Source organism: Streptomyces sp. R41, assembly GCF_041053055.1.
Taxonomy (GTDB): domain Bacteria; phylum Actinomycetota; class Actinomycetes; order Streptomycetales; family Streptomycetaceae; genus Streptomyces.
In genome coordinates, this window is record NZ_CP163443.1 from 4,499,700 (window position 1) to 4,954,966 (window position 455,267).

Here is a 455,267-nt window from a genome sequence, read left to right on the forward strand (position 1 = left end):
TTCAGCTGCGAGCCCGTTGTGGACTTCAGCTGCGAGCCTGTTGTGGACTTCAACTCCGAGCTCGTTGTCGACTTCGGCCGCGAGCTCGTTGTCGGCTTCACCCGCGAGCCCGCCGCCGACTCGGTCAGCTCAGGTGCAGCTGCTGACCCGGGTAGATGAAGTCCGCGTCGTCGACGATGTCCTTGTTCAGCTTGAACAGCTGCTGCCAGCCACCCTTGACGTGCTTCTTCTCGGCGATCGAGCTGAGGCTGTCACCCTTGACGACCTTGTACTCGCCGTCACCCTTCTTGACCTTCTTGCCGGTCGGGGTGGTGACGGTCTTCGTGGCGGCCGGGCGCTCGGCCGAACGCGAGGCGGGCTGCTCCGTCGTCCGGGTGGTGGTGCTCGGGGTCGTGCTCTGCGAGCTGCTCGTACCGCCGGTGTACGCGGCGCCGGACAGGCCCGTGCCGCAGGTCGGCCAGGCACCCTTGCCCTGCGCGGCGAGGACCTTCTCGCCGATGGTGATCTGCTCGGACTTGGAGGCCTGGTCGGCGGTGGCGGCGTAGGCGGTACCGCCGTACGCGGCCCAGGTGGAGGGCGAGAACTGCAGGCCGCCGTAGTAGCCGTTGCCGGTATTGATGGACCAGTTACCGCCGGACTCGCACTGGGCGACCGCGTCCCACTCGGAGGCGGTGGCGGCGGAGGCGTTACCGGCCGCCATCAGCGGGGCGGCGATGGCGACACCGGTGACACCGGCGAGCGCGGCTGCACGGGTGGCCTTGGACGGGCGGCGGTGCTTGCCCTTGCTGGAAAACAGCATGGAGAGATCCCCTCACCGACGCCTGCGAGGTGAGCTGTCGGGTTCGGGCGGGTGAGTGCCCGGTCGTACGCCACTGGCGCACGGCTTCACCCCAAGCCACTCCCGGTCAACTACCGGGCGCGGCGCTTACCTTGGGTCCCCCGCTCCTGCCTACGGCGCTGACGCGTCGACTGTTCCCGTACGGCCGTTGGCAGGATTCGGCGTTGCGACCGTCGGGGCCCGCTGTGGCGAGCGGTGATGACCGTAGACATGCGATCGGCGGAATTTCAAAGACGATCAGGGCTTCTGAGACTCATATCTCACTTGCGCCAAACCGGACATTCCACGGCGAACCATGACGCGAACTCCCGCTACTTTTCGCCCGATTCAGCACCAACTGCAAGGCTCTGACCGGGGAGGATGAGGTCGGGATCGGTGCCGACCGCATCCTTGTTCTCGGCATACAGCTCGGTCCATCCGCCCTTGAGGTCAAGGGAGTCGGCGATGGTCCAGAGACTGTCTCCGGCACGCACGACGTAGGAGCCGTCGGCGGCGTCACGGGAGGCGTCGGAGCCGCGCGAGGCGTGCCGCCCGGAGGCGCTGTCCGTACGACCGTCGGTCGCGCCCTCCGTCACGCCCTCGTCGGCGCTGTCGCCGCGGTGGCGCCCGGCGCCGGACGTCGCACTGCCGGACTCGGCCGAAGAGTCGTCGTTCTGGCCGGACTTGTCCGACTCGTCAGCCTTGGGCGTTTCTGTATCCGAGCTGTCGGAACCCTGTGAGGCGTCGGACTTCGTCGAGTTCTCGGTCGCGTCCGAGGGGGCGTCGGACGAGGAGTCGGAGCCCAAGCCGGATGAGTCGGATGAACCGGACTCGGCAGACGAACTGGACGAGCCGGACGAATCAGTGGAACTCGACGAGCTCGATGAGTCGTCCGCCACACCCGTGTCGACCTCGACCGAGCCGGAGTCCTTGCTGAGCCCGGAGAGCGGTCCACAGGTCGGCCAGGCGGCGAAGCCCTGGCCGTCGAGGACCTTCTCGGCGACGGCTATCTGCTGCGAGCGGCTGGCCTGGTCGGCGCTCGGGGCGTATTCGAGGCCGCCGTACGACTCCCAGTTCTCCTGGGTCAACTGCAGCCCGCCGTAGTACCCGTTGCCGTCGTTCGCGCTCCAGGCGCCGCCGCTCTCGCACTCCGCGACCCGGTCCCAAGTGGTGCCGTCGGCCGCGCTCGCGCTGGTGGCGCCGAGCAACGGGATCGCGATGGCCGATCCGGTCACTCCTGCGGCGACGATGAGGGCCGGGGCCTGACGGGGGCGACGATGACGGCCGTTCCCGGAGAGCATGCGGAAGCCTTTCGCGTGACAGCAGGTGACGACAGCCGCTACAGCGACTGCAGCGACGGATGGGCCGCGTTGATGGGTGAACGTATCCGCACTCGAACGCTTGTCACAAGTCGATGCAGCGTAGATCACGTGAAGATCACAGAGCTGAGGGAGCGTCACTTTTTCGCTGCCGAGCGGCCGCTCCCTGCACGCCCGCCGACTACGGACGGGACAAGTCAAGCGGAGGCGTGAACTCCACGGGAAGTGTGCGCAATCCACGCATAATGAGCCCACCACGCCAGCGCAAATCGGCCGAATCTCCCGCGAGTTGGAGATCGGGGAGGCGGGTGAGCAGGGTGGCGAGCGCGGTCTGGCCCTCCAGGCGGGCGAGCGGCGCGCCGAGGCAGTAATGGATGCCGTGGCCGTACCCGAGGTGTTGGTTGTCACGTCGCGAGAGGTCGAGCGTGTCCGGCTGCTGGAACCGCTCGGGGTCACGGTCCGCTGCCGCCAGTACGACGAGGACGGGGTCGCCGGACGCGATGTCCTGCCCGCCGATCCGGACGGGCTCGGTCGCGAACCGCCACGTGGCGAGTTCGACGGGGCCGTCGTAGCGCAGGAGTTCCTCGACGCCGGTTTCGAGGAGTCCCGTCTCCTTGGCGGCGAGGGAGGCCTGCAGTCGCTGTCGCTGCTCGGGGTGGGTGAGGAGGGCGTAGGTGCCGTTACCGATGAGATTGACGGTGGTCTCAAACCCTGCGAACAGCAGGATGAACGCCATCGCGGCGGCCTCGTTCTCGGTGAGGTGCTCGCCGTGGTCGGAGGCGCGGATGAGCCCGGAGATGAGGTCCTCGCCCGGGGCGGGCTCGTCCGGGAGCAGTTCGCGCTTGCGATGGATGAGTTCGGCCAAATAGCCGCGCATCTTTTTCACGGACCGCGCGACCCCGCCCCGCGGCCCTCCCCCGTGCCGGATCATCATCCCCGCCCAGTCCCGGAAGTCGTCCTGGTCCTCACGGGGGACGCCGAGCAGGTCGCAGATGGCGTAGATGGGGAGCGGGAAGGCGAACTCGTGGATGAGATCGGCGGAGCCCTTGTCGGCGAACTGGTCGATCAGGTGGTCCGTGAGCTCCTGCACACGCGGCGCGAACTCGGCCACCCGGCGCGGCGTGAACGCCTTGCTGACCAGCCGCCGCAGCCGGGTGTGGTCCGGCGGGTCGATGTTCAGCAGATGCGTCATCAACTCGGCCTTGCGCTCACCGGGGATACCGGTCTTCCCCTTGGCATGCGCGGGCTCGTCGTGATGGGCGGGATTCTTGGACAGCCGCGCGTCGGCGAGCGCCTGCTTGGCGTCGACGTACCGGGTGACCAGCCAGGCCTCCACCCCACTGGGCAGCCGGGTCCTGTGCACGGGGGCGTGCTCCCTGAGCCAGGCGTACGCCGGGTAGGGGTTGGTGGCGAACTCCCACGTGAAGAGTTCGGGGGCGGCGCTGGAGGGCTGGGGCTGGTCGGTCACTCCTTGACGGTATCGGGAGGGGGCCGGGGTGCCTGGGCCGACCAGCGGTCGGCCCAGAACTGGAAGAGATCCGCGAGGGCGCGTGCTGCGCCTCGGTCACCTCGCGCGCGAGTGGTTCCAGGCAGGGCACTGCGGCGAGCCTTCCGTTCTCCGCGAGACGAAACCCACGGTCCGCATCGCCCTGCGGTGCCCGAGGCCCGCTGCGAGGCGAAACCGGTCGAACGACTCCGCTGCCACCCCTCCGGCTTCCGCCGGACGATGACCTGTGCCGGCTCCGCCGCCAACTCCGGTGCCACCACGTCCCCTTGCGCCCGAACGCCCTGGACCAACGGTTCTCAGCCACGTCCTCGCCGGCCCCGTCTGCTTCACCCCGGACTGTCCGTAAATCACCTGCTGTTTGACTTCGCGGCTCGAGAACTCCCTACATTCGCGCCGTGGACCCCGAAATACTCAGATCCAGCTTCGCGGTCGTCGAGAGACGGGCCGAGTTCGCGGTCAAGTACTTCTACTCGCACCTGTTCCGGCACCACCCGGAGATCCGCGGACTGTTTCCGGTGGACTTCCCGGAGGACATGGAGCGGCAGCGGGACAGACTGTTCGCGGCGCTCACGTATGTGATGGAGCGGCTGGAGGATCCGGAGCTGCCGAGGTACTTACGGGAGCTCGGGAGGGACCACCGGAAGTATCTGGCGGAGCCGGAGCACTACGCCGCCGTCGGGGCGAGTCTGATCGCCGCTTTCGCCGTCGTCGCGGGGTCGGCGTGGAACGCGGAGGTCGAGAAGGCCTGGGGCGAGGCGTACGGGGCGATCACGAATGTGATGCTGCAGGGCGCGTGGGAGGCGCAGCAGCACGGCGAACCGCCTTGGTGGGACGCCGAGGTGATCGCCCGGACGCGGCACGGCGACGACCTCGTCGTACTGACCCTGCGACCGCGCCGCCGGCTGCGCTACTCCCCCGGCCAGTACGTCAGCGTCAACGTCGCCCATCTTCCGGGCATTTGGCGGCCGTACTCGCTGGCCAACGCGCCCCGCGCCGACCACACCGTCGACCTGCACATCAGCCGGGTCGAGGACGGCGTCCTCTCCACCGCGCTCGTCCGGCAGACCCGGGAGGGCGACGTCCTGCGGCTGGGCGCGCCCGGCGGCGGGCTGACCCTGCGCACGCCCGTGGAACGGCCCCTCACCCTCATCGCGGCCGGCACCGGATGGGCACCCGTGAAGGCGCTGCTGCAACAGCTCGACGACACGCACGAGGCCCGGCTGTTCCTCGTCGCCCGCGACACCTCGTACCTGTACGACCGGGACGCCGTCGAGCGGTTGCAGGCCCGGCTTCGGCGGCTCGCCGTCACCTTCATCACCCCCGCGCCCGGCCGGCCCAAGGCCCAGGCGACCGAACGGCTGCTGACCGCGCTGGGCAACCGCGCCGGCTGGACCCGGCACGACGTCTATCTCGCCGGTCCGCCCCAGCTCGTCGAGGAGATCGGCGAGACGCTGCCCGCTTTCGGCACGCCGACAGAGCGGATCTTCCACGATGTCCTGGCACCGACCGGCCGCGGGAACCCCCGGCCGGTGGGCGCGGCGGAGTGGCTCCTCGATCGTCCACAGCCGAGCTGGCACAACCCGTCGAGCCGCGCCCCGCAGGCGTAACTCCGGCCCGGCCGCCCCGGCTCCCCCGATCGTCAGGCATCCGACCCTCACCCCCGGGGCTTCAGGTACCCGGCCCTCAGCCGTCCCCCTCCGCCCCCGGCCTCAGGCACCCGGCCCTCAGCCGTCCCCCTCCGCCCGGCCCCTCAGGCACCGGCGCTCAGTCCCCCGCGTCTGCCCCCGAAGACCCCTCCGCCGCCCGGATCGCGTCCCGGTACGCCCGTGCCGCCGCCCGGAGCGCCGCCTCCGGGTCCACGCCCTCGGCCTCGGCGCGCGCGGCTGTCGCCAGCAGCTCGTACCCGACGCCCTCGCCCCGCGGCAGCTCGACGTCAAGTCCCGCCGTGCGCACCCTGGATGCCAGCTTCGCCGCCAGCGCCAGGCCCGGCTGGCCCAGCGGGACCCCCTCCGTCACGGATGTCCGCTGCTTCTCCACGGCCTTCGTGCGCAGCCAGTGCTCCTTGACCTCCTCAGGGGTGGTGGCCGTCTCGTCCCCGAAGACGTGCGGGTGGCGGTGGATGAGCTTGGCCACGATGCCGCCCGCGACGTCGTCGATGGAGAAGGGCGCGTCCTCGTCCTCCTCGGCGATGCGGGCGTGGAAGACGACCTGGAGCAGGACGTCGCCGAGCTCTTCGCGCAGCTCGTCGCGGTCGCCCTCCTCGATCGCCTCGACCAGTTCGTACGCCTCCTCGATGCCGTACTTCGCCAGGCCCTTGTGGGTCTGCTGGGACGACCAGGGGCACTCGGCGCGGATGCGGTCCATGACCTGGACGAGGTCGAGGAGGCGGGCGCCCGGCAGGTCGTACGAGGCGGGGAGCAGCTCCAGGTCAGGCATCTGTATGCGGCCGGAGCCGGCCAGGCGGGCCAGGCCGTCGGTGAGCCGTGGCTCGCCCTCGCCGGTGGCGACGACGACCAGGGTGCGGCCGCCCGCGCACGCGTCGACCAGCTCCTGGGCGGTCGGGGACGCCTCGTCGACGGCGATGCCCGCCTCACGCAGATAGGGCAACTGCGGGTGCGCGCCGTCCGCGCACAGCACCTGGTCGGCCCCACGGAGCGCCTGCCAGGCGGGCCAGGACAGCAGCCCGGGCGCCACCCGGTGGCTGGTGGTGAGCAGGACGATACGACCGGGGTCGGTGGAGGGGGCGGGGGCACCGGGGCCGGTCGCGTCCGGGGCGCCGTCGAAGCTGGTTGCGTTCACCCCTCGAACGTAACCCACACCACCGACAGCCCCAGGAGTTGTCCACAGGCCCGGCGGCCGACCGTCGGTCCACGAGCCGGCTGGACGCGGACGCCGTACGACTGCCGGACGGAAACGCCCTCACGACTGCCGAAAGAGGACGGCCCTTCGACTGCCGAACGGGGATCGCCGTACGACTCTATCCGCGAGCCGCCCGGCCGAACCGTTTATCCACAGCCCCGCCCGCCCCGCAGGCCGTTACGTCGTCTGCTGGGTCCCCGCCGCGGTGACCTCCCGCAGCCACGGCGTCTTCGCGTCGACGCGGCTGCTCTTCTGGACGTCCCAGGCGCCGTAACGCGGGTTCAGGTCGACGTGGAGTTCCTTGGAGGCGACGGACATCGCCTTCCAGAAGGTGGCCTTGCCGTCGGTGGTGTTCATGTCGACGCCCAGCGTGGCGGCGAGCTTCTGCGCCTCGACCTCGGTGCGCAGGCTGTCGCCGAGGCGCGCCGGCGCCACCCCGTAGTTCTGCAGCCAGGCGGCCTCCAGTGCCTGCGCGCCGCCCGCCTGCTGCTCGAGGGAGGCCCGCAGCTGCTGAGTGTCCTTGCGGGTCACAGTGACGCCCGCGTTCTTCGCGGCGCGGTCCAGGACCCGGTCGAGGACCATGCCGTGCAGGGTGTCGCGGGCGAGTGTGCCGGTCCTGGCGATGGTCTGCTCGTACTGGGCCTCGTCCTTGGTGGCGGCCTTCTGCGCCGCGCGCACCTCTTTCACCCGGCTCTCCAGCTGCGCGACCGTGATCCGCTGACCGCCGACGACGGCCGCGGCGCCCGGATGCGCGTCGCTGCCGCACGCGGACAGGAGAGGGGCCGCGGCGACGAGCGCGGCGGAGAGGACGAGCGCGGTGCGACGGCGGCGGTGCAAGGAAGCCTCCTGAGGAGATTGTGCGACGGTGCACAAAGTCTTGCGGTGATCGATGGTAGGCAGTGGCCCAGCTCTCGGCCACCCTTTCGACCAACGATTCGCCCAGCCTTCGGGCACCGTCGCACCTTCACCTCGGCGTCATTCGCCGCACACGGGCATCAGCCCGTGATCGCCACCGGCGCGTCCCACGCGTCCCGGTCCACGGTGATCGTGTAACCGCCGCGCGACTCCTTGCTGTTCACCATGTACTGGTGGGCGCGGCTGTGGTTCGTGAACTGGGTGGCGCCGAACGGCCAGTCCGCGGTCGTGGTGTTCTGCTTGTCCCACAGCGCGTACCAGAGGTTGCCCGGCAGGTCGGTCTTGTCGGTCGCGTTCGCGATGGCCTTGGCGCTGGAGCTGGTGAAGCCGTAGTAGCCGGTGCGGTACGTCTTGGCGTGCAGCGCTTGGTCGAAGGCGCGGACATATGTCAACACGGCGTTGTTGCAGGCCGTGTTCGTCGTGTCGTACGCCTCCATGTCAAGGTAGATCGGGCTGCCGGCCTTCATGCCGAGCGCCGATGCCTTGGCCACGGCGTCCGCGGCGTCGGTCGCACCGAGCGAGGCCGCAGTGGACGCGGTGAGCTTCTCGGGGCTGGACCCGGTCTGGCAGGGCGGCTGGGCGCCGACGTACAGGGGGATGAGTTTCCAGCCGACCGTGCTGACCGACTTCACCCAGGAGGCGGTGAGGTTGGGCTGGCTGCAGCCGCGGTTCTTGCCGCCTACGTAGACGGCGGCTGCGCCGTAGAAGCCGGTGTGCCAGGCCTTCATCGCGGACAGCGAGGGCGCGGCGCAGGTGTCGAAGGCGCGCCCGGTGAAGGTCCGCTGCGCGGGCCACGTGGTGGCGGCCATCGAGGTCTGCGCGGCGATCCCGGCTCCGGCGACCACGGCGGCACCGGCCGCGGCCCATGCCACGTACCTGCGCTTCTTGGAATGCCGATGGCTGGACATGAAATCCCCACCCCATGGTTCAAGTGACGGGTGCGCGGGGCACGCGCGCGTGCGGCACGAAATGGGATGGCCTGCTACGGCCTTCGGGGGCCCTCGACGGACATGGACGGCGCGCACGCGTGCGCGTGGCGCACGGAAACGGATCGCAACGTACCGGGCGTGCCCTCACCGCTCGGGAAACCCCGCACCTTGATCATCACAAGCTTCGGCCAAGGTGGCGCAAAACTTACGGTCGGGCGCCGCGCTTCAGCCCCGCACCTGTCCCAGCCACTGCAATGTCCGCCGGATTTCCGCCGCCATCGGGTGCCCGGGTCCGCGCAACCGCTCCACGTCGTGCAGCAGCCTGGCCAGTGTGTCGTGGGCGGCGCCCCGGTCGCCGAGGGCGAGCAGCAAGTGACCTATGCGGCGGCGGACTTCGAGGGAGATCTCCGGGTCCCCGGCGACGTACTGGTTCTCGTAGTACGGCAGCAGCGCGCGGTACTCCGCGAGCGCCGCGGCGGGTTCGCCGAGCTGCTCCAGGCACTGCGCGGCCTCGTAGCGGAAGCGCAGGGACTGCGGGTCGGCCTGACCGGCCTCGGCAGCGCGCTCGTCGGCGAGACGGCGCAGTTCGGGCAGGGCGCGCCGGTACTGGCCGTCGTCCATGAGCGTGGCCGCGTACTGCTTGCGCAAGGTGCGTACGACGGGCGAGTGCTCGCCGTGTTCGGCGGCGGCCGCCGGGAGGATCGAACCGAGGATGTCGACGGCCTGCGTGATGCGCCCCTCGCCGAGCAGCCGCTTGACCTCGTCGACGGCGCCCGCGACATCGGCCTTCTCCACGGCGGGCGCGGCCTGCGGCTGCGACGCCGGCGTACGCGCCCGGTCCGGCCACGGGGCGTGCGGGCGCAGGAAGGGGCGCGTGGGGTCGAGGGGAGCTCCGGTGGGCATGCCGCGCGCGGGCAGCAGCGGGAGCAGTTGCTCGTACGTCTCCTGCGCGGACCCCGGCCGGTGCTGCGGGTCCTTGGAGAGCAGGCGCAGCACGAGCCCCTCCAGCGCGGGCGGCACCTCGGGGCGCAGTCGGCGCACCGGGAGCGGCGGCTCGTAGAGGTGGCGGTGCAGCACGCCGAGCGCGGTGGAGCCGGAGAACGGCACGTCTCCGCTGAGGAGTTCATGCAGCAGTACGCCGAGTGCGTACAGGTCCGTGTACGGGCCGACCGCGCCGCCCATCGCCTGCTCGGGGGCCATGTAGGCGGGCGAGCCGATGGGCGAACCGGTGTGGGTGAGCCGGGTCGTGTCGGTGTCCATGACGGAGGCGACGCCGAGGTCGAGGACGGTGACCGTGCCGTCCTGCTTGACCATCACATTCCGCGGTTTCAGGTCGCGGTGCACGATCGGCACGGCGTGTACGGCGCTCAGCACGGCGCACAGCTGCGCGGCGACGGCGACCGCCCACTGCCAGGGGTACGGGTCGTGTTCGGCGAGGTGGTCGGAGAGGTCGGCCCCGTCGACGTACTGCATGACGAGGAACAGCTCCTCGCCCTCGCTGCCCGCGTCGTGAACCGTGACCAGGCCGGGGTGGTCGACCTGCGCGGTGACGCGGCACTCGCGCACGAAGCGGCGGCGCAGCTCGTCGGCCTCCTGGCCCGCGACCTTGTCGGGGCGCAGCAGCTTGACGGCTACGCGCCGGTCGAGGCGCTGGTCGTAGGCCGTCCAGACCTGGCCCATGCCGCCCTGCCCGATCAGCGTGGACAGTTCGTAGCGGTTCGCGATCATGCGTCCCGTCGCCACGCTCACCTGCCGTCCCTGCCGTCGTCGTGATGACCGTCGTGCTTGCGGAGGTAGTCACTGAGCTCGTCGAGCTCGGCACGCACCTGGTCGATCCGCGCGGGCGCGGGCCGCTGCGGGGGCGGCGGAACGGGGGTGTGCGGCGCGGGGGTGTGCTGCGCGGGAGCGGGCAGTGGTGTCACCAGCGGCTGCGGGGGCGTGGCCACGTACGGCGACATTGGCTGCGGGTAGCCGTAGTTCACCGCCGGGGCCTGGGGCGGCAGATAGCCGGTGGGGTACAGCCGGTGGTAATGGCGTATGTCGGCGTACAGGTAGTAGCCGACGCAGGCCGCGGCGTTCAGCAGCAGGATGATCATGCCCACGTTGCCGTTCGGGCTGCTGAAGTCGTCGGTGTGGTCGGTGCTGAGGAAGGCGAAGCTGGTGCCGAGGACCACGAGCGACCCCCCGAAGATCCACCAGTCCGCGCGCCGGTGGGTGACGATCGCCGCCCTGAGCGGCGCCACCCACGCCAGGAAGCCGATGCTGAGGATCGCCACTGCCACGAAGATCACGCGCAGCACGACCAGCACCCCGGTCGAGGGTCGCTTCGGCGGAGGCGGCGCGTAGCCGTGGCCTTGCATGGCTGCTCCTGGAGGCCTGATGGGGACGGACGTACGAGTTCGGAGTCCGAGCGTATAGGCCGACAAGGACAACGGGTCCCGGGTTGTACCGAACCGTTGTCGTGCTGATCACTTCGCGCGCCTCGGCGGGTTTTCGAGGGCTTCCCTGGAATCTCCCGTTCCGTCAGTCGGGCGCGACCGTCCCGTCCGTCAGACCGTCGTACATGCCGCGCACCAACTGTTCGCCGAGCCGGCCCGCGCGCCGGAGCGCGTCCTCGAACTCGGCCAGCGCGCGGAAGCGCTCGCCGTAGCGGCGCTGTTCGTCGAGCGGCAGCCGGGGCAGCTGGAGGCGGCGCACGTCGAGCCGGGTGGCGGTGGACGCGTAACTGCTGGCCTGGCGGTTGTTGGCGGTGCCGCGCAGGAAGCCGGCCAGGAACCACGGGTCGAGGGCGGCCGGGTCGGGGCGCAGGAGCGTGAGGTTGCGCCCCAGGGCGGCGCCCGCCGTGAGCTCGTCGACCACGCGCGCGACGGAGCCGCCGCCGAGCACAGGGACGACGACATCGCCCTTCTCGACCAGCACTGCTTCGTCCTCCCCTTCGGGAAGGGTCCCGGACGGCGCGATTCCGGCGAGCACGTCGTGGTCGGTGAGCACGGGCACGCGCGCGGGTGCCCCGTTTCCGCCTGTACGCAGCAGGAGCGCGCCCCCGCGCGCGAGTTCACCGACGGTGATGAGGGGCCAGCGCGCCGGCTGCGTGCGCTGCGCCTCGGAGGGCGTGAGGTCGGCGGTCAGGCGCAGGGTCTCGCCGAGCCGCTCGCGTACGTCCACGAGCTGCTCGGTGCCGCCCCCCGCGGTGGCCGGCGGCAGATGGCGGGCGGGGGCCAGGTCGACGTCGTCGTCGAGGAGTTCGATGACGGGCACCGAGCGGCTGAACCCGGGCTCCTCCCGCGCGCTGCCGGTGCGCTCGAAGGGCCGCCAGGCCTCGAGAACCGCCGTGCGCACGGCCTGCCAGTCCAGGCCGCCCCGGCCGTCCGCGGCCAGCGCACCGGTGTCGACGAGCAGCAACTCGGGCTGCGCGGGCGCCTTTTCGGGGCGCCGCAGCACCCAGATGTGCAGCGGGATGTTGTACGGGGGCGCCGCACCGATCGGCAGGGCGATCACCGCACGCAGCGCGCCGCGGCGCAGCAGGTCGGCTCGGATACGGCGGCCCGAGCGGCGGGAGGCGGCGGCCGGGGGCATCAGCATGACGGCGCTGCCGCCGTCCTTGAGGTGGGCCAACGCATGCTGCACCCACGCCAGTTCGGACTCCGTGCGGGCCGGGAAGCCGTACTCCCAGCGCGCGTCGTAGGCGAGCTCGTCGTGGCCCCAGTTGCGCTCGTTGAACGGCGGGTGGCACAGGACGGCGTCGGCCTGGAGCGTGGGATGCGCGTCGGCGCGCAGGGTGTCGCCGGCGGCGGTGCGGACGGCGGCCTTGCTCTGGAGGGCGAGCCGCAGCGCGGAGAGGGCCGCCAGTTCGGGGGCGCTGTCCTGGCCGTACAGCTCCTGGTCCGGCTTGGGCGCCACGGCCCGCAGGAGCGCACCGGTGCCGCACGCCGGATCGAGCGCCGTGCGCGCCGGTCCGGCCAGCTCGGCCATCAACGCGGCGAGGTCGCCCGGGGTGAGTGTGTACTGCCGCGGGTTGTTGTCGAGGTGCCGGCCCAGCAGGAACTCGTATGTCTGCCGCGCGCCCAGCCCGGCGGCGAGCTCGGCGGCGCCGCGCAAGAGCGGGGCGGAGGGGAGGAGCTCGGGGCCGGTCGGGGTGTTCACAGCGCGCTCGCGAGGCGCGCCGAAGCGGGGGGTGATCACCTGATCGAGCGCGGCGGGCAGCAGGGCGGCCAGGCGTTCGTCGGACCCCGCGCTCAGCTCCAGCCAGTCGGTGGGGCGGTCATGGATGAGCAGGAGTGCGCAGCCGGCGTGCACGAGGGCCGTGACGGGGCCCTCGGGGTGTCCGGCGAGCTGCTGCCAGACGCGTTCGCGGAGCGGGACCTCGGCGAGTTTGCCCTGGTCGCGCAGCCAGGCCTCGACTTCGGCGAGCGCGAAGGAGGGGCTGGTCTCGGTGCCGCCGACCGGCTTGGGGAAGTCGGCGTGGCGGCGGCGCCAGTTACTCACGGCGGCGCGGCCGACCCCGGCGAGCCGCGCGATCCCGGCAGCGGTCACCTCTGTCGCGTTGTCCTGCACCGCCCAGCTCCCCTCGTCCTGGCCTGTGACGCCTGGTGGCGCCGAATTTGCTCTGTGACGTCGAGCATACCGACGTGCGCAAGATCTAACGCTTCACAGGCGTGTACACAACCCTCCTTGTGAATCGTGTTGACTCGGTTCACACACTCTGCTGTTATTGACCCATCGAACGGGCGGACCGCCAGGAAGAGACGGTCGCCACTTGGGGAGGGGACAGTCATGGGCATGAAGGCCAAGGTCGCGCTGGGCGCTGTGGTGGGGATCATCGTCATCGGTACGGTGTCGGCGAACGCCGGAAACGGTGCGGACGGCAAGGGCTCCGGCGACAAGCAGAGCTCCGCCAGAGCCGACGAGAAGTCGGACGCAGGCGCGAAGTCCGACACGAAGCCCGCCGAGGACAAGGCAACCGAAAAGGCCTCCCAGGCGGAGCAGTTCAAGGCCTTCGTGAACAAGAACGGCAGCTCAAAGGAGAAGGCTGCCGTCTCCCACGTCACCAAGGTCCAGGGCGCCGACGAACAGAACGACCTGCTCGACTCCGCCGACGTCTACACCGACTTCACCGGCGGCCTGATGGGCAAGGGGACGGCTCCGGCCAAGCTCATCGCCTCCGCCTTCGCCGACTGGAAGCACAGCGCCAACGGCCTCGTCACCGTCTATGACGCCAACGGCGAGCTGCTCGGCAACGGCAACTTCTGATCCACGTACACCTCACCGCTCACCGAAATCCTGGGGAACACTCATGCGTCGCACCGCACTTGCCGCCCTCTGTCTCGCCGCCGCGGCCACCGCGGGCCTCACCGGCTGTCTGCCCGGCGAGAACAAGGCGGACAGCAAGCCGAAGGGCCCGTTCTCCGGGCTGACCGGGGGCGAAATCGCCGACCGCGCCGTGAAGGCCACCACGGGCGCCACCTCGCTCCGGATGAAGGGCGACGTCCCCGACGACGAGGACGGCGGCACGATCCGGATCGACATGGCCCTCAACAAGAAGGGCGAGTGCGCCGGCACGATGAGCATGGCCGGCCAGGGCAAGGCCGATCTCATCAAGACCGGAGACACCGTCTACATGAAGTACGACGAGGCGTTCCTGCGCGCCCAGAGCAAGGGCGAGTCCAAGGCCGACACCGACGCGGCCGTGGCCATGCTGGCCGGCAAGTGGACCAAGATGTCCGCGACCGGCTCGGACGCCAAGGACATCGCGAGCTTCTGCGACCTCGACACCGTGCTCGGCGGCGCGGAGGACGTGAACTCCGACGCCACCCGCGGCAAGACCAGCACCGTCGACGGCACCCCGGCGATCATCCTTCACGAGAAGGACGGCAAGGACCGCTACACCCTCTACGTCGCCACCGAGGGCAAGCCCTACCTGCTGCGGGTCGACAGCACCTCCGCCAAGGACCCCGGCACGCTCACCTTCAGCGAGTACGACAAGCCGGTCCCGGCCAAGACCCCCACGGGCAAGATCCTCGACCTGGACAAGCTGGGCGCCTGAGGGCCCTCACGCGACGGAGGGCACCCGCGTCGCAAGCCATACGTCGAGCTCACAGGGTGTGCCGCACCCACACATTGGGCTCGACGTATACGGCGTATCCGCGCCTCGCTTCGCAGTGCACCGGCACCAGCGCGCCGGGCACCTCGACGAGGCCCTCGGCGTCGAAGGGCAGCCCAGTCCAGCCGCGCCACTCCTCCAGCGAGGCCGCGACCGTCATGGACGCCGGTGCCACCGCCTCGATGACACCGCCCGCCCGGACGTGGACACGCAGCCACGGGTCGTGCGGCAGCCCGTCGGCGCGCTCCCGGAAGGCGTACTCCTCCATCGGGGTGCGCGGTTCCAGGTGCTTGGCGCTGGGGCGGACGGGGGCGACGACCTCGGTGAAGCCGTGCGCCCGGGCGTTGTCCCGCATCGCGGAGAGCATTCGGGCCGACAGGCCGCCGCCCTGGGCGTGCGGGGCGACGACGATCGAGATGGCGCTCACCGTGTCGGGCGGCGTACCGCGGCGCCGGTCGGCGAACGCCCAGGCCAGCACCTCGTCCCAGCCCCGCGCGGGCAGTTCGCCCCGGTCCTCGTCCGCGAGGGCGATCGGCACGCTGTACGCGTGGGCGACCACCTGCCCGTCCTCGTCCTCGGCGAACAGCACATACTCCGGAAGCTCGGTGGCGATCCGGCCGTAGTGCGTGTCGCCCACCGGGTCGTGGATCAGGAACTCCGGCCAGCTGTTGGCCATCCGGACCACCTGCCCGAGCATCTCCGGGCGCTCGGCGAGACTTGACACCTTCAGCTGCATGTCACACACGGTAGGCGTCGACTCGGCCCCGATGAAACGGTTTTGCCGTGTCGACCGCATCGACGCCGCGTCATGGGATCGCGGTCAGTCGGCGGCATGTCGATGTCGTCGGCGGAGCAGGCGGACGCGGCGTGGTCGCCAGCGGAGCGGGCGGACGCGGCGTGGGTGAGGGGTGGCGATCAGCCGGCACCTAGTTCGCGTGGAACCGCTTCGGCGCCTGTGTCGGATTGCCGCCCGAAGGGAGCTTCTGGCCGGGGCAGCCGGAGAGCACCTTCTTCATGGCCGCCTTCTCGGCGGCGGTGACCCACAGCCCGTACTTCTTCTTCACGGCGACCTGCGCGGCGACATACGTACAGCGGTACCCCTTGTTCGGCGGGAGCCAGGTCGCCGTGTCGCCGTCGCCCTTGCTTCGGTTGGCGCTGGCGCCGACGGCTCGGAGGTTGAGCGGGTCGTTGGCCAGGGCTATTCGCTTGCTGGCGTCCCAGTACTTGGCACCCTTCTGCCAGGCGTCCGAGAGCGCGACGAGGTGGTCTATGTCCACCAGGCTGCGGCCGCGCGCGAAGGTCACGTCCTGACCCCCGTACGGATCCGGGGCGAGGATCCCGGAGCTCACCTTGCACTTTCCGTCGCTGAACTTCACGTCCTTCAGGTCCCGTTTGAGGATGTCGTCGCGGGTGTCGCACCGGTTCGAATCCGTGTCGGCCCAGGCCGTTCCGAACCGCTCCCGGCTGTATCCCGTCTTGGGCGCACGCCCCTTGACGGTCAGCGAGTCCACGGCGGCGAGGGCCGCCCCGCCGGCCGCCGTCTCCTGCGGGCCCGCGGAACCCGTGGTCTCCTTCTTGCAGCCGCTGACACCGGCACCGACGACGAACACCACCAGCGCGGCCGCGGCCGCCCCACCCCTCAGACGCAGCACGGCGTCCCTCCCCTGCCTCCCCGGGTCCGCCCTGAACGGGCGCGTTTCCCCGGGTCCCAAGGTAGCGGCCGAGGCCCCTCGGCCATACCCGCACTCAACGGGCAATCGGTGCACGCCGGGCGTATCGTCGGTGGTGAGTCACCTCCGGAAGGAGCTCTGGATGGGCATCTTCGACAGGTTCAAGAGCCACGGGCAGGACAAGGCCAAGCAGATGTCCGACGCCGCGGAAAAGGAAGCCAACGAAAAGACGGGCAACAAGTACACGGACCAGGTCGACGACGCGCAGCAGAAGATCGAAGGCGCGATGGGCACGGACCGCGACCGGCCCGAACAGCCCTAACCGCGGACGCACGGACGCAACCGCTGACGCACGGAGGCTTGCGCCGACTGAATCACCCTGAACCCCAAGCAACAGAGACCGTCCGCGGAGACCCGGTCCCGCGGGCGGTTCTGCGTTGCGCGAGCCGGAGTTGGCCATCGGCCCTCCTCACGCGTCATCACATACGCGTCAGACCTTCCCGATCCCCAACGTCGTCTCCGAAGGCAGCAGCCCCGAGCTCAGCACCGCGACCCAGAACTCGCCGAGAAGGTCGGCGAGGCGGGCGGTGTCGTCCGGGCCGAGGATGCGCCAAGGGGCGGCGGCCAGTTCGTCCGTGTGCTGTTCGACCTGGCGGCGCAGTTCCTGGCCGGCGGGGGTGGCGGCGCCGTCCTCGCTCACCAGGCCCCGGGCGGTGAGGCGTTGGCGGGCGGCGGTCCATTCCTCGGGGCTCCAGCCGCGGCTCTCGAAGCGCTCCACGGAGGCCGCGCCTATCGCCGCGAAGGAGACGAGTGACTCGACGGGGTCGAGCCCGGCGATGAGCAGTGCGGCGAGGTGGCCGTCGCCGCGGTGCTCGCGCAGGATCGTCGCCGCGTGCCAGAGCTGGAGGTGGGGGGCCTCGGGCCAGGCCAACTCCGCGTTGGCGGCGGCGAGTGGGCGGCCCGCGGTGTTCGCGGCCTCGGCGGCACGGCGGGCCAGGGCGGCGGCCTCGGCGAGTTCGGGGCTGGGGACGCGGTCCCCGAATATCGCGCGGTAGGCCCGGTCGACAGCGCGCTCCCGCGCCTTCAGCACCTGCTCCGGGCTCGCGGTCTGCCACGCGGCCTTCATGTGTTCCGCGACCATGCGCGGACTGAAGCTGTAGAAGGCGGAGGCCACGCGCTCGCTCCCGACCGCCCCCAACGGCGCGGCGCGGTAAGGGAAGTAGCTCGGCCAGCGCTCCTGTGTGGCGTAACCGAGCGCGGCCGCTTCCTCGAAGGTCTCCGGCGCGTAGTAGAGCACGGCGTGCAGGGGCTCCAGCAGATGCCAGAGCTGGCGCACCCGGCCGAGCTCGACACCCGCCCCGGCGCCGACATCCGCCCCGACTCCGGCTTCCGTCTCGCTCGTGGTGCTCGTCCCGCTGACGTTCTCCGACATGACTCCACCCCTCGTCGCGTCCCGCTCACTCCACAACTTGACACTGACTAGATTGCCCGAGTCCGCCGAACTTGTCAATGCCTAGATTCGGCGTACGCTGCTGACCATGAACCCCGCGAAGACCGGCGACCCGGCGCGCCCCTACCACCACGGCGACCTGCGCCGCGCGATCCTCACCGCCGCGCTCGACGTCATCACCGTCGAGGGCCCGTCCGCGCTGAGCCTGCGCGACCTGGCCCGCCGCGCGGGCGTCTCGCACGCCGCCCCGGCCCACCACTTCAAGGACCGCACGGGCCTGCTCACCGCGATCGGCGCCGAGGGGTACGAGCTCCTCGCGGCCGCGCTGGCGGAGGCCGGCGACCTGAAAGACGCGGGCGTGCGCTACGTACGGTTCGCGCGTGAGCATCCCGCGCACTTCCAGGTGATGTTCACACCGGGACTGCTGCGTCAGAACGACCTGGAGCTGACGACCGCCAGGACGCTCGCGGGCGAGCGCCTGCGCGCGGCGGTCACCTCCGTACCGGCCGAGGGCCGCGGCCCCGACGCCCGTCTCGCCTCGGTCGCCGCCTGGTCCCTCGCCCACGGCTTCGCCACACTGCTCCTGAGCCACAATCTGGACGGTCCGGTGGGCGATCAGGATCCCGAGGAGGTCTTCCGCGCCCTGACGGGAATGCTGTTCCGCTCCCTCTGACCGGGCGCGGCTCCCTCCCACAGCCGCGCCCGGTTGAGCTCCATGACCAGCTCGCGCGCCGGGCGACCGCCGCCGAGGGCCAGGGCGCCCGGACCGCCGCCGCCCCTTCCCCCGTACGCGCCGGGCCGCGCCCGGACGCGGAGCCAGGTCCTACGACCCGAGAACCGAAGCCAGGAACTCTCCGGTCCACCCCAGCAACTCCCGTCCCACCAACGGCTTCCCGCCCACCTTCGCCGTCTTCGGGCGGGGCACCAGGATCTGGTGAGCGGCAGGCTTGATGACAGTGCCCGGGTACAGGCGCTTCAGGCGGAGTTCCTGGGACTCCCTCAACTCCACTGGGGCGAAGCGGATGTTGTTGCCCTGGAGAACGATCTCGCCGACGCCGCAGGCGCGCGCGAGCATCCGAAGGCCGGCCACCATCAGCAGGTTCTCCACCGGCTCGGGCAACTTGCCGTAGCGGTCGACGAGTTCCTCGCGTACGGACTTGATGTCCTGCTCCGTGTTGGCGGAGGCGATGGAACGGTAGGCCTGGAGGCGGAGCCGCTCGCCGGGGGCGTAGTCGTGCGGGACGTGCGCGTCGACCGGGACCTCGATCTTGACCTCCAGCGGCGGCTCCTCCTCCACGCCGCCTTCCAGCGAGGCGCGGTAGTCCGCGACCGCCTCGCCGACCATGCGTACGTAGAGGTCGAAGCCGACGCCCGCGATGTGACCGGACTGCTCGCCGCCGAGCAGATTGCCCGCGCCGCGGATCTCCAGGTCCTTCATCGCGACGTACATGCCCGCACCCATCTCGGTGTGCTGGGCGATGGTCGCGAGACGCTCGTGCGCCGTCTCCGTCAGCGGCTTCTCCGGGGGGTAGAGGAAGTACGCGTATCCGCGTTCCCGTCCGCGCCCGACTCGGCCTCGCAGCTGGTGCAGTTGGCTGAGGCCGAAGTTGTCGCCGCGCTCCACGATCAGCGTGTTGGCGTTGGAGATGTCGATGCCGGATTCGACGATCGTGGTCGACACGAGCACGTCGAACCTCTTCTCCCAGAAGTCGACGACCACCTGCTCCAGGGACTGCTCTCCCATCTGGCCGTGCGCCGTCGCGATGCGTGCCTCCGGGACGATCTCCCTGAGACGCGCGGCCGCGCGGTCGATGGACTCGACACGGTTGTGGATGTAGAAGACCTGGCCCTCGCGCAGCAGTTCGCGGCGGATGGCCGCGCCGATCTGCTTCTCCTCGTACGGGCCGACGAAGGTCAGGACCGGGTGCCGCTCCTCCGGGGGCGTGGTGATCGTCGACATCTCGCGGATGCCCGTGACCGCCATCTCCAGGGTGCGCGGAATCGGGGTCGCGGACATCGTCAGCACGTCGACGTTGGCGCGCAGCTTCTTCAGCTGCTCCTTGTGCTCGACGCCGAAGCGCTGCTCCTCGTCGACGACGACCAGGCCCAGGTCCTTGAACTTCGTCTCCGCCGAAAACAGCCGGTGGGTGCCGATGACGACGTCCACCGCACCGTCGCGCAGGCCCTCCAGGACCGCCTTGGCCTCCGTGTCCGTCTGGAAGCGGCTGAGCGCCCTTACGTTCACCGGGAATTGCGAGTAGCGCTCGGAGAATGTGCCGAAGTGCTGCTGCACAAGGAGGGTCGTGGGGACGAGCACGGCCACCTGCTTGCCGTCCTGCACCGCCTTGAAGGCCGCGCGGACCGCGATCTCCGTCTTGCCGTAGCCCACGTCGCCGCAGACCAGGCGGTCCATCGGGACCGTCTTCTCCATGTCCTCCTTGACCTCGGCGATCGTTGTCAGCTGGTCCGGGGTCTCCGCGTACGGGAAGGCGTCTTCCAGCTCGCGCTGCCACGGGGTGTCGGAGCCGAACGCGTGCCCGGGCGCCGCCATGCGCGCGCTGTACAGCTTGATCAGATCCGCCGCGATCTCCTTGACCGCCTTCTTGGCGCGCGCCTTGGTCTTCGTCCAGTCGGCGCCGCCCAGGCGATGCAGCGTGGGGGCCTCGCCACCGACGTACTTGGTGATCTGCTCCAGCTGGTCGGTCGGGATGTACAGGCGGTCGCCGGGCTGGCCGCGCTTGGCTGGGGCGTACTCCACGACCAGGTACTCGCGGGTCGCGCCCTGGACCGTGCGCTGCACCATCTCGATGTAGCGGCCGACGCCGTGCTGCTCGTGCACGATGTAGTCGCCCGCTTCGAGGGTGAGCGGGTCGATGGTCTTTCGGCGGCGGGCCGGCATGCGGGCGCCGTCCTTGCCGGCCGCCTTCTGGCCGGAGAGGTCGGTCTCGGTGAGGACGGCGAGCTTCAGCGCCGGGTCGACGAAGCCGTAGTCGATGGAGCCGCACGCCACATGGACGACGGAGGGGCTGATGGCCGCCAGGTCCGTGTCGAGGCGGGCCGCGATGCCCTCGCCGCCGAGGACCTCGACGGTACGGGCGGCGGGGCCGTGTGCCTCGGTGACGTACACGGTGCGCCAGCCGTCGGCGAGCCAGCCCTTGGTGTCGGCGAGGGCCCGCGCGGTGTCGCCGCGGTAGGTCTCGGGGGCGTGCATGCCCAGCTTGAGGGTGTCCGCGTCGAGGTCTTCGTCTGCCGCGAACGGCGACACCGACCACCACATCATGTCCAGCTCACGCGCCCGGTCCCGTACGTCCGCGATGGACCACAGGGAGGCCGCGTCCACATCGATGGGGGCCTCGCCGCCGCCGGCGGTCGCCGCCCAGGACGCCTGCAGGAACTCCTGCGACGTCGCCACCAGGTCCGCGGCCCGCGTCCGCACCCGCTCCGGATCGCAGACGACGGCCATCGAACCCTTGGGCAGGACGTCGAGCAGCAGCTCCATGTCGTCGACCAGGACCGGTGCCAGCGACTCCATTCCCTCTACGGCGATGCCCTCGGCGATCTTGCCGAGCAGCTCGCCCAGCTCCGGGTGCTCCTCGGCCAGCCTGGCGGCCCGCTCCCGTACGTCGTCCGTGAGCAGCAGCTCGCGGCAGGGCGGCGCCCACAGGCCGTGCTCGGCGACTTCGAGGGAGCGCTGGTCGGCGACCTTGAAGTAGCGGATCTCCTCGACGTCGTCGCCCCAGAACTCCACGCGCAGCGGGTGCTCCTCGGTGGGCGGGAAGACGTCCAGGATGCCGCCGCGGACCGCGAACTCGCCGCGCTTCTCGACCAGCTCGACCCGCGAGTACGCGGCTGCCGCGAGCGCTTCGACGACCTCGCCCAGGTCGGCGCTCTGGCCCGTGCGCAACGCCACCGGCTCCAGGTCGCCGAGGCCCTTGACCTGCGGCTGCAGCACGGAGCGGACCGGGGCGACGACGACCGAGACCGGGCCGGTCTCCGGGTCGTCGGGACGCGGGTGGGCCAGCCGCCGCAGCACGGCGAGGCGACGGCCGACGGTGTCGCTGCGCGGGGACAGCCGCTCGTGCGGGAGCGTCTCCCACGACGGGTACTCGACGATGCCCTCCGACGGGAGGAGGGACCTCAGCGCCGCGGCCAGGTCCTCGGCCTCGCGGCCCGTCGCCGTCACCGCCAGTACGGGACGGCCGGCCTCGCGGGCCAGGGCCGCCACCGCGAAGGGGCGGGCCGCGGGTGGGCCGACCAGGTCGACATGCGTACGGTTGCCGTCGGCGGCGGCCCTCACCGCTTCCGCGAGGGCGGCGTCCTTGACGACGACGTCGAGCAGACCGTGCAGGCTCATGAAGGGCTTCCATCCCGGGGAGTGGGCAACGCGAACCGCCCGACACGTGTTACGGGCCGGGGGTCTTAAGCGTACGACGCCGAGGTGCGGGGCGCCGGGCCTGTGGACAACGCCCGGCTTTCCGTGCCCGGCGTGGGTGCGGGCGTCCCGAGAAGTGGCCGCGCCTCGTCAGGGGCGCGGGGAACGGCGCGACCAGCCCCCACCCACCCGGAGCCGAAAAACAACCCCGAGGGGGTCCAGGGGCAGAGCCCCCGGGAAGATGGGACGGGTAGGGGCGGCGGAGGCGAGATCCACCCACGCCCACCCCCACCCGCACTTGCTCCCCCGCCCAAGGACCACACCCCGTGCACACAGCCCAGGCCGCCGCCCCACCGGACCGCGCCCCGGCAACCCCCCACATACCCCGGCCGGTCACGCCCGCCCCCACCCGTGACCGGCGCCCCCTCGACCCGCACCTCCTGGCCACCGTCCTCTTCGTGGCGTACGCGGCGCTCTCCCTCGGCCGCTACCGCCACCTCGCCACCAAGTCCTGGGACCTCGGCATCTTCGAGCAGGCAGTCCGCGCCTACGCCCACCTCCAGGCCCCGGTGGCCGATCTCAAGGGCCCCAGCACGAACATCCTCGGCGACCACTTCAGCCCCATCACGGCGCTGCTCGCCCCGGCCTACCGGCTGTTCCCCACGCCCGTCACCCTCCTCGTCGCGCAGGCCGCGCTGCTCGCGCTGTCCGCCGTGCCGGTCACCCGAGCCGCGGCGAGGCTTCTCGGGCGGCACCGCGGGCTCGCGCTCGGGGCCGCGTACGGGCTCTCCTGGGGCATCCAGCGCACCGTCGACTTCGACTTCCACGAGATCTGCTTCGCCGTCCCGCTGATCGCCTTCGCCCTCGAAGCGCTCCTCGCCCACCGCCGGCGCGCGGCCCTCCTGTGGGCACTCCCCCTGGTGCTGGTGAAGGAGGATCTCGGTCTGACGCTGGCCGCGATCGCCCTGGTGGTCGCGGTGCGGGCGCGGCGCTCGTCCCGGCGGGCCGCGCTGTACGCCCTCGGAGTCGCCGCCCTCGGCGTCCTGGCCACGGTCGTCACCCTCACGCTGGTGATACCGGCCTTCAACACCGGGGACACCTACGCCTACTGGGGCAAGATCGGTGACGCGGGCAGCCCCCTCGACGGCATGGGCACCAAACTCCGTACCCTCGCGTGGCTGCTGATCCCCACCACCGGCCTGCTCGCCCTGCGCTCCCCGCTCCTCCTGGTCGCCCTGCCGACCCTGGGCTGGCGCTTCGGCTCCTCGGACGCGCACTACTGGGGAACGGACTGGCACTACAGCGCGGTCCTGATGCCGGTCCTCTCACTCGCCCTCGCCGACGCGCTCTCCCGCGCCCGCTACAGCCCGCGCCCGTGGCTGCGTTCGTACGCGCTGCACCTCCCGGCCGCCGTCGCCGCGGCCTCCCTCGCGCTGACGACCACACTCCCGCTGTCCCTGCTGACCGAGCCCGACGCGTATCGCAAACCCGCGCGCGTGAGTGACGTCGAGCGGATGCTGGCGCTCGTCCCGGACGGGGCGAGCGTCGAGGCGAACACCGGGCCGAGCAGCCGGCTCACCTCGCGCTGCCGGGTCTTCTGGGTCGGCACCACCCATGGCATCACCCCGGACTTCATCGCCCTGGACAACACCTCCCGCTCCGTCCACGACGTCCAGGCGTACGCTCGTCAGCTGCACCCGCACGCCGAGTACGCCGTCGTCGGCGCCGCCTACGGCTACGTACTCCTCGAACGGCGGTAGCTCCGAGACACGCCGCGGGCCCGGTCCGAGGAGATCGACTCTCCTCGGACCGGGCCCATCCCCCGCAACCCCCGTACGCGGTGGCTGTGCGGCGGCCTCTCGGCCGCTAGTCGGTGGCGATCGCGTTCAGCACATTCATCCGGCCCGCCCGGAACGCCGGGATCAGGGCGGCGAACAGGCCCACGAACGCCGAGCCGATGAAGACGAAGGTGATCGTCGGCCACGGGATGTCCAGGACCTTCAGGCCCTCCAGGGCGAGGAGCTTCTGGGCGGTGGCGCCCCAGCTCATGCCCAGGCCGAGGCCGAGGAGGGCGCCGAAGAGGGCGATGACGACCGACTCCAGGCGGATCATGCGGCGCAGCTGGCGGCGGGAGAGGCCGATGGCGCGCATCAGGCCGATCTCGCGGGTGCGCTCGACGACCGACAGGGCCAGGGTGTTCACCACGCCCAGGACCGCCACGACGATCGCCAGGGCCAGCAGACCGTAGACCATGTTCAGGAGCTGGCCGATCTGGTCCTTCAACTCCTGCTTGTAGTCCGTCTGGTCGCGGACCTGGTACTGCGGGTAGGGCTCCATGGACTTCTTCAGGGCGGCGTACGCCTGCTTCTCCTGGCCGTCCTTGGCCTTGGCGAACATGATCTCGTTCGGCGGGATCTTGTTCGCGGGCAGGTACTTCTTCATCGTCTCGATGCTCGTGTACCGGGCGCCCTTGTCGATGGCCACGTCGTCGTCCGTGATGGCCGCGACCTTGAGCTTCGCCGTCTTGCCGCCCTTGAAGGCGACGCTCACGGTGTCGCCGAGCTTCACCCCGTGCTTCTTGGCGTAGTCCGAGCCGACCGACATGGCGTCCTTGCCGTACGCCGCCGACAGCTCACCGGCGGTCGTCTTGCGGCGCAGGTCCTGGGCGTAGGAGGGGTCAGCTGCTGTGATCCCCGAGTCGTCGACCTGGCCGTCCGGCGAGGTCGTCCTGGCTTCGAGGTCCTTGTAGCGGGTGACGTGCTCCAGGCCCGGCGTCGCCTCCATGGCCTTCTCGGCCTGCAGCACGATCCGCTGGTTGCCCTGGACGATGAAGTCCGCGCCGACCGACTTGTCGAGCTCGTCCGTCGCCGACGCCACCATGGACGATCCGACCACGGAGAGGCAGGCGACCAGCGCCAGGCCGATCATCAGGGCGGCACCGGTGGCGCCCGTACGGCGCGGGTTGCGCAGCGCGTTGCGCTCGGCGAGCCGGCCGACCGGGCCGAACATGCGCAGCAGTACGGCGCTGATGACCCGGACCACCCCGCCCGCGAGCAGCGGGCCGATGATCACGAAGCCGATCAGGGTGAGGACGACACCCGCGCCCAGCACCAGCGAACCGTCGCTGGCCTTGTCGGCGGTGGCCGCCGTGTAGAGCGCGAAGGCTCCGGCGCCGGTCAGCACCAGGCCGATCAGACCGCGTACGAGACCGGCCTTGCCGTCCGCCGGGGTGCCGGCGTCGCGCAGCGCGGCCATCGGGGAGACCTTGCCGGCGCGGCGGGCCGGGAGGTAGGCGGCGAGGACGGTGACCACGACGCCCAGCAGCAGGCCCACCACCGGGGTGGTCGCCTTCACCGTGAGATCGCGGGTCGACAGGTCCATGCCCATCGACGACATGATCTTCATCAGGCCGACCGCGAGGCCGACGCCCGCGCCGACACCGAGGATCGAACCGAAGCAGCCGAGCAGCAGCGCCTCGACCAGGACCGACCGGTTGACCTGCTTGCGGGAGGAGCCGATGGCACGCATCAGGCCGATCTCGCGGGTGCGCTGGGCGACCAGCATCGAGAAGGTGTTGATGATCAGGAAGATGCCCACCAGGAACGCGATGCCGGCGAAGCCGAGCATGGCGTACTTGATGACGTTCATGAACGAGCTGATGCCCTTGCGGTTCTCATCAGAGTTCTCCTTCTGCGTCTGGATCTTGAAGGATCCCGACCCGTCGAGCACCGAGGAGACGCTCTGCTTGAGCTGCGCGTCCGAGACACCGGACGCGGCGGAGAGGTTGATCTGCGTGAACCGGCCGGTGGCGCCGAGCAGTTCGCGCTGGGCGGTGGCGGTGTCGAAGTAGACGACGGCGGCACCCGGGTTGGTCACCTTGAAGGTGGCGATACCGACGATCTTCGCCTTGAAGTCACCGGTGACCGCGATGGTGCGCAGTTCGTCGCCCATCTTCAGGTGGTGCTTGTCGGCGGTGTCGGCGTCGACCATCACCTCGGTCGGGCCGCGCGGGGCGTGGCCCTGCGTGATCTCCATGGACCGGAGGTCATTGCGCGTCCAGTTGCCCGCGATGGTCGGGGCGCCGGTGGTGGACCCCATGTTCTTGTTGTCGCTGTTGACGACGGTCACGTTCATCGAACTGACCGCGCCCTCGGCGGACTTGACGCCCTCCGCCTTCTTCGCACGCTCCAGTACGGAGGCCGACACCGACTCGGGCTTGCCGTTCTGCGGGGTGTCGTCGCTCTTGGCCGCCTTGGGCAGCACCGTCACATCGGAGGAGGTGACCGCGAACAGCTTGTCGAACGTCGTGTTCATCGTGTCGGTGAACACCAGGGTGCCGCAGACGAACGCCACCGACAGCAGGACCGCCACGGCCGACAGCGCCATGCGCCCCTTGTGCGCGAAGAAGTTGCGCATCGAGGTCTTCAGGACGGTCATGATGTACGTCCCCGGGCGTCGAAGTCCTTCATGCGGTCCAGGACCTGCTCGGCCGTCGGCTGGTACATCTCGTCGACGATCCTGCCGTCCGCGAGATACAGCACACGGTCCGCGTACGAGGCCGCCACCGGGTCGTGCGTGACCATCACGATGGTCTGGCCGAGCTCGTCCACGGAACGGCGCAGGAAGCCCAGCACCTCGGCCCCCGCACGGGAGTCCAGGTTTCCGGTCGGCTCGTCACCGAAGATGATCTCGGGCCGGGCGGCTAGTGCCCGCGCCACCGCGACGCGCTGCTGCTGACCGCCGGAGAGCTGGTTCGGGCGGTGCTTGAGGCGGTCGGCGAGCCCTACGGTCTCCACGACCTGGTCCAGCCAGCCCTTGTCCGGCTTGCGGCCGGCGATGTCCATCGGCAGCGTGATGTTCTCCAGCGCGTTCAGCGTCGGCAGCAGGTTGAACGCCTGGAAGATGAAGCCGATCCGGTCCCGGCGCAGCTGTGTGAGCTTCTTGTCCTTGAGCCCGGTGATCTCGGTCTCGTCCAGGTGGATCTGGCCGCTCGTCACGGTGTCGAGCCCGGCGAGGCAGTGCATCAACGTGGACTTGCCGGACCCCGAGGGGCCCATGATCGCGGTGAACTGGCCGCGTGCGATGTCCACGTCGATGTGGTCCAGTGCGACGACGCGGGTCTCCCCCGACCCGTACGCCTTCACGACCTGCCGCGCTCGCGCGGCAACGGCCGTACGCCCTCCAGTGCCCCCGTGCCTGGGAATGGTCACAGCCGATGTCACGGTAAGTCTCCTATGTCGGGCAGCAGATGATTCCGCTGCTCAGCGGTTGAAAGTGCGCTTCGGTACGTCGGTAAGTCTGGTGCCGGGAGGTGCTCCGGCGCGCTGGTGCTCAGCGCAGTCTTTTGCTGGGGAAAACCCCACCCCCCAAGGTGCGGTCCGTACGACCGGACGTGCTCCCCAGCGGCGTAAAGCCAGGTTAAGGACAAGGCCTGCCCCCTCTCGTCCTCCAGCGGGACGAGCCCTCCCCGAGCCCTAGTACGGAGATCCCCCTAGGGGCCCTCCACCCTTCGGTGGAGTCCTTCTCGGGGTCGCCTCCACCCTCGAGCCCACTCAGCGTCCACCCTCCCGCGACAATCAGCAGGTGCCGCGCGAAGCGCGCCGTTGAGGGGTGGTGGCTGGGCGACGGGAGGGCCAAGTGGGAAGCTGTTGTGCGGCAGATAGGTGCAAGGGGAAGGAATCTCGTGGACCAGGGGGAAACCGGGATACGAGCCGCGGCGACGGGCTCGGCGGGCCGACCTCAGGGCACCCGCGGACGCCGCGCCGTGGTCGCCGCCCTCATGCTCGCGATGGCGCTGGCCGCGCTCGACTCCACCATCGTCTCCACGGCCGTACCGCAGATCGTCGGCGACCTCGGCGGCTTCTCCGTCTTCTCCTGGCTGTTCTCGGGCTATCTGCTGGCGGTGACGGTCACGCTGCCGGTGTACGGCAAACTCTCGGACACCTTCGGCCGCAAGCCGGTGCTGATCGCGGGCGCCGTCCTCTTCCTCGTCGGCTCCCTGCTCTGCGCCACCGCCTGGAACATGGCCGCGCTCATCGCCTTCCGCATCGTGCAGGGCCTGGGCGGCGGCGCCCTCCAGGGCACGGTGCAGACGCTCGCCGCCGACCTCTACCCGCTCAAGGAACGCCCCAAGATCCAGGCCAAGCTGTCCACCGTGTGGGCCACCTCGGCGATCGCGGGTCCCGCGCTGGGCGGAGTCCTCGCGGCGTACGCCGACTGGCGGTGGATCTTCCTCATCAATCTGCCGATCGGTGCGCTCGCCCTGTGGCTGATCGTCCGTCACCTGCACGAGCCGGCACGGGAGACGACGCGGCGTCCGCGCATCGACTGGGCGGGCGCCCTCGCCGTCTTCGCCTGCGGCGGCGTCCTGCTCACCGCGCTGGTGCAGGGCGGCGTCGCCTGGGACTGGCTGTCGGCACCCTCGATCGCCCTGTTCGGCACGGGACTCGGCCTGGTCGCGGTGGTCGTGCTGGTCGAACGGCGGGCGGCCGAGCCGATCATCCCCGGCTGGGTGTGGCGGCGGCGCACCATCGCGGCGGTGAACCTGGCGCTCGGCGCGCTGGGTCTGCTCATGGTCGCGCCCACGGTCTTCCTGCCCACATACGCCCAGGCGGTTCTGGGCCTGGCCCCGATCGCCGCCGGATTCGTCCTCTCCGTATGGACGTTGAGCTGGCCGGTGTCCGCGGCGCTCAGCCAGCACGTCTATCGCCGGATCGGCTTCCGCAACACCGCGATGCTCGGCATCGGCGCGGCGACCCTTCTCCTGCTGGCCTTCCCCTTCCTGCCCTACCCCGGCGAGCCGTGGCAGCCCGCGCTCCTCATGCTGCTCCTCGGCGGCGCGCTGGGCCTCTTCCAACTCCCGCTGATCATCGGCGTCCAGTCGAGCGTCGGCTGGGCCGAACGCGGCACGACCACCGCGTCCGTTCTCTTCTGCCGCCAGACCGGACAGACGATGGGCGCGGCCCTGTTCGGCGCAGTCGCCAACAGCGTGCTGGCCGCGCGGCTCGGCGGCGCGGGGGATCTCGACTCGGTGACCCGCGCGCTGGACTCGGGTGCCCCCGCCGAGCACCTGCGCCACGCGGTCGCCGACGCGGTCCACGCCGTGTACTTGGGGGCGGCCTGCGCGGCCGCGCTCTCCTTCCTGATCCTGCTGTTCGTCGCACCGCGCCGCTTCCCGGTGCTGAAAGACCCCACGGACTGAGAGACAACGGCGGACCAAGGCACCCGGCCCGGTGGACGACGGGACGGCGTGCACACAGTTGGCACACAAGTCCCGTACAACCACATGGGTAAACGCGGGTAACACCCCAGGTCACCGAAGTAAGCCATACCGACCACTCAGTTTGGTGAAACTCTCGCGCGCCCCGGCTACCTGCGAGTAGCGTGCGCTGCTCACCCCCCAGCTCCCTGCGGTCCGCACCGGACCCGAGCCACGCAAGGAGAAACGGGATGTCAGACGCGTTCTCGTCCCCCGAGTACCAGCCGCCGCACCTACCGAGGCACCAACCGCCGTCCCCGCCGTCGTCCCATTACCCGCAGTTCCCGAACAGCGCCTCACCCTCCTACGTCACCTATCCCTGGCAGCCCCCGCCACCCGAGCCCGAGAGAAGGCGCCTGCCGCGCCACCAGGCGCTGGGGCACCACAGCGACATCAGACTCCTGCGCGGCGCGTACCGCTGGCAGCGGCGGGTGGCGACGCTCACCGCGCTCGGATACTTCACCCTCTTCCTCCTTCTCTCCGCGTTCGCGCCGTCGCTGATGACGACCACGGTGTCTGGCGGGCTGTCGACCGGGCTGCTGCTCGGACTGCTCCAAGTACCCGTCACCTGCCTGGCGATCGGGCTGTACGAGTACACGGCGCGCCGGCGCGTCGACCCCATCGCGGACCGGATCCGCAAGCAGGCCGAGCTGGACGCGAAGCGGGAGGCGGCACGATGACGGCGTTGAACGGGTTGACCGGGTTCAGCAGCTCCGCGCAGGCCATGTCCCTGGTGGCGTTCACGACGGTGGCCACGATCACGCTGCTGCTGTGCGTGATGACCGGACCCGACCGTGACGACCTGGACGAGTTCTACACGGGGTACGGATCGCTGTCGCCGATGCGCAACGGCCTTGCCATCGCCGGGGACTACATCTCCGCGGCGACCGTACTCGGCACGGGCGGGGTCATCGCGCTGGCCGGCTACGACGGCGTCGTACTGGCCCTCAGCACGGCGCTGTCCCTCATGCTGCTGATGTTCCTGCTGGCCGAACCGCTGCGCAACGCGGGCCGGTTCACCATGGGCGACGCGCTCGCGCGCCGGATGCCGGGACGCGCGGTCCGCATCACCGCGTGCGCGGTGACGCTGGTAGCCCTACTACCGCTGATGCTGGTCCAACTTGCCGGTACGGGCGACCTGTTGGCGTTCATCCTCGGCTTCTCCAGCGACTCCCTCAAGACCGGCTGCGTCATCGGACTCGGCGCGCTGATGATCAGCTACGCGGCGATCGGCGGCATGAAGGGCACCGCCCTCATCCAGATCCTGAAGATCGTGATGCTGCTCGGGTCCGGGGCCGTCGTCGCCGTACTCATCCTGCACCGGTTCGACTGGAACCCGGGGGCGCTGCTCGACGCGGCCGGCAGCAACAGCGGCGTGGGCTCCGCGTTCCTCCACTCGGGCCTGGAGTTCGCGGGTGGCCCCAGCCCCCGCCTGGACATGATCACTTCGGAGCTGACCGTCGTCCTCGGCGGCGCCTGCCTCCCCCACATCACCATGCGGATGTACACGGCTGGCAGCGCCCGGCAGGTGCGTCGCTCGATGTCCTGGGCGGTGCCGTGCGTGGCCCTGTTCGTCCTCGTCATCAGCGTCATCGGCTTCGGCGCCACCGCGCTGATCGGGCGCGACGTGATCGCGGGCGCCGACCCGCAGGGCAACACCGCGTACCTCCTGGGCTCCAGGGCGGCCTTCGGCCCCGACGTCTCGACGGCGGAAACCCTCCTCTTCACCACCGTGACGACGGCGATCTTCCTGACTCTGCTCGCCTCGGTCGCCGGGATGATCCTGGCCTGCGCCAACTCCCTGGCCCACGACGTCTTCGCACACGGCCGCTTCTTCCGCGGCCGCCGCCACGACGACGAGCTGTCACCGCGCCGCGAAATGCTCCTGGCCCGCCTCTCCGCGCTCGCGGTCGGCGCGCCGGCCATCCTCCTGGCCACGCTCGTCCAACACCGCAGCCTGCAGCCCCTGGTCACCCTCTCCTTCTGCCTCGGCGCCTCCGCGATAGCGCCCGCCCTGGTCTACAGCCTCTTCTGGCGCCGCTACACCCGCACCGGGCTCCTCGCCACCCTCATCGGCGGCACCCTCACCGTCCTCCTCCTCATGCCCGGCACCAATCTCGTCTCCGGCTCCCCCATCTCCGCCTTCCCCGACGCCGACTTCAACTGGTTCCCCTTCACCACAACAGGCCTCGTCTCCATCCCCCTCGGCTTCGCCTACGGCTGGCTGGGCACGGTGGCCTCCGGCCGAAGGAAGGCGGAGGAACAGAGGAGGCAGTACGAGGCGGTCGAGGGGTGGATTCTGGCGGGGGCGGCGAGGAGGGGGAGCTAGACGGGAGAGCCGGACGCGAACCCACGAAGCGGACGGACCCGGCCCTCAGGGCGGTACGGGCGCTGCCTTCTTGGCGACCGAGCGGCCGCCCTCGCTGCCGCGCACCGCCACCGAAGCCGCGCTGCCTCTACTGCCGCCAAAGCCGCCCTCGCGTCGGCGCACAGCGCCGCGATCGCTGTGACGCTGCCGCGTGCTGACGCCGCAGCCGCCGTCGCTCTGCCCCCGTGGCCGCGCATCCGGCATCGCGCTACCGCGCACCGCCACCGAAGCCGCGCTGCCCTTACTGCCGCCAAAGCCGCCCTCGCGTCGGCGCACAGCGCCGCGATCGCAGTCGCGCTGCCGCGTGCTGGCGCCGCAGCCGCCGTCGCTCTGCCCCGGTGGCCGCGCAGCAGCCCTCACCGTGCCGCGTACCGCCGCCCAAGCCGCCCACACTCGGTGCACCACCCCGCGGTCGCAGTCGCGCTGCCGCGTGCTGGCGCCGCAGCCGCCGTCGCTCTGCCCCGGTGGCCGCGCAGCAGCCCTCACCGTGCCGCGTACCGCCGCCCAAGCCGCCCACACTCGGTGCACCACCCCGCGGTCGCAGTCGCGCTGCCGCGTGCTGGCGCCGCAGCCGCCGTCGCTCTGCCCCGGTGGCCGCGCAACAGCCCTCACGTTGCCGCGTACCGCCGCCCAAGCCGCCCTCGGGCCGCGCCTTCCAGCTGGCCGAGACGGGTGGGCGGGTGGGAAGCACGCCGCGGAGCGGCGAAGAAGGCCCCGTGGAGCGGGGCGGATCCGGGCCGTGGAGCGGCGAAAGCTTCCGGGGGCCGCGGAGTGGCAAGGTGCCGGGCCGCGGAGTGGCAAGGTGCCGGGCCGCGGAGCGGCAAGGTGCCGGCGGGGGCTACTCCGCCGGGGCCCGCCCCGTCAGGGTCGCGAGGCTCGTGCGTACGTGGTCCATCTGGGCCCGTACGTCATCCCACCGCTCCCCGTGCTCGCGCAGCACCCGCTCGGTCTCCCGGGCGATCCGATCCTCCATGACCCGCGCCTCGGCAAGCAGCTCACCCGCACGGGACACCGCGTCCTCCTGCCCGTGCCGAGCCGACTCCTCGGCCTCGGCGAAGGCCCGCTCGGCATCGGCGACCGCGGCCTCGGCGCGCGCGGCGCGTTCGACATGGTGCGCGTCGAGCGCGGCCTCCCGCTCGGCGGCCGCACGCTCGGCCTCCGCCCAGCGCTCGGCGTGCTCCTTCTCCTGCTCGGCGAGCAGCCCCTCCGTACGCTGCCGCATCTCGCGCAGCGCGGCCAGCGCCTCACCACGGTTCTCCTTGATGTCACGGCGGGCCGAGATCCGCATCTCGTCGGCCTCCGCACGCGCGGCGAGCAGCCGCTGCCGGACGCGTTCCTCGGCCTCGCCGCGCACCTCGTCGGCGTACGCCTGCGCGGCCTCACGCACCCGCCGCGCCTCCGCCTCGGCCTCGTCGACGACCTGCTGGGTCTCACGGCGCGCGGTGTCGCGTACGGACGCGGCCTCCTCCTCGCCGAGTTCGAAGATGCGCCGGGCACGCTCGCCGAGCGTCTCGTACGTCTGCGGGGCGAGCCGCGCGACGCTCTCCCGCAGCCGCTCCACCTCCGCGCCCATCTCCTTGGCCAGCACGGTCAGCCGCGCGGCCCGCTCCCAGGCGGCGTCGCGGTCCCGGGAGAGCGCCGCGGCGTACGCGTCGACCTGCTCGGGACGGTAACCACGCCCCCGTACGGCCATGAAGCCGTGCGGCGACACCGATGCGCTGCTCATCCTTGAACCCCTCTCCGCCCGACATACACGAAATGAAGATTTCGCGCACATCTTGATGGATCACACGGAAGTGTTCATAACGCGACACTCCGCCCACCCATTCGGCCAAGGATGCGTCATTTGAGGTCGGAAGCCGCAATCGTGGTGTCACGACGCGGCGCCGAGAAGAACTGTTCGTCCTTCGCACGGTCCCATCCGGCGACATCACCGACCCCGTCGACAAAGACGTACGAAGGCCCACACGACCGAGGCGCCCGACCCATCACACAGGTCGAGCGCCTCAGTCGTACGTGTGCCCGCGGAGCTACAGCAGGCCGTCCCACATCTGCTCCAGCAGGACCGACCACCAGCTCTCCGGGGAGCCGAGCGCCGCCGGGTCGAGGGAGGCGAGCTGGGCCTGGAAGTCGACGGTCCAGCGGCCCGCCTGCTCCTGGTTGAGGCCGAAGCGCAGCCGCCACATACGGCCGAGCAGGGCCAGGCAGCGCGCGAACTCGGGCAGACCCGTGTTCACGAACTGCGGCGGCACCGGGGCACCGCCGGGACCCGCCTCCACCGGCACGGCCACGATGTTCGCCGTGCCGTACTGGACACAGATCGCCTTGCCGAAGTCGCTGCCCATGACGAGATACGAGCCCGCGTCCGCGGCGGGCTGCACCCCGCGCTCCTGCGCCAGCTCGGCGAGCGTCGGCACCGGACGGCCCGGCTGCGCCTGCGCCCAGAAGAACGGGCTCATGTCGACCGGAAGTCCGGCCACCACCAGCGTGTGCGCCACGATGTTCGGCACGCCCTGACGGGAGACCGCGGCTTGGTCGAACCGGAACACACCCGGCCCGAACGCCGCCGCCAGCTCCTGTCCGATCGCCTCCGGCGGGATCGGCGGCGCGGGCTGCACCGGCGGAATCGGCGCCCGTACCGGCGCCGGCCGCGCCGGACCGTCCGCCACCTGGTGCAACTCGCCCTGGTGAGCCAGGAGTTGGTGCATGCCCTGCTGACGGCTCGCGTGATCCGTACCGTACGGCGCGATGCTCGTGATCCGCGCCTGCGGCCACGTCTCCCGGATCATCCGCGCGCAGTACGCGCCCGGCAGCTCACACGACTCCAACTCCGTGTGCAGCTCCAGCACTTGCTGCGGCGGCACGTTCATCGCCCGCAACTCGTGCAGGATCTGCCACTCCGGGTGCGGCGTACCCGGCGCGGAACGCCGGATCAGCTGCTGCTCGGAGCCGTCCTGCGCGCGATAGCGCAGTACGGCCTGATAGCCGGGCCCGACGGTCGGCTGCCCCGCCTGCGGATAGCCGTACGCCGGCGGCTGCTGGCCGGGAGCCATCGGCTGACCCGGCATCGGCTGACCCGGCACTGGCTGCCCGGGCAGCGGCTGGGGAGCGCCCGGAGGCATACCGGGTGCCTGCGGGGGCGGCGGCGCGCCGGGACCGCCGACGGACGGCCCCGCGAGCACGGTCGCCGCGTGGTGAGCACCACCCGGAGGCGTACCTCCCGGAGGCTGCGGCGCACCAGGAGCACCGGGCGGCTGCGGCGCCCCGGGACCACCGACGGCGGGACCCGCGAGCATCGTCGCGGCATGGTGAACACCACCCGGAGGCGTACCACCCGGAGGCTGCGGCGCACCAGGAGCACCCGGCGCGGCAGGCTGCCCCGGAGTACCAGGCGCGGCAGGCGCACCGGGAACACCAGGAGCGCCCGGAGGCTTGGGTGCGCCCGGAGCACCAGGCGGCTGCGGCGCCCCGGGACCACCGACCGCCGGACCGGCCAGCATCGTCGCCGCATGGTGAACGCCACCCGGAGGCTGCGGCGCACCAGGAGCACCAGGAGCACCGGGCGCGCCAGGCGCACCCCCCAGCCCCTCGGGCCCGTCAGGACCGAGCTGCGAGACGAGCTGCGTCGGCACGTACCCGCCCGCGGGGGTCCCCGGAGCACCGGGCCCGGACGGCGGAGGCGGCGTACTCCCCGCCCGCGCACCCGGCACACCCGGGGCGCTCGGCGGAGGCGGCGCGCTCACTCCACCACCGCGCGCACCCCGCGGCGGTGCCTGTGCCTTGCTGGTCGCGGCGTCGGCGATGTCACCGGCGTTGGGCGGCAGGGGTCGCGCCGGCGCGGCGGGCGGAGGCGTGCCGGGAGCACCCGGAGCCTGCGGCGCGGGCGGCGGCGTACCCGGAACTCCCCCCGGCCCCTGCGGGAACCCGTACGCGGGCGCACCCGGAGGCGGCGTGCCCTGCGGACCACCCGGGACCGGGGCACCCGGAGGCGGCGTACCCGGGACGGCCGAACCCTGCGGCGCACCAGGAGGAGGCGTACCCGGGACTCCACCCGGGCCCTGCGGATAGCCGTACGAGGGCGCACCGGGAGGAGGCGTGCCCTGCGGCCCCCCGGGCCCCTGCGGATACCCGTACGACGGCGCGACCGGCGGCGTTGCACCCTGGGGCGCACCGGGACCCGGCACCGGCGCGGGACCGCCGGGAGCACCCGGACCCTGCGAAGAGCCGGACGGCGACGGCGAGTTCGGGGCGTCGACCGCGGGCGCCAGCGCCGTGCGCGGAAGTTGGCTGCCCCCGGACATCAGGGCGGTCTTGGCATCCGGCGTCGCGGCCGGCGGCGGGGGGTCGTCGACATCAGTGAGCGGCGGCGCGAACACGGTCGCGGGCAGCGGTACGGAACGGTCGTCACCGGCGTCGGCGTTCGTGTCGGTCCCCGCCCACGGGGTGGCCGCGGAGGGCGCACCCGGCGTCACGGCGTCGTGCGGACCCGAGCCCGGCTCGTCGGCGGCCGCGGCCGCGGGCCACGGCGTACCCCCACCGGGAGCCGAAGGCGTAGCGGGCGCGGCGTGCGCCCCCGGCGCGGAAGGCACCCCGTGCGCGTCCGACTGCCCCGGCGCACCCGGAACCGAACTCCCGCTCCCGGAAGCCCCATTGACAGACCCGCCGCCCAAGGAGGCGTCCCCGCCCGCAGAGGCGGCGGCGGGACGGGACCCAGCCCCGTCGGACGCCCCGGCGCCCGCCCGCCGATCCGGAATCCCCAACTTGTCCGCGGCCTCCTGCAACCACTCCGGAGGACTCAACAAGAAGGAAGTCTGGTTCAGATCGACCCGGGCCGCAGGCGCCGGCGAAGGCGCGGGCGCCGCGTCCGGAATCCCGTACTCCTCCTCGTACCGGCGAATCACCTCACCCACCGGCAGCGCGGGCCACAGCGTGGCCTCCCCGCTGTCACGCGCGATGACAAGCCGCTGCGCGCCCCCGTCGGAGCGCGGACCCTCGGCACGGTCCTCGGCCCACACCACGAACCCGAGTTCGAACTCCCGCACCCGCACCTCACGATGCTGATACGAGGCCACGTCCCCGTTGATCCACTCTTCCGCGCGCTCCTGCGCCTGCGCGAAGGTCACCATCGGAAGTTCACTCCCCCACCGAAGACACTGAAGAGACAGGCACGGCGCGCGCGAAGCCGCCGTCCACCATCAGGTTCGCCACCGTCTCCAGCTCGGGCGGATTGCCCGCGAGCCGGGACAGGAACTGGTCGAAGTCACCGCCGCAGGGCAGCAGCAGCCGCTGCACCCGCTCGGCCGGCGGCCAGGCGTCCTGGTCGCGGGCATCGTCGTACGCGCAGAACCAGACCGAACCGATCCCGTCACCCTTGACCTTCACGGCCAACAGCCCGCCCTGCACGAACCCAACACACAAGTAATCCTTGGTGAGATGGTCGCGCAGGCACTTGTTGACGTAGACGAGGTCGTTGACGGCGGCCTCGTCGCGCACCGTGAAGAAGGGCTGGTCCACCAGGAGTCCCAGCTCGGCGTCGAGCGCGGCGCCGACCGGCGCGCACCCCCCGGCCGCCTTCAGGAAGGACCGATACGCACCCGGCAGCCGGTACCCGAGATCCTCCTCGACCCCCAGCACCTGCTGCTCCGTCACCGCCACAACCGACTTCGGCAGCCCGAAGTGCGCGGGCCGCGTCTCCTGCAACGGCCGCGTGCCCCGCTTGTTGTGGTCGACGGCCGACGTCGCGATACCACCGTGATGCCGCAGCAACGCCTTGACCTCGACGGGCACCAACTCGAGCCGCCGACCGCCCGGCACGTGGTGCCAGGTCCAGCCGTGCGGCGTGGCCACCGACGGGATCGTGTCCCACAGGTCGTGACCGGTGGCGGCCAGCGCGGCATTCGCGGAGACATAGTCCGTGAGTCGCAACTCGTCGACGCCGAAGCCCTCAGGGGGCTCGGCGATCTCGGCGGCGGCACGCGCGTAGAGCGAGAAGTCGGGGTAGCCGTGCTCGTCGACCCGTACACCTCTGGGGTGACGGGCAGCCCGGACCGGATCCGGAAAATGCACGACCTGCCCGGCGTAGGCCGCGTTCGGCGGCGCGGCTTGCTGCCCGAGCCGACCTGTCGTCATGGCGGTTGCCCCCTGCGGCGTTCTCAAGAGCGGTATGGACCGTGGATGTCGACAGCCTATGCGGTTGTACGACACCGGTCACCGGGCCTCCGGTTCCGTGACCTGCCGTCACCCCGCCGTGACCGTACGACGAAGACCGGGCGTGTCGCGCCGCCCCAGCTTCCGCACCCGCCACGGCATTTGGCAGTCTGTCTCCGCACCGGGGGATGCATGGGAGGGAACAACGATCATGAACGCGACGCATACGGGCACGTCCGGGGACCCTCGGGTCGGCTGGAGCAGCGCCGAGGCGCCCCACGCCCCCACCCTCCTGCACCGCCGTGACGGCATACTTCCCACCGTCGCCGCCGCGCTCTCCGTACGCGGCGCGACCCTCACCGGCACGGCGGCGCGCGGCGACCAGCCCCCCGCCCTGCACCCCCTCGTCCAGGACTTCCTCGACACCCTCACCAGCGCACAACGCGACCGCTTCACCGGCCGCTGCGCCGAAGCGATCCTCATCTCCCGCCACATCGCCTCGGTCGACGCCGCCCGCAGCAAGCGCGCCACGCGCAAACCGATGACGAACGGCGAGGCCCGCAAAGCCCTCAAACAGGCCAAACTCACCGCCCGCCGCATCCGCGAGGACGGCGACCCGCTGCACGGCAGCTTCGCCGAGCCCTGCCGCTCCTGCACGGCGCTCAGCGACCACTTCGGCGTACGCATCGTCGACCCCGCCGCACCGGACGCCTGACCCCCACCGCTCCTGTACGACGGCGTCCGCCACGCCGATGTCCCATCCCTCGACGAACGAAGGGCAGATGCACGCCGACCGCTCCTCCACCACACGCTTCTCCGTCCCCGTGGACGCCGCGCTGCGCTCCGCGGGGTGGCAGCCCGGGCGCTGGGACATAAAGCAGGCCGAGTACTGGGCCGACGCGCTGCGCGGGCACGCGTCGCCGGCCGGGCACCGGCACGCCGTGTTCCCGGCGGCGGTGGAGGCATGGGCGGAATTCGGAGGCCTCCGCATCACCTCACCAGGGCCCGGCCGCCAGCTCGCCCCCGCCACCGTGCACTTCGACCCGCTGCACGGCCTCCACATGGCCCGCACCCTCGGCGACCTCGGCCGCGCCCTGGACTCCGAGGTCTGCCCCCTCGGCGAGGAGTCCGACACCCGCGCCCTCCTCGCCATCGACGCCGAGGGCCGCGTCTACACCCTCGACCACACCGGCGACTGGTACCTGGGCCCCACCATCGACACGGCCCTCACCACCCTCCTCGCCGGCATAGAGCCGACCCGCCTCACCGCCGGGTAACCCCGCCCCCTCCGCCCCAGGCTTTTCTCGCCCCCTCCGCCCCTACCCGTCCCGTACCTGGGGGCTGCCGCCCCCAGCCCCCCGCATCGGGCTGAACGGCCTCGTCCTCAAACGCCGGACGGGCTGAAGACCTGCCGGCCGGGGTGGAGGGGGCAGGCGGGTGAGTGCGATGCACCCGCAGCCGCGGACGCGCGCCACCACGGACCCGCAGTCGCAGACGCGCGCCACCACGGAGCCACAGTCCCGGACGCACACCACCACGCAACCGCAATCGCGGACGCACGCCACCACGGACCCGCAGTTGCAGACACGCGCGCTACCACGCAGCCACCGTTGCGGACGCGCGCCACACGGAACCGCAATCGCGGACGCATGCCCCACGCAGCCGCAGTCGCACACGCCACGCACCCGCAGTCCCAGACGCCCGCCCCACGCACCCGCAGCCGCGGACGCACGCCCCCCCCACTCAGCGGCAGTCGAGGACGCACACCCCCATTCACCCGCACCCGCCGACGCACGGGAGGGGCCGTGCCGGTACATCACATGCCCCGTCGCTTACGTGGTTGCCAACAGGCAGAGCCATGTAAGCCAAGCGATCTGCCACCGGCGACGGGGCGGATGTACCGGCACGGCCCCGACCCACCCACCGACGGAACGCGATACGCCCACCGGCGGCAGGCGGACCCAGCCACCGGCGGAAAGGCGCAAGACGGCTCCCCTACGCCTCCGCCGGAATCACCGCGGACACCCGAAACCCACCCGCATCCGTAGGCCCGGACACAAACACGCCCCCCAGCGCGGCAACCCGCTCCTTCATCCCCAGCAACCCATTACCGCCACTGGGCAAGCGCACGGAACCCCCCGGCTCCGGCTCCGACGGGCACTCGTTCTCCACCTGCATCGCGAGCTCGGACACCCGATGCGCCAGCCGCACATGCGTCTTCGCACCCGCCGCATGCTTGTGGACGTTGGTCAGCGCCTCCTGCACCACCCGGTACGCCGTCTGCTCGACCTCCGGCGCGTACGCGCGCGCATCCCCCTCCACCGACAGGTCGACGACCATCCCCGCAGCCGCCGACTGCCCGATGAGCTCGTCCAGCTCAGCGAGACAGGGCCCGTCCACGGACACGGCCCCGGACCCGAACCCGGGCCCGAACCCGGCCCCCGCCCCGGACTCCGAGTCGTCCGCCGCCCGCGACGCCGCCGCCGCGGCCGCCGCCCCCACCGCCGCAAGCGGCACCGACTGCACCCGCACCCCCAGCCCGTCCCCCGTACGCAGCACGCCCAGCATCTCGCGCAACTCGGTCAGCGCCTGCCGCCCCATGTCCCCGACCAGCGCCGCGTTCTTCACGGCCTTCTCGGGATCCTTCCGAGCCACGGCCTGAAGGGCGGCGGCATGCACGACCATCAGGGACACCCGATGCGCGACCACGTCATGCATCTCACGAGCGATCCGCGTCCGTTCCTCGTTCCGCGCCCACTCCGCACGCTCCTCGGCCCGCTCGGCGAGCAACTGCAGCTCCCGCTCCAGCGAGTCCGCCCGCTCCCGCAGGCTCTCCATCAGCCGCCGCCGCGCACCCACATACAGCCCGAGCAGAACGGGCGGAGCGGTCATCCCGATAGCGGTCGTAATGGAGATGAAGGGGACGAACCAGTCCCCCATCGTCACGTCTCCACGCACGACCCCTTGATGCGCCCGCACAAAAGTGACGATCAGCATCCCGGCGAAGGACATCCCCGCCAACGCTCCGATGATCCGCCGCGGCAGCTCGGACGCGGCGAGCGTGTACAGCCCGACGAGCCCCATCAGGAAACCCATCTGGGCAGGCGTGATGGCGATCGACACCAACACAACGGCGATCGGCCACTTCCGCCGCAGCAGCAGCACGGACCCGGCGATCAGCCCGAACCCCACCCCCACCGGAACAGGCAGCCCCGCGTCATGCGCGAACCGGATCCCCTCCCCCGCGCACTCCACCGCGGACGCCGTCGCGAGCCCCACATCCAGCACCGCACTGCGCCACCTGACCCACCACCACGGCCCGATCCCGGCCGCGGTGTGCTCTTCCCCCGTCGTGGTCATGCCTCCAGCCTACGGTCGCCCCCCGCCCCTTTTCCGGTGAGTTTCGTCTACTGGCCTACACCACCCTCCGTAATCGAACAGAAGCGAAACCGGCCGGTATCCCTCGAACTGCTGAATCGCTCACCGTTCGACCCCGGAGGCACACATTCCGCCCGGACGGTATGCCTATGGCACACGCATATGGCAAGTACGCCGATTTCGAGGGGCTGCGGGAGCGGGCGGTCGCCTTGCGACGGGCGGGACTGAGCCTCCGGCAGATCCGGGACGAGCTTCAGGTCCACAACAAGGAGACCCTTCAGCGCCTCGTCGAGGGCGAACCCCCACCGCAGTGGACGAAGCGCCCGAACGCGAAGGACGACCTGCGCGACAGGGCTCGCGAGCTCCGCCGGCAAGGCTGGACATACAACGAGATTCAGGCAGAGCTGGGGTGCTCGAAGAGTTCGGCATCGCTCTGGGTGCGGGATCTGCCTCACCCGGAACCTCGCTGCACCCCGGAGGAACAGCGAGCTCGCATGAACGCGGGGCTCGCGCGACTACGCGCCGAACAGGACCAGGCGCGCCAGGAATCCAAGAGGGAGGCCGCCGAGGCGGTCGGAGACCTGTCCGACCGAGAACTGTTCATGGCAGGAGTCGCTCTCTACTGGGCCGAGGGGCAGAAGAGCAAGCCCTACCAGCGCCGGGAATCCGTCACCTTCGTCAACAGCGACCCGGGAGTGATCCAGGTCTTCCTCGCCTGGCTCGACCTTCTCGACGTGACACGAGAACGCCTGCGCTTCCGCGTCATGATCCACGAGTCCGCCGATGTTGCTGCAGCCGAGCACTACTGGGCGAATCACGTCGGAGGCGACAGCAGCTCCTTCAACAAGACCACGCTCAAGAGGCACAACCCCAAGACGGTCCGCAAGAACGTCGGCGACACCTATCGGGGTTGCCTTGTGATCTACGTTCGACAGAGTGCCGATCTGTACCGTCGCATTGAAGGCGCCTGGTACGGCATAGTGTTGGGTGCCCACTCGGCGACCTGACCAAATGTCCGGTTCGGTTGAGTTTCATCCCCCGTGGTGTAATTGGCAGCACTGTGGCTTTTGGTGCCATCTGTCCGGGTTCGAGTCCTGGCGGGGGAGCCACGCTCGGTTCGGGCCCTGACAGCCATGTCAGGGCCCGCTCTCATGTCCCTCCCGATACGCCCCGGTATCCTGCGGATGTCAAAACCCCCCATCCGAAGCCGAAGGGCATACCCGTGAGCGCCAATCGCCCGGCAGCCGTCGTCGTTCTTGCAGCGGGTGAGGGCACCCGTATGAAGTCGGCCACACCGAAGGTTCTGCACGAACTGTGTGGCCGTTCCCTGGTGGGTCATGTGCTCGCGGCCGCGCGCGAGTTGGAGCCCGAGAACCTGGTCGTGGTCGTGGGGCACGCCCGCGAGAAGGTCGTCGCGCATCTCGCCGAGATCGACCCCACCGTACAGACGGCCGTGCAGGCCGAGCAGAACGGCACCGGGCACGCCGTGCGGATGGGCCTCGAAGAGCTCGGCGGCCACGTCGACGGCACCGTCGTCGTGGTCTGCGGCGACACCCCGCTGCTCAGCGGCGAGACCCTCCAGCGCCTCGCCACCACGCACACGGAGGACGGCAACGCCGTCACCGTGCTCACCGCCGAGGTCCCCGACGCCACCGGCTACGGCCGCATCGTGCGGGACGGCGTCAGCGGCGCGGTCACCGCGATCGTCGAGCACAAGGACGCGAGCGAGTCGCAGCGGGCCATCCGCCAGATCAACTCGGGTGTCTTCGCCTTCGACGGCCAGCTCCTCGCGGACGCGCTCGGCAAGGTGCGGACGGACAACAGTCAGGGCGAGGAGTACCTGACCGACGTTCTCGGAATCCTGCGCGAGGCGGGGCACCGCGTCGGTGCGGCCGTCGCCGCCGACCACCGCGAGATCGCCGGCATCAACAACCGCGTCCAGCTCGCCGAGGCCCGCCGCATCCTCAACGACCGGCTGCTGGAGCAGGCCATGCTCGCCGGGGTGTCGGTCATCGACCCGGCCACCACCTGGATCGACGTCGCCGTCACCTTCGAGCAGGACGCGATCGTGCACCCGGGGACGCAGTTGCAGGGCGCCACACACCTGGGCGAGGGCGCCGAGGTCGGCCCCAACTCCCGTCTGAAGGACACCAAGGTGGGCGCGGGCGCCCGTATCGACAACACCGTCGCCGTGGGCGCCGAGGTCGGACCGCAGGCGAGCGTGGGCCCGTACGCGTATCTCCGCCCGGGCACCCGCCTCGGGCTGAAGGCCAAGATCGGCACGTACGTCGAGACGAAGAACGCGAAGATCGGCGAGGGCACCAAGATCCCGCACCTCTCCTACGTGGGCGACGCGACGATCGGTGAGTACTCCAACATCGGTGCCGCCAGCGTCTTCGTGAACTACGACGGACAGGACAAACACCACACGACGGTCGGCTCACACTGCCGTACCGGTTCGGACAACATGTTTGTGGCTCCCGTCACGATCGGGGACGGCGCGTACACCGCGGCGGGCTCGGTCATCACCAAGGACGTACCGCCCGGTTCGCTGGCCGTGGCCCGCGGCCAGCAGCGGAATATCGAGGGTTGGGTGGCTCGCAAGCGTCCGGGGAGCGCGGCCGCGAAGGCGGCGGAGGCGGCTTCCCGGGAGCCGGAAGGCGAAGCCTGACCGGAAACGGGCACGTCTGACACGGCGTACCGTGATAAGTGCACACCCGCACCGTGCACCCACACCCCAGCTGAGACCACTTCTCAACACCCAGCTGAGACACCTCTGAGGAGACAGTGCTGTGACCGGGATCAAGACGACCGGCGAGAAGAAGATGATGTTCTTCTCCGGCCGCGCCCACCCCGAGCTTGCCGAGGAGGTCGCCCACAAGCTGGGTGTCGGGGTAGTCCCGACGAAGGCCTTCGACTTCGCGAACGGCGAGATCTACATCCGCTACCAGGAGTCCGCCCGCGGCGCCGACTGCTTCCTGATGCAGAGCCACACGGCTCCGATCAACAAGTGGATCATGGAGCAGCTGATCATGATCGACGCTCTGAAGCGGGCCTCCGCTCGGAGCATCACGGTCATCGTGCCCTTCTACGGTTACGCCCGGCAGGACAAGAAGCACCGCGGACGTGAACCCATCTCGGCGCGCCTGATCGCCGACCTGATGAAGACGGCGGGCGCCGACCGCATCCTCACGGTCGACCTGCACACCGACCAGATCCAGGGCTTCTTCGACGGCCCGGTGGACCACCTGTTCGCGCTGCCGATCCTCGCGGACTACGTGGGCGCGAAGGTCGACAAGTCGAAGCTCACGGTCGTCTCCCCGGACGCCGGCCGCGTGCGCGTCGCCGACCGCTGGTGCGACCGTCTCGACGCCCCCCTCGCGATCGTGCACAAGCGCCGCGACAAGGACGTCGCCAACCAGGTCACCGTCCACGAGGTCGTCGGTGATGTGAAGGGCCGCGTCTGTGTCCTGGTCGACGACATGATCGACACCGGTGGCACGATCTGCGCCGCCGCCGACGCCCTGTTCGCGCACGGCGCCGAGGACGTCATCGTCACCGCCACGCACGGTGTGCTCTCCGGCCCGGCCGCCGACCGTCTGAAGAACTCCAAGGTCAGCGAGTTCATCTTCACGGACACTCTGCCGACCCCGGGCGAGCTGGAGCTCGACAAGATCACGGTGCTGTCGATCGCGCCGACGATCGCGAACGCGGTCCGCGAGGTCTTCGAGGACGGTTCGGTGACGAGCCTGTTCGAGGAGCAGTAAGCTCTCGAACCCCGCGATCCCCTAGATCGATTTCTTGTACGGCCTCCCCGCCGCGTAAGCTGTCACAGTTGCTCGGCGAGGGAGGCCGTACCGCTTCAAAGGGCGGGTACGGCGGTCCGTTATCGACGCGCTCTTCGTAGCAGGCCGATGTTTTGGCCGGGTGACCACCTTCCCCAATGATCTACGAGGAGTGAACATGGCCGACGTCAAGCTCACCGCCGAGACCCGCACCGAGTTCGGCAAGGGCGCCGCCCGCCGCATCCGTCGCGAGAACAAGGTTCCCGCCGTTGTCTACGGTCACGGCGCCGACCCCGTCCACATCACGCTGCCGGGCCACGAGCTGCAGCTCGCCCTGCGTACCCCGAACGTCCTGCTCACCCTGGACATCGAGGGCCGCAGCGAGCTGGCGATCCCGAAGGCCGTGCAGCGCGACGCGATCAAGGGCTTCCTCGAGCACGTCGACCTGCTCACCGTGAAGCGCGGCGAGAAGGTCAACGTCGAGGTCTACGTCCACACCGAGGGCGAGCTGGCCCCGGGCGCCTACCTGCTCGAGCACGTGCTGAGCACGCTGACGGTCGAGGCCGAGGCCACCCACATCCCCGAGTCGGTCACCGTCTCCATCGCGGGCCTGGAGGCCGGCGCCTCCATCACCGCGAAGGACATCCCGCTCCCGGCGGGCACCACGCTGGCGATCGACGAGGACGCGGTCGTCCTCCAGGTCCTGGCCGCCCAGGCGGAGGAGGCCCCCGAGGAGGCCGAGGGCACCGCCGAGGCCGGCGCCGAGGCCTGATTCCTCGCCGGAATCTCATCTCTGTCAGCCGCCGCTCCCACCAGGAGCGGCGGCTGGCGCGTATCAAGGACACGGCGCGTATCAAGGACACATGGGAGACACGGACGTGACGACCGACGCCAACGCCCCCTGGCTGATCGTGGGGCTCGGCAACCCCGGCCCCGAGTACGCCATGAACCGGCACAACGTGGGCTTCATGGTCGCCGACCTGCTGGCGGAGCAGATCGGCGGGAAGTTCAAGCGGGCCGGGAAGGCGCAGGCGCAGGTGATCGAGGGCCGCATCGGCCCGCCCGGTCCGGCGAACCGCCGGGTGATCCTGGCCAAGCCGATGTCGTACATGAACCTGTCCGGCGGCCCGGTGAACGCGCTACGGGACTTCTACAAGGTGCCGGTGGCGAACATCGTCGCCGTCCATGACGAGCTGGACATCGACTACGGCGTGCTGCGCCTCAAGCTCGGCGGCGGCGACAACGGCCACAACGGCCTGAAGTCGATGACGAAGGCGATGGGCCCGGACTACCACCGGGTGCGGTTCGGCATCGGGCGCCCTCCGGGCCGGATGCAGGTCGCCGACTTCGTACTGAAGGACTTCGCGTCGGCGGAGCGCAAGGAGCTCGACTACTTCGTGGACCGCGCGGCGGACGCCGTGGAGTGCCTGGTGATCGAGGGCCTGGAGCGGGCGCAGGGCACGTACAACTCGTAGGCGGCGCGTACGGCTCGCGGCGGCGCGCAGGCGGCGCGTGCAACTCGTAGGCGGCGCGCAGACCTCATGGGCGGCGCGCAGAGCTCGGAGGCAGTCGAAGTACTCGTACAACTGCCGACTTGTCCGCCCACCGGGCTCCGCTGGAGTTGACCGAGCGCACGGCCATGGCCAATGATCCCGGCCATGCCTGCCGTCACCGCAAGTCGAGGCTCCCGTCAGAACGCCCACGCGGCGCTGCGGTTCGGACGGCTCGCGGCGATGGGTGCGGTCGCGGGGCTGATCCTGATCGCGGGCGTCTGGGCCTCCTGGGGCACCGCTCAGCACGTGATGCTGAGCAAGGGCAGGGAGCAGGGCACGATGACCGTGAAGTCGTGCTCGGGCGAGCGCTGTACGGGGCCGTACACGCCGACGTCTGCGGGTTCGAAGGCGCGGGCCCGCGTCACCATCGAGCAGTCGGTGGCGGTGAAGAAGGGGCAGACGTACACGGTCACCGTGAAACCCGGCAGCAGCGATGTCGTCCGCAGCGGCCCCGCCGGACTCCTCTACGCCTGGGTGCCCCTGGGGGGCGCCCTGCTGCTCGCTTCGGTCGTGGTCGCGGGCGGCCTGCGCCTCACGCGCGTGGCGTGGGTGATGGCGGGGCTGGGGATCGCTCAGCTCACGGTCACATTCCTGGCGCTCTGACCTGGGATTCTCGGCCGGAGATCGTCTTCACATCCATGGAAAACCTGTGCGTTCCCTGATTGTTATCCGTGACCATTGGGGCGATACGCAACACATGGTGCACGAGGGACTTTCTTCCGCTTGACCGGTAGTCAGCGGGACAGGATGCTGAGCCGCCCCCTCCACATCTTCCGTTTCTCCTCTCGAAGATGGACTGCCCATGCGTACCCTCACGCGCGCCGGCGCTCTCGTCGCCGGCGCCTCCGCAGTGCTCCTGATCGCTCCCTCCGCTCACGCCGCCCCCCATGCCGATGGCCCTGGCGACAACGGCACCGTGAAAATCCACGACGCCACCACTGGCGAGGAGCTCCGCAAGAACGAGCCGCACGTCTGCACCTTCTACCTCGACGCCTTCGGCTTCGACGGCGTCCAGCAGGTCGACTGGCACATCGAGGCGTGGGCCCCGACCGCCGACGTGAAGGGCGAGACCGTGAAGTCCGGCGACATCACGCTCGACGCCGAGGGCCACGGCCGCACGAACGACCTGTCCCTGCCCGACGGCCACTACAAGCTGTTCTGGAACTTCGACGGCGAGAAGGGCGCGGCCAAGCACAAGGTCTTCTGGACCGACTGCGCGGACGAGGAGGAGGGCGGGTCCACGCCGTCCGCCTCGGCCACGCCGTCCGCCTCCGTGTCCGGCACGGCGGAGGCGAGCGCGTCCCCCACCTCGACCGCCTCCTCCGCCGAGGCGGCCCCTTCGGCGTCCTCCTCCCCGTCGGCGCAGGGCGGCGGCGACCTCGCCGAGACCGGCAGCAGCGCCCCGGTCGGCGCCCTCTCGGCCGCGGCGGCCGCGCTCGTCGCGGCGGGCGGCTACCTGGTGTTCCGCCGCCGCAAGGCGAACAACGCCTGACATACGAAAGGCGGTGCCCCCGTGCTCGTACGAGCACGGGGGCACCGCCAACTCGTCGAAGATCAGCCGGTGTTGCGCAGGCCGGCCGCCACACCGTTGACCGTCAGGAGCAGCGCCCGCGACAGCAGCGGGTCGGTCTCCGCGCCGGCCGCCGCCTCGTCGCGCTGACGCTTGAGCAGCGCGACCTGGAGGTAGGAGATCGGGTCCAGGTAGGCGTCGCGGATGGCGAAGGTCTGCTGGAGCACCGGGTTGGTGTCCAGGAGCTGTTCGCCGCCGGTGATGCGCAGGACCTCGCGGACGGTCAGCTCGTGCTCGGCCTCGATGGTGGCGAACACGTGCTTCAGGTCGTCCGGCACCAGGGTGTCGACGTAGTGGCGGGCGATCCGCAGGTCCGTCTTGGCCAGCGTCATCTCGACGTTGGAGAGGAAGTTGCGGAAGAAGTGCCACTGGGCGTGCATCTCGTCGAGCACGGTGTCCAGGCCGGCCTCGCGCAGCGCCTTGAGGCCGGAGCCGACGCCGAACCAGCCGGGCACGATCTGCCGGGACTGGGTCCAGCCGAAGACCCACGGGATCGCCCGAAGCCCGTCCAGACCGGCCCCGGAGTCCGGGCGCCGGGAGGGCCGCGAGCCCAGGTGCAGGTCGGCGAGCTGGTCGACGGGCGTGGCGGCGAAGAAGTACGCCGGCAGGTCCGGGTCCTCGACCAGCCTGCGGTAGGCGGCGTGCGCGGCATCGGAGACGACGTCCATCGCGGCGTCCCAGCGGGCCAGCGCCTCATCGCTCTGGCGCGGCGCGGTGTGCAGCGCGGACGCCTGCAGGGTGGCGGCGACCGTCAGCTCCAGGTTCTCCCTCGCCAGTGAGGGCACCAGGTACTTGTCGGAGATGACCTCGCCCTGTTCGGTCACCTTGATCTCGCCCTCCAGGGTGCCCCAGGGCTGGGCGAGGATCGCGTCGTGCGAGGGGCCGCCGCCACGGCCGACGGTGCCGCCGCGGCCGTGGAAAAGGCGCAGGCGCACGCCGTAGCGGTGGGCGACGTCGCGCAGCCGCCGCTGGGCGCGGTGGATCTCCCACTGCGAGGTGGTGATGCCGCCGAACTTGGAGGAGTCGGAGTAGCCGAGCATGACCTCCTGGACGTCGCCGCGCAGGGCGACCAGGCGCCGGTAGGAGGGGTCGGAGAGCATGTCCTCCAGGATGGTGTCGGCGGCCTTCAGTTCGTCGGTGGTCTCCAGCAGCGGCACGATGCCGATCTTCGCCCAGCCCGCGTGCAGGTCCAGCAGCCCCGCCTCACGGGCGAGGACCGCCGCCGCGAACACGTCGTCGGCGCCCTGGCACATCGAGATGATGTACGACTCGATCACCTCGGGCCCGAAGATCTCCAAGGCCTTCTTGACCGTCTCGAACACGCCAAGGGTCTTGTGACCAGCGGCGTCGAGCGGCGCGGGGGTCGGGGCGAGGGGCCGCCGGGACCGCAGCTCCTTGGCGAGGAGCTTGGCGCGGTAGTCGCGGGGCATGTCGACGTAGCGCCAGGACTCCTCGCCGAGGCGGTCGAAGAGCTGGCCGAGCGCGTGATGGTGGGCGTCCGCGTGCTCGCGTACGTCCATGGTCGCGAGCTGCAGACCGAACGCGGCCAGCGTGCGGATCGTCCGGTTCATCCGGCCGTCCGCGAACAGTGCGCCACGGTGCTCGCGCAGCGAGGTCTGGATGAGCGTGAGATCGCGCAGAAGCTCGGCGGTCCCGAGGTAGTCCCGCCCGTCCTCGTGCGGGGTGCCCTTGGCCAGGCGCTGCTTGGTGTTCTCCAGCTTCTGCCGGATGCAGGTGGCCTTGAGGCGGTAGGGCTCCTCGGCGTTGAGGCGCTTGTAGCGGGGGCTGATCTCGGGCAGGCGCTCCAGGTCGGTCCGCAGGGACTCCAGCAGCTCCTCGGTGGCGCCGGTGTAGCGGATCGAGTTCGACAGGAATCCGCGCAGCTCGTCGATCAGCTCCAGCGCGTCGTTGATGCCGTGCTCGTGCTGCAGGATCAGCACGTCCCAGGTCACATCCGGGGTGACGTTCGGGTTGCCGTCCCGGTCCCCGCCGATCCAGGTACCGAAGGTCAGCGGACGCGTCTCCTCCGGAACCACCACACCGACGCGCTCCAGCTCCGCCGTCAGATCCTCGAGTACGTCGCCGACGGCGCCCGCGTGCAGCTCGTCCAGGTAGTAGATGGCGTTGCGGGCCTCGTCCGCGGGCTCCGGACGCACCACGCGCAGCTCGTCGGTCTGCCACACCAGGTCGATGTTCTCCGCCAGCCGGGTGTCGTAACGCCGCCGGTCGGCCTCGATGACCGGGGTCTCCAGCAGCGCGGCGATACGGCGCAGCTTGTTCAGGACCGAGCGGCGCGCGGCCTCGGTCGGGTGAGCCGTGAAGACCGGGCGAACGTTGAGGTGCTTGACCGTCTCGCGCAGGTGCTCGGGGTCGGCGTCCTTGAGCCGGTCGGCCGTACGGGCGAGCAGGCCGCCCTCGGCGGCGCGCTTGGCGCGCAGCTCGCGGCCGCGGTGCACCTGCTCGGTCACGTTCGCCAGATGGAAGTACGTCGAGAAGGCGCGGACCAGCTTGGCCGCGGTCTCCAGCTCCGTGCCACGCAGCAGCTCGGCGGCGGCCTCGCCGTCCTCACGGGTCAGGCGGCGGACCTTCTCGACCAGTTCCAGGAGCTCGGGGCCCTCCTGCCGGACGAGGGTCTCCCCCAACAGATCGCCGAGGCGGCGGATGTCGGCGCGCAGCTCGCTGCTGGTCGTGGTGGTCTGGTCGTCGGCACTGCTCACAGGTGCGGCTCCTTGCAGTGTTGAAGCTCGTCCGAAGAGTGTGGAAGCTCGTCTGAAGCTCGTCTGGGAGGGAACCCGGGTGGCGACCGCGCGGCGGGTGCCGCTTAGGGACGTGGCATCCGGGAAGAAATCAGAACGGACCGCGCTGTCCGACCGACTCCAAGGATAGGTGTCCATGCGGACGCGCAGGCTCACGGGCTCTTGCCGCCGGGCTACGCGCTGCCATACTTACGACGCCGTAGGTTACGGGAGCGTAGGTACTCTCGTCAGATAACGGGAGGACCCTGGGATCCGTACCCCGGACATCCGGCTCAACCCTCTCCCCGGACATCTGTCTTCACCCTCGAACCCCACAGGGGACGCCCATGACCACGAGCTCCGATGTGATCGACGACGCCCCACAGGCGAACAACGACACCACGCTCCCCTCCGCCACGCTGGGCGGCGAGAAGAAGGGGTCACTCGAACAGATCACGCTCCTCCTCTTCATCACCGTCCCGTTCCTGGCGTTGCTCGCGGCGGTGCCTCTGGCCTGGGGCTGGGGGGTGAGCTGGCTGGATCTCGGCCTGCTGGTCTTCTTCTACTACCTGGGCTGCCACGGCGTCACGATCGGCTACCACCGCTACTTCACCCATGGTTCCTTCAAGGCGAAACGCCCGCTGCGGATCGCGATCGCGATCGCGGGATCGATGGCGGTCGAGGGCCCCCTGGTGCGCTGGGTCGCCGACCACCGCAAGCACCACAAGTTCTCCGACGCGGAGGGCGACCCGCATTCGCCATGGCGTTACGGCGAGACGGTTCCGGCGCTGATGAAGGGCCTGTGGTGGGCGCACATCGGCTGGATGTTCGATGAAGAGCGGACTCCGCAGGAGAAGTACGCACCGGATCTGATCAAGGACCCAGCGATCCGCGCGATCTCCCGCCAGTTCATCGGGTGGACGGTGCTCTCGCTCGCGCTGCCTCCCCTGATCGGCGGTCTGGCGACGATGTCGTGGTGGGGCGCGTTCACGGGCTTCTTCTGGGGCTCACTCGTTCGGGTGGCGCTGCTGCATCACGTGACGTGGTCGATCAACTCGATCTGCCACGCGGTGGGCAAGCGCCCCTTCAAGTCGCGTGACCGTTCGGGCAACGTGTGGTGGCTGGCCGTGCTCTCCTGCGGCGAGTCCTGGCACAACCTGCACCACGCCGACCCGACCTCGGCGCGGCACGGTGTGGAGCGCGGCCAGCTGGATTCCTCGGCCCGGATCATCCGCTGGTGCGAGCAGCTCGGCTGGGCGTACGACGTGCGCTGGCCGTCACGCTCGCGTATCGATTCCCGCCGTAACACCGACGGGAGCGGCTCCCGACGCAAGACGGAAACCGCTGACGCGGCATGATTGACGGCGTGGCGACCGACTCCAGCAGCACCTCGAGCAGCAATGAAAAGCCGCGGCGCGCGCGCCGCACCCGCATGACCGGCGCCGAGCGCCGTCAGCAGCTGCTGGAGATCGGCCGCACCCTGTTCGCGGCCAAGGGCTTCGAGGGCACGTCGGTGGAGGAGATCGCGGCGAAGGCCGGGGTCTCCAAGCCGGTGGTGTACGAGCACTTCGGCGGCAAGGAGGGCCTGTACGCGGTGGTGGTGGACCGCGAGATGCGCCGCCTGCTGGACATGGTGACGAGCTCGCTGACCGCAGGGCACCCCCGTGAGCTCTGCGAACAGGCCGCGTTCGCGCTCCTGGACTACATCGAGGAGTACACGGACGGCTTCCGCATCCTGGTCCGCGACTCCCCGATCCCCCAGTCGACGGGGTCCTTCGCGTCCCTCATCTCGGACATCGCCACCCAGGTGGAGGACATCCTGGGCCGCGAATTCAAGAGCCGCGGCTTCGACCCGAAGCTCGCCCCGCTCTACGCCCAGGCCCTGGTCGGCATGGTCGCGCTGACCGGCCAGTGGTGGCTCGACGTCCGCAAGCCCCGCAAGGCCGAGGTCGCCGCCCATCTGGTGAACCTCGCCTGGCACGGCCTGGACGGACTGGAGCCGAAGCCGCGGCTGATAGGTCATCGCAAGAGCTGAGAGTAAAGCGATGGGGCAGGATTGACCACAACATTCACCTTGTGGCACTATCCGCGCATGACCGAGATCGCGATCAGTGCGGCCCGCTCCCAGCTCGGCGACCTCGTGCGTCGCGCCGCTCACGGCCGGGAGACCATCGCCCTCACCGACCACGGCCACGTCGCCGCGCTCCTCGTCTCTCCACAGGTGATAGAGGATCTCGAAGACGCCCTCGCCGTCGCCGATTACCAGCGGCGCAAGGCTGAGGGCTCGCTCGGCGAAGGCATCCCGCACGAGGAAGTCGGACGCATTCTGGGGCTGCGTCCGTGACCTACAGCATCATCTGGGAACCGGCCGCCACGAACGCGGCGGTGCGATTCCTCAAGGACGACCCGGCCGGGCTCGCTGCCGTCTACGAAGCCGTCGACACACTCGCCAAGACACCCCGCCCCACGAACTCCACCGCCTATGGCCCGGGCATCCGCCGCCTCCGCGTCGACGACTACCGGGTTCTGTACGTCATCGACGACGACGTGATCCGCATCCTCGTCACCCACCTGGGCCGCACGCCCTGACGACCGGCTCCAGGAACTCCAGGCGGTTGCCCACGGGGTCCTCCGAGTAGAAGCGCTTGTGCCCCGGGAGGTCGTCGTCCCACGTGACGAGTGTCCCGTGGGCGGCCAGCCGCGCGGCGTACGCCTCGATCCCTGTCACCCGCAGCCCCGGGTGCGCCTTCTTGGCGGCCCGGAAATGATCCTCGATCCCCAGGTGCAGCTGCACGGCCCCCGCCCGGAACCAGCAGCCTCCGCGGGCGGCGAGAACGGGCGGTTTGGCGATCTCGGTCATCCCGAGGACAGCGACGTAATACGCGCGCAGCCGATCCTCGGAACCCGGTGGCGCGGCGAGCTGCACATGGTCGACGGCGGCGAGCATCAGGCAGCGGCCTTCCTGGCCACGACGAACAGCCGGCGGAAGGGAAGCACCGTCCCGTACGGCTCCGTCGGATAGGCGTCGCGCAGCAGGTCCCGGTATTCGCCCACGAAGGCGTCGCGGGCCTCCGGGTCGTCCGCGAGGGCCGTGAGAGCGGGCCGCAGGCCCGTGCCCTTCGCCCAGTCCAGCACCGGGTCCTCGCCCGGCAGCAGCTGCATGTACGTCGTCTCCCAGACGTCCGCCTCGCAGCCGAGACGGGCCAGCCGGTCCAGGTAGACCAGCGGGTCGTGGACCGAGTCCTCGCGGCGCAGGACGCCCCCGAGACGGTCCTTCCAGCGGGCGGTGCCGGCGAGTTCGCGCATCAGGGCGTGCAGGGGGGCGTCGATGTTGTTCGGGACCTGGAAGGCGAAGGTGCCGCCGGGGGCGAGCGCGCCGAGCCAGGACGGGAAGGACTCCAGATGTCCTGGCACCCACTGCAGCGCCGCGTTCGAGACGATCAGGTCGTACATCTCCGGGGGCGCCCACCGCGTGAGGTCGGCGTGGGCGAAGTCGAGCCGGCCGCCGCCGGCCGTGGGACCCGCGTACTCCTTGGCCCTCGCGAGCATCTCCGGCGAGTTGTCGTAGCCCGTGATGTGCGCGGTGGGCCAGCGCTCGGCGAGCTGGATGGTGACGTTGCCGGGGCCGCAGCCGAGGTCGGCGATGCGGGCCGGGTCGCGGGGCGGCCGCGGGACGCGGGCGAGGAGGTCGGCGAAGGGGCGGGCGCGGTGCTCCGCGTGGCGCAGGTACTGGCTCGGGTCCCAGGTGGGGGTGGTGGCGGCGGACATGGGTGGGGCCTCCTGGAAAGCAGGGAAACCATCTTGAGGACTGTCTGAGGACTGTCTCGAGAACTGTCGGCTTGACCGCGAGAATTATCTCGACTTCAAGATACTCTATATCAAGAGACTTCATGTCGACACAACCACTACACTGATCGTCATGGAGGACGAGGTCGATCGGCTGGTCGCTGCGTGGCGCCGGGAGCGCCCGGACCTCGACGTGGAACCACTAGAGGTGCTCAGCCGGGTGAGCAGACTGGCCCGGCATCTGGACCGTGCCCGCCGCCTGGCGTTCTCCGAGCACAGCCTGGAGCCCTGGGAGTTCGACGTCCTGACGGCGCTCAGGCGCGCGGGATCCCCGTATCAGCTCTCGCCCGGTCAACTGCTCACACAGACGCTCGTCACCTCGGGCACGATGACGAACCGCATCGACCGGCTGACGAAGAAGGGCCTGGTGGAGCGCCTCCCGGACCCGAGCGACCGCAGGGGCGTGCTTGTCCGCCTCACGGACGAGGGCCGCGACCGCGCCGACCAGGCGCTGGCCGGTCTCCTCGACCAGGAGCGCGCGATCCTGGCGGAGCTCAGCAGGGCCCAGCGCCTCGAACTGGCGGGCCTGCTACGCCAGTTGACCGCCCCGTTCGACAACATCCCCGGTTAGGTCGACGGGCCCGACCCCGGCACGTCGCGCGAGCGCCACGGCGGCGAGGGTCGAGTGCACGCCCAACTTCCCGAGCACGTTCTGCATATGCGTACGGACGGTGTGCGGCGACAGGAACAACCGCTCGGCGACGGCTTTTCTCCCCAGCCCGGCGACCATGCACCGCAGCACTTCCCGCTCCCGGGGCGTGAGCGACTCGACGAGCCGCTCGCTCTCGGTGCGGTGCTTGCGCGCGGCGGTCAGCTCGCGCAGCACGCCGGTGAGGAGCGCGGGCGGAAGATGAGTCTCGTCCCGCAGTACACCCCGTATGACGGTGAGCAGCCGGGACAGCGAACAGTCCTTGGCGACCCACCCCGAGGCCCCCGCCTGCAGGGCAAGAGCGGCCCGCCGTGGATCGTCCTTCTCGGCCAGCACCACGGTCCGTACGCTCGGCTGCCCGGAACGGACACCGGCGACGAGCGAGATTCCGTCCACCAGCCCGTCCTCATTGCTCTCCTGGACGGGCACGGCCGCCGGACGCATGCCGGGCAGACTGCCGCCCAGGTCCGCGTCGACGAGCAGCACATCGAACCGGCGGCCTTCCGCCGCCGCGCGCTCCAGGCAGCGCAGCGCGGCGGGACCGCTGCCCGCTGCGGACACGTCGACGTCGGGCTCGGCCGCGAGGGCGGCAGCGAGCGACTCGGCGAAGATGCGGTGGTCGTCGACGACCAGTACTCGGATGCGAACCACTCTGAAACCCCCACTGTCGGGGGACGGCCGGTGCGGGTACGGCACCCGAAGTGATCCCGAGTCCGCTGACGACTCGGAAAGCAGGGTGCCGCAGCCGCACGGCCGCCGCCGTGCTGGAACTGCTACCCCCACTTCGGGCGTCGTACCCGACTGTCTCGCCCCCTGATCAGCACCGGCCCCCACCGGTGCTGTTCATCAGGGTAAGGCCGGGGGCCGGGAGCGGAAGGTAATTTGCAGAACTGGTTGGCCAGCGCGTTTATGGTGAGCCGTATGTTTCGTATTGAGACAGGAGACGACAGAGAACGGCGCGATCTGCTCCGCCGACGCCTGCGCGACACCAACACCGCGGCGTCTCCGGTCCTCCGCGCCCTGCGTGGAACCCCAGATGAACGCGAACTTCCGCTCCACGTCTGGGCCTTGGACTCCACCGGGGCCCTCGCCGGCGGGCTGGTCGGCCACACCTGGACGACCTGGCTCCACGTGACCTACCTGTGGGTCGACGACATCCACCGGGGCTCAGGCCTCGGCTCCCGCCTCCTGGGCGCGGCCGAACACCTGGCCACCACCGAACGCGGCTGCCGCAACGCCCGCCTGGAGACCTGGGACTTCCAGGCCCCCGACTTCTACAAGAAGCGGGGATACGAGGTGGTGTGCGTGATTCCGGATTACCCACCGGGAATCACGGAGTACACCCTGACCAAGCACTTGGGCTGAGCCCGAAAGGGGCGCGGGGAACTGCGCGACAAGCCCCCACCGGCCCGCAGGAGAAAAACAACCCAGGGGGGTCTGGGGGCGCAGCCCCCAGGTACGGGTCGGGTAGGGGCGGAGGGGGCGAACCCCCTGTTGCTCAGCCCAAACGCCGGGCCCCCGCCGACGGCACCGCCGGGAACACCCGAGGAGCCGTGAAGCCCGCAGCGGCGAACGCCTCCTCCACCGCCTTGGTGACCGTATCCGCGTCCGCGGACTCGACCAGGACGATCGCCGACCCGCCGAAGCCACCGCCGGTCATCCGGGCGCCAAGGGCACCGGAGGCGTTGGCGGTATCGACGACCAGGTCCAACTCCTGGCAGGAGATCCGCAGATCGTCCCGCAGGGACGTGTGGCCGTCGGTCAGGACGGGCCCGATGGCCCGGACATCGCCCGCGTCGAGCAGTGCGATGACCCGCTCCACGCGGTGGTCGTCGGAGACGACATGGCGGACGTAGCGGCGCACGCGCTCGTCGGACAGGCGGGCCAGCGCCGCGTCCAACTCCTCGTACGCGACGTCACGGAGGTGGGAGACACCCAGCTGCCGGGCCCCCTCCTCGCACCCCTCCCGCCGTTCCGCGTACGCCCCGTCCCCCAGCGCGTGCTTCACGCGGGTGTCGACGACCAGGAGCTCCAGGCCGTGGGCGGGAAGGTCGAAGGGGATCTGGCGGATCGACAGGTCGCGGCAGTCGAGGTGCAGGGCGTGCCCCTCGGTGCAGCACGCGGACGCCGTCTGGTCCATCACACCGCAGGGGACGCCCACGAAGTCGTTCTCGGCGCGCTGGGCCAGCTTCGCCAGCTCCGGCCGTGACAGGCCCAGTTCGTAGAGGTCGTTGAGGGCCAGGGCCGTGACGACCTCCAGTGCCGCCGACGACGACAGGCCCGCGCCCGTCGGCACCGTCGAGGCCAGGTGGATGTCCGCGCCGGTGATCGCGTGCCCCGCCTCGCGCAGGACCCAGACGACACCCGCCGGATACGCGGCCCAGCTGGTGTTCGTCAGCGGCTCCAGCGCGTCCACGTCCAGCTCGACGATCGGACCCTCGATGTCCGCCGAGTGGAGGCGCAGGACGCCGTCGGAGCGGCGCGACACCGCCGCCACCGCGGTGTGCGGCAGGGCGAGCGGCATCACGAACCCCTCATTGAAGTCCGTGTACTCGCCGATCAGGTTGACCCGGCCCGGCGCGGCCCAGACGCCCTCGGGAGCCGTCCCGTACAGCTCCTCGAAGCCCTCACGTACCCCCACGTGCTATCCCTTCGCTACGTTCTGTGCGAACTCCCACGCGTCCGCGACGATCCCCGCGAGATCCGCGCGGGACGGGTTCCAGCCGAGCCGCTCCCGGGCCGTGGCCGCCGAAGCCACCAGCACCGCCGGGTCGCCGCCGCGGCGCGGGGCCACGACCTCGGGGATCGGGTGCCCGGTCACCTGTCGCACCGTCTCGATGACCTCGCGGACGGAGAATCCGTTGCCGTTGCCGAGGTTGCAGATGAGGTGCTCGCCGGGTGAGGCCGCCTCGACCGCGAGCAGGTGCGCCTCCGCCAGGTCCGCGACGTGGATGTAGTCGCGGATGCACGTGCCGTCCGGCGTCGGGTAGTCGTCGCCGTAGATCGAGATCGCGTCGCGGCGGCCCTGCGCGACCTGGAGGACCAGCGGGATGAGGTGCGACTCGGGGTCGTGCCGCTCACCGCACACTCCGTACGCGCCCGCCACGTTGAAGTAGCGCAGCGACACCGCACCGAGTCCGTGCGCCGCCGCCTCGCCGGTGATCATGTGGTCGACGGCGAGCTTGGAGGCGCCGTACGGGTTGGTCGGCTTCGTCGGCGCGGTCTCGACGATCGGGGTCGTCTCCGGCTCTCCGTACGTCGCCGCCGTGGAGGAGAAGACCAGCTTGCGGACGCCCGCCTCGCGCATCGCGGCGAGCAGCGCCATCGTGCCGCCGACGTTGTTGTCCCAGTACTTCTCGGGCTTCACGACCGACTCGCCGACCTGCGAGAACGCGGCGAAGTGGAGCACGGCGTCGAAGGAGGAGTCCAGCCACTTGGCCGCGTCCCGGATGTCGCCTTCCACGAAAGAAGCACCCGCCGGTACGCCCTCTCGGAAGCCCGTCGAGAGGTTGTCCAGGACGACGACCTCGTGGCCCGCCTCGATCAGGTGCTGCGCGACCACGCTGCCCACATAGCCCGCGCCACCCGTGACCAGGTACTTCCCACTCATGAACTCGCTACCTCTCGCAGTCGCTGGGCCGCGGTCTCCGGCGGCACGTCGTTGATGAACACGCTCATGCCGGATTCGGAACCCGCGAGGAACTTCAGCTTGCCGGAAGTGCGGCGAATGGTGAAAAGCTCAAGGTGAAGCGCGAAGTCGTCGCGGTTGACGCCCTCGAACTCCTCCAGCGCGCCGAAGGGCGCCTGGTGCCAGGCAGCGATGTACGGCGTCGGAGGCTCGCCCGCCCCTTCTTTCCCTCCACCCGGCCCATCGAAGATCCGGTCGAAGCGCCTCAAGAGTTCCAGATAGACCTGGGGGAACTCTGTGCGCGCGTCCTCGTCCAGGCCCAGCAGGTCGGGCACGCGGCGCCGCGGATAGAGGTGGACCTCGTACGGCCAGTGCGCGGCGTACGGCACGAAGGCGACCCAGTGGTCACTCGACAGGACGACCCGGGAGCCGTCCGCCACCTCGCGGGCGACGACCTCGTCGAAGAGGTTTTCCCCGCCGGTCGCCTCCTTGTGAGCTGCCAGTGAACGCAGCATCAGCGCGGTGCGCGGGGTGGTGAAGGGGTAGCCGTAGATCTGTCCGTGCGGGTGACCGAGGGTCACGCCGATCTCGGCGCCGCGGTTCTCGAAGCAGAAGACCTGTTCGACGGAGGGGAGGTGGGACAGCTCGGCGGTCCGGTCCGTCCACGCTTCGAGCACCAGCCGCGCCTGATCCTCCGTGAGGTCGGCGAAGGACGCGTCGTGGTCGGAGGTGAAGCAGACGACCTCGCAGCGGCCGAAGTCGCCGGCCAGCGAGGGGAAGCGGTTCTCGAAGACCACGACGTCGTACGAGGAGTCGGGGATCTCGCTCAGCCGGTCACCGGAGGACGGGCACAGGGGGCATTCGTTCGCCGGCGGGTGGTACGTACGGCCCTGGCGGTGCGAGGCGATGGCGACCGAATCGCCGAGCAGCGGGTCGCGGCGTACCTCCGAAGTGGTGACGGTGGGGTCGAGCGGGCGCCGGTCCACCGCGTCGCGCACCACGTCGTCGCGTGAGTCGTAGTAGATGAGCTCACGACCGTCGGCGAGCCGGGTCGAGGTCTTCTTCACAGTCGGACTCCCCATCCGCACCCATTCAAGCCTTCAAACAGAACCAAACACAACAAACCACAAATCACCACCTGCGTCAACATCACAATCAAACAAAGGACACCACCAGAAGTGTTCATTTCTTGAACGTGGAGGCGTAGGTTCCGCTCTTGATCAGTTCGCGCAACGAAGCGAGACGAAGCGAGTTCTTATGCAGTCCCCCACACAATCCCCCACATTCCTCCCCGAACCAGGCATCCATCTCGCCGCCGGGCTCCGGCTCCCCACCAATGGCCTCGACTACACGATCCTGGCGATCTACTTCGTCGCCGTCCTCGGCATCGGCTTCGCCGCCCGCCGCTCGGTGAAGACGAGCCTCGACTTCTTCCTCTCAGGGCGCTCACTGCCCGCGTGGGTCACCGGACTCGCGTTCATCTCCGCCAACCTGGGCGCCACCGAGATCCTGGGCATGGCCGCCAACAGCGCCCAGTACGGCGTCTACACCGTGCACTGGTACTGGATCGGCGCCATCCCCGCCATGGTCTTCCTCGGCCTGGTGATGATGCCCTTCTACTACGGCTCCAAGGTCCGCTCGGTCCCGGAGTTCCTGCTGCTGCGCTTCGACAAATGGGCGCACCTGCTGAGTTCGATCCTGTTCGCCTTCGCCGCCATCCTGATCGCCGGCGTCAACCTCTACTCGCTGGCGATCGTCGTCGAGGCGCTGCTCGGCTGGCCGCAGTGGGTGGCGATCGTGGTGGCCGGCCTCTTCGTCCTGGCGTACATCACGCTCGGCGGCCTGTCCTCCGCGATCTACAACGAAGTCCTGCAGTTCTTCGTCATCCTCGCCGCGCTGATCCCTATCGCCGCGCTCGGTCTGAAGCGGGTGGGCGGCTGGGACGGCCTGACGAACTCCCTCGACAAGACCCACGGCGCCGACTTCACGACCGCCTGGGGCGGCACGGGCATCGGCCACGACAACCCGCTGGGCGCCAACTGGCTGACCATCGTGCTCGGCCTGGGCTTCGTCCTGTCCTTCGGCTACTGGACGACGAACTTCGCCGAGGTCCAGCGCGCACTGTCGGCCAAGAACCTCTCCGCGGCCCAGCGCACCCCGCTGATCGCCGCGTACCCGAAGATCTTCATCGTCTTCCTGGTGATGATCCCTGGCCTGGTGGCGGCCGTCCTGGTCCCGAAGATCGGCACGAGCGGCTCGGATCTGCAGTACAACGACGCGATCCCGTATCTGATGCAGGAGCTGCTGCCGAACGGCGTGCTCGGCATCGCGGTGACGGGCCTTCTCGCGGCCTTCATGGCGGGCATGGCGGCCAACGTCTCGTCCTTCAACACGGTCTTCACGAATGACATCTGGGCGAAGTACGTGGTCAGGGGCCGGGAGGACACCTACTACGTCCGCTTCGGCCGCTTGATCACGGTGATCGGCGTCCTGGCGTCGATGGGCACGGCGTTCCTGGCGTCGTCCTTCTCGAACATCATGAGTTACCTGCAGACGCTGTTCTCCTTCTTCAACGTGCCGATGTTCGTGGTCTTCATCGTCGGCATGTTCTGGAAGCGCGCGTCGGTGAAGTCGGGCTTCTGGGGCCTCCTGGCCGGTACGACGGCGGCGATGATCAACTACTTCGTCATCTACAAGGAGGGCATCATCGACATCCCCTCCGACCAGGGCGCCAACTTCGTCTCGGCGATCGCGGGCTTCGTGGCCGGTGCGGTGGTCATGGTGGCGGTCTCGCTCTTCACCGCCCCCAAGCCGGCTGAGGACCTCCAAGGCCTCGTCTACGGGACCCGCTCCCCCGGCACGGCCGAGCCGCCCGCCGTCGGCGACGACGCCTGGTACCGCAAGCCGGCCCTGCTGGGCTGGGGCGCGTTGATCCTCGCGGCGGCCTGCTACATCCCGTTCTCGTTCTGATCTCGCCTAGACGAGGGAGGCTTAAGAAACCATGTCCGACCATTACTCGGACCGCGACGTCCAGCGCGAGGTCACCGAGCTGGAGCAGAAGTCCGCGACCGCGACCCGCCTCTTCGACATCCGCCTCATGATCGGCGGCCTGTTCGTGATCTACGGCATCATCGTCACGATCGCCGGCATCACCGTCTCCGACGCCAACCTCGACAAGGCCGAGGGCGTCAACATCAATCTCTGGACGGGGCTCGGCATGCTCGCCCTGGGGGTGTTCTTCCTGGTGTGGCTGTGGCTGAGGCCGTTGGCGCCACCGGTGCCGCCGGTGGCTGAGGACGAGGGGTCGTCGCAGTAACGCCCTTACGCGGGGCCGGGGTTCGCTGTGGGAAACTCCGGTCCCGTACGGCTATGGAGACTGACAGCCACTGGCCGGCCGGGCTCTCGACCCGGCGGACAGGACGGCTCGTCACACGGTGCCGCCGAAGAAGACCTGCACCTCGTGGATGAGTCCGTCCCGGACGGTGATCGCCTCGACGTTGCGGTGCCTGGCGCCCGTCGTGAGCTCGTACTCGTAATGGACGAAGACGAGTTCCTCGTCCGCGGGGGTGACGTGCAGCAGCCGCTGCTCCTTCAACCGGTCGGCGGTCGGGAAACACCGCTCGAAGAACGTTGCCTTGTCGATGTGATCGTCCTGCGGACTGGTGAACGAGAAATCATCGGCGTAGAGAGGGAAGGCCGCATCGCGGTCCTGTGACCTGTAGTACCGGAACGCCGCTTCGACGACATCCGTCTGGCTGTTGATCATTCGGGCTCCCTGGCAGGACGACTGGCCCTGTCCCGCCACCGTATGACCACGTCTCGCAACACGGGGCGACGAAACCGCGCCGTGGAAGAAGCAAGAGCTCCGGCTCGTGAAAGCTCGCGCCCCGTGAGTGGGGCGACCAGGCCGCCCGGTCGCCCCGTATCCGGTCTGCGCGGAGAATGAGGAGAGCGGGAGCGTGGGCGCCGCTCGCCAGGCAGCCCGCCTCCACGGCGTAGGCAAGGCGGTGGCGACCTGCCGACGAGGTGGCGACGATGCCGACGTGGCGACTGCGGGACTTCCGCGACGACGATCTCGACCGTGCCATCCAGATCTGGGACCAGGACCGGCAGACGCACGATTCGCCTCCCGTGTTCCCCGTCTCCGAGGTCATGGCCACGGCCCGGACCGGTGGGCCCGCGGTGGTCGCGGTGGTCGGCGACGAGCTGGTGGGCATGGCCGTGGCGCAGGCCGAGGGCGACCGGGCCTGGATCACGCTGGTGGCGCTCGCGGGGAACTGGCGCAGTCGTGGGATCGGGAGCGCCCTGATCGCCGAGCTCGAGCGGCGCCTGCGCACGCGGGGGATACGCCGGATCGGCACGCTGCTCGCCCCGGGGGCCACCGGCACCGCGGCCCTGGAAAACTCCGGCTACCGGACCCGCGAAGGGCTGATCTTCTACGAGAAGGTCGAACACCTCGGTGCGAGCGACGCCGGTCTCCTCGCGGAGCTCGGCGGGCGGGTCCAGCCGCAGGGGCTCTGGGGTTCCCTCGCGGGGATGGAGCGGGAGAAGGAAGCCATCGAGCGGCGGATCGTGCTGCCGCTGGCCGAGCCCGAGCTGGCCGACCGCTACGGGGTGAGGCCGCCGAAGGCGGTCATCCTCTTCGGCCCGCCGGGCACCGGCAAGACCAGCTTCGCCAAGGCCGTCGCCTCCCGGCTGGAGTGGCCGTTCGTGGAGCTCTTCCCTTCCCGGCTCGCCGCGGGAGCCGGGAGCCTGGCCACCTCACTGCGCGAGACGTTCACCGATCTGGCCGGGCTGGAGACCGTTCTCCTGTTCATCGACGAAGTCGAGGAGATCGCCGGCGTCCGGTCCGGCCTGGCCGTCGACCCCGGCCACGGAGTCACCAACGAACTGCTCAAGCTGATCCCCGGCTTCCGCGACCACGACGACCGTCTGCTGATCTGCGCCACCAACTCCGTCCGCTCCCTCGATCCGGCGTTCCTGCGCCCCGGCCGGTTCGACTACGTCATCCCGGTCGGTCCCCCCGATCCGGTCGCCCGTGAAGCGATCTGGCGGCGCTACCTGGGGCCCGCCGTCGACGGGGTCGAGCTGCACCGGTTGGTGACGGCCAGCGAGATGTTCACCCCCGCCGACATCGAGTTCGCCGCCCGCAAGGGCTCCCAAGCCGCCTTCGAACGCGAAGTCACCGACCGTCAGGGCGCACCGGCCCGCACCGAGGACTACCTCGCCGCCATCACCGACACCCGTCCCACCCTCACCGCCCAGGCGCTCACCGAGTTCGGGGAAGACATCGAGCACTACGTGCGCATGTGATGCCGGATTCTCCTCGGCGCTCGACCGACTCGATCACGCCCGTCACCCAGAGCCACACCGACGAGGACATGGCCCGCCGTCTGCTTCGCCAGTTCCGACCTGCCTCGACAAGGATCAGAGCCCGGGGGCATCCTCCGTGCTCCCGGGCGGCGCGGGCACCGGCCCCGCCCGGTCCAGCAACCCCGTGCGGGCCGCCAGGGCCGCCGCCTCCAGTCGTGACCCCACGCCCAGCTTCATCAGCACCCGCTGGACATGGGTCCGGGCCGTCGAGGGAGCGATCCCCATCCCGGCAGCGATGAGGCGCGTGTCCTCGCCGTCCGCCACTCGTACCAGGACCTCGACCTCCCTCGGGGTGAGCATCTGGAGCAGGCGTTGACCCTCGTCGTCCGGCTGGGCGGCAGGGTTGAGGAGTTCACTGAAGGCGCCCTGGAGCAGTTGCGGGGCGACCGCCGCCTCCCCCGCCCTCGCCTTCATGATCGCGCGCTCGACGCCCTCTATGCGTTCGTCATGGCGTACGTAGCCCGAGGCGCCGGCGGCGAACGCGGCCGCGATGCCGCGTGGGTTCGGTACCGGGCCGAGGACCAGGACAGCCACCTGCGGGCGCTCCCTTTTGATCTTCACCACCGGGTCGAAGATCCCCGGCTCGGCCGGTGTCGCCGTGCCGATCAGGCACACCTCGGGTGCCCGTGTGATCACCAGCTCCGCCGCTCCCGCGGCGGGCGCGGCCGCGGCGAGCACCCGGTGCCCGCGCAGCTTCAAGGCCGAGGCCAACGCCTCGGCGAGCAGTCGGTGGTCGTCGACCACCATGAGCCGCACTCCCATCAGGCAACCCCCCAGTCCCCCAAGCATCCCCACTGGTTCCCCGTGGATTAGGAGCCCCCCGGCTCTCCATCCCCCGGAAGCTACACGCTTGTTCGACGTTGCGCTTCCCCTACCGGAGAGAAGTGCCCCGGAATATCGAAATCCCTCCCATTCGGGAGTGATGAGGGGTACGCGAACGACCCCGCCCCTGAGCAGGGATCCTGCACCAGGGGCGGGGCCGTTCACAACAGCGCGTGACAACTACCGCACGACTACTGCGTGCCGAAGGCGATCGCCAGGTACTCCTTGTCGTCCGAGGCCGACAGCTTGTGGGCGTAGACCTGGGACATGTACAGGTGACCGTCGCTGTAGAGGACCTCGGCGTACTCCGGGAGCATGCTGGTCTCCGCGTCGCGAACCGCCTCGGTCGCCGGGTTCTCCAGGAGCTTGGTCTCCTTGAACGAGGTGCCGTCGATGGTGACGATCTGCCCGCCCTTGTCGTACGGGGGACGCTTGTACGCCAGGATGTTGCCGCCATCCATACGCAGCGGGGTGATGGTGTAGCCGTCACCCGCGTCCGCGCGCTGGCCGGTCTGCTTTCCGCTGGCCAGGTCGAAGGCGACGATCTCGTTGGTCCGGCTGTACTCGCCGGTGCCGTCGTGCTCCTCGGTCGGGATGTAGAGCTTGTCGTTGCCGACGGCGAGCGAGGAGCAGTACTCGATCCTGGTGATCCCGTCGCACCGGGCGGCGTACGTCTTGCCGGGCGCCGAGATCTTCGTGCGCAGCTTGCCGGTCTTGTTGTCGATGGAGAAGAAGTCCGAGATGCCGCTGCCGTCACCGGCGGAGTCGCCGACGTCGGCGGCGACGACCAGCGGGTTGGTCGACACGACGCTCGCGTACTCGATGCCGGGCGACATCTTGTACTCGGAGAGCACCTTCCCGGACTTCGGGTCGATGGTCTGGATGTGCAGCTGACGGGTGCTGCCGTACTCACCGCACTTGCGGACCGCGACCAGCTTGTCGCCGCCGCCGTATCCGGAGTCGTAGCAGCTGTCGGTCGGCTTCGGGGCCCACAGCTGCTTGCCGCTGGAGATGTCGAACGCGGCGCCGCCGCTGGTGCTGCCCGCGGCGACCGTGTTCGCGCTCACGGTGACGTTGTCGAGGCTGACCAGCTGGTCACCGGACTTGACCGTCTTGGTCCACAGCTTCTTGCCGATGTCGAGGTCGAGGGCCGCGAGCTGGCTGCAGCCGTGCGAGGGCTCCGCCTTGGTCGGCATGGCGGGCTCGTAGATGATCGCCGTGCGGTTGGCGTCGGTGCTGTGGCGGCTGGCCTGGCACACCGGGCCGGGGAGCTTGATCGTCCAGAGCTTGGCGCCCGAGTCGGGGTCGTAGCCGTTGATCTCGGCGTTGCCGCTCTTGGCGTACACCTTGTCGGTGAGCCAGGAGCCGACGGTGGTCACGCTGCTGTCGTCCTTCACGGCGGGCGCGGGGACCTGGAACAGCACCTTGGAGGTGGTGTTGGACGGCACCTTCTCCTTGCCGTTGGAGCCGCCGGTCTTGCCGCCGTCCTTGCCGTCCTTGCCGCCGGTGCCACCGCTCGTACCGGACGAGTTGTTCTTGTCGTCGTCCTTGCCGGAGGACTTGGCGTACCAGACACCGCCGCCGATGATCAGCGCGACGGCCACCACGGCCGCCACGATGATGACCAGCTGACTGTTGAACTTCCGCCCGCCGCCGCCTCCTTGGGGAGCCTGCGGCTGCATCGGCATCTGCGGCTGGGGGTAGCCGTACGGCGTCTGCTGGGCGCCGTACTGCGGCTGCTGACCCGGGTAGCCGTAGCCGGGCTGGGCCGGGGGCGGCGGCGTCTGGGGGTAGCCGTACGGCTGCTGTGGCGGGGCGGGCGGGGGCGACTGCGGAGCCGGGGGCGTCTGCGGGTAGCCGTAGCCGGGGCCCTGCGCGGGCGGCGGGGGCGTCGGGGCACCGAAACCGCCCGGGGGCGGGTCCTGCGGGGCGCCGAACCCGCCGGGCGGCGGGTCCTGGGGCGCGCCGAAGCCGCCCTGCGGGGGCTGGTTCGGCGGTGGCGGGGGCGGCTGGCTCATGACGTGTGTACCTCGGAATGCGAAGGGATGGCGGGTCTGGACGAGGGGAGGCTGTGGGTCACTTGCCGTAGGCCAGCATCAACTTCTCCTTGGTCTCGTCATTGCCCGTCAGCCGGGTGGTGGAGATGTAGAAGCGCCCGTCCACGTAGTCGACCGCCTTCGAGAAGAAGCTGTTCTCGATGTCCGCGGTGCCCTGCGGCATCTGCAGCAGCTTCGTGGTCTTGTGGCTGCTGCCGGTCGTCGGGATCGACACGATCTGGCCACCGCCGTCGTACGACGGCTCGACGTACGCGACCAGACGCGTGCCGTCCATCCTCATCGGCAGCATCGACTCGTCCGCCGGGGACTTGACCCGCCACTTCTCCTTGCCGGTCTCCAGGCTGAACGCGACGATCTCGTTGGCGCCGCTCTTCGCCTCGGTGGGCAGATAGAGGGTGTTGGCGTCGGCGGCGGTGCCGAAGCAGCCGGACAGGTCACGGTTGAGGATGGCGTAGCCGCACTCGGGTGCGAAGGAGTCCTTGCTCTCCAACTGCGAGCGCAGATCGCCGTTGTTCTTCAGCGTGGTGACGTTGACCGTCTTCTTGTCGTCCTTGGTCATGTAGAGGACGACCGGATCGACGGAGTACGCGCGCTCGACCCGCCAGCCCTTGGGGATCTTCGTGGTCCACTTGGCCTTGCCGGTGGCCGGGTCCAGCTCCTGCACCTCGTCGTGCTCGGTGTCGGAGCCGACGCCGCAGGACGAGACGGCCAGCAGCTTGGGGCCGCCCGCGAACGCGGCCGGGTAGCAGCCCGAGCCGTACTTCCCCTTGTCCCACAGCTTCTTGCCGCTGGTGACGTCGAACGCCGTACCGGACATCGAGCGGCCGACCGTCAGCGTGTCGCCGGTGATGGACAGCTCGACGGAGAGCGTGCTGTCGAAGAGGTCGCCCTCGGGGACCTTCCCGCTCCAGCCCTTGGCACCGGTGTCGAGGTCGATCTCCTGGAGCTGGTTGCACTTGGCGCTGTCGCTGGAGCCGCTCATGTACGCCACGACGACCTTGTCGTCGGACGTCTTCTGCGGGGTGACCGCGCAGATCTTCTGCGGGAAGGTCAGCGCGTCCCAAGTGGGCTTGCCGTCCCCGACGTTGTAGGCGAAGACCTGCTTGTACGCCGCCTTCACCGCGGCCTTGTCGGTGATCCACTGGCCGGGGGCGTCGGCGCCGGAACCGGGCGCGTCCGGTGCCTGCTTGTACCAGAGCACCTTCGCCTCGCCGGCCTGGCGGCCCGCGTTGAGGTCCTCGGGGTCCTCGCCGCCGTTGCCGCTGCCGTCACCGGGGTTGACCGGATCGTCGGAGGTGGAGGCCTTGGCCGTCGGGCTCTTGTCGGCGACCGGCTTCTTGCCGTCGTCACCACCGCTGCTGCTGACGGCCCAGACGGTGCCGCCGACGACGAGCAGCGCGGCCACCGCGGCGCCGATGATCACCGCGGGCCTGCCCTTGAAGGGGTTCTTGGAGCCGCCGCCGGGGGGCGGGGTGCCGGGTGCGCCCGGGTACTGCGCCTGGGGCGGGTATCCGTAACCGGGCTGCTGCGGCTGGCCGTAGGGGCCGACCTGGCCGTACGGCCCCGGCTGCTGCGGCTGTCCGTACGGGCCCGGCTGGGCGTAGGGGCCGGGCTGCTGGGGGTATCCGTAACCGGGCTGCGGGGGGCCGGCGGGCGGAGCCTGCGGGGGCGCGGGGGCCTGGGGCGGCTGCGCGGGCGGAGGGGGCGCGCCCTGGGGCGTGTGGCCGGGGGGTGCGCCGAAGCCGCCCTGCGACCGTGGGTCCTGGGGCGCGCCGAAACCACCCCCCGGCGGCTGGTCCTGTGGTGCTCCGAAGCCGCCCTGCGGCGGCTGACTGGGCGGCTGACTCATCAGCGCTTCCCCCTCTTCACTGATGTGGCGCCCCACCGGCGGCGCTGAACTCGCGCCACCCCCGGTGGTTCTCAGACTGTTCTCAGACGGCTCTTTCTATCACTGTGGCGCCCATGAACAGGGGGCCGGTCCTTCCCCTGTTCCCAAGGGAGGACCGGCCCGTGATGTCGTCGTTACGCGCCTTCACGCGCCCTTCACGCGGGGCCCACGTCGGCGCTCGCGCGGGCCCATGTCGGCGTTCGCACAGCGCACTTCAGACGCACACGCCCTCTGGCGCGACCGCTCAGGCGTCCTCCGCCAGCTCCAGCCAGCGCAGCTCAAGGTCCTCGCGCTCCACCGCCAACTCGCGCAATTCCGCGTCGAGTTTGGCGACCCGCTCGAAGTCGGTGGCGTTGTCGGCGATTTGGGCGTGCAGCTTGGTCTCCCTCTCGGAGACCTTGTCCAGCTGCCGCTCGATCTTCTGGAGCTCCTTCTTGGCGGCGCGGGCATCGGCGGAGGAGGCGGCCTTGGTGGGCGCCGGCGTGGCGGCGAGCACGGCGGCGGCCGCGACCTCCTCGATCTTCCTGCGCCGCTCCAGGTACTCGTCGATGCCGCGCGGCAGCATCCGCAGCGTGCCGTCGCCGAGCAGCGCGAAGACGTTGTCCGTCGTCCGCTCGATGAAGAACCGGTCGTGGGAGATCACGACCATCGAGCCGGGCCAGCCGTCGAGCAGGTCCTCCAGCTGCGTGAGGGTCTCGATGTCGAGGTCGTTGGTGGGCTCGTCGAGGAAGAGGACGTTGGGCTCGTCCATGAGGAGCCGCAGGAGCTGCAGCCGACGGCGCTCACCACCGGAGAGGTCCCCGACCGGGGTCCACTGCTTCTCCTTGTTGAAGCCGAACGTCTCGCAGAGCTGCCCCGCGGTCAGTTCGCGGCCCTTGCCGAGGTCGACCCGGTCGCGTACGGCCTGGACGGCCTGCAACACCCGCCAGGTCGGGTCGAGTTCGGCGACCTCCTGCGAGAGGTAGGCGAGCTTGACGGTCTTGCCGGTGACGATCCGCCCGGCGGCGGGCTGCTTCTCCCCCTCGCTGCGGGCGGCCTCGGCCAGGGCCCGCAGGAGCGAGGTCTTGCCGGAGCCGTTCACGCCGACGAGTCCGACGCGGTCGCCGGGGCCGAGGTGCCAGGTGAGGTGCTTGAGCAGCACCTTGGGGCCCGCCTGGACGGTCACGCCCTCCAGGTCGAAGACGGTCTTGCCGAGCCGTGAGCTGGCGAACTTCATCAGCTCGCTCTTGTCGCGGGGCGGCGGCACGTCCGCGATCAGCTCGTTGGCGGCCTCGACGCGGAAGCGCGGCTTGGAGGTACGGGCGGGCGCGCCGCGCCGCAGCCAGGCCAGCTCCTTGCGCACGAGGTTCTGCCGCTTGACTTCCTCGGTGGCGGCGATGCGCTCGCGCTCGGCGCGCGCGAAGACGTAGTCGGAGTACCCGCCCTCGTACTCGTACACCGCCCCCTTCTGCACGTCCCACATGCGGGTGCAGACCTGGTCGAGGAACCACCGGTCGTGGGTGACGCAGACGAGGGCCGAGCGGCGCTCACGCAGATGCTGCGCGAGCCAGGCGATGCCTTCCACGTCCAGGTGGTTGGTGGGCTCGTCGAGGATGATCAGGTCCTGCTCCTCGATGAGCAGCTTGGCGAGGGCGATGCGGCGCCGTTCTCCACCCGAGAGGGGGCCGATGACGGTGTCCAGCCCCTGCGGGAAGCCGGGCAGGTCCAGCCCGCCGAACAGCCCGGTCAGTACGTCCCTGATCTTGGCGTTGCCCGCCCACTCGTGGTCGGCGAGGTCGCGGATGACCTCGTGGCGGACGGTGGCCGTGGGGTCGAGGGAGTCGTGCTGCGTCAGCACGCCCAGGTGCAGGCCGCCGGAGTGCGTGACACGGCCGGTGTCGGCCTCCTCCAGCTTGGCGAGCATCCGGATGAGGGTGGTCTTGCCGTCGCCGTTCCGGCCGACCACGCCGATGCGGTCGCCCTCGCTGACGCCGAGGGAGACTCCGTCGAGCAGTGCACGGGTGCCGTACACCTTGCTGACGGACTCGACATTGACCAGGTTGACGGCCATTTCTCTCCTGACAAGGGGGACGATCGACCCTCAAGGGTAGTCCGCGCGCCACGGGGGCAGATCCGTGAGGTTTTTCGCCCCCTCCGCCCCTGCCCATTCCCGTCCCCTGGGGGCTGCCGCCCCCAGACCCCCGCTAAAAGATTGCGCAGTTCCCCGCGCCCCTGAAAAGGGGCGCGAGGAACTGCGCGAACGGGGTCTGGGGCGGAGCCCCAGGTCGGGACGGGCAGGGGCGGAGGGGGCGAGAAAAACCCGCCGTCCCTACGACAGGCGCTGGCGCGGGATCAAGGCCGATGCCGGGGCCAGGGGGCGGGCCTGGCTGCCGGACTCGGCGACCGCGCGGTCGTGGACCGGCATGTCGTCGCGGAGGAGGCCCTCGGGGATGAGGACGGCCGCGGTGACCCCGCCGTTCGGCGAGGGGCGGAGCTCCACGCGCAGACCCTGGCGCTCGGCCAGGCGGTTCACCACGAACAGTCCGATCTGCTTGGCGTCGAGCAGATCGACCCGCTGGGCCTGGATCTTCCGGTTCGCCTCGGCCATGGCCTCCTCGTTCATGCCGAACCCGCTGTCCTCGACCTCGATGAGGACACCGTCCCGCAGCCGCGCGGCCCGCAGCTGCACCTTGGTGCTGGGCGGCGAGAAGGCGGCGGCGTTCTCGACCAGCTCGGCCAGCAGGTGGATCACGTCGGCGACAGAACCTCCGGCTACCGAGACGCGCGGGACCGCCCAGATCTGGACCCGCGACGCGTCCTCGATCTCCGCCACCGCCGCGCGCAGCACGTCCGCGAGGGGGATCGGGGTGCGCCAGCTCCGCCCCGGCGCGATCCCGGAGAGGATCAGCAGGCTCTCGGAGTGACGGCGCATGCGCGTGGCGAGGTAGTCGACGCGGTAGAGGTCCTGAAGTTCCGCGGCGTCCTGCCGGCGCTGCTCCATCGTCGAGAGCAGGTCCAGCTGGCGGTGCAGGAGGACCTGGCTGCGGCGCGCGAGGCTCACGTACACCCCGGAGATCCCGCTCAGCAGCTCGGCCCGCTCGGACGCCGCCTTGAGCGCGGCCCGCTGCACGGCGGTCAGAGCCGTACCCACCTGGGCCAGTTCGTCGCCGACCAGCCGCCGCATGGGCGCCTCGGCGTCGATGTCGACGCCCTGTCCGGCGTGCAGCCGCCGCATGGCCTGCGGCAGCCGCCGACCGGCCACCTCCAGCGCGGAGTTGCGCAGGTCGAGGAGTTCGACGATGAGCCCGCGGCCGACCAGCACCGACACGAGCAGCGACAGCAGCACGCCCACCAGGCCCAGCACCACCGCGACGCCGGAAGCGCCCAGCGTGGACCAGCCGAACGGGTTCGCCTTCGCGGCGGCCGCGGTCCCGGCCCCCGCCTCGGCCTTGGTCAGTCCCTTCAGCACGGCCGAGACGGAACCGTCCCATCCCGCGACGAGACCGGACGACACGGCGGAGGCCCCCGGCCCGGCGCTGCGCACCCGGTTCTCGACGGCCCGCAGCCCGGTGTAACTGTCGCTCTCCAGCACGGAGTTGTACGCCGCCCGGTGCTGGGCCCTCAGATCGGCGACCGCGGGCTTCAGCAGCGACCGCTGGGTGGCGACGGCCCCGACGAACAGCGCGTACTGGTCCGTGGTCAGCGTGCCGGTGCCGCGCCCGGCGGCCAGCAGCGCCTGCTCCTGGGAGACGGCCTCGCGGGCGCGGGAGAGTTCGAGGACGACCCGGGCCTCGGAGGTCGCGTCGGTGTTCTCGTCGCCGGTGAGCGCACCGGTGACCAAGAAGCCGTTCTCGATGATCGAGGAGTACTTCGTGTACGCGGCGGAGGGCACCGCCCCCTTCACGCCGACCTCGGAGCGCAGGGCCGAAAGCCCGCCCGCGTCGGCCTGGAGACGGTCGATGCGGCCGGGAAGCCCGGCGTCCAGCAGCGCGGCGTCGGAGCTGGACGCGTTGACGCCGTCGAGGAGGGCGGAGGCGGCCTTGTCGGTGGTCTTCCGCGTGGTCTTCAGGGCGGCGAGTCCCCTGGCGTCCGGCGCGGCGACGTACCGCAGGGTGGCGGACCGCTCGCCCTGCAGGGCGGTGATGAAGTCGCCGACGGGGGTGAGGAGATCGGAGTTGACGTCCTTGGCCCGCTCCAGGTCGCCGATGCTGGAGGCCGTGGTGACGGCGGCGAAGCCCCACAGCGCCATGAGGGACACGATGGGCAGCATGAGCAGGGCGACGATCTTCGCGCGAACCGATCTGGGACGCAGCCGGTCGGGCGTGCGGGGGACACGCATGGGGGGACCTCGTTCAGGGAGGGAGTTTCCAGGGGGAGGGTGTACAGGCGGCACGGACGGCCGTGACGGAGGCCATGAGGCCGTGCTGGGAAGCGAACGCACGTGGAGGCGGCCTCGGGAGAGTCGTACGACTCAGGCCGTGGAGAGCTCGACCTGGCGGAGCAGTTCGGCGGCGGCCGCCGACTCGTGCCGCTTCCCGGTCGGGGACAGCGCGACGTACGCGGAGGTCAGGAAGAGGAACGAGCCGAGCACCACGGCGAGGGGGAAGATGAACTCGGTGGCCGTGGCCCCGGACAGCGTCGCGCTGCTGGGCGCGAGGCTGATGCTCACGGCGTACATGCCGGTGTAGTGCATGCTGCTGACCGCGAGCCCCATGACGAGCGCGGCGGCGGTGGCGAGGACGGGTCCGCGCACGATGAGGGTGAGCGTGAGCGCGGCGGTCGCGGCGACGACGGCGATGATGACCGAGGCGATGACGAGGGTGGGGTCGTAGCCGACCTCACCGTGCAGGTTGAGCGCGGCCATGCCGGTGTAGTGCATGGCGGCGACGCCGACGCCGGTGCCGAGTCCGCCGAGCAGCACGGCCCGTACGGGGGAACGCCCGAACCCGGCGGTGAAGACGCCCGCGCCGACGACGGCGATCGACATCAGCAGGCTGAGCACGGTCAGCGGGACGTCGTAGCGGATGGGCGTCCCGTCGACCGAGAAGCCCATCATGGCGACGAAGTGCATGGTCCAGATGCCGGACCCGATGGCGATGGAGGCCAGCAGCAGCCAGTTCCGTTTCGAGGCGCCGTCGGCCTCAAGTGCCCTGACCGTGCACCGCAGTCCGAGCGCCGAACCGACGCAGGCCATCGCGTAGGACAGGACGGGAGTGACCCATCCGGCGCTGAAATGGTCCATGTGTCCCATGGGGAAACCCCTCTCGCCGTCGCGCGGGCACGGCCGCGCACACGGAAGTACCGCCGGTAACAAGAGACCGGGGACGGCCGATCATGCCAGCACCTCCTGAGGAGCAGACGGCGCGAAAGGGACCATGGGGGGCGATAGATGAGAATTAAATTACCGTGACGTAGGTAACACTCCATCCGCATATTTATGCAGGTCAGGTATACGTCAGGGCCCATCGGCAACCGGACATCCGGGCGTCGCGTCTCCCGCACCCGTACGTCGGCGATCACGACCGTACGTCGGAGATCAGAGCACGGTCGCGCCCGGCGCCGGGCTCTGGGTGACTCGTACGGAACGGCAGGTGCCCGAGGCGAGCAGGGCCTCGGCGACCGTCTTCGCGGATTCGGCGCCCGACGCGAGGAAGGCCGTGGTCGGGCCCGAACCGGAGACCAGCGCGGCGAGGGCACCGGCCGCGCGGCCCGCGGCGAGGGTGTCGGCGAGGGCCGGGAAGAGGGAGAGGGCGGCGGGCTGAAGGTCGTTGGAGACGGCGGCCGCGAGAGCGTCGGCGTCCCCCTTCTTCAACGCGTCGAACAACTCCTGCGAGGCGACCGGCTCAGGGATCCGCACGCCCTCGTTCATCCGGTCGAACTCCCGGAAGACGGCCGGGGTCGACAGCCCCCGCTCGGCCATCGCGAAGACCCAGTGGAAGGTCCCGCCGACCTCCAGCGCCCGCAGCTGCTCGCCCCGCCCGACGCCGAGCGCCGCCCCGCCCACCAGGCTGAACGGAACATCGCTGCCCAACTCGGCACAGATGTCGAGGAGTTCGCCGCGCGAGGCGTTCGTGCCCCACAGCGCGTCGCAGGCGAGGAGCGCACCGGCCCCGTCCGCGCTGCCGCCCGCCATACCGCCGGCGACGGGGATGTCCTTGGCGATGTGGATGTGCACGGCGGGGTCGAGGTCGTACCGCCGGGCGAGTTCGAGGGCCGCGCGGGCCGCCAGGTTCGTACGGTCCAGGGGCACTTGCGCGGCGTCCGGACCCACGCAGGTGATGCGCAGTTCCTCGGCGGGGGTCACGGTCACCTCGTCGTAGAGGCCGACCGCGAGGAAGACATTGGCCAGGTCGTGGAAGCCGTCGGGGCGGGCGCCGCCGACCGCGAGCTGGACATTGACCTTGGCAGGGACGCGTACCGTCACGCTCACTTACCGGGACTCCTTGTGCTCGGCGATACGCGCGAACTCCTCGACCGTCAGGGACTCCCCGCGGGCCTGCGGCGAGATCCCCGCGGCGACGAGCGCGGCCTCGGCGGCGGGCGCGGATCCGGCCCACCCGGCGAGGGCGGCGCGCAGCGTCTTGCGCCGCTGGGCGAAGGCGGCGTCGACCACGGCGAAGACCTCGCGCTTCGTGGCCGTGGTCTTGATCGGCTCGGTCCGGCGGACGAGCGACACGAGCCCGCTGTCCACGTTGGGCGCCGGCCAGAAGACATTGCGCCCGATGGAGCCGGCCCGCTTGACCTCGGCGTACCAGTTCGCCTTCACGGACGGGACGCCGTACACCTTCGAGCCGGGCGCGGCGGCGAGGCGGTCGGCGACCTCGGCCTGCACCATCACGAGCGTGCGCTCGATGGTCGGGAAGGTGTCGAGCATGTGCAGCAGGACGGGTACGGCGACGTTGTACGGGAGGTTGGCGACCAGCGCGGTCGGCGCGGGGCCGGGGAGTTCCTGTACATGCATCGCGTCGGAGTGCACGAGCGCGAAACGCTCCGAGCGCTGCGGCATGCGGGCCGCGATGGTCGACGGCAGGGCTCCGGCGAGCACGTCGTCGATCTCCACCGCGACGACCCTCTCGGCCACCTCCAGCAGGGCGAGTGTCAGCGAGCCGAGCCCTGGACCCACCTCGACGACCACGTCGTCGGGCCGTACGTCCGCGGTGCGCACGATGCGGCGCACCGTGTTCGCGTCGATCACAAAGTTCTGGCCGCGCTGCTTGGTGGGCCGCACGCCGAGGGCACCCGCGAGCTCGCGGACGTCGGCGGGGCCCAGGAGGGCGTCGGGGGTGGGGCTGGTCACGGAGCAAGGGTACGGGTGCGGGAGGCCGGGGGGTGTTTTCGCCCCCGGCCGCCCCGTGAGGGGCGCGGGGCTGTGACATATGCGGCTCCGCCGCGTGGGCGCGACGAGCCCCCACCCACCCGCACCCGAAAAACAACCCGGGGGGTCTGGGGGCGGCAGCCCCCAGAGGACGGGAATGGGTAGGGGCGGCGGGGGCGAAAAACGCCTTACCCCCGCAGCCGCCCCCCACAATGCGGCCAGGGACTGGCCCCCCGCCGCACATACAGCTTCTTCGCGCGGCGGGTCTGTTCGGCGGCGGACGCGTCCTGGGGACGGCCCGAGCCGCCGAGGGCGTGCCAGGTGCGGGTGTCGAACTGGTAGAGCCCGCCGTACGTGCCGGAGGGATCCACCGCCCCCGGCCGCCCACCGGACTCGCACGCCGCGAGCCCGGACCAGTTCAGATCGTCGGCCCCGTCGGCGGACGTCGGAGGCGGCTTCGTCCCGACCTTCACCAGCTGCGCCCGCGGCTCCCGCACCACCTCGGACTCGACCCGCCTCGGCTTCTGCTTGACCCCGTTGACCGTCCGAAGCGCATAGGTGACGCGCCGCGCCCCCGGCTGACCGGCACGCTCGACGACCTCCGTGCCCCTGAACAGCGAAGGGTCCTGAGTCCGCCGTACCTCGAACGGAATCGGCTCGTCGCGGACCTCCTTGCTCCCGGTGATCCGCATGACGGTGATCGTCTGCCCGTCGCGCGGGAAGCTCCCGGGCTCGACGGAGGTGGTGTCCTGCCCGTGCAGGGTGATCCCGGCCTCCTCGACGGCCTCCCGGACGCTCGCCGCGTTCGTACGGATCGTCCGCGCCCGCCCGTCCGCCATGATCGTCACCGTGCGTTCGGTGCGGACGTCCAGCGTGAGCCCGTCGCGCCCGATCCGCCGGGAGCGCGACGTCGAGAGGTACGCGCCCTCCGCACGCACCCCCAGCTGTCTGAGCGCCTCGTCCACGGTGTGCGCCGTCGTCCACACCTTGCGCCGGTGTCCGTCGAGGGTGAGGTGCACGGGACGCCCGTAATGAACCGCGACCTCGTCACCGCTGGCGAGCGTCGCGCCGGGCACCGGCGCGACGACGTCGTGCGCCCCGACCTCGACCCCCTCGTCGGCGAGGAGACCGCTGACGTCGTCCGCGAAGGTGTGCAGGGTGCGCGGCTTCCCGTCGACGCTGAGCTCGATCGCCTTGTCGTTGGCGACGAACGCGGAGGTGCCCCCGGCCAGGAACGCCACGACCAGCGCCTGCGGAAGCAGCCGCCGCAGGGGGTCGGGACGCTCGGTGGTGCGCTTGCGCCGTGCCGCGCGCCGGGCCTCGGCGCGACCGCCGGGCGCGGGCGCCCCGTCCGCCCGCCCCTGCCGAGGCAGCCGGGGTTCCGTCGACGCCTCCGGCTCGGCCACCCAGGCGGCCTCGTACGCGGGCCGATAGGTGTCCGGACGGCCGAGGCCGTACGACGGCTCGAAATACACGTACGACGTTCCCGTCGCACCACAAACACCAGCAACACCAGCGCTGTCGGCAACACCAGTGCTGCCTACGGCACCAGTGCCATAAGCGACACCAGTCGGTCCATACGTCTCGTACTGCGAGTTGCTCACGACGACACGCTCCAGAAGTCCGGATCAGGCGACCAGAACCTAGCGGAGTGGTCGTCACTCTCCCAAGCAACGCGGCTACGCTGTGTCGCGACACTCCCCTGAGGTGCGCCCCGGGAGAACCCCCGGAACCGTTATCCGTCAGTAATCGAACGCGCGCGCAGTGTTCGCGGAGATCGAGGTCGCCAGCGCGTCCTCGTCGATGCCCCGTACAGCTGCCATCGCGCGCACTGTGACCGGAATGAGATACGGAGCGTTAGGCCGTCCGCGGTACGGCGCGGGTGTCAGGAAGGGCGCGTCGGTCTCGACGAGGACGAGTTCGAGGGGCGCCACGGCGAGCGCGTCGCGCAGTGGCTGGGCGTTCTTGAAGGTCATGTTTCCGGCGAAGGACATGAAGTAGCCGGCGCGGGCGCAGACCTCGGCCATCGCGGCGTCGCCGGAGTAGCAGTGGAAGACGGTCCGCTCGGGGGCGCCCTCCTCCTTGAGGACGCGCAGCACGTCGGCGTGAGCGTCGCGGTCGTGGATGACCAGGGCCTTGCCGTGCCGTTTGGCGATCTCGATGTGGGCGCGGAAGGACCGTTCCTGCGCGGCCTTGCCCTCGGGCCCCGTACGGAAATAGTCGAGCCCGGTCTCGCCGACGCCCTTGACCTGAGGAAGGGCGGCGAGCCGGTCGATCTCCGCGAGCGCCTCGTCCAGCGCGGCGTCTGAGCCCGGCTGCCGCGCGCCCTGACGGGACCAGCCGTCGGGGTCGCCATGGACGATGCGGGGCGCTTCGTTCGGGTGCAGGGCGACGGTCGCGTGGACGGCGTCGTATTCCAAGGCCGTCCGCGCCGCCCAGCGCGAGCCGTTCACGTCGCAGCCGACCTGTACGACCGTCGTCACGCCGACCGACGCGGCCTTGGCGAGGCCCTCCTCGACCGTGCCGGACTGCATGTCGAGGTGGGTGTGCGAGTCGGCGACGGGCACCCGGAGGGGGTCCGGAAGCGGCGGGGCTTCTGCGGTGGAAGGCATGCCCCGATCCTACGAAGTCCGGGCATGCCCGACCTCACCTCGCGGGGAGCCAGGAGGTCGTCCCACCGGGCCGCCGGATCGGCCGACGCCGCAGATCAGCCCGCCTTGCGGTGGTGGAAGGGGTGCAGGAGATCGGAGAGGTGCCAGTGATGGGACTCACGGGGCTCGCGGGGCCCCCCGGCCGCCGTCTCGGGCGCGTCCACCCCGGGCTCGGGCTGCCGCGCGGGCGCCGGCCGCTGCAGGGAGTTGCGCGCCGAGGACACCTGTCCCGGACGCATGATGCGCACCACATGGCTGTCGCAGTTCAGGCAGGTGGGCCGGCTCAGCGGCGACGGCACGACGCGGCCGTCGGCCACGTACATGACGAACTCGTTGCCCTCGGCGTCGAGGTGATGCTCTATCTCGTACGACTGCTCCCAGCCGTGCCCGCAGCGCATGCAGGCGAAGGAATACGACTCGTTGACAACGGCGGTCGCCGCACCGCGGTGGCCGGTCTGCCCTGCGATCTCACTCATGCCAGCTCCTGCTGTCTGCTGGACAAGCGCCCCCGCGAACGAGGGCGAGGGACGGGTACGTCCCTTCAACCAGTGGACGCTTCTCCGGGCGCGAACGCATCAGGCCTGTCGACTATTGGAGTCGTTTTGGTCGTTCCTTGTCGGAAGGCTCTCGCCACCCGGCCTGGGCTTTGCCTTTCACGACAGTCCTTTGCCCTTCTATGGGGCGCTTCGCGCGGCATTCTTTGCCGCGACGACCGCATCGAAGACGTCGCGCTTGGGAATTCCCGCCTCCGCGGCGACGGCCGCGATCGCCTCCTTGCGCCGCTCCCCCGCCTCCTCGCGCACCTGCACCCTGCGCACCAGCTCGGCGGCGTCCAGCTCCTCGGCACCCTTCTCGGCGGCGCCCTCGACGACGACGGTGATCTCGCCGCGTACGCCCTCGGCGGCCCAGGCGGCCAGCTCGCCCAGCGGGCCCCGCTTGACCTCCTCGTACGTCTTCGTCAGCTCGCGGCAGACGGCGGCCCGCCGCTCGGTGCCGAACACCTCGGCCATCGCGGCGAGGGTGTCGTCGAGCCGGTGGGGCGCCTCGAAGTAGACGAGGGTGCGCCGCTCGTCGGCGACCTCGCGCAGCCGCGACAGGCGCTCGCCCGCCTTCCTGGGCAGGAAGCCCTCGAAGCAGAAGCGGTCGACGGGCAGCCCGGACAGTGCGAGCGCGGTGAGCACGGCGGACGGGCCGGGTACGGCGGTGACCTTGATGTCCTTCTCGACGGCGGCCGCGACCAGCCGGTACCCGGGGTCGGACACGGACGGCATCCCCGCGTCGGTCACCAGCAGCACCCGCGCCCCGCCGGCCAGCGCCTCGACGAGCTCCGGCGTACGGGCCGCCTCATTGCCCTCGAAGTACGACACGACGCGCCCGGCGGGCTGCACGCCGAGCGCCTGGGTGAGCCGCCGCAGCCGCCGGGTGTCCTCGGCGGCGACGACATCGGCCCCGGCCAGTTCCGCGGCGAGCCGTGGCGGCGCGTCCGAGATGTCGCCGATGGGGGTGCCTGCCAACACAAGGGTTCCTGTCACGGTTCCATCCTCGCAGGGCCCAGGCACGGGACTCCCACAGACGTGTTCCCTACGATGGCGCGGTGACCAGTACCGCGTCCTCCACGGACACCCGGCAGGGCCAGGCCGCCGAAGAGCAGCGGCCGTCGTGGCAGCAGCGGCTGCGCCGCTTCGGATACACGGCGCCGCCCAGAAGCGATGTCCGCGACCGGCTCGTGCCGCCGTACGCCGAGCCCAGCCCGCGCATCTGGGCCACGATCGGGCTGCGCCACGAGGTCGCCGAGCGCATCACGCGCTGGTCGGGCTGGGGCGGCCCGCTCCTGGTGACGCTGCTCGCCGGGCTGCTGCGGTTCTGGAACCTGGGCAGCCCGAAGGCGGTGATATTCGACGAGACGTACTACGCCAAGGACGCCTGGGCGCTCATCCACCGCGGATACGAGGTCAACTGGGCGAAGGACGCCAACGACCTGATCCTGCAGGGCAACGGGCATGTGCGGATCCCGAGCGACGCCGCCTATGTGGTGCACCCGCCGGTCGGCAAGTACGTCATCGGGCTCGGCGAGTGGATGTTCGGGTTCAACCCGTTCGGCTGGCGGTTCATGACGGCGCTGCTCGGCACGCTGTCGGTGCTGCTGCTGTGCCGGATCGGGCGCCGGCTGTTCCGCTCGACGTTCCTCGGCTGCCTCGCGGGCGCGCTGATGGCGGTGGACGGCCTGCACTTCGTGATGAGCCGCACCTCGCTGCTCGACGGTGTGCTGATGTTCTTCGTGCTCGCGGCATTCGGCTGCCTGGTCGTCGACCGCGACAAGGCACGGGCCAGGCTGGCGGCGGCGCTGCCCGCGGACGCGGACGGAGTCGTGCGCCCCGACGCGCACACCGCCGAGACGACCCGCATGGGCTGGCGCCCCTGGCGCTGGGGGGCCGGCCTGATGCTGGGCCTGGCCATCGGCACCAAGTGGAACGGCCTCTACATCCTGGCCGTGTTCTGTGTGATGGCGGTCCTGTGGGACGTCGGCTCGCGCCGGGTCGCGGGCGCGCGACGGCCGTACCTGGCGGTGCTCAAGCACGACCTGGGCTGGGCGTTCCTGGCTACGGTCCCCGTCGCGATCTTCACCTACATCCTCTCGTGGACGGGCTGGATCCTCTCGGCCACCAACGGCCACGGCGGCTACTTCCGCAACTGGGCGGCGACCGACGGCAAGAACAGCAACTGGTCCTGGCTGTTCCCCGACTGGTGGCGCAGTCTGTGGCACTACGAGCACGAGGTGTTCGAGTTCCACACCCACCTGACGTCCCCGCACACCTACCAGTCGAACCCGTGGAGCTGGCTCGTCCTGGGCCGCCCGGTCTCGTACTTCTACGAGTCCCCGCTGCCCGGCAAGGACGGCTGCCCCGCCGACGCGGGCGACAAGTGCGCCCGGGAGGTGCTGGCGCTCGGCACTCCCCTCCTGTGGTGGGCGGCCTGCTTCGCGATCGCCTACGTGCTCTGGCGCTGGGCGTTCCGCCGCGACTGGCGAGCGGGCGCCATCGCCGGCGGCATCGCGGCCGGCTACCTCCCCTGGTTCATGTACCAGGAGCGCACGATCTTCTTCTTCTACGCCGTCGTCTTCCTCCCGTTCCTCTGCCTGGCCGTCGCCATGATGATCGGCGCGATCCTCGGCCCACCCGGCGCGGGCGAACGCCGCCGCGTCATCGGCGCGGCGGGCGCGGGCGTCCTGGTCCTGCTGATCGCGTGGAACTTCATCTATTTCTGGCCGCTGTACACGGGCACCGCGATCCCGATCGACCAGTGGCGGTCGCGGATGTGGCTGGACACCTGGGTCTAGCTGGGCAGTTATACGGCGATGGCGCGGCAGACTGCCGCGCCATCGCCGTTGTTAGTGGTCGTTGTTGGCTGTCGTTGGTCGCCCTCGTACGGCCCGGAGACGGCCCAGTTCGGGTGACGTGGCAGCTTTACAGTCCCCCCTTGAAGCCACGCCACTTGGTCTTCCGACCTGCGTAGATACCTGTGTGGACCAAGTCAGATCTCTCGGTCGTCCACGTGTCGTCCATGGCACCTCATATCCCGGCACCTCCACTAGGCGCCCGGCTGCTGGCTCACGGCGCCTTCTGCGGCCGGCTCAGCGGTCAGCGCTTGCACGAGTGCTCCGAGGATTCCGCCCGCTTCTCCTGGCTCAGGCCGGCATCTACCAACAGGCGCTCGGCCGCTAGGTAGCGCGAAAGCCCCTCTACAGTCACTGCCATGGTGGACAAGCGGCCCGGGTGGCGGGGACGGCAGCGGGGGTTGCAACTGTGGCCGGTAGGGCTCGTACTGGCGTTGGCCTTCGTGGCTGCGCTCATCGTGTCGGGCGGAGTGTTCTGGATCTTGGTGCAGCTCTTGGGCGTCCACGATCTGAAGAGTGAGACCCGACTGACGTCCCAGACTCTGTTCGATCTGGTGAAACTTTCCTTCGGCGTGGTCGCCGGCTCGGGCGCGCTCGTTGCTCTGGTAGTCGCCTACCGGCGACAGCGCGTCGATGAGGACGGGGCGCTGCGCGAGGCCACGCGCCTGCATACGGAACGGTTCACCACCGCAGTCTCACAGCTCGGAGAGCCTTCAGCCGCCGTCCGCCTCGGCGGGATCCACGCCCTGTCCGGACTCGCCGACGACGCCCCCACTAAGGAGCTTCGCCAGACCTGCATCGACGTCCTGTGCGCCTACCTCCGACTGCCCTACACGCCCTCCCCCAACGCCACCGACCAGGACTCCCGCCACAACTACCTCGCACTGCGCGAAGTCCGCCACACAGCCATCCGACTCATCCGCGATCACCTACGCCTGGATGCCAAGCATCCACATTCCTGGCAAGGGCATGATTTTGACTTCACCAATGCCGTCTTCGACGGTGGCGACTGGTCCGAAGCACAGTTCTCCGGCGGTCGTGTCAGTTTCAACGACGCGATATTCTCCGGCGGCCACGTCACCTTCTACAACGCGCAGTTCTCTGGCGGCAAGGTATTCTTCCACGGAGCGAAATTCTCTGGCGATATGGTCTTCTTCAACTGCGCGCAGTTCTCCGGCGGAATAGTCAGCTTCGACGACGCGCAGTTCTCCGGTGGCCAGGTTTTGTTCAGCAGCGCACAGTTCTCCGCCGGCATAGTTAACTTCACCCGTGCACAGTTCTCCGGCAGTGAGGTTTTCTTCAACGACGGACAGTTCTCCGGCAGCCGGGTCTTCTTCCACAACGCCCAGCTCTCCGGCGGCGAGGTCTTCTTCCACAACGCGCAATTCTCCGGCAGCGCGGTCATCTTCCACGACGCGCAATTCTCCGGAGTCCAGGTGTCCTTCAATGACGCGCAATTCTCCGCCGGCCAGGTAGCCTTCACCGGCGCGGAGTTCTCCGGCGGCCAAGTCGACTTCCAGGACGCGCAGTTCTCCGGCGGCGCGGTCACCTTCAACGAGGCACAATTGACCGGCGGGCAGGTTGACCTGCGACGCGTATCGGGGAATGCTCCTGAAGGCTTGGTGCCGGGAGGTGGAATGCCGCTTCCGACAGGCCTCCTGCTGCCTGAGAGGTGGTATCGGCCAGCCCTGTAATGAGGCACTGTCAGGTGAAGCCACCACCGTGTCCTGGCGATGAAGCCCCGGTCCGGTAGAGAGAAACACCCCATCTTGCCTGACGGCCACCCCTGGGGGAAACGCGTATGGACAGGGGGCTCTGACCTGGGGTTTCACTGTTGGCGGCTATGACTCGGCTGTCAATGTCGGTCGTCGTCGGTCGGCGTCGGGCGCCCTCGCACGGCCCAGAGACGGCCCAGCGGCCCTCACGGTGCACGCGTATGGCGTGATCGGTTACGGCCACACACGCACCGAAGGGCATCGAGCCGCAAGGGGTAGATGAGACCCGAGTAAAGAAATTACCTGAGGTAACGGCGCATTGTCGCGCGCCTTACGCTCCCGCGTGCACCCGTTCCACATCTCCGACATCTAGCAGAGACCCCTCGGTCGACCTTAGGTTCGCTCACGCCGGCACGCGAAACAAGGAAGAGCGAAATTGAGCGACAATTCAAACGACGCCAGCCCTCCATCGCCGCAAGATTCGGGCGCCAATAAGACGGCGATAATCGCCGTGGTCGGAATAGCTCTGGCAGCGATCCCTATTGCTTGGGCTGTAATTTCATGGCTCGGGGACGAGACTACCAGCAGCAGCTACATAGATAAGGCGGATCAGGCCTGCGCGCAGCACCAACCCGCTCTGGACGCCCTAGGCCCGGAGCCAAACGGCATGGACCCGCAGGTGTACACTGCATATTTGAAGCGGCGAGGCGAAATAATACGCGCGGCGCTCAAGGATTGGGGAGCGGTCAAGGCGCCCTCGCAGATACAGGGCGAGATAAACGACGCCTACTTCACGGCCGATTCCGCCGCGAAGGAATGGGAAACAGCCGTACATTGGGGCTCGCTAGGGGATACAGACAGGTCGAATCACTACCTGGACGAATCGAGCCGCTATGCCACAGAGGCAATCCGTAAGGCTCGCTCGACCGGTCTGCAGGTCTGCCCCTTGGGCTTCTAGCTGAGCAAAAAGAGGGCGGCGGAGCGGCTTTGCGCTGGAGCTGCTTTGGCGCGAGTGATCATGGCCCCGTAAGCTTCCGGCGTCGGGCAGTCTGTGGACCTGCCCGGTAAAGCACGACGTTGGGGCCATGATCTTCGAGGCTCGCGCCAAAGTGGCTAAAGCCGTAGAGCCGACCGGCCTCAGCCCCAGAGGGTGTCTCCCGCTTCTTGCCCCCAGCTCGCCAGCGCGCCGCCTGGCGCGGCCAGCCAGGGCGAAGACAGGAGGCAGGCCGCGCCGCAGAGGCGGCGCGCGCCCGCGCCGTGCGCGGGCCTTGATGCAGTAGGGCAAGTGCCACCGCACTGCGACCGCAACGGCTTTCAAGAGCGTCAAGTGTGCAGCACATACGCCCTGGTCAGCGACTGTTTGGGCTCCCGTAATAGGCCTCCTGGCCCACACATGGCCCATAGCGGGGAGAATTTGTGATCACCACGGCGTCACCCTCGCATCTGCCGACCCGGGCCAGCGACGTCCGACGCTTCCCTTTCAGGGGACAAGCAAGTCACTTCCAGCTCATCGTCTTACCCAAGGTGTCATTGACACGCGCGGCTACGTCCTTTTGGGCTGCGGCAAGCGACAGGACTCCCGCAATAATCAGCGACCACCTCAGGCTCTCCACCGCAGCTCCTTGAGACGCTACGGCTGGAATCATCGGCAATAGAAGACCAGCGGAAATTAACATGCTAGGTGGAAGAATCCATATCGCGAAGCGTCGCAATCGATCGGAACGACTGACTTGGGCGGGAGCATTTTCCAATAGGGCGGCGGTGTCGCCGACAGCAAGGGCTTTAACACCGGCCATCATGGATTCAAGAATTGCGTCCACATCTTCGGGTCGCGAAACTTTCGCAAGCGCAGATTTATGAAGTCGGAAGGCCTCGGCCATTCGCCGAGACTCATCGCGAATCAGGGCCTTCTGATGCGATTCAAGCAGGCCTGACACCTTTGAAGGATAGCCGATTACTTCAACTTTCCTTGCGGCCTTTTCGATCCCAACCAGGCAATTCCTTAACGTGTCGAATCTCTGAATCCTGTCTCTTGATTCATGAACCAGGCAAGCAGCCTCAACCCATTTAACTAGAGCTGCATCGTAGCGCTTTACCCCAACGACTTCCTGTGTTACATACGCCGCAGCTGTGACTACGGCAAAGATGGAGAGGAGCCCCAGAGGCGCCACCGCAAGGCCGCCCGAAAAGGATCCGAGCAGCACCCATACAAGCCTCTGATCAGTTACACTCCGCTGCATGAAGTACACGGTCACAGAGACCGTGACCAATGCTGCGCCTGCTGCAAATCGAAATAATCCCGTCTGAAAAGCTAGGCGCCAAACACGGTCAGAGAATTCCGCAATTAGCAGCACTAAAAGGATCGCAGCTACAGTAAAAAGGAGCACCCCTAAAAGGGCACGCCCAATTGAGAACACTGTAAATAGGTAACCCCATCCGGTGAGCAAAAAAAGCCCGAGTGCGGGGAGATACAACGCACTGGAAATCACCGATGAGCGAAGGTCGAAATAACACCACCTCACCGCTGAGGCGATGAATCTTTCTCGAATCTTGAGCTCAGAGAAATCTTCACCTCCAGGTAACGAGTCAAACTTTACAACGACCTCTCGGAGCATTTTTCGTGCAGCTTTGAGGGATTCTCTTCTCTCATCCTCGAACAATAGAATCGCTCCCTCGCGTCTCACCTCCCACCATTCACGTCACCTATTCATTTGCTCGGGAGTAGCGACACAACGGAAGCCAGTATCATCGTCACGCATCGTCTCGTTTGCGTCGTTAGGGATTGCCGGAGATCCACGGAACAGGGGGCTCGTGAAGGCACTGCCGCGAAGTTCATAACGCCCCGGATTGGTCGCCGTTGCGAGCCACTCCCATACGTTCCCCACCATGTCGTAGACCCCGTACGGCGAAACGCCGCTGTGATAGCGAGAGACGGACGTTGTATGCTCCACGCCGGTCTCTCGGACATTGCACTTTGCGGCCGTCTTCTGGTCCCCCCATGGGAACGTGCGTCCGGAGGTACCGCGCGCCGCCTTCTCCCACTGTTCGGCCGTCGGCAGCGACTTCCCGGCCCAGGTCGCGTACGCCTGCGCGTCCCGCCAAGTCACGTGCACGACAGGGTGGTCGTACAGATCCCGCGGACATCGACCGTTCTCCCAGTGCTCAGGGCCCGGCCGCCGGGTCGCCGCGCAGAACCGCGCGTAGTCAGCGTTCGTCGTCGGGAACGTGTCTATGTGGAATTCGTCCACCCACACGGGGTCGTCCCCCTCGCCCGACAGGAAGATTCCTTCCGGGATGTGCGCCATGAGCTTCCCGTCTCCGGGGTGCTTCAAGTACTCACCGCTGCTCGACTGATCTCCATCCGGCTCGATCACAGCTTGGGTGGGAATGTCATCCGCCGCGAGGATGCCGACGAAGCGGCCCTGAGCATCCTGGTCGGCCTTGGCGAGCAGGGTGTCCAAAGCAGCCTGGTTCACCATGCGAAGGGAGGCGTATTCGCCGTCCGCCTCCCAGCGGGAGACGATCCGATCGGATACCCCCAGCTTCTCGGCGAACTCCATGAGGCTCATGCGTACGGCTTCACGCAGCGCCTTAACTTCACGTCCGGTCCATTTCGTAACGAGTGGCATGAGCTACCTCTGTCGTGAATCGCCGCCCCTGTGAGGGGTGGCGGCACGCGTCTACAGACGATCGCCGGGGATGCCGGCGTAGGCGTCACGCAGTGCGGCGAGGACGGGGTGGTCCTGCGAGAACTGCACGTCGTCGAGCGCGCTGACAGAACGCACGCCGATCGTCGTGTTCGTGGCGAACGCAGCGGCCATGTTCGGGACGTCTGAGAGCCGTACCGGGGCGGTGATCTGCTTCGGAGCATCGAGGCTCTGGAGCAAGAGCATCGTCGTGCCGGGGAGCACTGGGGCATCCGGCCAAATGACCGTCCCGTCCTGGTCAACGAATCCCAGGTTCCAAGTGCCTCCCTCAGAGATCCGGCCGTCCGGCTCGACGAACACGGCGTCGTCGAACCCCGCGAGTTGAGCGTCACGGCGAATCCGGAGCTGCGGGTGGAGACCGATGTGCTTCACCTCTGCGTTGTCGCGGGTGAAGGTGAAGGTCTTGGCGGTGAGGGGCGGCGGCGACAAGGCGCCCGCGGGCCGCAGGTTCACAAGAATGTGCGGATCTTTGGCGTCGCTGGGGCGTCCCATGTCGAGCGCGGGATCGAAGACAGTGACACGGAGGCCGGCAACCCCGGTCACGCCGTCGGCCGCCTTGCGGATGTAGTTGAGCGTCCGCTCTCGGTCCAACTCGACACCGAAGACGATGCGGCAGTCCCGCACCAAGCGGTCCAGATGGAGGGACAGCCCCCGGATGGTGCCGTCCTCCATCCGCATGGACGTGAAGTGCCCATAGTTCGTGAGGGCGAGGCATTGAAGGTCGTCGAGGGTGGCGGGTTTTCCGTTCAGTTCAGCCATGCGGCCAGTCTTGCAGCCGCTGACGACCCGCCAACACCCCGTTAGGCAGCCAAAGTTCGGATTAGTTCGGTGCAGGGGCAGCGGGAGTACGTACTCACGGTGCGCCCGTCGGGACACGCTACGTGTATGACGACGAACGCACCGCGAGAGACGCTAGGCGCCGGGCTTCCCCTCGGTGGGGCCCACAGCCGCCTCAAGCTGCTTGATGCGCTCGACAAGCCCAGCAAGTTCGGCCGAGACTCGCGCGACCTGAGCTTGCAGCTCCGTCAGGCGCAGGGCAGCCTCGCGGGGCGCTTGCTCGCCGGGTGCCGGGTCGCAGACGTACGTACCGCTCCCCGCGCGCCCTTCGACCAGCCCCTCTTCCTGGAGCTGCGTGTAGGCGTTCTGCACGGTCATCAAGGCCACGCCGAGCTTCTTGGCGTAGGCGCGGGCACCGGGAAGTCGATCTCCAGGGCCGAACGTCCCGGCAGCGATTTCGCCTCTGATTCTGGCTGCGATCTCGCGCGCGTTGGGCTTCCTCGTCGGCTGTGAGTTCACCCCGAAAGCGTACTTGACCTAGGTCGTTTGGAAGCCAGACGTGCTGACCTCTTGACGACCAGAAGTGACCTAGGTAGCTTTCTGAATAACGGCAAGCGACCTAGGTCGCTCAGCCAGAAGGCCCGTTGATCTGTGCTTATGGCGCCCGAAGGAAAGCCCGCAGGGGTGAGTACGAAGGAAGCGCTCGTTGGTTGAGAACTCAACAGTGTGTCTAGAACGGCGGGTACGAGTGCCCGCCCCCGCATCGGCCCGGGTGATGGCCGGACGGACTCACGGCTGCTTCTGAACCGCTGGGTCCGCTTTCTGGCTCGCAGCCCTTTCGCTGCGGCCGGCTGCCTCTCTCGCCCGTCCGGCTAGTGCTTCGCGCACAGGTCGTACGGACGGGAGCGCGGGGAGCCGGATCTACCGACTTCAACGGCGCGCGGCCCCGGTGCTGGAACACCGGGGCCGCTGTTCGGGCCGTTCCTGTCTGAGAGGAACACGACCCAATGAACCCCATCGTGACTGTTCAGGAAGCTGTTACCGCGTTCGCCGACTTCATGGAGCCGACGGCCGCGGAGCTGGACGCGATCGAACTGGAGATGCCCGCGATCCTCGCGGACGTCGACCTGATCGACGCACAGATCATCGCCCTCAACCACAAGCCCAACGAGCTGGACACGCGACGCGTGCGCCGGGCGTTCGGGCGGGTGTTGGCGGTCCGCCGCGAGCTCGCCAACCGCGCCGCCGACGACATGGCCGGTGGTGCGGCGTGAAGGCCAAGACCGTTCTGCCCGCCGTCGCGATGACGGCGGTGTCCATGGTCCTCACCCTGGCCGTGGTCATGATGTGGCTGGGCACGGCGATGCCGTGGCCCGTCGCCCTGGTCGTCGGTCTCGGCATCGACGGCGGATGGCTGGCCACACTCGCCTACGAACGCCGCCTCGCCGCACAGGGCGACCACAACCGCGCCGTCACCACCGTCGGATGGTGCTTCGGACTCCTCGCGGCCGGCGTCCTCGTGGCGCACGCACTCACCGCTGAAGAGTCCACCGGAGCATGGCTTGCCGTGGCCTGGCTGCCCATCGCAGCCAAGGCACTGTGGCTGGTGCACGGACTGTGGGAACGGACCGCGCTCACCCCGAACGCACTCGGAGCGATCCGAGGTATCCAGCAAGAGGCCCGCGACGAAGCGGCCGTGGCCCGCGCCCGCCTACGGGCCGAAGCCACCACCGAGGAGACCCGGTTGACGGCCGTGACGCAAGCCGGCGCCCGCGTCGCACGCGTCCAAGCAAAGACCGCGCAGAGCCTCTCCCGGGCCTGGTCCACGCTGGAAGCGGTCCGGGAGGGCGAGGACACCGGACGGGCGCTGAGCAGCGTGACGCACCGCGTCACACCCGACGTCGCACCCCGGTGGCAACTGCCTGTCTGGGGCCCCGTCGAGCCCGTGTCTGCGTTCTCTCTGGCGCCAGCGCTCACCGACGCGGAGCTCGACGCGCTGGTGGACGAGATCCGCAACAGCGAGGTTCCGGCCCTGTCGTACCGGGAGATGGCGACCCGCTTCCGGGCGGCCGGCCACTCCGCATCCGAGGTCCGCCTGCGGGCGGCGTGGAAGCGGGTTGCCTGATGTCCGCCGCGTGGGGCGAGTGCTTCGACCCGACGGGCGCCCGCTTCGGCGTGCCCACCTACCCGTGGAGCCTGGCACCGGACGGGCTCGCCACCCGCCGCCAGTTACGAGCGCGGGGCCTGCGTCCGGGGGGTCAGGACATAGCGGCGCAGTGCATGCGGATGAACCGCCGCACCGGTACGCCGCGCGTCGCCTACCTGTACCGCCTGGATCTCGCGAAGCCGGTGCGGCCGATGACGTCGCGGAAGTGGGGCGCACTCGCCCTCGCGATGCTCGCCCGCCGCACCTGCCCGACGTGCGGGATCACCTACAGCTACTGCATGCCCCGCTCCCTCGGCATGTGCGTGCTGTGCGCCCACCCCGACGACCAGCGCGCCACCTGAACTCTCCCACCACACCTTGGAGTTCCACTGTGACCAGCATCAACGCTGCTCCCCGCACCATCAGCTATGCGTGGCATGCCTGGGTGACCGTGCCCGGCCAGGGCCGCGCGTTCGCCCACGGCACCATCACCGTCCCGCTCGACTACTGCTGGAACCGCGTCCAGCGCGAGGTCGGCGCCTGGCTCGGTGAGCAGGGCACGACCGGCCGGCTCGCCGACATCAACCTCACCCTCGCCCCGCAGACCTGACGGAGGGATCGACCATGGCCAAGCCCGACACCCGCCGCCTGGACCGCGCGATCCGTGAGACGAACCGCAAGCTCGAAGCGGTCCGAGAACGTGAGATGTGGCCGCTCAGCGGTCCCGAGAGGCGGGCGATCGTCCGCGCCCTGGCCGCAGGCACGATCAAGGTCGCCCGGGGCAACAGCACCGCACGCGCCGACCGGAAGGTGGAGTCGGCGTGGAGTGCGGCCGAGACCCGGCTCATCGCGGAGATCACCGCGCTCCAGGTGGAACGGCAGCGGGTCGTGAACGAGGCCGCCGCCGCCAAGGCCGCCAAGAAGTCCTCAAGGTGGTGGTGAGCATGGACCGCCGCTGTCCCGCCGCCCACCCCGACGACCCCACGCCCTGCGTCGGACCGGTCGCGGTGACCGTGCTGGACGCCCTCAACGCCGGGGCCGACGGGTGCGAGCAGCACGCCGCCCGACTACTGGCCTCTCTCGACGGCGGACGCGTCTACGCCCTGCCCGATGCCCCGGCCGGCGCCGCCATCCGCACCTTCACCGCTGCCGACGGCACCCGCCCGTTCTGCTGGGTCGACGGCCCGCGCACCGGCCCGTCCCAGCTCAGCCGGGCGGAGAACCGCGCCCGGCACAGCCGCTGATCAGCGCAATCCCTCGCCCGCACCGCTGCCGGGCGGGGGTGGCCTCCCCTTCACCTTCACCCCGGACACGGGGCAGTCAGGAGTGTCTCCAACCATGAGCGAGAACGTCGTTCACCTGCACAAGAACACCGAACCGGCTCCCGAGCCGGCCACCGTGACCACACTGACCGTGGTCCCCGACCCGGCACCGACCGCGTCCGTGCCGCTGTGGGTGCGCTCGGGTCGGGCGGTCAAGACCGTGGTCACGCACGAGACCACCAAGACGACTGCTCGCGCGGTTGCCCGCCACACCCTCTACGTGGCCGGCGGCGCGAAGATCGCAGCCAAGCGGACGTGGGACGGACGGACCGCCTCCCGCTACGAGCGGATGTTCCGCGCTGCCGAAGCCGCGGGCAACCACGAGATGGCCACCGAGTGGGAGGAGCGAGGGCAGCACTTCCGCGAGGCCCGCCACCGCCGCCGCATGGACCTGCTGCACTCCCCGATCGACGCGGCCAAGGGCGTGGCGGTGAGCGCCGGTATGGGTGTCGGGTCGCTGGTCGCCCTCGGGATCGTCATGGCGATCGCGACGAAGGACGTCACGCAGGTCGTCACCCCGCTGATGGCCACGATCGACTTCATCAACCTGCTCATCACCATCGTCCAGGTGGTGTGGGGACCCGCCCTCGTGATCGGCCCGTTCCTCGCGCTGCTCGCCCTGTGGGCTATCGGCAGCAAGCAGCAGGCCGCACCGGCGTGGGCCCTGCCCGACAACGTTCGATCGAGCGAGGGCGAGCCGATCACACCGTCGATCGTGGTCAAGGCACTTCGTGATCTGGGAGTGCCCGCTCTGCGCAACGCGATCAAGGAGATGGGGGACGCCGGCGCGTCGATGCTCGGTCCGATCCGGATCGCCGGATGCGGCGTGGAAGTCGACGTCACGCTCCCGTCCGGGGTGTCCACAATCGAGGTGCAGAACCGGCGGCGGAAGCTTGCCGAGAACCTGACCCGGCACGAGCACGAGGTGTTCATCACCATCCCGCAGGCCGCTCGCACCGTTCGCCTGTGGGTCGCGGACTCGGGTGCGCTCGATGAGCCGATCGGCCCGTCTCCGCTGGTCACGGACGAATCGATGACCGCCGACTACGCCAAGGGCCGCGCCCCCTGGGGCCAGGACCTGCGTGGCGACGCGGCGGCCCTGTCCCTGTATCAGCGGCATCTCTTGATCACGGGTCTGTCGAACCAGGGCAAGACCGTCGCCCTGCGGTCCCTGGCGCTGTGGCTCGCCCTGGACAAGTCGGTCCAGTTCCTCATGGGTGACCTCAAGGGGATCGGTGACTGGGCCATGTTCGACGGCCTGGCCACCACGCTGATCCAGGGCCCGACGGATGAGCACGTGATCCAGGTGACCGAGATGGTCGAGGGAGCCGTGGGCGAGATGAACCGCCGTCTCCAGGCCCCGCCCGGAACGCAGTTCCCCGCGCTGATCGTGCTGGTCGATGAGGCGCAGGTCGCGTTCATGTGCCCGATCAAGGACGAAGAGGGCCGCTTCTACGGCGGATCCAAGGCAACCTCCCGGTACTTCATGGCCGTCCGGAAGATCCACAACCAGGGCCGTGCCGTGAACGTGCTGATGTGGCAGGGCACCCAGGACCCGACCGACCAGAACCTTCCCAAGCTGGTCCGCGAGGGCGCCCACACCCGCGCCTCCCTCGCCCTCGGCACCGAGTCGCAGGCCCGCATGGCGCTCGGGGACAAGGCAGTCGACGGCGGCGCCGCCCCGAACCTGCTGCGTCCAGGCCTGGATCAGGGAACGCTCGTGGTCGCGTCATCCGGGATCGACATCCCCAAGGGGCAGTCGTCCATCACGGTCCGCACGCACTACGTCGACGACGATGCAGCCGAAGCCATCCTCGACCGGGCCAAGGCCCTGCGGGACGGGGTCACCACCCTGACCGTCATCGAGCGGGGCAAGGAGCGGGACCCGCTCGCCGACATCGCCAACGTGGTCGGGGACGCGCCGCGAGTACGCACCAAGGACGTGCTCAAGCGGCTCGCCACGCTGAACGAGGACGCCTACGGCGGCTGGTCGTTCATCGACCTCAAGCGCGTCCTGGACGACACCGGCGCGGAGCCCTACAAGTCCGACGGCGTCATGGTCGTCAGCCGCGACCGCGTCATGCGAGCGCTCGCCAACCGCAACACGGACGGTTCCGCTTCCGCCGACGGATGACAGGAGCCGACCCCCGACGGGTCAGGGAGGCAGGGAGAACTCCCTACAAGCCTCCCTGACCCGCCTCCCTGGCCCTGAGCTGCACGAATGATCCATCAGGGAGTCAGGGAGGCACCCCAGGTCAACCCCCGAAAACCCCCTCCACAGCCACCACGCAAGGGGGTGGCTCCGCCTCCCTGACCGAGCGCCAGAAGGGATTCCGCATGTACCCCGAACACCCCACCACCAGACACCCCGTGACCGCAGTGGAAGTCCACCAGCCCATGCCCCTCGCCCCCACTGTGGCGGCGACGGCGCCGACCGTGGCCATGCAGCCGGGCACCGTTCCGGCCGTGGCGAGCATCGTCCTACCCGACGGGCGGATCGTCACCGGATACTCGCTCACACCCATGCAGCCCGACCCGGTCACCACGATCAAGCCGCCCGTCTCCCGCGCGGCAGTGAACATCGCGCTCGGAGGGATCGGGTTCCTCGCCGTATGCGGCGGGCTGATCCTGCTCACCTCGTTCATCGCGGCCCTGACCGCGCTGATCACCCAGCTCATCATCCTCGCTGCCGTGATCTTCGGTGGGTGGATCGCCGTGCAGGTGTTCAGCACACGCGGCCCCCGCGAGGGCGGGACCACGGTCAACATCCGCAAGGCCGTGATCAAGCGGAACAAGTTCTACGGCTGAACAGCCGCTACCGGTAGCCCAACTTCTCGTCCAGGACGCGCGGCCAGTCCGCGTCAGCCAGCCCCGCAGCCACGAGCAGGTCGCGCCAGGCCATCCGGGCCACATCAACCGCCGTGCGAAACCGGTCCAGGTCGCTTCGGCCATCAGGACCGCCGCAGCCAATAGCCGCTCCGGATTCGGCCGCCAACCTTCGAGTTCAACGGTAAGCGCCCGGAGGGCTCCCTCGATCCCCTTCACCGCGTCGGGCTCCGGGAAGTCGCGGCGAATCTTCTCGTGCAGGCGAGCGCTGATCGGATCCTCGGCCACCCAATCCGCCTTGCGTAAGCACCTGTTAAGGCGGCCCGCTTCCCGCCAAAGTTCCAGGCTAGTTCTCCAGCACTTTTTCTAGACGTCTCCGCATACCTTGACCGATTTGATCGGGAGAGCGTGCGAGACCCTTCCATTTATTTCGATCTCGCCGTCTTCATCTGCCGCAAATCTATCGTCTCGCGATAATTTGCCATCACTTCGCGTCCACCGAACGGAATCCCTGTCAGTGAACGAAAGCCAGTTCACGCCCAAAGTCTCCCCAGGTGTCAACTTTCGCCATGGGAATGCTTTTTCGAGGTCGACTCGCAAGAACTCCTGATTGAGAACTAGTTCGGAACAGGGCGGCAAAGACGTCAAAACGATATTAACCTCGCGCGTTGCGTCCACCCCGGCATCTTGCAAGGTGAACTGCAAGAACAAAGCCTGTACTGGATCCGGCGATCTGTTCATCAGGTGCAGATGCATGGGGGCGTCGCTTGGTCGGTCAAATTCGTCGTTTTGGTCGTACCAATAAGTGACGCGCAGGGCCTGGGCGCGCGCTGCTTGACTGGCCTCCTCTCTCGATTGCTGAAGCTGATCCTTTGATTGGCGAAGCTGATCTTGGGATGTTGCCGCACTGTAATAGGTGGCAATCGCTGTGAAAATGAGACCTCCGATAGCGGCAAGGGCAGCGATGACAGTTCCCACATGCACCCAAGGGATCTGGCGCCACCAATTCCTTCGACTGGTTCCCCGACTGGATTGCACTCGGTTCGGAGCGGGCCGTTGCCGCGCCAGATGGATTCGCGCACGCCTTTGCGAGTGAGCCATTGCTTTCCCCCCCACAGGCTCGATCTACCCCCAAGGGCGACCCCATGTCTCGCCAAAGATCCAGGGTCGCCCTTGCCCAACTGTCCGCAACAGACCTGTTGGAGGTCACCCAGCATGACGCAACCCAGCGACATCCGGCGAGAGCGCGGCGCAAGGCCGCGTGTGCTGGACGTCTTCTCGTGCGCCGGCGGAGCCGGTAGCGGCTACCAGCGCGCCGGGTTCGACGTGGACGGCTGCGACATCGCCGACCGCCCGAACTACCCCTTCCCTTACCACCGGGGCGACGCCCTCGCCTACCTCGCCCACCTCATCGCCACCGGCGAGATCCGCAGGTACACGCTCGTGCACGCCTCCCCGCCCTGTCAGGACAAGTGCACGCTGACCGTGGGCACCAACCAGTCCCAGGGATGGGGCGGGGACCACGTGGATCTGGTCGCGCCCACCCGAGCCCTGCTCGAACGGACCGACCTGCCGTACGTCATCGAGCAGCCCAACGGCCGCGCGAAGATCCGCAAAGACCTCACCCTGTGCGGCGAGATGTTCGGTCTCGGGGTCATCCGCCACCGCAACTTCGAGCTTGGTGCCTGGACCACTGCCCGGCCGGCGCACGTCCCGCACCGGGGCCGCGTACGCGGCTACCGACACGGACAGTTCTACAACGGCCCGTACGTCGCCGCGTACGGCAACGGCGGGGGCAAGCCGTCCGTCCAGGAGCTGCAAGCGGCGATGGGGATCACGTGGACGGACGTGCGCGAGGAACTGACCGAGGCCATCCCGCCCGCCTACACCGAGTTCATCGGCCGAGCCTTCCTCGCACAGACGGCGCTGCGGGTGGCGGCATGAGCGAGCACCTGCACACGGCCCTCCGACTCGCGGCCGACGCCCTGCCCGTCCTTCCGCTGCGCAAGGGAAAGGTGCCCTTCGGGAACTGCCCGGCCTGCGCCAAGAACGCCTGCGGTGGCCGCCCAAACATGAAGACCCCCGGCCCCTGCACCTGCCCGGCGCCCTGCCACGGCTGGGCCGCCGCCACTACCGACCCCCACGCCATCAACGCACCGACGTGGGCACGGGCCTGGAGCAACGCGGCGGCAGTGGCCTATCACCCCGGCGGCGCCGGCCTCACCGTCGTCGACCTCGACAGCGCGGAAGCCATCGCGTGGGCCCATGCGAGCCTGCCCGCCACCCGAATCGTGCGCACCACCAGAGGTGAGCACTGGCTCTACCAGGGCGTCATGCAGTCCGCCAACGCCGTACGGCCCGGCGTGGACGTCAAATCCACGATGGCCTACGCGCGGTGGCTCGGTCCCGGCACCGGCACCATGACGGCGCTGCCAGCGGTCGTGCGCGCGCTAGCCGTGAAGGAACCCTCCACGGTCCGGCCCGCGCCGCAGGCCATCACCGTGCCCGCACGGGCCGGGAACGGGGAGTGCCGCCACCGCACGCCCGCCTACCTGGACCGTGGCATCGCCATGGCCGAGCAGCGCATCACCGAGGCCTCCAGTGCGGTGCACGCCACCGTGTACCGGACGTTCCTCGCCGTGCTGTCCGTCCACGGTCGGTGTGGCTGCCTCACCGAGGCGCACATGGCGCGGTTGTTCACGGCCGCACAGGCCAAGGGCGAATCGGCCCGGCACTGCACCGACGCGTGGACCAACGCCCTGACCAGGTTGGGACTGTGACCATGCCCGACGACGAGAAGAACCCCGCCCGCGAGGTCATCGCGGACTACGCGCATGCGCACTTCCGGTACTTCCGCACCGCTGACGGGACCGTGTACGCGCAGAAGAACGGCCACCCCGTGGCACGGCCGATCCGCTCCCAGGGCACGACGGGCAGCCACCGACAGGAACTCATGGTCGGCCTGTTCAAGGACGGGATCGGCGTGTTCAACGGAACCGCGCTCAAGGAGGCGTTGGACTTGATCGAAGCACTCGCGCTGACCGAGGACGTGCAGCCCGTGAACATCCGCGTCGCCCCGGGGTTCGACGGGGCGACGTGGCTGGACCTGGGCCGCGACGACGGGCAGTCCGTCCGTATCCACCCCACCGGCTGGGACGTGCTCACCCCGGACCCTCGCGAGGTGTGCTGGCGACGAACCCAGCTCACCGGGGAACTGCCCCTGCCGGCCAAGGACACCGACGGCAAGGGAATCGATCTGCTGCTCCGCCTGTGCAACTTCGCCAACGCCGAAACCGAATGCCTGGCCATCGCCTGGTTGATCGGCTGCCTCGGGCCGTCCGTGCCGGTACCGGCGCCATTCCTCACCGGGCCGCAGGGGGCGGGGAAGTCGACCGGGGGCCGGATGCTCACCAGGATCATCGAGGGGATGAGCGGTGACCTGCGACGGGCGCCGAAGGACGAGGAGAACCTCATTGCGGCAGTGGCGGCGGGATGGATCACCGCGCTGGACAACCTGTCGCACATGACGCCGGATCTGTCGGACGCGATGTGCTGCATCGTGACCGGAGCCGAGAGCGTCAAGCGCGCCCTGTTCACCGACGGAGACGTGTTCCGCGTCGGCTACCGCCGCCCCCTGCTCCTCACCGGCATCGACGTCGGCGTCATCCGCCCCGACCTAGCGGAGAGGCTCCTGCCTCTGCGTTTGGAGCGACCCCGCGTCCGGCGCACCGAAGCCGAACTCTGGGCGGACTACGCGGAAGTCCTGCCCGTGGTCCTCGGCTCGCTCCTCGACCTTACGGTCAAGGTCCGCGCGGTGGACGCGGAGACCCCCACCGATCTGCGGATGGCGGACTTCGCCCACCTGTGCGCGCAGTTCGACGCGGCAACCGGCCTCGGAGCGCTCCCCGCATACCGGGCCAGTCTGGACGACCTGAACGACGACGTGATCGAGGGTGACCTCCTCGCGCAAACCGTCCTGAGGTATGCCCACACCATCGAGCCGGGCGCGGCGCAGCAGATGACGTCCACGGAGTGGCTGTCCTGCCTCAGCCGCATCTACAGCGGCGAGGACGGCCGTCCCCTGCCCAAGGGGTGGCCGACCACGGGCAAAGTCCTCTCCGACCGCCTCAAGCGCCTCCAACCGACACTGGCGGCCCGGGGTGTCCTCATCGACTCGGGCCGCACCAAGGCGGGCCGCTACCTCGAAATGACCCGCACGGTCGTCCTGACCCTGCCTCCCCACGAGCAGACGCGGGCGTTCTGATCCGCGATCCGCACGCTCAAGCGAACAGCAAGAAGAGCACGTGCTCCTCTTGCTGTTCGGCGGAACGCCGCCCCAAGGTCGCGCCGCGCAGCGGCCCCTTCTTCGCTCTGTGAGGCGCACCGAACTACAACAGGCAGCCCCTTTCTTTGTCCTAAGAGGGAAGATGCTGCGTCACCTGCGTCACCCGGCTCGGAAAACGGCCGCTGACCTGCGGCAACAGCGATGACGCAGACGGCTGGCTCTGCGTCATCCTGCGTCACCTGCGTCACCCGGTGACGCAGCCGATGACGCAGCGGTGACGCAGCCCCAATCCGCCGCGTCACCCAAAACAGCAGGTCAGAGCCTCAAGTGACGCTGATGACGCGGTGACGCAGAAATCCGAACCTCGGACAGAAGCGCACCGCGAGAAGCCCCCGAGCCATCCCGACTCGATGCCGAGGCCCCTTATGAGCCGATCCCATCCTGCTCAACCCGACCCCCGAAGTACCCTCCGTAGCGGCTTGCCCGATCGGTACCTCACCCCCGACGACATCGCCGAGATGTTCGACGTGCCCAAAGAGACCGTCTACCAGTGGCGCCGGAAGCGCAGCGGCCCGCCCGGCTTCCGCATCGGCAAGCACGTTCGCTACGACCCTGCCGACGTCCGCACCTACGTCACCCAGCGCAAGAGCGCCGACCAGGACGCCGCCTGATACAGCCAGACACCGCGCACCGCACCGCTTCCCCAGGGAGGGCCACACCGTGGCCCTCCCTTCTCCTTGCCCAGAAGGGACCGCCGCCGCATGTCAGGCCACATTCAAGACCGCTGGTTCAAGACCGAGACCACGTCCGACGGCAAGACCGTCAAGGTCAAATCCGACCGCTACGGCACTGGCTTGAGGTACCGCGCCCGGTACATCGGCCCCGACGGCACCGAGAAGAGCAAATCGTTCCGCGACAGGGAAAAGCGGCTCGCTGAGAAGTGGCTCACCCACATCGAGGCCGACATGTCGCGGGGCCAGTACGTTGACCCGCGCACCGCGCGAACCACCTTCCGGCAGTACGCGGAACGCTGGGTGAAGACGCACACGGGCGAGATCAACAGCCGGGAGGCAGCGGAACGGCGGCTCCGCCTGCACGCGTACCCGCACATCGGGACTCGCCCGCTCGGTTCGTTCAAGCCGGAGCACATCCGAGACTGGATCGCTGCCCTGGAAGACACCGTGCCGGCGGAATCGCACCGCCGCATCATCGTCGGCACCGTCTCGGCAGCGCTAAGCGCGGCGGTCGATGACGGACTCCTGAGCAAAAACCCCTGCCGCGCCCGAACGGTGCACCTTCCGAAGCCGGGCAAGCCGCGCGTCACCCCGTGGACGGCAGACCAGACGTTCGGCGTGCGGGCCGCCCTCGAACAGCGCTTCCGGGCTGCTGTCGACACCGGGGCAGGATGCGGGTTGAGGCAAGGGGAGATCTTCGGACTTTCGGAAGACGAACTCGACTACGAGGGCGGTTGGCTGGCCGTAGGCCACCAGCTCAAGCGCATCCGCGGTAAGTACGTGTTCGCGCTGCCGAAGGGCGGCAAGGTTCGTGACGTGCCGCTGCCGAAGGCCGTGGGCGCCGCCCTCCGGGACCACGCCAAGAAGTTCCCTCCGGTCGATGTGACGCTCCCTTGGCGTACACCGGACGGCCCGCTCGTGACGAAACGACTCCTGTTCAGCGGGGTCGAAGGCAACCACGTGCGCGTGAGCAACTTCAACGACCACCACTGGAAGGCCGCTCTGGCTGCCACAGGCATCATCCCGGCGCGGGAGGCGGGCGAGCGGTACGCGTCGGCCCCCGAGCACGGCATGCACGCGCTCAGGCACTTCTACGCGTCAGTGCTGCTGGACGCGGGCGAGAACATCCGTGCCCTGAGTCAGTACCTCGGTCACAGCGATCCGGGGTTCACGCTGCGGACGTACACGCACCTGATGCCGAGTAGCGAGGGACGCACGCGAAAGGCTGTCGACAGCCTCTATCTGGCCTCCGCTCCACAAGATCACGGCCCAGAGACGGCCCAGGCAGCCTGACACGGCCCCGATCAGTGCCAAACGCCCTGGTCGGGGCCTCATCAAGGCGGATCTCGCAGACTTCATCTATTTCTGGCCCCTGTACACGGGCACCGCGATCCCGATCGACCAGTGGCGGTCGCGGATGTGGCTGGATACCTGGGTCTAGCTGGGCGGACACACGACGATGGCGCGGCAGACTGCCGCGCCATCGCTGTTGTTCGTGGTCGCTCGTGGCTGTATCGCTCTCTCAAGCGGTGTGAAGGATCCGAAAGCGATCGGGTTCCGCCGGATCTCGGTCGACGACTTGGATCGGCGTCCGAGCCCATTGCCAAACACTGATGCCTGGCGTGCGGGAGAACCGGATCTGCCCGCGGGTGCCTTCGACCGCAACGCGTGGCCAGGATTCGGCAGTGCGCGCCCGGTCCACGCCGTGAGAACGCAGCACATCGGCGAGGACGGCGACCGTGTCGTAACCCTCGAAGGCGACGAAGGAGGGCGCTTCGGCCAGCCGCTCACGAAGGGCCGTCTCGACTCGTGCACCGAGTGGGCTGAGGCGCTCGGGCAGGTAGCGCAAGAACGGGATCGCGGCGCTGTCGTCGCCCAGCAGGGTCGCCCATTCGGCGAACTCCGGTTGCCCGGCCGGAGCACCGATCATGATCTCGGCGAGGCGCTGGTCGTGGCGGACAGACTTGACGATCGACACTGCCGGCTCCGGGTGGCCGACCAGAAGAAGGAGGGCTGTCGCGCGATGGTCGACGAGTTCGTCGCACACCGCCGTGGGGGTGAGCACGCTCATGTCGAGCTCGACGACGGTGCCGCCGCGTGGAGCGAGGTAGTCCCGCAGAATGCTGGTCCCAGTCGCCCAGTAGACACTCGGCTGGGCCGCTACGGCGATACGACTGTGGCCCGCGCCGAGGAGGAAGTCCGCGTAGACCTGCCAGCCGCGGGACTGCGGCGGGGAGAGGCGCGCGACCCATGCCGTCGGCTGTTCGGTGAGCGCGTCGAGAACCGCTGACGAACAGAGGAACGGCAGGCCGAGGGCGTCGGCCCTGGCGGCAGCGGCGCGAGCGACGACGCTGTGATACTCCCCCGCCAAGGCGGCCACGCCCAGGCGAGCCAATTCGTCCACGGCCGCCGCGGCCCTCTGTGGATCAGCCGCGGTGTCTCGGACCACCAGCTCGAGTGGTCTTCCGACGATCCCGCCGGCGTCATTGACTTCGCGAACGGCCAGCTCGAGGCCGGCGAGCAAGTGCCGGCCTGCCTCGACCCAGCCGGGCCGAGTCAGCGGAACGAGAGCGCCGATCTGGACGGATGATCCGTCAGTCCGCTCCGCGCCGGGTGGCGATGGTGGCGTATTCATGCGGTGGCGTCTCCCGTGTGACGATGCGGTTGCATGGCAACCGATTATTTGTTCGCTGAGCTGACAGGCTTCAAGCAACCTTCGTTTTCTGATGTACACCGGCACCGCGATCCCCATCGATGAACGGCGTTCACGGATGTGGCTCGACACTGGGGTCTAACAATTCGGCGAACTCCCGCCCCATGAGCCACACCCCCCGCATAGGGTGCGGCGTAGACCAACTTTTCTGAACGCGTTCAGAAGTTCGGGAGAGGGTCCACGGGGAGGGATCGCGCGATGCGCAAGGGGGCAAAGGCAGCCGTCATCGGCAGTGTGTTCGCCGTGATGGTGGGGGGCGCCGGATACGGCGCGTACAACGTGGTGACCGCGATCAGCGGGGACAGCGGCTCGGGCGCGTCCGGGGCCGCCGCCGTGAAGACCGGGCCGCCGAGCAGCGCGGAGATCAAGGAGACCAGCCGCGCGTTCTTCGCGGCCTGGGAGAAGGGCGACGCGGCCAAGGCGGCGACGTACACCAACTTCGCGACGAGCGCGGAAGCGCTGCTGGCCGGTTACCGCAGCGACGCGCACCTCACCGACGTGAGGATCACGCCGGGCACGCCGTCCGGCGCGACCGTGCCGTTCTCGGTGAAGGCGACGGTGTCGTACGACGGGAAGAGCAAGCCCTTCTCGTACAACTCCGAACTGACCGTCGTGCGCGGGGACACCACCGGGAAGGCACTGGTCGGCTGGAAGCCGTCCGTCCTTTATCCGGAGCTGAAGGACGGGGACACGCTCGTCACGGGGGAGTCGGCGAGTCCGGCGATCGAGGCCGTGGACCGCAACGACGTTGTCCTGACGAAGGAGAAGTACCCGTCCCTGGGGCCGATCCTGGACGCGCTGCGCGACAAGTACGGCGACACGGCGGGCGGCACGCCCGGTATCGAGCTGGCGATCCGGCACGGGAGCGAGGACACCGGCGACACGACCCTGGTCACCCTCGCCAAGGGGCAGCCCGGCAAGGTCCGTACGACGCTCAGCGCGAGCGCGCAGGCCGCCGCGGAGAAGGCGGTCGCGCAGTACTCCGAGTCGTCCGTGGTGGCGGTGAAGCCGAGCACCGGTGAGGTGCTGGCGGTCGCCAACCACCGCGCGGACGGGTTCAACGCGGCGTTCCTCGGCAAGCTCGCGCCCGGCTCCACGATGAAGATCATCACCGCGGCGATGTTCATCGACAACGGCGTGACCACGATGAACGGCCCCGCTCCCTGCCCGGACACCGCGACCTGGCAGAGCCAGACCTTCCACAACCTCACGGGCATGAAGGCCAATGAGAGCGCCAGCCTCGCCAACAGCTTCATGCGGTCCTGCAACACGGCCTTCGTGAAGCTCATCGACGGCACCGACAAGGTGCCGCTCACCGACGAGTCGCTCACCACCGAGGCGCAGACGCGGTTCGGCCTCGGCCAGGACAACTGGAAGACCGGCATTCCGTCCTTCGACGGCAGCGTCCCCGCCTCCGCCGGCTCGGACCGCGCGGCGAACGCGATCGGTCAGGGCCAGGTCCAGCTGAGCCCGCTGAACATGGCGTCGGTGACGGCGACCGCCATCACCGGCACGTTCCGTCAGCCGGTCATCGTGCCGCTCAAGCTCGACGACCGCGTGCCGGCGCGGGCGAAGGGCCTGCCGATGAACACCGTCGCGCAGCTCAAGCAGATGATGCGGCTCACCGCGACGAGCGGCACCGCCGCGCGCGTCATGGCCGGGCTCGGCGGCGACATCGGCGCCAAGACCGGCTCCGCCGAGGTCGACGGCCAGACCAAGTCCAACAGCTGGTTCACCGGTTACCGCAATGACATCGCGGCCGCCGCGATGACCCAGGAGGGCGGTCACGGAGGGGACGCAGCCGGTCCGATCGTCGCAGCTGTGCTACGAACTGGTGGCTGAAGTCACCCCTCATAGGGCGGGACCCTAGGGTGGTGCTCTCGTTGAGCAGTTTGAGCAGCGTGAGACAGCGGGGGCATCAGGGGACAGCGGAGGACTGGAAGCTGTGGGCAAGAGAAGGCGCGTCGCCGAGCGGCGGAAGACGAAGCAGCCCGCCGTGCTCGGCGGGGTCATCGCCGTGGTCGTCGCCGGCGGGGCGTTCGGCGCCTACAGCCTGTACGGCGGCGGCGCTGCGGCCGAGAACGGGGCGTCGACGACGGCCGACCACAAGGTCGTGAAGACGGGCCCCTTGTCGGCGACCGAAGTGCGCACGACGGCCGCCGCCTTCCTCACCGCCTGGCAGAGCGGCGACGTCGCCAAGGCGGCCGCCGCCACGGACGACTCGGCCGCCGCGACGACCGCGCTCACCGGCTACACCAAGGACGCCCACATCACCGGCGTGACGCTGACCAGCGGCACTCGCTCGGGTGCCGCCGTCCCGTTCTCCGTCAAGGCCACCGTCACGTACAAGGGCAAGAGCAAGCCGCTGACGTACGACTCGAAGCTGACGGTCGTGCGACGCGCCAAGGACGGCGTACCGCTGGTCGGTTGGGAGTCGTCCGTCGTCCACCCGGACCTCCAGGACGGCGACCGACTGGTCACCGGCGAGTCGGGCACGCCCCCGATCACGGCCCTGGACCGCGAGGGCGCGGAGCTGACCACCGCCAAGTACCCCTCCCTGGGTACGGTCCTCGACGGGCTGCGCGAGAAGTACGGCAAGACGGCCGGCGGCAAGGCCGGCATCGAGCTGCGCGTGGTCCGCAAGGCCGCCAAGAAGGGTGCCCAGAAGACCCCCGACAAGACGTTGGTGACGCTCAGCGAGGGCACCCCGGGGACCGTGAAGACGACGCTCAGCCCGACCTTGCAGGCCCTCGCCGAGGAGAAAGTGGCCGCCAAGGCGAAGGCGTCGGTGGTCGTGATGCGTCCCTCGACGGGCGAGATCCTCGCCGTCGCGAACACCGGCCACGGCTTCAACACCGCCTTCCAGGGCTCCCTCGCGCCCGGCTCCACGATGAAGGTCATCACGGCGTCGCTGCTCTTCGACAAGGGGCTGGCCTCGGCCGACAAGCCGCACCCGTGCCCCAAGACCGTGACGTACGGCGGCTGGAAGTTCCACAACGACGACGACTTCGAGATCAAGGACGGCACGTTCAAGGCGAGCTTCGCGCGGTCCTGCAACACCGCCTTCATCACCCAGGCGAAGAAGCTCGAGAACGACGACCTGACCAAGCAGGCCCAGCAGGTCTTCGGGCTGAGCATGAACAACTGGGCCATCGGCGTGCCGTCCTTCGACGGCTCGGTGCCAGTGCAGAGCGCCGCGCAGATGGCGGCGTCGCTGATGGGCCAGGGCGGGGTCCGCATGAACCCGCTGAACATGGCGTCGGTCGCCTCGACGGTCCAGGCGGGCAGCTTCCATCAGCCGTACCTGGTGTCTCCGACGGTGGACCACCGCACGCTGGCCACGGCGTCCCGCACCATGTCCGCGTCCACGCTCTCCCAGCTCCGCGAGGTCATGCAGTACACGGCCGCCGCCGGCACCGCCGCCGAGGCCATGTCCGGCCTCGGCCCCGACTACGGCGCCAAGACCGGCTCCGCCGAGGTCGACGGCCAGGACAAGCCGAACGGCTGGTTCACGGCGTGGAAGGGCGACTTGGCGGCGGCGGGCGTCGTGCAGCAGGGCGGGCACGGGGGTGACACGGCGGGGCCGATCGTGGCGGCGCTGCTGAAGGCCGGTAGCTAGACGTCCGGTTGGGGGCGCCTTGTCCGGTGGCCGGTCGCCCAGTTGTGGGCGCCTTGCTGTCGGTTCGAGGGGGCGATGTCAGTGGGGCGCTCTACGCTCCGCGCATGACGTTCTCGCTTCCCGAGGGGCTGCCCGCCGGGCGTTTCGTGCCCGACGGCTCCCCGGTCATGTGGCGCTCCGACGAGCCCCCGCACGACCCGTTGGCCTCGTGGACCCGCTACCAGCGGCAGCAGGGCGAGACCGGCCTGCTGCCGATCCTCTGCTACGCGGACGACGACCGGCCCGGTTCGCTCGACCTCGCCGAGATCGACGCCGTCGATCTCGAAAGCGAGCTGGAGGAGGGCTGGCGCGCATACCGGCGGCGCCAACTCGCGTGGCTCGCCGCGCCGCCCGAACCGATGGACTGCCCCGAGGACGTCGAGCCGTGGGAGGACGACCCGGGCGCACCGTACGACCAATGGCCCGGGCCGGCCCCCGCCACGCCCGCCTCCTCCCGCGTCGACCCGGACGAGGCCGCCCGGTCCGCCTTCGCACTGCTCGCGGACGAGTGGCCGTACGAGCTGTGGGACGGCCGTCTCGGCCTCGTCGCCGCCCGGCGGAGCGCCGACATCCCCGCCGTCATCGGCTGGCGCGCACAGGCGCCCCTCCCCCTGCTCTGCGCCCTGCTGCGCAGCTGGGAGGACCGCTTCGGAGCGCGGGTCCTGGCCGCCGTCGGGTCGACGCTGTACGTCTGCGTCGCGAGTCCGCCGCGCGACGAGCGGCAGGCCAATCACGTCGCCCTCGAACACCTGCTGACCACGGCCGACAACATCGTCAACGACCCCCCGACCCCTTTCCCCCGGTACGCGGCGTCCCTCGTCGGCGCCCCGCTGTGGCGCTTCTGGTGGGACTGAGCGACTCCGGGGACCCGCTGAGAACTCGGTCGCGTGCCTCGTACACCGACCGCTAGCGTGCCGTTCATGACCGCCACCGATGAGAACGCCGCCGAAGAGCACTCCCGCGCCGGGAACGCCGCCCACCCTCGTTTCGCCGAGGCCCTGAGGGAGTTGGGGCTCGAGGAGGTGAACGGGCGCATCCGTCGCTTCCCGGACGCGACCCGCACCGCGGCCGAGGCCGCCGCCGCGATCGGCTGCGAGCTGAGCCAGATCTGCAAGTCGCTGATCTTCGCGGCGGACGGGGTTCCGGTGCTGGTGCTGATGGACGGTGCGTCGCGGGTCGACGTGGAGCTCGTACGGCGGGAGCTGGGCGCCGAGAAGGTGACGCGGGCCAAGGCGGAGCTGGTGCGGGAGACGACGGGGTACGCGATCGGTGGCGTACCGCCCTTCGGGCACCGTACGAAGACCCGTGTCCTGGCGGACCGTTCGCTGCTCGACCACGACACGGTGTGGGCCGCGGCGGGCACGCCGTACACCGTTTTCCCGATGGACCCCAAGAGCCTGATCGCCCACGCCGGCGGCACCCTGGTGGACGTGCGCGAGCAGACCGCGTGACGCCGCTCGTCACCGCGGCGGTGCTGCTCGCCGCGGTCACCCACGCCAGTTGGAACGCGATCGCGCACCGCATCAGCGACAAGCTGGTCGGTTTCACGCTGATCGCGGGCGGCGGCATGCTGATCGGTCTCGTCATGGTGCCGTTCGTGGCGTTCCCGGCGGCCGGGGCGTGGCCGTACCTCATCGCCTCCGCCGTGATCCACGTCGCGTACTACGTGCTGCTGATGCGCTCGTTCCGGCTCGGCGACTTCGGGCAGGCGTATCCGATCGCCCGCGGGACCGCTCCGCTGATCGTCACGGCGCTGGCGGCCGTCTTCGCGCACGAGGTGCCCGACGGGTGGGCCGCCTCGGGCATCGCGCTGTCCTGCGCGGGGCTGACGGGTGTCGCGCTGTGGGGGCTGCGTGGGCGGCGGCCCAACTGGGCGGCGATCGGGGCCGCGTTGGCGACCGGGGTGTCGATCGCCGCGTACACCGTCGTGGACGGTCTTGGCGTGCGCGCCTCCGGGTCCTCCCTCGGGTACATCGCCTGGCTGATGGCCGTCGAGGGTGTGGTGATCCCGGCCTACGCGGTGTACCGCCGGCGCGGTGAACTCGTGTCCGTGTTGCGGCCGTTCGCCGCCGTCGGGTTCCTCGGCGCGGCGCTCTCCGTCGCGGCGTACGGGCTGGTCCTGTGGGCCCAGACCCGCGCCGAGCTCGCCCCGATCGCCGCCCTCCGCGAGTCCTCGATCATCGTCGGCGCGGCCATCGGCGCGATCTTCTTCAAGGAACGCTTCGGAGCGCCTCGCATCGCGGCAGCGGGGCTCCTGGTGCTGGGCATCGGGCTGATGCTGCACGCGGGTTGACCACTTTCCCTGGGTTGCTGTCGGGGGTGGGTCGCGCAACCCGGCGCTGTACGGGGTGCCGCTGTGCCCACCCGTGCCGCCCCTGGCGGCACGCATGCCCACAGCTACGACCGCTGTCAGAGCAACCTGCAAGTGCCGGTAGGCGCACCACCACGACCTCAGCCCCCACCCCGAGTGCCCCGAGGCAGGAGCTCAGCCCCCGAGGGACAGACGTACCGCCCGTACCAGCGCCTGGGCCCGCGGGTCCGCCGTCACGCTCTTGCGGAAGCCGTTCGTGACGTAGCCGAAGGCGATGCCCGAGTCGGGGTCGGCGAAGCCGAGGGCGCCGCCGCGGCCGGGGTGACCGAAGGAGCCCGGGGAGAGCAGGGGCGAGGCGGTGCCGTGGAGCATGTAGCCGAGGCCGAAACGGGTGTTGACGACCAGGACCCGGTCGGGGCCGGCGGACTGTTCGGCGCGGGCCCGCTCCACGGTGGCCGGCGTGAACAGCCGTACGCCGTCCACCTCCCCGATCAGCGCGGCATAGAACCGGGCCAGCCCCTCCGCCGTGGCGATGCCGTTGGACGCGGGCAGAACCGCCGCCCGGTACGCCGCGTCGTTCTCGTCCGGCATCGGCGTGATCGCGGCGAAGGCACGCCGGGTGAGGGACGACGGATCCGCGTACGCCTCGGAGACCGCCCGCTTGGGGCGGGTCTTGAGGCCACCCGGCGCCGACGGGGCCTCGACCTGCGCGACCAGCCCCACACGCCCCGCCTCCGCCTCCGGCAGCCCGACCCACAGATCCAGCCCCAGCGGCCCGGCCACCTCGTCCGCGATCCACTCGCCGATCGAACGCCCGGTCACCCGCCGGACCAGCTCACCGGTCAGCCAGCTGTACGTCTGCGCGTGATACCCGTGATCCGCCCCCGGCTCCCACACCGGCGCCTGCGCGGCCACCGCCGCGGCCGCGAGGTCGGGATCCGCCGCCTCGGCCGGGGTGAGCGGACGGTCGAGTACGGGCACCCCGGCCCGGTGTGCGAGCACGTGCCGGACGAGGGTGCGTTCCTTGCCCGCCGCCTTGTACTCCGGCCAGTACTGGCCGACCGGAGCGTCCAGGTCGAGTTCCCCGCGCTGGGCGAGGAGCAGCAGTACCGCGGCGGCCACGCCCTTCGTCGCCGAGCGCACGATCTGCGCGGTGCCGTGCCGCCAGGGCTCCGTGCCGTCGACGTCCCGCGTGCCGCCCCACAGGTCGACGACCTTGTGCCCGTCGCGGTACACGGTGACGGCGGCGCCCCGGTCCCCGAGCACCTCGAAGTTGCGTACGAACGCTTCCTCGACCGGCTCGAAGCCCTCGGCCACTGTGCCGTTCACGTCCACGCCCGCGCTCCTTGTCGCCTCACCTGTGCCAACGGTGAGTGCAACACACACGTACAGCCTTCGATTCCTAGCCCAGCAGGATCGTGACCTCGATGTTGCCTCGGGTGGCGTTCGAGTACGGGCAGACTTCGTGGGCCGCGTCCACGAGCTTTGTCGCCAGGTCCTGGTCGACGACGGGGAGCGAGACGCTCAGGGCGACCGCGAGGCCGTAGCCGCGCTGCTTGTTCGGACCGATGCCGACCTTCGCGGCGACGGTGGAGCCGGAGAGGTCGTACCCGGCGCGGCGGCCCACCAGCACAAGGGCGTTGTGGAAACAGGCGCTGTAGCCGGCCGCGAACAGCTGCTCCGGATTGGTGCCGTCGCCGTCGCCGCCGAGCGCGGGCGGCATGGCGACCTTCAGCTCGAGCCGGCCGTCCTGGCTGGTGACGTATCCGTCCCGGCCGCCGTGCGCGGTGGCCTCGGCGACGTACATGATCTTCGTCGGACGGGTGTCGACAGCGGCACCATCGATCACGACAGGACCTCCCCCAGGACGTACAACTCGGCTGGCAGAACGGCAGGCAGCACACGGGTGTGCAAGTACATCGTGCACAAGGTACCCGCCGGTATGGAGGCCCGTATTACCAGGGGGTAGAAACCGCGGGTAACCCGCGAAGCGGCGTTCCAGGGACGCGTGTCACCGCCCCCGCGTCACCGCCTGCGCGCCGCTGCACCCTCCGCGCGCTCCGCCAAGCGCCACAGTTCCTCCCTCAGCCGCGTGACCTCGGCCTCGCTCACGCCCGTCGCCGTCAGCAGCGCCTGCGGTACCTCCACGGCGCGCTCCCGGAGCACCTCGCCGCGCCCGGTGAGGGCGACGAGAACGGAGCGTTCGTCGCGCGCCGAGCGCTCACGGCGCACAAGGCCCGCCGACTCCAGCCGCTTGAGCAGCGGCGACACCGTGCCGTAGTCCAGGTGCAGCGCGGTCGCCAGCTCCTTGACCGTGGTCTCGCCGCGCTCCCAGAGGACCAGCAGGACCAGGTACTGCGGGTAGGTGAGACCAAGGTCCTCCAGCAGCGGGCGGTACGCGGCGGTCACGGCGCGCTGCGCGGCGTACAGCGCGAAGCACAGCTGCTCGTCGAGCAGCAGCGACCCGGCCGAACCGACCGACCCGGCGGACCCCACGGACCCGACGTCCTCTTGATTCGTCACGCGCCCATTGTCACGGAGCGCGGGTCGAACCCGAAGGGGAGCTCCAGGCGGTGGGTGCGCATGAGCTCGTCGTCGGAGAGCAGTTGACCGGTCTTCCCGTCGGCCGCGATCACGCCCTCGCTCAGCACGAGCGACCGGGAGCACAGCTCAAGGGCGTACGGCAGATCGTGCGTGACCATGAGGACGGTGACGTCCAACGACCGCAGGATGTCGGCGAGTTCGCGCCGCGAGGCGGGGTCCAGGTTGGAGGACGGCTCGTCGAGGACGAGGATCTCCGGCTCCATCGCGAGGACGGTCGCGACGGCCACCCGGCGCCGCTGGCCGAAGGAGAGGTGGTGCGGGGGACGGTCGGCGAAGGCCTCCATGCCGACCCGCTCCAGCGCCGTGCGGACCCGCTCCTCCAGCTCCGCGCCCTTCATCCCCGCCGCGGCCGGGCCGAAGGCGACGTCCTCCCGGACGGTCGGCATGAACAACTGGTCGTCCGGGTCCTGGAAGACGATGCCGACCTTGCGCCGGATCTCCGCCATGTGCCGCTTGCCGACCGGCAGGCCGGCCACCGTCACGGTTCCGGTACCGCCGCTCAGGATGCCGTTGAGGTGCAGCACGAGCGTCGTCTTGCCGGCGCCGTTCGGGCCGAGCAGCGCGACGCGCTCACCGCGCCCGATGCTGAAGTCGACGCCGAAGAGGGCCTGGTGCCCGTCGGGGTAGGCGAAGGCCAGTCCGGCCACTTCCAGAGAGGGGGTCACAGCGTCCATCCCAGCAGACATACGACAAGGGCGGCGAACGGGAGGGCGAGGGCGTACGACCACTGCGCCCGGGACGCGGTCACCTCGTCGATGACCGGCATCGAACCGGCGTAACCCCGGCTCACCATGGCGAGATGCACACGCTCCCCGCGCTCGTAGGAGCGGATGAACAGCGCGCCCGCCGACTTCGCGAGCACCCCCCAGTGCCGCACACCACGGGCCTCGAAGCCGCGCGACTCCCGCGCGATCCGCATCCGCCGCATCTCGTCCGTGATGACATCGCCATACCGGATCATGAAGGAGGCGATCTGCACGAGGAGCGGCGGAAGCTTCAACCGCTGCAGGCCCAGGAGCAGTTCGCGCAGTTCCGTGGTGGAGGCCAGGAGTACGGAGGCGGCGACGCCCAGGGTGCCCTTGGCGAGGACGTTCCACGCGCCCCACAAGCCGTTCACGCTCAACGACATGCCCAGCACATCCACCCGCTCGCCCTCCGCCACGAAGGGCATCAGCACGGCGAAGGCGACGAACGGGATCTCGATCAGCAGCCGTTTGAGCAGGAATCCAGCCGGTACGCGGGCCTTGTACGCGACCGTCGCGAGCAGCGCGGCGTACAGCGCGAACGCCCACATCGCCTCGCGCGGGGTGGAGACGACCACGACGACGAAGGCGAAGGCGGCGGCGAGTTTGGTGTGCGGCGGCAGGGCGTGCACGGGCGAGTGCCCGTGCCGGTAGAGCTTGTGGGCGTGGCCCGCGCCCATGTCAGACGCCCTCGGGGACGGAGACGGCAGACGCGTCGGCGCTGCGGCGCCTGCGGATCGCCCAGAAGATGCCGCTGCCCGCGACGACGGTGACGCCGACGCCGATCACGCCCGCGAGGCCGCCGGAGATCCGGGCGTCCGAGATGTCCTTGACGCCGTACCCGGCGAGCGGGGAGTCCTCCGTCGCGTGCTTCTCGGCCCGCTGGTCGATGCCCTTGTCCTTGGCGACCTTCTCCAGGCCGTCGGGGCTCGCGGAGGCGTAGAAGCTGACGAAGCCGGCGAGCACGAGGGAGGTGACGAGGCCGGTGATCCACACCTTGCGGTGCGAGGAGCGGGCAGCGACGGGGGCGGCCTTCGTGGGGGCGTCGACCAACTCCCCGTTCACGCGCAGCTTGAGCTGCTGCTGGAGGCCGCGGGCGCCGTACACGAGATCGGGTCGTACGGCGATGACGGCGCCGACGGTGAGCCCGGTGATGGCGGCCTCGCCGATGCCGATGAGGATGTGCACGCCGATCATGGCGGTGGCGACCTTGGAGATCGCGACGTCGGTGGTGCCGCCGATCGCGTAGATGAGGGTGAAGGCGACGGCGGCGGCCGGGACGGAAAGGAGCGCGGAGACGAAGGCGGCGACGGTGATGGAGCGCCGCTTGCGGGGCAGCACCTTCACCAGCCCGCGGAAGACGGCGTACGAGACGATCGTGGTCACGATCGCCATGTCCGTGATGTTCACGCCGAGCGCGGTGAGGCCGCCGTCCGCGAAGAGGATGCCCTGCATCAGCAGAACCACCGAGACGCAGAGGACGCCGGTGTAGGGGCCGACGAGTATCGCGGCCAGGGCACCGCCGAGCAGATGTCCGCTGGTCCCGGCGGCGACCGGGAAGTTCAGCATCTGTACGGCGAAGATGAAGGCGGCGACCAGGCCGGCGAGCGGGGCGGTTCGCTCGTCGAGTTCGCGGCGGGCGCCGCGCAGGCTCACGGCGATGGCACCGGCGGCGACTACTCCGGTGACCGCGGAGACCGGGGCGTTGATGAATCCGTCAGGCACATGCACCGTTCGATGATAGTGCCTTGTTGCGAATGGCTTGCAAGAGCGAGCCGCCCATGAATAGCCCATGAGGTGCGCCCAGGGCGGACCTTGGAGGATCGAACCGAATGATCCGGAAGCGTTTTCCGTGAGATGTGCGACATTGGAATGGTGACGGATTCACAGATTCCACACAGCTAACACAGCGTAAGGAGTCGGTTCATGTACGCCGTCGAACAGTACGCCCGCGCCCATATCGTCACGGACACCGCCGACTCCCCCGACGACGAACACCGGGCCGTCCCCGTGGCCCTCCGTTACGACCCGGAGAGCGATCCCCGCCGGGTGCACATCACTTTGCCCGGGCCCCATGAGTGGGTGTTCGCCCGCGAGCTGCTCGAGCAGGGGCTGCGCGTTCCCGTCAGCAGCGGCGGCGTCCGCGTGTGGCCGTGCGGCCGGGTGCAGGCCGTCATGGAGTTCCACTCGGCGGACGGAGTGGCGGTCGTGCAGGTCGACTCGAAAGTCCTGATGCGCTTCCTGCGTCGCACGTACACGGCGACGCCTCCGGCAGCAGCGGCGGCGGGCCTGTCGCCCGCTGGGGTCGGACACGGTGCGGCGTCGCGCGGGCGCGCCTAGCGTCGAATCCAGAGCCCCGTCGGACAGCGCGAGAGCCCGGTCGGACAGCGCTAGACCCCGGTCGATGACCGCGAAAGCCCAACAGACGCCGGTAAGGGCGCCCCACGCGTGGGGCGCCCTTACCGCGGTTGAGGTGTGCTCAGACCCGGGCCAGTTCCCGGTCGTCGTCCTCGTCCATCGGCTTCTTGTCGAGTGCCCGCAGACCCTCGCCCTCGACGTCGACGTTCGGCAGCGCGCGGTCCAGCCACTTCGGCAGCCACCAGGCCTTCTTGCCCAGCAGGGCCAGGACGGCCGGGACGAGCGCCATGCGCACGAGGAACGCGTCGAAGAAGACGGCGATCGCGAGGCCGAAGCCGATCATCTTGATCATCGACTCGCTGGAGCCGATGAAGCCCGAGAACACCGCGATCATGATGACGGCCGCCGCCGTGACCACTCGCGCGCCGTGCTTGAAGCCGGTCACGATGGCCTGGCCGGCCTTCTCCCCGTGGACGTACGCCTCGCGCATCCGGGTCACCAGGAAGACCTCGTAGTCCATGGCGAGACCGAAGACGACGCCCACCATGAAGATCGGCATCATCGACATGATCGGGCCGGTCTCCTCGACGCCCATGAGGCCGGACAGCCAGCCCCACTGGAACACCGCGACGACGGCGCCGAGCGCGGCCATCACCGAGAGCAGGAAGCCGAGGGCCGCCTTCAGCGGGACCAGGATCGAGCGGAAGACCACGATCAGGAGCAGGAAGGCGAGGCCGACCACCAGCGCGAGATACGGGATCAGCGCGTCGTTGAGCTTCTGCGAGAAGTCGATGTTCATCGCGGTGGTGCCGGTGACCAGCACCTTGGCGTCGGTGTCCGCCTTGACGTCGGCGCCCTCGTCACGGATGGCGTGCACCAGGTCCTCGGTCTTGACGGAGGACGGCTTCGAGTCGGGGATCACCGTGATCATCGCGGTGTCGCCGGCCTTGTTCCACGTCGCCGGGGTCACCGTCACGACGCCCTTGAGGTCCTTGATCTTGTCGGACACCTCGGTGACGGCGCCCTTCGGGTCGTCACTCGCCTTCGCGTCGGACACGACCATCAGCGGGCCGTTGAAGCCGGGCCCGAAGCCCTCGGACAGCAGGTCGTACGCGCGGCGCTGCGTGGTCGACGTCGGCTGCGAACCGTCGTCGGGCAGACCCAGTTCGAGCGAGGTCGCCGGGATCGCGGCCGCGCCCAGGCCCACCACACCGAGCAGCAGCACGGCGAGCGGACGGCGCACGACGAAGCTCGCCCAGCGCGTGCCCATGTTGGGCTTGCTCTCCTTCTTGGCCTTCTTGGCGGCGCGACCGCCGCCGAGCAGCTTGCTCTTCTCCCCCGCGGGCTTCACCTTCTTGCCCGCGTACCCGAGCAGCGCCGGGATCATCGTCAGCGCGATCAGTACGGCGATGGCGACCGTGCCCGCCGCCGCGACGCCCATCTTCGTCAGCATCGGGATGTTGACGACCGACAGGCCGACCAGCGCGATCACGACCGTCAGCCCCGCGAAGACCACCGCGGAGCCCGCCGTGCCGACAGCACGTCCGGCCGCCTCCTCGCGTTCGCGGCCCTCGGCCAGCTCGGCCCGGTAGCGGGAGACGATGAACAGCGCGTAGTCGATGCCGACCGCGAGGCCGATCATCATCGCCAGGGTCGACGTGGTGGTGCCGAGGTCGAGCGCGTTGGCGAGGGCGGTGATGCTGGAGACGCCGATGCCGACACCGATCAGCGCGGTCAGCAGCGGCAGCCCGGCCGCGATCAGCGAGCCGAAGGTGATGACGAGCACGACCGCGGCGACCGCGATACCGATGACCTCGGTGGATCCGGTCTCGGGCGTCGCCTGGAGCGCGTCACCGCCCACCTCGACGGTCAGCCCGGCATCCCGCGCCTCCTGCGCGGTCTCCTTCAGGGCGTCCTTCGAGGAGTCCTTCAACTCCATCCCGGAGACCTTGTACTTCACCTGCGTGTAGGCGATCGAGCCGTCCTTGCTCACGGCCTTCGCCTTGAACGGGTCGGTGACGGAGGTGACTTCGGAGCCGTCGCCGAGCGCCTTGACGGTCTTCTCGACGGTGGCCTTGTTGTCCTTGTCCGACATCTTCTCGCCGCTGGGCGCCTTGAAGACGACTCGCGCGGTCGCTCCGTCGGCGCTCATGCCGGGGAAGCGGTTCTCCAGCAGGTCGAAGGCCTTCTGCGCCTCGGTGCCGGGGATCGAGAAGGAGGACGCACCCGCGGTGGGCGCGGAAGCGGCGCCGACACCCGCGAGCGTCAGCAGCGCCACCCAGATCAGGGCGACGAAGTGCCGTCGCCTGAAGGCGAGTCGGCCGAGTTTGTAGAGGAACGTGGCCACGAGGGCGTTCTCCCGGTCAGGTCGTGGGATGGCAGGGGCTGGTGTGATCACCCGAGTGGGGGCAGGGGGGATCAGCCCGACGACGTGAGCGGTCGCGCGTCAGGTGCAACTGGTGGTTCTTACAAGGGAGTTGGAGGAGGTTCAGGCACCGAGGGCGGGGAAGACCACGGCATCGAAGTACTTGCGGAGGAACGCCTGGGTCGGCGGCAGATCATCGATGAACGTGCGGGCAGCGAAGCCGCCGATCACCATGTGCAGCACGTAGTCCAGCGCGGGGTTGTCCGGACGGATCTCACCCCGGTCGACGGCACGCCGGAGGACCGTGCGCATCTCCTCGATCTCCGGCTCGATGAGCAGTTCCCGGAAGGCCTTGAGGAGATCGGGGTTGGAGTGCACCGCCATGGCCAGGGCCCGCATCAGCGCGGAGTTCTGCTCCATGGTGCAGTCGTCCTCACGCGCCAGCAGCGAGAGGAAGTCGCCCCGAAGGGACCCCGTGTCGACATCGGCGATGCCCCGCTTGCTGTGCCGCATCGCCTTGACGACCAGTTCGGCCTTGCCGCCCCACTGGCGGTAGAGGGTGGCCTTGCTGGACTTGGTGCGCGCGGCGACGGCATCCATGGTCAGCGCGTCGTATCCGACCTCCCGGAGCAGGTCGAGCACGGCCGTGTACAGCTCGGCCTCGCGCTCGGGCGTGATCCGACTGCGTCGCGCCGTTGCGGTCTCAGCCATCGCACTCACCTTCTCCTGCTCCGCGCCCGGAGCGGCAGGGCTCCGAACGACACGGTTTCGTACGTCTTCGTCGTACGTCTCTGAAGATACCCCGAGAGTCAACGAAACGAAACCGTTTCGTACGTGTTCTGGGTCACGGGTGTGCTTTCACCAGTTGCCGAGGCCCGCTGAAGTTGCCGGTGCCCGCCGAGCGGAAAAGCATGGGTAGGTGAGCGACGAGCACGAGAAGGCGACCACGGACCGGGCGACCACCGACGAGAACGCGACGACCGACGAACAGGTGATCCCCGACGAACAGGTGATCATCGACGAGAGCGCGACCGGCACGGACCTCGCACCCGGATACCTGCGCTTCCCGCACCTCAGCGGCGACCTGCTGTGCTTCGCGGCCGAGGACGACCTGTGGGTGGCCCCCCTCGACGGGCCGGGGCGCGCCTGGCGGGTCACCGTGGACCGCACCAAGGTCGGCCACCCCCGCTTCTCCCCCGATGGCCGCCACATCGCGTACACCAGCTGGCGCAGCTTCGTCCCGGAGATCCATCTGGCGCCGGTGGCCGGCGGACCCGGCAGGCGGCTCACCTACTGGGGCAGCGCGGACACCCAGGTCTGCGGCTGGTCCCCCGACGGCGACATCCTCGCCGTCGCCTCGCACGGCGAACCCTTCTCGTACTTCACCTGGGCCTACAAGGTCCCCACCAACGGCGACCCGGGCGGCAAGATGCCCTGGGGCCCGGTCTCGCACATCGCGACCGCCGACATCGACGGCGAGCGCAAGACCCTGCTGCTCACCGGCACCCCGCCGCACGAGCCGGCCGCCTGGAAGCGGTACCGCGGCGGCGCGATGGGCCGACTCTGGTTGCACGGTCGGCAGCTGCTCGCCGACCTCGAGGGCCACCTCGCCTGCCCCATGTTCGTCCGCGACCGCATCGCCTTCCTCTCCGACCACGAGGGCATCGGGAACCTCTACTCCTGCGCGTACGACGGCTCCGACCTGCGCCGGCACACCGACCACGACGCCTTCTACGCCCGGCACGCCTCCAGCGACGGCACCCGGGTCGTCTACCAGTGCGCGGGCGACCTGTGGATCGTCGACGACCTGTCCCCGGAGTCGATCCCGCGCCGCCTCGACGTCCGCCTGGGCGGGCCGCGCGCGGGACGCCGTACGTACCAGGTGCCGGCCACCCAGAACGTCGACGGCATCTCCGTGGACGAGACGGGCCGGGCCAGCGCCGTCGTCGTACGCGGCAGCCTGTACTGGCTCACGCACCGCGACGGCCCCGCCCGCACGATCACGGACACCCCGGGGGTACGGGTCCGGCTCCCCGAGATGCTCGGCTCGGGCGGTCAGGTCGCCTACGTCACGGACGCGGAGGGCGAGGACGCCGTCGAGATCGCCTTCCTCCCGCGCGCCACCGGCGACAGCGAGCCGCGCCGGCTCGCCTCCGGCGAGCTGGGCCGCGTACAGGAGCTGGTGTCGGACCCGCAGGGCGAGCGCCTCGCGATCGCCTCGAACGACGGGCGGCTGCTGCTGCTCGATGCCACGGAGGAGTCCGGGGGCACCTCCGTGGCGAAGTCCGGGGGAGGAGAGGTCACGGAGCTCATTCGGTCCATCAACGGGCCGGTACGGGATCTGGCCTTCTCGCCGGACGGGGCGTGGCTGACATGGTCGCACCCGGGCATCGGCCGCTCCCTGCGCCAGATCAAGATGGCGCGGATAAAGGACCACCTGATCGTCGATGTCACCAACGGGCGCTTCGAGGACGAGAACCCGGTGTTCACGCGGGACGGCCGCTATCTGGCCTTCCTTTCCTGGCGCGGCTTCGACCCGGTGTACGACGTGCACACCGGGGATCTTTCCTTCCCGCTCGGCTGCAGGCCCTATCTGGTGCCGCTCTCCTCCGTGACCCCCTCCCCGTTCGCGCTGAACCCCGAGGGGCGTCCGGTCGCCGGGGGCCTGGATCCGGTCGAGGACGAGGCGGGCGACGGCAGCATGGCCACCGTCGAGCTGGAAGGCCTGGAGAGCCGGGTGACCCCCTTCCCGGTCACCGCCTCCAAGTATTCGGCGCTGCATCCGGTCGCGGGCGGCGGCCTCGTCTGGCTGCGCTGGCCGATCTCGGGCGCGCTGGGCGAGACCTTCGTGAACCCCGCCGACCTGTCCGGCCGCCCGACCCTCGAATACTTCAACCTCGGCAAGGCGAAGAAGTCCGAACTCGTCGAGCATCTGGACTGGTTCGCGGTGAGCGGCGACGGCACCCGGCTGGTGGTCGTGGACGAGGGCGACCTGCGCGCCGTCCCCTCCACCGAGCCCGGCGACGGCGACACCACGGTCTGGATCGACCTGCGCCGTGTCATCCACAACGTGGACCCGCCCGCCGAATGGCGCCAGGCGTACGCGGAGGCGGGCCGCATCATCCGCGACTACTTCTGGGAACCGCACATGTGCGGCATCGACTGGAACGCGGTGCTCGCGCAGTACCGCCCGCTGGTCGAACGGGTCGCGTCACCGGACGAGTTCGCGGACCTGCTGCGCGAGGTTCTCGGCGAACTGGGCACCTCGCACGCGTACGTCTCCGCCGCCCGCCGCAACGAGGGCCCCGCCCACTACCAGCGCTGGCAGGGCCTGCTGGGCGCCAACCTCGTCCGCCGCGACGGCAGTTGGATGCTCAAGCGAATCCTGCCCGGCGACTCGTCCGACTCCAAGGCCCGCTCTCCCCTTGCCGGTACGGGGATCCGCGAGGGCGCGGTGCTCACGCACGTGGACGGCCGCCCCGTGGACCCGGTCACCGGCCCGTATCCCCTGCTGGCGGGCGCGGGCGGTACGACGGTGGAGCTGACGTTCACCCCGGCGGAGGGCGAGGGCCGGCCGCGCCGGGTCGCCGTGGTGCCCCTGATCGACGAGCGGCCCCTTCGCTACCAGGACTGGGTGGCCAAACGCCGCGAAGTGGTACGGGAGTTGAGCCACGGCATGTGCGGGTATCTGCACATCCCGGACATGGGCGGCTCGGGCTGGGCCCAGTTCAACCGCGACCTGCGCATGGAGCTCTCACGCCCCGCCCTGATCGTCGACGTACGCGGCAACGCGGGCGGCCACATCAGCGAGCTGGTCGTCGAAAAGCTGACGCGCACGATCCTGGGCTGGGACCTGACACGCAACGCCCAGCCGGTGTCGTACGCGTCGAACGCGCCACGGGGCCCGGTGGTCGCCCTGGCGGACGAGGCGACCTCGTCGGACGGCGACATGATCACGGCGGCGTTCAAGCTGTTGAAGCTGGGCCCGGTGGTCGGCCAGCGCACCTGGGGCGGCGTCGTCGGCATGACCGGCCGCCACCGCCTCGGCGACGGCACGGTGATCACCGTCCCCATGAACGCGGCCTGGTTCGACGCGTACGGCTGGTCCATCGAAAACCGTGGCGTCATCCCGGACTTGGAGATCCTGCGCACCCCGCTCGACTGGGCCGAGGGCCGCCACGCCCAACTCGACGACGCCATCCAATTGGCCCTGGACCTCCTGAACACCAACCCGGCGGCGTCGCCACCGGACTATTCGCACGTGCCGGACAGGACCAGGCCGAAACTCCCCCCGAGGCCGACGAGTTAGCGACCGCCGGGCGGCAGCCGAACCGCTACCGCTGTGGGCAATCGTCCCGCAGGGCGATGGGGGTCCCCAGCGGCAGCCAACGCAGGAATGGGGCGCCCCCATGAGAGGGGCACCCCATCCGGGTAAAGCCGGCGCAGCAAGTCGCGAACGATCAGACGTCGTAGTCCTGGTCGAAGCGGTCCTGGGCCTCCTGCTGAATGCGCTCGTCCTCCCGCAGGTTCTGCGAGCGCTGGCTCGGCGAGCCCTGCTTCTGCGAGCCCTGCTTCTGCGAAGTCCGCTCGCGCGTCTCTTCCTTCGCGTCGCCCATCTTCTTCTTGGCCTGCTGCTTCATCTGCTCGGCCTTGTCCTGGAACTGGTCCTTCATGCCCATGAGGTTTCACTCCCATAGTGGGTGAGGGGATTGGGCCTCGACCAGACTTACACGAGGGGACAAAGCACGCATTTCGATCAGTGACTCACGGTGAGCCACAGCAGATCACTCAAGGTGAAGTGCCCTGCCGCCGCTGCTCGTCGGCGGCCCCACCGGCCCCGACCAGCCCCGTGCGCACGCTCGCGAGCCGCGGCTCGAACCGCCGCATCTCGCGCTGCCCGACCGCCCCGATGATCCCGGGCAGATACCCGCGCACGCCCTGCATCCCGCGCAGCCACCACTGCGCGTACACATGACTCGACCGCCGCTCTATCCCGGCGACGATCCGGTCCACCGCAGGACCCAGCGGATACGTCTTGTTGGACGGCCACGGCAGCCGCTGCCGCAGTTCGCGCATCACCTCGTCCTGGTCGGCGCCCCGCACCATGTCGGTGTCGGTCCACGACAGATAACCCACCCCGACGCGCACGCCCTTGTAGCCGACCTCGGCGCGCAGGCTGTGCGCGTACGCCTCCACGCCCGACTTGGACGCGCAGTACGCGGTCATCATCGGCGCCGGAGTGATGGCGGCGAGCGAGGCGATCTGCAGCAGATACCCCCGGCTCTCCATCAGCACGGGCAGGAACGCCCGCGCCGTCACCGCCGATCCGATCAGATTGACCTCGATGACGCGCCGCCAGGCGACGGGGTCGGAGTCCACGAAGGGCCCGCCACTGGCCACCCCCGCGTTGGCGACGACGATGTCCACCTTCCCGAACCGCTGCTTGACCTCCTCCGCGACCCGCGCCATCGCCTCGTGGTCGGTGACGTCGGCGTACCAGTGGTCGCTGTCGCTGTGCAGCCGCTGCGAGACCTGCTTGAGCTCGTCCGCCTCCAGGCCGACGAGTGCGACCTTGGCGCCGCGCGCCGAGAGCTTGCGGGCGAGGAGTTCACCGACGCCCCGCGCCGCCCCCGTGACGACCGCGACCTGTCCTTCCAGGCTGACCCTGCTCATGCGCCCTCCTTGATCTCTACGGCTTCCGGTGCCCGTGAGGTGTACGTGGTGACGAGTTCGCGTATGCGCGAGGTCACCAGCTCGGGCGCCTCCACCGGTGTCATGTGTCCGAGCCCCGGCAACTCCGTGATCCCGACGCAGTTCGGCAGCGTGGCGACCAGGGCGCGCGCGTGCACGACCGGCGTCAACCGGTCCGCCGTCCCGACGACGACCGCCGTCGGGACCCGCAACTCCCGTACGCCGTGGTCGAGATCGAGCACGTCGAGGACGGCCGACCACGCATGCCGCACCTTGCGCGGACAGGCGTGCACGATCCGCGCGCACGCCTCGACCATGCCGGGCGACGAACCGGGGCCCATCGTCCCGTACTTGAGGATCCGCTTGGCCAGCGGTGTGACCGGCCCGAGCGGTGCGCGCGATCCGAGGACGGACTTGGTGATACGAGTCCGCAGCCGTCCGGCGCGCATCGGCACCACGCGCGCCTCCGCGACCAGCCGCGAGCTCCCCGTACTGCACAGCAGCGCGGCCGCCGCGTGCTCCCGGAAGCGCGCCCTGGCCGAGGCGGCCATGAGCGTCATCCCGCCCATGGAGTGCCCCACGAGCACGGCCTTCTCGCCCGGCGCGAGCGTGGCCGCGAGCACGGCCTCCAGGTCGTCGGCGAGCGCCTTTGTGCTGCACGTGGCGCTCGCGGGGCTGCGCCCGTGCCCGCGCTGGTCGTACGCGATGACCCGGTGGTCGGCGGCGAGCTCCCGTATCTGCGCCGCCCAGAAGGCGGTCGAGCAGGTCCAGCCGTGCGCGAGGACGACCGCGGGCGCGCTCTCGGGCCCGTGCACCTCGACGTGCAGTCGCGCGCCGTCGGCGGAGACGGCGGTCAGTTCTCGCGCGGGCGCGGGCGGCGCGTACGCCCCGTGCGACACATGCATCAGTCGGCTCACGCTTCGGCCTCCACCTTCTTCTCGGTACGGGACTTGGCCGGGGACTTGGCGGGGGACGTGCCGGCGGCCGGTGCCTTCGGCGCTCGCAGGACCTCGTACTCCCCCAGGTCCACGCGCCGCGTGGCCGTGCGGAACTCGCTCGTCGTACCTGGCCAGATGGTGGTGTTCACGCCGTTGGCGTCGAGGTACCAGCTGGTGCAGCCGCCGGTGTTCCACACCGTGCGCTTCATGCGCTCCTGGACCTTGTGGTTCCAGGCGTCCACGGCGCCGGGGCGCGCGTCGAGGGCCGCACGCCCTCCGAGGACGTCCAACTGCCGTACGAAGTCGGCCATGTAGTTCAGCTGGGACTCGATCATCAGGATCATCGACGAGTTCCCGAGGCCGGTGTTGGGCCCGATGATCGTCATCCAGTTGGGGAAGCCGGCCGCGGTCGCCCCGCGCAGCGACTTCATACCGGTCCGCCACACCTCGGCGAGCGTCTTCCCCTCCGCCCCGACGACCCGTTCCGCGATCGGCATGTCGGTGACGTGGAAGCCCGTGCCGAAGACGATCGCGTCGACCTCGGCGGTGCTGCCGTCGGCGGCGACGAGGGTGGAGCCGTCGATCTCGGCGAGCCCGGAGGCCACCAGGTCCACATTCGGCCGGGTGAGCGCCGGGTAGTAGGTGTTGGAGAGCAGAATGCGCTTGCAGCCGATCCGGTAGTCGGGAGTCAGCTTCTTCCGAAGCTCCGGATCCTTGACGGCGCGGGCGATGTTCCGCTTGGCCAACTGCTCCACCATGCCCAGCTCATTGGGCCGCTTGGTGAACGCCTGGACCTGCAACTCCCGGATGCCCCACAGGAGTCCGCGCCGGGCCTGGGTCGTGAACGGCAGCTGCCGGTGCAGCCATCGCTCGACACCGCTGATGGCCCGGTCGACGCGCGGCATCACCCAGGGCGGGGTGCGCTGGAAGAGGGTGAGCTTGGCGACCTCGGGCTGGATCGACGGCACGATCTGGATGGCCGAAGCGCCGGTGCCGATCATGGCGACGCGCTTGCCGCGCAGGTCGTAGTCGTGGTCCCAGCGGGCCGAGTGGAAGACCTTGCCGGGGAAGGTGTCGATCCCCGGGACGTCCGGGATCTTGGGGTCGGAGAGCGGCCCGGTGGCGGAGACGACGACATCCGCCGTGAGGAAGCCACTGCTGGTCTCGATCCCCCAGCGCAGCTTCTCCGCGTCCCAGGTCATCATCTTCACTTCGGTGTTGAAGCGCAGATGCGACCGCAGCCGGAAGACGTCCGCGACGTGCTCCAGGTACGCGCGGATGTGCTCCTGCCCGGAGAAGGTGCGCGGCCACTCGGGGTTGGGCGCGAACGAGAACGAGTAAAGGTGGGACGGTACGTCGCAGGCGCACCCGGGATAGCTGTTGTCCCGCCAGGTGCCGCCCACGCTGTCGGCGCGTTCCAGGACGACGAAGTCGGTGACGCCTTCGCGGCGCAGCCGCACGGCAGCTCCCAGACCGCCGAACCCGGACCCGATCACCGCCACCCGTACATGCTCGTGCTCGGTCATCCCGACGCCTCCCTAGCCGCACGACCCTGCCAGTGAACACTGGCGCAATGGGGAGAGTAGAGCAGCCGCGTACTGATGGGTAGGGGTCGCGACCGGGAAAGTTACCGGGGGTACGACGTAGGGTGCGCACGTGGCGGAGAAGCGTGAGTACCGGATGGAGGAGCTGGCCAAGGAAGCCGGCATCACCGTGCGCACCCTGCGCTTCTACCGGGAGCGCAAGCTCATACCGCCGCCCCGCCGCGAGGGCCGTATCGCCTGGTACGACGACACACACCTGACCCGTCTGCGCACCATCTCGGCGCTGCTCGAACGCGGCCACACCCTCAGCGGCATCGCCGAACTGGCCGAGGCCTTCGACCACGGGCGCGACGTGGGCGAGCTGCTGGGCCTCGGCGAACCCACCGAGGAGACCCCCGTCCGCCTCTCCCCCGAGGAACTGGCCGACGTCTTCGCGGGCCAGGCGACCCCGGAGAACCTCGCCGCCGCTCTCGACCTCGGCTACCTCGGCACCGACGGCGGCGAGATCGTCCACATCAGCCGTCGTCTGCTCGACGTCTCGGCGGCCCTGGTCCGCGAGGGCATCCCGCTCGCGGACGTCCTGACGGCCGCCCGGCGCGTACGCGATCACGCCGACGCGCTCGCCGAGCTCTTCACCACCCTCGTCCTCACCGAGGACCGCACCACCGAGGACCTCCAGCGCCTGCGCCCGCTGGCGAAGAGCGTGGTGGAGGCGGAGCTGTCGATGGCGCTGGACCGGCGGCTACGGGATCAGAGGCCATAAACCGGGCACTGAAGACCGGATCAGAGGTCGTAGACCACGGTCACGGGCGCATGGTCGGACCACCGCTCCCCATGCGTCGCCGCCCTCTCCACGAACCCCTTGACCGCCTTGCCCGCGAGCCCAGATGTGGCGACCTGGTAGTCGATGCGCCAGCCGGTGTCGTTGTCGAAGGCCCGCCCGCGATACGACCACCACGAGTACGGCCCTTCGACGTCCGGGTGCAGCGCGCGCACGACATCGACGTATCCACCGTCACCCGCGTCGAAGACCTGCCCCATCCACGCCCGCTCCTCGGGCAGGAAGCCGGAGTTCTTCTTGTTGCCGCGCCAGTTCTTGAGGTCGGCCTCCTGGTGGGCGATGTTCCAGTCGCCGCACACGACGACCTCGCGCCCGTCGGCGGCGGCCCGCTCACGCAGCCCCTTCAGGTGGCCGAGGAACTCCCCCATGAACCGCACCTTCTCGTCCTGCCGCTCCGTCCCGACCTCACCCGAAGGCAGATACAGGCTGGCGACGGTGACGCCGGGCAGATCGGCCTCGCCGTAACGCCCACTGGAGTCGAACTCCTCGGAGCCGAACCCGACCCGCACGCGATCGGGCTCGCGGCGCGTATAGAGGGACACACCGGCACGCCCCTTGGCGGCTGCCGGAGCATGCACGACATGCCACCCCTCGGGCGCGCGCACCTCCTCAGGCAGCTGCCCGGGCTCGGCCCGCACCTCCTGGAGGCACAGCACGTCCGCGGAGGTCCCCGCGAGCCACTCCACGAAGCCCTTCTTCGCGGCGGCCCGGAGCCCATTCACATTCACAGAGGTAACAGTCAGCACCAGGGCACGATACTTAACCCCTACCCCCAATCCTACGCATAGATGTACGGTTAACCGCATGAATATCCGCCGGGTCCCCTTCGACCACCCCGACGCCGTCAAGCTCAACGACCAGGTGCAGGCCGAATACGCCGAGCGCTACGAGGATGAGGGTGACGTCACCCCCCTCGACGCCTGGATGTTCGCCCCACCGCTCGGGCTCTACCTGATCGCGTACGACGAACGGGACCGCCCGGTCGCCACGGGCGGCTGGCGCGCCCAGGACGAGAACGACGAGGGCTACTCGGACGGCGACGCCGAACTCAAGCGCATGTACGTGATCCCCGAGGCCCGCGGTCTCGGCCTCGCCCGCCGCATCCTGGCCGCCCTCGAGTCGGACGCCCGCGCGGCCGGCCGTACCCGCATGGTCCTGGAAACCGGCGCCAAGCAGCCCGAGGCGGTCGCGCTCTACACGTCGAGCGACTACTCGCCCTGCGCCAAGTTCGGCCACTATCGCTTCCACGAACTGAGCCTCTGCTACGCCAAGGCGCTGTAGATCTCCGATCCCGGCAACGGGGACGTGAGGGTGCCCCTCGGCCGCAGTGAAGGTCACCGGCCCCACGCGCTACCCCGCGACCTGGCCCTCGCCGTCCTCCCGGACCTCGTCATGACCGGCGTCGGCCAAGGGAGTCGAGTACTTCCGCGCCTGGTGACCGTCTGCCGCAAGGCGGTTGATGCGGTACACGTCCGGGACACACAGGTTGAGGACGGCGGCGGCAACGATGAGGCCGGCGCACGCCATGAGCACCGTCCTGTTGTCCCAGGCGTGGACGGCGAGAGCGGTGATCAGGTAGCCGAAGGGAATGGCAAGGAGTTCCCCGACGCTGTTGAACGCGCTCATGCGGCCCAACTCGGCTTGGGGCACGTGCTGCTGGAACGCGGTGGTCCACGCGACGATCGCGACGTCGAGCCCGATCCCCGCGAGCAGGGCGGCGAGCAGCACGCAGGGCAGCGGCAGCCCCCACCCCATGGCGACCAGGGGCAGAGCGAGTGCGGCGCTGGTCGCGACAGCCACGGCCAGCAACCGGTGCGGGCGCCAGCGCAGGCACACCAGAGTCCCGGCCAGCAGCCCCGACGCGAAGGCGGCCTGGACCAGCCCCCAGTCCCGTGCGCCCGCGTACTCCTGCGCGGCGACGACCGGCCCGAGGAGCTGGAAGCCGGCCAACCACGCGGCGACGAGGACGGTTCCGGCGGCCGTGTAGGTCCACAGCCAGGTGCGCGACCAGAAGCCGGTCCATCCCGCTCGCAGATCGCTGAGCGCGCTGTCGGCGGTGAGCGGAGCGTCCAGGCGCAGGCCGAGGAGCAGCAGGGCCGCGGCGGCGAAGGTGAGCGCGTCCCAGGCCAGGGCCCAGGACGGACCGGCGGCCGCGACGACGAGTCCACCGATGACCGGGCCGAGCACCTTGACCGCGTTGCTCGGCAGTCTGAGCAGGGCATTGGCCTGCTGCAGCTGCTCCCGGGGAATGATCTGGCTCACGACGCCCTGGGCGGCGGGCATGGTGAAGGCGACCGCGGTTCCCGAGGCGAAGCCGCAGACCGCGATGGAGGTTGTCGTCGCGTGGCCGGTGGCGACAGTCGCGGCCAGCGTCCCCTGGGCGACGGCCGCCAGCAGGTTGCCGAGGAAGAGAATCCGGCTCCGGGACAGGCGGTCCGCGAGGACTCCGCCCGCGAGGAGGAAGACGACGGTCGGAACGGTGTTCGTGGCGAGCACAAGGCCGAGGGCCCCGGCTCCGCCGCCCTGCTCGATCACGGAATAGGCGAGCGCGAGAGGCGCCATCGCGGACCCGGTGACGGAGATCAGGTTGGCGAGCACGAATCGCCGGAAGGCCGGGATCCTCAATGGCGCCATACGGGTCGTCGCCAAGTCCGCTGCGGTCTCCATGCTCTCCCTCGTGCCCGGCGCAGCGAGCACCCTACGGCAACGACCGCCGGTCAGGCACGAGTTGTCGGCAGCCGGGAAAACAAAGATCCCGCCCGATCAATCAGATCGGACGGGATCTCGTCAACTGTCCCTGAGTTACCTCAAGAACAATCGCTGCGTGGACCTGAGGGGATTTGAACCCCTGGCCCCCTCGATGCGAACGAGGTGCGCTACCGGACTGCGCCACAGGCCCTTGCAACGAGTGAAACTCTAGCATCCCCATCGAGGTGCCCGGAAATCCGTTCCTGGCTGGTCAGCCAGGGACTCCCGAGCCCCTGCCGTCACACCCGTCACTCGCTGGCCGCACGCGGTCATTTCGCACACCCGTCATTCGTTGGCCGCGCGCGGCCGTTCCCCGTCCTCGTACTGGTCGAAGAGCGGCGTGCGACCGCGTTCGCGGGCGCGCCGGGCGGACGCGGCGCGACGCGCGTCACTGCGACCGTCGTCGACGGCCTCCGCGTCGTCGGACGGCTCCTCGGCGGCCGTCTCGGCCTCCGGCGTGGACGGTTCCACGGCGCTGGAGCGCGCGGAGCTCCACGCGTCCGGCGCGCCCAGGTCGACGCTGGGTGTGGCCCGGGGCGCGACCGGCGCGGTCACGTACGTCGGCAGCGGAACCGGCACCGGGTCCCAGCTGTCGCCCTGGCCGGGACCGCGCTGGCGCTCGCGCTGCTGGTCGACCCACTCCGCGTGGTCGGTCTGCTCGACGAGCGCGCGCCGGTCGGCAGCGAGCGCGGAGAGGCCGGTGTCGGTCTCCGGCTCCGGTCCCTCGTCCGGCTCGTCGGCCCCGGGGTCGACGGTGGGCCGCCGACGCGGCTGCCGCTCCCTCAGCCGCTGCGCGGCGGCCTCGGCCCGGCGCCGGTCCATCGTGTAGGTGAAGCGGCGCCGCTCCTGGGCACGCAGATACACGATGTACGCGCTCAGCATCACCGCGGGCACGCCGGGCGCCCACAGGAAGGCGAGCCCTCCCACGGCCGCCACGATCGCGCCGAGTGTGAAGGCGAGGAAGAGCATCACCGTCGTACGCCGTCGGCGCGCGAGCACCTTCGAGCGCCGGGCACGCGCTGCGGCCTCCGCCGAAGAACCACGTCGCGCGGCCGGAACACCCCGGGACGCGGACTTGGCGGCGGGCTGGGGAGCGGACCTGGCCGACGGCTTCGGCGCGGACTTGGGCGACTGCTGCGGTACGGGCCTGGCCGCCTGCTGCGGTACGGGTCTGGCGGCGCCGGGGGCCTCGTGCGTGGCCCCCTGCCTGGCGGCCGCCGGAGGCGCCGTCTCCGACTGCGCCGGGGACGGCGGCTGAACCCGCTCCTGCACCTGCGGCCGGTGCTGGACCTGCGCCTGCGGCCGGGTCGGAGGCATGGCGAAGGCCCGGACGTCCACCGAATCGGTGACGCCGTCCGGGTCGGCGCTGAGCTCCCCCTCCTCGGCGGAGCGCGCCCGCAGGTCCTTGGCGTACCGGCGCTCCATACCCGCCCGTCCGGACAGCAGCCGGATGGCGGTGCTGAAGCGTTCCGTCGGACGGGCTTCGTTCAGCTCGTCCTGCCTACGGAGCCACATCGGCACCAAGTAGGCGGCCCAGGCCCCGACAATGACTGCGTAGATGAGGCCGCTGCTGCTCACGCCTCACACGGTAGAGGGGTTTGCGTGAGGCCATCTGCCAATTGAGCCGGTGTGTCGCACGATCTGGCTGATATTTCGAGCTTTTTTTGTGACCGATGCGATCAGCGGGGCGCCGGGACCGTGAATTCAATGACCGAAGACGGACTCAAGGCGATCAGCGACCGGTCAATTTCGAACACTTATTCAATTACCCGGCGTTCTCCGGCTTGCTCTGGTTTTGCGAGCCCGCCTGCTCCGATCCCACCTGCTCCGAGCGGGTCTGCGCCGAGCGCGCCCGGCGCCAGCGTCCGAGCAGTCCTTCGGGCACCTCTTCGGCGGTGAGCGCGTACACAAGATGGTCGCGCCAGGCACCGTCGATGTGGAGATAACGTGGACGAAGCCCTTCCTCGCGGAATCCGAGTTTTTCCACGACCCGGCGGCTCGGCCCGTTCTCGGGGCGAATACAGACTTCGATGCGGTGCAGTCCGACCGTGCGGAAGCAGTGATCGGTCACCAGCGCCACGGCCGTCGGCATCACTCCGCGGCCCGCCACGCCCTGGTCCACCCAGTAGCCGATGTGCCCGGAGCACATCGAGCCCCAGGTGATCCCGGCGACGGTCAGCTGCCCGACGAGCCGCCCCTGGTACTCGATCACGAAGGGCAGCATCCGGCCCGCGTTGGCCTCGGCGCGCAGATGCCGGACCATCTGCCGGTAGGTGGGCCGGTGCGCGATCGGACCGCTGGGGGTGGGCGGCGGGATGGTCGCCTCCCAGGGCCGCAGCCAGTCGCGGTTGCGCCGGTTGACCTCGCGCCAGGCCCGCTGATCGCGCAGCTTTATGGGCCGGAGGACCACATCGCCGTCCACCAGCTCGACGGGCCAGGATGGGCTGTTCAGCTCGCACCCCCACTGCCGCTGGGTCTGGGGTGGTCGCCGCCGCGGATCTGGTCGACGGCGTGGATCAGGAGGGGCTCCAGGACCGCGAGGCCGTCCTTCACCCCGCCGGTGGAGCCCGGCAGATTGACGATCAGCGTCCGTCCCGCGACTCCGGCGAGCCCCCGGGACAGCGCCGCCGTCGGCACCTTCTGTCTTCCGAACGCCCTGATGGCCTCGGGAATGCCCGGCACCTCGTGGTCGAGCACCCGCCGTGTCGCCTCGGGCGTCCGGTCGGTCGGCGAGATCCCCGTACCACCGGTGGTCACGATGACGTCGTAACCGGCGTCGGTGCCCGCGCGCAGGGCGGCCTCGACCGGGTCGCCGTCGGGGACGACCTGCGGCCCGTCCACCGCGAAGCCGAACTTCGCGAGCCCCTCGGCGATCAGGGGACCGCCCTTGTCCTCGTAGACCCCGGCGGCGGCGCGGTTGGAGGCCGTGACCACCAGGGCGCGATACGACGATGCCGTCATGCCCGGCTCCAGTCGCCCGACTTCCCGCCTGTCTTCTCTTCCACCCTCACGTCCGTGATGACCGCCCCCTTGTCGACCGCCTTGACCATGTCGATCACGGTGAGGGCCGCCACGCTGACCGCGGTGAGGGCTTCCATCTCGACACCCGTACGGTCGGTGGTCTTCACGGTGGCGAGGATCTCGACGGCGTCGTCCGCGACCGACAGATCAATCTTGACACCCGACACCGACAACGGGTGGCACAGCGGGATCAGGTCCGGCGTGCGCTTGGCGCCCATGATGCCCGCGATGCGCGCGGTGGCGAGGGCGTCACCCTTGGGGACCCCCTCGCCGCGCAGCAACTCGATCACACGGGGTGAGACCAGGACGCGTCCGCTGGCACGGGCGGTGCGCGCGGTCACGTCCTTGCCGGATACGTCGACCATGCGGGCGGCGCCCGCCTCGTCGATGTGCGTCAGTCGGTCCTGCACAGGGGGTCCGGGGGTCTCCCCCCGGGACGGAACAGTCATGTGCGTGGGCGCTCCCGGTCCGGGCCCTTCGCGGTGCGGCGCGTGGGCCTGTTGTGCGCGACACGGTACCGCCAACTCGGGGTGCTCAGCCGAGCAGGACCCTCTCGGGGCCCGGCCGCTCAGCCGAGCAGGACCACCTCGACCTCCGCGCCGGGCTCGACCGACGTGTCGTCCTCGGGCACGACGATCAGCGCGTCGGCATGTGCGAGGGCCGCGACCAGGTGGGATCCGGCGCCCCCGACGGGCGTCACCTCGCCCTCCGCGTGCGTCCCCCGCAGGAACTGCCGACGGCCCGCGGGCGAGGTCAGCGCCTTGTCCGTCTTCAGCTTCGCCCTGGTCGTGGGCCGGTGGACGTCCTTCAGGCCCATCAGGGTGCGGATCGCGGGGCGCACGAACAGCTCGAAGGAGACGTACGACGACACAGGGTTGCCCGGGAGCGCGAGCAGTGGGGTGTGGTCGGGGCCGATGGTGCCGAAGCCCTGGGGCTTTCCGGGCTGCATGGCGAGCTTGCGGAACTCGATGCCGCTGCCCGCCTCGTCCTCGTCGCCCACGGAGGACAGCGCCTCCTTGACGACGTCGTACGCGCCGACGCTCACGCCGCCCGTCGTGACCAGCATGTCCGCGCGGATGAGCTGGTCCTCGATGGTGGCACGGAGCGTCTCGGCTTCGTCGGCGACCGCGCCCACCCGGTAGGCGATGGCCCCGGCGTCGCGCGCGGCGGCGCAGAGGGCGAAGCTGTTGGAGTCGTAGATCTGGCCGGCGCCCAACTCCTCGTCGGGCTGGACCAGTTCACTGCCGGTGGACAGGACGACCACGCGCGGGCGCGGGCGCACGCGTACGGTGCCGCGGCCGATCGCGGCGAGCAGGCCGATCTGCGGCGGTCCGAGGATGGTGCCGGCTTCGAGGGCGCGGTCGCCGGCCTTCACATCGCTGCCTTTCGCGCGCACGTGCGCGCGTGCCTCGGCCGGGCGGTGGACCCGCACCTGACCGGAAGCGGCCTCGGGGGCCGCGCTGTGGGCGCGCATCCCGGAGACCGGCCCCTCGCCCAGGCCGCCGTCGGTCCACTCCACGGGGACGACGGCCTCGGCGCCGGGCGGCAGCGGGGCGCCGGTCATGATGCGGGCGGCCTGGCCGGGGCCCACATAGGGCTGCTCGGCCTGGCCGGCCGCGACGTCGCCGACGACCGCCAGGACGGCCGGGTACTCCTCGCTCGCGCCCGCGACATCGGCGACCCGGACCGCGTACCCGTCCATCGAGCTGTTGTCGAAGGGCGGCAGGGAGACCGGCACCGTGACGTCCTCGACCAGGACGCAGCCCTGGGCGTCGAGGAGTTGCAGCTCGATGGGTTCGAGGGGGCGGACGGTCGCGAGGATGTCCTCCAGGTGGTCGTCCACGGACCAGAGGTGATCCTGGCCGGTGGTGCGGGTCGCGGCGCTGCTCAAAGTCCCTGCATCTCCTCGGCTACGTAACTGCGAAGCCAGGTCCGGAAGTCCGGGCCCAGGTCTTCACGTTCGCACGCGAGTCTGACAATGGCACGCAGGTAGTCGCCACGGTCCCCGGTGTCATAGCGGCGGCCCTTGAAGACGACGCCGTGCACGGGGCCGCCGACCTTCTCCTCGTCGGCGAGCTGCTGGAGGGCGTCGGTGAGCTGGATCTCACCACCGCGACCCGGCTCGGTCTTGCGCAGTATGTCGAAGATGTGCGGGTCGAGGACGTAACGTCCGATGATCGCGTAGTTGCTGGGCGCGTCCGCGACGTCCGGCTTCTCGACCAGGCCCGTCACCTTGACCAGATCACCCTCGTCGGTGGCCTCGACGGCAGCACACCCGTAGAGGTGGATCTGCTCGGGTGCGACCTCCATGAGCGCGATGACGCTGCCGCCACGCTGCTCCTGGACCTCGACCATGCGGGCGAGCAGGGGGTCGCGCGGGTCGATCAGGTCGTCACCGAGGAGCACGGCGAAGGGCTCGTGACCGACGTGCGGGGCGGCGCACAGGACGGCGTGGCCGAGGCCCTTGGGGTCGCCCTGGCGCACGTAGTGCATGGTGGCGAGGTCGCTGGACTCCTGGACCTTGGCGAGCCGGTCGGCGTCGCCCTTCTTCTGGAGCGCCGACTCGAGCTCGTAGTTGCGGTCGAAGTGGTCCTCGAGGGGGCGCTTGTTGCGGCCCGTGATCATCAGGACGTCGTCAAGACCCGCCGACACGGCCTCTTCGACCACGTACTGGATCGCCGGCTTGTCGACGACCGGCAGCATCTCCTTGGGAGTGGCTTTGGTGGCCGGCAGGAACCGGGTGCCGAGCCCTGCTGCGGGAATGACAGCCTTGCTGATCCTGGGGTGTGACTCAGTCATGCCCGCAACCATAACCGGTGGCTATGTGCGGAATCTGAGGCTCCGGTTAATTCGCTCTCATATGAGCGCATTAGGAAGGATACGGGAGCAACCTGTGAGTCACCTCGGACGTGAACCGGAGTCTGGCAAGCGAATGTTGCGACGAGGATTCCTCTCGGTGAGAAAAGGGTTGACGGCCGATGACGTGCAGAAAACGGCCGAGGCCCTGGCCGCCCGCGCCCTGGAGCTGCCCGAGCTGGCGCACGCGCGCACCGTGGCGGCGTACGTCTCCGTGGGGAGCGAGCCCGGCACCCTCGCGCTCCTGGACGCCCTTTACGCGCGGGGCGTGCGCGTGCTGCTGCCGGTCCTGATGGCGGACAACGACCTGGACTGGGGGGCGTACACCGGGGAGGGCTCCCTCGTACGGGTCCAACACGGCGGAAAGATGGCGCTCTTGGAGCCCGCGGGCGAGCGGCTGGGACCGGAGGCCGTCCAGGACGCCGACGTCGTCCTGCTGCCCGGTCTCGCCGTCGACGCGCGCGGTATGCGTCTGGGACGCGGTGGGGGCTCCTACGACCGCGTACTGGCCCGCCTGGAGCGCACGGGGGCCGATCCCGCGCTGGTGGTGCTCCTGTACGACGCCGAGGTCGTCGAGCGGGTGCCCGAGGAACCCCACGACCGCCCCGTCCACGCGGTGGTGACCCCCTCCGGCGTGCGCCGCTTCCGCTGACACCCCCGCCGACGTGAAGTGGCCCTCCACGCGCGCGTGGAGGGCCACTTCGATTCCGTACCGACCGTCAGGGCTTCAGGACCAGCGTGTCGCTCGTCTTCTTGTCGACGGCCTTCTCCGAGAAGGCCCAGGGCAGCAGTTCGCCCTTGGCCCACTTGTCCGTCTGGTCGGTGTAGTGGGCGCTGTAGGCGTGCCCGGAGGCGCCGGAGAGGTTGATCCACTTGGACTTGTCGAGGTCCCCGAGGTTCACGACCATCCGCATCGACGGCACCCAGACGACGCCGTAGCCGCCCGCCGCGTTCCAGCCGGTCGCGTTGACCGTCGCCTCGCCGCCGCTGAGCTTCCAGGGGCCGCGGTTGAGCATGTACTTCAGGAACGCGGGACCGTCGGTGCCCAGGGTCTGGTTCTTCAGGAACAGGCGGTGCAGCCGGCCCCAGCTCCAGGTGTCGATGTCCTTGCCGAGCTTCGCCGTCAGCTCCCAGCGGGCGTCCTTCAGGGCCCGCGCGAACAGCTCGTCACGGGTGTCGGTCGCCTTGTCGAGGCGCGTCTTGGGCGACTTCCACCAGTCGTTGTTCTCATCGTCGATGATCTTGCGGACGACCTCGAACCAGCGGTCGCCGCCGTCCGGCTGCGCCTGATCCGCGTCGCGCTGACCGCACTCGCGGACCGACTGGTCCTCGTCCGCGGGACCGGTGGTGTCGACGGGGTCGACCCACAGGCACTGGCCCTTGACCCGCAGCTCCTTGGGCAGCTTGTTGCCGAAGGCGAGCTTGAGGATGTTGCGCCAGGTCGCGTTGAAGTACGCCGCCGCCGCGGAGTCGGCGTCCTGGGTGTAGTCCCAGCCTTCGAGGAGCTTCTGCGCCTCGCGGACGTTCTTGTCGGCGACGTCGATCTTGAGCAGCTTGGGCACGATCAGCTTGGCGATCTCGCTGCTGTTGTCGAGCTGCATCTGGCGCATGTCGTCGGTCGAGATCTTGCCGCCGCCGCCGATCTTCGTCTCGATCAGATCGGAGATCCGCTGGCTGCGCGTGCCGTAGCCCCAGTCCGTGGTGAGCGTGTAGGGGTACTTGTCCGGGTCGACGACGGCCTGGTTGGCGGTCACGATGTAGCCGCGGTCCGGGTTGTACTCGTTGGGCAGCTCGGCCTGCTTGATGTAGCCGGTCCAGTTGTACTTGGAGTCCCAGCCCGGCGACGGGAGCGAGCCGTTGCCCTCGCCGCGGATCGGGATCCTGCCGGGCAGCGTGTAGCCGATGTTGCCCTTGGTGTCGGCGTAGACCAGGTTCTGCGAGGGCACGTCGAAGGACGCGGACGCCTTGCGGAACCCGGCCCAGTCCGACGCCTTGTCCATCTCGAAGACGGCGTCCATGGAGTTGCCGGGGTCCAGCGCGGTCCACCGCAGCGAGATGCCGTAGCCGTCGCCGCGGTCGGGCGCCGCGGGGTCGACGGTGGCCTTCTTGCCGACCTTGACGAGTTCGTCGTCGCGGTCGGACAACAGGGGCCCGCTGTTCGTCTCCCGGACGACGATCTTCTTGGAGGCGGCACCCGCGACCTTGATCGTCTCCTTGCGGGTCGTGAAGGGCAGCACCTTGTCGCCGTACTGGTAGCCGTCGCCGGTGAGCTTCTCCAGGTAGAGGTCGGTGACGTCGACCCCGGAGTTGGTCATGCCCCAGGCGATGTCCTTGTTGTGGCCGATGACCACACCGGGCATGCCCGCGAAGGTGTAGCCGGAGACGTCGTACTGGCACTTACTGGAGACGCTCGTGCAGTGCAGGCCCATCTGGTACCAGACCGACGGCAGCGAGGGCGACAGGTGCGGGTCGTTGGCCAGCAGGGGCTTGCCGGTGATGGTGTGCTTGCCGTCGACGACCCAGGAGTTGGAGCCGATGCCGTTGCCGTTCACGCCGACAGCGGTGGGCACGTCGTCGAGGACGTTGTAGAGCCCCGACAGCTGGCTCTGCAGGTCGGAGCCTGACGGCGCGGCGGCGTTGTTCGTGAGCCCGGTGCCCGCCGTGGAGGTCGAGGAGGCCGTGCCGGAGTTCTTCGGGACGTACGACTTGGTGATGCTGTCGTACGCGCCGTCCTGGACGATCGTCTTGTTCCGGCTGTACGGATAGTCCGGATACAGGTCGGCGATCTGCTTCGGGCCGAGGCGGCTCGTCATCAAGGAGCGGTCGATCTCTTCCTGCATGTTGCCGCGCAGGTCCCAGGCCATCGCCTTGAGCCAGGCCACCGAGTCGACCGGGGTCCACTCCTGGGGCTTGTAGTCGTTGGTGAAACCAAGGGCCGCGTACTCCAGGGAGATGTCCTTGCCGTCCTTGCCCTTCAGGTAGGCGTTGACTCCCTTGGCGTACGCCTGGAGGTACTTCTTCGTGGAGGCCGACAGCTTGGTGTCGTACTCCTCCTTCGCGACGCGGTCCCAGCCCAGGGTGCGCAGGAACTCGTCGTTCTTGACCTGGCTCTTGCCGAACATCTCTGAGAGCCGGCCCGAGGTCATGTGGCGGCGCACATCCATCTCGTAGAACCGGTCCTGCGCCTGGACGAAGCCCTGCGCCATGAACAGGTCCTCGTCGGAGGAGGCGTAGATCTGCGGGATGCCGTAGCCGTCGCGCTTCACGTCGACGGGGCCCGACAGGCCGTCGAGCGTGATGGAGCCCTTGGTCTGCGGGAAGGAGGCCCGCACGGTGCTGATGCTCCAGTACGCGCCGAAGGCGACGCCTCCGATGATGGCAAGAACCAGGACGATCAAGAACAGTCGGGCTTTGCGCCCCTTCTTCCTGCCGGACTTGCCGGGCTTTTGGCCGGAAGAGGCGGTGGTGTTGGGGGGCATCGCTGTCCTTGCTGTCCTAACGCGAGCGGCAGGCGGTCCTGGAGTGCTGGAGCAACCATAGGCGCAGGGCCTGCTGCGCCTTGACGCGGAGTCGGGTACCCGAGCGCACGGGAGTTCGATCTTGCCCACTGGAGTGTCAAGAAAGCGTCAAGAGTTAGGTAAGGTAACGAAGTACTTGGACTGACATACCAACGTCCGGCGTTCGGATCGACGTGTTCGGATCCCGTGCCCGGATTGGCGAGAAGGGAACAGCCGCTGACTGTCCACCACCTCAACCAGCTCCTGCTCGTGTGCTCGCTCGTCCTGCTCGTCGCGGTGGCAGCGGTTCGGATCTCTTCGCGCAGCGGGCTCCCCAGCCTGCTCGTATACCTGGGTATCGGCGTCGCGATGGGCCAGGACGGGATCGGCGACATCCACTTCAACAATGCCGAGCTGACCCAGGTCATCGGGTACGCGGCCCTGGTCGTGATCCTGGCCGAGGGCGGCCTCGGCACGAAGTGGAAGGAGATCGGGCCGGCGCTTCCGGCCGCCTCCTCACTGGCGCTGGTCGGTGTCTCGGTGAGCGTCGGCATCACGGCCACGGGCGCGCACTACCTGATCGGGCTGGAGTGGCGGCAAGCGCTCATCATCGGAGCGGTGGTGTCCTCGACGGACGCGGCGGCGGTCTTCTCGGTCCTGCGGAAAATCCCCCTCCCCGCGCGCGTGACGGGTGTCCTGGAGGCCGAGTCGGGCTTCAACGACGCTCCGGTGGTCATCCTCGTCGTCGCGTTCTCCACAGCGGGCCCGGTCGAGCACTGGTACGCGCTGCTGGGCGAGATAGCGCTCGAGCTGGCCATCGGCGCCGCCATCGGCCTCGCGGTGGGCTGGCTCGGCGCCTACGGGCTGCGGCATGTGGCGCTGCCCGCCTCCGGCCTCTACCCGATCGCCGTGATGGCGATCGCGGTCGTCGCCTACGCCGCCGGGGCGCTCGCCCACGGCAGCGGCTTCCTCGCCGTGTATCTCGCCTCGATGCTGCTCGGCAACGCCAAGCTGCCGCACTGGCCCGCCACACGCGGCTTCGCCGAAGGTCTCGGCTGGATCGCCCAGATCGGCATGTTCGTCCTGCTCGGTCTGCTGGTCACGCCGCACGAGATAGGCGACGACATCTGGCCCGCCCTCGCCATCGGCCTGGTGCTGACGATGGTGGCGCGGCCGCTGAGCGTCGTCGTGAGCCTGCTGCCGTTCCGCATACCGTGGCAGGAGCAGACGCTGATGTCCTGGGCGGGGCTGCGCGGCGCCGTCCCCATCATCCTGGCGACGATCCCGATGGTGAGCGGCGTCCCGGAAAGCCGCCGGATCTTCAACATCGTCTTCGTCCTGGTCGTCGCCTACACCCTGATCCAGGGGCCCACACTGCCGTGGCTGGCCCGCACACTGCGCCTGGGCGAGTCCCCGGGTGCCGCCGACCTCGGCATCGAATCGGCGCCCCTGGAGCGGCTGCGCGGCCATCTGCTGTCCGTCGCGATCCCCGACGAGTCGCGCATGCACGGCGTCGAGGTGGGTGAGCTGCGGCTGCCCGCAGGAGCCGCCGTCACGCTCGTCGTGCGCGAGGGGAAGTCCTTCGTGCCGCTGCCGACGACCGTGCTGCGGCGCGGCGACGAGCTGCTCGTGGTGGCCACCGATCCGGTCCGGGACGCGGCCGAGAAGCGGCTCCGCGCGGTGGGCCACGGCGGCAAGCTGGCCGGCTGGCTGGGAACACCGGGCGACGGAACGGGACAGCAAACGGGACATTAAGGAGCGATGGGCATTCGCAGGCGAATGCTGCCATGGTGCTCGTTTTCACAGGCGCCGACGCTTCCATCCCTGTACGATGAAGGCACACCTTGATCGAACCAACTCTGCCTGACGCAGAGCTGGCGCGACCGTATGGCGGCCGTGAAGCCCTCCCCGCAGTGGGCTCCGGTATCTACCGCAGTTCCGCGCAAGAGGACAGCTCTCGGCGCCCCCGCACGGGCGCGCTACCAGGCGGCAGAAAGGCACGGGCCGTGGCATCCACGGTCACCTCCCGCCCTGGGTACGGACAGCTGCTGCGCACACGCGGCGCCTGGACCTTCCTGCTTCCCGGCTTCGCCGCACGCCAGCCGTTCGCGATGCTGACCATCTCCATCGTGCTGCTCGTGCAGCACACCACCGGCTCGTACGGAGCTGCCGGCGCCGTCGCCGCCGTAACCGGTGTCTCCATGGCGCTGTTCGCGCCCTTCACGGGGCGTCTCGCCGACCGCCACGGGCAGCGGGCCGTCCTGCTGCCCGGCGTCCTGGTGCACGCCCTGTCCGGCCTCTCCTTGACGGCGCTCGCGCTGACCGACGCCCCCTTGTGGGCGCTTTTCGTCGCCGCCGTGCCGACCGGCGCCTCGGTGCCGCAGGTCGGCCCCATGGTGCGTGCCCGCTGGGGCGTGAAGCTGCAGGGCTCGCCCCTGATGACCACCGCGGCGGCCTTCGAGTCCGTCACGGACGAGCTGACCTTCGTGTTCGGCCCGCTGCTCGCCACGGCGCTGTGCACGGCCGTGGACCCGTCCGCGGGTCTGCTCACCGAGGCCGCGCTGACCCTGATCGGCGGTCTCCTCTTCGCCGCGCAGAAGAGCACCCAGCCCACGGTCGCTCCCGCCGGGCACGCGCGCGTGCAGCACGGTTCCGCGCTGCGGATCCCCGGAGTGCGCGTTCTGATCGTCACCTTCCTGGGCATCGGCTCCGTCTTCGGCGGCATGCAGGTCTCCCTCGCCGCGTTCAGCGAATCGATCGGCGAGCCGGGCCTGAACGGCGTCCTGTACGGCATCTTCGCCGCGGGCAACATGCTCTCCGGCATCGTCTGCGGCGCCATCGCCTGGAAGGTGGCCCCGCAGCGACGGCTCGTCCTCGGGTACGCGGCCCTGGCGCTCGCCGCCTCCGGGCTGTGGGCCGCCCACTCCGTGATCGTGCTCGCCGGGATCGGCCTCCTGGTCGGCATGTGCATCGCTCCGGCCCTGATCACCGGCTACACCCTGGTCGAGGGCCTGGTCCCGCAGGCCGCCCGCACCGAGGCCTTCACCTGGCTGACCGGCGCGGTCGCGCTCGGCCAGGCGGCGGCCGTCACGGTGGCCGGACAGCTGGAGGACCGCCTCTGGGACGGTGCCGGTTTCCTGGTGCCGATGGCCGGTACGGGACTGGCTCTGGTGACGCTGCTGGCCCTGCGGTCACGGCTGGCGACGCGGGCCCCGAGCCGTACCGTCGCACGTGGCGTCGGTCACCGAGTGCCGGTGACAGTGGACTGATCTCGCGGAATACGTCACTATGGACCGTCGTTAGCACTCATTGAGTGAGAGTGCCAGGAGGAAGACAAGTGCCGACCTACCAGTACCAGTGCACCGAGTGCGGCGAGGGCCTCGAGGCGGTGCAGAAGTTCACCGACGATGCCCTGACCGAGTGCCCCAACTGCGATGGCCGCCTGAAGAAGGTGTTCTCGGCCGTCGGCATTGTCTTCAAGGGCTCCGGCTTCTACCGGAACGACAGCCGCGGCTCCTCGTCGAGCAGCTCGCCGGCGTCGTCGAAGCCGTCGACCTCTTCTGCGTCCTCGTCGTCGTCGACCTCCTCGTCGTCGTCCTCGGACTCGAAGTCGTCGGGCACCGGCTCGTCCAGCAGCTCCGCCGCGTAAGACTTCGTAAGGCTTGTCCTTGCACGCGCAGAGGCTTTCGTAGAGCCAGTCCTTACAGGACCCTGTCGTCGTCCGACGGCAGGGTCTTCGGCGTTCCCCCGCCCGGCTAGGGTGCGGTCCATGGCGAACACGGACAACGCACAGAGCCCGGACGGGGAGCAGGCGACAGCCCGGGCCGAGATCGGGGTCATCGGCGGCTCCGGCTTCTACTCCTTCCTCGACGACGTCACCGAGATACAGGTCGACACCCCCTACGGGCCGCCCAGCGACTCCCTCTTCCTCGGCGAGATCGCCGGGCGACGGGTCGCCTTCCTCCCCCGCCACGGCCGCGGCCACCATCTGCCGCCGCACCGCATCAACTACCGGGCCAACCTGTGGGCGCTGCGCTCTGTCGGCGCACGCCAGATCCTCGGGCCCTGCGCGGTGGGCGGGCTGCGGCCGGAGTACGGGCCGGGGACACTGCTCGTGCCGGACCAGGTGGTGGACCGTACGAAGTCGCGGACGCAGACGTACTTCGACGGGATGCCGCTGCCGGACGGCACGGTGCCGAACGTGGTGCATGTGTCGCTGGCCGACCCCTACTGCCCCGTGGGGCGCAAGGTCGCCCTCGAAGCCGCGCGCGGGCGGGACTGGGAGCCGGTGGACGGCGGCACGCTCGTCGTGATCGAGGGGCCGCGGTTCTCCACCCGTGCCGAATCGCTCTGGCACCAGGCGCAGGGATGGTCGGTGGTGGGCATGACCGGCCATCCCGAGGCCGCGCTCGCCCGCGAACTGGAGCTCTGCTACACGTCGTTGAACCTCGTCACCGACCTCGACGCGGGCGCCGAGACCGGCGAGGGCGTCTCGCACGACGAGGTGTTCAAGGTGTTCGCGGCGAATGTGGACCGGCTGCGGGGCGTGCTCTTCGACGCGGTCGCGGGACTGCCGGCGAACGAGACGCGGGACTGTCTGTGCACGACGGCCCTGGGTGGGATGGATCCGGGGTTCACGCTGCCGTAGGACCGCACGCGGGGAGCGGAACTTCCCGTTCGGGTGAGGGAGTTGTCCACAACCCGTCGGTGGTCCACGGGCTCCGACGGGCTTCGCCGCGAGGCCTCATCGTGGGATCGCAAGCCGATCTCTCGTCGCAGGTGGTGGTCACCATGGCACAGCTCTCCCCTCTCGTCCGCCCGCCCGGCACGGACGCGCCTCCGACCTGCGAGGTGCCGCACTTCGCTCCCGTACGCGTACGCGGCGGGCGATATCAGCTGCGGCGCCTCGCACGGCACAGGAGGCGGGCCGTGGCCGCGGGGCTCGCGGTCACGGCGGCGGCCCTCGTGGCGGCGGGCCCCCGTGCCGCCGAGCGGACGCGGGGACATCCGACTGCCGCCTCCGCCACCGCCTCCTCTCCCGTACGCGACCGGCGCGCGGTCGAGACGGTGACGGCGCCGGTGCGGATCTCCGACGGTGCCACGGTGCGGCTGTTGCGGCCGGGCGACCGGGTCGATGTCGTCGCGGCGGACAGCGACGGCGAGGCCCGGGTGGTCGCGGCCGGGGCGCGGGTGACCGAGGTGCCGGACGTCGGCGCCACCGAGACCGGGGCGCTGGTCGTCCTCTCCGTCCCGCGGTCGACGGCGGCGCGGCTGGCCGGCGCGAGCGCCACCGCGCGGCTGGCGGTGACCCTGTGCTGAGTGACGAATCGGTGTCAAGTCTCCCGTTCGAGCTGTCGAATTGGACAGGTCAGGCACGCCCTGCCGTAGGTTGCGGAGCTGTTTGTTCCACAACTTGTGCGGAGGGGGCTCTTTGTGAGCGAGAAGAAGCAACCCGGTGTCTGGGACGGCTTCAAGGCCTTTTTGATGCGTGGCAACGTCGTCGATCTGGCCGTCGCGGTGGTCATCGGCGCGGCCTTCACCAACATCGTCAACTCGGTGGTGAAGGGCGTCATCAACCCGCTGGTGGGTGCGATCGGCACGAAGAACCTCGACAGCTACAGCTCCTGCCTCAAGAGCCCGTGCACCGGCAGCGGGGACAACGCGACGGGCATCCGCATCATGTGGGGCTCGGTGCTCGGCTCGACGCTCAGCTTCGTGATCACCGCGGCCGTCGTCTACTTCCTGATGGTCCTGCCGATGGCCAAGTACCTGGCACGGGTGGAGGCCCGCCGGAAGGCCAAGGAAGGCACGCAGGAAGTCATCGAGGTGACCGAGCTGGAGGTGCTGAAGGAGATCCGCGACGCCCTGGTGGCACAGCGCGGTTCGGGACACAGCCAGGACTGACGGCGAGGATCCGGGCCTGGGCCGAGAATCTCGCGGGCAGGGCCCGGAACCTCGCGGGCGGGGCGCAGATCCTCTCTGGCCGGGCTCGGACGCGGATTCCCAAGGGCCGGGCTCAGATGTGGTGGGGTGGCTTCTCGTCGAGGAAGCGCTTCAGGTCGGCCGCGCTGTCGCCGCCGCTGTCGGCCCGCTCGCCCCACCCACGGTCCGTGTCGTCCGAGGACTGCTGGCTCAGCGGGTCGTCGAAGACCAGCGCCGACTTCGGATCGCCCGGTTCGGGGGCGGGGGCGGTACTCATGCGTCCAGAGTACGCCGAGGGGCTGCCGGCCCACTCCGGCCCGGCCGGGGGCCGCGACGCCCGGGCGGGCGCGGGACCGCAGGCGGACGGCGGGGCAGGCGGCCCGGATGCCGGGGCAGGCCGTGGAGCGGCCGGTGAACAGCCACGGCAGGAGTTCCCGGGAGTTTTCTGCTGTGCTTGGCCGTATGACGTCCAGTACCGCATCCGGTCCCACTCCCCCGCCCCGGCCTGCCCCGCGACGGCCGCTGCGCAGACTGACCGCCCGGGAGCGGGACGAGGCGCACCGGGTCGCGTCGCCGCTGGAGCTCTTCTTCGACCTGTGCTTCGTCGTGGCCATTGCCCAGGCGGGTGTCCAGCTGGTGCACTCCGTCGCCGGGGGACACGCGGGCGAGGGCATCCTCAACTACGCGATGATCTTCTTCGCGATCTGGTGGGCCTGGATGAACTTCACCTGGTTCGCCTCGGCGTACGACAACGACGACGCGCTCTACCGGGTCGTCACGCTGGAGCAGATCGCCGGCGTCCTGGTGCTCGCGGCCGGGGTGTCGCAGGCGTTCGAGAACCACGACTTCCTGCTCGTCTGGCTCGGGTACGTGATCATGCGGTTCGGGATGATCGCGCAGTGGCTGCGGGTGGCGCGGTCCACCGAGGGGGCCGAGAGAACCATGGCGCTGCGGTACGCGGGCGGCGTACTGCTGTGCCAGGCCGGGTGGCTGGGGCTGCTGATCCTGCCGGAGTCCGGCCGCCCCTGGGTGTTCCTGGTCATGGCGATCGTCGAGCTGTGCGTCCCGGTGTACGCGGAGAAGGACTTCACCACGTCCTGGCATCCGCATCACATCTCCGAGCGGTACGGCCTGTTCACCATCATCGTGCTGGGCGAGACGATCGCCGCGGCCACGGTCGCCGTGAAGTCGGGCGTGGACGAGCAAGACGCCCTCGGCGAGCTGCTGCCGATCGCCGCGGGCGGACTGTTGATCGTCTTCTCCGCGTGGTGGATCTACTTCGTGGTGCCGATCCACGGGCATCTGCGGTCGAACAGTCAGGCGTTCCTGTGGGGGTACGGGCACTACCTGATCTTCGCGTCGGCGGCCGCGATCGGTGCGGGCCTGGAGGTCGCGGTCGAGCAGGCGGTCGGCAAGGCGCACATCTCGACGCTCGCGGCGTCCGCCGCGGTGACGCTGCCGACGGCGCTGTACCTGCTCACGGTGTGGGTGCTGCATTCCCGCCACTTCAAGGTGGGCATCGCGCAGCAGATCGTCCTGCCGACCGCCGCGCTGCTGGTCATCCTGTGCACGTTCCTGGGCGACTGGGCGGTGCTCGCGGCGGGCATCGTCTCGGCGCTGGCCGTGGCGGTCGGGGTGGCGTTGACGGCGGGGATGGTCGTGCGGGAAAGGGCGAGGACCGTTTAAGAGGCGAGGACCGCTTGAGGGAGGACCGCTTAAGAGGCGAGGACCGTTCAAGCAGGGAGAGCCGCGCTCCTCCGGAGCTGTGTGGCCACTGAGCCGTGCGGCCCGTGTGCCCGCCGGGCCGTGGAGCCCATGTGCCCCCGCGGAGCCCTGCGGCCCGTGCATCCTCGAGCCGCGAAGCCCATGCCTGCACTGAGCCGTGCGGCCGGGGAACACTGGCGGTATGACAGTTGACGCTCTGACAGATGTGGCGGGCCTGCGGGTGGGGCACGCGACGCGCACGGGGGACGGTTGGCTCACCGGCACCACGGTGGTGCTCGCCCCTGTGGGCGGTGCGATCGCCGCCGTGGACGTACGCGGCGGCGGCCCCGGCACCAAGGAGACGGACGCGCTGGATCCGCGCAACCTCGTGCAGAAGGTCGAGGCGGTCGTGCTGACCGGCGGCAGCGCGTACGGGTTGGACTCCGCGTCGGGCGTGATGGCCTGGCTGGAGGAGCGGGGGCGCGGGGTGCGGGTGGGCCCCGACCCGGCGCATGTCGTGCCGGTCGTGCCCGCCGCCTGTGTCTTCGATCTGGGCCGCGGCGGCGACTTCCGGGCCAGGCCGGACGCGTCCACGGGGCGGGCCGCGGTCGAGGCGGCCGACGCGAGCGAGCCGGGTGCGCCGGTGCCCGAGGGGTGCGTGGGCGCCGGCACGGGGGCGGCGGTCGGGCGGCTCAAGGGCGGGGTCGGGACGGCGAGCGCCGTGCTCGAGTCCGGGATCACGGTGGCGGCGCTGGTGGTGGCCAACGCGGCGGGTTCGGCGATGGAACCGGAAACGGGGGCACTGTACGGGGAGTTGCTGTGGGGGCGCACGACGCTCCCGTCGGTCGAGGTGCACGAGGCGGCCCGGCAGCGGCTTGCCGAGGCGGCCGCGAGGAACGCCCCTCCCCCGCTGAACACCACGCTCGCGGTTGTCGCCACCGACGCCGATCTGACACGCGCGCAGGCGCAGAAGCTTGCGGGTACGGCGCACGACGGGATCGCGCGCGCCGTACGGCCGGTGCATCTCCTGAACGACGGGGACACGGTGTTCACACTGGCCACGGCCGCCCGACCACTCGCCGCAGACAACCCCCTCGCGCTCAACGAGGTCCTCGCGGCGGGCGCGGACCTGGTGACACGCGCGATCGTCCGGGCAGTGCGCGCGGCCAAGTCGGTGGACGGGCAGGGCGGGATGTGGCTGTCGTACGGGGAGCTCTACGGGGACGTCTAGACGGGGCCGGGGCCGGGGCCGGGGGGAGAGAGAGAGGGGTCGGGGGGGGGGGGGAGGCCCCCCGAAAGGGCGATTGTCCCGGTTCTGTCACGTGATGGCGTGCGGAGCAGGCCGAGGGGAACCCATCCCGCTTCGGCTCGCTCTTTCTCCACGCACTGGAGCGGATCACGCACATCACGAGAACTGGGAGCAGCCCGTGACAACGCCGGACATGACAGCGCGGCGCGCACTGGGGGCCTGTGCCGCCCTGATGGTCGGCGCCCTCACCCTCACCGCCTGCGGCGGCAACGCCAACGCCGACAGCAAGAGCGGCAAGGACGGCAAGAACGCGACCAAGACGTCCACCGCGAAGATCGTCATCTCGGCCAAGGACGGTTCGACGGGCGCGTCCATCAACGCGACCGGGGTGAAGGTCAGCGACGGCAGGCTGACCGACCTGAAGATGACGGTGTCCGGGACCGGGACGGCCGTACCCGGGGCGATATCCGCGAACGGCAGCTCCTGGAAGCCGAAGGAGCAGCTGGAGCGGGGGACGAAGTATCAGATCTCGGTGACCGCGAAGGACGCGAATGGGCGGACCTCCGCCGCCAACTCCATCTTCACGACGGTCTCTTCGAGCAACAGTTTCATCGGTACGTACACGCCCGACAACGGCGCCACGGTCGGCGTCGGCATGCCGGTGTCCTTCAACTTCGACAAGGCGATCAGCGACAAGAAGGCCGTGCAGTCGCACATCACGGTCAGTTCCAGCAGCGGACAGCAGGTGGTGGGGCACTGGTTCGGGGCGGATCGGCTCGACTTCCGGCCCGAGGAGTACTGGAAGGCCGGATCCAAGGTCACGATGAAGATCGACCTGGACGGGGTCGAGGGCGCGAACGGCGTCTTCGGCGTACAGAAGAAGACGGTCACCTTCACCATCGGGCGCTCCCAGGTCTCCACGGTCGATGTGAACACGCAGACCATGACGGTGGTGCGGGACGGCAAGACGCTCAAGACGGTTCCGATCTCGGCGGGCAGCCCGCAGCACACCACGTACAACGGGCAGATGGTGATCTCGGAGAAGTTCGTCCAGACGCGGATGAACGGTTCGACGGTCGGTTACGGCGGGGAGTACGACATCCCGGACGTGCCGCACGCGATGCGGCTGACGTCGTCGGGGACGTTCATCCACGGCAACTACTGGTACAACAAGGGCAATCCGCCCTTCGGTCGACAGGGAACCAGCCACGGCTGTGTGGGCCTTGCCGATGCGCAGGGCGCGCAGGGGGACACGACCGCCAAGTGGTTCTACGACAATTCCCTCATCGGGGACGTCGTGACGGTGAAGAACTCGCCCGACAAGACGGTCTCGCCGGACAACGGGCTCAACGGCTGGAACATGTCGTGGAGCGCGTGGACCGCCGGAAGTGCCGTCTGACGAGGGCTTTTTGACGCCCGGGCGGGCCGCGTGGGAACTTGCCGCGCGGCCCGCCCGTTTTCCGTCCGTACGTTTTCTCGGTTCGCGGACATGATGTCCGACCGAGGGGCTACGGTATGCACCCACAAGGTGACATGCAGCAACGCCGGGAGAAACCTTGAGCGTTCCGTACGAGACAGCAGCGTACGAACCACCCGAGTCGCCCGAGTCTCCGGAGGAGCATCTCGCGCGACTCCTCGGTCGCGCCCTGAACTCCTTCGAGCTGCCCGACGAGACGATAAGGCGGCTCGACTGCGCGCTGGCGCACGACAGTTCGCTGCACTCCGCGCACCACAGCGCGGGGCTGCACCGGGAGACGTACCGGCACACCTGGCTGCTCGCCGACGGCTCGGCGGTCACGCTGTGGGAGCTCGTGCACAACACGGCGCCGGGCAGCGAACCGCAGCATGAGGTGTACGTCGACGAGGAGGAGCTGCGCGCCGCCACGGCCCGGCTCCCGCTGCCGCCGGACGCCCCGGACTTCGAACTGCCCGTGCTGGTGCAGCTGTCGCCGATCCCCGAGCCGCGTCACGCGTACGTGCCCGACGACTCGGCCGACCACGCGCGCCGGCTGCTGCGGCGGGCGGAGAACCCGGACCGGCCGGGGGCCGACATCACGTCGCTCCTGCTGCGCGAGGCGTCCGCGCATCAGATCACCCAGGCCTTCGGGCGCCCGTGCCGCGCCGGCCAGGCAGGGCTGTGCTTCTCGCTCTACGAGCACGCGTTCCTGCTGCGCGACGGGCGGGAGATGTCCCTGTGGGAGGTCGAGCACACGGCGACGCCGGACCGACGCCACATGTGCGAGGTGTACGCGACAGAGGACGCGGCGCGGGACGCGATGGAACGGCGCGCGGCACGGCTCGGCTGACACCGCCGCCCGCCCCCACGCATCGCGGCGAGCCCCACGCACCGCCGCCCGCCCTACGCGTCGCGGCGAGCCCACGCACCGCCGCCCGCCCCACACATCGCGGCGAGCCCCACACATCGCGGCGAGTCCCGCGCCCCGCATGTCGCCCACGCAGCGCCCGGCGCCGCACGGCAGCGCCCGCTACGGGCGGCGGCTGTCGCTGAACCGGCGTACCAGGCCCACGAAGGCGGCGTGCTCCTCCGGGGTGAGTTCCACGGACTCCGTGACGGGGCCGGACCGGCGCTGGTCGGGCATGGCCCGGAGCGTGTGGTGGTGGCGTACGGCAGCCTCCATGCGCTTCCGACGCCGGAGGCGTCCCAGGCCGACGAGGCAGATGGCGGTCACCAGGGCGAGGACAGGCAGGCCCACCAACTGGAACATCGACACGTGCTCAGGCATGCGCCCCAGTAGACACCACGGTCCGGGACTTTGGTCCCGGACCGTGATGCATCTCGCAGATGCGGTGAACACCTCACAGATGCCCTAAAGGGGCAGGCGGTTGGCCGTTCAGGCCGCGACCGGCTCCTTCGAGTTGGCCTTGGCCGATATCCCCGCGTCCGCGACCTCCGTGGCGGCACCCACAGGGGCCTGCTTCCGCATGCCCTTGAGGACGACCACCAAGGCGGTGGTGACACAGACACCGGCCGCGATGGCGATCAGGTAGAGGAACGGGTTGCCGATCAGCGGGACCACGAAGATGCCGCCGTGCGGGGCGCGCAGCGTGGCGCCGAAGGCCATCGACAGGGCACCGGTGACCGCGCCGCCCACCATGGCGGAGGGGATGACGCGGAGCGGGTCGGCGGCCGCGAACGGGATCGCGCCCTCCGAGATGAAGGAGGCGCCCAGGACCCACGCCGCCTTGCCGTTCTCGCGCTCGGTCTGGGTGAAGAGCTTGCCGCGCACGGTCGTCGCCAGCGCCATGGCGAGCGGCGGGACCATACCGGCCGCCATCACCGCGGCCATGATCTTCATGGCCGAGTCGCTGGGGCTCGCGACCGCGATACCGGCGGTGGCGAAGGTGTACGCGACCTTGTTGACCGGGCCGCCGAGGTCGAAGCACATCATCAGGCCGAGCAGCATGCCGAGCAGGACGGCGTTGGTGCCGGTGAGGCCGTTCAGCCAGTCGGTCATGCCCTTCTGGGCGGAGGCGATGGGCTTGCCGATCACCACGAACATCAGGAACCCGACGATCGCGGCGGAGATCAGTGGGATCACCACCACCGGCATGATGCCGCGCAACGCCGCCGGGATCTTGACCTTCTGGATCCCGATCACCACACCACCGGCGATGAGACCGGCGGCCAGACCACCGAGGAAGCCCGCGTTGATGGTGAGGGAGATCGCGCCGCCGACGAAGCCGGGCACGAGGCCTGGCCGGTCCGCCATGCCGTACGCGATGTAGCCGGCCAGGACCGGGACGAGGAAGCCGAAGGAGACGACGCCGATCTGGAAGAACAGCGCGCCCCAGCTGTCCGCCTGGGTCCACAGGAAGTGGTCCATGACCGACGGCGCCTTGTTGATCTTGTAGCCGCCGATCGCGAAGCCGAGGGCGATCAGCAGACCGCCCGCCGCGACGAACGGGACCATGTAACTCACGCCGGACATCAGCCACTTGCGGAGCTTGGTGCCGTAGCCCTCGCCGGACTCACCGGCGCGCTCCACGGGTGTGCCGGGGGCGGAGCCCGCGGTCACCTCGCCGCGTGCGGCCTTGCCCCGCACTTCGGAGATCAGTTCGGCGGGCTTGTTGATGCCCGCCTTCACACCGACGTCGACCGTCGGCTTGCCGGCGAAGCGGTCCTTGTCCCGTACGGGCACGTCGTGCGCGAAGATCACGCCGTCCGCGGCGGCGATGACCGCCGGGTCGAGCCGGGTGAAACCGGCCGAGCCCTGCGTCTCGACGGCGACCTCGACGCCCGCCTCGCGGCCCGCGTTCTCCAGCGACTCGGCCGCCATGTAGGTGTGCGCGATACCGGTGGGGCAGGAGGTGACGGCGACGATACGGAACGGCTGCGCGCCCTCCGCGTCGGTGGCACCCGGCACCGGGGCGATTCCGTCATCGACGGTCGCGCCCGGCACCGGGGCCTTGCCGTCCGTGACGGTGCCGGCGGAGGCCGCCGCATTCGACACCGTCGCGGAGTCCTGGGAGGCGGCCGGGGTCTCGGCCGCCGGGGGCTCCTCCCCGCGGATGAGCGCTGCCGCGGCCGCCGCGTCGTCCACGGCCCGCAGCGCGGAGGTGAACTCGGCGTTCATCAGCTGACGGGCGAGGGACGACAGGATCGTGAGGTGGGCGTCGTCCGCGCCGGCCGGGGCGGCGATCAGGAAGATCAGGTCGGCGGGCCCGTCCGGCGCGCCGAAGTCGATCCCGGCCGCACTGCGTCCGAAGGCGAGCGTCGGCTCGGTGACGTGTTCGCTCCGGCAGTGCGGGATACCGATGCCGCCGTCCAGGCCGGTCGGCATCTGCGCCTCGCGGGCGGCCACGTCGGCGAGGAAGCCGTCGAGGTCGGTGACCCGACCCTGGGCGACCATGCGCTCGGCGAGGGCGCGCGCCGCCGCTTCCTTCGTATCGGCGGACAGGTCGAGGTCGACCAGGTCCGCGGTGATCATCTCGCTCATCGCGGGCTCCTTCGCACGCGTATCGCCCGGGGGGTGGTGTGGGCGGGGGTGGGGACGGGGGTGTTGCGCTCAGCGGGGACAGAGGTGACAGGGGAGAGAGGGGTGAGAGGAGTGGTGCGGTGAGTGGAAGAGGCGGGGCCGGGGAAACCCCGCCTCTCCTCGGCGGCGGGACCGGGGGGATCCCACCTCCGTATGGCTGCGGCGGGGAAGGGGAGACCCCGCCGCTTCAGGGCCTGTTCAGGGGGCGTACGGGACGGGCGTGCCGCCGGGCTCACCAGACCCGTACGCGATCCGGCGTGCATGGCGCGCACGCCGCCAGCAAGCGATCCGTGCACGCCGTGAGGGGCGCGCAGGCCGTGAGGAAGCGACCCGCGCAGACCGTGACGAAGAGATCCGTGCACGCCGTAGCGAAGTGAGCCGCACGCGCGGCAGCGAGGTGAGCCGTGCCGGCCGTGGCGCAGCCGGCCGCACTCGCCGTCGGGAAGCGATCCGCGCGCGCCGGAGATAAGCGATCCGGTGTTCATGACACGGGCTCCGTGAGTACGAGGTCCACCGGGACCTCCGACGTGACGGTCACGGCGGAGGGGTCGAGGTCGGCCGGGCCCGGCATCACGCTGCCGGGGAGTTGGACGGCCGCGGCGCCGTGGGCGACGGCGGAGGCGAGGGCCTCGGGGCCGTTGCCGCCGGCGATCAGGAAGCCGGCGAGCGAGGAGTCGCCGGCGCCCACGTTGCTGCGTACGACATCGACGCGCGCGCTGCCGAACCACGCACCCGTCGCGTCCACGAGCAACTGCCCGTCGGCGCCGAGGCTCGCGAGCACGGCGCGCGCGCCCAGCTCGCGCAACTCCTCGGCCGCCTTCACCGCGTCGCCCACCGTCGCGAGGGGGCGCCCGACGGCTTCCGCGAGCTCCTCGGCGTTGGGCTTCACCACGTCGGGCCGCTCGCGCAGCGCCGCGAGCAGCGCCGGGCCCGAGGTGTCCAGCGCGATCCGGGCGCCCGCCGCGTGCGCGCGGGCGACGAGGTCGGCGTACCAGGACGGGGCGAGCCCGCGCGGCAGGCTGCCGCAGCAGGTGATCCAGTCGGTGTCGCCGGCGCGGTACTGCTGCCGGACGGTCTCCAGGAGGAGTTCGGCCTCGGTGGCGGAGAGTTCGGGGCCGGGGGCGTTGATCTTCGTCAGGGTGCCGTCGGGTTCGGCGACCGAGATGTTCGAGCGGGTGGCTCCGGCGACCGGGACCGGCGCGACCTCGATGCCTTGTGCGTCGAGCAGGTCGGCGACGAGTGCGCCGGGCGCACCGCCCAGGGGCAGTACGGCGACCGTGCGCTGTCCGGCGGCCGCGACCGCGCGCGAGACGTTCACGCCCTTGCCGCCCGGGTCCATGCGTTCGCCGGTGGCCCGGATGACCTCGCCGCGGTCGAGCGACGGGACCTCGTACGTACGGTCGAGGGACGGGTTGGGGGTGACGGTGAGGATCATGCGCACTCGTTTCTCAACACACGGCACTTTCGTGCCGCTTGGACAACGCGGTACTTTCGCGCCGCTTGCCGCTCTACACACACAGCACTTCGGTGCCACCGCGCTCGATGGTGGCGGCGTCTTCGGGGCTCAGCCCCCGGTCGGTGATCAGCAGGTCCACATCGCTCAGGTCGCCGAAGCGGGCGAAGTGCTCCTGGCCGCTCTTGGAGGAGTCGGCGAGCAGCACCACGCGGCGCGCGGCACGCATGGTCGCGCGCTTGACGGCTGCCTCGGCGAGGTCGGGGGTGGTCAGTCCGTAGTCGGCGGAGAAGCCGTTGGCTGCGATGAACAGCACATCGGCACGGATCTCGCCGTACGCACGCAGCGCCCAGGCGTCCACGGCGGCGCGCGTACGGTGCCGTACGCGCCCCCCGACGAGATGGAGCTGGATGCCGGGGTGGTCCGCGAGACGGGCCGCGATCGGCAGGCTGTGGGTGACCACGGTGAGCGTCGCCTCCAGGGGCAGCGCCCCGGCGAGGCGGGCGATCGTCGAGCCCGCGTCCAGGATCACCGTGCCGTCGGTCGGCAGCTCGGCGACCGCGGCCTCGGCGATGCGGTCCTTCTGGTCGGCCGCGGTGGACTCGCGCTCGGCGAGGTCGGGCTCGAAGTCCAGGCGCCCGGCCGGTATCGCGCCACCGTGCACACGGCGTACGAGACCCGCGCGGTCCAGGGTCTTCAGGTCCCGGCGGATGGTCTCCGCGGTGACCTGGAACTCCTCCGCCAGGGACAGCACGTCCACCCGGCCGCCGTCACGGGCGAGCCGGAGAATCTCCTGCTGCCGCTCCGGTGCGTACATGTCCGTTCGCCTCCGCTTGATGCCCGAACCTGTGGTTTCAATCGGAGGCTACGCCCGGATTTCCGGAAAGTAAACAGGCTCGGGCGCGATGTGGGCACAAACGGGCTTCGGGCACGTCCCTCCTGCCACAATGGCGCTCATCCGAAACAGCGCTGCCCGGCGGTTTGCGCACGAGCGCAACCCGCCGGGCAGTCCGGCCGAAGTCCGGGCAGAGGTCAGGAGACGAGCATCGGCTCCTTCTCTCCCTCCGGGACGTCGACCGCCTCCACGCTCTCCGCAGAGGATCGACGCGGCAGCGCGAACATCAGCAGGAAGATGACCGCCATCACCACCGCGACCCAGCCCAGCGCGTACTGGAAGGCGTGCACGAAGGCGGGGCCCACCTGCGCCGGGGTCAGCCGGTCGCCGATCTCGCCGAAGAAGAGGACCGACACCAGCCCGAGTCCCAGCGCGTTGCCCATCTGCTGCACGGTGTTGATGAGCCCGGACGCCGAACCGGAGTGCTCGCGCGGGACCTCCGACAGCACCGCGTCCGTCAGCGGGGCCACGATGAAGCCCATGCCCGTGCCCATGACCACCAGCGGAAGCGCCATCTGCCAGGAGGCGATGGACATCCCGTACCGGTCGGACTCCCAGATGTAGAGCAGCACTCCGAGGGCCATGATCAGCGCGCCCGCCTGCAGCACCTTGCGTCCGAAGCGCGGCACCAGCAGCTGCACCGACATGCCGGCGGCCGCCGACACGGCGATCGAGAACGGCACTCCGGTCAGGCCCGCCCGCAGCAGGCTCCAGCCGAGACCGATCTGCAGGTACAGCGTCCAGACCAGGAAGAAGATGCCGAGCGCGACGCCGAAGACGGTCTGTACGGCGATACCCGCCGCGAAGCTCTTCACCTTGAACAGGGAGAGCTCGACGAGAGGGGAACCGTCGATCCGCGTCTTGCGCTTCTCGTACGCCACCAGCGCCGCGAAGACGACGAGGGCGCCGACCATCGACACGTACCCCCACAGCGGCCAGCCCAGCTCACGACCGCGGGTCAGCGGGTAGAGCAGCATCAGCAGACCGAGGGTGACGAGAGCGACGCCGACGAGGTCGAGCTTCAGCGCCTTCGGCGCCTTGGACTCGCTGATGAACCGGCTGCCCAGGATCAACGCGGCCACGCCCACCGGCAGGTTGATGAGGAAGATCGGCCGCCATTCCAGACCGAAGAGGTTCCACTCGGTGAGCAGTGCGCCGAGGAGAGGACCGGACACGGCTCCCAGCCCGACGATCGCTCCGAACAGCCCGAACACCTTGCCGCGCTCGTGCGCCGGGAAGGTGGCGTGCACGATCGACAGCACCTGCGGCACCATCATCGCGGCCATCCCGCCCTGCAGGATGCGCGAGGCGACGAGCATCTCCGGGTTCGCGGCGAAGCCGCACAGGGCCGAGGCGATCGTGAAACCGCCTATGCCGAGGAGGAAGAGCCGCTTGCGGCCGTGGATGTCGCCGAGCCGCCCACCGGTGATCAGCCCGGCGGCGAAGGCCAGCGCATAGCCCGCAGTGATCCACTGGATCTGGCTGAACGAGGCGCCGGCGTCCTTCTGGATCGACGGGATGGCGATGTTGACGATCGTGACGTCGACCAGGTCCATGAAGGCCGCGGTCATCACGATGGCGAGGGCGAACCAACGCCGTCGGTCGGCCACGTCGGCCGGGCTGTTGAGAGTGGTCTCGGTGGAGGTCATGTCTCAAAGCTACGGCCTTATTAGGTCAGATCATGTCCTAGTTGTGCGGCATCCTCGAACTCATGACAACGGATACGCCGGCCCGGCTTCTCCAGCTCCTGTCCCTCCTCCAGACGCCCCGCGAATGGCCCGGCGGTGAGCTCTCCGAGCGGCTCGGGGTCTCCCGTCGCACCGTCCGGCGGGACATCGACCGGCTACGTGAGCTGGGCTATCCGGTGCAGGCGACCAAGGGCGCCGACGGCGGGTACCGGCTGGTGGCGGGGAAGGCGATGCCGCCGCTGGTGCTCGACGACGAGGAGGCCGTGGCGATCGCGGTGGGCCTGCGGGCCGGCGCCGGGCACGCCGTCGAGGGCGTGGACGAGGCATCGGTGCGGGCGCTGGCCAAGCTGGAACAGGTGCTGCCGTCCCGCCTGCGGCACCGCGTCGCCACACTCCAAGCCGCGACCACGCCGCTGACCAGCGGAGACGGGGCGAGTATCGCGCCCGAGACGCTGACCGTGATGGCGTCGTGCGTCGCCGGGCGGGAGCGGCTGCGGTTCGCGTACCGCTCCGGGGACGGGACGCCGTCGCGACGGCTGACCGAGCCGTACCGGCTCGTCTCCACCGGCCGTCGCTGGTACCTCGTCGCCTACGACCTCGATCGCGAGGACTGGCGTACCTTCCGCGTCGACCGGGTCGCCGAGCCCTTCCCGACAGGGGCACGGTTCACGCCGCGCGAACTGCCCACGGGCAGCGCGGCGGAGTATCTGCGGCAGTCGATGTTCCGACGTCAGCAGACGTACGAGTTCGAGGTCACCTTCGCCGCGCCCGCCGAGTTCGTCGCGGCGCGCCTGCCCGCCTGGCTCGGCGCGCCCGAGCCGATCGACGACCACAGCTGCCGGCTGCGGTCCTCCGCGGGCGACTCCGTCGAGTGGCTGGCAGTGCGGATAGCGATGGTCGACTGCGAGTTCGAGGTCCGGGAGCCACCGGAACTGGTGGGATATCTACGTGAGTTGGGCGGCCGCCTGACACGAGCGGCGGGCGACCCGGACCAGGAACCGGGCCTCGCCGCGCCGTGACGTACACGGGCCGCGGCGCGGGGAACTGCTTTTAGGGGCGCGGGGAACTGCGCGACAAGCCCCCACCCACCCGCAGCCGAAAAACGACCCGGGGGGTCTGGGGGCACAGCCCCCAGGTACGGGACGGGTAGGGGCGGAGGGGGCGAGAACCCGCGTTGATCATCCGGCACCCCAGGGAAAGTCACGAAGGGCCCCGAGATTGCGCACCGCGAGGGCGACGGGACCGTCGGGCCCGTCGGCCGCGTCCTCGCCGGCCGCCCACGCCTCCACCGCCACACGCACGGCCGCGCCGGCCACAGCGGCGCTGAGGCGGAGTTCGAGGGAAGCCCCGACCACCGGCCACCCGTCGGCCGACTCCCCGGCACCCCCGGTATCGCCGGTATCGCCGGCACTCCTCGCCGCCAGCGCCCCCGCCAACATCCGCTCCGCCGTCTGGCACGCCTCACCCCACACCCGCAGCAGCGCAGGATTCCCCTCGGCCAGGCGGAGGAGCGAGCGGACCCATTCCAGGGACTCGGGACGGACACCGACGCCCGGGGTCAAGGTGGAGACGACGGCATGGTGGAGGGCCTCGGGCACCGGCAGCTGGGCCGGGGCGTCACGGACCGCCTCGACCCATTTCTGGGCACCGGCGGCGAAGAGGGGGCCGAGGGACTCCTCCTTGCTCCCGAAGTACCGGTAGAAGGTGCGGGGCGCGACCCCGGCCGCTCGGGCGATGTCCTCGGCACGGGTGGCCCGCAGACCATCGCGCATGAAGAGCCCCGCCGCGGCCCGGGCGATCTCCATCCGGGTGGCCGCCTTGCGCCGCTCGGTCAGCGAGGGACCGGCAACGGCCGCACGGCCGGCAGAGGCAGGGGCAGAAGCCGAGGCAGAGGCTGAAGCCGGGGCCGGTCTGCCGGAGGAGGCAGAGGCGGACGCAGAGGCAGAAGCAGAGCCAGAGCCAGAGTCAGAAGCCGCTCGGCCGGTGGAGGTGCGCACCACGCGTTCGGTACCGGTCACGGTCGGCAGATTATGCCCCTGTGGCAGAATCTGCCATCCGGGTCACCCCGGGGTTCAGGTTCGGGGTGGCCCGGCCACGACCTGCCCGGAAACAGGGCCGCGACCTGCCCGCGAACAACCCCTCACCCCTGAAGCAACGAAGCAACGAAGCGCACAAACCTCACCCCCCAAGCCCCCGGAACGCAAAATAGAGCCGAGCCCCGGCGCCAGGGGGGGAAGGCGCCGAAGCTCGACTCGTGAAGAGTCCCGGCGCGGGGGGGGGAGTGCGTCGGGACTCGGTTCTGGGCGGGGCGAGTGGGTACGCCCCGGATGGAACCCTGAACCCGGGGCCCTGAAGTCTTGTGCCCAGAGCCCAGCAGGTTGAAGCGGCTTTACATGGCCATGTCTGGTCGACTTGTGGCCAACGTGGCCGGCGGGTCCGTACGGTCCGCGCGAGGCGGGCCCGTACGAGCCTTACGCCGCCGCGTCGAACCCCGTGTCACGGGCCAGCTTCTTCAGCTCGAGCAGCGCGTGCTTCTCGATCTGGCGGATCCGCTCGCGGGTGAGACCGTGCTCCTTGCCGACCTCCGTGAGCGTGCGCTCGCGGCCGTCCTCGATGCCGTACCGCATCTTGATGATGGAGGCCGTGCGCTGGTCGAGGCGGCCGATCAGGTCGTCCAGCTCCTCGCTGCGCAGCAGCGTCATGACGGACTGCTCGGGCGATTCCGCGGAGGTGTCCTCCAGCAGGTCGCCGAACTGGGTCTCGCCCTGGTCGTCCACCGCCATGTTCAGCGAGACCGGGTCGCGGGCCCAGTCCAGGACGTCACCCACGCGCTCCGGCGTCGAACCGAGCTCGGCGGCGATGTCCGCGTGCTCCGGGTCGCGCCCGTGCTCACGGTTGAACTCGCGCTGCACGCGCCGGATCCGGCCCAGCTCCTCGACCAGGTGGACGGGGAGGCGGATCGTGCGCGACTGGTCGGCGATGGAGCGGGTGATGGCCTGGCGGATCCACCACGTCGCGTACGTCGAGAACTTGAAGCCCTTGCGGTAGTCGAACTTCTCGACCGCGCGGACCAGACCCGCGTTGCCCTCCTGGATCAGGTCGAGCAGGGGCAGGCCGCTGCGCGGATAGCGTCGGGCGACGGCGACGACCAGTCGGAGGTTCGAGCGGATGAAGACGTCCTTCGCTCGCTCGCCCTCGACGACCAGCGCCTCGAGCTCCTCGCGGGACGCGTCCGCCCTGGCCTCTTCCTCACCGTCGAGGATCTGCCGCGCGAACACACCCGCCTCGATGATCTGGGACAGCTCGACTTCCTTGGCGGCGTCGAGCAGTGGCGTACGCGCGATCTCGTCGAGGTACATGCCGACCAGGTCGCGGTCGGCGATCTCGCCGCCTACGACGCGAACACTGCGTGCCGCGTCGCTGGTCTCGCCGCTGGCGGACTGACGACGGGCGACGGCACGGGTTGCCATGCGTGCTCCCTTGCGATGGTGGCTTGCGGGTGGTCCTGGACTTGGGGCTCACCCTCCCGGGTGCCCGGCATCCGAAGGAAACAACGACTGGAATCCGGACAGAATTCCCAAGCCGCCCCTCGATTTTTCTGATCATGCAGTACCCTGTCCGGCCACAGAGGAGGACGGATGCCGTCGGAACGTACAGATGTGCAGGTCAGGCCAGGAATCGAGAGCGATCTCGACGCCCTCACGGACATCTACAACCACTACGTACGTGAGACGCCCATCACGTTCGACACCGCGGTCTTCACGTCGGAAGAGCGTCGCTCGTGGCTGCTCTCCCACCCTGAAGACGGACCGCACCGCCTGATGGTTGCCACGGACGAAATCTCACAGGCGATTCTTGGGTACGCCACATCCAGCGCCTTTCGCGTGAAGCCCGCGTACGACACCTCCGTGGAGGTCACCATCTACCTCGCCCCGGGCGCCGGTGGCCGCGGCGTCGGCACCCGCCTCTACGAGGCCCTCTTCGAAGCCCTCGCCGAGGAGGACCTGCACCGCGCCTACGCCGGCATCGCCCAGCCCGAGAAGAACGAAGCGTCCGTGCGGCTGCACGAACGCTTCGGGTTCCGGCACGTCGGCACGTACCGCGAGGTGGGCCGCAAGTTCGACCGCTACTGGGATGTGGCCTGGTACGAGAAAGAGCTCTCGTAGCCCCGGTCGGATGCCTCTCGTAGCCCCGGTCAGGAGCCTCTCGCAGCCACGGTCAGGTGCGGGTCAGCCGAACTGCACCGACCGCTTCGCCATCCCCATCCAGAAGCCGTCGATCACCGACTTCTGCCCGCCCGGTTCACCGGCCGCGTCCGCCGCGCCCATGGTCACGAAGAGGGGGGCGAAGTGCTCGGTGCGCGGGTGGGCGAGACGGCCCGCCGGGGACTTGTGCTCGAAGTCGAGCAGCGCGTCCACGTCGCCGGCGTCCAGGGCGCGGTGGCCCCAGTCGTCGAACTCGCTCGACCAGGACGGCACTCCCCCGCCGGCGTGCCGCAGGGCCGCGAGGTTGTGGGTGAAGAAGCCGGAGCCGACGATCAGCACGCCCTCGTCGCGCAGCGGCGCCAGCTTGCGGCCGATCTCGAAGAGGCGGACGGGGTCGAGGGTCGGCATGGAGATCTGCAGGACCGGGATGTCGGCCTCGGGGAACATCTCCACCAGCGGGACGTACGCGCCGTGGTCGAGACCGCGGTCCGGGATGTCCTGCACCGGCGTACCGGGCGCGCGCAGCAACTTCCGCACGGAGTCGGCGAGTTCGGGGGCGCCGGGAGCCGCGTACCTCACCTGGTAGTAGTGCTCGGGGAAGCCCCAGAAGTCGTACACGAGCGGCACGGTCTGCACCGCGCCGAGGGCGAGGGGGGCCTCTTCCCAGTGGGCGGAGACCATGAGGATCGCCCGGGGGCGCGGCAGGTCCGCGGACCAGGCGGCGAGCTGGCCGGGCCAGATCGGGTCGTCGGCGAGCGGCGGGGCACCATGGCTCAGGTAGAGGGCGGGCATGCGCTCCCGCGAGGCACGCTCCTCGATGGCGGCGGACATGGCGGCTCCCTCCGGAGGGTTCAAATCGTATGGCGCTTATACTTGAACTTTAAAGCTCTAAGCCGGAGCTTAGCGCGCTTTTGTTTAACATTCAAGAAGGGGCTCGTACAGTGGAGTACATGAACACGGCACCCGCTGAAGAGCCGCGCTGGCTCACCGACGAGGAACAGCGCATCTGGCGTGCGTATATGCACGCCACCACCCTCCTTGAGGACCATCTCGATCGCCAGCTCCAGCGTGACGCGGGCATGCCGCACATCTACTACGGCCTGCTCGTCCAGCTCGCCGAAGCACCGCGCCGACGACTGCGGATGACCGAGCTGGCCATGAACGCGAAGATCACCCGCTCCCGGCTGTCCCACGCGATCGCGCGGCTGGAGAAGAACGGCTGGGTGCGGCGCGAGGACTGTCCCTCCGACAAGCGGGGACAGTTCGCGGTCCTCACCAACGACGGCTTCGAGGTGCTGAGCCGCACCGCGCCGGGCCATGTGGCCGCCGTACGACAGGCCCTGTTCGACCGGCTCACCGCGGACCAGCAGAAGGCTTTCGGCGAGGCCATGCGCGTCATCGCCGAGGGGCTCCAGCCGAAGGACGCCGGCGCGGACCTGCCCTGGCTGCGCTAGCGCTCTCGTGGCGAGCTCCGGCGCAGCGGAGTCCGGACACGGGTCCGCCCCGGCTCCGTTCGGAGCCGGGGCGGACCCTGGGATTCGTACGGACGAGGCGTCCCCACCCCGCGTCCGTACGCGAAGTGCCCGAAGTGTCGGCGGTACGGGTGATCAGTGGGCGATCACCGGCACCTTCACCTCGTCCTCGATGCCGTCGCCCGCACCCGCGTCGGAGGCCGAAGTGACGTCCGGGCGGCCGGTGTTGATGAAGGTCACGGCGATCGTCGCGGCGACGACGAGGATGCCGACGGCGAACCAGATCGCGTTGGTGTAACCGTGCACCTGGCCCTCCAGCTGGACCAGCTGCTGCTGGGACTTGGAGCCGGCGCCCGCGATGTGGTCCTTGATGTACGAGGTCGTCGCCGAGGCGGCGATCGTGTTCAGCAGGGCCGTACCGATCGCACCGCCCACCTGCTGCGAGGTGTTGACCATCGCGGAGGCGACACCGGCGTCACGGGGTTCGACGCCCAGCGTGGCCAGGGACATGGCGGGCATGAACGCCGTACCCATGCCGAGGCCGAGCAGCACCATCGACGGCAGGATCGTGCTGGCGTACGAGGAGCCGATCTCCAGCTGGGTCAGGAGCAGCATGCCGAGCGCGGCGACCAGGAAGCCCGGGCCCATCAGCAGGCGCGGCGCGACCCGGGTCATCAGGCGGGTGCCGATCTGCGTGGAGCCCACCATCATGCCGCCGATCATCGGCAGGAAGGCGAAGCCGGTCTTGACCGGCGAGTAGCCCTTCACGATCTGCAGGTAGTAGGTCAGGAAGAGGAACAGGCCGAACATCGCGATGATCGCGAGGCCGAGGGAGAGGTAGACGCCTCCGCGGTTGCGCTCGGTGATGACGCGCAGCGGCAGCAGCGGGGCCTTGACCTTGGACTCGGTGAAGATGAACGCCGCGAGCAGGACGGCCGAGGCGATGAACAGGCCGACCGTCACGGAGTCGCCCCAGCCGTTGGACTCGGCGCGGGTGAAGCCGTAGACGAGCGAGACCAGACCGAGGGTGGACAGGACGACACCCGGGATGTCGAGCGGCGAACGGTTGCGGCCGCCGGCCGGCTCACGGATGACGAAGTACGCGCCCGCGGCCGCGATGATCGCGAACGGGATGTTGACGAAGAACGTCCAGCGCCAGTTGAGGTACTCGGTGAGGACACCGCCGAGGATGAAGCCCACGGCACCGCCACCACCGGCGATCGCGCCGTAGATGCCGAACGCCTTGGCGCGCTCCTTGGCCTCCGTGAACATCACGGCGAGCAGTGAGAGCGCGGCGGGCGCGAGCAGCGCGCCGAACGCACCCTGCAGGGCGCGGGCGCCGAGCATCATCGCCTCGTTCGTGGCCGCGCCACCGAGGGCGGACGCGCCGGCGAAACCGATCAGACCGGCGACGAAGGTGCGCTTGCGGCCCCACAGGTCGGCTATGCGGCCGCCGAAGAGCAGCAGACCACCGAAGGCAAGTGCGTAGGCCGTGATGACCCACTGCCGGTTGCCGTCCGAAATCCCCAGGTCCTGCTGGGCGGAGGGCAGCGCGATATTCACGATGGTCGCGTCGAGGACGACCATCAGCTGGGCGAGCGCGATGAAGGTGAGCGCTTTCCAGCGGTTGGAATGGGCGTCGGCCTGTTCCGCCTTCGCGGTGGCCTTGGCTGTTTCAGACATGGGGATACCCACTTCGGTACTTCGTAGCGAAAAAGGATGAGGAAGAGGGACGGCTCGTCATCGGCGACGGCCGGAAGCGTTGTGCGAGTTCTGACTGGCGCTGCGCGCTGAACTAATCGGTCAGGTGGACGGCGTTGGTCACGCTCGTCGCATGTCCTCCACGGTGGCGGCCACTCCGGGCAGTTCGGAACGGGCCGGGGCCCGCAAACCGTCCAGGAACAGCTGCAGATGACGGTGTACGAAGCGGTCGATGCCCTGGCACGCGGTGCCGGGCAGCGGCCGGGTGAGCTGGCTGACGGCGATCATCAGGTCGCCGAACTCGACGTCGGGGCGCAGCTGTCCGGCCTCGCGGGCGCGGGACATCAGCTGCTCGATCAGATCGGTGATCCGGTCGCGCGCGGCCACCAGATCGGGGTGGTTCTGGTCGAAGGCGTCGGAGAGCATCGGGCACAGGGCGCCGATCCGCTCGTCGGCGGCGAAGTGCACGAAGCCGCTCAGCGTCTCGAAGGCGTCGCCACTCCTGGTGAGCGACTCCTCGACCCACTCCGACGTACGGTCCATCACCGAGCAGACGACCTCCCGCGCCAGGGCGTCGCGGTCGGGGAAGTTGCGGTACAGCGTGGCGTTGCCGACACCGGCCCGGCGGGCGATCTCGTCGAACGGCACCTCGGCACCGAACTCGACGAACATCTCGCGGGCCGCGGCGACGATCCGCTCCCGGTTGCGCAGGGCATCGGCGCGCGGCCGGACCACTCGACGCTGCGCGGGGGTGGCGGTTTCCACGGCGTACTCCTCGTCTTCCTGGTGGTGCGTGACAGCTGTGAGCCGGTGCCTGACGGCTCTGCGGCCGGTGCTTGACGACTGTGATGCGATCCGGGGATTCGCTCCCCGCTTCGCGCGGACGTATGGCTAAACGGGGAAACGATCCCCGGTTATTTCCCGCCCGCCGGATTCTTTCTTGTGACCCGCGTCACATACCCGTCCGGTCCTCTCAAGGGCTCCGCCGGGCCTCTCGCTGGAGAAACCCACGATCGGGCTCCTCCAGCGCGCGCCCGCCCCGCCGTCGACACAGGGTGATCGCAAGGGTGCAGCCGGAGATCTGTGGCTGCCGTGGAGCGAAGGGCCCCCACATGCAGCCGACCAGCCGCCGCCGGATACGCCCGCGCCGCGTGGCCGCGCTCGCCACGGTGACCCTCCTTACGCTGACGGTCAGCACCTCCGCCGGCACCGGGCACCTCACGGCGGGCTCCACGACGGCGGGCTCCATCGCGCTGGCCCATTCCACGGCGCTCGGCCCCTGCATGATCAATGGCTCCATGGGCGTACAGATGGGGGAAGGCATCCCCACACTTCCCGGCTACGCCCATTCCACCGGCACCGTCCGTGCCCTCACGTTGATGGTCGACTTCTCCGACGCGCCCGGTAAGGGCAGCGCGCTCGACCGCTACGGCGAGTTCTTCCCGCAGACCCGGCGATGGTTCCGCACCGCGTCGTACGGCCGCCTCGACTACCGCCCCGCGACCCCCATCAAGCACTGGCTGCGGATGCCCAAGCCCTTCAAGGCGTACGGCATAGAGCGCGGCGCGCCCTTCGACCCCGGGTACCGCGAGCTGGTCCAGGACATAGTGGCCGCGGCCGACCCCACCGTGGACTTCCACTCGTACGACATCCTGAACGTCCTGGTGACGCCGAATGCCGGGCCCTCCGCGCTGGACACCGTGCTGTCCGTGACCTTCGCCGGCAACACGGAGGCACCGGTCGCCGACGGCGTCCCGGTCTCCAACGCGTCCTTCGTCTACAGCCGCCAGGACGACGGCTCCGGCTCCTACGCCGACACCGGCTACCGGGTGCTCCCGCACGAGAACAGCCACACCTTCGGCCTGCCCGACCTCTACACCCAGGACGGCGGGGGCGCGGTCGGCCACTGGGACATCATGAGCGAGGACTGGGGGGCCGACAACGACATGCTCGGCTGGCACAAATGGAAGCTCGGCTGGCTCGACGACTCCCAGGTCCGCTGCGCCGCCGCACCCGGCACCACCGAGTACACGCTCACCCCGCTGGCCCGGCCCGGCGGCAACAAACTCGTCTTCGTGCCCACCAGCACCAAGACCGGGTACGCCCTCGAACTGCGCACCCGTGAGGGCAACGACGCGGCGGTCTGCCGTCCCGGCATCCTCATATACAAGGTCGACGCGGAAGTCGACACCGGGAACGGACCGATCAGCGTGTACGACTCCCAGCGCGACAGCGGCGGCTGCACACGCTCCCCCAATGTGCACGCGGAACTCTCCGACGCGCCCTTCGAGCCCGGCGAGACCTTCAAGGACCCCAAGACGGGCGTCACGGTCCGTGTCGCCGGGGGGGACCCTGCGGGGAACTACCGGGTGTCTGTGACACGGCGCTGAGGGCCTGCGGGTGTGTCCGCCGACTGACGCCGGCCGCCGCCAACCGCTGCCGACCGCCACCTGTCGCTGTTGACCGCCGCTGACCTGGTTGACCGCCGCTGACCTGCTGGAGTGGCCGGGCACGTGTGCCGGGCAGGCATTACGGTGTCTCTTCTGAGTCTCTTCTGAGATCCGCACCACGGTGTCTCTTCTCAGAGCCGCACCACGGTGTCTCTTCTGAGAGCCGCAACGGAGAGCCCATGCCATCGAATGTCGTGCCGGCCCCCGGGGCTGGGTCCGGGAACGGGACCGGGACCGGGACCGGGAGGGTCGCAGCCGGAGCCGGAAGCGAGACCGGAGCCGGGACCGCGGTGCCCGCCGAGGCCGTCACCCCCCTCATCCGCGGTATCGCCGTACTGCGGCGGCTGACCGAGGCCGACGGGGTGTCCAGCCTGAGCGGGCTCGAACGGGCCACCCGGCTCGCGCGTTCCACCGTCGACCGGATCACGGCGACCCTCGCGCGCATGGGGTACGTACGCCTCGACGGCCGGGACGCCGTACTGGCCCCCCGTCTGATGGAACTCGGCAACGCCTACCTCGCGGCCCTGCGGCTCCCCCACCTCCTGGACGCGCACGCCGACGCGCTCGCCGACGAACTGGACGAGTCGGTGTCCCTGGCCGTCGGCGACCGGGACGGGATCCGCTTCATCCACCAGGCGACCCGGCGCCGCGCCATGTCCCTGAGCTTCCGCATCGGCGACCTGCTGCCCGCCGAACGCACCGCGCCGGGACCGCTGTTCGCCACCGAGTGGGGCGAGGAGGAGTGGACGCGCTGGCGCGAACGCCGGGCGGCCGATCCGGAGGACCGCGGCTTCCCCGCCGTACCGGCTCGGAGCCGGCCGTACGAAGCCGAGGACGCCGCGGACGCAGTGGCAGCCGCGCCGGTCCAACTCCCCATCGTCGGGGACGACTTCGAGCAGCGTACGGCCGAGGCCCGGAAGGCCGGGTGGGCGCTGGACGATCAGTTGATCGAACCGGGGCTCGTCGCCCTCGCGATGCCCGTGCGGGAGGCCGGGCGGGTCGCGTGTGTGGTGAGCGTGGTGAGTCACACCAGCCGGCACACCGCGGCCGACCTGCGGGACACGCTGCTGCCACGGCTGCGGACGGCCGTGGCGGCGATGGAGCGGGAGCTGCGGCAGGCGCCGCCCGCCGAACCGGGCGCCGCGTCCGGGCTCGCCATCTGGACCGGTGCCTCCAAACAGGAACTCGGGCGGGAGTTCGTCGAGTCGCTGGCCCGCGGGCTGACCGTGATCACCGCCTTCGGCGAGGGCCGCGCCGAACTGACCCTCACGGAGGTCGCCCAGGCCACCGGGCTCGCCCGCGCGACGGCCCGCCGCGCCCTGATCACCCTGGAACACCTCGGATACGTCACCACGCACGACCGCGTCTTCCGGCTCACGCCGCGCGTCCTGGGCCTCGGCTTCCCTCCGCTGTCGCGGACCTCGCTCCCCGAGATCGCGGCCCCGCACCTCACCGAACTCTCGCAGCGGCTGCACGACTCGGTGTCGCTCGCGATCCTGACCGGCGACGAGATCCAGTACACGGCCCGTGTCTCCACCAGCCGCATCATGAGCGTCAACATCACCGTCGGCTCCCGGCTGCCCGCGTACGCGACCTCGCTGGGCCGCGTGCTGCTGGCCGACCTGCCGGACGCCCGGCTTCCCGAACTGCTCCCGCGGACCCCGCGCACCATGACCGACCCGGAGAAGCTCAGGGCCGAACTGGACCGCGTACGGGATGCCGGATACGCCCTGGTCGACGAGGAGTTGGAGGAGGGGCTGCGGTCCGTCGCGGTACCGGTGCGCGAGCGCGGCGGGCGCGTCGTCGCCGCGGTGAACGTCGCGATGCACAGCAGCCGCCGCACCCCCGAGGAGTGCGTCCGCGACGTCCTGCCCGAACTCCATGCCACAGCCGCCCGCATCGAGGCGGATCTACGTGTCGCGGGTCGCTTCAGGCGCGTGCCGCTCAGCTGAACTCCGCCCTGGCCGTGGACAGTTGGCGGACTGGTCGCGGACCGGTTCGTGAAACGATCTTCTGCCTTTGGCCCCGTTGACGAACACCCGTTGGCCGATTTCCCGGGCTTCCCCGACTTCGGCACAGCCCCGCACCTAGATCAACGCGTACGGCATGGCCCGACAAGACACATGCGTACGGCATGGCTTGGCACGGCACGGCTTTTGCGCACACCGTCTGCTGAATGCGAACACCGTACGCGTCTGCGAATGCCGTGCGCTGCCGTGACGCGGAGCGCAGTGAACGGGAAAGGAGGGCAGATGCCGCCCAGGGAGCAGCCGCAGCCACGCCACCCGCTGCCGGCCCTGTTCAGCTGAGCGGGCCTCCCCACCGCCGAGGCCGACCAGGCGGCCTCAGCCCTGGTCGCGTACGTCATCGGCACGGCCACCAGCGAGGCGGCCCGGCTGACCACCCTCGCCCGCAATGGCCGAACCGAACAGGACCGGGTCAACACCCTCCGGCCCACCGCCGAACAGGCCGCCCAGCCCCACCCCCCCACCTCCGCGAGACCTACGCCGATCCAACGCGACAAGGACCCCCGCACCACCCGCGAAGCGGGCTTCGCCCACGGCCTGGCCCGAGTCCTCGACGGCCTCCTAACCCGCATCGCCCACTCCGCTGCCTGACCCCCGCCTCCCCTCCCCCACCTGCGCAAACCGGAACCCTCCCAGCCGCCGCCCGCCATCCGCTAGGCTAGCCACCGGATCACACCGGGATCCGCACGCCTTCGTAGCTCAGGGGATAGAGCACCGCTCTCCTAAAGCGGGTGTCGCAGGTTCGAATCCTGCCGGGGGCACAAGGGAAAAGGCCCCGGACCGATCATGGTCCGGGGCCTTTGACATCCACGATTGACATCAACGAGCACGGTCAGTGACGACCGGAGCGCTTCCTGAGCAGCCGATCCATGTGGCTCATGGCCTCGCGCTGCGTGTCCTGCACGACGTGCGTGTACACGTCCATGGTGATGCTGATCTGACTGTGCCCGAGGATCTCCATCACGACGCGGGGCGCGACTCCGGCCGCCGTGAGGAGGGTGGCCGTGCCGTGCCGGGCGTCGTGCAGCCGGACGACGCGGATGCCGGCGGACTCGGCGATGCGGGTGAAGGACCGGTAGACGTTCCGCGGCTCGACCTGGCGCCCGGTACGGGTGGTGAAGACATAGCCCGACGCGTGCCACTGCTCCCCCGCCTTGGCGCGTGCGGCCGACTGCCGCATCCGGTGCCAGCGCAGCGGGGCGATACAGAGCGCGGGCAGCGGAACGACGCGACGACGACGGCTCTTGGGATCGTCGTCGTACAGGACGCCACGGCGACGCTGGGTCTGCTGGCGGACGTAGAGGACCCGGTTGTCGAGATCGAGATCCGACCACCGAAGGCCGATGATCTCGCCCCGACGGAGCCCCATGCCGATGGCGAGCACGAAGGCCGCGTAGAGCGGATCTCTGCGGGACGCCGCAAGGAAGTCCAATGTCTCGTCGAGGCTCCAGGGCTTCAGCTCCCGGTTGTCCGTGCGGGGCGGCTCGACGAGCTTGGCGACGTTGCGCGTGATCAGTTCCTCGCGGCAGGCGGAGGACAGGGCGGAGCGCAGCACGCGGTGCGACTCCTTGGCCGTTGCCGCGGTGGTCTCCTTCTCCAGCTGGACGAGGAAGCGTCGCACGTCGGCGACGCCGAGGGATTCGAGCCGCTTGGCACCGAGCAATGGCACCAGGTAGAGCCGGACGTGCGCCTCGTACTTGTCGTACGTGCTGAGCTTCCGTCGCGGCTTGATCACGTTGTCCAGCCAGTACGGGAGCCACTCCGAGAGCTTGGCCGAGCGGGTGGGGACGGGCACGCCCTGATCGACCTTGGCGAGCAGCTCGCGGCGTTTGGTGTCGCACTCGGCCCAGGTCTTGCCATAGGCGAACTTGCGGGCCCGGGTGCCGTCCGGCTGGAGCACGTAGACCGCGCACTGAAACCGGCCGTCCTTGCGCTTGGTGATCGTTCCCGCGCCGTTGGGGTTGCGCTTGCGCTGACCGGCCATCAGGCAGCCTCCTCGATCTGACCGAGGATGAAGTCCTGTACGGCGTCCGCAGGGATGCGGCGAGCCCCATCGATCTTGATCGAGACCAGGCGGTGCGAGCGGATCAGGTCGTAGACCTTGGAGCGACCGAGCTTGAGCCGCGCCATGACTTCCGGCACGGTCAGCAGCTGGGCGGTGGCGGTGGTCATGCTGCGGCTCCTTCCAGGGTGAGTTGGTCGTGCAGGGCTTCGCGGGCGGTTTCGCGGTTGAGCTGGAGGTCCCGGGCGATGGAGGCGGCGAGCGCGGATTCGCCGGGGGTGTGGCCGTGTCCGGCGTACTGCCAGTCGGCGAGGACGAGCACGGTGTCCGGCTCACGGTCGTCCAGGCCGAGTGCTTCGCGTTCCTGGGCGGCGCGGAAGTCGGCGCGGGCCTGGCGGAGCTCGCCGAGCGTGGTCGAGTAGCGGCGAGACTTGGAGGAGAAGTGGCCGCGGAAGCCGAGCATGTGAGCCCAGGCCCAGAGGCGGCGGTCCGGGTAGAGCGGGTCTAGTTCCTTGCACGCTTCGATGAGACGGCGGGCGTGGTCCGGGACCTGGTGGCGGTCGAGTTCGGAGAGTTCGCCGATGCGGCGGTCCAACGTGCCGGTGTTCTCGGCCGCCTTGGTGGCGTACTTGGCGACGTAGGAGGCCACGGCCTGTTCGGTGATGTCGGAGCCCTCGCCGAAGGCCTTGACCGGGCGGACGTCGAGCTGGGTGCCCCAGCGGAAGGTGCGGGCGGGTTGGTCTGCGGCGGCCGGGACGGAGACCGAGGTGTAGGAGTGCGTGGCGGCGGCGTGAATCGCGTCGGTAAGGAGGTCGACGGTCGCCCAGGACGGGGGCGGGGTGTCGGGTCCCGCGGGGCCGTCGAGGCGGATCACGGCGTGGAAGTGCAGGGCGCCGCGCTTTTGGAACTCGGCGACCTTGCCGTACGACAGGCGTGCGTGGTCGGGCAGTTCGCGGCGGGTGAGTCCGGCACGGGCGGCGATCTCGCGGCGTAGGCGGGTCGTGAATCTCATCCACAGGTCGCCCGCGTGGTTGTTGAAGAGGACGGCGGCGGCGTAGTCGTAGGTGGCCGGGTCGAGGGCGGTGCCGAGCGCTGGGTCGTCGGGGGTGTGGCGGGTGCCGCAGCGGCAGGCGCCTCGGTCGGGGCGGTTGTGGACGGGGCCGAAGGATGGGGCGGTGAGGGTGGCGAAGACGCGGGGGTGGTCGCGGACGGTGGAGGGGATGTCGCGGCGGTCGTCTCCGGCAAGGCCCGCGCGGATCAGGTGGTAGGTGTCGCCCGCGTAGGTCCAGGCGCAGGAGGGGCAGCGGGAGGCGCGCCGGTTGCCGCAGGCGACGCGGAGCCGTCCGCCCGGCTCGTTCTCGGTGGAGTAGTGGTGGAGGGTCTCGCCGGTGGTCTTGTCCTTGGTGAGGGTCCAGCCGGTGAGGTGGATGGGGTCGGCGCATCCTCCGGTGCGGCGGATCTGGTCGTGCCAGCGGTCGAAGTCGTCGGCGGAGGCCACCCTCAGTAGGTCGCCGAGGGTGGTCGGGTCGAGCAGGGTGTCAGGCATGGGCGCCCTCCCAGACTCGGGCCGGGCGGTGGGTGGTGCCGGTGCCGTGGCAGGCCGGGCAGTGCGCGGTGATGGTGTGCAGGTGGCCACGGTGGTCGCGGCCGCCGAGGGTGATGGCGGCGGAGGCGAAGCCGTCGCAGTTCGGGCAGATGCGGGACGACGGCCGGGTGCGGTGCGTCATGCTGGGGGTTCCTTCCGGTTGCGAGATCGGGATGGGGCACGGCTCCCGGGCGGCGGAGACTTGGCGGTTGAGGCCGCCCGGGGGCCGGTCAGCGGTGCTTGCTCTCGGAGCCGATCAGCGAGCGGATGACCAGGGCGCAGATGGCGAGCGAGGCGCCGGTGATGGCCACGGCGAGGAGCATCGAGACGAGGACGGCGCCGACGACCAGGACCACGGCTGTCCCACCGCCGACGAGGGCGATCACGGCGCCGGGGGTGAGCTGGACCGTGGGCCGAGCCGGAGCGGGCGCCGCGGGTGCGGGGGCTGTCGGGGTGTGCTCGACCACGGTGGTCGGCTCGACGACGGCGGGCGGTGTGACCAGGCCGGTCGGTTGCGGCATGGTCGGGACCTTGGGGCGGAACATGGCGAGGTCTCCTTTCACGGGTGATTACTTGACGGCGGTGTCGATGGCGGGGGCGAGCAGGCTGTCGGCGAGGAGGTAGCCGCCGAGCAGGAGCACGGCCACGAGCCACCAGGGCGGGCGGATGAGCTTGACGCCGAGCCAGCCGACGACGATCAGGGCGAGCCAGAGCGGGACGTCCACGGGACCGTTCTCCTATCGGGCGGTGCAGCGGTGGGAGCGGGCGGCGAGCTGGGCGGCGGACTGGCTGGAGTAGTCGGCGGACCAGCCGCACCGGTCGTTGGTGCACACGGCGGCGTACTTGGTGCGGCCGTGGCGGTCGCGGTGGGTGCCGATCTGCACGGGGCCGATCCGCATCACGGAGTGGAAGTGGTCACGAGCAGGCATGACGGCGGTGTCCTTTCCGGTCAGGTGAGTTGGGCGGCGATTGCGTCGGCCAATTGGGGCGGGACGCCGAGGCGGGCGCGCAGGGTGTCGGTGTCGATGCGGGTTCCGGTGCGGGCGTGGTGGTCGTCGGCGACCTTGCGGGCGTGGTCGACCAGAGCCGCCGGGACGGGCGGAGTCGGGTCGGCGGCGGGGAGAGCCGGGGTGTCGTCGGCAGCGGTGATGGGAGCGGCTTCCGGCTCCGGATCGGCGGTGCTGGCGGGCTCGATGTCGGGCGCTGGGGCCGGGGCTGCGGGTGCCGGCGGAACCGGTTCCCGGTCGCCTGCGGAGTGGGCGAGGAGTGTGCCGCCGAGGAAGGCGAGGGCTGGCCATCCGGCGATGCCGAAGCGCAGCCAGGCGGGCGGGTTCTGGAGGTCGAGGAATCCGGCGGTGGCGACGTTGGCGCCGAGGGAGGCGAACAGGGCGATCAGGAACCAGCACCAGGCCAGCCGGGACGGACCATCCGAGCGGAGCCGTCGCCAGGCGGCAACCAGGAGCAGATCGACGCTGATCGGGTAGGCCCACGCCTTCCATCCGTCCTGTCCGGCTGCGTCGGCGAGGTCGTGGAGGTGGGCGAAGGACAGGGCACCGGCGATGACGGCCTGGACCAAGACCGCGTCCACGCGGAGTGCGGGCCGGGTCATTGCGGTCCCTCGCCGGGGTAGTCGGGGCCGTCGTTGAGGTCGTAGCCGGGCGGGAACGTGCCGGGCGGCGGCTCCGGCAGCGACGCGGCGAGCGACGGGCCCACGGCCTCGATGAAGCTCTGGTCAGCGCCGAAGGTGTCGGCGTAGAGGGCGAGTTGGCCGAGCATGACGACGGTGCGGGTGAAGTCCTCGCAGTCGGGGCACATGAGGTGCTCTCCCTTCCTCAGGCATGGAGGGGGTAGGGACCTGGCGCGAGACGGTCGCGCCGACCGGTGGAGCGAGAGGGGTCAGGCCGTGGCGGGGGCTGTCTTGGACAGCGGCACCCGGTCCGAGGGCAGCGCGGCGACGGCGGGCCGGAAGGGTGCGAGTTCGGGCAGGTCCGGGGTGCGGTCGGCGTGCCGGTTGCAGAGGTTCACGGCCTGGCGCAGCGTGGTGTGCGGGGCGCGGATGCGGGCCCAGCCGCCGGATGAGTCGCCGGTGACGGCGATGCCGGGGGTCTCGGTGGGGATCTGGATCGCGGCGAGGACCGCGTCCGGGGCGATGTCGCCGAAGGCCATGTTCGCCGAGGACTCGTCGTTGACGCGGTGCGCGGTACGCCCGGTGAGCTGGGCGCGCAGCATCGTGATGCCCTTGCCGAGTTCGGAGCCGAAGCGCTGCCCGCAGATCTCCAGATAGATCCCGGCGGCACGGCCGAGTTGGGCGAGCCGGACCAGCGCGGTGATGATCCGGTCCCGGCGCTTCTCCTCGTCCTTGTTGGCGAAGAGGGCGAGTTCGGCGACCTCGTCCACCAGGACCACGATCGGGACCGGGCGCAGGTGGTCGGGCAGGTCCCAGATGTCGGCGGCGATCTCCGCGTCCGGGACGCTCACGGTGATGCGCTGTTCGGCGCGGATGAGTTGATAGACGGCCTCCATGTGCGTGACGAGGGCTTCGAGCAGGTCGAGGGCGGTGTCGGGGTTGTCGGCGAGCGCGGAGAACCGGCGGGCCAGGGGGAAGAGTTCGACGCCCCGCTTGCAGTCGATGCCGACGAGCGCGACGTCCATCGGGGCGAGCCCAGCCACCAGATTCCGCTGGTACACAGACTTGCCGGACTCGGTGGCGCCGAGGGTCAGTGCGTGGGGTATCGCCCGGTAGTCGCGGTAGTGGACCGAGCCGTCTTCGCGCAGGGCGACCGGAACCCGCATCGGAGAGCGGTCGGTCTTGGCGGGCATCTGGACCCGCTTGAGGACGTCGTAGCCGGTCATCCGCAACTCGACGATGCCGGAACGCAGTTCGCGGGAGGTGACGCCGTACATCGCGAAGGAGTGGCGCAGCCGGTCGGAGGCCGCCGCGATGTCGAAGGCGTCCTGCCCGGGACGGAGCTTGAGCCGCAGCACCAGGCCGGTACGAGTGGGCCGTAACCGCAGGATCCGAGGCGCCCGGGACTCCGGGACGGGCCGGTTGGCGACCCGGGCGAGGACAAGGCGCCAGCGAGAGGGCGGGACGGTCAGCCCGCAGGCGTCCATGACCGAGGCGTAGCGGACCAGGACCCGCAGCGCAGCGAAGGTGACACCGAAGGCCAGCCAGTACCAGGCGGGGCGCCGCCACCGCAGGATCACTGCGGAGGCGACGACCAGCAGCAGCGCGACCGTGAAGGCGGTCATGATCAGGCCGCCTTGGGCTTCGAGGCAGCGGCGGCGAGCGAGGTGACGGCGACCGCACGGAAGGCGATGCCGTGCCGCTTCTGCCCGTTGAACTCGTTCTCCCACGACGAGGCGACCAGCCCGGTCAAGGCCACCGGGGTGCCCATGGTCAGGTCCTCGGAGACGCCGGGCTGCGGAACGGTGAGCTTGAGGATCTCCACCTCGTCCGGCGTGGAGAACATGACCTCCACCGTCATCAGGGTGACGCCGTCCTTATCGGTGGCGATCTCGCCGGTACGGCGGTCCTTGACCTTGGGCTGCGGAGCCTTGGCGACCATCACGGTCGCAGCGGTGGTGTCGACGGGGATCTGACGCATGGTGCGCTCCTCGGATCGAACTTGACGTACTTAGTACGTCATCTTGGGTTAGAGAATGAACCTGTATTACTTGGTGTGTCAAGTGGTTCTCTCGACGGGTGTCTGCGCAATGTGCTGCACTAGGTACGACAACCCATGAGAGGGGCTATGGCCGACTTCACCGCCGGGCGCGCCGCGTACTTGCAGATCGCTGACGAGTTCAAGCGCCGGATCCGAGACGGAGAGCTTGCACCCGGGGAGAAGCTGCCGTCAGAGGCGGAGCTGATGGCTCAGCACTCTGTGTCGCGAACGGTCGCCCGACAGGCGATCTCGCGCCTCCGTGAAGACGGCTACGCGGTCTCTCACCAGGGCAAAGGAAGCTTCGCAGCGCTGCCGGGAGAAGGCAGCCCCAGCAAGCGCAGCCCTGAGTTCGAGCAGATCACGGAGTATCTGTCGGAGGTTCGTCGGGATGTGCGCCGTCTTGCGGAGCGGATGGATCAGCTGGAGGACTTGGTTCGCCAGCAGGCGCAAGGGCGATGACCAAGGCGTCAGCTCGACGCGCGACCTCTGCCAGTTCCTCACCAAGTCCCCTTATCTGGTCGGCCAGTTCTCGCTGCTCTGCCGGGGTCAGCATCGTCACAGCCCCTTCGTTGCCCTCTGGATCTGACAGCCCCTCGGCCTGTCAGTAACGCTAGGACCAGACCGACTCACCACCCCGGAAAAACTCTCCGGGGCCGTACTGAGAGACGGGGGGACGCTTTTCCCATGCGAGGAATGACGACGAACCTGACGATCGGTGAGCGAGTCTCTTGGTACCGCCGCAGGCGCGGTATGTCCCAGGAAGTCTTGGCCGGGCTTGTCGGCCGGACGGTCGACTGGCTGAGCAAGGCCGAGAACAACCGCCTTGAGTTGGACCGACTCTCGGTCATCAAGGGCCTGGCCGACGCACTCGACGTGTCCCTTGGCGACCTGCTCGCCGAACCGACCCTCATGGACTGGACCCAGGACAGCGGCAACCGCACGGTGCCGGCGCTGCGGTCGGCCCTGATGAACTACCGGCAACTCACACCCCTGTTGGGACTTCCGACCGAGGGGGAGCCCACGCGGCTGGAAGAGCTGCGAAGCAACGTCACGGAAGTACTGGACGCCTACCAGGCTTCCCGCTACGGCTTCGCGACCCGCCGCCTGCCACTGCTGCTTACCGACGCTCTCATTGCGGCGCAGGCCTACGAGGGCACCGACCGCGAGCAGGCCAACGAGCTCTTGGCGCTGACGTACCAGAGCGCCGCCATGGTGCTCGGCAAGGTGGGCGAGGTAGACCTCGCGTGGATCGCAGCCGACCGCGGATTGAGTGCGGCCCAGCAGTCCGGCAACCCGGCGGTGACTGGATCACTCTTCCGATCTGTGGCTCACTGCCTCCTGTCGACTGGCCGCTTCGACGCTGCCGTACAGCTCGTGGGCGACGCAGCCGATTACCTTCGGCCCGGACTCACCGGCGCCACCCCTGACTTCCTGTCGATCTATGGAACGCTCTTCCTTGCTGGCTCGATGGCAGGGGCCCGAGCCGATGACCGCTCGACCGTACGAGAGTTCCTGGCCGAGGCCGACCGGGCGGCCCGCCAGCTCGGCCGGGACGCAAACCACATGTGGACCGCCTTCGGCCCGACGAACGTCGACATCCATCGCGTGGCCACTGCGGCCGAGCTGGGGGATATGCAGGTCGCTGTCGACCTTGGCCCGCAGATCGACACCAGCAGCCTCCCGACAGAGCGGCGGACGCGACACAACATCGAGGTTGCTCGCGCGCTCAGTGCGCACAACCGCGTCGACGACGCATTGGCGATGATCCTTGAGGCTGAGTCCTGGGCCCCTGAGCAGGTACGCAGCCACTACCTGGCACGAGAGCTGGTCCTCACGTGGGTCCGGAACCATCGGGGGCGGCCGAGCCGGGCCATGGCGGGGCTGGCCGATCGGCTGCACGTGGTCTAGGTAGGTACGCTCGGCTGCATGGCAGCGAACGAGCACGAAGCGAAGATGGCGCATCCGCGCATGGCCGCGGGTGCGCTTTTCTTTGATGCCGACGGGCGCGTCCTCATGGTGGAACCCACCTACAAGGACTACTGGGACATCCCCGGTGGCTACGTCGAGACCGGTGAATCGCCGCTGCAAGCTGCCAGCCGAGAGGTGCGCGAGGAGCTGGGGATCACGCCCGCGCTCGGCCGCCTCCTGGCCGTGGACTGGGCACCCAACGGTGCCGAGGGCGACAAGGTGCTGTACCTGTTCGACGGCGGCGAGCTCTCCCCGGAGACCGTGGAGGGAATCCACCTCCAGGCGGACGAGCTGAAGGCCGTCAGGTTCGTCCCCCCGCACGAGATCGCAGATCGCACGATTCCGCGACTGACCCGACGGATCCTCGCGGCGATCGAGGCCCGCGCCGAGAGCGCCCCGGTCTACCTCGAGCACGGCCAGGCGCCGGGCGACCTGGCGGCGTAGCGGGAGCGGGGGGATGCCAGAGAGCCCGAGGCACTCGGTATCTGTCGCAGGGATCACCGTCCGTGGAGACGGCAGGATCCTCGCTGTCCGCCGGGCAGACAACGACACCTGGGAGCCGCCCGGCGGTCTCCTGGAACTGGACGAGCAGCCACAGACAGGCGTCGTACGCGAGGTCTTCGAGGAGACCCGCATCAAGGTCGGCGTCCGCCAACTCACCGGCGTCTACAAGAACATGACGCTGGGCGTCGTGGCCCTGGTCTTCCGCTGTAAGCCAACGGCCGGCACCGAGCGCACCTCGAGCGAGTCAACTGCCGTCGAGTGGCTCACACTCGACGAGGTCCGAGAGCGCATGTCCGAGGTCTTCGCGGTCAGAGTCCTGGATGCCTTGGACCGCAACGGTCCCCACGTACGGAGCCACGACGGCAAGCGCCTCATCCCAGCGGGATAGAACTTTCCCTACGTTCATCAAGGCCCGCGCACGGCGCGGGCGCGCGCCGCCTTGTCGGCGGGGCCGCCGCCCTGTCTTCGCCAGCGGCGGCCCCGCCCGGCGGCGCGCTGCGTGCAAGCGGGCGGAGCACGGGAAGGCCCGACCAGGTCCGGCGGGTCAGTGAGCGGCATCGCTGGGCGGTTTACGTGGCCGGAGCGGGGCCGTCTGCGGCCATAGCCGTAGTGCCGTCGAATCAGGCTGGCTGCGGAAGGGGTGGCGTCGGGGCCAGGCGCCGAATCCGGGCAGAAACGGCCGCGGGGGCGGATCGTCGTACCGCCGCCGTCACGGATGCGGCAGCGTGAGCGGATCATCGCCGAGGGATGGGCCAAGGGGGAGCACCTGCTGCCGCGATGTGGCTCAGCCCGTCGTGGGCGCTCCGCTAGGTGCCCAGTCATGGCGGGAACAGGGTTTGGCCGCTGGGTCGTCTGTGGGCCGTGCGGGGCCCTCACTCAGCGGCTGCGCGGCCGCATCGATCTCTCGTAGAAGCAGGAGCCGCTGTGTCGTGATCAGCCTATTGACGACTGGGCTGTGTCTCGTGAAGCTGGGCTGGCCCGTGGGGAGCGGGCCATTTGAGGGGGTTAGGCGTGAGCGAGCAACAGCTGAGTCGCCGTGATTTCTGGGCGCATATGGGCTTTTTGGCATCGTTGGCCGCTTTCGTGGTGTCGCTGTTCATCGGCCAGCCCAAGTGGCTGCAGCTGTCGGCGCTCGTTGTCATGGTGCCGAGCGTCGCCGTGATGGGGCTTGAGAAGCGGAAGCGGCGCCGCTAACCGCCGGAGCAGGGACAGGCAGCGGCCCCTTTCCCAGGGCATCGCATTCGTACGGCCCGGACAACGGGCGGCCACCCGCGCACTGACATCCATAGCTGACATCAACCTCCCCGGACACCAGCACCCCCAGACGGTCAAGCGTGACCAACATGGCCGAGCGACTCCACGGCGGTGCTGCGCAGCGATCGAACTCCTAAAGCGGGTGTCGCAGGTTCGAATCCTGCCGGGGGCACAACGTGTTACGCCGCACCTGGGGGTTCTCCCACAGGGAGGCGCTCTAATCGGCCTCGGACTCCTCGTCCGGGGCCGTTTTACGTGAGCGACCGGATGCTGCTCAGCCTGGAGGCGGGGCTGCGCCCAGGTCTGGACGTCGGGACCCTTTCCGGTTCAGGCCAGACGGAACTCTTCGACGTGCACCTGTCGTGCGGAGACCCGCAGGTCTCATAGGCCGGCGAGCACAGCCCGGCCGCAGACGTCGCGTTCTGTGATGTCGGGGACCAGCGTCTGCAGGCTGCCGGGGCTGAACAGGCGGGGTGCCGCCCTCGCCGGTTCGCCGGTGAGCGGGTGTCCGTTCCGTAGCGCGACCAGGTGGGGCGCACCTCGTTCAGTAGCCCGGCGCAGCGTCGTGAACGCTCCGTAGAGTCCTTCGACGACGGCGCGGCTGCCGACCCGGGACGTTCCGCGGGCCAGCACTGGTTCCTCGCTTGTCGTGGGCTCGCTGGTCGGATGCCGACCGACGGAAGGGGACGTGAGCGAGATCAGCGTGCCGGGCGGACGGCAGACAGTACGCTCGATCCAGCGGGATCGGGCCCGCGGCACAGTGTCCGGGAGGTGCTTCATGACGGCCGAGATGATGGCCCCGGCGTGGATGCATGAGCAGATCACGGCGGAGGAGTACGAGTCGTGGTCCGAGGAGCAGTGCGCCGGTATCGAGATCGTGGACGGGATGGTCGTCGTGAGTCCGAGTGCGTCCAAGCGGCACAGCCGTCTGGCCCGGATTCTGGCCAACGCCCTGGAAGCCGCCGCGGGCCCGGAATGGAACGCCGACACCGACTTCGACGTCCGGCTTCAGGACGTCCCGCTCACCAATCGCCGCCCCGACGTCGTCGTGTACCAGGCAGACACCATCGACATCACCCCAACCCGCCCCGAGCACGTGCTGCTGGTCGCGGAGGTGGTGTCGCCAGGTTCGGAGACCACCGACCGGATCGTGAAGGTTGACCAGTACGCCAAGGCAGGCATCGGCTTCTACTGGCGGATCGAGCAGGCCGCGACAGGCGTTCCTCTCGTGTACACCTACGTTCTCGACCCCGCGACGAAGACCTACCGGGACGGAGACGTGTTCACCGGCGTCCTCAAGGTAGTGGCCCCGTTCCCGGTGGAGATCGACCTCGGGCAGGTCTGACCAGGCGCTGCTCGGCAGCCAACAGCGCGTGAGCGATTCGTGGCACCCAACGGTGCCGAGGGCGACAAGGTGCTGTACCTGTTCGACGGCGGCGAGCTCTCCCCGGAGACCGTGGAGGGAATCCACCTCCAGGCGGACGAGCTGAAGGCCGTCAGGTTCGTCCCCCCGCACGAGATCGCAGATCGCACGATTCCGCGACTGACCCGACGGATCCTCGCGGCGATCGAGGCCCGCGTCGAGAGCGCCCCGGTCTACCTCGAGCACGGCCAGGCGCCGGGCGACCTGGCGGCGTAGCGGGAGCGGGGGGATGCCAGAGAGCCCGAGGCACTCGGTATCTGTCGCAGGGATCACCGTTCGCGGAGACGGCAGGATCCTCGCTGTCCGCCGGGCAGACAACGACACCTGGGAGCCGCCCGGCGGTCTCCTGGAACTGGACGAGCAGCCACAGACAGGCGTCGTACGCGAGGTCTTCGAGGAGACCCGCATCAAGGTCGACGTCCGCCAACTCACCGGCGTCTACAAGAACATGACGCTGGGCGTCGTGGCCCTGGTCTTCCGCTGTAAGCCAACGGCCGGCACCGAGCGCACCTCGAGCGAGTCAACTGCCGTCGAGTGGCTCACGCCCGACGAGATCCGAGAGCGCATGTCCGGGGTCTTCGCGGTCAGAGTCCGGGATGCCTTGGACGGCAACGGCCCCCACGTACGGAGCCACGACGACAAGCGCCTCATCCCTGTCGGGTCGCGGGTGAGGCTTGACGGTTCGGCGTCAGGTGATGCTTGACGTCTGACCTGGATATCGTGGCTTACTGTCTGCCATGGCGGACCGTTTCCCTGAGATCACCTCCGTGGAGGAGTTCATCCGGCTGCGGGAGAGTGAGGAACCGGCGGAATACAACCGCTCGGCGTGGGCAGCCTTGCCGCTGGCAGTCTGGTGGGAGCTGGTGCGCAACCATCCCGAGATGCGTTTCTGGGCCGCGCATAACAGAACGGTGCCGTCGGAGATTCTGGCCGAGCTGATCAGGGATTCCGACTGGCGGGTCCGAGACCGTGTGGCCAGCAAGCGCAACTGCCCGCCTGAGCTGCTGGAACGGCTGGTCGACGATCCGCATGACGCCGTGCGGAGGATCGTTGCAGGCCATCCGCGCTCGCCGCGGTCGACAGTTGCGCGTTTGGTTGATGACCCGTGGCCGGTCATTGCGCAGGAAGCCCGCGCCCGGCTGGCCAACTGGCCGTCCGCGGAGTCGTCCGAGCCTTCCTGACAGCACGGCCCCGGCCCTCCCCGCACGCATCGATCAGACACGCACAGCCAAGCCGAGGCAAGCGGTGTCAAGCATCAGGTGAAGCCACTGCGTCAAGCATCAACCGAGACAGGACAACAAGCGCCTCCTCATCCCAGCGGGATAGAACTTCCCCTACTTCATCAAGGCCCGCGCACGGCGCGGGCACGCGCCGCCTCTGCGGCGCGGCCTGCCTCTGTCTTCGCCCCGGCTGGCCGCGCCCGGCGGTGCGCTACGGGCTGCGGGCGGACGAGGGAAAACCCGCTGTAGCTGGGGCGGTCGGCTTGTACGGGCTCTAGATCATTTGCGCTGTCGGCGGTACCTTGCCGTCATGACTCACAACCGAAAGGGCAATGCCGCGTAGGCGCCCATCCGCTGTACGGAGCGCTCTTCCCGTACGGATCCCGAGGTACTTCTTCCGCTACCCCTATCCGACGATCAACCGTCTGTCGGGGGCGTGCGAAGCCGACATCCGCAGGCTGGAGCACGCGCGTTTCTGGCTGGGCGCCACAGCCAAAGCCTTCTGGCACTGGGCCGCCTTGGCTCACGGTCCGCTGAAGCGGGTGGCTGATCCCTTCACTTCTGCCAGGTGCGGCATCCCCGAGTGCGGCTGCGACCCAGGCTACTCACGCGATCATCTCGAAGAGATCATGCATGCCTTGCCCAAGAAGTCGGCACGAGAGCTGCGGAAGCTTGTACGGGATCTCGACGGCAAGATCCTTAAGAGAGCCAAGGTCGTCCGTGCCGATTCTCCCGACGTCCCCTGGTGGCGAGATCAGGTCTAGGCATCTGACACCAACGACTGCCTCACGGGCCGTGTGAGCGCCGACCTAGGCGCCAGAGCCAAGAGGGGCACGTTAGAGCCGAGAACGCGTCAGGGGGCCACACGTGCCCCCTGCGTGCCCGATCGAGCAGCAACCGAGGGGGAACCACGGGGAGCGTCGTCGAGTCTCCCCGGAACGCGCAGGCCAGTGTGCCGCCAGGTCACACCTCACCCGCTTACGCGATCTTCCAAACTGCTGATGTACAGCAGCAAGGTGCAGCAACCACCGCGCCCGCAGCCGACCGCTACCAGCCTCGGCAGGCCGACGATGCCCCCGCAGACCACAACGGTTTCGGCCTATATCGCCCAGGTTTCAAAAATGCCCAACTCCTTCCCGATGAAGAGCGCTGCCGAAGTAGGAACCAGCAAGCAAATGCCGATGCCGCCAAGCACATATGGCGCCACTGGCCTCGCTTTCGGGAAGTGGCCATCGGGTCGACGCTTGCGGGCAATAGCGAAGCGCCGGATAAACAGAGCGGCACTCAACATGAGCAGGAACGCGCCGATAAACTGCAGCGCCATCAAGCCGCATTCAATAAGGAAAAGGACCAGGTACGAGAGCAGCACCCCCACGACTACCCTCACTTACTCAGATTTCGGCATCAATCAGAATCCGGTCGGCTTTCATTGCCGTCGGCTGCAACCACGCGCAAGGCGGACAATAGGATCATGGCTTGGACTGCGTCAATCCGTGCAGCTGAACGCGTGCCCTAAGCGTGCCCGACCGGCTGGTAAGTCACGGCCGTCTACGGGCTCCCCCACCCTGGACCAGCAACCGCGACAAGCACCACCACGGCAGGTCAAGGGCACTTACCCCGCTGGTGGCTCTGGTGATGATGAGGCGCACGCCCCTCCGTACAGCAGCGACAGCAACCGACAGCGCCCGTCATGAAGTCGACAGCGGCCCGAAAGCGGCCGTAATGACTCTGGATGACCGATCCATTCTTAGTTACGGATCAGAAGGCTTCTGACACGCTCCCCGTCGTACACGGCGCGTGACGTCGTCGAGCTGCGCCGTCGTGAGGCGAACTCGCCGACACCACCCGGGAGTTTCGTCGGTGCTCCTGGTTCAGCGCCGAATGGCCCACGCCGCCTCGCGCTCGCGGCGCGGCCACACGGGTGGTTCGGCGCGGAGCGCCTACGCCCGCCTTCGGCCTCGTAATGCCTTGACCGCACAGGGAACTTGAGCCGGCCGCCGAGCCAACGCCCGCGCTCGTTGATCAGACGATCCGGCGTGCCGACGAGCCGATATCAGACATTTGCTTATTAACCTCGCGCCATCTTATGACGTGGCGGATCGCATACGCGTCCGCTTCAACGCTCGGAGAAGACATGCGCAAGACTCGCAAGACGGCTGTCGTAGCCGTCCTCCTCGGCACCGTCGGCTTCCTCGGCGCCGGCACCGCCTACGCCCACGGGGACGGGCACGGGCACGGGCACGGGCACGGGCACGGGCACGGGCACGAGAAAGGGCACGGGCACGGGAAAGGGCACGGGAAAGGGCAGCACCACGGCGGAGAGAGCAAGACGATCGTCATCACCCAGAGCACCTCATGCAGTACGACCGACGAGAACACCGACGTACAGGGCGAGTCCGAGTACGGCAACTGGTCCAACGGCGAGGTCTCGCCTGGCCCGCAAACCACCAACATCGGCTCACGCCTGGGGTGCGACAACACCCTCGTCCTCGGCAAGTAGCTCACTCGGGTCCCGGCGCCGAGCCACACGCCCGGCTCCGGGGCCCGGACCCCAGGGGGTGTCCCTGGTCTCTTGCGGGGCCTGTTTGTGGTGCTGCCCCTCGGCCTTCTTCCGCTCGCAACAGGCCCTGGACGCAGGATCGGCCAGGGCCGCGAACGCGGAGAGAAAGAGATCGACGATCCCAAGCCTGCCGCGGCAGCGATTCGCCGAACTCGTCCAGGCCAGGCGCTCACTGTCGTGGGTTGTCATGGCAGACCCCGAAGGCAACGAGTTCTGTGTCCTTGGCCAATGGCATCAGTGAGGGCCCCTGAGAGCGCGCGTGTCCTGCCTGGTCCTGCCGAGTGCGCAGCACCTCAGAGGCCCTGTGGATCACTCCACAGGGCCTCTGGCCTTTGACTTGACGGCAGTGTTCGACGGCAACCGTCCACGAGCTGTGGGGAGCGTGCGGCCGTCGCTCGCACGGCGGCTGCCCTGACCGGTCAAAGGTGGTGCAGCGTCTCGATGATCTTGGCGGTGACGGCCTTGGTGGAGTAGGGGTTCTGTCCCGTCACGAGCCTGCCGTCAGCGGTGGCGAAGGGGGTCATGGGGATGGTGTTCCCGACATAGTGCGCGCCCCGCTTGCGGAGTTCGTCCTCCAGCAGGAACGGCACCCGCTTCTTCACCATGGCGACTCGCTCCTCCGCGGTGGAGAACCCGGTGACCGTGCGCCCGTCGACGAGCAGGGAGCCGTCGGAGAGCGTGATGTTCAGCAGTCCGCTGGCGCCGTGGCAGACCGAGGAGACCATGCCGCCGTTCTCGTAGATCTGCCGTGCGGCCTGCTGGAGCGCGATGTTCGAGGGGAAGTCCCACATGACGCCGTGCCCGCCGGTGTAGAAGATCGCGGAATACCGGGCCGGGTCGATGTCGGCCGCCTTGGCGGTGTGGTCCAGGCCCGACATGAACGCGCTGTCGTTCATGTGGTCGCGTACCGCCCTGTCGGCCCATCTGGTGCTGCGCGGATCCAGCGGCACCGGTCCACCTTCTGGACTGACGATGTCGACCTCGAAGCCGGCCCGGCGGACCCCGGCGTGGAAGTGAACCAGCTCTCCGATCCACAGTCCGGTCCGATGGGGGTTCGTCCCGTAGGTCGCCTGGTTGGTTACCACGGCGAGGATCCGCCTCATCGCCATCACGACTCCTTGTGTGCCGCGGAGTTGGCCACGGGCTTGGTGTTCAGGCCTGCTCGGTGGGGCGTACGAGCAGCTCGGCGACGGCCACGTGCCGGGGGCGGGTGACGATGTAGCCGACGGTGTCGGCGATGTCCTGGCTCTGCAGCCGCTCGATGTCGCCCAGGGCGGCGACGATGTGCTGCTGGATGACGTCGGGGTTGTGCGTACGCAGTTCGGTGTCGACGCTGCCCGGCTCGATGACGGACACGCGGACGTGCTGCCGTGCCAGTTCCTGGCGCAGTGCCTCGCTGAAGGCGCCGACGCCGAACTTGGTGGCGCTGTACACGGCGGACATGGCGTAGGCGTTGCGGCCGGCGAGCGAGCCGATGTTGACGATGTCGGCGACCTGACGCGGCTCCTCGGCGGCGGCCTTGACCAGGTGGGGGACAGCCGCGTGGGCGGTGTACATGAGGCCCATGAGGTTGATGTCGATCATGCGCCGCCAGTCGTTCAGGTCCGCACTGGGGGCGGGCCCGAGCAGCATGAGGCCGGCGTTGTTGACCAGCGTGTCCAGGCGGCCCAGGCCCTCGACGGTCCGCTCGACCGCTTCCGCGGCGGCCTGGGCGGTGGTGATGTCGGCGGGCACGACCAGGGTCTTTCCACCGGCGCCGGTGATTTCCGCGGCGAGGTCGGTGAGCCGGTCCTCGCGCCGGCCGACCAGGGCCACGGCGGCGCCCTCGCGGGCAAGCTCCAACGCGGTGGCGTGGCCGATACCGCTGGATGCTCCGGTGACCAGGGCGACGGTTCCTTCAAGACGACGATTCATGGGTTCAGGCCTTTCGATGAACGGCCACGCTGCTGCGGGCCGTACGGGACAGGGGTAGGACGGCCCCATGAGTGGGGGCCGTCCGGGGTGGAGGCCGCTCGAGGCAGGGCCGAGGGCACAATGGGGAAGTGAGCAGCACTGGGCAGAAGACCACCGACAGCACGCGTCGAGAGACCAGGACCGAGGGAGAACTACCGCCTCGCGAACGCCTGGTCCGCGCCGCGTCGCGGCTGTTCTACTACGAGGGCGTCCGCGCGATCGGCGTGGAGCGGCTGATCGCCGAGGCCGGGGTGACGAAGGCGACCTTCTACCGGCACTTCGCCTCCAAGGACGACCTGGTCGTGGCCTACCTGCTGACCAAGGACGCCTACTACAAGGCGGTGGCCGAACCACTGGCCGCCGGGCACCCGCCCGCGGAGGCGATCGACCTGATCTTCGAGGCCATCGCCGAGCACGCCCGCGAGCGCGGCTTTCGTGGATCGCCGTTCCTGAACGCGGCCGCCGAGTACCCGGACGCCGACCATCCGGTCCGCGGCCTGGTGACGTCCCACCGGAACTGGATCCGCACCCTCTTCCAGGAGCTGCTCAGCCGGCTCGGCCACGCCGATGCGGAGTCGGCCGCCGGTGCGTTGCTGATGCTGTACGACGGCGCGATGGCCGCCGGCTACCTGGACGACTCGACGGCCGCCCACAAGACCTTGCTGAACGCGGTCCGGTTCATCCGATCGGAGGGCTGACCCCAGCTGGGCCGCGCGAAACAGCGGCCCTCTGCGGGGCCCCGGCCAGGCCGGGGCGCGGTTTGCTTTCATAGAACCTTTTTGATCTCTCTTCGACATGCACCGAGGCCCACCAGCAGTTCTCTGCATGGAGGCAGTCCCGCCCCAGAAGGCCGAGAAGCCATTCCCCACGAGGTAGGAAGACCGGTCGTTCTCCCTGTCGACGATAGCCTCCCTCGGCGTCCGCGCGCCACTGGTCGACCCGTTTGTGGGATCCCTCACCGGTCCGCCGCCGGCTCTCGCCACCGGCCCAGAGGGCCGGCATTCCGGCCCTGAGCACGGCCACTCGCGCCGTCTACACCATGTGGGCCGGCTGGACAGCCCGCCCTGACATCCACGAGTGACATCAACGGCCCCGTAGCACGCAGGCACAGCCGCGCCCGGTCGAGGCCACCATGCAGCTCCATGGCCGAGCCTCACCGTGATCGAACTCCTGAAGCCGGTGTCGCAGGTTCGAATCCCGCCGGGGGCACAGAACAAAGGGCCGGGCCACGACACAAAGGGCCGGCCCACGACGTACACGCCTTGAGGAGCTCTGTCATTCGGCGGCGGTCGGCTTGCGAGCCTTGTCCGGTCGCGATGCTGTTGATGCGAATGCGTCCCGACGCTCAGGGCCGCGGTGGCATCGGGCTGTCGGCCATGCGGGCGGAAGGACGAAGCATGCCCATGCCGGGATTCATAGCGGGCCGCCGGCGTTGCGCCGCGGCGATCGCCACGGCGGTGACCTGTTCGACGGTGTTCACCGGGTCGGACCTCGCCGCCACCGGCGGCGCGCCGTCACCTTCCGTGCCCGCCCCGGAGTTGGACTGGAAACCCTGCGTCCAGGGCAGACAGTTCGACTGCACGACCGCGAAGGTGCCGCTGGACTACCGCGACCCCCGCGGACGCACCATCGAGCTGGCAGTCGTCAAACGCAAGGCAACCGGCCCCGGACGGCGCGGGCCGCCGCGAGGATCTCCTCGTCCGTCTCCACCCCGGAGCCCGTCAGGACCTGGAGCAGCCGGGTCCGCCACACGTCGGGGTCCGTCTCGTACGCGTCCAGCACCCGTACGCCGTAGCCCCCGCTGTTGCCGCCACCCGCGACCAGCCTCCGGCGGACCGCCTCTCTCAGCCCGGCGTAGAGCTCGTGGACGACTCCGCGCGCGGAGTCCGTGAGTCCGGCCGCCGCGCCTGTGGCGAACGCGGTGGCCACCAACTCCACTTCGGTCACTGGGACTTCCCTTCAGTTGTGCGGGTTGTGCGATGTCGTGTCCGTCACCATGGCCGGGGGTGCTGCAATGCTGATGAAATTCCGGTGATGTACGGGAGCGGAGGCTTCGCGGTGGACGGGGGAACACCTCAGCGGCTTCGGATCGCGTTACTCGGGCCACTTTGCGCCTGGCGTGGCGAAACGCCGCTGGACCTGGGGCCGGTTCGGCGGCAGGCCGTACTCGCCGCGCTGGTGCTGCGCGCGGACACGCGGGTGAGCCATGAGCAGTTGCTCGACGACCCGTGGGACGGGCAGCTGCCGGGGTCGGGTCCGCGGTCGGGGTCAGGCGCCGGTAGCTGTCGGTGTACCCCTCCCCCGGGTCCTCGCCGGTGCGCCCCGTGCCGTACTCGACGGACTCCGTCAGCGCCTTGGGCAGCGCCTTGAATCGTACGGGCGTGGTGACGGAGGCGCCGGGTCCGATGGCCGTGTCGAGTGCGCACAGCGCCTGTTTGACCTGGTCCTCGATGGTCGAGTAGGTGCAGCCCTCGACGGGCTCGGGGGAAGTCGAGTCCACGGGTCAGCCGTACCCGGAAGGTGACGCCGTCCGCGGCCGCCGTGCCGTTGTTGGTGATGGTCACCGACTCGTCGTACGCCTCGCCGGGCTTGGGAGCGGTGCGCGGCAGAGTCGAGATCACCAGGTCGGGCCCGGCCTCCTCGGCGTGCGCCACGGGAGCGGCGGCTGCGGGAACGGCCGCGGCGATCGCGGCGGCGGCCACGACAGCCGCCGCTGAGGGGCGGATGTGCTGGCGCACGGTTGGTCTCCTCGTCGGGGCGGGAACGCCGACCCGGTGGAGTCGGGGGCGGCTCCGCAGCAGCCGAAACGGTGCCTTCCGGTGTCCGGCGGGCCCCGTCCGGGAGTGCCGGACTTGCCCTGGAGTGCGCTCCAAGGTGTTCGCTGGTGAAAGAAGCGCCGCGACGTCACGACGGAGCAGGCGAGGAGTTTCATGAGGAGCACGCCATGACACAGAAGATCTGGTTCATCACCGGTGCCTCACGCGGTTTCGGGCGGGAGTGGGCGATCGCGGCGCTGGAACGCGGCGACTCCGTGGCCGCGACGGCCCGCGATCCGTCCACGTTGGACGATCTTGGCGCGACCTACGGAGAGCGGCTCCTGCCCCTGCAACTCGACGTCACGGACCGCGACGCCGACTTCGCCGCCGTGCGGCAGGCGCACGAGCGGTTCGGGCGCCTCGACGTGGTGGTCAACAACGCCGGCTACGGCCACTTCGGGATGGTCGAGGAGCTCACCGAGGCGGAGGCCCGCGCGCAGCTGGAGACCAACCTGTTCGGCGCACTGTGGATCACCCAGGCGGCACTGCCGTTCCTGCGCGAGCAGGGCAGCGGCCACATTCTGCAGGTCTCTTCCATCGGCGGGATCAGCGCGTTCCCGCTCGTCGGCATCTATCACGCGTCGAAGTGGGCGCTCGAAGGGATCAGCCAGGCGCTGGCCCAGGAAGTGGCGCAGTTCGGCATCAAGGTCACGCTGATCGAGCCCGGTGGGTTCGCGACCGACTGGGCCGGCTCCTCGTCGAGCACGTCCGAGCAGTTGCCGGCGTACGCCAAGTTCCATGAGCAGGTGCAGGAGCAGCGCCGCGAGCGCGTCGGCACCCCGGGCGACCCGCAGGCGTCCGCCGCGGCCGTGCTGGAGATCGTGGATGCCGACGAGCCGCCGCTGCGCTGCTTCTTCGGTACGGCACCCCTGGGTATCGCCAAGGCCGACTACGAACGGCGTCTGGCGACATGGGAGAAGTGGCAGCCGGTGGCGGAGCTGGCGCAGGGCTGAGCTCAGGACCGAGCGCGGGGCCGGCAGCGGGCCGGCAGGCACAGCGGAAGCGGACCGGCAGGCACGGCGAGAGCGGGCCCGGCAGGCACAGCGGAAACGGACCGGCAGACACAGCAAAAGCGCGCCGGCAGACACAGCGGAAACGGACCGGCAGACACAGCAAAAGCGCGCCGGCAGACACAGCGGAAGCGGGCCGGGCGTTGTACGGCTCGGCCCGGCGCCTCTCGTCGCCTCTTTCGTCCGAGTGGGGAAGCCTGGTCAGCGTGCGCGCGGGCCCGCTCCGCCGGAGCCCGCCCGGCCCGACGTGCGCAGTGTGCCGACCGTCTTCAGCAGCCGGTCGGCCGGGTCGCGCAGCCTGGGGTGGGCCAGGACCGTGTTCCGCAGGCCGCGTACCGGCCTGCGCCAGAGCCGGTGCGCCGCCGCCACCGGGTGGGGGCGGATCGCGAACCCTTCTCCCACGCGCAGTTCGCGGGTCTTCAGCCAGTCCTTCCACTCCTTGTCGCCGCGCCCCAGATCCATGAGCCGTACGCCGTCCCGGCCCGCGGCCTCGGCCATCCGCAGGTGCATGATCAACCCGGGCGAGTAGTAGCGGAGTTCAGGGTCGTACGCGGTGAACCAGGCCGCGAACAGCGTGCGCGACGTCGGTCCGAAGTGCGCGGCCACCGGGCGGTCGCCGGCGTACAGGACGGACAGCACGCCGGTGAAGTGCTCTTCGCGGACGTCGAACAGATGGTCCACCAGGTCCACGATCCACGGCCGCGCGAACCGGTCCATGCGTCCCGTCCTGCGGTACTGGGCGGACTTCCACTTCATGAGTGTGCGCAGCACGTGCGGATCACGCTCGTCGTAGACGAACCGCATCTCTCCCAGGTCGCGCCCCAGCCGGCGTTCCTTCTTCAGCGTCGTCTTGGCCAGCCCCGGGTACGCGCCGCGCAGCCACTCCGCGTAGCTGCCGTGGCCGCCGTCCTTCAGATCGATGGCCGGTGAGGCGAAGGTGCCCGTGGCGTATCTGCCGAAGGGCTTCTGCTCCTCGACGAGATGGTCGAACTCGAAGACGGACAGCCCGCAGGCCCGCAGCAGTTCCTGGGTGTCCCAGGTGACTCCGGGGCGGTGCACGAGGGCCTGGCAGTCGGACAGGCCGAGACCGATGGCCCGGCCGACGCCGAAGGAGTTGCGCTCGTACGGGAAGAAGCCCACGGGCTCACCGCCCTCGTGCAGGACCGCCACCCGCGCCCCACCGCGGTACCTGCCGACCCCGACCGCGAACTCCGGCGCCAGGAAGGGGTTTGCGTAATCGGGCGACTCGTCCATCGCCCGGTGCCACGCCCGGCGAAGCGGAATATCCAGCTCCTCGGGTCTGTGGATGGTGATGTCCACCTCAGATCAACCCCCGTTCCGCAGACTCCGCGAGGGACGTACTGGTCGCGGCGCAGGCCTTAAGGCGTGTGGATCACTGTGCATGGATCGAATGGATCGCGTGGATCGCATGGGCGACCGCTCCCCCCAATTTCCCCCACGACGCGCTGTCCGCGTCCTGCCACTTCTTTGGCTATCCCCTGAACCACACCGTGTACGCGCTCGTTCCACGGTCGCCGACCGAGACTCGAACTGTCCAGCGGGGCTCAAACGTCGCGAAACAGTACGCACGCTGTCAAGAGTGTCTGAGGTAACGGAAGCGTGCGGATCGGGTGAGCCGGTCCGCTCAGGGCCGTGCGACCCGCGACTCCCGGCCCTCCAGCCGCCTGCTGGACCCGGCGCCCTGCTCGGCGGGCCACCGCGGTGCCGTCGGCCTGCCGCGGGGCGCGGTCCGCCCAGGCCGCACCCTGTTGGAGCAATGGGCCTATCAGCAGCCCTACACCTCACCCGCCAATCAGCAAGGCCATAAACGACTCATAGGACGGAATAGGCTTGGTCAATAATGAAATATTCGACAACCCTACGCAACCCATCGTCAGACATTCACCACCTTTGTAGTGCAATCCAATATCCACAGTGATCGATTGCCGCTGGCAGAAGAATTACCCTGAACGCCCGTTACCTCACTGCCGGTTACGTCCGTTAGGTGGTCGTGACTTGGAAGGAAAAGTCCCTAGCTGAGGTTCGTTCAGCTCTCCGCCGCCGGGAAGACCCTGAAGAGCAGGCACACTTCAACCACTGTTCGGACCTGCTTGAGGACTTTCTCAAGACAATCAGCCGAATGGAGAACGAATACCTGCGAGCCTCCACAGACGGGAATGTCATCACCAGCGCGGTCGCCGATGGCTCCAAGGCCCATGCCTTGGATGGAACGTTCCGGACCAGGCTGCGCGGGAGCCGGTGATGAACAGGAGTCAGAACGAACCAGGTCTTCACGACACGCAGTTCGGACTGGGAGCCGACCAGACGTGGGCAGGCCAGTATCCCTACGACCACGAGCTGTTCGAGGCGGATCGCATCTTGCACATCCCCCAACCGGCGGTCGCGGCGAACGAATGGGATCCGGCCGAAGAGCTGGCCGAGATACTCGGCGCGGCGACCACCATGGATCCCTCCGTTCCCCTGGTGGACGACTATGGGCCCCCGCGCCACCGGGTCGATCGACGACGGCCACAGCCGGCCCGGTTCCTCGTCGGGCGGCGCAAAGTCATCCCTGTCGCGATCCTGGTGGCCATAATCACCGCCTGCTCGGTGACCATGCTGGGCTGGTCCCTCTCGTATTCATATAATCAACTACGTGCTATCGCTTTGTCGGTGGAGCCGCGCAACCTGGCGAAATGGTGGCCGCTGACCGTATATGGGCCGTGGCTCGTGGCAGGTCTGTCCATCCTGCGGGCATCCGTTCAGCGCCGACCCGCTCGCCGGTCCTGGACCGTCATGCTGATCTCTTCCGCAACGGCTGTGGCCCTGTGCGTAGGCCAGTCCCCGCACTCCGTACTGGCCATGGTGATCGTCGGAATTCCACCTATTACCGCCCTGGTCTGCTTCCGGGAGCTGGTCGGGCAGATGGCGTCCCCGAACGGCCCTCGCCACGCCACTCATAGCGTGAAACAGTCCAACGACGGATGACGACAGCGCCCGGCCGGGATGCGTTCCTGGGCCGGGTGCTGTTCCGGAATCGCCGAAGCGTGGTTCCGCACCGCCACCACGGGTCGCAGAGTCGCCCCTCGGGTACGCGAACGACCTTATGCGCACACACTGAAGGACGTCGCTCCCAACACGCGACCGTCCCCCGGCTGCGCTGCGACCCGCACCCGTGTGCGCCGGCGTCAGCGGGCCTTTGCCCAGCCGTGCTCCAGGACGGCGAACGCCGCGCGTACCGCCTCCTCCCGGTCCGGGTGGTTCTCGGCGATCGTCGGGGCGTCGAGGGCGAAGCGGGCCAGAGCCGCGCAGGTGAGGTCGGAGGCGGGGGCACCCGACTCCTCGGCGATCGCGCGCGTCAGCGCCGTCTCGTGGCGCATCCACATGCGGTGGGCGTACTCGCGCAGGGCCGGGGTGTTCTCGACCAGGTCGAGGAAGGCGACGAAGCGAGGGTCCTTGCGGGCCGCGCCCGAGCGGATGCGGAGGATGCCCTCGCAGAGTGCCGCCGGGATCGACCGGCCCGGGGCACGGTCGCGCACGGAGGCGACGAGGGCGGCTTCCTGGTCGGCGTCCTCGTCGAAGACCAGGGCCTCCTTGCTCGGGAAGTGCTTGAAGAGGGTCGTCGTGGAGACGTCGGCGGCGTCCGCGATGTCCTTGACGCCCACCTGGTCGTAGCCGCGCTCCAGGAACAGGGTCAGGGCCGCGTCCGCCAGAGCCTGGCGGGTGGCGGCCTTCTTGCGTTCCCGGCGCCCCACCGGCACGTCCTTCTCGGTTCCCGTCACGGCTCCTGCCCCGGTCCCTGTCTCCGTCATGGGGCGAGTCTAGCTGCTGGGTTGCCTCGATTCAAAAGTTGAGTCGTTGCACTTATTTAGTGGGTGTGCTTTTGTGGGGAGGGTTCACCTCCCCATCCACCCCTGAAGGAGTGATCAGCCATGCCCACGCAGCCCGTCGACAGGCCCAGGAACCTCCGTCTCACCCTCCTCGGCGTCATGCTCGCCATGCTGCTGGCCATGCTCGACAACACGATCGTCGGGACGGCGATGCCGACGATCGTGGGTGATCTGGGCGGCCTGGAGCACATCTCATGGGTGGTGACCGCGTACACGCTGGCCACCGCCGCCTCGACTCCCGTATGGGGCAAGTTCGGTGACCTGTACGGGCGGAAGGTGGTCTTTCTCGCCTCGATCGTGGTCTTTCTCGCCGGGTCCGTGTTGTCCGGTGCGGCGCGGTCCATGCCCGAACTGATCGGGTTCCGGGCCCTGCAGGGGCTCGGCGCGGGTGGCATTGCGGGGCTGGCGTTCGCGCTGATCGGCTCGCTGGTGTCGCCGCGCGAGCGGGGGCGCTACCAGGGCATGACGGCGTCCGTGATGGCCATCGGCACCATAGGCGGGCCGCTCCTCGGCGGCTTCGTCACCGGGCACCTCGGCTGGCGCTGGGCCTTCTATCTCAATCTGCCGCTCGGGCTCGTCGCCCTGGTGTGGTGCCACGTCATGCTGCGGCTGCCCGCCGCCCGTGTGAAGGCGCGGATCGACTGGCTCGGGATCGCGCTGATGACCGTGACCATCATCGCGGTCGTACTGGCCGCGACCTGGGCCGGTACGACGTACGCCTGGGGCTCCTGGCAGATCGCGGCCCTCGCCGCCGTCACCGCCGTCGGGCTCGCCGCGTTCGTCGCCTCGCAGCGGCGCGCCGCCGAACCGGTGCTGCCGCCAAGGGTGTTCGGACCGCGCAACTTCCGGCTGGCGTCGGTGATGGTGTTCGCGTCGGGGGCGGCGATGTTCGGGGCGACGCTGTACCTGCCGCTGTTCCAGCAGAGCGTGCAGGGGGCCTCGGCGACGAGTTCGGGGCTGTTGCTGCTGCCGATGATGCTGCCGATCGTGGTCGTCTCGCAGATCGCGGGGAAGGTCATGTCGAGGACCGGCAAGTACAAGGTCTTTCCCGTGCTGGGGGCCGGCCTCCTGACCCTCGGCATGCTGCTGCTGTCCACCATGGACACGGGTACGTCCCGCACGCTCACCGGCGTCTTCATGGCACTCGTCGGCTCGGGGCTCGGGTTCCTGATGCAGATGACCACGACCATCGCGCAGAACAGCGTCGAGATGCGCGACATGGGCGTCGCCTCGGCCGGCGTCACCCTCTTCCGTACGATCGGCGGGTCACTGGGGGTGGCGGTCTTCGGGTCCCTGTTCACACGTGCCCTGCAGGGGCGAAGGCCCACGGACACCGGCTACTTGGCCTCCGCCGCCGACGGTACGCAGCAGATCTTCCTTCTGGCCGCCGTCGTCTGCGCCATCGCATTCATCGCCGCTCTCGCCGTACGGGAGGTCCCGCTGCGCGGGCCGGGAGCCCCGGCACAGCGGGCTCCCGGCCGTCCTGCGGTCTCACCCCATGCCTAATGCGACCGACGGACTGCGCCGCTCACCACATCACCGGCAGCCGCTCGGGAATGCGCTTCATGAAACCCGTCCGCCACACCAATTGCTCGATGGGCACCGCCAGTTGGATCTCCGGCATGCGTTCGAGCAGCGTCTCCAGAGCGATCTCGGCGTGCTTCTTGCCGAGGGCCGTGGCGGGGCAGTAGTGGCGGCCGCCGCCGAAGGAGAGGTGGGCGGTGTTGTTCTCCCGGGTGAGGTCGACCCGGTGCGGGTCGGGGAACTCCTCGGGGTCGAAGTTGGCACCCTCGACGAGGACCAGGACGAGCTCGCCCGCCTCGACCTCCACATCCCCCAGCCGTACGTCCTCCAGGGCGAGGCGCGGCAGTCCGTCGCCGATGGAGAGGTTGATGCGCAGGAGTTCGTCCACGGCGGCCGGAATCCGGTCCCGGTGGGCGAGCAACTCCGCGTGCAGCTCCGGGTGCTGGAGCAGCGAGACGATCGCCATCGTCAGAAAGCCCGACGTGGAGATCACGCCCGCGCCGAACATCGTCACCCCCACCGTCGCGAGCATCTCGTCGCTCAGGTGGGCGTACTCCGGGTCCTCGCGCAGGGCCGCCAGTTCGGACATGAGACCGGTCGTCGCCGGGTCGTCCAGGCGGGCGGTCATGTACGAGATGTCGCGGTCCCAGTTCAGCTTCGCGCCCGTGATCGGGCAGGCCGAGTTCATGAACGCGATGTCCAGGCTGCGCATCAGCCGGGGCGCGTCCGCCTGCGGGATGCCGAGGATGTGACAGTGCATCGCCGCCGAGTACGGGTCGGCGAAGCCGCCGCGCAGTTCCGCGGGAGCGCCCTCGGCCAGCAGCCCGTCGACGAGCTCGGCGGCGTACGAGCGCATCCAGTCCGCCAGACCCTCGCTCTTCGGGTTGAGCGCCTTGAGGACGGCCTTGCGCAGCCCGGCCCCGGTGATGTTGCCCATGTTGTTGACGACCTCGGGCGGGATTGTCAGGGCGTACTGGCGTGGCACGCCCGGTGCCGAGGTGTCCTTCAGGCTGAAACGGCTGTCCTCCAGGACCTGCTTGCACAGGTCGTACGAGGAGACCAGCCAGGCCTCGTCGCCGGCGATGGTCCGCACCCGCCGAACGGGGGTCGAGGAGCGCAACTCCTCGACTTCGGTGGGCAGTTGGTCCCCGCGCCAGGAGAACGGGAAGTCGAGCAGGTTCTCAGCGAGCATCGCCGTCCCCTTCCTCCGACGTGACGACGGGTGTGACGATCGCGTGGCCCTGGTTGCGGGACGCGCGCAGGCCCGAACCGCGCGCGTACAGCAGCTCGGCCATCGGCAGAAGCTGGTGGTAGCAGTTGAGGGAGGACGGGACGCCCAGGATGGCGGGCGTGTCCAGGAACAGCGGCGCCTCCGCGCAGACGTACTTCAGACACACCTCGCGCTGACGTTCGGTGCCCTCCCGTCCGTCAAGGACCTTCGAGGAGAGGTACGCCTCCACGAGGGTGTCGCAGGTCTCGCGGAACTCCCCATCGGCGTCGAGGAGTTCGCGGATGTGGTGGTGGATCCGTCGGTACGCCGGGTTGTCCGTGAAGTCCGACATGGCGTGGGCGGTGAGTCTCCCGGCACCGGCACCGGTGCCGCCGAAGGCTTCCACCGCCGCGGTCACCTTGGCGCGTACGCCCCGCAGATTCTTCACCGCCTTGCGCCGGGCGTCGTCGGCGGTATAGCCCAACGCCTCGTACATCTCGGCGACATGGAGGTCGGTATAGACGAAGTCGATCCGGTCGAAGTGCTCGATGCCCCAGCGGGCGAGGTCATTGATCCGGCGGGCGGAGAAGTAGCTGTTCCCCGGCGAGACGCCGATCACGGCATGGTCGCCCGCGGCGTGAATGACCTGACAGTGGGGTGTGTAGGGCTGAACTCTGAAGAGGCCGGAAATGATGGGCCCGGGAGTGACGTGCTGGATCTCGGGAACTGTCGCAGTCGTCAACTGGAGAGTGTCCTTCGCGTCGCTAGTCCCAATGGAGCCTCGTGCTCCTGGTGTGGCGACGACGCCGTGAAGTTAGCGTTCGGACACGGAGAGTGTCAACGGGGGTCATGGCGGTGCCGTGGGGTAGCCCCACGGCACCTGGCGGGCGCTCCTCGCGCCGGCCCACGCCCCCGGTGATTCAGTTCTGGTAGACCTTGTCGCTGCCCGGGCCGCCGGAGAGGTAGTCGTTGCCGGCACCCCCGTGCAGCAGGTCGTCGCCGCTGTTGCCGTACAGCTTGTCGTCGCTGGTGCCGCCGTACAGGGTGTCGTTGCCCCGGCCGCCCTGGAGGAGGTCGGTGCCGGCGTTGCCGTAGATCTTGTCGTTGCCGTCGTCGCCGTACAGGGCGTTGCCGTAGTCGGTGTACTCGGCGTTGGACTCGCTGATGCCGCCGCGCAGAGTGTCGTTGCCCGCGCCGCCGTGGCAGGTGTAACCGCAGGAGGTGAGGGTGTCGTTGCCCGCGCCGCCGAACGCGCCCTCGCTGTAGACTCCGCCGCCTCCGGAGAGGTGGTCGTTGCCGTCCTGGCCGTAGAGGACGTCCACGCCGTGGCCGGTCAGGGTGTCGTTGCCCGCTCCGCCGTAGATGCGCGAGTACCCGCTGTTGTCGGGGTCGACCGTCGCGGTGTCGTCGCCGTCGCCGAGGTCGACGATCAGGGTGTCGAGATCGGATGCCGAGGTGTTGGGCTCGGTGACCGTGCAGACCGCCTTGGTGTCGTCGCTCGCGTCCGGACGGACACAGCCGGCACCGAGGGAGATTTTCACGGTGTCGTCGAAGGTGTAGATGTAGTCGGCCAGTTGGGAGTCCGGGTCGGTCGCGCCGAGCGCCCAGGAGATCTTCAGGTGGTTCGTCTGACCGGCGGCCGCCGTGTAGTAGAGCTTCTGGCCGGTGGAGACCGCCGTCGCGCTCTTGGCGGTCGCGGCGTGCGCCGTCGGGACGGCGACCGCGGCGCACACGGCGGCGAGCGCCAGGGCCTTCGGCAGGGCGGCGACGGTACGGCGACTGAACATGATTACCCCTTGGTGTGTTTCTGCGCGCTCATGTGCGCTTTCGGTCACCTCCTTCGACCCTGGTGACCGTGGGGTGGTTGTGACTCCGGTCGGACAACTTGGCTCAATTCAGGGAGAGTTCACTCCGGATTGCCTTTCTCTTGGCGCGGACACCTCCGGGTGTTGGCGATCCCGGGCCGCGGCACGGCCACGGAGGAGCGACGGCGCCAGCGCGAGGGTCACGGCGATCGAGGCGACGGCCATGACCGTCATCGCCGTTCCGGGCGAGGTGAGTTGGGCGACGCCGCCCGCCAACGCGGCGCTCACGCCCTGCATGGTCAGCATGCCCGCCGTGTGCAGCCCGAGGGCGTGGCCGCTCAGTTCGTCCGGGATCAGGGACACCAGCCGTTCCTGTTGGATCAGGCTCGCGCCGAAGCCGACGGAGGCCACGGCGACGGCGGCCGCCGCCACGCCGATCCCCGGCCGCAGCGCGAACAGCAGATACGGCGTCGCGAGGAGCAGCAGGAACGGGATGCCCAGGCGGGCGCGCACCCGGGGCGGGAGGAAGCGGCCCGTGGTCACGTCCCCCACGAACATCCCGAACGCCGCGAAGGCGAACAGCGCGCCCGCCCGGCTCGGCGCGTACGACACGTACAGCGACTCGCAGCCGACGATCAGGCCATTGGGGATCCAGAGCAGCAGGTAGAGGGTGCGGCGCTCGGGCGAGGACCACAGACGCGCGTTCGTGCGCCAGGTCTCCGCGACGGACGGGCGGCCGGCGGCACGCGGGGCGCGGCGGCTCAGGCCCAGGCGGGCGGTCAGGGCCGACGCCAGATACAGCGCCGCCGCCGAGAGCAGCGTGACCCGCGGGGACAGCAGCGCCACCAGGACGCCACCGGTCGCGTATCCCGTGATCTGCGCGACGCCGCTCATCATGTTGAAGACCGAACGCCCCAGCAGATAGCCCTCCTTGGCGAGGATCTCGTTCAGCAGGCCCCACAGGACTCCTCCGCCGAACGACTGGATCAGGCCGAGGAGCAGCAGCAGGACGAAGATCGTCCAGACCGGGAGACCCGGGGTCGCCATCGCCGCCGTACCGAGCGCGAAGGCGAGCGCGATGCCCATCGTCGTCGCGCGCGGCGGCAGCCGGTCCGCCGCCGACAGCATGGTCGTCGCGCCCACGACCTGCGCCAGCGATGGTCCGAACATGCTCAGTGCGGAGAGCAGGGGCGAGTCCGTCGCCCGGTACACCAGGGTGGCCAGGGCCAGACCGCTCACCGTCGAGGCCGCGGTCTTGAAACAGGAGGACAGGAACAGCGGGGTGAACTCCCGTGTGCGGAAGAGGTCCGAGTAGCTGCGCATGTGCGGAGTCTCGGGGCCCTGCGAGGCGGTCGTTATTGTTTCGCGGGGAGGCGAAACCAAACCAAGGGGAAGGGGGCGGCGCATGGGCTGGTGGCAGGTCAACGCCGACACCCTCGCCGGAAGCCGCTTCGTCCTGTCGCCGCTCGCCGAGACCTTCGCGAGCCTGAAGGTGCTGCACACAGGGGTCGGCGCGCATCCCGGGGAGCATGCCTGGCTGCGGGCCCATCTGCCTGCGTACCGGCGGCGGCTGGCCGCCGATCCGGTCACCGCGCTGCTCATCCGTTCCGGGCTCGGGCGGTCCTGGATCGCCGACTTCCTCACCCCGGCCCCCTACGGCGACGAGACCTTCGAGGACGAGGTCGCCCGGGTACGGGAGGCGTCACCGGACGACGCGCGCGCCCACCTCGCCGTCTCCCTCCGCGGGCCGCTCCCCGACCGGCTGGCGGACCGCGACGACCTGCCCGAGCGCGCCGCCGAGCTCCTCACCTACGTATGGGACGCGGCCGTACGACCGTACTGGGACCGGCGGCGGCGCATCCTGGAGGCGGATGTGGTCGCCCGTACGGCGCAGCTGAGCCAGGGCGGCTGGGCGGCGGCGCTGGACGCGCTGCGGCCGGGGACGCGATGGCTCGGCGGGAACCGGCTCCAGGTGAATCTCCAGGAGTATCCGCCGCGTGAGATCTCCGGCGCCCAGCTCCTCTTCGTGCCCGTCACCCCCAAGGCGGGGTGGGTGTCCTGGGAGGAGCCCCATCGATACGCCGTCGTCTATCCGTGCGCGGGCGCGCTGGCCGACGTACGCGCCGAAGCGGTGCCGGAGAGTCTCGGCGCGCTCCTCGGAACCGCCCGCGCCGGCGTCCTCGTCCTCCTCGACTCCCCCATGTCCACGAGCCAGCTGGTCGCCGTGACCGGGCAGGGTCTTGGCTCGGTCGGGCGGCATCTGAAGGTGCTGCTGGACGCGCGGCTGGTGGAGCGGCGGCGGGCCGGGCGGTCGGTGCTGTACTCGCGGACGGCGGCCGGTGAGGTGCTCGTCACAGCCCAGCGGGACTGACGGTCACGTCATCCGCCGGAGTTAGCATCCGCTTATGACTACTGACAACTCTGTGCTTGACGTCGAAATCGGGGCCCTCCAGGGTGGTTCCGCCGATCTGGAGCAGTACAAGGGCAAGGCCGTGCTCATCGTGAACGTGGCCTCCAAGTGCGGACTGACCCCGCAGTACGCGGGCCTCGAGCGCCTCCAGGAGCGCTACGCCGACCAGGGCTTCACCGTGCTCGGCGTGCCCTGCAACCAGTTCATGGGGCAGGAGCCCGGGACCTCCGAGGAGATCGCCGCGTTCTGCTCGGCGACGTACGGCGTGACCTTCCCGATGACCGAGAAGGTCGAGGTGAACGGGGACGGGCGGCACGGGCTGTACCAGCGGCTGGTCCAGACCGAGGACGCCGAGGGGCACAGCGGGGACATCCGCTGGAACTTCGAGAAGTTCCTGATCGGGCGGGACGGCGCGGTCGTCGGCCGCTTCTCGCCGCAGACCGAGCCGGAGTCGGCGGAGGTCGTCGCGGCGGTGGAGAAGCAGCTCGCCGGCTGACACCGACTTGATTGACCTTGCCCCTGGGGCAAGGGGGAACGTCCTGTGTCACCGGGCGGAAATCGCCCGGTGACGGAGGATGGGTTCGTGCATCAGGAACACGCGCATCAGGGACCGGGACCGGAGGCGGCTCGGGGACCGGATCAGGAACTGCTCACGATCGGCGCGTTCGCCGCTCGCGCGCGGCTCTCGCCGAAGGCGCTTCGGCTGTACGACCGGCTCGGACTGCTCGCTCCGGCACACGTCGACGAGGTCAGCGGCTACCGCTACTACCGCGCCGAGCAGGTCGAACGCGCCCGTCTGGTCGCCCTGCTGCGCCAGCTCGACATGCCGCTCGCGCGGATCGCGGAGGTGGTCGAGGCGCAGAGCCGTGCCGGCGCCGATCTCCTCGCCGCGTACTGGGCGGACGCCGAGGCGCGGTTCGCTTCGCAGCGGACGCTCGCCGAGTACCTCCGTGGACGGCTGTCGGGAAGGAGTTCCGAGATGTACGGGAAGTTCGTGGTCGAGACGGTGGACGTGCCGGAGCAGGTGGTGCTGACGGAGACGCGGCACACCCTCGCGGATGAGCTGCCGGTCTGGATTCCGGCCTCGCTGGGGCGGCTGGAAGAGGGCGCGGAGCAGTGCGGCGGGATCACCGGGGCGCCCTTCGTCGTCTACTACGCCGAGGTCAGTACGGAGAGCGACGGGCCGGCGGAGACGTGCGTTCCCGTCGCCGACGCGGAGGCCGCGCGCGTCTGGGCCGGGAAGCAGGGGCTGCCCTGGCAGGCCAGGGTCCGCGTCGAGCCCGCCCGGCGGCTCGCCCGCACCCGTATCACCAAGGCGCAGGTCGCCCACCCCCAGATCCTCGCCGCCTTCGAGGCCGTCGAGGCGTGGATCGCCGAGCAGGGGCTCTCGTACGACGGTCCCTGTCGCGAGGTGTACTTCGCGGACTGGGACGCGGCGGGGCCCCAGGACGCGGTGTGCGATGTGGCGTTTCCGGTGACGTGACTTCTCCGGGGGTGGGGTTTCTTCGCCCCCTCCGCCCCTACCCGTCCCGTACCTGGGGGCTGCGCCCCCAGACCCCCCTAAAAGACTGCGCAGTTCCCCGCGCCCCTGAAAAGGGGCGCGGGGAACTGCGCGAACGGGGTCTGGGGCGGAGCCCCAGGTACGCGTCAGCGCAGCTCCTCCGGGCACGGGGTTCCCCGGGGGAGCTGGTACGGCGCCGACAGGCGGTAGGTGCCCGGCTTCGGGGCCAGTAGCTCCGTCCACTTGTCGCCCGCCGCGGTCTCCTCCGTCGGCATCAGGCAACCGTTGAGGTTGTCGTACGTCTTCGGCGTCCCCTCGGCACGGTCCTTCGACCGCTCCGTCTCCTGCGGCGGCTTCACACTCTTGCCCTCGGCATCGACGATGCTGAGCCACGGGGAGTACGGGATGCGGATGAGAATGCGACCCGCCTTCTTGACCTCGAGCGTCAGCTCGCCCTGTTCGGCACGGTCGACGACGGCGTTGGGCTCGGCGAGCTGAACCGGGTCCGTCACCGCGAAGAGCTGCCAGTTCGCGTCGCCCCAGACCTGGCGCAGGTAGGGCATCCCCCGCTGGACCAGTTCGCGCTCGCGCTCACCACCGTCGCCGTCCGGTTCGCCCTTCGGCAGCACCACGTAGTGGACGGCCCAGCGCTGCAGCCACTCGTGGTAGTTCGCGGAGTTGAGGGTGTCGTCGTAGAAGAGCGGGTTGCGCTCCATGTCGGCCTGGCGGTTCCAGCCGCGGGCGAGGTTGACGTACGGGGCCAGGGCGGAGGCCTCGCGGTGGGAGCGAGCCGGGACGACCTCGACACGGCCCTTCTCGGCGCCCACCACCTGGAGCTGGTTGACGAGCGGGGCCAGCTCGCGCGCCCAGGACGCGGCCGGAGTCGTATGCACGATGTCGTCGACCGACTTGAAGCCGATCCAGCCGACGAATCCGATGAAGGCGACGACGACGGCGTACCACTTGCGCGTCTTCGGCACGGTGAAGGGCAGGGCCGCCAGCAGCACGACGCCCGCGAACAGCATCGCCAGCCGTGTGATGTTGGAGCCGATCTGCGAGCTGATCAGCCAGACGCCGAGCACGGAGAGGCCGTACACCGCCGCCGTGATCCGTACGGTCTTCCACTCCTTGGGGACGAGGACGAAGACCAGGGCGGAGTACAGGAAGGGCAGGATGACCGAGTAGAAGGCCATCGGCTGGGTGCCGGAGAAGGGGAACATCCAGGCCGACACGGCGACCACGACGGCCGGCGCGATGCCGAGGGCGTACGCGCCGGGGCGGCGCTTCTGCAGGAACAGGGCCACCGCGACCAGGCCCACGAACAGTCCGGCGACCGGCGACGCGGCGGTCGCCAGCGCGGCGAGCGGCGCCGCGCACAGGGCCTTCGCCCAGCGTTTGTAGCGCCAGCGGTGGGGCCAGCAGAAGACGACGGCGGCCGCGGCGAGTGCGAACACCATGCCGAGGCCGTAGGTCACCCGGCCCGAGGCGGCGTTGCACAGGAGCGCGAAGACGCCCGCGAGGGCGGGCCACAGCGGGTTCTTCACCGCCCGGCTGCGGATCAGAATCATCGTCAGCAGACCCGCGGAGATCGTCCCCGCGATCATCATCGTCGTACGGACGCCGAGCACCGACATCAGATACGGCGACACCACGCTGTAGGACACCGGGTGCATCCCGCCGTACCAGGCGAGGTTGTAGGCCGAGTCCGGGTGCCGTCCCACGAACTCCGCCCACGCGTCCTGCGCGGCGAGATCCCCACCGCTGTTCGCGAAGGTGAAGAACCAGACGACGTGGAGGACGCCGGAGAGGGCGGTGGCGAGGACGACGGGGTGCCGGAGGAAACGGCTCAGGCGGGTGCCGTGCTCCGACTTGGACTCTTCGTCCGGCGCTCTGTCAGGGATACGGGCACGCAGCGGTATTCGCGGGCCTGCTCCTGGGCCCGGATCGGCGTCGTCGGCGTGTGTCGGCTCCGCTGTCGCCACTGCAAGGCTCTCCCGTGTCCCGTTGTCCGTTCTGCGCCGGGAGCCGCGGCCCACGACCAGCCCCGAGGCCACTCAGCGACGCTAGCACGCACCCCGTCGGGGAGCGCCCGGGTGGGTCTCCGCCGACGGGGTTCGGTGCGTTGCTTCGTACCCGGCGTACGTCACCGGTGCGTGCCGCGGTACGTCACCGGTGCGTACGTCCGTTCAGCTGACGCGGGTCAGCTTGGCGCCGAGGCCGGGCTCGGCGAGGTCCGACCGGAGCGCGACGGGGATCGTCACGGCGTGACGGGAACCGTCGCCGACGGTCAGTTGGCCGACGACCGTGCCGGCCTTGCCGGAGTGCGGGACCGTTGTGCCGTCCTCGGTACCGATCGACAGCTTCGTCTTCAGACCGGGCCAGCCGACCGCCGACATGTTCTTGGTGGCGACGACCGGGGTCTGCCCGCCGAGCTGGTCGTCCACGTAGCCGACGACGTCGCCCTTCTTCACCACCGTGGCGGAGGTCAGGCTCTGCTGGACCTTGTCGATCAGCTTCTGGCTGTTGGTCAGCGCCAGCTGGAGGCTGTCCCAGACCTTGCCCGTGCCGGCGTTCTGGCCGAGGACCGCGCCGTAGACCGTCTGCGTCTTGCCGTTCACGGTCTTGGTCGCCGCCCACACCAGGTTGCCGCCCGCGGGCGTCGACGAACCGGTCTTCAGGCCGATCACGCCGACCTGCTTCACCAGCAGGTCGTTGTTGTTGTAGATGGGCTTGTCGAGGCCGGGGATCTTCGCGCTGGCCATCGAGACGATGCTGCGGAACACCTCGTTCTGCATGACCGCCTCGGCCAGCTTGAGCTGGTCGGTGGCGGTGCTCACCGTCGTCTTCTGCAGACCGCTCGGGTCCGTGTACGTCGACTTCGTCATGCCGAGCTTCTTCGCCGCGGCGTTCATCTTGCCGACGAAGGTCTCGTTGTCGGAGTCCCAACGGGCCAGCAGCCGCGCCGCGTTGTTGCCGGACGGGATCATCAGCATCTGGAGCATCTCGCGCTCCGTGAACTGCTGCCCCTTCGACATGGCCGCCGTCGACTCGTCCGGCAGCTTCGACTCGTCCTCGGCCTGCTGGTCGACGGTGATCTTCTCGCCGCCCTCGTTCCCCTTCAGCGGGTGCTCCTGAAGGATGACGTACGCCGTCATGATCTTGGCGACGCTCGCGATGGGGGCGGGCGTCTGCTTGCCCTCCGTGCCGAGGCTGCCGACGCCCTCGACCTCGATCGCCGACTGCCCCTGCCCCGGCCAGGGCAGGTCGAGCTTGCCGCCCTCGAAGGTGTAGGTCTCGTCGGCGGTGAGCGCGAGCGCGGGGGTCGGGAGCGGGCGTACGGCCTGTACGACTGCAAAGATCACCGCGAGCAGCAGGACCAGTGGGGTCCAGATCTTGACCCGCCGCACGATCGTCCGGACCGGGGTCTGCGGGGGCGGCGGCGTATTCGTCAGCTCGGCCAGCAGGTCCAGCGGGGGCTTCGGCGGCAGCGGCTGCTGGGTGGTGCGCTCGGGACCGACCTGCGGGAGCGCGGCGGTGGCTGCCGCCGGCTTGTCCACGGGGGGCGGCGTCGGCCTGGGCGGGGCGGGCGGGGTCTTCGGCTTCGCCGGGGCGCCCGGTTCGTCGAGGGGCTTGAGGGCGATGAACTTGCTGGTGCGCTCGGCGTCGGACTCGGGCTTGGCCGCCGGCTTTTCGGTGGCCGGCTTGGTGCCGCCGCCCAACTTGAGCATGGTGGTGGGCTGGTCCACGGCCGGGAGCCGGGGAGCCTTGAAGATGGCGGTGGGCTGGTCGACCGGGGGCTCGGGGGCGGTGGAGTCCTTGGCGTCCGTCGAGGTGGCCTTCGGAGAGTCCTTCGGGGACGCCGCTGCGGTGCCCTTCGAGCGGGGGGTTGCGTCCTTGTCCGAGGTGTCGTCGCCGGACTTGGGCTCGGGCGCGTCGACGGAGGCGGACGCGGAACCGGAGTCCGCGGTGCGCGCGGCCCCGGCCGCAGAACCGGTCGCGGTCTCGGCCTTGCCCCCGGTCTCGCCGGCAACGGAAGCCTCGCCGGAGGCGGACGCGGCACCAGAAGCGGGCGCGGAGCCGGCGTCGGTTGCAGAACCGGTGGCGGTCTCGGCCTTGCCCTCGGACTCGCCGACGACGGAACCAGCGGCGGCCGCGGAGCCGGAGCCGACGTTGCCCGCGGGACCGGTCGCGGTCTCGGCCTTGCCCCCGGTCTCGTCGGCAACGGAAGCCTCGCCGGAGGCAGACGCGGAACCGGCGTCGGCCGCAGAACCGCCCGCGGTCCCGGCCTCGCCCCCGGACTCGCCGGCAACGGAAGCCTCGCCAGAAGCGGAAGCGGAAGCGGAACCGGACACAGACGCAGAGCCGGCCCCGGCCGCAGATCCGCCCTCGGTCCCGGCCTTGTCCCCGGTCTCGCCGGCAACGGAAGCCTCGCCGGAGGCAGGCGCGGAACCGGCCCCAGCCGCAGAACCGCCCGCGGTCCCGGCCTCGCCCCCGGACTCATCGGCGACGGAAGCCTCGCCGACGGCGGAGTCCCGCCCCTCGACCGCTTCGGCGTCCGGAGCTGACGCCTCGTCGGACGCGTCCGAGTCGCTGTCCGCCTCGGGGGCCGACATGGACCCGGCCGACGCCGCCGCGCCGTCGGCAGCCGCGTCGGAGTCCTCCGCACGGGAGTCCCCCGCATCGCGCGCCGAGTCCTCGTCGGCCGCCGCCGCGTCGCCCTCATCGTCGACGGCATCGGTCGGTTCGGCGTCGCCAGCGGTCGCGTCGGAGCCCTCGGAATTCGCGGAGCGCTCCGCGTCGGAGTCCCGGTCGTCGCGGCCGGACTCCCCGGCCGCCGGGGAGTCGTCCCCGTCCGCGCCGGCCACCCACGCGGCCACGGCCGCCCGCAGTCGGGAGTCGCCGTCGGAGACCTTCTCGCCGGACTCGGCGGAGTCGCCCCGCTCGGCCGCCGCCAAGGCCTTCGTGGAGAACACCGCCGTAGCCTGATCCACCCGTACCGTGGCCGCCCGCTCGCGGGCCACCGCCATGCGGGGGTCGGCCGCAGCCGGGGCCGGGGTCGAGGCCGACGCGGCACCTCGCGCCGGACCCGGAACCGCGCCCGGGGTCCCCGGCGTCGGTTCTGCCGACGACGCCGACGACTCGTGCTGCTTCGACCTGTCGGGGGACTCGCCCGCCACCGATGCCTCCTCCATGCGGCACACGCCCTCCGTGCGCCAACCGAACCGTCAAACCCTGCAACCGCCGCCCGGACACCGCTGTCCGAACCATGTACCAGTGTCCTGTGTGAGGGCTTAACCCCTGCGGTAGACGAGAACGACATACCTACTGGTTCCACTACATTCCGGTCACGCACCCTCGACAGACCAATGTGAGAGGGGTCACCCTGTCATTCATCCACGCGGGGAGGCATGGATGGGCAGGAGCCGCAGAACACTTCCGGAGGAGCTTCTGCTGCTGGCGTTGGACCCGACCACGGGTACCACCGCGCAGCCGCAGTCGCTCGACCTAGGTCTGGCCGGAGCACAGCTAGTGGAGCTGGCGCTGGCCGGACGGATAGCCCCAGACGGGGATCGTATCGCCGTGGTGGCACCACGGCCGACTGGAGATCCAACACTGGACTGTGCGTTGGAACTGCTTCGCCGACGCGGAGCACCCGTACGCGCTGTGAACTGGATTGGCGGACCCCGACTGGGACTTCGCCAGACCTACCTCTCGCATCTGGAGAGGTGCGGCATGGTGCATGCCGTGGCCGGCCAGATGTGCGGGGTGCTGCCGACGACTCGCTACCAAGCGACGGACACGGCGATCAGCCGGGAGATCAGGTCCCGGCTGGACAGTGCGATCCGCACCGGCGTCCCGCCGGACCCGCGGACCGCGGCGCTCGCCGCGCTGGCCCATGCGGTCGGACTCGGCAAGCACCTGTATCCGGGTAATGAGGGACGTTCGTCCCGCTCCCGGCTGCGGGACCTGATCAGGCACGACCCCATGGGCGGCCTCGTGGCCCACGCGGTCATGGACGTTCAGAACGGTGTGGCCGCACAGCCACGCCGCAGCCCGGCACCGGCAGGCCGTCCGGCCACTGCCGGAGTCAGGACCGCACCGGAACCCGCCCGCGGTGTTCCGATGCAACCGCGCCGCGGTTCCATGGCGCGCGCCGTGGCTCACTGAGCCGCAGTCCCACGGCACCCGGCACCACACGCAGTACCAGCACCGCCGGCATGACCAGCACCGCCAGCACCTCAGCGCCGCACCGCAGTCCCCAAGACCCGGTTCGGGAGCCGCTGGCTCGCGCGGGGCGATGAGGCCGTACGTCCGGACGACGACACGGCCCCATCGCCCCGCGCGGCCGCATCCGCGCGAGCCTCGACGCAGGCCGGGGCGGCCGCATATACACGCCGGTCCCCGAACTGGCGCCTACCCAGCGCATATCCGCTGTTTCCCAGCGGTAGAAAGCACCTTGGTGGCAGTCTGCTCAACAGCAGATACGCAAAGTTGAGGCCCGCAGCCGGAGGTGCACGTCCCGTGGCGTCCAATGTCAATCCCACCGTCCGGCGGCGCCGGCTGGGCCAGGAGCTGCGTCGGCTCCGCGAGCTCAAGGGCATGACGGCCGAAGAGGTCGCCGAGCGGCTGCTGGTCTCCCAGTCGAAGATCAGCCGATTGGAGAACGGACGGCGCAGTATCAGCCAGCGCGACGTCCGCGATCTGTGCGGGGTCTACGAGGTCGACGACCACCGGATCGTCGACTCGCTGATGCAGATGGCCAAGGACTCGCGCCAGCAGGGCTGGTGGCATTCCTTCGGCGACATCCCGTACAGCGTCTACATCGGGCTCGAGACCGACGCCGCGTCACTTCGCGTCTACGACCCCCAGGTCGTCCCCGGCCTCCTGCAGACCCGGCCGTACGCCGAGGCCCTGATCGCGGGCGCCCTGCCGGAGACCGCGCCCGGCGACATCGACAAGCGGGTCCAGGTACGGCTCAAGCGGCAGGAACGAATCTCCGCCCCTGACAACCCGCTGCGTCTGTGGACCGTCCTCGACGAGGCCGCCCTGCGCCGGACCGTCGGCAACCGCTCCCTCATGCGCGACCAGCTGGAACACCTCGTCGAGCAGTCCCAACTGCCGCACGTCACCGTGCAGGTGATCCCCTTCGACATGGGGGCGCACCCGGGGCTGAACGGCCAGTACGCGATCCTCGAATTCCCCGACGCGGCCGACTCCAGCGTCGTCTACATCGAGGGCGTCACCAGCGACCTGTACCTGGAGAAGGCGAACGACGTCCAGAAGTACAGCGTGATGTACGAGCATCTGCGGGCACAGGCCCTGAACGTGGACCAGTCGCGTCAGTTCATCGCCGACATCGCGAAGGAGTACGCGCGCTGAGGCCGGGACGACGGTCCCGCCGAGGCGCATGACGGCAGTCCCGCCGGGAAGGTGCCGGACAATACACCTTCGCCACGCCAGTGCGGAAGACCCCATGGAATATGCCATCCAGTCGAGTGAATAGTCGCTTCGTCAGCCGATGTTGGCGAGTAGCGTCGATCACGCCACCGAACAACAACGTTGGCGCAAACCGAGCAGCGGGTTCCGGACGAACCAGCAGTGCGGTGACAGCAACTCAACAACTCGCTACTGGAGCGAACATGGCAATTCAGCAGGGCGCCACCGACACGTGGACCAAGTCTTCCTACTCCACCGGCAACGGCGCCTGCGTCGAGGTCAAGTCCCCGGTTCTCACTGCGATGGCCGTACGGGACTCCAAGGTCCCCCACGGCCCGACGCTGGCCTTTCCCGCGGACGCGTGGAACGCCTTCGTGGCAGAGGTGAGCCGGGGAGCTTAGGCCTCATCTGACACATGACCACACACAACTTCATACGCATCACGTACAGAGCCCTCTCGACTGGCCCGCCGTCCCGGCCGAGGGGGCGCTCCCCTTTTTTTGAAGCTCGGTTCGCCTCCGGGGCGCAGAAGCCTGTGTCGAGACGGCGATCGTGCTCGACCCTCCTTCGTCGGGCCTCCGCGCTCCCCCACTCTCGGCTTCGCTCGAGCGGGGGGACCCCCATGGCCTCTCGACACAGGCGCGCCCCTTCGGCTCACTCGCTGTAGGGCGCCGTCGGTTCAGCGCAAGCGATCCACGTACCGGTCCGTTCCCGGCACCGTCGGAATGAACGGCGCCACCAGCTCGACCCTCCCCAGTCCCACCTCACTCACCGCCGTATCCAGCCCCGCGAAGTACTCCTCCCAGCACTCCCGCGGATCCGCCTCCAGGAACCACAGCAGGGTCAGCCGGGTGTCCACGCCCTCGACCTGCTTGACGTACGTCATGCGGTCGCCGGGGAGGGGGGTCGGGCGGAAGACGGTGACCATGGCGGCGGGTGAGCCCGTGAGGCGTTTCGGCAGGTGGCGGGAGCGCAGCCATTCCAGCAACTCGGCGCGCTGCGCGGCGGATTCCGCGTCGACGACCTCCACCACCAGGCCCGCGTACGGGTGGTCGAGGGCGTGGAAGTCGCGGGGGCCGGCGGCCCCGTCCCGGTAGACGGTGGCCTCGTGGTCCTGGAAGGCCGTGAAGACGTGCGTACGGTCCTGGTAGACGCGGCCGTCACGGTTGAGCCGCTTGTTGATGCCGACGGTCCACTTCATGTGGTCGTCGTAGCGGCCGTCGGTGACCCAGTACGTGGAGATGTAGCAGCCGGCGGTGACCGGCTGGGCGACCGCCGACTTCTCGGGGTAGCGCAGGAGTTGGAGGTCGCGGGTCGCAACCCATCGACGGCCCGCGTACATCCAGGGCATGGCCATCGCGCCGGCGTAGTAGTGGTCGTCCTCGTACCAGCGGTTGTACGCGTACTCGTGGCCCGGATGCGGTTCGACCATGGTGATCAGGGCGTGGCCCGGGTGGACGCCGTACGGGCCGAGGGCGGCCAGTTCGGCGTACGTCTCGCTGCGGGTCTCCTCCGACATGACGATCCCCTTCCTTCTTCCGCCGGACGCCCATACTCTGACGCTCCGTCAGACAATGCGCCAGAGCCGGGGAGGCTTGTGATGTCACAGCTCGCGGGCAGGACCGTCGTCGTGTCGGGGGTCGGGGCCGGTCTCGGCCATCAGGTCGCGGCGGCCGTGGTGCGCGACGGGGGCAACGCGGTGCTCGGGGCGCGCACGGAGGCGAACCTCGCCAAGTCGGCGGCCGAACTCGATCCGGATGGCGCGCACACGGCCTACCGGGCGACGGACATCACGGACGAGGGGCAGTGCGAGGCACTGGCCGCACTCGCGACCGAGCGGTTCGGGCGGATCGACGCCGTCGTCCATGTCGCCGCCTGGGACAGCTACTTCGGCGGCCTGGAGGACGCCGACTTCGCCACCTGGCAGTCGGTCATCGACGTGAACCTGCTCGGCACCCTGCGGATGACCCGCGCCTGTCTGCCCGCGCTCAAGTCGCGCGGCGGCTCGGTCGTCATCATCGGCACACAGTCGTCGGTGGCCGCGCCGAGCCAGGTGCGGCAAGCGGCGTACGCGGCGTCGAAGGGTGCCCTGACGAGCGCGATGTACTCCCTGGCGAGGGAGCTCGGCCCGCATCGGATACGGGTCAACACCGTGCTGCCGGGGTGGATGTGGGGCCCGCCCGTCGAGGCGTATGTCCAGTTCACGGCGCACACCGAGGGCCTGCCGGAGGCGGACGTACTGGCCCGGCTCACCGAGCGGATGGCCCTGCCCGAGCTGGCCACGGACGGGGATGTGGCGGACGCCGCGGTGTTCCTGGCGTCCGACCGGGCGCGCGCGATCACGGGGCAGTCGCTGCTCGTGAACGCCGGCGAACTCATGCGGTAGGTACGGCCGTCGCGGCTCCCTTCCCAGCCGCACGGGACCCGCATCCCGTACGTCCGTCGTCTCTGTCGTCCTGCCGACCGCCCTGCCGACCGTTGCCGGTCGTCCTGGCCGTCGTCGTGTCGATGTCCTGCTGACGAAGTGCCCGCTCATGGTGTGTTCCACGTCACGAGCACGACAACAGGCCTACGGGTAAAGTAGAGGCAAAATCGTTCTGCTTTCTGATCTGTGTTCATATCTGTGACCGCGAGAGGTCTTGACCGGCTGGTCGAACCAGCGGTTCAATCCCCGAAGTCCCCGCTCCCGCACGGGGGCGCCGCCCATGTGCGTACTGGCGAAGTGCCGTCCGGTATCTGCAGGTTCACAAGGCGGACCCCTGGAGGGGGCACATGAACGGTCTCGACTGGGCCGTCCTGGTCGCGTACTTCGGCGTCATGACCGCGATCGGTGTCTGGTCCCACAAGCGTGTGGACGATGTCAGCGACTTCTTCACCGCGGGCGGCAAGATGCCCTGGTGGCTGTCCGGCATCTCGCACCACATGTCGGGCTACAGCGCGGTGATGTTCACCGGGTACGCCGGCATCGCGTACACCTACGGCATCACGTCGTACGTCACCTGGGCGCTGCCCATCGCCATCGGCGTCGCCATCGGCGCCAAGGCCTTCGCGCCCCGGCTCAACCGGCTGCGCTCACGGCTGCACGTCGCCTCGCCCCTCGAATATCTGAAGGACCGCTACAACGTGCCGACGCAGCAGGCTCTCGCCTGGTCCGGCATCCTGCTGAAGATCGTGGACGTCGGTGCGAAGTGGGCCGCGATCTCCACCCTGCTCACCGTGTTCACCGGCGTCACCCTCACCCAGGGCATCATCATCACCGGTGGCATCACGGCCGTGTACTGCACGATCGGCGGCCTGTGGGCCGACGCGCTGACCGAACTCGGGCAGTTCGTCATCCAGTTGCTGGCCGGTGTCTCGATGCTGGTCATCGCGCTGAACAAGATCTCCGACCAGGGCGGCCTGTCCAAGGCCCTCGACTCGCCGAAGCTGGACGGTCACGCGGACGGTTTCGCGGGTCCGTATCTGACGGTGTTCTTCATCGCGTACCTGTTCATCAAGCTGTTCGAGTACAACGGCGGCATGTGGAACCAGGCCCAGCGCTACATGGCGACGGGCAGTGCCAAGCAGGCCACGCGCTCGGCGTTCCTGTCCGCCGGGCTGTGGTTCGTGTGGCCGGTGATCCTCTTCATCCCCATGTGGCTGTCGCCGCTCCTCGTCACGGCGAAGAAGCCGGACGGGTCGGACGCGTACGGCCTGATGACCGAACAGCTCCTCCCCCACGGTCTGTTGGGCCTGGTCGTCGTCGGGTTCTTCTCGCACACGATGGCCATGTGCTCGTCCGACGCGAACGCGATCGCCGCCGTGTTCACCCGGGACGTGATGCCGGTGCTGTCGAGGGCCGCGCGGGCGTGGGACACGCGGGCCGGGCTGATCGCGGGCCGCGTCACCACCGTCGCCTTCCTCGGCTTCTCCATGGCGGTGGCCACGCAGGTCAACTCCCCCACCTTCAAGGACATCATCACGGTCGTCATCAAGTGGGTGGCGGGGCTGATGGGCCCGATCGCGATCCCGTTCATCCTCGGCCTGCTCCGACCGTTCCGTAAGTCCGGTCCGACGGCGGCGCTCACCAGCTGGGCCTGCGGTCTGCTCGCGTTCTTCTTCGTCAACTACAACCTGGACTTCTCCCAGCGCACAGACGTGAAGCTGGAGTACCAGGTCTCCCTCCCGATGGCCATCTCCCTCGTGCTGTACATCCTCATCGGCTTCCTGAAGCCCGAGGACACGCCTGAGAGGGACGCGATCATCGAGAAGATCAACACGGATGACGACGGGGCGGCCGCCGCGGCCGTTCCCGCGCCGGCGGGGGCGCCGGACGGGGTGGCGACCCCGGTCAAGGACTGAGCGGCTGCCTTTCGGCCGCGGACCGGTGGGGGCTTTTCGCGCAGTTCCCCGCGCCCCTGAAGGGGTGCGGGGAACGGGCGAAAAGCCTGCCCTCACCCCCGCGGATACCTGGCCAGCCACCCCGGGGACGACCCCCCGGGTCCATGCAACGCGGGCCCCTGCGTCATCTCCATCGCGAAGTCGTCCGCGAGAACCAGCATCGTGGGACGGCCCTCCAGCTCGGCCAGCCAGGCCGGTGGAAGGGCCGTCTCGCCGTGCAGGGCGCCCAGCAGCCCCCCGGTGAGGGCGCCCGCCACCCCCGAGGGCCCGCCCTGGTTCACCGCGAGACACAACCCGTGCCGGATGTCCTCGCCGACCAGCGCGCAGTACACCGCGACGGCCAGCAACCCCGCCGCCGTACCGTCCCCGACGAGCTCCTCGACCCGTCCCGGCGACGGCATCCCCTGCCGCACGGCGCCCAGGGCGTGCTGGAGCGCGTCGGTGACGGGCTCGTGCCCCGGCCGCGCGGCGAGCATCCCGAGGGCCCGCTGCACGGCCGCGTCGAGGCTCTCGCCGCGGGCCAGCGCGTGCACGATCACGGCGTATGCCCCCGCCGACAGATACGCCGTGGGGTGCCCGTGCGTCTGCGCGGCGCACTCGACGGCGAGCTGCACCACGAGCTGCGGCTCCCAGCCGACGAGCAGCCCGAAGGGCGCGGAGCGCGCGGCGGCCTCGGGCCCGAGCTCGCCGGGGTTCTTGGGCGCGTCCAGCGTGCCCATCGTCTCGTCGCCGAAGCCGAGCAGACAGGAGCGGGCCGGGTCGCGGCGGGCGTACAGCCACTCCTCGCGGGCCAGCCAGCCGTCGTCCTTGCGGCGCTCGTCGGGCCCCCAGTCGCTCTGGGTGGCCGCCCAGCGGCGGTAGGCCCGGTGCAGATCGGTAGGCGGATGCCAGGCGCCGGTGTCACGGCGCACCTGGGCGCGGATCAGCCCGTCGACGCTGAACAGCGTGAGCTGGGTGAGGTGGGTGACGGCGCCGCGTCTGCCGTGTCCGAAGGCCAGGTCGGTGAGGCCCTCCGCGCCGTAGGCCTCCCGGATCTCCGCCAGGCCGAGCCCGTCGACCGGCGCGCCCAGGGCGTCGCCGACGGCCGCGCCCAGCAGCGTCCCACGCACCCTGCTCCGGAAGTCCTGCTGTTCGGCACGGCCCCAGACGGCACCGGCTGTCGCACCCACCGAGACCTCCCCAGGAACCGTCCGTACGTCCGACAGCTCAGCACTGTAATCGAACGGGAACGGCCGGTTCTGGGCCCGGAACGGTATGCGCAATGTGACCCACCAGATCCCGACAGATCACTTATTGACGTCGTTCAGTCACCTCTTCCGGTCACACCTCCTTCCGTCCCGTGTCCCTCCGCGTAGCGCGCCCGGATGGCGTCCCGTGCCTCCCTCACGCGTTCCAGCCGGGGCGCGAGGCTGCCCCGGTCCGTGCCGGGACTCTCCATGAGCTCGCCGAGCAGATCGGCCAGCCAGGCCATGTCGACCCACTCGCGGGGCTCGGAGAGCAGCCGGGTGAGCCGGTCGTCGAGGGCGGGCCAGTCCGCCAGGCCCGCGTCGATCACGGCGTACAGGAAGTCGGAGACGCCGCTGGTCGGCTCCCAGCCGGAGGCCGGCTCGGCGGCCGCCTGCCACAGCGGCCGGGCGGCGGCCGCCCCCTCGTCGCCGCCGACCGTCATCGCGAGACAGAACGTGCCGCCCGCCGTGTGCCGCGCGCGCATCCGCTCGGCCGTGCGCCGCGCCTTCGCCCACTCCCCGGACTTGCGCTCCGCGCGCGCCAGCTCCTCGAGCCCAGCAGGCTCCTGGAGGCCGTGTGCGAAGGCGGCGGTCAGCGCGTCCTTCGCCTCCGCGGCGCGGCCGCACAGCAGATGGAGCCGGGCGAGCGTGTGGTGCGCCCAGGCCAGGTCGTCGGCCTCGTCCCACCTGCCGACGTACTGCTCCAGACCGGCCAGAGCGTCCTCCGGACGGCCCACCGCCAGCAGGGTGATGATCCGCCGCATCCGGTACCAGCTCCCGTCCGGGTCGAGGGCGACGGCCCGGTTCAGGTCGGCCAACGCCTCGTGGAACAGGCGCAGTTCGTGCAGGACGGCGCCCCGGCAGCCGTTCGTCCACGCGTTGTCCGGGTCGAGTTCGAGCGCCCGGTCCAGGTCGGTGCGGGCTTCCTCGAAGCGGCCGAGACAGCGCAACGCCTCACCCCGGTTCCACAGCACCCACGCGTTGTCGGGCCACAGCTCCGCGGCCCGCTCGGCATCGGCGTACGACCGCTCGTGGGCGACGAGCCGGCGGTGCACCGCGGACCGCTGGACGAGCGCCCAGGCGTAGGAGGGGTAGAGCTCCAGGGCGCGGTCCAGATCCGCGAGCGCCTCCTCGTGGCGGCCGAGCCTGGTGCGGGAGACACCTCGGCTCGCGTACGCCGACGCGTACGCGTCGTTGAGCGCGAGCGCCCGGTCGTAGTCGACGAGAGCCTCCTCGTCGCGGCCCGCCACCCGCAGCGCGTCGCCCCGCTCGCAGGCCACCCAGGCGAGGTCCGGGGCCAGCTCGACCGCCGTGTGCAGATCGGCGAGTTGCTCGTCGTGCTGCCCGAGGGAACGCCGCACCCGGGCGCGCCGCACGAGCGCCCAGATGTGCTCCGGGTCGAGTTCGAGCGCCCGGTCGAGGTCGGCGAGGGCGGCGGCGGGGCGGCCCATGCTGTGCCGGGTGACACCCCGGGAGGCCCAGGCACCCGCGAGTTCGGGGTCGATCGCGACGGCGCGGTCCAGGTCGTCGTCGGCCTGCTCGTAGTGGCCCGCGATCCGGTGGTAGTCACCGCGGACGAACAGGATCCGCGCCTTGCCCGGCCTGAGCGCGTCCGCGCGGTCCAGATCGGCGATGGCGCCCTCGTAGTCGCGCTGTTCGGCGCGCGTGACACCGCGCCCGTAGTACGCCCGCTCCAGTTCCGGATCGAGGGCGAGGGCCGCCTCGTACTCGGCGAGCGCCCGCTCGAAGTCGCGGTCCACACGGTGGCCGAGCCCGCGCAGCATCCGGGCGACGGCCTGTCCGCGCGCGTCGAGGCCGCCCCGGTTCAGCAGCAGCCCGAGCGTCTCGTGGTTGCCGTCCTCCAACTCCTCCAGCAGGTCGCGTCCCCACTTCTCCACGGTCACCGCGTCCGCGTCCACGCCCGCCTCGACGAGCACCCGCGCCCACCGCCGGGCCACGGCATCGCCCTCGCCGCAGGCGTCGACGACATCACGCAGGACGACCGGCAGCGCGCTCCGCGCCCCCGCGCACAGCAAGTGGTACGCCTCCGCGAGCCGCAGCTCGCGCCACCCCTCGTCGCCCCACAACTCGTCCTCGGCCAGACCCGCTTCGGCCTCGCTCCGCCACCCGGCGAAGGTCTCCGCGAGGCGGGAGTGCCGTTCGGACCAGCCGCGTGGGGAGCGCCTGCGTTGCAGGCGCAGCATCGGGGCGCGTACGACGTCGTGGTACTGGAGGCGGTCACCGCGGTCGCTGACGAAGGGGAGCCCGCGCAGCCAGGCGAACAGGGCGTCGGCCTCGGCGTCCGGGCAGTCCACGGCGGCCCGGAAGACGTCCGCGTCCAGGCGGCGGGGCAGGGCGCAGGCCAGCGCGGCGGACCGGCGTACCGGGTCCCGCTCCCACTTGAGGAAGCGTTCCACGGCCGTCGCGCTCGGGTCGCCGACGTCGTCGGGGTCGCCGGGCCGGGACTCGGCGAGCGTCGACACGAGGACGGGGAGGCCGCCGGTGAGCCGCAGCACCTCCTCGACGACCGGCTCCGCCACCACGCCCTTGTCGGCGAGCAGCCCCCGCGCCTCGGCCTCCGTGAAGGGCTCCAGGGGCACGTCCGTCACGAAGTCCGCGAAGCCGCCCCAGCGGGCGGTGTCGAAGGGCCGCTGCCCGGCCGTGACGACCACGACGTTCGCGGGCAGCGCGCCGTGCCGGTCGGTCGTCATCACCTCGTGCAGCCAGCCGTCCAGGAAGGGGCCGGTCCGCTCGTACGTGTCGAAGAACAACACGAGCCAGGGGGCGTCGTCGGCGGCCTTCGCCAGCTCGCCGAGCAGCACCGGCGTGAGTACGCGCTCGGGCGACAGGACGAGCTGGACGTCGTCCTGGTTGCGGAATCGGGCGCTGAGCCCGGCACGTAACCGGTCCGCGCCGTACGCGAGTTGGGCCGCGTCGAGGGCCCCCGCGAACGGGCCGACGACAGGCACCAGGCCCAGCCCGACCAGACTGGCCCGGGCGGCGGTCATGCTCGCCGGCGACGGCTGCGGCTCCAGCGTCTCCACGACCGTCGACTCCGCCTCGTGGCGCCGCTCCCGATGCGCGGCCAGCAGCCGGTCCAGCTCCTTGAACCGGAGCCCCCGCCGGGCGAACTGCGCGCTGACAGCCGCCATCGCTTCGGGCACGCTGCCGACGCCTTCGTCGACGTACGCGGTGAGCGCCCCGCGTTCCTGCGCGACCTGCTCCAACTCCCTTACGAGGAAGGTCTTTCCGACCCCGGCGTTGCCGTGCACATGGAACAGGAACCGGTGCCGCTCGTCCTCGGGCCGGAGGTCGAAGTTCGCGCGGAACGCGGCCCGTTCCGCGCCCCGGCCCACGAACCCGGCACGTCTGCGCTGCCGGATCAGCTCCTGCATCGACAGCCGCGCCTGTGCCACTCGTACGTCCCCTCGTCCGCCCGCCTCAGACCTCGCGCGTCTTCATTCTGGCCGAATGTGCGTGGGCTGTACCGGACAGCACGGGGAAAGAGACCGGCATGGCCACCCCCACCTCACGCACCCTCCCCCTCACCGCCACCCTCCTCACCGGCACCGTCGCCCTCTACATCGCCCTCGTCGCCTTCGGGAACATCACGGACTTCGGCACCAACCAGCAGTTCGTGCGGCATGTCCTCGCGATGGACACCACCTTCAAGGACGACGACCTGATGTGGCGGGCCGTCACGAGCAAGGGCCTTCAGGACGCGGCCTACATCGCCATCATCGCCTGGGAGGCCATCGCCGCCCTCGTCCTCGTCTACGGGACCTGGCTCTGGGCCCGTCGCGACCACCCCCGCGCCCGGCGGATCTCCACTTACGGTCTGCTGATGGTCATGCTGCTGTTCGGCGCCGGGTTCATCGCCATCGGCGGTGAGTGGTTCTCGATGTGGCAGTCGCAGGACTGGAACGGGCTGGAGGCGGCGACCCGGGTGTTCCTGCTGAGCGGGGTCGTGCTGCTGGTCGTCCACCTGCCGTTCGGACAGACCGGATCCGCTGCTTGACCAGGGCCGCCCTCGTGCCCGCCGTTCCTCACTCGAGCACCGGCAGCAACTCCGGCAGATGGCCGTCCGAAGCCGCGGCCGCCCGCTGCCGCTCCTGCGGCACTTCCCCGTACAACGTCGTCCGCGGCTTCGCCGGGCGTCCCGCCGCCTCGGCCACCGCGATCAGGTCCTTGACGGACTTGTAGGAGCCGTACGACGAGCCCGCCATGCGGGAGATGGTCTCCTCCATGAGGGTGCCGCCCAGGTCGTTCGCGCCCGAGCGGAGCATCTCCGCCGCGCCTTCGCTCCCCAACTTCACCCAGCTGGTCTGGATGTTGGGGATGTGCGGGTGCAGCAGAAGGCGGGCCATCGCCACGACCGCGCGGTTGTCGCGGGTCGTCGGGCCCGGGCGCGCGATGCCGGCCAGGTAGACCGGGGCGTTGGTGTGGATGAAGGGGAGGGTCACGAACTCGGTGAAGCCGCCGGTCTGTTGCTGGATGCGGGAGAGCGTGCGGAAGTGGCCGAGCCAGTGGCGGGGCTGGTCCACATGCCCGTACATCATGGTGGAGGAGGAGCGGATGCCCAGTTCGTGGGCGGTCGTGACGACCTCGATCCACGTGGCCGCGGGCAGCTTGCCCTTCGTCAGGACCCAGCGCACCTCGTCGTCGAGGATCTCCGCCGCCGTGCCCGGGATCGTGTCCAGGCCGGCCTCCTTCGCGGCGGTCAGCCACTCGCGGATCGACAGGCCGGTGCGGGTCGCGCCGTTCACCACCTCCATCGGGGAGAAGGCGTGCACGTGCATGCCGGGAACCCTGGATTTCACCGCCTTCGCGATGTCGAAGTAGGCGGTGCCGGGCAGGTCGGGGTGGATGCCGCCCTGCATGCAGACCTCGACCGCGCCGACGTCCCAGGCCTGGGCGGCACGGTCCGCCACCTGCTCAAGCGACAGCGTGTAGGCGTCCGCGTCCGTGCGGCGCTGGGCGAAGGCGCAGAAACGGCAGCCGGTGTAGCAGACGTTCGTGAAGTTGATGTTCCTCGTGACGATGTACGTGACGTCGTCGCCGACCGCCGACTTGCGGACGTCGTCCGCGATCCGGCAGAGCGCGTCGAGCGCCGGGCCGTCGGCGTGCAGCAGCGCGAGCGCCTCGTCGTCGGTCAGCCGCGTGGGGTCGTCGGCGGCCGTCGCGAGCGCCGCGCGTACGTCCGTGTCGATGCGGGAGGGCACCATCCCGGGCGCCGCGGCCTCGCGGAGCGCCTCCCAGTCGCCGTAGACGGCGTCGAAGTCCTCCCGGCGGTCGCCGGTGCGGCCCTCGGTGTCGATCGACACGTGCAGGTCGGTGCGGCCGGAGGAGGTGAAGGCCTCCTCCGGCTCCTGCCAGGGGTGCCCCTCGACCACCGCGTCCTCGCGGGCGAGGCCCGTCTCGGGGTCCGCCAGCGCGCGCACGTGCGGCAGCAGCCGCGGGTCCAGCCAGGGCTCGCCGCGCTGCACGAACTCGGGGTAGACGCAGAGCCGTTCGCGCAGTTCGAAGCCCGCGGCGGCCGACTCCGAGGTGAGCAGCTCGATCTGCGGCCAGGGCCGCTCCGGGTTCACGTGGTCGATGGTCAGCGGCGAGACCCCGCCCCAGTCGTCGATGCCCGCGCCGATGAGCCGCCCGTACTCACTGTCGACCAGGTTCGGCGGCGCCTGGAGGCAGGCCGCCGGGCCCATGATGTGCCGCGCCACCGCGACCGTGGCCACCAGCTCGTCCAGCTCCGCGTCCGGCATCCCGCGCATCGCGGTGTCCGGCTTGGCGCGGAAGTTCTGGATGATGAGTTCCTGGATGCCGTGGTACGACCGCGACACGCGGCGGAGCGCGAAGAGGGACTCGGCGCGCTCCTCGTACGTCTCGCCGATCCCGATCAGCAGGCCGCTGGTGAACGGGACGGAGGAACGGCCCGCGTCCTCGAGAACCCGCAGCCGTACAGCGGGCTCCTTGTCGGGCGACCCGTAGTGCGGCCCGCCCGGCTCGGACCACAACCGGGTGGCCGTGGTCTCCAGCATCATGCCCATGCTCGGCGCGACGGGCTTGAGCCGCTGGAAGTCGGTCCACGACATCACGCCGGGGTTGAGGTGAGGAAGCAGCCCCGTCTCCTCCAGGATGCGGATGGAGATGGCCCGTACGTAAGCGATCGTGTCGTCGTACCCGTGCGCGTCCAGCCACTCGCGGGCTTCGGGCCAGCGGTCCTCGGGCTTGTCGCCGAGGGTGATCAGAGCTTCCTTGCAGCCGAGTTCGGACCCCCGGCGGGCGATGTCGAGGACTTCGTCGGGGGACATGAACATCCCGTGGCCCGCCCGGCGCAGCTTGCCGGGGACCGTGACGAAGGTGCAGTAGTGGCACTTGTCCCGGCAGAGCCGGGTCAGCGGGATGAAGACGCTCTTCGAGTACGTGATGACGCCGGCGCGGCCCGCCGCCTCGAGTCCCGCGTCCCGCACCCGGGCGGCGGACGCGGCGAGGTCGTCGAGGTCCGCGCCGCGCGCCTGCAACAGCACCGCCGCCTCGGTGACGTCGAGCGCGACGCCGTCCCGCGCACGCTTGAGCGCGCGTCGCATGGAGTTCGCCGTCGGCCCGGTTCCGGGAGTCGCGGAAGTCGTCATCCTTCGAGCATACGATCGCGTTGATCAGGCGTTCCAAGGCGTGGTCGTATTCCTCGCACCCGGCGGATCGTTACACAGTGGTACTGGTACCGGGTGAGCCGGTCCGGCAGCGCGTCGCGGCGGGGAGGAGCAGTCGGGCCTCCGCACAAGGCACAAACCGCAGCCGCGGGTTCAGCGTGAGCCGCGGCCGCCGGTCCCGTGCAAGCCGCCGGTCCCGTGCAAGCCGCCGGTTCCGCGCAAGCCGCCGATTCCCTTCCCGTGCACCGGCGTTCACGGCCGAATACCAGGGTTGTACGTGTCACATCCTCCCCCGACCATGTCATGTCACTGTCACGCTCAACACCTGGGAGCAGCAGCATGTGCGAGGACGACCACGGAAACGGGATGGCCAGACGCGCCCTGTTCGTGACGGGTGCCGCCGTCGCGCTTACGTTGGGAAGCGTGAGCTTCTCCAACGGCCCCGCAGCCGAAGCGGCAAGCAACCAAGAGACGAAGACGGTACGCGGCACCCTTCCCGTCGGGTCGCCGGACTTCGTGTACCTCCCGGTCGAAGTCCCGCACGGCGTACGGGAGATCAAGGTCGCGTACACCTACGAGAAGCCGTCCGTGCCGGCCGGCACCATGGGCAACGCCCTCGACATCGGCATCTTCGACGAGCGCGGCACCGAGCTGGGCGGCCGGGGCTTCCGCGGCTGGTCGGGCGGGGCGCGCACGGAGTTCTTCCTCCGCGGCGACGACGCGACCCCCGGCTACCTCCCCGGCCCGATCCGCCCCGGCACCTGGCACATCGCGCTGGGCCCGTACACGGTGGCGCCGCAGGGACTGCCGTACGAGATCACGATCACACTCACCTACGGGGAGCCCGGTGTCGTCGCGCAGCCGACGTACCCGCCCTCGCGGGCGAAGGGCCGCGGCCGCGACTGGTACCGCGGCGACTGCCATCTGCACTCCTGGTACTCGGACGGCCGCCGCACCCCCGCCGAGATCGCGGCGCTGGCCCGCGCGGCAGGGCTGGACTTCATCAACACCTCCGAGCACAACACCCACTCCTCGCACGCGCACTGGGCGGACCAGGCGGGCGACGACCTCCTGATCATGCTCGGCGAGGAGGTCACGACGCGGAACGGCCACGTGGTGGCCCTCGGCACGGACCCCGGCACCTTCGTCGACTGGCGCTACCGGGCCCGCGACAACCGCTTCGGCAAGTACGCGCGCCAGATCCGCCGCGCCGGGGGCCTGGTCGTCCCCGCCCACCCGCACGCCACCTGCATCGGCTGCGGCTGGAAGTTCGGCTTCGGGGAGGCGGACGCGGTCGAGGTGTGGAACGGCCCGTTCACCCCCGACGACGAGGTGTCCCTCGCCGAGTGGGACAACACGCTGGTCGCCGCCGTGCGCTCCGGCCACGACTGGATCCCGGCGATGGGCAACAGCGACGCGCACCGCGATCCCGACCCGGTCGGCACCCCTCAGACGGTCGTCCTCGCCGACGACCTGACCCGCGAGGCCATCCAGGCCGGCATCCGCGCGGGCCGCTCCTACGTGGCCGAGTCGAAGCTGGTCTCCCTCACCTTCACGGCATCCGGCCCCAAGGGCGAACACGCGGGCATCGGCGAACGCCTCCGCGTGGACAAGGACACCCCGGTCACCATCCGCCTGGAGGCCACCGGCGTCCCCCGCTGCACGATCCGCTTCGTCACCGACCAGGGCGTCCTGTTCACGAGCGCGCCAGTGCCGGTCTCCGGCTCAGGCACGGCCGAGTGGCAGACGACGGCGGCGTACGCGGCGTACGTACGCGCGGAACTGCGCCACGAGGTGGCGGTGGGGCCGCTGCCGGGCGCGTTGGCGGCGTTCACGAATCCGATTTTCCTGGGGACGCCCGGGGAGCAGGAGTAGAACTCGAGCGCGGCGTCTCGCCCCCACGCCCGGTCGGCCGAGCGGCCGCGGACGGTGGGCGGGCGCTCGGGCTTCCGGCGTCCGCGGGTTCGGGCAAGGAGTGAGGTCGCACGGCTTCCGATGCGGAGCCATGGCGGCGCAGGAGGTGTCAGCGGTCGGCGATGTCCTCGCGGAGGCCGTCGGAGAACTCCCACCACGACAAAGGAAGCCAGTCGCCGTTGACGAATGCGTCGACAGTCGCGCCTCGACCGCGGACAGTCACGGTCGTCCCTGGCGGGTAAGTGGTACCGGAGAGCCCTGGTACGGGGACAAGCAGGGTTCCCAGTCGCTGTGCTGGCACGTTACGCCCTCCCTCTCCGGGAATTCCTCGGTACGGCGATGGCTGTTTATTCAACCTGAGATTACCGGGTTGTCCTATCGAGCAGGCCGGAGAATCATGAGAGATAGGTCACGCGGCAAAAGTGGGGCGGGGAGCGTGGCGAATAGAGCACGTGCGTCACCGAGCGGAGGTGGCAGCCATGAAGGCCGTCGTTTACAAAGGACCGTTCACCGTTGCGGTCGAAGAAGTTGAAAAGCCCAGCATCCAGCATCCGAACGATGTGATCGTACGGGTCACTTCCACCGCGATATGCGGCTCCGATCTGCACATGTACGAGGGCCGCACCGCTGCGGAGCCCGGCATTGTCTTCGGCCACGAGAACATGGGAATCGTCGAGGAACTCGGCCAGGGCGTCACCGGGCTCAAGGAGGGCGACCGTGTGGTCATGCCCTTCAATGTCGCCTGCGGTTTCTGCACCAACTGCGTCGAGCGATTCACCGGATTCTGTCTGACCGTCAATCCCGGCTTCGCGGGCGGAGCTTACGGCTATGTCGCCATGGGGCCCTGGAAGGGTGGCCAGGCCGAATATCTGCGCGTTCCCTACGCCGACTTCAACTGCCTGAAGCTGCCGGAGGGAAACGAGCACGAGAGCGATTTCATATTGCTCGCCGACATCTTCCCCACTGGCTACCACGGCTGCGAACTCGCCCAGGTCCGCCCTGGCGAGAGCGTCGCGGTGTACGGAGGAGGGCCCGTCGGCCTCATGGCCGCCTACTCGGCTCTGCTCCGCGGTGCGAAGAAGGTGTTCGTGGTGGACCGGGTCCCCGAGCGGCTGCAGAAGGCCGAGGAGATAGGCGCGGTTCCGATCAACTTCGCCGAGGGCGACCCGGTCGAGCAGATCAAGGAGCAGACCGAGGGCATCGGCACGGACAAGGGCGTCGACGCCGTCGGCTACCAGGCGATGGCGCACGGCACGGACCGCGAGGAACCGGCGACCGTCCTGAACTCGCTCGTCGGCACGGTCCGGGCCACTGGAGCGCTCGGCATACCAGGCCTCTACGTCCCGTCCGACCCCGGCGGCCCGGACGATCAGGCCAAACACGGCATGCTCCTCGTCTCGATCGGCAAGCTCTTCGAGAAGGGCCTGCGGCTGGGTACGGGACAGTGCAACGTGAAGCGCTACAACCGTTACCTGCGAGACATGATCATCGAGGGCAGGGCGAAGCCCAGCTTCGTCGTCTCCCACGAACTGCCCCTGGATCAGGCGCCGTCGGGCTACGACAAGTTCGACAAGCGCATCGAGGGCTACACCAAGGTGGTGCTGCACCCGTAGGACCGGTAAGTCACTGCGGCCGTGCCCTCGCCCCGGCGGGGGCACGGCCGTGCGGGCCCGGCGGCCGACGCCCTGGTGGGCCGGGGCACCGGTGGGTGGAAGCGGGCGGCTCCCACAGCCATCCGGAACCCCTGCCCTACTCGGGCGCCGTGTTCGAGAGCCGGTCCAGCCACTCGGAGAGCAGGGCGCCCTCGGCGGGAGTGAAGGCCGGGCTGGGGGCCTGGCGGAGGAGGGCGCCGAGCTGGGTCGCTGTGGCGGGGACGCCGGTTTCGGCCGGCGTGGCCGTGGACGGCGTACGGGATTCCGTCACGTCCGGAGTGAAGACCACCGCATGTACGGCGTCCCGTACCCGGCGGGAGACCGTCCTGTCGGTGAAGGTCGCCGGGCGGGAGACCAGCATCAGGGCGACGCCGACGTTGGCGGACATGATGATCTGGGCGGCCAGTTCCGGGGCGAGGCACAACTTGCCCTGTTCTGCGGCCCGTTGGAGGTCCGCGGTGAGGATCTGGTGGGACTCCAGGGCCGCGGCCGGCGGTGTGCGCATGGCCGGGGAGTTCATGAGGCGGTAGAGGTTGGGGTTCTGGAGGGCGAACTCGGTGTGGGTGTCCCAGCCGTCGCGCAGGTCCTGGACCGGGTCCGTGCCGGGGCGGCGTTCGCGCTTCGTGGCCAGGTACTTCTCCCAGCCGTGGTCGACGACGGCCGACAGCAGGCCCTCCTTGTCCCCGAAGTGGCGGTAGAGCGCCGGGGCACCGACCCCGGCGGCCTCGCAGACCGCCCGGGTCGAGACGTCCCCGTTCGGGGACTCTGCGACCAGGGCGGCCGCCACTTCGAGAATCCGCGCCTTCGTACTCACGGGAGCGACGCTATCCGAGGTCATGCGGCTGGTCATACGGCTGGTCCTGTGCCTGGCCATACCGCTGCTGGTCATACGGCCGTCTCGTGCGGGGCGAGGAGGTCCTCCAGGCCGATCCTCGTCAGGAATTCCGCCCGGATGCGGTCCGCGACCCGGCTGACCTCCTCGGAGCCGTCGTTCGCCGGGTCGACGTGGACCCGGAAGGGCCGCTTCCCGTGCGGGGTGTCGACGACCTCGACGATCGCGTCGGCCACGAGGGACACGTCCGCGTCGGCGGGCGCGAGGGCCGCCAGGCGCTGGGCGACCTGGTCCATCAGGCCCGCGTAGCGCTCCTCGTACGCCGGGATCACGGTTTGTTCGGAGGGGTGACCGCCCGTGGCGAAGTGGTTCGTGCCGGAGGTGAAGGCGCCCGGCACCACGATGGTCGTCTCGATGTCGAAGCGGGCCAGCTCGGCGGCGTACGACACGGCGAGCGCGTCCATCGCGGCCTTGGCGGCGAAGTACGGCGCGAGGTACGGCGGCGTGCCGCCCCTGCTGGACGTGGAGCCGACCCACAGCACCAGGCCGTGCCGCCGCGCGCGCAGGTGCGGCAGCGCGGCTCGGTTGACTCGCTGGGTGCCGAGCACGTTGGTGTCGTAGACCGCGGCCAGTTCCTCGGGGGTGAAGGCCTCGGTCGGGCCGGTCACCATGTGGCCCGCGTTGTGGACGACGACGTCCAGCGAGCCCGTCTGCGCCAGCACGGTGTCGACGGCGGCGTTCGCCGACTCCTGGGAGAGGACGTCCAGTTCGACCGTACGCAGTTCCACTCCGTGCTCGGCGGCGTACGCCTCGGCCTCCGCGACCCGGGACGCGTTACGGCCCGCCGTGTCGCGCATCGCCGCGTAGACCGTGTGCCCGGCGTGGGCGAGTGTGCGGGCGGACAGGGCACCGAAGCCGGAACCGGCGCCGGTGATGAGGATCGTCTTGCCTGTGACAGACATGGTTGAACTCCTTGGACGAGGAAGGGAGAGGGGAGTCAGGCAATGCCGCCGTTGGCCCGGACCACCTGGCCGTTGACCCAGCGCCCGGCCGGTCCGGCCAGGAAGGCGACGACCCCGGCGATGTCCTCGGGCGTGCCGAGGCGCTCCAGCGGCGGCTGGGCGGCCATCCGCGCGATGGTCTCCTCGTCCTTGCCGTCCAGGAACAGGGCGGTGGCGGTCGGCCCGGGGGCCACGGCGTTGACGGTGACGTCCCGGCCGCGCATCTCGCGGGCCAGGATCAGGGTCATGGCCTCGACGGCGCCCTTGGTGGCGGCGTACGCGCTGTAGCCGGGGATGGCCAGCGCCAGCACGGAGCTGGAGAAGTTGATGATCGCGCCGCCCGCGCGCAGCCGGCGCGCGGCCTGCTGGTCGACGACGAACGTGCCGCGGATGTTGGTGCGGTGCATCCGGTCGAGGGCGTCGAGGTCGAGGTCGACGAGCGGGGCCAGGGCCATGACGCCCGCCGCGTGCACGACGACGTCGACCCCGCCGTACGCGGACTCGGCCGCGTCGAAGAGGGCGGCCACCTCGGTCTCGTCGGCCACGTCGGCCCGGACGGCGATCGCCCGGCCGCCGGCCTCGGTGATCGCGGCGACGGCCTTGCCCGCCTCGGCCTCGTTGCCCGCGTAGTTCACCACGACGGCGTAGCCCTCGGCGGCGAGTCGCTCGGCGGTTTCCCGGCCGATGCCGCGGGATCCGCCGGTGACGACGGCCACGCGGGGGGAGGTGTTCGACGGCTCGTACTGCTCGGTCATGGCGTTGCTCCTTGTCACTGCTGGGGTAGCGGTGATTCGCTCCCTGCCAAAAACAACGCTAACACCAATACGGTAGCGCCGCTACCCTCGGCCGTAACATCGCTACGCCCGGCCCACCGGGCCCGTGTAATTTCAGTGGCGACGCGCAGGAGAGGCGGCCCCCATATGACGCGCTACGCCGAGCTCAAGTACCGGATGGTCACGCCGTTCCAGCGGCGCATCGGTAACCCGGTCCTTCGCCGTCTGCCGATTCAGACCGTTCTGGAGACCACGGGGCGGAAGTCCGGGCTGCCCCGCCGTACGCCGGTGGGCGGCCGTCGTGTCGGCGACTCCTTCTGGCTGGTCTCCGAGTACGGCGAGAGGTCCCAGTACGTGCGGAACATTCGTGCGGACGCGCGGGTTCGCGTCCGCATCAGGGGGCGCTGGCACAGCGGCACGGCCCACCTTCTCCCGGACGACGACGCCCGGGCGCGCCTGAAGACGCTGCCCCGCCTGAACAGCGCGGCTGTCCGGGCGGTGGGGGGTCGGCTGCTTACGGTGCGGGTGGACTTGGAGGACTGAGGTTTTTCGCCCCCGCCGCCCCTGCCCGTCCCGTACCTGGGGGCTGCCGCCCCAGACCCCCGCGAAAAGATTGCGCAGTTCCCCGCGCCCCTTTTCAGGGGCGCGGGGAACTGCGCGAACGGGGTCTGGGGCGGAGCCCCAGGGGACGGGAATGGGCAGGGGCGGCGGGGGCGAAAGAAATCACCCAGGCCAAACGATCGCCTGCACCTCGCTGTACGCGTGCAGCGCGTACGAGCCCACGTCCCTCCCCACCCCGCTCTTCTTGAAGCCGCCGAAGGGGGCCTCCATGTTGCGGCCGACGGTGTTCACGCCCACCCCGCCGGCGCGGAGGCGACGGGCGACGCGGAAGGCGCGGGCGACGTCGCCGGACCAGACGTAGTCGATCAGGCCGTAGTCGCTGTCGTTCGCGAGGGCGACGGCCTCCTCCTCGTCCCCGAAGGGGACGACCACGACGACCGGGCCGAAGATCTCCTCGCGGACCACCCGCATGTCGGGGGTGCAGTCGGCGAGGAGGGTGGGGGCGACGTAGAAGCCGCGTTCGAGGGCGGGGCGCCCGCCACCCGTGACGACCCGTGCCCCTTCCTTCCGCCCCAGCTCGACATACGACTCGACGCGGTCCCGGTGGGCGGAGGAGATGACGGGCCCCACCACCGTCCCCTGCTCCCGCGGGTCGCCCACCTTCAAGTACCCGGCGTAAGCGGCCAGTTGCTCCACCAGGCGGTCATGCACGCCCCGTTGCACCAGCACCCGGGTCGGCGCCGTACAGATCTGCCCGCTGTAGAACGAGAACGTCGTGCCGATCCCCGACACCGCCGACTCCAGATCGGCGTCGTCGAAGACGACCGCCGCGCCCTTGCCGCCCAGTTCCATCAGCTGCCGTTTCATCCCACGGCCGCACACCTCGGCGATCCGCTGCCCGACGGCCGTGGATCCGGTGAAGCTCACCATGTCCACGTCGGCGCAGTCCACCGCGGCCTCGCCCACCTCCGGGCGCGAGCCGCTCACCACGTTGACGACCCCCGGCGGCGCGCCCGCCGCCTCCAGCGCCTCCGCCATGCGGTACACGGACAGCGGGTCCTGCGGGGCCGGCTTCACCACCACCGTGTTGCCCATCGCCAGCGCGGGGGCGATCTTGCCGGCCGGGTTCGCCCAGGGATTGTTGTACGAGGTGATGCAGGTGACGACGCCGACGGGCTGGCGTACGGCCAGCGCGCCCATCACGGCCGCCTTGCCGAAAGGGCCGGCCTCGTTGATCTGCGGCGGCAGCGGCTGCTCTACGGGCTCGACCTTCGCGTAGCGCCGGAAGCGGGCCACCCCGACGCCCACCTGCATTCCGCGAGCCGTCCCCGTCGTCGCGCCGCTCTCCGCCTGGGCGAGGTCGGCGTACGGGACGAAGTTGCGCTGGATGATGTCCGCCGCCCGGCCGAGGACGGCGGCGCGCTCGTCGGCGGGCGTGCGCGACCACGTCTCGAAGGCCTCGCGGGCCGCGGCCGCCGCCGCGTGCACCTGCTCCCGCGAGGCCTCCGGCGCCCGCCCGACGACGCCCTCGGTCGCCGGGTCGATCACCTCGTAGAACCCGTTCTCGGGCGCCACCCACGACCCGCCGATGAACAACCACTGCTCGTCACCGCTCACTTGGTGCTCACCGTCCGCGTGTCCCGCCCGGAGCGCAGCACCTTCCCGGGCACCGCCCCCGTCACCACATCCCGCCGTAGCGCCTCGACCCCGTTGACCCACACGGCGCTCACCCCGATCGCCTTCGAGTCGAGGCGCGGACTGTCTCCCGGCAGGTCGTGCACCAGGGTGGCCTTCCCGGCGTCGATCCGTTCCGGGTCGAAGAGCACGAGGTCCGCATGCCACCCCACCTCGATCCGTCCGCGCTCGCGCAGCCCGAACAGCCGCGCCGGATCATCCGTCAGCATCTGCACGGCCCGCTCCAGCGTCACCAGCTTGCGCCCGCGCAGGCAGTCGCCGATGAAGCGGGTGGTGTACGGGGCTCCGCACATGCGGTCCAGATGGGCGCCCGCGTCGGAGCCGCCGAGCATGACGTCCTGGTGCTGCCAGGTCTCGGCGCGCAGGGCCCAGGAGTCGGGGTCGTTGTCGGTGGGCATGGGCCAAAGGACCGTACGCAGGTCGTCGCTCGCGCAGATGTCGACCAGGCACTCGAACGGTTCCTGGCCGCGCTCGGCGGCGATGTCGTTCACGACCCGCCCGGTCAGCCCCTCGTTCGCCGCGCTGTAGGTGTCCCCGATGACGTACCGCCCGAAGTTGGCCAGGCGCCGGAAGACGCCCGCCTCCTTGGAGTCCGCGCGCCGCAGCATCTCGGCGCGTACATCCGGATCACGCAGCCGAGCGATCCGCTCGGGCACGGGCAGCCCCAGGATCGGCCCCCAGCCGGGGATCAGGTTCAGCGCGCAGAAGGTGCCCAGCGACATGTTCATCGGCGTGAGGATCGGCATGGTGAGCGCGACGATGCGGCCGCCGGCCTTGCGGGCGCGCTCGCTCGCCTCCAGCTGGCGGGGGACGCGCTCGGGGACGGCGGCGTCGATCGTCAGGACGTTCCAGTTGAGCGGGCGGCCGGCCGCCGTGCTCATCTCCACGAACAGGTCGATCTCGGCGTCGCTGAACTGGTCGAGGCAGCCGGCCACGATCGCCTCGATCTGGGTGCCCTCGTGCTCCCCCACGGCCTTCGACAGGGCCAGCAGCTCGGCGGGCTTCGCGTGCCGGGAGGCGACCGGCTTGCCGTCGCCGTCGGAGTGCGTGGAGGACTGGGTGGTGGACAGGCCCCAGGCCCCGGCGTCCATCGCCTGGTGGAAGAGGGCGAGCATCTGCGACAACTGTTCCTCGGTGGGCTGCCCGCCCACCGCGTCCGGGCCCATCACATACCGGCGCAGCGCGCAGTGCCCCACCATGAAGCCCGCGTTGACGGCGATCCGCCCCTCCAGGGCGTCCAGGTACTCCCCGAAGGTGTGCCAGTTCCAGGGCGCGCCCTCCTCCAGGGCGACCAGGGACATGCCCTCGACCTTGGACATCATGCGGCGCGTGTAGTCGGCGTCCTCGGGCCGCGCGGGGTTGAGCGGGGCGAGGGTGAAGCCGCAGTTGCCGCCCGCGACCGTGGTGACCCCGTGGTTCAGGGACGGGGTCGCGTACGGGTCCCAGAAGAGCTGGGCGTCGTAGTGCGTGTGCGGGTCGACGAAGCCGGGGGCGAGGACGAGCCCGGCCGCGTCCTCGGTCGTACGGGACGACTCGGTGACCGTACCGATCACGGCGATACGACCGTCCCGTATCCCCACGTCGGCGGTGTACGCGGGCGCGCCCGTCCCGTCCACGACGGTCGCGCCCTTGATCAGGTGGTCGAGCATCGCGGCGGAACCCCCTAAGCGGCCTGGCGGAACCGGGTCGTCCGATGCACCGGATCCGTGTCGATCTTCGGAATCACGTGCTCGCCGATCAGCTTGATCGTCTGCAGCGTGTACTCGGGCGGGACCCCGACCGGCAGGCCGAAGGAGAGCTGGTCGGCGCCCGCCTGCTCCCAGCGCTTGCACTGGGTGAGCACCTCGTCCGGATCGCCGCAGATCAACAGCTCTTCCTCGATGAGGAGTTCGACGAACTCCTCGTTGTACTCGGGGAGCGTCTCGGGCCAGACGGGGAAGCCCTCGGGGCGCGGGAAGGTGTCGTGGTAGCGGAAGACGAGGGAGGGCAGATAGTGCAGCCCGCCGCCGACCGCGATCCGGATGGCCTCCTCGTGCGTCGGCGCGCAGATCGCGGTCGTCGTCACCATCACGTTGTCGTTGACGAAGTCTCCGATCGGCTCGGCGTTCACGACCGCCGTCTTGTACTGCTCGAGGACCCACTCCATGTCGGAGACCTTCTGCACGCTGAAGCCGAGCACCCCGAGGCCCTTGCGGGCGGCCATGGCGTACGAGGGCGGCGACCCGGCGGCGTACCACATGGCGGGGTGCGACTTGCCGTACGGCTTGGGCAGCACCTTGCGCGGCGGGAGCTGCCAGTGCTTGCCCTTGAACCCGACGTACTCCTCCTGGAGCCACATCTTCGGGAACTCGGCGATGGTCTCTTCCCAGATTTCCTTGGTGTAGTTCATGTCGGTGATGCCGGGGAGGAAGCCGAGGATCTCGTGCGAGCCGGCGCCGCGGCCGCTGCCGAACTCGAAGCGGTTCTCGGAGAGATGGTCGAGCATGGCGACCTTCTCGGCGACCTTCACCGGGTGGTTGACCTGGGCGAGCGGGTTGAAGATCCCGGAGCCGAGGTGGATGCGGTCGGTCGCGTGCGCCAGATAGCCGAGGTAGACGTCGTTGGCCGAGAGGTGCGAGTACTCCTCCAGGAAGTGGTGCTCCGACGCCCAGGCGTACTTGAAGCCGGACTTGTCCGCCTGGATGACGTACTCGGTCTCCTCCATCAGCGCCTTGTGCTCCGCGAGCGGATCGGTCTCGGCCCGCTTGCCCACGTATCCCTGTACAAAGAGCCCGAATTCCAAGGAGGTTCACCGTCCCCAGTCCCTATGTTTCTGACGTACCGTCAGATTTACCTGTTCGCCGACTGTGGCACCGCCCGCATGGACCGTCAATACCTGACAAGGAGTCAGATGACGGAGACTCCCGCCAGCCACCCCCCGTCGATCACGAACGGCTGCCCGGTGATGTAGGACGAGTCGTCGGACGTGAGGAAGAGGGCGAGCCGCGCTACCTCCTCCGGCCTCCCGATCCGCCCCAGCGGCACGAGCTTGCTGTACAGCTCGTCGAGGGCCCGGGAGGTCTCCGTCGCGTCCGCGTGCGGGTCCAGCTGGGCCGGGTTGGACATCGCGGTGTCGATGGCGCCCGGACACATGGCGTTGACCCTTATGTTCTGGTGCGCCAGCTCCATCGCCGCGACCCGGGTGAGCCCGAGGATGGCGTGCTTGGTCGCCGCGTACGTGCCCACCGCCGCCATCCCGGTCATCGCGGTGTACGAGGCCGTGTTGACGACGGTTCCCCCGCCGGCCGCCGCGATACGCGGCGCCGCGGCCTTGATGCCGAGGAAGCAGCCGACCTGGTTGACGTGCACGACCTGCATGAACTCGTCGAGGGGCGTGTCGACGAGGGAGTTGAAGCGCAGGATGCCGGCGTTGTTGACCAGCCCGTCGATACGGCCGTACGTCTTCTCGACGGCCGCCACGGCGGAGCTCCAGTCGCTCTCTTGACTCACGTCGAGGTGGACGTACAGCGCGCCCAATTCCTTGGCGACGGCCTCGCCCTGATCGTCGAGCACATCGGCGACGACGACCTTGGCGCCCTCCTCGGCGAACAGCCGTGCCTCCTGCTCGCCCTGCCCGCGCGACGCACCGGTGATGAGGACGACGCGTCCGTCCAGCTTGCCCATGCCCTGACTCCCTAGTTGAGGTGAGGCGCGACGTCCGCGCCGAACGCCGCGATCTGGTCGGTGAGTTCGCCGCGGCCCCTGCTGCGGAACCGCACCTGTATCTGGTGCACGCCCATCGCGCGGTACGCCCGCAGCGACTCGGCGAGTGCTTCCGGCGCCCCGTGCAGCGTGCGCCGCCCGACGTCCCAGCCGGGCTCACCGACGTAGAGGGGCTCGGTGATCGCGCCGACGACGATGGGCTCGGTGATCCCCGCGTCGTCCCTGATCCGGCGCAGCTTGGCGATCTGCTCCGGCAGCCGGTCGCGCGGATCCCCCTGCGGCAGCCAGCCGTCGCCCCGGAGCGCGGCGCGACGCACGGCGGCGGGCGAGGACCCGCCGACCCACACGGGCACCCGCTCCTGCGCGGGCCGCGGCCGCTGCCCGAGCCCCTCGAAGTCGTACAACTTGCCGTGGTGAACGGGGAACTCCTCCGGTCCGAGCGCGGCGCGCAGCGCGTCGATGGACTCGTCGAGGACCGCCCCGCGCCGCTCGAAGTCGGCCCCGACCGCCTCGAACTCCTCCTGTACATGTCCGGCGCCGACCCCGAGGATCAGGCGCCCCCCGCTCAGGTGGTCGAGGGTCGCGTACTGCTTGGCCGTGATGAGCGGATGCCGCAGACCGACGATCGCGACGTGGCTGAGCAGCCGTACGCGCTCGGTGACGCCCGCCAGGTAGGCGAGGGTGGCGACGGGGTCGTACCAGATGGTGCTCATCGCGGGGGCCAGGCGCCTCGGGATGGCGACGTGGTCGCAGCTCGCGAGGTACGCGAAGCCGGAGCGGTCGGCGGCGCGGGCGATCTCGACGAGGTCGTCGGGGCCGGCGGCGGCTTCCCAGGGTTCCGCGTAGATGGTGCTCTGGGACTGGACGGGGAGCTGGATGCCGTAGGAGAGGCGTTCCTCGGACGGGACGGGCACGACGACCCCCTTGCCTGACCGACGGCCGCCCGACTGACGAACCGTCAGATTGAATGGGACTCGCACATAGTCGTCGCTGACGCCGCGTCAGACAAGGGGAAGCCCCGGCGGAACATGTCCGCCGGGGCTGTTGCCCGGGACAGGGTGCGTGGGCTGTGCGTCAGCGGGCGAAGCCGTAGCCGAACCAGGCGTCGGTGACGGGCGCGCCGATGTCGGCGGGCCCGAAGGAGACCGAGCCGGAGGCGGTCGGGCCGGTGCTGGTGGAGCGGAAGGCCCAGACGGCGCCGTCGTAGGTGTTCTCGCCGTGCGCGGCGACGTACAGCTCGGCACGGCCGTCGTGGTTGGCGTCGGCCAGCGCGGTGTGCCCGCCGAAGAGGTCGCCCTTCTCGGCGGTGCCGGGCACACCCGTGGTGTTCTGGCTGAAGGACACGGCGCCGCTGCCGGTGAGGCCGGACGCTCCGCCGCGCAGCACGGCCACGCCGCCCGCCTCGGCGACCGTGCCGATGTCCTCACCCGGGGAGCCGACGGCCACGTCCGCGTACCCGTCGCCGTTGGCGTCCCCGATGGAGATGCCCAGGCCGAAGTCGTCGCCATACTCGGACACTCCGGGCACGCCCGCCGTGTCCTGGTTGATCACCGTCGTACGGGAGGTGTCGGGCCCGCTCGCCGAGCCGTACACCACGCCGACTTGCCCGCCGAGGAGCGTCGGTTCGACGGATCGCTCACCCTGGCCGTCGACAGGGCGTCCGACGACCAGGTCGGCGTACCCGTCCTTGTTCACGTCGCCGATGCCGAGGCTGGAGCCGCCGGGCATGTTGGTGCCGTCGGACCGCTTCAGGACGACCGGGTCGCTCAGCCCCTGCTTGGTGCCGTGGAGGTAGGCGATGCGATAGGCGGCGCCCGGCGGCCCCTCCTCGGTGGGGGTGTGGACGAGCCCGACGAGGTCGGTGATGCCGTCGTGGTCGACGTCCCCGGCGGCGACGTCGTCGATGGTGAAGCCGGCGTCTTCATAGCTGAGGTCGAAGGCGATGTCCGCGGTCGCCGCGGCACCGGCGGTGCGGGTGAACGGACCGGTCAGCAGGTGGTTGTCCGTGGCCACGTCGAGTCGGCCGTCGCCGTTGAAGTCGCCGACGGTGGCGTGCCGGGGCTTGACCTGGTCGAGCATGGAGCCGGTCGCCACGACCTTGCCGCCGGACAGACCCGTCTTCCCGCCCCAGACGACGGTCAGGGTGCCCGCCTCCTGCACGGACCCGACGTCCTCGCTCGGGGCGCCGACGACCAGGTCCGTATACCCGTCGCCGTCCAGGTCGCCGAGGGACAGGCCCCAGCCGAACCAGTCGCCGGTCTCGGCGGCGCCGGGTATGCCGGCCGTGTTCTGGCTGATGACCTGCCGGTGCTTGGTGTCCAGCCCCTGCGAGGAGCCGTACACGACGCTCACGTATCCGGCACGGGCGTACCCGCCGACCGTGCCCCAGGGGGCGGCGACGGCGAGGTCCGTGTACCCGTCGCCGTTGAAGTCGGCGCGCACGCTCGTCGCCCCGGCGCTCGCCGTACCGGCCGCGTGCGCGCTCACCGGGCCGACAACGGCTCCGGCGACGGCCACGGCGGCCACGAGTCCGAGGCGAGAACGAAACTTGCGTCTTCTCATGTGGAACCCAACTCCCGCGCTGAAAGTGCAGCTGCCCGACGGAGGAGTCAAGATCCTCACTCCGCCGCCAGTACGACTCCAGTGGTGGTGGCAGGGTTGCCCTGGAAGACGGCGGGAGTTCCCGAATCGTTAACCGGCGCCTCCCCGGGGCCACAGCCCGTCCTCCGTGAGCCCCAGCAGATCGATCGCGTTGCGCCGTACGATCCGGTCGACCACGTCTGCGTCGAGGTGGCCCATCTGGGCCTCACCGACCTCCCTGGACTTGGGCCAGGTCGAGTCGGAGTGCGGGTAGTCGGTCTCGTAGAGGACGTTGGCGACCCCGATGGCGTCGAGATTCTTCAGGCCGAAGGCGTCGTCGAAGAAGCAGCCGTAGACGTGCTCGGCGAAGAGCTCGGACGGCGGCCGGTGGACCTTGTCGGCGACGCCGCCCCAGCCGCGGTTCTCCTCCCACACCACGTCGGCGCGCTCAAGGATGTACGGGATCCACCCGATCTGCCCCTCCGCGTACATCACCTTCAGGTTCGAAAAGCGCTCGAACTTGCCGCTCATCAGCCAGTCGACCATCGAGAAGCAGCAGTTGGCGAAGGTGATGGTGGAGCCGACGGCGGGCGGGGCGTCGGCGGAGGTCGACGGCATGCGGCTGGACGAGCCGATGTGCATGGCGATGACCGTGCCGGTCTCGTCGCACGCGGCGAGGAAGGGGTCCCACTCGTCGGTGTGGATGGAGGGCAGCCCCAGATGGGGCGGAATCTCGGAGAAGGCCACCGCGCGTACGCCACGGGCGGCATTGCGCCGTACTTCCTCCGCCGCAAGTTCGGGGTCCCACAGGGGGATGAGCGTGAGCGGTATGAGCCGGCCGTGGGCCTGGGGCCCGCACCACTCCTCCACCATCCAGTCGTTGTAGGCCTTCACCCCGAGAAGGCCCAGCTCACGGTCCTTGGCCTCGGTGAACGTCTGACCGCAAAAGCGCGGAAAGGTGGGGAAGCAGAGGGCGGACTGGACATGGTTGACGTCCATGTCGGCCAGACGCTGGGGGACGTCGTACGACCCCGGCCGCATCTGCTCGTACGTGATGACTTCGAGGCGTATCTCGTCCCTGTCGTATCCGACGGCGGTGTCGAGGCGGGTGAGCGGCCGGTGGAGGTCTTCGTACACCCACCAGTCGCCGATGGGGCCGTCGTCGCCCGGGCTGCCCATGACGGGTGCGAACTTCCCTCCCAGGAAGGTCATTTCCTTCAGGGGCGCGCGGACGATGCGGGGCCCGGTGTCCTGGTACTTCGCCGGCAGCCGGTCGCGCCAGACGTCGGGGGGCTCCACCGTGTGGTCGTCCACCGAGATGATCTTCGGGAAGGTCCGGGATGTCTCCATGAGGTTCACGGTAGCGCTGATCTGACGGTCCGTCAGCTAACCTGCCGGCACCTCCGGGTCGAGTGAATCCGCGCCAACGTGTGGGGAGACGTTGTGAGGGCCTTGTGGTGTACCGTGCGGCGCCCTGTGATCGAGGTCTCCCACAGCTGACGCATCCGCCATGAACAAGGCAAACTGGCCTCGTTGTACTGACGGTTCGGCAGGGGGACAGCGATGGACGGTGTGCCGCGAGTACCGGAGCAGCGGCGTCCCGAGGAATCGGCGGCGTTGCGCTTCAGCGTGCTCGGCCCGGTGCGCGCCTGGCGCGAGGACGAACCCCTGCCGGCGGGGTCCCCCCAACAACGCGCCCTGCTGGCGGCGCTACTCCTGCGAGAGGGCCGCACGGCGACGGCGTCCGAGCTCATCGACGCCCTGTGGGGCGACGAGCCACCGTCCCAGGCGCTGGCCGCCGTACGCACCTACGCGTCCCGGCTCAGGAAGGCACTGGGCCCCGAGGTCCTGGTCAGCGAGTCGGGCGGTTACGCGATCCGCTCGCTCGGGGAGGGCGCGCTGGACCTGGCCCGGGCCCAGGAGCTGGCGGCGGACGCCGAGAAGGCGCGCGGCACCGGCGACCTCTGCCGAGCCCGCGAGCTGCTTCGGGACGCGCTCGGCCACTGGGACGGGGAGCCGCTGGCGAGCATCCCCGGCCCGTACGCGGAGACGCAGCGCGCGCGCCTGGAGGAGTGGCGACTGCAACTGCTCGAGTCCCGTCTCGACATGGACCTGGAGCAGGGCTGCCACGCGGAGGCGGTCTCCGAGCTGACGGCCCTGACCGCCGCGCACCCCCTCCGGGAGCGGCTGCGCGAACTCCTGATGCTGGCGCTGTACCGCTCCGGCCGCCAGGCGGAGGCCCTGGCGGTGTACGCGGACACGCGGCGCCTGCTGGCCGACGAGCTGGGAGTGGACCCGCGGGCGGGCCTGAAAGAACTCCAGCAGCGCATCCTCCAGGCGGACCCGGGCCTCGCGGAACCGTCGGCTCCGGCGGCGGAGCCCGCGGCGGCGCCAGTGCGTCCCGCCCAACTTCCGGCCACCGTCACGGACTTCACGGGCCGTTCCTCCTTCGTCCAGGAGCTGAGCGCCGTCCTGGCCTCCGCCTCCTCGGCGGAGGGCCGGGTGATGGCGGTTTCGGCGCTGGCGGGGATCGGCGGCGTGGGCAAGACGACCCTCGCGGTACATGTGGCACACCAGGCGCGCGGGGCCTTCCCGGACGGGCAGCTGTACGTGGACCTGCAGGGCGCGGGGGCGCGGGCGGCGGAGCCGGAGACGGTGCTGGGAGCCTTCCTCCGGGCCCTGGGTACGGCGGACTCGGCGATCCCCGACTCCCTGGAGGAACGCTCGGCCCTGTACCGCTCGGTCCTGGACGGCCGCCGGGTCCTGGTCCTGCTGGACAACGCGCGGGATGCCGCACAGGTGCGTCCGCTGCTTCCCGGCACCGAGGGCTGCGCAGCGCTGGTGACGTCGCGGGTGCGGATGGTGGACCTGGCCGGGGCCCACTTGGTGGACCTGGACGTGATGAGCCCGGAGGAGGCCCTCCAGCTCTTCACGAAGATCGTGGGCGAGGAGCGGGTGGCGTCCGAACGGGAGGCCGCGCTGGACGTGGTGGCGGCGTGCGGCTTCCTGCCCCTGGCGATCCGCATCGCCGCGTCGCGACTGGCCGCCCGTCGCACATGGACGGTGTCCGTCCTGGCGGCAAAGCTCGCCGACGAACGCCGCCGACTGGACGAACTCCAGGCGGGCGACCTGGCCGTCAAGGCCACCTTCGAACTGGGCTACGGCCAACTGGAGCCGGCCCAGGCCCGGGCATTCCGCCTGCTGGGCCTGGCGGACGGCCCGGACATCTCCCTGGCCGCCGCGGCCGCGGTCCTGGACCTCCCGGTCGAGGACACCGAGGACCTCCTGGAGTCCCTCGTCGACACCTCCCTGCTGGAGTCCGCGGCGCCCGGTCGGTACCGGTACCACGACCTCGTCCGGCTCTACGCGCGTGCGTGCGCGGAGCGGGATGAGCAGCCGCCCAGTGAGCGGGATGCGGCCATGTCTCGGTTGCTGGACTTTTACTTGGCGACGACTGCCGGGGTCTATGAGATCGACCGGCCCGGAGACCGGCTGGTGGATCACCTCGAGGTCACGGAATATCCGGGCCTCGTGTTCGTGGATCGGCACCAGGCTCAGGACTGGCTGTATGCCGAGGCGGTCTGCACGTTGGCCTGCGTACGGCAGTCGATGGGCCCGCTATCCCTGGCACGGGCCGTCGATCTCCTGTGGGCGGCCTGCGACCTGGCCGAATCAGGGGCGAACTCCAAGGAGTACGAGGCCATTGCCGAAGCCGCACGCACCGCAGCGCAGAAGATCGCGGCCCCGCGCGCCGAGGCCCGGGCTCTCACGACCCTGTCCTTCGTGCACCACATCACCGGACGCTTCGACTCGGCCGACCAAGCAGCCACGCGCGCCCTGGAACTGGCCCTCGCCACCGGTGACCCCCTGACCAGCTGCTGGTCGTCCAACATCCTCGGTGTGATCGCGCTGTACCAGAACCGGCACGAGGACGGAGAGGCGCACCTGACCCGCGCCATCGAGAACTTCCGCGCCTGCGAGGACCGCCCGGGCGAGGCAAGCGCTCTGTGCAATCTGTCCCGCATTCACCTCGCCGCCGGACGCACCGCGAGCGCGGTGGCTCTGGCCCAGCAGGGCACGGCCATGTACGACGACATGGGCCACGCGCTGAAGGGAGCCAACGGCCGGTACGCCCTGGGGCTCGCGCTCACGCAGAGCGGTCAGCTCTCCCAGGCTGTCGACCGCCTGCAGGAGGCCCTCGAAGTGTTCCGGGACAGTCGCCAACGGCTCTGGGAAGGCATGACCCTTTTCCGTCTCGCCGAGGCCGACCTCACCGCCCGGCGTCCCGCACAGGCCGCCGCGAACGCCGAGTTGGCGCTGACCGTTCTCCGCGGGATCGGCGGCGAGTGGCGACGCGGCAACGTTCTCACTGTGCTCGGTCGGGCCCTGAGCGGCATCGGGCAGATCGGTCGTGCGCAGGTCTGCTGGCGGGAAGCCCTGGATATCTTCGAGGCTTTGGGCGCACCTGAGGCCGCTGAGGTGCGAACTCTCCTCAAGCCACTCGCCGTCGCCTGAGCGCGCGCCTGCACGTTCATCGTTCGTTTATCGCCACCCGGCACTCTCAGGCGTGTCGATCCGTCGCGTCGGGGGGCAGACGGGATGACAAACGGCCGCGCCTTTAAGGTGAATCGGCCCAGAAGTGCCCGTCCGGCGACCCTCGGGGGAGTTGCCGGGCGGGCCCTTCCCGACTACCGCAACCGCACCGATGAAGAACTGCCAGGGGAGCCAGTCATGAGCGACACCAACAGCACCGACAACGTCCACGCCACCGACGAGCCGACGGCCACCACGGACAACGTGCACGCCACCACCGAGCCTCTCACCGGCAAGAACCCGATCGCCCCCGGCGAAGAGACCGGCGACGCGTCCACGGACAACGTCCACGCGACGGACGAGCCGGCCTAACCAGACCACACCACACGGGGATCGGCCGCGGCGGCGCGGAGGGGGAGCCGTCGCGGCCGATGTGTGTCCGGTGCATGGCTCAGGTCATTCGGTGGCGCGAACTGTTCGATCCGCTCGAACTATGACCCCCCTGGCGCTACCGGCACTTGACGTTCGGAAGTTCAACTTTCTCGTAGGAGTCAGCGTGACTCGCGCCAAGAAGGCCCTGATTACCGTCGCCATTGCCGTCGCCGCAGCGGGCGGGGCGTCGGTCCCCGCATTCGCCGACAGCCATATCACGGTCACACCGAATGACAGCCACATCACGGTCACACCGGACGACAGCCACATCACCGGCGTCGCGGAGTAGCTCCAAAGCGAACCAGCCAGTTCACCGCGCAAGGGGCCGAGCACAAGCTCGGCCCTTTCGTCCGTCCCTCTACCGGAAACGCGCCCGCTCCCTCGGTCCACTCCGTCAAACGGCCACGGAGATCCGACAACCGCACGACAGTAGGGGCGGCTGAGCGGAATTCCGCTGACACGATGCGGTGATCCGTGGCGGCTTCGCGGGCGTATGGGCTGCATGGCAGAGGTGGGCGAGGATGCGGAATCACCTCGCCTGGCTGCCACTGGAAGCCCTGCCGGACCGCCGCCTACCGGAGCCGGCCGCAAACAAGCCCCTTCCCCTCATTCAGGAGTGAGGGATTGGCAGATTTGGGCCAGCCGCATCGCCGTTTCGCCAGGAAACAGTCGTCCCCGTTGGCCCAAATCTGCCAATCCCTCCTTCATCTACCCGAGGGGTGCGGTTATCCACAGGGCCGAGGTGGTACGGCGCGGGTTCGGGATGCTGAGGGGGTGGAGCGACTGGAGTTGGGCGTGCTGGCCGAGCGGGGGGTGCTGCTCACCTCGCGTGCCCAAGCGGCCGGTTGGGCGCGGAGGTCCCTGCTCCGGGCGCTCGGGGATGAGGGGTGGACCCGGATCCAGGCTGGGGCCTGGGTCGAGCCGGGGCGGGAGGCGGATCTCTCCGCTCGGCTGCGGGCTGTGCAGTTGCTCAAGCCGAGGCTCGTCGTGAGTCACCGTTCGGCGGCCGCGCTGTGGGGAATTGAGACGCTCGGGCTGGTAGCCGCCGAGGGGCCCTTGGAGTTCGTCGATCCCGAGCTCGGCCTCCGATGCGAGGGGAAGGGCCTGGTCGTGCACCGTATGGCCCTGGGAGAGGGAGACGTGGTCCGGCGGGACGGGCTGCGGGTCACGTGTGTCGGGCGTACGCTCGCTGATCTCCTCCGGAGCGGGGCGCGGGACGATGCGATCGTCGCCGTGGAGTCGGCCCTCACCTGGCGGCGCGTCGGCGGCATCCGCCGCGCGCCCCTCGCGACCACTTCCCTCATCGCGCTCGCGCTCGAAGCTCCCGCACGCGGCGCGGAAATTGCCCGCCGCCAGCTGAGGCTCGCCGACCGGAGCTCCGGTTCGCCCGCCGAGACCATCGCCCGCCTGCGCTTCCACGACGCGGGCCTGCACCCCGAGAGCCAGGCCGAACTACGTACGCCCGACGGCCGCCGTCGCTACCTGGACTTCCTCTTCCGGGCCGAGGGCCTGGCCGTCGAGATCGAGGGGTATGCCTTCCACGGCACCCGGGAGTCACATCGGCGGGACATCGACCGCTTCAACCAGGTCCTCCAGTGCCCGGAGGTCCGGCTCCTCCTCCGCTTCACCGCGTTGGACGTCTTCAACCGTCCCGAGGTGGTGATCGGGGAGATCCGCGCCGCTCTGTCCAAGCTGCGCGGCACGCTCCGGCAGCCAACCCCAGCGCCGGCGCCTCGGCCACCGGCGCCGCGTACACCAGGGGGAACGGGATGTGCGAGTACCAGCGCGCCTGAGCCACCGTGATCACCGCGCCGGTGGAATACAGCACCCGGGCGATCCGGCGGCGACTCCGACGACCGGTACGAGCAGGCCGACCACGAGACCCAGCGCCCCCGCGGCCGTGGCCGTACCCGGCCACGTCCCCCTCAGCGCCCCCGCAACTCCCCCTTGACCACCTTCCCGCTCGCATTCCGCGGCAGCTCCCCCACGAACTCCACCACCCGCGGCACCTTGTAATTCGCCATCTCGCGCCGCGACCAGGCGATGAGGTCGTCGGCGGTCAACACCGCCCCCGCCCGGCGGACCACGTACGCCTTGCCCACCTCCCCCAGCCGCCCGTCCGGAACGCCGATCACCGCCACGTCGGCCACATCCGGGTGCAGGCCCAGCAGTTGCTCTATCTCCGCGGGGTACGCGTTGAAGCCGCCGACGATGAACATGTCCTTGATGCGGTCCGTGATGCGGAGGTTGCCGGCGTCGTCCAGGACGCCGACGTCGCCCGTGCGCAGCCAGCCGTCGGCGTCGAGGACGGCCGCCGTGGCCTCCGGGTCCTCGAAGTAGCCCTGCATGACGTTGAAGCCGCGGACCAGGACCTCACCGGGTGAGCCGGCCCCGAGGGGCGCCCCCGTCGCGTCCACCACCCGTACCTCCGTGTCCGGGATCGCCCGCCCGGAGGTCGAGGCGATCACCGGTGGCGCGTCTCCCCGGCGGCACATCGTGACGATGCCGCTCGCCTCGGAGAGGCCGTACGCCGTCAGCACCGTGTCCACGCCGAGTTCCGAACGCAGGCGTTCCACCAGGCGCAGCGGCACCACCGCCGCGCCCGTCACCACCAGGCGCAGGGCCGAGAGGTCGTGCGCGTCCCGGGAGGGGTGGTCCAACAGCGACTGGTGGAGGGTCGGCGGGCCCGGCAGGACGGAGATGCGTTCCGAGGCGACATTCGCCAGCACCGTGTCCACGTTGAACACCGGCTGCGGGATCATCGTCGCGCCGCGCATCAGGCAGGCCACGATGCCCGCCTTGTAGCCGAAGGTGTGGAAGAAGGGGTTCACGATCAGGTAGCGGTCCCCCTCACGGAGGCCCGCGAGGTCGCTCCAGATCTCGTAGCCGCGGAGCGTCTGCGCGTGGGTGATCAGCGCGCCCTTCGGGCGGCCCGTGGTCCCGGACGTGAAGATGATGTCCGAGGGAGCAGAGCCTGAGAGGGTGTCCGCCCGTTGCCGTACGTCCGCCGCTCCCACGCCCTCCCCGTCCGCCAGGAAGTCCTTCCAGGTACGGAAGTCGGCGGGGGCGTCGTCCGAGAGCACCACCACCTGCTCCAGGTGCGGAAGGCCGGGCAGCGGGCCGGCGGAACCGGGACCCTCTCCGCACGCCCGCCGCAGCGACGCCACGTACGACGTCCCCAGGAAGGTTCCCGTCACGAACAGCAGTTTCGCGCGGCTGCGGGACAGGACGTACGCCGCCTCCGTGCCTTTGAAGCGGGTATTGAGAGGGACCAGGACCGCTCCCGCCGACACCGCGCCGAGTGCGGAGACGATCCAGTCGAGGGTGTTCGGGGCCCAGATGGCGACCCGGTCGCCCCGTCGTACGCCGCTCGCCATACAGGCCGCCGCCGCGCGCTCCACGCGGGCGCCCAAATCGGCGTACGAGATGGGGGTACGGCCCTCGACGACCGCCTCGCGGTCCGCGAAGCGCGTCGCCGCCGAGCGCACCAGCCCCGGGATGCTGCCCCACTCCAGGTCCCCGCGCATCGCACGCCTCCCCATGACCGACGAACCACTAGCTGACTGACCGTCAGATTAGCTGTAGCCTGACAGCCTGTCAGCAGTCGGGACTCCATCGGGAGGTGCGCGCATGGCGGGAATCAAGGACGCCACCGCCGTCGTCGGGATCGGGCAGACCCCCTTCGCCAAGCAACTCCCCGAATCCGAGAAGACCTTGGCCTGCCGTGCCATCCTCGCCGCCCTCGACGACGCCGGCATCGCGCCCGCCGAAGTCGACGCGCTCGCCTCCTACACCATGGAGGAGACCGACGAGGTGGAGGTGGCCAAGGCCGTCGGACTCGGTGACCTCAGCTTCTTCAGCAAGGTGGGATACGGAGGGGGCGGTTCCTGTGCCACCGTCGCGCATCTCTCCGCCGCCATCGCCGGCGGACAGGCGACGGTGGGGGTCGCCTGGCGGTCGCGGAAGAGGGGGTCAGGACCCCGACCGTGGAAGAACACCAGCGTCCAACTTCCCACCCCCGCCCAGTGGACCCGCCCCTTCGGGCTCCTCCGCCCGGCCGACGAGATCGGCATGCTGGCCCGCCGGTACATGCACGAGTACGGCGCCACCCGCGATCACCTCTTCAATGTCGCGCTCGCCTGCCGCAACCGGGCCAATCAGAATCCCGCCGCGATCATGTACGAGCGCCCGCTCACCCGGGAGATGTACATGACCTCCCGCTGGATCAGCGAACCCCTCTGCCTCTTCGACAACTGCCTTGAGACGGACGGAGCGTTGGCATGCGTCGTCGTGTCGGCGGAACGGGCGCGGGACTGCCGCCGGCGGCCCGTGTACGTCCACTCCGCCGCCCAGGGGCTGCCCGCCCAGCACCACGGCATGGTCAATTACTGGAACGACGACCCGCTCACCGGGCCGGCCTGGGCGGCCGCCCGACACCTGTGGAAACACGCCGACTTCACGCCGGAGGACGTGGATGTCGCGCAGATCTACGACGCCTTCACGCCACTGATACCCCTGTCCCTGGAGGGATACGGCTTCTGCGGGAGGGGCGAGGGCGCGGCCTTCACCGAGGGCGGTGCGCTGGAGATCGGTGGGCGGCTGCCGCTCAACACCGGGGGCGGCGGGCTCAGCGAGGCGTACGTGCACGGCTTCAACCTCATCAACGAGGGTGTGAAGCAGTTGCGGGGCACGAGTACGGCGCAGGTGCCGGGGGCGGCCACCTGCCTGGTCACGGCAGGGGAGGGGGTCCCGACCTCCGCCCTCCTGCTGAGGGCCTGAGTGGCTGAGTGGCTGAGGAGCTGACATGGAAACCGACATGAACGAGTCCCTGCTCTCCCCCGTCCTCGACGACGACGGCGGGCCCTTCTGGCAGTACGCCGCCCAGGGCGAGCTCCGGATCCAGGCATGCGCCGACTGCGGCGAACTCCGCTTTCCGCCCCGGCCGTGCTGCCCGCACTGCCACTCCTTCGCGAGCGAGTGGCGGAAGATGAGCGGGAAGGGGCGTGTGTGGTCGTACGTCATCCCGCATCCGCCGCTTCTGCCCGCCTACGCGGAGCAGGCCCCGTACAACGCGATCGTGGTGGAACTGGCGGAGGCTCCGCGGATACGGCTCGTGGGGAATCTGGTGAGCGGGCCCGAGGCGCCGCTCAACTCCGTTCCCCCGGAGCGGATACGGATCGGGGCGCGGGTGCAGGTGGTCTTCACGGAGGTGAACGGCATGTCCGTGCCGCGCTGGGTTCTGGAGCGACCGTGAGCGGCGGCGGTGGTCACCTGAGCGTCAGCGCCGACAAGGACACCGGGGTCGCCGTCCTCACCCTCGACCGGCCCGGGAAGCTCAACGCCATCGACCTCGATACGGCCGCTGAACTCGCCGCCGCCTGGAGGGAGTTCCGGTTCGACGACTCGGTACGGGCCGTCGTGATCACGGGATCGGGTACGCGGGCCTTCTGCACGGGGATCGACCGGGACGTGGTCGTGCCGCAACCCAACTCGCCCTACATGGTGGACGATCCGCTCGTCGCGATCGGGCCGAAGGCGAACGACCTCTGGAAGCCGGTGATCGCGGCCGTGAACGGGATCGCGTGCGGGGGCGCCTTCTATCTGCTCGGGGAGGCCGAGTTCATCGTGGCGGACGAGGAGGCGACGTTCTTCGATCCGCACACGACGTACGGGATGGTCAGCGCGTACGAGTCGATCTACATGGCGCAGCGGATGCCGTTCGGGGAGGTGGCGCGGATGGCGTTGATGGGGACCGCCGAGCGGATCTCCGCGCGGCGGGCGTACGAGATGGGGCTGGTGTCCGAAGTCACCGCCCCTGGTGGGGCGTTGGCGGCGGCCGTCGACTGTGCGGCCGTCATCGCCTCGTATCCGGCCGAGGCCGTGCAGGGGACCGTGCGGGCGCTGTGGCTGGCCAAGGAGGCGACCCGTGCGCAGGCGCTCGCGCACGCGCCGCAGCTCGTCTCGATGGGCAACCTTTCGGGGGAGCGCCAGGCGGGGCTCTTCATGGCCCGGCGGCCCGGCTTTCGGCTGCGCTAGGGCTACTCGGCGGTACCCGGGGGGTCGGGCAGCGCCGCGTGGCGGGGCCGTCGCACTCGGCGTAGCGTCTGCATCGAGAGCGGGGTCCGCGCCCGCGCTCCCCTGATCGACGGCCGCCGTACGGAGTCCCTTCCGTGGCCGGTACGACGGCCGTCACGGGTGCCGTGGGGGGTACGCGCTGGGGTGGGGTGGGTTTTCGCCCCCCGCCCCTACCCATTCCCGTACCTGGGGGCTGCGCCCCCAGACCCCCCTGAAAGATTGCGCAGTTCCCCGCGCCCCTACGTCGTCCGCGCCGTCCCCGTCCCCTTTTCCGCGTCCAGCGCGTACACGCAGCGGTCCTTGCTGCAGGCGTAGACGACGCCGTCCTTGACGACGGGAGCCCCGGTGATCTCCCCGCCCGTCGCGAGCTTCCAGCGGAGCCGGCCGTCGTCCGCCTTGAGGGTGTAGAGGAGGTGGTCCGTGGAGCCGAAGTGGATGCGGCCCTCGGCCACGGCGGGCGCGCCCACCAGGTCGCCCCCTGCCTGGAAGCGCCACTTCGGCGTGCCGGTGACCGCGTCGAGCGTGTAGAGGCCCTTGCCGCTGCCCACGTGGACGTGCCCCGCGGCGACGAGGACCGGCTCGATGGAGGCGCGCGACTCGGTGGCGATGCGCCAGCGGTCGCGCCCGTCGGTGGCGTCGAGGGCGTACACCGTGCCGAGGTAGTCGGCCAGGTAGACGCCACCGCCCGTCACCGCCGGGCCCGGCACGAAGGTCGGCGGGCAGAGGAAGACGGCGGGCGCCTCGAAGTGCCAGCGGACATGGCCGCTCGCCACGTCGACGGCCAGCACACGGGTGCCGGCGGAGACGTACACGTAGCCGTCGGGCGCCTGCGTCAGACGGACCGGGACTCCGCCGCACGACGCCGCGTCGCCGATCGGGTACGACCAGCGCTCCTCACCGGTACGCGCCTCGAGGGCGCGCAGCCGGGCGTCCTTCCAGACGTACACCGTGCCGTCGTGGACGGCGGGCCCGGCCTCCGGGGACTCGAAGTCCGTCTGGGCGCCGGTGATCTCCCAGAGCTTCTGCCCGTTGGAAGCCTCCCAGGCCTGTACGCCGCCCCCGCGCGTGCCGGTGACGACCGTCCCCCGGTCGGCCTTGAGCGAGTACACCCAGGCGTCTGTCGAAAGGCGCCAGAGGTCGCCTCCCTCGCGGGCGTCCAACGCGAAGAGCGTGGGGCCGTCCGAGGCGTGGATACGGCCGTCCGCCACCGCCATCGACCACGCCACGTCACGCGTCTTGAAGCGGCGCCGGCCGGTCGCCACGTCCAGCGCGTGGACCTCGAAGGAGGTGACGTAGACCAGGTCGTCCGCCACCGACGGCCTACCCCATACGTCGTTCGACATGCGGAAACGCCAGGGGCGCCAGCCCGAGGCCGACTCGGCGGGCGGGGGCGGTGCCACGGTGGGCGCGGGATCGGCGCCGTTCACGCCGGCGCGCGGCCGGGACCAGGACGCGGCGAGGCCCGCCTCGGGAGGAGGCGCCTTGACCGCGGCGGCACGGGCGTCGGCGACGCGCGGCCCGGGGCCGATGGGCACCTGGGCCCCCGCGAGCCGCACCGGACCGCTGTCGGGCGCCCCGACGGGCACGGGGGCGTGCGAGGGAGGCGGCGGCACGACCGGGCGCCCACCACTGCGCCCCCCGCCCGAAGACGGCTTCACCGCGGGACGGCCCCCACGGCGCGCCTCGATCAGGCCCACAGCCCGCTCGGGCAGCCACGCCGACGCCGTACCGCTGTCGTCGGAGCCGGAACCGAAGAGATGAGGCGCCAGCTGCGCCTGGAGGTCGGCCGGGTTGGGGCGTGCGGTCGCCTCCATCTGCATGCAGGACTCGATGAGCGGACGGAGTTCCTCCGGGAGTCCCTCCAGGTCCGGGCCCTCCCGCAGCAGCATGAAGACCGTCTCGACGGGGTTGGCGCCGTGGAAGGGCGCGTGCCCCGTGGCGGCGAACACCAGCATCGAGCCGAGCGAGAAGACGTCGCTCGCGCCGGTCACGCTGCGCGAGTCCTTGGCCTGCTCGGGCGACATGTACGCGGGCGTACCGACGGCGACGTTCGTCATCGTCAGGCGGGTGTTCGAGACGCCGGACGCGATGCCGAAGTCGATGACACGCGGTCCGTCCTCGACGACGAGGACGTTGGAGGGCTTGAGGTCCCGGTGCACCAGACCCGCGCCGTGGATCGACTGCAAGGCCTCGGCCACACCCGCCGCCAGCCAGCGCACCGCCTGGGCCGGGAGCGGCCCGCACTCATTCACTATTTCCTCGAGCGAGGGCGCGGGCACGTACGCGGTGGCCAGCCAAGGCACGGCCGCGCGCGGGTCGGCGTCGACCACGGCCGCCGTGTAGAAGCCGGAGACCGCCCGCGCGGCCTCGACCTCCCGTGTGAAGCGGACCCGGAACAGCTGGTCCTCGGCGAGTTCCGTCCTGACCGTCTTGATCGCCACGCGCCGGCCGGAAGCCGAGCGCGCGAGATAGACCAGCCCCATGCCGCCGGCACCCAGCCGTCCCAGCACCTCGAACGGCCCGATCCGCCGCGGATCGTGCTGCGTCAGCTGATCCACCACTTGCCTGCCACCTCCCCGTACGGGCCACGTCATCCACGTATGAACGCGGCCCCGTGCAGCGTCTCACCACCGCACCGCCATGGCGGCACGCACCCCGATTCTTCCTGGCTCGGCCACAGGTTGCGAACCCGGGGGCGAATCGGGGTGTCTCGGGACAAAAGGCCCAAGCCTCACCGCTCCAGTACGGCGAACGACGCCCCCTGATTGTCCGTGACCACGGCCACCCGTCCGTACGACGTGTCGAAGGGTGTCGCCTGGACACGTCCGCCGAGCCGGTTCACCGTCCCGAGTACCGCGTCACAGTCCTCGACGCCGAAGTGGACGAGGAAGTGCGGCGGCATTTCGGCCGGGTAGACGTCGGAGACGGGCGCGCGGCCGAAGTCGGGGGACGCGTCGGGACCGAAGAGGGCGTCGCGGAAGAGAGCGCCGTAGAACCGGTCGACGGCCGTGGTGTCCCGCGCGTACAGCTCGGCCCAGCAGAAGGAGTCCCGCTCGTGCCGTCTGCCGAAGCCGGCGTGGGTGCCGGCTTGCCAGAGGCCGAAGACAGCGCCCTCCGGGTCGGTCACGAGGGCCATGGTGCCCAGGGAATCGACCGGCGTCGGTACCGTGATGAGCTTCCCGCCCGCGTCGGTGATGCGCCGGGCGAGTGCGATGGCGTCGGGTGTCGCGAAGTACACCGTCCATACGGTGGGCATCCGGCCGTCCCGCTTGCGCGTGAGACCGGCGACGGGCTCACCGTCGAGGTGCGCCAGGCCGTCGGGGCCGTACCCCTGCGCGAAGGTCCAGCCGAAGAGCTCGCCGTAGAAGCGCTTGCCCGCCTCCACGTCGGGGAGCTGCGCGTCGACCCAGCAGGGCACGCCTTCTGGGAAATCAGAGGAAACGTCTGATTCGGCCATGCGGTCAAGCTAACGGCCTTTCATCCACGGCGCGCGGCGGCCAATACTCCTGCAGCCCCGCACCCGCACCCGCACCCGCACCCGCACCCGCACCCGGCGGAACGTCCTCAGCCCCGAGTCCGTCCCGCGGCCGCGAGCGCACGGGAGGGGCCGCGCCCGCAAGCCCCACGCACCCGCGGTCGCGTACGCGCGAAAGGGACCATGCCGCAAGCCCCACGCACCCGAAGCCGCGAACGCACGGATGGGCCGCGCCGCAAGCCGCACCCACCCGCAGCCGCGAACGCACGGAAGGGGCCGTGCCGGTACATCGAATGCCCGTCGCTTACGTCCGGATCTGGAAACGGCTCCCCACAACCCAACGTCTGATCCACCGGCGACGGGCGGATGTACCGGCACGGCCCCGACCCCCCACCGACCGCAGGCGCCCCATCGGCATCCACTCGGCATCCACTCGGCATCCACCCCGCACCCCATTTGCAGTCGGCCGAATCGCGCTCCGATCACCCCTCGGTAAGCTGACGGCATGACAGGACAAGTGCGTACCGTCGACGGCCGCGTGGCCGGACGGCGAGGGCAGGCGACCCGGCAGAAGCTGCTCGACTGCCTCAGCGAGATGCTCAGCTCCTCGCCCTACCGGGACGTCAAAGTCATTGATGTCGCCCGGAAGGCGGGCACTTCACCCGCGACCTTCTACCAGTACTTCCCGGACGTCGAAGGCGCCGTCCTCGAGATCGCCGAGCAAATGGCCGCGGAGGGCGCGGGGTTGACCCAGCTGCTCGAAGGGCGTTCCTGGGTCGGCAAGGCCGGCTGGCAGACCGCACAGGAACTCGTCGACGGCTTTTTGGAGTTCTGGCGCAAGAACGACGCGATCCTCAGGGTCGTCGATCTGGGCGCCGCCGAGGGCGACAAACGGTTCTACAAGATCCGTATGAAGATCCTGAACTCCGTGAACAACTCCCTTACGGACACGGTCGCCGACCTCCAGTCCAAGGGCAAGGTCGACAAGGACGTGAACCCGGCGGCGATGGCCGGTTCCCTTGTCGCCATGCTCGCGGCGGTGGCCTCGCACCAGAAGGGTTTCCAGACGTGGGGCGTCAAGCAGGCTGAACTCAAGCCGAATCTGGCGCTGTTGGTGCACCTCGGCGTGACCGGGAAGAAGCCGACGAAGTAGTACGCCCCTTCCTGTTGCCCGAACTCCTGTCATGCAGGCGGCAGTCCACCGGTGTGGACTGCCGCCTGCTGCGCTGTACGGACGGCCGGGACGGCTACGCGGGCAGCGGGCGGTCCGTCACCACGTGCTTCATCACCAGCGTCGACGTCAGCCGCTGCACACCTGGCAGCGTCGCCAGCCGGTCGTCGTAGAGCCGCTGGAAGGCCGCGAGGTCGGCGGTGGCGACCCGCAGCAGATAGTCCGGCTCCCCGAAGAGCCGCTGTGCGTCCAGTACGTGGGGGATGTCGGCCAGCGCGCGCTCGAAGTCGGCGACAGTGTCCCGGTCCTCCTGGCGCATCGAGACGAAGACCAGCGCCTCGAAGGTCAGGCCCACCGCGGCCGGGTCCACGACGGCGCGGTAACCCCGGATGGCACCGGACCGCTCCAGTTCCCGCAGTCGCCGATGACACGGCGAGACGCTGAGCCGCACCCGTGCGGCCAGCTCGGTCACGGTCAGCCGCCCGTCCTGCTGCAGCTCGGCAAGAATCTTCTGGTCCACGGCGTCCATGAGGCAGATCTTCCCCCGAAACCCACGATCATGGGCAAACTTCGGAAACACCTTTGGGGCAATCGCGCCTAATGTCCCCTGTATGGACTGGGGACTGGATTGGGGAATGGTCACGGCGTTTCTCGCCGTGGATCTGCTGCTGGTGTGCGTACCGGGAGCCGACTGGGCGTACGCGATATCCGCGGGGCTGCGGGGCCGGTCGGTGCTCCCCGCCGTCTCGGGACTCGTCGCCGGGTACGCCGTGCACACACTGCTCGCGGTGGCCGGGCTGGCGGTCCTGGTCGCGGGGTCACCGGGACTGCTCACCGCGCTCACGGTGGCGGGGGCGGGGTATCTGGTGTGGCTGGGGTGGGGGGTGCTGCGGAGGCCGGCGACGCCGGGTGACGCTGGAACCGCTGGAACCGCTGGAACCGCTGGAACCGCTGGCCGCGAGGCTGCCGCTCCGGGGGCGGCCCGAGCATTCCTCCGAGGCGCCGCCATCAGCGGCCTCAACCCCAAGGGCCTGCTGCTCTACCTCTCCGTGCTGCCGCAGTTCCTGAGGCCGGCCGCCGGGGCGCCGGTGGCGGCGCAGACCGCCGTGCTCGGCGCGGTCCACATGGCCTGCTGCGCCGCCGTCTACCTCGGCGTCGGCGTGCTGGCCCGTGTCGTCCTGGGGGCGAGGCCGGCCGCGGCCCGCGCGGTGGCCCGCACCTCCGGGGCCGCGATGCTCGGCATCGGCGGGTTTCTGCTGGTGGAGCGCCTGGCCACGCTGTGAGGCCGGACCGGCGGACGGCACGCTCCGTCAGACGGGGCGGACCAGCTCCCAGGTGTCGACGGCGAAGTCGAGGGCCATGCCGTGCCGTTCGTAGAGCGCGAGCGCGCCGCTGCTGTTGTCGGTGTCCACGCCGAGGCCGATCCGGTCGCGACCCAGCGCCGCGTAGTGCCCGAAGGCATGGCGCAGGAGGTAGCTGCCGAGGCCCTGCCCCCGGGCCCCGCGCAGGACGCCGAGGTGGCCGATCCAGGCCATCGAGGCGCGGTCGTTGTGGGTGCGCAGCACCGCGGCGTCCCCGAGGCCGTCGACGTGGGCTATCCAGATCAGCGACCAGTCGGCACGCTCGGCGTCGATGTCGTCCAGCCACTGTTCGTACGTACGCGGCTGGAAGTCGAAGTGGTCGGCGAAGGATTCCTGGAGCAGTGCGTGGGCGCGCCGCCGGTCCGGCTCGGCGGGACAGGGCCGCAGGGTGACACCGGGCGGAGGCGTCGGCAGCCGGTCCGTCGCGCCGGACAGGTCACGGGCCAGCACGTTGTAGCGGCGGACCGGGCGCCAGCCTCGTCCGCGCAGTGCTCGCAGGTCCATGGTGGGGTCGATGTTGAGGTGCAGGTGCACCACCGCCCGCGACGCGCCGTTGCTGGCCGCCCGCTCCGCGGCCCTGGCCTCCATCAGGTCGAACAGGTGCAGCGCGGCCTGCGTCCGGTCGGGCAGCGTGTAGTGGTCCATGTCGATCCGCTCGCCGCCGGAGTCGTCCCACAGCAGGCCGTATCCGATCAGCCGGTCCCCGTCGAAGAGCAGCCAGGAGTCGTGCTCCAACTCCACCTCGGGATGCTTCAAATCCGCCTGGACCTCGGCCAGTTCGGTGTCGGCGCGGCCGATTTCCAGCAGGTCGATCTCGTTGAGCAGCGCACACACCGCCGCCGCGTCATCGAATGTCGCCGGGCGCACGGCCAGACCGGGCGGAGGGGTGGTGGGCAGGGTCATGGACCCACTGTCCGGTGACGGGGACCCGGCCCGCAACGGACTTTTCCGGGCGCCCGGGCAGGACTACGGGCGCTCGGGCGGAGTGGCAGCCGTCAACGCCGCCCGCCCGGGCGCGACTGCGACCGTCAACACCGCCCGCCCGGGCGCGGCTACGGCCGTCAACACCGCCCGCCCGGGCGCGGCTACGGCCGTCAGCGCCGCACGATCCGGAACAGCCTGATCTCGCGGTCGACCCGCGCCTGATACGTGGCGTAGGGCGGCCAGAACGCCAGCACCGCCTTCCACGCCGCGTCCCGTTCCTCGCCCTCGAGAAGATGAGCGGTTACGGCGATGTCCTCGCCCTTCCAGCTGATCTCGGCGTCGGGATGGGCCAGGAGATTGGCGGTCCAGGCAGGGTGGTCCGTACGCCCGAAGTTGGAGCCGATGAGGATCCAGCTTCCCGGGCCACCATCAGGTGAGGCGCCCTCGGGCATGCAGGCCAGCGGCGTCCGCCGTTCCAGCCCGCTCTTCGCACCGCGCGCGGTGAGGATGACGCCCGGCAGCATCTGCGCGCTGAGCAGCACCTTGCCGCGGGTGAGCCGGTGCACGGCGCGGTCGAGGGCGGGCACGAGGTGCGGAGCGACCCGGGCGAAGGCCCGGGTCGAGGACACCTTCTGCACCAGCCGGACCCCGGGAATCCGCCTCGGCACCACACCCGGCCCCTTCCCCGGCCCCACACCTGCCCCCTTGCCCGATCCCCTACCTGGTTCTCTGTCCGACCCCGCACCTGATTCCTGGCCCGGACCCACACCCAGCCCCGCACCTGATTCCTCGCCCGGACCGACCCCCAGCCCCGCACCTGATTCCTCGCCCGGACCCACACCCAGCCCCGCACCTGATTCCTCGCCCGGACCGACCCCCAGCCCCGCACCTGATTCCTCGCCCGGACCCACACCCAGCCCCTCGCCCGAATCCATACCCGATCCCGCACCCAGCCCCTCGCCCGAATCCATACCCGATCCCGCACCCGGCCGCTCGCCCGATCCCACAGCCGGTTCCCCGCCCGGCTCCTCGTCCGCGGCCATCACACCGCCACCTCCCCGCCGTCGAAGAGCCGCGCGGCGTCGGCGGCGTACCCCCGCAGCCGGTGCACCGGCCCGAAGAGCAGTTCGTCGCCAGAGGCGCGCTTGAAGTAGAGATGGGCCTCGTGCTCCCAGGTGAAGCCGATGCCGCCGTGCAGCTGGATGCCCTCGGAGGCGGCGGTGCGCAGCGCCTCCAGCGCCTGGGCGAGCGCGAGCGCGCCCACCCGCTCTCCGCCCGCGCCGGCCGCCCACGCGGCGTAGTACGCCGCCGACCGCGCCGCCTGCACCCCCACGTACACATCCGCGAGCCGGTGTTTCACCGCCTGGAAGGACCCGATCGCCCGCCCGAACTGCTCGCGCTGGCGCACATACTCGACGGTCCGCTCCAGCGCGCGGTCGGCGGCGCCCACGGCTTCCGTGGCGAGCACGGCGGCGGCCGTGTCCCCGACGGCGGCGAGCGCGGTGGGCACGTCGGAGCCGTCGTCGCCGAGCAACTCGGCGTCCACGTCCCGCAGTTCGATCCGGGCCTGCGGCCGCGTCTCGTCCAAGGACGTCTGTCGCACTCGTACGAGCCCCTGGGCGCCCTCTCGCAGGAGGAACAGCAGCGTCCGCGACCGAGCGAACCCCCCGGTGTGCGCGGCCACCACAAGCAGCCCCGCGCTGTGTCCGTCGAGCACCTGTGCCGCCTGCCCAAAGAGGCGCCAGGCACCCTCGGCCCGTCGCGCCTGTACGCCCCCGGCGCGCCCGTCGCCCGCCCAGTCCCCGCGGTTGTCGCCGACCAGCCCGAGCGCCGTCGCGAGCCCCGCGCCCGGTACGGCGAGGGCTGCGGTGAGCTCGCCGGAGGCGAGGCGTGGCAGCAGTTCGGTGCGCTGGGCCCGGGTGCCGAGGGCCAGGATCAGCGGTGCGGCGAGGACGGCGGTCGCGAGCAGCGGCGAGGGGGCGAGGGCGCGACCCGACTCCTCGCAGGCGAGGGCGAGTTCGGTCACCGAGCAACCAACACCGCCGTACGCCTCGGGAAGGGCGAGCCCGGGCAGGCCGAGCTGCTGCGCGAGCGCCTCCCACAGCGCCGGGTCGTACCCGGCGGGGGTCCGCACGGCGGCCCGCAGCTCCTCCGGGCCGCAGCGCTTGACCAGCAGCTCCCGCAGAGTGCGGCGGATCTCGTCCTGCTCGGCGGTGAAACGGGCGTCCATGGGTGGGCTCCTCCCGGATCTGACGGGCCGTCATGTTAGGGCGAGGGGTGGCAGATGCACAGGGGTGCGACCACCTCCCGGCGGAGGACTTATCTGATGTACCGTCAGATTCATGACGCCAGGACAGGGGACAGGACAGCGGACAGGGCAGCGGAAAGTCGCCGTCGTCGGCGCAGCCCTCTCCGACTGCGGCCGGGTGGACGAGGCGACCCCGTACGCCCTGCACGCCCAGGCGGCCCGCCGCGCGCTGGCCGACTCGGGCCTGGACCGGTCGGTGATCGACGGCTTCGCGTCGGCGGGCCTGGGCACCCTGGCCCCCATAGAAGTGGCGGAATACATGGGCCTGAAGCCCACGTGGGTCGACTCCACCTCCGTCGGCGGTTCCACCTGGGAGGTCATGGCGGCGCACGCGGCGGACGCGATCGCGGCGGGCCACGCGAACGCGGTGCTTCTCGTCTACGGCTCGACCGCTCGCGCGGACATCAAGGCGGGGCGGCGCACGGGAAATCTCTCCTTCGGCGCGCGCGGCCCGCTGCAGTTCGAGGTCCCGTACGGCCACACGCTCATCGCCAAGTACGCGATGGCCGCGCGCCGCCACATGCACCAGTACGGCACGACGCCGGAACAGCTCGCCTCGGTCGCCGTCCAGGCCCGCGCGAACGCCTCGGCGAACCCGGAGGCGATGTTCCGCGACCCGATCACCCTCGACGACGTCCTGTCCGGCCCGATGATCGCGGACCCCTTCACCAAGCTGCACTGCTGCATCCGCTCCGACGGCGGTGCGGCGGTGCTGCTCGCGGCCGAGGAGTACGTACGCGACTGCCGTACGACGCCGGTGTGGATCCTCGGCACCGGCGAGCACGTCTCGCACACCACGATGTCCGAGTGGGAGGACTTCACGGTGTCCCCGGCGGCGGTGAGCGGACGGCTCGCGTTCCAGCGGGCAGGGGTGCGCCCGGAGGAGATCGACCTCGCCGAGATCTACGACGCCTTCACCTACATGACGCTCGTGACCCTGGAGGATCTCGGCTTCTGCGCGAAGGGCGAGGGGGGTGCGTTCGTGGACGCCGGGAAGGGGCGGCTGCTGGTGGACGGGGAGCTGCCGGTGAACACGGACGGGGGCGGGCTGTCGGCTCAACACCCCGGGATGCGGGGGCTGTTCCTGCTGGTGGAGGCCGTACGGCAACTGCGGGGAGAGGCGGGCGAGCGGCAGGTGCGAAAGCGCGGCGGAGGCCTGCCGGAGCTGGCCGTGGCCTCCGGGACAGGCGGCTGGTTCTGCTCCTCCGGAACCGTGGTCCTGGGCCGTTGAGACAGGGCTGCCGCGCCCGGCGGCCCACGTCGCGCCACCTCCCTCACGGTGACAGGGGCTCGTGCGGTGGGCTCACCGGTCGTCCAGTCCCTCCTCGTCACGCAGCCTCCGCCAGATGCGGGTGCGGTGCAGCACGTAGAACGCGACGAACAGGACGGACACCTGCAAGCCCACGGCGAGCAGCCAGAAGACGGCCTTGCTCTCCAACTCGTCCGTCAAGTAGGTGAAGTTCATGCCGAAGAATCCGGTCAGGAACGTCAGCGGCAGGAAGATCGTCGACACGATGGCCAGCCGGTTGATCACGCCGTTCTGCTCTCCGGACACGAGAGAGGAGTAGCTGGCGAAGGTCCGCCGCGCGGCGTCCTGGAGAGTCTCGATGTCCGTCATCACCATCCGCGCCGCGTGCTGGAACGCGTGGGCCAGCCGTTGGTGCTCCTCCGGGAAGCGGCCGCTCATCATCCTCCGTGTGACGATGTCATCCGTCACCTGGGCATAGGGCAGGAGCGTGCGGTGCAGGAGGGCAGCCTGCCGTCGTAGTTGCGCGAGCCGGTAGACCTGCTCGGGGCGTCGTCCCTGGAACATCTCGTCCTCGAGGCCCTCCACCGCCAACAGGGCCTGCACGGCGGACCGGCGAAAGGTCTCCAGTGCCTCCTGCAGCAGCAGGAACAGCAGGGCCACGGCGTCGGACGGCCTTTCGTGCCGGAATCGTGCGGTCAGGCTTTCCGTCACTTCGGCCACCCCTCGGTGAACCGTGACCAGGTACCGATCGGTCGCCACGGCGTGGATATGAGTGACCTGCCCCTGGTCGACCACGGGCACGACGAAACCGGCCCTGTCTCCGAGGAATTCGGCCCGCACGGGTTCGCCGTCCTTGCCGAGCCAGGTCAGCTCCTCGGCCTCCAGACCAAGCTGCTGGGCGATCGGCTGCTCCTCGATCGACGTCTCCTCGGGCAGCTCGACGTTGACAAGCAGGAAGGCGGACGCGGCAAGACGCTCACGTGCCTCCGACACGTGAGTACGAGTGACGATCCCCTCCGGCATCGACACCACCGATACGATCATCGTCCCTCGCCGTTGGTCGCCGGGCCCGCAGGTCCCAGCCTGCGCACACTGCGGCGTCCGCGCACGCGGAGTCACTCACGCGCATCGCCGGCAGGCCCCGAACGGGTGACCACGACGACGGTCCGGTAAGTGTTTTCAGCGGACACAGCTCTCCCGCTTTCTCGGGCCACCCCGGCCCCGTCGTCCGCGAGGTGAGCGGATGCCGGAGGACGTACTTCCTCCTGGCGCCCAAAGAGGGCGGGGAACACGACTGGCCGCCAGGTGTCCGGAGGTTCGCCCGCCCCACGCAGGACGAGTGCCTCGGCGTACCGGCGCCAGAGGGCAGCACGTACCGGCTGAGCCGGCGGGCCGGGGCGCCGGGGATCGGCGAGTTCGTGGACGCGGAGCCGCTGCTCGCAGTGCTGATGGCGCAGCTGTGTCAGACCCGCGAGTGATACTCGGGGGCATGGAACCGGATCTTCATGGGCTGCTGAGATCGCTGCGGGTGTGGGACACGGAGCTGCCCGGCTTCGAGCCGGAAGAGGCGCCGCAGGAGCCGTTGGCCCTGTTCACGCGGTGGTTCGCGGAGGCGGTGGCGGCCGGGCAGCCGGAGCCTCACACGATGTCGCTCGCGACGTCGGACGAGGACGGCCTGCCCGACGTCCGCATCGTGATGCTGCACGGCGCGGACGCGGACGGCTGGTCGTTCGCGACGCACGCGACGAGCCGCAAGGGGCGGCAGCTGTCCGCCCGCCCGTATGCCGCCCTCGGCTTCTACTGGCCCGTGCAGGGGCGACAGGTCCGCCTTCGTGGCCCCGTCACCGTCGCGCCGCCGGAGGAGGGCCAGGCGGACCTGCACGCCCGTTCCCCCGGTGCGCTGGCCGCCGCGCTGGTGGGCCACCAGAGCGAAGTCCTGCCGTCGCGGGAGGAGTTGGCGCGGGCGTCGGAGGCGGCGTGGGACCGGGCCCAGCGGGAGCCGGACGCGCTCGCCCCCACCTGGACCCTGTACCGCCTTCAGCCGGAGGAGGTGGAGTTCTTCCAGGGCGACGCCCGGCGGCGGCACGTACGCCTTACGTACCGCCGCCGGACGGACGACGACGGCTGGCTCAGGGAGCTGCTGTGGCCATGAACTTCTACGTCGTGAAGTCGTGTACCACGCCCCGCGTGTCTCACCGCGCTACGGCCTGCCGGAACCCCGTCCGCGGAGGTCAGCCGCCGCTCGCCGCCCTCCGCTCGAACGCAACCGGCGGCTCGGGATCCGTCGCCAGCCGCGCGTGCAGATGCTCGTCCCGGAACGCGTCGTGCCGCCCCGCCTCGAACATCGCGCCCCGCAGCGTCCCCTCGTAGCGGAATCCGCAGCGCTCGGCGACGCGGCAGGACACCTCGTGGCCGAGGGCGTGGCCCAGTTCCAGGCGGTACAGGCCGAGGTCGGTGAAGGCGTAGCGGGCGGCGAGGGCCAGGGCGCGGGTGGCGACCTGGCGGCCGCGGGCCTCCGGGAGGACCCAGTAGCCGACGAGGGCACGGCTCATGACGTGGTTGATCTCATTGACGCCGATGTGGCCGAGGATCGCATCGGTGTCCGCGTCCATGACGCAGAAGGAGAACCCGGTGCCGTCCGCCGTGCTCGCGATGCGCGAGCGGAGCGACTCACGGGCGCCGTCGAGGTCCCGGATCATCCTGAGCGGCGTGTTCCAGCGCTGGAACTCCGGGTCGGACAGCCCGAGCAGATACGCCGCGATGTCGACGTCGGACTCCGGGTTCCACAGGCGCAGCCGCAGACCGTGACCGCTCAGCTCGGGGGAGGGACGGGTCGCGTGTTGCTCGTGGACGTCAGCCATCCGGCCATTGAAACGCGTCGGCCCGTACGGGGCACACCCCGGGGGACCCTTGACCCTCGGCTCACGCCGGGCTCCCGCCCGGGAAGCCCGTGGGAAGCGGCGGCCGGGGCCGGAAAACCGGCACCCCCGCACGGAAGGCGACCTCCAGCTCCATCCCGATCCGTAATGCGCCCTCCTCGCACTCCACCACCTCGGTCATCATCCGGGGGCCCTCCGCGAGGTCGACGACGGCGGCGACGTACGGCACTCGCTCACCGAACGGCGGCAGGTCGTTGCGGTGGACGACGGACCAGGTGTAGAGCGTGGCACGGCCACTCGCCCGCTCCCACTCCACGTCCTCGCTCCAGCAGTACGGGCAGAACTCCCGCGGGTAGTGATGGGCCCGCCCGCATCCACCGCAGCGCCGCACCAGCAGCCGCCCCTCCGCCGCCCCGTCCCAGTACGGGCGGGTGAAGGCGTCCGCTTCGGGGACGTCGAACCCCGGGGCCGGTGACGGCGCGCTCGGCGGGGGCTTGCGGTCCCCGCTCACTGGAACAGCCCGATCGCGCTGTCGAGCGACCATGTCTGCCACGACATCCCGAACAGCCCGACCACCGAGATCAGCGCCATCATCGAGTTCTGCCCCTGCTCGGCCCAGTCGTGGATCATGAGGACGAGGTAGAGGACGTTCAGGAGCAGCCCACCGACCAGGGCGATCGGCGTCAGCAGTCCGGCCACCAGGCCGAGCCCGAGGGCCAACTCGGCGTACACGACGACGTACGCCATCGTGCGCGGGCGCGGCGCGACCACCACGTCGAAGCCCGAGCGCACCGCGTTCCACCGGTGCTTGGCCGCGACGTCCGCCGCCCAGGCGATTCCGGTCCCGCGCTCGAACCAGCCCTTCTTGTCCTTGTGCCGCCAGCTCTCCAGCCACCACAGCCCGAGCCCGATCCGCAGCACGGCCAGCCACTCCGCCCCGCTGAGCCAGATCGTGTCCATGGCCGAACCTCCTGCCGCACGCGGGATCTGACGGTACGTCAGTTCAGCGTACGGAGGATGTCCGCGCAAGAGGCGGGGGCCACACGCCCCTGCACACCCCACACACAACCAAGTGACCTACGCCACCGGTCCCACCCACTCCTCCTACACCCGTGATCAGTTCGCAACCGATTCCGGTCTTGACCGAGACCTATCAAGCGAGGGCGTGATTACGCTCGCGCTCATGGCCGACTCGACTGCTTCCTCCACGCCGCGCGCGGTGCCGTCCCACGAAGACCGCCCCGTGTACGTGATCGGCGGCGGCCCCGGTGGACTCGCGGCGGCCTACGCGCTGCGCGCCCAGGGTGTACGGGCCGTCGTGCTGGAGAAGTCCGACAAGGTCGGGGCGTCCTGGCGGCGCCACTACGACCGGCTGCACCTGCACACGACGCGGCGGCTGTCCGCGCTGCCGGGACTCGCGATGCCGCGCACGTTCGGGCGGTGGGTGTCACGCGACAACGTGGTGCGCTACCTGGAGAAGTACGCCGAGCACCACCAATTGGAGATCGTCACGGGCGTCGAGGTCTCGCGCGTCGAGCCGGCGCCGGGCGGCGACGGCTGGCTGCTGCACGCCACCGGCGGCCGCGAACTGACCGGCAGCGCGGTGGTCGTCGCCACCGGCTACAACCACACGCCCCACGTGCCCGACTGGCCCGGCCGCGACACCTACACCGGCGAACTCCTGCACGCCGGCGACTACCGCAACCCCGACCCCTACGCCGGCCGCGACGTCCTCGTCGTCGGCGTGGGCAACACGGGTGCCGAGATCGCCGTGGACCTGATCGAGGGCGGCGCCTCGCGCGTACGCCTCTCGGTCCGCACGGCCCCGCACATCGTGCGCCGCTCGACGGCCGGCTGGGCCGCCCAGTTCACCGGGATTCTCGTACGGCGACTGCCGGTCGGCCTCGTCGACCGCCTCGCCGGGCCGATGGCCAGGCTCAGCGTGCCGGACCTGTCGGCCCAGGGCCTGCCCCGCCCCGACACCGGGCTCTACTCCCGCGTCAACGAGGGCTCCATCCCCGTCCAGGACGTCGGCCTCATCGACGCCATCCGCAAGGGACGGGTCGAGATCGTGGCCGCGGTGGACGGTTTCGAGGACGGCAAGGTCGTCCTCGCCGACGGCAAACGCATCGGCCCGGACGTCGTGATCGCCGCGACGGGGTACGTCCGCGCACTGGAGGGCGTCGTCGGCCACCTCGATGTACTCGACACGCGAGGACGGCCCGTCGTACACGGGGCTCGCACGCCGAGGAACGCGCCCGGCCTGTACTTCACCGGCTTCACCAACCCCATCAGCGGCATGTTCCGCGAACTCGCCCTCGACGCCGAGAAGATCGCGAAGGCGGTGGCCCGCTCCGTGACGCGGAAACCGTCGTCCGTGGCGCGCTGACCCAAGCTGACGTACGAACTCTCAACTCCCTGACGTACCGCGTGTGTTACGCGTGCGTCAGATGTGGCGAGAGTGCTGTACCGATGCGGCCACGGGGGCCAGAATGCGAGCCCTGCTCACTTTCCAGCTCCACCCAACCTCTCGCATTCGACGGAGGATGACCGTGGCACGCGAAAGACAGCTCTCCCCTCAGCCATCACCTCGACTCTCCCGGCGCTCGATACTCGGCGGCGCCGCCGCGACCGGGCTCGCGGGGGTCGCCCTCACCGGCGTCGCCGCGGGCACCGCGTCCGCCGCCACCGCCGCCCGCGAGGCCGACGTCGCCGTCGTCGGCGGCGGGATCGCCGGACTCACCGCGGCCCCCGACCTGGTGGCGGCCGGCAAGTCCGTGGTCGTCCTGGAGGCCCGCGACCGCGTCGGCGGCCGGGTCGTCAATCTGAAGCTGGCGAACGGCGGCTTCACCGAGGGCGGCGGCGAGTTCATCGGCCCCACCCAGGACCGCATCAAGGCTCTCGCCGACTCCCTGGGCGTGGCGACCTTCGCGACGTACAACACCGGCAAGAACCTCCTCTACAAGGACGGCACCCGCACCCCCTACGCCACCGACGGCCTCCTCGGCTCGGTCCCGCCCATCGATGTCGCCGGGCTCGCGAACGCCGCCGCCGTACAGGCCCTGCTCGACGACATGGCCACAAAAGTGCCGGTCGACGCGCCCTGGACCGCCGCCAAGGCCGAGGAATGGGACCGGCAGACCTTCGAGACCTGGCTCAGGGCGAACGCCGTCATCCCCTCCGCCAAGTTCCTCTTCGACGTCGCCTGCACGTCCATCTTCTCGGCCCAGCCCCGTGAACTCTCCCTTCTCTACGTCCTCTTCTACATCGCCGCCGCGGGCAATGCCTCCACACCCGGCACCCTGGAACGGCTGACCGAGACCGCGGCCGGTGCCCAGGAGAGCCGCTTCGTCGGCGGTTCCCAGCAGGTGCCGATCAAGCTCGCCGCGACCCTCGGCGACCGGATGGTGCTCAGCGCCCCGGTCCGCTCCATCACCCTGTCCGGCGGCAAGTACCTGGTGAGCGCGGACGGGATCACGGTGACCGCCCGCCGTGTCGTCGTCGCCCTGCCGCCACCGCTGGCCGCGCGCATCACGTACGACCCGCTGCTGCCCGCCGACCGCGACCAGCTCAGCCAGCGGCTGCCGATGGGCTCGATCGGCAAGGCGATCGCCGTGTACGACACCCCGTTCTGGCGCGCCGACGGTCTCAACGGCCAGGTCGTCAGCGACACCGGCATCGTCCGCTCCACCTTCGACAACTCTCCGCCCGACGCCTCCTACGGCGCCCTGATGGGCTTCATCGAGGCCGACGAGATGCGCGCGTTCGACGCTTCTTCCGTCGACGAGGTCAAGGCGGCCGTCCTCAAGGACTACGCCACCTACTTCGGCGACAAGGCCAAGTCCCCCACCTCCTTCGTGCTTCAGCGCTGGGACAACGAGGGCTTCTCCCGCGGCGGCCCGGTCGCCTACGCCCCGCCGGGCGTCCTCACCGAGTACGGCCCGGCCCTGCGCAGGCCCGCCGGCGGCATCCACTGGGCCGGCACCGAGACCTCCACCTACTGGAACGGCTACATGGACGGCGCCGTCCGATCCGGCGAGCGGGTCGCGAAGGAGGTCCTCGCGGCGCTGTGACGGGTTACCGGCTTCCGTATGGCGTTCCGGACGTCCATAAGCGCTCCTGACTCGCATAGGGCGTTCCCGACTTCCGCGTGGCGGGTACCACCAAGGTGCCCGCCACAGGTCTTTGCCTGCACAACGGTTCCTGACGCGGCGTCAGTTAAGTAATCTGACACTGCGTCAGTTAGAAGTTGGCTGTCACACAGGAGCGGGCGGACCGATGCTTGGATCAACCCACGGCACCCTCACCACCGACTCCCGCCGGGCCCGGGTCATCGCCTGCGGCGAGCAACCCTCACCGGTCGTGCACGGCCGGCCGGCCGAGGTCGACGACCTGGACGTCAGCGGCCGTCCGCTGTACGCCGACGTACCCGACCTTGACCGCTTCTTCCGTCCCGAGTCCGTGGCCGTCATCGGCGCCTCGGACGCCGAGGGACGGCCGAACACCGGCATCACCCGGCAGCTGATCGCCTGGGCCGAGCGGGTCGGCGCCCGGCTGCACCCCGTGCACCCCACCCGTCAGTCGGTCTTCGGCATGCCCTGCTCCCCTTCCGTCGCGGACCTTCCCGAACAGGTCGACCTGGCCGTGCTTCTGGTCGGCGACCCCCTTCCCGTGATCGAGCAACTGGCCGAGGCCAAGGTGAAGTTCGCCGTCGCCTTCGCCTCCGGGTTCGCCGAGACCGGAGCCGAGGGCGCCGTCGCGCAGACCCGGCTCGCCGCCGCCGTCCGCCGCTCCGGCCTCCGATTGCTCGGGCCCAACACCAACCTCAACGCCTTCGAGAAGTTCCGCGACGACCTCGACGGCCCCGCGATCGCGCTCATCACCCAGTCCGGCCACCAGGGACGGCCGGTGTTCGCGATGCAGGAGCTGGGCGTGCGCCTCTCCCACTGGGCACCCACCGGCAACGAGGCCGACCTGGAGACCGCCGACTTCATCTCCTACTTCTCCGAGCAGCCCGAGGTCGGCGCCATCGCCTGCTACGTCGAGGGCCTGAAGGACGGGCGCTCCTTTCTGCTCGCCGCCGACCGCGCCGCCCGGCGCGGGGTACCCGTCGTCGCGGTCAAGGTCGGCCGCACCGAGACCGGCGCCCGCACCGCCGCCTCACACACCGGCAAGCTGACCGGAGCCGACACGGTGGTGGACGCGGCGATGCGGCAGTACGGCGTGATCCGCGTCGACGGACTCGACGAACTCCAGGACACCGCCGCCCTGTTGGCGCGGTCCCGCACCCCCCAGGCCGACGGGGTCGTCGTCTATTCGATCTCAGGCGGCACGGGGGCGCACTTCGCGGACCTGGCGAGCGAGGCGGGCCTGTCCCTGCCCACGCTGTCGTCCGACAAGCAGGCCGAGCTGCACGAGTGGATACCCGAGTACCTCAACGTCGCCAATCCCGTGGACAACGGTGGCCATCCCGTCGGCGACTGGCGCGGCCGGAAGATCATCGACGCGATCCTCGCCGACCCGGCCGTCGGGGTGCTGATCTGCCCCATCACCGGGCCCTTCCCGCCCATGAGCGACAAGCTCGCGCAGGATCTGGTGGACGCGGCGGAACAGACGGACAAGCTGGTGTGCGTGGTGTGGGGGTCGCCGGTCGGCACGGAGGCCGCCTACCGCGAGACGCTGCTCGGGTCCTCCCGGGTCGCCACCTTCCGTACGTTCGCCAACTGCATCACCGCCGTCCGCGCCTATCTGGACCACCACCGGTTCGTCTCCGCGTACCGCTCCCCCTTCGACGAGGCGCCGCGCACCCCCTCGCCCTCCTTCCGCAAGGCGCAGGCGCTGATGCGTCCCGGGCAGCAGCTGAGCGAGCACGCGGCCAAGCAGCTGCTGCGCGCGTACGGGATCCGCGTGCCGCGCGAGCAGCTGGTGACCAGCGCGGCGGCTTCCGTGCGGGCGGCGAGCCAGGTCGGCTACCCCGTCGTGATGAAAGCCTCCGGCGCACAGATCGCCCACAAGACCGAACTCGGCCTGGTGAAGATCGGGTTGACCTCCGCCAGCCAGGTCCGCGACGCCTATCGCGAGCTGACCGACATCGCGCGCTACGAAGGGATCGCGCTCGACGGAGTGCTCGTGTGCCAGATGGTCGAGCGGGGCGTCGAGATGGTCGTCGGCGTCACGCACGACCAGCTCTTCGGTCCGACCGTGACCGTCGGGCTCGGCGGTGTCCTCGTCGAGGTACTGCGCGACGCGGCCGTCCGCGTGCCGCCCTTCGGCGAGGACCAGGCACGGGCCATGCTGTCCGAGCTGCGGGGGCGGGCGCTCCTCGACGGGGTGCGCGGGGGTCCGCCGGTGGACGTGGACGCGTTGGTGGAAGTCGTGATCCGGGTGCAGCGCATGGCGCTCGAACTCGGGGACGACATCGCGGAGTTGGATGTCAATCCGCTGATGGTGCTGCCTCGGGGGCAGGGGGCGGTGGCTTTGGACGCGTTGGTGGTGTGCCGCTGAGCGGTCGCCCACACTGCCGCGCCTCCTGCGCAAGAGGCCCACCACTCCCCGTACGAAACGGAGTACCTCCATGTCCGACTCCCCCCGCGAATCCCTTGGATCCCGCGAATCCCGCGAATCCCGTGAATCTCGTGAATCTCGTGAGATCCCTGAATCCCGTGCAGCTCCCGAATCCCCCGCATCTGCCGAAAAGTCCCTCGACTCATTGATACTTCACGCCACTGACAACGCCGTCTCGTGGATCACTCTCAACCGCCCCGAGGCCATGAACGCCCTCACCTGGGACCAGCGGGAACGCGTGATCGCGCTGCTCGAGCAGGCGTCCGCCGACCCGGACGTACGGGCCGTCGTGATCACGGCGACGGGCCGCGGTTTCTGCGCGGGCGCGGACCTGCGCGGGGGACCGCCGGCCGGGGAACGGGTGCCGGGCGACGTCGCCCGCACCATCCGCCGCGGCGCCCAGCGCCTGATCGCCGCCGTCCTCGACTGCGAGAAGCCGGTGATCGCGGCGGTCAACGGGACGGCGGCCGGCATCGGCGCGCACCTCGCCTTCGCGTGCGACCTCGTACTCGCGGCGGAGCCGGCCAAGTTCATCGAGGTGTTCGTGCGCCGCGGGCTCGTCCCCGACGGCGGCGGAGCCTACCTGCTGCCCCGCCTCATCGGCCCGCAGCGCGCCAAAGAGCTGATGTTCTTCGGCGACGCGCTGACGGCCGCGGACGCGGAACGGATCGGCCTCGTCAACAGGGTCGTACCGCCGCACGAGCTGGAGAAGACCGCCCGTGAGTGGTCCGAGCGCCTCGCCACCGGCCCGACCCGCGCCCTCGCCCTCACCAAACAGCTGGTCAACGCCTCCCTGGACACCGACCGCACGGCCGCCTTCGCCGCCGAGGCCGCCGCGCAGGAGATCAACATGACGACGGCGGACGCCAACGAGGGGGTCGCCAGTTTCGTGGAGCGGCGGAGCCCTCGGTACAAGGGCCGCTGAGCCAGGCCGCTGGGTCAATGGTCCGGCCGCCGGGTCAGTCCCGCTTCAGGATGCGCAGGTCCCCCGAGTCGGGGTCGCCGAACAGCACGAACAGCTCGGGGCTGCCCTCGCTGCCGCCGATCGTCCAGTACGTGTCGTGGCCACAGTCCTGGATGTGTACGACGACGCCGTCCCGCTGCGAAGGGTCATCCGTGTCGACGTACGGGTCGTAGCGGCCCTCGGTGTCGAGGAACCAACTCCCCGTCCCGTCGCACCGCGTGAAGTCCTTGGTCGTCACGTCCTGGAACTCGGGCTGGGCGGGCAGCGCGGTGAGGTCGGCACGGCCGCCGGCGCGCAGCCGAAGTACGGCACCACCGTCGCCCCGCCAGACTCCGGCGAGCTGCTCGGCGGACAGCTTCGGAGGCTCGTACTCCTCGATGAGTCCCGTGGACAGGCCCACGGCGCCCGCGACGGCGACCAGCACGCACATTCCGAAGGACGCGAGCGCCGAGCGGATCCAGATGCGGCGGCTGCGCGGGACGCGTCCCGTGGCCCGCTCCCGGCGCCGGACGTACGCGACGCCCAGCCCGGGCAGGACACCGGACGCCGCGATGAGCAGGGCGATCGTGCCGATGGGCGGAACGCCGCCGAGTACGACCGCCACGGCCGCCCAGAGCACACCGAGTACCACCACGAACGCCAGGTGCCAGGCCCCCTCGGAGCCGCGAACACGCCGGGTCGTGAGGCGGGCCAGCGTGGCGGCGGGCATCGTGTGCGCCGCCGCGTGCAACAGACCCAGGACGGCGAGGAGCAGCGGGCCGAAGACGAGCATGCACAGCAGACCGGCGGCGGCGAGTCCACCGCCGGACCCCGCTCCGTGGGTGTCGTCGTCGAAGGTCCCGACCCACCAGATCGCGCAGGCCACCGCGAGCTGCGCCGCGCAGACCGCCGCGGCCGCGTTCAGTTCGGCGTTCGCCCAGCTCAGCCGGGAGCGCTTGGGCCGCCATGTGTCTCCCCACCCCATGGGGCGAAAGATACGTGGAGGTGCGCGGGAGAGGCACGGGAGGGCAGGCAGGGGCAAGGCAGGGGTTGCACCCCTTCCTATCTGACACTCCGTCAGCTTCAATGGGTGATGTGATGGGACACGCAGGGATGGCGGCCGCCGCCGTCCGCTACCTCAGGTCGGCCGGGGCCCCTACCGTCGCGGGGCCCGTCGAGGCGTTGCCGCGCCCGGTTCTGCGCGCGGTCGGCGACGACGAACGGGCACCGGTCGATCAGGCCGAGTTCCGCCGCGTACTGGGGAACTTCGCGACCGGCGTGACCGTGGTGACCGCATCGGCCGCCGAAGGCGAAGACACCCTTAGCCCGGCCGGTTTCGCCTGCCAGTCCTTCTCCTCCCTCTCCCTCGACCCTCCGCTGGTCTGCTTCATGGTCGGCCGTACGTCGACGTCCTGGCCGCGGATCGCCCGCGCGGGCGTCTTCTGTGTGAACGTCCTCGGGGCCCACCAGGGCGAGCTGTGCCGCGGCTTCGCGGTGAGCGGCGCGGACAAGTTCGCCGGGGTCGCGTACGACGCCGCGCCCGTCTCCGGCTCGCCCCGCCTCGTGGGCGCCACGGCCTGGATCGACTGCACGATCCACGCGGTGCACACGGGCGGGGACCACCTCATAGTGGTGGGGCGCGTGGACGCGCTCGGCACCGGCGACGGCGCCGACGACATGGCGCCACTGCTGTTCCACAAGGGGCGCTTCATCTAGTCGCCGTCGCCAGGAGCGGCTCCACGCAGTCGACCGGGCACGCTTCATCCGGTCGGTCTCGGTCACGCCTCACGCCAGGGCCGCCGCCACCCGAACCGGTCGGCGCCGGATCACCAGCGCCATCAGCGCCGCCACCGCGCACAGCGTGCCCGAGGCGTACCAGACCACGTTGTACGAACCGAAGACATCCCGTGCGACGCCGCCGAGGAAGGCGACGAGGGCGGCGCCGACCTGGTGCGAGGCGAGGACCCAGCCGAAGACGATGGCGCTGTCCTCGCCGTACTGCTCGCGGCACAGGGCCAGCGTGGGCGGGACGGTGGCGACCCAGTCGAGGCCGTAGAAGACGATGAAGAAGATCATCGGGGGGTGCACGGTCGGCGCGAGGAGCATCGGGAGGAAGAGGAGCGAGATGCCGCGCAGCGCGTAGTACACCGCCAGCAGCCGGCGAGGCTCGAAGCGGTCGGTGAACCATCCGGAGGCGACCGTTCCGATCACGTCGAAGACGCCGATGACCGCGAGCAGCGAGGCCGCCGCCGTGATCGGCATGCCGTGGTCGTGAGCCGCGGGCACGAAGTGCGTCTGGATCAGGCCGTTCGTCGAGGCGCCGCAGATCGCGAACGTGCCGGCCAGCAGCCAGAAGGGTCCGGTGCGGACCGCGGAGAGCAGGACGGTCACCGCGCGCCGGGCGGCCCCCTGCACCGGCTCGGGCTTCGGCACGAACTCCGTCGCCCCGTACGGCTTCTGGCCCACGTCCGCCGGGTGGTCCCGCAGCAGCAGCCAGACGAAGGGGACGACCGCGAGGGCCGCGAGGGAGACGGTCACCGAGGCGGGACGCCAGCCGTGCTTCGTGACGATCCAGGACAGCAGCGGCAGGAAGATCAGCTGGCCCGACGCCGAGGCCGCCGTCAGGATGCCCGTCACCAGGCCCTTCCGCTCGGTGAACCACCGGTTCGTGACCGTCGCCGCGAACGCGAGCGCCATCGAGCCGGAGCCCAGGCCCACCAGCAGGCCCCAGCAGAGCAGGAGCTGCCAGGCGGCCGTCATCCACACGGTCAGCCCGGAGCCGACCGCGATCACGGTCAGGGCGATCGCCACCACGCGCCGGATACCGAAGCGGTCCATCAGCGCGGCCGCGAACGGCGCGGTCAGCCCGTACAGCGCGAGGTTGATCGAGACCGCGGCGCCGATCGTGCCGCGCGACCAGTGGAAGTCCTGGTGCAGCGGATCGATCAGCAACCCCGGCAGCGAACGGAAGGCCGCCGCGCCGATGATCGTCACGAAGGTGACGGCGGCGACGAACCACGCGCGGTGGATGCGGGGGCGGCCCGGGACAGAGGGCTCCTGTGTGGGGACGATGGCATCGGTTGTCTGGGTCACGTCATAGAGCTTCCGGGATCGGGGCCCGGCGAACCACTGGCCCGGGGGACAGCATTCGCTAGGATCGGGCCATGGCCGAACAGCAGGCACCCTCGCACACCGCACGCGCGCACGCGGCGCCTTCGCAGCAGGCGCCCGCACCGACGGAAGCCCCGCTCCAGCACGCGTCCTCCAGGCACCGCGTCGTCGTCCTCGCCCTCGACGGGCTGCTGCCCTTCGAGCTGGGCATCCCGCAGCGCATCTTCGGCAAGGCGCGCGACGCGGAGGGACGGCATCTGTACGACGTCGTCACCTGCTCGGTCCGGCCGCCCGGCCCCGTCACGACGGACGCCGACTTCGCCGTCCTCGTCGCGAACGGCCCGGAGGCGCTGGCCACCGCCGACACCGTCGTCGTCCCCGCCTCGTACGAACTCGGCCCCGTCCACGAGGAAGGCCTGCTCACGCCCGAACTGGCCACCGCCCTCGCCCACATCCGCCCCGGCACCCGCCTCGTCTCGATCTGCACCGGTGGATACGTCCTCGCCGCCGCCGGCTATCTCGACGGCCGCCCGGCCACCACGCACTGGATGCACGCCGAGCACTTCCAGGAGCTCTTCCCCAAGATCAAGGTCGACGCCGATGTGCTCTTCATCGACGACGGGGACGTCCTCACCTCCGCCGGTGTCGCGGCCGGGATCGACCTGTGCCTCCATCTCGTACGCCGCGACCACGGCGCCGCCGTCGCCAACGACGTGGCCCGCCGCACCGTCGTACCGCCGCACCGTGACGGCGGCCAGGCGCAGTACATCCAGCGCCCCGTGCCGGACGCGCAGGCGGCCACCACGACCGCCGCCCGCGCCTGGGCGCTCGCCCGCCTCCATGAGCCGATCCAGCTGCGCGACATGGCCGAGCAGGAGTCCATGTCGGTACGCACCTTCACGCGCCGCTTCCGCGAGGAGGTCGGCGTCAGCCCCGGACAGTGGCTCACTCAGCAGCGCGTCGAACGGGCCCGCTACCTGCTGGAGTCCAGCGACCTGTCGATCGACCAGGTGGCGGGGGACGCCGGCTTCGGCACGGCCCAGTCGATGCGGCAGCATCTACAGGCGGCGCTCGGTGTCACTCCCACTACGTATCGGCGCACGTTCCGGTCCGGGAGCGGGGGGTCCGGGAACGCCGGGGGCGACGGCGGAGGTTCCGACAACTCCCTTGTTTCCTCCGGAGGCTGAGCCTCCACCGGCGCTCGCCACCCGGCGGCTCTCCCCCAGCGCGCCCACGGCGGTGAGCAGCAGGGTGAGTCCGACTCCGGCCAGGATCGCGGTCGAGGGCGCCACGAAGTGGAGCAGGGTGCCCGCGAGGGAGCCGGTCGCTGCGTACCCCGCGCCCACGGCCGCGTACATCACCGAGTAGCCCGCGGCCAGCGCGCTCGGCGGGAGGATCTCACGCAGCGACAGGTTGCGGGTGAGCATGGCGCCGGCCTGCAGCACGCCCGCGAGGACGAGCGCGGCCGCCATCCAGGCGAGGGCCGGTATCAGCGCGACCAGCGCCACGCACGCGGACATCGCGCAGAGCAGCAGCACGCTCCGGGTGCGTAGTTGGCCCGGCCAGTCGCGCAGCCCGTACAGGAACGCGCCCGCCGCCGAGCCCAGCGACAATCCCGTGAGCAGCGGGCCCGCCCAGCCGACGCCCGTGCCCCGCTGTTCGAGCAGGGCGGGCAGGACGAGTTCGGCGAGGGCGAGGAGGGAGAGGCCGGCCGCGCCGGTCACGTACGCCGGCCAGGCCCTGGACAGGATCCGTGCCATCGACTCGCCGTCGCGGTCCGTCTCGTCCGCGGCCCAGCCCGCGGGCAGCATCCACAGGCCCGCGACCGACGACGCCATCAAGGCGGCCGCGAGCAGCAGCGGGATCCTGGGGGCGACGCCCAGCGCAAGGCCGGTGACCGCCGCCGGGGTCAGGGACCATATGCCGAACGTCAGCATCGACTCGGCGGACAGGGCCTGGGCCACGGCGCGCTTCGGGACCATGGCGGTGAGCAGTGCGCGCAGGCCGCCGGGAGCGGCGGAGGGGGCGGCGCCGGCGAGGGCGGCGAACGCCGCGAGTATCGCCGGGTGCGCGTGCGGGAACGCCGCCAGGCCCGCGAAGCCGGTGGCGCCTCCCGCCAGGCCTGCGGCCAGTTGGGGGCGGGCTCTGTGGGGACGCATGCGGGTGCCCAGGAAGGGGGCGCCGGCGATTTCGCCGATCACGTACGCCGCTGCCAGGGCTGCGCCCAGGGTGTAACCGCCGGGGCGCTCGCGGGTCAGGAACACCAGGGCCAAGGGGGCCATGGCGACCGGCATGCGGGCGCCGATGGCCACGATGGCCCAGGCCAGGGCCTGTTTGGAGGCGACGTCTCGGTAGGTCATGCGATGACGTTACGGGGCGGGACCGACAGTGGCCGAGCGGATTTCTGGGCCTGTGGACAACTTCGGGTGCGGCGGCCGAGTGGGGGGTTCCTCATCCCCTCCGCCCCTTCCCGTCCCGTACCTGGGGGCTCCGCCCCCAGATCCCCGTAGCGCGCTTCGCACTCGTCCTCAAACGCCGGACGGGCCAGAGATCAGAACGTCAGCACCGCCCTCGCCACCCTTCCCTCGTGTGCGTCCTGCGCCGCCTTGTCGAAGTCCTCCACCGGGTAGGTGGCCGTCACCAGCTCGTCCAGGAGCAGGCGGCCCTCCCGGTACAGGTCCGCGTACAGGGCGATGTCCCGTTGCGGGCGCGAGGAGCCGTAACGGCAACCGAGGATCGACTTGTCCAGATACATGGAGGAGACGAGGAAGGAGGCCTCGGCGGTCGCCGGAGGGACTCCGAGGAGTACCGCCTGGCCGTGGCGATTGAGCAAGTCGATGGCCTGGCGGATGAGTTCGACGCGTCCGACGCACTCGAAGGCGTGGTCCGCGCCCAAGGGGAGGATGTCCTTCACGCCCTCCGTCGAGGTCAGGAAGTGCGTCGCGCCGAACTGTCGGGCCACCGGCTCCTTCGCCGGGTTGGAGTCGACCGCGACGATCTGCAGGGCGCTCGCGATCCGGGCGCCCTGGATGACGTTGAGGCCGATGCCGCCGGTGCCGATGACCAGGACGCTGTCGCCGCGGTCCACGCGGGCGCGGTTCAGGACGGCGCCGACGCCTGTCAGGACGCCGCAGCCGATGAGCGCGGCGGACGTCAGCGGGATGTCCTTCGGAATCCGGACGGCCTGGACCGCCTTCACCACCGTCCTTTCCGCGAAGGCCGAGTTGGACGCGAACTGGTACAGCGGCCGGCCGTCCCGCGCGAACGGCTGCTGCGGCATTCCGATGGCCTTGCGGCACATCGTCGGCCGCCCCCGGTCGCACTCGGCGCAGGCCCCGCAGTTGGCGAGCGTGGACAGGGACACATGGTCGCCGGGCTCGACATGGGTGACGCCCGCGCCCACCGCCTCCACCACACCCGCGCCCTCATGGCCGAGCACCACAGGAACGGGGAACGGTATGGTCCCGTCCACCACAGACAGGTCGCTGTGGCACAGCCCGGCAGCGGAGATCGCGACCCGTACCTCCCCCGGCCCCGGATCGCGTATCTCCAGATCGTCCACGACCTGGGTCTGCTTCCCGTCGAAGATCACGCCTCGCATCGCGACTCCCTCAGCCCTTCGGCTCCCTAGGCAGGCCGAGCACGCGCTCGGCGATGATCGTGCGCTGAATCTCGTCCGAGCCGCCGTAGATCGTGTCGGCCCGGCCGAACAGGAACAGGTGCTGGAGCTCGTCCAGTTCGTACGGTGCCGCCGCCGACCAGTCCGCCGGGCCCACCGCCGCGCCGGCGCCTCGCACCGCCACCGCCAGCTCCCCGAGCCGCCGGTGCCAGCCGCCCCACAGCAGCTTCGCCACGCTGGGCGCCCCGGCATCCGCAGGGTTCCCGGAACTCCCCAGCGTGCGCAGGGCGTTCCAGCGCATCGTGCGCAGCTCGGCCCACTGGCGTACGAGCCTGTCGCGTACGACGGGATCGGCGGCCGCGCCCGTTGCGGCGGCCGTCTTCACCACGCGCCCCAACTCCTCGGCGAAGCCGATCTGTTGGGCCAGCGTCGACACGCCTCGCTCGAAGCCGAGGAGGCTCATCGCGACACGCCAGCCATTGCCTTCGCCGCCGACCACGTGCTCGGCACGGGCCGACGCGCCGTCGAAGAAGACCTCGTTGAACTCGCTCGTGCCGGTCAGCTGGCGGATCGGGCGGACCTCGATGCGGCCCGGCTGGTTCATCGGGACGAGCAGGAAGGACAGGCCGTGGTGGCGGGCGGAGTCCGGTTGCGTACGGGCGAGTACGAAGCACCAGTTGGCCTCGTGGGCGAGGGACGTCCAGATCTTCTGGCCGGTGACACGGTAGGAGTCGGTGGCGGTTTCGCGTACGGCGGCGGTCCGCACGCCCGCCAGGTCCGAGCCCGCTCCCGGCTCGCTGTAGCCCTGGCACCAGAGTTCCTCGCCTCGGGCGATGGGGGGCAGGAAGCGGGCCTTCTGTTCCTGTGTGCCGTGGGCGATGAGGGTGGGTGCCAGAAGGTTCTCGCCGATGTGGCCCGAGCGGGCCGGGGCCTTCGCTCGGGCGTACTCCTCCGCCCAGACGACCTGTTGGGTCAGGCTGCCTCGGCGGTTGCCGTATCCGTCCTCGTCCCAGCCGAGGCCGATCCAGCCGGCCCGGCCGAGCTCCCGTTCCCAGGCCCGACGGGCGGGGGCGCCGGTGAGGTGCGCCTCCAGCCAAGCCCTCGCCTCACCCCGGAACGTCTCGTCCTTGGGGCCGAATCCGAACTCCACGGTTGCCGCCTTACGTTGGCCTGCTCGACGTCTCTTGCCCGGTTGCCCGCGGTGGGTGCTGAGCTCGTGGTCGGTGCGCTCACCGGCGCTCGCAGGGTGCCGCCCTCTGTGGGACGGCTGCCACCCCTGGCGGCGGAGTGCCCGCAGCTAGGACGACGGGTGAGCTGCCGCCCCTCGCGGCAGCCCACCCGCACCGAGGACCACCACGACAGCACCCCACCGCCCGCCCTACCCATTCGGTCGCGCCCCCTCCGACGCCGCCCTCGCCATCGCCTCCACCTGCTCCAGCAGCGGCATCGGATCCACCCCCACCGTCCCCGGCAGGAAGTCCGCGATCTTCTCGGGGGTCCAGGTGCCCTCGGCGTATCCGGCGCGCAGTTCCCGGGGCTGGGCCCAGACGGCGATCTTGGGGCCGGCGATGGTGTACACCTGCCCGGTGATGCGTTCCTCGCGGGCGCGGTCCGACAGCAGATAGACCACCAGCGCGGCCACGTCCTCCGGTTCGCCGATCTCCTTCAGTTCCATGGGGACGTTCGCCGACATGCGTGTCCGGGCGACGGGGGCGACCGCGTTCGCCGTGACCCCGTACTTGTGCAGGCCGAGCGCCGCGCTCCGGACGAGGGAGATGATTCCGCCCTTCGCGGCGCTGTAGTTGGCCTGCGACACCGACCCCTGGTGGTTTCCGCTGGTGAAACCGATCAGCGTCCCGGAGCCCTGCTTGCGCATCACCGCGGAGGCGGCGCGGAAGAGCGTGAACGTGCCCTTGAGGTGCGTGGCGACCACCGGGTCCCACTCCTGCTCGGACATGTTGAAGAGCATGCGCTCGCGCAGGATGCCGGCCACGCACACCACTCCGTCGATGCGCCCGTACGACGTCAGCGCCGCGTCGACGACCCGCTGCCCGCCGGCCATCGTCGAGATGTCGTCGGCCACCGCGACCGCGTCGCCGCCCGCCGCCTCGATCTCCTTGACGACGGCGTCGGCGACCGAACTCGTCGGCTCGGCGCCCTCGATGGAGACGCCGTAGTCGTTGACGACGACGCGCGCGCCCTCGGCCGCGGCGGCGAGGGCGACGGCACGGCCGATCCCCCGCCCCGCCCCGGTGACGGCGATGACCTTGCCTGCCAAGAAGTTCCCCACGCCCGGCCCCTTCCCGCAGTTTCTGACGGTCCGTTAGATTCAACTCGGATTCTACGACCCGTCAGATACCTGGAGACAAGCCCCCGGGGAGGACTCATGTCACTGCCGACGCTTCATCCGGAGTTTCACGAGATCGCCAAGCGCGTGAACAACTGGGGGCGCTGGGGGGCTGACGACGAGATCGGGACCCTGAATCTCATCACCGACGAGGTGGTACGGGAGGCCGCCGGCTGCGTCCGCAGTGGTCGCCGGGTCCCGCTCGCCCTTCCTCTCCAGCAGGACGGCGTGCAGACCGGCATGATCCCGGGGCGCGTCAATCCGCTGCACACCATGGTGCAGATCAACCAGGAACTCTTCGGGCCGGGCACGGTCGCCTGCAGCGACGACGCCGTGACCATGGGGCTCCAGGCGGCGACCCACTGGGACGCGCTCACCCATGTCTCCCACTCCGGGAAGCTCTACAACGGCCGTCCGGCCGACACGATCACCCCGCACGGCGGCGCCGAGTTCAGCGGGATCGACAAGCCACGGCACATCGTCTCGCGCGGCGTACTGCTCGACGTCGCGCGAGCGCGGGGCCAGGACCGGCTGGAGGGTGGGCACGCCGTGACGCCCGAAGACCTGGACGCGGCCGAGGAGTTGGCGGGGACGCGGGTGAGGGCGGGCGACATCGTCCTCGTACGGACAGGGCAGATCCAGGTGTATCTCGCGGGCGACAAACACGGATACGGGTATCCGTCACCCGGACTGTCCGTCCGTACCCCGGAGTGGTTCCACGCGCGCGATGTCGCGGCGGTCGCGAACGACACCCTCACCTTCGAGATCTTCCCGCCCGAGATCGAGGACCTCTGGCTGCCCGTGCACGCGCTCGACCTGGTCGAGATGGGGATGCTGCAGGGCCAGAACTGGAATCTCGAAGAGTTGTCCACAGCCTGTGGACAAGAAGGACGCTACGCCTTCCTGCTGTCGGCCATGCCCGAACCCTTCGTGGGCGGTACGGGCACACCGGTGGCACCCGTCGCCCTGCTGTAGAGGCCCTTCAGCACCGGTCCGACCGGGAGAAGGCCGACCGGGCAAGCCCACCCAGGGGCGGGTCGACTGAACAAACCAGCCCAGGAGAGGGTCGGCTGGCGGCGCGCCACTGCTCGCCCCGAGCACGGCACCGCGCGCCGCCATCCGGCTCCGGCGTACCCGCCCTGCTCCTCCTGGCCCTGTAGGAGCCGACGCCGAATCGCGACCCACACTCGCCGAGGGCTCCCGTCACCGAAACCCTCGTCGTCCCCTCGCGGCGAATCGCTGAACACAAGCGTGATCAAACGGACACGTCACGTCAACACCCGTTCGGGGAATTATCACTTCACGTCCCATTTGTGACAGCGCGTGCAGAAGCACTCCCCGGCGCATTCAGCCACAACCGAGGTTCTGTACACGGGTTTCATGCATACATGCACAAAACCCGCGCGCCCACCCTGGAGTCTGCCGCTCAGACCGCCCAGACCGCCCAGGCCGCCTAGACCGCTTCGTACGCGAAGTCCTCGTACGCCGGATACGCGGTCCCCGCCGAAGCTCCCGGCGCGCAGCGGTCCACCTCGCACCAGATGCGCTTGCCGGCGCCCTCGGGGTTCCAGCCCCAGCGGTCCGCGAGACCGTCGACGAGCTCCAGGCCACGGCCGTTGGTCTCGTCGCCCTCGGCGTGCCGGGGACACGGGGGCCGGGCGCTGGAGTCGGCCACCTCCAGGCGGACGGTGGCGGCCTCGGCCCCGCCCGGCAGGGACAGCCGCAGCACGGCCGGACAGCCGGTGTGCACCACGGCGTTGGTGACGAGTTCGGAGACGAGCAGGATCAGCGTCTCGGCGAGCGGTTCATCGGCCCCTATCCCGGACCCGGCGAGCCGTGAACGGGCCCACCTCCGGGCTCGCCCCACCTCCGCGGGGTCGGGCCGGATCTCCAGCTGCACTTGAAGCACCTGCACCGCTCACACCATCCGAACCGGCGGACACATCGCCTCGCGCCTCACAAGGGCCACGATCGTAGCCATTTTCTGCATGGCCAGAACAAGGATCACGGAAAGTGATTCCCTTGCGAGACAGCATGGTTGACGTACAGTCACCCCAACAAGCGCTTCGGGCATATTCCAGCGCGAAGGAGTACGCGTGCGGCATACTGTGCGACGCTCGCCACGGGGAGTCGAACAGGCAGGCACGGGGGTCCGTCCTGCCCCGCGAGCGGCGCGCATCGCCGGGTCCGGAGCCGCCTCAGGGGCAACACCGGGATGGCTCAGCCTCAGAACCACTCGCATCCCACACAAGGTACCGGAGCGCGGCGCCGACTCCAGGCCGTGACAAGTCACGCCTAGGACACAACCCGATATCAACGCTCTGTAATTCCGGTATGCCACGATCCGCGACATTCATACGAGCCCTTCTCGCGACGCCCCTGCACAGAGCCCCTTTGGCCCGCTCCGGCCAAGAGATCGTCCGCCAACACATCCTCACTCTCCGTGGCTCCCATCGCACGCTGCGTCCGCACCCATGCCCTCTTGAGGTACAGATGGACGTCGGACTCCCAGGTGAAGCCCATGCCGCCGTGCACCTGGAGGCAGTCGCGGGCGCCGCGCACGGCGGCCTCGTCGGCGAGCAGCCGGGCCGCGGCGACATCCGTCGGGTCGGCGGTCACGGCGGCCGCGTAGACAGCCGCGCGCGCCACCTCCACCCGCACCAGCATCTGCGCGCACAGGTGCTTCACCGCCTGGAAGGCCCCGATCGGCTGCCCGAACTGCTCCCGCGTCCGGGCGTGTTGCACGGCCAGCTCGCAGGTACGGGCGGCGCTGCCGAGCTGTTCGGCGGCGGTGAGGAGCGAGGTGAGCAGTACGGCGTCGGGGTCTGCCCCCGCGGATACGCCGGACGTACGCACCCGGTGCAGCGGCGTCAGCGGGTCCACCGACCGCAGCGGCTCGGCGCCGGTCGCGTCCCCTCGTACGACATCCGCCTCGGCCAGCCACTCCACGAGCCCCCCGTCGACGGCGGCCACCACGGTCTCGCCGGCGGCCGCCCCGGCCACCACGTCCGCCGCGAGGTGCGTCGCGATCAGCGGGCCGGGCAGCAGCACCCGCCCCGCCTCCTCGAAGGCCAACACCGCTTCCGGCAGACCGAGTCCGACCCCGCCGTCCGCCTCGGGCAGCCGCAGCGCGAAGAACCCCGCCTCGCCGAGCTCGCGCCACAGCGCCCGGTCGAGCCCTGGCGGCCCGTCGTCCGCGGCGGCCCGCAGCCGCTCCCGGCCGAAGCGCGCGGTCAGCAGCTGGCGCACGCCCGCCTTCAACGCCCGCTGATCATCCGTGAGTTGGAAGTCCACTTGGGAGAGCTCACCGCCCCTTGGGAAGGCCCAGGATCCGCTCGGCCACGATGTTCTGCTGGATCTGCGAGGTGCCGGCCGCGATGGTGTACGACAGTGACGAGAGCCGGTCCAGGGTCCACTCCCGCCCGACGTCGAGCGCCTCGGGGCCGAGGACCTCGGCGGCGGCGTCGTACAGCTCCTGGCGCGTGTGCGAGTACCGCAGCTTGAAGACCGAGCCGCCGACTCCGGGCACTCCCCCGGTCCTCTGCGACTCGCTGACGTTCCACTGCGTGAGCCGCCACAGGGCGCGGAACTCGGCGTTCAGCCGGCCGAGCCGGCGGCGCAGCGCGGGATCGTCCCAGCGGCCGTTCTCGCGTGCCTCGCGGGCGAGTTCGCCCAGCACGCGCCGGCAGGCGACGACCTCTCCGACGAAGGCTGTACCGCGCTCGTACGACAGGGTCACCATGGTCACCCGCCAGCCGTCGTTCTCGGCGCCGACGCGGTTGGCGACCGGGATGCGCACCTCGTCCAGGAAGACTTCGGCGAACTCGGTGGAGCCCGCGAGCGTCCGCAGCGGCCGGACGGTGATCCCGGGCGCGTCCATGGGCATGGCGAGCCACGAGATGCCGCGGTGCTTGGGGGCGGTGGCGTCGGTGCGGACCAGCAGCTCGCACCAGTCGGCGACCTCCGCGTGGGAAGTCCAGATCTTGGACCCACTCACTACGTAGTCGTCGCCGTCCCGCCACGCGCGCGTGCGCAGCGCCGCGAGGTCCGAGCCGGCGTCCGGTTCGCTGAAGCCCTGGCACCAGACCTCCTCGCCGCGCAGCACCGGCGGCAGCCAGCGCACCCGCTGTCCGGCACTGCCTTCGGAGGCGATGGTCGGCCCGGCGTGCAGCAGCCCGACGAAGTTGGCCCCTACGTAGGGGGCGCCCGCCTTTTCCGTCTCCTCCAGGTAGATGAGGTGCTGCGTCGGGGTGGCGCCCCGGCCGCCCGCGTCCACGGGCCAGTGCAGGCCCGCGTACCCGGCGTCGTACAGCATCCGCTGCCAGCCGAGGTCGTACGCCCGTCTGCCCGGCCAGTCGTCGGGGGACGGCTTCGGGGGCAGCGTCGCAAGCGCCTTGGCGAGCCACTCGCGCAGCCGCGCCCGGAACTCCTCCTCCTCAGGGGTGTACGCCAGGTCCACTAGAGACCCCTGTCCACTAGAGGTCCAGTTCCAGCATGCGGATCGCGTTGCCGCGCATCAGCTTGTGGATCGTCTCGTCGTCTAGGCCCTTCACATGGTCGAGGGCGACCTCCTTGGTGTTCGGGAAGGTCGAGTCGACGTGCGGGTAGTCGGTCTCGAAGGTCGCGTTGTCCCGTCCCACCACGTCCAGGGACGCGACGCCGTGCTTGTCGCGGAAGAAGCAGCAGAAGATCTGCCGGTAGTAGTACGTCGACGGGGGCTCGGGGATGAGGTCGCGGACCCCGCCCCAGGCGCGGTGCTCCTGCCAGACGTCGTCGGCGCGCTCCAGGGCGTACGGGATCCAGCCCATCTGCCCTTCGGAGTAGGCGAGTTTGAGGCGCGGGAACTTCACGAGGACCCCGCTGAACAGGAAGTCCATCATCGAGGCCATCGCGTTGTTGAAGGACAGCGACGCCTGGACGGCGGGGGGCGCGTCCGGGGAGGCGGCGGGCATCTGGCTGCTGCTGCCGATGTGCATGTTCACGACCGTGCCGGTCTCCTGGCAGATCGCGAAGAAGGGGTCCCAGTAGCCGGAGTGGATGGAGGGCAGCCCCAGGTAGGTGGGGATCTCCGAGAAGGTCACGGCCTTCACCCCACGGGCCGCGTTGCGCCGGATCTCGGCGACCGCCAGGTCGATGTCCCACAGCGGGATCAGGCACAGCGGGATCAGCCGGCCGCCGCTGTCGCCGCACCACTCCTCGACCATCCAGTCGTTGTACGCGCGCACGCAGGCCAGGGCCACTTCCTTGTCGTGCGCCTCGGCGAACGTCTGCCCGCAGAAGCGGGGGAAGGTGGGGAAGCAGAGGCTGGCCTCGACATGGTTGAGGTCCATGTCCTTGAGGCGCTCGGCGGGGTCCCAGCAGCCGCGCCGCATCTCCGCGCGCGTGATGCCCTCCAGGGTCATCTCGTCGCGGTCGAAGCCGACGGCGGCGATGTTGCGCTTGTACGGGAACTTGAGGTCCTCGTAGATCCACCAGTCGGTCGGCGGCCCTTGCGGGTCCATCGTGATCTGGTACTTGCCGCCGACGTAGGCGAGTTCTCCGATTCCGGCGGTGAGGGGCTGCGGCCCGCGCTCGCGGTACTTCTGCGGCAGCCAGGTCTCGAAGAGGTGCGCGGGCTCGATCACATGGTCGTCGACGCTGATGATGCGGGGCAGTTCGGTCATGGTTCCCCTCCGCCTGGCGTACGTTTCTGATGGCCCGTCAGATTCATCTGCACAAGCAGGCTAGCCCCGCACCTATGGACCGACAAGGCGGCGAGCCCTACGCTCTGCCCACGATCTGACTGACCGTCAGCTACAGGGGGTCGAAGTGAACGACATCGCACACGCCCTGAGTTCCGCGCGCACGCTCTGGGAACTGGTCGCGCGTCGCGCGGACCTCACCCCCGACCGGCCCGTCCTCCTCCAGGACGACCGCTCCCTGAGCTTCGGCGAACTGCGGGGCCGTGCCGAGCGGGTCGCGGCGGGCCTGTACGGCATGGGCGTACGCCCCGGCACGGTGGTCGCCTGGCAGCTGCCCACCCGGATCGAGACCGCGCTGCTGTCCTTCGCGCTGGCCCGCCTCGGCGCCGTACAGTCGCCGGTGATCCCCTTCTACCGCGACCGCGAGGTCGGCTTCGCGCTGCGGGAGTCCAGGGCCGAGTACTTCGCAATACCGGGCGAGTGGCGCGGCTTCGACCACACGGCGATGGCGCGGCGGCTCGGCGCGAAGGGCGTCTTCGAGGTGTACGACGTACTGCCGGACGGCGACCCCGCCGTGCTCCCCGCTCCTCCCGCCGACGGAACCTCCGTCCGCTGGATCTACTGGACCTCGGGCACCACCTCCGACCCCAAGGGCGTGCTGCACACGGACCGTTCACTGATCGCGGGCGGCTCGTGCCTCGCGCACGCGCTGCACCTGACGGCCGACGACGTGGGCTCGATGGCCTTCCCGTACGCGCACATCGCCGGGCCCGACTACACGGTGATGCTGCTGCTGTACGGCTTCCCGGCGGTGATGTTCGAGCACTTCGCGCTGCCCGCCGCCCTGGAGGGCTACCGCAAGCACGGCGTGACGGTGGCGGGCGGCTCGACGGCCTTCTACTCGATGTTCCTCGCCGAACAGCGCAAGCAGCCGGGAGAGCCGGTCATCCCCACGCTACGGCTGCTGGCGGGAGGTGGCGCCCCCAAGCCTCCCGAGGTCTACCACTCCGTCGTACGGGAGATGGGCGTGCAACTCACCCACGGGTACGGCATGACCGAGGTCCCGATGATCACGATGGGGTCGCCGGACGACACGGTCGAGAATCTGGCGACGACGGAGGGCAGGCCCCCGGAGGGCATGGAGATACGGATCGTGGACGGGAAGGGAGCGTCACAGCCGTACGGCGTCGACGGCGAAGTACGGCTGCGCGGGGAGGCCGTCTGCCAGGGGTACCTGAATCCGGCGCAGACGGCGGAGGCCTTCGACGCGGACGGGTTCCTGATCACGGGGGATGTCGGACATCTGACAAAGAACGGGCACCTCGTCCTCACCGGCCGCCTGAAGGACATCATCATCCGCAAGGGCGAGAACATCTCGGCCAAGGAGATCGAGGACCTGCTGCACCGGCACCCGGACGTCGGCGATGCGGCCGTGATCGGGCTGCCCGACGCCGAGCGCGGGGAGCGGGTCTGCGCGGTGGTCGAACAGCCGCCCGAGGCCGAGGAGTTGACCCTGGCGGCGATCACGTCGTATCTGCGCGCGGAAGGGCTGTCGGTGCACAAGCTGCCGGAGCAGCTGGAGGTGGTGGACGCCCTTCCGCGGAACGAGACGCTGCGGAAGGTCCTCAAGTACCGGCTCAGGGAGCGCTATTCACGGTGATTCACTCCGGCACCGTGAAGTAGCGGGCGAACGCGCTCACGATCTCGGCTTCGCCGATCCGGCCGTCGGAGTCCGTGTCGAGGGCGGCGGCCGCGACGGCGGCGATGTCGTCGCGCACACCGAGGGCCCTCAGGACGCGCTCGGTCTCCGCGACCGTGGCCGCGCCGTCCCCGTCGGTGTCCGCGACCGCGAGGGCGGCGTGCAGGAAGGGTCGGGCGATCTCGGCGAACCGCTCGGGGTTGTCGCGCAGCCGCTTCACCGCGCCGCTCACGAACTCCTCGCGGGTGATCCGCTGGTCACCGTCCCGGTCCGCTATCCCGGCCATGCCCTGCCAGAACGCCTCGGCGCCGACGTACAGGGCCTGGCCCTTGTCCGACCGGGCCGTCGTACCGAACTCGGCGAGGACCGCCTTGGTCGCGGCGTTGAAGTCCTCCCGGTCGATGTAGCCATTGCCGTCCTGGTCGAAGCCGGCGAACCGGGCGGCAATCCTGCGCTCGTACTCGGTGCTGACCATGGTGTGTTCGGACCGCCTTACGTCTCAGCCGGTCTCTCCGCCGGACTGGGGTTCATCTGGGACGGAGCGTACGACGCCCCGGCCGTCGCGGGAGCGGGAAAACGACGGTTGTACCAAGACTGCGGGAATTCCGGGACAACTGTGTGGCGAAGTGTCGCGGAGCGTGTGGCAGGAGTCACGCCGACAACGGGCTCGACTCGTCGGCGACGGCCGTGGGGACGTCCGGGTACACGTCGAAGAGACGGCGCACGCCGAGGGCCGCGAGGACACGGTTGACGTGGGAGCCGTCGATCGCCCCCTGGGCGGGCAGGATCAGACGCAGCCGACCCTGGCAGGAGCGGATGAGGCGGCGGGTGGCGATGAGCACGCCGACGCCGCTGGAGTCACAGAAGAGGACCTCGGAGAGGTCGAGGACAAGACTTCGGCGGCCGTCGGCCACCGCGTCGTGCACCCGCTGGCGCAGCACCGGGGACGTCACGAGATCCAGCTCGCCCGACACCCGCAGCACGGCCCACTCGCCCTCGTCGCCGTCGGTCACCTTGAGCGTCACCGCCACGCCTCTCGCTCGCCTCACCCACCGGAAACGGAAGCAGTCCCTACGCTTCCCTCCAGCGCGGCTGCCCCGCCGCCGTTCCATGAAACACCGGTCCGCGCACGAAGAAACGCCGGTCTACGGTCGAAATTGTGCAGAGAGAGAACTATTTCAGACGCGTACTGTCTGATTCGATCGGATTCGATGGGGAAGACGATGGGCTTCTACCATCCACGGCCTGTCCGGGGGCGCGCATTGACGTAAAGGGGCGTGCGCTGTCGGACGTGCCGACTACATTCGAGACAGCAGTGCACACAGGCTGAACAGCAGCACACACAGGCCGAGCACAGGGACAGGCGCCGGGCACGACCAGGGTGAGGGGGCCGCATGGCGAAGAAGGACGCACCGCCCCGCTGGGACCGCAAGATGCAGCAGCGGCTCGCACGCGGGGAGGCGGCCGCGCTCGGTGAGTTCTACGACCGGTTCGCTTCGCTCGTGCACGGCCTCGCCCACCGGGTGCTCGGAGACGAGCGGGCCGCCGACGGCATCACCCGCGAGGTGTTCGCCCACATCTGGGAGAACCCCGACGCGTACGACCCCAAGCAGGGCCCGATGCGTTCCTGGGTCGCCACGCTGACCCACCGCCTCGCCGTGCAGCGGCTGCGCGCGACCGAGACCGCCGCGCTCGCCCGGGGCGGCCACGGCACCACCGAGGAGCTGGAGCGGAAGGTGCGCAGCGCCTCCGTCGCCGCCCGCGCGGACTACATCGTCACGTCCATGCCCGCCCCTCTGCGCGCCGCGCTGGAGCTCGCCTACTTCCAGCGCCGTGACTACCGCCAGGCCGCCGCCGACCTCGGCGTCACCGAGGACGAGGCCCGCCGCCGCCTCCGCCTCGGCCTCCAGCTCCTGTCCACCGCCCACGACACCGGCCCCACCGGCGCACCGCCCGAATACGGGGGTGCGCGGTGAACGGAGGAGCGGACCGGTTCGAGGCGTTCGACGAGCGCGAGGGGCATGAGGAGCAGGGGCATGAGAGGTACGGACATGACAGTTACGAGGGGGACGGGCACGAGGAGGGCGGTGCGTACGAGGGGCAGGCAGGCGCCGGGGATGGCGTAGGGCCGGAGGGGGCCCCGGTCGGTGGGGACGACGGGGCCCAAGTCCCTCAGGTGCCCCAGGGACCCCAGGGACCGGGACCTCAGGGACCTCGCGGACCCGACGGGCCGGACGGGCCGGCTCACGGCAACGGTGAGGAGCCGGGGAAGCCCCCGCGCATACCGCTGCCGCGTTCCTCCGTCGAGGACACCGGACGGCCGCTGCCCGAGCCGGCCGCCGCTCTCGCACCCGCGCCGCTCGTCCTCGAACACCGGGTGCTGAAGTCACTGCTCGGCGCGTGGGCGCTGGCCGCCTGCTCGGCGGAGGAGACCGCTGCCGTCGAGGAGCACCTCGGGGGCTGCGGCTCCTGCGCGGACGAGGCGCTGCGGCTGCGAGGGGCGGTCGGGCTGCTGCACCCGCCCGAGAGCCTCGACCTCGACCCGACGCTGCGCACCCGGGTCCTGGAGGGCTGCCTCGACCGGCGCCCGCCGAGGATTCCGGTGCCCGAGTGGGCGGCTCCGTACGACGCGGAGACCGCGCGGCTCGACGCGCTGCTGCAGGACATAGGCGGTGCCGAGTGGCACGCGCCCGTGCGGCTGCGCTGGTTCGACGGCGACAGTCCCGTGAGCCGTCGTACGACGGTCGCGGGGGTCATCGCGCATCTGCTGAGCGTCGACGGTCTGGTCGCCGTCGCGCTGGGCCTGGAGGACCCGCTCGGCTCCACCGGCCCGGCCTCCGACGACCCGACCCCGGAGGGGCGCACCGAGGCGTACTGGCGTGGCTCGCACTTCCCGCCCACCCGGTCCGTGCGCGGTCCCTGGCGGGAGCAGAGCCACAACCTGGTGCGTACGGTGTCGTTCGCGGGCGGGGGTTCCGGGCGGCTGACCGTTCCGTACGGCGGCTTCGAACTGCCGCTGCGCGACTCGATGCTGGACCGGGCCTTCGAGTGCTGGGTGCACGCGGGGGACATCGCGGACGCGGTGGACTATCCGTACGAGCCGCCGGCGCCGCGGCATCTCCACCGGATGATCGACCTCGCGGCGCGGATGCTGCCGGGGTCGCTGGCCGCCCGTCGCCGGGCGGGGCTCTCCGCCGCGCCGGTGCGGCACCTTGTGGCCGCGGGGGCGCCGGGGCGCAGCCTGCGGCTCGAGATCGAGGGGTCCGGGGGTGGGGACTGGCTGATCCCGCTGGACTCGCCCGGCGCGGTGGGCTCCACCGAGCGCGAGGTGGCTCACGTCGCGCTGGACGGGGTGGAGTTCTGCCGGCTGACGGCGGGGCACGTGTCGCCCGAGGAGGCGGCCGCCGGGCAGGACGGCGACCGGGAGGCGATCAGGGAGGTCCTGTTCGCGGCGGCGTCACTGAGCCGCATGTAGAGGCCGCGCCCCGTAAGGGGCGCGGGGAACTGCGCGACAAGCCCCCACCGGCAGGCGCCCAAAAGACAACCCAGGGGGGTCTGGGGGGCGCAGCCCCCAGGTACGGGAATGGGTAGGGGCGGCGGGGGCGAAACCCCTACGCGAACACCACCGTGCGGCGCCCGTTCAGCAGGATGCGGCGCTCCGCGTGCCACTTCACCGCCCGCGCCAGCGCCTGGCACTCCACATCGCGCCCGATGGCGACCAGCTGATCGGGAGTCACATCGTGGCCGACCCGCTCGACCTCCTGCTCGATGATCGGCCCCTCGTCGAGGTCGGCCGTCACGTAGTGCGCCGTGGCACCGATGAGCTTCACACCCCGGGCATGCGCCTGGTGGTACGGCTTCGCGCCCTTGAAGCTCGGCAGGAAGGAGTGGTGGATGTTGATGATCCGGCCGCTGAGCTGCTTGCACAGGTCGTCCGACAGCACCTGCATATAGCGGGCGAGGACGACGAGTTCGACATTCTCCCCGCGAACCAGCTCCAGCAGCTGCGCCTCGGCCTCCTCCTTCGTGTCCTTCGTCACCGGAATGTGGTGGAAGGGAATGTCGTACGAAGCCACGAGCTCGGCGAAATCCGTGTGGTTGGAGACCACGGCGACGATCTCGACCGGCAGCGCGCCGATCCGTACGCGGAAGAGCAGGTCGTTCAGACAGTGGCCGAACTTGCTGACCATGAGGACGATCCGCATCCGGTCCTCGACCCGGTTGATCTGCCAGTCCATGTGGAAGGAGTCACCGATCGCCGCGAAGCTCGCGCGCAGCTTCTCCACCGTCACCGGCGCCTCGGCCGAGAAGTGGACCCGCATGAAGAACAGTCCCGTGTCGCGGTCGCCGAACTGCTGACTGTCCTCGATGTTGCAGCCGGTCATGAAGAGGTAGCTCGACACGGCGTGCACGATGCCTGGCTTGTCCGGGCAGGAGATGGTCAGGACGTACTGCTCGGCGGCGGGTGCGGTCCCGCGGACGGACTGCTCATTCATGCAGGACAGGGTCCCATACCGGCCGCCTGGGGCGGACTGCCGTCCCGCCACGCGGACGCCCTCGGGGATCGCCTGCGCCGTACGCCACCGGGGGTCCCCGGCGCCGTACACCACGGGGCCTCTCCGGCGCCGCACACCGACCACGAGCCTCCGGCGTCGTGACCCGAGCAGGAGCCTCCGGCGCCGTACGCGCTCCGAGAGCCCGAGAACCGCTACGCCGACCGCGTCAGGATCCGCAGCACCTCGAGCGTCCGCGGCGGGGCGTCGGGATCCTCCCCGTCGCTCGTCGCCAGGCGCACGTGCGCGTCGCGCGCCGCGCGGACGGCCTCCGGCCAGGCGTGGTGGTCGACGTACGCGGAGACGGGTGCGTCGGGCCCGACCTGGTGCATGATCCGCAGGACGCGCAGCACGGCGGTGTCGACGAGGGCCGCCTCCTGGGAGTCCCGGAAGATCGTGCCGACGTACTTCTCGGCGGACCAGTTGTCCAGCCAGGTGTCCTCGACCAGGCGGTACACGGCGTCGGTGACGTCCCCGTACCCGTCGACACCGGCGAGCCAGACGTCACGTTGGAAGGCGGGGTCGGAGAGCATGTGCAGCGCGGAGCGCACATTGCTGCGCCAGCGCCACCACGGCATGTCGTTCAGTGGCATGCCGCCCATGGTGGATGAGCGACGGCCGCGACGGGAAGAGTTCTCCGAACCTTGCACGGTCACCGATCGTACGTTCCCTGTGAAAAACAGATCATCCGCCCCCGTAATTCACCTCTACGTCACCCGCCGTTGACCGCGGGTCACTCCCGGGTTAGCGATGTGACGGAATCGTGCGTGTCTATGACCGGCAGGCGACGCACACGCACCAGCTCACCCGTCCTCCCCCGGCCCGTCAAGGCCACGTTGCTGTCCGCGGGCGCGCTGGCCGCGTGTGCGTCGATCGCCGTCGGATGCGGGGTCATCCCTGGTGCCACGGGGGGCTCCGGGGACGACCCCGTCACCGTCATGACCTGGGCGCCCGAGAAGACGGCCGCGACCAACAAGCCCGGCATGCCCGCGATGGCGAAGGCGTACGCCCGCTGGATCAACTCCCACGGCGGCATCAACGGCCACAAGCTCAAGGTCCTCACCTGCAACGACCACAACGACTTCGTGGACGCCGCGAAGTGCGCCCAGCACGCGGTCGACGAGAACGTCGTCGCGGTCGTCGGCTCCTACAGCCAGCACGGCCGCACGTTCCTCGCCCCGCTGGAAAGCGCGGGCATCCCCTACATCGGCGGCTACGGCGTCACCGACGACGAGTTCACCAGCCCGCTCTCCTACCCCGTCAACGGCGGCGAGCCCGCGCTGCTGGCCGGCCTCGGCGAACAGCTCGGCAAGAACTGCGGTCCGGTCGCGCTCGTACGCCCCGACACCACCGCCGGCGACGAGCTCCCCGTCCTGCTCAACTCCGGCCTGAAGTCGGAGGGCCATACGTCCGCCGCGGACCAGCGGGCCGCCGACGACGCGACCGAGTACTCGCGGCAGACCCAGCAGGCACTCGAGCGCGCGACCAGCGACCCGCTCGAGCGGGGCTGCGTGGTGCCCGCGCTCGGCGACCGCACCGACACCTTCATGGACTCCTTCCGGCGCGACCGCGAGGACTACCCGGCGGTGCGCACGGGCAGCGTGCTCGGCAGCGTCGACCAGTCGCTGATCGACGCCACCGGCGGCAAGTCGAGCCCGTACGAGGGCTCGTACGTCACCGGCTGGTACCCGAACTCGAACGACCCGCGCTGGGACGCGATGCGCAAGGTGATCAAGGAGCAGGCCTTCGGCGACAACCGGATCGACCCGGCGGACGCCGGGGTGCAGACCACCTGGATCGCGTACACCGTGCTGAAGGCGGCCATCGAGTCGCTCGGCGACGGCGAGGTGTCCGCGCACGCGATCCGGCGCTCCCTCGACGACGGCCTCAAGGTGACCACGGGCGGGCTCACCCCGACGCTCAGCTGGCGCTTCGAGGACCTGATCGCGGCCGTCGACTTCCCGCGCCTCGTCAACGCCGACGTCACCTTCCAGGTCGTACGCCAGGGTCTGCTGGTGTCGGCACGGCGCGGGTTCGTCAATGTGTCGAAGACTCTGGAGAACGCGGACTGAGGGCCGCCGGGCTCCTCGGGGGTCCCCCGAGGAGCTCACAGTGGGTTCAGAGCTGGGTCCGCGACCGCTGCGTCAGTCCGTACTTGGACGCGATGGAGTTCCACAGCCCGGCGGCCTTCTGCTTCTCCGCGGACGCCGTGCCGCTGGCCTGGTCGCCGGCCTGACGCTGCCCGGTGGTGCGGGCGTGGCCCTTCCTGCAGCCCTTGTTGCCGGCGACCTGGTCGGCCCAGGCCGCGTAGTGGTTGTCGGCCGACGCGGAGGCCTTCCAGGCATTCGTGAGCGCGGTGGTCAGCGCGGCATGGCTGGGGAGCTTGTCGACGGGGAGGGCGGCGAGCCGGGTGACCAGCTCGCCGCGCTGCTTGGCCGCGTCGCGCAGATCACCGGCCGCCTGGCTCAGGTTGTCGCACGTCTTCACGTCCGCCACCGCCTTGATCACCGAGTCGCGGCTGTTGCTGCTGTCCGCCAGGAGCTTGTCCAGCTCGACGGCCTGCGCCTTGACCGGGTCGGCGGCCGGCGAGGCCGAGTCCCCCGTGGTGGGGGCCGTCGCCGACACAGTCTTGCTGCCGTCACCCTTGCTGTCGGAGCCACCGCCGCCGCTGAGCAGGGCGCCGGCGCCGATGCCGAGCACGGCGATGCCGATGCCGACGGCCGCGATCACCGGGACGCGCGAGCCGCCGCGGCCACCGCGTCCGCCGCCACCGTCGCCGTCGGACGCACCGCCACGGCGCGCGGCAGCCCGGCCTCCCGGCGCGCCGGGGACGTGCGCCTCGTACGGAGCCTGAGCCCCGTACGGAGCCTGAGCGCCGTACGCGGCTCGCGCGCCGCCGTGCGGGGCCTGCGGCGCCGACGGGTCGAAGCGCGGCATCTGCTGCGTCGACGCGGGCCCCTCCGGCTCACTGCGGAACAGGTTGTCGAACTCCGCGGGGGGCTGCCGGTCCTCCGGCGCGCCCGGGCGTATCCCGTACGGCGCCCCGGCCGGCTGCGCGGGCACGGGGGCCATGAACTGCGTGGCCTCGGCGTCCGGGTGCGCGGCGGGGGGCAGCGGCCCGGCGCCGGGACCGCCCTGCGGCGTCTGCCCGAGGAACTGCGTCGCGTCGGCCGACACCTCGGGCGGCAGCGCACCCGGGCCCACCGGCGGGATGTACTGGGTGGCGCCCTCGTCCGCCGCGGCGGGGACGGGCGGGATGAACTGCGTCGCTCCCTCGTCGCCACCCTGGGCAGGCGGAATGTGCGGAATGTACTGGGTCGCACCGTCGGCGGCGGCAGGCGGCAGGGGCGCGGGCTGCGCGGCGGGCGGCAGGGAGGGCGAGGCTCCGGGCGTGCCGTAGGCCTCGGCCGCCTGCGGAAGAGCGTTCCCGGGGGTGCCGTACGCGTCCCCCGCCTGCGGAAGGGCGTTCCCGGGGTGCGAGGGCTGCGCGGCCTGCTGGCCGTGCTGGCCGTGCTGGCCGTGCTGGCCGTGCTGGCCGTGGGCCGCGTACCCGTCGTATCCAGCGCTCGCGTGCGTGCCCTGCGCCTCCGGCGCGTAACCGCCCCGCGCGCCGTACGACGGCGCCTGCGCGCCCTCGGGCGGCAGCGGACCCGCGCCGGGCGCCGACTGCGGCGCGAAGCTCTGCTGCTGGTAGCCGTCCGCGCCCGGCTGCTGCGGGGTCGACCAGCCCTGGGAGGCGTCGGGTGTGCCCCAGTCCGGGGCCGGGGCCGTGGACTGAGGCGGCTCCGCGGCCCCCCATGTCTGGGTTCCGTTCACCGGCGCTTCCCAGCCCTGGCCGGGCTGCGGGGCCGGGGCGGCCGGCTGCTCGGGGCCCCACGGCTGGCCCCAGGCCTGGCCGCCCGCCGGGGTCGTGCGGTCGCCCGTCATACCCGGCAGCAGCGGCTCGCCGCCGTCGGAGGGCAGCACGATGCCTTCGCGCGCGGGCCGCGCCGAGGGCTCATCGCCCTGTCCACTCTGCGTCACCGGGACTCCTACTAATGGGGGACCTTCGGAATCGTCGGCTCACGCTACCGGGTCCCGACAACCCGGTGCCACGCAGCACAGGACGTGACCTCCGCCCCCTGTGACCGAGGTAACGAAACCGCCCCCGGGTGCGCTGTATATGCCTCCTCCCACTCCCGGCGCCCGCGTTTGCCCGGCGTTCATGCTCGCGCCGACCGTATGTTCACGCCCGCGCGTGCGGCCCTTCTTCTACGCCCTCCCACACCCGCGTACGCTCACGCCGCCGCCTGCAGCTCCAGGCGCGCCCCGAACTCCCGTACCACCGGCTCGTCCCGGTACGGCTCCAGCCGCTGCTGGAAGTCGTCGAGGTACTCGGCGCCGCGGTTGGAGCGGAGGGTGCCCAGCAGCTCCACCGCGCGCAGGCCCGTGTGACAGGCCTGTTCCACCTCGCGCTGCTGGACCTGCGCAGTGGCGAGCAGCACGAAACCGATCGCCCGGCGACGGGCCCGCGACTCGGGGTGCCCGGCGAGTGACTCCTCCGCGCACCGCGCGGCGGCCTCCGACTGGCCCAGGTCCCGGTGGCAGTGCGCCAACTCGTCGGCCAGATAGGCCTCGTCGAAGTGCGCGATCCACGTCGGGTCGTCCCCCGAGTCCGGGTCGGCCGACTCCAGGGCGGTGACGGCGCGCCCGGACGCCACCTGGGCGGCTCGCGCGTCGCCCATCAGCGCGTGCCCACGCGCCTCCGCGGCGTAGAACATCGACTCCGCGCGCGGTGTCACCCGCCCGCGCGCCCCCTCCTGCGCCGCGCGCGCCAACTGCGCGATCTCTCGCGGGTTGCCGAGCTGGGCCGCCAGGTGGCTCATCGACGCGGCGAGCACGTATCCGCCGTATCCGCGGTCCCCGGCCGCCTGCGCGAGCCGCAGCGCCTGGATGTAGTACCGCTGGGCGAGCCCCGGCTGGCCGGTGTCGATGGCCATGTAGCCGGCGAGTTCCGTCAACCGCGAGACCGCGGCGAACAGTTCACGCCCGACCGCCTCCCGGTAGGAGCCCGCGAGCAGCCCGGAGACCACGCTGTTGAGGTAGTGCACGACGACCGGGCGCACATGCCCGCTGCCGTACTGGTGGTCCAGGTCGACCAGCGCCTGGGTCATCGCGCGGACCGCCGCCACGTCCGAGACCCCGACGCGCGGGCCCGCCGAGCGCGCCACCTGCGAGTCCGGCGCGGAGATCAGCCAGTCGCGGCTCGGCTCGACAAGCGCGGAGGCGGCGACGGACGAGCCGGAGAGGAAGTCCCTTCGCCCGACGTCGCTGCGCCACAGCTCGCAGACCTGCTCGATGGCCCCCAGTACGGTCGGCGAGAACTGGAGACCGACGCCGGAGGCGAGGTTCTTGCCGTTGGCCATGCCGATCTCGTCGATCGTGACCGTACGGCCCAGTTTGCGGCCGAGCGCCTCGGCGATGATCGCCGGAGCCCGTCCGCGTGGCTGCTGTCCGCGCAGCCAGCGCGCCACCGAGGTCTTGTCGTAGCGCAGATCGAGACCGTGCTCCGCGCCGCACATGTTGACCCGGCGGGCCAGCCCGGCGTTCGAGCAGCCCGCTTCCTGGATGAGCGCCTGCAGCCGTTCGTTCGGCTGCCTGGCGACGAGAGGCCTTGCGGCCATGGCGTACCCCCTGTGGCTGCGGTGCCTGCCCACGCACCGAGTTGACGTGTCTTCACCGGCCGACCGCACCGAAAGAAGTCGGCCACGAAGATCAATGCCCCGCCGACATACCGAAGATGCGAGACATGTGAGGATTGCCGGGGTAAGGGCGGCTGCCCGACCCCTCCCCTGGTTACCCACACCCAGCTGTCGTTGCCCATGCGCGCCCCCACACGTGCATCCATGCGCCCCACATGCGGAATCGATGCTCCTCCCCCGCGCGCGTGTCCCCCGTAACCCGCGGTGGACCCGGGAGTTGAGTTCAGCGTGGAAGAGACCATCGCAGGCACCGAGACCGCACAGATCCCCAAGCAGCGCGGCGAATCGCTGCAGGAAACCGCCGTGCGCTATGCCGAGGAGCGCCACTGGGACGTGTTCCCCGGCAGCTGGCTGGAAGCCGTCGACGGGGTGCAGCACTGCTCCTGCGGCGAGCCCGCGTGCGCCGCACCCGGCGCGCACCCGGCGCGCGAGGACTGGGCGACGCTCGCCACGGGCAGTGCGACCGTCGCGCGCCGGATGTGGGCGAAGCAGCCGCGAGCGTCCATCCTGTTGCCCACGGGGCGGACGTTCGACGCGATCGAGGTCCCCGAGACGGCCGGCTGTCTCGCACTCGCCCGGATGCGGCGCATGGAGCTGACCCTCGGCCCCGTCTCCTGCACCCCGGACCGGCGCATGCACTTCTTCGTGCTCCCCGGTGCCGCCGCGAAGGTCCCCGACCTGGTCCGCAAGCTGGGGTGGCCGCCCTCCTCCCTCGACCTCGTCACCCTCGGGGAGGGGGCGTACGTCGCTGCCCCACCGACCCGGTTCGGCTCACGCGGGGCGGTGCAGTGGGCCTGCCGGCCGACGCCTGCGAATCGATGGCTGCCGGATGCGGAGGAGTTGATCTCGCCGCTTGCCTACGCGTGCGGGCGGGACCGGTAGCCCTCGCACCCGTCCTGCCTGGCCCGGTCGTTTCACGGCCGCGGCTTGTCCTTGGTCGCTCGCGCAGTCCCTCGCGCCCCTGAAAGCAGGGCGCTCCCCCTTAGGGTGCTTGCATGACCGAGGGAGCTGGGGAAGCTGTGCCCGCCGTACATGTGCGCGGGCTCTGGAAGCGGTTCGGGGAGCAGGTCGCCGTCGCCGGGATCGATCTGGAGCTGCCCGCGGGCCGGTTCATCGGGCTCGTCGGTCCGAACGGGGCGGGGAAGACCACCACCCTCTCCATGGTGACCGGGCTGCTCAGGCCGGACCAGGGCACCGTCGAGGTCGTCGGCCACGACGTGTGGCGCGACCCGGTGGAGGTGAAGGCCCGCATCGGCGTCCTGCCCGAGGGACTGCGGCTCTTCGAGCGGCTCTCCGGGCGCGAACTCCTCGCGTACACCGGCCGGTTGCGCGGCCTGCACGGCGCCGAGGTCGACAAACGCGCCACCCAGCTCCTCGACGTCCTCGACCTCGCGGGCGCCCAGCACAAGCTCGTCGTCGACTACTCCACGGGCATGCGCAAGAAGATCGGCCTGGCCTGCGCCCTCCTCCACAACCCCGAAGTCCTCTTCCTCGACGAGCCGTTCGAGGGCGTCGACCCGGTCTCCGCGCAGACCATCCGCGGCGTCCTGGAGCGGTACACGGGATCGGGCGCCACGGTCGTCTTCTCCTCCCACGTGATGGAGCTGGTCGAGTCGCTGTGCGACTGGGTCGCCGTCATGGCCGCGGGGCGCATCCGCGCGTACGGCCCGCTCGCGGAGGTACGCGGCGGCGCGCCCTCCCTCCAGCAGGCCTTCCTGGAGCTCGTCGGCGCGCACGGCCGCACCGCAGGGACCGATCTCGACTGGCTGGGCGGCGGGGCCGCCCGATGAGCACCAACGCCGGTGTCTCCGCCGCGTCGATCACCCCCGTCGTCGTACGGCTGAAGCTGTCGCTCCTGCGCAACGGGCTGCGGCAGTCCGCAGGACGACGGGCCGCGTACGTCACCTCCGTCGTCCTCGTCCTGCTCTTCGCCGCCCTCCAGCTGCTCGGCCTGATCGCGCTGCGCGGCAACGCGCACGCCACCGCCGTCGCCGTGCTGCTCGTGGCGATCCTGGCGCTCGGCTGGGCCGTGATGCCGCTGTTCTTCCCCAGCGGCGACGAGACGCTCGACCCGACCCGGCTGGTGATGCTGCCGCTGCGCCCGCGTCCACTCGTACGCGCGCTGCTCGCGGCCTCGCTGGTCGGCATCGGACCGGTCTTCACCCTGTGCCTGCTCATCGGTTCCGTCATCTCCGTGGCACACGGGGCGGCGGCGTACGGCACCGCCGTCGTCGCCGTGGTCGTGGCCCTGCTCGTCTGTGTGGCCCTCGCACGGGCCGTCGCGGCCGCCAACATCCGGCTGCTGTCCAGCCGCAAGGGCCGCGATCTGGCGGTGCTCAGCGGCCTGGTGATCGCGATCGGCGCGCAGTTGGTCAACTTCGGTGCGCAGCGGCTGGGTTCGGCGGGCGGTCTGTCGAAACTCGACCCGGTGGCGGACGTCCTGCGATGGCTGCCGCCCGCGTCGGCGATCGGCGCGGTGGACTCGGTGAGCGAGGGATCGTACGGGGTGGGCGTCGCCCAACTCGTCCTCGCTGTGGGCGCGTTGGTGGGGCTGCTCGCGCTGTGGTCCCGTCATCTGACCCGGCTGATGACCTCGCCGGACGGGTCGACGTTGCAGGCGGCCGAGCCCGCCGCGCGGGAGCGGGGCTCGTCGGGGCTCGGCCGGCTGCTGCCGTCGGGCCGCACCGGAACGGTCATGGAGCGCAGCCTGCGCTATGTGTGGCGCGACCCCAAGACCAAGGCGGCGTGGGTGACATCGCTGGCGATCGGCCTGATCGTGCCGGTCTTCAACGCACTCCAGGGCACCGGCTCGATCTACTTCGCGTGCTTCGCGGCGGGGATGCTCGGGATCCAGATGTACAACCAGTTCGGGCAGGACACGTCCGCGTTCTGGATCGTCGCGATGACCATCTCGTCCACGCGCGACGCGTACGTCGAACTGCGCGGGCGCGCGCTGGCACTGCTGGTGATCACCTTGCCGTACGCGACCCTCGTGACCGTTCTGACGACCGCGATGCTCGGCGCCTGGCCCAAGCTCCCCGAAGTGCTCGGCCTCTCCTTCGCGCTGCTCGGCGCGATGCTCGCCACCGGCGCCTGGTCCTCGGCCCGCTTCCCGTACTCCATCCCCCAGGAGGGCTACAAGAACGTCGCCCCCGGTCAGACAGGCCTCGCCTGGATCGCCATCTTCGGCGGCATGGTCTCCGCGGCCCTGCTGGCCGCCCCCGTCATCGCCCTCACCATCTGGCTGAACGTCACAGCAGACGGCGACGAGTGGACCTGGCTGCTGCTGCCACTGGGCGCCGGATACGGCGCACTGATCACGGTGCTGGGGCTACGCCTGGCGGCGCCTCGGACGGCACGTCGGCTGCCGGAGATCTTGGCGGCGGTCAGCAAAGGGTGAACCTTCTTGGCCTGCGGGCAATCGTGCCGCTGGGGCGGCTCCCGTCCCACGGAGAGCGGCACCCCGTAGGCGCGGGCTCGACGTCCCGCCTCTACGCCGATCCCGGCACGAGTTCTCGCCGGGTGGCGTACCCGTACCCGTCGCCCCGCTGCACGAGCCGCAGGTTCCGGTGAGAGACGTTGATCCGGCCCTGCGCCGTCGTGAGGCTGTGCTGTCCCCTGGCTCGCACGGAGATCCGCCCCGTCCATGTGCCCGCCCACTTACCGGAGGGCACGGTGGCACGTACGAGATCGCCGGTGACGTACTCGTACCAGAGGTGGACTCGGGCTTCGTTGCGGATCTCGACATCGACGGGGAGGTCGCTGAAGGCTTCCCGTCCGGCGCGGATTGCTGCGTCCTCCGCCCACGTCGTTGTGGGAGAGCGTCGCGCGGAGTGCGGCGAGCTGGGCGTCCAGGGGCAGGCGGGCCGGCGGCAGGGGTGTCCTGGGGCGCGGTTGGTGGGGCGGGCGGGGCGGAAATCCGGCGTACAACGATTTCGTCCAATCTTTGGGGAACGTGGTGTGGGCTGGGTCACGTTCGAGTTGAATGATTACGAGTGAGCGAACTGTCGCGCCGTACGTGCGGACGCAGCCTGCAGGGGGTCCAGGTGAGTGCTTCCCGGCGTAGTGGGACCACCGATGAGCTGGGGCCGGATGAGCCCGAGCGGGATGGTTCGGATCTGCTTGCCGCGCTGCTGGACGGGATGGACGCGGCGCTGTGTGCCTTTGATGCCGATGGGGTCGTGACCCACTGGAATCGGGAGGCCGAGCGGATTCTGGGGTGGACCGCGGCCGAGGCCGTGGGGCGGCAGGGGTTCGCCGGGTGGGCCGTGCGGACCGCGGACGCCGAGGAGGTCGAGGGGCGGCTGCTGTCCGCCATGCAGTCTCCTGGGCGGCAAGTGCATGAGTTCGCCCTGCTGACCAAGGACGGCGGACGGGTGCTCGTACGGACGCAGTCCGCCGCCGTGCGGGGCCCGGACGGGAAGCCCGCCGGGGTGTACTGCGCCTTCAGTGAGGTGCACGCACAGATTGATCTTGAGCGGTCCATCGCGCTGAGTGAGGCATTGTTCGAGGACGCCAGCTGGGGTGTGGTGCTCGTTGATGCCGATCTGCGGCCTGCCGTCGTCAATGCCCATGCGGCCCGGGCTCTCGGGACGGGGCGTACGTCGGTGCTCGGGCGGCCTCTCGGGGACCTGCTCACCCAGGGTGTGGAGGAGCTGGAGAGCGCGCTCACGCATGTGCTCGCGGAAGGCGCGCCGCCCGCGCCCGCCGAGATGTGGGTGAGTGTGCGGACAGCCGAGGGCGAGAAGCGGCGGTGCTGGCGGAGCGGGTTCCTGCGGCTTGCCTCGCCGCTCGCGGAGGAACCGGTTCCGCTGGGTGTCGGATGGCTCTTCCAGGACGTGACCGAGGCCAAGCAGACCGAGCAGGAGGCGGCGCTGCTGCGGTTCCGGGCCAATCAGCTGCACCGGGCGTCGCGGGCCGCGGCAGAGTGCGAGGACCCGGCGGAGGTCGCCACCGTCCACCTCGACTTCGCGCTCGCCGGTTTCGCCGACCACGCGCTGATCGACCGCGTGGCGGGGGGTTCGGCCTGGGACGGCGAAGGGCCCGTGCGGCTCGTACGGGCCGCCGCCACGCCCTCCGGGGCGCCGGGGCCGAGTGTCCTCACCGGGAAGGCGGGGCTGCCCATCCGGTACGCGGAGGGGCATCCCGCCTTGCAGTGCGTGGAGCGCGCCGGGTCCGTACGGGCCAGCGCGGGTGCCGCCGATGCCGAGAAGGCGCGGGAGTGGGCCGTGGCGCGGCAGTGGCCGCCGGACTCGGTGCATGCGCTGTGCGCGGTGATGCGGAGCCGGGGGCGGACGCTGGGGGTCGTGACGTTCCTGCGGGGGGCGGGGCGTAGTCAGTTCGAGCGGACGGATGCGACGTACGCGGAGGATGTGGCCGTACGGATTGCCATGGCGCTGGATCTGGAGAATGTGCTGGGGCTCGGGTGACGTGATGGCGGCCCGGGGCGGGGGGGGGTTCGCGCATGCGGTTGCCCGGCGCCGGGGCTGGGCTCGTGGCGGGTGCGCTTGCGGGCACTGACAGGGTGCCTCTCTCTGTGGGACGGGTGCCGCCGCCCCAGCGGCACGATTGCCCACGGCTATGACCCTTGCGGGTGGGCTGTCGCCCCCAGCGGTACGCATGCCACAGCTACGCCAGTTGTGGCGGCCGCCGGCGGCCGGCAACCGGCAGCCGCGAACGGCGGAAGGCCGGCTCAGCGGCGGTAGAAGATCCGGTCGCCGTATTCCGTCATCACGCGGCCGTTCCACTCGTGGCCACCGTCCACGTTGCCCGAGCGGAGGAGCGGCGGCTCGATGCCGCGGGCGGCGAGGGCGCCGGCGGCCGTGGCCATGACGGCCTGGAGGAGGGCCGTCGTGACGACGGTGGAGGCGGGGGCGAAGGGGGCCTCGATCGCGTCGAGGGTGAGTTCCGCGTCGCCGACCGCGATCTTCGAGTCGAGGACGATGTCGCAGTGGTCCTTCAGGTACGTCCCCGAGACGTGCCGGGACGTCGTCTCGGAGGCGTACGCGACCGAGGTGACGCCGATGACCTTCACCCCCAGCGCGCGGGCGTTCATGGCCATCTCGACGGGCAGTGCGTTGCGGCCGGAGAGCGAGATGATCACGAGTACGTCGCCGGAGCGGACCGGACTGGAGTCCAGGACGGCGCTCGCGAGGCCGTCGACGCGCTCCAGGGCGGAGCCGAGCGTCGCGGGCATGACGTCGACGCCGACGACGCCCGGCACGGCGAGCAGGTTCATCAGAGCGAGGCCGCCCGCGCGGTAGACGACGTCCTGTGCGGCGAGCGAGGAGTGTCCGGCGCCGAAGGCGAAGAGTCGTCCGCCGTCCACGACGGTGTCGGCGATCAGGGTTCCGGCCGCCTCGATGTCCCCGGCGTCCTCGTCCCGCACCCTCTGCAGCAGGCCGATCGCGGCGTCGAAGAACTGCCCGGCCAGCTTGCTTTCGCTCATCGGCGAAGCCCCTTAGAAGTCTCGTCGGCGTCGGGTGGGCGTCGTGTCGCGGATCACGTTGCGGTCTGGACCAGTGCCCTGTCAATACGCCTCACGGGGGCGACACTGGGCCCAGGGCACTCGCGTCACATCTGCCCCGGCCGAGCCCCGGGCCCGTACAGCCGCAGAGGCACTCGTAGCCGCGCGGTTGCAACGGCGAGGCACGGTTGTCAGTGGTATGCGTCAGAATTGAGTTCAGGGCCAGCGCACACGCCGGTGAGCCATCGAGTCTCCGGCAGAGCTAATCGAGGGGCACGAATGTCCGGACTGATCGACACCACGGAGATGTATCTCCGCACCATCCTCGAGCTGGAGGAGGAAGGCGTGGTCCCCATGCGCGCCCGGATCGCGGAGCGGCTCGACCAGAGCGGCCCGACGGTCAGCCAGACGGTGGCGCGGATGGAGCGCGACGGCCTGGTGGCGGTCGCCAGTGACCGGCACCTGGAGCTCACCGAGGAGGGGCGGCGGCTGGCCACGCGCGTCATGCGCAAGCACCGCCTCGCGGAGTGCCTGCTCGTCGACGTGATCGGTCTGGAGTGGGAGCAGGTGCACGCCGAGGCGTGTCGCTGGGAGCATGTGATGAGCGAGGCCGTCGAGCGTCGCGTCCTCGAGCTGCTGCGCCACCCGACCGAGTCGCCGTACGGGAATCCGATCCCGGGCCTGGAGGAGCTGGGCGAGAAGGACGGCGCCGACCCGTTCCTGGACGAGGGCATGGTGTCGCTGGCCGAGCTCGACCCGGGCCTCGACGGCAAGACCGTGGTCGTGCGGCGTATCGGCGAGCCGATTCAGACGGACGCGCAGCTGATGTACACGCTGCGGCGGGCGGGCGTGCAGCCCGGCTCCGTGGTGAGCGTGACCGAGTCGGCGGGCGGGGTCCTCGTGGGCAGCGGCGGCGAGGCCGCGGAGCTGGAGGCGGACGTTGCCTCCCATGTGTTCGTCGCCAAGCGCTAGCACCGGCAGCGGTTCGTTGCCGGGCGCCGGCACCTGATCATCGCCGGGCGCCGACCCCCGTGTGATCGTCGCCCGGCACCGGCACCCGCGAGGGGCAGCTCCCGGGCGTCGGCCGTGGGGGCCGGCATCCGCCGTCCCCGCGGTCGGCACCCGGGCGCACGCCGCCCCCTCCACGCCGGCCCCGTGCGCCCGTCGCGGGCGCTCGTCCACGCGACTCGGGACATGTCAACTCCCGCGACGCCAGAGGCAGTTGTGATGATTCCGCGACCTCACTGAAACCAAGATTCAGTGTGCGGAATCGCAGCGCCGGGACCATTTGCGTGCGAGGCTGTCGCGTGAGGCATATGACCTGAGGGCTCTTGACCGTGTCCGAGAGCGATGGTGCGCGGTCGGGGAGGGGGCGGGGAGGATGTGCCGCAGATGTGGAGAGGGCCCCGGCGCCAGATGGCGCCGGGGCCTGTCCTCCCCTGTGCTGACCCGGAGCCCCGAGCTCTCAGGGTCATTCCCCTCGGACCGTTTTTCCCCGAGCGGTCCGCCTCCCGCTGAAGATCTCCCCTCGGCGGCGGCGGTCAATCCCCGAGAGTGGTCACTCGAATGAGGGGTGTTGCAGCCAGGAAGGCCATTTTCGAAATCTCATTCGATAACGTGATGGTGCAGTAGAGGTACACGTAGAGCAGCACCGGTAGCAGGAGCAGCGGTACGACAGCGGTAGGAAGCGGTACGAGTGGACCGGCCGGTTCGAGCGGGAGCGAGCCGGTCCGAGCGAGCTAGGGGGGTGCCATTACCGATGGTGCGGCGCATCGACGTGACGGGAGCGGGCGGCGTACGCCTTGCTGCCTGGGAGTTCGCCGATCCTCCGAAGGTGGATCCCACCAGGGCCGGTGAGACCTCGGGAGCCCCCGGAGTGCTGTTACTGCACGGCCTGATGGGCCGCGCCTCGCACTGGGCGTCCACCGCCCGCTGGCTCTCCGAGCGGCACCGCGCCGTCGCCCTCGACCAGCGCGGCCACGGCCAGAGCGACAAGGCGCTGGAGGCGGAGTACACCCGCGAGGCGTACGTCGAGGACGCCGAGGCCGCGCTCGAGCAGCTCGGCCTCGCTCCGGCCGTTCTCATCGGCCACGCCATGGGCGCGCTGACCGCCTGGCAGCTCGCGGCGAAGCGGCCCGATCTCGTGCACGGGCTGATCATCTGTGACATGCGGGCGTCGGCGTTAGGGGCCGCGTCGCAGCGTGAGTGGGAGGACTGGTTCAAGGCCTGGCCGGTGCCCTTCGCCACGCTCGCCGACGTACGGAAGTGGTTCGGCGAGGACGATCCGTGGGTGGAGCGTCCGAATCCGTCCCGGGGGGAGTTCTACGCCGAAGTGATGCACGAGTCTCCGGACGGGTGGCGTCCGGTCTTCGAGCCCGAGCAGATGCTCAAATCCCGGCAGACGTGGGTGTACGACGCGCACTGGGAGGAGCTCGCGCAGGTGCGCTGCCCCGCGCTGGTCGTGCGGGGGCTGGACGGGGAGCTGGGCCGGGCCGAGTCGCAGGAGATGGTCCGGGTGCTGCCGTACGGGCAGTATGCGGAGGTGGCCGAGGCGGGGCACCTTGTGCACTATGACCAGCCGGAGGCTTGGCGCGCGGCCATCGAGCCGTTCTTGGACGGGGTCCTTACGGGGCGCTGAGCACTTCTCGTGCGTTGCCCGGGGCGGTCATCTTCTCGGAAAACCCCTTGAAGTGCGCGGACAGGGTTCCTAGGGTGATTGTTACTTCGGAGAGGAGGTGGTTCGGCAGATGTATGAATACCGGACGGAAGAGGTGGCTGCGGGCTAGTAGCCCGTCACCACACTCAGTGCGGTGCCGGACCAGCGCGTGAGCTCTGCGCGCAGCCGGCCGAAATTCCACGCAGTCACCCGACCCGCGAGCTCGCCGGTACGTCCGGCCGGCTTCCCCGCCGTGAGGCGGGGGGACCCGAGCTCGTGGGTCGTCTGCGTTTCAGGTGTGGTGTGAGGCGGGGCACAGGCGCATCGGCTGCCCCGCAGTACTCTGGGGCCATGCTTCCGATGCTCGTTCGACGCCGTCACGTGGACTTCGTGCGCGTCACGAGCATGGGCTGTCGGCGCTCTGCCTGACCCAGCCCCCTTGTGCACTTCTTGCACCGCTTCTTCTTCCACTTGGCACCCGTGGCCCCGCCCCACCCTTGGCGGCTGCCCGGGCCCCGTACACCTGCGGACGCGACTCATGACGACGAACACGTCTTCTCAGCACCAGCGGCAACACCAGTACCAGCAGCTTCCGATCATTGATCTCTCCGCGGCCGACCGCGGTCCCCAGGCCCGTGCACTGCTGCACGCGCAGTTGCACAGCGCCGCGCATGACGTGGGGTTCTTCCAGCTCGTCGGGCATGGCGTGAGTGAGGCGGAGACCGCCGCTCTGCTCGACGCCATGCGTCGGTTCTTCGCGCTTCCCGAAGTCGATCGGCTCGCGATCGACAACATCAACTCGCCGCATTTTCGGGGGTATACGCGTACCGGCGACGAGCTGACGGGAGGGAGTCGGGACTGGCGGGATCAGCTCGACATAGGGGCTGAGCGGGCTGCTCGGACACCTGGGCCGGGTGAGCCGGCGTACTGGTGGCTTGAGGGGCCGAATCAGTGGCCGGATGCCTTGCCGGAGCTGCGGGTCGCCGCGCTGGCCTGGATCGACCGGCTCAGTGCCGTCGCGGCACGGCTGCTGCGTGAGCTGCTCGTCGCCATTGGTGCGCCCGGCGACTTCTACGAGCCGATCTTCGGGGAGCGGGCTCATCCGCATCTGAAGTTGGTGCGGTATCCGGGGAGTGCGGGGGACGGCGGCGATCAGGGTGTCGGCGCGCACAAGGACTACGGGTTTCTGACGCTGCTGCTGCAGGACCAGGTGGGTGGGCTTCAGGTGCAGCGGGAGGACGGGCTGTTCCATGACGTGCCGCCGCTGCCGGGGGCCTTCGTCGTCAATCTGGGTGAGCTGCTGGAAGTGGCCACCAATGGTTATTTGATCGCCACCAATCATCGGGTGGTGAGTCCGGCCGGGGCCACCGAGCGGTTCTCCGTGCCCTTCTTCTACAACCCCCGGCTCGACGCGCGGGTCGAGCCGTTGCCCTTCCCGCACGCGTCCGCCGCGCCCGGGGTGACGACGGATCCGGCGAATCCGCTCTTCGCCGAGTACGGCAGGAATGAGCTGAAGGGCAAGCTGCGGGCGCATCCGCTGGTCGCCGCCCGTCATCACGCGGAGCTGCTCACGCCCGCGTGATGACCGGCGTGCGGCACAGGTACAGCGGTCAGTGCGCGATGTCCTCGTAGCCCTCGATTTCCTGGGGGCTGCGCGAGCCGGGGCCCACGTAGCGCGCGGAGGGGCGTACGAGGCGGCCCGTGCGCTTCTGTTCCAGGATGTGCGCCGACCAGCCCGCGGTGCGGGCGCAGGTGAACATCGAGGTGAACATGTGGGCCGGGACCTCGGCGAAGTCGAGGACGATGGCGGCCCAGAACTCGACGTTCGTCGCCAGGACGCGGTCCGGGCGGCGGGCGTGGAGTTCGGCGAGGGCGGCCTTCTCCAGGGCCTCGGCGATCTCGAAGCGGGGGGCGCCGAGGTCGCGGGCGGTGCGGCGCAGCACCCGCGCGCGCGGGTCCTCGGCGCGGTAGACGCGGTGGCCGAAGCCCATGAGGCGTTCGCCCTTGTCCAGGGCCTGCTTCACGTACGCCTCGGCGTCGCCCGTGCGTTCGATCTCCTCGATCATGCCGAGGACACGGGACGGCGCGCCGCCGTGCAGCGGGCCCGACATGGCCCCTACGGCGCCCGAGAGCGCCGCGGCGACATCCGCGCCCGTCGACGCGATCACGCGCGCCGTGAACGTGGAGGCGTTCATGCCGTGCTCCGCGGCGGAGGTCCAGTAGGCGTCCACGGCCGCCACGTGCTTGGGGTCGGGCTCGCCGCGCCAGCGGATCATGAACCGCTCCACGACGGACTGCGCCTTGTCGATCTCGTGCTGCGGGACCATGGGCAGGCCCTGGCCGCGGGCGGACTGGGCGACGTACGAGAGGGCCATGACAGCGGCGCGGGCGAGGTCCTCGCGGGCCTGCTGCTCGTCGATGTCGAGGAGGGGCTTGAGGCCCCAGACGGGGGCGAGCATGGCGAGCGCGGACTGGACGTCGACGCGGATGTCGCCGGAGTGGACGGGGATCGGGAACGGTTCGGCGGGCGGCAGGCCGGGTTTGAAGGCGCCGTCGACGAGCAGCCCCCAGACGTTGCCGAAGGAGACGTGGCCGACCAGATCCTCGATGTCGACGCCTCGGTACCGGAGTGCGCCGCCCTCCTTATCCGGTTCGGCGATCTCCGTCTCGAACGCGATGACTCCTTCGAGTCCGGGTACGAAGTCGGACATCAGGCGGCTCCTCGTGATGTGTGCGACATGGTGTTGTGGGGGTGTGCGTGGCGTACATGCTGCTTGTGGTGTACGTGGTGTTCGCGACCATGTGTCAGGCGTGGGTGGCGGTCGATGGTCGTTCGTCCGCCGGTTCGGTTCCACGGTCGTTTTCGAAGACTCTCGAAGGCCCTCGGGAGCCTTTCGAAGGGTCCTCGCCGACTCGCGGTCCGAAGCGGTCACCCCGGTGATGCCCCGTGCGGCTGGCGGTCATCCCAACCGGAACGGCAGCAGCACGATATCCCCGAGTGTCACCTTTGGGGAGAGTGCGCGGCACTGAGTGCCACGCAGTGATGAAGCACACGCCCGCCGGAGGCGGGGGTCCATACGGCAGGATGACGGCGTGAACGACCGCTTCCCGGATGAATCCGCCGCCGAGCCCATCGTCCAGCGCGCAGCCGAGGCTGCCGAGGCCGCCGCCGAAGAAATCGCCGCCGACCCCGCCGCGATGCGCGCGCACTACCGCGCGGAGGGTCTGGACGAGGCGGACCTCGCCGCGCACCCGATGGACCAGTTCGCCCGCTGGTTCAAGCAGGCGGCGCAGGCCGCGGTGCACGGTTTCGTGCACGAGCCGAACGCGATGGTCGTCTCCACGGCGGACGCCGAGGGCCGCCCCAGTTCGCGCACGGTGCTGCTGAAGCAGTACGACGAGCAGGGCTTCGTCTTCTACACCAACTACGACTCCCGCAAGGCCCGCGAGCTGGCCGAGAACCCGTACATCTCACTGCTCTTCCCGTGGCATCCGCTGGCCCGCCAGGTCATCGTCACCGGCACGGCGCGGCGCACCGGCCGCGACGAGACCGCCGCGTACTTCCGCACCCGCCCGCACGGCTCCCAGCTCGGCGCCTGGGCCAGCGCCCAGTCCTCGGTCATCCTCTCCCGCGCCGAACTGGACTCCTCGTACGCGGAGTTGAGCGCCCGCTACCCGGAGGGCGAGCAGGTCCCGGTCCCGCCGCACTGGGGCGGTTTCCGTATCGCCCCGCAGATGGTCGAGTTCTGGCAGGGCCGCGAGAACCGCCTCCACGACCGTCTCCGGTACGTGGTGGAGCCGGACGGCAGCTGGCGGGTGGAGCGGCTCAGTCCCTGAGGGCAGTCCCTGAGGCTCGGTCCCTGAGGGCCAGCCCCTGAGGCTCGGTCCCTGAGGCCGACGCCTCAGCCGAGCGCCGCCTCCATCAGCACCGCCCACTGCTCCACCACCCGCTCCCGGCGCCCCCTGTCGTCGGTGAGGAGGTTGGCCAGGCCCAGGCCCCGGGCCATGTCCAGCAGGCCCTGGACCGTCTCGCGCACGCCGGGTCGGGTCTCGTCGGCGCCGAGGAGGTCGACCGCGATGCGGTGGGTCTCGCGGCCGACGCGGGCCTCCAGTTCGGTGACTCTCGGGCGGAGCTGCTCCTCGTTGGAGGCGGCGACCCAGAGATGGAGGGCGGCGCGGAAGAGGGGGCCGGTGTAGAGGTCGACGAGGGCGGCGACGACGGCGCGGCGGTCGGCGGCGCCGTCGGGGAAGAGGGCGCGCAGGGCGGTGGAGCGTTCCTCGGCGACGTACTCGACCGCCGCCGTGAAGAGGTCCTCGCGGGTCGGGAAGTGGTGCTGGGCGGCGCCCCGGGAGACGCCGGCGCGTTCGGCGACGACGGAGACCGTGGAGCCCGCCCAGCCGTGTTCGGCGAGACAGGCCACGGCGGCTGCCAGGAGCCGCTGCCGGGTCGCCCGGCTGCGGTCCTGCTTGGGGACATGCGGAAGACGCGCGGCATGCTCCGTCGTGCTCACACCACCCATGCGGGATCCCGTCGTTCGAGGAAGGCCGTCATCCCCTCGTGGGCCTGCGCGGAGGAGAACAGCCGGGCCGAGAGCGCGGTCAGTTCGGCCGCGTCCCGGTCGAAGGTTTCCAGCACCTTAGCCGTGAGCAGCTCTTTCGTCTCGGCGAGGGCTTGGGGGGACGCTCGGCGCAGGCCGTCGAGGATGGGGGCCAGTACGGCGTCGACGTCATCGCCTGTCGCCGTCAGGAGGCCCGTGCGGACCGCCTCCGCCGTGTCGAAGCGTTCGCCGGTGAGGTAGTAGCGGGCGAGGGCACGGGGGTCGGTGCGGGGCAGCAGGGGCAGCGAGATCACCGCGGGTGCGACGCCGATGCGTACCTCCGTGAAGGCGAAGGTGGCCTCCGTGGAGGCGGCCGCGATGTCGCAGGCGCCCAGCAGGCCGAGGCCGCCCGCCCGTACGTGTCCGGTCACCCGGGCCAGCACGGGTTTGCGCAGCTCGACGATCTGCCGCAGCAGCCCGACGAGGGCGTCCGGGTGCGGCGGGTCGCGCAGGTCGGCGCCCGCGCAGAACGTGTTCCCGGTGTGGGTGAGGACGATCGCGCGTACGTCGCCGTCCTTGCCGCACCGCGTGAGCGCGTCCGCCAGCTCGCCCACGAGGACGGCCGAGAGGGCGTTGCGATTGCCGGGCGAGTCGAGGGTGAGGGTGGTGATGGCGCGGTCCCGCGCCATGTGGACAACGGTCATGAGCGGCCCCGCAGTTCCCGTCGCAGGATCTTCCCGGAGGCCGCCCGCGGGACGCCCTCGATGAAGGAGACGGCACGGACCCTCTTGTACGGGGCGACGCGTTCGGCGACGTACATCATGACCTCTCCTTCGGAGAGGTCGGTCGCGGACGGCTGGCGGACCACGTAGGCGTGGGGGACTTCATTGTTGTCCTCGTTGTAGGCGCCTATGACGGCTGCGTCGGCGATGCCGGGGTGCGTGAGCAGCAGCGCTTCGAGTTCGGCGGGGGCGACCTGGAAGCCCTTGTACTTGATGAGTTCCTTGACGCGGTCGACGACGAACAGCCAGCCCTCGGCGTCCGTGTAGCCGACGTCTCCGGTGTGCAGCCAGCCGTCGGGGTCGATCATCGCGGCGGTGGCGTCGGGGCGGCCCAGGTAGCCCTTCATGACCTGGGGGCCGCGGATGGCGATCTCTCCGGCCTCGCCGACGCCCAGCTCCTTGTCGGGGTCGTCGAGGGAGACGATGCGCATCTCGGTGCCGGCGATGAGCCTGCCGACCGTTCCGGGGGGTGCGTCCGGGGTGTTCAGGGGCACCAGGTGGGTGCAGGGCGAGAGTTCGGTCATGCCGTAGCCCTGGCCGATGGGCGGCAGCCCGAGCCGCTGCGAGCAGGCCTGTGCCAGTTTCGCGTCCAGGGGGGCGGCGGAGGAAATGACGTGCTTCAGGGACGACAGGTCGTACTGGGCGACGGCCGAGTGCTTGGCGAGGGCGAGGACGATCGGCGGGGCCACGAACAGCACGTTGATGCGGTGCTTCTCGATGGCCGCGAGGAACGTGTCCAGGTCGAAGCGGGGCAGTACGACGACGGTGGCGCCCTGCCGCAACGGGGCGTTCATCAGGGCCGTCAGCCCGTAGATGTGGAAGAACGGCAGCACGGCGAGGATGCGGTCGCCGGGGCCCAGGGGCATGGACGGCACGAGCTGCGCGAGGTTGGTGGCTATGGACCGATGGGTGAGCATCACGCCCTTGGGGATGCCGGTCGTCCCCGAGGAGTACGGGAGGGCGGCGACGTCGGCCACGGGGTCGATGTCGATCCGCGGTTCGGGCGCGGTGGTGCCGAGCAGGTCGATCAGCGAGCGGTGCCCGGGAGCCTGGTCGCAGACGAAGATCTCGCGTACGCCGCCCGCGAGTTCGGCTGCCGCGCGGGCGGTCTCCAGGAGGGGTGACACGGTGACGATCCAGGCGGCCGCGCTGTCGCGCAGCTGCTTGGCGAACTCCTCGGGCGTGGCGAGCGGGTGCACGGTCGTGACCGATGCCCCCGCGCGCGTGGCGGCGTAGAACGCCGTCGGGAAGGCGATGGTGTTCGGGCTGTGCAAGGCGAGCACGTCGCCCTTGCGGACGCCCGAGTCGGCGAACGCGGCGGCCAGCAGCCGGTGGAAGCGGTCCAGTTGTTCGTACGTGAGCGTGGTTCCGTCGACGCCGTCGACGAGCGCGGGCGTGTCGCCGCGCCCTGCGGCGCGGCCGAGGACGGCGTCGTGGATGGGTTCCTCGACGGCCGGGACGTCTGCGTACTGGCTGCGGAACACGGTTCCTCCTAGAGCGGCTCGCTAGTACGACTTGGGCAGGCCCAGGGTCTGGTGGGAGACGTAGTTGAGAATCATCTCCCTGCTGACCGGTGCGATACGAGACACGCGCGACGCGGTAATCAGTGAGGCGAGGCCGAATTCACGGGTGAGGCCGTTGCCGCCCAGGGTGTGCACGGCCTGGTCGACGGCCTTCACACAGGCTTCGGCGGCCGCGTACTTGGCCATGTTGGCGGCCTCTCCGGCCGCGACATCGTCCCCGGAGTCGTACAGGAACGCCGCCTTCTGCATCATCAGGCGGGCGAGTTCGAGCTCGATGTGGGACTGCGCCAGGGGGTGTGCGATCGCCTGGTGGGCGCCGATGGGCTCCTTCCAGACGGTGCGTTCGCGCGCGTACTCGACGGCCCTGGAGAGCGCGTAGCGGCCCATGCCGATCGCGAACGCGGCCGTCATGACGCGCTCGGGGTTGAGCCCGGCGAACAGCTGGAGCAGGCCCGCGTCCTCGTCGCCGACGAGCGCGTCGGCGGGCAGCCGTACGTCGTCCAGGGTCAGCTCGAACTGCTTCTCCGCGCCCTGGAGTTCCATGTCGATCTGCCGCCGCTCGAAGCCGTCGGCGTCGCGCGGGACGATGAACAGGCAGGGCTTGAGCCGGCCCGTCCGCGCGTCCTCGGCGCGTCCCACGATGAGCGTCGCGTCGGCGATGTCGACGCCGGAGATGAACACCTTGCGGCCGGTGAGGACCCAGGTGTCGCCGTCGCGGCGGGCCGTGGTGGTGATCCGGTGGGAGTTGGATCCCGCGTCGGGCTCGGTGATGCCGAAGGCCATGGTGCGGGTGCCGTCGCTCAAGGGCGGCAGCCACTCCCGCTTCTGCGCCTCGGTGCCGAAGCGGGCGATCACCGTGCCGCAGATCGCCGGCGAGACGACCATCATCAGCAGCGGGCAGCCGGCCGCGCCCAACTCCTCCAGGACGATGGAGAGTTCGGCTATGCCGCCGCCTCCGCCGCCGTATGCCTCCGGCAGGTTGACGCCGAGGTAGCCGAGCTTGGCCGCCTCGGACCAGAGTTCGTCCGGGTGACCGCCTTCGGCGATGACCTTGGTGAGGTAGTCGCGGCCGTAGCGCTTGCCCAGGGCGGCCACGGCGGAGCGGAGGGCTTTGTGCTCTTCGGTCTCAATGGCAAGGCTCATCGGGGCTCCTGAGGCTGTCTCGACAGTGCGGGTCGTATGTGGTTGCTCGCGCCCACGCGGCGGAGCCGCATGGTGTTGCAGCCCCGCGCCCCTTAAAGGGGCGCGTTGTGCTGGACCACGGCCAGAAGGGTGCCGACCTCCACCTGCTGGCCGGGTGTCGCGTGCAGGGCCGTGAGAGTGCCGGAGGCGGGCGCGGAGATCTTGTGCTCCATCTTCATCGCCTCCAGCCACAGCAGGGGCTCTCCGGCCCGTACAGCGGCTCCTACGGCCAGCCCCTCCGACACCCGGACCACCGTGCCGGGCATCGGTGCGAGCAGTGAGCCGGGGGCGCGTTCCGCGGCCGGATCGGGGAAGCGGGGCAGGGCGGTGAGGGCGGTCGCGTTCACGAAGACCTGGTCGTCGTAGCGCGCGATCTCGAACTTCCGTCGTACGCCGCCCACTTCGAGTACGACGAGACCGGCGTCGGCGTGCACCACGCGCACCCCGTCGGCGGTCAGGCCCTCGCGGGTGTGCCGGTAGTGGACTTCGTGCTCGGTGCCCGCCATGAGGTAGCGCTTGGCCTGGGGCTGCGAGGGAAGGTTCCGCCAGCCGCCGAACCTGGAGCGCCCGTACGCGTCCGCGAGGGCGGCGGCCAAGGGGGCGTGCGGGTCGCCCGTCCCAAGGTTCGTCAGATCGGCGAGGTGGCGCTCGTAGAAGCCCGTGTCCATCCGGGCCGTGGTGAACTCCTCGTGCCGCAGCGACCGTACGAGCAGGTCCCTGTTGGTGACCGGGCCGTGGATCGTCGCCCTCTCCAGGGCGCCCGACAGTCGGCGGAGGGCCTCCGCGCGCGTGAGCGCGTGGGCGACGGCCTTGGCGAGCATCGGGTCGTAGTGGATGCCGATGGGGTCGCCGTCGGTGTAGCCGGTGTCGAGGCGGATGCCGTCCGGGACGGCGAGACGGTGCAGGGTGCCGGTCTGCGGGGCCCACGCGCCGGCCGGGTCCTCCGCGTACAGGCGGGCCTCGACCGCGTGGCCACGCGCGCGTGGAGGGTCGTTTTCGAGCGCCGCGCCCTCCGCGACCTGGATCTGCAGGGCCACGAGGTCGATTCCGAAGACGGCTTCCGTCACGGGGTGTTCGACCTGGAGGCGGGTGTTCATCTCCAGGAAGTGCGCCCGGCCGTCGGCGACCAGGAACTCGACCGTGCCGGCGCCCACGTAGTCGACGGCGCGGGCGGCGCGTACGGACAGGTCGTACAGCGTCTGGGTGAGGTCGCCGAGACCCGGCGCGGGAGCCTCCTCGATGACCTTCTGGTGGCGCCGTTGGAGGGAGCAGTCGCGGGTGCCGAGTGCCCACACCGTGCCGTGCGTGTCGGCGAGGATCTGCACCTCGACGTGCCTGCCGCCCTCCACGTAGGGCTCGACGAAGACCTCCCCGTCCCCGAAGGCGCCGAGCGCCTCGGCACGGGCGGCGGTCAACTCGGCGTCCAGCTGCGCCAGTTCCCTTACGACGCGCATACCGCGCCCACCACCGCCGGCGGCCGCCTTCACCAGCACGGGGAGGTCGTCGGCCGTCACCTCCGACAGGGTTTCGATCCCCATCAACTTCTTGGCACGCGTCTTCGAGGCCATCGCCTCGATCGCCTCGGGCGGCGGCCCGATCCAGACGAGGCCCGCGTCGAGGACGGCCCGCGCGAAGTCGGCGTTCTCGGAGAGGAAGCCGTACCCGGGGTGCACGGCGTCCGCGCCGGCGCTCAGGGCCGCCTTCACGATCAGATCGCCGCGCAGATACGTCTCCGAGGGCGCCGCCCCCGGCAGCCGTACCGCCGCGTCGGCCACGCGCGCGTGGAGGGCGTTCTCGTCGGCGTCGGAGTGCACGGCGACGGTTCGGATTCCCAACTCGTGGCAGGTACGGAAGACACGGCACGCGATCTCGCCGCGGTTGGCGACGAGCACAGAAGTGATCACTGGATCCCTCACATCCGGAAGACGCCGAAGCCGCCACGCGCGCCCTCGTACGGCGCCGTGTGGATCGCGGACAGGCACAGGCCGAGGACGGTGCGGGTGTCGCGCGGGTCGATGACCCCGTCGTCGTACAGCCGCCCGGACAGGAACATCGGCAGGGACTCGGACTCGATCTGCTGCTCCACCATGGCGCGCAGGGCGGCGTCGGCGTCCTCGTCGTACGGCTGCCCCTTCGCCGCCGCCGACTGCCGGGCGACGATGGACAGGACGCCCGCGAGCTGCTGGGGGCCCATGACGGCCGACTTGGCACTGGGCCAGGCGAACAGGAAGCGCGGGTCGTACGCCCGCCCGCACATCCCGTAGTGACCGGCCCCGTAGGAGGCACCCATCAGGACGGAGAGATGCGGGACGCGCGAATTGCTGACCGCGTTGATCATCATCGCGCCGTGCTTGATGATGCCGCCCTGCTCGTACTCCTTGCCGACCATGTAGCCGGTGGTGTTGTGCAGGAAGAGGAGGGGAATGTCCCTCTGGTTGGCGAGCTGGATGAACTGGGCGGCCTTCTGCGACTCGGCGCTGAAGAGCACGCCCTGGGCGTTGGCGAGGACGCCGACGGGGTAGCCGTGGAGCGTCGCCCAGCCGGTCGTGAGGCTCGTCCCGTAGAAGGGCTTGAACTCGTCGAAGTCCGAGCCGTCGACGATGCGGGCGATGACCTCGCGCGGGTCGAAGGGGTGCTTCAGGTCGCCGGGGACGATCCCCAGGAGCTCGTCCTCGTCGTACTTGGGCGGGGCCGCCGGGCCCGGATCGCCGTACGCCTTGCGGTGGTTGAGCCGGGCGACAACGCGCCGGGCCTGTCGCAGCGCGTCCTGCTCGTCGACGGCGAAGTAGTCCGCGAGACCCGACACGCGCGCGTGCATCTCGGCGCCGCCCAGGGACTCGTCGTCGCTCTCCTCGCCGGTGGCCATCTTCACCAGCGGGGGCCCGCCCAGGAAGACCTTGGCCCGCTCCTTGACCATGATCACGTGGTCGGACATGCCGGGGATGTACGCGCCTCCGGCGGTGGAGTTCCCGAAGACCACGGCCACGGTGGGGATTCCGGCCGCCGACAGGCGCGTGATGTCGCGGAAGATCGCGCCCCCAGGGATGAAGATCTCCTTCTGGGAGGGCAGATCGGCGCCGCCCGACTCGACGAGGCTGATACAGGGCAGCCGGTTGGCGAGGGCGATGTCATTGGCCCGCAGCGCCTTCTTCAGGCTCCACGGGTTGCTGGCACCGCCGCGCACGGTCGGGTCGTTCGCCGTGATCAGGCACTCCACGCCCTCGACGACCCCGATGCCGGTGACGAGCGAGGCGCCGACTGTGTACTCGGGGGAGGCGCTCCCCCAGGCCGCGAGCGGCGACAGCTCCAGGAACGGCGTGTCCGGGTCGAGCAGCAGCTCGATCCGCTCCCGCGCGAGCAGCTTGCCGCGCCCCCGATGCCGGGCGACGTACTTCTCGCCGCCGCCCGCGAGCGCCTTGGCATGCTCGGCGTCCAACTCGGCGAGCTTGGTGAGCATGGCTTCGCGGTGGGCGGTGTAGTCGGGGCTGTTGATGTCGAGCGCGGAGGTCAGGACGGTCACAGGAGGGTCTCCGGTATGTCCAGGTGGCGGGAGCGGAGCCATTCGCCGAGGGCCTTGGCCTGGGGGTCGAAACGGGCCTGGGAGGCGACGCCTTCGCCGAGGATGCCTTCGACGACGAAGTTGAGGGCGCGGAGGTTGGGCAGTGTGTGACGGACAACTTTCAGATGACAGCTTTCAGTTATCAGATTCTGAAATCTGTCAGTTGTCAGTTGATGAGCCATCCATCGCCAGGCGTCATCCGTGCGCGCCCACACGCCGACGTTGGCGTTCCCGCCCTTGTCCCCGCTCCGGGCACCGGCGATGAGGCCCAGGGGAGCACGGCGGGTCGGTCCGGTCAGGGCCAACGGCTCGGGCAACGGCGGTTCTTCGAGCGTCTCCAGTACGCGGGTGTCCCCGGCCGGAGCCACATGAACCCGTCGCCCGTCATCGAGGACCGCCACATGGTCCACGGCACCATGGGGAACGTACACATCCTCGAAGACCCCATAAGGCGCGCCCGTCCCAGGTGGCGCCATCACATGGAATCCGGGGTAGCTCGCCAGCGCCAGCTCGACGGCGGCGCCGCTGAGCGCCCGGCCCACCGCGTCCTGGTCCGCGTCCCGCACGACGAGTCGGAGCAGTGCGCTCGCGGTCTCCTCGGTGGGGGCGTCGGGGTGGTCGGTGCGGGCGAGGTCCCAGCGGACGTCCGCCGGGCGGGACTTGGCAGTGTCGAGCGCGGCCTCCATCTGGTCCCGCACGAGGGCGGCCTTCTGCTCGATGTCGAGCCCCGTCAGGACGAACACGACCTCGTTGCGGAAGCCGCCGAGCCGGTTGAGACCGACCTTGAGGGTCGGAGGCGGGGCCTCGCCGCGCACGCCCTCGATCCGTACCCGGTCGGGGCCCTCCTGGGTGAGCCGGACCGAGTCCAGCCGGGCGGTGACGTCGGGGCCCGCGTACCGGGCGCCCTGTGTCTCGTACAGGAGTTGGGCCGTGACCGTGCCCACGTCGACGAGGCCGCCAGTGCCGTCGTGCTTGGTGATGGCGCTCGTGCCGTCCTCGTGGAGTTCGGCGAGCGGGAAACCGGGGTGGCGCAGGGTCGCCGGGTCGTGATCGGCGAAGAAGGCGTAGTTGCCGCCGGTGGCCTGGGTGCCGCACTCCAGGACGTGTCCGGCGACGACGGCGCCCGCGAGCCGGTCGTACTCGCGCGGCCCCCAGCCGAAGTGGGCGACGGCGGGCCCGGTGACGAGCGCGGCGTCCGTGACCCGCCCCGTGACGACGATGTCCGCGCCCTCGCGCAGGCACGCGGCGATGCCCGCGCCGCCGAGGTAGGCATGCGCGGCGAGACTCCCCGCGTACCGGTGCGTCAGGTCGTCGCCCTCGACGTGGGCGACGCGTACCGGGATGCCGAGCCGGTCGGCCAACGCGCGTACGGCGTCGGCGAGTCCGGCCGGGTTGAGGCCGCCCGCGTTCGCGACGACGCGCACGCCACGCTCGTGCGCGAGGCCTAGGCACTCCTCCAGTTGGCCCAGGAAGGTCTTGGCGTATCCGCGCTTGGGGTCCTTCAGGCGGTCGCGGCCGAGGATGAGCATCGTCAGCTCGGCGAGGTAGTCGCCCGTGAGGACGTCCAGCGGGCCGCCGGTGAGCATCTCGCGCATGGCGTCGAAGCGGTCCCCGTAGAAGCCGGAGGCGTTGCCGATGCGCAGCGGTCGTACGGCGGTCACCGCGCGACTCCCCTCGGCGCGCGTCCGGCGCCCGGCGGCCCCGCGAAGGCCTGTGCGATGTCCAGCCAGCGGTCGGCGTCGGGACCCTCTGCCCGTACGGCGAGGTCGGCGCGGTTCGCCCGCTGGGTCACCAGCAGGCAGAAGTCGAGGGCGGGGCCGGTGACCCGCTGAGCGGCGTCCGCCGGGCCGTACGTCCACAACTCACCCGAAGGGCTGACGAGTTCGACCCGGAACTCCTCGCCGGGCGCGGTGAGCCCGCGTACCCCGAAGGCGAAGTCACGGGCCCGCACCCCGATGCGCACCACATGCTTCAGCCGGTCCGTGGGTGCGCGCACCACACCCAACGCGTCGGCCACGTCCTGTCCGTGGGCCCAGGTCTCCATAAGGCGGCCGGTGGCCATGGAGGCGGCCGACATGGGTGGGCCGTACCAGGGAAACCGGGTTCCTGTGGGTGCCGCGCGCAGGGCTTCCTCCAGCGCGGCGCGCCCCTCCCGCCATTCGGCGAGCAGCCGGGCGGGCGGCAGTGCGGCCCCCTCCGCCGCGCCGTCGTCCACGAATCCGTCGGGCGAGGCGAGCGCCTTCTCGACCTCCTTGGCGAAGGCCTCGGCGTCGGTCACGGCGAGCAGCGCGGAGCGGTCGGTCCAGGCGAGATGCGCGATCTGATGGGCGACGGTCCACCCGGGAGCGGGTGTCGCCAGCGCCCACCGCCCCTCCTCCAACTCCCCCATCAGCCGGTCGAGTTCCTCGCTCTCCCGGTGCAGATCGTCGATCACGGACGACGGGTCGGACACGATGCGCTCCCCTCGGGGCACGACGTTGTGTGTCCGGGAGCATGGCAGTGGTCATAGAAACAAGCAAGCATGCTTGCATTAATTGGCGCAGACGCAGCCACCCAAACGTCCCGCCGAGGAGACGCAGAGGAATCCCGGGGTGACTTCGCCATGCACAGGTCACCCCGCTACGCTCTCCCGCCATGCTTCCCCCTCCGCCACCCCACCCCGGCCCCGACGCCGCCGTCTACCGCTTCGGAATGCGCCGGCTCCGGACCGGCCTGCCGGGCACCCTGATCGCGCTCCTCCTCGCACCGCTCCCGCTCGTCGTCACGGCGGGCAAGGGCGGGGCGGGCGTCGGGCAGTGGATCTTCGCCGGGGTGTGGCTGTTGCTCTGGGGCGGGCTCGGAGTGCTGATGGCGTACGCGCTCTGGGCGGGGCGCGGGACGCTGCTCGCCTTCGACGCGTACGGGGTGTGGTGGCGGCACAGCCGGGAGCGGCAGACGGTGGTGCCTTGGCAGTCACTGGCCGGGGTCGGGCTGTACTGGGCGCACAAGGGCAACGCCAAGGCCGGCCAGAAGGTCATGAGCCTTGAACTGTGTCCGTACGGAGACGTCGACGCGTCCGACCCGCTGCTCAAGCCGCTCGTCGTACGGGACGAGCCGCTGCGCCCCGGCCTGCCGGACCGCCGCTACCGGATCGGGATCCCGATGTACGCCAGCCGCCAGTGGGGGCGCGAGCTCGCCCAGGCCGCCTACGAGCGGGCGCCACAACTGTGGTTCGGCGAGCACGAGCGGCCGTACGGCTATATGCGGCCGTTGCAGCGCATGAGCTGAGCGGGCGGGACTCGCGCCATCGGCCGGTCAGCCGGATCGGCTGGGTCGCGGGCCGGTCAGCCGGCTTGGCTCGGTCGCGGGCCGGTCAGCCGGATCGGCTCGGTCGCGGGCCGGTCAGCCGCCGGTCCCCAACTCGCCTTCCAGCCCCTTGGCCTTCCCCCGCCCCACCTGGGTCCGCACCGCCCCCATGCTCGCCGCGATGACCAGGGCGATCGCCAGGGCCTCGGTGGCCGAGAGGGCCTGGTCCAGGACGAGGAAGCCGGCGGTGGCGGCGACGGCCGGTTCGAGGCTCATCAGGATGGCGAAGGTGGAGGCGGGCAGGCGTCGCAGGGCGAGGAGTTCGAGGGTGTAGGGGAGGACCGAGGAGAGGACGGCCACCGCGGCGCCCAGCGCGACCGTGGTCGGGACGAGGAGCTTCGAACCGGACTCGACGATCCCCAAGGGCAGGAACGCCACCGCCGCGACCACCATGGCGAGGGCGAGCCCGTCGGCCTGGGGGAAGCGTCGGCCCGTACGCGCACTGAAGATGATGTACGCCGCCCACATGGCGCCGGCGCCCAGGGCAAAGGCGACACCGGTGGGGTCGAGGCTGCTGAAGCCTCCGCCGCCGAGCAGGAAGACCCCGCAGAGGGCGAGGCCGGCCCAGATCAGGTTCACGGCGCGGCGGGACGCGAGGACGGAGAGCGCGAGTGGGCCGAGCACTTCGAGCGTGACCGCGGGGCCGAGCGGGATGCGGGCGACCGCCTGATAGAAGAGGCCGTTCATCGCGGCCATCGTCACGCCGAAGACGACGACCGTGCCCCAGTCGGCGCGCGAGTGCCCGCGCACCTTGGGGCGGCAGACCGCGAGCAGCACGATCGCGGCCACCAGCAGCCGCAGCGTCACCACACCGAGTGCGCCGACCCGTGGCATCAAGGTCACCGCGAGGGCGCCGCCGAACTGCACGGAGATGCCTCCGGCCAGGACCAGGCCCAAGGGTCCGAGGGAGCCCCGTCGGCGCGGACCGCCCGCCGTGGGCACGCCTGCCGTGGGCACGCCCGCCGTGGGCACGGATGCCGTCGCGGGGGCGGCCGGGGCCGGGGAGGACGGGGCGGCGCTGGGGGTGTTCACGGGGCCTTCCAGGGAATCGGCTCAGGGTTCGTTCATCGTGGTGTACCTCTCGGTCCAGGGTAATGGACTCCGTCAGGTGTGTGAAGCCGTTGCGCAACTGTCCTGGGGCGAGGAGAGGTCGGTGGGGACGTCAGGCACCGGTCCAGGGCGCCTCGTCACAAAAGAGGGGGCGGCCGTCGGCCACCGCCGCAGGGCCGGGCACCACGAACCGCCACCTCCCGCAGCCCGCCCGCCGGGCCCTCAACCAGGCCCAAGATCCCGTCACCGCACCCACCGAGCCCCACCCGCAAAGGTCACCCGTTCGGCCCAAGAGTCCCCCCTCCAGGAAGCGCCCCGGGCGCACACCACAGCAGGTGGATCGACCCCCGACCCACTCCCGCTCACCAGAACCCGGTACGACTCGGTTCAGCGGCGCGCCATGTACAGGTCCAGTGCCTTGTGCAGCAGGCGGTTGAGCGGGAAGTCCCACTCGCCGAGGTACTCCACGGCCTCGCCGCCCGCGCCCGCCTTGAAACGGAGCAGGCCCAGCAGGTGGTTGGACTCCTCCAGCGTGTCGGTGATGCCGCGGAAGTCGTAGACGGCGGCGCCGAGTTCGTGGGCGTCGGTCATCATGCGCCACTGGATGGCGTTGTTGGGCTGGACCTCGCGCTTGTGGCTGGTGGAGGCGCCGTAGGAGTACCAGACGTGGGTACCTACGGTGAGCATGGTGGCCGCCGCGAGGACGTCGCCGTCGTGGTGGGCGAGGTAGAGCCGCATGCGGTCGGGGTCCTCGGCCGTCAGCGCGGTCCACATGCGCTGGAAGTAGGACAGCGGGCGCGGGATGAAGCGGTCGCGTTCGGCCGTCTCGACATACAGCTCGTAGAACGCGGGCAGGTCGTCGTGGCCGCCCCGCACCACCTTCACACCGGCCTTCTCGGCCTTCTTGATGTTGCGCCGCCACTGCTGGTTGAGCCCGCGCTGGATCTCCTCCAACGAGCGTCCGGCGAATGGCACTTGGAAGACGTACCGCGGCTGTCCCGCCGCGAAGCCGTCCTCGCCGCCCGGCTCGGTCCGCTGCCAGCCCGCGCGGCGCAGCCGGTCGGCGACTTCGACGGCGCCCGGCTCGTACGTCGTCGCCTCCACGTCCCCCAGCCGCCGCGCCGCCGGATCGGCGATCGCCGCCTTGACCGCGTCCGCGCTCCATCGGCGTACGACGACGGGCGGACCCATCTTCACCGAGAACGCGCCCCGCCCCTTGAGGTACGCCAGCATCGGTTCGAGCCAGCGCTCGACGAGGTCCGGCGCGTGCCAGTCGATGACCGGTCCCTCGGGCAGATACGCGAGGTACCGCTTCACCTTCGGCAGCGGGCGCAGCAGCACCAGCCCGACGCCGACCAGTCGCCCGCCTCCGCCTCCGCCATGCCCATCGCCGCCATCGCCGTCGCCGTCGTCGAACCAACCCAGGCTCTCCGCCTGCCAGTCCGGCTTCACATCGCCCCACGACGGCACCTGCATGTGGCTGGCCGAGGACCGCGTCCTGACGAACGCCAGGTGTTCTTCACGGGTGATCGCCTGAAGGCGGAGGCTCATGCGCACTGCTCCTCGGGGTCCTGAGGGTTCTGGGATCTGGGTCTGGGGTCCGGGGGTCCGGGGTCCGGGGGCCCTTGGGCCCTGGGGCCCTGGGGTCCCCGGCTGGCTGGATCTGCCAGCGTACTTACGGGCGTCCCTCCGTCAGCGCCTGCGCCAGTACCTCCGCGAGGTGTCGCCCCCTCCGCCCGGCCAACTGCTCCAGCTGGGTGCGGCAGGAGAAGCCGTCCGCCAGGATCACCGTGTCGTCGGCGGCCGCGCGGACCGCTGGGAGCAGTTGCTCCTCCGCGCAGGCCGTCGACACCTCGTAGTGGCCCTTCTCGAAGCCGAAGTTGCCCGCGAGGCCGCAGCAGCCGCCCGCGAGGGTGCCGGTCAGGCCCGCCGCCTCGCGCAGCCGGCGGTCGGCGGCGTCGCCGAGAACCGCGTGCTGGTGGCAGTGGGTCTGACCGACGGCCGGGCGGTCCAGGCGGGGCGGGGTCCAGTGCGGGGCATGGCGTTCCAGCGCCTCGGCGAACGTCAGCACCGCCGCCGCCAGACGCGCCGCGCGGGGGTCGTCGTGCAGCAGTTCCGGGAGGTCGGTGCGAAGGGCGGCGGCGCAGCTCGGTTCCAGTACGACGACCGAGATGCCGTCCATCTCCAGGTAGGGCTCCATCAGGTCGAGCGTGCGGCGCAGCCCGGCGCGGGCGCGGTCGAGCTGGCCGGTCGACACGTACGTCAGGCCGCAGCAGACGCGTTGGCGGCGCCGCAGAAGCACGTTGAGGCCGAGGGAGCCGACGGAGCCCGACCGGCCGTCCCCGATCGGCCCGAAACCCATAAGTGTCGTGGGCGGCAGCAACACCGTGAGCCCGGCCGCCTCGAGGACCCGTACGGCCGCCCTGCCGACGGACGGTGAGAGGTACTCGGTGAAGGTGTCGGGCCACACCACTACGGTGTCCCCTGCGAACCCCGGGAACGCGTCCCGTTCCCCGCGCCGAGCGTCCCGGACGAACGCCCGCACCCGGTCCCTGTACCTCCGCGACCACCATCGGCTGAACGTCTCCCGCGCCACCCGCGGAATCTCCCGCTCGGGCGCGATCCCGCCCAGCCGCTTGGCCACGGCGGCCAACGGCCGTACCGACGCAAGAAAGTTGACCAGCCGGGCCGAGTGCGTCCGGGTCACCGCCGCCAGCCAGACCGGCAGCCACCCCATCGCGTAGTGCGCGGCCGGGCGCCGTCGCCCCTCGTAGTGGTGGTGGAGGAACTCCGCCTTGTACGTGGCCATGTCGACGCCGACCGGGCAGTCCGACTTGCACCCCTTGCAGGAGAGGCACAGGTCCAGCGCGTCACGGACCTCGGTGGAGCGCCAGCCGTCCGTCACGACCTCACCCGCGAGCATCTCGTGCAGCAGCCGCGCCCGCCCGCGCGTGGAGTGCTCCTCCTCGCCGGTCACCCGGAAGGAAGGGCACATGACACCCGCGCCCGCCGCCACGGGAGCACGGCACTTGGCGACCCCCACACATCTGCGCACCGCCGCCGAGAAGTCCCCGCCGTCCGCCGGATATCCGAACACCACGTCCACCGGCTTCCGCGGCAGCACCGCGAACCGCAGGTTCTCGTCCAGCCGGTGCGGTCGTACGAGCATCCCGGGGTTGAGCAGGTCGTCCGGGTCCCAGATGCCCTTGGCCCGCTCGAAGAGGCCCACCATCTCGGCGCCGTACATCGTGGGCAGCAGCTCCGCGCGCGCCTGCCCGTCCCCGTGCTCGCCGGACAGGGAGCCGCCGTGGGACACGACGAGTGCCGCGAGCTCCTCGGAGAAGCGCCGGAAGCGGGCCACGCCTTCGGGGCTCATCAGGTCGAAGTCGATGCGCACGTGGATGCAGCCGTCGCCGAAGTGCCCGTACGGAGTGCCGCGCAGGCCGTGGGCGGACAGCAGGCCTCTGAAGTCCCGGAGATACGCGCCCAGCCGGGCGGGGGGCACCGCGCAGTCCTCCCAGCCGGGCCAGGCCTCGCTGCCGTCCGGCATCCGGGTCGCCGTACCGCTCGCGTCCTCCCGGATGCGCCACAGGGCGCGCTGTCCGGCCGGGTCGGTGACCACGAGGGCGTCCGTCACGTCCGCCGCTCGCACGATCGTGTCCGCACGCGCGCGTGCCTCCGCCTGCGACGCGCCGCCCGTCTCCACGAACAGCCAGGCCCCGCCCCGCGGCAGCCCGGCGCCGGCCGGCACGAGATCCGCGGCCATCCCCTCCACCGTGAGTGGCCGGTGCGGCAGCAGCCCCGCGGCCGCCTCCGCCGCCGCGCTCTCGTCCGGATACGCCAGCACGGCCAGCGCCCGCGCGCGCGGCGCCTCCACCAGTCGTACGACCGCCTCGGTCAGCACCCCCCAGGTGCCCTCGGAGCCGCAGAAGGCGCGGGCGACGTCCGCGCCCTTCTCGGGGAGGAGGGCATCCAGCGCGTACCCGGAAATACGGCGCGGGAGGTCCGGGAAGCCGGTGCGCAGACGCGCCAACTCGCCCTCCACCAGGGCCCGGAGGCCATCGGGGGCACCCGCCCAGTCCCGTCCGAGGCCCACGGAGACCCCTTGCCCGGTGATCACGGACAGCTCCCGCACGCTGTCCGCCGTCGTGCCCCAGGCCACCGAGTGGGAGCCGCACGAGTTGTTGCCGATCATCCCGCCGAGGGTGCAGCGGCTGTGGGTCGAGGGGTCGGGGCCGAAGCGCAGGCCGTGCGGGGCCGCGGCGTCCTGGATGCGGTCCAGTACGACACCGGGCTGGACCACGGCCGTACGGGCCTCCGGGTCGAGCGACACGATCCGGTTCATGTGGCGTGTGAAGTCCAGGACGATGCCCGTGCCCGTGGCCTGCCCGGCGATCGACGTGCCGCCGCCGCGCGGCACCACCGGCACGCCGTGCGCGCGGCACACGGTGAGGGCCGCCGCCACGTCGTCGGCGTCGCGCGGGGAGACCACGCCGAGCGGGACGCGCCGATAGTTGGACGCGTCCATGGTGGTCAGCGCCCGCGCGGTCGCGTCGAAGGCGACCTCGCCGCGCACCGCCTTCTCCAGCCCGGTCCGCAGACCCGCGAGATCGGCCGCCGGCGCCGGTGTGCCCTGCTCCCCTAGATCCGTCATACCCCCAGGATGCCGCCGGGCACTGACAGTGACGGTCAGCCGCGCACCCCGAATCGCGGACGGATCGCGGACGGATCCCGGACAGATCGCGGCTCGATCACGGTCGATCATGCAACCGCTTCCAAAACCTTCCCAATTGGATCACGAACTCCCATATAGTGACGGCGAGTTGAGCATCAGGTGTCGCTTCTCGCTCACGACACGCCCGAGGAAACGCCCGACAACACGACCGAGGAACGTTCTCCCCCCAGAACACGACCGAGGACCGATTGATGACCGCGCCCCTCCCCTCCGGCGAACGACCCACCCTCCGCGCCGTCGCGCCCGCTCCCCTGATCGCCGCCGTCCCGGCCGCGCTCGCGGTGGTCGGCGCGGTCGCCCTGGCGCCCGACTCGGTGCGCGCTCCCCTCGCCTGGGGCGCGGGCGCGGCCGCGGTGCTGCTGTGCGCGGCCGTCGCGGTGGCCGCCCGCGCCGTACAGACGGCGAAGCTGGTACGCCGCCGACTCGACACCGTGACCCAGGACGCCGGACGGCTGCTGCAGGAACGGGCCCGGCTGGCCGATGAGTTCAATCAGGAGCGGGCCCGGCTGGCCGACGACTCCGCGCGCGAGCGGGCCCGCCTGGCCGAGGCGGCGGCCCAGGAACGCGTGCGTCTGACCGAGGCGGCGGCACAGGAACGCGCCCGTCTCACTGAGGAGTTCGCGGCAGAGCGGCAGCACCTCACCGGCGAACGCGCCCGTCTCGCCGAGGAGAACGCCCGGCTGACCGAGCGCGCCCGGCATTCCACGAGCCAGCGCGCCGCCGCGGTCTCGGCGACCGCCAACGCGGCGGGCCGCATGCAGGCGCTGGCCACCGGCATGCTCGCCGACCTGCGCGCCATGGAGGAGCGGCACTCCGACGAGGAGGTCCTCGCCGACCTCCTCCACCTCGACCACCGCACCGCGCAGGCGGGCCGCCTCGCCGACTCCGTCGCCGTCCTCACGGGCGCCCGGTCGGGCCGCCGCTGGGCACGCCCCATCGTCATGGAGTCGATCCTGCGCGGCGCGATGGGCCGCATCGGCGGCTACCAGCGCGTGCGCGTGCACTCCGCCAGCGAGGCCGCCGTCGCCGGACACGCCGCCGAGGGCGTGATGCACGCGCTCGCCGAACTCCTCGACAACGCCGCGAACTTCTCGCCGCCAACGGCCGAAGTGCATGTGTACGTCGAAGAGGTCCCGGCCGGTGTCATCGTCTCCGTCGAGGACAGCGGGCTCGTCATGGGCGACGTCCAGCTGCGCCGCGCCGAGCGCGCCGTCTCCGCGGACGCCGAGAACACAGCGGAGCTCGGCGGGCTCACGGGCACCCGGCTGGGCCTCGCGGTGGTCGGCCGGCTCGCCCGCAAACACGGGCTGAAGGTGTCCTTCCGGCCCTCCGCGCGCGGCGGCACGGGCGTCCTGGTGCTCATCCCCCAGGACATCCTCACGCCCTCGACCACGCCGCTGCCGTCCGCACCGCTGCCCGCGGAGCCCGAGCCGGCCGCGATCCCGGTGCCGGCCACCGAGGTGTCGTACGCCGCCGGCCGTGCGGTGGGCGACCTCGACCCGGACCCGGTCCCCACCCACGACTCGCCCCGGCACGAGCCGCTCCCGCCGTCCACGGGCGGCCTCCCCAAGCGCCGCCGCGGCCGCACCCTCGCGCACGCCGAGCGCAGCCGAGCGCACGCGGCGCAGCCGCCCCGGACCGATCCGGAGCCCCGTACCGCCGACGACTCCACGGCAAGCGCCGCGGCCCGCTTCAACAGCTTCCGCGAGGCGGTACGCGCCACGGCACCCGCGCCGGGCCCCGAGGACGCCGTACGGGACTCAGAAGACGTACGGATCGAGGCAGACGTACGGACAGACGCGGACGCCCGTACGGACGCAGGCGTACGGACCGACGAAGCCGTAGAGGCCACAGCCCCCGCCACCCCCTCGAACTCGAACTCGCACGCCCACCCGCAGCCGCAGCCGCACTCGCACCCGGAAGGCGACACCACTTCATGACCGGCACGACCACCGCCGACGAGAAGCTCACCTGGCTCATCGAGGGCCTGCTTGAGCGCACCCCGGGCGCCCGGCACGCGCTCGTGCTCTCCCGCGACGGCCTGAAGCTGTGCCGCACCCCGGAGCTGTCGGTCGACGAGGCCGACCAGCTCGCCGCGATCGCCGCCGGCATCCAGTCGCTGTCGCACGGCGCGTCCGTGGAGTTCGGCGACGGCAGTGGTGGAGTGCGCTCGGCCATGGCCGAGTTCTACGGAGGGGTCCTGTTCATCGTGGAGGCTGGCGACGGAGCGCACCTGGCCGTGGTCACCGCCGAGGACGCGGACGCCGGTCTGGTCGGGCACAACATGAGCGAACTCGTGGAGCAACTCGGCGAACACCTGATCGCGCAGCCCCGTACGTCATGAGCCGCCCGGGCAGGGACGACGCGCCCGACCGGCTGTACACCCTCACGGGAGGGCGCAGCCGGTCCGCGTCCGGCACCCCCTTCGACCTGGTGACGCTGGTGGTCGCGGAGTGCGATCCGGTGGTGGGCATGCAGTCGGAGCACGCCGCGATCCTGCGACTCGCCCAGCGGCCCACGGCGGTCGTCGAGATCGCGGCAGAGCTGCGGCTGCCGGTGAGTATCACGAAGATCCTTATCTCCGACCTCCTCGCCGCGGGCCGCGTCAGCGCCCGCCACCCGCACGCCGCCGCTCTCCCCGATCCCGACATCCTGGAGCAGGTGCTCGTTGGACTCCGCAACCTCTGACGCTCGTACGTCAACCTCTGACGCTCGTACGTCCACGGGTGCCCCCGGCGCCCGTACGCCCCTGGCGGCATCGGCCGACAACGGCCTCAAGATCGTGGTCGTCGGCGGCTTCGGCGTCGGCAAGACGACCCTGGTCCGCTCCGTGAGCGAGATACGTCCCCTCAACACCGAGGAGACGATGACGCAGGCCGGCGCGACCGTCGACGACATCAGCGAGGTGCGCGGCAAGTCCGCGACCACCGTCGCCTTCGACTTCGGCCGCATCACGCTGGACGCCCGCAATGTGCTGTACCTCTTCGGAGCGCCGGGGCAGGAGCGCTTCTGGCTCCTCTGGGACCGGCTGTTCTCCGGCACGCTCGGCGCGGTCGTCCTCGTCGACACCCGCCGTATCGACGACTCCTGGTACGCGATCGACCGCCTGGAGCACGTCGGCACGCCGTTCATCGTGGCCTGCAACGACTTCGGCGGCCCCCCGCACCCGCCCAGCCGGATCCGCGAGGCCCTCGCCCTCGACCCGCGCGTCCCGCTGCTCGACTGCGACGCCCGCTCACGGGAGTCCGGCAAGCGGGTGCTGATCACGCTCGTCGAGCACCTCAAGTCTCTGTGCACCCCTCACGGCGCCGCGACCGCGCACGGCGCCATACGATCACCGGAGTTGGCGCTGTGACCCCCGCCCCCGTGCCCCTCAGCGGGCCCCGGTTCCAGACCGAACCCGCCGAGCTGTACCGGGAGATGCGGCGCGAGCACGGTGCCGTGGTGCCGGTCGTGCTCGACGGCGACGTACCGGCGTGGCTGGTGCTCGGCTATCGCGAACTGCACCAAGTCACCGGCGATCCCGTGCTGTTCAGCCGGGACTCCGACCTGTGGAACCAGTGGGAGCGCATCCCCGACGACTGGCCGCTGCTGCCGATGATCGGCCGCAAGCAGCCGTCCATCCTCTACACGGTCGGCCAACGCCATCGCGAGCGCGCCGCGATGATCAGCGACGCGCTCGAAGCGGTCGATCCCTTCGAACTGCGCTCCCACGCCGAGAGGTTCGCCGACGAACTGCTCGACGCGATCTGCGCCAAGGGCGAGACGGACATCGTCGGGGAGTACGCGGCGCTGCTGCCCGTCCGCGTCCTCGCGACGCTCTACGGCTTCGCGGAGGAGCAGGGGCCGGGCCTGGTCACCGCCCTGAACGACATGATCAACGGGCGGGAGGAGGCGCTGGCGGGCCAGCGGCACCTGGCCACGTCCATGGCGCGGTTGCTGGCCGACCGGAAGGCCGAGCCCGCGCACGACGTGGTCAGCCGCATGCTGGCAAACGCGAGCGGCTTCACCGACGAAGAGGTGATGCAGGACCTGATGGTCATGATGGCCGCGGGCCACCAGCCGACCGCCGACTGGATCGGCAACTCGCTGCGCCTGATGCTGACGGACGAGCGTTTCGCGGCGTCGCTCTTCGGCGGCCGGCACAGTGTCGCCGAGGCCATGAACGAGGTCCTGTGGGAGGACACCCCCACCCAGAACGTGGCGGGGCGCTGGGCCTCCCGCGACACTCAGCTCGGCGGCCGCCGCGTCCGCGCCGGCGACCTGCTGCTGCTCGGCCTCCAGGGCGCCAACTCCGACCCCCAGGTCCGCACCGACGGCTCCGCCCTCACCGGCGGCAACAAGGCCCACTTCTCCTTCGGCCACGGGGAGCACCGGTGTCCGTTCCCGGCCCAGGAGGTGGCGGAGGTGATCGCGCGGACCGGGATCGAGGTCGTACTGGACCGGCTGCCGGACATCGACCTGGCCGTGCCTGCCGAGTCGCTGGCCCGGCGGCCGTCCCCGTGGCTGCGGGGCCTGACCGCGCTGCCCGTGAGGTTCACGCCTGTTCCTGCCCGGTGAAACCCCGTCACGCCCGGTCGGCCTGTTTTCCGGCCGGGGGCCTGGGGGTTGTCCCCCAGATGGATGCAGTACGCCCACTCCCGTTCTTGGAGGCCCTGCCGCATGACCACTCGTATCGCCCTGGACCCCTTCGTCACCGATCTGGAGGGCGAGAGCGCGGCACTTCGCGCGGCGGGCCCGCTGGCCGCCGTCGAACTGCCGGGCGGCGTCCCGGTGTGGGCGGTCACGCACCATGCCGAGGCCCGCGCCCTGCTCACGGACCCCCGGCTGGTGAAGGACATCAACGTCTGGGGTGCGTGGCAGCGCGGCGAGATACCCCCGGACTGGCCGCTGATCGGGCTCGCCAACCCCGGCCGCTCCATGCTCACGGTGGACGGCGCGGACCACCGGCGTATGCGCACGCTGGTCGCGCAGGCGCTCACCCCACGCCGGGTGGAGCAGATGCGCGAGCGGATCACCAAGCTGACGGAGGGGCTGCTGGACGGTCTGCCGGACTCCGCCGAGGTGATCGACCTGAAGGCGGACTTCGCCTACCCCCTCCCCATGTACGTCATCGCCGATCTCATGGGCATCGACGAGTCCCGGCCTCCCCGCCTCAAGGAACTCTTCGAGAAGTTCTTCTCGACGCAGACTCCGCCGGCGGAGGTCATCGCGACGCTGACGGAGCTGGCGGGCATCATGGCGCAGACGGTCGCGGCGAAGCGCGCCGAGCCCGGCGACGACCTCACATCCGCGCTGATCCTGGCCTCAGAGGACGGCGACCACCTCACCGACGAGGAGATCGTCTCCACCCTGCAGCTGATGGTCGCGGCGGGTCACGAGACGACGATCTCGCTGATCGTCAACGCGGTGGTCAACCTCTCCACCCATCCCGACCAACGCGCCCTCGTCCTTACCGGCGAGGCCGATTGGGCGTCAGTGATCGAGGAGACCCTCCGCTACTCCACCCCCACCTCCCACGTCCTCATCCGCTTCGCGACGGAGGACGTCCCGGTGGGTGACGAGGTGCTCCCCGCGGGGGACGCCCTGATCGTGTCGTACGGCGCGATCGGCCGTGACGAGCAGGCTCACGGTCCGACCGCCGGCGCCTTCGACATCACCCGCGGCACCGAGAACCGCCACATCTCCTTCGGCCACGGCCCCCATGTCTGCCCCGGCGCCGCGCTCTCCCGCCTGGAGGCGGCGGTCGCCCTCCCGGCCCTGTACGCCCGCTTCCCGTCCCTCGATCTGGCGATCCCCGCCTCGGAACTCCGCCACAAGCCCGTGGTGACCCAGAACGATCTCTTCGAGCTGCCGGTGCGGCTGACCACGGGCTGAGGTGGGGAGGGTTTTCGCCCCCGCCGCCCCTGCCCATTCCCGTACCTGGGGGCTGCGCCCCCAGACCCCCCTGGGTTTTCTTTCGGCTGCGGGTGGGTGGGGGCTTGTCGCGCAGTTCCCCGCGCCCCTGACGGGGCGCGGCGGGGGCGAGAAGACCAACCGTCACCCCCATCCCGTCTCACCCGACGGACGACGTTTCGCCCAGGTTTCCTGAAACGGCTAGGCTCGCGATCGTGGCTGATATCCAGATTCCCGCTGACATCAAGCCCGCCGACGGACGATTCGGCGCGGGCCCCTCCAAGGTGCGTACGGAGGCGCTTGACGCGCTGGCCGCGACCGGTAGCTCTCTGCTCGGTACGTCCCACCGCCAGGCCCCGGTGAAGAACCTGGTCGGCAAGGTCCGTGACGGCGTACGCGAGCTGTTCTCGCTCCCCGACGGATACGAGGTCGTCCTCGGCAACGGCGGCTCCACCGCGTTCTGGGACATCGCGACCCACGGCCTGATCGAGAACAAGTCGCAGCACCTCAGCTTCGGCGAGTTCAGCTCGAAGTTCGCCAAGGCGGCCAAGCTCGCCCCCTGGCTGGCCGAGCCGACCGTGATCGCGAGCGACCCCGGCACCCACCCTGAGCCCCAGGCCGAGGCGGGCGTCGACGTCTACGCCTTCACCCACAACGAGACCTCGACCGGTGTCGCGGCCCCGATCAAGCGTGTGCAGGGCGCCGACGAGGGCTCCCTCGTGCTTGTGGACGCCACGTCAGGCGCCGGCGGCCTCCCGGTCGACATCGCCGAGACCGACGTCTACTACTTCGCCCCGCAGAAGTCCTTCGCCTCCGACGGCGGCCTGTGGATCGGCGTCTTCTCCCCGGCCGCCATCGAGCGCGCCGAGCGGATCCACGCGTCCGGCCGCCACGTCCCGGAGTTCTTCAGCCTCCCCACGGCGATCGACAACTCCCGCAAGAACCAGACGTACAACACCCCGGCCCTCGCCACCCTCTTCCTGCTGAACGAGCAGCTGGAGTGGATCAACGGCCAGGGCGGCCTGGACTGGTCCACGGCCCGCACGAAGGACTCCTCGACCCGCCTCTACACCTGGGCCGAGGACTCCAAGTACGCCACGCCCTTCGTCGCCGACCCGGCCAAGCGCTCGCAGGTCATCGGCACGATCGACTTCGCCGACGAGATCGACGCCGCCGCCGTCGCCAAGACCCTCCGTGCCAACGGCATCGTCGACACCGAGCCCTACCGCAAGCTCGGCCGCAACCAGCTCCGCATCGCGATGTTCCCCGCGGTCGACCCGGCGGACGTCGAGGCACTGACGAAGTGCGTCGACTACGTGATCGAGAAGCTGTAGCAGTTCTTTCCCATACGTCGAGTCTTCTCGTACGTCGAGTCTTCTCGTACGTCGATGGGGGCGCCCGGCACTCGCAGGGCGCCCCTCTCTCATGTCGCCGTACAGGAAACCGCGGGTACCGCACCACCTCCCGGCGCTCCCCCGAACCCGAAGCTCACCGAACCGCCCACCGCGATCGCCCCGTTGTGATCGGCGTTGACAGCGGTGACGGTCGCCCCGCTCTGCGTGTACGTCGCGTTCCACATGTTCGTGACCTTCTCGGAACCGCTCCAAGTCCACGTCACTTTCCAGGACTTGATCGCGGCCGTCCCCGTGTCGGTCACCTTCACGTCGGCGTTGAAGCCACTGCCCCAGTCACTGCTGACGGTGTAGGCGGCACTGCAAGCAGCCGTGCCGCCGCCACCTCCGCCCCCACCACCAGTACTCGGAAACCCCGGCGCCTTGATGCTGGCGAGGTACCCGTCCTTCACCGTGTCCACGGTCACCCAGTCGTCCTTGAGGATGCCGCCCGTGTCACCGGAGTTGGGGTTCCACGACCAGAAGGTCCAGGAGACGCTGTCGGCGCCGTACGTACTCGTCGGGCGCAGATACGAGACCAGGGCCGCCAGCCACTTCTGGTCCACGGTCGACTGAAGCGTCGTACCGAATTCGCCGACCCACACCGGCGCGATGTTCTGCTTGAAGAGGTAGCCCCAGTACTTGTCCCACACCCCTGGCATGTTGTCGGGGAAGGACGGATCACTGAACCAGCTCTGCTGGGCCACGCTGGTGGCGTAGTCGTGGGCGGAGTACACGACCCGGTTCGCCACATCCAGCTGCACCGGGTACTGCCCGGCTCCCATCAGGTTGCCGCCCCACCAGCCCGACACCCCGGCGTACGTCTGCACGCCCTCCACGAAGACCAGCAGATCCCGGTTGACCGACAGCACGGCGTTCCCGGCCCGTTGCGCGGCCAGCCGCCAGTCCGTCGCCGTGTCGCCGCAGCCCCAACAGGCCGGATCGTGGGGCTCGTTGTGCAGGTCGATGCCGATGACGGTGTCCTGTCCGGCGTAGCGCGCCGCCAGGGCCTTCAGATCACTGATCCACGTCGACTCCGGGACGGCGGAGGTGTACCAGAGCGCCGACTGGCCGCCCGAGTCCGGGCGGTGCCGGTCGAGGATGACCTTGAGGCCGTCCTGACCGGCGTACGACACGATCTTGTCCATGACCTGGAGAGAGTTGAGCCCTTGCAGGTCGGCGTTCTTGCCGCCGGAGAAGTCGATGCTGTTGGGCACGGCACCAGCACCCTTGAACAGGTCGTCGCTGTAAGGGAGTCGGATGGTGTTGTAGCCCAGCGACTTCATCTGGTCGATCATGCTCTTGTAGTCGCGTGACCAGAGGCCGTGGACCACGTAGTTGCCGGTCTCGAAGCCGAACCAGTTGATCCCGGCGATGCGTACGGGCTGGTTCGCCGCGTCGAGGATCTGCCGGCCGCTGGTGTGCCAGTAACCGGCGCCGGGGGCTGCGGCATGGGCGGTCTGCGCGCCCGCCAGCGGCAACAGGAGCGCGGCGGCGGCAGCACACAGCGCCCTTCGTAAACCTCGTGCTCTTCGGAGGCTGCGGAACATGTGCGGGTTCCTCTCGGGGAGGCGCGGCCCCGGAACTGATGGGAGCGCTCCCATGCACCGCGCACCCTCCATGGAAGGGATTGACCATGGGCACGTCAAGCGTTCTGGCAACGGGCTCCCACCGAGAGGGTGACAAGCGGGGCAATCAGTGCCTCTATGGAGGACATGAGCAGTGCCCCGACTCCGAGCCCCGAGCTCGCCCCACTCGCCAAGCAGTACGCCGTCCTGCTGACGAGTCACAAGAAGGACGGCACGGGCGTCGGCACCCCGGTGAACATCGCCGTCGAGGGTGACCACGCGTACTTCCGCACCCCGGGCAGCACCTGGAAGGTCAAGCGCCTGCGCAACAACCCGGAGGTGGAGATCGCTCCCTCCACCTTCCGTGGCGCACCCACCGGGCCCGAGATCCACGCCCGGACGCGGCTACTCGACCACGGCAGTGAGGAGGACAAGCACGCGGCGAAACTGCTGCGGCACAAGTACCCGTTCATGCAAGGCCTCTTCGTACCGCTGGCCCACAAGGTGATGCGGACGCCGACGCTGCACTACGAAGTACGGCCGCTGGAGGAGTAGTACTCGAAGTGACGCAGGTCGGCTCCGACGTAATGCAGGTCAGTTCCGGCGCAGCAGCCGCCTGAAGCCGATGACGACGGCGAAGGCGGCTGCGACCGCGATGGCGCCGACCTTGAACCCGCCGCTCAGCCCGTCGCCGTCACTGCCGGAGGCCGAACCGCCGCCCTTCGAAGGCGACTTGGACCCGGACCCGCTGTACCCGGGCACGCTCTCCGGCTGCACGCTGCTGTTCGCGCCCTCGCTCCCGTACATGAGCTCGGACCCGTCGGGGGTGTAGGTGACGGACTCGCCCTGCCCCTGCAGGGGGACGTTCAGCCGCCCCTGGCGTTTGATCTTCCCGCCGTTCCAGTCGTACGAGATCCCGCCGAAGTACCCGCGTACGGCGAGCTGCTTGCCGTCGGGCGAGAAGGCGCCGTCGGTTGCCCAGAGGTCGACCGTGGCGACGGGCTCGAAGACGTTGGTGCCGGAGGCGGAGAGCTGGGCGGGGCCCTGGTAGAGGTGGCCGCCGTCCTCGTTCTTGTCGACGATGTAGACGCGCCCGGTCTTGGGATGGACCATCAGCGACTCGGCGTTCCGCGGCCCGTCCGAGTACTTCACGACGTACTGCGTGGCGCGGATCGTCTGGTCCTTGAGCACCTTCGGCTCGGGCAGCTTGTAGATCCACACGTGGTCCCACTTGCCGCCGAGGTTGTCCCCGATGTCACCGACGTAGAGGCTGTCGTCCGGGCCGATGGAGATGGCCTCGACATCCCGGGGGGCGCCGACCCCGCTCATGGTGATGGTGGCGACGGTCTGGCCCGTCCTGCTGTCGACGGCGTACAGGTACGCCCCGTCGTCGCTGTCGTTGTGGGTCCAGTAGATGCCGGGGTGGGCGTGCGAGGCGGCGAGTCCGCTGGACTCGGTGATCCTGGGATCCTTGATCGTGAACCCCTCGTCCGCGCTGTCGGCGACGGCCGGCGCCGCCAGGGCGACGACGAGGACGGCTCCGGCGAGAAGCGAAGGCGATGGGCGCATGGCCCCAAGCGTGCCATCCCGGCGGACGGTTCACGCGGCGGCCGCCGGCCGAACTCGCGTGGAGGCATGTCTCGCGTGGAGGCGTGTCTCGTACGAAGGCGCGTCTCGTACGAAGGCGTGTCCAGCTTCACACCCCCACGGCCCGAGACACCCCCGCTGATCGTCCATGATGAGCGGATGCTCAGGTTCATGCCCGTCGGCGACTCCATGACGATCGGTAGCGCGGGCGAACACACATGGCGTTACCGAATGTGGCAGCACCTGCGCGCGACGTACGGGGGCCCGTTCAAGATCGTCGGTCCGCGCGAGACGCTCTACGACAAGGCGACGGACTCCCCCGACTCCTACGAGTACGCGGACCCGGACTTCCCCCGCGCCCACCTGGCCGGCTGGGGTGAGGGCTGGCTGCACATGGCCCCACTGATAGGCGAGGCGGTCCGCGCGCAGCGCGCCGACGTCCTGCTCGTCTCCCTCGGCCTGATCGACCTCGGCTTCTACACGAACGCGGCCCAGACCGCGGACAACGCCCGCGCCTTCATCGAGCAGGCCCGCGCCGCGAACCCGCGCATCCGCATGGTCCTGCTCCCGGTGATACCGAATGTCCGCGCCGAGTCCGACGCCCCCTTCGCCGCCGAGGTCGCCTCCTTCAACGAACTCCTCGCCAAGACCGTGGCCGACCTCGACGAGCCCCGCTCCCCGCTCCTCCTGGCCTCCCCACCGCCCTCGTACGACATCAACTTCGACACGTACGACGGCACGCATCCGAACGCGAGCGGCGAGCACAAGATCGCGGAGGGCTTCGCGGAGGCGATGTACCAGGCGTGGGACCTCGGCGAGCCGTACGAGGCCGAAACCGCCTGACCGATTCCCGGCGTTGCCTGGTCACCGTGCGTATCGTTGTACTGCGCGGCTGCACTCGACCGGGTGGCAGCCGGGGAGGAGCGCCACGATGACCGTCCTTGAAGACAGGATCGAGATGGCCGAGAGCAGGGAGAGCACCGGCGAGCTCACGCTCGACACGATGTTCGAGTGGCTTGAGAAGGGTCCCATCCCCGAGGGTTACAAGGTTGAAATCGTCGGGGGGCACATCTTCATGTCACCGCAGCGGGACACCCACTGGGAGATCATCGCAGCCATCTATGACCAACTGCGGGACAAGTACCCACGCCAGCGCGTGAAGTCCGACGTACGCATCGACTACCCCGGCTACCTCAACGGCTTCGCAAGCGATGTCACGCTACTCGCCAGGGACGCCGAGCAGAACGAGAAGGGCCTCTGGCGTTACCAGGAAGTCGTTTTCGTGGCCGAGGTCGTCTCCAAAAGCACCGCCGCCAACGACTACGGCCCCAAGAAGACGGCGTACGCACGTGCCGAGGTCCCCGTCTACATCATCGTCGACCCCTACCAGGGCAGGAGCCACATCTTCACCCAGCCCAAGGACGGCGACTACATGACCGAGTTGAAGATCGCGTTCGGTCTCGCCGTGGACCTCACTGACACGGTGGTCGGCCTCACCCTCAAGACAGACGAATTCCCCCGGGACTGAAGCGCGGGCATGTGGCACGATGCCGCGATGATCGCCAACTCGCCCATACCCCCCGCTGTTCCCGCCGGTCAGTTGGCCCGGACCCCGCAACCAGTACTCGACCTCCCCCACGGCCTGGAGCTGCGTCCCTGGCTCCCCGGCGACGCCGACGCGCTGGTGGCCGCGGGCCAGGATCCGGCGATTCGCCAATGGAACCTCCTGCACGTGGAGTCACTCGACGACGCGCGCAAGAGGATCGAGCGGATGCACGAGCGCTGGCAGGCCGAGCAGGGCGCGATCTGGGCCATCGCACGGTCGGGCGGCGGCGACTGCGGCGGCAAGGCCATGGGACTCATCGGGTGGAACGACATCGATCTCACCGGCGGCAGCGCCGAGATCGTCTACTGGATTCTGCCCGCGGCCCGTGGCGGCGGTGTCGTGGTCGAGGCCGTGAAGCGCATCGGCCGGTGGGCCCTTGAGGACCTCGGGCTGCACCGCCTGCGGCTGTGCCACTCGGTGGCCAACCCGGCGTCCTGCCGCGTGGCGGCCAAGGCCGGATACTCGCTCGAAGGCACCATGCGCGGCGCGCTGCTGCACGCGGACGGCTGGCACGACCAGCACCTGCACGCGCTCGTCCAGGGGGACAGTGCCTCCTAGGTACGTCTCCTGGGCACGCCTCTTCGGTCAACGCTCAGGTCCGGGCAGTGGTCCGCGCCGTCACCAGCGCGAAGGAAAGGTACTCGCCCGAGTCGGCGGTCAGCATGTCGATGACGGGCTGTTGCGCGGCCCGCCCCTCCGGCAGGTGCTCGGCGCACGCCCGGCTCCACAGCAGCCAGTCCCGCCAGGCATCCTCCTGCAGCCGCGCGGACGTCACGGTGACCAGTTCGGTGATCTCCCACTGGAACCGCCACCACTCCGGGGTGTGCCAGGCGATGGCCTCCCAGCCGACCACCGCCTTGATGTGCGGGGGTATCGCGCCGAGTTCGCGGACCTCGCGGGTCAACGCCGGTGTGGCAATGCCCAGTTGGCCACCGGGACGCAGAAATCGCACCAGGTACGGCAGATAGCTGTCCGCCGTACCGAAGTACTCGAACGCGTCGATGCTCACGATCGCGTCGAAACTCCCCTCCCGGAAGGGCAGTTGATGCGCCTCGGCCCGTACGGCCTCCACCTGGCCGCCGACGCCCGCCGCCGCGAAGACGGCCGCCGCCTCGTCCGCCCCGACCCACCAGTCGGCCGCGACGACCTGTACGCCGTACTCCCGCGCGAGGAACACCGAAGTCGCCCCCTTCCCCGACCCGAGGTCGAGGACCCGCATGCCGGGCCGCAGATCCAGGTCCCTGGCGAGGTCCTCCAGGAGCCACAGGGGGTTGGGCCCCATGTCGAGGCCGAGCAGCCAGGCGGGGTCGTAGGCGGATGAGCGGGGGTAGTGGTCCGGGCGTACGAGCGCGGCGAGTTCAAGGGCGGTCACGGGGGCCGAGCCAAGCGGATCAGGGGCTGTGGGACAACCGGGTTTCGGGGTGGGGTGGCAGGTGGTCCTCCGCCCAGTACGCCAGGGCCGCCAGCGGAATCAGGAACGCCCTGCCGTGCGCGGTGAGCGCGTACTGGGAGCGGAGCGGTGGCCCGGGGAGCACCGTGCGGGTGATGAGGCCCGCGGTAGCCAGTTCGTGGAGCCGGGGAGCATCCGGTCGCTGATGCCCGGCACCCGCTCGCGCACCTCGCCGAAACCGGCGGGGCCTTTGGCGAGTGCGGCGAGGACCAGCCCGCCCTCGGACTGTGGGCACAGCCCCCTCCACAAGGGAGCGATTGGCGGAATTGCGCCACTCCTCCCCGCCCAGGAAGGGCCACCAACAGCCCACCCCTGGCACAAATCTGACGGCAGGCACCGCCAGTCCGCCCACGTACGCGGTCACGGTTCGCCGGCTGCTTCGTCAGCGAACAGCCTGAAGAAGTCGGTCCTTGCCTAGAGCGCACTCCACCCCGTTGGCTAGTCAGTCATGAAGTACACGCAGCTCGGACGCACGGGACTCAAGGTCAGCCGGCTCGTCCTCGGCACCATGAACTTCGGTCCGCAGACCGATGAGGCCGACAGTCACGCCATCATGGACGCGGCGCTGGACTCGGGGATCAACTACTTCGACACGGCCAAGTAGGCATTTTGATGCATCGAGATACGCAGCGACCGCCGCCCCCCATGTAGAGGAGCGGCGGTCGCGGGCTCGGGGAGCCCGCTGATCACCAGGCGAAGGCCTCCGGAGACGGGCCCGGCCCGGGGAAGATCTCGTCGAGCGAGGTGAGGACTTCCTCGCTCAGTTCCAGCTCTACGGCCCGCAGCGCAGACTCCAGCTGTTCGGCGGTGCGCGGGCCCACGATCGGGCCGGTGACGCCGGGACGGGTGAGGAGCCAGGCCAGGGCGGCTTCTCCGGGCTCGATGCCGTGCTTGTCGAGGAGGTCCTCGTACGCCTGGATCTGCGCGCGTGAGGTGGGGTTGGCGAGGGTGTCGGCGGCCCTGCCGCTGGCCCGGCGCCCGCCCGAGATCTCCTTCTTGATGACTCCGCCGAGCAGTCCGCCCTGGAGCGGCGACCAGGGGATGACTCCGAGGCCGTACTCCTGCGCGGCCGGGATGACCTCCATCTCGGCGCGGCGCTCGGCGAGGTTGTAGAGGCACTGCTCGCTGACGAGGCCGATGGTGCCGGAGCGGTGGGCGGCGATCTCATTGGCCTGGGCGATCTTGTAGCCGGGGAAGTTGGAGGACCCGACGTAGAGGATCTTGCCCTGCTGGATGAGCGTGTCGATCGCCTGCCAGATCTCCTCGAAGGGGGTGGCACGGTCGATGTGGTGGAACTGGTAGACGTCGATGTAGTCGGTCTGCAGCCGCTTGAGGCTGGCGTCCACGGCCCTGCGGATGTTCAGCGCGGAGAGCTTGTCGTGGTTGGGCCAGGGGGCCTCGCCGTCGGCGGCCATGTTGCCGTACACCTTGGTCGCGAGCACGGTCTTGTCGCGCCGCTCGCCGCCCTTGGCGAACCAGTTGCCGATGATCTCTTCGGTACGGCCCTTGTTCTCGCCCCACCCATAGACGTTGGCCGTATCCACGAAATTCAGCCCCGCGTCCAGCGCAGAGTCCAGGATCGCGTGGCTGGTGGGTTCGTCGGTCTGAGGTCCGAAGTTCATGGTGCCGAGCACCAGCCGACTGACCTTGAGTCCCGTGCGTCCGAGCTGCGTGTACTCCATGGCCCCCAAGCCAACGCCTTCGAGCCCGCTCAAGGCAACCGGTACCTGCGCCTCTGTGCGCCTTCCTCAGCCGCTTACGCGTGACTGTCCGAGGTCACCCCGCCGTACCGGTGAGCGCCCGGTAGACAGTCGCCTGACCGATGCCAAGAGCCTTGGCGATGGCACCGTAGCTCTGACCCTCCGCCCTCAAGTCTTCGGCGCGCTGGATCATCTTGGGGTCCATGGCCTTGGGGCGCCCGCCCACCTTGCCCTGCGCCTTGGCGGCGGCGAGTCCGGCAACGGTCCGGTCCTTGATGAGCGCCCGCTCGAACTCGGCCATGGCCGCGATGATCTGGAAGAACAGTCGCCCGTCGGCGGAAGTGGTGTCGACGGAGGACAGAGCACCGGTCAGCACCTTGAACCCCACTCCCTTGGCACGCAGGCCGTCAACGATGGACACCAGGTCGATCAGCGACCGGCCGAGACGATCGAGCTTCCAGACGCACAGGGTGTCGCCCTCACGCAGGTAGTCGAGTACGGCTGCCAGCTCTGGCCGGTCGGCGTTCTTCCCGCTGGCCGTTTCCTCGAAGATGCGGGCGCAGCCTGCCTCCGTCAGCGTGTCGCGCTGTAGCTGCGCCTCCTGGTCTTCGGTGCTGATGCGTGCGTACCCAATGAGGTGCCCCGCGGGAGTGATGATCTTCGACACAAGCCGGATCATTCCACAACTCATTCCGAAACACCAAGTGTTCCAGAACATCGAATGCATGAGTTTCGGAACGGGATGGCGGCACGCTCTGGAGCGTTCCGATAACCATCGTTTCTGGAATGACCCTGGCGTGATCACGCCCCGCCAGGGTCAACGGCTTGAAGTTCCAGACAGCACGGGAGTTCAGCTCGGCCATGGCAGCACGGTGAGTTCCGGCCACTGGCTCTTCCAGCGCGTGGCCTTGGCCTCGTAGACCTCCTGCGGGGCAAGGACCGGGTTGGGGCGGACCACAAGGTTGAAAATGTCGGAGAGCCCATGGGGTGCATACACGCGCCACTCTCCGGTCGGTTCCAGCCTCACGCCCAGGCAGCACGTGGTCGCCGCGAAGCAGTCGATCGCAGCCTCGGCCGAATCGTGTGGCGGGCAGGGCTTCCCGAACTTCTGCTCGTACCAGAGATGGACGCGCGCCTCGTTACGGATCTCCACCTCGGCCGACAGGTCGTCGAACACCTCTCGCCCTGCCTTGATCACCTCATCCTCTGCCGTCCAGGACAGGTCGATGTTGTCGAAGTAGAAGAGGTCGTAGTCCTTGATGCCGGTGGCCGGTGGCCTGTCGGTGACCACGTTCCACACCGTTTGGAAGAGACACCCCGCTGTCACGTACCAGCCGGGCAAGGCCATCGTCGCTGCCCTGCCCAGCACCTCCGTCAATACCTCGTTGCGGGAGAGCACAGTCCGCAAGACGCCAAGCTGCTCATCGAGAGGAAGTCGACCAAACATCGGTCCTGCGTATCACGCATGCCGGGATGCACGAAGCGAGTTGACGCCAAGCGGAGGCGTCGAAGCGGCGGCGAACGGGCGGGGGTATGACCCTGTGAAGGCGCCATAACAGACCGCTCTGTCTTGGCAGCTCAGGTCCTGCCACGGTTCCAGGGGTCGCCAGAGGCTCGGCGAAGCGTGTAGCGCCTTGTCCTGCTTCTTCATGAAGTGGGGCGCTTGCGCGCCTCTGCCTCGACCTACCGTTGTACGTAAGGGACTTTCCACTGTGCGGCCCCTTCGGGGCCGTCCTCGATGTTGACGCGCTTCGGACGGTGGCGCTTTCCGGCCGCCCCTTGCCGCTTTCTCCTTCGCCCTTGCCCCAAAGGCTTCGCTCTGTCGGTCCCGCCAGGGGCCGCCCTGTCCTTGCCCCTGGTGCCCTCCGCTTCCCCTTCCTTCGGCTCGCCACTGTCTCCAGAGAGATAGAGAAGAACAGCACGAACTACCAGGTCAGAAGCGTGCCACTACACGTCTCGCGTGCAGTGGCACCCCCGATCGACACGTACTGCGTGCATCTCGCTCGCCCCACCTGTACGTCTCACGTGTCGGCCCTACGGACGCCAGCGCCTCGCCGGATACACGCGGTGCTCTTCACAGAACTTGTCTCCATTGCCCTTCTGCACACGACACTCCGTAAGGACAAGGCACCGCCGGTTCGACTCGGGCTCGACGAAACCCCACCCCTTGGCCCTACGGATGTGGTTGTTCAGCGCGTTGACCGACAAGGACTTGCCGTTCTTGTCGGCGAGCACCTCGTTCAGCTTCCCCTTGGGGAACTCCGCGTGCCCGATCTGGTTCGCCCACCCCATGGCCGCGTACTCGACACGGTGGGCGTAGTCGAAGCGCGGCTCCCTGGCCCGACGCTTGTACTCCTCCTGAGAAACGGCGATGTAGTCACCCTCGAACTGGATCGGCGTACGCCCCACAGGCAGCCCCTTCGTCCACGGCGCCGTGAGCGCCGGTAGGTCCCCGTCGAAGCGGGGGTCATGGGCTCCCTTCTGGTAGGCGTGCGCCTGATCAGCCGAGGTGGAAGGTGTATAGAGGCACAGCGGTACCCAACATGTCGGACTCCGCCGGCACTCCCGAGGTTGCGATGACGCCCGTCACAGCGATCCGAGCACGGGAAGGGCCCTGTGATCGAGCCCTGCTCGTTTCGACCCTGGTCCTAGCCGTGCGTCGCCGTGAACTGCCGTACCCGATCGCTGAAGTCCCGGGGGAACTCGATCTCGATGCGGCCGATCCTCTGACGCATCTTTCCCTCGTCGAGGGTCACGAGAGGCTTGCCGCCGATGTAAGCAACCGGGACGTCGTCGATGTGCACGGTCACCCTCAGCCCGGCGGAACGGAGTTCCTTGCCCTTCTCCTCATCGGTGGAGAGTTGCGCCCAACGCTGCCGGTACGTCTGGCCGGTCGGGATCTCTTCCCAGGTGTCAGGCCGGGTGGGGAGGGACATGAGCTGTTCTCGCTTCGCATCCAAGCGCGCGTACGACTCCCGATACTCCTGCTTACCGGTCTCGGAGGAGTAGAGCCCGGCTTCCCGATCCTCACGCAGTTCCGCCAGAGCGCGGGTCACTTCCTCGACGTCCTTCGTGTGGTCGACACCGGGACGGAAGACTCGACGGACGATCTCGATATCTCCTGCTACACGCAGGAACTCACCCTCGACCGTGCTCTCAAGAAGAGCCGCGCTGATGCTCTTGTTCCCCGTGCTGCACGGCTTGTGGGTGATTCTGCTGGCGCAGCGGTAGTGGGGCCAGTTGTGGCCAGGAGCGCGGTATACCGGCTCATCGCAAGCGCAGAACGCCACCCTCAGCAGTGGGGAACCTCCCGTACGGCTGCCGGACCTCTTGCTGGTGTTCTCCTCCAGCTTCTTGCTCGCGAGTTCCCAGTCCTCTTTGGAGATCAGCGGTTCAGCGCGCTGAAGCGGCAAACCGTCAGCACCACGGACGAGACGAGTCCGCCGCTCGGTCCGTCCATCGGGGAGAGTGACCTCTTCGGTCATCTCAACCTGTCCCAGGAGGGCGGGAGAACGGAGCAACTTGGCCAAGTTGCTGGAGGTCCATCGCGACCCCTTCGGCTCCTTGCCGCTCCGGATGCGCTGGGCATCGACGGAGGCCGGTGTCTTGGTGGCGTCTTCGTTGAGCCACCGGCAGAGACTGTTCGCGGACTCGCCGCCGATGATCCTGCGCACGATCTCTCGCAGCGTCCCAGCGGTGTTCAGCCCGTACTCGTCGGGCACGAGCGTCCAGCCGTCGCCGGTCTCCGCCTTCTCCGGTCGGTAGCCGTACGGCACCTTGCCTCCGCGCCAGCGCCCTTCCTTCATCAGGTGCACATAAGACGACTTGGCCCGGGCTTTGATGGCTTCGAGCTCCCCCTCCGCGAAGGAGGCGATGAGCTGGAACAGGATGCGCCCCATGGGGGACGACAGGTCGATGTCCCCCTCCGCCGTGGCGATCTGCTTGCCGGTCCGGTCACACCACTCAGCGAGTACGTTGACGTGAATCACTCGGCGGGAAAGCCGGTCGAGCTTCCACGCGCAGATGATGTCGAACTCCGCAGCGCGGCACTCCTCCCACGCGAGCCGGTGCTCGATGTCGCTCACGTCCTTGCCGATCGTGGACGGCAGCCACTTGCCGAACTCGGGACGCTTCCAAGGTTCGACGCCTCCAGACACGTCGACGTCCTCGACCCAGCCGACGATGACGTGTCCGTTCCCGTCCGCCCATCGTTGAACGGATGCCTTCTGCCGGACGACCGACGTGCTCTCGTCGCTCTCCCTCGACAGGCGAACTACCCCCAGAACCCTTGCCACTTCGGCACCTTCCTCCCCAGTCCAGGAGGACAACGCTAGGCAGAAGCAACCAGCATGTCAAAATGAATTCTTCGACACTGCGAACGTGTACGGCTGGGGTGAGAACAAGGGCCGTACGGAATCGATCATCGGGAGCTGGTTCGCCAAGGGCGGCGAGCGGCGCGACAAGGTGGTCCTCGCCACCAAGGTGTACGGGAACATGGCGGTCGACGGCGACCCATGGCCGAACCACGACAAGCTCTCCGCGCTCAACATCCGGCGGGCGGTCGACGCCAGTCTCAAGCGGCTCCAGACCGACTACATCGACATCTACCAGTTCCACCACATCGACCGCTCGACTCCCTTCGAGGAGATCTGGCAGGCGATCGACGTGCTGGTCCAGCAGGGGAAGATCCTCTACGTGGGGTCCAGCAACTTCCCCGGGTACAAGATCGCCCAGGCCAACGAGATCGCCGCGAGGCGCCACGGCACCATCGGCCTCGTCAGCGAGCAGTGCCTCTACAACCTCGCCGAGCGGCGCGCCGAGATGGAGGTCATTCCGGCAGCGCAGGAGTACGGGCTCGGGGTCATCCCCTGGTCACCGCTGCACGGCGGACTCCTCGGCGGGGTCATCAAGAAGGAGGCCGAGGGCGGACGCAGGGCGAGCGGCCGGGCCGCCGACTCCCTCGCCAACACCACGATCCGCGCGCAGATCCAGGCGTACGAGGATCTGCTCGACAAGCACGGCCTGGAGCCCGGCGAGACCGCGCTGGCCTGGCTGCTGACCCGGCCCGGTGTCACCGGGCCCATCGTCGGCCCGCGCACCGCGCAGCAGCTGGAGTCCGCGCTGCGCGCCGTAGAGCTGGAACTGTCGGAGGAGCTCCTGACGTCCCTGGACGAGATCTTCCCGGGTCCTGGCCCGTCGCCGGAGGCCTTCGCCTGGTAGCCCGGGAGGGCATGCCGAAGCGGGCGGTGGCGGTCGGTTACTTGACCGCCGCCGCCAGCGCCACCACGACGAACATCAGCACGAGCACACCGGCCATGATCCGGTTACGGGTCTTCGGGTCCACGCATCGAGCCTAACCGGCCGCCCCGAGCGGCCAGCGGGCGACCACCTCGTAACGGGGCTGCTCCCCGGGCACCCCCGACTTCGGCAGACGGCTGCGGACGAGGCAGAGCTCCCCCACCGTCCACTCCTGCCCCTCGAAGGAGTGCAGGGCGGTGACGTACGCCTCGAAGTGCGCGGAAGCGCGGCTGCGGGCCACTGTCAGGTGCGGGTGGTAGGGGCGGTGCTGCCCCATCGGGATGCCCGCCTTGTGCGCGGCCGCCTCCGCCCGGTCGGCCAGCAGCCGCATGGTCTGCAGGTCGCCTGCCGCGCCGACCCACAGGGCGCGCCCTCCGAAGTGGCCGCCGCCGCGAAGGGACAAGGGGAAGGGATCCGTACGGTGGGCCGCGCGCGCCAGCCGTTCCGAGAGGTCCGGGACGATCTCCTCGTCCACCTCGCCGTAGAACGCGAGCGTGAAGTGCCAGCCGGGACGGCCCGTCCAGCGCAACCCGTCGGCTCCCGGCAACCGCTCCAACTCATCGACCTCCGAGGCGAGTTCACGGATCGCACCCTCTGGAGGCAGCACCGCCGCAAAAAGTCTCATGGCGTCACCCTTCCAGGGAATGGATCATCCGGCGACCCCCGCCGACCTGGAGATACGCACGTCTACCGGGGCGTCCAGACGCCCGTGCCCGGAATCCTGCTGCTTGCCGGCCCGGCGCGTGTTGCCGTCCGTCGTCACGCCGCCGGGGCCAGCTGCTCCTCCCGCCGCTCCTTCGGGACGAAGCGGACGTGCGGGTGGCCGTGGTGCCAGCCGAGGGAGACGCGGAGGCCGCCGATGCGGGCCAGGATCAGGCCGATCGTGGTCGCGGCCGCCAAGGAGATCAGGCCGCCGAGGGCGAAGCCGACTCGGGCGCCGTAGGCGTCGGTGACCCAGCCGACCAGGGGTGCCCCCAGTGGCGTACCGCCCATGAAGACCATCATGAACAGGGCCATGACGCGGCCCCGCATGGCGGGGTCGGTGGCCATCTGGACCGAGGTGTTCGCGGTGACGTTGACCGTCAGGCCGAAGATGCCGATCGGGACCATGAGGAGGGAGAAGAGCCAGAGGGAGGGGGCTGCCGCCGCCACCACTTCCAGCGCACCGAAGGCCACCGCCGCCGCGATCAGGATGCGCAGCCGGGCCGTGCCACGGCGGGCGGCGAGCAGCGCGCCGGCCAGCGAGCCGAGCGCCATCAGCGTGTTGAAGAGGCTGTACGCGCCGGCGCCCGCGTGGAAGATGTCGTCCGCGTACGCCGAGAGCCAGACCGGGAAGTTGAAGCCGAAGGTGCCGATGAAGCCGACGAGGACGATCGGCCAGATCAGCTCCGGGCGGCTCGCCACGTACTGAAGGCCTTCTCGCAACTGGCCCTTGCCGCGGGGCGTCCGCTCGACGACGTGCAGTTCGCGGGCGCGCATCAGCAGCAGGCTCGCGATGGGGGCCACGAAGGACAGGCCGTTGAAGAGGAAGGCCCAGCCGGTGCCGACGCCCGTGATCAGCAGGCCGGCCACCGCGGGGCCGACCAGGCGGGCCGACTGGAAGTTCGCCGAGTTCAGGCTGACCGCGTTCTGCAGCTGGCCCGGGCCGACCATCTCGGAGACGAAGGACTGACGGGCCGGGTTGTCGACGACCGTGGCGAGGCCTACGGCGAAGGCGGCCAGGTAGACGTGCCAGACCTGGACATGGCCGGAGAGGGTGAGGAAGGCGAGCGCGAGGCCGGTGACAGCCATCGCCGTCTGCGTCACGAGCAGCGCGGGCCGCTTGGGGAGGCGGTCGACGAGAACACCGCCGTACAGCCCGAAAAGCAGCATCGGCAGGAACTGCAGCGCGGTGGTGATACCGACCGCGGCGGACGAACCGGTCAGGCTCAGCACCAGCCAGTCCTGGGCGATGCGCTGCATCCAGGTGCCGGTGTTGGAGACGACCTGGCCCAGGCAGAACAGGCGGTAGTTCCGGATCTTCAGCGAGCTGAACATCGAGGAGGAACGGGAGGTGCCGGATTCAGCGCGGGAGGCACCGGTTGAACGGTCGGGAGCGGACGGGGAGTCGTGGGTGGCTGGTGCGGGGGCGGAATCTGCTCCGGGTCCCGTACTCAAAAGGGCTCGCCTCCTAGGCAGTCGTTGACGTCGGCGTCATGGGAGGGCGTCGGCGATGGTGTCGAGACATGGGAGCGGCCCTCCCGGGAGAGGGCCGCAGGTGGTCACAGATGGGCGAGTTTTTCCAGAACGGGGGCGGCCTCGCGGAGCTTCGCCCATTCGTCCTCCTCGAGGGCCTCGACCAGTCCGGCCAGGAACGCGTTCCGCTTGCGGCGGCTCTCTTCGAGCATCGCTTCGGCCTTGTCGGTCTGCGTGACGACCTTCTGGCGCCGGTCCTCGGGGTGCGGCTCCAGCCTGACAAGCCCCTTGGCTTCGAGCAGCGCGACGATGCGTGTCATCGAGGGCGGCTGCACATGCTCCTTGCGGGCGAGCTCGCCCGGCGTGGCGGTGCCACAGCGGGCCAGGGTGCCGAGCACCGACATCTCGGTGGGGCTCAGCGACTCGTCGACCCGCTGGTGCTTGAGTCGACGCGACAACCGCATCACTGCGGAGCGCAAGGCGTTCACGGCGGCCTCGTCGTCGCCATGGGTGAGGTCAGGCATGTCTTTAGCGTAACTCATTACTCTCCCTAAAGACCACCGCAATGCCCGTGAACCGCGCCACTGAACCCCGACATCACTCATATGAGTGAGCCCGCTCCCGAAAGTGACCCCTCGTCGTCCGGCGTCCGGCGACCCTCGACTCCATGGGGACCAGCGTGCTCAGCCTGCGGATAGACGGGGAGCTGCTCAACCGGCTCCGACACCACGCCGCCAAACGCGGAATGAGCGTCCAGGACTATGTCGTCCGGACGCTCATTCGCGATGACTTCGACGAGCGGTTCCAGACCGCGGTCGAGGAGACGGAGAAGTTCTACGGGGTCAGGTGAGACCCCGTGAGGCCGCTTACGTCAGACCCAGCGCCGGCATCAGGTAGTAGAAGGCGAACACCGCCGACACCACGTACATCGCGATCGGGATCTCGCGGCCACGGCCGGCGGCCAGGCGCAGCACCACGAAGGTGATGAAGCCCATGCCGATGCCGTTCGTGATCGAGTAGGTGAACGGCATCATCATCATCGTCACGAAGGCCGGGATGGCGATCGTGTAGTCCGCCCAGTCGATCTCCTTGACCGAGTGGGACATGATCAGGAAGCCCACCGCGATGAGCGCGGGCGTGGCGGCCTGCGACGGCACCATCGTGGCGACCGGGGTGAGGAACAGCGCCACGGCGAAGAGCGCGCCGGTGACGACGTTGGCGAGGCCGGTGCGGGCGCCCTCACCGACGCCCGCCGTGGACTCCACGAAGCAGGTGGTGGCCGAGGAGGAGGTGGCGCCGCCCGCGGCGACCGCGATGCCGTCGACGAAGAGGACCTTGTTGATGCCGGGCATCTGGCCCTGGGCGTCGGTCAGCTTGGCCTCGTCGCTGATGCCCATGATCGTGCCCATCGCGTCGAAGAAGGTCGACAGCAGGACCGTGAAGACGAAGAGGATGCCGGTCAGTACGCCGACCTTGTCGAAGCCGCCGAAGAGGCTGACCTTGCCGACGAGGCCGAAGTCCGGGGTGGCGACCGGGTTGCCGGGCCACTTCGGGGTGGTCAGACCCCAGGACGGGATCGTGGCGACGGCGTCGATGATCACCGCGACGACCGTCATCGTGACGATCGAGATGAGGATCGCTCCGGGCACCTTGCGCACCATCAGGGCGAGAGTGAACAGCGTGCCGAGGATGAAGACCAGGACGGGCCAGCCGTTGAGGTGACCGTCGGCGCCGAGCTGGAGCGGGACCGTGGTCTGCGCGACGTCCGGGATGCGCGTGACGAAGCCGGAGTCGACCAGGCCGATCAGCATGATGAACAGGCCGATGCCGATCGCGATGCCCTTGCGCAGGCCCAGCGGCACGGCGTTCATGACACGCTCACGCAGACCGGTGGCGACGAGCAGCATCACGATGAAGCCGGCGAGGACGACCATGCCCATCGCGTCCGGCCATGACATCCGCGGCGCGAGCTGGAGCGCGACGACCGTGTTCACACCCAGCCCCGCCGCCAGCGCGATCGGCACATTGCCGATGACACCCATGAGGAGCGTGGTGAACGCCGCGGTCAGGGCGGTCGCGGTGACCAGCTGGCCGTTGTCCAGGTGGTGCCCGTACATGTCCTTCGCGCTGCCCAGGATGATCGGGTTCAGCACGATGATGTAGGCCATCGCGAAGAAGGTGGCGAAACCACCGCGGATCTCGCGCGGGATGCTGGAACCCCGCTCGGAGATCTTGAAATAGCGGTCCAGGACGCCCTGCGCGGGGCCGGGCTCCGGCTGCTCCGGGGTGGGGGCCTTGGTGAGGGCCGAGGTGGACATGCGTGACCTCATACGTGCGGGGGCCTTACGGGGCCAGTGCGGGCGCCCTGACGATGCGGATCCCCGCGCTCGAGCGGAGTCGAGAGTGGGGAGGGCGCCGGGCTGGGAACTTGATCGAGTCTGGCCGTTACGCGATCACCAGCAGGTTTCTTCGATGTTTCCGTTGGTGTTTCGTACGAACAGAAAGAGCCGGACTCAGACCGTTTCAGTATGAACATATGAGTCCGAAATCGCTATCTCCGCGCGTAGACCGTTGGTATACAAGGGCACCACGGACCTGGCGGTGAACAGCGCGGCGACCCTCGTAAGCTGTGCACATGGCGAAGTGGACCCCCAAGCACGAGGCGCCGGAGCCCCTGGAGGGGCCCGTCGTCGCCACCATCACGGGCGGCACGATCCTCTGGTTCGTCCTCTTCCTGGCGCAGCTGCCGTTCTACGGCTGGTTCGACGACCACGGGCACACCTGGTGGGTGTGGACGTGCCTGGCCGGCGCGGGCCTCGGACTGATCGGTATCTGGTACGTCCGGAGGCGTGACGCCGCCATCAAGCGCGACGCGGCCGCCGGCCCGGACCAGGCCGCCACTGCCGCGGAGTAACCAGCTCCCCCTACACCCAGAGCATCACTCCCCCGCGCCGCCGTCCTCCCCAGGTCGGATCTTTGGGGCACTCGGCAGGTGAAGCCGTATATCCACACGTACCGTCGAATGCATGACGCACATCGACGCGGGCGCCGAACTCGATCCCGTTCACCCCGTGCCCATACCCGCCTCGCGGCGGTCGGAGGGGCTGTCCGCCGCCGAGGTGGCCGAGCGGATCGCGCGCGGCGAGGTGAACGACGTCCCCGTGCGCAGCAGCCGCTCGATGGGCGAGATCGTCCGCGCCAACGTCTTCACCCGGTTCAACGCGATCATCGGCGTGCTCTGGCTGGTCATGCTGTCCGTGGCGCCGTTCCAGGACAGCCTCTTCGGGTACGTGATCATCGCCAACACCGGGATCGGCATCATCCAGGAGTGGCGGGCCAAGAAGACCCTGGACTCGCTCGCGGTGATCGGCGAGGCGAAACCGACCGTGCGCAGGGCGGGGGTCGCCGTCACGGTCAGCACCTCCGAGATCGTGCTCGGGGACCTGATCGAGATCGGGCCCGGCGACAAGATCGTCGTCGACGGCACCTGCGCCGAGGCCGACGGCCTGGAGATCGACGAGTCGCTGCTCACCGGTGAGGCCGACCCCGTGGTCAAGCAACCCGGCGACGAGGTGATGTCGGGCAGCTTCGTGGTCGCGGGCGGCGGCGCGTTCACCGCGACGAAGGTGGGACGGGAGGCGTACGCGGCGCAGCTCGCCGAGGAGGCGTCACGGTTCACGCTGGTCCACTCCGAGCTGCGGACCGGTATCTCCACGATCCTCAAGTACGTGACGTGGATGATGATCCCGACCGCGATCGGCCTGGTCATCAGCCAGCTCGTGGTCAAGCAGCACGGCTTCAAGGACTCGATCGCGCGGACGGTCGGCGGGATCGTGCCGATGGTCCCGGAGGGGCTGGTCCTGCTCACCTCCGTCGCCTTCGCGATCGGCGTCATCCGCCTTGGCCGGAAACAGTGCCTCGTGCAGGAACTTCCGGCCATCGAGGGGCTCGCCCGTGTCGACACCGTCTGCCTCGACAAGACCGGCACCCTCACCGAGGGCGGCATGGACGTCACCGAGGTGCGGCCGCTCCAGGGCGCCGACGAGACGTACGTACGCAATGTCCTCGGCGCGCTGGGCGAGTCGGATCCGCGGCCCAACGCCTCCCTGCAGGCGATCATCGACGCCTACCCGGACGTCGAGGAGTGGCGCTGCACCGAGTCGCTGCCGTTCTCGTCGGCCCGCAAGTACAGCGGGGCGTCCTTCAGCGAGGGGAACGGGGAGTCCAGTACATGGCTCCTCGGCGCCCCCGACGTGCTGCTGCCCGCCGGGGACCCGGCACTCGCGGAGACCGAGCGGCTGAACGAGGCGGGCCTGCGGGTGCTGCTGCTCTCCCGGGCCTCCAAGGACCTCGACGACCCGGAGGTCAAGAAGGGCGCCCGGCCCACCGCCTTGGTCGTCCTCGAACAGCGGCTGCGCCCGGACGCGGCGGACACCCTGCGCTACTTCGCCGAGCAGGAGGTCAGGGCGAAGGTCATCTCCGGCGACAACGCGGTGTCGGTGGGCGCGGTGGCCGGGAAGCTCGGGCTCACCGGCTCCGTCCTGGACGCGCGCCACCTCCCCGACGAGAAGGAGGAGATGGCGAAGTCGCTGGACAAGGGCACGGTGTTCGGGCGGGTCACCCCGCAGCAGAAGCGGGACATGGTGGGCGCGCTGCAGTCGCGCGGGCACACGGTGGCGATGACGGGCGACGGCGTGAACGACGTACTCGCCCTGAAGGACGCCGACATCGGTGTCTCGATGGGCTCGGGCTCGGAGGCCACCCGGGCGGTGGCCCAGATCGTCCTCCTCAACAACAGCTTCTCGACGCTGCCCTCGGTGGTCGCGGAGGGCCGCAGGGTCATCGGGAACATCACCCGGGTCGCGACCCTCTTCCTGGTGAAGACGGTCTACTCGGTGCTGCTGGCCATCCTGGTGGTGTGCTGGCAGGTCGAATACCCCTTCCTGCCACGGCACTTGACGCTGCTCTCCACCCTGACGATCGGCGTCCCGGCCTTCTTCCTCGCGCTCGCCCCCAACAAGGAGCGCGCGAAACCCCACTTCGTACGACGGGTGATGCGGTACTCGATCCCTGGCGGGGTCATCGCCGGGGTGGCCACCTTCGTGACGTATCTGCTCGCCCGTCACTACTACACCGGCGCGGGCTCGCTGGACGCGGAGACCAGCGCCGCCACGCTGACGCTCTTCCTGATCTCGATGTGGGTGCTCGCGATCATCGCCCGGCCCTACACCTGGTGGCGGATCTGCCTCGTCGCCGCGATGGGCGGGGCGTTCCTGCTGGTGCTCATGGTGCCGGGCCTGCAGCACTTCTTCGCGCTGAAGCTGGTCGGCACGACGATGCCGTGGATCGCGGTGGGCATCTCGGCGGTGGCGGCGGCCGCCCTGGAGTTCCTGTGGAAGTGGGTCGACCGCCGCTTTCCCGCGTGAGCGTTGCGTGCAGGAGTTACTTCACGTCGACGTAGTCACCGGTGGCCGAGACCGCCGGGGTGGTCGAGGTTCCCTCGAAACGGAAGCGCCAGTAACCGTCGTAGTTGGCGGTGGCGGTGGCCTTCACGTTGCCGGTCGAGTCCGACGTCACCGTCTTGACCGTGGTGTACGTGCTGGTGCCCGCCTTGCGGAACTGCAGCTTCACGGGCTGGTTGGTGTAGCCGTGGTACAGGTTGTCCTCCCAGTTGGCGCGGGACAGCTTGCCGGTGGCGGTCAGGGTCCTGCCCTTGTAGACCGGCTCCGGGCCCGCGTTGACCGTCAGCTTGGAGTAGCGCTGCACGTTCGGGGAGGTGAAGCCGCCCTGGTCGGCGATGCCCACGTTGTCCCAGTTGATGTCGTCGCTGGTCCAGTCCTCGCCGTTGTAGGCGACGGCCAGGGCCGCGGCGTGCCAGGAGCCGGCGTCCGAGTTGATCAGCTCGCCGGCGGCCGGGTAGATGTCGACGTTGCCCTTGCAGGTGGCGACGGTCGACGAGGTGGCCGTGCAGGTCGCGTCGTAGTCACCGAACAGCATGTTGTCCGGCGCGTCGAACGAGCCCTTGTAGAGGTAGGGGGCGGTGAAGAAGTCGGCGGCGGTGATGTCGACGTCGGCGCCGTGGGTCATCGTGTAGGTGACCGGGACGGTGACGTGGTTGCTGATGCCGACCTTGATCGCCGCGCCACCGTTCACCTTGACGTTGGAGAAGGTGGCGTCGAGGGCGTACGGCATGCCGGTGTCGGCGGCGGTGGAGGTGCTGAACGCGGCCTTGCCGGCGGCGGCGTGGGCGACTTCCTGCGCCTTGGTGACCGCGGCACGGTCGGAGGAGGCGGAGTCGGCGGCGTGGGCGCCCGGCACGACGAGGGCGGAGAGGGCCAGGGCGCCGGAGACGGCGGCCACGGTGGCACGTATGCGCATGCGATCCCCAAGTGGAGAAAGGGGCCCCGGTGGTGGTCGTTCCTCACGGCTCGTCGTCGCACGGGGCCCAAGTGATCGTGGAGTCTGTTGACTCGGGAGATCAGATCCGCGGCCGGTGAGAATGGTTGTACGGGGGGTGAATATTTTGTGCGCGTATTAACAAGATCACAGGAAGCAGCCGGGGGCCGCACAGCGTTCAGCCGCGCGGCCCCGGCACAGCGTCAGTCGAACCAGCGGTCCCGGGCCAGTTCCTCTGTGCGGGACGAGTCCTCCAGGAGGGCCGCGACCTCGAAGCGGCGCGGCCACTGGCCGGCCGCCCAGGCGAGTCCGGCCGCGACGCCCTCCACGGTGGCGGCGTGCAGCACGCCGTCGCGGGTACGCCGCCAGTCGAGTTCGGTGCCGTCGACGACGAGTTCCTCGTGTTCGACGTACGAGGTGGGGGTCGACGGGCCGAGCAACACCCGTACGGAGTCCGGTACGTCGTGTTCGGTGCCCTCGGAGTCCACGTCCCCGGTGACGGACTCACTCAGCCGCCGCACCTGGAACAGCTCGGCGAGCTCGGCCGCGCGCGACGGCCGTACGGGAAGCAGCGGCACCCCACCGGTGAAGGGCAGCAGGTCGGGCGAGTCGACGACCACGGCGTCGGCGGCGTCCACGACGCGCACCTCACCGTCGACGACGGCCCGCAGCTCGTCCGGCAGGGTCACCTGCTCGGGGTCGAGGTCGGCCAACGCGCTGTAGAGGGCGTGCAGTTGGGCGCCGGAGACCTTCCGGTCGGGGTCGGCGAGCCGGTCGAGGAGCTCGGCGGCGCCGCCGGGTTCGCCGAGGAGGGCGGCCACCGAGGTACGCACGCCGAGCGCCCGCAGCACCTGCTCGTCGTCGAAGCCGGTGGCGTCGGCGGCGTCGTACAGGCCGTGCAGGAGCGGGTCGCTGCCCTCGGCGCGCAGCCCGGCGGGGCGGCGGCCGTCGAGGACGGGATGGCCGCGCAGCCACCAGGCCGTGTACGGCCGGACGATCTCGTGCGTGCCGTCCGGCAGCAGGACCCGCACCGGCTGGGTGATCGCGTCCCGCAGCGGCGGCTGCGAGAGCAGGGCGAGGGCCTGCGGCCACCGCTCGTCGTCCACCAGGTCCAGATCCCGTACGGCGACGATCTCGGTGGCGACCGGCGGCACCGGCGTGTCCGGCAGCCGGTCGAGGACGTCCTCGCACCACACGTCGACGGCGTCAAGGAGGCCCGCGTCATCAGGTTCGGCGAAGTCGGAGTCGCGCGGCTCCAGTTCGTCCGGGTCGAGGACGAGGTCGGTGGAGCGTACGAGGGCGAAGTTGGCGAGCACGCCACAGGCCGCGAGCGGCTGTTCGCCCCAGCGGTCGGCCAACTCGCTGTCGATGAAGGCGAGTTCGTCCTCGCGCATGACCTGCGCGAACCGGCTGCCGGGCAGCACCAGTTCACCCGCGGGCGCGAGTTCGCCCTCGTCGTCCGGGAGGGCGAGGGCGCCGAGCCAGGGCTCGTCGCCGGGTTCGAGGCCTGCGTCGCGGATGAGCGCGAGCACGGTGTCGGCCAGTTCCTCGGCGTCCGGCGCGTCCTCGTCCCACGCCCCGCCGTCGTCGTCGAGCGAGGCGGCGACGGCGCCGCGCACCTGCGGGGTGGTGAGCACGGCGCGAGGCGTGGCCGGAAGGGCGCCCAGCTTCTCCAGGAGCGGGTGGGCGGCGTCCGGGTGGGCGACCTTGAGGCCGAGGCGGGCGAGGGAGTCGGAGGTGGCGGCCCAGGTGTCGTCCGGGGTGGGCCCGTCGGGAACCGGCAGCAGGACCTGCCGGGGGCCGATGGTCGTGCGCCCGTCGGCGAGCGGCACGGGCAGCCCCGAGAGCCGGTCGGGGTCGACCCCGGCGAGGCTGTCGTAGAGACTCCGCCACCAGGTCGGGTCCTTCTCGAGACCGGCGAGGCGGTCCACGGCCTCGGTGAGGGGCACCCGCGCGACCCCCAACGTCCGCAGCTCCACCCGGCGTTCGAGCCCGGCGGGCAGCAGGCTGGGGAGCACCTCGGCGAGGACGCGGACGGTCTCGGCTCCGGCGCCCTCGACGATCTCGGCGTCGCGGGGGCGCAGGGCGACCGGGTTCTCCGCGGCGCTGGTCTCGGGCCATTCGGTGGGGGCGTCCGGGGCGTTGACCGGCTCGACGGCGGGCGGCAGGAACGCGGTGCGCGGCAGCCGGTCCAGGATCGCCTGGCGCAGGGCGCCGTCCAGCTCGCCCTTGCCGAGCGGGCCGGGCACGAGGTCGATGATCCCGGTGTCCACCGGGCGCCAGGCCGCGAGCAGTTCGGCGTACGCGTCCGCCGCGCGCTCCACCAGGAAGTCGGTGAGCGGGCCGAGGGCGGCATGACGGCGGGTGGTGTCGAGCGGGAGAGAGGCGATGAGCAGGGCGGGGACGCCGAGGGGCTCGTCGCTGGGCGTGGGCGCGTGCACGACGGGGCTGGTGCGGGGGCGGCCGGGGGTACCGTCGCCGCTGTCCACGGGCACGGCCCAGGTCACCGACCAGTGCGGACGCAGCCGCTCCTCGACCGGACGGTCGGCGAGCAGGGCGGCGTCGAGGGGTCCGTGGTGGGAGATGGTGCGGTAACGGGTGGTGCCTTCGCGGGAGTCCTCGAGGGTGACGCCATGCTCTTCGGTACGGCGCCGGAGAGTGCGTACGTCCGCGTCCCCGATCTCGACGACCACTTCCTCCAGGCCCGGCAGGGCGAGCAGGAGGGCGTCGTCGATGTTCTGCAGGAGGCGCTCGGCGAGATCCTGGGCGGCGGGGTCCCGCAGGGGCATGATCACGACGGTGTCGTACGGGTCCGGGGCGGTGCCTTCGGCCGCGAACGGCAGCCGGAGCAGGGGCACATGACCGTCTCGGCGGCGGATCTCGTCCCCGAGTCCCGGGCTGTGGCGGGCGGTGTCCCCCGCCAGCTCGCGGGCCTCGGCGAGGGACCAGCGGACGCCGCCGTGCCGCCCGACGACGGCGGGCTCGTCCGTGACGGCCAGCACGGCGGCGAAACCGACGCCGAATCGTCCGACGGCGCCGACGGCCGTGTCGTGCGCGTCGCGCTTCGCGGAGGCGCGGAGGGTGGAGAGCGATTCGACGCCGGCCGCGTCGAGGGGGGCGCCGGTGTTGGCGGCGACGAGTACGTCGTCGCGGAGGGTGAGGCGGAGGCGGCCGGGGACGCCGGCACGGGCCGCGGCATCGGCGGCGTTCTGAGCGAGCTCGACGACGAGCCGGTCTCGATACCCGCCGAGGACGAGATCTTCCTCGGCGTTGGCGTCCTCGCGGAACCGGGCCGGGCTGGTCGCCCAGGCGTCCAGCACGCCGCGTCGCAGGCGCGCCGTCCCGAACGGGTCCGCGCCCTCGGCTGCCGGCCGCACGAACTTGCTCACGGTTCACTCTCCCTCTCGCCTGGCGCGACCGCGAGTGCTGCGCCCGGCCGCGGCATGAAGGTACCGCGCCCCGACCCGCCCTCCGGCCGGGCTCTCATGGTTTTCGCCCCCGCCACCATGGGGGCTGGGGGGCCGTGCCCCGTCAGGGGCGCGGGGAACTGCGCGACAAGCCCCCACCGGCGCGCAGCAAAAAAGACAACCCAGGGGGGTCTGGGGGGCGAAGCCCACCAGGTACGGGAACGGGTAGGGGCGGCGGGGGCGAAAACAAACTCCCGGGCTACGAGTGGCCGAGTTCCGCCGACTCGTCGGTCGTGATCGAGACCGAACCGGAATCCGGGGAGGGGCGCAGCGGGAAGGGATCCACCCGGGTTTCGTCGATCACCGGCGGAGCCGGGCGCGGAGGCTTCGGCATGACCGCGGCTTCGGAGTGGCCGCCGCAACCGTAGGAGAGCGAGACGACGTGCCCGTCGGCGGGCGAGAACTCATTGGCGCAGACACCGAACGCCTGTCCGAGCGAGCCCCCGATGGGGTTGAGGAAGCCACAGCTGACGCACGACGCGGGCGCGGCCTGCGCCATCGCGGTCTTCGGCCCGTACCCCTCCTCCCACCGGTCGGCCGCGACATGCAGCCCGTACCGGGACAGGACGCGGGCACGGCGCAACCCCAGCTCCTCCGCCACGGCGGCGATCGAGCCCCGCCGAGGCGCGACCGGCAGCGTCGCCGGCGTCCCGCCCGCGACCTCCGCGTCCTCCGCCTCCACCAGCTCGGCCATCTCCTCCGAGACGGGCGAGTTCGGCGGCGGCTCGTCCTCGCCGGTGAAACCGGGCTCGAGGCGGAGATCCTCGGCATCCGTGGGCAGCAGGTCCCCCGGCCCCATGTCGCCGGGCCGCAGGCGCTCGCTCCACGGCACCCACTCGGGGGCGAGGAGAGCGTCGTTGCCGGGCAGCAGGACCGTCTCGTCGAGCGTGACGAACTTCGCCCGGGAGGCGCGGGCCACGGTCACGGCCCAGCGCCAGCCGCGGTAGCCCAGCTCCTCGCACTCGAAGAAGTGCGTGACAACGCGGTCCCCCTCGGAGACCAGCCCCACGTGCGCGCCGACGATGCCGGGTGCGGCGGCCTCCTCGGCGGCGGCGCGGGCGAGGTCGACGGCCTCGGCGCACAGGCGGTCGGGGGTGCGGCTTCGCGTTGTCGCTGCGCTCACAGGTATCGCTTCTCTCCTACGCCGTCTCACGGGTGCGCCGTTTCTCGGCGGGGGTGCGGACGGAGCGGACCGGGGGACCGCGTCGACGTCCGCGCCCGATCGCACTCGGGCGCACCTACGCCATCCATTCTGCGGGATGGCCGAGAGGCGCGCGGCCGAGAACAATCGCCGCAGGCGCGTTACGCACGCTACCTTCTCCTGGCCCCTGGGCCCACACCGGCGGGGCTCTTCTGCGCTCCGCGCCGGGCTTTCCGCCGCTCCGCGGCCGGGGTCTTCGGCGCTCCGCGCCTGGGTCTGCGCCGCTCCGCTGCGGTTTCTTCGCCGCTCCGCGGCGGTTTTTTTCGGCGCTCCGCGCCGTGTTTCCCGCCCGCCCACCCGACTCGGTCCGTCCCGCGGGCTCCGCCCGGACGCTCGCCCCCCGGCGCCCCCCGGCGTTCGCCCTCGGCGCTCACCCCCCGCCCCACTCGTCCCCCAACGCGCGCCCCGACACTCGTCACCCGAGACTCGCCCCCGCCCCACTCGGCCCCAACGCTCGCCCCCGACACGCGTCCCCCCGACACTCGCCTCCGAAGTACTCCCCCGAAGTACGCCCCGAACGACTCCCCGAAGTACGCCCGGCCGCTGCGCCCCCGCCCCACTCGGCCCCCATACGCGCGGTAACCGCACTACGCACCCCCATCTCGGGGCACTATGACGGAGTGGCAGCCGCAAGGTCGCCCCAGGGAGCCACCGGAGTCGGTGGCGGTGCCAAGGGGAGCAGTCGGAGTGGCGGATCGGGCCGGGTGAGTGGGTCCGTCCGTGCGGTCGGGCGTGCCCTGCACTTCCCGGTGACGGGGACGGCGCGCGGGATCCGGAAGGCGACGCACGCGCACGGGGCGGGTGAGTCGGGGCTCGGCAAGCTGATCGAGCTGCACGCGGTGAACGGTGCCGGGGATGTCATGATCACCGTCGCCCTCGCCTCCACCGTCTTCTTCTCCGTACCGACCGACGAGGCCCGCGGCCGCGTCGCCCTGTACCTCGCCATCACGATGGCGCCCTTCACTCTCCTCGCCCCCGTGATCGGCCCCCTCCTCGACCGCCTCCCGCACGGCCGCCGCGCCGCCATGGCGGGAGCGATGCTCGCCCGGGCCTTCCTCGCGCTGCTGCTCTCCGGCGCGGTCGTCACCGGCAGCCTCGAGCTGTATCCGGCGGCGCTGGGGGTGCTGGTCGCGTCGAAGGCGTACGGGGTCGTACGCAGTGCTGTCGTGCCACGGCTGCTGCCGCCCACGTTCTCCCTGGTGAAGGCCAACTCCCGGGTCACCCTCGGCGGGCTCCTCGCCACCGGTGTCGCCGCGCCGATCGGGGCGGGACTACAGGTGCTCGGCCCGCGCTATCCGCTCTACGGCGCCTTCGTGATCTTCATCGCGGGTACGTTCCTGTCGTTCACGCTGCCGCACAAGGTCGACTCGGCCAAGGGCGAGGACAGAGCGCTGCTCGCCGCGGACGAGGAGCATCTGCACGGGCCGCAGCTGATCAAGAAGAAGATGCGCCGGCCCGGACTGCGGACCGTCGGCACGGCCGTCACGCACGCGCTCGGCGCCAACGCGTCCCTGCGCTGCCTCTCCGGCTTCCTGATCTTCTTCCTCGCCTTCCTGCTGCGCGAGCACCCGCTCACCGGCGAGAGCGCGGCGGTCTCGCTGGGGATAGTGGGCGTCTCCGCGGGCGCGGGCAACGCGCTCGGCACCGCGGTCGGAGCCTGGCTGAAACAGCGCGCTCCCGAGATCATCATCGTGACCGTCGTGGCGTTCGTGCTGGGGGTCGCGATCATCGCCGCCCTCTTCTTCGGGGCGGCCCTCGTGGCGTGTCTCGCCGCGGTCGCCGGGTTCGCGCAGGCCCTCGCCAAGCTGTCGCTGGACGCGCTGATCCAGCGGGACGTCCCGGAACTCGTCCGCACGTCCGCGTTCGCCCGCTCCGAGACCCTGCTGCAGATGGCCTGGGTCATCGGCGGCGGCATCGGCATCGCGCTGCCGCTCAACGGCACGCTCGGGCTGTCCGTGGCCGCCGCGATCGTCGCCGCGGGGTGGCTGACGACCGCACGGGGGCTGCTGAGCTCGGCGCGGCACGGGGGAGCCGGGCGGCCCCGGGTGGCCTGAGCCGGGCGGCCAGGCGGGGGCACGGTACGGCACGCCGCACCCCACGTGGGGAGAGCGCTGGACGTGCCCGATAGCCTTTCGCCATGACATCCCTGCCCCGCGGCAGAGCCGCTAATGGACTCAGCGCTGCGCGCCGTCGTCGCGCCGTTGCCGTCGTCGGCACCGTATCCGCCGGACTCCTCGTCCTGTCCGCCTGTGACAAGCCGACGCCGCTGGCCACCATCACGGTCGGCAAGAACTCGGTGAGCTCCGAGACCGACTGCTACAACGACGGCAAGGCGGTGAAGACCGCGGACCTGGCGAGCTGCCTGAAGTCCAAGGACATCAAGTCCATCAAGGTCGACCCCGACGAGACCGTGCGCTTCGGCGTGGACCCGAAGATCGCGGACAACGGCTGGACGATCCTGATGAACGGTCAGCCGCTGACCGACTCCAGCAACAAGACGTACCGCACGATCCCGGGCAGCGTGTTCTTCAACGCGCAGTACGGCGCCAGCGGCAACTCCACGCTCGTCTCCATCAAGGAGGGCGAGAAGACGGTCACCGGCCTGTGGTCCTTCAAGCTCAAGAAGGACTCCTGACCACGTCTTCCGCGGTACGTGTCCTCGTAGCCACCGCGGTCCCGGTCGAACGGGACGCGGTGGCCGGGGCGTTCACGGTCGCCGTTCATGAGGTCCCGTTGCCCGGGGTGGTGCTGCACCGAGCGGGAGGAACAGGCGGAACAGCCCGGTACGACCTGCTCGCCGCCGGCGTCGGCCCCGCTCTCGCCGCCGCCTCCACCGCCTCCGCGCTCACCGCGGCCGCGATCGGCGGCGAACCGTACGACCTGGTCGTCTCGGCGGGTATCGCCGGCGGCTTCCAGCCGGACGCCCCGGTCGGGTCGCTCGTCGTCGCCGACGACATCACCGTGGCGGATCTGGGCGCGGACACCGCGGACGGCTTCGTCCCCGTCACCGGACTCGGCTTCGGAACCGTCAGCCACCGTCCACCGGAATCACTCGTGCGAGCGATCACCGCGGCCACGGGTGGACGCGCCGGGACGGTGCTCACCGTCTCCACCGTGACCGGCACCGCCGCCCGCGCCGCCGAGCTGCGCGCCCGGCACCCCCGCGCCCTCGCCGAGGCGATGGAGGGGTTCGGGGTCGCCGAGGCGGCCGCGGCTCATGGTGTGCCCGTCCTTGAGCTCCGCGCGGTCTCCAACCCCGTCGGCCGGCGCGATCGCGCCGCCTGGCGCATCGGCGACGCTCTCGCCGCACTCAGCGAGGGTTTCGGGAAGCTCGCACCCGTACTGGAGAGTTGGAACCCATATGAGCCCTGAGAAGCTGCCCGAGCCCTTGCGGATCGCCTACTCGCCCTGCCCGAACGACACCTTCGTCTTCGACGCCTGGGCGCACGGCCGGGTGCCGGGCGCGCCCGCGCTCGACGTCACCTTCGCGGACATCGACATCACCAACGGCATGGCCGAGCGCGGCGAGTTCGACGTTCTGAAGGTGTCGTACGCCGTGCTGCCGTACGTCCTCGACGAGTACGCGCTGCTGCCGTGCGGCGGCGCGCTGGGGCGGGGCTGCGGGCCTCTGGTGCTCACCCGCGAGGCCGACGCGGACCTCACGGGGCGTACGGTCGCCGTGCCCAGCGAGAAGTCGACCGCGTACCTCCTCTTCCGGCTGTGGGCCGCGGATGTCGTGGCCGGCGGTGTCGGCGAGATCGTGGTCATGCCGTTCCACGAGATCATGCCCGCCGTTCGGGACGGGAAGGTCGACGCGGGGCTCGTCATCCACGAGGCGCGCTTCACGTACCAGAACTACGGGCTGCACAAGCTCGCCGACATGGGCGAGCACTGGGAGCGGACGACCGGGCTGCCCATCCCGCTCGGCGCGATCATCGCCAAGCGCTCACTGGGCGAGGAGCGGCTGAAGGCCCTCGCCGAGGCGACCCGCGCCTCGGTCCGCGCCGCCTGGGACGACCCGGAGGCCTCCCGCCCCTACGTCCTGGAACACGCCCAGGAGATGGATCCGAAGGTCGCGGACCAGCACATCGGCCTGTACGTCAACGAGTTCACGGCCGATCTGGGCGACGACGGGTATGCCGCCGTCCGCGGACTGCTCACACGTGCGGCGGCCGAGGGGCTGGTACCGCCCCTCGGCCCGGATGCGCTGAATTTCCCGTAGGCGTCTAGACGTCCAACTGGTCGGCGACGGCTCGCAGCAGGCCCGCGATCTTCTTGCCGGACGCCTTGTCGGGGTAACGGCCCTTCTCCAGCATCGGCGTGATGTTTTCGAGGAGGGTCGTCAGGTCCTGGACGATGGAGGCCAGTTCGTCCGGCTTGCGGCGCTGCGCGGCCGCGACGGAGGGGGTCGGGTCCAGGAGGGTCACCGAAAGCGCCTGGTCACCACGCTGACCGGCGACGACGCCGAACTCCACGCGCTGGCCGGGCTTGAGAGCATCGACTCCGGCGGGCAGGACCGAGGAATGAACGAAGACGTCACCGCCGTCGTCGCGGGAGAGAAAGCCGAAGCCCTTCTCGCTGTTGAACCACTTGACCTTGCCGGTAGGCACGTCTGTCCTCGTCCTCGTACTCGTCGGAAACTGCTCTGAAAACTGCGCGGGCAACTGCCCGTAAACGGCTCTGGATAGCACTACAGCGGGTCGTCTGACCCGCCGGTACCAAGGCTAATGGTCCGGCGGCTGGTGACAAGACGTCGCTGGATTGTTCCTTCGCGCAGGGAACTACCCTGGTCCGGTGCGTGACAAAACCCAAGCGAATTCCGCAGAAGCCGGTGACCGGCTGATCCGTGCCGGTGCCATCGTGTTCTTCATCGGTGCCGTGGCCACTCTGGTCACCGTGGCACCGCTGCTGCTCGGTACGGCTCCTTTTCCGACATACATGTTCGGCTTGAGCATGCTCATGGGTGTCGGATTCCTGTTGGCCGGAGCCGGGGTGCTCCAGTCCATCGCGGAGGGCCGCCGCCGGGCGCGCGCCGCGCGGGGTTAGCGCGATGCCTCGCGCGGACAGGCCCTAGCGGTTGCCGGCTTCGCGGCGACGCCGGTATTCCTCCAGCCACGCCGGGAACTCCGTGAGATCGGCGAGGACGACGTCCGCGCCCGCCGCGCGGAGCTCTGCGGCGTCGCACGGTCCGGTAGCCACGGCGACGGAGTACGCGTCCGCCGTGTGCGCGCCGCGTACGTCTCCGGTGTGGTCGCCGACGTACACGCTCGCGCCGTGCTCGCGGAGCGCCTCCGCCTTCTGCTCGGCCCACAGATTGCCGACGACCGCGTCCGCGTCGATGCGCAGATGTTCCAGATGCAGCTTGGCGCTGGGCTCCCACTTCGCCGTGACGACGACGGCGCTCCCGCCCGCCGCCCGCACGGCCGCGACCGCCTCCCGGGCGCCGGGCATCGCGAGCGTGCCGGTGATGGCGTGTGTGGGGTACATCTCACGGTAGAGATCCGCGACGGCGGGGACATCCTTTGCCGGGAACCAGTTGACGAGCTCGTCCTCCAGCGGCGGCCCGAGCCGCGTGACCACCAGATCGCAGTCGATGTAGATCCCCGTCCGCGCGGAGAGCGCCTGGTAGCAGGCGTGGATACCGGGGCGGGAGTCGATCAGGGTCATATCGAGGTCGAAGCCGACGGTCAGCGCGGTGGAAGTCATATGGGCCATTGTGCCCAGCGCCCGCGAGGCAAGGCGGTCCGCCGGTCAGCGTTGGCGTTGGGAGCGCCAGACCAGGTAGAGGGCGGAGGTGACGGCGGCGCCGCGGACGACCCAGGGCCAGGTCTCGGCGAGTGCGTCGTTCATGTGGCCCTCGGCGATGGGGGCTCCCCAGCGGCCGTTCGTGCGGCCCCAGAGCCAGACGATGCCGGCCGTGGCGGCCAGGCCGGGCAGTACGAGGACCGCCCACTTCGACTCGGCGGGGGTCAGCCGGCGCGAGCCGTACGCGATGAGCCAGCCGAGGCCCAGGGCGAACCAGTTGCCGAGGACGGCGCCGGCGACCAGGAGTGCGGCGGCGAGCAGGAGGAGGGGGTTGCTCCAGCCGCTGAGGCCGGGGAGGCGGCGGCGCGGGGTCCGGTCGGTCTCCTCCTCGACTTCCGGCTCCTTCTCCGGAACCGTCTCCTTCGGTGGCTTCGCCTCCTCGTCGGGCTTCTTCTCGGGCGGCCGCTTGAGCAGCTCGGGGATCTCCACACCTCCGACGAACCCCGGCACGCTGTCGTCGAGCCCGAACGGGCTGCTGTCCACGCGCCACCAGTCCGGCTGTGTGACGCTGTCGCCGAGTTCCTGCGCGTTCGCGAGGTGCGGCGGGGAGGGGGCGTCGAGGCTCTCGGTGGGTTCGGACTCCGCGGGGCGCGGCCTCGGGACGACGCGGCGCAGGCCCTTGGGACGGGGCGCCGGTTCGGTCGCGCGCTGGGTGGGGACGGCGGCCCACGTCTGCGTCCCGGGACCCGTGTCGCCGCCCTGGCCGGCGGCCGCGACGATCTCGTCGGGGGTGCCCAGGCGGGCGAGGATCCGGCGGACGGCGGCCGGGCTGTCGACGGTCGTCTTCGCCCTGCGGCGGTCGATCTCGTTGCGCAGCTCCGAGACCAGCCGCATGCGGGTCGCGGACGGCAGCTGGCGCTGCTGGGCCAGGTCGCCGACCCGGCTCAGGTAGTCGAAGACAAGCTGGTCGCTCTCGATCCCCACGAAGTCCCCTCCGGGGCGCGCGCGTTGAATACCCCGTGCTGACGAAGGTACCGGGTTTCTTCGCCCCCTCTGCCTCTGCCCGCCCCGTATGGGCCGCGGGGAACTGCGCGACAAGCCCTCACCGCCCCGCACCAGGAGAACAACCGAAGGGGGCTGGGGCGCAGCCCCCAGGTACGGGGCGGGCAGGGGCGGAGGGGGCGAACAACACCCCACCCCCACCCCACCCGCTACCGTTGACAGGATGAGCACCGAGACCGCTCCGCGTTCCCTGGCGGAAGCCCTCCGCGCGCGGGACGACGCCTCACTGTCCGCGCTCCTCAGGTCCCGCCCGGACCTGATCACCCCCGTCCCCACGGACCTCACCCAGCTCGCCACCCGTGCCGGCACCCGCGCCTCGGTCGTCCGCGCCCTGGAGCGCCTGGACCGTTTCGCCCTGCAGACCGCGGAGGCCCTGGCCGTGGCGTCGGAACCGGCGACGCACGACGAACTGCTCGGACTCATGGCGGGCGACGACGCGGACCCGGCGGTCACGGCGGCGTTCCCGCGCGCTCTCGGGACGCTCCGCGAGCAGGCCCTGGTGTGGGGCCCCGACGACCGCCTCCGGCTCGTACGGACGGCCCGGGAGCTGCTCGCCCCGTCGCCGCAGCACCCCTCCCCGACGGGGCTCGGCCCGACCGTCGCGGAGGCGACGGCGGGCATGTCCCCCGGGCGCATCCAGGAGATCGTGGCGGCGGCCGGGCTGCCCACCACCCACGACTCCGTATCCGCCGTCGCGGCGCTCGGCAGCCTCTTCACGGACCGCACGCGCATGGCGGCAATCCTCGACGACGCCCCCGCCGAGTCGCTGGACGTGCTGTCCCGGCTGGTGTGGGGACCGCCCTACGGCCAGGTGACGGCGGACCCGGCGCGCCATCTGCGCTGGCTCATCGACCGCGGGCTGCTGCTGCCGACGGCGCCCGGCACGGTCGTGCTGCCCCGGGAGGTCGCCCTGCACCTGCGGGCGGGCCGCGCGCACCGGGCGACGGAGCCGGTGGCGCCGGCGGTCGAGGCAGCGCGGACCCACCGTCCACAGGTTGTGGACGCCGCGGCCGCGGGCCAGGCGTACACGGCGCTGGCGACCATCGAGGAGCTGCTCAAGGACTGGCACGAGGGCGGTCCGGCCGTGCTGCGCGCGGGCGGACTGAGCGTGCGGGACCTGAAGCGGACGGCGGTGGCACTCGACCTGGCGGAGCCGGTGGCCGCGTTCTGGGTGGAACTCGCCTACGCCGCGGGCCTGTTGGCGTCGGACGGCGAGGCGGACGAGCGGTACGCGGCGACGCCCGCGTACGACGAGTGGCTGGAGCTGCCCGCCGCCGAGCGCTGGGCGCGGCTCGCCTCGGCGTGGCTGACCGCGACCCGCACGCCGGGCCTGGTCGGGGGGAGGGACGCGAAGGACCGTACGTTGTCGGCGCTGGGGCCCGGCCTGGACCGTTCCGCCGCGCCCGAGGTCCGCCACCGTGTCCTCGCCCTCCTCGCCGCACTCCCCGAGGGCGCCTCCCCCACCACGGACTCCGTCCTCGCCCGCCTCCACTGGGAGCGCCCCCTGCGGGGCCCCCAGGACGCCACGGACGACCTGCGCACCCGACTGGCCCGCTGGACCCTGTCCGAGGCGGAGCTGCTGGGCATCACGGGCCGTGGGGCGCTGTCCGCGCAGGGGCGGGCGCTGCTGGGGTTCCCGGCGGCGACCGCCCAGGACGCCGACTCCTCCGGCCCCGGCGACAAGCTTCCCGTCCACAAGCGGCACCACCCGCTCCCCGAAGCCACGCACTCCCCCGCCGAGCAGGCCGCGGCGGCCGCCCGGGCGGCCCGCCTGCTCGCCCCGCTCCTCCCCGAGCCGCTGGACCACGTCCTCCTCCAGGCGGACCTGACCGCGGTCGCGCCGGGCCCCCTGGAGCGCCCCCTGGCCGACACGCTCGGCGTCCTCGCGGACGTGGAGTCGAAGGGCGGGGCGACGGTCTACCGCTTCACGCCGGGCTCGGTGCGCCGTGCTCTCGACGCGGGCCGCTCGGCGTCGGACCTGCAGGCCTTCCTCGCGGCCCACTCCCGCACCCCCGTCCCGCAGCCGCTCGCGTATCTGATCGACGACGTGGCGCGCAGACACGGGCATCTGCGGATCGGCGCGGCATCGGCGTACGTCCGGTGCGACGACGACGCGCTGCTGAACGAGATCCTCGCCGACAAGCGCTCGGCCGGACTCCGCCTGCGCCGCCTGGCGCCCACGGTCCTCGCCGCCCAGGCCGACCCGGCCGCCCTGCTCGAAGGCCTCCGCTCCATGGGCTTCGCACCCGCCGCCGAGTCCGCCGAGGGCGACGTCCTGATCACCCGCGCGCACGCCCACCGCACCCCGCCGCGCACGGCCCCGGCACCCGTCCCCGACGGGCCTCCGGTCCCCGACGCCACCCTCCTCGGCGCCGCGATCCGCGCCATCCGCGCCGGTGACCTGGCCTCCACGACCCCGCGCAAGCCGGCCCCGGCCACCGACCGCCCCGGCAACGGCGAACTCCCCCGCACCAGCTCCGCCGAGACCCTCGCCACCATGCAGGCCGCCGTGCTCACCGGCGAGTCCCTCTGGATCGGCTACGTCAACGCCGAGGGCTCCGCCAGCCAGCGCGTCATCGCCCCCATCCGCGTCGAGGGCGGCTTCGTCACGGCGTACGACCACACCGCTGACGAAGTCCGCACGTATCCGCTGCACCGCGTGACGGGGGTGTCGGAGCTGGCGGACGACCAGCCGTGATCATCGCCCCTTGAGGCACACTGGAGGTTTGGCCGGTCATCCGCGCAGGGGTGTCGGCACGCAGAAAGGGACAGGCGTGAACGGACCCCTCATCGTCCAGAGCGACAAGACGCTGCTCCTCGAGGTCGACCACGAGCTCGCCGACGCCTGCCGTCGGGCCATCGCGCCGTTCGCCGAGCTGGAGCGGGCGCCCGAACACATTCACACGTATCGGGTGACGCCGCTCGGGCTGTGGAACGCGCGGGCCGCGGGGCACGACGCCGAGCAGGTGGTGGACGCGCTCGTGGAGTTCAGCCGCTATCCCGTGCCGCACGCGTTGCTCGTGGACATCGCCGAGACCATGGACCGCTATGGACGGCTCACCCTCAGCAAGGACCCCGCCCACGGTCTGGTGCTCACCACCACCGACCGGCCGGTCCTCGAAGAGGTGCTGCGGTCGAAGCGGGTCGCGCCGCTCGTCGGTGCGCGGATCGACCCGGACACCGTGGCCGTGCATCCGTCGGAGCGCGGGCAGATCAAGCAGACCCTGCTGAGGCTGGGCTGGCCGGCCGAGGACCTCGCCGGGTACGTCGACGGGGAGGCGCACCCCATCGAGCTGGCGGAGGACGGGTGGGCGCTGCGGCCGTATCAGAAGCAGGCCGTGGAGAACTTCTGGCACGGCGGCAGCGGGGTCGTCGTGCTGCCCTGCGGTGCCGGTAAGACGCTCGTGGGGGCCGGGTCGATGGCGCAGGCCAAGGCCACCACCCTGATCCTCGTCACCAACACCGTCTCCGCCCGGCAGTGGAAGCACGAACTGGTGAAGCGGACCTCGCTGACCGAGGACGAGATCGGCGAGTACAGCGGTACGAGGAAGGAGATCCGGCCGGTCACCATCGCGACGTACCAGGTGCTGACGACCAAGCGGAAGGGCGTCTATCCGCACCTCGAGCTCTTCGACTCGCGGGACTGGGGGCTCATCGTCTACGACGAGGTGCATCTGCTGCCCGCGCCCGTCTTCAAGTTCACCGCCGATCTGCAGGCCAGGCGCCGGCTGGGGCTCACCGCGACCCTCGTGCGCGAGGACGGGCGCGAGTCGGACGTCTTCTCGCTGATCGGGCCCAAGCGGTTCGACGCGCCCTGGAAGGAGATCGAGGCGCAGGGCTACATCGCGCCCGCCGACTGTGTCGAGGTCCGGGTCAATCTCACCGACGCCGAGCGGCTCGCGTACGCCACCGCGGAGACCGAGGAGAAGTACCGCTACTGCGCGACGACGGAGACCAAGCGGAAGGTCACGGAGGCGATCGTCCGCCGCTTCGCGGGGCAGCAGATCCTTGTCATCGGGCAGTACATCGACCAACTCGACGAGCTGGGCGAGCACTTGAACGCGCCCGTCATCAAGGGCGAGACCAGTAACGCGCAGCGCGAGAAGCTCTTCGACGCGTTCCGGGAGGGCGAGATCAGCGTCCTCGTCGTGTCCAAGGTCGCGAACTTCTCCATCGACCTGCCGGAGGCGACCGTCGCCGTCCAGGTCTCGGGCACCTTCGGGTCACGGCAGGAGGAGGCCCAGCGGCTGGGCCGGGTACTGCGACCGAAGGCCGACGGACACCAGGCCCACTTCTACTCCGTGGTCGCCCGCGACACCATCGACCAGGACTTCGCCGCCCATCGGCAGCGGTTCCTCGCCGAGCAGGGGTACGCCTACCGGATCGTCGACGCGGACGAGCTGCTGGCCGACAACGCCGACAGCGCCGAGAGCTGAGGCAGCAGGACCAGCGCCAGTAGCGCGTACGGCGACGCCAACGGCTGCTGCCACCACGGGAGTTGTAGATCCAGGGCGCCCTGGTGCGGGACCAGCCACAGGGTGCGGGCCGTGAAGACCACCGCCACCAGCGCCGCCGTATGCCTGCGGCCGTCCGCCGCCAGCACGGCGATCAGCGGTACGCACCACACCCAGTGGTGCGACCAGCTGATCGGGCAGACGAGGAGTGCGGTGAAGGCGATGATCAGGATGCCCCGACGGTCGTTGACGGTGGCCGTGCGGCGGGCCAGCCAGAGGCCCGCGCAGGCGACGGCCACCATCGGCAACGCCCACGCCGGGCCCGGCGACGGCTCCCCCAGCGCACGCGCGATCAGCCCCTGGAGCGACTGGTTGTCCACGATCCACGCCTTGCCGACGCGGTCGGTCTCGTAGAGCCGTCGGGTCCAGAAGTCCACGCTCGCGTACGGCAGCACGAGCGCCCCCAGCAGTACGGTCCCGGCGCATGCGGCCAGAGCCGTCGCTCCCTCGCGCACGCGCCGGGTGAGCAGCAGATACGCGATGAAGACGGCGGGGGTGAGCTTCACGCCCGCGGCGATGCCGAGGGCGATTCCCTTGCCGGGCGCGCCCGGCGGCCGGGTCAGGTCCCAGAGGATCAGGCAGGCGACAGCGAGGTTGACCTGGCCGAAGAGGACGGTCTGGAAGACGGGTTCGAGCCAGAGGGCGAGGGCGGTGGCGGCGCAGACGGCGGGGAGCCGCTCGGGGAGTCCCGCGAGACGGCAGGAGAGGCGGACCAGCGCGGCCAGCAGGGCCACGTTCCCGGCGACGAACGCCACCTTGAGGGCGGCCGGCGGGAGCCAGGCCGTCGGCACGAAGAGGAGCGCCGCGAAGGGCGGGTACGTGGCGGGCAGCCGCCACTCGGTGACGGTGAAACCGTAGAGATCCCTGCCGTTCAGTACGGCCGCGCCCTCGGCCCGGTAGACCAGCGCGTCCGCCATGGGGGCGTGCGTGACGACACAGAGGGCGCAGAAGGCGGCGAGGGAGAGAGCGAGCAGGGGAAACAGCGTGGACAGGGCGGAGTGAGTGGTGAACTGGGCGAACTGGGCGACTTCTTTGGGTGAGTTGTCGGTCACGTTCCGTTGCGGCACGGAGTGACCCTAGTGCCGGGCGGTACGGCCCGGCGTACGGCTCACCGCCGCCGTACGCCCGCTTCCTCGCCGTACTCGCCGAGGAGCACCACTCCGAACGCCGCCTCCGCGAACACCTTCACGGCGCGCAGGGCGTCGCCGAGGCGGTGGCGGTGGTGGGTGGAGGAGGCGGCGGTCGCGCCATGGGGCTGAACGGGATGGACAGGGCCTGGGGTGAAGGTTGCTGCGCTCATGTATCCATGGTGGAACGCCGGGCCCCGAATGGCGTCGGCCTGCGGACCGAACCTCCGCGGACCCCTCGTACACCTGCGGGCCGCCCGCCGTACGCCTCACGACGGACCCCGACCCCTAGGGTCCTCGGGGGCGCGTCCCTGAGGCGGTGGAAAAACCGTTGGCCCCCACATCCTCCGGTCACCTAGAATCTCCGCTCTTGCCCGCCTCCCTTCACGGAGTGCCGCCGCCCGGCCGGAAACCGGACGGCTCTCAGGAATCACGCACTGTCACCGATTCCGCCCGGATCCATCGGCAACTCCTCGACGGAATCACTCCCGCAGCAGGTCCCCGGAGGCAACCCCCGTGTCCACCCCGCCCGACTATCCGTCCGACACCCCGTCCGACGATCCCCTCTCCCGCGAGCGGACCCACCTCAGCGACTCCCGCGCCGCGCTGCGCGCGATGCGCGAGGACGTGGAGAACCTCGACATCAGCGATGTCACCGCGAACTGGGTGAACGCCGCCGTCCTGCAGCACCAGATCGACGAGCGCATCAAGGCCCTCGCCGACCTCAGCCACACCCCGCTGTTCTTCGGGCGGCTCGACTACCTGCATGCACCGGGCGCCGACAAGGCGGAGGGCGCGGAGGGTGAGCGGTTCTACATCGGGCGGCGGCATGTGCACGACGCCGAGGGCGACCCGATGGTCATCGACTGGCGCGCGCCGGTGTCGCAGCCGTTCTACCGGGCCTCGAAGAAGGACCCGATGGACGTCGGGCTCAGGCGCCGCTTCGGTTACACCGGCGGCGACCTCACGGCGTACGAGGACGAGCATCTGTCGGACCCGGCCGAGGCGGCGACGACCAGCAAGCTGCTCCAGCAGGAGATCGAGCGGCCGCGCGTCGGCCCGATGCGCGACATCGTGGCGACCATCCAGCCGGAGCAGGACGAGATCGTACGGTCGGGCCTGTCCGGCTCGGTCTGTGTGCAGGGAGGCCCCGGTACCGGCAAGACCGCCGTCGGCCTGCACCGGGTCGCCTACCTTCTCTACGCCCACCGGGAGCGGCTCGCCCGCACCGGCACCCTCGTCATCGGGCCGAACAAGTCCTTCCTGCACTACATCGAGCAAGTCCTCCCGGCCCTCGGCGAGTTGGAGGTCAAGCAGGCGACCGTCGACGATCTCGTCGCGCAGGTCGAGGTGCGCGGGAGCGACGACGCGGCCGCCGCCGTCATCAAGGGCGACGCCCGGATGGCCGAGGTGCTGCGCCGGGCCGTCCGCTCGCACGTGACCGTGCCCACCGAGCCGGTCGTGGTGGTGCGCGGTTCGCGGCGCTGGCGGGTGGCGGCGTACGAACTCGAAGATCTCGTGCGGGAGTTGCTGGACCGCGACATCCGCTACGGCGCCGCGCGCGAGGCGCTTCCGCAGCGGATCGCGCACGCCGTGCTGGTCCAGATGGAGCGGTCGGGCGAGGCGCCGGACGACCGGGTGCAGGACGCCGTCGCCCACAACACCGCCGTGAAGGCCGCGGTCAAGGCGATCTGGCCGGCCGTCGACCCGGCCAAGCTCGTGCTGCGGCTGCTCTCCGACGCGGACTTCCTCGCCGTACACGCGGCGGGGATCCTCGGCGAGGACGAGCAGAAGGAGATCCTCTGGCAGAAGCCGGTGCGCTCGGTGAAGTCGGCCAAGTGGTCCGCCGCCGACGCCGTGTTGATCGACGAGGCCACCGATCTCGTCCAGCGCACGCACTCGCTCGGGCACGTGGTGCTCGACGAGGCGCAGGATCTGTCGCCGATGCAGTACCGGGCGGTGGGGCGGCGCTGCACGACCGGGTCGGCGACTGTGCTCGGGGATCTCGCGCAGGGGACGACCCCTTGGGCCACCCGGAGCTGGGACGAGGCGCTGCGCCACCTCGGCAAGGCGGAGGCCGTCGTGGAGGAGCTGACGGCGGGCTTCCGCGTGCCCACGGATGTCATCGCGTACGCGTCCCGGCTGCTGCCGCACATCGCGCCCGGGCTGACGCCGGTGGCGTCGGTGCGGGAGAACCCGGGATTTTTCGAGGTGCGGCCGAGCGCGGCCGACTCCGAAGTGGTGGGCGCCTGCGCGGAGTTGCTGCGCAACGAGGGCTCGATCGGGCTCATCGCCGCGGACGCCCGGATCCCGGTCCTCGCCGAGGCGCTGACGACGGCCGGGCTGACGTATCTCGGTCCGGGCGAGGAGACGACGGCCGAGACCCGCCTCACCCTGGTGCCGGCCTCGCTCGCCAAGGGCCTGGAGTACGACTACGTGGTCCTGGACGAGCCGCAGGCCGTCGTCGACGGCGAGCCGGACGAACGGACCGGCCTGCGCCGCCTGTACGTGGCCCTGACCCGAGCGGTCTCGGGCCTGATCGTGACGCACGCGGCACCGCTGCCGCCCCAACTTGCCTAACCGGGCAAGGACTTCAACAGGGCATCCAGGAGGTCGGGGAACCGGGCGTCGAGGTCGTCGCGGCGCAGCTGCACATAGCTGGTCGGCTGGTCGATCGCGGTCGCCCTGATCACCCGCGTGGCCTCCCTGGACCCCGCCAACGCTCCCGTCCTGGTCTCCCTCAACAGCAGCGCGCTCTACCTGGGCATGGCGGCGGCCGGCGGTACGGGCAGCCTGGCGATCGCCTTGTTCGGCGACCGGTGGTTCCTGCTGGTGGGTGCGGGACTGATGGCGCCGGCGACGGGGGTGGCGGCGGTCACGACCCGGGCACGGAAAGGCGGTGGCCCCCGGCGCCGAGCACCGGAGGACACCAACGGCCGTACAGACGCCGTTACTTGAACTTGCGGCTGGTCGCCAGATAGACCTGCTTGGCGTTCTTGCCGAGGCGAGGCCCGGTGATGAACGTCTTGCGGTCGCTCAGCGAGTTGTTCGAGACCAGGTAGGTCCGCCCGTTGTGCGTCATGAACCAGGGCCCGCCGGAGGCGCCGCCGTTCATCGTGCACCCGATCATGAACTGGGCGGGGGCATTGCTCGCCAGCACGAAACGCTTGGTGGCGCCGCGGCAGTCGTACATCTTCGAGCCGTCGTACGGCGACTCGGCGGGGTAGCCGCGGACCTTCATGTTCTTGACCTTGTTGGCCGCCGGGGCGTTGAACCACACCGGCAGGGCCGAACCGAGCCGCTCCTGAAGGGACTTCTTTCCGCTCTCGGGCTTCACGTGCAGCACGGCGTAGTCGTACGCCGAGGCCGCGTTGCCCTGGTGGCCGCCACCCTTGATCCACTGGGACGACGTCGTGGCCCAGTTGGCCCACCAAATGCCGTACGGGGAGACGGACTTGGCGCGCGGGTTGGTGATCTGCCGGTTGCTCAGCCGCGCGCCGTTGTTGTACGAGGGGACGAAGGCGATGTTGCGGTACCAGCCGCCGCCCTTGCCCGCGTGCACACAATGGCCCGCGGTCCACACCATGTTGGACTTGCCCGGGTGCGCCGGGTCGGTGACGACCGCGGCGGAGCAGACCATGGCGCCCTCGGGCGAGGAGAAGAACAGCTTGCCCACGGGGGCCGCGTAGTGGTGGTAGGTCGCCTTGACCTTCGTGGCCGCCTTCCGCTTCACCGTCCCGTCGGGCAGGTACGAGGTGGCGCCGCTGCCCGAACCGGTGCTGGTGCTGCCCGCCTGCGCGACCGGAATGCTGGACTTGGCCGCGGCCATCTTCTCCGGCGTCCAGAAGTCCTTGATGTACGGGTTGGCGAAGTCCTCGGCCTTGGATGCCCAGTTGCTGTAGTCCTTCCACCCCCCGTTCTTCCACTTCTCCAGGGCGGCGCCGCTGAGGTCGGTGGGAATGCCGGCGGGCAGCTTGTAGCCGCCGAGCGAGGTGGAGCCGTCGTCGTCCTGGCCGGTGTCGACGTTCTTGTCCGCCTGCGTGGACGACGAGGGCCGCGCGGCGGCCCCGTCGTCCTTCTTGCTGTCGCAGGCCGTGGTGGTGACCATGATGGCCGCGATCACGGCTGCGGCGGCCGCGAGCGAGCGGCTGCGTATGGATGGCATGGAGCCTTGTCCCCCTGTTACTACGTGCGTGTTGCCGGCGGCGCGCATGCGTGTGCTTCGCTGCGCTGCGCCTGCGTGCGTGCGAGTTGTCATGCCCCGGCTCATCGAGGCCTTCCCAATATGCACGCACAAAGCCGGACGGTGATCGCCGGGAGACTCTCAACACACAACAACTACCTGGCGGATATGGATCCGTGACCTCGGGGGCCGGCGACAGCCCGTCCGGCGCTCGAGGACGAGCGCGAAGCGCGACACGGGGGTCTGGGGCCCGCGCCCTTGGCCCGGGCGCGGCAGCATGCCTACGCGTCCAAGGCCGTCCGCCACTCCCGTACCGCCTCCGGTGACACCGGGGCGGTCCATCCGCCCGGGCGGGCGGCGCCGCCGATGTGGAAGGCGTCGATGCCCGCCGTGCGCAGGCGCGCCACGTGGTCGAGGCGCAGGCCGCCGCCGACCATGATCCGCGGCTCGTAGCCCGGCTCACCGCGGCGCGCGGCCTCGGCGAGCAGCGTGGGCAGGCCGTCGTCCACGCCCGCCGCGGACCCGGCGGTCAGGTAGGCGTCGAGGCCCGGCAGGTCGGCGAGCTGCTTGCGCAGGGCGTCGCGGTCGGCGGCGCGGTCGATCGCGCGGTGGAAGGTCCAGCGGCAGCCGTCCAGTTCGGCGACGAGCCGCTCCACGGCGGCCAGGTCGGGGCCGCCGTGCTCGTCGAGGAACCCGAGCACGAACTCGTCCGCCCCCGCGGCGCGCATCTCGCCGGCGACGCGTACGAGCGCGTCGACGTCATCCGCGGCGAAGCCGTCCGTCAGGCGGAGCATCACGCGCAGCGAGATGTCTACGGCGGCGCGGATCGCGGTGAACGTCTCCACCGCGGGGGTGAGACCGTCGGCGGCCATGTCGGTGACCAGCTCGAGGCGGTCCGCGCCTCCGGCCTGGGCGGCGACGGCGTCCTCGGCGTCGAGGGCGATCACCTCCAGGACTGCACGCTTACTCATGTGACCTCTTCCCTAGGGCGGCTACAGGTCTAGTCCAATCCCAGGGTACGCGGGTGATGCGGCCGCCGCGAGAAGATCACGCCGAGTTGGTGTGCGGGCGGGGGTTTTCGCCCCCTCCGCCCCTGCCCGTCCCGTCCCTGGGGGCTGCCGCCCCCAGACCCCCGCCAAAAGATCGCGCAGTTCCCCGCGCCCCTAAAAGGGGCGCGGGGAACTGCGCGGGGTCTGGGGGCGCGTCAGCCGAAGATGTTCAGCTCGCCCTCCCCCGCCCCGACCAGCTCATAGCGCTCCCCCGCAACCGGCCGCCCCGCGTACAGCCGTACCAGCGTCGCCGCATCGCCGATGTACCGGGCCGGCGGCCGGTCCCCCGGCACACTCCCCAACCGCAGCGGCTCATCCACGTCGTCGAGGTCGGCGTGCAGCGGCAGATGCTCCTTCTCGCGGGTGACCCGCGCGAGAAGGGTGAGCGCGTACGGCAGCCCGTCGCCCGCGTAGGCCCCGGGCTCCCCGAAGACCTCGCGTACGTCCCCGGCGTGCACCCACTCGCCCAGCGCGATGGGGTCGAGCACGCCACCCGCCTCGGCGATCACCGGCCCGGCCTCGGTCATCCCGCGCTCCAGCTCGTCCACGATCCGCGCGTTCGTCCAGTCGGACCGCTCGGCGATGTCACGGTCGTTCGACTCGGGCGAGAACACCCCCTTCTCGAACCGCCGCTCCACCACCCGGATCAACGCGGCCGAACAGTGCGCGAGCACGTCCCGCACGGTCCACCCCGGACACGCGGCGGTCGCCAGCGCGAAGTCCTCGTCCGGCCTGGCCCGCAGCAGCGGTATCAACGCGTCACGCTCGATGGTCAGGAGCCGCCCGGGCAGCTCGGGGTCCCGTACGTCGTGCACGTCCGCAGTAGTCATGGGCTCCACGCTAGGGCCCCGAGGGCGCCGCACGGGAGAATGAGCGCATGGCCGATCTCGACGCCCTGCGCACCCGCTGGACCCGCGCCCTGGAAGGAGCCCGGGCGCCCGGCGGCCCGGACCCTGCCCCGTACGCGGACAATCTCCTCGCCCGCTGGCAGGAGCCCCAGCGCCACTACCACACCGTCACGCACCTCCAGGCGGTCCTTGACCACATCGACGTACTGGAGAAGTACGCGGACGACCCGGACCTCGTACGCCTGGCCGCCTGGTTCCACGACGCCGTGTACTTCCCCGACCGCTCCGAGAACGAGGAGCGCTCGGCCCGTCTCGCGGAACGCGCGCTCCCCGAGGCCGGGCTGTCCGAGGAGAAGACCGGGGAGGTCGCCGGCCTGGTCCGCCTCACCGTCACCCACGACCCGGCCGACGACGACCGCAACGGCCAGGTCCTGTGCGACGCCGACCTGGCCATCCTGGCCTCGTCCCCGAACGCGTACGCCGCCTACACCGCCGCCGTCCGCCAGGAGTACGCCTTCGTCCCGAACGACGCCTTCCGCGAGGGCCGCGCCGCGATCCTGCGCCAACTCCTCGACCTGCCCCGCCTGTTCCACACACCGCACGGGGCGGCGCAGTGGGAGGCAACGGCGCGGTACAACATCGGCGCCGAGCTGGAGCTGCTCACCGACTGACGTCACTCACGCACTCGCGGGCTTACACGGTCACACGCTCACGCCTAAAACTGGTTCGACGACGGGCGATGGACCACGTACGAAGGAGGGATGCCCCCAAGCCCTGGACCGCTGCCCTCTGGACCGTTGCCCCCGGATCCGCCCCATACGGCCGATACGGCCGCCCCTGCCACTCACCCTCACCACCCGCGCCCCCGCATGCCCCTGTCCGTCTACATCCTCGGACTCTCCGTCTTCGCCCTCGGCACCAGCGAGTTCATGCTCTCCGGACTGTTGCCGCCCATCGCCGACGACATGGACGTCACGATCCCGCAGGCGGGCCTGCTGATCTCGGCGTTCGCGATCGGCATGGTCGTGGGAGCGCCCCTCCTCGCGGTGGTGACGCTGCGGCTCCCGCGACGGACCACCCTCGTCGCCCTGATCGCGGTCTTCGGCCTGGGCCAGGTCGCGGGAGCGCTCGCGCCGACGTACGCCGTGCTGTTCGCGTCCCGCGTCGTCAGCGCGCTCGCCTGCGCCGGCTTCTGGGCGGTCGGCGCGGCGGTGGCCATCGCGATGGTGCCGGTGAACGCGCGGGCCCGGGCGCTGGCCGTGATGATCGGTGGTCTGTCGATCGCGAATGTGCTGGGAGTGCCGGCCGGTGCCTTCCTCGGTGAGGGGCTCGGCTGGCGTTCGGCCTTCTGGGCCGTGGGCGCGGCCTCCGCGATCGCCCTCGTCGGGATCGTCACGCTCATCCCGCGTATTCCACTCCCCGACGAGAAGCCGCAGCTCAAGCGCGAACTGCGCATCTTCCGCGACCGTCAGGTCTGGCTGTCCATCGGTGTCATCGCGCTCGGCGCGGCCGGCATCTTCTGCGCGTTCAGCTATCTCGCGCCGCTGCTCACGGAGGTGGCGGGGCTCGACGACGGATGGGTGCCGACCGTGCTCGCGCTCTTCGGGGCCGGCGCGCTGATCGGTACGACGATCGGCGGGCGGATCGCCGACGCGCACCTTTTCGGGGTGCTGATCAGCGGCATCGCGGCCGACACCGTCATCCTGATCGCGCTCGCGCTGTTCGGGCGGTTCGCGATCGCCGCCGTCGCCCTCTCCTTCCTCCTCGGAATCGCCTGCTTCTACACCGCGCCCGCGCTCAACGCCCGGATGTTCAACGTCGCCGCGGCCGCGCCCACCCTGGCCGGCGCCACGACCACGGCCGCCTTCAACCTGGGCAACACCGGCGGGCCCTGGATCGGCGGCGCGGTCATCGACGCGGGGTTCGGGTACACCTCCACCGCCTGGGCGGGCGCGGCCATGACGGTGGCCGCGATCGGCGTGGCCGTCGTCTCACTGCGACTGCATCGCCGTACGCAGTCCTCGCGCGTCGTGACCGTCGTGACCAAGGCGGACGGCACGAACAAATCGGTGCGTACGGAAGCCTGATCCGACCTATCCTCGCCCGCATGGGAGACATGGGCGGGGACGTGAGCGGGCACCTGGGCGGGGACGTGAGCAGGCACCTGGGCGCGGACCAGGTGGCGGAAGCCGTCGCGGGGAGCGTCGCGCTGCTGCGTACGGCTGCCGGGCGGGACTGGGACGGCGTCAAGGCGGGACGCCTGGAGTGGAGTTGCCGGCGGACGGCCGAGCACATCTCCAGCGATCTCATCGCGTACGCGGGGCAGCTGGCCGGGCGGGCCACCGAGGCGTACGTGCCCTTCGAGATCGTGATGGAGGACGGCACCGACAACGCGGGCGTCGTCGACGTGATCGAGACGACCGGCGCCCTGTTCGCCGCCGCCGTCCGTACGACGCCGCGCGAGGTGCGCGCCTTCCACCCGTACCCCTTCCGCAGCGCGAACCGCGAGGGCTTCGCCGCGATGGGCATCGCCGAAGTCCTGCTGCACACGCATGACATCGCCGAGGGGCTGGAGCTCGCGTACGAACCCCCGGCCGCGCTCTGCGAGGGCGTCCTCACCCGGATCTTCCCGCACGTCCGACCCGGGCCGGCTCCCTGGTCCACCCTCCTGTGGGCCACCGGCCGGGGCGAGCTGCCGGGCCGCGCCCCGGTCACCGAGTGGCGCTGGAGCAACAACCTCGTGATCGAGTCCGAGCGGCTCACGCTCCAGGGGGTCACCCCGGCGGCCGCCGCCGACCTGCACGCGGGCGGCACCGGCGGCTTCGAGTGGATCGAGGGCGGTCCGTTCGAGGGCACGCGGGATGCCGCCGGGATGGTCGTGAAGGCGTACGAGGACGGGGTGCACCGGCCCGAGTGGGGCATGTTCGTCCTCGTACGCCGCGAAGACGGGCGCGCGGTAGGCGGAATGGGCTTCCACGGCGCGCCCGACGAGGAGGGCCGGGCCGAGGTCGGCTACGACCTCGCGGAGAACGCCCGTGGCAACGGTTACGCGACCGAGGCACTGCGCGCTCTTGCCGACTGGGCCCTGGCCCGCGACGACGTCCAGCTCCTCTACGCCGCCATCGACCGGGCCAACGGGCCCTCCCATCGCGTCATTTCGCGCGCCGGGTTCACGCGGGTGAGCGAGGACGTGGAGCGCTACGCGTACGAGCAGCGAGGCATGGACCGCGCACTGCTGCTCTACGCCCGGGAGGCCTGACAGCCGGGGCTGCCCTGGGTCCCTGGGGGCTGCACCCCTGGAGGGGCGCGGGGAACTGCGCGACAAGCCCCCACGCACCCGCGGCCAAAAGACAAATACGGGTCGGGCAGGGGCGGAGGGGGCGAAAAACCCGCGGCCAGCCCTCACCCGCTGGCCCCCGGACGCTTCCGGCGCCGCAGCCCCGCCCCGTACAGCAGCCGCACCACCTCCCGGCTGCTGACCTGCACCGCCCCCGCGCGCACCGCGTCCTCGTACCGATGCGCGGGAATGTCGTAGTGGTCCCGCTCGAAGGCGCGCCGCGGCGCGCCCAACTCCGCGGCGAACGCGTGCAGTTCGTCGTACGAGACGTCGCTGATCAGGTGGGACCACATGCGGCCGTGCCCCGGCCAGGCGGGCGGATCGATATAGACGGTCACGAGGACGGGGTCCCACCCGTCGCCGAGCCCAGGGAGCCCACCGAGGCGACCTTCACACCCGCCTTGTGGCACACCCAGTGCGGGTCGGGCCCCAACTCGGGCTCGACGTCGAGGGCATGCGGGTCACCGGAGCCGCAGACGGGACACAGCGGCCACCGGCCGTACCGCTCCAGCAAGGCGTCCTGCACGTCCTGGGCGACGAGCCCGGCGACGTAGCCCGCGCCCTCCGGCCACTGCTCGATCCACCAGCGGCGCTGCACCACCGACTCCTCCACGAGGGAGACGACGTCCGCCTCGGCCACCTCGCCCGCGACGAGATCGGCGAGGACAAGGGCGCGAGCCGCGTGCAACGCCTGCTCCAGGGGGCTGATGGGGTCCATGCACCCATTGTGCGCACCCTTGACCGTATGCCCCAACGGAAAATATCTTTCAGATGTGACCCATGACGTGAAGGAAATTTTCGCGGGAGAGGCGCCGCCCGCCCCCGCCGCCCTCGCGGCCAAGGTGCGGACGCTCGCCCCGTCGATGACCCGCTCCATGCAGCGGGTCGCCGAGGCCGTCGCCGGTGACCCGGCCGGCTGCGCCGCCCTCACGGTCACCGGCCTCGCCGAGCTCACCGGCACCAGCGAGGCGACGGTCGTCCGTACCGCCCGCCTGCTCGGCTATCCGGGCTATCGGGATCTGCGCCTGGCGCTCGCCGGGCTCGCCGCCCAGCAGCAGTCGGGGCGCGCGCCCGCCGTCACCGCCGACATCGCGGTCGACGACCCCATCGCGGACGTCGTCGCGAAACTCGCCTACGACGAGCAGCAGACCCTCGCCGACACCGCCGCCGGGCTCGACACCGTCCAGCTCGGCGCGGCGGTCGCCGCGATCGCCGCGGCCCGCCGCATCGACATCTACGGCGTCGGTGCGTCCGGTCTGGTCGCCCAGGATCTCTTCCAGAAACTCATGCGCATCGGGCTCATAGCCCACGCGCACAGCGACCCGCACCTCGCCGTCACCAACGCGGTGCAGCTGCGCGCCAAGGACGTGGCGATAGCCATCACGCACTCCGGCTCGACCGGCGACGTCATCGAACCGCTCCGGGTCGCCTTCGAGCACGGGGCGACGACGGTGGCGATCACCGGCCGCCCTGGCGGTCCCGTCACGCAGTACGCGGACCACATCCTCACCACGTCGACGGCCCGCGAGAGCGAGCTGCGCCCGGCGGCGATGTCGTCGCGCACGAGCCAGCTGCTGGTGGTGGACTGTCTGTTCGTGGGGGTGGCCCAGCGGACGTACGAGACGGCGGCGCCGGCACTGTCCGCCTCGTACGAGGCCCTGGCGCACCGCCACACGCCGCGCGGCGGCGGACACCGCTAGGCCGCGCGCACCCACAGGACCATCTTCCGCTTCTCCGCTCTTCTCTCTCCTGTCTCTCTTCTGTCTCTCTTCTAGTTCTCTTCTCCAACGGGGCCCTTCTTCTCGCAGCACCGGAAAGTCGTCGTACCGCACGGAAAAGAGCCGTCCTCCATGACCTCAACCGCCGACGCCTCCTCCAACTACCGTGGCCTGAGGGCCGAGTTGGAGACGCTGACCACCGAGGCGTTCCGCCCCGAACTCGCCGAGATCGACCAGCTGGCCACCCTGGACATCGCGAAGATCATGAACGGCGAGGACGCGACCGTGCCGACGGCCGTCGCGGCGCAGCTCCCGCTCATCGCCGCCGCCATCGACGACATCGCGGACCGCATGTCCCGTGGCGGCCGCCTCATCTACGCCGGCGCGGGCACCGCGGGCCGTCTCGGTGTCCTGGACGCCTCCGAGTGCCCGCCCACCTTCAACACCGATCCCTCCGAGGTCGTGGGCCTGATCGCGGGCGGCCCGACCGCCATGATCACCTCGATCGAGGGCGCCGAGGACTCCAAGGAGCTGGCGGCACAGGACCTCTCCGAACTGGGGCTGACCCCCGACGACACCGTGGTCGGCGTCTCCGCCTCCGGCCGTACCCCGTACGCGGTGGGCGCCGTCGAACACGCCCGCGCGCGGGGCGCGTTGACGATCGGCCTGGCCTGCAACGCGGACAGCGCGCTCGCCGCTGCCGCGGACCACGGCCTCGAGGTCGTCGTGGGCCCCGAGCTCCTGACCGGCTCGACCCGCCTGAAGGCGGGCACGGCCCAGAAACTCGTCCTCAACATGCTCTCGACGATCACGATGATCCGCCTCGGCAAGACGTACGGGAACCTGATGGTCGACGTACGCGCCTCGAACGAGAAGCTACGGGCCCGCTCCCGCCGCATCGTCGCCCTCGCCACCGGAGCCTCGGACGAGGAAATCGAACAGGCCCTCGCCGCCACGGACGGCGAGGTGAAGAACGCCATCCTGACCATCCTCGGCAAGGTGGACGGCCCCACCGCGGCCCACCTCCTGGAGGAGAGCAAGGGCCACCTGCGCGCGGCACTGGCGGCAGCACACCACTGAAAACCGGCCGCCACAGCTGTGGGCATGCGTGCCGCCAGGGCGGCGCCCGTCCCAGTAGACGTAGCTGTGGACAGTCGTTCCGCCGGGCGGAGCGGGTGGGCACAGCGGAACCCTGCAAGCGCCGGTAAGCGCACCCACCCCCGAGCAACCAGGACCAGCGCACAGTGAACACCTCCCCCCACACCACCGCCGCCGCGATCCTCCCCTTGGTCGGCGGCCCCGCGAACGTCACCTCCGTAGCGCACTGCATGACCCGCCTCCGCCTGGGCCTACGGGACCGAACCCTGGTCCAGGAGGACCCCCTCAAGGCCCTCCCCGCCGTTCTCGGCGTCGTCGCGGACGACGACACGTGCCAGATCGTCCTGGGCCCGGGCACCGTCGCCCGAGTGACCCCGGAGTTCGAGGCGTTGCTGGCGACCACGGCCGATCAACTGGCATCCAGAGGCGCCGAGATGAAGGCGGACCAGCGGCAACGCAACACCACCCCCCTCAAAGTCCTCCTCCGCCGCATCGCGAACATCTTCGTCCCCCTGATCCCCGCCCTGATCGGCTGCGGCGTCATCGCGGGCCTGAACGGCCTGCTGATCAACCTGGGTTGGCTGGGGGCCCTCACCCCGGCCCTCACCGCCATCGCCTCCGGCTTCATGGCCCTGATCGCCGTCTTCGTCGGGTACAACACGGCGAAGGAGTTCGGCGGCACGCCGATCCTGGGCGGCGCGGTGGCGGCGGTCATCGTGTACGCGGGGGTCGCCAAGGTGACGGCGTTCGGCATGACGCTCGCCCCCGGCCAGGGCGGCGTCCTGGGCGCACTGGCTGCCGCGCTCCTGGGGACGTACGTCGAGAAGTGGTGCCGCGGCTGGGTCCCGGAGACGCTGGACGTCCTGGTCACCCCCACCATCACCGTCCTGCTCACCGGCCTGGTGACGCTCTACGCCCTGATGTACACGGCGGGTGAGCTCTCCACCGCCATCGGCACGGCGGCGAACTGGCTCCTGGAGAACACCGGCGCCTTCGCGGGCCTGCTCCTCGGCGGCCTGTTCCTCCCCCTCGTCATGCTCGGCCTGCACCAGGCCCTGATCCCCATCCACACCACGCTCATCGAGCAGCAGGGCTACACCGTCCTCCTCCCCATCCTGGCGATGGCGGGCGCGGGCCAGGTCGGCGCGGCCGCGGCGGTGTACGTCCGACTCCGCCACGACCACTCCATCCGTACGACGATCAGGTCGGCGCTCCCCGCGGGCCTCCTCGGCGTCGGCGAACCCCTGATCTACGGCGTCTCGCTCCCCCTCGGCCGCCCCTTCATCACGGCGTGCGCGGGCGGAGCGGCGGGCGGCGCCTTCGTGGGCCTCTTCTCGATGCTCGGCGACAAGGTCGGCTCGACGGCCATCGGCCCCTCGGGCTGGGCCCTGTTCCCCCTGCTCGCCGGGAACCGGGGCCTGGCCCCGACGGCCGCCATCTACGCGGGCGGCCTGCTCACGGGATATGTGGTCGGCTTCGCGGCGACGTACTTCTTCGGCCTCACCGGCCTCACCGACCGTGCCGGCCTCTCCGACCCTGCCGGGTTGTCAGTGGCGCGTGCAAAGGTGGAGCCATGAACCACGCACAGCTGACCGCTCTCGGCCGCGCCCTGCGCCTGCTCGGCGAGCACGGCGACGCGCTGAACGCCGACACCCCCGACGCGAAGCTGCACGAGGTCAAGGCGGACCTGAAGCGGGCCCTGGACCTGCTGGACGAGACGGTGACGACGGCGGCGCCCACCACCCGCTGCTCCGAGCACCCGAACGGGCCGGTCGACGAGGGCGCCGCCGACCTCTGCCTGCTCTGCGAGACCCGCCGACGCGCCGCCCGCCGCTCCGAGGTCAACGACGCCTACTCGCACGGCGGCCGCCCCACCGGCCCCGACGAGACGCCCGAGCGCACCAAGTCCCGCTACGGCGTCCGCGGCGACCGCCCCCAGCCCCAGCAGCGCTGGCTCCCGGAGGTCTGGAACGGCCAGGCGTGGCATCTCTGCGGCACCCCCCGCCGCGACCGCCACGAGGCCGAGCGCTACCTCGCCGCCGAGCGCCGCACCCCCCGCCCCGGCACGGCCTACCGCCTGGTCCACGAGTTCACCGACTACGAGGTCCTGCGCATCTGGGGCACCCCGGTAAAGATCGACATCGAACCAATGGGCAACCTGTAGCGGGAGCCCTCCGGCGGGAGGAATGGGCAGATGTGGGCCACACTCACGCCCTGAATCCCAGGTTTCCGCCGCTCGGGTTGGCCCAAATCCGCCACACCCTCCCTCCCCGACCCACCCACCTCAGGGGGGCCTCCCGGTCGAGGCGCCGTACCCGCGCCCGTAGCACCTCCGCCGGCGGCGCCTCGCCCACCGCCTCCGGCGGACGGTCCCACTCGCGCCCGCCGCCCACGGGCCGCGCCTGTACGCAGCCGCCCTCGCGCCTGGCTGACCCGCCCGTCCCGTACGTCGACCACGTACTCCCCGGTCATGACTCGCCGCCGCCCAGCCCGCCCAGTACGGCGGTCAGCTTCTGCGCCGTGACCACCTTGCAGCGGCCCTGCGCGACGGTCGTCGGCATGACGGCAGTCCGTGCCAACAGCGAGGCGGTCGCCGTCCCGCGTGAAGCGGGACGGCGACCGCCCTGGTGAATGGCCCGGTGGCCAGGTGACACGTTGATCAGTGGGGAGGGTTACGCCTTCGCCCCGGAGGCCTCCGCGGCCTCGGCCTGCTCGCCGCCGGTGGCCCCCTCCGCGGGCACCGCCTGCGCGGCGGCGCGGCGACCCGGGAGGAACGCGGCGAGGACGAGGGCGAGGAGAGCCGCGCCGGCGCCGATGGCCATGACCACCTTGAAGCCGTTCTCGGAGGGCAGGGCGGTGGTGCCGAAGTCGGTGGTCATCTGGGCGAGGACGACACCGGCGATCGCGCTGGCGAACGACGTACCGATGGACCGCATCAGGGTATTGAGGCTGTTCGCGGCGGCCGTCTCGGAGGCGGGCACGGCGCCCATGATGAGCGCGGGCATCGCGCCGTAGGCGAAGCCGACACCGGCGCCGATGATGCAGGAGACCAGGACGAGGTGCCAGACCTCGGACATCAGCACGATGTTGAGACCGTAGCCGGCGGCGACGATGACGGCACCGCACATCAGGGTGATCTTCGGGCCCTTGGTCTTGGTGATGGCGGCGGAGATCGGTGCCATGGCCATCATCACCAGGCCCTGCGGAGCCAGCACCAGGCCGACGGTCATCATGGACTGGCCGAGGCCGTAGCCGGTCTGCTCGGGCAGCTGGAGCAGCTGCGGCAGGACCAGGGACATCGCGAACATCGAGAAGCCGAACGCCACCGAGGCGAGGTTGGTGAACAGCACCTGACGGCGGGCGGTGGTCCGCAGGTCCACCAGCGGCTTGGCGGTGCGCAGCTCGTACCAGCCCCACGCCAGCAGGACGAGGACCGCGACGGCGAACAGGCCGAGCGTCGTGCCGCTGCCCCAGCCCCAGTCGGCACCCTTGGAGACGGCCAGGAGCAGGGAGACCAGGCCGGCCGCCATGCCGAGCGAGCCGATCAGGTCGAAGCGTCCGCCGGTGCGCACCTTCGACTCGGGCACGATCATCAGGACGAGTACGAGGGCGACGGCACCGAGCGCGGCCGAGGTCCAGAACAGTACGTGCCAGCTGAAGTTGTCCGCGATGAACGCGGCGGAGGGCAGACCCAGCGCGCCACCCACGCCGAGGGAGGCGCTCATCAGCGCCGTCGACCCTGCGAGCCGGTCGGCGGGCAGTTCGTCGCGCATGACGCTGATGCCGAGCGGGACGACCGCGGCGGCCAGGCCCTGCAGGGTCCGGCCGATGATCATCGGGACCAGGGAGTCGGCCAGCGCGCAGACCACCGAGCCGGACACCAGCAGCACGATGCTGACCAGCAGCATGCGGCGCTTGCCGAACATGTCGCCGAGGCGGCCGACGACCGGTGTCGCCACGGCGGCGGCGAGCAGCGTGGCGGTGACCGCCCATGCCGTGTTCGACGCCGAGGCGTCGAGGTACTTGGGCAGCTCCGGGACGATCGGGATGACCAGGGTCTGCATCAGCGAGACGACGATTCCGGCGAAGGCCAGGACCGCCACCACGGCGTTCGACCTCGGCGGAGCGGTGTTCCCCGCCTCGGGGGATCGGGCAAGGGCGTCGGACATGACAGGGCCTCCGGGCGACGGGCACGATTGCTTGACTTACTCAACCTTAAGCAAATTGATTGACTTAAGCAAGAGAAGCTTCGGAGACGGGTGCTCAGGGTGGTTTTTTCGCCCCCGCCGCCCCTACCCATTCCCGTACCTGGGGGCTGCGCCCCCAGACCCCCGCTAAAAGATCGCGCAGTTCCCCGCGCCCCTTTTAGGGGCGCGGGGAACTGCGCGACAAGCCCCCACCCACCCGCAACGGACAGGCTGGTCGGGACGGGCAGGGGCGGAGGGGGCGAAGCCCCCCCCCCCGGCTCAGCTGAGTGTGCGCAGGGCCGTCGGGTCGTACGCGCCCAGGTCCGCGAACCGTCCGTCGAGGACCTTCGCCGCCCACTCCGGGTCCTGGAGGAGCGCACGCCCCACGGCGACGAGGTCGAACTCGTCGCTCTCCAGCCGGTCGAGGAGATTGTCGAGGCCGGCCACCGGCGCGCCCTCGCCCTGGAACGCCTTGATGAAGTCACCGTCCAGGCCGACCGAGCCAACGGTGATGGCGGCCTTGCCGGTCAGCTTCTTCGTCCAGCCCGCCAGGTTCAGGTCCGAACCGTCGAACTCAGGAAGCCAGTAGCGGCGCGTGGAGGCATGGAAGGCGTCCACTCCGGCCGCCGCGAGCGGGGTCAGGATCGCCTCCAGCTCCTCCGGCGTCTCGGCGAGCCGGGCATCGTACGCCTCCTGCTTCCACTGCGAGTAGCGGAAGAGGACGGGGAACTCCGGGGAGACCGACGCACGGACCGCGGCGACGATCTCCGCCGCGAACTTCGTACGGGCCACCGGGTCACCGCCGTACGCGTCGGTGCGGCGGTTGGTGCCCGACCACAGGAACTGGTCGATGAGGTAGCCGTGCGCGCCGTGGAGCTCGACCCCGTCGAAGCCGATGCGCTCGGCGGCGGCCGCGGCCTCGGCGAACGCCGCGATGACGTCGTCCAGGTCGGACTGGGTCATCTCCTTGCCCTCACCGGCCGTGCCGTTGATGCGCAGACCGGACGGGCCGACCGCGGGGGCGTCCGCGAACGGCGGCTCGCCCGCGTTGCGGACCATACCGATGTGCCACAGCTGCGGCACGATCGCGCCGCCCCCCGCGTGCACGGCGTCGGCGACCTTCGTCCAGCCCGCCAGCTGCTCCTCGCCGTGGAAACGCGGGACGCGGTCGCTCTGCCCGGCCGACTCGTGGCCCACGTACGTGCCCTCGGTGACGATGAGGCCCACACCCGCGGCGGCGCGGCGGGCGTAGTACCCGACCACGTCCTCCCCCGGGACGCCGCCCGGCGAGAACTGCCGGGTCATCGGGGCCATCACGATGCGGTTCGGGACAGTCAGGCCGTTCAGGGAGACGGGGCGGGACAGGATCTCGGCTGCGCGCGAGGCGGCGGTGGCAGTCACGAAGGGGGCTCCTCGGAGAGGTCGATCAGACGTCGAGCGGTCAAGGGATTCCAGGCGGTATGTGCACATGCATCGACCGCCCATGAACGTCAACTGTCCCGCCCGTCGCAGCATTCCGCCGCCCAACGGCCCGCCCCTGTGATCCCGCACACGCGCGACGGGAGCGCCCCGGACCCGACCCCGACGGGAGCACTCCCGCAAACGCCCGAGGGCGGCACCCCCTGGGAGTGGGGGTACCGCCCTCGAAACGTAAGGACAGTGATCAACCAGAGGCCGATCAGAAGTCCATGTCACCGCCCGGCATGCCGCCCGGAGCGGCCGCGGCGGCCTTCTCCGGCTTGTCGGCGATGACGGCCTCGGTGGTGAGGAACAGCGCGGCGATGGAGGCGGCGTTCTGCAGGGCAGAGCGGGTCACCTTCGCCGGGTCGATGATGCCCTCGGCGATCATGTCGACGTACTCGCCGGTCGCGGCGTTCAGACCGTGGCCGACCTGAAGGTTGCGCACCTTCTCGACGACGACGCCACCCTCGAGACCACCGTTGACGGCGATCTGCTTGAGCGGGGCCTCCAGGGCGAGCTTCACGGCGTTGGCACCGGTCGCCTCGTCACCCTCGAGCTCCAGCTTCTCGAAGACCGCGGAGGCCTGGATGAGGGCCACGCCACCACCGGCGACGATGCCCTCTTCGACGGCCGCCTTCGCGTTGCGAACGGCGTCCTCGATGCGGTGCTTGCGCTCCTTGAGCTCGACCTCGGTGGCGGCACCGGCCTTGATGACGGCCACGCCGCCGGCCAGCTTCGCCAGGCGCTCCTGGAGCTTCTCGCGGTCGTAGTCCGAGTCCGAGTTCTCGATCTCGGCGCGGATCTGGTTGACCCGGCCGGCGACCTGGTCGGCGGAGCCGGAGCCGTCGACGATCGTGGTCTCGTCCTTGGTGATGACGACCTTGCGGGCGCGGCCCAGCAGGTCCAGACCCGCGTTCTCCAGCTTGAGGCCGACCTCCTCGGAGATGACCTCGCCGCCCGTGAGGATGGCGATGTCGCCGAGCATGGCCTTGCGGCGGTCACCGAAGCCCGGGGCCTTGACGGCGACGGACTTGAAGGTGCCACGGATCTTGTTGACGACCAGGGTCGACAGGGCCTCGCCCTCGACGTCCTCAGCGATGAGCAGCAGCGGCTTGCCGGACTGCATGACCTTCTCGAGGAGCGGCAGCAGGTCCTTGACGTTGCTGATCTTCGAGTTGGCGATCAGGATGTACGGGTCGTCGAGGACGGCCTCCATACGCTCCATGTCGGTGGCGAAGTACGCCGAGATGTAGCCCTTGTCGAAGCGCATACCCTCGGTGAGCTCCAGCTCCAGACCGAAGGTCTGGGACTCCTCGACGGTGATGACGCCTTCCTTGCCGACCTTGTCCATGGCCTCGGCGATGAGCTCGCCGATCTGGGTGTCGGCGGCGGAGATGGAGGCCGTGGAAGCGATCTGCTCCTTGGTCTCGACGTCCTTCGCCTGCTCCAGCAGGGCGGCGGAGACGGCCTCGACGGCCTTCTCGATACCGCGCTTGAGGGCCATCGGGTTGGCGCCGGCGGCTACGTTGCGCAAACCCTCGCGGACCAGCGCCTGGGCCAGGACGGTCGCGGTCGTCGTGCCGTCACCGGCGACGTCGTCCGTCTTCTTCGCGACCTCCTTGACCAGCTCGGCACCGATCTTCTCGTACGGGTCCTCGAGCTCGATCTCCTTGGCGATGGAGACACCGTCGTTGGTGATCGTGGGGGCGCCCCACTTCTTCTCGAGGACGACGTTGCGGCCCTTGGGGCCGAGGGTCACCTTGACGGCGTCCGCGAGCTGGTTCATGCCGCGCTCGAGGCCTCGCCGCGCCTCCTCGTCGAACGCGATGATCTTGGCCATGTGAAGTGGTCCTCCCGGACGGGGTGGATTGCTCCGGATCGTGCCCGCGCCCGCGACGGACGGCCTGCAAGCCCTGTGGTTCCTTGCCCCACCGGCTTGCGGGCCTCACTGGCCCGATCCAAGTTCTGTCACTCTCACTGGGAGAGTGCTAACGCCAATGATTAGCACTCGACCCCGTCGAGTGCAAGGTGCGCTCGCGCAGCGAGCTCGTTGAGGGGTGATGGTCGGGCGACGGGCGGGCGCAAGCGCCTCTCACGAACGGGGGCGGGCCCGGCGGGTGGTTCGGGGGGCGCGAACGGGAGCGGGTCCGGCGGGGGGTTCGGGGGGGCGCGAACCGGAGCGGGCTCGGGAACGCACGAGGGGCCCGCACCCCTGGTGGGATGCGGGCCCCTCGGCGTGAGTGCGTCGGTGGCCGTTCGCGCCGGGATCAGACGGCGAGCTTGACCATGTCCGCCTGCGGACCCTTCTGGCCCTGCGAGATCTCGAACTCCACTCGCTGACCCTCTTCAAGGGTGCGGTAGCCGTCCATCTGAATCGCGCTGTAGTGCACGAAGACGTCCGCACCACCGTCGACCGCGATGAAGCCGTACCCCTTCTCCGCGTTGAACCACTTGACGGTGCCCTGAGCCATGCCTAACTCCCCTATTACTGGCCCTTGCACAGATCCACACTTCGCGGATCCGGGTCAGACCTCACCCCCCAACGGTTGGGGGTGTGCGCCGGAACGCGTCGACCGCGGCTGAATGTATCTGTCCAACTGCCGTCTGCAACAGGTCAATCGGACGAGAATTCTGGGCACGGCCGATCGGGAATATGCGGAGAATTTGCGCAGATTCAGGGCAAGTCGGGCCCCATAAATGCCATAAACGGCTCAAAAAGGCGGGGCACTTTGGCTACTTCTTGTCGGGTGTCGCGCAGATACTCATATGCGTCCGGCATGAAAGGCGAAGCAGCTTCCCCAACTGTACCGCGCTCAACCATGCAGAATTGCCCCCTCCGTTTCTCTCACGGAGGGGGCAATTCGATGAACTCTTAGTGATGAGCGTTACCTACGGTAACAATCTCACCCTGGGTGATGGATCAGCCGCCGGCGACGGCCGGGATGATCGACACGCCCGCGCCGTCAGGCGTCGCCGTCTCCAGGCCCTGCTCGAACCGCACGTCGTCGTCGTTGACGTACACGTTGACGAAGCGGCGCAGCTTGCCCTGGTCGTCCAGAACGCGCGCGGAGATACCCGTGTGGTTCTTCTCCAGGTCGGCGATGACCTCGGCGAGGGTCCCGCCCTCGGCCGTCACCTCGGCCTGTCCGCCGGTGTAGGTGCGCAGGATGGTGGGGATGCGGACGTTGACGCTCATGATGCGAGGCCAGCCTCTCGGAAGGAGTCCAGGTTCGGGCGGATGGTCGCGGTCAGGCCGGTGCCGGCCACCGCGTCCAGGGTCTTGAGGCCGTCGCCGGTGTTGAGGACGACCGTGGTCAGGGTCGGGTCGAGGAGGCCGTTCTCGATCAGCTTCTTCGTGACGCCGAGGGTCACACCGCCCGCCGTCTCGGCGAAGATGCCCTCCGTGCGCGCGAGGAGCTTGATCGCGTCGACGACCTGCTCGTCGTTGACATCCTCCACCGCACCGCCCGTGCGGCGCGCGATGTCGAGCACGTACGGCCCGTCGGCCGGGTTGCCGATGGCGAGCGACTTGGCGATGGTGTTCGGCTTCTGCGGCCGTACGACGTCGTGTCCGGCCTTGTAGGCGACGGAGACCGGCGAGCAGCCCTCGGCCTGGGCGCCGAAGATCTTGTACGGCTTGTCCTCGACGAGGCCGAGCTTGATCAGCTCCTGCAGACCCTTGTCGACCTTCGTGAGCTGGGAGCCGGAGGCGATCGGGACGACCAGCTGGTCCGGGAGCCGCCAGCCGAGCTGCTCGCAGATCTCGTACGCGAGGGTCTTCGAGCCCTCCGCGTAGTACGGCCGCAGGTTGACGTTGACGAAGCCCCAGCCCTCGCCGGCCGGGTCGCCGATCAGCTCGGAGCAGAAGCGGTTCACGTCGTCGTAGTTGCCCTCGATGCCGACGAGCTCGCCGCCGTAGATGGCGGCCATGACGACCTTGCCCTGCTCCAGGTCGTGCGGGATGAACACGCAGGAGCGGAAGCCGGCGCGGGCGGCGGCAGCACCGACGGCGCCGGCCAGGTTGCCGGTGGAGGAGCAGGAGAGGGTGGTGAAGTTGAAGGCGCGAGCGGCCTCGATGGCCTGGGCGACCACGCGGTCCTTGAAGGAGTGCGTCGGGTTGCCGGAGTCGTCCTTGACGAAGAGCTTGCCGGCGTCGACGCCGAGCTCGCGCGCCAGGTTGTCGGCCTTGACGAGCTTGGTCCAGCCGGGGTTGATATTCGGCTTGTCGGCGACGTCCGCGGGGACGGGCAGGAGGGGCGCGTAGCGCCAGATGTTCGCGGGGCCCGCTTCGATGCGCTTGCGGAGTTCCTCGGTGTCGTAGGCCGAGAAGTCGTACGCGATCTCCAGCGGGCCGAAACACTCCTCGCAGGCGAAGACCGGGCCGAGCGGGACGCGGTGCCCGCACTCGCGGCAGGAAAGCGCGGCGGCGGGGCCGAGGTCAACGGCGTCTACGGTGTTCGTGGTGCTTGCAACAGTCTGCGCAGCCATGGAGGCGAGGCCCTTTCTCCTCATCTTCCTCACGACGCACTTCGCCGTGAGACGGATTTGGCACCTTCCCTAGCCGGGAGCCTCGCCACGTCAACGTGACAAGACCGGCTGGAGGGTTGCCGGGGCTTCAACGGGCCGTATCCCTCTGCCCCTCTGGATGAGCGGTATTCGGTTGTTGAACTATCGATCACCATGCGCGCCGATGATCTACGCAATGCGATGGTCATCCGCGTTGTTCAAGACTGTAACCGAAGGCCAGGACAGTTGAGATAGTCGTCCGAACCGCGAGATGGATCACACCGTGAGACACCGGGTGATCAGACAGTGAGGAGCCGCAGACTGTGCTGAAGGAAGTTGAGCGCTGGCTGAGCACACGCTCCTGGTCCGTGACCGATCGCCCGCTCCACCAACTCATGGCCGCCAAACGCACCACAGGGTCGACGGTCAGTGTCGTACTGCCCGCTCTCAACGAGGAGGAGACCGTCGGCGAGATCGTCGCGATCATCCGCCACGATCTGATGCAGCAGGTGCCCCTCGTCGACGAGATCGTCGTCGTCGACTCGGGCTCGACGGACCGCACCTCCGAGGTGGCAGCCGCCGCGGGGGCGAGAGTCGTGCACCGCGACGAGATCCTGCCGCGCATCCCGACCGTGCCCGGCAAGGGCGAGGTCCTGTGGCGGTCGCTGCTCGTGACGAGCGGGGACATCGTCTGCTTCATCGACGCGGACCTCAAGGAGTTCTCGTCCGACTTCGTCTCCGGGATCGTGGGCCCGCTGCTCACCGAACCCGGCGTGGACCTGGTCAAGGCGATGTACGACCGCCCGCTGGGCCAGGCGGCCGGCCAGGGCGGCCGCGTCACCGAGCTGATGGCCCGCCCCCTGCTGAACATGCACTGGCCGCAGCTCGCGGGCTTCGTCCAGCCGCTCGGCGGCGAGTACGCGGCCCGCCGCTCCCTGCTCGAACAGCTGCCGTTCCCCGTCGGGTACGGCGTCGAGCTGGGCATGCTCGTCGATGCCCTGCACCTGGTGGGCCTGGACGCCTTGGCCCAGGTCGACGTGGGCGTGCGCAAGCACCGCCACCAGGACGGACAGGCGCTGGGCCGCATGGCCGCGGCGATCTACCGCACGGCCCAGCTGCGCCTGGCCCGCGGCCACATGATCCGCCCGTCACTCACACAGTTCGAGCGGGGTGAGGACGGCTTCGAGCCGCGCACACACTCCGTTGACACGGAGGAACGCCCGCCGATGTCCGAAATCACCGAGTACGTGAAACGAAGGGCCGCCTAGCCCCGCGCCCTTCAGGGGCGCGGGGCTGTGAACTGTGACATATGCGGCTCCGCCACCTGGGCGCGACCAGCCCCCACCGGCCGGCAGATCGCATACGACCCCGCAGACGGCCGACGGGAACGTTTGAGCGTTTCGACCGAGGGCTAGGTTTCGTGTCATGGCTTCAACGCACGGTGCCCACCGGATCCTGGTCGCCTCCAACCGCGGCCCGGTCACCTACGAGGTGCGCGAGGACGGCTCGCTGCACGCCAAGCGCGGTGGCGGCGGGCTGGTCTCGGGCCTGTCGGCGATCGGGCCGGACGCGGGCGCCCTGTGGGTGTGCTCGGCGCTCGGCGACGGGGACCGCGAGGCGGTGCGGCGCGGGGTCGGCGAGGACGGCGTACGGATGCTGGACATCGACGTCGCGACGCACGCCGACGCGTACAACGGCATCGCGAACTCCGTGCTGTGGTTCGTCCACCACATGCTCTACCAGACACCGCTCGAGCCGGTCTTCGACGCGGAGTTCCGGCGCCAGTGGGCGTCGTACGAGGCGTACAACCGCGCGTTCGCCGAGGCGCTGGCCGACGAGGCGGCCCAGCGTGCCGTGGTCGTCGTACAGGACTACCACCTGACCCTGGTGCCGGGGATGCTGCGCGAGCTGCGCCCCGACCTGCGGATCGGGCACTTCTCGCACACGCCGTGGGCGCCGGTGGACTACTTCCGGATGCTGCCGGACGACATCGCCGAGCAGGTGCTGCGCGGGATGCTGGGCGCGGACCGGCTCGGTTTCCTCACCCGCCGCTGGGCGGACGCGTTCACCGCGTGCGCCGCCGAACTCGTCGGCGGGCTCGGTGACACCCGGGTCGGCGTGCACGGGCTCGGCGCGGACGCGGACTTTCTGCGGCGGCGCTCGCACGAGGCGGACGTCGACGAACGGATGGCCACGCTGCGGGAACAGATCGGCCCGGACCGCAAGGCGATCGTGCGGGTCGACCGGACCGAGCTGTCGAAGAACATCGTGCGCGGGCTGCTGGCCTACCGGCAGCTCCTGGAGGACCACCCGGCGTGGCACGAGCGCGTCGTGCACGTCGCCTTCGCCTACCCGTCCCGGCAGGACCTCGCCGTGTACCGGAAGTACACGGCCGAGGTGCAGCTTCTGGCGGATGAGATCAACTCCCGGTACGGGATGGCCGGTTGGACCCCGGTGGTCCTGCATGTCAAGGACGACTTCGCACGCTCTCTGGCCGCGTACCGGCTCGCCGACGTGGCCCTCGTCAACCCCATCCGGGACGGCATGAACCTCGTCGCCAAGGAGGTGCCCGTCGTCTCCGACGAGGGGTGCGTGCTGGTGCTGTCGCGGGAGGCGGGGGCGTACGAGGAGCTGGGCGAGGACGCGATTTCTGTGAATCCGTTCGACGTGATCGGTACCGCCCGCGCGTTGCACGAGGCGTTGTCCATGTCCCTCGGCGAGCGGGCCGAGCGTACGAAGCGGCTGGCTGCCGCGGCGACTGCTTTGCCGCCGGCCCAGTGGTTCCTGGAGCAGCTGCACGAGCTGGACGCCTGATCGCACGGCGCCCGACGTTGGTCGCTGTGCCCATCCCCCGTGGGACGGATGGGCAGAGTGGTAGCAGCGGAGTCCAACCGTGGCCTCCGTTTGTCCATGGGCCCCGTATGTCAGCCCTGGCCACCTTCCGCGCATGGCTCTCTGGCGTACGCGCATACTCACGGTGATCGCGGTGGCGGCTCTGCTGCCCACTGGTGTGGCCCTCGCGAAGACCTCCTCGGGCACGACGTACTACCTGGACTGCGGGCGGGGTGACGACGGCGGGTCCGGGACCTCGGTGGGCGGGGCCTGGCGGTCGCTCGCCAAAGCGAGTGGCCATGTCTACGGCCCCGGCGACCGGCTGCTGCTGAAGCGGGGCACGAGCTGTACCGGTGTGCTGGCGCCCGAGGGTGGGGGCGCACAAGGGGCGCCCGTGCGGATCGACACGTACGGCAGGGGCGCGAAGCCGCATATCGAGGGCGCCGGCGCACGCGCGGCCGTGCACCTGGTGAACACCGAGCAGTGGGTGATCCGGAATCTGGACATCTCCAACACGGGGCCCGCCACCACCACCGACCGCCGGGCCGGCCTCCTCGTGCGGCTCACCGACTACGGCGTCGCCCACGGCTTCACCGTCGACGGCGTGGACGTGCACGACGTCAACGGCGCCGACTTCAAGGACCCGGACCCGAGCGGGGGGATTCTCTTCTCGGTGCGAGGGTCGGCCGTCCCGACCCTCCCCCACTGCCTTTAAGGGCGTGGGGGGACCCCCAGACGGCGTACGCGTCGCGAACTCGACCGTCCGGCACGTCGACCGCACGGGAATCGGGACCTCGTCGACCTGGGGCCGGCGACCCGAGCACCCGAACGGGCCCGGCACCAGCTGGCAGGCCATCACCGGCCTGAGCGTAAGGAACAACAGGGTCTACGACGTCGGCGGCGACGGGATCGTCGTGCAGACCGCCCAGGGCGCCCTGGTGGAGAAGAATTACGTCGACGGCTTCAACATGCGTTCCGCCGGTTACAACGCCGGGATCTGGGCGTGGAACTCGGACGACGTGCTCTACCAGTACAACGAGGTCACCGGCGGCCATGGAACGCGTGACTCGATGGCGTACGACATCGACGGCGGCAACAACCGCGACGTCTACCGCTACAACTACTCGCACGACAACGAGGGCGGCTTCCTGCTGGTCTGCAACGGCGTCGGAATGACCACGAACGGCAACCGCGTGCACGACAACATCAGCGTGAACGACCGCAATACGACGGCCCCTTACGGCGTCGTGTCGGTCGTCTGCGCGGCGACGACCGACACGCAGGTGTACCGGAACACGATCGTCACCGAGCACGCCGACACCGCGCTGGTGTCCGACAACGGGCCCACCGAGGTCACCTTCCGCGACAACATCTTCGTGGGGGCCGACGGAGGAACCCCTATCTCGGACACGGTCAGCACCTACTCCAACAACCTCTACTGGCACACCGCGCAGGACCGGGACACCGCCGCGGTGAACGCCGATCCGCTGTTCGTGTCGGCGGATCCGGCGAGCCCGTACGACGTGCGGCTGCGGGCCGGTTCGCCTGCGCGTGGTGCCGGATCGGTGACCGGGGGCGGACCGGACTACTTCGGGAACCCGGTCTCCGCCCCCTCCAACATCGGTGCAGATCAGTCCAGTTGAGCCGCGAGCGCGGCCAGCAGTCGTACGACTCCGGACGGGCCGTCCACCACCAGGTCGGCCCGGTCGGCGAGTTCGGCGACCTCGGAGCTGCCGCTGCAGACGAGGAGCCCGGGGATGCCGTCGGAGCGCAGCTTGTCGACGGCGGCGAAGGCGGGCAGGTCGCCCAGGTCGTCACCGGCGTACACGACGGCTTCGGCGCCGATCTCGCGGGCGTACTCCAGAAGGGCGACGCCCTTGTCCATGCCCGGCGGGCGCAGCTCCAGGACCATGCGGCCCGGCTCGACGATCAGGCCGTGCCGGGTGGCCAGGTCGGTGAGGGGCTCGCGCAGGGCCTCGAAGGCGGCTTGCGGGTCGCTGGCACGGCGAGTGTGGACGGCGACGGCGCGCCCCTTCTCTTCGATCCAGGTGCCCTGCCACGCGCCGATCGTGTCCAGGAACCCGGGCAGCTCGGCGCGGACGGCGGCGACGCCGGGGTGCGGGGCGGGGGCGCTGACCGTGCCGCTCACCGCGTCCCAGCGTTCGGCGCCGTAGTGGCCGAGGACGACCAGGTGCTCCAGGCCCGGTACGCCCGCGAAGCCGCCGTGCCGGACCGCGACGCCGGCCGGGCGGCCGGTGATCACGGCCACGGAGGCGACCTTCGGGGCGAGGGCCGCGAGGGCGGGGACCGCGTCGGGGTGGGCGCGGGCCTGTTCGGGGTCGGGGACGATCGGTGCGAGGGTTCCGTCGAAGTCCAGCCCGATGACCGCCCGGGTGGGCCTGGCGAGGATGGCGTCGAGGCCGTCGCGTCCGGCGGGGGTCGCTGGCGTCGGCAAGGAGTCCGTGGACTCCGGGGATTCCGGATGGCTGCCCATACCCCGACCCTATCCGCGCGGCGCCGGGCGCACCCATGGCTCATCGGGTCACGCGTGGCCGCCCACCGGGGTGCGGGTAGGGAGTTTTTTCGCCCCCGCCGCCCCTACGTAAAGGGGCGCGGGGAACTGCGCAGTCTTTTGGGGGTCTGGGGGCGGAGCCCCCGGGGACGATGGGGGTCCCCCCGCTCGAGCGAAGCCGAGAGTGGGGGAGGGCAGGGGCGGCGGGGGCGAAAAACCCACCCCACCCACACCCCCGTCACCGCTCCCCCCGGCGCCCCTCCCTGACCCGCCGGAGGCGGTTGACCGTGATCGGGTCGTGGGCGAGGGCGCGCGGGTCGTCCAGGAGGGCGTTGAGGAGTTGGTAGTAGCGCACCGGGGGCAGGCCCAGCTGCTCCCGTATCGCCCGCTCCTTGGCCCCCGGGCCAAAGAAGCCGCGGCGCTCCATCGCGAGGATGCCCTGTTCCCGCGGGGTGAGGTCCTCCATGGACAGCACGGTATCCCCCGGCACTGACAGCGCTACGCCGCGCTGTCCTCCGTCGTCGCCGTGATCTGGAGCGACCCCAGGATCGCCGTCGGGCTGCCGCTCGGGCTCACAGCGCGGGCGATCTGCTTCTTGACGTCGGCGCTGATCCCGGCCCAGGAGGTCTTCCCGACGGGGTAGAGCACGGAGGAGGGGAGCTGGTCCAGGAACGGGCCGAGGTCCTGGTCGTTCTTGTCGCCGGCCATGGCCTCGGACGCCGACGCGGTGACCGGCAGCAGGTTGTACTCGTGGGAGAAGGCGAGCACGTTCTTGTCGTCGTAGACGAAGTCGAGGAAGTCGCCGATCTGCTCGCCGTGGCCGTTCTTCTTGAAGGCCATCATCCAGTCGGCGACACCCATCGTGGACTTGGCCCTGCCGTCGATGCCGGGCATCGGCACCATGCCGAACTTCACGCCCTTCTTGGCGGCCGTCTGCATCAGCGTGGGGTGCCCGACGAGCATCCCGACCTCGCCGCGCGTGAACGCGGAGAACGCGTCGGCGCGATTCAGCTTCGCGGGCGCGACGGGCCCGGTGAGCCCCTTGCCGACCAGTTCGTCCTTGAGCCAGGTGAGCGTCTTGATGTTCTGCGGCGAGTCGATGGAGTACGTACCGACGTCGTCGGTGTAGCCGCCGCCCCCGCTCAGCAACCACTGCATCGTCTCGGCCTGCGCCTCCTCAGGGCCGAGCGGCAGCGCGTACGGGAACTTGACGCCCCTGGACTTGAGCGCCTTGGCGTCGGCGGCGAGCCCGCTCCAGGTCCGCGGCGGGGTGAGCCCGGCCTGCGAGAACAGCGTCTTGTTGTAGAAGAGCAGCCGCGTGGAGGAGGCGAACGGCATACCGTACTGCGTCCGGTCCATCTGCCCCGCGTCCGTGAGCTGCGGGACGAAGTTGGCCTGCACGGGTATGGAGATCAGGTCGTCGACCTTGTAGAGCTCGCCCTTCGCGGCGTAGTCGGCGTACGCGCCGATCTGCGCCATGTCGGGCGCGTCGCCCGCCGCGACCATCTCCTTGACCTTGCGGTCGACGTCGGTCCAGGGGTAGACACTGACCTCGACCTCGACCCCCGGGTGGTCGGCCTCGTACTCCTTGGCCAGCTTGTCCCAGTACTTCTGGGAGCTGTTGGCCTTGGAGTCGCCGTAGTCGGCGGCCACCAGCTTGAGGGTCACGTCCGAGGACCCGCCCGAGCCGCCGCAGCCCGCGAGGGTCGCCGTCATACCCAGGGCGGAGATCACCGCGATCAGTCCTGTCCTACGCCGCTGCACAGCTGTCTTCTCCCAACCCCCGGCCAACCCCTGGCCGACCCCTGGCGCTCTTTGCTTCTGCGTCCGTTGCATCTGTCTCGGAATGCGGATACAAGGTCTACACCACGTGAGTGGACTAGACCTCTCCTGGGGTAAGGGGCGACACTGTCCCCCGTGAGACATGTCATCGCCCTCGATGTGGGCGGCACCGGGATGAAGGCCGCCCTCGTGAGGGCAGACGGCGAGCTGCTCCATCAAGCCCGCCGGGCGACCGGCCGGGAGCGCGGTCCGCAGGCCGTCGTCGAGACGATCCTCGGCTTCGCCGCCGAGCTGCGCGGGTACGGCGAGCAGCGCTTCGGCGAGCCCGCGTCGGCCGCCGGAGTCGCCGTCCCCGGCATCGTCGACGCCGCGCAGGGCATCGCCGTGTACTCGGCCAACCTCGGCTGGCGCGATGTCCCGCTGCGCCGGCTGCTCGGCGACCGGCTGGGCGGCGTGCCCGTCGCACTCGGCCACGACGTGCGCACGGGCGGGCTCGCCGAGGGCCGCATCGGCGCGGGGCAGGGCGCGGACCGTTTCCTGTTCGTCCCCCTCGGTACCGGCATCGCGGGCGCCATCGGCATCGACGGCGGCGTCGAGGAGGGCGCGCACGGCTTCGCGGGCGAGATCGGTCATGTCGTCGTACGCCCCGGAGGGACCCCGTGTCCGTGCGGGCAGCGTGGCTGTCTGGAGCGGTACGCGTCCGCGGCGGCGGTCAGCCAGGCCTGGGCCGGGGCGTCCGGCGATCCGGAGGCGGACGCGGCGGACTGCGCGAAGGCCGTGGAGTCCGGGGATCCGCGAGCTGCAGCCGTCTGGCAGGAGGCCGTCGACGCGCTCGCCGACGGGCTCGTCACCGCGCTCACCCTGCTGGACCCGCGCACCCTGATCATCGGTGGCGGTCTGGCGGAGGCGGGGGAAACCTTGTTCACACCGCTGCGGGCCGCCGTCGAGCGGCGCGTCACCTTCCAGAAGCTGCCGTCCCTCGTACCGGCGGCCCTCGGGGACACGGCCGGCTGCCTGGGCGCGGGCCTGCTGGCCTGGGATCTACTCGAAAACGACATCACCGACCGCTCGGAGGTAACCACCTGATGGCCCCTAGCAAGGTTCTCGCCGGCGCCCGGGTGGTCCTGCCCACCGGGATCGTGGACGGCGGCCGCGTGATCGTCGACGGCGCGCGGATCGCTGGAAGCGCCCCCACCGAGACGGAGACGGTCGATCTGTCGGGCCACTGGCTGGTGCCCGGCTTCGTCGACATGCACAACCACGGCGGCGGAGGCGCGTCCTTCACCTCCGGGACCGTCGAGGAGGTCCTCCAGGGCGTCCACACGCACCGGCTGCACGGCACCACGACGGTCGTCGCCTCGACCGTCACCGGCGACATGCACGGTCTTGCCGAGCGCGCCGGGCTGCTGTCCGAGCTGGCCGAGCAGGGCGACATCGCGGGCATCCACTTCGAGGGCCCGTTCATCTCCCCGTGCCGCAAGGGCGCGCACTCCGAGGAGCTGCTGCGCGACCCGGACCCGGCGGAGGTCCGCAAGCTGATCGACGCGGCGCGCGGCCGGGCCAAGATGGTCACCCTCGCCACCGAACTGCCGGGCGGCATCGACTCCGTACGCCTGCTGGCCGAGCACGGGGTGATCGCGGCGATCGGGCACACCGACGCGACGTACGAGCAGACGCAGGAGGCCATCGACGCGGGAGCGACCGTGGCGACGCACCTGTTCAACGCGATGCCGGCGCTCGGCCACCGCGCCCCGGGCCCCATCGCCGCCCTCCTGGAGGACGAGCGGATCACGGTCGAGCTGATCAACGACGGCACGCATCTGCACCCGGCCTCCCTGGAGCTGGCGTTCCATCACGCGGGCCGGAACCGGGTCGCGTTCATCACCGACGCCATGGACGCGGCGGGCTTCGGCGACGGCCGCTACATGCTCGGCCCGCTGGAGGTCGACGTGGCGGACGGCGTCGCCCGCCTCGTGGAGGGCGGTTCGATCGCGGGCTCGACGCTCACGCTCGACCGCGCCTTCCAGCGCGCGGTGACGATCGACAGGCTGCCGGTCGAGGACGTCGTGGCGGCCCTCTCCGCCAACCCCGCGCGCCTGCTCGGCGTGTACGACAAGGTGGGCTCGCTGGAGCCGGGCAAGGACGCCGACCTGGTGGTCCTCGACGCCGACTTCGGGCTCAAGGGCGTGATGCGCAGGGGCGAATGGGTGGTCGATCCCCAACTGGGCTGATTGGTCCCCCGCCGACGTACGGCGGATGACTACCGACGTACAACAATTGACTGTTCAAGCACGGCGGTTGGCCCGCGGGACTGGGCCGACCGCCGTTGTCTTTGGCATGATCGAGCCTCCGGAACAACCGGTAAGCGCATACGCGGCGTCTACTTCATGATTCTCTTCGGGGGAGGTCGGCCCAGGTGATCCTCACGGTCACGCTGAACACCGCTCTCGACATCACCTACCGCATACGGTCCCTGCGGCCGCACACCTCGCATCGGGTGACCGAGGTGACCGAACGCCCGGGCGGCAAGGGCCTGAACGTGGCCCGGGTGCTCGCCGCCCTCGGTCACGAGGTGACGGTCACGGGCTTCACGGGCGGCGCGACCGGCCGCGCGGTGCAGGACCAACTCACGCACACACCAGGCGTGGTGGACGCGCTGATCCCGGTGACGGGATCGACGCGCCGCACGATAGCGGTCGTCGACGCGACGACGGGTGACACGACTCAGCTCAACGAACCCGGCCCGGAGATCACCCCGGCCGAGTGGGCGGCCTTCCAGGAGGCGTACGAGGTGCTGCTGCGCTCCGCCTCGGCGGTGGCCCTGTGCGGCAGCCTGCCGCCGGGGGTGCCGGTGGGCGCGTACGCGGGGCTCGTCCGCACGGCCCGCGCGGCGGCCGTCCCGGTCCTCCTCGACACCAGCGGCGAACCACTGCGCCGCGGGGTCGCGGCGCGCCCCGACATCGTCAAGCCGAACGCCGACGAACTCGCCGAACTCACCGGCTCCCACGACCCGTTGCAGGCCACCAGGGACGCCCGCAGACGCGGCGCCCACACGGTCGTGGCCTCCCTGGGCGCGGAAGGCCTCCTCGCCGCCAACGCGGAGGGCCGCTGGCGCGCCACCCCACCGCACCGCGTCCACGGCAACCCAACAGGCGCAGGCGACTCGGCGGTCGCCGGCCTGCTGTCGGGCCTGGTCGAGCACCTGCCGTGGCCGGACCGCCTCGCCCGCGCCGTCGCCCTGTCCGCGGCGACCGTACTGGCCCCCACAGCAGGCGAGTTCGATCACGCGGCGTACGAGACCCTGCTCGACCAGATAGCGGTGACTGGGGACGCTACGGCGGCGTGAGAAGAGAAAGGGCCGCGGCGAATCGCACCGTCAGCCCTTCTGGAGCCACACCTGGTCGAGGAAGGCGTTGCACTGGTTTCCCTGGCCGCAGGAGATCTCCAGAACATTGGTGCCCTTGGTCAACGTCACAGGGGCCCAAGTGGACTGCCAGCCCTTCTCCCAGTCGCCCTCGGGCGAGAGGATGAAGTTCTTCATCCCCAGAGGCTGCGTGTTGGCCTTGCCGTTGACCGACAGCGTCGCGTTGGCATCCACACCGGGGATGTCGTAACGCACATACAGCCGGTAGGAACCGGCCTTCTCGATGCCACTGACGGTCCACGTGACCTTGGCGCCGACCTGGTTGAGGCCCGTCACATAGATTCCACCGTCGGCGTTCGCGCCCTTGACGTCGGATGCCGTGGTCACACCGGTCCCCAGGTTCAACGCCTTCGCGTCGATCTTGGGCAGGTCCCCTTCACTCGCGGCACTGCTGGTGCTCGACTGGCTCGGCTCCGCGCTCTGGGACGTCGACGGGGTCGAGCCCGCCTGGTCGCCGCTCTTGTCGTCGTCCGAGTTGCCGCCGAGCATCGCCACACCGATGCCGATCACGACCGCCGCGACCACGGCGATCGCGCCGATGAGGAGGCCCTTGGTGTTGGGGCCGCGGCCGCGGCCCCCGCCGTCGCCGGGCAGCGGCTGCCGGGTGGTGGGCGCGCCGCCCACCGTCTCGGGGGCGGCGTAGTGCGCGTTCGGCTGGCCGTACGTCTGCTGCTGCGGGACCTGGCCGTACTGCGCGGTCGGCGCCTGCTGGCCGTACTGCGCGGTCGGGGCCGGCTGGCCGTACTGGCGCTCACCGACCGCCCGCACCCGGTTGACCGAGCCGGGGTAGCCGTAGCCGCCGCCTCCACTGGGCGGGGTGGCTCCGTTGGCCTGACCATCGGCGTAGAGATAGCCGAACGGGTCGTCGTCCTCGGGCGTGCTCGCGCCGTTGTTGCCGGGCGTCATCCCTTGGTCTCCTCAACAGGTGCGGGTTACGAATGCGGTACACGGATGAATGGCGAGCCTACCCGCTCCAGCGGGGCCAAACGGGTGGCCTTCACCGCATCAACCCACTGACCTGCTCTTTATCCCGCACGCCTGTGCGCTTTGGGACGAGACCGTTTCTCGACGTACATCCGTTCGTCAGCGGATTTCAACACCTCGTCCGCCGTCATGCCGCAGTGTGCCCACCCGATGCCGAAGCTGGCGCCCACGCGGACCGCCCGTCCGTCGACCCGGATGGGCGGAATGATCGCGTTCCGCAGCCGTACGGCGAGGTCCTGGGCGTCGGCGCGGCCGAGCCCGTCGGCGAGCACCACGAACTCGTCGCCGCCGAGCCGGGCCACCGTGTCGCCGTCCCGGACGCCGCTGGTGAGCCGCCTGGCCACCTCGATGAGAACCGCGTCACCCGCGTTGTGCCCGAACCGGTCGTTGATCGACTTGAAGCCGTCGAGATCGCAGAAGAGCACCGCGAGCCCCTTGGTGCCGTCGTCCGTCTCGCCCTCGGGCGCGATCGTGTGCACGTGGTGATCGAAGGCGTCGTACGCCTCGGAGTCGGACCGGAAGTCGAAACCGTGGCCGTTGCCGTCGTACGCGGGATGCCCGTTCCCCTCGTACGCCGCGCCCGGCAGCTCCGCGTACTGCCCGTGCCCGTAGGCCGCGTCCAGGGAGGCGACCGCGCCGGGCGGCAGGGACTGCGGACGCTGACAGAGGCGGGCGCTGAGCCGGGAGCGCAGCTCGGCCGAGTTCGGCAGGCCGGTGAGCGCGTCGTGCGAGGCGCGGTGGGCGAGCTGCAGCTCGCGGCGCTTGCGCTCCTCGATGTCCTCGACGTGGGTGAGCAGGAAGCGAGGGCCGTCGGCGGCGTCCGCGACGACGGAGTTGCGCAGGTGGACCCAGACATACGTGCCGTCGCGGCGGCCGAGCCGCAGCTCGGCCCGCCCACCCTCGGCGGACGTCCTGAGCAGGGTGCCGATGTCCTCGGGGTGCACGAGGTCGGAGAAGGAGTAACGGCGCATCGCGGAGGCGGGTCGGCCGAGGAGACGGCACAGGGCGTCGTTCGTCCGCAGGATGCGGCCGTGCTGGTCGCCGCCCATCTCGGCGATCGCCATGCCGGACGGGGCGTACTCGAAGGCCTGGCGGAAGGACTCCTCGCTGGCGCGCAGGGCCTGCTGCTCGCGCTCCAGCCTGACCAGGGCGCGCTGCATGTTCGCGCGTAGACGCGCGTTGCTGATGGCGATGGCGGCCTGGAAGGCGTACATCTGGAGCGCCTCACGGCCCCACGCGCCCGGCCGCCGGCCGTTGCGCGGCCGGTCCACGGACAGGACGCCGATCAGCTCACCGCAGGCGGCGCCGGACACACCCGGGGTGTACATGGGCGCGAAGAGACGGTCGGAGGGGTGCCACTCGTCCTCGAAGCGGGGCGCGGGACCGTCGGTGTACCACTGCGGTACGTCGTCCTCGTCGAGGACCCAGCCCTCGGTGTGCGGTATGAACCTGAGGTCGCCCCAGGCCTCGCCCATGTTCAGCCGGCGGTCCCAGGAGGCGCGTGAGCCGACGCGGCCGGTGATCAGGGCCTCGGCGGCGGAGTTGCCGGCGAGCGCGGCGACCACGAGGTCGCCGTCCGGACGTACGAGGTTGACACACGCCAGCTCGTAGCCGAGGCCGGTGACCACGCCGTCGGCGACGGTCTGCAGCGTGTCGGCCAGGCTGCGGGCGGTGTTCATGTCCGCCATCACCTGATGCAGCTGCCGCAGGGTCGCAAGACGGACGTAGGGCTCCGACTCGGTCTCCATTCGCCCTCCCCTCGAGACCTCGCAGCAACTCCAGGGTTCTCTCGGCGTACTAGGTGCTCTTCGGTGCGTGCTCTTCGATGCTCTTCCGCGTACTGCTTGGTAGCTTCGTGCGTAGCGCCTCCGCCACTGAATCACAGCGCGCTGCCCACTCGGTACACAGGGTCAACAATTTATGGCCCCTGTGACTCAAGTCACAGGTGAACATGAACAATTGAGTGGGGTTTCTGCATTTTCCTCGTGCGATTACTGAACGCATAGCGGGGACCTGTGCAGGGACTGTGACTGATTGTGTCCGCCCTTGGTCCTAGGACCAGGTTCGGGCCGAGGTCCGATGTGCCGCCCCGAGGCCGGAGACTAGCGTCTTGGCGTGCTGAAGACTCCCCCTGCCGCTCCACCCTCCGCATCCGTGCATGCTGAGGGGGTGAGCAACGACGAGTTCCGCGCCGCCATGTCCCGGCTGGCCGCGGGTGTGGTCCTGGTGACCGCGCGCGAGGACGCGCTGGACCCGGACGGCCCCGGCGGCGAGGACGTCGGCATGACCGCGACGGCCTTCATGTCCGTCTCCCTGGACCCGCCGCTCGTCCTGGTCAGCCTGCGCGAGGGCTCCCGCATGGACGACCTGCTCGCCGAACAGCCCCTGTGGGCCGTCTCCGTACTCTCCGAGAGCCAGCGCCACATCGCCGGCCGCTTCGCCATGAAGGGCCGCATCAGCGACCGGCTGCTCTTCGAGGACATCCCCTACGTGCGCGGCGAGATCGCCGGGGCGCCACTGGTGGGCGGCGCCCTGGCGACCCTGGAGTGCCGCACGGAGCAGCGGTTGGCCGCCGGCGACCACACGCTCGTCATCGGCCGCGTTCTTACGGCGCGGGTGCCGAGCGCGGACGGCGGACCGCTGACGTATTTCAAGGGCCGGTACCGGCAGTTGGGGTAGCGGTCCGCAAAGGCCGATATCGCCAATTGGGGCAGCGGCTCCTAGCTCTCCAGGAGCGTCAGGTCCAGTCCGGCCAGCCGCTCCGGGTCGTTGAGGATGTCGATCGCGGCGATCCTGCCGTGTACGACCGTGAAGGCGAGAACGCCGACCGGGCGCCCCTCGGTGACCACCACGACACCCGCGGCGCCGTTGACGAGGGCGGGCCGCGCGACACGGGCGAGGTGGGCGAAGCTGCTCGCCCCCGTGGCCACGGCGATGGCCCCGGCCGTCACGCCGCCTTCCGAGCGCGCCACCACATCCGGATCCAGCACCGCCACGAGGGCGTCGAAGTCGCCCTCGCGCGCCGCCGCCAGGAACGCGTCGACGACCTCCCGCTGCTGGGCGAGGTCGGGGTCCGGCGCGGGCGCCCCGCCCTGGACCCGGCGCCGGGCCCGGCTGGCGAGCTGACGGGACGCCGCCGGCGTACGGCCCACGATGGACGCGATCTCCTCGAACGGCACGGCGAACAGGTCGTGCAGCACGAAGGCGAGCCGCTCGGCGGGTGTCAGTGTCTCCAGTACGACGAGCAGGGCCAGGCCCACCGAGTCGGCGAGCAGCGCCTCCTGCTCGGGGTCGATGCCGCTGACGGGACTGATGACGGGCTCCGGCATCCGCACGGGGACATCGCCGGGCTCCGCCAGGGGCTCCTCGCCGCGCGTCCTGCGCGAACGCAGCATGTCCAGGCAGACCCGCCCCACGACGGTCGTCAGCCAGCCGCCGAGGTTGTCGACCCGGCTCGCATCGGTCCGGCTGAGCTTGAGCCAGGCCTCCTGCACGGCGTCATCGGCCTCGGCGAGCGACCCGAGCATGCGGTAGGCGACGGCGCGCAGATGACTCCGCTGCGATTCGAACCGCTCGGCGAGGAATTCGGCCTCATTGCCGCCGGGCGCGCCCGACGCGCCCGGTGCATCCGACGTACCCGGTACATCCGACGTACCCGGTACATCCGACGTACCCGGTACATCCGGCGTACCCGGCGCATCCGACGTACCCGGCGCATTCGGGGATTCGCTGTCGCTCATGTCGGTCACATCTCCTCGTCGCGGTCCGTCCCGTCAGTGGTCTGACGGAGCGCGCGGAAGGAATGTGACAGGGCCGTGGCCCGCGCTGAACGGCTTCCCTGGGATCCCTCAGCCCCAGTCGCGCCCGGAGCGGCCGCGCTTGGTGTCGGAGCGCTGCTTCTTCTCGCGCAGCCGACGTTCGTTGATCCCGCGCGGGATACGGGTGGCCCGGCGGGGCTTGGGCGGCGGGGCGGTGGCCTCGGCGAGCAGGGAGGCGAGTCGTACGGCCGCGGTCTCCCGGTTGCGCCACTGGGAGCGGTGCTCGGAGGCCTTGACGCTGATCACCCCGTCTACGAGCCGCCCCTCGAGCTTGGCGAGGGCGCGCTCCTTCCAGACGGGCGGCAGCGCCTCGGTCTTCGCGAGGTCGAACCGCAGCTCGACCTGCGAGTCGCTGGTGTTGACGTGCTGTCCGCCGGGCCCGCTGGAGCGCGAGAAACGCCACATGAGCTCGGCCTCGGGCAGGGAGACGGAGCCGCGGATGACGTATGGACCGGACATGGGTCCATGGTCGCGTGCATGACGGGCCCACGTCACCTCGTTTTCAAGGCCGTACGAGAGTGTCGCCCTCGGGTTCCGGTCCCGTACTCACTCCCGCTCTCGGTAAAGAAGGCCCATCGGTAAAGAAAGTAAAGAGACCAGGAACCTCGGGTACCCCTCTCGGCGTTCATAGGGGTACCGGTAGCTTCGTCCCCAGTACGAAGCCCGTACGCAACGAGGGAAGGACTCCCAATGGCTGTAAGCCTGTCCAAGGGTGGCAACGTCTCGCTCACCAAGGAGGCTCCGGGCCTGACGGCCGTCACCGTGGGCCTCGGCTGGGACGTCCGCACCACCACGGGCACCGACTTCGACCTCGACGCCTCGGCCATCGCGGTCAACCCCCAGGGCAAGGTCTACTCGGACGCCCACTTCGTCTTCTTCAACAACAAGCAGACCCCCGACCAGACCATCGTCCACACCGGCGACAACCGCACGGGCGAGGGCGCGGGCGACGACGAGGCGATCAACGTCAACCTGGCGGGCCTCCCCGCCGACGTCGACAAGATCGTCTTCCCGGTCTCCATCTACGACGCGGAGACCCGCTCGCAGAACTTCGGCCAGGTCCGCAACGCCTACATCCGCATCGTCAACCAGGCCGGCGGCACCGAGATCGCCCGCTACGACCTCTCCGAGGACGCGGCGACGGAGACGGCCATGGTCTTCGGCGAGCTCTACCGCAACGGCGCGGAGTGGAAGTTCCGCGCGGTCGGCCAGGGCTACGCCTCGGGCCTGGTGGGCATCGCCCAGGACTTCGGCGTGAGCGTCTGACGTTCGACACGCGCTTCCTGACGAGCCCCCGGCCCAGGCCGGGGGCTCCTCGCGTGTCAGACACTCAGCGCATGGGCACCGCCTGGGCCTTCCCCCCGGTCCGCAGGAGCGCGGCGTCCTCGGCGAGCGCCTCACCTCGAGGACTGCTATGCCCAAAAGGACCGCCATCTCCAAAGCGGATCCTCGCGCGGCCCGTTCGCTCGCCAAGCTCCTGCCGGGGGTCGACGCCGGGCGGCCGGGCCCGAGCCGCACGGCCACTGGCTAATCTGCGCGCCATGCGACTCGACCCCCTCCCCCTCGGCCCCGACCACGACATCCCCGGCCCGCTGCTCACCGAAGTCACCTCGCTCTACGCCTCCCACCGCGACTTCCACGCCCTGAGCGGGGACTGTCCGGACCCGGACGACATCCGCCCGGAGCAGGTCGCGGCGGCGCTCGCCGCCGAGTCGGCGAATCCGGGCGCGGAGGTGTTGCTCGGGCGCGCCGCCGGACGGCTCATCGGGGTCGCGATCACCCTCGCGCACCACCCCGACCCGGCCGATCCCGACCCCTGGATCGGCCTGCTTCTCGTGGACGCGGGCACGCGACGCCAGGGGTACGGGCGACAGTTGGCAGGCCTCGTCGAGGACCGCTTCCGCTCCGCGGGCCGCACGGCCGTGCGTCTCGCCGTCCTCGACGACAACCCCGAGGCCCTGGCCTTCTGGACCGCCCTCGGGTACGAGGTCGTCGATCGGCGCAAGGATCTCCAACTGGGTCGGCCCTGCGCGGTGTTGCGCAAGGCGCTGCGCACCCCGCGCGCGTCGGCGCGCGTCGCCGTGCTCGACCCCGACGGTTCGGTCTTCCTCTTCCGGTACGACAACGAAGAGGTCGGCGTCCACTGGGCCATGCCCGGCGGCGGGCTCGAAGACGGGGAGAGCCCGCGGGAGGGTGCCCTGCGGGAGCTGCGCGAGGAGACCGGGTGGGACGACCTGGAGCCGGGCCCGCTGCTGTGCACCTGGGAGCACGACTTCACCCGGGCCGGAGTTCCCGTGCGCCAGCACGAGCACATCTACGTGGCGCGCGGCCCCCGTCGTGAGCCGGCCGGCGACCATCTCGCCGCCACGCACGCCGAGGACGCGATCCTGAACTGGCGCTGGTGGACCCGGCAGGAACTGGCCGACACGACGGACGCCCTCTGGCCGCCCCGGCTTCCCCAATTGCTGGCCGAGTTGGAGGGTGAGCCGTGGAGTGGATGACCTTGGCCGGTCCCCGGTTCGGGGCGCTCGTCGGGGTCGGGTCGACGGTCGTCGCCGACCGGACGCGGTGGCGACGGGACGCGGGGGAACGGGCGCGGCAGGAACGCAGGGAGATCTACTGGGCCTGCCTGGTCACCTTCCGGCAGGCCCATGAAGCCATGCGAGCAATGGCCACCGGGGACCAGGAACGGGAGGCCGCGGGGCTCGACGCGGCGGTGCGGGAGGCGTTCCGGGCGTCCGGCTGCAACGAGGCGCGGGAGTCCGCCGTCATCTGCGTGCCGACCGAGATGGTGTCCGCCATAGACGCCGCGTATTACAGCCTGCGGCGTTTGCGCGACGTCCTCGCTTCCGGCAGTTCTCTGCGGTCGTCCGCCTGCCAGGAGGCACGCGAGGCCCACCAACAGGCCGTCCGCGACGCCCGCGCCGCCATGCGGATCGATCTCGACCGGCGGGCGTGACGGACCCGACCGACTCGACCGGCGGGCGTGACCGACCCGACCGACTCGACCGGCGCGCGTGACCGACCCGACCGACTCGACCGGCGCGCGTGACCGACCCGACCGACTCGACCGGCGCGCGTGACCGACCCGACCGACTCGACCGGCGCGCGTGACCGACCCGACCGACCGGGTCACGGCTTCGCCGGCTTGCCCTCCCCGTACAGCCAGTCCTTCCAGATCTCGCTGAAATCCTTGTCCGGCGCCTTCTTCTCCACGTACGCCGTGAAGTCGTCGGTGTCCGCGTTGCCGTGGCGGTGGCCGGCGGCCCAGCCCTGGATGATGTCGTAGAACGTGTCGTCGCCGACGGCCTGGCGGATCTTGTGGAGGACCATCGCGCCGCGGTCGTAGACGGGGCTGTCGGAGATGTGCGCGGCACCGGAGGGCTTGGCGGGCGGGAAGGCCCAGATGGCCTTGTTCTCATCCGGGTTCTCGTAGTAGTCGCCCTTGTAGAGGGAGTGGAAGATCTCGTCGGCCGTGTCGCCACCGTGGTCCTCCTGCCACAGCCACTCCGCGTACGTGGCGAAGCCCTCGTTGAGCCACATGTCCCGCCATGTCTTGGGGGTGACGGAATTGCCGTACCACTGGTGAGCCAGTTCGTGGACGAGGAGCTCGGTCTCGGGAGCGCCCGGGAAGACGGGGCGGGCTTGGGTCTCCAGGGCGTAGCCCGCGTCGTCCGGGCGGTCGACGATCGCTCCCGTCGAGGAGAAGGGATACGGGCCGAAGTTGTACTCCTCCCACTCCATGATGTCCGGGATGCGCGCGAGCACCTTCTTGCTCGCCTCGGTCTGCGTCGGGTCGACGGCGACGTACACGGGCAGGCCGTTCTTCGTGGTCGAGCGCGTGATCTTGTACTTGCCGATCGCGACCGTGGCGAGATAGCTCGCCATCGGTTCGGCGGTGTGCCAGGCGAAGGTCGTACGGCCGTTCTTCGTCGTCTCCCTCTTCAACTCGCCGTTGGAGACGGCCTGCAGGACCTCCGGAACCGTGATCGTGATGTCGTACGACGCCTTGTCGGAGGGATGGTGGTTGCCGGGGAACCACGCCATCGAGCCGGTGGGTTCGCCTAGGGCGAGGGAGCCGTCGGCCGTGCGCAGCCAGCCCTCCTCCGAGCTGTCCGGGTCGGTGATCGTCTCGGGGTCGCCCGAGTAGCGGACCGTCGCACGGAACGTCTCCCCCTTGTCGAGGTCGTCGTGCGGGCGCACGGTCAGCTCCTGGCCTGCGCGGTTCCAGCGGGCGACCTTGCCCTCGACGGTGACGCCGTCGACGTCCAGCCCCTTGAGGTCGAGGTTGAACGCGCTGAGGTTCTGGGTGGCCCGCGCCGTGATCTCCGCGGTGCCGACGAGATGCCGCGTCTTGGGTTCGTAGGAGAGCGTCAGGCCGTAGTGGCTGACGTCATAGCCGCCGTTGCCCATCTTCGGGAAGTACGGGTCACGGACCCCGGACGCGCCGGGCTTCCCATGCACGCCGCCTCCACTGCACCCGGCGAGGGCGACGGCGAACGCCAGGGCAAAGGGGACAGCGACGGAATATCGGGGCACGTCAGTGATCCTATGGGGGAGGCGGTGCTGTGGGGATGCGGTCCTGTAGGGAGGGGCCTCGGGGCACGAAGTCCTGCGGGGGCCGGGTCCTCGGGGCACGAAGTCCTGCAGAGACCGGGTCCTCGGGACACGAAGTCCTGCAGAGACCGGGTCCTCGGGACACGAAGTCCTGCAGAGACCGGGTCCTCGGGACACGAAGTCCTGCAGAGACCGGGTCCTCGGGACACGAAGTCCTGCAGAGACCGGGTCCTCCGAGCACGCGGTCCTGCAGAGACCGGGTCCTCGGGACACGAAGTCCTGCAGAGACCGGGTCCTCCGAGCACGCGGTCCTGCAGGGACGGGGGCCTGAGCACGCGGTCCTACAGGAACCGGGCCTCGGAGCACGCGGTCCGTGAACGCGCGTCCTGCGTGAACGGGGCCCTCGGGGGCCCGCGCTCCCGCGGGACGGGGCTCTGTGGGCACGCGGTCCCGAGCACGCCGTCCCGGGCACGCGACCCTCCGGGGACGCCGTCCTCCGGGGCCCTGTCACCGTCACCCCGCGGTCGGCGGAGCCGCCCACCCGGCCGTGACACCATCACCTACGTGCTCGACATCGGCTACGCCCTCTCCAACCGCTTCCCCGACCCCCCGCAGACCGACTACCGCCGCGCGGACGTCCACGCGCTGCGGCACGACCTGTTCTGCGGTGACGTCTATCTCGCCGACACCAAGGCGGACCGGGAGCTGTCCACAGCCTGGGGATGGGTGCCGGTGCTCGACTTCGCGTGGGCGCTGTGCGACATCGTGGAGCAGATCGACCAGGACCCGCGCGGCAGCCGGGCCTCCCGGCCGCAGCACGCGGAGCTGGACTTCACCGAGTCGAGCGACCGCATGCTCTTCGAGCGCCGCTTCGGATGGGTGGACATCGAGGCAGACTGGATGCCGGGCGACGAGGAGCCGCTGACCTTCTCCCACTCCGAACTCCGCCGTGAGGCCCGCGACTTCCTGCACGACCTGATCGCCGACCTCACCGACCTGCACGACGACCTGGCCGAGAACCCGGCGATCTGGACCCTCCAGGCCCGCTTCCCCCGGGTGGGCTGACACCACCACGTACGCCCACGCGTCGGCCCGGTCGGCAAGAAAACGCCCGGTCTGCAGGACCTTGGCCTCGATCTCGGCGAAGAACCCCTCGGCCGGCCGCCGGAAGTCCGCCTCGCGAACCTGGACCTCGTCGCCGAGATCAGCCCAGCGGTCGCCCCGACCGATCAGTCCTGGTCGATCCCCACCACCCGCACCCCCATCTCCGCCGCCAGCACCGGCGCCAGATCCATCAGCTGGACCGGACTGATCACCGCCCCCGCCAGCCGGCCCACCCCCCGCGCGATGTCCAGCTCCGCCGCCGCGCGCAGGTCCACATCCGTGAGGGTCGCCGAGGTGAGGTCCGCTCCCTTGAGGACGCAGTCCACGAACTCCACGCGCTCCAGGCGGGCTCCTCCGAAGTCCGGCTCGACCAGGACGCAGCCCTCGAAGACGACGTCCTTGAGGCGGGCCTTGCGCAGGTTCAGGTAGTCGATCTTGCCGCCGCGGATCAGGACGCGCTCCAGCACGGACCCGTGCAGCTGCACTCCGCCGAGGCGGGCGTCGATCAGTTCGACGTCGCGCAGGGTCGACTCTGCGAGATCGGTGCCCACGCCCCGTATGCCCGTCAGGACCGAGTCCAGCACGCGCGCGTGATGCAGCGACGTCTCGTCCAGCGCGCAGCCCGTCAGCGCGCAGTCCATGAAGCGGGCGCCGCCGCCGTCCTGACCGACGAAGTCCAGCTCCTGGAAATCCAGCCCGTCGTAGTCCCCGTCCGGCTCCAACTCCCCGCCGCCGTACGGCTCCAGCGCCGGCAGCCGCACCTCCGGCCGTCGCGCCGCCTTCACCCCGCTCCCGGGCACCTTCCCGCCCGAACCGCCGCTCCCACCCGCCGCTCTCCTCACCATGCCCCCATACTGCACGCCGCCACTGACAATCCCCCCGACCTGCGAAGACGCCGCCCATGTCACATTCCGGGGCCCTCGACCAGTCGTATTCACCAAGAAGCCCCACAGCAGGGAGAGGCCAACCATGCAGCACATCACCGTCATCGGCGGCGGCTTCGCCGGACTCACCGCAGCCATCACCGCCGCCGAGGCCGGTGCCAAAGTCACCGTGTACGAGGCGCACCACACGCTCGGCGGCCGAGCCCGCACCGCCGAGGGCCCGTACCGGACGAACGAAGGCCCCCACGCCCTCTACAGCGGCGGCCCGCACTGGACCTGGCTCAAGCAGCGGAACCTGATCGGGCCGCTCGCCCCGATCCCGCCCCTGGAAGCCGCCCGGCTGCGGCTGCACCACAAGGGCGCCCTGCGCCGCACCCCGCCCTTCGCGATGCTCAAGCTGCTGCGCCGCTCCTCCCAACAGGCTCCCGTGGACGTGGACTTCATGACGTGGGCGACGGAACAGGCGGGAGAGGAAGGCGCGCGGGCCGCCGCGCACTACTCCGCCGTCGCCCTCTTCCACCACGACCCCGGTTCGCTCTCCGCCGCCTTCGTGCAGGAACGGCTGCGCCGGGCCACCAAGCTGCCCCCGGAGGCGCACTACCCACGGGGCGGATGGGCGAGCGTCATCGACCGGATGGCCGCCCGGGCATGGAATCTCGGCGTGCGCATGGAGACCCTGGCCCGTGTGGACACCGTCCCCGTGGGTCAGGGGCCGGTCGTCGTCGCGACCTCCCTCGCCGCGGCCCGCCGTCTCCTCAAGGACGACTCCCTCACCTGGACCGGCGGCCGTACCGCTCTCATCGACCTGGCCGTGCGCACCCGGCGGGGCGACGCCTTCGCGGTCTCCGACCTGGACGCGCCCGGCTGGATCGAGCGGTTCACGGCCCAGGACCGCACCCTCGCCCCGGCCGGGGAGCAGCTCGTCCAGGGCCAGATCCCGATCGCCCCGCACGAGTCCGGGGCGGACGGCGTCGCCCGTGCCGAGCGCCTCCTCGACCTCGCGTTCGAGGGCTGGCGCGAGCGCGTCACCTGGCGGCGGGAGGCCGTCGCGAACGGTCGTACCGGCGCGGTCGACCTGCCAGGCACCAGCTGGCGGGACCGGCCGTCGATCGACCGGGGCGACGGCGTCTACCTGGCGGGAGACCAGGTCGCCGCCCCCGGCGTGCTCTCGGAGGTCTCCTTCAACAGCGCCCTCGAAGCCGTCGCGCTGGCCTTCAGGATCCGGGAGCGCCTTGACCTCAAGCATGCTTGAGGTTGAACGCTGGGTTTCTCAGGACGATTGGGGAACCCACCATGCACGCCATCCGCCTGCACGCCTTCGGCCCGGCCGAGAACCTCACCCACGAGAAGGCCGAGGACCCCGAGCCGGGCCCCGGCCAGGTCCGTATCGCCGTGGCCGCGGCGGGCGTCCACCTCCTGGACGCGGCCCTGCGCGAAGGCATGCGGGGCCCGGCCCCCGAGCCCACGCCACTGCCGACGATCCCCGGCCGCGAGGTCGCCGGAACCGTCGAGTCCCTGGGCGAGGGCGTCGCCGGTCTCTGGCTCGGCAAGCGCGTCGTCGCCCACCTCGGCTTCGCGCCCGGAGGCTACGCCGAACTGGCCGTCACCGATGTCGACCGCCTCCACGAGATCCCCGGGAACCTGGACTTCGCCCAGGCCGTCGCCATGATCGGAACAGGTCGTACGGCCATGGGGATCCTGCAGTTCGCCGAGCTCGGCCCCGATTCCGTGGCCGTCGTGCCCGCCGCCGCGGGTGGCATCGGCACCCTCCTCGTGCAGTACGCGAAGCACGCGGGCGCCACCGTGATCGGTCTCGCGGGCGGCCCGGAGAAGGTGGCCCGGGTGCGCGACAACGGCGCCGACCTGGCCGTCGACTACAAGGACCCCGCCTGGCCGGAGCAGGTCCGCGCCCACCTCGGCCCGCGCACGGCGACGGTCGTCTTCGACGGTGTGGGCGGCGAGGTCGCCCGCGCCGCCGTCGGTCTCCTCGGCCCCGGCGGGGGGCACATCGTCTTCGGCTGGTCAGGCGAGGGCATCCAGGGCGGGGAGCCGCTGATCGTCGAGGGCGTGACGGAGCAGGTGCTCGGCCCCGTGATGCTGCGCAAGGCAGGCGGCCCCAACCCCGTACGAACCCTGGAACTGCGCGCCCTCGCCGAGGCGGCCGCCGGTCGCCTCGCCCCCGCCGTGACGCGCTTCCCGCTCGCCGAGGCGGCCGCCGCGCACCGGGCGCTGGAAACCCGGGGCACGATCGGAAAGGTGGTGCTGGAGCCGTGACCAGGCACCCGAAAGGCGCGCTCTCCGAAGGCGCACCCCCCACAAGTGCGCCCTCCGATGGCACACGACGCGAAGATGCGATACATCCCTTTTCATGGTCTTCTGGCCAGGTGAGCGTCACCCGAACAGGTGAACCCCAGGCTCCCGAAGGCGCCGATGCCCACCGCTGGTGGGGCCTCGTGATCATCGCCCTCGCACAGCTGATGGTCGTCCTGGACGCGACCATCGTGAACATCGCGCTCCCCTCCGCGCAGCACGACCTGGGCATCTCCGACGGCAACCGGCAGTGGGTCATCACGGCGTACACGCTGGCCTTCGGCGGTCTTCTGCTGCTCGGCGGCCGGATCGCCGACCTCGTCGGCCGCAAGCGCACCTTCGTCTTCGGGCTCATCGGGTTCGCCGTCGCCTCCGCAGTGGGCGGCGCGGCCACCAGCCCCGGCATGCTCTTCGGCGCCCGCGCGCTCCAGGGCAGCTTCGCCGCCGTACTCGCCCCCTCCGCGCTGTCGCTGCTCACCACCACCTTCACCGACCCGAAGGAGCGCGGAAAGGCCTTCGGTGTCTACGGCGCCCTCGCGGGCAGCGGTTCGGCGATCGGTCTCATCGCGGGCGGGCTGCTGACCGAGTACCTGAACTGGCGCTGGTGTCTGTACGTCAACATCCCCATCGCGATCATCGCGGTCTTCGGCGCGTTCGCCCTGCTGCGCGACCGCCCGGGCAACAAGAACGCCCGGCTCGACATACCCGGTGTGATGCTGGGCTGCGGCGGCCTGGTCGCGCTCGTCTACGGCTTCAGCGAGGCCGAGCCGCGCGGCTGGACGGACCCGCTGGTCCTGTCCCTGTTCGCGGTCGGCGTCACCCTGCTGATCGCCTTCGTCGTCTGGCAGACGAAGGCGGCGAGCCCGCTGCTCCCCCTGCACATCGTCAAGGACCGCAACCGCGCCGGCTGCTTCCTGACGATGGCCCTCGCCGTCATCGGCCTGTTCGGCATGTTCCTGTTCCTGACCTACTACCTGCAGGTCGTCCTCGGCTACTCGCCCGTGAAGACCGGCATGGCCTTCCTGCCCCTGACGGCCGCGATCGTCGTCGGTTCCACGCAGATCTCGGCCCGGCTACTGCAGCACGTGGCACCGCGCATGCTGATGGTCCCCGGCATGATCCTCGCGGCCGGCGGCATGCTGATCTTCACCCAGCTCGCGGTCGACTCCGACTACGCGGGCCGGCTGCTGCCCGGCCTGATCCTGATGGGCCTCGGCATGGGCCTGACGTTCATGCCGGTCTTCGCCACCGCCACCGCCGGGGTCGCCCCGCAGGACTCGGGCGTGACCTCGGCGACGGTCAACACCTCGCAACAGGTGGGCGGTTCCATCGGCACGGCCCTTCTGAACACCATCGCCACCACCAGTGGCGCGGCGTACATCGCGGCCCACCTCCACGACCCCGCCCAGCAGGCCCTGATCACGAAGGAGGGCATCGTGCACGGCTACACCGTCGCCATCTGGTGGGCCGTCGGCATCATGCTCCTGGCCGGCCTGGTCGCGGGCCTGATGGTCACGGCGAAGCCCCCGAAACACGCCCCCGCGGACGCGCCCGTACCCGAGTCGGTGGCCTGAACCGGACGCGTGCACGGCAGCGGGGCGGGGCCCCGTCCGGCCCCGCCCCGCTGCCGTGCACTTCAGAGGATCAGCGCAGTCGCCGTACGTCGATCGCCCAGATCCCCCGCCCGTGCGTGGCCGCGTACAGCCGCCCGTCGGGCCCGGTGCGCAGCTGGAGCACGGCCGTCGTGGGCAGGTTGTCCCCGGCGACCTTCCAGCCGGAGGAGCGGGAGGTCCGCACCAGCACGCCGAGGTCCGTACCGACCGCGACGACGCCGCCCTTGAGCAGGGCCACCGAGTTGGCGGGCACGTCGGGCAGGTTTCCGGAGACGTCCTTCCAGGTCACCCCGCCGTCCGTCGTCTCGAACAGGTGACCGACGCCCGCGCCCGGACCCTCGGTCCACTTGCGCGAGAAGCCGTTGACGGCGAGCAGCACGTGGTCGGAGTCGGCCGGGTCGATGGCGAGGCCGGACAGGTAGCGGTTGGGGACCGTGCCGTCGACCGGGAGGGTCAGCTGGTGCCAGCCCGTGCCGTCGGCGTTGCCGACCGCGATGCCCCGGGTGAAGCCCTGGTTGTTGCAGGGGCCGCACCAGGCGGCGTACACCTTTCCGCCGGAGGAGGCGACGGCGGTGGCCGTGTGGCCCTCACCGAGGTCGTACGCGCCGAACCACTCACCGCCGCTGCGGATCGCGTACCCGTGGGTGTTGATCCAGACGTGGCGGCCGCCCGCGACCCAGGTGTTCTTGTCCTTGATGTCGGCGTTCAGCGGGGCGATGAAGCGGGCCTCGCCGGTGGCGTTGTCGGGCGGGGCCACGGAGTAGGAGGTCGCCTTCGACGGGTCGGTGACCCAACTGCCGTCATTCACGGCGCAGTTGTTGGTGACCGAGACGGCCAGGTACACGTACTCCGCCGCTATGTTGCAGCCGTTGTCCGGGTCGGCGATCGTGTCGCCGCCGTCACCGCCGAAGTTGGAGCCCATCACGCGGTCGCCGGGACGCAGGATCGACTGCCCGTTGTCCTGCAGGCCGCCGGTGACGGCAAGGCCGCGGGAGTCGGTCCCCACGCCCACCGAGTAGTACTGCAGCGCGTCCATCGTGCCGTCGTTCAGGGACTTCCAGTCGGTGGCGTGCCCCGAGGCGTCGGCGCTTCCCTTCACGGGCCGCTTGTAGACACCGCCGTCGTCGCCGACCACCAGATACGGCGCGCCCCCGTCACTGCCGATCGCGACCGAGTGCTGGTCCGGATGGGTGGTCGCCGGGCAGTCGCCGCTCTGCTTGGCCGGGTCGATGGACCAGCACGCGAAGCCGAAGTTCCAGTACGGCCCGGGCACGCTCCAGCTCGCCCCGCCGTTCTTGGTCTCGAAGACCTCCTCCAGGCCCGCGTACACATGCTCGGGGTCCTTCGGGTCGACCTGGAGGAACTGGTCGTACCAGGCCTGGATCCCGGGCTGGTATCCGTCACCGGTGAGCGCTGAGCCCGAGTCCCGCAGCCGCTCGTATCCCGCGATCCTCGTCCAGGGCCCGGTCGGTGAACCGGACTTGGAGACGAAGATGCCTTCCAGTCCGCTGTCCGGGTTCTCGGCGGTCATCTCGGGCGACTGGTCGATGGCGTAGTACCGCGACCCGTCCGCGCTGCGCGCGAAGGTCACATTGCCGACGTCCTCGCTGTTGGTCGGCAGATCCCCCAGACCGGTCAGCCGCTCCCAGCCCCGGCTGCCCTTCGCGTAGAAGCCGTTGTAGGTGTCGCCGCCGCGCCAGCCGACGGCCAGCACGACCTTGCTCGGGTTCTTCGGGTCGATGGCTATGTCGCTGGTTATGTTCTTGTACGCGGCCGACGGGTCGGACGCCTTCGAACCGCCCGGCAGATAGTCGGGACTGGGCGCGAACTCCAGCTTCCACGCGCCCTTCAGGGACTTGGTGGAGTGGCTCCACACCCCGCGCGTGGTGGCGGCCCACACCTTGTCGCCGCCGAACCGCAGCGCGTTGATGGACGTGGACTCCAGCTCGTCCCCGCCGACCCGGTCACGCGGGCTGAAGCTGCCCTTGCGCGGATCGTCGAGGACGTAGACGCCGGTCCCGAGGAAGGAGGTCGCGCTGGTGTTGGCCTCGCCGGTCGCGTACCAGAGGCGGCCGCGCGGATCGAGCTGCAGATCGCCGGTGGAGAGGGCGGGCAGCCGGTCGGAGATGTTCTTCCAGTGGCCGCCCCCACGGCTCGACCGGAAGACACCGCCGTTGGCGGCGCCCGCGTACACATACCCGTGGCTGTCGGCCGCGAGCCCGGTCACCCGTCCGGTGACCTTGCCCGCGCCGCCGCTGGAGTTGGAGTTGATGTCGCGGTAGCGCGAGTCGTCGGAGTCGTACGGCAGCCGGGTCACATCGCTCCAACTGCCGCCCGTGTGCGGCAGATCGGAGAGCTGGTCGAACGCCGCCCCGTACGCGCCCGGCGCCACGATCCCCGGCGAGGTCCGCGCCTCGGCGTACTGGTCGGCCTGCTCGGCGATGTTCCCCGACTCGTCCTCGTCCTCCTCCCCCGGGTCCTCCGCGAACGCCGACAGGCCCTTCTGCTGGTGCAGAAGGGCCTGTCGCTGTAGCGCTCGCACACCGAAGGGGTCGGTGTCACCGCCCGACGCCGCCTGGGCCTGCGTAACCGTCAGACCCAGAGCGGCGCTCGCGGCGAAGACCGCCCACACTCGTCTTCTTCTTCGGAAGCCTTTGGCTGCCATGAAAGTTCCCTCCCCTGAGGAAGCCGTGGCGTACATGACACAAGCTGCCAAACAGCTTTGAGGGGAAGGGAGTTATGAGAGAGCCGTGGGACGGCAATCAGAGGGCAAAGTTTCCTCAGTGCCGCCCGGCCACCCGGTCCGCCACCTGAGCAAGGCGCGACGACTGAGCGCTGTGCGTGGTCAGTTCGCGGCGGTCCGCCGTGCGGTAGGTGGCGTACATGCCGTGCACGCCGATCCAGCGGAAGGGCTCCGGCTCCCATTTGCGGACCTTGTGGTTGACCCACGGGAGGGCGGTCAGGTCCGTCGGGCCCGACTGTCCGGAGTCCTGCTGGATCAGGTCGCGCAGCGTGCGCGCGGCGAGGTTGGTGGTGGCGACGCCCGAACCGACGTAGCCGCCGGCCCAGCCGAGGCCCGTCGAGCGGTCCAGGGTCACCGTGGCGCACCAGTCGCGCGGGACGCCGAGGACACCCGACCAGGCGTGCGCCACCCGCACCCCGGCCAGGGACGGGAAGAAGCGGACCAGGATCTCGTGCAGGGCCTCGATGGTCGCCTGCTGCGTGCGGCCGTCGTTGTCGGTGCGCGAGCCGAAGCGGTACGGGACTCCGCGGCCGCCGAGCGCGATGCGGTCGTCGGCGGTGCGCTGCGCATACATGTACGCGTGCGCCATGTCGCCGAGCGTCTCGCGGCCCTCCCAGCCGATCGACTCCCACTGCTCCGCCGACAGGGGCTCCGTCGCGATCATCGACGAGTTCATGGGCAGCCAGGTGCGCTTCTGGCCCTTGAGATTCGCCGTGAAGCCCTCCGTGCAGCGCAGCACGTACGGCGCGCGGACCGTGCCGTACGGCGTGACCGCGTGCTTCGGGCGGATCTCCGTGACCGGCGTCTGCTCGTGGATGGTGACGCCGAGCGCCTCGACGGCCGCCGCGAGCCCCTTGACCAGCTTCACCGGGTGCAGCCGTGCCCCGTGCGGGGTCCAGGTCGAGCCCACCGCGTCCGCGACCCGGATCCGCTCGGCGGTCTCCCGGGCGCCGTACAGCTCGCGGTCCTTCTCGCCGTACGACAGCTCGTGCGCGTGGAAGGCCTTGAGCCGGGCCAACTGGGCGGGTGTGTACGCCACTTCGAGGACGCCGCCCTGATGGATGTCGGCGTCGACGCCCTCCTCGGCGGCGACCCGCACCACCTCGTCCACCGTCTCGTTCATCGCCTGCTGAAGGCGGACCGCCGCCTCCTGGCCGTGCAGCTTCGCGTACCGGTCGCGGCCCGCGATGCCGTTGTAGAGCCAGCCGCCGTTGCGCCCCGAGGCGCCGTAACCGCAGAACTTCTGCTCCAGGACGGTGATACGGAGGAAGGGGGACGCCTTCTTCAGGTAGTACGCGGTCCACAGTCCCGTGTAGCCGCCGCCCACGATGACGACGTCGGCGGACGCGTCGCCGGGCAGCGGCTCCCGCGTCTCGGGGAGGCCGTCGTCCGCGTACCAGAAGGAGATGCCGCCGTTCACGACATTGCTTGCCGAGCTGCTCATGGCCGGGACGTTAACCCCTGAGAGCGGCCACTGTCTCCTTCGGATTCCGTGCTTTTCCGCGACCCCTGACCAGCGGATAGCAGGCCAGACCGATCAGCACCGCGATGAAATGTCCGAGATCGGTGAAGGTGCGACCGGTCGCGAGCGGCACCCCGTACACGACGAGAACGACCGCCAGATACGGATACCGCCACGGCGACGCGATCCGGTAGGTGAGCACCGCGATCACCCCGGCCAGCGCGTAACTCACCCCGATGTCCAGCGTGTTGACCGCCGAGTGCGGCACCACCCCGTGCCGGATGGCCAGCAACAGCGCCCCCTCGCTGATGAGCGAGGCCAGCACGTGCGCGGCCACGCACACCAGCAGCCAGCGCGCGGTGCCCAGCCAGCGCTCGGCCGTGGCGTGGAAAACGGTGTAGAGGACGGCGTACGGCACCCAGTGCCCGCCGTCGATCCACATGGCACTGGCGATCAGCACCCGCACGGGGTTGTTCGACAGCTCGTGGATGTTGGTCGAGCGCTGCCGCAGGAACTGTTCCTCGAACTCCGGCGACATCTGGTGTACGGCCACCGTGGTGACGAAGAGGATCCCCAGCCAGGCGTAGGTACCGGGGGCGCCGCACACGTACCTCCACACCCTGTGGAGGCCCCCGTCAATTCGCATGAGCCGATTCACCCACGCCATTAGGGTCCCATATGTGATCGACATTCCGGATGAGTTGGCCGCCTCTCAGCTCACATTCAACGGAGAGGCAGGTCGCGCGTTCATCGCCGCGCTCCCGGAGCGGGCCGCGGACTTCCTCGACCGCTGGGAGCTGCGCCTCGACGGCCCCTCCATGCACGGGGTGACGGCCCTGGTCCTGCCCGTGCGCCGCCCCGGCGGAACTCCGGCCGTCCTCAAGCTCCAGCTCCTCGACGAGGAGAGCGAGGGCGAGCCGGTCGCCTTGCGCGTCTGGGACGGCGACGGAGCGGTACGGCTCCTCGAACACGACTCGGCCACCGGCACCATGCTCCTGGAACGCCTCGACCCGGCCCGCATGCTGTCGCACGTGCCCGACACCCGCGAGGCCGTCCTGGTCATCGCCCGCCTGCTGGCCCACCTCACCTCCGTACCGGCACCGCGGGGCATGCGGCGGCTCGGCGACATCGCGCGGGCGATGCTGGAGCAGCTGCCGTGGGCGCTGGAGCGGGTCCCGGACCCCGACGCCCGCCGCCTCCTCGCCGACTGCGCGGCCGCCGAACGCGAGGTCGTCGCCGAACCGGGCGACCGCCTCCTGCACTGGGACCTCCACTACGAGAACGTCCTCGCCTCCGACCGCGCCCCGTGGCTCGCCATCGACCCGAAGCCGCTGGCCGGCGACCCCGGCTTCGACCTGTGCCCCGCCCTCGACAACCGCTTCGACGCGGACGAGATCCGCTGGCGCTTCGACGCGATGACGGACGTGATGGGACTGGACCGGCAGCGGGCCCGGGCCTGGACCCTCGCCCGCGTCCTGCAGAACTCCCTCTGGGAGATCGAGGACGGCCGCCCCCTGGAGGCCCAGCAGCTGGAGATCGCCCGCCGACTCCGCGACAGCCCCAGCTAGTCTCGCCGCATGATTCGCACCGCGACCCCCGCCGACATCCCCGTCATCCACGCCCTCGTCCGTGAACTGGCCGAGTACGAGAAGGTCCTGGAGGAGGCGAGGGCGACACCGGAGCAGCTGCGCGAGGCGCTTTTCGGCGAGCACCCGGCGGCGTACGCGCACATAGCGGTGGACGACACGACGGGCGAGCCGGTCGGCTTCGCCCTGTGGTTCCTGAACTTCTCGACCTGGCGCGGCGTCCACGGCATCTACCTGGAAGACCTGTACGTACGCCCCCAGGCGCGCGGCGCCGGGCACGGCAAGGCGCTGCTGACGGAGCTGGCGCGGATCTGCGTGGAACACGGCTACCAGCGCCTGGAGTGGGCCGTCCTGAACTGGAACCGCCCGTCGATCGACTTCTACGAATCGCTGGGCGCCCGTCCGCAGGACGAGTGGACGGTGTACCGGCTGACGGACGGGGCGCTGCGGGCGCTGGGTGACGGGCCCCGAGCGGATCTCTGAGCCGTTGGAGGGGGCGGCGCCGGCACGTCCGTTCCGCTGGCCCAAGGGCGGGGAGAGCTTCGCGGGCTGGTACTTCTGCGCGACCACGCGCGAGCGCATCGGCTACGAATCGTCGGCTGGAGCGGGACCGGCTGATCCTTCTGGACGCCGGTCCAGAGGTGACGGGGATCGCTTCGCGGCCGTTCTGGCCGCACTGGCACGGCGGCCGACGCAGGCGCCGCCACGCTCCCGATCACTTCGTGCGTCTCGCGGACGGGCGGGGCCGGGCGGTGGGTGCCCGACTGATGACCGTGTCGACGAGGCGGTCGGACGCGGAGGCGTTCGCGGCGACGGAGCGGGCCTGCCTTGCGGTGGTGCGGCGCCGCCGGGGCACGTCGTGGCGGCGGGGATGGGCGGCACATCGCGGCGGTCCGACTACGACATCGTTCGCCGGAAGCGGGAGTTGGAGCCCGAACCCGGTGAGTGCGGCCATTCGGCCCGCGCCGTGAACGGGGATGAAGGCGGTCCCAGCTCATGGGCACGAGCCGGCCCGTGCCGATCGGTGGCCCGCACTGTCTCGACTGCGGCCTTGACCCAGGTCTACGGATTGGCCTCGGCCTATCTGGCGTCTGGTGCCGTCGCCGAGGGTCACGGGCAGGGCGCCGAGGGGAGTGCCGGGTCGGACCGTGGCCGTGATGCGCGGTCCTGCCGACGTCCAGGCCCGGGACGACACCCGCCTCGTCGATGTCGTCCAGCCCATCCTCCGGAAGCACGGTTCATGCGGTACCGACTGGGGTGTAGGCACCGTACGCACGCCACGGTTGTAGGCCTGCCGCTCGCGAAGAACTCGGTGTTGCGCCGGGACGGGCGACAGCCGGACCCCTCATCACGGTCTCCACGGCACCGCTCGGGCCCGGTGACACCACCCCAGGTCATCCGATCGCCAGGGAAGCAGTCATGCCGGGCCCGGTGGCCGGCGGTCCTCTTGCAGGACCGCGAAGCAGGATTGTGCAGCGCGGCTGCTCAGAACGCCCTGCTGTTGCAGCCCAAGTCCGAACCGAGGTGGGCGGACTGCGCACCCGGGTCCCCTTCGCCGTTCAGCAGGTTGCCTGCCAAGCCGCTGAAGGCGCCGACGTTGCCCAGGACGTCGATGTTCATGTCGTGCGAGCGGCACTCGGCGCTCTGCGTGACGTCGAAGTCGTCGTGGCCGGGCTCACCGTGTGCGAAGGCGGTGCCGGCGCCGAAGGAGCCGACACTGCCGAGGACGGCGCCCACGAGGGCGACCTTCTGAAGCTTGCGCATTTCTTCTCCGTTGGTCGAGCGGATGCGATCTGCAGCAGATCGAGTTGGGACGGTGGTCGATTGCGGGGAGGCCATCAGCCGAGTCGGGGCAGACCCAACTGGCCCACGGGAGGCGCCGCGACCTGTCCGAGGCCGAGACCGGGGACCTGCGGTGGACCGGCCGGCGCGATCAGCGGGTTGATGAGCGGGTTCACCGACGGGTTCACCTGCGGGTTCACCTGCGGTGCGACACGCGGCGCGGGCTCCGGGTTGAACATCTGGGGTACGGCGACCTGCGGGGCGACCTGCGGAGTGACCTGCGGCGCCGTCTGCGGGGCGACCTGCGGCACGACCTGCGCCGGCTGCTGCTGAGGGGCGGCCTGCTGCGGTACATACGGCGAGCCGGAGGCCTGCGCGGCGCCCCCCGACGAGGCCCAGGCGGAGGCCTGACCACTCTGCTGCGGGGCATACGCCGGGGCCGCGTACTGAGGCGCCGGCTGGGAGTAGGGCTGCGGAGCGGAGACCTGTGCGGTGCCCGTCGAACGGGACGCTGCCGTGGCCTGCGGACCACTCTGCTGGGGGGCCTGGTACTGGGGAGCAGGCGCGGGGGGTGCGTACTGGGGGGCCTGGTACTGGGGAGCAGGCGCGGGGGGTGCGTACTGGGGGGCCTGGTACTGAGGAGCAGGCGCGGGGGGTGCGTACTGGGGCGCCGGATACTCGGGAGCGGGCACCGGAGCACCGCTGTACCCGACGGGAGCGTCGGCATAGCTGACGCCGGCGCCGATGGCGGACAGACCGCCGGCCGCTGCTACGACGAGCGCGGCCTTGTGAAGCTTTCGCATGGAACCCTCGGCCCTTCAATACCTGTACAGGGAAATCCGTTGTATTCAGTGCAGTCTTGCGTGCGCTCAGTCTGATATTCGTACTGCGCCCCAACAGGGGTAATCCTGGGCTGTCGTGTGGACTTCACGCCGGAGCCGACAGCGGATCCCGTTGCCCCTCTCTCCGATTCACGATCGCTGCCCTTTCCCAGTTGGCAACGACATTCCCTCCGATCCGGTCACGGCATCCAAAATTCCGTCACCCATCTGCCATCGATCGGATTACCGGCCCGTCGCGCCGCAGGTGAGTGAGCACTTGACGACCCGTCAAGAACGAGTGCGCGCCCCACACTCCTTCGTTGACGATTCACACCCTCTGGCAATTGGGTGACCACGCCCCGGCTCCCGTGACTGGACCCGTACTCATCTCGTTCCCCACTGAGCCAGAACGATGGTCCATCGCAGCCGTACAGGGCAGCAAAAACAGCAACAGCCGCACTGGCTCATCAGCATTCCAGTACGTTCCATGCACAGGTCAATGAAGGGCCGAGGGTTCCATGCGCAAGCTTCAGCAGGTCGCGCTCATCGTCGCAGCAGCCGGCGGTCTGTCCGCCGGCGGCGCCGGCCCCAGCGTCGCCGCCGCTCCCGTTGCGTACAACGGTGCCGTTCCGCCCCCCGTTGCACAGCCGGACGTCCAGGCCGCCTCGTCGACCACCTCGCAGGCCACCGCGCGCCCTTACGGCTCGCCGGCCGCGCCGCAGCAGGCGGCCCCGCAGCAGCCCGCTGAGGTCAGCCCGCAGGTCAACCCACAGCTGAACCCGCAGCTCAGCCCGCAGATCTCCCCGCAGACGGCTCCGGCGCAGGCCGCCCCGCCGAACCAGAACAACCTCTTCCATCCGGACCAGGAGTGCAGCCCGCAGTCCCTGCTCAACGCGAATCTCCCGGTCGCCCTGCTCGCCGCCGCCGAGACCCGGGGCATCAACTGCACCCAGGCCAACAGCCAGGCGAACGCCGTCGCCCACGCCCGCTAGGCCGCCGGACGGCCGGACATCGACGCCCAGCACGGGCCCTTCGAGGATCGCCCCCCGAAGGGCCCGCTCGTATGCGCTGCGGCTTCCGGGTGCTCCCGCCAAGAGATCATGAAATCGGCGCGTCGCTGTCCGATTTGGGATATTTCGTATTAATCTCCCGTAACTGTACGAAGTCGATCTGTCATAGATCGCATCCACTTCACTCCACCGGAGATGACATGCACAAGCTTCGCAAGGCTGCCGTCCTGGTCGCTGCCCTCAGCAGCGTCGGACTCCTGGGTGCTGGCACCGCCCACGCCGACCAGGGCGGCGGCTATGGCAAGGGCGGCGGCAAGGACAAGGGCGACAGCTACAACGTCCTGCAGAGCTCCAACTGCAAGTCGCACGACCTGAACCTCAACCTCCTCGGCAACGTCGGGCTCCTCACCGGCCTGATCGGGATCGGCGACGAGGGCAACGCGGGCGCACAGGACACCCACGTCGGCTCGAGCCAGGGCTGCAACAACAGCGCCTGGTAGGCACGTGACGGTCGCATAGGCGACCAAGAGCGGGAAACAGGTCCCGGCACCGAGTCCCAGGCCCGGCGCCGGGCCCCTTTTGTGTCGAAGCGGCCATCCGATCGGTGTCGTCGGCGAGCCGACGGAGCCAGGTGCCGACGTCGCGATTCACTCGCGGATTGGGGTATGTCCCGCTATCGACCAAGGCGGGAAGGATGCCCGAATTCGGCGCGCCGCCCGATGTTTTGGGGATATTTCGTATTAGCCTCCATAACTGAACGAAGTCGATCTGTCGCAGATCGCATCCTTTTCACTCACCGGAGATGACATGCACAAGCTTCGCAAGGCTGCCGTCCTGGTCGCTGCCCTCGGCAGCGTCGGACTCCTGAGCGCCGGCGCTGCCCACGCCGATCAGGGCGGCTGGGGTTCGGGCGAAGACGGCAAGAAGAGCTACAACGTCCTGCAGAGCAGCACCTGCAAGTCGCACGACACCAACCTCAACATCCTCGGCAGCGTCGGGCTGCTCACCGGCCTGCTCGGGGTCAACGACGAGGGCAACCCGGGCGCACAGCAGACCTCCCTGGGCTCGAGCCAGGGCTGCGACAACAGCGCTTTCGGCAAGAAGTAGGTCACAACATTCCTCGGTGCCCCGGCCACAGGCCGGGGCACCGAGGCGTTTGTGTCGCCGGAAAGCCCTGTCGAAACCGTCGAGGTAACCGGATAGTTCCGTCAGGCCACGGTCGACCGATGCCGTAGAAAGACGAAATGCCGGATCGGGAGCGATCCCGGTCCGGCATTCGCCGATCGCGCCTCAGAAATCGAAGTGAGGCCGCTTGAAGCCCTTGGGCAGTTGCGCCTTGTTGGAGCAGTTCACAACCGGCCCGACCTTCGTGGACCCCGTATTCAGCAGGTCGTTGTCGGGCCCCACCAAGCGCGGCCGGTCGGTCGTCTCGCAGTCTTGCATCTGCTTGACGACGATCCTGCCGTCCTCGTCGATGTGGACGGTCTCGCTCTTGCGAATGCAGGTGGTTTCACCCAGGGCGGAGCTCTTGCAATCGCCCGGGGGTTCATCGGCGTACGCCTGCGCGGCGCCGACGTAGATCACGGCGAGACTTCCCAGAAGCCCCGAGACGGTTGCGATCTTCTGCCGACTGAACATGTGCTGCGTTCCTTTGCAATCGAGCCCGGGCGCCTGTGCCGTTGACCGGCGGGCGCCCGAGCCTTGGAGAAGGTCGAAATATGGGACCCTGCGCCTGGATGCCTTTGCGGCGATTCCGGCGACAGCATTGATGCAGCCCGGACGCGCACCCTGGTGGGTCTGCTGCGCGTCCGGGCTGCCTCTGCCGTTGGGGGTGTCACTCAGCACACCGTTGAACAGCCCGAGCTGATCGAGCACATGGATGTTCAGATCGTGCGATGTGCATACGGTGCATGTGGTGTTCTGGCCAGGGCTCGGACTGCGGTGCGGCTACCTGAGCAACGGCCTATGGGGCCCACGTGGCCTCGGCGTTGGCCTGCGAGGAAGCCACCGCGGTGACCTGCGGACCATCGAAGCCGTCGGCGAGGCTGACGCCGACGCCGAGGGTGGACAGCCCCGCGACCGTTACGACCACGACCGCAGCGCACCGAAACATGCGCATCGGGCCCTCGGCGCTTTTTTACTTGTCGTAGTCGTCCGGGGAGTGCTGGCTGTAACCCTCCTCGGGCGCGGACTCCTTGGGAGCCTCGGGCGCGGAGTACTTGGGAGCCTCCGGCGCGGAGTACTTGGGAGCCTCCGGCGCGGAGTACGGCTGGGCGTAGTAGCCGCCCCACGTGGCCACGGCGTTGGCCTGCGAGTTGGCCACCGCGGTGATCTGCGGAGGAGCGTCTTCGTAACCGTCGGCGAAGCTGACGCCGATGCCGAGGGTGGACAGCCCCGCGACCGCTGCGGCTACGACCGCAGCGCGCTGAAACTTACGCATGGTTTAACCCTTTCCCGGGCGTGATGCCCTGGCTTGACTACTTATTGTGAGCATATACACACAATCTGTAGCAATTTGGGATCTTCGCCCTTCCATACGTCGTGTCGGCCCATGGCGAGGCACCCTTCCGTCCGCCTCGTCCCCCTGAAAGCAACGACGTTCCCCCGGGGCCGAGTCACGGGCAGCGAGGGGCGGTCACCCGTTTGCCCGTCGACGCGCTCGCGTGGACGCTCAAGCAGCGGATGGCCGGCCCAGGTCACCCTGGTCCGGCCATCCGCTGCTTGAAAGTGAGGAAGGTGTCGGAAGGTTCCGCCCCGGGCTCAGCCCAGCAGGCCAGGCAGCCCCAGACCGTTGTCACTCTTGTCACTCTTGTCACTCTTGTCACTGTTGTCGGGTGCCGACCCCGCCTTGGGGGAACAGGTCACTTCGGGCCCGATCTTCGTGCTCCCATTGTTCAGAACGGGGATGACGGGCAACGAGAAGGGCTTCGTCGGCACGCAGCCCTGTGCCTGGCGGACGACGAACCCGTCACCTTCGGACATGTCGCCGACGATCCGTTGGACGCAGGTGACGTTGCCCTCAGAGTCGAAAGTGCAGGTGCCCGGGCCTCCGGCGGCATACGCCTGGGTGGCGCCGGCACAGGTCACGGCGAGGCCGCAGAGAAGCCCCGAGACGGCCGCGATCTTCTTCCTACTGAACATGTGATGCTTTTCCTTTGTGAGAGGCGCCCGGGCGTCGTGCGCCGCGAACCGGCCGCGCCGGACCCTGGGAATGTCGAGAGAGGCGGGCTCCGGCGTCCGACCCATGTCCGGAACGTTCGGGTCCGTTTCGCTTACGAAGTGAAGGGCTGACCTGCTGAAGGCGCTGTTGCCGCGGTCCACGCCCGAGCCGACCGGTGCGGCCTGGGCACCCGCCGGACCCTCGCTGCTGAGCGCTTTGCCGGCAACTGCTCATCGATGCGCCGGATTTCAGAGCCATCGCGAACGCATGCGGGTCACAGGAGCGGCCTCGAGCTCCGGGCGGCCGCACGTGAACGGGCCCCTTCGGGGGTGACCCCGAGGGGCTCGCGGAAAGCGTCGCGCACGATTACGCCGCAGACCTCAGCCGGTGAAGGCGTTGTTGAACTGGCCGCAGGTGGTGTCGAAGGTCTCGGAGAGGCCCAGCACGCCGATCGGGATGTCGTTCTCGGCCACCGTCTGCGGACTGCACTCCTGGTAGGGGCGGTACTGCTCGTTCACCTTCGGCGCATCGTCGTGGGCGTAGGCGGTACCGGCGCCGGCACCGATAGCGGACAGACCGCCGGCCGCCACTGCTGCGATCATGGCCTGCTGAAACTTGCGCATGGAACCTCGGTCCTTCATTGCCTGTATGTCGAGGCTGATTGCCTACTGTGACTGAACGAACACTAACAGTAGCGATCCGGGGTATTCCACACTGCTGGGTATCCCGTGTCCAAGCGGGGACATGGGCGCGTACGGGGTTCTCGAGGGCCGGTCGAACACACCATGGCGCACGCTCGGTCCGCGATGACGACTACTCAACCCGGCCTGGTGCAGGCTTACTTGGCGACGAAGTTCGACCTACCGGCCCCCTGGGTGCCAGAGGGCTCCCCTCGGGAGGATTCGAGCCTTCGGCCAAGTGAGAGGTCGCTTACTCGCGGTGTTTCATCCCAACTCGTCCGCGCCACGACCCCGTTCACCGAGCCATACCGGGCGTGGCGGGAGAGCGTGGTCTCGTGCGGGCCGCCAACGATGCAACGCTCGGCGCGTCCCCTCTCTCCCCTCCCCGGCGCAGGCTAAGTTCTACAGACCGCTCCTCGACGTGCGCCCCGAGTACCTCAACTCCGGGTTCGACGAGGTCCGCGAAGTACGGCTCCTTCTCGCGTACGAGAAGCAGGCCCTCGGCCTGACTCGAAGAACTCAGCGCCCTCAAGCGCGACCTGCTCGTGGGATGAAACGCCTGGGCTGACGCCACGGGATGCTCGGCGGACCGATTGGCTCACATCCGCCGATCACTCAATCCACTCAAAAGTGGGAACACAACATGTTCTGGGCGCCTCCGTTCGCGGTCGCGGCATTCCCTTGATCGGGTCCGCCCGAACCGGGCTCCAACTGCGAACGGAGACGCCCGTGCGAATGACCGACATCCAGCGTTGCGAGGTCCGGCCCGGACGGCTCGTCGAGTGGGCGCTCAGTCCGGCGACCGTCACGGCGGCGGCGGGCCTTCCGGAGGACCCCCGGCCGCCGGCGTACGTCCAGGAGTCGCACATCAGGACCGCCCGATCCGTGCGGGAGGACGGCCTGTTCGTGCCGACCTGGCTCGGTACGGCATTCGACATCCCGGGCAGGGTCGACCTCGACGCACTGCAGGACGCGCTGCGCAGCTGGACGCTCCGGCACGAGACGCTGCGCAGCGGCTTCCGCTGGGAGGGCGACGAGATGCACCGGTTCACGCTCGACCCCGAGGCCGTGTCGCTCCACCGCGAGGTGGTCGGCGACTTCCCCGACGCGGCGCAACTCGTCCAGCACCTCCAGGACCGCTTCGACGACGCCGCGAACGCGCTGACCTGGCCCAACTTCCTTTACGCGGCGGTCATCAGGGACGACGGCACCAGCGTGTACATTGGCTTCGATCACAGTAACGTCGACGCCTACTCCATCCAGCGCATGCCCGCCGAGATCCACGAGCTCTACGCGGCAGCCGCCGAGGGCCGCCCTGTGGAGGAGACGCCGGTCGGCAGTTACGTCGACTTCTGCGAGATCGAGCGGGCGGACGCGGACCGGATCGACGGCACCCACGCGATCGTCGGCCGCTGGCGGGAGTTCATCCGGCGGTGCAACGGCAAGCTGCCCAACTTCCCCGTCGAACTCGGTCTGGAGCCCGGCGGCCCCCTGCCCACGCAGAAGCTCATGCGCGAGATGCTCGTCGACGCGGACGCCGCCGCGGCGTTCGAGTCGTACTGCCGGCCCGTCGGTGGCAGCCTCGTCGGCATCCTGGCCGCCACCAGCCTCATCGTCCACGAGATCGGCGGACAGCCCGTCTATCGCGCCGTCGTGCCGTTCCACACCCGGGTGAAGTCCAAGTGGTCCGACTCGGTGGGCTGGTACGTCGGCGGCGCGCCGATCGAGGTCCCCATCGACCAGGCACCCGATTTCGCCGGCGCCCTGACAACCGTGCGTGCCGAGCTGCAGGCCAACAGGTCGCTGGCACGCATGCCCCTCGCCCGAGTACTGCGCCTGCTCGGCGCGGACTTCCGCCCGACCTCGCCCGACCTGTACTCGATCGTCTCGTACGTCGACGCGCGAGGCATCCCCGGGTCGGAGCGCTGGGCCGAGCTGACGGCTTACGGACTCGTCAGGGTGTCCTACGGCGACCAGGTGTGCGTCTGGCTCAACCGACTCCACGAGGGCCTGTGGTTCACCTGCCGCTACCCCGACACCGACATCGCGTACAAGAACATGCGGCTGTACGTCGAGCGGCTGCGGGACGTCATCCTCACAGTGGCCCGCGAACAACGCGCCCGCGAACTCGCACCACACGATCTTGCCGGGTGAACGATCCGCCACCCCGCTTGTCGGCCACCGCCGACACAAGCAGCGGGCCCCGTCCCGACTCGCCCCCGACCGCGCCGTCGGGGGCACTGCGGGGGCACACGCTCGCCGCTGTCGTGCACCTCGACGCGCGGTGCGTCGGCGTACGGAAGCAGCCGCAGCTGAAACCCGCGCCCGGGCGGCGCCCCGTGCGACACCGGCACCGTGCGCCCGCGCGCCGGCGGTGTCGCTGCCCCTCATGCGTGCCGGGTTCATGATGGCGGACGCGTCAGTCACGGGAGTCATCGGTCGCACTCGAGGCGTACGCGGCCACTGAAGCCACGACCAGGGCACAGCCACGCCGCACCCACGTCTCACGGTCAGTCGCGCGAGAACGTACTCGCGGGGCTTCGCGGCGGCCCTCGTCGAGGCTCACCGCGTTGAGGGCCACCAGCCCGCGGAACCTCGGCCGTAGCCGGAACTACGAGCTCACGGGCCCTGTGGGCGGGTGTCCATATGCATCGAGCCCCCTGTCGGATTCGAACCGACGACCTTCGCTTTACAAGAGCGGCGCTCTGACCAGCTGAGCTAAGGAGGCCTGCACGCGCGCGTGTGGCGTACGTGCCCGTGCAGTGTACCCAGGTCCCAGCGGCGCCCAATCGAATATTTCCGCGAAGTTCACCGGCCCCGGAGTACTGACAGACCAGGTGAACGCCAGGTACCGTCCTGACCCAGTTCACTCTCGTGGACTACACCACAACGGAACCATCCGTCGTGGACACCACCTTTACTCGGATCGTCCGGCACGTTCCTGCCGGTGAAGGGGGCCCATCTCCATGGCCACTGTCTCGTTCAACAAGGCGACCCGCATCTACCCGGGTGGCGACAAGCCCGCCGTCGACCAGCTCGAGCTCGACGTCGCGGACGGCGAGTTCCTCGTCCTCGTCGGTCCCTCCGGCTGCGGAAAGTCCACCTCCCTGCGCATGCTCGCGGGTCTCGAGGACGTCAACGCCGGCTCGATCCACATCGGTGACCGCGACGTCACGCACCTGCCGCCCAAGGACCGGGACATCGCCATGGTGTTCCAGAACTACGCGCTCTACCCGCACATGACGGTCGCCGACAACATGGGCTTCGCGCTCAAGATCGCCGGTGTCCCGAAGGCCGAGATCCGCCAGAAGGTCGAGGACGCGGCGAAGATCCTCGACCTCACCGAGTACCTCGGCCGCAAGCCGAAGGCGCTCTCCGGCGGTCAGCGCCAGCGTGTCGCGATGGGCCGCGCCATCGTGCGTGAGCCCCAGGTCTTCCTCATGGACGAGCCGCTGTCGAACCTCGACGCCAAGCTCCGCGTCTCGACCCGTACGCAGATCGCCTCGCTGCAGCGCCGCCTCGGCATCACCACCGTGTACGTCACCCACGACCAGGTCGAGGCCATGACCATGGGCGACCGCGTGGCCGTACTCAAGGACGGTCTGCTCCAGCAGGTCGACTCGCCGCGCAACATGTACGACCGCCCGGCGAACCTGTTCGTCGCCGGCTTCATCGGCTCCCCTGCGATGAACCTCGTCGAGGTCCCGATCACCGACGGCGGCGTGAAGTTCGGCAACAGCGTCGTCCCGGTCAACCGTGAGGCCCTCAAGGCCGCCGCCGACAAGGGCGACCGCACGGTCACCGTCGGCGTCCGTCCCGAGCACTTCGACATCGTCGAGCAGAACGGCGGCGCCGCGAAGACCCTCTCCAAGGAGAGCGAGGACGCCCCGGCCGGCCTCGCCGTGTCCGTGAACGTCGTCGAGGAGCTCGGCGCCGACGGCTACGTCTACGGCAGCGCGAAGGTCGGCGACGAGCTCAAGGACCTCGTCGTGCGCGTCAGCGGCCGCGCGGTCCCGGAGAAGGGCGCCACGCTGCACGTCGTGCCGCGTCCGGGCGAGACCCACGTGTTCTCGACCTCGACGGGCGAGCGCCTCTCCGACTGACGCGACGGAAGCGACCAAGGTGGCATCAACACCGCGAGGTCGCCCCAACACCCCGTAGGGGTGGAATTCACCCAAGTTGACGAAGAGGGCCCCGCAGCCTGCTGCGGGGCCCTCTTCGCTGTCGACAAATACCCCGGCAGACCGGGCATTTCGATACGTGTGCGTCAACGCACTACCCAAAAAACGCCGCCTTCTTATCCCCCGAACCGGTGACTAAATGTCGCCAAATCATTACCCCGCGCTACTCTCACTCGCGTGAAGCACTCCACCACTAACCAACGGACCCGGCGTGGCCGTGGCCCCGCCCGCCGGATCGGCCGCACCCTCGCCCTCGTTCTGCCTGTCGTCCTGGTGCTCTCCGGGACCCTCGCGGTCACCCGAGTCAACTGGTCGGGGAATCCCTCGAACTCGGTGCTCACCGCGTCCTCCGAAGACGTCTCGACACGGGCCGTCACCCGCGCCCCGCAGGATGTCCTGCGCGACAAGCTCCTGCTGGAGCTCCAGGAGAAGAACCCGGGCGTCGCGCTCACGCACCTCCAGGAGGCGGTGAACGGGCGGCCGTCGCTCGCGAAGCACTGCGTCTCCATCGCCCGCGCCCTGGGCCGCGCCGCGGTCCGCGCGTACGGCCCGACGCGCGCCCAGTCCTTCGCCCGCCCCGTCTGCGACACGTCGTTCGCCTCGGGGGTGGCCACCACACACCTCTGAGCGGTCACTCGTGACCCCTCGGGTAACAGCTGATTAAGGGAACGGTTGCCACCAGAAGCCGCGAGCGGGGCGCCACGTACAGTTCGGTCATGACCGATCCGAACGCCGCGTCGCGCCCCGTTCAAGCCGTTGTCCTGGCAGGCGGCCAGGGCTCCCGGCTGCGGCCGTACACCGACGACCGGCCCAAGCCGATGGTCGAGATTCCCGGCACCGGGACCCCGATCATCGGCCACCAGCTGACCTGGCTCGCCGAAGAGGGCGTGACCGACGTCGTGGTCTCCTGCGGCCACCTCGCCGAGGTCCTCCAGAGCTGGCTGGAGTCGGCCGACCTGCCCGTCAACGTCACGACAGTCGTCGAGACGGAGCCCCTCGGCCGCGGCGGCGGCCTCAAGTACGCCGCCGCGCATCTCCCGCACCCCGACCAGCCGTGGTACGCGACGAACGGCGACATCTGGACCCGTTTCTCGCTGCGCGACATGGCGGACTTCCACACCGAGCGCGACGCGGCCGCGACCCTCGCGCTCGCCCGCCCCCGCATCCCGTGGGGCGCCGTCAAGACGGACGGCTTCGGGCGCGTGACGGACTTCATCGAGTCCCCGCCGACCACGTACGAGATCAACGCGGGCGTCTACGTCTTCTCCGCCGAGTTCGCGGACATGCTCCCGGAGCGCGGCGACCACGAGCGCACCACGTTCCCCCGGCTGGCCCGCGAACGCCGCCTGGCCGGCTTCCCGATCCCCCAGGGCGCGTACTGGCGCGCCATCGACACGGCGAAAGACCTGCAGGAAGCCGCGAAGGAGCTCGCGGCACTGGGGCGTTAGAGGCCGTTCCGGTACGTCGAAAGCGGCTGGTGTGCCGGATGCCCTTCCGCTACGTCGAAGACCACCGTTCCGGTACGTCGAAGGGGTCCCGCACGTCGACCGTGCGGGACCCCTTCGTCGTCTTCGTCGTCGTATCAGCCGGTGGGCTTCTTCAGGATGCCACCCACCGGCCCACCTACCCCAACAGGCCACCCACCAGCCCCGGCTGCCCGGAGGAGCCGCCGCTGCCCGAGCCGCCGGAGCCGCCCGTCGAGCCGCCGCTCGACGTGCCACCGGTGGACGTCGGGCCCGCGCTGGTGGTCGGGGCCTGGTTCCCCGGTGCGGACTGCTGGGGCGGGGCCTGGCCGCTGCCGGCCGTCTGGCTGGGCCCGCTGCTGACCGTGCCGGTCTCACGGACCGCGCCCGGCGTGGTGGCCGCGCCCGACGGGGACGAGGAGCTGCCCTGGGTGGGTGCCTCGGAGGCCGACGGACCGGCCTTGTGGTGGCGCTCGCCGGGCGTCTCGGGGAGCTGGGAGCCGGGCAGTTCGTTGCGCGGGGCCTCGCCGGGGCCGGGGACGACCACGCGGTCGGCGTCGCGGACGGCGCCGCCGAGGAGCGAGCCGATGAGCAGCGTGAGGCCCACGACGATGGCCGAGACGAGCGCGCCGCGGCGCAGCACTCGGTGCCGCAGCTCCCAGATGTCGGCGCGCGGCCCGAGCCTGCGCCAGGCCTCGCTCGCCAGGCGTCCGTCGACGGAGTAGACGGGGGCGCCCGCGATGATCAACGGGGACCAGGCGGCGAGGTAGATGATGTCGGGCGCGTCGTACGCGGGAACGGTCTTCCAGCTGACGGTGACGATGAGCGCGGCCGACAGCATCGCGCCGACGACGGCGGCGACCCGCTGCCACAGGCCGAGCACCGTGAGGACGCCCACGATGACCTGGAAGAAGGCGATGACGAGCCCGGCGCCGACGGGGTGCTGGAGCGCGAACTGCCGCAGCGGCTCGGCTACTTCCCAGGGATGCAGGGTGTTCAGCCACTTCACCATGGAGCCGCGCTTGCCGCCGTCGAAGTAGACGGGGTCGCAGAGCTTGCCCATACCGGCGTAGATGGAGATGAACCCGAGGAAGACGCGCAGCGGGAGCAGCACGACGCCGAGGTTCATCCGGCGACCGGGGTAGTAGGCGTGCCGGACAGGTTCCGCGCCATGGCGCTTGCCCGGCGCCTCGCCGTCCCCGTACTCGTCCTCCTCGAAGGCCTCGTCCGCGAACTCCCCGTCCGCGTAGGCCGGTTCGTCGTACGCGTCCGTGTAGGCCGGTTCGTCGTACGCGCTGCCCACCGTGCGCATGTGCGGCAACAGGCGGGTCTCGCCGGAGAGGGGGGTCCCCCCTGCTCGAGCGGAGTCGAGAGCTTGGGGATGCGTGCGCTGGCCGCCGACGAGGGGCGTCCCGACCGTCAGATCACCGCCGTAGTCACGGTGTTCCTCGATGCGCGGGATGACCTGGGTCGCGCCGGCGTCGCCCACCGGGTCGGCCGAGCCGTGCCGCTGGCTGGTGCGACTCACGGCCTGCAGCAACCGGTGGGCGCCGGTGTCGTCCGGCGCAGACTTCCCGCTCCACACGACGGGGGCGCGGCGGCGGGCTCCGGCGACCGGTCCGGCCGCGCCCGCTCTGCCCGACGCACGGACGACGGGGATCCGCGCGGTGTCGTCGGTGGAGCTCAAGTACCGTGCGATGCGCAGGGATTGGGTCCGCGGAGCGGTATTGAGCTGCACGCGGAAGCTCGCATGATTGACGATGACCTGCGCCGGATCGCTCGGCACCTTCACCATGCTCAGCGCGGGAGCGTCGTCGAATCCCGACGAGCGGTCCCCCGTGGGTGTGCGGGGTGTTCTGGTGTCCACACTCATCTAACCGAGTGACGTGCGTTTAGGACACTGCTTTGACCGCCCCGATCTGTCCGGACCGCGTCAAGGTCATCCCGAACATCCGGATTACCCCATGGTGGGTTACTGGGCGCACATCTGTTCAGCCGCGCCAGGCATCCCCGGCGCGGCTGTTCAGGCACTTCAGGCTCGGCGCCGCGAAGCCTCGTACAGCACAACTCCCGCAGCGACACCGGCATTCAGCGACTCCGCGCCACCCGGCATGGGAATCCGCACCCGGAAGTCACAGGTCTCACCGACGAGCCGCGACAGCCCCTTGCCCTCGCTCCCGACGACGATGACGACCGGACCCTCCAGGGCCTCCAGCTGGCCGACCTCCACCTCACCGTCGGCGGCGAGGCCGACCACGGCGATCCCGGACTTCTTGTACGCCTCCAGGGCGCGCGTCAGATTGGTGGCGCGGGCGACCGGCGTACGGGCCGCGGTGCCGGCCGACGTCTTCCAGGCGCCGGCGGTCATGCCGGCCGCGCGCCGCTCGGGCACGAGGACACCATGCCCGCCGAAGGCGGAGACGGACCGGACGACGGCACCGAGGTTGCGCGGGTCGGTCACGCCGTCGAGGGCGACGATCAGCGGGTCCTGGCCCTCGTCGAACGCGGCGTTCACGAGGTCCTCGGGGTGCGCGTACTCGTACGGCGGGACCTGGAGGACGAGACCCTGGTGGTTGAGCCCGTTGGTCATGCGGTCGAGCTCGGGACGCGGCGCCTCCATGAGGTGGATGCCGCCGCGCTCCGCGGCGAGCTGTAGGGCTTCCCGCACCCGCTCGTCGTTGTCGATGAACTGCTGCACGTACAGCATCGTCGCGGGCACGCCCTCGCGCAGCGCCTCCACGACGGGGTTGCGCCCGACGACCATCTCGGACGTGCCCTTGCCGCCACGCCCGCGCGGCGCGGGACGGCGCGCGGTCTGCTTGGCCTTGGCGCTGGCGATGCGGTTCTTCTTGTGCCCCTTGCGCATCTCGGCGGGCGGGGTGGGGCCCTTGCCTTCCAGGCCCCGGCGCCGCTGGCCGCCACTGCCGACCTGCGCGCCCTTCTTGCCGGACATGCGGCGGTTGTTAGCGGCCATGACCTACCTGTCTGTGTGAGGCATGCCGTTGCTTTGCATGCTCTGGAAATACGTACGTATATGAAGTGTGCCGCCCGGAGGCCCGGGCGGCACAATCGATCAAGGCCGACGAGGGGCGCTCAGCGCGGGCCGAGCGTCCAGCGCGGCCCCTGCGGGCCGTCCTCGATGACCAGGCCCGACTGGTTGAGCTGGTCCCGGATGGCGTCGGCGGTCGCCCAGTCCTTACGGCTGCGCGCCGCCTCACGCTGCTGGAGCACAAGGCGTACGAGGGTGTCGACGACGCCGTGCAGATCCTCGCCCCGGTCGCCCCCGCCGGCCCAGTGCGGGTCGAGCGGGTCGAGCCCGAGGACGCCGAGCATGGCCCGTACCTCGGCGAGGCGGGCGACGGCGGCTTCCTTGTCGTCGGCGGCGAGGGCGGAGTTCCCCTGCCGCACGGTCGTGTGCACCACGGCGAGCGCCTGCGGCACGCCGAGGTCGTCGTCCATGGCCTCGGCGAAGGCGGGCGGCACCTCGGCCGCGGGCTCGACGGCTCCCCCGGCCTTCTCCACCACCCGCTGCACGAAGCCCTCGATCCGCGCGAACGCCGACTCGGCCTCACGCAGGGCCTCTTCGCTGTACTCGATCATCGAGCGATAGTGCGGGGTGCCGAGGTAGTACCGCAGCACGATCGGCCGCCACGTCTTGACCATCTCGCTCACGAGCACGGAGTTGCCCAGGGACTTGGACATCTTCTCGCCGCTCATGGTGACCCAGGCGTTGTGCACCCAGTACTTGGCGAACTCGTCACCGAAGCCCTTGGCCTGCGCGATCTCGTTCTCGTGGTGCGGGAAGATGAGATCGATCCCGCCGCCGTGGATGTCGAAGGCGGAGCCCAGGTACTTGTGCGCCATGGCGGAGCACTCCAGGTGCCAGCCGGGACGGCCCCGCCCCCACGGCGTCTCCCAGCTCGGCTCACCCGGCTTCGCGGCCTTCCACATGGCGAAGTCGCGCGGGTCCCGCTTGCCGGTCTCGCCCTCACCCGACGGCTGGAGCAGGTTGTCCAGCTCCTGGTTGGAGAGCTGCAAATACCCCTCGTACGAGCGCACGTCGAAGTAGACGTTCCCCTCGGCCTCGTACGCGTGGCCGCGCTCGATGAGACCGCGCATCATCTCGATCATCTCGGTGATGTGCCCGGTGGCGCGCGGCTCGTAGGTCGGCGGGAGGCATCCGAGCGCGTCGTAACCGTCGTTGAACGCCCGCTCGTTCTCGTAGCCGATGGACCACCAGGGGCGGCCCTGGTCGGCCGACTTGGTGATGATCTTGTCGTCGATGTCCGTGACGTTCCTGATGAACGTCACGTCATAGCCGCGGTACTCGAACCAGCGGCGCATGATGTCGAAGTTGAGGCCCGAGCGGATGTGCCCGATGTGCGGTGCGGCCTGCACGGTGGCGCCACACAGGTAGATCGAGACACAACCCGGCACGAGCGGGGTGAAGTCACGAATCTGCCGGGCGCTGGTGTCGTACAGGCGAATAGTCACCACTCCAGGGTAGTGGGCCCTGGGCAGTGCCCCGCGACCCTCCGCCTCAAGGGGCACGTATTCGTGACATACGGGTGCCGCTGCTGACGCCGGAGGGGCTGTCTCCAGCCCGTCCGGCGTTTGAGGACGAGGCCGTTCAGGCGGAAGCGGGGCTCTGCGAGCAGCCCTCAGATTTGGGACGAATAGGGGCGGGGAGGGCGAGCAGCCCTCGCGCTCAGCCCGCCCGTGCCACCAGCGCCGTGGCCACCGCCATCAGCCCCTCGTCCCGCCCCGGGAAACCGAGACCGTCCGTCGTGGCGCCGGAGACCGACACCGGCGCCCCCACCGCGTCCGACAGAATCTTCTGCGCCTCGTCCCGCCGCTTGCCGATCTTCGGACGCGGCCCGACGACCTGCACGGCGACATTGCCGATGACGAATCCCGCCGCCCGCACGATCCGCGCGGCCTCCGTCAGCAGCGTGACGCCCGAGGCCCCGGACCACTCGGGCCGCCCGGTCCCGAAGTGCGCACCGAGGTCACCGAGCCCGGCGGCCGAGAACAGCGCGTTGCACGCGGCATGCGCGACGACATCCGCGTCGGAGTGCCCCGCGAGCCCGGGCCCTTCCCCCTCCCACAGCAGCCCGGCGCACCACAGCTCCCGCCCGTCCTCGAAGGCGTGAATGTCGGTACCGATGCCGACCTGCGGCAGTACAGGCACATCAGGCCGCTCAGAACCCATCGTTCAGCCTCCGCCGCGCGAGAACCGCCTCCGCGAGTACGAGATCCAGCGGCCGCGTCACCTTGAACGCCTCCTCGTGCCCGGGCACCACGACCACCCGCTGCCCGAGCTGCTCGACCATGCTCGCGTCGTCGGTCACGTTGTCGGTGACGGTCTCGTGGGCGCGTACGAGCGTCTCGCGGTCGAACCCCTGCGGCGTCTGCACGGCGCGCAGCCGCGCCCGCTCCGGCGTGGCCACCACGGGCTCCGGCGCACCGGCGACGGCCGCGGGCTCGACCTCCTTGACGGTGTCGGCGAGGGGAAGCGCCGGTACGACGGCGGGAGCCCCGTCCCGTACGGCCTCGATGACGGCGTCCACGGTGTCGACGGGCACGAGCGGCCGGGCCGCGTCGTGCACGAGGACGATGTCGATGCCCGGCGGCAGCGCGTCGAGCCCGTACTTCACGGACTCCTGGCGGCTGTCACCGCCGGGCACGACCAGGAAGTCGGTGCGCTCGGGCAGCGCGTGCGCGTCGAGCAGCGTCTTCACCTCGGCCGCACCGTCGGGCGGTGCCACGACGACGACCAGCGAGACGGCGCGGGACGCGGCCATCGCGCGGACCGCGTGAATGAGCATCGGGGTGCCGTTCAGCGCGCGGAGCGCCTTGGGGGCGCCGGGGCCGAGGCGTACGCCCCGGCCGGCGGCCGGAATCACGGCCGCGGTACGCGATCCCGAAAGCGAAGGGCGCGAATCGTCAGACATCGGTTCCTGTCAGGTTTGTGTGCTCGGCCGGGGTGGGTATGGCCTGGGGGTACCCCCTGCTCGGAGAGCTGGGGGAGTGCCGGGCGCGACGCCTTGACCGGGGACCCTTCCGTGACATCTGGTCGAGCCGGCTGCCCGGGCCCGGTACGCCGGGTATTGGATTCACTCGGTATACGTATACCGAGTGAACATCCGGTATTCCGAGTGGGCGCGAGCACGAAGTGGGTACGAACATGCCGCAGCGCCCGGCGACAGCAATTGCGTCATCGGGCACCGCGGCATTTCATTGCGCAGCTGCGCGGGCTTGTGCGTACGTCAAGACGACTGCCGTCTCGGCGACTGTGTACGCCGGGACGACGACCGCCTCGGCGACTGCCTGCGTCAGGACGCGAGAACCTCGTCGAGCAGGGCCTCGGCCTTGTCCTCGTTCGTGTTCTCCGCGAGGGCGAGCTCGCTCACCAGGATCTGGCGGGCCTTGGCGAGCATGCGCTTCTCACCGGCGGAGAGTCCACGCTCACGCTCACGACGCCACAGGTCACGCACGACTTCCGCGACCTTGATGACATCGCCGGAGGCGAGCTTCTCCAGATTTGCCTTGTAACGACGCGACCAGTTTGTGGGCTCCTCGGCGTACGGCGCGCGCAGCACCTCGAAGACCCGGTCCAGCCCGTCCTGACCGACCACATCACGCACGCCGACGAACTCCGCATTGTCCGCTGGCACACGCACCGTCAGGTCGCCCTGGGCGACCTTCAGCACCAAGTAGGTCTTGTCCACGCCTTTGATCTGGCGAGTTTCGATGGCCTCGATCAGCGCGGCCCCGTGATGGGGATAGACCACGGTGTCGCCAACCTTGAACGTCATGTGACAGGTACCCCTTCCGTGGCTATCCAGGGTAACACGGATACGGCGTCTTCTGAATGGCGTTTTCGCAGGTCAGGGCATATCTCGGGGCTTGACAACCGCAACAGGAACGTGCTGCGAGGGGTGAGCGGAGGACGGTATTCGCAGGTCGGAGCGGCTGTCCAGGCGAAGTGAAACGCGCACGTTACAGACAACGGAAGCCGCTGACCAGGGTCCGAACGTACCGGTTTGTCCGGCTCCAAGAGCGCGACTTCCGCTACTCCGTTCGGTGAGCGGAGTCGAGTACGAGACGAATCCGGAATTGATCAAGACAGCCGATGATCGACCGATGATCCGCCGGCGTTCTTCGAGTGATCTCCCGGTGATCGATTTTCTGGACCGCCCCGCATTCCTTGCGAGCCCTTACGACTCCTAACGGGAAAATCCGCAAGCCGATGTCGGAGGAACTTATGTGAATGGCGGACCGGTACGTCGCCAAAGTAGTCGATGAAGCGGCCGTGAAGTGTGCGCCGGACGGGGCGCACTCACGGCGCAACGATGCCCGTCGGCGCGTAGAGGCGGGTCGGGTGCGGCGGCGTGGGAACGGCTCGGTAACCTAAGGCCGCTGACAGACCCTTAGGGCGGCTTTACAACGAAGTCGCCCTGCTTCGCCCACGTTCAAGGAGTTGCCGCCGCCGTGAGCAGCAGCCTTCGACGCGGCGCTCTCGCCGCCGCCGCCATCGCGTTCTCGATCGCCTCGCTCGCCGCGTGCAGCGCCGGCAGCAACGCACAGACGCTGGAGGTCAAGCCGGACAACGCGGCGACCACCGTCGGCGACATCAAGGTCCAGAACGCCCTGATCATCACCCAGCCCGACCTGCACTCGACCGGCCCGGCCGTGGTCTCGGCGACCCTCTTCAACAACGGGTCCACCGACCAGACCGTGGACTCGATCACCGTCACGAGCACCGGCAAGGCCGCCCAGATCAAGCCCGCCAAGGGCACCGGCAAGCTCGTCGTCCCGGCCGGCGGCTCCGTCGTGATCGGCGGCAAGAACAACGCCTCCGCCGTACTGCCCAACGGTCACGAGGCCGTCCAGGACGGCAGCGTGAGCCAGGTCGCCTTCACGTTCAGCAAGACCGGCGACGTGAAGCTGGGCGCCTTCATCGTCCCGGCCGAGAGCTACTTCTCCAAGTGGGGCCCGAGCAACATCCCGGCGCTGCCGGGGGCGTCCGCGTCCGCGAGCACCAAGCCGTCCGAGTCGGTCTCGGGCTCCCCGTCCGAGTCCGTGTCGGGCACGCCCACGGACGCGGCTTCGTCGAGCGCGACGGCCACGGCCACGGCGAGCGCCTCGGAGTCGGCCTCCGGCCACTGAGCGGCGTACGCCGAGATCATCCTCGTACCACGCACGAAGGGCGGGACCCCTCCAGGGGGTACCGCCCTTCGTCGTGCTTCGGCTGCCGTCCCGCTCAGCCGGTTTACGGCTCGAACTTGTAGCCGAGGCCCCGCACCGTCACCAGGTACCGCGGCGCACCCGGGTCCGGCTCGATCTTGGCGCGCAGGCGCTTGACGTGGACGTCGAGGGTCTTGGTGTCGCCGACGTAGTCGGCGCCCCAGACCCGGTCGATGAGCTGCATACGGGTGAGGACACGGCCCGCGTTGCGCAGCAGCATCTCCAGCAGGTCGAACTCCTTGAGGGGGAGGTCGACCTTGGAGCCGGAGACGGTGACCACGTGGCGGTCGACGTCCATGCGGACGGGCCCGGCCTCCAGAGCGGCCGGAGTGACCTCCTCCGGCTCCCCGCGGCGACGCAGGACGGCCCGGATACGGGCGACCAGCTCGCGGGAGGAGAAGGGCTTGGTGACGTAGTCGTCGGCTCCTATTTCCAGCCCGACGACCTTGTCGATCTCGCTGTCCTTGGCGGTGACCATGATCACCGGGACGTTGGAGCGGCCGCGCAGCTGGCGGCAGACCTCCGTGCCGGGCAGCCCCGGCAGCATCAGGTCGAGGAGGACGAGGTCGGCGCCGTTGCGCTCGAACTCGTCGAGTCCGTCGGGCCCGGTGGTCGCGATGGCGACCTCGAAGCCCTCCTTGCGGAGCATGTACGACAGGGCGTCGGAGAAGGACTCCTCGTCCTCGACGACGAGCACACGGGTCACGGAAGGACCTCCGGGGCAGGAAGCGGTTCATACGGGGATGTGACGGTGGTCGTCCCGTCGGGCTGCTCGGTCTCGTCCTCTTCGTCGAGGCCGGGCATGTCGTGGTCGGTCACGCGGTCGCGGGCCGCACCCGCCTCCGGCAGCCGCAGGGTGAAGGTGGAGCCCTGACCCTCGGAGCTCCACACCGTGACCTCCCCGCCGTGCGAGGCGGCCACGTGCTTGACGATCGCGAGACCGAGACCCGTACCGCCAGTCTGGCGGGAACGGGCCGGGTCGACGCGGTAGAAGCGCTCGAAGATGCGCTCCTTGTCCTTGTCCGAGATGCCGATGCCCTGGTCGGTCACGGCGATCTCGATGAGTTCTCCACCGGGCGCGGTCACCCGGCGCGCGGCTATGCCCACGCGGGTGCGGGCCGGCGAGTAGTTGACGGCGTTCTCGACGAGGTTTCCGAGGGCGGCGGCCAGCTGGCCCCGGTTCCCCCAGATGCTCAGGTCGGCGGTACCCCCGGCGGCCATGGTGATCTGTTTGGTGCCGGCCTGGTGGCGGCAGCGGTCGATCGCCTCGGCGACGAGTTCGTCGACCCGTACGGGCTCGGCGTCCTCGAGGGGGTCGTCGTTCTGGACCCGGGAGAGGTCGATGAGCTCCTGTACGAGATTGGTGAGGCGGGTGGCCTCTATCTGCATACGTCCGGCGAAGCGCTCGACCGCCTCCGGGTCGTCCGAGGCGTCCATGACGGCCTCGGAGAGCAGGGAGAGCGCGCCGACGGGTGTCTTGAGCTCATGGCTGACGTTCGCGACGAAGTCGCGTCGTACGGCCTCGATGCGCCGTGCTTCGGTCAGGTCCTCCACGAGGAGCAGCACGAGGCGGGAGCCGAGCGGCGCCACTCGTGCGGAGACGGCGAGGGCTTCTCCCCTCCCCGTTCCCCTCCTCGGCAGATCCAGCTCCACCTGACGTATCTCCCCGTCTCGACGGGTGTCACGCGCCATCTGAAGCATCGGCTCGACGGCCAGCTTGCCGCCGCGCACCAGCCCGAGGGCGTACGCGGCCGAGCTGGCCTTGACCACGGCGTCCGCCTCGTCGAGCACGACTGCCGAGGACCTGAGCACGGACAGCACGGTGTCGACACCCGGCGGAAGCACCGGGTCCGTATGCAGCGAAGTGCGGGTCGGGCGTTTCTGGTCGCGCTCGCTCCAGCGGAACGCCAGCATGGCGATGACACCGGTGAGCACTCCGGCGATCGCTGCCGCTGCGGCGACCGCCGCGTTCACGTCCATGCATCCAGGTTAGGCATGTCGTCACCGCTGGCCACAGCCATCCGAGTGCGACCTCGAACACTCGTCGCCCAGAGTTCACCTAGGAGCTAGGGGTGGTTCATTTGGGATGACGGAAACGGACGCGTACGGGCCGGAACGTGGGAGCGTGGGGTTCACGGGCCTGTCCGGAGCTCATGTCCGGTGGTCATGTCCAATGGTCCATGTCCAATGGTCATGGCGGGACCCGGCCCCCGGACCCCCGAAGCTGACGTAAGAGAGGGACAACCTGATGCGGGACGCGTACCACGAGGAACTGGACTCGATCGGCGAGGGCCTGGTCGAGATGGCCCGGCTTGTCGGGTCGGCGATCGGACGCGCCACGACGGCCATCCTCGACGGCGACCTGAAGCTGGCCGAGAGCGTCATCGCGGCCGACCAGAAGGTCGATGATCTTCAGCACGAACTGGAGGCCCGGGCGATAGCCCTGCTGGCGCGCCAGCAGCCGGTGGCGACGGACCTCCGTATCGTCGTCACCTCGCTCCGTATGTCCGCCGATCTGGAGCGCTCCGGCGACCTGGCCCAGCACGTCGCGAAGCTGGCCCGGCTGCGCTTCCCCGAGCGCGCGGTCCCGCACGACCTGCACGCCACGATCCTGGAGATGGGCCAGCTCGCCCAGCGCCTGATGGCCAAGGCGGCCGAGGTCGTCATCACCAAGGACGTCGACCTCGCCCTCCAGCTGGAGCAGGACGACGACGAGATGGACCTGCTGCACCGCACGCTCTTCCAGCACCTGCTGGACGACCGCTGGAAGCACGGCATCGAGACGGCCGTCGACGTCACCCTGCTCGGCCGCTACTACGAGCGCTTCGCCGACCACGCGGTGGCGGTCGCCAAGCGGGTCGTGTTCCTGGTGACGGGCGAGCACGCGGACGAGCTGCAGCCGGACATCCAGCCGGTGACGGGGGTGGAGGGGGCCTGACTCCCACTCCGGGGGGCGCGCGGAAGCCTCAGTGCGCCGAGTGTGCGCCGTTGCTGCGTCTGCCCCAGTGGGCATCAAATGGGCGACAGGAGCTGTGCGGTGCAGTGTGCCTCGCACACCTTCGTGCCTGAAGGAGGGACCCATGGCCGAATCCCCCAGCACGCCCGACCCGACGCAGGACCGCGACACCGAGCAGCCCGCCGACATCAAAGACCTCCCCTTGTTCGGCGCCTGCGGCTGCGGCTCCGGCTGCGGGTGCGGCTGCCAGTCCGGCAATCCTTGCCAGTGCGGCTGATCGCTTACGCGCACGCAGAAGGGCCCCGTCGTGATCACGGCGGGGCCCTTCTGCGTGCCGACCACCCAAGTTCGCCCCCGCCGCCGCACGAGCGCAGCATGGAGGGAGACGGAACAGGCGAGTGAGGCGACGCGGAAGGAGGTGGAGAGGCCATGACGCAGTTCATGGACGTCCACCACGGAATGGCGGGCATCACGGCCGACCAGCTGAAGCAGGCGCACAAGGCCGACCTCGCCATCGAGAAGGAAGAGGGCGTGCACTTCGAGCGGGCCTGGGCGGACCCGGAGTCCGGCACGGTGTACTGCCTCTCCGAGGCCCCCTCGGCCGAAGCGGTCCAACGCATCCACGAACGCACCGGCCACCCGGCGGACGAGGTCCATCCGGTGCCCCTGTCCATCTGACGGCTGCCGGCGCAGCGGGGGTACGGCCGCCCGCCGAGCGGCCCAGAACACGAGAGCCCCGCGCCCGCGGGAAGGCCACGGGTGCGGGGCTCCTTCTTTGCCCCGGGCAACGGAGCCGGCCGCGTCCTTGAGCACCCGAGCCGGCCGCGTCCCTGAGCACCGGAGCCAGTCGCGTCACCAACCTCTCCGGTCAGCACAGCTAGGGCCTGTTCGAGGGAACCTGGTGGGACCTGGTCTGGTGACGGCTGCGGAATTCGGCCAGCAGCTCGTCGGTCGCCTCGGCCCCGGCGCTCACGGCGGCGTGGACATCGCGGAAGTAGTTTTCGTAGCCGGCGGGGGTGTAGAGGCACAGGGCGCGTGCGGGGACCGGGCCCGCATTGCGGAAGCCGTGCGGGGTGCCGCGGGTGGCGGCGAGCAGATGTCCGGGGCCGGCCGTCACCTCGCCGTCTCCGGTGTGGAGCGTCAACTCGCCCTCGAGTACGTAGAAGTACTCGTCGTGTCCGTCGTGCACGTGCGGCCTGGCACCAATGGTGCCGGAGGCGAGGCTGAACTCCTCGAAGGCGAAGTGCCCGCCCGTGTGCTCGCCGGTGAGCCGGAAGAAGTGCGCGACACCGGCGACGTCTATGAGTTCACCGTCCTGGGGGCGGCGCAGCAGCGGACGGTCGGGAGTGCGGCCCTGATGATCAGTCATGGGGGCATTGTGGCCTGGAAGGAGTTGATGTCACCTGAATACGCACACAATGCGCTACAGCATCGAGCCCCCCACCAGCGGAGAACCGCGGGTAGGGGGCTTGATCGTGTGGGCTCACTTCTTCTTGCCCTGGGTCTGGCGGGCCCGTTTTGTGGCTCTGGTCAGCGGGGTGCGCACCCCAACTGACCTGCGGTTGGACGGTTGTTGGTGGTCGTCGTTGGTCGTTGTCGGAGGTCCCACAGAAGTTCCGGCTCGGGGCCCGTCGTGGCCTCCAGCGGCCGGGCCCGGCGAGCACCGTCGCCGTGAGTCGTTGGGCCGCTCACGTCAGCGGCTCTGATAGCGGATCGATGCGGGTTCCGAAATCCACCGATGAGTTCCGCGGGCTGGGCCTGTCTACCCCGGCGTACACCATCGAACCTCGGACTGGAGACCCACCATGACCACTCCCGCACACGCCGGCCGCATGCTGTTCGTGAACATCCCCGTGGCGGACATCGAGCGCAGCAAGGCGTTCTTCGCGCGGCTCGGGTTCAGCTACAACCCGATGTTCACCGACGAGACCGCCGCCTGCATGCTGGTCGGTGAGCAAGCCTCAGTCATGCTGCTCAGCCACGAGACGTTCGCGCGGTTCGCGAAGCTGCCGATGGCCGATCCCACCACGCACACGCTGGCGCTCTACTGCTTCAGCGTGTCAGCCCGCGATGAGGTTGACACGGTCGCTGAGGCTGCGCTCGCCGCGGGCGGCTCCGAGGCGGATGGCCCCGAGGACCACGGCTTCATGTGCTCACGCAGCTTCTTCGACCTCGACGGCCACGGCTGGCAGGTCATGTGGATGGATCCGTCGAGCACCTCGGACAGCCCGACTTCCTCCACGCCCGCGAGAACGTGATCCTGCTCGGCCCACCGGGCACCGGCAAGACCCACCTCGCCGTCGCGCTCGGGATCCGCGCCCGCCTCGCCGGACGGCGCACGCTTTTCGCGACCGCCACCCAATCACCCACGGCCTCTTGCTTCGGCTGGCCCTGCACGTGCCCGGAACTGTGGCTTCCATCATGGCGAATGTGATCTTGTCCTGATGAGATCGCCGGATGCTCGGTTTCCTCCTCCGTCTCCTGCCGTTCTGGGTCCGCGAGCCCCTGCTCATCGCGGTCGGGTCGGTTCTCGGCGTACGCATCATGTATCTCGCCGTCCGCGATCACGATCGGGTCGCGGCCGGTCTCGGCGTGGTGTTCCTCGTGTTCACCGCAATACGCGTCTACGTGGTGATCCGGGCCCTGCGCGCACGCCGGAACCCGAGTCCGGCAGCCTCCGCAGACGGGGCGGCAGTCGATGCTGCCGCCCAGCCCCAGGCCCAGGCCCAGCCCCAGCCCCAGGCCGGAGCCGGGCCGCGTCCCGGCCCGGACACCTCGGAGAAGGAGCACAACGCATGGGGCCAGGCCGTCGCGGCCGTGGCCGTGTTCGGGGCACTCGCGGCCGCGCTGTGGGTGGCCCCACGCTTCATGCCGTCCGACGACAACACCCCGCAGCCCGCCTCGTGTTCGGGCGGGGCGCACGAGGAGCTTCCGAAGGCCTACAAGGACACGCCCCGGCCTGTGACCGGTGAAGAGCTGTGCAAGGCGCTCAACCGGTCAGACCTGGCCAAGCTCCTTGGAACGCCTGGAGAGACCGCGACCACTGTTTCCAGCACCAACAACACCGCTCCTCTGACTGATGGGAAGGTCGCCCAACCGGAGGCCGAGGTCGCGTTCGACACGTACACCGTGAATGTCTCGGCCACTTACAACGAGCTGTCGACCGACCAGTACGTGAAGCTGATGAAGTTCGGGGATGAGAAGGACATCAAGACGCTTACGGTTCTCGGTCGGCCCGCGGTCCTCGCCTCGGATCACACCATGAAGCTCGAGATCAATCTCGGGAGTGGCGGATCCGGCGGACCGGTCGAAGAAGGCCCCCTGGCCAGGACGCTGACCGTGGCCCTGGACCGTAACGACCGAGGCGGCTACTGCGACATCACCGTGTGGAGCGCTTCCGGAGCTCTCCCGGACGACAGCGTTCTCCTCGACGTCGCCGAGAAGGTTCTTCCGAGGATCCCCGAACGACCTGTCCGGTGAGACGCCGAAAACATCTCGGCGAGAAGATCGGTCCAGTCGCGCCGTCGGCGACGGCATCAGTCTTGTGACGGGGTGCGTGCCGCAATCTCCTCGGCTCAGCGCCCGGCCGACGGCGAAGGGGCACTGCCGGTCCCCCCGGCGAGAGGATCAAGGCACTTGCCGAATACCTCGGACACTCCGACCCGGGGTTGACGCTGAAGGTGTACGCGCACCTCATGCCGAGCGGTCGGGACCGTGCCCGGGAAGCTCTCGGACACGCGCTCCGACCCCAGGATTCGGGGGCTGAGGGCCCAGAACGGTCCCAGGCCGTGAAAATGCCTCCCATCCGCGCCAATCGCGCAGATGGGAGGCATGATCGCGTTCTCTACTTCTTCTTGCCCTGGTTCTTGACCGCCTCGATGGCGGCCGCCGCGGCCTCCGGGTCGAGGTAGGTGCCGCCGGGGTTGAGGGGCTTGAAGTCGGCGTCCAGTTCGTAGGAGAGGGGGATGCCGGTGGGGATGTTCAGGCCCGCGATGTCGGCGTCGGAGATGCCGTCGAGGTGCTTGACCAGGGCCCGCAGCGAGTTGCCGTGGGCCGCGACCAGGACCGTGCGGCCGGCGAGGAGGTCGGGGACGATGCCGTCGTACCAGTACGGGAGCATGCGGACGACGACGTCCTTGAGGCACTCCGTGCGGGGGCGGAGCTCCGGCGGGATGGACGCGTAGCGCGGGTCGCCCGACTGGGAGAACTCCGTGCCGTCCTCGAGCGGCGGCGGCGGGGTGTCGTACGAGCGGCGCCACAGCATGAACTGCTCCTCGCCGAACTCGGCGAGGGTCTGCGCCTTGTCCTTGCCCTGGAGGGCACCGTAGTGCCGCTCGTTCAGACGCCAGCTGCGGTGGACCGGGATCCAGTGGCGGTCGGCGGCCTCGAGGGCGAGCTGCGCGGTGCGGATCGCGCGCTTCTGGAGCGAGGTGTGGACCACGTCGGGCAGCAGGCCGGCGTCTTTGAGCAGCTCACCGCCGCGGACTGCCTCCTTCTCGCCCTTCTCGTTGAGATTGACGTCCACCCAACCGGTGAACAGGTTCTTCGCGTTCCATTCGCTCTCGCCGTGGCGGAGGAGGATCAGCTTGTACGGTGCGTCGGCCATACGTCCGAGCGTAATGGAAGCCTTCGTCCCCTCGCGCGCCTGCCCGGAAGCCGGACACTCGCCTCCCTGGAGGGCGGTCAGTTGACGGCTTCTGTTAATTGAGTGGCTCCCCGACATCTCCGGCTCGTAAGTTGTGCTCACCGCCCGAGCCGCTTACATCTGTAAGACCGCAAGACATCCGTGGGGGACCAGCCATGCCATTCGCCGTCATGAGACGCGCCGCTCGAGAGACCGTCTCGGGGCTCCCCCGCGAGTTCTGGTGGCTGTGGACCAGCACCCTGGTCAACCGACTTGGTGCTTTTGTCGCTACTTTCATGGCTTTGTACCTCACGCTCGACCGCGGGTACTCCGCCTCGTACGCGGGTCTCGTGGCGTCCTTGCACGGCCTCGGCGGTGTCGTCTCCTCGCTCGGCGCCGGTGTGATGACCGACCGGCTCGGGCGGCGGCCCACCCTGCTCATCGCGCAGCTGTCGACGGCCGCCTCGGTCGCCCTGCTCGGCTTCATGCACGACCCGGTGGCGATCGCCGCGGTCGCCTTCCTGGTGGGTATGGCCTCGAACGCCTCGCGGCCGGCCGTGCAGGCGATGATGGCCGACATCGTCCGGCCCGAGGACCGCGTCCGCGCCTTCTCCCTCAACTACTGGGCCATCAACCTCGGCTTCGCCGTCTCCTCCATGGCGGCCGGCTTCATCGCCGAGTTCAGCTACCTCGCCGGGTTCCTCATCGAGGCCGGCATGACCCTCGTCTGCGCGTTCGTCGTCTTCGCGAAGCTGCCCGAGTCCAAGCCGGCCCTCACGGCCAAGGCCGCCTCCGAACCCGCCGTCGGCCTCGGCACCGTCCTGCGCGACGGCCGCTTCATGAGCGTCGTCGGGCTGTCCTTCCTCGTCGCCCTCGTCTTCCAGCAGGGGTCGGTCGGACTCCCGGTCGCGATGGGCGAGGCGGGCTTCACCCCGGCCGACTACGGCATGGCGATCGCCGTCAACGGCGTCCTCATCGTCGCGCTCCAGATCCCGGTCACCCGATTCATCGAGCACCGGGACCCGAGACGGCTGCTGGTCATTTCGTCGCTGCTCGCCGGATACGGCTTCGGGCTCACCGCCTTCGCCGGCTCGGTCGGCGTCTTCGCCCTCACCGTCTGCGTGTGGACACTGGCCGAGATCGTCAACGCGCCCACCCAGACGGGCCTGGTCGTCCGCCTCTCCCCCGTGCACGGCCGCGGCCGCTACCAGGGCATGTACACGCTGTCCTGGTCGCTCGCCGCACTCGTCGCACCTCTGATGTCCGGCCTGGTCATCGACCGGTTCGGGGCCGAGTGGCTGTGGGGGCTGTGCGCGGTGGTGGGCACTGCGGCGGGGCTCGGCTACGGGATGCTGATGCGGCGGCTTCCGGCGGAGGAGCCGGCGCCTGCCGCCGCGCCGACTTCCACCACCGTCTCCGCCACTACCCCGGCCTCCGCCTCCGCGAAGGCCGAGGT

405 protein-coding genes, 4 tRNA genes, 8 pseudogenes and 2 riboswitches (1 of these 419 only partly in view) are annotated in these 455,267 nt (G+C 70.3%); of the genes and pseudogenes, 196 read left to right on the forward strand and 221 right to left on the reverse strand.

Translation table 11 applies throughout. From position 1 onward, the window contains the following. Positions 1-124: 124 nt before the first annotated feature. The 3 genes from AB5J53_RS20605 to AB5J53_RS20615 all read right to left on the reverse strand — a co-directional run bounded on the left by AB5J53_RS20605 (position 125) and on the right by AB5J53_RS20615 (position 3,604). Positions 125-799: a transglycosylase family protein gene (locus tag AB5J53_RS20605; protein WP_369247127.1), complete on the reverse strand. Its 675-nt coding sequence runs from the start codon at positions 797-799 to the stop codon at positions 125-127. Between the two features lie 4 nt (positions 800-803). Beyond that, positions 804-1,012: riboswitch (cyclic di-AMP (ydaO/yuaA leader) on the reverse strand. Between the two features lie 137 nt (positions 1,013-1,149). After that, positions 1,150-2,118, reverse strand: coding sequence for a transglycosylase family protein (locus AB5J53_RS20610; RefSeq protein ID WP_369247128.1), 969 nt, complete (start codon positions 2,116-2,118; stop codon positions 1,150-1,152). A gap of 199 nt (positions 2,119-2,317) precedes the next feature. Beyond that, positions 2,318-3,604, reverse strand: coding sequence for a cytochrome P450 (locus tag AB5J53_RS20615; protein WP_369247129.1), 1,287 nt, complete (start codon positions 3,602-3,604; stop codon positions 2,318-2,320). Positions 3,605-4,038: 434 nt separating this feature from the next. Between AB5J53_RS20615 and AB5J53_RS20620 the strand changes: the two genes are divergently transcribed. Then, positions 4,039-5,250, forward strand: coding sequence for a globin domain-containing protein (locus AB5J53_RS20620; RefSeq protein ID WP_369247130.1), 1,212 nt, complete (start codon positions 4,039-4,041; stop codon positions 5,248-5,250). A 157-nt stretch (positions 5,251-5,407) separates the two neighbouring features. Here AB5J53_RS20620 and AB5J53_RS20625 read toward each other — a convergent pair whose 3' ends face one another. The 6 genes from AB5J53_RS20625 to AB5J53_RS20650 form a co-directional block, all read right to left on the reverse strand. Then, positions 5,408-6,442: a nucleoside triphosphate pyrophosphohydrolase gene (locus AB5J53_RS20625; protein ID WP_369247131.1), complete on the reverse strand. Its 1,035-nt coding sequence runs from the start codon at positions 6,440-6,442 to the stop codon at positions 5,408-5,410. Positions 6,443-6,679: 237 nt separating this feature from the next. Beyond that, on the reverse strand, positions 6,680-7,339 hold the full coding sequence (locus tag AB5J53_RS20630; protein ID WP_369247132.1) for a SurA N-terminal domain-containing protein: 660 nt from the start codon (positions 7,337-7,339) through the stop codon (positions 6,680-6,682). Between the two features lie 158 nt (positions 7,340-7,497). Beyond that, the gene (locus AB5J53_RS20635) at positions 7,498-8,325 is read right to left on the reverse strand and encodes a glycoside hydrolase domain-containing protein (protein ID WP_369247133.1); all 828 of its coding nucleotides are present in this window, start codon (positions 8,323-8,325) and stop codon (positions 7,498-7,500) included. Between the two features lie 246 nt (positions 8,326-8,571). Next, on the reverse strand, positions 8,572-10,074 hold the full coding sequence (locus AB5J53_RS20640) for a protein kinase (RefSeq protein ID WP_369252358.1): 1,503 nt from the start codon (positions 10,072-10,074) through the stop codon (positions 8,572-8,574). Between the two features lie 17 nt (positions 10,075-10,091). Next, a complete protein-coding gene (locus AB5J53_RS20645; protein ID WP_369247134.1) occupies positions 10,092-10,706 on the reverse strand; it encodes a hypothetical protein in 615 nt (204 codons plus the stop codon). A 163-nt stretch (positions 10,707-10,869) separates the two neighbouring features. Continuing rightward, on the reverse strand, positions 10,870-12,900 hold the full coding sequence (locus tag AB5J53_RS20650) for an N-6 DNA methylase (protein ID WP_369247135.1): 2,031 nt from the start codon (positions 12,898-12,900) through the stop codon (positions 10,870-10,872). Between the two features lie 219 nt (positions 12,901-13,119). Between AB5J53_RS20650 and AB5J53_RS20655 the strand changes: the two genes are divergently transcribed. Together AB5J53_RS20655 and AB5J53_RS20660 are read left to right on the forward strand one after the other, a co-directional pair. Next, positions 13,120-13,596 carry a hypothetical protein gene (locus tag AB5J53_RS20655; RefSeq protein WP_369247136.1) on the forward strand — a complete coding sequence of 159 codons (477 nt, stop codon included), beginning with the start codon at positions 13,120-13,122 and terminating at the stop codon, positions 13,594-13,596. A gap of 43 nt (positions 13,597-13,639) precedes the next feature. Continuing rightward, positions 13,640-14,389 (forward strand): hypothetical protein, encoded by a 750-nt coding sequence (locus AB5J53_RS20660; RefSeq protein ID WP_369247137.1) that lies wholly within the window; start codon positions 13,640-13,642, stop codon positions 14,387-14,389. A gap of 49 nt (positions 14,390-14,438) precedes the next feature. Here the strand turns inward: AB5J53_RS20660 and AB5J53_RS20665 are convergent, their stop codons facing one another. Together AB5J53_RS20665 and AB5J53_RS20670 are read right to left on the reverse strand one after the other, a co-directional pair. After that, positions 14,439-15,182: an N-acetyltransferase family protein gene (locus AB5J53_RS20665; RefSeq protein WP_369247138.1), complete on the reverse strand. Its 744-nt coding sequence runs from the start codon at positions 15,180-15,182 to the stop codon at positions 14,439-14,441. A gap of 190 nt (positions 15,183-15,372) precedes the next feature. Continuing rightward, on the reverse strand, positions 15,373-16,098 hold the full coding sequence (locus AB5J53_RS20670; RefSeq protein WP_369247139.1) for an HNH endonuclease family protein: 726 nt from the start codon (positions 16,096-16,098) through the stop codon (positions 15,373-15,375). A 160-nt stretch (positions 16,099-16,258) separates the two neighbouring features. Here AB5J53_RS20670 and AB5J53_RS20675 point away from each other — a divergent pair, with 160 nt between their 5' ends. Continuing rightward, positions 16,259-16,438, forward strand: a complete 180-nt coding sequence (locus AB5J53_RS20675) for an antitoxin (protein ID WP_369247140.1) — start codon at positions 16,259-16,261, stop codon at positions 16,436-16,438. Positions 16,439-16,606: 168 nt separating this feature from the next. Here AB5J53_RS20675 and AB5J53_RS20680 read toward each other — a convergent pair whose 3' ends face one another. Then, on the reverse strand, positions 16,607-17,548 hold the full coding sequence (locus AB5J53_RS20680) for a hypothetical protein (RefSeq protein WP_369247141.1): 942 nt from the start codon (positions 17,546-17,548) through the stop codon (positions 16,607-16,609). A 106-nt stretch (positions 17,549-17,654) separates the two neighbouring features. Here AB5J53_RS20680 and AB5J53_RS20685 point away from each other — a divergent pair, with 106 nt between their 5' ends. Further along, entirely contained in the window at positions 17,655-18,239 is a 585-nt protein-coding gene (locus AB5J53_RS20685) for a TetR/AcrR family transcriptional regulator (RefSeq protein WP_369247142.1), read from the forward strand. 150 nt (positions 18,240-18,389) lie between these two features. On the opposite strand, the gene mfd is transcribed toward AB5J53_RS20685, so the two are convergent. Continuing rightward, positions 18,390-21,920, reverse strand: a complete 3,531-nt coding sequence (gene mfd, locus AB5J53_RS20690; RefSeq protein WP_369247143.1) for a transcription-repair coupling factor — start codon at positions 21,918-21,920, stop codon at positions 18,390-18,392. 398 nt (positions 21,921-22,318) lie between these two features. Here mfd and AB5J53_RS20695 point away from each other — a divergent pair, with 398 nt between their 5' ends. Then, positions 22,319-23,698 (forward strand): DUF2079 domain-containing protein, encoded by a 1,380-nt coding sequence (locus AB5J53_RS20695; protein ID WP_369252360.1) that lies wholly within the window; start codon positions 22,319-22,321, stop codon positions 23,696-23,698. Between the two features lie 106 nt (positions 23,699-23,804). Here AB5J53_RS20695 and AB5J53_RS20700 read toward each other — a convergent pair whose 3' ends face one another. Further along, positions 23,805-26,375, reverse strand: a complete 2,571-nt coding sequence (locus AB5J53_RS20700; RefSeq protein ID WP_369247144.1) for an ABC transporter permease — start codon at positions 26,373-26,375, stop codon at positions 23,805-23,807. Next, positions 26,372-27,160, reverse strand: coding sequence for an ABC transporter ATP-binding protein (locus AB5J53_RS20705; protein WP_369247145.1), 789 nt, complete (start codon positions 27,158-27,160; stop codon positions 26,372-26,374). The genes AB5J53_RS20700 and AB5J53_RS20705 overlap by 4 nt, the downstream gene beginning before the upstream one ends. 461 nt (positions 27,161-27,621) lie before the next feature. Between AB5J53_RS20705 and AB5J53_RS20710 the strand changes: the two genes are divergently transcribed. From AB5J53_RS20710 to AB5J53_RS20720, 3 genes are all read left to right on the forward strand, one after another. After that, the gene (locus AB5J53_RS20710) at positions 27,622-29,139 is read left to right on the forward strand and encodes an MFS transporter (RefSeq protein ID WP_369247146.1); all 1,518 of its coding nucleotides are present in this window, start codon (positions 27,622-27,624) and stop codon (positions 29,137-29,139) included. Positions 29,140-29,387: 248 nt separating this feature from the next. After that, positions 29,388-29,876, forward strand: a complete 489-nt coding sequence (locus tag AB5J53_RS20715; RefSeq protein ID WP_369247147.1) for a DUF485 domain-containing protein — start codon at positions 29,388-29,390, stop codon at positions 29,874-29,876. Further along, a complete protein-coding gene (locus AB5J53_RS20720; RefSeq protein ID WP_369247148.1) occupies positions 29,873-31,525 on the forward strand; it encodes a cation acetate symporter in 1,653 nt (550 codons plus the stop codon). The genes AB5J53_RS20715 and AB5J53_RS20720 overlap by 4 nt, the downstream gene beginning before the upstream one ends. 877 nt (positions 31,526-32,402) lie before the next feature. On the opposite strand, the gene AB5J53_RS20725 is transcribed toward AB5J53_RS20720, so the two are convergent. The 3 genes from AB5J53_RS20725 to AB5J53_RS20735 form a co-directional block, all read right to left on the reverse strand. Then, positions 32,403-33,290 (reverse strand): cellulose-binding protein, encoded by an 888-nt coding sequence (locus tag AB5J53_RS20725; RefSeq protein ID WP_369247149.1) that lies wholly within the window; start codon positions 33,288-33,290, stop codon positions 32,403-32,405. 304 nt (positions 33,291-33,594) lie between these two features. After that, on the reverse strand, positions 33,595-36,690 hold the full coding sequence (locus tag AB5J53_RS20730) for an SUKH-4 family immunity protein (RefSeq protein ID WP_369247150.1): 3,096 nt from the start codon (positions 36,688-36,690) through the stop codon (positions 33,595-33,597). 7 nt (positions 36,691-36,697) lie between these two features. Then, the gene (locus AB5J53_RS20735; protein WP_369247151.1) at positions 36,698-37,693 is read right to left on the reverse strand and encodes an SMI1/KNR4 family protein; all 996 of its coding nucleotides are present in this window, start codon (positions 37,691-37,693) and stop codon (positions 36,698-36,700) included. 229 nt (positions 37,694-37,922) lie between these two features. On the opposite strand from AB5J53_RS20735, the gene AB5J53_RS20740 reads away from it, so the two are divergent. Next, a complete protein-coding gene (locus tag AB5J53_RS20740; RefSeq protein ID WP_369247152.1) occupies positions 37,923-38,426 on the forward strand; it encodes a YwqJ-related putative deaminase in 504 nt (167 codons plus the stop codon). 67 nt (positions 38,427-38,493) lie between these two features. Continuing rightward, positions 38,494-38,988 carry an SUKH-3 domain-containing protein gene (locus tag AB5J53_RS20745; RefSeq protein ID WP_369247153.1) on the forward strand — a complete coding sequence of 165 codons (495 nt, stop codon included), beginning with the start codon at positions 38,494-38,496 and terminating at the stop codon, positions 38,986-38,988. A gap of 718 nt (positions 38,989-39,706) precedes the next feature. Here the strand turns inward: AB5J53_RS20745 and AB5J53_RS20750 are convergent. Then, the gene (locus AB5J53_RS20750) at positions 39,707-41,071 is read right to left on the reverse strand and encodes a sensor histidine kinase (RefSeq protein WP_369247154.1); all 1,365 of its coding nucleotides are present in this window, start codon (positions 41,069-41,071) and stop codon (positions 39,707-39,709) included. Positions 41,072-41,238: 167 nt separating this feature from the next. Here AB5J53_RS20750 and AB5J53_RS20755 point away from each other — a divergent pair, with 167 nt between their 5' ends. The 8 genes from AB5J53_RS20755 (at position 41,239) to AB5J53_RS20790 (ending at position 47,919) form a co-directional block, all read left to right on the forward strand. Further along, positions 41,239-42,096: a hypothetical protein gene (locus AB5J53_RS20755; RefSeq protein ID WP_369247155.1), complete on the forward strand. Its 858-nt coding sequence runs from the start codon at positions 41,239-41,241 to the stop codon at positions 42,094-42,096. A 27-nt stretch (positions 42,097-42,123) separates the two neighbouring features. Beyond that, positions 42,124-42,198, forward strand: a tRNA-Gln gene (locus AB5J53_RS20760). 113 nt (positions 42,199-42,311) lie between these two features. After that, complete coding sequence (glmU, locus tag AB5J53_RS20765) at positions 42,312-43,760, forward strand: bifunctional UDP-N-acetylglucosamine diphosphorylase/glucosamine-1-phosphate N-acetyltransferase GlmU (protein ID WP_369247156.1); 1,449 nt, start codon at positions 42,312-42,314, stop codon at positions 43,758-43,760. 121 nt (positions 43,761-43,881) lie between these two features. After that, the gene (locus tag AB5J53_RS20770) at positions 43,882-44,856 is read left to right on the forward strand and encodes a ribose-phosphate diphosphokinase (protein WP_351547563.1); all 975 of its coding nucleotides are present in this window, start codon (positions 43,882-43,884) and stop codon (positions 44,854-44,856) included. 196 nt (positions 44,857-45,052) lie between these two features. Further along, positions 45,053-45,646, forward strand: a complete 594-nt coding sequence (locus AB5J53_RS20775) for a 50S ribosomal protein L25/general stress protein Ctc (protein ID WP_369247157.1) — start codon at positions 45,053-45,055, stop codon at positions 45,644-45,646. Positions 45,647-45,737: 91 nt separating this feature from the next. Further along, complete coding sequence (gene pth / locus AB5J53_RS20780) at positions 45,738-46,349, forward strand: aminoacyl-tRNA hydrolase (RefSeq protein WP_369247158.1); 612 nt, start codon at positions 45,738-45,740, stop codon at positions 46,347-46,349. 183 nt (positions 46,350-46,532) lie between these two features. Then, positions 46,533-47,030 carry a hypothetical protein gene (locus AB5J53_RS20785; RefSeq protein ID WP_369247159.1) on the forward strand — a complete coding sequence of 166 codons (498 nt, stop codon included), beginning with the start codon at positions 46,533-46,535 and terminating at the stop codon, positions 47,028-47,030. A 199-nt stretch (positions 47,031-47,229) separates the two neighbouring features. Then, positions 47,230-47,919, forward strand: a complete 690-nt coding sequence (locus AB5J53_RS20790) for an LPXTG cell wall anchor domain-containing protein (RefSeq protein WP_369247160.1) — start codon at positions 47,230-47,232, stop codon at positions 47,917-47,919. Between the two features lie 62 nt (positions 47,920-47,981). On the opposite strand, the gene ppc is transcribed toward AB5J53_RS20790, so the two are convergent. After that, complete coding sequence (gene ppc / locus AB5J53_RS20795) at positions 47,982-50,714, reverse strand: phosphoenolpyruvate carboxylase (RefSeq protein WP_369247161.1); 2,733 nt, start codon at positions 50,712-50,714, stop codon at positions 47,982-47,984. A gap of 365 nt (positions 50,715-51,079) precedes the next feature. Here ppc and AB5J53_RS20800 point away from each other — a divergent pair, with 365 nt between their 5' ends. The 4 genes from AB5J53_RS20800 to AB5J53_RS20815 are packed head-to-tail and all read left to right on the forward strand — an operon-like array spanning position 51,080 to position 53,321. Beyond that, on the forward strand, positions 51,080-52,090 hold the full coding sequence (locus AB5J53_RS20800; protein WP_369247162.1) for an acyl-CoA desaturase: 1,011 nt from the start codon (positions 51,080-51,082) through the stop codon (positions 52,088-52,090). Then, a complete protein-coding gene (locus AB5J53_RS20805; RefSeq protein ID WP_369247163.1) occupies positions 52,087-52,767 on the forward strand; it encodes a TetR family transcriptional regulator in 681 nt (226 codons plus the stop codon). Before AB5J53_RS20800 ends, AB5J53_RS20805 begins: the two co-directional genes overlap by 4 nt. A 57-nt stretch (positions 52,768-52,824) precedes the next feature. Then, positions 52,825-53,076, forward strand: a complete 252-nt coding sequence (locus tag AB5J53_RS20810) for a type II toxin-antitoxin system Phd/YefM family antitoxin (protein WP_369247164.1) — start codon at positions 52,825-52,827, stop codon at positions 53,074-53,076. Continuing rightward, the gene (locus tag AB5J53_RS20815) at positions 53,073-53,321 is read left to right on the forward strand and encodes a type II toxin-antitoxin system RelE/ParE family toxin (RefSeq protein WP_369247165.1); all 249 of its coding nucleotides are present in this window, start codon (positions 53,073-53,075) and stop codon (positions 53,319-53,321) included. The genes AB5J53_RS20810 and AB5J53_RS20815 overlap by 4 nt, the downstream gene beginning before the upstream one ends. Here AB5J53_RS20815 and AB5J53_RS20820 read toward each other — a convergent pair. Together AB5J53_RS20820 and AB5J53_RS20825 are read right to left on the reverse strand one after the other, a co-directional pair. Further along, complete coding sequence (locus AB5J53_RS20820) at positions 53,296-53,679, reverse strand: glyoxalase (RefSeq protein WP_369247166.1); 384 nt, start codon at positions 53,677-53,679, stop codon at positions 53,296-53,298. The genes AB5J53_RS20815 and AB5J53_RS20820 overlap by 26 nt on opposite strands. Further along, the gene (locus tag AB5J53_RS20825; RefSeq protein ID WP_369247167.1) at positions 53,679-54,500 is read right to left on the reverse strand and encodes a trans-aconitate 2-methyltransferase; all 822 of its coding nucleotides are present in this window, start codon (positions 54,498-54,500) and stop codon (positions 53,679-53,681) included. Before AB5J53_RS20825 ends, AB5J53_RS20820 begins: the two co-directional genes overlap by 1 nt. Positions 54,501-54,651: 151 nt before the next feature. On the opposite strand from AB5J53_RS20825, the gene tamR reads away from it, so the two are divergent. Next, a complete protein-coding gene (gene tamR / locus AB5J53_RS20830; RefSeq protein WP_369247168.1) occupies positions 54,652-55,149 on the forward strand; it encodes a MarR family transcriptional regulator TamR in 498 nt (165 codons plus the stop codon). On the opposite strand, the gene AB5J53_RS20835 is transcribed toward tamR, so the two are convergent. Further along, on the reverse strand, positions 55,108-55,878 hold the full coding sequence (locus tag AB5J53_RS20835; RefSeq protein ID WP_189186445.1) for a response regulator transcription factor: 771 nt from the start codon (positions 55,876-55,878) through the stop codon (positions 55,108-55,110). The two genes, tamR and AB5J53_RS20835, sit on opposite strands and share 42 nt — an antisense overlap. 258 nt (positions 55,879-56,136) lie before the next feature. Here AB5J53_RS20835 and AB5J53_RS20840 point away from each other — a divergent pair, with 258 nt between their 5' ends. Beyond that, positions 56,137-56,592 (forward strand): GNAT family N-acetyltransferase, encoded by a 456-nt coding sequence (locus tag AB5J53_RS20840; protein WP_369252362.1) that lies wholly within the window; start codon positions 56,137-56,139, stop codon positions 56,590-56,592. A 133-nt stretch (positions 56,593-56,725) separates the two neighbouring features. Here AB5J53_RS20840 and galK read toward each other — a convergent pair whose 3' ends face one another. Genes galK through galT form a run of 3 tightly spaced genes read right to left on the reverse strand, consistent with a single transcriptional unit; the run spans position 56,726 to position 59,922 of the window. Then, on the reverse strand, positions 56,726-57,868 hold the full coding sequence (gene galK / locus AB5J53_RS20845) for a galactokinase (protein WP_369247169.1): 1,143 nt from the start codon (positions 57,866-57,868) through the stop codon (positions 56,726-56,728). Positions 57,869-57,871: 3 nt separating this feature from the next. Beyond that, entirely contained in the window at positions 57,872-58,837 is a 966-nt protein-coding gene (gene galE / locus AB5J53_RS20850) for a UDP-glucose 4-epimerase GalE (RefSeq protein WP_369247170.1), read from the reverse strand. Then, positions 58,834-59,922: a galactose-1-phosphate uridylyltransferase gene (gene galT / locus AB5J53_RS20855; RefSeq protein WP_369247171.1), complete on the reverse strand. Its 1,089-nt coding sequence runs from the start codon at positions 59,920-59,922 to the stop codon at positions 58,834-58,836. The genes galE and galT overlap by 4 nt, the downstream gene beginning before the upstream one ends. A gap of 190 nt (positions 59,923-60,112) precedes the next feature. On the opposite strand from galT, the gene AB5J53_RS20860 reads away from it, so the two are divergent. Together AB5J53_RS20860 and AB5J53_RS20865 are read left to right on the forward strand one after the other, a co-directional pair. Beyond that, positions 60,113-61,825, forward strand: coding sequence for a sodium:solute symporter family protein (locus AB5J53_RS20860; RefSeq protein WP_369247172.1), 1,713 nt, complete (start codon positions 60,113-60,115; stop codon positions 61,823-61,825). A 31-nt stretch (positions 61,826-61,856) separates the two neighbouring features. Beyond that, positions 61,857-62,171: a hypothetical protein gene (locus AB5J53_RS20865; protein WP_369247173.1), complete on the forward strand. Its 315-nt coding sequence runs from the start codon at positions 61,857-61,859 to the stop codon at positions 62,169-62,171. A 111-nt stretch (positions 62,172-62,282) separates the two neighbouring features. Here the strand turns inward: AB5J53_RS20865 and AB5J53_RS20870 are convergent, their stop codons facing one another. Next, entirely contained in the window at positions 62,283-62,621 is a 339-nt protein-coding gene (locus AB5J53_RS20870; protein WP_369247174.1) for a nuclear transport factor 2 family protein, read from the reverse strand. A 269-nt stretch (positions 62,622-62,890) separates the two neighbouring features. Here AB5J53_RS20870 and AB5J53_RS20875 point away from each other — a divergent pair, with 269 nt between their 5' ends. Then, positions 62,891-64,168, forward strand: a complete 1,278-nt coding sequence (locus AB5J53_RS20875) for an ATP-binding protein (RefSeq protein ID WP_369247175.1) — start codon at positions 62,891-62,893, stop codon at positions 64,166-64,168. Positions 64,169-64,282: 114 nt separating this feature from the next. Here AB5J53_RS20875 and AB5J53_RS20880 read toward each other — a convergent pair whose 3' ends face one another. The 12 genes from AB5J53_RS20880 to rsmI all read right to left on the reverse strand — a co-directional run bounded on the left by AB5J53_RS20880 (position 64,283) and on the right by rsmI (position 80,472). Continuing rightward, a complete protein-coding gene (locus AB5J53_RS20880; protein WP_369247176.1) occupies positions 64,283-64,990 on the reverse strand; it encodes a LuxR C-terminal-related transcriptional regulator in 708 nt (235 codons plus the stop codon). A 251-nt stretch (positions 64,991-65,241) separates the two neighbouring features. Next, complete coding sequence (locus AB5J53_RS20885) at positions 65,242-67,068, reverse strand: PQQ-binding-like beta-propeller repeat protein (RefSeq protein WP_369247177.1); 1,827 nt, start codon at positions 67,066-67,068, stop codon at positions 65,242-65,244. A gap of 58 nt (positions 67,069-67,126) precedes the next feature. Beyond that, positions 67,127-68,956: a PQQ-binding-like beta-propeller repeat protein gene (locus tag AB5J53_RS20890; RefSeq protein ID WP_369247178.1), complete on the reverse strand. Its 1,830-nt coding sequence runs from the start codon at positions 68,954-68,956 to the stop codon at positions 67,127-67,129. A gap of 283 nt (positions 68,957-69,239) precedes the next feature. Then, positions 69,240-71,045, reverse strand: a complete 1,806-nt coding sequence (locus AB5J53_RS20895) for an ABC-F family ATP-binding cassette domain-containing protein (RefSeq protein ID WP_369247179.1) — start codon at positions 71,043-71,045, stop codon at positions 69,240-69,242. A gap of 258 nt (positions 71,046-71,303) precedes the next feature. After that, positions 71,304-73,313 (reverse strand): nitrate- and nitrite sensing domain-containing protein, encoded by a 2,010-nt coding sequence (locus AB5J53_RS20900; protein WP_369247180.1) that lies wholly within the window; start codon positions 73,311-73,313, stop codon positions 71,304-71,306. A 132-nt stretch (positions 73,314-73,445) separates the two neighbouring features. Then, entirely contained in the window at positions 73,446-74,225 is a 780-nt protein-coding gene (locus AB5J53_RS20905; RefSeq protein ID WP_369247181.1) for an MHYT domain-containing protein, read from the reverse strand. A 285-nt stretch (positions 74,226-74,510) separates the two neighbouring features. Beyond that, positions 74,511-75,404: a 4-(cytidine 5'-diphospho)-2-C-methyl-D-erythritol kinase gene (locus AB5J53_RS20910; RefSeq protein ID WP_369247182.1), complete on the reverse strand. Its 894-nt coding sequence runs from the start codon at positions 75,402-75,404 to the stop codon at positions 74,511-74,513. Further along, a complete protein-coding gene (rsmA, locus tag AB5J53_RS20915; RefSeq protein WP_369247183.1) occupies positions 75,405-76,271 on the reverse strand; it encodes a 16S rRNA (adenine(1518)-N(6)/adenine(1519)-N(6))-dimethyltransferase RsmA in 867 nt (288 codons plus the stop codon). It lies immediately after the preceding gene. A gap of 206 nt (positions 76,272-76,477) precedes the next feature. Beyond that, positions 76,478-77,764, reverse strand: coding sequence for a ubiquitin-like domain-containing protein (locus tag AB5J53_RS20920; protein ID WP_369247184.1), 1,287 nt, complete (start codon positions 77,762-77,764; stop codon positions 76,478-76,480). A gap of 267 nt (positions 77,765-78,031) precedes the next feature. Next, positions 78,032-78,901 (reverse strand): TatD family hydrolase, encoded by an 870-nt coding sequence (locus AB5J53_RS20925; RefSeq protein ID WP_369247185.1) that lies wholly within the window; start codon positions 78,899-78,901, stop codon positions 78,032-78,034. Between the two features lie 95 nt (positions 78,902-78,996). Further along, complete coding sequence (locus AB5J53_RS20930; RefSeq protein ID WP_369247186.1) at positions 78,997-79,416, reverse strand: hypothetical protein; 420 nt, start codon at positions 79,414-79,416, stop codon at positions 78,997-78,999. 198 nt (positions 79,417-79,614) lie between these two features. Next, complete coding sequence (rsmI, locus tag AB5J53_RS20935) at positions 79,615-80,472, reverse strand: 16S rRNA (cytidine(1402)-2'-O)-methyltransferase (RefSeq protein WP_369247187.1); 858 nt, start codon at positions 80,470-80,472, stop codon at positions 79,615-79,617. A gap of 62 nt (positions 80,473-80,534) precedes the next feature. Here rsmI and AB5J53_RS20940 point away from each other — a divergent pair, with 62 nt between their 5' ends. The 3 genes from AB5J53_RS20940 (at position 80,535) to AB5J53_RS20950 (ending at position 85,007) form a co-directional block, all read left to right on the forward strand. After that, positions 80,535-82,277, forward strand: a complete 1,743-nt coding sequence (locus tag AB5J53_RS20940) for a dolichyl-phosphate-mannose--protein mannosyltransferase (RefSeq protein ID WP_369247188.1) — start codon at positions 80,535-80,537, stop codon at positions 82,275-82,277. 416 nt (positions 82,278-82,693) lie between these two features. Beyond that, positions 82,694-84,028 (forward strand): pentapeptide repeat-containing protein, encoded by a 1,335-nt coding sequence (locus AB5J53_RS20945; RefSeq protein ID WP_369247189.1) that lies wholly within the window; start codon positions 82,694-82,696, stop codon positions 84,026-84,028. Between the two features lie 457 nt (positions 84,029-84,485). After that, a complete protein-coding gene (locus tag AB5J53_RS20950; protein ID WP_369247190.1) occupies positions 84,486-85,007 on the forward strand; it encodes a hypothetical protein in 522 nt (173 codons plus the stop codon). 538 nt (positions 85,008-85,545) lie between these two features. On the opposite strand, the gene AB5J53_RS20955 is transcribed toward AB5J53_RS20950, so the two are convergent. The 4 genes from AB5J53_RS20955 to AB5J53_RS20970 all read right to left on the reverse strand — a co-directional run bounded on the left by AB5J53_RS20955 (position 85,546) and on the right by AB5J53_RS20970 (position 89,052). Continuing rightward, complete coding sequence (locus AB5J53_RS20955; protein WP_369247191.1) at positions 85,546-86,709, reverse strand: hypothetical protein; 1,164 nt, start codon at positions 86,707-86,709, stop codon at positions 85,546-85,548. 39 nt (positions 86,710-86,748) lie between these two features. Next, positions 86,749-87,618: an SUMF1/EgtB/PvdO family nonheme iron enzyme gene (locus AB5J53_RS20960; RefSeq protein WP_369247192.1), complete on the reverse strand. Its 870-nt coding sequence runs from the start codon at positions 87,616-87,618 to the stop codon at positions 86,749-86,751. Between the two features lie 111 nt (positions 87,619-87,729). Then, positions 87,730-88,515, reverse strand: a complete 786-nt coding sequence (locus AB5J53_RS20965) for an aminotransferase class IV family protein (protein WP_369247193.1) — start codon at positions 88,513-88,515, stop codon at positions 87,730-87,732. Positions 88,516-88,668: 153 nt separating this feature from the next. After that, the gene (locus AB5J53_RS20970; protein WP_369247194.1) at positions 88,669-89,052 is read right to left on the reverse strand and encodes a GntR family transcriptional regulator; all 384 of its coding nucleotides are present in this window, start codon (positions 89,050-89,052) and stop codon (positions 88,669-88,671) included. A 488-nt stretch (positions 89,053-89,540) separates the two neighbouring features. On the opposite strand from AB5J53_RS20970, the gene AB5J53_RS20975 reads away from it, so the two are divergent. The 8 genes from AB5J53_RS20975 (at position 89,541) to AB5J53_RS21010 (ending at position 94,809) form a co-directional block, all read left to right on the forward strand. After that, positions 89,541-89,807: a DUF6284 family protein gene (locus AB5J53_RS20975; protein WP_369247195.1), complete on the forward strand. Its 267-nt coding sequence runs from the start codon at positions 89,541-89,543 to the stop codon at positions 89,805-89,807. After that, the gene (locus AB5J53_RS20980) at positions 89,804-90,658 is read left to right on the forward strand and encodes a protein spdB (RefSeq protein ID WP_369247196.1); all 855 of its coding nucleotides are present in this window, start codon (positions 89,804-89,806) and stop codon (positions 90,656-90,658) included. Before AB5J53_RS20975 ends, AB5J53_RS20980 begins: the two co-directional genes overlap by 4 nt. Beyond that, entirely contained in the window at positions 90,658-91,041 is a 384-nt protein-coding gene (locus tag AB5J53_RS20985) for an RRQRL motif-containing zinc-binding protein (protein ID WP_369247197.1), read from the forward strand. The genes AB5J53_RS20980 and AB5J53_RS20985 overlap by 1 nt, the downstream gene beginning before the upstream one ends. Positions 91,042-91,070: 29 nt before the next feature. Then, complete coding sequence (locus AB5J53_RS20990) at positions 91,071-91,289, forward strand: hypothetical protein (protein ID WP_369247198.1); 219 nt, start codon at positions 91,071-91,073, stop codon at positions 91,287-91,289. 14 nt (positions 91,290-91,303) lie between these two features. Next, on the forward strand, positions 91,304-91,621 hold the full coding sequence (locus AB5J53_RS20995) for a hypothetical protein (protein WP_369247199.1): 318 nt from the start codon (positions 91,304-91,306) through the stop codon (positions 91,619-91,621). Positions 91,622-91,623: 2 nt separating this feature from the next. Then, complete coding sequence (locus tag AB5J53_RS21000; protein WP_369247200.1) at positions 91,624-91,923, forward strand: hypothetical protein; 300 nt, start codon at positions 91,624-91,626, stop codon at positions 91,921-91,923. A gap of 94 nt (positions 91,924-92,017) precedes the next feature. After that, positions 92,018-94,135 (forward strand): FtsK/SpoIIIE domain-containing protein, encoded by a 2,118-nt coding sequence (locus tag AB5J53_RS21005; RefSeq protein ID WP_369247201.1) that lies wholly within the window; start codon positions 92,018-92,020, stop codon positions 94,133-94,135. 203 nt (positions 94,136-94,338) lie between these two features. Beyond that, positions 94,339-94,809, forward strand: a complete 471-nt coding sequence (locus AB5J53_RS21010; RefSeq protein WP_369247202.1) for a hypothetical protein — start codon at positions 94,339-94,341, stop codon at positions 94,807-94,809. A 384-nt stretch (positions 94,810-95,193) separates the two neighbouring features. On the opposite strand, the gene AB5J53_RS21015 is transcribed toward AB5J53_RS21010, so the two are convergent. Further along, positions 95,194-95,805: a hypothetical protein gene (locus AB5J53_RS21015; protein WP_369247203.1), complete on the reverse strand. Its 612-nt coding sequence runs from the start codon at positions 95,803-95,805 to the stop codon at positions 95,194-95,196. A gap of 237 nt (positions 95,806-96,042) precedes the next feature. On the opposite strand from AB5J53_RS21015, the gene AB5J53_RS21020 reads away from it, so the two are divergent. From AB5J53_RS21020 to AB5J53_RS21040, 5 genes are all read left to right on the forward strand, one after another. Then, positions 96,043-96,771, forward strand: coding sequence for a DNA methylase (locus tag AB5J53_RS21020; RefSeq protein WP_369247204.1), 729 nt, complete (start codon positions 96,043-96,045; stop codon positions 96,769-96,771). Then, positions 96,768-97,607, forward strand: a complete 840-nt coding sequence (locus AB5J53_RS21025; RefSeq protein ID WP_369247205.1) for a bifunctional DNA primase/polymerase — start codon at positions 96,768-96,770, stop codon at positions 97,605-97,607. Before AB5J53_RS21020 ends, AB5J53_RS21025 begins: the two co-directional genes overlap by 4 nt. A gap of 2 nt (positions 97,608-97,609) precedes the next feature. Beyond that, complete coding sequence (locus AB5J53_RS21030; RefSeq protein WP_369252364.1) at positions 97,610-99,091, forward strand: ATP-binding protein; 1,482 nt, start codon at positions 97,610-97,612, stop codon at positions 99,089-99,091. 446 nt (positions 99,092-99,537) lie between these two features. Further along, entirely contained in the window at positions 99,538-99,783 is a 246-nt protein-coding gene (locus AB5J53_RS21035; protein ID WP_369247206.1) for a helix-turn-helix domain-containing protein, read from the forward strand. Between the two features lie 90 nt (positions 99,784-99,873). Next, entirely contained in the window at positions 99,874-101,139 is a 1,266-nt protein-coding gene (locus AB5J53_RS21040) for a tyrosine-type recombinase/integrase (protein ID WP_369247207.1), read from the forward strand. Positions 101,140-101,368: 229 nt separating this feature from the next. Here AB5J53_RS21040 and AB5J53_RS21045 read toward each other — a convergent pair whose 3' ends face one another. Continuing rightward, positions 101,369-102,481 (reverse strand): ABC transporter substrate-binding protein, encoded by a 1,113-nt coding sequence (locus AB5J53_RS21045; protein ID WP_369247208.1) that lies wholly within the window; start codon positions 102,479-102,481, stop codon positions 101,369-101,371. 276 nt (positions 102,482-102,757) lie between these two features. On the opposite strand from AB5J53_RS21045, the gene AB5J53_RS21050 reads away from it, so the two are divergent. The 5 genes from AB5J53_RS21050 to AB5J53_RS21070 all read left to right on the forward strand — a co-directional run bounded on the left by AB5J53_RS21050 (position 102,758) and on the right by AB5J53_RS21070 (position 108,510). Then, on the forward strand, positions 102,758-104,401 hold the full coding sequence (locus tag AB5J53_RS21050; protein ID WP_369247209.1) for a penicillin-binding transpeptidase domain-containing protein: 1,644 nt from the start codon (positions 102,758-102,760) through the stop codon (positions 104,399-104,401). 103 nt (positions 104,402-104,504) lie between these two features. Beyond that, positions 104,505-106,178: a penicillin-binding transpeptidase domain-containing protein gene (locus AB5J53_RS21055; protein WP_369247210.1), complete on the forward strand. Its 1,674-nt coding sequence runs from the start codon at positions 104,505-104,507 to the stop codon at positions 106,176-106,178. Positions 106,179-106,282: 104 nt separating this feature from the next. Then, complete coding sequence (locus tag AB5J53_RS21060; protein WP_369247211.1) at positions 106,283-107,071, forward strand: DUF4253 domain-containing protein; 789 nt, start codon at positions 106,283-106,285, stop codon at positions 107,069-107,071. A gap of 66 nt (positions 107,072-107,137) precedes the next feature. Next, complete coding sequence (locus AB5J53_RS21065) at positions 107,138-107,668, forward strand: YbaK/EbsC family protein (RefSeq protein ID WP_369247212.1); 531 nt, start codon at positions 107,138-107,140, stop codon at positions 107,666-107,668. Further along, positions 107,665-108,510 carry an EamA family transporter gene (locus AB5J53_RS21070; protein WP_369247213.1) on the forward strand — a complete coding sequence of 282 codons (846 nt, stop codon included), beginning with the start codon at positions 107,665-107,667 and terminating at the stop codon, positions 108,508-108,510. Before AB5J53_RS21065 ends, AB5J53_RS21070 begins: the two co-directional genes overlap by 4 nt. Before the next feature lie 192 nt (positions 108,511-108,702). Here the strand turns inward: AB5J53_RS21070 and AB5J53_RS21075 are convergent, their stop codons facing one another. From AB5J53_RS21075 to AB5J53_RS21100, 6 genes are all read right to left on the reverse strand, one after another. Continuing rightward, complete coding sequence (locus AB5J53_RS21075) at positions 108,703-109,863, reverse strand: serine hydrolase domain-containing protein (protein ID WP_369247214.1); 1,161 nt, start codon at positions 109,861-109,863, stop codon at positions 108,703-108,705. Positions 109,864-109,930: 67 nt separating this feature from the next. Then, positions 109,931-110,377 carry an organic hydroperoxide resistance protein gene (locus AB5J53_RS21080; protein ID WP_369247215.1) on the reverse strand — a complete coding sequence of 149 codons (447 nt, stop codon included), beginning with the start codon at positions 110,375-110,377 and terminating at the stop codon, positions 109,931-109,933. A 176-nt stretch (positions 110,378-110,553) separates the two neighbouring features. After that, positions 110,554-111,024 (reverse strand): MarR family winged helix-turn-helix transcriptional regulator, encoded by a 471-nt coding sequence (locus AB5J53_RS21085; RefSeq protein ID WP_369252366.1) that lies wholly within the window; start codon positions 111,022-111,024, stop codon positions 110,554-110,556. A 23-nt stretch (positions 111,025-111,047) separates the two neighbouring features. Beyond that, on the reverse strand, positions 111,048-111,806 hold the full coding sequence (locus tag AB5J53_RS21090; RefSeq protein ID WP_369247216.1) for an energy-coupling factor ABC transporter ATP-binding protein: 759 nt from the start codon (positions 111,804-111,806) through the stop codon (positions 111,048-111,050). Further along, positions 111,794-112,555: a cobalt ECF transporter T component CbiQ gene (gene cbiQ / locus AB5J53_RS21095; RefSeq protein ID WP_369247217.1), complete on the reverse strand. Its 762-nt coding sequence runs from the start codon at positions 112,553-112,555 to the stop codon at positions 111,794-111,796. Before cbiQ ends, AB5J53_RS21090 begins: the two co-directional genes overlap by 13 nt. A 1-nt stretch (position 112,556) precedes the next feature. Further along, on the reverse strand, positions 112,557-113,606 hold the full coding sequence (locus AB5J53_RS21100; RefSeq protein WP_369247218.1) for an energy-coupling factor ABC transporter permease: 1,050 nt from the start codon (positions 113,604-113,606) through the stop codon (positions 112,557-112,559). 195 nt (positions 113,607-113,801) lie between these two features. Between AB5J53_RS21100 and AB5J53_RS21105 the strand changes: the two genes are divergently transcribed. After that, positions 113,802-114,215, forward strand: a complete 414-nt coding sequence (locus AB5J53_RS21105) for an SsgA family sporulation/cell division regulator (protein ID WP_369247219.1) — start codon at positions 113,802-113,804, stop codon at positions 114,213-114,215. Between the two features lie 139 nt (positions 114,216-114,354). Here the strand turns inward: AB5J53_RS21105 and AB5J53_RS21110 are convergent, their stop codons facing one another. Both AB5J53_RS21110 and AB5J53_RS21115 read right to left on the reverse strand, forming a co-directional pair. After that, positions 114,355-116,580 carry an MMPL family transporter gene (locus tag AB5J53_RS21110; protein ID WP_369247220.1) on the reverse strand — a complete coding sequence of 742 codons (2,226 nt, stop codon included), beginning with the start codon at positions 116,578-116,580 and terminating at the stop codon, positions 114,355-114,357. A gap of 141 nt (positions 116,581-116,721) precedes the next feature. Then, positions 116,722-117,309: a TetR/AcrR family transcriptional regulator gene (locus tag AB5J53_RS21115; protein ID WP_369247221.1), complete on the reverse strand. Its 588-nt coding sequence runs from the start codon at positions 117,307-117,309 to the stop codon at positions 116,722-116,724. A 298-nt stretch (positions 117,310-117,607) separates the two neighbouring features. On the opposite strand from AB5J53_RS21115, the gene AB5J53_RS21120 reads away from it, so the two are divergent. After that, on the forward strand, positions 117,608-120,907 hold the full coding sequence (locus AB5J53_RS21120) for a S41 family peptidase (RefSeq protein ID WP_369252368.1): 3,300 nt from the start codon (positions 117,608-117,610) through the stop codon (positions 120,905-120,907). Between the two features lie 151 nt (positions 120,908-121,058). Here AB5J53_RS21120 and AB5J53_RS21125 read toward each other — a convergent pair whose 3' ends face one another. The 4 genes from AB5J53_RS21125 to AB5J53_RS21140 form a co-directional block, all read right to left on the reverse strand. Further along, entirely contained in the window at positions 121,059-121,271 is a 213-nt protein-coding gene (locus AB5J53_RS21125; RefSeq protein ID WP_369247222.1) for a hypothetical protein, read from the reverse strand. Between the two features lie 115 nt (positions 121,272-121,386). Continuing rightward, positions 121,387-122,271 carry an SDR family oxidoreductase gene (locus tag AB5J53_RS21130; protein WP_369247223.1) on the reverse strand — a complete coding sequence of 295 codons (885 nt, stop codon included), beginning with the start codon at positions 122,269-122,271 and terminating at the stop codon, positions 121,387-121,389. Continuing rightward, on the reverse strand, positions 122,268-123,206 hold the full coding sequence (locus AB5J53_RS21135) for an alpha/beta fold hydrolase (RefSeq protein WP_369247224.1): 939 nt from the start codon (positions 123,204-123,206) through the stop codon (positions 122,268-122,270). The genes AB5J53_RS21130 and AB5J53_RS21135 overlap by 4 nt, the downstream gene beginning before the upstream one ends. Beyond that, positions 123,203-124,753 (reverse strand): flavin-containing monooxygenase, encoded by a 1,551-nt coding sequence (locus AB5J53_RS21140; RefSeq protein WP_369247225.1) that lies wholly within the window; start codon positions 124,751-124,753, stop codon positions 123,203-123,205. Before AB5J53_RS21140 ends, AB5J53_RS21135 begins: the two co-directional genes overlap by 4 nt. Before the next feature lie 154 nt (positions 124,754-124,907). Between AB5J53_RS21140 and AB5J53_RS21145 the strand changes: the two genes are divergently transcribed. Further along, complete coding sequence (locus AB5J53_RS21145; RefSeq protein ID WP_369252370.1) at positions 124,908-125,534, forward strand: MerR family transcriptional regulator; 627 nt, start codon at positions 124,908-124,910, stop codon at positions 125,532-125,534. A 20-nt stretch (positions 125,535-125,554) separates the two neighbouring features. Here the strand turns inward: AB5J53_RS21145 and AB5J53_RS21150 are convergent, their stop codons facing one another. Further along, entirely contained in the window at positions 125,555-126,358 is an 804-nt protein-coding gene (locus AB5J53_RS21150) for an exodeoxyribonuclease III (RefSeq protein WP_369247226.1), read from the reverse strand. Positions 126,359-126,416: 58 nt separating this feature from the next. Between AB5J53_RS21150 and AB5J53_RS21155 the strand changes: the two genes are divergently transcribed. After that, positions 126,417-126,893, forward strand: coding sequence for a GNAT family N-acetyltransferase (locus AB5J53_RS21155; protein WP_369247227.1), 477 nt, complete (start codon positions 126,417-126,419; stop codon positions 126,891-126,893). A 69-nt stretch (positions 126,894-126,962) separates the two neighbouring features. On the opposite strand, the gene AB5J53_RS21160 is transcribed toward AB5J53_RS21155, so the two are convergent. From AB5J53_RS21160 to galU, 8 genes are all read right to left on the reverse strand, one after another. Further along, positions 126,963-128,279 carry an MFS transporter gene (locus tag AB5J53_RS21160; protein ID WP_369247228.1) on the reverse strand — a complete coding sequence of 439 codons (1,317 nt, stop codon included), beginning with the start codon at positions 128,277-128,279 and terminating at the stop codon, positions 126,963-126,965. 158 nt (positions 128,280-128,437) lie between these two features. Next, a tRNA-Ala gene (locus AB5J53_RS21165) sits at positions 128,438-128,511 on the reverse strand. A gap of 134 nt (positions 128,512-128,645) precedes the next feature. Then, a complete protein-coding gene (glpR, locus tag AB5J53_RS21170; RefSeq protein ID WP_369247229.1) occupies positions 128,646-129,938 on the reverse strand; it encodes a gephyrin-like molybdotransferase receptor GlpR in 1,293 nt (430 codons plus the stop codon). 187 nt (positions 129,939-130,125) lie between these two features. After that, positions 130,126-130,782: a GNAT family N-acetyltransferase gene (locus AB5J53_RS21175; protein ID WP_369247230.1), complete on the reverse strand. Its 657-nt coding sequence runs from the start codon at positions 130,780-130,782 to the stop codon at positions 130,126-130,128. Between the two features lie 26 nt (positions 130,783-130,808). Next, positions 130,809-131,321 (reverse strand): molybdenum cofactor biosynthesis protein B, encoded by a 513-nt coding sequence (locus AB5J53_RS21180; protein ID WP_369247231.1) that lies wholly within the window; start codon positions 131,319-131,321, stop codon positions 130,809-130,811. Beyond that, the gene (gene moaC / locus AB5J53_RS21185; RefSeq protein WP_369247232.1) at positions 131,318-131,830 is read right to left on the reverse strand and encodes a cyclic pyranopterin monophosphate synthase MoaC; all 513 of its coding nucleotides are present in this window, start codon (positions 131,828-131,830) and stop codon (positions 131,318-131,320) included. The genes AB5J53_RS21180 and moaC overlap by 4 nt, the downstream gene beginning before the upstream one ends. A 119-nt stretch (positions 131,831-131,949) precedes the next feature. Next, positions 131,950-133,272 carry a gephyrin-like molybdotransferase Glp gene (gene glp, locus AB5J53_RS21190; RefSeq protein ID WP_369247233.1) on the reverse strand — a complete coding sequence of 441 codons (1,323 nt, stop codon included), beginning with the start codon at positions 133,270-133,272 and terminating at the stop codon, positions 131,950-131,952. After that, positions 133,269-134,180, reverse strand: coding sequence for a UTP--glucose-1-phosphate uridylyltransferase GalU (gene galU / locus AB5J53_RS21195; protein ID WP_369247234.1), 912 nt, complete (start codon positions 134,178-134,180; stop codon positions 133,269-133,271). Before galU ends, glp begins: the two co-directional genes overlap by 4 nt. Before the next feature lie 133 nt (positions 134,181-134,313). On the opposite strand from galU, the gene AB5J53_RS21200 reads away from it, so the two are divergent. Then, on the forward strand, positions 134,314-134,889 hold the full coding sequence (locus AB5J53_RS21200; RefSeq protein WP_369247235.1) for a 5-formyltetrahydrofolate cyclo-ligase: 576 nt from the start codon (positions 134,314-134,316) through the stop codon (positions 134,887-134,889). Between the two features lie 67 nt (positions 134,890-134,956). Here AB5J53_RS21200 and AB5J53_RS21205 read toward each other — a convergent pair whose 3' ends face one another. Then, the gene (locus AB5J53_RS21205; protein ID WP_369247236.1) at positions 134,957-137,716 is read right to left on the reverse strand and encodes a penicillin acylase family protein; all 2,760 of its coding nucleotides are present in this window, start codon (positions 137,714-137,716) and stop codon (positions 134,957-134,959) included. 234 nt (positions 137,717-137,950) lie between these two features. Between AB5J53_RS21205 and AB5J53_RS21210 the strand changes: the two genes are divergently transcribed. From AB5J53_RS21210 to mscL, 6 genes are all read left to right on the forward strand, one after another. Beyond that, entirely contained in the window at positions 137,951-139,489 is a 1,539-nt protein-coding gene (locus AB5J53_RS21210; protein ID WP_369247237.1) for a potassium/proton antiporter, read from the forward strand. A gap of 251 nt (positions 139,490-139,740) precedes the next feature. Next, a complete protein-coding gene (locus AB5J53_RS21215; RefSeq protein WP_369247238.1) occupies positions 139,741-141,003 on the forward strand; it encodes an MFS transporter in 1,263 nt (420 codons plus the stop codon). A 68-nt stretch (positions 141,004-141,071) separates the two neighbouring features. Continuing rightward, the gene (locus tag AB5J53_RS21220; RefSeq protein ID WP_369247239.1) at positions 141,072-141,383 is read left to right on the forward strand and encodes an FmdB family zinc ribbon protein; all 312 of its coding nucleotides are present in this window, start codon (positions 141,072-141,074) and stop codon (positions 141,381-141,383) included. A gap of 120 nt (positions 141,384-141,503) precedes the next feature. Then, positions 141,504-142,382, forward strand: coding sequence for an S-methyl-5'-thioadenosine phosphorylase (locus AB5J53_RS21225; protein ID WP_369247240.1), 879 nt, complete (start codon positions 141,504-141,506; stop codon positions 142,380-142,382). Between the two features lie 143 nt (positions 142,383-142,525). Further along, complete coding sequence (locus AB5J53_RS21230) at positions 142,526-143,053, forward strand: hypothetical protein (RefSeq protein ID WP_369247241.1); 528 nt, start codon at positions 142,526-142,528, stop codon at positions 143,051-143,053. Positions 143,054-143,167: 114 nt separating this feature from the next. Beyond that, positions 143,168-143,638, forward strand: a complete 471-nt coding sequence (gene mscL / locus AB5J53_RS21235; protein WP_369247242.1) for a large conductance mechanosensitive channel protein MscL — start codon at positions 143,168-143,170, stop codon at positions 143,636-143,638. A 112-nt stretch (positions 143,639-143,750) separates the two neighbouring features. Here the strand turns inward: mscL and AB5J53_RS21240 are convergent, their stop codons facing one another. Next, positions 143,751-143,933, reverse strand: a complete 183-nt coding sequence (locus tag AB5J53_RS21240) for a hypothetical protein (protein WP_369247243.1) — start codon at positions 143,931-143,933, stop codon at positions 143,751-143,753. Positions 143,934-144,118: 185 nt separating this feature from the next. On the opposite strand from AB5J53_RS21240, the gene AB5J53_RS21245 reads away from it, so the two are divergent. The 4 genes from AB5J53_RS21245 to AB5J53_RS21260 all read left to right on the forward strand — a co-directional run bounded on the left by AB5J53_RS21245 (position 144,119) and on the right by AB5J53_RS21260 (position 148,915). Next, entirely contained in the window at positions 144,119-145,342 is a 1,224-nt protein-coding gene (locus AB5J53_RS21245) for a low temperature requirement protein A (RefSeq protein WP_369247244.1), read from the forward strand. 220 nt (positions 145,343-145,562) lie between these two features. Continuing rightward, positions 145,563-146,591 carry a P1 family peptidase gene (locus AB5J53_RS21250; RefSeq protein ID WP_369247245.1) on the forward strand — a complete coding sequence of 343 codons (1,029 nt, stop codon included), beginning with the start codon at positions 145,563-145,565 and terminating at the stop codon, positions 146,589-146,591. A 196-nt stretch (positions 146,592-146,787) separates the two neighbouring features. Continuing rightward, entirely contained in the window at positions 146,788-148,008 is a 1,221-nt protein-coding gene (locus AB5J53_RS21255; RefSeq protein WP_369247246.1) for an Ig-like domain-containing protein, read from the forward strand. Positions 148,009-148,165: 157 nt separating this feature from the next. Then, on the forward strand, positions 148,166-148,915 hold the full coding sequence (locus AB5J53_RS21260) for a DUF6227 family protein (RefSeq protein WP_369247247.1): 750 nt from the start codon (positions 148,166-148,168) through the stop codon (positions 148,913-148,915). Between the two features lie 180 nt (positions 148,916-149,095). Here the strand turns inward: AB5J53_RS21260 and AB5J53_RS21265 are convergent, their stop codons facing one another. The 5 genes from AB5J53_RS21265 to AB5J53_RS21285 all read right to left on the reverse strand — a co-directional run bounded on the left by AB5J53_RS21265 (position 149,096) and on the right by AB5J53_RS21285 (position 155,603). Further along, positions 149,096-149,353, reverse strand: coding sequence for a hypothetical protein (locus AB5J53_RS21265; protein WP_369247248.1), 258 nt, complete (start codon positions 149,351-149,353; stop codon positions 149,096-149,098). 108 nt (positions 149,354-149,461) lie between these two features. After that, positions 149,462-151,567 (reverse strand): fructose-specific PTS transporter subunit EIIC, encoded by a 2,106-nt coding sequence (locus AB5J53_RS21270; RefSeq protein ID WP_369247249.1) that lies wholly within the window; start codon positions 151,565-151,567, stop codon positions 149,462-149,464. A gap of 520 nt (positions 151,568-152,087) precedes the next feature. After that, positions 152,088-153,041 (reverse strand): 1-phosphofructokinase, encoded by a 954-nt coding sequence (gene pfkB / locus AB5J53_RS21275; RefSeq protein WP_369247250.1) that lies wholly within the window; start codon positions 153,039-153,041, stop codon positions 152,088-152,090. Positions 153,042-153,114: 73 nt separating this feature from the next. Further along, on the reverse strand, positions 153,115-153,876 hold the full coding sequence (locus AB5J53_RS21280; RefSeq protein ID WP_369247251.1) for a DeoR/GlpR family DNA-binding transcription regulator: 762 nt from the start codon (positions 153,874-153,876) through the stop codon (positions 153,115-153,117). Positions 153,877-154,091: 215 nt separating this feature from the next. Then, positions 154,092-155,603, reverse strand: a complete 1,512-nt coding sequence (locus AB5J53_RS21285) for an MFS transporter (protein ID WP_369247252.1) — start codon at positions 155,601-155,603, stop codon at positions 154,092-154,094. A gap of 62 nt (positions 155,604-155,665) precedes the next feature. Between AB5J53_RS21285 and AB5J53_RS21290 the strand changes: the two genes are divergently transcribed. Continuing rightward, complete coding sequence (locus AB5J53_RS21290) at positions 155,666-156,661, forward strand: helix-turn-helix transcriptional regulator (protein ID WP_369247253.1); 996 nt, start codon at positions 155,666-155,668, stop codon at positions 156,659-156,661. 159 nt (positions 156,662-156,820) lie between these two features. Here AB5J53_RS21290 and AB5J53_RS21295 read toward each other — a convergent pair whose 3' ends face one another. Then, a complete protein-coding gene (locus AB5J53_RS21295) occupies positions 156,821-157,447 on the reverse strand; it encodes a TetR family transcriptional regulator (RefSeq protein WP_369247254.1) in 627 nt (208 codons plus the stop codon). 666 nt (positions 157,448-158,113) lie between these two features. Next, positions 158,114-159,112: an RNA polymerase sigma factor RpoD/SigA gene (locus tag AB5J53_RS21300; protein ID WP_369247255.1), complete on the reverse strand. Its 999-nt coding sequence runs from the start codon at positions 159,110-159,112 to the stop codon at positions 158,114-158,116. Positions 159,113-159,280: 168 nt separating this feature from the next. Between AB5J53_RS21300 and AB5J53_RS21305 the strand changes: the two genes are divergently transcribed. Beyond that, complete coding sequence (locus AB5J53_RS21305; RefSeq protein WP_369247256.1) at positions 159,281-159,808, forward strand: N-acetyltransferase family protein; 528 nt, start codon at positions 159,281-159,283, stop codon at positions 159,806-159,808. A 63-nt stretch (positions 159,809-159,871) separates the two neighbouring features. Here AB5J53_RS21305 and AB5J53_RS21310 read toward each other — a convergent pair whose 3' ends face one another. Next, positions 159,872-160,678, reverse strand: coding sequence for a dioxygenase (locus tag AB5J53_RS21310; protein ID WP_369247257.1), 807 nt, complete (start codon positions 160,676-160,678; stop codon positions 159,872-159,874). Between the two features lie 119 nt (positions 160,679-160,797). Between AB5J53_RS21310 and AB5J53_RS21315 the strand changes: the two genes are divergently transcribed. Next, positions 160,798-161,301 (forward strand): MarR family winged helix-turn-helix transcriptional regulator, encoded by a 504-nt coding sequence (locus AB5J53_RS21315; protein ID WP_369247258.1) that lies wholly within the window; start codon positions 160,798-160,800, stop codon positions 161,299-161,301. A gap of 153 nt (positions 161,302-161,454) precedes the next feature. On the opposite strand, the gene AB5J53_RS21320 is transcribed toward AB5J53_RS21315, so the two are convergent. After that, on the reverse strand, positions 161,455-163,002 hold the full coding sequence (locus AB5J53_RS21320; protein ID WP_369247259.1) for an MFS transporter: 1,548 nt from the start codon (positions 163,000-163,002) through the stop codon (positions 161,455-161,457). A 138-nt stretch (positions 163,003-163,140) separates the two neighbouring features. Further along, positions 163,141-163,785: a TetR/AcrR family transcriptional regulator gene (locus AB5J53_RS21325; protein ID WP_369247260.1), complete on the reverse strand. Its 645-nt coding sequence runs from the start codon at positions 163,783-163,785 to the stop codon at positions 163,141-163,143. Between the two features lie 347 nt (positions 163,786-164,132). Between AB5J53_RS21325 and AB5J53_RS21330 the strand changes: the two genes are divergently transcribed. The 4 genes and pseudogenes from AB5J53_RS21330 (at position 164,133) to AB5J53_RS21345 (ending at position 168,258) form a co-directional block, all read left to right on the forward strand. Further along, positions 164,133-165,410 carry a M6 family metalloprotease domain-containing protein gene (locus AB5J53_RS21330; RefSeq protein WP_369247261.1) on the forward strand — a complete coding sequence of 426 codons (1,278 nt, stop codon included), beginning with the start codon at positions 164,133-164,135 and terminating at the stop codon, positions 165,408-165,410. 350 nt (positions 165,411-165,760) lie between these two features. Beyond that, positions 165,761-167,422 (forward strand): IclR family transcriptional regulator C-terminal domain-containing protein, encoded by a 1,662-nt coding sequence (locus AB5J53_RS21335; RefSeq protein WP_369247262.1) that lies wholly within the window; start codon positions 165,761-165,763, stop codon positions 167,420-167,422. 369 nt (positions 167,423-167,791) lie between these two features. Beyond that, a pseudogene (locus tag AB5J53_RS21340) lies at positions 167,792-168,088 on the forward strand (TetR/AcrR family transcriptional regulator); the annotation flags it as partial. Positions 168,089-168,185: 97 nt separating this feature from the next. Further along, positions 168,186-168,258: transfer RNA gene (locus AB5J53_RS21345), tRNA-Arg, on the forward strand. 71 nt (positions 168,259-168,329) lie between these two features. Here AB5J53_RS21345 and AB5J53_RS21350 read toward each other — a convergent pair. The 11 genes from AB5J53_RS21350 to AB5J53_RS21400 form a co-directional block, all read right to left on the reverse strand. Continuing rightward, a complete protein-coding gene (locus AB5J53_RS21350) occupies positions 168,330-169,481 on the reverse strand; it encodes a tyrosine-type recombinase/integrase (protein ID WP_369247263.1) in 1,152 nt (383 codons plus the stop codon). Further along, positions 169,481-169,669 carry a helix-turn-helix domain-containing protein gene (locus tag AB5J53_RS21355; RefSeq protein WP_369247264.1) on the reverse strand — a complete coding sequence of 63 codons (189 nt, stop codon included), beginning with the start codon at positions 169,667-169,669 and terminating at the stop codon, positions 169,481-169,483. Before AB5J53_RS21355 ends, AB5J53_RS21350 begins: the two co-directional genes overlap by 1 nt. Next, positions 169,666-171,045, reverse strand: coding sequence for a replication initiator protein RepSA (gene repSA / locus AB5J53_RS21360; protein WP_369247265.1), 1,380 nt, complete (start codon positions 171,043-171,045; stop codon positions 169,666-169,668). The genes AB5J53_RS21355 and repSA overlap by 4 nt, the downstream gene beginning before the upstream one ends. Beyond that, complete coding sequence (locus tag AB5J53_RS21365; RefSeq protein ID WP_369247266.1) at positions 171,038-171,226, reverse strand: hypothetical protein; 189 nt, start codon at positions 171,224-171,226, stop codon at positions 171,038-171,040. Before AB5J53_RS21365 ends, repSA begins: the two co-directional genes overlap by 8 nt. A gap of 88 nt (positions 171,227-171,314) precedes the next feature. Beyond that, positions 171,315-171,629: a SpdD-like protein gene (locus AB5J53_RS21370; protein WP_369247267.1), complete on the reverse strand. Its 315-nt coding sequence runs from the start codon at positions 171,627-171,629 to the stop codon at positions 171,315-171,317. 24 nt (positions 171,630-171,653) lie between these two features. Further along, positions 171,654-171,809, reverse strand: a complete 156-nt coding sequence (locus AB5J53_RS21375; RefSeq protein ID WP_152786825.1) for a hypothetical protein — start codon at positions 171,807-171,809, stop codon at positions 171,654-171,656. A 12-nt stretch (positions 171,810-171,821) separates the two neighbouring features. Then, a complete protein-coding gene (locus AB5J53_RS21380) occupies positions 171,822-172,013 on the reverse strand; it encodes a mobile element transfer protein (protein ID WP_369247268.1) in 192 nt (63 codons plus the stop codon). A gap of 20 nt (positions 172,014-172,033) precedes the next feature. Beyond that, entirely contained in the window at positions 172,034-172,693 is a 660-nt protein-coding gene (locus AB5J53_RS21385) for a DUF2637 domain-containing protein (protein ID WP_369247269.1), read from the reverse strand. Beyond that, positions 172,690-172,899 carry a hypothetical protein gene (locus AB5J53_RS21390; protein ID WP_369247270.1) on the reverse strand — a complete coding sequence of 70 codons (210 nt, stop codon included), beginning with the start codon at positions 172,897-172,899 and terminating at the stop codon, positions 172,690-172,692. The genes AB5J53_RS21385 and AB5J53_RS21390 overlap by 4 nt, the downstream gene beginning before the upstream one ends. A gap of 81 nt (positions 172,900-172,980) precedes the next feature. After that, positions 172,981-174,336: an FtsK/SpoIIIE domain-containing protein gene (locus AB5J53_RS21395; protein WP_369247271.1), complete on the reverse strand. Its 1,356-nt coding sequence runs from the start codon at positions 174,334-174,336 to the stop codon at positions 172,981-172,983. 2 nt (positions 174,337-174,338) lie between these two features. Further along, positions 174,339-174,692, reverse strand: coding sequence for a hypothetical protein (locus AB5J53_RS21400; protein WP_369247272.1), 354 nt, complete (start codon positions 174,690-174,692; stop codon positions 174,339-174,341). Positions 174,693-174,839: 147 nt separating this feature from the next. Here AB5J53_RS21400 and AB5J53_RS21405 point away from each other — a divergent pair, with 147 nt between their 5' ends. The 9 genes from AB5J53_RS21405 (at position 174,840) to AB5J53_RS21445 (ending at position 181,082) form a co-directional block, all read left to right on the forward strand. After that, positions 174,840-175,211 carry a GntR family transcriptional regulator gene (locus AB5J53_RS21405; RefSeq protein ID WP_369247273.1) on the forward strand — a complete coding sequence of 124 codons (372 nt, stop codon included), beginning with the start codon at positions 174,840-174,842 and terminating at the stop codon, positions 175,209-175,211. A gap of 234 nt (positions 175,212-175,445) precedes the next feature. Continuing rightward, complete coding sequence (locus AB5J53_RS21410) at positions 175,446-176,660, forward strand: helix-turn-helix domain-containing protein (RefSeq protein WP_369247274.1); 1,215 nt, start codon at positions 175,446-175,448, stop codon at positions 176,658-176,660. 18 nt (positions 176,661-176,678) lie between these two features. Then, positions 176,679-177,164 carry an NUDIX domain-containing protein gene (locus AB5J53_RS21415; protein ID WP_369247275.1) on the forward strand — a complete coding sequence of 162 codons (486 nt, stop codon included), beginning with the start codon at positions 176,679-176,681 and terminating at the stop codon, positions 177,162-177,164. Between the two features lie 13 nt (positions 177,165-177,177). Next, a complete protein-coding gene (locus AB5J53_RS21420; RefSeq protein WP_369247276.1) occupies positions 177,178-177,612 on the forward strand; it encodes an NUDIX hydrolase in 435 nt (144 codons plus the stop codon). A gap of 623 nt (positions 177,613-178,235) precedes the next feature. Continuing rightward, positions 178,236-178,418, forward strand: a complete 183-nt coding sequence (locus AB5J53_RS21425; protein ID WP_369247277.1) for a hypothetical protein — start codon at positions 178,236-178,238, stop codon at positions 178,416-178,418. A gap of 838 nt (positions 178,419-179,256) precedes the next feature. Next, on the forward strand, positions 179,257-179,823 hold the full coding sequence (locus tag AB5J53_RS21430; protein WP_369247278.1) for a Uma2 family endonuclease: 567 nt from the start codon (positions 179,257-179,259) through the stop codon (positions 179,821-179,823). Positions 179,824-179,862: 39 nt separating this feature from the next. Further along, positions 179,863-180,117: a hypothetical protein gene (locus tag AB5J53_RS21435; RefSeq protein ID WP_369247279.1), complete on the forward strand. Its 255-nt coding sequence runs from the start codon at positions 179,863-179,865 to the stop codon at positions 180,115-180,117. Positions 180,118-180,130: 13 nt separating this feature from the next. Then, positions 180,131-180,604, forward strand: a complete 474-nt coding sequence (locus AB5J53_RS21440) for an NUDIX hydrolase (protein ID WP_369247280.1) — start codon at positions 180,131-180,133, stop codon at positions 180,602-180,604. 34 nt (positions 180,605-180,638) lie between these two features. Beyond that, entirely contained in the window at positions 180,639-181,082 is a 444-nt protein-coding gene (locus tag AB5J53_RS21445) for a hypothetical protein (RefSeq protein WP_369247281.1), read from the forward strand. Positions 181,083-182,220: 1,138 nt separating this feature from the next. Here AB5J53_RS21445 and AB5J53_RS21450 read toward each other — a convergent pair. Then, the gene (locus AB5J53_RS21450; protein WP_369247282.1) at positions 182,221-182,496 is read right to left on the reverse strand and encodes a hypothetical protein; all 276 of its coding nucleotides are present in this window, start codon (positions 182,494-182,496) and stop codon (positions 182,221-182,223) included. 759 nt (positions 182,497-183,255) lie between these two features. On the opposite strand from AB5J53_RS21450, the gene AB5J53_RS21455 reads away from it, so the two are divergent. After that, positions 183,256-183,621: a hypothetical protein gene (locus AB5J53_RS21455; RefSeq protein WP_369247283.1), complete on the forward strand. Its 366-nt coding sequence runs from the start codon at positions 183,256-183,258 to the stop codon at positions 183,619-183,621. Positions 183,622-184,100: 479 nt separating this feature from the next. On the opposite strand, the gene AB5J53_RS21460 is transcribed toward AB5J53_RS21455, so the two are convergent. Together AB5J53_RS21460 and AB5J53_RS21465 are read right to left on the reverse strand one after the other, a co-directional pair. Further along, positions 184,101-184,790, reverse strand: coding sequence for a type 1 glutamine amidotransferase domain-containing protein (locus AB5J53_RS21460; RefSeq protein ID WP_369247284.1), 690 nt, complete (start codon positions 184,788-184,790; stop codon positions 184,101-184,103). Positions 184,791-184,833: 43 nt separating this feature from the next. Beyond that, positions 184,834-185,595, reverse strand: a complete 762-nt coding sequence (locus tag AB5J53_RS21465; protein WP_369247285.1) for an SDR family NAD(P)-dependent oxidoreductase — start codon at positions 185,593-185,595, stop codon at positions 184,834-184,836. A gap of 128 nt (positions 185,596-185,723) precedes the next feature. On the opposite strand from AB5J53_RS21465, the gene AB5J53_RS21470 reads away from it, so the two are divergent. Further along, positions 185,724-186,332 (forward strand): TetR/AcrR family transcriptional regulator, encoded by a 609-nt coding sequence (locus AB5J53_RS21470; protein WP_369247286.1) that lies wholly within the window; start codon positions 185,724-185,726, stop codon positions 186,330-186,332. Positions 186,333-186,979: 647 nt separating this feature from the next. On the opposite strand, the gene AB5J53_RS21475 is transcribed toward AB5J53_RS21470, so the two are convergent. Both AB5J53_RS21475 and AB5J53_RS21480 read right to left on the reverse strand, forming a co-directional pair. After that, entirely contained in the window at positions 186,980-187,216 is a 237-nt protein-coding gene (locus tag AB5J53_RS21475) for a hypothetical protein (RefSeq protein WP_369247287.1), read from the reverse strand. A gap of 62 nt (positions 187,217-187,278) precedes the next feature. Continuing rightward, positions 187,279-187,581 (reverse strand): hypothetical protein, encoded by a 303-nt coding sequence (locus AB5J53_RS21480; protein ID WP_369247288.1) that lies wholly within the window; start codon positions 187,579-187,581, stop codon positions 187,279-187,281. Between the two features lie 997 nt (positions 187,582-188,578). Here AB5J53_RS21480 and AB5J53_RS21485 point away from each other — a divergent pair. Beyond that, entirely contained in the window at positions 188,579-189,403 is an 825-nt protein-coding gene (locus AB5J53_RS21485) for an SDR family oxidoreductase (RefSeq protein WP_369247289.1), read from the forward strand. 258 nt (positions 189,404-189,661) lie between these two features. Here the strand turns inward: AB5J53_RS21485 and AB5J53_RS21490 are convergent, their stop codons facing one another. Then, the gene (locus AB5J53_RS21490; protein WP_369247290.1) at positions 189,662-190,780 is read right to left on the reverse strand and encodes a GNAT family N-acetyltransferase; all 1,119 of its coding nucleotides are present in this window, start codon (positions 190,778-190,780) and stop codon (positions 189,662-189,664) included. Positions 190,781-191,722: 942 nt separating this feature from the next. Here AB5J53_RS21490 and AB5J53_RS21495 point away from each other — a divergent pair. Continuing rightward, positions 191,723-192,448, forward strand: a complete 726-nt coding sequence (locus tag AB5J53_RS21495; protein WP_369247291.1) for a DUF2637 domain-containing protein — start codon at positions 191,723-191,725, stop codon at positions 192,446-192,448. 200 nt (positions 192,449-192,648) lie between these two features. On the opposite strand, the gene AB5J53_RS21500 is transcribed toward AB5J53_RS21495, so the two are convergent. Next, a complete protein-coding gene (locus tag AB5J53_RS21500; RefSeq protein ID WP_369247292.1) occupies positions 192,649-193,272 on the reverse strand; it encodes a TetR/AcrR family transcriptional regulator in 624 nt (207 codons plus the stop codon). Between the two features lie 120 nt (positions 193,273-193,392). Here AB5J53_RS21500 and AB5J53_RS21505 point away from each other — a divergent pair, with 120 nt between their 5' ends. Then, positions 193,393-194,856, forward strand: coding sequence for an MDR family MFS transporter (locus tag AB5J53_RS21505; protein ID WP_369247293.1), 1,464 nt, complete (start codon positions 193,393-193,395; stop codon positions 194,854-194,856). A 22-nt stretch (positions 194,857-194,878) separates the two neighbouring features. Here the strand turns inward: AB5J53_RS21505 and AB5J53_RS21510 are convergent, their stop codons facing one another. The 4 genes from AB5J53_RS21510 to AB5J53_RS21525 all read right to left on the reverse strand — a co-directional run bounded on the left by AB5J53_RS21510 (position 194,879) and on the right by AB5J53_RS21525 (position 199,212). Then, positions 194,879-196,066, reverse strand: coding sequence for a cytochrome P450 (locus AB5J53_RS21510; RefSeq protein ID WP_369247294.1), 1,188 nt, complete (start codon positions 196,064-196,066; stop codon positions 194,879-194,881). Then, positions 196,056-196,826 carry a tRNA-dependent cyclodipeptide synthase gene (locus AB5J53_RS21515; protein WP_369247295.1) on the reverse strand — a complete coding sequence of 257 codons (771 nt, stop codon included), beginning with the start codon at positions 196,824-196,826 and terminating at the stop codon, positions 196,056-196,058. The genes AB5J53_RS21510 and AB5J53_RS21515 overlap by 11 nt, the downstream gene beginning before the upstream one ends. Positions 196,827-197,004: 178 nt before the next feature. Beyond that, positions 197,005-197,871, reverse strand: coding sequence for a calcium-binding protein (locus tag AB5J53_RS21520; RefSeq protein WP_369247296.1), 867 nt, complete (start codon positions 197,869-197,871; stop codon positions 197,005-197,007). A 108-nt stretch (positions 197,872-197,979) separates the two neighbouring features. After that, entirely contained in the window at positions 197,980-199,212 is a 1,233-nt protein-coding gene (locus tag AB5J53_RS21525) for an MFS transporter (protein WP_369247297.1), read from the reverse strand. Positions 199,213-199,294: 82 nt separating this feature from the next. Here AB5J53_RS21525 and AB5J53_RS21530 point away from each other — a divergent pair, with 82 nt between their 5' ends. The 3 genes from AB5J53_RS21530 to AB5J53_RS21540 all read left to right on the forward strand — a co-directional run bounded on the left by AB5J53_RS21530 (position 199,295) and on the right by AB5J53_RS21540 (position 201,782). Beyond that, positions 199,295-200,260, forward strand: coding sequence for an ArsR family transcriptional regulator (locus AB5J53_RS21530; protein WP_369247298.1), 966 nt, complete (start codon positions 199,295-199,297; stop codon positions 200,258-200,260). Between the two features lie 34 nt (positions 200,261-200,294). Then, entirely contained in the window at positions 200,295-200,795 is a 501-nt protein-coding gene (locus tag AB5J53_RS21535) for a glutathione peroxidase (protein WP_369247299.1), read from the forward strand. Between the two features lie 87 nt (positions 200,796-200,882). After that, positions 200,883-201,782 (forward strand): MerR family transcriptional regulator, encoded by a 900-nt coding sequence (locus AB5J53_RS21540; RefSeq protein WP_369247300.1) that lies wholly within the window; start codon positions 200,883-200,885, stop codon positions 201,780-201,782. Positions 201,783-201,946: 164 nt separating this feature from the next. On the opposite strand, the gene AB5J53_RS21545 is transcribed toward AB5J53_RS21540, so the two are convergent. Then, positions 201,947-203,782, reverse strand: coding sequence for an MFS transporter (locus tag AB5J53_RS21545; protein WP_369247301.1), 1,836 nt, complete (start codon positions 203,780-203,782; stop codon positions 201,947-201,949). A gap of 204 nt (positions 203,783-203,986) precedes the next feature. Beyond that, positions 203,987-206,992 (reverse strand): serine hydrolase, encoded by a 3,006-nt coding sequence (locus AB5J53_RS21550; RefSeq protein WP_369247302.1) that lies wholly within the window; start codon positions 206,990-206,992, stop codon positions 203,987-203,989. Positions 206,993-207,212: 220 nt separating this feature from the next. Here AB5J53_RS21550 and AB5J53_RS21555 point away from each other — a divergent pair, with 220 nt between their 5' ends. The 3 genes from AB5J53_RS21555 to AB5J53_RS21565 all read left to right on the forward strand — a co-directional run bounded on the left by AB5J53_RS21555 (position 207,213) and on the right by AB5J53_RS21565 (position 209,638). Further along, the gene (locus AB5J53_RS21555; protein WP_369247303.1) at positions 207,213-207,968 is read left to right on the forward strand and encodes a GPP34 family phosphoprotein; all 756 of its coding nucleotides are present in this window, start codon (positions 207,213-207,215) and stop codon (positions 207,966-207,968) included. 354 nt (positions 207,969-208,322) lie between these two features. Next, a complete protein-coding gene (locus AB5J53_RS21560; RefSeq protein WP_369247304.1) occupies positions 208,323-209,180 on the forward strand; it encodes a helix-turn-helix domain-containing protein in 858 nt (285 codons plus the stop codon). 260 nt (positions 209,181-209,440) lie between these two features. Further along, the gene (locus AB5J53_RS21565) at positions 209,441-209,638 is read left to right on the forward strand and encodes a DUF397 domain-containing protein (protein WP_369247305.1); all 198 of its coding nucleotides are present in this window, start codon (positions 209,441-209,443) and stop codon (positions 209,636-209,638) included. A 278-nt stretch (positions 209,639-209,916) separates the two neighbouring features. Here AB5J53_RS21565 and AB5J53_RS21570 read toward each other — a convergent pair whose 3' ends face one another. Next, the gene (locus AB5J53_RS21570; RefSeq protein ID WP_369247306.1) at positions 209,917-210,756 is read right to left on the reverse strand and encodes a hypothetical protein; all 840 of its coding nucleotides are present in this window, start codon (positions 210,754-210,756) and stop codon (positions 209,917-209,919) included. A gap of 81 nt (positions 210,757-210,837) precedes the next feature. Between AB5J53_RS21570 and AB5J53_RS21575 the strand changes: the two genes are divergently transcribed. Continuing rightward, complete coding sequence (locus tag AB5J53_RS21575) at positions 210,838-211,623, forward strand: SDR family oxidoreductase (RefSeq protein WP_369247307.1); 786 nt, start codon at positions 210,838-210,840, stop codon at positions 211,621-211,623. Between the two features lie 386 nt (positions 211,624-212,009). Then, on the forward strand, positions 212,010-213,578 hold the full coding sequence (locus AB5J53_RS21580) for a sodium:solute symporter family protein (protein WP_369247308.1): 1,569 nt from the start codon (positions 212,010-212,012) through the stop codon (positions 213,576-213,578). A 92-nt stretch (positions 213,579-213,670) separates the two neighbouring features. Here the strand turns inward: AB5J53_RS21580 and AB5J53_RS21585 are convergent, their stop codons facing one another. After that, positions 213,671-214,786, reverse strand: coding sequence for an ADP-ribosylglycohydrolase family protein (locus AB5J53_RS21585; RefSeq protein WP_369247309.1), 1,116 nt, complete (start codon positions 214,784-214,786; stop codon positions 213,671-213,673). Between the two features lie 134 nt (positions 214,787-214,920). Further along, complete coding sequence (locus tag AB5J53_RS21590; RefSeq protein WP_369252372.1) at positions 214,921-218,238, reverse strand: tetratricopeptide repeat protein; 3,318 nt, start codon at positions 218,236-218,238, stop codon at positions 214,921-214,923. A 119-nt stretch (positions 218,239-218,357) separates the two neighbouring features. Between AB5J53_RS21590 and AB5J53_RS21595 the strand changes: the two genes are divergently transcribed. After that, positions 218,358-218,861 carry a DUF2165 domain-containing protein gene (locus tag AB5J53_RS21595; RefSeq protein ID WP_369247310.1) on the forward strand — a complete coding sequence of 168 codons (504 nt, stop codon included), beginning with the start codon at positions 218,358-218,360 and terminating at the stop codon, positions 218,859-218,861. Positions 218,862-218,889: 28 nt separating this feature from the next. On the opposite strand, the gene AB5J53_RS21600 is transcribed toward AB5J53_RS21595, so the two are convergent. Beyond that, on the reverse strand, positions 218,890-221,475 hold the full coding sequence (locus AB5J53_RS21600; protein WP_369247311.1) for a bifunctional FO biosynthesis protein CofGH: 2,586 nt from the start codon (positions 221,473-221,475) through the stop codon (positions 218,890-218,892). Positions 221,476-221,832: 357 nt separating this feature from the next. On the opposite strand from AB5J53_RS21600, the gene AB5J53_RS21605 reads away from it, so the two are divergent. Then, positions 221,833-223,368, forward strand: a complete 1,536-nt coding sequence (locus AB5J53_RS21605; protein ID WP_369247312.1) for a CehA/McbA family metallohydrolase — start codon at positions 221,833-221,835, stop codon at positions 223,366-223,368. Positions 223,369-223,516: 148 nt separating this feature from the next. Here AB5J53_RS21605 and AB5J53_RS21610 read toward each other — a convergent pair whose 3' ends face one another. After that, positions 223,517-223,708, reverse strand: a complete 192-nt coding sequence (locus AB5J53_RS21610; RefSeq protein WP_369247313.1) for a hypothetical protein — start codon at positions 223,706-223,708, stop codon at positions 223,517-223,519. A gap of 178 nt (positions 223,709-223,886) precedes the next feature. Between AB5J53_RS21610 and AB5J53_RS21615 the strand changes: the two genes are divergently transcribed. Next, positions 223,887-225,020 (forward strand): glutathione-independent formaldehyde dehydrogenase, encoded by a 1,134-nt coding sequence (locus tag AB5J53_RS21615; protein ID WP_369247314.1) that lies wholly within the window; start codon positions 223,887-223,889, stop codon positions 225,018-225,020. A 136-nt stretch (positions 225,021-225,156) separates the two neighbouring features. Here the strand turns inward: AB5J53_RS21615 and AB5J53_RS21620 are convergent, their stop codons facing one another. Genes AB5J53_RS21620 through AB5J53_RS21630 form a run of 3 tightly spaced genes read right to left on the reverse strand, consistent with a single transcriptional unit; the run spans position 225,157 to position 227,647 of the window. After that, on the reverse strand, positions 225,157-225,897 hold the full coding sequence (locus AB5J53_RS21620) for a TetR/AcrR family transcriptional regulator (RefSeq protein WP_369247315.1): 741 nt from the start codon (positions 225,895-225,897) through the stop codon (positions 225,157-225,159). A gap of 47 nt (positions 225,898-225,944) precedes the next feature. Next, entirely contained in the window at positions 225,945-226,853 is a 909-nt protein-coding gene (locus AB5J53_RS21625; RefSeq protein WP_369247316.1) for an SDR family NAD(P)-dependent oxidoreductase, read from the reverse strand. 35 nt (positions 226,854-226,888) lie between these two features. Then, positions 226,889-227,647, reverse strand: a complete 759-nt coding sequence (locus AB5J53_RS21630; protein ID WP_369247317.1) for an SDR family oxidoreductase — start codon at positions 227,645-227,647, stop codon at positions 226,889-226,891. 165 nt (positions 227,648-227,812) lie between these two features. On the opposite strand from AB5J53_RS21630, the gene AB5J53_RS21635 reads away from it, so the two are divergent. Then, on the forward strand, positions 227,813-228,208 hold the full coding sequence (locus AB5J53_RS21635; RefSeq protein ID WP_369247318.1) for a nitroreductase/quinone reductase family protein: 396 nt from the start codon (positions 227,813-227,815) through the stop codon (positions 228,206-228,208). Positions 228,209-228,388: 180 nt separating this feature from the next. Here AB5J53_RS21635 and AB5J53_RS21640 read toward each other — a convergent pair whose 3' ends face one another. The 7 genes from AB5J53_RS21640 to AB5J53_RS21670 form a co-directional block, all read right to left on the reverse strand. Beyond that, positions 228,389-229,843, reverse strand: coding sequence for an aldehyde dehydrogenase family protein (locus AB5J53_RS21640; RefSeq protein WP_369247319.1), 1,455 nt, complete (start codon positions 229,841-229,843; stop codon positions 228,389-228,391). Next, positions 229,840-231,570, reverse strand: a complete 1,731-nt coding sequence (locus AB5J53_RS21645) for an amidohydrolase family protein (RefSeq protein WP_369247320.1) — start codon at positions 231,568-231,570, stop codon at positions 229,840-229,842. The genes AB5J53_RS21640 and AB5J53_RS21645 overlap by 4 nt, the downstream gene beginning before the upstream one ends. Before the next feature lie 14 nt (positions 231,571-231,584). Next, on the reverse strand, positions 231,585-232,703 hold the full coding sequence (locus AB5J53_RS21650) for an LLM class flavin-dependent oxidoreductase (RefSeq protein ID WP_189186287.1): 1,119 nt from the start codon (positions 232,701-232,703) through the stop codon (positions 231,585-231,587). A gap of 104 nt (positions 232,704-232,807) precedes the next feature. Beyond that, positions 232,808-233,584 (reverse strand): SDR family NAD(P)-dependent oxidoreductase, encoded by a 777-nt coding sequence (locus tag AB5J53_RS21655; protein ID WP_369247321.1) that lies wholly within the window; start codon positions 233,582-233,584, stop codon positions 232,808-232,810. 11 nt (positions 233,585-233,595) lie between these two features. Continuing rightward, the gene (locus AB5J53_RS21660) at positions 233,596-234,537 is read right to left on the reverse strand and encodes an LLM class F420-dependent oxidoreductase (RefSeq protein ID WP_369247322.1); all 942 of its coding nucleotides are present in this window, start codon (positions 234,535-234,537) and stop codon (positions 233,596-233,598) included. Positions 234,538-234,697: 160 nt separating this feature from the next. Continuing rightward, a complete protein-coding gene (locus AB5J53_RS21665) occupies positions 234,698-236,185 on the reverse strand; it encodes a VCBS repeat-containing protein (RefSeq protein ID WP_369247323.1) in 1,488 nt (495 codons plus the stop codon). Positions 236,186-236,314: 129 nt separating this feature from the next. Further along, entirely contained in the window at positions 236,315-237,553 is a 1,239-nt protein-coding gene (locus tag AB5J53_RS21670; RefSeq protein WP_369247324.1) for an amidohydrolase family protein, read from the reverse strand. A gap of 213 nt (positions 237,554-237,766) precedes the next feature. Between AB5J53_RS21670 and AB5J53_RS21675 the strand changes: the two genes are divergently transcribed. From AB5J53_RS21675 to AB5J53_RS21690, 4 genes are all read left to right on the forward strand, one after another. Next, positions 237,767-240,718 (forward strand): BTAD domain-containing putative transcriptional regulator, encoded by a 2,952-nt coding sequence (locus AB5J53_RS21675; protein ID WP_369247325.1) that lies wholly within the window; start codon positions 237,767-237,769, stop codon positions 240,716-240,718. Positions 240,719-240,934: 216 nt separating this feature from the next. Then, a complete protein-coding gene (locus AB5J53_RS21680) occupies positions 240,935-241,108 on the forward strand; it encodes a hypothetical protein (protein WP_369247326.1) in 174 nt (57 codons plus the stop codon). A gap of 184 nt (positions 241,109-241,292) precedes the next feature. Continuing rightward, positions 241,293-241,457 carry a hypothetical protein gene (locus AB5J53_RS21685; RefSeq protein ID WP_369247327.1) on the forward strand — a complete coding sequence of 55 codons (165 nt, stop codon included), beginning with the start codon at positions 241,293-241,295 and terminating at the stop codon, positions 241,455-241,457. Between the two features lie 485 nt (positions 241,458-241,942). Further along, positions 241,943-242,971, forward strand: a complete 1,029-nt coding sequence (locus AB5J53_RS21690; RefSeq protein ID WP_369247328.1) for a hypothetical protein — start codon at positions 241,943-241,945, stop codon at positions 242,969-242,971. Here the strand turns inward: AB5J53_RS21690 and AB5J53_RS21695 are convergent. Both AB5J53_RS21695 and AB5J53_RS21700 read right to left on the reverse strand, forming a co-directional pair. Continuing rightward, positions 242,889-243,079 (reverse strand): annotated as a pseudogene (locus AB5J53_RS21695) (DoxX family protein); the annotation flags it as partial. The gene AB5J53_RS21690 and the pseudogene AB5J53_RS21695 overlap by 83 nt on opposite strands. Before the next feature lie 14 nt (positions 243,080-243,093). Next, complete coding sequence (locus AB5J53_RS21700; protein WP_369247329.1) at positions 243,094-244,695, reverse strand: FadD3 family acyl-CoA ligase; 1,602 nt, start codon at positions 244,693-244,695, stop codon at positions 243,094-243,096. A 103-nt stretch (positions 244,696-244,798) separates the two neighbouring features. Between AB5J53_RS21700 and AB5J53_RS21705 the strand changes: the two genes are divergently transcribed. The 3 genes from AB5J53_RS21705 to AB5J53_RS21715 are packed head-to-tail and all read left to right on the forward strand — an operon-like array spanning position 244,799 to position 247,204. Further along, positions 244,799-245,947 carry a lipid-transfer protein gene (locus AB5J53_RS21705; protein ID WP_369247330.1) on the forward strand — a complete coding sequence of 383 codons (1,149 nt, stop codon included), beginning with the start codon at positions 244,799-244,801 and terminating at the stop codon, positions 245,945-245,947. Between the two features lie 49 nt (positions 245,948-245,996). Next, entirely contained in the window at positions 245,997-246,422 is a 426-nt protein-coding gene (locus AB5J53_RS21710; protein WP_369252374.1) for a Zn-ribbon domain-containing OB-fold protein, read from the forward strand. Beyond that, entirely contained in the window at positions 246,419-247,204 is a 786-nt protein-coding gene (locus tag AB5J53_RS21715) for an enoyl-CoA hydratase/isomerase family protein (protein WP_369247331.1), read from the forward strand. Before AB5J53_RS21710 ends, AB5J53_RS21715 begins: the two co-directional genes overlap by 4 nt. 278 nt (positions 247,205-247,482) lie before the next feature. On the opposite strand, the gene AB5J53_RS21720 is transcribed toward AB5J53_RS21715, so the two are convergent. Continuing rightward, positions 247,483-249,804: a PQQ-binding-like beta-propeller repeat protein gene (locus tag AB5J53_RS21720; protein WP_369247332.1), complete on the reverse strand. Its 2,322-nt coding sequence runs from the start codon at positions 249,802-249,804 to the stop codon at positions 247,483-247,485. Between the two features lie 170 nt (positions 249,805-249,974). Further along, positions 249,975-250,700 (reverse strand): VOC family protein, encoded by a 726-nt coding sequence (locus AB5J53_RS21725; RefSeq protein ID WP_369247333.1) that lies wholly within the window; start codon positions 250,698-250,700, stop codon positions 249,975-249,977. A gap of 535 nt (positions 250,701-251,235) precedes the next feature. Here AB5J53_RS21725 and AB5J53_RS21730 point away from each other — a divergent pair. Further along, complete coding sequence (locus AB5J53_RS21730) at positions 251,236-251,871, forward strand: TetR family transcriptional regulator (protein WP_369252376.1); 636 nt, start codon at positions 251,236-251,238, stop codon at positions 251,869-251,871. Between the two features lie 94 nt (positions 251,872-251,965). On the opposite strand, the gene AB5J53_RS21735 is transcribed toward AB5J53_RS21730, so the two are convergent. Then, complete coding sequence (locus AB5J53_RS21735) at positions 251,966-252,418, reverse strand: Lrp/AsnC family transcriptional regulator (RefSeq protein ID WP_189186274.1); 453 nt, start codon at positions 252,416-252,418, stop codon at positions 251,966-251,968. Between the two features lie 82 nt (positions 252,419-252,500). On the opposite strand from AB5J53_RS21735, the gene AB5J53_RS21740 reads away from it, so the two are divergent. Next, the gene (locus AB5J53_RS21740; protein ID WP_369247334.1) at positions 252,501-253,172 is read left to right on the forward strand and encodes a LysE family translocator; all 672 of its coding nucleotides are present in this window, start codon (positions 252,501-252,503) and stop codon (positions 253,170-253,172) included. 27 nt (positions 253,173-253,199) lie between these two features. Here the strand turns inward: AB5J53_RS21740 and AB5J53_RS21745 are convergent, their stop codons facing one another. Next, complete coding sequence (locus tag AB5J53_RS21745; protein WP_369247335.1) at positions 253,200-254,153, reverse strand: GNAT family N-acetyltransferase; 954 nt, start codon at positions 254,151-254,153, stop codon at positions 253,200-253,202. Here AB5J53_RS21745 and AB5J53_RS21750 point away from each other — a divergent pair. Next, positions 254,152-254,373, forward strand: a complete 222-nt coding sequence (locus AB5J53_RS21750) for a hypothetical protein (protein WP_369247336.1) — start codon at positions 254,152-254,154, stop codon at positions 254,371-254,373. The two genes, AB5J53_RS21745 and AB5J53_RS21750, sit on opposite strands and share 2 nt — an antisense overlap. On the opposite strand, the gene AB5J53_RS21755 is transcribed toward AB5J53_RS21750, so the two are convergent. After that, complete coding sequence (locus AB5J53_RS21755; protein ID WP_369252378.1) at positions 254,345-254,830, reverse strand: nitroreductase family deazaflavin-dependent oxidoreductase; 486 nt, start codon at positions 254,828-254,830, stop codon at positions 254,345-254,347. The genes AB5J53_RS21750 and AB5J53_RS21755 overlap by 29 nt on opposite strands. 386 nt (positions 254,831-255,216) lie before the next feature. After that, positions 255,217-256,404 carry an acyl-CoA dehydrogenase family protein gene (locus tag AB5J53_RS21760; RefSeq protein WP_369247337.1) on the reverse strand — a complete coding sequence of 396 codons (1,188 nt, stop codon included), beginning with the start codon at positions 256,402-256,404 and terminating at the stop codon, positions 255,217-255,219. Between the two features lie 112 nt (positions 256,405-256,516). Here AB5J53_RS21760 and AB5J53_RS21765 point away from each other — a divergent pair, with 112 nt between their 5' ends. Beyond that, positions 256,517-257,713: an acetyl-CoA acetyltransferase gene (locus tag AB5J53_RS21765; RefSeq protein ID WP_369247338.1), complete on the forward strand. Its 1,197-nt coding sequence runs from the start codon at positions 256,517-256,519 to the stop codon at positions 257,711-257,713. Positions 257,714-257,785: 72 nt separating this feature from the next. Here the strand turns inward: AB5J53_RS21765 and AB5J53_RS21770 are convergent, their stop codons facing one another. Then, positions 257,786-258,724, reverse strand: a complete 939-nt coding sequence (locus AB5J53_RS21770) for a CorA family divalent cation transporter (protein ID WP_369247339.1) — start codon at positions 258,722-258,724, stop codon at positions 257,786-257,788. Positions 258,725-258,966: 242 nt separating this feature from the next. Between AB5J53_RS21770 and AB5J53_RS21775 the strand changes: the two genes are divergently transcribed. Together AB5J53_RS21775 and AB5J53_RS21780 are read left to right on the forward strand one after the other, a co-directional pair. Next, positions 258,967-259,209 carry a hypothetical protein gene (locus AB5J53_RS21775; RefSeq protein ID WP_369247340.1) on the forward strand — a complete coding sequence of 81 codons (243 nt, stop codon included), beginning with the start codon at positions 258,967-258,969 and terminating at the stop codon, positions 259,207-259,209. Positions 259,210-259,220: 11 nt separating this feature from the next. After that, complete coding sequence (locus tag AB5J53_RS21780) at positions 259,221-259,883, forward strand: pyridoxal 5'-phosphate synthase (protein ID WP_369247341.1); 663 nt, start codon at positions 259,221-259,223, stop codon at positions 259,881-259,883. 79 nt (positions 259,884-259,962) lie between these two features. On the opposite strand, the gene AB5J53_RS21785 is transcribed toward AB5J53_RS21780, so the two are convergent. The 3 genes from AB5J53_RS21785 to AB5J53_RS21795 all read right to left on the reverse strand — a co-directional run bounded on the left by AB5J53_RS21785 (position 259,963) and on the right by AB5J53_RS21795 (position 261,570). Beyond that, the gene (locus tag AB5J53_RS21785) at positions 259,963-260,592 is read right to left on the reverse strand and encodes a GNAT family N-acetyltransferase (protein ID WP_369247342.1); all 630 of its coding nucleotides are present in this window, start codon (positions 260,590-260,592) and stop codon (positions 259,963-259,965) included. A 61-nt stretch (positions 260,593-260,653) separates the two neighbouring features. Continuing rightward, positions 260,654-261,121, reverse strand: coding sequence for a Zn-ribbon domain-containing OB-fold protein (locus AB5J53_RS21790; RefSeq protein WP_369247343.1), 468 nt, complete (start codon positions 261,119-261,121; stop codon positions 260,654-260,656). Continuing rightward, positions 261,118-261,570 carry a DoxX family protein gene (locus AB5J53_RS21795; RefSeq protein ID WP_369247344.1) on the reverse strand — a complete coding sequence of 151 codons (453 nt, stop codon included), beginning with the start codon at positions 261,568-261,570 and terminating at the stop codon, positions 261,118-261,120. Before AB5J53_RS21795 ends, AB5J53_RS21790 begins: the two co-directional genes overlap by 4 nt. A gap of 223 nt (positions 261,571-261,793) precedes the next feature. Here AB5J53_RS21795 and AB5J53_RS21800 point away from each other — a divergent pair, with 223 nt between their 5' ends. The 4 genes from AB5J53_RS21800 (at position 261,794) to AB5J53_RS21815 (ending at position 268,099) form a co-directional block, all read left to right on the forward strand. Next, the gene (locus AB5J53_RS21800; protein WP_369247345.1) at positions 261,794-262,999 is read left to right on the forward strand and encodes a flavin-containing monooxygenase; all 1,206 of its coding nucleotides are present in this window, start codon (positions 261,794-261,796) and stop codon (positions 262,997-262,999) included. A 157-nt stretch (positions 263,000-263,156) separates the two neighbouring features. Further along, positions 263,157-264,683, forward strand: a complete 1,527-nt coding sequence (locus AB5J53_RS21805; protein ID WP_369247346.1) for a flavin monoamine oxidase family protein — start codon at positions 263,157-263,159, stop codon at positions 264,681-264,683. 205 nt (positions 264,684-264,888) lie between these two features. Continuing rightward, positions 264,889-267,114, forward strand: coding sequence for an acetate--CoA ligase family protein (locus AB5J53_RS21810; protein WP_369247347.1), 2,226 nt, complete (start codon positions 264,889-264,891; stop codon positions 267,112-267,114). A 205-nt stretch (positions 267,115-267,319) separates the two neighbouring features. After that, a complete protein-coding gene (locus tag AB5J53_RS21815) occupies positions 267,320-268,099 on the forward strand; it encodes an enoyl-CoA hydratase/isomerase family protein (RefSeq protein ID WP_369247348.1) in 780 nt (259 codons plus the stop codon). A 34-nt stretch (positions 268,100-268,133) separates the two neighbouring features. On the opposite strand, the gene AB5J53_RS21820 is transcribed toward AB5J53_RS21815, so the two are convergent. Next, entirely contained in the window at positions 268,134-269,102 is a 969-nt protein-coding gene (locus AB5J53_RS21820; RefSeq protein WP_369247349.1) for a hypothetical protein, read from the reverse strand. Between the two features lie 113 nt (positions 269,103-269,215). Between AB5J53_RS21820 and AB5J53_RS21825 the strand changes: the two genes are divergently transcribed. Beyond that, the gene (locus tag AB5J53_RS21825; RefSeq protein WP_369247350.1) at positions 269,216-269,833 is read left to right on the forward strand and encodes a flavin reductase family protein; all 618 of its coding nucleotides are present in this window, start codon (positions 269,216-269,218) and stop codon (positions 269,831-269,833) included. 69 nt (positions 269,834-269,902) lie between these two features. Here the strand turns inward: AB5J53_RS21825 and AB5J53_RS21830 are convergent, their stop codons facing one another. Further along, positions 269,903-271,210 carry an MFS transporter gene (locus AB5J53_RS21830; protein WP_369247351.1) on the reverse strand — a complete coding sequence of 436 codons (1,308 nt, stop codon included), beginning with the start codon at positions 271,208-271,210 and terminating at the stop codon, positions 269,903-269,905. Positions 271,211-271,281: 71 nt separating this feature from the next. Here AB5J53_RS21830 and AB5J53_RS21835 point away from each other — a divergent pair, with 71 nt between their 5' ends. Next, positions 271,282-272,415: a GlxA family transcriptional regulator gene (locus AB5J53_RS21835; protein WP_369247352.1), complete on the forward strand. Its 1,134-nt coding sequence runs from the start codon at positions 271,282-271,284 to the stop codon at positions 272,413-272,415. 24 nt (positions 272,416-272,439) lie between these two features. On the opposite strand, the pseudogene AB5J53_RS21840 reads toward AB5J53_RS21835, so the two are convergent. The 4 genes and pseudogenes from AB5J53_RS21840 to AB5J53_RS21855 all read right to left on the reverse strand — a co-directional run. Beyond that, a pseudogene (locus tag AB5J53_RS21840) lies at positions 272,440-273,588 on the reverse strand (MFS transporter); the annotation flags it as partial. A 191-nt stretch (positions 273,589-273,779) separates the two neighbouring features. Further along, positions 273,780-274,829, reverse strand: a complete 1,050-nt coding sequence (locus tag AB5J53_RS21845; RefSeq protein ID WP_369247353.1) for a Zn-dependent alcohol dehydrogenase — start codon at positions 274,827-274,829, stop codon at positions 273,780-273,782. Positions 274,830-274,839: 10 nt separating this feature from the next. Next, complete coding sequence (locus tag AB5J53_RS21850; protein WP_369247354.1) at positions 274,840-275,997, reverse strand: acyl-CoA dehydrogenase family protein; 1,158 nt, start codon at positions 275,995-275,997, stop codon at positions 274,840-274,842. Between the two features lie 228 nt (positions 275,998-276,225). Beyond that, positions 276,226-277,137: an SDR family oxidoreductase gene (locus AB5J53_RS21855; RefSeq protein WP_369247355.1), complete on the reverse strand. Its 912-nt coding sequence runs from the start codon at positions 277,135-277,137 to the stop codon at positions 276,226-276,228. Between the two features lie 96 nt (positions 277,138-277,233). Here AB5J53_RS21855 and AB5J53_RS21860 point away from each other — a divergent pair, with 96 nt between their 5' ends. Further along, a complete protein-coding gene (locus AB5J53_RS21860; protein ID WP_369247356.1) occupies positions 277,234-278,169 on the forward strand; it encodes a cyclase family protein in 936 nt (311 codons plus the stop codon). Between the two features lie 478 nt (positions 278,170-278,647). Here AB5J53_RS21860 and AB5J53_RS21865 read toward each other — a convergent pair whose 3' ends face one another. The 4 genes from AB5J53_RS21865 to AB5J53_RS21880 form a co-directional block, all read right to left on the reverse strand. Beyond that, positions 278,648-279,109 carry an ATP-binding protein gene (locus AB5J53_RS21865; RefSeq protein ID WP_369247357.1) on the reverse strand — a complete coding sequence of 154 codons (462 nt, stop codon included), beginning with the start codon at positions 279,107-279,109 and terminating at the stop codon, positions 278,648-278,650. Between the two features lie 398 nt (positions 279,110-279,507). After that, positions 279,508-280,488: an acyl-CoA dehydrogenase family protein gene (locus tag AB5J53_RS21870; RefSeq protein WP_369247358.1), complete on the reverse strand. Its 981-nt coding sequence runs from the start codon at positions 280,486-280,488 to the stop codon at positions 279,508-279,510. 10 nt (positions 280,489-280,498) lie between these two features. Beyond that, a complete protein-coding gene (locus AB5J53_RS21875) occupies positions 280,499-281,653 on the reverse strand; it encodes an acyl-CoA dehydrogenase (RefSeq protein WP_369247359.1) in 1,155 nt (384 codons plus the stop codon). Between the two features lie 16 nt (positions 281,654-281,669). Beyond that, complete coding sequence (locus AB5J53_RS21880; protein WP_369247360.1) at positions 281,670-282,857, reverse strand: amidohydrolase family protein; 1,188 nt, start codon at positions 282,855-282,857, stop codon at positions 281,670-281,672. Between the two features lie 145 nt (positions 282,858-283,002). Between AB5J53_RS21880 and AB5J53_RS21885 the strand changes: the two genes are divergently transcribed. Beyond that, positions 283,003-284,535: a class I adenylate-forming enzyme family protein gene (locus AB5J53_RS21885; protein WP_369247361.1), complete on the forward strand. Its 1,533-nt coding sequence runs from the start codon at positions 283,003-283,005 to the stop codon at positions 284,533-284,535. Between the two features lies 1 nt (position 284,536). Here the strand turns inward: AB5J53_RS21885 and AB5J53_RS21890 are convergent, their stop codons facing one another. Both AB5J53_RS21890 and AB5J53_RS21895 read right to left on the reverse strand, forming a co-directional pair. Next, positions 284,537-285,049 carry an EF-hand domain-containing protein gene (locus AB5J53_RS21890; RefSeq protein WP_369247362.1) on the reverse strand — a complete coding sequence of 171 codons (513 nt, stop codon included), beginning with the start codon at positions 285,047-285,049 and terminating at the stop codon, positions 284,537-284,539. A 175-nt stretch (positions 285,050-285,224) separates the two neighbouring features. Then, positions 285,225-285,605 (reverse strand): STAS domain-containing protein, encoded by a 381-nt coding sequence (locus AB5J53_RS21895; RefSeq protein ID WP_369247363.1) that lies wholly within the window; start codon positions 285,603-285,605, stop codon positions 285,225-285,227. Between the two features lie 363 nt (positions 285,606-285,968). Between AB5J53_RS21895 and AB5J53_RS21900 the strand changes: the two genes are divergently transcribed. Next, positions 285,969-286,550, forward strand: coding sequence for a sigma-70 family RNA polymerase sigma factor (locus AB5J53_RS21900; protein ID WP_369247364.1), 582 nt, complete (start codon positions 285,969-285,971; stop codon positions 286,548-286,550). Beyond that, positions 286,547-288,049, forward strand: a complete 1,503-nt coding sequence (locus AB5J53_RS21905) for a zf-HC2 domain-containing protein (protein ID WP_369247365.1) — start codon at positions 286,547-286,549, stop codon at positions 288,047-288,049. Before AB5J53_RS21900 ends, AB5J53_RS21905 begins: the two co-directional genes overlap by 4 nt. A gap of 136 nt (positions 288,050-288,185) precedes the next feature. Here AB5J53_RS21905 and purU read toward each other — a convergent pair whose 3' ends face one another. After that, the gene (purU, locus tag AB5J53_RS21910; protein WP_369247366.1) at positions 288,186-289,070 is read right to left on the reverse strand and encodes a formyltetrahydrofolate deformylase; all 885 of its coding nucleotides are present in this window, start codon (positions 289,068-289,070) and stop codon (positions 288,186-288,188) included. A gap of 212 nt (positions 289,071-289,282) precedes the next feature. Continuing rightward, positions 289,283-289,783 (reverse strand): hypothetical protein, encoded by a 501-nt coding sequence (locus AB5J53_RS21915; RefSeq protein ID WP_369247367.1) that lies wholly within the window; start codon positions 289,781-289,783, stop codon positions 289,283-289,285. A 117-nt stretch (positions 289,784-289,900) separates the two neighbouring features. Between AB5J53_RS21915 and AB5J53_RS21920 the strand changes: the two genes are divergently transcribed. Then, positions 289,901-291,199 carry an ABC transporter substrate-binding protein gene (locus AB5J53_RS21920; RefSeq protein ID WP_369247368.1) on the forward strand — a complete coding sequence of 433 codons (1,299 nt, stop codon included), beginning with the start codon at positions 289,901-289,903 and terminating at the stop codon, positions 291,197-291,199. Positions 291,200-291,245: 46 nt separating this feature from the next. On the opposite strand, the gene AB5J53_RS21925 is transcribed toward AB5J53_RS21920, so the two are convergent. Both AB5J53_RS21925 and AB5J53_RS21930 read right to left on the reverse strand, forming a co-directional pair. Beyond that, positions 291,246-293,150 (reverse strand): hypothetical protein, encoded by a 1,905-nt coding sequence (locus AB5J53_RS21925; protein WP_369247369.1) that lies wholly within the window; start codon positions 293,148-293,150, stop codon positions 291,246-291,248. Positions 293,151-293,404: 254 nt separating this feature from the next. After that, entirely contained in the window at positions 293,405-294,790 is a 1,386-nt protein-coding gene (locus AB5J53_RS21930; protein ID WP_369247370.1) for a transcriptional regulator, read from the reverse strand. 306 nt (positions 294,791-295,096) lie between these two features. Here AB5J53_RS21930 and AB5J53_RS21935 point away from each other — a divergent pair, with 306 nt between their 5' ends. From AB5J53_RS21935 to AB5J53_RS21950, 4 genes are all read left to right on the forward strand, one after another. After that, positions 295,097-295,750, forward strand: a complete 654-nt coding sequence (locus tag AB5J53_RS21935) for a bifunctional DNA primase/polymerase (protein ID WP_369247371.1) — start codon at positions 295,097-295,099, stop codon at positions 295,748-295,750. Positions 295,751-295,863: 113 nt separating this feature from the next. Continuing rightward, entirely contained in the window at positions 295,864-296,658 is a 795-nt protein-coding gene (locus tag AB5J53_RS21940; RefSeq protein WP_369247372.1) for an ABC transporter ATP-binding protein, read from the forward strand. Then, on the forward strand, positions 296,655-298,268 hold the full coding sequence (locus tag AB5J53_RS21945; RefSeq protein ID WP_369247373.1) for a transporter: 1,614 nt from the start codon (positions 296,655-296,657) through the stop codon (positions 298,266-298,268). The genes AB5J53_RS21940 and AB5J53_RS21945 overlap by 4 nt, the downstream gene beginning before the upstream one ends. A 646-nt stretch (positions 298,269-298,914) precedes the next feature. Beyond that, a complete protein-coding gene (locus AB5J53_RS21950) occupies positions 298,915-300,297 on the forward strand; it encodes a PAS domain-containing protein (RefSeq protein WP_369247374.1) in 1,383 nt (460 codons plus the stop codon). Positions 300,298-300,560: 263 nt separating this feature from the next. Here the strand turns inward: AB5J53_RS21950 and AB5J53_RS21955 are convergent, their stop codons facing one another. Beyond that, a complete protein-coding gene (locus AB5J53_RS21955; protein WP_369247375.1) occupies positions 300,561-301,316 on the reverse strand; it encodes an SIS domain-containing protein in 756 nt (251 codons plus the stop codon). Positions 301,317-301,613: 297 nt separating this feature from the next. Between AB5J53_RS21955 and AB5J53_RS21960 the strand changes: the two genes are divergently transcribed. From AB5J53_RS21960 to AB5J53_RS21970, 3 genes are all read left to right on the forward strand, one after another. Further along, complete coding sequence (locus tag AB5J53_RS21960) at positions 301,614-302,306, forward strand: metal-dependent transcriptional regulator (protein ID WP_327429616.1); 693 nt, start codon at positions 301,614-301,616, stop codon at positions 302,304-302,306. A gap of 787 nt (positions 302,307-303,093) precedes the next feature. Next, positions 303,094-303,972, forward strand: a complete 879-nt coding sequence (locus tag AB5J53_RS21965; protein ID WP_369247376.1) for an alpha/beta fold hydrolase — start codon at positions 303,094-303,096, stop codon at positions 303,970-303,972. Between the two features lie 556 nt (positions 303,973-304,528). Beyond that, positions 304,529-305,572 (forward strand): isopenicillin N synthase family dioxygenase, encoded by a 1,044-nt coding sequence (locus AB5J53_RS21970; protein WP_369247377.1) that lies wholly within the window; start codon positions 304,529-304,531, stop codon positions 305,570-305,572. Between the two features lie 28 nt (positions 305,573-305,600). Here the strand turns inward: AB5J53_RS21970 and AB5J53_RS21975 are convergent, their stop codons facing one another. Further along, positions 305,601-306,701 (reverse strand): citrate synthase 2, encoded by a 1,101-nt coding sequence (locus AB5J53_RS21975; RefSeq protein WP_369247378.1) that lies wholly within the window; start codon positions 306,699-306,701, stop codon positions 305,601-305,603. Positions 306,702-307,188: 487 nt separating this feature from the next. On the opposite strand from AB5J53_RS21975, the gene pdxH reads away from it, so the two are divergent. After that, on the forward strand, positions 307,189-307,827 hold the full coding sequence (pdxH, locus tag AB5J53_RS21980) for a pyridoxamine 5'-phosphate oxidase (RefSeq protein ID WP_369252380.1): 639 nt from the start codon (positions 307,189-307,191) through the stop codon (positions 307,825-307,827). 65 nt (positions 307,828-307,892) lie between these two features. On the opposite strand, the gene AB5J53_RS21985 is transcribed toward pdxH, so the two are convergent. The 8 genes from AB5J53_RS21985 to AB5J53_RS22020 form a co-directional block, all read right to left on the reverse strand. Further along, the gene (locus AB5J53_RS21985; RefSeq protein WP_369247379.1) at positions 307,893-308,510 is read right to left on the reverse strand and encodes a TetR/AcrR family transcriptional regulator; all 618 of its coding nucleotides are present in this window, start codon (positions 308,508-308,510) and stop codon (positions 307,893-307,895) included. Next, on the reverse strand, positions 308,498-309,232 hold the full coding sequence (locus tag AB5J53_RS21990; RefSeq protein ID WP_369247380.1) for an enoyl-CoA hydratase family protein: 735 nt from the start codon (positions 309,230-309,232) through the stop codon (positions 308,498-308,500). The genes AB5J53_RS21985 and AB5J53_RS21990 overlap by 13 nt, the downstream gene beginning before the upstream one ends. After that, a complete protein-coding gene (locus AB5J53_RS21995) occupies positions 309,229-310,794 on the reverse strand; it encodes a 4-coumarate--CoA ligase family protein (RefSeq protein WP_369247381.1) in 1,566 nt (521 codons plus the stop codon). The genes AB5J53_RS21990 and AB5J53_RS21995 overlap by 4 nt, the downstream gene beginning before the upstream one ends. A 21-nt stretch (positions 310,795-310,815) precedes the next feature. Then, a complete protein-coding gene (locus AB5J53_RS22000) occupies positions 310,816-311,976 on the reverse strand; it encodes an acyl-CoA dehydrogenase family protein (RefSeq protein WP_369247382.1) in 1,161 nt (386 codons plus the stop codon). A gap of 92 nt (positions 311,977-312,068) precedes the next feature. Next, the gene (locus AB5J53_RS22005) at positions 312,069-313,919 is read right to left on the reverse strand and encodes a biotin carboxylase N-terminal domain-containing protein (protein ID WP_369247383.1); all 1,851 of its coding nucleotides are present in this window, start codon (positions 313,917-313,919) and stop codon (positions 312,069-312,071) included. 8 nt (positions 313,920-313,927) lie between these two features. Further along, positions 313,928-315,535, reverse strand: a complete 1,608-nt coding sequence (locus tag AB5J53_RS22010) for an acyl-CoA carboxylase subunit beta (protein WP_369247384.1) — start codon at positions 315,533-315,535, stop codon at positions 313,928-313,930. Further along, positions 315,532-317,169, reverse strand: a complete 1,638-nt coding sequence (locus AB5J53_RS22015; RefSeq protein WP_369252382.1) for an acyclic terpene utilization AtuA family protein — start codon at positions 317,167-317,169, stop codon at positions 315,532-315,534. The genes AB5J53_RS22010 and AB5J53_RS22015 overlap by 4 nt, the downstream gene beginning before the upstream one ends. A 62-nt stretch (positions 317,170-317,231) precedes the next feature. Then, positions 317,232-318,026 carry a TIGR03084 family metal-binding protein gene (locus AB5J53_RS22020; RefSeq protein ID WP_369247385.1) on the reverse strand — a complete coding sequence of 265 codons (795 nt, stop codon included), beginning with the start codon at positions 318,024-318,026 and terminating at the stop codon, positions 317,232-317,234. A gap of 182 nt (positions 318,027-318,208) precedes the next feature. Here AB5J53_RS22020 and AB5J53_RS22025 point away from each other — a divergent pair, with 182 nt between their 5' ends. Continuing rightward, on the forward strand, positions 318,209-318,841 hold the full coding sequence (locus AB5J53_RS22025; RefSeq protein ID WP_369247386.1) for a hypothetical protein: 633 nt from the start codon (positions 318,209-318,211) through the stop codon (positions 318,839-318,841). Positions 318,842-318,955: 114 nt separating this feature from the next. Here AB5J53_RS22025 and AB5J53_RS22030 read toward each other — a convergent pair whose 3' ends face one another. The 3 genes from AB5J53_RS22030 to AB5J53_RS22040 all read right to left on the reverse strand — a co-directional run bounded on the left by AB5J53_RS22030 (position 318,956) and on the right by AB5J53_RS22040 (position 324,497). Continuing rightward, entirely contained in the window at positions 318,956-319,951 is a 996-nt protein-coding gene (locus AB5J53_RS22030) for a DMT family transporter (protein WP_369247387.1), read from the reverse strand. Positions 319,952-320,356: 405 nt separating this feature from the next. Beyond that, complete coding sequence (locus AB5J53_RS22035) at positions 320,357-321,520, reverse strand: lipid II:glycine glycyltransferase FemX (protein ID WP_369247388.1); 1,164 nt, start codon at positions 321,518-321,520, stop codon at positions 320,357-320,359. Between the two features lie 124 nt (positions 321,521-321,644). Continuing rightward, positions 321,645-324,497: an FAD-binding and (Fe-S)-binding domain-containing protein gene (locus tag AB5J53_RS22040; RefSeq protein WP_369252384.1), complete on the reverse strand. Its 2,853-nt coding sequence runs from the start codon at positions 324,495-324,497 to the stop codon at positions 321,645-321,647. 398 nt (positions 324,498-324,895) lie between these two features. Here AB5J53_RS22040 and AB5J53_RS22045 point away from each other — a divergent pair, with 398 nt between their 5' ends. The 7 genes from AB5J53_RS22045 (at position 324,896) to serC (ending at position 331,933) form a co-directional block, all read left to right on the forward strand. Continuing rightward, entirely contained in the window at positions 324,896-326,644 is a 1,749-nt protein-coding gene (locus tag AB5J53_RS22045; RefSeq protein ID WP_369247389.1) for an ATP-binding protein, read from the forward strand. After that, entirely contained in the window at positions 326,641-327,048 is a 408-nt protein-coding gene (locus AB5J53_RS22050) for a roadblock/LC7 domain-containing protein (RefSeq protein ID WP_369247390.1), read from the forward strand. Before AB5J53_RS22045 ends, AB5J53_RS22050 begins: the two co-directional genes overlap by 4 nt. Beyond that, complete coding sequence (locus AB5J53_RS22055) at positions 327,045-327,392, forward strand: DUF742 domain-containing protein (RefSeq protein ID WP_369247391.1); 348 nt, start codon at positions 327,045-327,047, stop codon at positions 327,390-327,392. The genes AB5J53_RS22050 and AB5J53_RS22055 overlap by 4 nt, the downstream gene beginning before the upstream one ends. Positions 327,393-327,453: 61 nt before the next feature. After that, the gene (locus AB5J53_RS22060) at positions 327,454-328,059 is read left to right on the forward strand and encodes an ATP/GTP-binding protein (RefSeq protein WP_369252386.1); all 606 of its coding nucleotides are present in this window, start codon (positions 327,454-327,456) and stop codon (positions 328,057-328,059) included. Next, positions 328,056-329,264 (forward strand): cytochrome P450, encoded by a 1,209-nt coding sequence (locus AB5J53_RS22065; RefSeq protein ID WP_369247392.1) that lies wholly within the window; start codon positions 328,056-328,058, stop codon positions 329,262-329,264. Before AB5J53_RS22060 ends, AB5J53_RS22065 begins: the two co-directional genes overlap by 4 nt. 102 nt (positions 329,265-329,366) lie before the next feature. Beyond that, the gene (locus tag AB5J53_RS22070) at positions 329,367-330,581 is read left to right on the forward strand and encodes a cytochrome P450 (RefSeq protein ID WP_369247393.1); all 1,215 of its coding nucleotides are present in this window, start codon (positions 329,367-329,369) and stop codon (positions 330,579-330,581) included. Positions 330,582-330,814: 233 nt separating this feature from the next. Then, on the forward strand, positions 330,815-331,933 hold the full coding sequence (gene serC / locus AB5J53_RS22075) for a phosphoserine transaminase (RefSeq protein WP_369247394.1): 1,119 nt from the start codon (positions 330,815-330,817) through the stop codon (positions 331,931-331,933). 89 nt (positions 331,934-332,022) lie between these two features. On the opposite strand, the gene AB5J53_RS22080 is transcribed toward serC, so the two are convergent. Continuing rightward, positions 332,023-333,540: a cellulase family glycosylhydrolase gene (locus AB5J53_RS22080; protein WP_369247395.1), complete on the reverse strand. Its 1,518-nt coding sequence runs from the start codon at positions 333,538-333,540 to the stop codon at positions 332,023-332,025. 165 nt (positions 333,541-333,705) lie between these two features. Here AB5J53_RS22080 and AB5J53_RS22085 point away from each other — a divergent pair, with 165 nt between their 5' ends. After that, on the forward strand, positions 333,706-334,113 hold the full coding sequence (locus AB5J53_RS22085) for a PPOX class F420-dependent oxidoreductase (protein ID WP_369247396.1): 408 nt from the start codon (positions 333,706-333,708) through the stop codon (positions 334,111-334,113). Between the two features lie 39 nt (positions 334,114-334,152). On the opposite strand, the gene AB5J53_RS22090 is transcribed toward AB5J53_RS22085, so the two are convergent. Next, entirely contained in the window at positions 334,153-335,127 is a 975-nt protein-coding gene (locus AB5J53_RS22090; RefSeq protein ID WP_369247397.1) for a WD40 repeat domain-containing protein, read from the reverse strand. Between the two features lie 177 nt (positions 335,128-335,304). Between AB5J53_RS22090 and AB5J53_RS22095 the strand changes: the two genes are divergently transcribed. The 3 genes from AB5J53_RS22095 (at position 335,305) to AB5J53_RS22105 (ending at position 337,309) form a co-directional block, all read left to right on the forward strand. Beyond that, positions 335,305-335,988 carry an SGNH/GDSL hydrolase family protein gene (locus AB5J53_RS22095; RefSeq protein ID WP_369252388.1) on the forward strand — a complete coding sequence of 228 codons (684 nt, stop codon included), beginning with the start codon at positions 335,305-335,307 and terminating at the stop codon, positions 335,986-335,988. 88 nt (positions 335,989-336,076) lie between these two features. Then, positions 336,077-336,673 carry a Uma2 family endonuclease gene (locus AB5J53_RS22100; protein ID WP_369247398.1) on the forward strand — a complete coding sequence of 199 codons (597 nt, stop codon included), beginning with the start codon at positions 336,077-336,079 and terminating at the stop codon, positions 336,671-336,673. Between the two features lie 27 nt (positions 336,674-336,700). Next, positions 336,701-337,309 carry a GNAT family N-acetyltransferase gene (locus AB5J53_RS22105; RefSeq protein WP_369247399.1) on the forward strand — a complete coding sequence of 203 codons (609 nt, stop codon included), beginning with the start codon at positions 336,701-336,703 and terminating at the stop codon, positions 337,307-337,309. A 34-nt stretch (positions 337,310-337,343) separates the two neighbouring features. Here the strand turns inward: AB5J53_RS22105 and AB5J53_RS22110 are convergent, their stop codons facing one another. Further along, complete coding sequence (locus tag AB5J53_RS22110) at positions 337,344-338,123, reverse strand: cyclopropane-fatty-acyl-phospholipid synthase family protein (RefSeq protein WP_369247400.1); 780 nt, start codon at positions 338,121-338,123, stop codon at positions 337,344-337,346. Positions 338,124-338,142: 19 nt separating this feature from the next. Next, complete coding sequence (locus AB5J53_RS22115; protein WP_369247401.1) at positions 338,143-338,565, reverse strand: winged helix-turn-helix transcriptional regulator; 423 nt, start codon at positions 338,563-338,565, stop codon at positions 338,143-338,145. Between the two features lie 84 nt (positions 338,566-338,649). On the opposite strand from AB5J53_RS22115, the pseudogene AB5J53_RS22120 reads away from it, so the two are divergent. Continuing rightward, a pseudogene (locus AB5J53_RS22120) lies at positions 338,650-338,799 on the forward strand (aldo/keto reductase); the annotation flags it as partial. A gap of 88 nt (positions 338,800-338,887) precedes the next feature. Here AB5J53_RS22120 and AB5J53_RS22125 read toward each other — a convergent pair. The 5 genes from AB5J53_RS22125 to AB5J53_RS22145 all read right to left on the reverse strand — a co-directional run bounded on the left by AB5J53_RS22125 (position 338,888) and on the right by AB5J53_RS22145 (position 344,196). After that, the gene (locus AB5J53_RS22125; protein WP_369247402.1) at positions 338,888-339,883 is read right to left on the reverse strand and encodes an aldo/keto reductase; all 996 of its coding nucleotides are present in this window, start codon (positions 339,881-339,883) and stop codon (positions 338,888-338,890) included. Positions 339,884-339,977: 94 nt separating this feature from the next. Continuing rightward, positions 339,978-340,580 (reverse strand): recombinase family protein, encoded by a 603-nt coding sequence (locus AB5J53_RS22130; RefSeq protein ID WP_369247403.1) that lies wholly within the window; start codon positions 340,578-340,580, stop codon positions 339,978-339,980. A gap of 171 nt (positions 340,581-340,751) precedes the next feature. Further along, entirely contained in the window at positions 340,752-341,348 is a 597-nt protein-coding gene (locus AB5J53_RS22135; RefSeq protein ID WP_369247404.1) for a nucleotidyltransferase family protein, read from the reverse strand. A 587-nt stretch (positions 341,349-341,935) separates the two neighbouring features. Next, complete coding sequence (locus AB5J53_RS22140) at positions 341,936-342,310, reverse strand: hypothetical protein (protein ID WP_369247405.1); 375 nt, start codon at positions 342,308-342,310, stop codon at positions 341,936-341,938. 239 nt (positions 342,311-342,549) lie between these two features. After that, positions 342,550-344,196 (reverse strand): recombinase family protein, encoded by a 1,647-nt coding sequence (locus AB5J53_RS22145; RefSeq protein WP_369247406.1) that lies wholly within the window; start codon positions 344,194-344,196, stop codon positions 342,550-342,552. 67 nt (positions 344,197-344,263) lie between these two features. On the opposite strand from AB5J53_RS22145, the pseudogene AB5J53_RS22150 reads away from it, so the two are divergent. Continuing rightward, positions 344,264-345,121, forward strand: a pseudogene (locus tag AB5J53_RS22150) (aldo/keto reductase); the annotation flags it as partial. A 133-nt stretch (positions 345,122-345,254) separates the two neighbouring features. Here the strand turns inward: AB5J53_RS22150 and thpR are convergent. The 3 genes from thpR to AB5J53_RS22165 form a co-directional block, all read right to left on the reverse strand. Next, on the reverse strand, positions 345,255-345,824 hold the full coding sequence (thpR, locus tag AB5J53_RS22155; RefSeq protein WP_369247407.1) for an RNA 2',3'-cyclic phosphodiesterase: 570 nt from the start codon (positions 345,822-345,824) through the stop codon (positions 345,255-345,257). 134 nt (positions 345,825-345,958) lie between these two features. Next, positions 345,959-347,236 carry an MFS transporter gene (locus AB5J53_RS22160; RefSeq protein ID WP_369247408.1) on the reverse strand — a complete coding sequence of 426 codons (1,278 nt, stop codon included), beginning with the start codon at positions 347,234-347,236 and terminating at the stop codon, positions 345,959-345,961. Between the two features lie 224 nt (positions 347,237-347,460). Then, positions 347,461-347,898, reverse strand: coding sequence for a MarR family winged helix-turn-helix transcriptional regulator (locus AB5J53_RS22165; protein ID WP_369247409.1), 438 nt, complete (start codon positions 347,896-347,898; stop codon positions 347,461-347,463). A gap of 143 nt (positions 347,899-348,041) precedes the next feature. Here AB5J53_RS22165 and AB5J53_RS22170 point away from each other — a divergent pair, with 143 nt between their 5' ends. Next, positions 348,042-348,224, forward strand: coding sequence for a ribbon-helix-helix protein, CopG family (locus AB5J53_RS22170; RefSeq protein ID WP_369247410.1), 183 nt, complete (start codon positions 348,042-348,044; stop codon positions 348,222-348,224). Between the two features lie 16 nt (positions 348,225-348,240). Here AB5J53_RS22170 and AB5J53_RS22175 read toward each other — a convergent pair whose 3' ends face one another. Further along, positions 348,241-349,692: an NCS2 family permease gene (locus tag AB5J53_RS22175; RefSeq protein WP_369247411.1), complete on the reverse strand. Its 1,452-nt coding sequence runs from the start codon at positions 349,690-349,692 to the stop codon at positions 348,241-348,243. A 317-nt stretch (positions 349,693-350,009) separates the two neighbouring features. Here AB5J53_RS22175 and AB5J53_RS22180 point away from each other — a divergent pair, with 317 nt between their 5' ends. Both AB5J53_RS22180 and AB5J53_RS22185 read left to right on the forward strand, forming a co-directional pair. Next, positions 350,010-350,288, forward strand: a complete 279-nt coding sequence (locus AB5J53_RS22180) for a DUF2530 domain-containing protein (protein ID WP_369247412.1) — start codon at positions 350,010-350,012, stop codon at positions 350,286-350,288. A 112-nt stretch (positions 350,289-350,400) separates the two neighbouring features. Further along, positions 350,401-352,800 carry a cation-translocating P-type ATPase gene (locus AB5J53_RS22185; protein WP_369247413.1) on the forward strand — a complete coding sequence of 800 codons (2,400 nt, stop codon included), beginning with the start codon at positions 350,401-350,403 and terminating at the stop codon, positions 352,798-352,800. 16 nt (positions 352,801-352,816) lie between these two features. On the opposite strand, the gene AB5J53_RS22190 is transcribed toward AB5J53_RS22185, so the two are convergent. From AB5J53_RS22190 to AB5J53_RS22200, 3 genes are all read right to left on the reverse strand, one after another. Further along, positions 352,817-353,752, reverse strand: coding sequence for a hypothetical protein (locus tag AB5J53_RS22190; RefSeq protein ID WP_369247414.1), 936 nt, complete (start codon positions 353,750-353,752; stop codon positions 352,817-352,819). A 221-nt stretch (positions 353,753-353,973) separates the two neighbouring features. Then, entirely contained in the window at positions 353,974-357,159 is a 3,186-nt protein-coding gene (locus AB5J53_RS22195; RefSeq protein ID WP_369247415.1) for a sacsin N-terminal ATP-binding-like domain-containing protein, read from the reverse strand. A 277-nt stretch (positions 357,160-357,436) separates the two neighbouring features. Beyond that, positions 357,437-358,360 carry a DUF3027 domain-containing protein gene (locus tag AB5J53_RS22200; protein WP_369247416.1) on the reverse strand — a complete coding sequence of 308 codons (924 nt, stop codon included), beginning with the start codon at positions 358,358-358,360 and terminating at the stop codon, positions 357,437-357,439. Positions 358,361-359,058: 698 nt separating this feature from the next. Here AB5J53_RS22200 and AB5J53_RS22205 point away from each other — a divergent pair. The 4 genes from AB5J53_RS22205 to AB5J53_RS22220 all read left to right on the forward strand — a co-directional run bounded on the left by AB5J53_RS22205 (position 359,059) and on the right by AB5J53_RS22220 (position 362,660). Next, positions 359,059-360,492: an MFS transporter gene (locus AB5J53_RS22205; RefSeq protein WP_369247417.1), complete on the forward strand. Its 1,434-nt coding sequence runs from the start codon at positions 359,059-359,061 to the stop codon at positions 360,490-360,492. 83 nt (positions 360,493-360,575) lie between these two features. Further along, a complete protein-coding gene (locus tag AB5J53_RS22210; protein ID WP_369247418.1) occupies positions 360,576-361,073 on the forward strand; it encodes a DUF2771 domain-containing protein in 498 nt (165 codons plus the stop codon). After that, on the forward strand, positions 361,043-361,810 hold the full coding sequence (locus tag AB5J53_RS22215) for a futalosine hydrolase (protein ID WP_369247419.1): 768 nt from the start codon (positions 361,043-361,045) through the stop codon (positions 361,808-361,810). Before AB5J53_RS22210 ends, AB5J53_RS22215 begins: the two co-directional genes overlap by 31 nt. Beyond that, positions 361,800-362,660: a 1,4-dihydroxy-6-naphthoate synthase gene (locus AB5J53_RS22220; RefSeq protein ID WP_369247420.1), complete on the forward strand. Its 861-nt coding sequence runs from the start codon at positions 361,800-361,802 to the stop codon at positions 362,658-362,660. The genes AB5J53_RS22215 and AB5J53_RS22220 overlap by 11 nt, the downstream gene beginning before the upstream one ends. A gap of 4 nt (positions 362,661-362,664) precedes the next feature. Here AB5J53_RS22220 and AB5J53_RS22225 read toward each other — a convergent pair whose 3' ends face one another. After that, positions 362,665-363,048 (reverse strand): cold-shock protein, encoded by a 384-nt coding sequence (locus tag AB5J53_RS22225; protein ID WP_099503518.1) that lies wholly within the window; start codon positions 363,046-363,048, stop codon positions 362,665-362,667. Between the two features lie 184 nt (positions 363,049-363,232). Here AB5J53_RS22225 and AB5J53_RS22230 point away from each other — a divergent pair, with 184 nt between their 5' ends. Next, positions 363,233-363,484: a hypothetical protein gene (locus AB5J53_RS22230; protein ID WP_369247421.1), complete on the forward strand. Its 252-nt coding sequence runs from the start codon at positions 363,233-363,235 to the stop codon at positions 363,482-363,484. 24 nt (positions 363,485-363,508) lie between these two features. Here the strand turns inward: AB5J53_RS22230 and AB5J53_RS22235 are convergent, their stop codons facing one another. Next, positions 363,509-364,144, reverse strand: coding sequence for an HAD family hydrolase (locus AB5J53_RS22235; protein ID WP_369247422.1), 636 nt, complete (start codon positions 364,142-364,144; stop codon positions 363,509-363,511). Between the two features lie 45 nt (positions 364,145-364,189). Further along, entirely contained in the window at positions 364,190-365,167 is a 978-nt protein-coding gene (locus AB5J53_RS22240; protein ID WP_369247423.1) for a hypothetical protein, read from the reverse strand. Between the two features lie 241 nt (positions 365,168-365,408). On the opposite strand from AB5J53_RS22240, the gene AB5J53_RS22245 reads away from it, so the two are divergent. Then, positions 365,409-367,943, forward strand: a complete 2,535-nt coding sequence (locus tag AB5J53_RS22245) for a helicase-associated domain-containing protein (protein ID WP_369247424.1) — start codon at positions 365,409-365,411, stop codon at positions 367,941-367,943. A gap of 76 nt (positions 367,944-368,019) precedes the next feature. Then, positions 368,020-369,681: a DNA repair helicase XPB gene (locus tag AB5J53_RS22250; RefSeq protein ID WP_369247425.1), complete on the forward strand. Its 1,662-nt coding sequence runs from the start codon at positions 368,020-368,022 to the stop codon at positions 369,679-369,681. On the opposite strand, the gene AB5J53_RS22255 is transcribed toward AB5J53_RS22250, so the two are convergent. Beyond that, complete coding sequence (locus AB5J53_RS22255; protein ID WP_369252390.1) at positions 369,621-370,733, reverse strand: glycosyltransferase 87 family protein; 1,113 nt, start codon at positions 370,731-370,733, stop codon at positions 369,621-369,623. The genes AB5J53_RS22250 and AB5J53_RS22255 overlap by 61 nt on opposite strands. A 134-nt stretch (positions 370,734-370,867) precedes the next feature. Continuing rightward, positions 370,868-371,059 carry a hypothetical protein gene (locus AB5J53_RS22260; protein ID WP_369247426.1) on the reverse strand — a complete coding sequence of 64 codons (192 nt, stop codon included), beginning with the start codon at positions 371,057-371,059 and terminating at the stop codon, positions 370,868-370,870. A 442-nt stretch (positions 371,060-371,501) separates the two neighbouring features. On the opposite strand from AB5J53_RS22260, the gene AB5J53_RS22265 reads away from it, so the two are divergent. Then, positions 371,502-373,466, forward strand: coding sequence for an ATP-binding domain-containing protein (locus AB5J53_RS22265; RefSeq protein ID WP_369252392.1), 1,965 nt, complete (start codon positions 371,502-371,504; stop codon positions 373,464-373,466). On the opposite strand, the gene AB5J53_RS22270 is transcribed toward AB5J53_RS22265, so the two are convergent. After that, positions 373,463-373,579 (reverse strand): ArsR family transcriptional regulator, encoded by a 117-nt coding sequence (locus AB5J53_RS22270; RefSeq protein WP_369247427.1) that lies wholly within the window; start codon positions 373,577-373,579, stop codon positions 373,463-373,465. The genes AB5J53_RS22265 and AB5J53_RS22270 overlap by 4 nt on opposite strands. Positions 373,580-373,583: 4 nt before the next feature. On the opposite strand from AB5J53_RS22270, the gene AB5J53_RS22275 reads away from it, so the two are divergent. Further along, positions 373,584-373,844 carry a hypothetical protein gene (locus tag AB5J53_RS22275; protein WP_369247428.1) on the forward strand — a complete coding sequence of 87 codons (261 nt, stop codon included), beginning with the start codon at positions 373,584-373,586 and terminating at the stop codon, positions 373,842-373,844. Here AB5J53_RS22275 and AB5J53_RS22280 read toward each other — a convergent pair. The 3 genes from AB5J53_RS22280 to AB5J53_RS22290 all read right to left on the reverse strand — a co-directional run bounded on the left by AB5J53_RS22280 (position 373,837) and on the right by AB5J53_RS22290 (position 376,948). Further along, the gene (locus tag AB5J53_RS22280; RefSeq protein WP_369247429.1) at positions 373,837-375,051 is read right to left on the reverse strand and encodes a serine protease; all 1,215 of its coding nucleotides are present in this window, start codon (positions 375,049-375,051) and stop codon (positions 373,837-373,839) included. The genes AB5J53_RS22275 and AB5J53_RS22280 overlap by 8 nt on opposite strands. 299 nt (positions 375,052-375,350) lie before the next feature. Then, complete coding sequence (locus tag AB5J53_RS22285; RefSeq protein ID WP_369247430.1) at positions 375,351-376,040, reverse strand: copper homeostasis protein CutC; 690 nt, start codon at positions 376,038-376,040, stop codon at positions 375,351-375,353. Between the two features lie 233 nt (positions 376,041-376,273). Further along, positions 376,274-376,948, reverse strand: a complete 675-nt coding sequence (locus tag AB5J53_RS22290; protein ID WP_369247431.1) for a maleylpyruvate isomerase family mycothiol-dependent enzyme — start codon at positions 376,946-376,948, stop codon at positions 376,274-376,276. Between the two features lie 47 nt (positions 376,949-376,995). On the opposite strand from AB5J53_RS22290, the gene AB5J53_RS22295 reads away from it, so the two are divergent. The 3 genes from AB5J53_RS22295 (at position 376,996) to AB5J53_RS22305 (ending at position 380,225) form a co-directional block, all read left to right on the forward strand. Further along, complete coding sequence (locus AB5J53_RS22295; RefSeq protein WP_369247432.1) at positions 376,996-377,637, forward strand: hypothetical protein; 642 nt, start codon at positions 376,996-376,998, stop codon at positions 377,635-377,637. Positions 377,638-377,835: 198 nt separating this feature from the next. Continuing rightward, positions 377,836-379,053, forward strand: coding sequence for a Cmx/CmrA family chloramphenicol efflux MFS transporter (locus AB5J53_RS22300; RefSeq protein ID WP_369247433.1), 1,218 nt, complete (start codon positions 377,836-377,838; stop codon positions 379,051-379,053). Positions 379,054-379,145: 92 nt separating this feature from the next. Next, positions 379,146-380,225 (forward strand): GNAT family N-acetyltransferase, encoded by a 1,080-nt coding sequence (locus tag AB5J53_RS22305; RefSeq protein ID WP_369252394.1) that lies wholly within the window; start codon positions 379,146-379,148, stop codon positions 380,223-380,225. A 143-nt stretch (positions 380,226-380,368) separates the two neighbouring features. Here AB5J53_RS22305 and AB5J53_RS22310 read toward each other — a convergent pair whose 3' ends face one another. Both AB5J53_RS22310 and AB5J53_RS22315 read right to left on the reverse strand, forming a co-directional pair. Next, positions 380,369-380,641 (reverse strand): DUF4031 domain-containing protein, encoded by a 273-nt coding sequence (locus tag AB5J53_RS22310; RefSeq protein WP_369247434.1) that lies wholly within the window; start codon positions 380,639-380,641, stop codon positions 380,369-380,371. Then, positions 380,638-381,021, reverse strand: coding sequence for a hypothetical protein (locus AB5J53_RS22315; protein ID WP_369247435.1), 384 nt, complete (start codon positions 381,019-381,021; stop codon positions 380,638-380,640). Before AB5J53_RS22315 ends, AB5J53_RS22310 begins: the two co-directional genes overlap by 4 nt. A 55-nt stretch (positions 381,022-381,076) precedes the next feature. Between AB5J53_RS22315 and AB5J53_RS22320 the strand changes: the two genes are divergently transcribed. From AB5J53_RS22320 to AB5J53_RS22335, 4 genes are all read left to right on the forward strand, one after another. Beyond that, a complete protein-coding gene (locus AB5J53_RS22320; RefSeq protein WP_189186180.1) occupies positions 381,077-382,003 on the forward strand; it encodes a MurR/RpiR family transcriptional regulator in 927 nt (308 codons plus the stop codon). 150 nt (positions 382,004-382,153) lie between these two features. After that, positions 382,154-383,101 (forward strand): N-acetylmuramic acid 6-phosphate etherase, encoded by a 948-nt coding sequence (gene murQ, locus AB5J53_RS22325; protein ID WP_369247436.1) that lies wholly within the window; start codon positions 382,154-382,156, stop codon positions 383,099-383,101. Between the two features lie 164 nt (positions 383,102-383,265). Beyond that, on the forward strand, positions 383,266-384,696 hold the full coding sequence (locus AB5J53_RS22330) for a PTS transporter subunit EIIC (RefSeq protein WP_369247437.1): 1,431 nt from the start codon (positions 383,266-383,268) through the stop codon (positions 384,694-384,696). Continuing rightward, positions 384,693-385,283 carry a hypothetical protein gene (locus tag AB5J53_RS22335; RefSeq protein WP_369247438.1) on the forward strand — a complete coding sequence of 197 codons (591 nt, stop codon included), beginning with the start codon at positions 384,693-384,695 and terminating at the stop codon, positions 385,281-385,283. The genes AB5J53_RS22330 and AB5J53_RS22335 overlap by 4 nt, the downstream gene beginning before the upstream one ends. A 508-nt stretch (positions 385,284-385,791) precedes the next feature. Here the strand turns inward: AB5J53_RS22335 and AB5J53_RS22340 are convergent. The 6 genes from AB5J53_RS22340 to thrC form a co-directional block, all read right to left on the reverse strand. Then, complete coding sequence (locus AB5J53_RS22340; RefSeq protein WP_369247439.1) at positions 385,792-387,288, reverse strand: MFS transporter; 1,497 nt, start codon at positions 387,286-387,288, stop codon at positions 385,792-385,794. Positions 387,289-387,585: 297 nt separating this feature from the next. After that, entirely contained in the window at positions 387,586-388,707 is a 1,122-nt protein-coding gene (locus tag AB5J53_RS22345) for an NADH:flavin oxidoreductase (RefSeq protein ID WP_369247440.1), read from the reverse strand. 277 nt (positions 388,708-388,984) lie between these two features. Then, positions 388,985-390,607 carry a chaperonin GroEL gene (gene groL / locus AB5J53_RS22350; protein ID WP_369247441.1) on the reverse strand — a complete coding sequence of 541 codons (1,623 nt, stop codon included), beginning with the start codon at positions 390,605-390,607 and terminating at the stop codon, positions 388,985-388,987. A 427-nt stretch (positions 390,608-391,034) separates the two neighbouring features. After that, positions 391,035-391,238, reverse strand: coding sequence for a cold-shock protein (locus tag AB5J53_RS22355; protein WP_005315736.1), 204 nt, complete (start codon positions 391,236-391,238; stop codon positions 391,035-391,037). Positions 391,239-391,687: 449 nt separating this feature from the next. After that, entirely contained in the window at positions 391,688-391,963 is a 276-nt protein-coding gene (locus tag AB5J53_RS22360) for a MoaD/ThiS family protein (RefSeq protein ID WP_369247442.1), read from the reverse strand. Then, positions 391,960-393,255: a threonine synthase gene (gene thrC, locus AB5J53_RS22365; RefSeq protein WP_369247443.1), complete on the reverse strand. Its 1,296-nt coding sequence runs from the start codon at positions 393,253-393,255 to the stop codon at positions 391,960-391,962. Before thrC ends, AB5J53_RS22360 begins: the two co-directional genes overlap by 4 nt. A gap of 17 nt (positions 393,256-393,272) precedes the next feature. Further along, positions 393,273-393,419: riboswitch (SAM riboswitch) on the reverse strand. Between the two features lie 177 nt (positions 393,420-393,596). Between thrC and AB5J53_RS22370 the strand changes: the two genes are divergently transcribed. The 4 genes from AB5J53_RS22370 (at position 393,597) to AB5J53_RS22385 (ending at position 397,748) form a co-directional block, all read left to right on the forward strand. Next, the gene (locus AB5J53_RS22370; protein WP_369247444.1) at positions 393,597-394,541 is read left to right on the forward strand and encodes a glucosyl-3-phosphoglycerate synthase; all 945 of its coding nucleotides are present in this window, start codon (positions 393,597-393,599) and stop codon (positions 394,539-394,541) included. A gap of 157 nt (positions 394,542-394,698) precedes the next feature. Further along, the gene (locus tag AB5J53_RS22375) at positions 394,699-396,087 is read left to right on the forward strand and encodes a trehalose-6-phosphate synthase (protein WP_369247445.1); all 1,389 of its coding nucleotides are present in this window, start codon (positions 394,699-394,701) and stop codon (positions 396,085-396,087) included. Positions 396,088-396,220: 133 nt separating this feature from the next. After that, positions 396,221-396,820: a hypothetical protein gene (locus AB5J53_RS22380; RefSeq protein WP_369247446.1), complete on the forward strand. Its 600-nt coding sequence runs from the start codon at positions 396,221-396,223 to the stop codon at positions 396,818-396,820. 4 nt (positions 396,821-396,824) lie between these two features. Next, complete coding sequence (locus AB5J53_RS22385; protein ID WP_369247447.1) at positions 396,825-397,748, forward strand: right-handed parallel beta-helix repeat-containing protein; 924 nt, start codon at positions 396,825-396,827, stop codon at positions 397,746-397,748. Here the strand turns inward: AB5J53_RS22385 and otsB are convergent. The 3 genes from otsB to AB5J53_RS22400 form a co-directional block, all read right to left on the reverse strand. Next, positions 397,736-398,599 (reverse strand): trehalose-phosphatase, encoded by an 864-nt coding sequence (otsB, locus tag AB5J53_RS22390; protein WP_369247448.1) that lies wholly within the window; start codon positions 398,597-398,599, stop codon positions 397,736-397,738. The two genes, AB5J53_RS22385 and otsB, sit on opposite strands and share 13 nt — an antisense overlap. Before the next feature lie 256 nt (positions 398,600-398,855). Next, complete coding sequence (locus AB5J53_RS22395) at positions 398,856-399,083, reverse strand: DUF3263 domain-containing protein (protein WP_369247449.1); 228 nt, start codon at positions 399,081-399,083, stop codon at positions 398,856-398,858. A gap of 32 nt (positions 399,084-399,115) precedes the next feature. After that, positions 399,116-400,381: an ABC transporter substrate-binding protein gene (locus AB5J53_RS22400; protein ID WP_369247450.1), complete on the reverse strand. Its 1,266-nt coding sequence runs from the start codon at positions 400,379-400,381 to the stop codon at positions 399,116-399,118. Between the two features lie 153 nt (positions 400,382-400,534). Here AB5J53_RS22400 and AB5J53_RS22405 point away from each other — a divergent pair, with 153 nt between their 5' ends. From AB5J53_RS22405 to AB5J53_RS22415, 3 genes are all read left to right on the forward strand, one after another. Continuing rightward, positions 400,535-401,485 (forward strand): ROK family protein, encoded by a 951-nt coding sequence (locus AB5J53_RS22405; RefSeq protein WP_369247451.1) that lies wholly within the window; start codon positions 400,535-400,537, stop codon positions 401,483-401,485. Next, positions 401,485-402,630, forward strand: coding sequence for an N-acetylglucosamine-6-phosphate deacetylase (gene nagA / locus AB5J53_RS22410; protein WP_369247452.1), 1,146 nt, complete (start codon positions 401,485-401,487; stop codon positions 402,628-402,630). The genes AB5J53_RS22405 and nagA overlap by 1 nt, the downstream gene beginning before the upstream one ends. A 185-nt stretch (positions 402,631-402,815) precedes the next feature. Next, positions 402,816-403,745, forward strand: coding sequence for a 1-phosphofructokinase family hexose kinase (locus AB5J53_RS22415; RefSeq protein ID WP_369247453.1), 930 nt, complete (start codon positions 402,816-402,818; stop codon positions 403,743-403,745). Positions 403,746-403,775: 30 nt separating this feature from the next. Here AB5J53_RS22415 and AB5J53_RS22420 read toward each other — a convergent pair whose 3' ends face one another. Continuing rightward, the gene (locus AB5J53_RS22420) at positions 403,776-404,729 is read right to left on the reverse strand and encodes a carbohydrate-binding protein (protein WP_369247454.1); all 954 of its coding nucleotides are present in this window, start codon (positions 404,727-404,729) and stop codon (positions 403,776-403,778) included. 119 nt (positions 404,730-404,848) lie between these two features. Next, entirely contained in the window at positions 404,849-406,555 is a 1,707-nt protein-coding gene (gene cdgB / locus AB5J53_RS22425; protein ID WP_369247455.1) for a diguanylate cyclase CdgB, read from the reverse strand. A gap of 448 nt (positions 406,556-407,003) precedes the next feature. Between cdgB and AB5J53_RS22430 the strand changes: the two genes are divergently transcribed. Continuing rightward, positions 407,004-407,486 (forward strand): flavin reductase family protein, encoded by a 483-nt coding sequence (locus AB5J53_RS22430; protein ID WP_369252396.1) that lies wholly within the window; start codon positions 407,004-407,006, stop codon positions 407,484-407,486. Between the two features lie 41 nt (positions 407,487-407,527). Here AB5J53_RS22430 and AB5J53_RS22435 read toward each other — a convergent pair whose 3' ends face one another. Together AB5J53_RS22435 and arfB are read right to left on the reverse strand one after the other, a co-directional pair. Continuing rightward, positions 407,528-408,547: a sigma-70 family RNA polymerase sigma factor gene (locus AB5J53_RS22435; protein WP_369247456.1), complete on the reverse strand. Its 1,020-nt coding sequence runs from the start codon at positions 408,545-408,547 to the stop codon at positions 407,528-407,530. A 108-nt stretch (positions 408,548-408,655) separates the two neighbouring features. Continuing rightward, positions 408,656-409,084 carry an alternative ribosome rescue aminoacyl-tRNA hydrolase ArfB gene (gene arfB, locus AB5J53_RS22440; RefSeq protein ID WP_369247457.1) on the reverse strand — a complete coding sequence of 143 codons (429 nt, stop codon included), beginning with the start codon at positions 409,082-409,084 and terminating at the stop codon, positions 408,656-408,658. 231 nt (positions 409,085-409,315) lie between these two features. Between arfB and AB5J53_RS22445 the strand changes: the two genes are divergently transcribed. The 3 genes from AB5J53_RS22445 to AB5J53_RS22455 all read left to right on the forward strand — a co-directional run bounded on the left by AB5J53_RS22445 (position 409,316) and on the right by AB5J53_RS22455 (position 411,584). Next, entirely contained in the window at positions 409,316-409,891 is a 576-nt protein-coding gene (locus tag AB5J53_RS22445; RefSeq protein WP_369247458.1) for a TerD family protein, read from the forward strand. Positions 409,892-410,166: 275 nt separating this feature from the next. Continuing rightward, positions 410,167-411,126, forward strand: coding sequence for a GNAT family N-acetyltransferase (locus tag AB5J53_RS22450; RefSeq protein ID WP_369247459.1), 960 nt, complete (start codon positions 410,167-410,169; stop codon positions 411,124-411,126). Next, positions 411,114-411,584, forward strand: a complete 471-nt coding sequence (locus AB5J53_RS22455) for a hypothetical protein (protein ID WP_369247460.1) — start codon at positions 411,114-411,116, stop codon at positions 411,582-411,584. The genes AB5J53_RS22450 and AB5J53_RS22455 overlap by 13 nt, the downstream gene beginning before the upstream one ends. A gap of 173 nt (positions 411,585-411,757) precedes the next feature. Here AB5J53_RS22455 and AB5J53_RS22460 read toward each other — a convergent pair whose 3' ends face one another. Then, entirely contained in the window at positions 411,758-413,164 is a 1,407-nt protein-coding gene (locus tag AB5J53_RS22460) for a M1 family metallopeptidase (protein WP_369247461.1), read from the reverse strand. A 582-nt stretch (positions 413,165-413,746) separates the two neighbouring features. Here AB5J53_RS22460 and AB5J53_RS22465 point away from each other — a divergent pair. Then, complete coding sequence (locus tag AB5J53_RS22465) at positions 413,747-414,247, forward strand: hypothetical protein (RefSeq protein ID WP_369247462.1); 501 nt, start codon at positions 413,747-413,749, stop codon at positions 414,245-414,247. Positions 414,248-414,411: 164 nt separating this feature from the next. Here the strand turns inward: AB5J53_RS22465 and AB5J53_RS22470 are convergent, their stop codons facing one another. Beyond that, positions 414,412-415,131: a pentapeptide repeat-containing protein gene (locus AB5J53_RS22470; RefSeq protein WP_369247463.1), complete on the reverse strand. Its 720-nt coding sequence runs from the start codon at positions 415,129-415,131 to the stop codon at positions 414,412-414,414. A 124-nt stretch (positions 415,132-415,255) separates the two neighbouring features. Here AB5J53_RS22470 and AB5J53_RS22475 point away from each other — a divergent pair, with 124 nt between their 5' ends. The 3 genes from AB5J53_RS22475 (at position 415,256) to AB5J53_RS22485 (ending at position 419,054) form a co-directional block, all read left to right on the forward strand. Then, positions 415,256-416,422, forward strand: coding sequence for an FAD-dependent oxidoreductase (locus tag AB5J53_RS22475; protein ID WP_369247464.1), 1,167 nt, complete (start codon positions 415,256-415,258; stop codon positions 416,420-416,422). 41 nt (positions 416,423-416,463) lie between these two features. Beyond that, on the forward strand, positions 416,464-417,444 hold the full coding sequence (locus AB5J53_RS22480) for a zinc-binding dehydrogenase (protein WP_369247465.1): 981 nt from the start codon (positions 416,464-416,466) through the stop codon (positions 417,442-417,444). Between the two features lie 110 nt (positions 417,445-417,554). Beyond that, entirely contained in the window at positions 417,555-419,054 is a 1,500-nt protein-coding gene (locus AB5J53_RS22485; RefSeq protein ID WP_369247466.1) for an MFS transporter, read from the forward strand. Between the two features lie 70 nt (positions 419,055-419,124). Here AB5J53_RS22485 and AB5J53_RS22490 read toward each other — a convergent pair whose 3' ends face one another. The 3 genes from AB5J53_RS22490 to AB5J53_RS22500 all read right to left on the reverse strand — a co-directional run bounded on the left by AB5J53_RS22490 (position 419,125) and on the right by AB5J53_RS22500 (position 423,944). Further along, a complete protein-coding gene (locus AB5J53_RS22490) occupies positions 419,125-421,758 on the reverse strand; it encodes a glycosyl hydrolase (RefSeq protein WP_369247467.1) in 2,634 nt (877 codons plus the stop codon). A gap of 115 nt (positions 421,759-421,873) precedes the next feature. Beyond that, positions 421,874-423,280 carry an NAD(P)/FAD-dependent oxidoreductase gene (locus AB5J53_RS22495; protein WP_369247468.1) on the reverse strand — a complete coding sequence of 469 codons (1,407 nt, stop codon included), beginning with the start codon at positions 423,278-423,280 and terminating at the stop codon, positions 421,874-421,876. Between the two features lie 10 nt (positions 423,281-423,290). Next, positions 423,291-423,944, reverse strand: coding sequence for a rhomboid-like protein (locus AB5J53_RS22500; RefSeq protein ID WP_369247469.1), 654 nt, complete (start codon positions 423,942-423,944; stop codon positions 423,291-423,293). Between AB5J53_RS22500 and AB5J53_RS22505 the strand changes: the two genes are divergently transcribed. The 3 genes and pseudogenes from AB5J53_RS22505 to AB5J53_RS22515 all read left to right on the forward strand — a co-directional run. Continuing rightward, complete coding sequence (locus AB5J53_RS22505; protein ID WP_369247470.1) at positions 423,943-424,866, forward strand: aminoglycoside phosphotransferase family protein; 924 nt, start codon at positions 423,943-423,945, stop codon at positions 424,864-424,866. The genes AB5J53_RS22500 and AB5J53_RS22505 overlap by 2 nt on opposite strands. Positions 424,867-424,875: 9 nt before the next feature. Continuing rightward, positions 424,876-425,367: an N-acetyltransferase family protein gene (locus AB5J53_RS22510; RefSeq protein WP_369247471.1), complete on the forward strand. Its 492-nt coding sequence runs from the start codon at positions 424,876-424,878 to the stop codon at positions 425,365-425,367. 4 nt (positions 425,368-425,371) lie between these two features. Further along, a pseudogene (locus tag AB5J53_RS22515) lies at positions 425,372-425,639 on the forward strand (TnsA-like heteromeric transposase endonuclease subunit); the annotation flags it as partial. 730 nt (positions 425,640-426,369) lie between these two features. On the opposite strand, the gene AB5J53_RS22520 reads toward AB5J53_RS22515, so the two are convergent. Then, positions 426,370-426,648 (reverse strand): hypothetical protein, encoded by a 279-nt coding sequence (locus AB5J53_RS22520; RefSeq protein WP_369247472.1) that lies wholly within the window; start codon positions 426,646-426,648, stop codon positions 426,370-426,372. Positions 426,649-426,722: 74 nt separating this feature from the next. After that, the gene (locus tag AB5J53_RS22525) at positions 426,723-427,469 is read right to left on the reverse strand and encodes a hypothetical protein (protein WP_369247473.1); all 747 of its coding nucleotides are present in this window, start codon (positions 427,467-427,469) and stop codon (positions 426,723-426,725) included. Between the two features lie 536 nt (positions 427,470-428,005). On the opposite strand from AB5J53_RS22525, the gene AB5J53_RS22530 reads away from it, so the two are divergent. The 3 genes from AB5J53_RS22530 to AB5J53_RS22540 all read left to right on the forward strand — a co-directional run bounded on the left by AB5J53_RS22530 (position 428,006) and on the right by AB5J53_RS22540 (position 429,604). Continuing rightward, positions 428,006-428,479 carry a hypothetical protein gene (locus tag AB5J53_RS22530; protein WP_369247474.1) on the forward strand — a complete coding sequence of 158 codons (474 nt, stop codon included), beginning with the start codon at positions 428,006-428,008 and terminating at the stop codon, positions 428,477-428,479. 218 nt (positions 428,480-428,697) lie between these two features. After that, positions 428,698-428,997, forward strand: a complete 300-nt coding sequence (locus AB5J53_RS22535; protein WP_369247475.1) for a hypothetical protein — start codon at positions 428,698-428,700, stop codon at positions 428,995-428,997. Between the two features lie 307 nt (positions 428,998-429,304). Beyond that, positions 429,305-429,604: a hypothetical protein gene (locus AB5J53_RS22540; RefSeq protein WP_369247476.1), complete on the forward strand. Its 300-nt coding sequence runs from the start codon at positions 429,305-429,307 to the stop codon at positions 429,602-429,604. Between the two features lie 183 nt (positions 429,605-429,787). Here AB5J53_RS22540 and AB5J53_RS22545 read toward each other — a convergent pair whose 3' ends face one another. From AB5J53_RS22545 to AB5J53_RS22565, 5 genes are all read right to left on the reverse strand, one after another. Beyond that, positions 429,788-430,372, reverse strand: a complete 585-nt coding sequence (locus AB5J53_RS22545) for a hypothetical protein (RefSeq protein WP_369247477.1) — start codon at positions 430,370-430,372, stop codon at positions 429,788-429,790. 88 nt (positions 430,373-430,460) lie between these two features. After that, entirely contained in the window at positions 430,461-430,589 is a 129-nt protein-coding gene (locus tag AB5J53_RS22550) for a hypothetical protein (RefSeq protein ID WP_369247478.1), read from the reverse strand. 45 nt (positions 430,590-430,634) lie between these two features. Then, on the reverse strand, positions 430,635-430,937 hold the full coding sequence (locus AB5J53_RS22555) for a hypothetical protein (protein ID WP_369247479.1): 303 nt from the start codon (positions 430,935-430,937) through the stop codon (positions 430,635-430,637). Positions 430,938-431,257: 320 nt separating this feature from the next. Beyond that, positions 431,258-431,638 carry a hypothetical protein gene (locus AB5J53_RS22560; protein ID WP_369247480.1) on the reverse strand — a complete coding sequence of 127 codons (381 nt, stop codon included), beginning with the start codon at positions 431,636-431,638 and terminating at the stop codon, positions 431,258-431,260. A gap of 399 nt (positions 431,639-432,037) precedes the next feature. Continuing rightward, a complete protein-coding gene (locus tag AB5J53_RS22565) occupies positions 432,038-432,280 on the reverse strand; it encodes a hypothetical protein (protein WP_369247481.1) in 243 nt (80 codons plus the stop codon). Between the two features lie 786 nt (positions 432,281-433,066). Here AB5J53_RS22565 and AB5J53_RS22570 point away from each other — a divergent pair. After that, positions 433,067-434,491, forward strand: a complete 1,425-nt coding sequence (locus tag AB5J53_RS22570) for a condensation domain-containing protein (RefSeq protein ID WP_369247482.1) — start codon at positions 433,067-433,069, stop codon at positions 434,489-434,491. Positions 434,492-434,991: 500 nt separating this feature from the next. Here the strand turns inward: AB5J53_RS22570 and AB5J53_RS22575 are convergent. Further along, positions 434,992-435,065, reverse strand: a tRNA-Thr gene (locus AB5J53_RS22575). Between the two features lie 238 nt (positions 435,066-435,303). Between AB5J53_RS22575 and AB5J53_RS22580 the strand changes: the two genes are divergently transcribed. The 3 genes from AB5J53_RS22580 (at position 435,304) to AB5J53_RS22590 (ending at position 437,966) form a co-directional block, all read left to right on the forward strand. After that, complete coding sequence (locus AB5J53_RS22580) at positions 435,304-436,440, forward strand: ABC transporter ATP-binding protein (protein ID WP_369247483.1); 1,137 nt, start codon at positions 435,304-435,306, stop codon at positions 436,438-436,440. Positions 436,441-436,695: 255 nt separating this feature from the next. Beyond that, the gene (locus tag AB5J53_RS22585; protein WP_369247484.1) at positions 436,696-437,145 is read left to right on the forward strand and encodes a hypothetical protein; all 450 of its coding nucleotides are present in this window, start codon (positions 436,696-436,698) and stop codon (positions 437,143-437,145) included. 89 nt (positions 437,146-437,234) lie between these two features. Next, positions 437,235-437,966, forward strand: coding sequence for an NDP-sugar synthase (locus tag AB5J53_RS22590; protein ID WP_369247485.1), 732 nt, complete (start codon positions 437,235-437,237; stop codon positions 437,964-437,966). 175 nt (positions 437,967-438,141) lie between these two features. Here the strand turns inward: AB5J53_RS22590 and AB5J53_RS22595 are convergent, their stop codons facing one another. The 6 genes from AB5J53_RS22595 to AB5J53_RS22620 form a co-directional block, all read right to left on the reverse strand. Beyond that, positions 438,142-439,854: a DoxX family protein gene (locus AB5J53_RS22595; protein ID WP_369247486.1), complete on the reverse strand. Its 1,713-nt coding sequence runs from the start codon at positions 439,852-439,854 to the stop codon at positions 438,142-438,144. 159 nt (positions 439,855-440,013) lie between these two features. Beyond that, the gene (gene rlmB, locus AB5J53_RS22600; protein WP_369247487.1) at positions 440,014-440,955 is read right to left on the reverse strand and encodes a 23S rRNA (guanosine(2251)-2'-O)-methyltransferase RlmB; all 942 of its coding nucleotides are present in this window, start codon (positions 440,953-440,955) and stop codon (positions 440,014-440,016) included. A gap of 119 nt (positions 440,956-441,074) precedes the next feature. Further along, the gene (gene cysS / locus AB5J53_RS22605; RefSeq protein WP_369247488.1) at positions 441,075-442,475 is read right to left on the reverse strand and encodes a cysteine--tRNA ligase; all 1,401 of its coding nucleotides are present in this window, start codon (positions 442,473-442,475) and stop codon (positions 441,075-441,077) included. A gap of 214 nt (positions 442,476-442,689) precedes the next feature. Next, on the reverse strand, positions 442,690-443,193 hold the full coding sequence (ispF, locus tag AB5J53_RS22610) for a 2-C-methyl-D-erythritol 2,4-cyclodiphosphate synthase (protein ID WP_369247489.1): 504 nt from the start codon (positions 443,191-443,193) through the stop codon (positions 442,690-442,692). Then, on the reverse strand, positions 443,183-443,935 hold the full coding sequence (gene ispD / locus AB5J53_RS22615; protein ID WP_369247490.1) for a 2-C-methyl-D-erythritol 4-phosphate cytidylyltransferase: 753 nt from the start codon (positions 443,933-443,935) through the stop codon (positions 443,183-443,185). Before ispD ends, ispF begins: the two co-directional genes overlap by 11 nt. A gap of 381 nt (positions 443,936-444,316) precedes the next feature. Continuing rightward, positions 444,317-444,799: a CarD family transcriptional regulator gene (locus AB5J53_RS22620; RefSeq protein WP_003953493.1), complete on the reverse strand. Its 483-nt coding sequence runs from the start codon at positions 444,797-444,799 to the stop codon at positions 444,317-444,319. A 676-nt stretch (positions 444,800-445,475) separates the two neighbouring features. Here AB5J53_RS22620 and AB5J53_RS22625 point away from each other — a divergent pair. Further along, complete coding sequence (locus tag AB5J53_RS22625; protein ID WP_369247491.1) at positions 445,476-446,153, forward strand: DUF461 domain-containing protein; 678 nt, start codon at positions 445,476-445,478, stop codon at positions 446,151-446,153. A gap of 103 nt (positions 446,154-446,256) precedes the next feature. Here AB5J53_RS22625 and AB5J53_RS22630 read toward each other — a convergent pair whose 3' ends face one another. Together AB5J53_RS22630 and AB5J53_RS22635 are read right to left on the reverse strand one after the other, a co-directional pair. Then, positions 446,257-446,937 (reverse strand): response regulator transcription factor, encoded by a 681-nt coding sequence (locus tag AB5J53_RS22630; RefSeq protein WP_009340348.1) that lies wholly within the window; start codon positions 446,935-446,937, stop codon positions 446,257-446,259. Beyond that, entirely contained in the window at positions 446,934-448,211 is a 1,278-nt protein-coding gene (locus AB5J53_RS22635; protein ID WP_369247492.1) for a sensor histidine kinase, read from the reverse strand. The genes AB5J53_RS22630 and AB5J53_RS22635 overlap by 4 nt, the downstream gene beginning before the upstream one ends. A 268-nt stretch (positions 448,212-448,479) precedes the next feature. Here AB5J53_RS22635 and phoU point away from each other — a divergent pair, with 268 nt between their 5' ends. The 3 genes from phoU to AB5J53_RS22650 all read left to right on the forward strand — a co-directional run bounded on the left by phoU (position 448,480) and on the right by AB5J53_RS22650 (position 449,865). Next, on the forward strand, positions 448,480-449,169 hold the full coding sequence (gene phoU / locus AB5J53_RS22640) for a phosphate signaling complex protein PhoU (RefSeq protein WP_369247493.1): 690 nt from the start codon (positions 448,480-448,482) through the stop codon (positions 449,167-449,169). Positions 449,170-449,311: 142 nt separating this feature from the next. Beyond that, a complete protein-coding gene (locus AB5J53_RS22645) occupies positions 449,312-449,464 on the forward strand; it encodes a hypothetical protein (protein WP_369247494.1) in 153 nt (50 codons plus the stop codon). Between the two features lie 152 nt (positions 449,465-449,616). Continuing rightward, entirely contained in the window at positions 449,617-449,865 is a 249-nt protein-coding gene (locus tag AB5J53_RS22650; protein ID WP_369247495.1) for an SCO4226 family nickel-binding protein, read from the forward strand. Between the two features lie 199 nt (positions 449,866-450,064). Here the strand turns inward: AB5J53_RS22650 and AB5J53_RS22655 are convergent, their stop codons facing one another. Next, on the reverse strand, positions 450,065-450,556 hold the full coding sequence (locus AB5J53_RS22655) for a cupin domain-containing protein (protein WP_369247496.1): 492 nt from the start codon (positions 450,554-450,556) through the stop codon (positions 450,065-450,067). Positions 450,557-451,019: 463 nt separating this feature from the next. On the opposite strand from AB5J53_RS22655, the gene AB5J53_RS22660 reads away from it, so the two are divergent. The 4 genes and pseudogenes from AB5J53_RS22660 to AB5J53_RS22675 form a co-directional block, all read left to right on the forward strand. Beyond that, positions 451,020-451,445, forward strand: coding sequence for a VOC family protein (locus AB5J53_RS22660; RefSeq protein ID WP_369247497.1), 426 nt, complete (start codon positions 451,020-451,022; stop codon positions 451,443-451,445). Continuing rightward, positions 451,421-451,507 (forward strand): annotated as a pseudogene (locus AB5J53_RS22665) (ATP-binding protein); the annotation flags it as partial. The gene AB5J53_RS22660 and the pseudogene AB5J53_RS22665, both read left to right, overlap by 25 nt. Positions 451,508-451,644: 137 nt before the next feature. Beyond that, positions 451,645-452,667, forward strand: coding sequence for a DUF6215 domain-containing protein (locus AB5J53_RS22670; RefSeq protein WP_369247498.1), 1,023 nt, complete (start codon positions 451,645-451,647; stop codon positions 452,665-452,667). Between the two features lie 137 nt (positions 452,668-452,804). Continuing rightward, positions 452,805-453,098 (forward strand): annotated as a pseudogene (locus tag AB5J53_RS22675) (hypothetical protein); the annotation flags it as partial. Here AB5J53_RS22675 and AB5J53_RS22680 read toward each other — a convergent pair. Beyond that, positions 453,032-453,793 (reverse strand): phosphoglyceromutase, encoded by a 762-nt coding sequence (locus AB5J53_RS22680; protein WP_369247499.1) that lies wholly within the window; start codon positions 453,791-453,793, stop codon positions 453,032-453,034. The pseudogene AB5J53_RS22675 and the gene AB5J53_RS22680 overlap by 67 nt on opposite strands. 194 nt (positions 453,794-453,987) lie before the next feature. On the opposite strand from AB5J53_RS22680, the gene AB5J53_RS22685 reads away from it, so the two are divergent. Beyond that, positions 453,988-455,267 carry the 5' portion of an MDR family MFS transporter gene (locus AB5J53_RS22685; protein ID WP_369247500.1) on the forward strand. The gene runs 19 nt beyond the window's last position, so only the first 1,280 of its 1,299 coding nucleotides appear in the window; the start codon lies at positions 453,988-453,990; its stop codon lies off the right edge, out of view.

What these genes read in the sequence shown, in the direction of transcription:
- AB5J53_RS22040 (WP_369252384.1), bottom strand. Translation starts at nt 324,497, where the DNA reads ATGGACGCGTCCAACTATCGGCGCGTCCCGCTCGGCGTGGTCTCCCCG.
- AB5J53_RS21285 (WP_369247252.1), bottom strand. Translation starts at nt 155,603, where the DNA reads ATGACCTCCACCGAGACCACTCTCAACAGCCCGGCCGACGTGGCCGAC.
- AB5J53_RS20810 (WP_369247164.1), top strand. Translation starts at nt 52,825, where the DNA reads ATGACCGAGATCGCGATCAGTGCGGCCCGCTCCCAGCTCGGCGACCTC.
- AB5J53_RS22090 (WP_369247397.1), bottom strand. Translation starts at nt 335,127, where the DNA reads ATGCGCCCATCGCCTTCGCTTCTCGCCGGAGCCGTCCTCGTCGTCGCC.
- AB5J53_RS21945 (WP_369247373.1), top strand. Translation starts at nt 296,655, where the DNA reads ATGAGCACCAACGCCGGTGTCTCCGCCGCGTCGATCACCCCCGTCGTC.
- AB5J53_RS22300 (WP_369247433.1), top strand. Translation starts at nt 377,836, where the DNA reads ATGCCCCTGTCCGTCTACATCCTCGGACTCTCCGTCTTCGCCCTCGGC.
- ispD (WP_369247490.1), bottom strand. Translation starts at nt 443,935, where the DNA reads ATGTCTGACGATTCGCGCCCTTCGCTTTCGGGATCGCGTACCGCGGCC.
- AB5J53_RS22470 (WP_369247463.1), bottom strand. Translation starts at nt 415,131, where the DNA reads ATGGTGAGGAGAGCGGCGGGTGGGAGCGGCGGTTCGGGCGGGAAGGTG.
- moaC (WP_369247232.1), bottom strand. Translation starts at nt 131,830, where the DNA reads ATGACTGTTCCGTCCCGGGGGGAGACCCCCGGACCCCCTGTGCAGGAC.
- AB5J53_RS20890 (WP_369247178.1), bottom strand. Translation starts at nt 68,956, where the DNA reads ATGAGTCAGCCGCCCAGTCAGCCGCCGCAGGGCGGCTTCGGAGCACCA.
- AB5J53_RS21500 (WP_369247292.1), bottom strand. Translation starts at nt 193,272, where the DNA reads ATGACGGAGACAGGGACCGGGGCAGGAGCCGTGACGGGAACCGAGAAG.
- pdxH (WP_369252380.1), top strand. Translation starts at nt 307,189, where the DNA reads ATGCGCGCGCACTACCGCGCGGAGGGTCTGGACGAGGCGGACCTCGCC.
- AB5J53_RS22015 (WP_369252382.1), bottom strand. Translation starts at nt 317,169, where the DNA reads ATGCGCGAGATGCTCACCGGCGGCCCGCTGGACGTCCTCACGGGCGAC.
- AB5J53_RS22025 (WP_369247386.1), top strand. Translation starts at nt 318,209, where the DNA reads ATGCTTCCCCCTCCGCCACCCCACCCCGGCCCCGACGCCGCCGTCTAC.
- AB5J53_RS21145 (WP_369252370.1), top strand. Translation starts at nt 124,908, where the DNA reads ATGGAGGAGCTGGCCAAGGAAGCCGGCATCACCGTGCGCACCCTGCGC.
- AB5J53_RS21940 (WP_369247372.1), top strand. Translation starts at nt 295,864, where the DNA reads ATGACCGAGGGAGCTGGGGAAGCTGTGCCCGCCGTACATGTGCGCGGG.
- AB5J53_RS21605 (WP_369247312.1), top strand. Translation starts at nt 221,833, where the DNA reads ATGTGCGAGGACGACCACGGAAACGGGATGGCCAGACGCGCCCTGTTC.
- AB5J53_RS22500 (WP_369247469.1), bottom strand. Translation starts at nt 423,944, where the DNA reads ATGCGAATTGACGGGGGCCTCCACAGGGTGTGGAGGTACGTGTGCGGC.
- galU (WP_369247234.1), bottom strand. Translation starts at nt 134,180, where the DNA reads ATGACTGAGTCACACCCCAGGATCAGCAAGGCTGTCATTCCCGCAGCA.
- AB5J53_RS21655 (WP_369247321.1), bottom strand. Translation starts at nt 233,584, where the DNA reads ATGGGCAAGCTGGACGGACGCGTCGTCCTCATCACCGGTGCGTCGCGC.
- AB5J53_RS20655 (WP_369247136.1), top strand. Translation starts at nt 13,120, where the DNA reads ATGGGCATGAAGGCCAAGGTCGCGCTGGGCGCTGTGGTGGGGATCATC.
- AB5J53_RS20790 (WP_369247160.1), top strand. Translation starts at nt 47,230, where the DNA reads ATGCGTACCCTCACGCGCGCCGGCGCTCTCGTCGCCGGCGCCTCCGCA.
- AB5J53_RS22095 (WP_369252388.1), top strand. Translation starts at nt 335,305, where the DNA reads ATGCTCAGGTTCATGCCCGTCGGCGACTCCATGACGATCGGTAGCGCG.
- AB5J53_RS20750 (WP_369247154.1), bottom strand. Translation starts at nt 41,071, where the DNA reads ATGACCACGACGGGGGAAGAGCACACCGCGGCCGGGATCGGGCCGTGG.
- AB5J53_RS21380 (WP_369247268.1), bottom strand. Translation starts at nt 172,013, where the DNA reads ATGCCTGCTCGTGACCACTTCCACTCCGTGATGCGGATCGGCCCCGTG.
- AB5J53_RS20605 (WP_369247127.1), bottom strand. Translation starts at nt 799, where the DNA reads ATGCTGTTTTCCAGCAAGGGCAAGCACCGCCGCCCGTCCAAGGCCACC.
- ispF (WP_369247489.1), bottom strand. Translation starts at nt 443,193, where the DNA reads ATGGGTTCTGAGCGGCCTGATGTGCCTGTACTGCCGCAGGTCGGCATC.
- AB5J53_RS21575 (WP_369247307.1), top strand. Translation starts at nt 210,838, where the DNA reads ATGTCACAGCTCGCGGGCAGGACCGTCGTCGTGTCGGGGGTCGGGGCC.
- AB5J53_RS22395 (WP_369247449.1), bottom strand. Translation starts at nt 399,083, where the DNA reads ATGGAGGACCTCACCCCGCGGGAACAGGGCATCCTCGCGATGGAGCGC.
- AB5J53_RS21510 (WP_369247294.1), bottom strand. Translation starts at nt 196,066, where the DNA reads ATGCTCGCTGAGAACCTGCTCGACTTCCCGTTCTCCTGGCGCGGGGAC.
- AB5J53_RS22045 (WP_369247389.1), top strand. Translation starts at nt 324,896, where the DNA reads ATGACCGCGCCCCTCCCCTCCGGCGAACGACCCACCCTCCGCGCCGTC.
- AB5J53_RS21310 (WP_369247257.1), bottom strand. Translation starts at nt 160,678, where the DNA reads ATGTCCGCCGCCATCGAGGAGCGTGCCTCGCGGGAGCGCATGCCCGCC.
- AB5J53_RS20930 (WP_369247186.1), bottom strand. Translation starts at nt 79,416, where the DNA reads ATGAGTGAGATCGCAGGGCAGACCGGCCACCGCGGTGCGGCGACCGCC.
- AB5J53_RS21590 (WP_369252372.1), bottom strand. Translation starts at nt 218,238, where the DNA reads ATGCAGGAGCTGATCCGGCAGCGCAGACGTGCCGGGTTCGTGGGCCGG.
- AB5J53_RS21180 (WP_369247231.1), bottom strand. Translation starts at nt 131,321, where the DNA reads ATGACGGCATCGTCGTATCGCGCCCTGGTGGTCACGGCCTCCAACCGC.
- AB5J53_RS21430 (WP_369247278.1), top strand. Translation starts at nt 179,257, where the DNA reads ATGACGGCCGAGATGATGGCCCCGGCGTGGATGCATGAGCAGATCACG.
- AB5J53_RS20725 (WP_369247149.1), bottom strand. Translation starts at nt 33,290, where the DNA reads ATGAGCAGCGCATCGGTGTCGCCGCACGGCTTCATGGCCGTACGGGGG.
- AB5J53_RS22480 (WP_369247465.1), top strand. Translation starts at nt 416,464, where the DNA reads ATGCACGCCATCCGCCTGCACGCCTTCGGCCCGGCCGAGAACCTCACC.
- AB5J53_RS22185 (WP_369247413.1), top strand. Translation starts at nt 350,401, where the DNA reads ATGACGCACATCGACGCGGGCGCCGAACTCGATCCCGTTCACCCCGTG.
- AB5J53_RS22505 (WP_369247470.1), top strand. Translation starts at nt 423,943, where the DNA reads ATGAGCCGATTCACCCACGCCATTAGGGTCCCATATGTGATCGACATT.
- AB5J53_RS20635 (WP_369247133.1), bottom strand. Translation starts at nt 8,325, where the DNA reads ATGTCCAGCCATCGGCATTCCAAGAAGCGCAGGTACGTGGCATGGGCC.
- AB5J53_RS20775 (WP_369247157.1), top strand. Translation starts at nt 45,053, where the DNA reads ATGGCCGACGTCAAGCTCACCGCCGAGACCCGCACCGAGTTCGGCAAG.
- AB5J53_RS21445 (WP_369247281.1), top strand. Translation starts at nt 180,639, where the DNA reads ATGGCGGACCGTTTCCCTGAGATCACCTCCGTGGAGGAGTTCATCCGG.
- AB5J53_RS21580 (WP_369247308.1), top strand. Translation starts at nt 212,010, where the DNA reads ATGAACGGTCTCGACTGGGCCGTCCTGGTCGCGTACTTCGGCGTCATG.
- AB5J53_RS21000 (WP_369247200.1), top strand. Translation starts at nt 91,624, where the DNA reads ATGGACCGCCGCTGTCCCGCCGCCCACCCCGACGACCCCACGCCCTGC.
- AB5J53_RS22100 (WP_369247398.1), top strand. Translation starts at nt 336,077, where the DNA reads ATGACCGTCCTTGAAGACAGGATCGAGATGGCCGAGAGCAGGGAGAGC.
- AB5J53_RS20675 (WP_369247140.1), top strand. Translation starts at nt 16,259, where the DNA reads ATGGGCATCTTCGACAGGTTCAAGAGCCACGGGCAGGACAAGGCCAAG.
- AB5J53_RS22315 (WP_369247435.1), bottom strand. Translation starts at nt 381,021, where the DNA reads ATGGACCCCATCAGCCCCCTGGAGCAGGCGTTGCACGCGGCTCGCGCC.
- AB5J53_RS21410 (WP_369247274.1), top strand. Translation starts at nt 175,446, where the DNA reads ATGACGACGAACCTGACGATCGGTGAGCGAGTCTCTTGGTACCGCCGC.
- AB5J53_RS20785 (WP_369247159.1), top strand. Translation starts at nt 46,533, where the DNA reads ATGCCTGCCGTCACCGCAAGTCGAGGCTCCCGTCAGAACGCCCACGCG.
- AB5J53_RS20720 (WP_369247148.1), top strand. Translation starts at nt 29,873, where the DNA reads ATGACGGCGTTGAACGGGTTGACCGGGTTCAGCAGCTCCGCGCAGGCC.
- AB5J53_RS22235 (WP_369247422.1), bottom strand. Translation starts at nt 364,144, where the DNA reads ATGACTTCCACCGCGCTGACCGTCGGCTTCGACCTCGATATGACCCTG.
- AB5J53_RS22210 (WP_369247418.1), top strand. Translation starts at nt 360,576, where the DNA reads ATGACATCCCTGCCCCGCGGCAGAGCCGCTAATGGACTCAGCGCTGCG.
- AB5J53_RS21765 (WP_369247338.1), top strand. Translation starts at nt 256,517, where the DNA reads ATGACGCCAGGACAGGGGACAGGACAGCGGACAGGGCAGCGGAAAGTC.
- AB5J53_RS21985 (WP_369247379.1), bottom strand. Translation starts at nt 308,510, where the DNA reads ATGGGTGGTGTGAGCACGACGGAGCATGCCGCGCGTCTTCCGCATGTC.
- AB5J53_RS22430 (WP_369252396.1), top strand. Translation starts at nt 407,004, where the DNA reads ATGTCCCGGCTGGCCGCGGGTGTGGTCCTGGTGACCGCGCGCGAGGAC.
- thpR (WP_369247407.1), bottom strand. Translation starts at nt 345,824, where the DNA reads ATGAGACTTTTTGCGGCGGTGCTGCCTCCAGAGGGTGCGATCCGTGAA.
- thrC (WP_369247443.1), bottom strand. Translation starts at nt 393,255, where the DNA reads ATGGCTGCGCAGACTGTTGCAAGCACCACGAACACCGTAGACGCCGTT.
- AB5J53_RS21505 (WP_369247293.1), top strand. Translation starts at nt 193,393, where the DNA reads ATGCCCACGCAGCCCGTCGACAGGCCCAGGAACCTCCGTCTCACCCTC.
- AB5J53_RS20610 (WP_369247128.1), bottom strand. Translation starts at nt 2,118, where the DNA reads ATGCTCTCCGGGAACGGCCGTCATCGTCGCCCCCGTCAGGCCCCGGCC.
- AB5J53_RS22380 (WP_369247446.1), top strand. Translation starts at nt 396,221, where the DNA reads ATGGCTCTCTGGCGTACGCGCATACTCACGGTGATCGCGGTGGCGGCT.
- AB5J53_RS21990 (WP_369247380.1), bottom strand. Translation starts at nt 309,232, where the DNA reads ATGACCGTTGTCCACATGGCGCGGGACCGCGCCATCACCACCCTCACC.
- AB5J53_RS20975 (WP_369247195.1), top strand. Translation starts at nt 89,541, where the DNA reads ATGAACCCCATCGTGACTGTTCAGGAAGCTGTTACCGCGTTCGCCGAC.
- AB5J53_RS22580 (WP_369247483.1), top strand. Translation starts at nt 435,304, where the DNA reads ATGGCCACTGTCTCGTTCAACAAGGCGACCCGCATCTACCCGGGTGGC.
- AB5J53_RS21900 (WP_369247364.1), top strand. Translation starts at nt 285,969, where the DNA reads ATGGCGAAGAAGGACGCACCGCCCCGCTGGGACCGCAAGATGCAGCAG.
- phoU (WP_369247493.1), top strand. Translation starts at nt 448,480, where the DNA reads ATGCGGGACGCGTACCACGAGGAACTGGACTCGATCGGCGAGGGCCTG.
- AB5J53_RS20985 (WP_369247197.1), top strand. Translation starts at nt 90,658, where the DNA reads ATGTCCGCCGCGTGGGGCGAGTGCTTCGACCCGACGGGCGCCCGCTTC.
- murQ (WP_369247436.1), top strand. Translation starts at nt 382,154, where the DNA reads ATGACCTCAACCGCCGACGCCTCCTCCAACTACCGTGGCCTGAGGGCC.
- AB5J53_RS21555 (WP_369247303.1), top strand. Translation starts at nt 207,213, where the DNA reads ATGGGCAGGAGCCGCAGAACACTTCCGGAGGAGCTTCTGCTGCTGGCG.
- AB5J53_RS21060 (WP_369247211.1), top strand. Translation starts at nt 106,283, where the DNA reads ATGACGTTCTCGCTTCCCGAGGGGCTGCCCGCCGGGCGTTTCGTGCCC.
- AB5J53_RS21760 (WP_369247337.1), bottom strand. Translation starts at nt 256,404, where the DNA reads ATGGACGCCCGTTTCACCGCCGAGCAGGACGAGATCCGCCGCACTCTG.
- AB5J53_RS20900 (WP_369247180.1), bottom strand. Translation starts at nt 73,313, where the DNA reads ATGCGTGTCCCCCGCACGCCCGACCGGCTGCGTCCCAGATCGGTTCGC.
- AB5J53_RS21105 (WP_369247219.1), top strand. Translation starts at nt 113,802, where the DNA reads ATGTACGCCGTCGAACAGTACGCCCGCGCCCATATCGTCACGGACACC.
- pfkB (WP_369247250.1), bottom strand. Translation starts at nt 153,041, where the DNA reads ATGATCCTCACCGTCACCCCCAACCCGTCCCTCGACCGTACGTACGAG.
- AB5J53_RS22510 (WP_369247471.1), top strand. Translation starts at nt 424,876, where the DNA reads ATGATTCGCACCGCGACCCCCGCCGACATCCCCGTCATCCACGCCCTC.
- AB5J53_RS22475 (WP_369247464.1), top strand. Translation starts at nt 415,256, where the DNA reads ATGCAGCACATCACCGTCATCGGCGGCGGCTTCGCCGGACTCACCGCA.
- AB5J53_RS22245 (WP_369247424.1), top strand. Translation starts at nt 365,409, where the DNA reads ATGAGCACCGAGACCGCTCCGCGTTCCCTGGCGGAAGCCCTCCGCGCG.
- AB5J53_RS21035 (WP_369247206.1), top strand. Translation starts at nt 99,538, where the DNA reads ATGAGCCGATCCCATCCTGCTCAACCCGACCCCCGAAGTACCCTCCGT.
- AB5J53_RS22540 (WP_369247476.1), top strand. Translation starts at nt 429,305, where the DNA reads ATGCACAAGCTTCGCAAGGCTGCCGTCCTGGTCGCTGCCCTCGGCAGC.
- cdgB (WP_369247455.1), bottom strand. Translation starts at nt 406,555, where the DNA reads ATGGAGACCGAGTCGGAGCCCTACGTCCGTCTTGCGACCCTGCGGCAG.
- AB5J53_RS21420 (WP_369247276.1), top strand. Translation starts at nt 177,178, where the DNA reads ATGCCAGAGAGCCCGAGGCACTCGGTATCTGTCGCAGGGATCACCGTC.
- AB5J53_RS20645 (WP_369247134.1), bottom strand. Translation starts at nt 10,706, where the DNA reads ATGCAAGGCCACGGCTACGCGCCGCCTCCGCCGAAGCGACCCTCGACC.
- AB5J53_RS21960 (WP_327429616.1), top strand. Translation starts at nt 301,614, where the DNA reads ATGTCCGGACTGATCGACACCACGGAGATGTATCTCCGCACCATCCTC.
- AB5J53_RS22490 (WP_369247467.1), bottom strand. Translation starts at nt 421,758, where the DNA reads ATGGCAGCCAAAGGCTTCCGAAGAAGAAGACGAGTGTGGGCGGTCTTC.
- AB5J53_RS21205 (WP_369247236.1), bottom strand. Translation starts at nt 137,716, where the DNA reads ATGCCCCCCAACACCACCGCCTCTTCCGGCCAAAAGCCCGGCAAGTCC.
- AB5J53_RS21565 (WP_369247305.1), top strand. Translation starts at nt 209,441, where the DNA reads ATGGCAATTCAGCAGGGCGCCACCGACACGTGGACCAAGTCTTCCTAC.
- AB5J53_RS20685 (WP_369247142.1), top strand. Translation starts at nt 17,655, where the DNA reads ATGAACCCCGCGAAGACCGGCGACCCGGCGCGCCCCTACCACCACGGC.
- AB5J53_RS21805 (WP_369247346.1), top strand. Translation starts at nt 263,157, where the DNA reads ATGACCGTGGCACGCGAAAGACAGCTCTCCCCTCAGCCATCACCTCGA.
- AB5J53_RS21320 (WP_369247259.1), bottom strand. Translation starts at nt 163,002, where the DNA reads ATGTCTGAAACAGCCAAGGCCACCGCGAAGGCGGAACAGGCCGACGCC.
- AB5J53_RS20735 (WP_369247151.1), bottom strand. Translation starts at nt 37,693, where the DNA reads ATGACGACAGGTCGGCTCGGGCAGCAAGCCGCGCCGCCGAACGCGGCC.
- AB5J53_RS22130 (WP_369247403.1), bottom strand. Translation starts at nt 340,580, where the DNA reads ATGATCCGGCTTGTGTCGAAGATCATCACTCCCGCGGGGCACCTCATT.
- AB5J53_RS20905 (WP_369247181.1), bottom strand. Translation starts at nt 74,225, where the DNA reads ATGGGACACATGGACCATTTCAGCGCCGGATGGGTCACTCCCGTCCTG.
- AB5J53_RS21465 (WP_369247285.1), bottom strand. Translation starts at nt 185,595, where the DNA reads ATGAATCGTCGTCTTGAAGGAACCGTCGCCCTGGTCACCGGAGCATCC.
- AB5J53_RS21975 (WP_369247378.1), bottom strand. Translation starts at nt 306,701, where the DNA reads ATGTCCGACTTCGTACCCGGACTCGAAGGAGTCATCGCGTTCGAGACG.
- AB5J53_RS21355 (WP_369247264.1), bottom strand. Translation starts at nt 169,669, where the DNA reads ATGACCACCGCCACCGCCCAGCTGCTGACCGTGCCGGAAGTCATGGCG.
- AB5J53_RS21365 (WP_369247266.1), bottom strand. Translation starts at nt 171,226, where the DNA reads ATGACGCACCGCACCCGGCCGTCGTCCCGCATCTGCCCGAACTGCGAC.
- AB5J53_RS21405 (WP_369247273.1), top strand. Translation starts at nt 174,840, where the DNA reads ATGGCCGACTTCACCGCCGGGCGCGCCGCGTACTTGCAGATCGCTGAC.
- AB5J53_RS21700 (WP_369247329.1), bottom strand. Translation starts at nt 244,695, where the DNA reads ATGCGCGGGGACCTGGAGTGGGGCAGCATCCCGGGGCTGGTGCGCTCG.
- AB5J53_RS21330 (WP_369247261.1), top strand. Translation starts at nt 164,133, where the DNA reads ATGCAGCCGACCAGCCGCCGCCGGATACGCCCGCGCCGCGTGGCCGCG.
- AB5J53_RS21570 (WP_369247306.1), bottom strand. Translation starts at nt 210,756, where the DNA reads ATGTCGGAGGAGACCCGCAGCGAGACGTACGCCGAACTGGCCGCCCTC.
- AB5J53_RS22080 (WP_369247395.1), bottom strand. Translation starts at nt 333,540, where the DNA reads ATGTTCCGCAGCCTCCGAAGAGCACGAGGTTTACGAAGGGCGCTGTGT.
- AB5J53_RS20825 (WP_369247167.1), bottom strand. Translation starts at nt 54,500, where the DNA reads ATGTCCGCCGCCACCACCCCCACCTGGGACCCGAGCCAGTACCTGCGC.
- AB5J53_RS22680 (WP_369247499.1), bottom strand. Translation starts at nt 453,793, where the DNA reads ATGGCCGACGCACCGTACAAGCTGATCCTCCTCCGCCACGGCGAGAGC.
- AB5J53_RS22495 (WP_369247468.1), bottom strand. Translation starts at nt 423,280, where the DNA reads ATGAGCAGCTCGGCAAGCAATGTCGTGAACGGCGGCATCTCCTTCTGG.
- AB5J53_RS22590 (WP_369247485.1), top strand. Translation starts at nt 437,235, where the DNA reads ATGACCGATCCGAACGCCGCGTCGCGCCCCGTTCAAGCCGTTGTCCTG.
- AB5J53_RS21440 (WP_369247280.1), top strand. Translation starts at nt 180,131, where the DNA reads ATGCCAGAGAGCCCGAGGCACTCGGTATCTGTCGCAGGGATCACCGTT.
- AB5J53_RS21550 (WP_369247302.1), bottom strand. Translation starts at nt 206,992, where the DNA reads ATGGAGGAGGCATCGGTGGCGGGCGAGTCCCCCGACAGGTCGAAGCAG.
- AB5J53_RS21230 (WP_369247241.1), top strand. Translation starts at nt 142,526, where the DNA reads ATGGCACAGCTCTCCCCTCTCGTCCGCCCGCCCGGCACGGACGCGCCT.
- AB5J53_RS21045 (WP_369247208.1), bottom strand. Translation starts at nt 102,481, where the DNA reads ATGAATACGCCACCATCGCCACCCGGCGCGGAGCGGACTGACGGATCA.
- AB5J53_RS22190 (WP_369247414.1), bottom strand. Translation starts at nt 353,752, where the DNA reads ATGCGCATACGTGCCACCGTGGCCGCCGTCTCCGGCGCCCTGGCCCTC.
- AB5J53_RS21200 (WP_369247235.1), top strand. Translation starts at nt 134,314, where the DNA reads ATGTTGCGACGAGGATTCCTCTCGGTGAGAAAAGGGTTGACGGCCGAT.
- AB5J53_RS21735 (WP_189186274.1), bottom strand. Translation starts at nt 252,418, where the DNA reads ATGGACGCCGTGGACCAGAAGATTCTTGCCGAGCTGCAGCAGGACGGG.
- AB5J53_RS21645 (WP_369247320.1), bottom strand. Translation starts at nt 231,570, where the DNA reads ATGCTCGACCACCTGATCAAGGGCGCGACCGTCGTGGACGGGACGGGC.
- AB5J53_RS20740 (WP_369247152.1), top strand. Translation starts at nt 37,923, where the DNA reads ATGAACGCGACGCATACGGGCACGTCCGGGGACCCTCGGGTCGGCTGG.
- AB5J53_RS21265 (WP_369247248.1), bottom strand. Translation starts at nt 149,353, where the DNA reads ATGCCTGAGCACGTGTCGATGTTCCAGTTGGTGGGCCTGCCTGTCCTC.
- AB5J53_RS21155 (WP_369247227.1), top strand. Translation starts at nt 126,417, where the DNA reads ATGAATATCCGCCGGGTCCCCTTCGACCACCCCGACGCCGTCAAGCTC.
- AB5J53_RS22445 (WP_369247458.1), top strand. Translation starts at nt 409,316, where the DNA reads ATGGCTGTAAGCCTGTCCAAGGGTGGCAACGTCTCGCTCACCAAGGAG.
- AB5J53_RS21115 (WP_369247221.1), bottom strand. Translation starts at nt 117,309, where the DNA reads ATGGCTGAGACCGCAACGGCGCGACGCAGTCGGATCACGCCCGAGCGC.
- AB5J53_RS20945 (WP_369247189.1), top strand. Translation starts at nt 82,694, where the DNA reads ATGGTGGACAAGCGGCCCGGGTGGCGGGGACGGCAGCGGGGGTTGCAA.
- AB5J53_RS21300 (WP_369247255.1), bottom strand. Translation starts at nt 159,112, where the DNA reads ATGGCAACCCGTGCCGTCGCCCGTCGTCAGTCCGCCAGCGGCGAGACC.
- AB5J53_RS21250 (WP_369247245.1), top strand. Translation starts at nt 145,563, where the DNA reads ATGACAGTTGACGCTCTGACAGATGTGGCGGGCCTGCGGGTGGGGCAC.
- AB5J53_RS21385 (WP_369247269.1), bottom strand. Translation starts at nt 172,693, where the DNA reads ATGACCCGGCCCGCACTCCGCGTGGACGCGGTCTTGGTCCAGGCCGTC.
- AB5J53_RS20820 (WP_369247166.1), bottom strand. Translation starts at nt 53,679, where the DNA reads ATGCTCGCCGCCGTCGACCATGTGCAGCTCGCCGCGCCACCGGGTTCC.
- AB5J53_RS20965 (WP_369247193.1), bottom strand. Translation starts at nt 88,515, where the DNA reads ATGGCTGAACTGAACGGAAAACCCGCCACCCTCGACGACCTTCAATGC.
- AB5J53_RS21130 (WP_369247223.1), bottom strand. Translation starts at nt 122,271, where the DNA reads ATGAGCAGGGTCAGCCTGGAAGGACAGGTCGCGGTCGTCACGGGGGCG.
- AB5J53_RS22055 (WP_369247391.1), top strand. Translation starts at nt 327,045, where the DNA reads ATGAGCCGCCCGGGCAGGGACGACGCGCCCGACCGGCTGTACACCCTC.
- AB5J53_RS22180 (WP_369247412.1), top strand. Translation starts at nt 350,010, where the DNA reads ATGGCGAAGTGGACCCCCAAGCACGAGGCGCCGGAGCCCCTGGAGGGG.
- AB5J53_RS22260 (WP_369247426.1), bottom strand. Translation starts at nt 371,059, where the DNA reads ATGAGCGCAGCAACCTTCACCCCAGGCCCTGTCCATCCCGTTCAGCCC.
- AB5J53_RS20875 (WP_369247175.1), top strand. Translation starts at nt 62,891, where the DNA reads ATGCCGACGTGGCGACTGCGGGACTTCCGCGACGACGATCTCGACCGT.
- AB5J53_RS20995 (WP_369247199.1), top strand. Translation starts at nt 91,304, where the DNA reads ATGGCCAAGCCCGACACCCGCCGCCTGGACCGCGCGATCCGTGAGACG.
- AB5J53_RS22340 (WP_369247439.1), bottom strand. Translation starts at nt 387,288, where the DNA reads ATGTCCGACGCCCTTGCCCGATCCCCCGAGGCGGGGAACACCGCTCCG.
- AB5J53_RS21125 (WP_369247222.1), bottom strand. Translation starts at nt 121,271, where the DNA reads ATGAAGGACCAGTTCCAGGACAAGGCCGAGCAGATGAAGCAGCAGGCC.
- AB5J53_RS22645 (WP_369247494.1), top strand. Translation starts at nt 449,312, where the DNA reads ATGGCCGAATCCCCCAGCACGCCCGACCCGACGCAGGACCGCGACACC.
- AB5J53_RS21390 (WP_369247270.1), bottom strand. Translation starts at nt 172,899, where the DNA reads ATGTGCCCCGACTGCGAGGACTTCACCCGCACCGTCGTCATGCTCGGC.
- AB5J53_RS20805 (WP_369247163.1), top strand. Translation starts at nt 52,087, where the DNA reads ATGATTGACGGCGTGGCGACCGACTCCAGCAGCACCTCGAGCAGCAAT.
- AB5J53_RS21025 (WP_369247205.1), top strand. Translation starts at nt 96,768, where the DNA reads ATGAGCGAGCACCTGCACACGGCCCTCCGACTCGCGGCCGACGCCCTG.
- AB5J53_RS21780 (WP_369247341.1), top strand. Translation starts at nt 259,221, where the DNA reads ATGGAACCGGATCTTCATGGGCTGCTGAGATCGCTGCGGGTGTGGGAC.
- AB5J53_RS21595 (WP_369247310.1), top strand. Translation starts at nt 218,358, where the DNA reads ATGGCCACCCCCACCTCACGCACCCTCCCCCTCACCGCCACCCTCCTC.
- AB5J53_RS21810 (WP_369247347.1), top strand. Translation starts at nt 264,889, where the DNA reads ATGCTTGGATCAACCCACGGCACCCTCACCACCGACTCCCGCCGGGCC.
- AB5J53_RS22375 (WP_369247445.1), top strand. Translation starts at nt 394,699, where the DNA reads ATGGCTTCAACGCACGGTGCCCACCGGATCCTGGTCGCCTCCAACCGC.
- AB5J53_RS22285 (WP_369247430.1), bottom strand. Translation starts at nt 376,040, where the DNA reads ATGAGTAAGCGTGCAGTCCTGGAGGTGATCGCCCTCGACGCCGAGGAC.
- AB5J53_RS21050 (WP_369247209.1), top strand. Translation starts at nt 102,758, where the DNA reads ATGCGCAAGGGGGCAAAGGCAGCCGTCATCGGCAGTGTGTTCGCCGTG.
- AB5J53_RS21860 (WP_369247356.1), top strand. Translation starts at nt 277,234, where the DNA reads ATGTCACTGCCGACGCTTCATCCGGAGTTTCACGAGATCGCCAAGCGC.
- AB5J53_RS21305 (WP_369247256.1), top strand. Translation starts at nt 159,281, where the DNA reads ATGCCGTCGGAACGTACAGATGTGCAGGTCAGGCCAGGAATCGAGAGC.
- nagA (WP_369247452.1), top strand. Translation starts at nt 401,485, where the DNA reads ATGGCCCCTAGCAAGGTTCTCGCCGGCGCCCGGGTGGTCCTGCCCACC.
- AB5J53_RS21290 (WP_369247253.1), top strand. Translation starts at nt 155,666, where the DNA reads ATGACAACGGATACGCCGGCCCGGCTTCTCCAGCTCCTGTCCCTCCTC.
- AB5J53_RS20640 (WP_369252358.1), bottom strand. Translation starts at nt 10,074, where the DNA reads ATGATCGCGAACCGCTACGAACTGTCCACGCTGATCGGGCAGGGCGGC.
- AB5J53_RS22670 (WP_369247498.1), top strand. Translation starts at nt 451,645, where the DNA reads ATGCTCGGTTTCCTCCTCCGTCTCCTGCCGTTCTGGGTCCGCGAGCCC.
- AB5J53_RS21140 (WP_369247225.1), bottom strand. Translation starts at nt 124,753, where the DNA reads ATGACCGAGCACGAGCATGTACGGGTGGCGGTGATCGGGTCCGGGTTC.
- AB5J53_RS22165 (WP_369247409.1), bottom strand. Translation starts at nt 347,898, where the DNA reads ATGCCTGACCTCACCCATGGCGACGACGAGGCCGCCGTGAACGCCTTG.
- AB5J53_RS20865 (WP_369247173.1), top strand. Translation starts at nt 61,857, where the DNA reads ATGTCCGACCATTACTCGGACCGCGACGTCCAGCGCGAGGTCACCGAG.
- AB5J53_RS21820 (WP_369247349.1), bottom strand. Translation starts at nt 269,102, where the DNA reads ATGGGGTGGGGAGACACATGGCGGCCCAAGCGCTCCCGGCTGAGCTGG.
- AB5J53_RS21795 (WP_369247344.1), bottom strand. Translation starts at nt 261,570, where the DNA reads ATGGACACGATCTGGCTCAGCGGGGCGGAGTGGCTGGCCGTGCTGCGG.
- AB5J53_RS21315 (WP_369247258.1), top strand. Translation starts at nt 160,798, where the DNA reads ATGAACACGGCACCCGCTGAAGAGCCGCGCTGGCTCACCGACGAGGAA.
- AB5J53_RS21535 (WP_369247299.1), top strand. Translation starts at nt 200,295, where the DNA reads ATGACTACTGACAACTCTGTGCTTGACGTCGAAATCGGGGCCCTCCAG.
- AB5J53_RS21090 (WP_369247216.1), bottom strand. Translation starts at nt 111,806, where the DNA reads ATGGACGCTGTGACCCCCTCTCTGGAAGTGGCCGGACTGGCCTTCGCC.
- AB5J53_RS20840 (WP_369252362.1), top strand. Translation starts at nt 56,137, where the DNA reads ATGGTGAGCCGTATGTTTCGTATTGAGACAGGAGACGACAGAGAACGG.
- AB5J53_RS21800 (WP_369247345.1), top strand. Translation starts at nt 261,794, where the DNA reads ATGGCCGACTCGACTGCTTCCTCCACGCCGCGCGCGGTGCCGTCCCAC.
- AB5J53_RS21415 (WP_369247275.1), top strand. Translation starts at nt 176,679, where the DNA reads ATGGCAGCGAACGAGCACGAAGCGAAGATGGCGCATCCGCGCATGGCC.
- AB5J53_RS21965 (WP_369247376.1), top strand. Translation starts at nt 303,094, where the DNA reads ATGGTGCGGCGCATCGACGTGACGGGAGCGGGCGGCGTACGCCTTGCT.
- AB5J53_RS22265 (WP_369252392.1), top strand. Translation starts at nt 371,502, where the DNA reads ATGCGCGAGGACGTGGAGAACCTCGACATCAGCGATGTCACCGCGAAC.
- AB5J53_RS22175 (WP_369247411.1), bottom strand. Translation starts at nt 349,692, where the DNA reads ATGTCCACCTCGGCCCTCACCAAGGCCCCCACCCCGGAGCAGCCGGAG.
- AB5J53_RS22000 (WP_369247382.1), bottom strand. Translation starts at nt 311,976, where the DNA reads ATGAGCCTTGCCATTGAGACCGAAGAGCACAAAGCCCTCCGCTCCGCC.
- galE (WP_369247170.1), bottom strand. Translation starts at nt 58,837, where the DNA reads ATGAGTGGGAAGTACCTGGTCACGGGTGGCGCGGGCTATGTGGGCAGC.
- AB5J53_RS22135 (WP_369247404.1), bottom strand. Translation starts at nt 341,348, where the DNA reads ATGTTTGGTCGACTTCCTCTCGATGAGCAGCTTGGCGTCTTGCGGACT.
- AB5J53_RS22535 (WP_369247475.1), top strand. Translation starts at nt 428,698, where the DNA reads ATGCACAAGCTTCGCAAGGCTGCCGTCCTGGTCGCTGCCCTCAGCAGC.
- AB5J53_RS21225 (WP_369247240.1), top strand. Translation starts at nt 141,504, where the DNA reads ATGGCGAACACGGACAACGCACAGAGCCCGGACGGGGAGCAGGCGACA.
- AB5J53_RS22565 (WP_369247481.1), bottom strand. Translation starts at nt 432,280, where the DNA reads ATGCGCAAGTTTCAGCAGGCCATGATCGCAGCAGTGGCGGCCGGCGGT.
- AB5J53_RS20715 (WP_369247147.1), top strand. Translation starts at nt 29,388, where the DNA reads ATGTCAGACGCGTTCTCGTCCCCCGAGTACCAGCCGCCGCACCTACCG.
- AB5J53_RS22290 (WP_369247431.1), bottom strand. Translation starts at nt 376,948, where the DNA reads ATGACTACTGCGGACGTGCACGACGTACGGGACCCCGAGCTGCCCGGG.
- AB5J53_RS21970 (WP_369247377.1), top strand. Translation starts at nt 304,529, where the DNA reads ATGACGACGAACACGTCTTCTCAGCACCAGCGGCAACACCAGTACCAG.
- AB5J53_RS22450 (WP_369247459.1), top strand. Translation starts at nt 410,167, where the DNA reads ATGCGACTCGACCCCCTCCCCCTCGGCCCCGACCACGACATCCCCGGC.
- AB5J53_RS20745 (WP_369247153.1), top strand. Translation starts at nt 38,494, where the DNA reads ATGCACGCCGACCGCTCCTCCACCACACGCTTCTCCGTCCCCGTGGAC.
- AB5J53_RS21880 (WP_369247360.1), bottom strand. Translation starts at nt 282,857, where the DNA reads ATGACCGAACTGCCCCGCATCATCAGCGTCGACGACCATGTGATCGAG.
- AB5J53_RS21160 (WP_369247228.1), bottom strand. Translation starts at nt 128,279, where the DNA reads ATGGAGACCGCAGCGGACTTGGCGACGACCCGTATGGCGCCATTGAGG.
- AB5J53_RS21520 (WP_369247296.1), bottom strand. Translation starts at nt 197,871, where the DNA reads ATGTTCAGTCGCCGTACCGTCGCCGCCCTGCCGAAGGCCCTGGCGCTC.
- AB5J53_RS21740 (WP_369247334.1), top strand. Translation starts at nt 252,501, where the DNA reads ATGGACTGGGGACTGGATTGGGGAATGGTCACGGCGTTTCTCGCCGTG.
- AB5J53_RS21725 (WP_369247333.1), bottom strand. Translation starts at nt 250,700, where the DNA reads ATGGCCGAATCAGACGTTTCCTCTGATTTCCCAGAAGGCGTGCCCTGC.
- AB5J53_RS21785 (WP_369247342.1), bottom strand. Translation starts at nt 260,592, where the DNA reads ATGGCTGACGTCCACGAGCAACACGCGACCCGTCCCTCCCCCGAGCTG.
- AB5J53_RS22280 (WP_369247429.1), bottom strand. Translation starts at nt 375,051, where the DNA reads ATGCCATCCATACGCAGCCGCTCGCTCGCGGCCGCCGCAGCCGTGATC.
- AB5J53_RS21745 (WP_369247335.1), bottom strand. Translation starts at nt 254,153, where the DNA reads ATGACCCTGCCCACCACCCCTCCGCCCGGTCTGGCCGTGCGCCCGGCG.
- AB5J53_RS22435 (WP_369247456.1), bottom strand. Translation starts at nt 408,547, where the DNA reads ATGAGCGACAGCGAATCCCCGAATGCGCCGGGTACGTCGGATGCGCCG.
- AB5J53_RS21750 (WP_369247336.1), top strand. Translation starts at nt 254,152, where the DNA reads ATGGACCCACTGTCCGGTGACGGGGACCCGGCCCGCAACGGACTTTTC.
- AB5J53_RS21675 (WP_369247325.1), top strand. Translation starts at nt 237,767, where the DNA reads ATGGACGGTGTGCCGCGAGTACCGGAGCAGCGGCGTCCCGAGGAATCG.
- AB5J53_RS22355 (WP_005315736.1), bottom strand. Translation starts at nt 391,238, where the DNA reads ATGGCTCAGGGCACCGTCAAGTGGTTCAACGCGGAGAAGGGGTACGGC.
- repSA (WP_369247265.1), bottom strand. Translation starts at nt 171,045, where the DNA reads ATGCCTGACACCCTGCTCGACCCGACCACCCTCGGCGACCTACTGAGG.
- groL (WP_369247441.1), bottom strand. Translation starts at nt 390,607, where the DNA reads ATGGCCAAGATCATCGCGTTCGACGAGGAGGCGCGGCGAGGCCTCGAG.
- AB5J53_RS21395 (WP_369247271.1), bottom strand. Translation starts at nt 174,336, where the DNA reads ATGACCGCCTTCACGGTCGCGCTGCTGCTGGTCGTCGCCTCCGCAGTG.
- AB5J53_RS22050 (WP_369247390.1), top strand. Translation starts at nt 326,641, where the DNA reads ATGACCGGCACGACCACCGCCGACGAGAAGCTCACCTGGCTCATCGAG.
- AB5J53_RS21615 (WP_369247314.1), top strand. Translation starts at nt 223,887, where the DNA reads ATGAAGGCCGTCGTTTACAAAGGACCGTTCACCGTTGCGGTCGAAGAA.
- AB5J53_RS22655 (WP_369247496.1), bottom strand. Translation starts at nt 450,556, where the DNA reads ATGACTGATCATCAGGGCCGCACTCCCGACCGTCCGCTGCTGCGCCGC.
- AB5J53_RS22170 (WP_369247410.1), top strand. Translation starts at nt 348,042, where the DNA reads ATGGGGACCAGCGTGCTCAGCCTGCGGATAGACGGGGAGCTGCTCAAC.
- AB5J53_RS20870 (WP_369247174.1), bottom strand. Translation starts at nt 62,621, where the DNA reads ATGATCAACAGCCAGACGGATGTCGTCGAAGCGGCGTTCCGGTACTAC.
- AB5J53_RS21825 (WP_369247350.1), top strand. Translation starts at nt 269,216, where the DNA reads ATGGGACACGCAGGGATGGCGGCCGCCGCCGTCCGCTACCTCAGGTCG.
- AB5J53_RS22660 (WP_369247497.1), top strand. Translation starts at nt 451,020, where the DNA reads ATGCTGTTCGTGAACATCCCCGTGGCGGACATCGAGCGCAGCAAGGCG.
- AB5J53_RS20895 (WP_369247179.1), bottom strand. Translation starts at nt 71,045, where the DNA reads ATGGCCGTCAACCTGGTCAATGTCGAGTCCGTCAGCAAGGTGTACGGC.
- AB5J53_RS20960 (WP_369247192.1), bottom strand. Translation starts at nt 87,618, where the DNA reads ATGAGCCTCATGGAGTTCGCCGAGAAGCTGGGGGTATCCGATCGGATC.
- mfd (WP_369247143.1), bottom strand. Translation starts at nt 21,920, where the DNA reads ATGAGCCTGCACGGTCTGCTCGACGTCGTCGTCAAGGACGCCGCCCTC.
- AB5J53_RS20860 (WP_369247172.1), top strand. Translation starts at nt 60,113, where the DNA reads ATGCAGTCCCCCACACAATCCCCCACATTCCTCCCCGAACCAGGCATC.
- AB5J53_RS21920 (WP_369247368.1), top strand. Translation starts at nt 289,901, where the DNA reads ATGACCGGCAGGCGACGCACACGCACCAGCTCACCCGTCCTCCCCCGG.
- AB5J53_RS21245 (WP_369247244.1), top strand. Translation starts at nt 144,119, where the DNA reads ATGACGTCCAGTACCGCATCCGGTCCCACTCCCCCGCCCCGGCCTGCC.
- AB5J53_RS20730 (WP_369247150.1), bottom strand. Translation starts at nt 36,690, where the DNA reads ATGGTGACCTTCGCGCAGGCGCAGGAGCGCGCGGAAGAGTGGATCAAC.
- pth (WP_369247158.1), top strand. Translation starts at nt 45,738, where the DNA reads ATGGGAGACACGGACGTGACGACCGACGCCAACGCCCCCTGGCTGATC.
- AB5J53_RS22595 (WP_369247486.1), bottom strand. Translation starts at nt 439,854, where the DNA reads ATGAGTGTGGACACCAGAACACCCCGCACACCCACGGGGGACCGCTCG.
- AB5J53_RS20800 (WP_369247162.1), top strand. Translation starts at nt 51,080, where the DNA reads ATGACCACGAGCTCCGATGTGATCGACGACGCCCCACAGGCGAACAAC.
- AB5J53_RS21040 (WP_369247207.1), top strand. Translation starts at nt 99,874, where the DNA reads ATGTCAGGCCACATTCAAGACCGCTGGTTCAAGACCGAGACCACGTCC.
- AB5J53_RS22560 (WP_369247480.1), bottom strand. Translation starts at nt 431,638, where the DNA reads ATGTTCAGTAGGAAGAAGATCGCGGCCGTCTCGGGGCTTCTCTGCGGC.
- AB5J53_RS22035 (WP_369247388.1), bottom strand. Translation starts at nt 321,520, where the DNA reads ATGAGCCTCCGCCTTCAGGCGATCACCCGTGAAGAACACCTGGCGTTC.
- AB5J53_RS22620 (WP_003953493.1), bottom strand. Translation starts at nt 444,799, where the DNA reads ATGACGTTCAAGGTTGGCGACACCGTGGTCTATCCCCATCACGGGGCC.
- AB5J53_RS22070 (WP_369247393.1), top strand. Translation starts at nt 329,367, where the DNA reads ATGACCACTCGTATCGCCCTGGACCCCTTCGTCACCGATCTGGAGGGC.
- AB5J53_RS21845 (WP_369247353.1), bottom strand. Translation starts at nt 274,829, where the DNA reads ATGCGAGGCGTGATCTTCGACGGGAAGCAGACCCAGGTCGTGGACGAT.
- purU (WP_369247366.1), bottom strand. Translation starts at nt 289,070, where the DNA reads ATGAATGAGCAGTCCGTCCGCGGGACCGCACCCGCCGCCGAGCAGTAC.
- AB5J53_RS21705 (WP_369247330.1), top strand. Translation starts at nt 244,799, where the DNA reads ATGGCGGGAATCAAGGACGCCACCGCCGTCGTCGGGATCGGGCAGACC.
- AB5J53_RS21280 (WP_369247251.1), bottom strand. Translation starts at nt 153,876, where the DNA reads ATGTACGCACCGGAGCGGCAGCAGGAGATTCTCCGGCTCGCCCGTGAC.
- AB5J53_RS21455 (WP_369247283.1), top strand. Translation starts at nt 183,256, where the DNA reads ATGCGCAAGACTCGCAAGACGGCTGTCGTAGCCGTCCTCCTCGGCACC.
- cbiQ (WP_369247217.1), bottom strand. Translation starts at nt 112,555, where the DNA reads ATGGGCGCGGGCCACGCCCACAAGCTCTACCGGCACGGGCACTCGCCC.
- AB5J53_RS20680 (WP_369247141.1), bottom strand. Translation starts at nt 17,548, where the DNA reads ATGTCGGAGAACGTCAGCGGGACGAGCACCACGAGCGAGACGGAAGCC.
- AB5J53_RS21460 (WP_369247284.1), bottom strand. Translation starts at nt 184,790, where the DNA reads ATGGCGATGAGGCGGATCCTCGCCGTGGTAACCAACCAGGCGACCTAC.
- rlmB (WP_369247487.1), bottom strand. Translation starts at nt 440,955, where the DNA reads ATGGCCGCTAACAACCGCCGCATGTCCGGCAAGAAGGGCGCGCAGGTC.
- AB5J53_RS22125 (WP_369247402.1), bottom strand. Translation starts at nt 339,883, where the DNA reads ATGGAGTACACGCAGCTCGGACGCACGGGACTCAAGGTCAGTCGGCTG.
- AB5J53_RS21955 (WP_369247375.1), bottom strand. Translation starts at nt 301,316, where the DNA reads ATGAGCGAAAGCAAGCTGGCCGGGCAGTTCTTCGACGCCGCGATCGGC.
- AB5J53_RS21030 (WP_369252364.1), top strand. Translation starts at nt 97,610, where the DNA reads ATGCCCGACGACGAGAAGAACCCCGCCCGCGAGGTCATCGCGGACTAC.
- AB5J53_RS22220 (WP_369247420.1), top strand. Translation starts at nt 361,800, where the DNA reads ATGAGCCCTGAGAAGCTGCCCGAGCCCTTGCGGATCGCCTACTCGCCC.
- AB5J53_RS21630 (WP_369247317.1), bottom strand. Translation starts at nt 227,647, where the DNA reads ATGACCGAGCAGTACGAGCCGTCGAACACCTCCCCCCGCGTGGCCGTC.
- AB5J53_RS20660 (WP_369247137.1), top strand. Translation starts at nt 13,640, where the DNA reads ATGCGTCGCACCGCACTTGCCGCCCTCTGTCTCGCCGCCGCGGCCACC.
- AB5J53_RS21625 (WP_369247316.1), bottom strand. Translation starts at nt 226,853, where the DNA reads ATGTCTGTCACAGGCAAGACGATCCTCATCACCGGCGCCGGTTCCGGC.
- AB5J53_RS22420 (WP_369247454.1), bottom strand. Translation starts at nt 404,729, where the DNA reads ATGACGCCCGGCAACAACGGCGCGAGCACGCCCGAGGACGACGACCCG.
- AB5J53_RS21485 (WP_369247289.1), top strand. Translation starts at nt 188,579, where the DNA reads ATGACACAGAAGATCTGGTTCATCACCGGTGCCTCACGCGGTTTCGGG.
- AB5J53_RS21400 (WP_369247272.1), bottom strand. Translation starts at nt 174,692, where the DNA reads ATGCGTCAGATCCCCGTCGACACCACCGCTGCGACCGTGATGGTCGCC.
- arfB (WP_369247457.1), bottom strand. Translation starts at nt 409,084, where the DNA reads ATGTCCGGTCCATACGTCATCCGCGGCTCCGTCTCCCTGCCCGAGGCC.
- AB5J53_RS21665 (WP_369247323.1), bottom strand. Translation starts at nt 236,185, where the DNA reads ATGAGAAGACGCAAGTTTCGTTCTCGCCTCGGACTCGTGGCCGCCGTG.
- AB5J53_RS22520 (WP_369247472.1), bottom strand. Translation starts at nt 426,648, where the DNA reads ATGCGCAAGCTTCAGAAGGTCGCCCTCGTGGGCGCCGTCCTCGGCAGT.
- AB5J53_RS21005 (WP_369247201.1), top strand. Translation starts at nt 92,018, where the DNA reads ATGAGCGAGAACGTCGTTCACCTGCACAAGAACACCGAACCGGCTCCC.
- AB5J53_RS20665 (WP_369247138.1), bottom strand. Translation starts at nt 15,182, where the DNA reads ATGCAGCTGAAGGTGTCAAGTCTCGCCGAGCGCCCGGAGATGCTCGGG.
- AB5J53_RS21295 (WP_369247254.1), bottom strand. Translation starts at nt 157,447, where the DNA reads ATGGAGATCGCCCGGGCCGCGGCGGGGCTCTTCATGCGCGATGGTCTG.
- AB5J53_RS20885 (WP_369247177.1), bottom strand. Translation starts at nt 67,068, where the DNA reads ATGAGCCAGCCGCCCCCGCCACCGCCGAACCAGCCCCCGCAGGGCGGC.
- AB5J53_RS22530 (WP_369247474.1), top strand. Translation starts at nt 428,006, where the DNA reads ATGCGCAAGCTTCAGCAGGTCGCGCTCATCGTCGCAGCAGCCGGCGGT.
- AB5J53_RS20925 (WP_369247185.1), bottom strand. Translation starts at nt 78,901, where the DNA reads ATGCCTTCCACCGCAGAAGCCCCGCCGCTTCCGGACCCCCTCCGGGTG.
- AB5J53_RS21350 (WP_369247263.1), bottom strand. Translation starts at nt 169,481, where the DNA reads ATGGCCGGTCAGCGCAAGCGCAACCCCAACGGCGCGGGAACGATCACC.
- AB5J53_RS22650 (WP_369247495.1), top strand. Translation starts at nt 449,617, where the DNA reads ATGACGCAGTTCATGGACGTCCACCACGGAATGGCGGGCATCACGGCC.
- AB5J53_RS21525 (WP_369247297.1), bottom strand. Translation starts at nt 199,212, where the DNA reads ATGCGCAGCTACTCGGACCTCTTCCGCACACGGGAGTTCACCCCGCTG.
- tamR (WP_369247168.1), top strand. Translation starts at nt 54,652, where the DNA reads ATGGAGGACGAGGTCGATCGGCTGGTCGCTGCGTGGCGCCGGGAGCGC.
- AB5J53_RS22085 (WP_369247396.1), top strand. Translation starts at nt 333,706, where the DNA reads ATGAGCAGTGCCCCGACTCCGAGCCCCGAGCTCGCCCCACTCGCCAAG.
- AB5J53_RS21930 (WP_369247370.1), bottom strand. Translation starts at nt 294,790, where the DNA reads ATGGCCGCAAGGCCTCTCGTCGCCAGGCAGCCGAACGAACGGCTGCAG.
- AB5J53_RS21890 (WP_369247362.1), bottom strand. Translation starts at nt 285,049, where the DNA reads ATGGTCAGCACCGAGTACGAGCGCAGGATTGCCGCCCGGTTCGCCGGC.
- AB5J53_RS21240 (WP_369247243.1), bottom strand. Translation starts at nt 143,933, where the DNA reads ATGAGTACCGCCCCCGCCCCCGAACCGGGCGATCCGAAGTCGGCGCTG.
- AB5J53_RS22555 (WP_369247479.1), bottom strand. Translation starts at nt 430,937, where the DNA reads ATGCGTAAGTTTCAGCGCGCTGCGGTCGTAGCCGCAGCGGTCGCGGGG.
- AB5J53_RS22335 (WP_369247438.1), top strand. Translation starts at nt 384,693, where the DNA reads ATGAACCACGCACAGCTGACCGCTCTCGGCCGCGCCCTGCGCCTGCTC.
- AB5J53_RS22360 (WP_369247442.1), bottom strand. Translation starts at nt 391,963, where the DNA reads ATGAGCGTCAACGTCCGCATCCCCACCATCCTGCGCACCTACACCGGC.
- AB5J53_RS20700 (WP_369247144.1), bottom strand. Translation starts at nt 26,375, where the DNA reads ATGACCGTCCTGAAGACCTCGATGCGCAACTTCTTCGCGCACAAGGGG.
- otsB (WP_369247448.1), bottom strand. Translation starts at nt 398,599, where the DNA reads ATGGGCAGCCATCCGGAATCCCCGGAGTCCACGGACTCCTTGCCGACG.
- AB5J53_RS21835 (WP_369247352.1), top strand. Translation starts at nt 271,282, where the DNA reads ATGGCCGAACAGCAGGCACCCTCGCACACCGCACGCGCGCACGCGGCG.
- AB5J53_RS21620 (WP_369247315.1), bottom strand. Translation starts at nt 225,897, where the DNA reads ATGACCTCGGATAGCGTCGCTCCCGTGAGTACGAAGGCGCGGATTCTC.
- AB5J53_RS22635 (WP_369247492.1), bottom strand. Translation starts at nt 448,211, where the DNA reads ATGGACGTGAACGCGGCGGTCGCCGCAGCGGCAGCGATCGCCGGAGTG.
- AB5J53_RS21010 (WP_369247202.1), top strand. Translation starts at nt 94,339, where the DNA reads ATGTACCCCGAACACCCCACCACCAGACACCCCGTGACCGCAGTGGAA.
- AB5J53_RS21370 (WP_369247267.1), bottom strand. Translation starts at nt 171,629, where the DNA reads ATGTTCCGCCCCAAGGTCCCGACCATGCCGCAACCGACCGGCCTGGTC.
- AB5J53_RS21680 (WP_369247326.1), top strand. Translation starts at nt 240,935, where the DNA reads ATGAGCGACACCAACAGCACCGACAACGTCCACGCCACCGACGAGCCG.
- AB5J53_RS22105 (WP_369247399.1), top strand. Translation starts at nt 336,701, where the DNA reads ATGATCGCCAACTCGCCCATACCCCCCGCTGTTCCCGCCGGTCAGTTG.
- AB5J53_RS21495 (WP_369247291.1), top strand. Translation starts at nt 191,723, where the DNA reads ATGAACAGGAGTCAGAACGAACCAGGTCTTCACGACACGCAGTTCGGA.
- AB5J53_RS22160 (WP_369247408.1), bottom strand. Translation starts at nt 347,236, where the DNA reads ATGTTCAGCTCGCTGAAGATCCGGAACTACCGCCTGTTCTGCCTGGGC.
- AB5J53_RS21600 (WP_369247311.1), bottom strand. Translation starts at nt 221,475, where the DNA reads ATGACGACTTCCGCGACTCCCGGAACCGGGCCGACGGCGAACTCCATG.
- AB5J53_RS20880 (WP_369247176.1), bottom strand. Translation starts at nt 64,990, where the DNA reads ATGGGAGTGCGGCTCATGGTGGTCGACGACCACCGACTGCTCGCCGAG.
- AB5J53_RS22525 (WP_369247473.1), bottom strand. Translation starts at nt 427,469, where the DNA reads ATGCGAAAGCTTCACAAGGCCGCGCTCGTCGTAGCAGCGGCCGGCGGT.
- AB5J53_RS20755 (WP_369247155.1), top strand. Translation starts at nt 41,239, where the DNA reads ATGGCACACGCATATGGCAAGTACGCCGATTTCGAGGGGCTGCGGGAG.
- AB5J53_RS21020 (WP_369247204.1), top strand. Translation starts at nt 96,043, where the DNA reads ATGACGCAACCCAGCGACATCCGGCGAGAGCGCGGCGCAAGGCCGCGT.
- AB5J53_RS21635 (WP_369247318.1), top strand. Translation starts at nt 227,813, where the DNA reads ATGACGCGCTACGCCGAGCTCAAGTACCGGATGGTCACGCCGTTCCAG.
- AB5J53_RS21530 (WP_369247298.1), top strand. Translation starts at nt 199,295, where the DNA reads ATGGGCTGGTGGCAGGTCAACGCCGACACCCTCGCCGGAAGCCGCTTC.
- AB5J53_RS21270 (WP_369247249.1), bottom strand. Translation starts at nt 151,567, where the DNA reads ATGAGCGAGATGATCACCGCGGACCTGGTCGACCTCGACCTGTCCGCC.
- AB5J53_RS21065 (WP_369247212.1), top strand. Translation starts at nt 107,138, where the DNA reads ATGACCGCCACCGATGAGAACGCCGCCGAAGAGCACTCCCGCGCCGGG.
- AB5J53_RS22295 (WP_369247432.1), top strand. Translation starts at nt 376,996, where the DNA reads ATGGCCGATCTCGACGCCCTGCGCACCCGCTGGACCCGCGCCCTGGAA.
- AB5J53_RS21670 (WP_369247324.1), bottom strand. Translation starts at nt 237,553, where the DNA reads ATGGAGACATCCCGGACCTTCCCGAAGATCATCTCGGTGGACGACCAC.